The sequence below is a fragment of the Roseburia sp. OM04-10BH genome, from assembly GCF_003462605.1.
In the GTDB taxonomy this organism is placed as follows: Bacteria; Bacillota; Clostridia; order Lachnospirales; family Lachnospiraceae; genus Roseburia_C; species Roseburia_C amylophila.
Genome location: NZ_QTZI01000001.1, coordinates 1 through 461,373 on the forward strand (window position 1 = coordinate 1; position 461,373 = coordinate 461,373).

Here is a 461,373-nt window from a genome sequence, read left to right on the forward strand (position 1 = left end):
TGCAATACTAAGTTCCAGTTTTTGGGTGAATGGACTGGAATTTAATTTTCCAATTCACCAATGAAGGAAGAGCATAAGATATAGGAGCGTTACGAATGAGAATATGTTATAATAAGCTTCAAAAACTTATGATTGATAATCAGATGAAAAGACAAGATTTAATGCGGGCAGCAGAGATTACATCATATGCAATAACTAAAATAAATAAGAACGAACCGGTATCTCTTGAGGTATTGATGAATATATGTCAGGTGTTCCATTGTGATATCGGAGATATATGCGAGGTTGTTTTGGACGAGTGAATGAGGAGGTCTGAAGATGGCAACAATTAGCAAGAAAAATATGTTTAATGAAGCTACCCGTGTTCAAATGCCGGCAATGGTTCATTTAACACGACTTGGTTATACTTATTTTGGAAAAATAACTGAAGATATGGCTGGTACAGTATATGACCCTGATACGAATATCTTAATTAATGTTTTCAAGGAACAGTTTGCACGACTTAATCCAACTCATGTAGGAGAAGTGGAACAGACATTGAAAACTATTAGGCAGGAATTAGATAATGATGATATACGATAAATTATCGTTTACAGTAGAAGGAGAAAATATATGATGAGTATTTCGGATTGGATAAGTATTATTTGTGCGGGAGTTGCTTTAATAGTCACGATTATTATTGCAGTTCTGCAAATAAGACAAAGCAACCGTATGGAGAGGTTTGAAAAAAGGCAGGACAAGCGCGATGAGCAGCGTCATCAAGAAAGCGTAAAAGCACAAGCGGTTTCATTTATTTCTAAATATTATAAGGATAGAGGGCTTATTCCATTATGTGCAATAGCCGCGATGTATAATGATTTGTTTTATTACAACAGAGAGATGTATAGGGAATTTTGCTGTTGTACTAAAGAGGTTCAAAATAGAATTTTGGAATATTGTGATTTGGATTTGCGAGTTAGTGAGTACAATATTTACGAAAAGTGTTTGGCAGCAATAAAAAGTGTGGTAAATAAATACTTCCCTGATGATAAAAATGTTTTTTATGATGGAGGAAAGTATTTTACTTGTAGTTTAGAAGACTATGCTGATAAACCTATTCCACATCAAGAGCTTGAGTATCAAAATCATATTACAGATGTTTTGGTTAATGCATTTAATAGCAATGACAAAAAGGCAACACCAATTCAGCAGTTGTTGATGGAATATAATTTTGAAAGTTGCAAAGGAATAGAAGTGTGTCAGTTGGTTACTGTTATCGCAGAGTTTGTGGCAATCTATGGGAATAAAAATAAAAACATTGATAAATCATACGGTTCTCCGGGAGGATACGATGGAGAAATTATAGAAACAATGGAAGATTTATTTCTTTTAGCATTATTTGAAATATATACAAATTGTGTTTTATAAATTATGAGGTAAAAAATGATTTTTCGGAGGGAATTTTAGAAAGGACGGGCTATGGAAACAAAGCCAAGAATTTTATATTTACAAAAGATTTTACTGGAAAGAACTGATGAAGAAAATCCTCTTTCCACAACACAGTTAATCAATATATTAAATGATGAATATGGAATATCTGCACATAGAACAACAATAACAAAAGATATTGCGGCACTTCAGGAGTTTGGAATGGATATTGTTACTATCCACTCTACTCAGAGCAAATACTTTGTAGCTAGCCGCAAGTTTGAATTGCCAGAACTGAAATTGCTGATTGACGCAGTAGAGTCATCGAAGTTCATTACAAAGAAGAAAAGCGAAGCGTTGATTGAGAAAATACATACGATGACCAGCTCGGGACAGGTGGAAAAGTTGAAGCGTAATAACTATGTGGTTAATCGAATTAAACAAGATAATGAACAGATATATTATATCATCGACGCTATAAATGATGCCATCAATGCAGGCAAGCAGATTTCTTTCCAATATTATGATTATACCGGATTAAAGAAAAAAGTTCTGAAGAATAAGGGTGAGATTTATAAGCTGAGTCCGAACAAACTTCTTTGGAATGGGGATAATTATTATGTTATCGGATATTCTGAGAAGAAAAGCAAGGTTATCAATTTCAGGGTAGATCGTATTGCTTCCAAGCCGGAAATATTGGATAAGAATATTATCCCTATGCCGGCTGATTTTGATATTGAAAATTTTATAAAAGAAGTGTTCTTTATGTTCTCAGGAGAGAAAGTTCTTGTGGATTTACGGTGTGATAACAGTCTGATGAAAACAATGGTTGACCGTTTCGGAGAAGATGTGACAACCTTTGCGTATGATATGACTTCTTTCAGAGTACAGACCGAAGTATCAGCCAGTTCTACCTTTTTCGGGTGGGTATTTGGCTTCAATGGTAAGGTACAGATACTTGCACCGGAAAGCGTGAAAGAACAGTACAGACAAATGATTGCAAAAGCCAGTGAGGATATGCAGGAAAGCGAATAATTAAAAAATGAAATCCAAAGGAGCAATAGCTATGGAGAATAAATTAGAAAAAATTGGTGAAAATAGTTTTATGGATAATTTTGTTAAAACCGATGACATCTTAAAGGATATGTGTGGGATTATTGAGTCTTCACAAAAAGCTGCATATCAGGCTGTCAATACATTGCTCGTACAGAGAAATTGGTTGATTGGTTACAGAATAGCAGAAGAAGAACTAGGTGGAGATGAACGCTCGGAGTATGGATTAGAGGTAATAAAGAAAATTTCTAAAGAACTGACTCAGCGATATGGAAAAGGATATGATAGAAGTAATTTATATCATTGCCTGAAGTTTTATAAAACCTTTCCTGAAATTGTCGACACGGCGTGTAGACAATCCGGTGCTCTGCTTTCGTGGTCGCATTATAGAACCTTATTACAGGTCAAAGACCCTGAAGCTCGTGACTGGTATGAGAAAGAAGCCACAGAACAGACTTGGAGTGTCCGTACTTTGCAGAGGAACATTTCTTCTCAGTATTACTACCGTATGCTTAAAACTCAGAAAAAAGAGCTTGTAGAAAGTGAAATGAAGGAATTGACAGCACCGTATCAAAATGATAAGTTGGAGTTTATCAAAAATCCGGTAGTTGCAGAGTTCTTAGGATTTTCTCAGAACACAGATTTTACAGAGAGTGACCTTGAGAAAAGTATTCTTTCCAATTTGCAGAAATTTTTGATGGAGCTTGGAAAGGGATATGCTTTTGTGGCAAGACAGCAGCATATCCATACGGAGAAGCAGGATTATTATATCGACCTTGTGTTTTACAATTATATACTGAAATGCTTTGTTCTCATCGACCTGAAAACAGAGAAGATAACACATCAAGATGTAGGACAGATGGATATGTATATCCGTATGTATGATGAATTGAAACGCAGTGAGGGCGATAACCCGACAATTGGTATTGTTCTCTGCTCTGATACAGACGATGATATTGCCCGTTATTCTGTTATGCACGGCAATGAACAGTTATTTGCTTCCAAGTACAAATTATACCTGCCGACAAAAGAAGAACTGAAAGCGGAGATTGAAACTCAAAAGGCAATGTTTTATCTTCAGCAGCAGGATAATGAAGAAAAGGAAATAGAATAGGATTTGTGCAGATTGTCTGCACAAATTATCAGATATTCTTGGACATGTGGATGCGAAAGCAACGATGCAAATTTATGCAGAAGATACTAAGGATTTGAAGAAGTCTAGGTTTATAAACTTTGAGATATTGTGATTGATTTGCGACCATTTATGGAGATTAGTGTTGAGGTTTGGCTATGAACAACAGTTTAGCAGAAGTATACCCTGGGCTTATTTCGGAGCACTTTAGCCATTAAGGTTATGGTGCTTTTGGCGTTTTGAAGAGAGGGGATTACAACAAAACACATGAGAAAAGAACTGATTATTATGACAATAAATAACAATCAGTTGGAGGAGTATAGGATTATTTAGAGATTAGCAGAGAGAATATTAAGGAACTTGTTTATGTAATATGTTATAAACAAGTTTTGCTGTATTTTATACAAATAAACTACTTGCTATGCAGGTGTGTTCACAGACGCGTTGGCTTACAGTAAAAATCTCCAATGTTATACGAAGTATAAGTTCGCCCACTGTACTAAAAACAAAAGAGGTAGTTAAATAAATATGTTGATGGATGGGATGATATAATGAAAGTATACAATAAACTAGTACGAGATAAAATACCTGAAATAATTAAGGCAGATGGGTGGTGGATTTAAAGATAAAATATTTTTGGAATATGTGGCGGAGAAAAGGTAGATAGCAGAATGCATTGAATTTATCACAAGGATAAAAAATAATATAATCAAATTTAAGAAAATTTAAGAAAATAGTTGATAGAATATGCTATTAAAGATATTTTGGGTAGGGTATTTTTGGAAAAACATCAAGACTAAGAAAGGCACAACAATGACAACCAATCATCTGATTTTAGATTTTTCGCATGTATATTGCGATGAAAACATACCAAAGAATACCGGCATCCACTGGCTGGACTGCTCTGAAATTGAAGAGTGTGATTTGTATTGTTCCAGACAGGCGGAAGAGAAAATCAGAGAAAAAATCAAGCCATATGGAATTCATGGAATCCATTTTCTGGATTCCGGAAATTATCATTATGTGACAGAAATTATGACAAGCCAGATTCAAAAGGAATTCCAGCTTGTTGTATTTGACCATCATACGGACATGCAAAAGCCGATGATTGAGCACATGACAAGCTGCGGAGACTGGGCAGGAAAGGTGTTAGAGACGAATCCATGGTTACAGCAGCTGATATTAATCGGACCGCAGGCGAAGGATATAGAACAGCTTTATCGGGAAAATGATGGCTTGATGAATCGTAAAGAAATATCAGAAAAACTCCTTACTTTTTCTGCAGAAGAGATTCGTGCCGGAGAAGACAAAAATAAGATTTCCAAAATAAAAAAGAATCTGCCGGTTTATATATCCATAGACAAAGACATCTTGGATAAACAATATACGGAGACAAACTGGAGCCAGGGGAACATGTCACTTCCGATGCTGGAGCGATTGCTCTCACATTTTCTGGAAAACGGAAATATACTTGGCATTGATATTTGCGGAGAATGCCAGCAGGGAATTCCACTGCCGGAATATCTGCAGGCTGAAGAACTGAATGAAGAAACGAATCAGAAATTATTTGAGTTCCTGTCCCATTATATTTCATAACATTCCATAGTAGAAAATAGGATAAAACCCCACAAGAGGTGTCGGTTGCGGCACCTCTTTTTTCGTGCTAAACTTTAATTTAAGAGAGAAATTATTTGAATTATATTGAAAGACAAAAAATTGGGAGAGGATGAAGAATTTGAACAGGCAGCGCAATACTGGAACCGCAAAGGGCAGACGGCAATGCCAAAGGAGGCTTTGCAGCAGGCCCATTTCAATTTGCAATGGTGAATCCGGTGATTACGAAGAAGTCAGGCGGCTACAGTACAGAGGAAAGCTGTCTTTCGCTGGATGGAGCCAAAGCCTGCACAAGATACCAGGAGATAGAGGTGGATTACCTGAATGGTGATTTTAAACCACAACATGGAAAATATTCCGGCTTTACCGCGCAGATTATCCAGCACGAGATCGACCACTGCAATGGAGTGGTAATATAATGAGCAGCGAATGTTAATTATGAGTAAATTTCGTTCATGATATATATTGGAAAAATAAAAGAAACCTGCATAAAAACAGATTCCTTAACCGAGGGAAAATCCCTGTCGAAGAATGGAAGTCCAGTTACTTTTCTGATAGAGAAAACGGACGATGATTACAGTCTGTTTTTCTTCATCAATCGTATAAAAGGCAAGGTAATTATTAATTTTCACAAAACGAATGCCCCAGCTTGCCAGTATTGGATCGTCTGCCGGATGAAACTTCTGTGGCAGGTCGGCTAATGAGTCTATCCACTCGGTCGCAGCATCTAACAGATTATCTGCAGCATCAGGATTTTTGAGGGTAAATTCGATGTAATCCGCAGCACGCATAATATCGTGTTCTGCGGTGGAAGTGATATAAACCTGATAGCTCATCGACTGCGGTGGCTCCTGATATCAGCCATAGCTTCGGAAAATAGTCTGGTATTGCCTGTGGCAATATCGTCCATTCCTTCCTTAATCTGACTGTAAAGTTCAAAGCGACTGGTCAGTTCTTCGTAGGCTTCAATGCTCATAACAACAAGATCGCCTTTTCCATTCTTCGTAATGAAAACTGGTTCAGGATAATTATGACAAAATGTAGAAATTTCATTGTAATTATTCCTTAAATCAGCACTTGATCTAATTGTTGGCATAAAAACACCTCCCTGTTTGATAACAAAATTATACAAAAATTTTGCTATATGGTCAATGGACATCTCCATAATAGTAGCTAAATAAATAGCTAAATAAATATAAAAACTGCCGGTAGCAGGTTACAGATGCTTAATATATTCCTTTGGAGTAAGCGTGCATAGATGAAGCGGAATATGAAAAGCAGAATCATAAATCAAAAGGGAAAGTATCTTTTCTAAAAACAAGGAATGTTATACAATATATCTGTTAAGATAAAAATATGCGGAGGATGTCCAATGTATACAACATACAAAGAGTACTTAAAACAGGAGACGTCACTGCCCTTTGAAGAAGCCATGCAGATCTGGAACCAGATTGCAGAGCAGGGGGAGGCGGATGTAGCCTGCAGGGAACTCATAGACCGTTTTTTGAAATGTGCAGTAGACTATGTGCGAATCAGAAACGGCTGGAACCAGAAATCGCTGGCAGAGAAAGGACAGGCAGATGCGGAGCGCACCCGCTGTCATAATCTTGTGATCAGTGCGAAAAACAAACTGTCCGTTTATATGTATGAGCATAAGCTGGGCAATGACTGGGATGATTGGTTAGGGGAAGAGCGAAAACGAATCGGAGACTTCGCGTGTTATGTGGTACTGCTTCAGGGACTGGAAGCAAGATAGTATAGAAAACAAAAGAAATCGAGGAACTTATCACATGGCAAAAGTGATTATGATACAGGGAACAATGTCGAATGCCGGAAAAAGCCTGATTACAGCAGGCTTATGCCGCATCTTTCATCAGGACGGTTATCGTGTGGCACCTTTTAAGTCGCAGAATATGGCATTGAATTCCTATATTACAACAGAAGGACTTGAAATGGGACGGGCACAGGTTATGCAGGCAGAGGCAGCAGGAATCGAGCCGCAGGTCTGTATGAACCCGATTCTTTTAAAGCCAACCAATGACATTGGCTCCCAGGTGATTGTCAACGGTACGGTCATTGGCAATATGCCGGCGCGGGAATATTTTAACTATAAGAAAAAGCTTGTCCCGGATATATTAAAGGCATTTCACAAACTGGAAGAGCAGGCGGATATTATTGTAATAGAAGGAGCCGGAAGTCCGGCAGAAATTAATCTCAAGGAAAATGACATTGTAAATATGGGCATGGCGGAGATGGTAAATGCACCGGTTCTTCTGGCAGGAGATATTGACCGGGGCGGTGTGTTTGCACAGCTTTTAGGAACACTGATGCTTTTAGAAGAGCAGGAAAAATCCCGTGTAAAAGGTTTAATCATCAACAAATTCCGCGGAGACGTATCCATATTGGAACCGGGCATTCAGATGTTAGAGGAAAAAGGCGGCATTCCGGTCTGCGGAGTGGTGCCTTATATGAAGGTACAGCTTGAGGATGAAGACAGCCTGACAGGAAAATTCAAGCATCGGAAAGAGGCATTGATAGACCTGGCAGTTATCCGTTATCCGAGAATATCTAATTTTACGGATTTTGATGTTTTCGAGCATATGGAGGGAGTATCGGTGCGCTATGTGACTTCGGTGCAGGAAATCCATCATCCGGATGCCATTATTCTGCCGGGCAGTAAGAATACAATGGGTGACCTGAAATGGATGCGCGAAAATGGCATGGAAGCTATGATAAAGAAACTCTCCGCAGACACTCCGGTCATTGGAATCTGCGGCGGTTACCAGATGTTAGGAGAAAGCCTCGAAGACCCTTATTCGGTAGAGGAAGGCGGCAGCTTACGGGGTATGGAACTATTGCCGCTTAAGACGGTGATGAGCCGGGAAAAGGTACGCCGTCAGGTAATGGGAACCATAGACCCTCTTACTGATATGTTAGCGCCCCTTTCCGGTAAAGAATACAAAGGCTACGAGATTCATATGGGACATACCGGGAAAACCCAAGAGCCAGGACAGACCCAGGAGCCAGAGCAGATACCGGCACAGTCTCAAGCTCATGCGCATGCACAGGAGGAATCCTGTATACAGGATGCAGTCGTTGTGCAGAAGGAAAATGTCTACGGAACGTATGTCCATGGTATTTTTGATGAAGGAGATATCGCATCCACTTTTATCCGGTCATTAGCGGAGAAAAAGGGAGTGCATTATGAAGATAATCAGGGCATGAATTATCAGCAGTATAAGGAGAGCCAGTACGATTTGCTGGCGGATACACTGCGGAAATATCTTGATATGGAAGCGGTTTATGGAATGCTGCAGGAGGCAGAATATGACAAAAGCAGAATTGGATAGCATAAAGATTTTGCCTTTGGAGGATAGTTGGTATCGCAGGGTAAAAGAGAAGCTGGATGGAATCGCCAAACCATTGGATGGGCTTGGAAAGTTTGAACATCTGATTGCACAGATTGGAGCCATAGAGAAGACGACCAAAATATCCATTCAGAAAAAAGCAGTTCTTGTTATGTGTGCAGACAATGGCGTGGTGGAAGAGCAGGTCAGCCAGAGTGGAAAAGAAGTAACGCTTGCAGTGGCAAAAGCCATGGGAGTAAATAATTCTTCTGTAGGAAAGATGGCAGCAGTGGCAGGCGTGGATGTAATTCCGGTGGACATTGGAATTGATACAGATGAAGTGATTCCCGGAGTATTGCCACGAAAAGTTGCAAAGGGAACGAAAAACTTTGCCAAGGAACCTGCAATGACCGAAGAAGAAGTTTTAAAGGCAATAGAAACCGGAATACAACTGGTGCAGCAATGCCACAGAGAAGGGTATGAGATACTTGCCACAGGAGAGATGGGAATCGGAAATACAACCACAAGTACAGCCGTTGCAGCAGCACTTTTAGACTTAGAGGTAGAGCAGGTGACCGGCAAGGGCGCCGGATTAACGGATGAAGCATTAAAAAGAAAATGCAGGGTAATTGAAGAAGCGATAGAAAAATATTTCCTTCGTGATGCGGATGCATTTACCATATTAAAGACTGTAGGTGGACTGGACATAGCCGGATTGACAGGCGTATTTATCGGAGCAGCAATCGAGCAGATACCGGTTGTCATCGATGGCGTCATCAGTGCCGTTGCGGCACTTTTGGCAGAGACTCTTTGCAAGGGTGCCGTAAATTATATGATACCATCCCATAAGAGCCGGGAACTGGCAGAGACAGCGATTATGAAAAAGCTGCATTTAGATCCGGTACTGGATGCGGATATGGCACTGGGTGAGGGAACCGGTGCAGTGATGATGATGTCCCTGCTGGATGTGGCACTGGGCGTGTATTTGCAGGGAGCATCCTTTGCAAATTTTGAGATAGAACAGTACAAGAGGTATGAAGAATGATTACATTGGTAATCGGCGGAAGCGGCAGCGGAAAATCCGCATATGCAGAACAAATGGCAGTGAAAGCCGCAGGCAACGGCAGCCTTTATTATGTAGCCACCATGCAGGTGTGTGATGAAGAAGGAAAGAAAAAAGTAGAGCGTCACCAGAAAATGCGGGCAGGAAAAGGCTTTCTTACGATAGAGCAGCCGAGAAGACTTAAAGAGGCAGCAAAGAAAGTGGCAACCGAAAAAGTGTCAGCAGGAAAAGTGGCAGCAGAAAAAGTGCCAGCCGGGAAAATAGTTTTGCTGGAATGTATGTCGAACCTCGTTGCCAACGAAATGTTTTCAGAAGAAAATCTGTCTGCTGTGATGGATGAAGCGAAAATAAAGCAGCTTTCCCATGAAATTATAAGTGGAGTAACAGCATTGCAGGATTCTTGTGATATACTGATTATTGTCACGAATCAGATATTTGAAGACGGAATCCGTTATGACGCATCCACAATGGATTATATCCGGTTGTTAGGAGATATAAACCGGCAGATTGCAGAGCGGGCAGAGCAGGTCGTTGAAGTAGTAGCAGGGATTCCGATTTTCATAAAAAAGGATGGAATTTAAGAAAGAAGAGGAATACATGAAAATTATAAAAGGATTCGTCATTGCATTTTCCATATATTCAAAAATACCGGTGCCACAGTTTGACTGGAAGGAAGAAGATATGCAGTATCACCTCTGCTTCTTCCCATTGATTGGTCTTATCATTGGTGCATTGGAAGCCGGCTGGTTATTTTTGGGAAATACAGCCGGGATAGGCCATCTTTGCAAAACACTGATAGCGGTGGCAATTCCACTGCTTGTTACCGGCGGCTTTCATATGGATGGATTTATGGATACCATGGATGCATTTCATTCCTATCAGAATAAGGAGAAGAAGCTGGCAATTTTAAAGGACCCGCATATTGGAGCATTTTCCGTATTGATGCTGGTTTTATATTATTTTATTTATGGAGCAGCATATGCGGAGCTTACGGAATTGTCTGCAATTCTTGTAGTGGGAATTGGCTTTGCGTTATCACGAAGCTTAAGCGGAATTGGTGTGGTAAGCCTGAAGGCGGCAAAAAAAGACGGTATGCTTGCTTATTTTGCAGATAGCGCCCAGAAAAAAAGAGTGCTGGCAGTCCTCATCATAGAGGCAGTTGTCTACAGTGGATGTATGATTTATGTAAACCTGTGGGCAGGGCTTGCAGCAGTAGTTGTGGCATTGCTCTGTTATGGTTATTATAGCTGGAAAAGCCGGAAGGAATTTGGCGGAATCAATGGTGATACCGCAGGATATTTTGTGTCATTATGCGAAAATGCCATGGCAGTTGCAGTGGTAGTTGTTTTTCACTTTACAGGAAATTGCTTTCCTGTAAAGTAAAAAACGCTCCGCGAGTATGCGCACTGCGGCGTATAAGGTAGATGCCGCAAGCGACCGCCGCAGGTGCGAGAATGTGCCGAGGCACATTCTTTGTTTTATAGCAGGCTAGAAAGGAAAAATCATGGAATTATTTTTGGGCGGATGTTACCAGGGAAAAAAGGAATATGTGTTAAAGCTTCACCCGGAATGTAAAGGTCAGGTGATAGAGGGCGAAAACCTTCCTGCAGACTGGGATGGAATGATAAAAGAACTGCAGGAATTTGAAAATCCGGTCATCAACCATCTACACTTGTGGATTCGGAAATGTCTTGAGCAGCAGACAGATGTGGAACTGTTGGCTGATAAACTGCTGGAAACATATCCGGGACTTATTTTCATCTGTGATGAGATTGGAAACGGAATTGTACCGATGGATGCTCTGGAACGGGATTACAGGGAGCGGACCGGAAGACTACAGATCCGGATTGCCGAGAAGGCAGAAAGGGTAGAACGCATTGTATGTGGAATCAGCCAGAGATTAAAATAAATTTAACGCTTATCCGTCATGGAAAGACCCCGTCAAATCGGGAACACCGGTATTTGGGTGTAACAGAAGAAGCTTTATCCGGGGAAGGCAGAAAGCAGTTGGAGATTCTTGCAGAAAAAGATATTTTAAAAAAACCATGGCTGCTTTTTATCAGTCCGATGCTGCGCTGTCAGGAGAGTGCTGGTATACTTTTTCCGGGAAAGAAAGCTTATCCGATAGAAGAATGGCGGGAGATGAATTTTGGTGCATATGAGGGAAAGAATTACGAAGATTTGAAAAATGATTCCTATTATCAGAAATGGATTGACAGCAATGGCACACTGCCTTTTCCGGAAGGCGAGAGCCAGCAGGAATATATAAAACGTTGCCAAAGGGGACTTCATGCCGCAACAAAAATCATAGAGGGAAAAATCACCGGAGAAATCGCAGATGCTGCAATGCCGTTATCAAAGAGTCGAATAACAGAACTCCGGGAGCCTGAAAAACTGATAGAAGAAAATCAAATGACAGAAAATCCGATAACAGAAAGTCAGCCCCGGAACGTGACAGCGGTTGTACACGGCGGCACAATTATGGCACTGCTTCACATTCTTGCAGGCGGAAATTATTTTGATTATCAGGTGAAAAATGGAGGCGGCTACTGCTGTAAGCTCAGACTTTGCGGGGAAGAATGGAAATTAGATTCCCTTGAGGAGATTATAATATGATTTATCACATGATTGCGTTCGGACTGGGATTTTGCCTGGACCTTCTTTTGGGAGATCCATACTGGCTGCCACATCCCATCCGGGTGATTGGAAATTTTATAGGGATATTGGAAAAAAGAATGAATAAAAAGGAGTGCAGTGAGAAATACCTTGTAAGAGCAGGCATTGGAATGGTTGCGCTTGTTTTGCTGACAGTTCTTATGGTGACCGCACTTCTTCTGATTCTTGCGTACCGGATTCATCCGGTGGCAGGTGTTATCTTGGAAATGATTATGACCTATCAGATTCTTGCTGCAAAATGCCTGAAAGTAGAAAGCATGAAGGTATATAATTGTTTAAAGGAGAATGACCTTATAGCGGCAAGGCATGCTGTTTCCATGATTGTAGGCAGAGATACCGGGCGGCTGGATGAAACCGGAGTGGCAAAGGCTGCCATTGAAACGGTGGCAGAAAATACTTCGGATGGAGTCATTGCACCGATGCTATATACCGCACTTGGCGGACCGGTTCTGGGCTTTTTTTATAAGGCAGTTAATACAATGGATTCCATGGTAGGATATAAGAATGAACGTTATCTTCATTTTGGCAGAGCTGCCGCAAAATTCGATGATATCTGCAATTATATCCCATCCCGTATCAGTGCATACCTGATGATTGCAGGGACGTATTTCCTTGGAAAGGAATATGACGGGAAGCATGCATATTACATTTATAAAAGGGACCGGTATCATCATGCCAGCCCGAACTCTGCCCAGACAGAGGCAGTTTGTGCAGGAGCACTGTCCATACAGCTTGCAGGAGATGCCTGGTATTTTGGCAAACTGGTGAAAAAGCCGTTTATCGGAGATGCATTGCGTCCGGTGGAATACGAGGACATCAGAAGAGCAAACCGGCTTTTGTATGCGACTGCATTTTTATGTGAAGGCATTTGCCTTTTGGTGATGGGATTGTTATTCTTTATATGATTGAAAGGATGAAAATTCAGGAAAGGAACAGGAATATGGTACATGGAGGAGACATCTACCGTAATTGCATATCGTTAGATTATTCTGTAAATATCAATCCGCTGGGGATGCCGGCATCCGTAGAGGAAGCCCTTCGGGAAGCGGTGCCTTTATGCAGCCGGTATCCGGATATCAGGCAGGAGAAGCTGAAGGCAGCCATTGCTGAGATGGATAAGGTATCGGCAGATGAGATATTGTGCGGAAATGGAGCTTCTGAACTTTTTCCTGCAATTCTTCATGCATTAAAACCAAAGAAAATACTGATTCCGGTTCCTTCTTTTTATGGTTACGAGTGGGCTGCCGGAACGGAAGTGTGTGAAGTAAGTTATTTTCCATTGCGGGAACAGGATAATTTTGTGCTGGGAGAGGACTTTATCGCGGCATTAGATAAAGAAACGGAGCTTATATACCTTGCTAATCCCAATAATCCCACCGGACAGTTAATTCCACCGGAGATTTTAAAAGGGATTTTAAAGCGGTGTCAGGAGCTTAATATAATAGTGGTAGTAGATGAATGCTTCCTGCCGTTTTGTGAAGAAGCAGAGCTTTATGAAGAAATGGAAGCTGGCATGAAATGTGGGAATCTGATTCAGGTGAGAGCATTTACCAAGACCTTTGCCATACCGGGAGTCCGGCTGGGTTATCTTATCTGCCGGAACAGGGAAGTCTGTCAGAAGATTGCAAGGCAGCTTCCGGAATGGAACTTATCGGTATTTGCTCAGATGGCAGGATGCGCTGCAGCAAAAGAAACGGAATTTATCGGGGAAAGCAGAAAACTCATCAAAGAGCAGCGGAGTATTCTGACAAAAGAGCTGATATCCTTAGGCTTCCGGGTGTATCCTTCCCGGGCAGATTATATTTTATTTTACACAGAGCTGCCATTATATGAGTTGCTTTTAAAGAAACAGATTTTGATTCGAAATTGTGAAAATTACAGAGGTCTGTCCAAAGGATATTACCGAATTGCAGTAAGAGGGCAGGCAGAGAATGAGCGGCTGATAAGCGCATTAAGAGAGGTGATGGGAAAATGAATCCAATCGAATTTGTATTGCCGGGAGAGATTGAAAAACGCAGCTTTGAGATTATTTCAGGGGAATTAGAAAAGCGTCAGATTGTATTGCCTAAAGAGCAGGAGCCTGTTACCAAGCGTGTGATACATACCAGCGCAGATTTTGATTATGCAGAGACAATGTGTTATTCTGACCATGCAGTAGAAATTGCAAAGGAACTGATTCTTAAGGGGGCGGATATTGTAACGGATACCAACATGGCACTTGCCGGAATCAATAAGAAAATACTGGCATCATTTGGCGGAGAAGCCCATTGCTTTATGGCGGATTTGGATGTAGCACAGCTTGCCAGAGAGCGGCAGGTAACAAGAGCCACCATCAGCATGGAGAAAGCCGCAGCCATTGAAAAACCGGTTATTTTTGCGGTGGGAAATGCACCGACGGCGTTAATCGAGCTTCATAAAATGATAACGGAGGGACGCTACCAGCCGGCATTTATTATCGGAGTTCCGGTAGGCTTCGTAAATGTGGTACCGGCAAAAGAATTGATTATGGAAACAGAAGTACCTTATATCATTAACCGGGGCAGAAAGGGCGGGAGCAATGTTGCCGCAGCTATCTGCAATGCAATTTTGTATCAATTAAGACGATAGTAAAATCAGGGGGAAGAAAGATGCAATATGGGTTTACCTCCGGAAGCTGTGCCGCAGCCGCAGCAAAGGCAGCAGTCTATATGCTGTTGAGTGGAAGAAGAAAAACAGAGATTACCATTGAGACACCAAAGGGAATTCCCTACCATGCAACGGTGGAGCATATCAAAATTCAGGAAACAGAAGTTTCCTGCGCGGTACAGAAGGACGGCGGGGATGACCCGGATGTGACAACGGGGGCATGGATTTATGCAGCGGTGAGCATTTGTGAAGAAAATAACAATCAGATAGAAATAGATGGCGGCATCGGTGTTGGCAGGGTTACGCGGCCGGGATTAGACCAGCCGGTAGGAAATGCCGCAATTAATACGGTACCACGGCAGATGATTGCAAAAGAAGTATCAGAGGTCTGCCATCTGTTTGATTTTCAGGGCGGAATCAAAGTCGTAATTTCAGTGCCGGAAGGAGAACATCTTGCGGCGCAGACTTTTAATCCGAGACTTGGAATAAAGGGCGGAATCTCGATACTTGGAACCAGCGGGATTGTGGAGCCTATGAGTGATAAGGCATTGCTGGATACCATAGCAGTGGAATTGAAACAGAAGCAGGCAGAAGGTCATTCTATTGTTGCCATATCACCGGGCAACTACGGATTGGAATTTATGAAACGGACCTATGGTTATGATTTGGAGCGCAGTGTAAAATGCAGCAACTTTATCGGACAGACCATTGACATGGTAAAAGAACTTGGATTTTCCAAAATGCTCTTAACCGGTCATATCGGAAAGCTGATAAAGGTATCCGGCGGCATTATGAACACCCATTCCAGAGAGGCAGACTGCCGGATGGAGCTTCTGGCGGCGGCAGCAATCCGGGCGGGCGCAGAAGTGACATTGCTTCGGGAAATATTAGACTGCATTGGTACTGAGGATGCGGTAGACCGGATTAAAAAAGCCGGATTTTTAGAACCTGCCATGGAATATGTCATGGAAAAAATGGAAGACCATCTTAAGCATCGTGCCGGGGGTGGACTGGAAATAGAATGTATGGTTTATAGTAATGATATCGGACTTTTAGGTGTAACGCCGGGAGCAGAGGCATTATTAAAAGAACTGTTGGAGGAAAAGGAATGATTCATTTTGTTGGAGCAGGGTGCGGAGCACCGGATTTGATTACCGTAAGAGGAATGCATCTTTTGGAGAAAGCGGATGTGATTATCTATGCCGGTTCACTGGTAAATCCCAAGCTTTTAGACTATGCCAAAGCAGACTGTCAGGTATATAACAGTGCAGTGATGACCTTGGAAGAAGTCCTTGCAGTTATGGTGGAGGCAGAGCAGGAAGGAAAAGATGTGGTGCGGCTGCATACCGGAGAACCAAGCATATATGGAGCGGTGCAGGAGCAGATGCAGGAGCTGGATGCAAGAAAGCTAGCCTATGATTCTACGCCGGGAGTAAGTGCCTGCTTTGGAGCAGCGGCAGCCATGAATCTGGAGTATACCCTGCCGGATATTTCCCAGTCCCTTATCATTACCAGAATGGAGGGACGGACGGCGGTTCCGGAGAAAGAAAGCATTGAGGCATTTGCTGCCCATCAGTGTTCCATGGCAATCTATTTAAGCACCGGAATGTTGGAGAAGTTATCTGAGCGACTGATAAAGGGTGGCTATTCAAAGGATACCACTGCGGCACTGGCTTATAAGGTAAGCTGGCCGGAGGAAGAAATATATATCTGCACGGTAGAAACATTGGCACAGACAGCGGCAGAACATGGAATTACCAAAACGGCACTGGTTCTCGTTGGAGATGTCATTAACAAGAGCGGATACAGCAAATCCAGACTGTATGCAGAAGATTTCTCCACAGAATTCCGGGCAGCAAAAAAATCATAAGAAGGCGGAAAGAAAATGCAGTCATTGAAATGGAGTGTCATCAGCTTTACCGAAAAGGGAGCAGAGCTTGCCGAAAAGATAAAAAGACTTTCCAAAGAGCAGCAGCTTCCCTGTGAAATTCATACTTATCATGGCAGAAAACAGGTGGAAAATCTGAACGCATGGACAAAGGAGCAGTTTTCCCTAAGAAATGCAATCATTTTTATCGGAGCATGCGGAATTGCGGTGCGGACAATTGCCCCATTTCTTAAGGACAAGCTGACAGACAGTCCGGTGCTGGTACTGGATGAGGCAGGCAATTATGTCATTCCTCTTTTATCCGGGCATGTAGGAGGTGCCAATGAGATAGCACTTTTACTGGCAGAGTTATTAGGAGCAGTTCCGGTAATTACCACAGCGACCGACATTAATAATGCCTTTGCCATAGATGTATTTGCAAAAAAGCATGACCTATCCATTGATAAAAAAGAAGGCATTAAGAAGGTTTCTGCAAAGGTGCTGGAAAAAAAGAAGCTTTCCATGACAATCGCTTCGGAATATGCTGCCAAAGTGGATGTGGCAATCGGCACACCAGAGGATGGACAGAAGCCGGAGCCATTATTGACCTTAATCCCCAAAGAATATATTCTTGGAATCGGATGCAGAAGGAATAAAGAAGAACAGGAACTTAAGGCATTTGCAGAAAGCTGTTTAAAGGAAGCCGGAGTAGACTGGAAACAGATACGGGCGATTGCTTCGATTGATAAAAAGAAGGATGAGAAGGCAATTCTAAAACTTGCGGCAGAACATGGCATTCCATTTCTTGTCTTTGACGCAGAGACCTTAAGCCGGGTGCCCGGGACATTTGATACATCGGCATTCGTGGCAAGCCAGGTGGGCGTGGATAATGTCTGCGAGCGGGCAGCCATGGCAGCCTGCCGGGATAATGGAAGGCTGGTGCTTCAGAAAAGAGCGGAAAACGGAATGACACTTGCAATAGCAAAAGAAGATTGGAGACTGACTTTATATGAAGAATAAAATATGGATTGTTGGAATGGGACCGGGAAATGAAGAGATGATGACAGGCAGAGCCATCGAAGTATTAGAACAGGTGGACGTAATCATCGGATATACCGTATACCTTGATTTGTTAGGAGAACGTTTTCAAGACAAGGAATTTCTTTCCACGCCGATGCGGCAGGAAGAAAAACGCTGCAGAATGTGTTTTGAGGAAGCAGAAAAAGGCAAAAGCGTGGCAATGGTATGCAGCGGCGATGCCGGTGTCTATGGAATGGCATCACTGATGTATGAGATTGGAAAAGAATATCCGGCACTCTCACTGGAAGTGATACCGGGAATTACCGCAGCCAACAGCGGTGCGGCGGTTCTTGGAGCACCATTAAATCATGACTACTGTGTTATCAGTCTCAGTGACCTTATGACACCATGGGAGTTAATTGAAAAGAGGCTGATTATGGCAGCACGGGGAGATTTTGCTATTGCACTTTATAATCCGTCCAGCCGGAAGCGGGCAGACTATTTGGAAAGAGCATGTAAGATTCTGCTTCAGGAGATAGAACCGGAGCGCGCATGCGGTTATGTGGAAAATATCGGAAGAGACGGAGAAAGCACAGTTACCTGTACTTTAGAAGAATTACAGAGTAAATCAGTAAATATGTTTACTACCGTTTTTGTCGGAAATTCCAGAACCAGAATTCAGGATGGAAAATTAATCACACCAAGAGGCTATAAGATAGAGCAATGAAAAAGATCATCATTTTTTCAGGAACAACAGAAGGAAGAAAATTATCGGAGCTGATGGCGGCAGCAGGCATAGCCCACACCGTATCGGTGGCAACCGATTATGGAAAGCTGGTTATGAAGGCGCATCCGAAGGTGAAGATTCAGGAAGGACGCCTTTCCAAAGAAGCTATGTCAGAATTTCTAAGGAAAGAATCCTTTGACATTGTAATCGATGCCACTCATCCCTATGCGGTGGAAGTGACCAGAACCATAAAAAGCTGCGTTGCCGGAATGAAAGCGGATGGACTTGAGGTCACTTACTTACGGCTGAAACGGAGCATCCAGGCGTCAGAAGAAACGGGACTTCGTTTCTTTGACAGCAATGAAGCCTGCGCAGAAGCATTAAAGGAAATCAAGGGAAACATTCTTCTTACCACAGGAAGCAAGGAACTTTCTGCATATACCGCATCCGAAGAAGTAAAAAAACGTCTTTACGTCCGGGTACTGCCGGGGATGGAAAGTCTTGAAATCTGCCGGAGAGAAGGAATTCTGCCACAACAGATTCTGGCACTGCAGGGACCTTTTTCCGAAGAATTGAATGATGCACTGATTCATCAGTATGGGATAAAATGTATGGTAACAAAGCAGGGCGGCATTACCGGAGGCTTTTTGGAGAAAAAAGAAGCAGCTTTAAAAAATCGTATCCCGCTTTTGATCATTCGTCGGGAGGCAGCAGAGGAAGACGGACTTTCCTTTGATGCAGTCTGTGAGAAAATCGAAACATTAACAGGAGTAAACCTTTCCTTAAGACCGGCGGAGCTTATGATTACGCTGGCAGGAATCGGACCGGGGGATGCAGATATGATGACCGTCCGGTTAAAGGAAGCATTGGCAGAAGCGGACCTTGTATTAGGTGCGAAACGTCTGATAGAGGCAGTGACACCGAAGCTTGAGAAAGAGGCACTTTATCTGCCGGATAAAATCCTTCCATGGCTTAAGGAAAAGAGCAGACAGTATGCGGTGCATGAAAAACTGAAGGTAGTCATCCTTTTTTCCGGGGATATTGGTTTTTATAGTGGCTGGAGCAAGGTAAGAATCTGTCTGCAGGAAGCACTGCAAAAGGGCATACTTCATGGAACCTTGCAAAGCATTCCGGGCATTTCTTCCATTCAGATGATGGCAGCAGCCTGTGGCGTAAGCTGGGAAAATGCCGGAATTTACAGTATACATGGCAAAACAGATACGGATGGCTGGCAGGCAGAAGTGATACACAGGCTACATGAAAATGGGCGGCTGTTTCTTTTGGTATCCGGAGCAGAAGACATCCGGAAATTAGGAGCACTTTTTTCGGATAAAGAAGCTTGCAGAATTACAGTAGGGTACCAGTTATCTTATCCGCAGCAGAAGCTGATGGTGCTTACACCGGAAGCGTGCAAGAAGACACAACAGGAAGGATTGTATGTTGTCATGATAGAGCAGGAAGAACAGAAAGCGAATGAAGAATATGCGGAGCAGGGAAAGCGCAGGGAACAGGAAACGCAGGAAGAGCCGGCAACTTTGTCACCGGGAATCCCGGATGAAGCCTTTATTCGTGGGAAAGTTCCAATGACCAAAGGGGAAGTGCGTCAGGTCAGCCTTTGCAGCCTGCGGCTTCAGAAAGATTCGGTGCTTTATGATATTGGAAGCGGAACGGGGTCGATTGCTGTGGAAGCAGCCCATTTATCCAAAGGAATCAAAGTCTATGCCATTGAAAAGAAAGAAGAGGCGGTAGCACTTCTGGCACAGAATAAAGAGAAGTTTCAGGTAGCAAATATGGAGATTATCCGGGGAACGGCACCGGAGGCATGCAATGGATTAGAGGAACCGACACATGTTTTTATCGGGGGAAGCGGTGGACACCTGATGGAAATTTTAGAAGTACTGGCAGCAAAAAAGAGAGGAATAAGAGTTGTAATGAATGCTATAAGTCTTGAGACGGTGGCAGAATTCAAACAGGTAAAAGAACGGTTTTCGGTATGCAATTTTGAAATGATTCAGATGCAGGTCAGCCGTTATCATGAGCTTGGTTCTTATTATATGCCAAAGGCAGAAAATCCGGTTATGATATGTTCCTTTGATTTGCAGGGAGGAGAAGCGGATGCAGAAGCGTAAAGGAGTAGTTCTTGCAGCACCGAAAAGCGGCAGTGGAAAGACACTGATTACCTGTGCGTTAATCGAAGCCTTGAAAGAAGCAGGAGTCAATGTCTGCACATTTAAGTGCGGACCGGATTATATAGACCCGATGTTTCACCGGACGATTTTAGGTGTGCCGGGTGGGAATCTGGATACTTATTTTACCGGCGAAGCAAAGACAAAAGAGATATTTATGGAAGAGACACCGGAAGATGCATTTGCAGTGGTAGAGGGTGTCATGGGGCTTTATGACGGACTTGGCGGAATTTTAGAAGAAGGTTCCACCTATCACCTGGCAAAAGCAATTTCTCTGCCGGTGATTCTGGTAATTGATGCACATGGCATGGGAAGAACGATACTTCCACTGATACAGGGACTTTTATCCTATGACAAAGCCGGAATCATAAAGGGCGTGATACTAAACCGGGTCAGTAAAATGTTCTATGCGTCATTAAAAGAGTTAATCGAAACCGAATTATCCATAGAAGTGCTGGGCTGTTTTAGCGAACAGAAGGAGCTTCATCTGGAGAGCCGCCACTTAGGCTTAAAACTTCCGGAAGAAAAGCGTGATTTAAAAGAACAGGTATGCCGCGGGGCAGACAGCTTAAAAGAAACGGTATCGATAGAGCGGATTTTAGCAATTGGGGGAGCCGGAGAAAAGGATGCGGCATCCCCAAAAGTTGATAGTCATGAAAACAAAGTGACATATCAGAGAGCAGATATCAAAGAAAATGACACCCATGAAAGTAAACTCCGCCTTGCCATCGCAAGAGATGAGGCATTTTGTTTTTATTATCAGGAGAACCTGAAACTGCTTTCAAAAAGGGGCTTTGAGCTGATGCCGTTTTCTCCCCTGCATGATAAGAAATTGCCGGAGCATATCAGCGGATTACTGTTAGGCGGGGGATATCCGGAACTTTTTGCAAAGAAATTATCCGAAAATGACAGCATGAAGACAGACATCCGGGAAGCCATCCGGGGCGGACTTCCGTCACTGGCAGAATGTGGCGGGTTTCTTTATCTTCATAAATCACTGAAGGATATGGAAGGCAGACAATATTCCATGGCGGGCGTAATTGATGCAGATGCAGATTACCGGGGAAAACTGGTGCGTTTTGGCTATGTGGAGCTTACCGAGAAAGAGAGCTGTTTCCTGCCGGAAAAAGAAGGAATCCGGGGACACGAATTCCATTATTTTGACAGTACGGAAAATGGAACGGACTGCGTGGCAAAAAAACCGACCGGAAACAGAAGGTGGGAATGTGTCTGGGAAGGAGAAAACCACTGGTGGGGATTTCCTCATCTTTATTATCCGTCCAACCCTTCTTTTGTGGAGCATTTCTATCAGCAGGCAGGATTGTATCAACAATCGAAATTGAAGCAAAAAGATAATTTGAAGTAAGAGGAAGACAGATGCAGAAAGAAAAAGCACAGAGTGGAATTTTATATGGAATTGGAGTAGGACCGGGGGAGCCGGAGCTTTTGACCCATAAAGCAGTTCAGGTGATAGAATGCTGCGATACCATAGTAGTGCCGTCCGAATCGATAGAAGAGTGTAATGCTTTTCAGATTGTAGAAAAACTGGTGCCGGACATACGGAAGCATCAGCTTGTGGCATGGAATTTTCCCATGACCAGAGATGAGAAAAAGTTAGAAGAAGCCCATGATAAGATATGCGAAAATATAGAAGCATATCTTGCAAGGGGAGAAAAGGTTGCCTTTTTAACGCTGGGGGATCCGGCAATTTATTCCACCTATACTTATCTTTCACAGAAAATCGAAGAGCATGGTGGCCATACGGAAATGGTCAGCGGGGTACCGTCTTTTTGTGCAGTGGCAGCAAGACTTGGTATTTCGCTGGGAGAAAAGGAAGAGCAGATTCATATTATTCCCGGTTCCTATGAGATAGAAGAATCGAGACAATTTTCCGGCACCAGAATCTATATGAAGTCCGGAAGGAAGCTGAAGCAGTTAAAAGAAATGCTGCAAAAGGAAAGCACCATCCGTCCGTTAGAAGTGTATAGTGTTTCCGATTGTGGAAAAGAGGAAGAAAAAGTCTTTTCCGGTGTGGATAACATACCGGAAAACAGCGGATATTTTACCATCGTGATTGTAAAGACCAAAGATGAGCCGGTGCATAACAGCAGCCGCTTTTTCGAGAATCGTGCATGCGCTTATTATCCATGCCATAGGGACATTGAGCAGATTAACTGTATGTTCTGCTACTGCCCGATGTATGAAATGGAGCATTGTCCGGGAACACCGGAGTACAAAGAGACAAATGGCAGAAAACTTAAGATTTGTACCAACTGCACGTATCCCCATCAGGCAGAACATTATGATGCCATTATGAAGGTACTGACCCACCGGCTGAAAGGCTAGAGAACTTTTTAAGGGTGAAGTTTGTTGAGGCTGGGTGAACTATGGCTTGTGAAAAAATAAAAAGTGTGTTAGTATAGTAGCGATTTCATAGAAAGATAACCGGTGCCTGCAATGAAATTCATTCATATGCAGGGTAAAAGGGAAACAGGTGTAAATCCTGTACGAACTCGTCACTGTAAGAAGGGAGTAACGTAGTCAGGCTTTTAAAAGCGCCACTGATGCACAGACATTGGGAAGGTGATTACGGAGCGTTAATCTTTGAGTCAGGAAACCTGCCGTTTATCTGGTACGGGAAGAGATTCCGGGTCACGAGTAATTGGCTGTACTGTTTGATAACAAGGGAAATCCGTAAAGCGTATTTCCTGTAGTTAGTATGTCATTTACTTCGTTCATAGCAATATGGAACGGAGTTTTTTCATGTGTAAATGAAACCAGAACATGAGAAAAGGAGAAAAAAATGAAAAAGAAAGCATTGACTGTAGTTCTTACACTTACTATGGCAGCAACCATGTTTGCGGGATGTGGTGATAAGAAAACAACAGGGACAACTGAAACAACAGAAGCTGTTTCGACAGAAGATGAAAAGGATGATCAGGCAAAAGCAGATGAGGTAGCAGCACTGATTGATGCAATTTATGTGCAGGAAAGAACTGATGAGACAGATGCACAGTGTAAGGCAGCAAAAGAAGCATGGGATGCACTGACAGATGCTCAGAAGGAACTGGTATCCGGAGAAAATGCAGACCCGGATTACTTTGGAAGAGATACCGGAGATGCATCAAAGGATGATCCTTTAAATCAGGATGATATTGGAGAGAATGAGCTTTTGGTAGTAAGCTTTGGTACATCCTTTAATGACAGCCGCGCAACAGATATCGGCGGCATTGAAAAAGCATTACAGGAAGCAAATCCTGACTGGTCTGTAAGAAGAGCATTTACAGCACAGATTATTATTAACCATATACAGGCCCGTGATGATGAAAAAATCGATAACATGGATCAGGCATTAGAGCGTGCGGTAGACAATGGCGTTAAGAATCTTGTGGTACAGCCGACCCATTTAATGCATGGTGCAGAATATGATGAACTGGTAGAAGCAATTGAGAAGTATCAGGATAAATTTGAAACAGTCCGTATCGCAGAACCTCTGTTAGGTGAAGTTGGAAGTGATGCAACTGTAATCAACGAAGACAAGGCTGCCGTTGCAGAAGCAATTACAGCAGAAGCAGTTAAACTTGCTGGATATGACAGCATGGATGCTGCAGCAGAAGACGGAACAGCATTTGTATTTATGGGACATGGCACTTCCCATACAGCAAATGTAACTTATGACCAGATGCAGACCCAGTTAGAAAAACTGAATTATAAGAATGCATTCGTTGGAACCGTAGAAGGTGAACCGGAAGATACCGCATGTGAAGCTGTTATTGAAAAGGTAAAAGAAGCAGGATACAAAAAAGTAATTCTTCGTCCGTTAATGGTTGTTGCCGGAGACCATGCAAACAACGATATGGCTGGAGATGATGAAGATTCCTGGAAGAGCCAGTTTGAAGCATCCAAAGCATTTGACAGTGTAGATACACAGATTGAAGGTCTTGGAAGAATCAAAGCAGTCCAGGATATTTATGTAGCACATACAAAGGCTGCTTTAGAGGCAGAACCACTTGCAACAGCAGGTGGTTCCAATTCCTCTGCAGCCTTAGAGGATGGAACTTATACCGTAGACTTCAACACAGACAGCACAATGTTTCACGTAAATGAAGCAAAAGAAGGCAAGGCAGAACTTACGGTAAAGGATGGAAAAATGACAGCACATATCACACTTCCATCTAAGAACATTGTAAATTTATTTGTTGGAACAGCAGCAGATGCACAGAAAGATGGTGCGAAGCTTCTTGATCCTACTACAGATACGGTAGAATACAGTGATGGAACCAGCGAAGAAGTATACGGCTTTGATGTTCCGGTTCCTGCAGTGGATGAAGACTTTGACCTTGCATTAATTGGAACAAAGGGAAAATGGTACGACCACAAAGTATCTGTTTCTAATCCTGAAAAAAAAAATTAGCTGATGGCTCTTATGAGGCAGAAGTAACTTTAGGGGGCGGAACCGGAAGAGCAACGGTGGATTCACCGGCGAAGGTTGTGATAAAAGATGGAAAAATTACTGCAACCGTTGTGTGGAGCAGTCCAAACTATGATTACATGTTAGTAGATGGAACAAAGTATCTGAATGAGAACAAGGGCGGAAATTCCACCTTTACGATTCCGGTATCCGGCTTTGACTGTGACATTGCAGTAGTGGGTGATACTGTTGCAATGAGCACACCTCATGAAATTGAATATACATTGAATTTTAAACTGGTAAAATAAAATGCAGAAAAAACGAATTATGATAGTGAGCGTTATCTGTATACTTCTTCTGACTCTTTGTGCCTGTGGTACAAAGAAGCAGGAGAAAAAAGCAGATACCGTAGATTTTAGTTCTCTCAGCAAGACTGGGAGTATGGAATTAAATTATGCAACACAGTATAGTGTCGATGAATATGACGGGTACAAAATGATTACGATCGTGGATGACGGTCGTTTTTTGCTTATTCCGGAGGGCGTGGTGGTGCCGCAGAATATCCCGGAGGATGTTACGGTTTTACAGCAGCCGCTGGATAAAACATATCTGGTATCCACTTCTGTCATGGATTTGGTAAGACAGATTGATGCCATGTCAGATATCCGGCTCTCCGGAACGAAGGAAGATGGCTGGTATGTAGAAGAAGCCAGGGAAGCCATGGAGGAAGGAGACATTTTATATGCAGGAAAATACAGTGCTCCGGACTATGAAATGATTCTGGATGAAGGCTGTAATCTGGCAATTGAAAATACAATGATTTATCATAACCCGGAAGTAAAAGAAAAGTTGGAAGAACTTGGAATCCCTGTACTTGTGGAGCGTTCCAGCTATGAATCACACCCATTGGGCAGACTGGAATGGATCCGTTTATATGGAGTATTATTTGATAAAGAGGAAGAAGCAGATTCTTTCTATGAAGCAGAATTAGAAAAATTAGAGCCGATTATGAAGAAAGAAAGCTGCAATGTAACAGTAGCATTTTTCAGTGTGACAGCAAACGGAACAATCAGTGTGCGGAAATCAAATGATTATGTAGCGCAGATGATTGCTCTTTCCGGTGGAACCTATGTGCCGGAACAACTGGCGGGCGAAGAAGAAAATGCACTTTCCACAATGAATATACAGATGGAGGATTTCTATGCAGATGCAAAGAATGCCGATATCTTAATATATAACAGTACAATTGAAGGTGAAATCAGTACGCTGGAGGAATTGAAGCAGAAGAATGCACTGTTTGCAGATTTTCAGGCAGTACAGGATGGAAATGTCTATTGTACCACAAATAATTTCTTCCAGAAATCCACGGCAATCGGAGATTTTATGGAAGATCTGAATAAAATAATTCGGAATACAGATACAGAAGAAGCAGGATATTTAAAGAAGCTGAGGTAAAAGAAAATGAAGCGGTATGCAGTCTCTTTTATAACAATTATTATATTGCTGGTGGGATTAATTCTTTGGAATATTGGTTCTGGAAGTATTTCGATTTCCTGGGATGAGCTTTGGAATATTTTACTGAAACAGACAGAAGAAGGCACCGCTTATCATATTATCTGGGATATCAGACTGCCACGGATTCTTGCTGCTGTCATGCTGGGGGGAGCATTGTCCATTTCCGGATTTTTACTGCAGACTTTTTTTGGAAATCCAATTGCAGGTCCGTATGTGCTTGGAATTTCTTCCGGTGCCAAACTTATGGTAGCACTGGCAATGATTTATCTTCTGGGAAGGGGCATTGCAATCAGTTCTTTTGGAATGGTAGCAGCAGCCTTTGCCGGCTCACTTCTGGCAATGGGATTTGTACTTTTAATTTCCATGAAGGTACATAGAATGTCTCTTCTGATTGTATGCGGAATTCTAATCGGATATATCTGCTCGGCAATTACAGACATCTGTGTTACTTTTGCAGATGATTCGAATATCGTAAATTTGCACAACTGGTCCCAGGGCAGCTTCTCCGGAATGAACTGGTCGAATATCCTGATGATATTTATCCTGACCTTGCTGTCCTTTCTTGCGGCAATGTTTCTTGCAAAGCCGATTGGTGCCTATCAGATGGGAGAGACTTATGCCAGAAATATGGGTGTTAATATAACGGTACTCCGGGTAAGCCTGATTCTGTTATCCAGCTTATTGTCGGCTTGTGTAACAGCTTTTGCAGGGCCGATTTCCTTTGTAGGAATTGCAGTGCCACATCTGATAAAATCTGCCACAGGAACAGCAAAACCACTGGTGCTGATACCGGGCTGCTTTCTGGGGGGAGCGGTAGTGACACTGTTTTGTGATGGAATCGCAAGAACACTCTTTGCACCGACAGAAGTAAGTATCAGTACCGTTACAGCGGTCTTTTTGGTTCCGGTGGTAATTGTAATGATGCTGCGCAGACAGGAGGAGCGGGGATGACAAAACAGATGGCAGGAAAAGCAGAGTACACAGAGAAAGAACGCATGGCAGGAAAAATGAAATCTTCTGAAAGAAAACAGGGGCTTGTAACAGACAAATTCACAGTTGGATATGGAAAAAAGGTCATTCTTTCGAATGTCAATCTGATGGCAGAGCCGGGAAGGGTATTGACATTGATTGGTCCCAATGGTTCCGGTAAATCTACGATTCTAAAGAGTATTGTAAAGCAGTTGAAATCCCTTGGTGGTGTAGTATACCTGAACGGGAAAGCAACCTCGGAAATGAAAGAGGCAGAAATTGCAAAGAGCCTTTCCATGGTAATGACAGAGCATATTCATCCGGAACTGATGTCCTGCCGGGATGTGGTTGCAACCGGGCGATATCCCTATACCGGAAGACTTGGAATCTTAGATAAGCAGGACTGGAAACTGGTGGATGAGGCAATTACCATGGTTCATGCGGAAGAGGTGGCAGAGCAGTCATTTACAAGAATCAGTGACGGACAGAGACAGCGTGTTATGTTGGCGAGAGCCATCTGTCAGGATACAGCAATCCTGGTATTGGATGAACCTACCTCTTATCTGGATATCCGCTATAAGCTTGATATTTTAAACAGCATCCGGAAACTGGCAAGGGAACGGAATATAGCAGTAATTATGTCACTGCATGAACTTGACCTGGTACAGAAAGTATCGGATATGGTAGCCTGTGTAGATGGGACCACCGTCAGCCATATTGGACCACCGGAGGAAATCTTTCAGGGTTCGCTGGTACAGAAGCTTTATGGAATTGAGGAAAAGAACTTTGATTCCATGCTTGGAATCATGCAGATGCCGGGAAATAAAGCTGCCCCGAACGTATTCGTAATCGGAGGCGGTGGTGCTGCAATACCAACTTATTACAGACTGCAGAGAGAACATATTCCATTTGCAGCAGGAATCTTATTTGAAAATGACGTAGAATATCCTGTTGCAACGGCACTGGCATCAAAAGTCATTACTGCAAAAGCTTTTTATCCGATGGAAGAAGCACAACTGGAAGAAGCAAAGAAAATACTTACGGGTTGTGAAACCTGTATTTGCACCTGCGAGAATTTCGGACCTTATAATATGTTAAATAAAGAACTGCGAAGCCTGGCAGAAGAACAGGGAAAATTGAAATAAAGAAATTGGAATAAAAGAAAAGCCCATGGAATCAAAGTTGTTTTATGATTTCATGGGCTTTGGTATATTTTACTGTTCAGTGTCTTCTGGTAAGATGAATTTTCCAACAAGTTCATCTAAGGAAGTTGCCTGTGCAGATAACTCCTGGCTGGTAGCAGAGGTCTCTTCTGCGGATGCGGAGTTGGACTGAACTACCTCAGAAATCTGGTTTACACCCTGTTCTGCCTGATCCATGGCATTTGCCTGAGTCTTAGCAACATCACTGATGTGCTTGGAAGATTCAGCAATCTGCTGGATACCATTTACAACGTTTCCGATAGATTCAGCAGCATGGTCTGCAGCAGCATTACCTTCAGCAATCTCCTGAAGGGCACCTTCGATTAAGTCTCTGGTATCTACAGCAGATTTGGTTGTCTGCTCTGCAAGCTGACGAATCTGGTCAGCAACAACGGCGAATCCACGTCCTGCTTCGCCGGCTCTTGCAGCCTCGATAGAAGCATTCAGAGAAAGTAAGTTGGTCTGGGAAGCAATATCTTCGATTTCAGAAATAATATTTCCAATCTTCTTAGAAGTTTCATCAATACGTGCCATAGCATCAACCATGGCTTTCATTTCAGCACTGCTGTCTTCTGCTTCAGCAGCATACTGCTTTGCCTGATCATAAGCAATCTGAGCCTGATCAGCGGACTGTTCAATATTACTTGTAATATCAGTGATTGTTGCCTGAAGCTGTTGTACGGCACCGGCCTGCTCAGTAGCACCTTCTGCCATACTCTGGGAAGATTCTGCAAGGTTCATGGAACCGGCAGAAACCTGGGAAGAAGCTTCTCCAATCATCTGGATAGTATGTACCATTGCATCACGCATGCCACGCATTGCGGTCAGTAACTGTTCGAAGTCACCGACATATTTGTCGGAATGCTCGGACTGGATGGTGTAATCACCATTTGCCATGCCCTCCATCAGAACACCTACATCAGTGATGACTGCGTTCAGTGTTTCAGCCATTTCAGTAGAAGTGGCTGCAATACTTGCAACTTCATCGTTGGATTTCACCTCCGGGAAAGGGTCATGTAAATTACCCTGTGCAAAAGTGCTAAGACGATTCTCCAGTGCGACTAAAGGTTTTGAAATTCCCTTTGCAATGGAAGCTCCCATCTTGGAAGAAACAAGGATGGATACAATAATAATTACAGCAATGATAATGATAAAAATAAGGGTAACAACAGAAAGTGTATCTGCTAAATGATCTCCTTCTGTTACTTTGGTATTCATCAAGTCCCTCATTCCGGAATAGATTTCATCATATAATGGGGCTACTTCATCAATCATTATATTCTGGGCTTTTGCACTCTGACCCGGGTCGGTTGTTTTGCCGGTATCAATTGCTTTCTGCTCAGTAGTCCAGTAATCTTCCAGCTTGGCATCAATGGAATCATAGATTTCCTGCTCTTTGCTGGTGGTAGTAACTTCATCTACAAGTTCCCAATACTGTTCAAAAGTGGCCTTTCTTTCGTCATGGGTATCGGACATCTGACTAATCAGACTGTCATCATCATATCCGACAATAGCACGGGTGGCAGATCTGGTATCGGTAAAGGCAACCATTGCTTTGCCGATGTCACCCTGTGAAAAACCATAATTGTTCAGGGCATTCTTATACAGAGTCATGGTTACAATCAGCATAACCACACCAAGGGCGGCTGCGATGGAGCAGGTTGTCACGATAATACGGAATGCCTTCCCCAGACGGTTTCTAATTTTAAGATTCTCAAACATAACGTTCCTCCTTCGTTATATACAATGGCACTATGGCACCAATTGCGTTATGCAACAGTAAAAGTAAAAGCGAAAATCTAAATATTTATCATAATTTTACTACTTTATGGGAAATATGTCAAAATTATTCAGACAATAAGTGACTTGGAAACTGATTATTCCTCAAATTTGTTTAAACATATGAAAATTGACATTTTTCCGGTGAACCGCTAAAATGACGAAGAACATAAATAAGGCATTAAGGGAGAAAACAGTATGGGATATGTATATTTTGTCCGGCACGGACAGACCATATGGAATGTAGAAAATAGGATATGTGGTGCAACAGATATTGCACTGACTGAGCTTGGACATAAGCAGGCAATTGAGACCGGAAAGAAAATATTAGAAGAAGGCATAAAGGCGGATGAAATATTATATTCCCCATTAATCCGGGCAAAAGATACTGCATTGCATATTTCGGAAATTACCGGAATTCCGGCAAGGGAAGAGCTTCGTTTAAAAGAGCAGAACTTTGGCAGATTTGAATCCACACCGCGGGATGGAGCAGAATTTAAGATTGCAAAGGGACAGTTTATCACCCGCTATGACGGCGGAGAATCCATGCTGCATCTGGCACAGAGAATTTACAATCTTCTGGACGAAGTAACAGCTTCCGATAAGACTTATATTCTGGTGGCACACAATGGCATATCAAGAGTTGTGCAGTCCTATTTTTATGAAATGACCAATGAAGAATATGCTGCATTTGGCGTGAAGAACTGTGCCATATTAAAATATGAATTCTAAGAGACGAAGGGCAGGAATGGAAAATGAAACCGAAGTCGGAAAAGAGTATAGAGCTTTATCATATCATGACAGAGCGGGGGTATCCGGAAGAATTCTGTGATGTCATTACCCGGAATCTGAATACGGATTTTACAGCACAGAGGATGTTATGGTATTTATCACACTATGAATATCTGCCGGAGGGTGAAATTGTAGATGAAATACTTGCCATTTTAAGTGACCGGAATGCGATTATGCAGAAAAAAGAATTAGAAAAAACCAACGCTGCATGGAATGAATTCCTGCAGCATGGTTTTGAAGAAAAAGAATAGTTCATCGGATTAATTTCATATCTTCGATAATAAAAGTCTTATCTTCCATATGATATTCGCTGTGACAGAATGGACAATACCGCTGTCGTACTGCATCAAAGCTGGCACCGCAGCTATTACAGATAACGGAACTGATGGAGAATCCAGGTGGTTCCGGAGTGGAAATATTTCGCAAAAGAGTGACATCAATACAGTCACCGGTTTTGGAAATATTTCCATTTTTTTCGCTGTAATTTATCCACCAGGTTCGTAAGGTCATATGCAGCTGATGGTTTTCCACGGACAGATTTCTCAGTGTCATGCCACTGGTATAAGTCATTTCAATGATATCTTTGAAACGCTCGTCTAATGTACCACCACGATAGGAAGAAAGCGTGGATGGGTCATTGGAAAATACCGCCATGCGTACAAGAGAAATCATCTGGCCTTCAAACTTTTCATAAGAGAAATTCGGATCATAACGAAGCATCGTATCCTTTAACTTCCGTTTCGTACGTAGAAAGCCAAAAGCCGAAATATGTTTCATGCCATCCCGGTTGCCAAGCCCCATAAGAAGCAGCAAATCTCCTAACAGCAAGCCTAAGAATCCGCCACCAATCAGTGCGGCAAGATAAGCAGAGAACAGTGCCAGAGGAAGAATTTCCTGTTTTCCAATGAGAAAGAATGGGAAGAATCCAGCAAAAAATACCAGCATGGTAAGTAAAATGGTATTGTGAAATACCTGCATATTCCGGTTGGAGGATGGATTTATTACAAAGGATAAATTCATGACACGGGGAAATAAATCCGTTATGCGAAATTTTGTACCGCAGTAAGGACAGCCTTCCGTCAGATTGGAAACCAGATTAACGGCACCACAGCTTGGACAGGTTGCGGTAATAAAGGGAAGCTGCTGTTCGTTAGGGCTGTGTACAATTGTTTCATACATAACCTGCTCGGTATCACGGGAATAGAGTTCGCCGGAAGCATTGGAAAAAGAGAACTTATGGCGGATTTCTTCATAAGTTGTATCCGAGGTATACCAGGCACTTTTGTGACTGAGACAGGCAGTGCCGTAGGTATTGCCTTTTCCCGGAATGACACGGTTTTTCATACGAAGGCCCTTTTCCTTAAGACGCTCCTGCTGCAATTTCAAAAAATATGTAATATCACCATCACAGCTTACCGGAGGAGTTCCATCTTCATTCCACTGGTTATATTCTTTGGCAAACCGGTCATACATGCCTCGGCCTTTGTCCCAGGCGGGTTCGTAGTCCCGGAAAGCTTTGGCGTCTTTATGGAATTTCAATAATCGAAAACAGCCGAAGATACCAGGGATAATACCGGCAGCAAGCAGCAGATAACGAGGCATCAGATTAAGCTCTGTAACGGTAATGCAGGAAATAAGAATGGTTCCTAGGGCAATGAAGAAGATGCCCTGTGCCAGATATTTCCGGTCTGGTTCTGCTGCTTCAAAGGTACGTTTTTTACTGGATAGGTTGGATAAGATACTCATGGAGACTCCTTTCTGAAGGGTTTCTTAAAGTTAAAATAAGCATTTGATAAGTCACTATTAAGTTAGTACTGCTCATTATAGCATATTTCAGAAAGAAGACCAATCATCAGCCGATGTGGATGCCGAGAAGTTCTAAGAGGAAGAAGACTAGCGGAATCGTAAAGACGGAGCAAAGTGTCATGACAAAGCAGGTCTTAGAAGCAAATTCCGCATCGGAATGGTAGTTTTCTGCCATCATCGGAATGGCGGACATGGCTGGCATACATGCCATCAGGGTAAGAATGGTTGTTTCGGTCGGAGTAAGGAAATGTGATACCACGGCTGCAACACCAACCGGAATCAGAATCATTTTGACAATTACCAGAAAGAAATAATCATAAATAAAGTCGAGATTCTTTAAGGAAATATAAGAAAGAGTTGCACCCAGGAAAATCAGCGCAAGACTGAAGCTTACATTTCCAACAGAGGTAATTGTAGAAGAAAGCACCTCCGGAAGATGAATATGGAAGGTAGTAAATAGAACAGCTGCAAGCATGCTTAAGTTCATGGGATTTAAAATCTTCTTTAAGGTGTTAAGAGATAAGACTTTTTTATTGGCAGGGTCGGAAGAAGACATGATGACAACACCGAGTGACCAGAGAAGAATCTGATCTACCAGAGTGAAAATGGCAATGTATACACTGGCTTCCCCGTGGGTAAAAATAGAAAGCAGAATCGGGATGTTCATAAACCCCTGATTTCCGAACATGGTCTGGATGATATGGATCTGTCTGGTGGAGTTCGGCAGACGCATCAGCTTCATGGAGAGAAAACCAAGTACTAGGAGAAATGCAGACAACAGCAGTTCAAAGACTACAAATTTCCAGTTAGCAGCAAAATCAAGAAGAGAAGTATCCGCATCATAGATTAAGGCAAATCCCAGACAGGGAAAAGTAATTTTTACCAGAAGCCCCGATAAGGTACTTAATCCATCTTTCTTTAAAATGTGAAGTCTGGCTGCAAGGACACCAAGCAGCATCATAATTACAAAGGTTTCAATCTTGTAGATAATAATTCCAGTCATTGTTCATCCCTCTTTTGCATGTAAAATTAAACGTAAAGTTCATCCGGCTTTAATATAATATAATGCCCATCCCGCTTGGCAATAATGCCGCACTTCGTCAGTTCACTGAAAACATTGGCAACACTGACCCTGCTGGTATGAATCATATTGGCAAGCTCCTGATGGGTAAAGCGGTTACGAATGAGAATTCCCTCGTCGGTAGGTTTGCCATAGACATCTGCAATATAAAGCAGGGCATGGCAGGTTCTGGTATAGGCTTCCGTAAAGGAAAGCTCGATTTCCTGCGCAGAATAAATCCGCATTTTCCGAGCCATCAGCATAATTAATTTCAGCGCAAAATCTGAATCCGTCTGAATCGTAGAAATAAGTTTTGGAATCGGAACCAGATATAATTCACAGTCTACGATTGCAGTTGCCGTATAATAGGTCGGGTAACCCGGCAGAGCAGCAGCTTCGCCAAACATGCAGTTTTCTTCTGCAATCAGAATCCCCTTTTCTTCGCCGGCCTCGCTGTAATAGCTGAGGCGGACTCTGCCGCTTTTTACGATAAAAGCAAAGCGCAGCATATCGCCCTGGTGATAGATAACCGTATTTTTGTCAAACCGGGTAGGATACAGTCCTTCCGTAAGGCTTCCCCATTCGTCCGGAGAAAGCTTCACCCAGGGATTGGTAACCTGCCTGGAAAAATCTTCATTATAGATATCATCATTTGATAAAGCACCCATGTGAAATCCCTCTTTTCGATTAGATTGTATACATTATATACGACAAAGTATGGAAAAGAAAGTAAAGCACTTTACAAAATTTCTTAGAATTTTTATAAATCAGTTTACAGAAATTTTTTGTTTCTCATGTTACATTGGGAGGCAGAAAGGAGATGGGAACATGAAAATTGTATCACATGAGTTATATAAAGGATTATGGCCGGAAGCTGCAGAGGATGAGACATATTTTTATTCCAATGAGGAAATGCTTGCACATCCGCAGGTAATGGCGGAAGCAGAAGTGATTAATATTCATCCATATATGTTAAAGAAGAATTTCTTGGATATGTGCCAATCGGTGAAATGGATTCAGACCCCGGCAGCAGGCGTAGATGGAGCTGATTTGGAGGAAATGAAAAAGCGTGGCATTCTCTTTACCAACGGAACCGGAAACATGAGTGTTTCTATTGCAGAGGATGTGTTCTGCAAGATGATGATGTATTCCAGAAGAATGCAGGAATACGTGGAAGCTAAGAAACGGCATGAGTGGATTACCTTTAACCAGGATCCATGGATGTCTGTGGTTGGAAAGGATTTGTATACAAAGAAATTAGGATTAATCGGAGATGGCGCAATTGCAGTAGAAATCGGAAAACGTGCCAAAGCCTTTGAAATGGAAGTATATACCTATGGTTTATATAATAAGGATTGTCCTTACTGGGATCATTTCTGTGATACAAAGGAAGGGCTTGATACGCTGTTTACGGAATGTGATTACATCGTCGTTGTAGTGCCTTTGAATGATGCAACCAGGCACATGATAAATTATGATGCATTCCGGAAAATGAAAAAGGATGCCATGTTCTTAAATGCCGCAAGAGGACCGATTGTAGTAGAAGAGGATTTAATCCGGGCATTGGAAGAAGGCGAGATTGCCGCGGCTGCACTGGATGTTTTTGAGGTGGAGCCATTGCCAAAGGAGTCAAAGTTATGGGATTTACCGAATGTTTTCCTGACAACCCATAAGGCAGGGGCAGGAGACAGCTGGGTGAAACGGTTAAAACAGTTATACGAAGAAAATATGGCAGCTTACAAAGCAGGAAAACCCCTTCGGAATGTCATTCACTATAAATAAAGGCAAAAAAATTAGTGGCAGAAAAATTAATGATAGAAAAAGGATGATAAATGCCCGGTTAAAAGGGCAGCTTCATAGAGGAGGACATATTATGGAATATAAATTTTCAGAGAAAGTACAGACTTTAAAACCATCGGCTATCCGTGAATTATTTAAACTTATGGTAGGAGATGGAATCGTAGCATTGTCCGGAGGAAATCCTGCCAAGGAAGCATTTCCGGAAAAAGAAATTGCAGAGATTACCCAGAAAATTTTAACGGAAAATCCCATTGCAGCACTGCAGTATTCCATCAGCGAAGGATATACTCCACTGCGGGAACAGATTGCAGAGTATGTAAAGACGAATTTTAACATTGGAACAGAGGAGGATGCAGTGCTGATTACATCCGGTGCACAGCAGGCAAATGATATGGCAGTGAAAATCTTCTGTGATGAGGGAGATGCCATTGCCTGTGATGAGACCATTTTTATCGGTTCCTTAAGTGCGATAAAAGCCAATAATGTAAAGCTGGTTGGTGTAAAAGGCGACGATAGCGGCATGCTGCCGGAGCAGTTAGAGGAAGCCATTGCAAAGAATCCCATTAAGGCTGTTTATCTCATTCCAAACTTTTCTAATCCGACAGGACTTACGATGCCATTGGAGCGGAGGAAAGCAATTTATGAGGTCTGCAAAAAGCATGATATCATCATTATAGAAGATAATCCATATGGTGAGCTGCGTTTCCGGGGCGAACATGTACCGGCATTTAAGTCCTTTGATGATGCAGGAATTGTATGTTATTCCGGCAGCTTTTCCAAGGTTGTGGCACCGGGGCTTCGTGTGGGATTTATGATTGCCAACAAGAAGATTATTGAACGTGGGACACTGTTAAAACAGTTTACCGATGTGCATACAAATATTCTTGCACAGATGATTGTTTATGAGTATTATAAGAATTATGATATTAAGAAACATATTGCAGAGGTATCCGCTTTCTATGCGAAAAAGAGCGAATATATGTGCAAATTAATCAGGGAAAAGCTTCCAAAGGAGATAAAGTGTATTGAGCCGGATGGCGGAATGTTTGTATGGTGTACCGATACCTCTGGTAAGATTGACATTGATGAGTTGGTGCAGAAGTTAGTCAGCGAGAAGAAGGTTGCAATTATTTCGGGAGATGTATTTATTACCAATAACAGCAAATCCCATTCTTTTCGGTTAAATTTTACCGTTCCATCCATGGAGCAGATAGAATACGGCATTACTTCCATTGGAGAAGTGTTAAACGGGCTGTATGCAAAATAAAAGTGTAATATGTTTTACAAAAAAACATAGTTGTTTTGTAAGTTGATTTACAGAAATTAAGAATAAAGCATGATACATTATCATCAGAAACGACGAAGGAGTCTAAAGCCAGATAAAATGGCTTTTGGACTCCTTTTTACGTGGAAACTTGCAAGGTACATTTCTCAAATTATAGTTGAAAGAGTAATGATAAGGAGGATGTTTATTATGACAGAGACAAAAGTAAAACGCCTCGAATTCCGGGGCGGCATGTTTGGATTAGTATTACCGTTTTTAGTGATGTTGGGAGGAATCTTATTTCTATCTTTAAGTGGAAAGGCATTGCCAATGGCATTCTGGGTACCAACCCTTGCCGGCATGTTTTTAGCACTGCTGCTTGCCAAGAAGCCGGCAGAATGTGCGGAAGCATTGATTGAAGGAATTGCCAATAAGACCGTTATTATGATCGTGATTATCCTGTTTTTTGCAGGTATGGTTGCGCAGATTATGAAAACTACCGGGCTGATTGAAGGCCTGACCTGGCTTTGTACATCCATCGGAGTAACCGGAGCATTGTTCCCGGCAATTATTTTTATCTGTGGCAGTGTATTATCTACTGCAACAGGAACTGCACTTGGAACTGTTATGTCACTGGCACCGATTCTTTATCCGGTAGGCGTTTCCCTTGGCGCATACCCACCACTTATTTTAGGAGCAATTGTCAGTGCAGCATACTTTGGAGACAACATCGCACCAGTATCTGATACAACTATTGCATCTGCATATTCACAGGATGTACCGGTTCCAACTGTTGTACGTTCCCGCTTAAAATATGCATTAGCTGGTGCAGCTATCGCATTGGTACTTTTTGTAACCGCAGGTTTTGCAACTTATGATGGAACAACCGTTGCATCTGATGTGGCAGCAAGCCCGAAAGGACTGATTATGTTAGTGGTTCCTGCATTGCTGATATTTATGATGATTAAAGGAACACATATGTTAGTGGCACTTTCTGCTTCCGTAGCAGTAGGGCTGGTAGTTGGTGTTATATCCGGTCTGCTTCCGGTATCCGATATCTTAATCATTGATATGAACAGCTTCAGTGTAGGCGGAACATTGGTAGATGGTATCAATGGAATGATGGACACAGTCGTATTTGCGATGCTTTTGATGTCACTGGTTCATCTTCTGGAAGTCGGCGGCTTATTTGAAGTATTACTGGAAAAAGTAACAAAGGTTGCAGATACACCAAGAAAAGCAGAGCTTGTAGTTGCAGCAGTAGATGTACTGCTATGTATCCTTACCGTATGTAACTCCGTTGTTATCTTAATGGAAGGACCGGTAGCAAAACGCCTGCTGACAGAAAAACATGGCATTACACCGGATCGTAGTGCGAATATCTTAGATGCAGTATCCTGTGTGGCAATGTGCCTGATTCCATATGGCTTTGCACCAATGTTAGCATATACTTTTGCCGCAAGCTCAGGTGTGGCAGTAAACTTCAACATGAACCTGATAGTATTATTCTCCTTCCACGGTATTGGCCTTGGAATCATGATGTTAATCGCAATGATTACCGGCTGGGGCAGAACCTTCGTAGGCAAAGAACAGGCAGGCAGTGTAGCAGAAAAGGCGGCAGCATAATATGAAAATAGAAACAGGTCATCCGTATTACGGACAATATATCGGAGTGCTGGTATTTTCTACCAGTACTCCAAGAATCCCAGGGGATGCCGGACATGCGGCATCCTTTTCCTATCCGGTCCGGTATGAAGTAATCAAAGGCGGATTTGCAGAATTATTAGATTATAACGATGCAATAAAAGAAAATATTTTAAAAGGATGCCGGCATTTGAAAGAGGCGGGAATCAAAGGTATCATAGGAGACTGTGGCATGATGAGCCTTTATCAGGACTGTATCGGGGCAGAAATCGGAATTCCGTTTATCGGTTCCTCACTTACCCAGATTCCTATGGTATGGCAGCTTATCGGAAGAAGCGGAACCATTGGAATACTGACCGGACATTCGGAACTTTTAAGTGAAAAGCATCTTCTGGCATCCGGCTGGAGCAAAGAAATTCCATTATCTATTCAAGGTTTGCAGGATGAACCTCATTTCCATGAAATTGTTATTGAGGGTGGCAAAAATCTTGATATAGAAAAAATGAACCGGGATGTATTGCATGCAGCCCGGTTGTTAAAAGAAAAGACAAAGGATTTGCGGGCGGTAATCGTAGAATGCAGTAATCTGGCAACCTATGCCAGAGGAATTGAAGCCGTGTGCGAAGTACCGGTATTTGATACGATGTCTGCAGCAAATCTTCTGGCATATGCCGTTCATCCACCGATTTATGCAGGTGAGTAGTGAGAAAAACTACCTGCGTAAATAAAAGAAAAGAAGGCGTCAGACTTTCCTGAGCGTCTTCTTTTCTTTTGGAATTGTGACGAGTTATCTCCGAAACAGCTCCGGCTGTTTTCCTTTCATTTCTTTCTTATTAAAAGATTTCCCGTTATAACTGGAAGGCAGGGAGATGTGCTGGGTACCATAGCCTACTAAATTTCCATGGAAAAATTCATTGCCACCATAAGTGTAGACCGGTGTCCGTTGAGGTAAGCGTCTACCTTTACATGAATGGAATTGCCATTGCAAGCAATAACAGAATGGCAAAAATGGAAATACATATATTTTTAAACGAAAACTTATGAATATCTTTGACCTCCTAAAAGTGATAAAAAAGTCACATATTGGCTATGAGAAAAGCTTTAGCTTTCTGAAAAATGAGGTTCTTTCTTGTACTTTTATTCATAATAAGGTATACTTTAGGGAAGTAATTTGTTGAATTAAATATGTTTGTATGGAGGATTAATTATGGACATGAACATTGTATGCCTTGATCTGGAAGGAGTATTGGTACCGGAGATCTGGATTGCATTTGCAGAAGCAAGCGGAATCCCTGAATTAAAGAGAACTACAAGAGACGAACCGGATTACGATAAATTGATGAAATGGAGACTTGGCATCTTAAAAGAACATGGACTTGGATTAAAAGAAATTCAGGAAACCATCGCAAAAATTGACCCGATGCCGGGAGCAAAAGAGTTCTTAGATGAACTTCGTTCCATGACACAGGTTATCATCATCAGTGATACCTTTACCCAGTTTGCAGGACCTCTGATGAAGAAATTAGGCTGGCCTACCATTTTCTGTAATTCTCTGGAGGTGGCAGAGGACGGTGAGATTACCGGATTTAAGATGAGAATTGAAAATTCCAAGCTGACTACAGTAAAAGCATTACAGTCCATTGGTTATGAGACGATTGCCAGCGGAGACAGCCACAATGACCTTGGAATGATTGAGGCAAGTAAAGCAGGATTCTTATTCCGCAGCACCGAGCAGATTAAGAAAGACCATCCGGAACTGCCTGCATTTGAGACTTATGATGAGTTAATGGAAGCAATCAAGAAGGCTCTTTGATTATGGCAGAGGAAAACCAGACAACCCACAAACGCAGGGTGCGTTACAGTGGGAAATATCCGAAGAAATTTGAAGAAAAATATAAAGAACTTCAGCCGGAAAAATATAAAGATACGATTGAGCATGTAATAAAAAAAGGAAACACACCTGCCGGAATGCATATTTCCATAATGGTAAATGAAATTCTGGATTTCTTAAAAATCCAGCCGGGAGAAACAGGCTTTGATGCGACCTTGGGATATGGCGGTCATACGAAAGCCATGCTGCAGTGCTTAAAAGGGCAGGGACACATCTATGCAACGGATGTAGACCCGGAGGAATCAGCCAGGACAAGAAAGCGGTTAGAAGAGGCCGGTTTTGGAGAAGATATTCTGACAATACGATTACAGAATTTCTGTACGATAGATGAAATTGCAAAAGAAGCCGGCGGATTTGATTTTATTCTTGCGGACCTGGGTGTATCTTCCATGCAGATTGATAATCCGAAGCGTGGATTTTCTTTTAAAGTGGATGGTCCACTGGATTTACGGCTGAACCAGGAAGCCGGAATCAGTGCAGCAGAACGCCTGGCTGCCATTACAAAGGATGAACTGGCGGGAATGCTTTATGAAAATTCGGATGAGCCATACTGTGAAGAACTGGCAAAAGCGATTACCGATGAGATTCGAAAAGGCAACCGGATTGATACCACCACAAAGTTAAGGAATATCATTGAAAAGACGCTTGATTTTCTACCGGAAAAAGAGAAGAAGGATACGATAAAAAAGACCTGCCAGCGAACCTTCCAGGCACTTCGTATTGATGTGAACCGTGAATTTGAAGTGCTGTATGAATTCATGGAGAAACTGCCGGATGCATTGAAACCGGGCGGAAGAGCCGCAATTTTAACTTTCCATTCCGGCGAAGACAAGTTAGTAAAGAAAGCATTAAAAGAAGGCTATCGGGCAGGCATTTATGCCGATTATGCCAAAGATGTAATCCGCCCATCTGCACAGGAGTGTGCGCAGAACGGACGGGCACGTTCTACTAAGATGCGCTGGGCAATTAAGGCAGAGTAGGTTATTTTGAAAATACAATGAGATGGAGACGAAAACAGTGAAAATGAAAAGAAAACAGATTGGTATGCTGGTATTTATTGCGATTATTGTGATACTTATGGTCGTAACAAGCCAGACACCAGGAACAATTGCTGATGCTGACAGCTATCAGTGTAAAGTCTATGCAACGATTTTATCTTTGCTTCCGCCGGTTATTGCAATCGGACTGGCATTGATTACCAAAGAGGTTTATACCTCACTTCTGGCAGGAATTATTGTAGGTGGTTTACTGTATTCCAATTTTAACCTTGAATTAATGTTAAATACCATTTTATTCCAGGAAGAAGGTGGTATGATATACAAACTGTCAGATGCAGGAAATGTGGGAATTTTAGTATTCCTTGTCATGCTTGGCATTTTGGTATCCCTTCTTAACCGTGCAGGTGGTTCTGCCGCATTTGGAAAGTGGGCATCCCGGCATATTAAAACCAGAATCGGAGCGCAGATTTCCGTTATGATTCTTGGTGTATTGATTTTCGTGGATGATTATTTTAACTGTCTGACCGTAGGAAGTGTAATGCGTCCGGTTACAGACCGGCACAAGGTGTCCCGTGCAAAATTATCTTATATTATTGATGCAACGGCAGCACCGGTATGTATCATCGCACCAATCAGTTCCTGGGCAGCAGCAGTTACTTCTTCTGTTCCGGCAGATTCCGGAATCAATGGATTTGCGGTATTTATCCAGACAATTCCATATAACTTATATGCATTGCTGACATTGGTAATGTTAATTGGAATTACTCTTTTGCGCGTGGATTTCGGACCGATGAAAACCCATGAAATGAATGCAATCAAAGGTGATTTGTTTACCACACCGGGAAGACCGTATGAAGATAATGAAGAGGAAGTTGTAAAAGAAAACTCTCACGTACTGGATTTGATTCTTCCGGTAGCTGTGTTGATTGTAAGCTGTATCGTAGCCATGATTTATACCGGTGGCTTCTTCAGCGGAACTTCCTTTGTAGAGGCATTCTCTGGCTGTGATGCTTCCGTCGGACTGGTTCTTGGCGGCGCAGTAACACTGGTATTTACTTTTATCTATTACATGTTGCGTGATGTTTTATCCTTTAAGGAATTTACCGAATGTATTCCGGAAGGATTTAAGGCGATGATTGCTCCGATTCTGATTCTGACTATGGCATGGACCTTATCCGGAATGACCAATCTCTTAGGAGCAAAAGTATTCGTGGCTGATCTGGTAGCAAATTCAGCAAATGCAATGCAGGGCTTCCTGCCAATGATTATCTTTCTGGTAGCAGCGTTCTTAGCATTTGCAACCGGAACCTCCTGGGGAACCTTCAGTATTCTGATTCCGATTGTCCTTGGTGTATTCCCAAGCGGACAGATGATGGTAATCTCCATTGCGTCCTGTCTGGCAGGAGCAGTTTGTGGAGACCATTGCTCACCGATTTCAGATACCACAATTATGGCATCTGCCGGTGGTCACTGTGAGCATGTTAACCATGTAGCAACCCAGCTTCCGTATGCATTGACAGTTGCAGCAGTCTGCTTACTGGGCTATTTCCTGATTGGTATCCTGCAGGCAGTCGGACTGGCAGGAATTTCATGGCTGGCACTTCCGGTTTGTATCGTGGTATTAATTGGCGTATTATTCGTAATTCGTTCCAGAACAGGACGGGAAGAAATTTAAAAAATAAAAAAGATAATGCGGGATACGGAATTGGTGTCCCGCATTTTTGTACAATAGAATCTATAATAAAAATAATTTGAAAATTTGAAACAAAAGAAACATAAAATAACAGAAAAGAGGAAAGAAAATGTTTTGTACAAAATGTGGAAATGCATTACCGGTAAATGCAAAATTCTGTACCAAATGCGGAACGAAAGTAGAAGCTTTTCAGCCGGGAGCAATCCAGCCAAATCCGACACCGCAGAGAGCTTCAGTACCACAGCAGGAATCGACACAGCAGCAGACCCCGGTAAGACAGGCAAGCCCGGCACCACAGCCACAACAAAAAAAGAATGAGAAAGTAACAAAAACAAAGAACAGTGAAAAAATATCAAATAAAAATAAGAATGAAACTGAGAAGAAATCCGGCTCCGGTGCCATGGTATATTTATTAATCGGTGCAGCAGTTCTTATTATTATTCTGATTGCAATTATTGTATTGTTATTTATCAAGGGCAATCAGCCGGCAAAGCAGGATGATATTACCGATAAGCCGGTGGTTACAACGGAGCAGACCACAGAGACGGAAATGTCTACAGAGCAGACAGATAGGAAAGATGTAAGCGGACAGCAGGAAGCATCTGAGAAAACTTCCGAAGTAATAAATAAAGAAGATACAACCGGAAATGAGGACATGGGAACAGACGGAGCAGTTGGAGAAGAGGAAGCAGAATATATTCTTCCGGAGAGTGCCAGCCGATTATTAACGGAAGCTGATTTGGAGAATCTGACCCAGGAGGACCTCCGGATTGCCAGAAATGAAATCTATGCAAGACATGGAAGAAAATTCTTAGATGAAGGACTGCAGGAATATTTCAATGGAAAATCCTGGTACAACGGAACCATTGAACCGGACGATTTCAAAGAAGATATGTTATCGGAAATAGAGAGAACCAATGAGGATACCATCGTAAATTATGAGACGAAGATGGGCTATCGTTAGAAATAACATTCAATGAAACAGGAAAAGGGGTAGAACAGATATGCCATGTACAACTATTTTAGTAGGGAAAAAAGCTTCTTATAATGGAGCAACCATAATTGCACGAAATGATGATTCCGGTGCCGGACATTTTACACCTAAGAAATATGTGGTAATTCATCCGGAAGAACAGCCGACAATCTATCAGTCTGTATTATCTCATGTGAAAATAGAATTGCCGGAGCATCCGATGCGTTACACGGCAATGCCGAATGCGGTAGACGGGGAAGGTGTCTGGGCTGCCTGTGGAGTCAATGAGGCGAAGGTTGCCATGACTGCAACAGAGACTATAACTTCCAATCCCCGCGTCTTAGGAGCAGATCCTCTGGTGACCTACCATCCGGCAGAAAATGGCAGGGAAGAGATTATCGGCGGCATTGGAGAAGAGGATATTGTATACATTGTGCTTCCGTACATTCACAGTGCAAGAGAGGGTGTCATTCGCCTGGGCAGTTTGCTGGAGCAGTATGGAACCTATGAGATGAATGGAATTGCATTTCAGGATAAGGATGAAATCTGGTGGCTTGAGACCATTGGCGGACATCACTGGATGGCAGGAAGAGTGCCGGATGATGTCTATGTGGTAATGCCAAACCAGCTGGGACTTGACACCTTTGATTTAGAGGATGCCCTTACTACACAGAAGGACTATATGTGCTCAAAGGATTTGCGGGAATTTATTGAGAAAAATCATCTGAATCTTTCTTTGGATGGCAGCTTAAATCCAAGAGATGCATTTGGTTCCCATGATGATTCCGATCATGTATACAATACACCAAGAGCCTGGTTTATGGAGCGTTATCTCAACCCACATACCTATAAATGGGATGGGGAGCAGGCTGATTATACGCCGGCATCCGATGATATTCCATGGTGCTTGAAACCGGAGAAAAAGGTAACAATCGAAGATGTAAAATATGTATTATCCGCACATTTTCAGGGAACACCGTATGACCCATATGGTTCTTATGGGGAAAAATCCATGAAAGGCGCATTCCGTTCCATTGGAGTTAACCGGAATGATTTTCTTTCTGTGATTGAAATGCGGCCGGAGCAGGCGGACATTACCGAAAATACAGGAAACATCATACAGTGGGTAGCATTTGCATCCAATGTATTTAATGTGCTGGTTCCGTTTTACGGTGAAGTGGAGACAACGCCGGAATATGTATCCAATACCACCGGAGAAGTTTCTACAGATAATTTTTACTGGGCAAGCCGTATGATTGCAGCTATGGCAGATGCCTCTTATCACAGATCCCTTTTTCATATCGAACGCTATCAGATGCATGTGATGGCAAAAGGGCGGGAACTGCTGCATACCTATGATGCACTTCTGGCAGAAGAAAAGGACGCAGCAAACAGACAGAAACTGATGCAGCAGGCAAATAATGCGATAGCAGAAATGCTTAAGAAAGAGACACAGGATACTTTGGATAAAGTGCTGTTTGAATTAAGCAGCCAGATGAAAAATGCATATTCACGTTCGGATGCATGACAGAGAAGGGCACAATAGAGAAAAGGAGCGTAAGTGGAATGCAGACAGATTTTCATTTATTATATCCACCGGATTATGACCGGAACAAAGCCGTTCCCATGAAGGATTATAAATTTATCCACGCATTAAAAATTGATGCTATGGTAATACTGATTAAGGAAAGTTACCGGGGAGTGGCAGACCTTTCACTGGAAAATTTCTTCTCTACAGATGAGCGGGTATTAGAGTATCGTCTGGGCGTAGTAGAAGATCTGGTGGAAAATCCATCACTTTACGAGGTATTTTGCAAGGCGGTATCCATTATTTATAATATCAATGATATGCGAAGAGTATTAAACAGTGATTTTACGACGGATTCAGCCCTGCGTTCGGTGCGATATCTTGAAATGTATCAGGAAATTGTAAATCTGTTTGCGGATGCATTGGAAAAAGCAGAGATTCATTCGGAAGGTATGCAGAATTTCAAAAAAGAAATTCACTCAATCGTAGCAAGCAGCGAGTACCAGAGCCTGAATGAGGAACTTCCGAAAATGGAACTGAACTTCGGGCATATCAAAAGCGTAACCGTAGGTATTAATCTTGATGGCAATTTAAGACCGAAAGAAGCCGGACTGATTTCTGTCAATGAGGAGCAGTTCCATCCAGGAACTATCATGGACCGGCTTTTGAAAAAAGGGAAAAAAGATAAATGGCATCTGATGTCGGCACTCTATCCACTGAGCCGGGTGCTGCACAATGATGAACAGGATGCTATAGACTATTCCATGAATGCAGCTTTGCAGACTATTTTTGCAAAGTCGCTGAAGGAGTTTGAACCGCTGGTGCAGAATTATTATCACATTAATACAAATATGTTTATTGCTTTATTGGATGATATCCGTTTTCTGACTGCCGGAGTAAAATTTATCCGTTCCATGAAAGAAAAGGGATTTGCCATGTGCAGACCGAAGATTGCATCCATGCAGGAGAAACGCTGTGAGTTAAAGCATGTATACAATCCCATGCTGGCAGTGAATTCCGTAGAGGAAACAATTGTGTCTAATTCCTTTGAGCTGGATGAAAAAGGAAGATTCTATCTGATAACCGGCCCAAATCACGGAGGGAAATCTATTTTTGCCTATTCCATCGGAATGGCGCAGGCGTTATTCCAACTGGGGCTGTTTGTTCCGGCAGAAGAGGCGGTAATGAGTCCGGTGTCTGGAATATTTACACATTTTCCATCCTCTGATGAGAATAATTATGGAATGGGCAGACTGGAAAGTGAGTGTGCAAGACTGAGTGAAATCATGAAACTGCTGTCAGATACGGATATGCTGTTGATGGATGAATCTTTTTCCAGTACCAGTGGACTTGAGGCAGGCTACATAGCATCAGAGGTGCTGACCGGAATCGGAATTATCGGCTGCTGTGGCCTTTATGTGACCCATATTCATGATTTGACACAACAGCTGGATACCTATAATGAGCATCCGGAGAATAAAGGCAAAATCGATAATCTGGTGGCAATGATGGAAAGTAAAGAAGAGGGTACCCGGAGTTACCGGGTCATCCGGACGACACCGGATGGCTTAAGTTATGCAAGAGATATTACCAAACGTTATGGTCTGGATTTGGAAGATATTTTAAAAAGATAAAAGAGAAAATCCGTATCTTACTCCTGTTATATACGTATACTATTTGTTGGAAGATTGCAACTAAGATAGCAATTGACTAACAGGGCAGGTGAAAACTACAATAGGAGAAAAGGAGGAATTTCTATGCAGGCATTGTCAAAAGCAACACCAGGTGAAACCTATACCATTCAGTGGATGTTTGGTCAGCCGGAAGTGCTTGATTTCTTGCATAGCCACTCTGTAGATGAGGGGGAACGCATACAGCTCATCCAGAAAATGCGTGACTGTGTAATTATTGGGGCAAAAGACAGCAGATTTGCAATGGGAAATGAAATTGCAGATCGAATACAGGTGTAGGAAAATCGTATAAACGCGGGAAAATATTTTGTGGGTTATCCGCATAAAAAAAGGGAAGCAGTTCCGATGGAACGGCTTCCTTTTTTCTATCAAAGGTCCATAAGAATCTATTATGCTTCTTTCCAGTAATCCGGAGTTACATCCCTGCCTAAATCTTCTAACAATTTCCGGTCACTTCTTATGGTAGCGCAGGCAACGGTAGTCAGCATATTTCCGGTAATGGTTGCAGATGCACCAGCCTGAAAAGCAGTTTCACCATCGTTGGTAAGCAGTGCACGGCCGGCAGCCAGACGGATATTTGCATCCGGATTGATATAACGGAAGAATGCGATGGTACGCAGAATATCATCTTCACTTAACTGCGGCAGATTTTCTAATGGAGTTCCCGGGATTGGCATTAAAGCATTGATTGGAATAGAATCAATTCCCAGTTCAGCTAAACTTACTGCCATATCCAGACGGTCTTCCCAGGTTTCGCCCATTCCGATAATACCACCGGAGCAGGCGCACATGCCTTCCGCTTTTACTTTCTTTAAAGTTTCAATTTTCATATCGTAGGTATGGGTGGTGCAGATATTTGGAAAATTCCGGCGTGATGTTTCTATATTATGATGATAGCTGGTAACGCCTGCCTCATGAAGGCGGTGCAGTTGTTCTTCGTCTAAAAATCCCATGGAAGCACATAAATCGATTTTGCATTCCCGATGCATGGATTCAAAGGCGTGAATGGCTTTTTCAAACTCCGGACCGGTCAGTGCTTTTCCCGCAGTTACGATAGAAAATCGGTCAACTCCTTCGCTTTCGTTCATTTTGCAGGCTTTGATAATATCTTCTTCTGGCAGGAAGTCATATACTTCACAGTTGGTATGGTTATGTGCAGACTGGGCACAATATTTACAGTCTTCCGGACAGCGTCCGCTTCGTCCGTTTATGATAGAACATAAATCTACTTTATCTCCAATTCTTGCAGCACGGATTTTGTCGGCTCCTTCGCATAATTCCTTTAAATCGCAGGTAAGAAAAAAGGATAAATCATCCTCTCGCGTAATGCGTCGTCCGTCAATAATTTCCTGTGCCAGTGTCAGTGCATCCATGGTTTGTCTCCTTTGTATCTGTGTGAATTTTACAGTTCTTTATGATAAACAAAAATTAACTGAATGTCAACCTGAAATAAGATATGAGTTAACAATACGAGAAACAGGAGAAACTACAATGGATGATAGATGCATGAAGAAAATTGCAGGAAGAAAGCTGCCAGGATATGATTGTAGAAATAGTGGAAATTGGTATAATGAAAAGTAATGAGATAAGAAAAGGGGGATTCAATTTGAAAGCAACTGTATTAGTAGATAATATAGGAACGGAAATTGCAACTGGAGAATGGGGGTTGAGCATTTATATCGAACAGGCAGGAAAAAATATACTGCTTGATACGGGTGCATCAAACCGTTTTCTGGTAAATGCAAAAGCATTGGAAAAGGATATCGGGGCAGTGGATTATGGGGTATTGTCCCATGCCCATTATGACCATGCAAATGGGATGCAGGCATTTTTTGAAGAAAATGAGAATGCGAAATTTTATCTTCAAAAGGGAACCGGTGAAAACTGTTATTTTAAGAAGTGGTTTATTCATAAATATATTGGAATTCCAAAACATATCTTAACCAGACAGAAGGATAGAATTGAATATGTGACCGGAAAGTACAAACTTTATGAAAATGTATATCTGATTCCCCATACGACAAAAGGTCTTGAGACAATCGGAGCCGCCAATAAAATGTATATCAGAGACGGCAGACGTTGGCGACCGGACGATTTCGCCCATGAACAAAGTCTTGTAATAGAGGAAGAGGATGGTCTTATTATTTTTAACAGCTGTTCGCATGGTGGCGCAGACAATATTATAAATGAGGTCAGCAAACTGTTTGAAAAGCCGGCAAAAATGATGATTGGTGGCTTCCACATTTTTCAAAAGGGGGAAACTGAAATTCGGCAGTTGGCAGAAAAAATAAAGGCAACCGGTGTAAAAAAGATTTATACCGGTCACTGTACGGGAGGAAGAGCTTTTCGGATTCTACAGCAGGAGTTAGGCGATATGGTGGAGCAGTTAAAAGTTGGTCTCGTAATAGAAGCATAGATATTTCAAAAGAAATAAAGGAAGTAACAGGAAAGGAATCAACAGATGAAAAAATACAAAATCACAGATATTATTGAGGATGAATTCGGCTGTGAAGGACGGCCGGAAGGGGAAGAACCGATGGTTACGATTCTTCTGGTGGATGATACCGGAAAACAGCGCAGCATCCGTATGGCGGATAAGCTGGCTTATGAAAAGAAACTGGATATCGGAGCGGAAATGGAGCTGCCGGAAGAAGAGATAATGACATTAAACGGAAAAGAATATAAAGTGAAAAAACTGCTTGGAAAGGGGAAAGGCGGCTATTCCTATCTTGTGACAGATGGGGAGAAGGAATATGTCCTGAAACAGATTCACCATGAACCATGCAGTTATTATCAGTTTGATAATAAGTTAGAGGCTGAAAAAAGGGATTATAAACGGCTTATGGAAATTGGAATTACCATGCCAAAGCTGCTTGATATCGATGAAACACAGGAACGCATTTTAAAGGAATACATTCCGGGAGACACTGTCTATCAGCAGGTGGAAAAGGACGCACTGCCGGAAATCTGCCTGCAACAGGTAAAAGAAATGTGCACAAAGTTATATGCTGCACATACAAATATTGATTATTTCCCTACAAATTTTATCCTGTGGCAAAATGTCCTCTATTATGTGGATTATGAGTGCAATGCCTATATGGAAGAATGGAATTTTGAAAACTGGGGAATCAAGTACTGGTCTAAGACAAAAGAATTCTTAGAATATGAACAGACTCATTAATAAAACTTAAGAGATTCTTAGAAATCTAAAATATTCATAAAAGGATTGCCGGGGACAAAATCTTTGTGATACAATAATCCAAAGCATAAAATACAATCCAGATAGCATTTTCTATTATTCCATTCTGGCAGTCTTAAGCGTTATGACATTTCTGTATCTATCTATGCTTTTTATACCATTTATTAAATAAAAAGCAGGAGAAGTTACAGGAAAAGGAGTATGTAGCAGCTTCCTGCAAATCAAATGAGGAACTACATATGACAAAGAAAGTACCAGCAGCAAACCGCAATTATAAGGATACGATTTTTCGTATGCTTTTTTCAGACAGGGAGTCACTTCTGTCACTCTATAATGCGGTAAACAAACGGAATTATACCAATCCCGATGACTTGGAAATTGTAACATTGGAAAATGCTATTTATATGGGAATGAAAAATGATCTGGCATTTATTTTAGACATGAATCTCTATCTTTATGAACATCAGTCTACAGTAAATCCCAATATTCCTCTTCGGGACTTGTTTTATATTGCAGCGGAATACCAGAAACTCATCGACCGGAAATCGTTATATTCATCTGCAATTCAAAAGATTCCGACTCCCGGCTTTTTTGTTTTTTATAATGGAATAGAGCCGTTAGAGGACTGTTGCATCAGCCGGTTGTCAGATGCTTTTTTACATACCGGAGCAGAACCGGCATTGGAACTGATTGTGACAACATTAAATATCAATGAAGGACATAATTGCGAATTAATGCAGCATTGCCGAAAATTAAAGGAGTATGCGCAGTATGTAGCGAAAGTCAGAAAGTATGCAGAGCAGCTTCCGTTGGAGGATGCTGTGGAACGAGCGGTTACAGAATGCATCCGGGAGAATATACTTGCTGATTTCCTGAAAAAGAATCGTGCGGAGGTAGTTGCGATGAGTATTTTCGAATATGATAAAGTGGAAGAAGAAAAGAAACTTCGCAAAGCGGAGTTTGAGGCAGGGGTGGAACAAGGTGAAAAGCAGGCATCTGTTAAAGCAGCAACCCGGATGCTCCAGATGGGTAGCTTTTCTTTGGAGCAGATAGCAGAAATTTCAGGATTATCTGTGGATGAAATCAAAGGATTAACAGAATAAATTTTTTTGAAAATTAATAATAATATTTCTCAACAGGATAACCAGAACTTGGTTATCCTTATTTTTATGCTATAATTCTGATTAGATACGACTAACTTGCACAAAAGAAGGAGAAGCACTACAATATGCAGTCAATCATGTGAACTTTACCATTAACGAGGGAGAATTTGTGGTGATTTTAGGACAGTCAGGAGCAGGAAAATCGACGGTAGTTAGGTCAGATGATAGATAAAAGCATCGACCGTGATTATTCAGCCATTGTAGACAGAAAATCCATTCCGGGACTGGCAAGATTAGACAGTGAATTAGAGCAGCACCAGTCATTTTCCTACTTATTTGTCATTATATTTGTTGGAATTGCAATTTTAGTCATTGCGACATCCATGGGAAGAATGGTAGAGCAGCAGCGTACCCAGATAGGAACCATGAATGCCCTTGGTTTGAAACGGCATAAAATCATGCTGCATTATATCAGCTTCAGTCTGGTTGTTTCGGTAGTTGGAGTCATTCTTGGACTGTTGGCAGGAACTTTGTGGGGAAGCCCGGCAGTCATTGACATGTTTGCAAACTGGTACATCGTACCGGGATTACATTCTGTATTCCATCCGATGTATTTAATCATTGCAGCAGGCATTGTGGCAGTATGCGTACTTGCTTCCTATATCAGCTGCCGGAAACTGCTTCATATTAAACCGGCAGAGGCATTGCGGCCGACAGCACCGAAGAAGGGAAAGAAATGCATTTTTGAGAGACTGCCATTCTGGAAAAAACTTTCCTTTACCAGCCAGTACAATCTCAGGGATATTTCCAGAGCCAAGTTAAGAAGCTTTATGTGTGTAATTGGAACGGCAGTCGGTATGTTGCTGATGATATATGCAGTCGGCTGTAATGAACTCCTAGGCAGTATGATTGAGATTAACTTTAACCGCGTAACTGTGGGTGAGTACCAGATTAAATTTTCAGAAGATGCCAAGACGGAAGATGTAGACGATATGGCAGAGGAACTGGATGGCGAAGTGGTAATGGTAAATCAGGTAGAAGTGGCAAAGAAGAAAAATGCACCAGCCGATGAAAAGAAAAAAGAAACCATTACGGTTTTAGAAGGAAAGAATTTATATAATATTCTTGACTTAAATAATCAGATTAAAGAGCTGACACCGGGAACTATCGGCATCAGCCGTAAGCTGGCAGCCGACCTTGATGTAAAGGTAGGAGATACCGTATACTGGCATCTTTATACGAAAAATACCTGGTATGAAGCAAAGGTTGGAACCATTTACCGGAGCCTTGAGTCCCAGGGAATTGCATATCTTAGAGAAGATTATGAGAAAACAGGTGCGGAATATATACCAAGCTTTCTGATGACGGATGATAAAGCAGCAAAAGACAAGACCGACCTTGATTATGTAACCGGAGTAAACAGTAAGAGCGAAATGCAGGCAGCCTATGAAAGCAGTATGGAAATCATGAATATGATGGTAGGTATGATGGCAGTGTTTTCCATACTTATGATAGTTGTCGTATTATATAATTCCGGCGTACTTTCCTTTCGTGAAAGAGTAAAAGAATTTGCAACTTTAAAGGTATTGGGACTGCGTTCCTCTAAGATAAGAAGAATTTTAAGCATGCAGAATCTGTGGCTTAGCATCATCGGAATCCTTATTGGAGCACCGCTTGGAAATGTGTCATTAAATGCAATGATAAATACCAATGGAGAGAATTTCGATTATAATCTGTCACTGGCACCGGTGGATTATATCATAGCCGGTATTCTGGTTATGACAATTTCGATGCTGGTAAGCTTCATGTTCTCGAAACGAATCCGCAAGCTTGATATGGTAGAAATCTTAAAAGGCGTAGAATAACAGCAGATAATAAAACAAAACAGCAAGACCTTTTCTTTTCAGAACCATTGTGGTATTCTGAGAGAAAAGGTCTTTTTATCAGTTTAAGAGGACAAATGAAAAATACAGGAGAGAGAAAAATGGCAGTTTTTGACTTTAGTAATGCACCGGGCGGGAAAAAGACAGAGTCCATATGCACTTATACAACGTTTCAGTCCAACGAGAAGGAGAAGACAGCGGAGGAGCCGATTCTCGTACTGGACAATAAGAGCCGTCATTGGAAACATCATTCCGGAGGAGTGTTTGCAAACCAGAGCCAGCAGACTGCTTTTGAATTTAAAGAGGAAAGCGAGACTTACAGCGCAGATATTTTAAAAGTAGATGCACGTTTTGTCAGCCTGATTAAATGGCTGGGAGAAAATCATATCAGTGTGCGCCTTTCCGGAGAAAACCGGGAAGACGGGTATGCTGTATACAAGATTCGGGAGACAACCTTTGGTGCAGGAACCAAATTGTCGGCAGAGGATGGGTTTTTACAGTTTATGATAGAGAGACTTCTTGCCAGCAGTGCACCGACAGAGGAAATGGACGAGGAAGAAGAGGATGAAAATGGAGATGATATGAAGCTGACCAGCTTACAGAGCATTTCCGATTTTATGACTTGCGCCGGCAGAACCATGCCGGATAATATCCGCCTCTGGGCGAGAAGAAACCTTGCAGTAGCACGCTCCCATGAGGTATCACCGGAGGAACGCCGTCATGCCCAGAGAGCATTGTCTATTATGATGAATATCCAGTGGAAGAGCAATTATTTTGAGGCAATTGATCCGGTAGAAGCAAGAAAGATTCTCGATGAAGAGTTATATGGCATGGAGAAAGTAAAACAGCGTATCATGGAAACCATCATTCAGATTAACAGAACCCATACCCTGCCGGCATATGGACTGCTTCTGGTGGGACCGGCAGGAACCGGAAAATCCCAGATAGCCTATGCGGTAGCAAGAATCTTAAAGCTGCCTTGGACAACACTGGATATGAGTTCCATCAATGACCCGGAGCAGTTGACCGGAAGCTCCCGTATCTATGCCAATGCAAAGCCTGGAATTATCATGGAAGCATTTTCCATGGCAGGAGAATCCAATCTGGTATTTATTATCAATGAGTTAGATAAAGCAGCATCTGGCAAAGGAAACGGAAACCCGGCAGATGTGTTGTTAACCTTGTTAGATAACCTTGGATTTACCGACAACTATATGGAATGTATGGTTCCGACCGTGGGAGTTTATCCGATTGCTACTGCTAACAATAAAGCCGATATCAGTGCACCGATTTTATCCCGTTTTGCAGTAATTGATATCCCGGATTATACATCAGAAGAAAAGAAGATTATCTTCTCCCGGTTTGCACTGCCGAAGGTATTAAAACGAATCGGCCTGCATCAGGGTGAATGTGTTGTAACAGAGGATGGACTGGATGCAATTGTAGAGCAGTTTAAGCATACTTCCGGTATCCGTGATTTAGAACAGGCAGCGGAACATTTAGCAGCCAATGCCCTTTATCAGATTGAAGTAGACCATGTGCCATCCGTAACCTTTGATGCTGAAAATGTGAAGAAGCTGTTTGTGTAAAAGTGATTGGTAAGGAGAATAAGGATGAGCGGATATTTAATCAAAGATACAACAAAAGAAGAACGTGAGGCAATTGTTGCAGAATCCTTGGGAAATATTTCTGCAACCTGCGATGGATGCAGTGCCGGAATCGTGGAAATGTATCAGGCATACATTGATGGAGAGAAGGAACTCCGGGAGATTAATATGGAATTCAATGCCCGGTATGTAAGCGGCATGGAAGGACCGGAACGCCGGGGATGCCCGATGGAATAAAGGCGGTTTACATAATATAAAGGAGAAGGAAAAATGAGCAAAGAAAAAACAGAATACAGATTTAGCGTGCATGCGGCACCGGCAGTGATTAACCAGGTGATTCAGAATTATCTGGCAGCCAACCAGTATGTACAGATGCCAAAGCCAAATGCCAATTATTATTTCTTTAATGACCCGTGGATGAAGGGAAAACGTTCTATAGAATATTACATTCATGGAACAGAAGTGATTGTGCTGGCATATATGGGAACTTTTGAGAAACCAAGAGGGCTGGAAGGCTTTGTAGGTGCCATTCCAAAGAAATCTTTCCGGGATGATTTAGAACCGCTGTTTGTAGAACTGCATCGCATTGATATGATGGGTATGGCACCACAGCAGGGAATGCCAATGCAGCAGGGAATGCCAATGCAGCAGGGAGCACCGATGCAGCAGGGCATGCCACCACAGCAGGGGTATATCCCGCCACAGAACAGTGCCAATCAGTTTGTGGAGAAATCCAGAAAGACAAGGGAGAACTGGACGATTGCAGGTTTTGTAATCAGCTTGGTGGGACTGCTGTTATCCTTCTTTGGTATTACATACGGAGCAATTATAATTGTGTTGGAATTCTGGTGTGGATTCCAGGGCTTACAGACGAAGAAAAAAGGACTTGCAATTGCAACCATTGTGCTGGCGGGAATCAGTGTACTGCTTTTAATCCTGTCAATCGTGTATACTGCAAGCCATCCGGTGAGAAGTTACAGATACTATTAAAAGGAAACGTAAAATAAAAGAAGAGAGGTGACGGAGATGAAAATAGCTGTATTACACGGAGCAATTATTAATGCCGGCGATTTTTTGATAAAGAACCGGGCAATTTCATTACTGAAATATTTTTATCCAGACAGTGAAATCGTGGAATATTATCGAAATCAGAGTCTGGAAGAAAAACTTCCAGAAATAAATGCCTGCGATATTTTAGTGTTTGCCGGTGGACCTGGATATTGTAATGGATTTTATCCAAGGATGGCACCAGTTACAGATGATTTAAATAAAATTAAAATCCCAGTTATGCTCCTTGGCATGGGATGGTGGGAACACAATTCAGATGTGGTCAGCCAGTATAGTTATCAATTTGAAGAACCTATGAGGGCACTGTTTCAGAAAGCAACGGAAAAAGGCCTGAAGATGGGATGCAGGGATATTGCAACCGTGAATGTATTGCGCAACAATGGTTACGATAATATAGCGATGACAGGTTGTCCGGCATGGTATGATTTGGAACATATTGGAATTACAAGATATACCGGAAAAGGGCTGACATCCTGTAGAAAAATCTGTATTTCGGATTGCGGAAACATGGCGAATTGGGGTCTGGCAGTAGAATTGACCCAGTTTGTAAGAAGATTCTTTGGAAACTGTGAAATATACTTTGTCTGCCATAGAGGCTTCCCGGATGCAAGGCTTGGAATAGAACCAATTATGAAGGAACTGAATGTGCATTTTATGGATATATCAGGCAGTGATGAAGGATTTAAAGTATATGATGACTGCGATTTGCATATCGGATTTCGGGTACATGCTCATATCTATAACCTTTCCAGAAGAAACCTCTCCATATTACTGGAAGAAGATGCAAGAGGAAGCAGCCTCAATGAAACATTGGGACTGCCTGAGATTAAGACAAAGTATCTTCAGGTAGAAAAAGGAGCATTACAGTACCATATCAATGATAAGATAATTTACCAAGTGGAGGATGCACTTCTTAATCTTGCAGAGAATCATTATTGCAGCATGGAAAATGCATATCGCATGATGAATCAGTATTTTGAAAATATGAAACGTCACATTTTATCCATTAAGGATATTATATAAGAATGAAAATAAAAGAGATAACCCTGGTGTCGGTGATGCCGGGGCTATTTTACGCAAGAAGCTGCTGCAGGCACTACAGACCGGTAACAGGAGGAAAAAATATTTTCTTAAAATTGCACTAAGTTTTCCAAAGAAACGTCCGATAAATAGATTAGACAACAGAAATGCGAATCATTTCAAGGAAGAAAGGAGATGCCGTTATGCGTATAGAAGCTTATAACCAGATCGCATCCATATATAAAACAAGTAAGACTGGTAAAGTACAGCAGCCATATGGTGTAAGCACAGGCAGGGATGAAGTGCAGATTTCCCAGTTGGGAAGAGATTACCAGATCGCAAAACAGGCAGTCGCAGAAGCTTCGGATATCAGGGAAGATAAAGTAGCAGAACTGAAAACAAGTGTCCAGTCAGGAAAATATGATGTGGATTCCGGAGATTTTGCAAGTATGTTACTGGCAAAATATAACGAAATGAAGAAGTAAGAAGTGAGGATAAGCCGTGGCTAGTTTGATGGAGGATTTGGCAGATGTACTTCTGCAGGAAGATAAACAATATCAGGAGTTGATTGTTCTTTCAAAAGAGAAGACAGATGTACTGGTTGCTGGAAATGTAAAGAGATTGGAAGAAATTACTGCAATGGAGCAGGAAATGACAGATGTGCTTCATGGATATGAAGTGCGCCGCAGAACCATCTTACAGGATATGGCAGATGTACTGGGTAAACCAAAGGATGATTTTACCATTGAGACCATGATACAGATACTGGAATCACAGCCAAAAGAACAAAGCCGCCTTATTTCACTTCGGGATAAACTTCACAGGACGTTAAAGGAAATGGCACAGCTAAACACACAGAATCAGGCACTGATTAAACAGTCCTTAGAGATGGTGGAGTTTGACCTGACCTTGTTTAAGAGCCTGCGGCAGGCACCGGAAACAGCGAATTATAACAAATCTGCATACAATACCGGAGATTTGTTAGGAAGCAGTGCTTTTGACACGAAACAGTAGGCAGGAGGAAAAGTACCATGGCAAATGGAATGGGAAGTTTATATATTGGTTCTTCTGGACTTCGAACAAGCCAGAATGCCTTGAATACGACAGCAAATAACCTTGCGAATGTTGACACAACCGGATATGTGCGCCAGCAGGTCATTCAGGCGGACCGCCATTACAATACATTTGATAAAAATGCAGCAATCAGTAATCAGCAGTCCGGACTTGGTGTAAGTATTGCAGATGTCATTCATTCAAGAGATATATTTTTAGATAAATCATATCGTACAGAGACTGGAAGACAGTCTTTTTATTCCGCATGCTACTCTGCGACAAATGAAATTTATACTTATTTTCAGGAGCTGGAGGGAGAAGCATTCCAGGATAGTATCTCGTCTTTATATACTGCATTTGAAGAGTTCTCCAAAGATCCTTCTGATTCGGTAAACCAGAACCTTGTAATGCAGAAATCGAGTCTGTTTATCAGCCGGGCGAAAGCCGTTTACACAAGTTTACAGAACTATCAGAATAATTTAAATACAAAAATTTCCAAAGATATTGACCGGATTAATGAACTGGGAAAGAAAATCTATGATTTAAACGAAAACATTGTAAAAATCGAGGCTGGTGGAGTCGAGACTGCAATGGAATTAAGGGACCAGCGGGATAACGCACTGGACGAACTGGCAGGTCTGGTTCATATCGACTATGATGAAAAATACGATGGAACTGTATTTGTTTCAATAGAAGGTGTTGATTTCGTAAATCGTGCCCAGGTATATGAGATGGGAAAAAGCGTAGATGATGAGACCGGTTATATTACACCATACTGGCCGCAGATGTCAGATACGAATCGTGGACAGACAGCCGATGTATTTAACTTTAATGTAGATATTTCGTCTGCTTATAACACTGACATCGGAGAATTGAAGGCACTGGTAATGCAGCGTGGAAATTATGTGGCAGATTACCGTGATATAGAAGGAAAATCCCGTCAGGAATATAATGATGGTGCAGGAATGTCTGTAATGCTTTCTACAGAAGCAGAATTAGACCAGCTGGTACATAAACTGGTTACAGCAATCAATGATATCTTCTGTCCGAATGTAGAATATGCCGGCACAGATTTAACCGGAACAACAGCAGATGGAAATGCGTTTACCATTACACAGGGGATGAAAGTTTTAGATACAGATAACTGCGCAGTAGGAAGTGATGGAAAGCTTCCGCCACAGGAGCTATTTTCCAGGGTAGGAACGGATCGCTATACAGAGGTGAATGTAACGGATGCGGCTGGAAATACCAGGACATACTATGTATACAATGAGGAAAGTGCAACAGATATTTCTAAAATGTATACCTTGTCCAGCCTTAAGGTAAATGATGAAATTATCAGCCAGCCATCTTACATCCCGCATCTGACACAGGATAGTAATAATAAACAGGTAGCGCAGCAGCTTGGTACCGCATTTACAGAGATGTGGAAGAAGAGTGAGATTTCTTTGAATCCAAATGCTACCAGTAAATGTACCTTTATGGAATATTATGCACAGATGATTGGTGAAACAGGAACAGCAGGTTCTGTTTACAATACCATGTCAGAGACACTGAATAACACGGTAAATACCGTTGATAATAAGCGTCAGCAGGTAATCGGAGTTTCTTCTGACGAGGAACTGACCAGTATGATTCAGTTCCAGAATGCTTACAATGCAGCCAGCCGTTTTATGAATGTGGTAAGTGACATGATAGAGACATTAATTAACGGATTGTAATATAGAAGAGGTGGGAATATGCCGTCACAATTTTTTGGATTAAATATAGCAGCATCTGCATTAAATGCATTTCAGGCATCTGTAAATACTGCTGCCAATAACGTATCCAATGTACAGACCAAGGGTTACAGTAAACAGGTAACGAATAAAGAAGCCGGTGAAGGAATGCGTGTCAATGCAAAATACGGAACCACCGGAACCGGAGTAAATGCGGTTTCTGTCACACAGCTCCGGGACAGCTATTATGACACGAAATACTGGAATAATAATGGAAACCTTGGATTGTATCAGAAACGTCTTTACTATATGGAACAGATTCAGACATATTTTACAGATGATGATACGGAAAAGGGTTTTTCCACATTGTTAAAAACCATGTTTAACAATCTGGATACCACACAGCATACGAACTTTGATGAGAATGTAAGAAAGCAGTTTATCGGAAGTGCCCAGAGTCTTGCCACCTATTTTAACGGAGTTGCTACGAACCTTCAGGAATTACAGGGAACCTTAAACAATGAGATTAAGTCTACTGTAGATAATGTAAACTCCATTGCGGAGAAAATTGCATTGATTAATAAGCAGATTAATCAGGTGGAAATTAATGGTGGACATGCCAATGAGCTGAGAGATAAGAGAGCACTTTTGGTGGATGAACTTTCCGCAATTGTTCCGGTTGAAATATCAGAAGTGCCGATTACCAACAGTAACTATCCGGATATGGATCTTGGAATTAATAAATACACCGTGAAAATTAATGGACAGACCATGGTGGACGGATACGATTACCGTACCCTCTCTTATGAAGCGAGAGAGCAGAAGATTAACCAGACTGATATTGATGGATTGTACGACCTGACCTGGTCAGATACCGGAGTAAAATTCAATGCAGCCAGTGCATCCATGGGTGGAAGCTTAAGAGCTTTGTTTGAGATGCGGGATGGAAATAATGCAGAGAACTTTACCGGTAAAATAGGAACAGAAGCCGGAAGTATCCAGAATACTGTGGTAGATGGAAGAACTGTAACACAGATTACCGTAAAGAATCCATCTATGACGGATGTAGAGAAATTATCCATTGCAGAACAGGGAATCATAACAGTATTAAACAATGATTATCTTTATTCCGATTTTACCATGAATGCAGATGGAAGTTATACTTTTACATTAAAGCAGGAGTTAAATGCATCCCAGAGAAGCAAGTTCTTAGGAGAAAGTGTCAGCATTGGAAAGAGTGTGGATGCCATGGGAATCCCGTACTATATGTCCCAGATGAACCAGTTCTTAAGGAGCTTTACCAAAGCATTTAATGATATTGAGCGGGGAGATGCAAATGATCCTGCAGTAGATTTAAATGGAAAAGAAATGGGAAGCTTCTTTGTAGGAAAGAGAGCTTTAGGCGGAGAATATGATTTTACAGATACACAGATATCCTCCGGTTCCAATACCTATTATCAGCTGACAGCATTAAACTTTGCTGTAAATTCAGAGTCCATAACAGACCCGGGAAGATTTGCAGCAGTAACCAGGTCAGAGTACACCGATGGTGTGGATAAATATACATTGCTGGATAGCTTGAAGAAATTAGAGAGTGACACCAAGCTTTACCGTGGAACGGGGGCAGATGCTTTCTTACAGTGTCTGCTTTCGGATATTTCTGTAGATACAGAAGAAGCGGAGCTTTTCAGCAAGAATTATTCCAATATAGAGTCGACTATCGATATGCAGAGACAGTCTGTATCCGGTGTAGATGAAGATGAAGAAGCACTGGACTTAGTAAAATTCCAGAATGCATACAATCTGGCATCCAAGATGGTTTCTGTTATGGCAGAGATGTATGACAGATTAATCTTAGAGACCGGAGTATAAGGAGGTTTGTTAGAATGAGAGTAACCAATAACATGATCATGAGCAATACCAAAATAAATATCAATGGAAATAAGACCAATGTGAATACATTGAATAATCAGATGACATCACAGAAGAAAATCAGCAGGCCATCTGATGACCCGGTTATTGCTATCCGTGCACTTCGGCTGCGCAGCAGTTTAAGCCAGATTAATCAGTATTATAAAAAAAATATTCCGGATGCAGAGGCGTGGTTAGATGTTACCGAAACCTCTCTTACTAACATGAAAAAGCTGCTGACTACCATTCACACCCAGTGTGATGCAGGAGCCAATGGAACACTGACGGAAGAAGACCGTAAGACTATTTTAAAGCAGTTACAGTCCTTAAGTGACCAGATTTATTCTGAAGGTGATGCAGATTATGCAGGAAGAACAGTATTTACCGGTTATAAGACGAATTCAACCTTGACATTTCAGGCAGACAGCAAAGAGACATATAATATCAGCGAGTATTTATCCGCAGATAAAATAGAAGAATATAATTATTCCTATGGAAATGTTAAGACCCCGACAGCTGCAGACGTAGCTGCAAAGACAGCACCGGGTACACCGGAGAATACTACACTGCACAGACTGCGCCTTTCCTATGACAATATTACCGATATTACTGGGGGAAAAATCAGTTACAGCTATACAGACACCGCAACCGGACAGATGACCACGAAGGAGCTGAATGTTACCACTGTTACCACTAGTGATCTGGAAGCGTCTTCTTATGCAATAGCAGATAATGACATCGTATTTAATAAAGACACCGGTGAATTTCTGATGGGAAAAACACTTGCATCCAATCTGAAATCATTAGGAGCAACGGTTTCTGTAAATTATGATAAGACCGGATTTTCCAAAGGAGAATTAAGACCGGAGAATTATTTTGACTGTACCAATAATACAGATGCGGCTAATCCAATCCAATATACTAATTTTGAAAATGGAAAGAGAGTCCGGCAGGATATTGAATATACCATTGCATCGAATCAGACCCTGGTGGTAAATACACAGGCAAGCACAGTGTTCAATTCTGATATCGCAAGAGATTTAGATAATCTTACTTCCATTGTGCAGTCAGCAATTGACGCACATAGTGTAGTGGACAACATTAAGGAAATGAAAGGCTTAAGCCAGTATTCCTCAAAGGATGACCAGGAATATTTGGAAAGCTGTCTGGCTGCCGCCCAGAAACAGGCAGATTATGCAGACCATCAGCTGCAGACAGTATTTAACAGGGGACTGACGAAATTCGAAGGCTATATGTCAGATGTAAACCTTGCAATCACGGATGTGGGAAGCAAGGGACAGCAGCTTGATATTACAAAGAACCGCATGTCTAATCAGCAGCAGACGGTAGAGGCACTAAAATCAGACAATGAGGATAAGGATTTGTCTGATATTATCATTGACTATACTTCTTCCTATACTGCATATCAGGCATCTTTACAGGCGGCCGCTAAATTAGAAAGACAGACTTTACTGGATTATCTGTAAGAAAGGAGAAACTGGCATGAAAGCAGCAACAAGATTGTTTGGGGAAATAGAAATTGACGAAAGCAAAATCATAACATTTGAGGACGGAATCATTGGATTTCCGGATATGAAGAAGTTTACCTTAATCTTCGATGAAGAAAAAGAAGGCAGACCATCCATTTCCTGGTTACAGTCCATGGATGAGCCAGAGATAGCATTTCCGGTAATGGATCCGCTGTTCGTTTGTGAAACATATAATCCAAGTGTGGAAGATGAATTGTTAAAGAATCTTGGAACCATAAAAGAGGATAACCTTTATGTACTGGTAACAGTTACCGTGCCACAGAATATCAAAGAACTTGCAGTGAACTTAAAAGCACCGATTGTAATTAATACAGACACAAGAAAAGCGAGTCAGATAATCGTAGAGGATGACCTGCCGGTAAGATACAGAATTTATGAAATTTTAGAAGAAGCAAAGAAGAAGGCAGGTGAATAAGATGCTGGCATTAACAAGAAAAAAAGGAGAATCCCTTGTTGTCAATAACAATATTGAGATAACAGTACTGGAAATCAGAGGAGACCAGATTAAAATCGGCATCTCAGCACCGAAAAATGTGCCGGTATACCGGAAAGAAGTATATTTACAGATTCAGAAGGAAAATGAAGCTTCTCTTAAAGCTGATGGGTTAGAAGCTTTGAAAAATTTACTGTAACCGCTAAATAAATTTACGGGTTCTACCGATATAAGAGTTAGGACAATGGTAAACGGAAATGACAAGAAGCACATGGAGGTGTAAGCAATGTCAATTGAATCAATCAGAAACAGTGGATCGGTGTATCAGGGAAGTTCTCCGGTTCAGGGAACAATAAGAGAAAGTTCCGCAGTAACAACAGAAGGATTACAGACAAGTGCAGATGAAATGCAGCAGGAAAATGCCAGTGTATTAGAAAATGCAGCAGCACAGGGTCAGAATCCGGCAGAAGAAGAAAAAGCAACTGCCTCTTCCTCGGAACAGGTTAAGAAGGCGGTGGAGAGCATCAATCGCAGCCAGGCTCATACAGAAGCAATCTTTGGCATCCATGAAGGAACCAATCGTGTTACCATTAAGATTGTGGATAAAGAGAGCAAGAAAGTGATTAAAGAATATCCGCCGGAGAAGACACTTGACATGATACAGAAGCTCTGGGAGATGGCAGGGCTGATGGTAGACGAGAAGAGATAGGAGGTACTTAAGATGGCAATTCGAGTATCAGGATTAGCGTCAGGAATGGATACCGAGTCGATTGTTACACAGCTCGTATCTGCATATAATGTAAAGAAAAATACATATGTAAAAGCACAGACCAAGCTTTCCTGGAAGCAGGATGCATGGAAGACATTAAATAAAAAGGTAAAGAGTCTTTACAGTAACATGACAAGCTTAAAGTATAGTTCTGCGTATAAGACCAAGATGGCGTCGGTGTCGGATACTACTAAGGCAAGTGTCAGTGCAGAGGGTACTGCTGTAAACGGAAGCTACAGCTTAAAGATTAATCAGGTGGCAAAGTCCGGTTATCTTACCGGCGGCCAGTTAGCAGCTTCTACAACCAGAGCAACCAAGCTTAGCGAGTTATTGGGTGATGACAGCTTTGCCGGTGGAAAGATTGAAGTGACATCTGCCGGAAAGACCAGCACTATTGAAGTGACAGCAGATACAACCGTAAGTAATTTTGTATCTAAATTAAATAAGGCAGGAGTAAAGGCTTCTTATGATGCTACTAACCAGAGAATTTATGTGGCAGCATCCGGCACGGGAGCAGCCAATGATTTCAGTCTGTCAGGAGTAGATGCCAATGGAAGTACAGCATTAAAGGCACTGGGCTTGAGGGTAGCTTCCAAGAGCAATACAGAGAATTATAAGTCATGGGCAGCGTATGATGGACAGGATATAGCGCAGATTCTTGCGGATCTGCAGAATTCCAAGGATGCAATCTCAGCAGCCAATAACAGCATTACACAGTCACGCTCTAAGATTTCCGGTTATACAACAAAGGTAAATTATGCATCTTCCTATGAGACCATGATGAATGCATATAAGGGACTTGATAATGCAGGAGAAATCCGTGATTTGGATGAACTGGCAGCTATGTCCAAAGCTGATTTATCCAAAACATATGAATTGGATGATGATGGAAACTTTAAAAGAGATTCAGAAGGAAAGCTGATTGTAGCAGACGATACAGTCGCAGATGATAAAAAAGCAACCGGTACAGACCGCCTGAATGCCCTTGCAGCCAAAGCAGGTCTTGTTGAGAAGAAGGATGAAAAGGCCGGAGAAGATGTAAAACAGGTTACCATTGCAGAATTTGCGGCGGCAAAGGCAGCAGTAGACAAGTATGATGCCCAGGCAGCTGATGACACCCTGACAGCTGATGAAAAAGCGGATATGAATGATTTCATTACCAGTGTACAGCATGCTTATAAGGGGGCAGCAGATTCAGAATATGCATCCATAGAAGAACTTACCAATGCATACAATGATAAGATTACGAAAGAGCAGGACAGTATTACTGCCCAGAATCAGATTATCAGTGACAATAAGGCTGTTCTTGAAAAATATGCCCTGTTAGATAACGGGGAAGATCAGGCGGCATTGGAGGCACGTATTTCCTATGCGGTAGAACAGCTTGCCAATGCAGCTGACAAGACACAGTACAATACGGATGCAACCCGCGTAGATGGCCAGGATGCAGAGATTTATGTAAATAATGCAAAATATACGTCATCCTCTAACTCCTTCAGTATTAACGGACTGAAGATTGAGGCGCTGGCTTCAACAGAGGGCAGTGAGATTAATGTGACGGTAAAGAATGACGTAGACGGTGTATACAAGAAAATAAAAGATTTCTTAAAAGAATATAATTCCCTGATTAATGAGATGACTTCTCTTTATAACGCAGATTCTGCCAAAGGATATGAGCCGTTGACAACGGAAGAAAAAGATGCCATGACAGATTCTGAAGTAGAGGAATGGGAGAAGAAGGTAAAGAGTGCATTGCTTCGTCGTGATGATACATTAGGAACTCTTTTGAATTCCATGACCAATGCGATGTATAAGGGATATACTGTAAATGGTAAGAGTTACAGCCTTTCCAGCTTTGGTATTTCAACCCTGGGATATCTCAATGCAGATGAGAATGAGGAAAATGCTTATCATATTGACGGTGATGCAGATGATTCTGCAGTTTCCTCTAAGACCAATAAGCTCAAACAGATGATAGAGGAAGACCCAGATACAGTTACGGCATTCATGCAGCAGCTTGTTACTGGTGTATACAATGAAATTGATACCAAGATGCGTTCTAATTCTCTGAGCAGTGCAATGACTGTTTATAATGATAAGCAGATGGCAAAAGAGTATAGCAATTATACTGCCACCATTAAGAAGTGGGAAGATAAGATTACTTCGATGGAAGATTCTTATTATAAGAAATTTGCAGCAATGGAAACTGCACTGGCAAAATTACAGCAGTCTACATCCTCACTGTCAGGTCTCTTAGGTTCATAAGAGCCGATAAATGTCAGTCACAGGCATAGACCTGTGATAATGTGAAAATACATGGAGGTAACACGATGACAATGAACAATGGATATGCAGCATATCAGAACAGTAAGATTATGACTGCTTCTCCGGCAGAATTGACACTGATGCTTTATGAAGGCGCCATCAAATTCTGTAATATTGCAATCATGGGAATTGAGGAGAATAATATCCAGAAAGCCCATACAAATATTGTAAAAGTAGAAAATATCATAGAAGAGTTTCAGGCAACCTTAAATCATAAGTATCCGGTTGCAAAGGACTTTGAAAATGTGTATAGGTACTTACAGGAACGCCTGGTTGAAGCAAACATGAAAAAAGATAAAGAAATCTTAGAGGAAGTACTGGCACACCTTCGCACCATGCGTGATACTTGGAAAGAGGTAATGAAGCTTGCACACAGCAAATAACAGCTATATTGAAATCTTAAAACAGAGCCTTACGAAAAAAATAGAACTGCTGGATACAATTATGGCATTAAATGTATTGCAGAAAGATATGCTGGAAAATCCGGATTTAGATCCGGATGAACTGGAAGAAAATCTGAACCGTAAGGCAGATCTGGTAGAGCAGTTATCAAAGTTAGATGACGGATTCAGTCAGATTTATGACCGGGTCCGAGCTGATTTGACAGAGAACCGTGGGGCATATTCGGAAGACATTGCTCAGATGAAGCGGGATATTACCGCAATCATGGACAAGAGCACTGCAATCCAGAGCCAAGAAAAACGCAATCAGGTATTGATGCAGCAGAAATTTACTTCCGTGAAGAAACAGATTAAGGAAGTAAAGAAATCCAGACAGGCGGTGAATTCCTATTACAGAAATATGATGAAAATGGGAACTCCGGGTTCCACATTTCTGGATGATAAGAAGTAGACTGGAAAAATTTAAAAAAATTTTCCATTTACTATAAAGTATCGAGACGACCGTCCGATATATATAACAAGTAAACAAGATATTGTTACTTAGCAGATGGATTTGAGGAGCGTACGGCCGATAAGATATCTGCAACAAAAAACAAGTAGTCGCAAGGAAGCGACGTTAAATTCAAGGAGGAATTAATTATGGTAGTACAGCATAATTTACAGGCAGCAAACACAAACAGACAGTTAGGTATCACAACAAGCGCACAGGCAAAATCAACTGAGAAATTATCTTCTGGTTACAAAATCAACCGTGCAGCAGATGACGCAGCAGGACTTTCCATTTCTGAGAAAATGAGAAGCCAGATCCGTGGTCTTAACAAAGCTTCTTCAAACGCACAGGATGGTGTATCTTTAGTACAGACCGCTGAGGGTGCATTAAATGAAACACATTCTATCTTACAGCGTATGAACGAACTTGCTACACAGGCAGCTAACGGAACTAACACAACTGTTGATAGAAGTGCTATCAAAGCTGAGTTGGATCAGTTAACATCTGAAATCGACCGTATCCAGTCTACCACACAGTTCAACACAATGAACCTGTTAGATGGTACTTTCTCTGGAGCAACAAACAAGATGAAATTACAGGTAGGTGCCCTTTCCGGACAGTCTATCGACTTCTCAATTGCTAATATGTGCGCATCAAAGATTGGTCTTAAGGCTGCTTTAAGTGTAAGTACATTTACAAAAGCTGGTTCTTACATGAAATCAGTTCAGGATGCAATCGAAGTTGTTTCTAAACAGCGTTCAGCAATGGGTGCTATCCAGAACCGTCTGGAGCATACAATTGCCAACCTGGATACCACATCTGAGAATACTCAGTCAGCAGAATCCCGTATCCGTGATACAGATATGGCTTCTGAAATGGTTACATACAGCAAGAATAACATCCTTGCTCAGGCAGGTCAGTCTATGTTAGCACAGGCTAATCAGTCTACTCAGGGTGTATTATCCTTACTTCAGTAATCATAAGTACTCAACCATAAAAGTAAAGCTGACCCGAAAGGGTCGGCTTTATTTTTTACTTTACAGGAAATTGATTTCCTGTAAAGTAAAAAAGCGCTCCGCGAGGATGCGCACGGTGCGTATAAGCTAGATGTCGCAGGTGCGAGAATGTGCTAAGGCACATTCTTTGTTACACGGGTAGTGATAATTATTTTCTTAGTGACGAAAAGATTAGTATCATGTAGAATAGAAGAAAAGAGATAAGACGAGGTACTATAAAGTGGAAGCAGGAAAGTATAGTCAATTACAAGAGGAAATGAAAGCAGTAATCCGGAAGTTGTATCAGAACCAGCAGGAGGAAACTTATCCATGGATTGGTGCACATATTCAGGAGATAAAGGATAGCCTGTTAGAACAAATTACATATTATACAGAAAAAGGTGAAACCGACGTAGCAATACAGGAACAGGCAGTTACTATATTGGAACATTTGATTCATGCATATCAGAATCATCAGATCATGGAACTGGCAGATTGCCTGAACTATGAATATGGCAGATATATGGGATGGGAGATATAAATATGACGATATACGAAAAGAATATGCAGGCAATCCGGGAACACCATGTAAGACTTCATGAATATCTGGAAACGGCACAGCCGGAGCAATCAGTAGAGATACGCTATGAAGCAGCGGAAGATGAAATGCTTTATCCGATTGTGACAAAGGGCGGATTGGAATACCGGTTAAATAGTAAATATAATCCAAAGGAAGCATCCATGCAGTATGTCAGCCAGTTTGAAAAAGAAGGCTCCTACAGTGTGTTCTTTCTTTTGGGATTTGGAGACGGAAGAAGTATAGAAGCATTGGCGCAGACGCTGGATGAGACCATGACACTTATTGTATATGAACCATCCGTTGCTATTTTCCAAAAAACATTAGAGACCTTTGATTATACTGAACTTTTAAAGAAGAAAAATGTGTATTTGATTGTAGAGTCAGAGAACATGCTGCAGGATTATTTAGAATCCGGTATCAGCTTCAACAATATCCGGATGCTGCGTCTTGGTATTCTTCCGAATTATGATTCCATTTATCCGAAGGAATGTAAACATATGTTAGAGACTATGATATATTTCATGAATAAGACGAAAACATATCGGAATACCATCTATAATTTCCGGGATGAGTTTGCGGCACATGCTCTCAGTAATATGTATGATTATCTCTGGCAGACAGATACCCATTATCTGAAAGAATGTCTTGCGGAGGAGGACTTGAGCGATGTACCGGCAATTATTGTGGCGGCAGGACCATCCTTAAATAAAAATGTGCAGGAACTGAAGCGGGCGAAAGGAAAAGCATTGATTCTTGTGGTGGATGCAGCACTCCGGGCAGTAGTAAATGCCGGAATTACACCAGATTTGGGAATGACGGTAGACGCAAGAGTTGCAGACCGCTTTTTTGAAGGAATTGATATCAGCACATTTCCGTTTGTATTTGAGGCAATATCCAGAGAAGAAATCGTAAAGAGACATACCGGCAAACATTTCTATGATGAATTTCCGTGTAATATGTTTGCAAAGGCTGTAATAGAAAGAAAAGGCTATGTCTTGGATGATATTTTAACCGGAGGTTCTATTTCTACCAGCGCATTTTCGCTGGTAAAGGCACTGGGTTTTAAGAAAATTGTATTTATCGGCCAGGACCTTGCTTTTACCGGAGGACAGAGCTATAACAGCGGTCTGAAAATGGATGAAAAAGAGAATGAGCAGCATCAGAAGAAACGTGTCATTGTGCAGGTAAAGGGCAATGATGGAACCATGCTGGATACAGACTATCAGATGGATATGTACCGGAAATGGATTGAAAATGAAATTTTAAAATTGCCGGAGGATATTACGGTAATCAATGCAACAGAGGGCGGTGCAAAAATAGAAGGCGCAAAAGTGATGACATTAAAAGAAGTCATTGATTCCTGCACGAAAGAAATTGATTTCGAAAAATTATTGCAGGAAGTACCACTGGCATTTTCAGAAGAAGAACGGCAGGATATTATCCATGAGATAAAGGAAGAGCCGAAGCGTCTGGAAGAAGTAAAGGAAAATATTAAGAAAGCAAGGGAAGTTGCAGAGCAGTTAGAACAGGCATCCAAAGATGGAAATATAGAGGAGCAGAAGAAGCTGCTGACAGAATTTGGAAATCTTAATGAAGAAATCCAGAAAGAGCCGGTGCAGGATTTGTTACTATATTATAACAGTGAAATAGAATTTTCCATTGGGGATGATGTATTATCTGCAGATTTAACAATACCAGACTTATGCAATCGTGCAAAAGCCTGGTACAAAGGCTATGAATCTGCGGTAGACCGACTCATAGCAGATTTACATGAAAAATTTATTGACCGTCTATAACAGATAACATGGTTTGAATCCGGTGCTCAAAGGTGTGAGCATCTAAAATCTTACCAAGGGCGTTGGCAGCAATCTGCTGACGCTCTTTTTCGTGGGAAAGATAATAGCTGGCGTAAGTTTCTGCTTTCTCATAGGAAGAATAATAAATAAAGTCTTCTCCCGGAACAAAATAATTCAGGAAATCCTCCTGATAATTTGTCAGCAGGAAGCCACCGCTTCCCATAATATCGAATGCCCGCAGAGGAATACCTTTTTGGATGCTGCGCAATGTAATGTTGAGATTAATTTTTGAATGCTGGAAAACCAGAGGCATAATCTCATAATAGTCAATTGCTCCCATGTTTTCTACTTTGGGAAGCTGCGGAGTAGGATTATTGGTATAAAGCTTTACCTGATGCGCTGCGGAAAGCTTTTTTAGGATTGCAGTGCGGTCTAATTCTGCCAGTTTCCTGGCAAGGAAATAGTTGGCATAAATATAGCACGGTGTTTCGATGCCGTCTTCATTAGGCGCATATGGAACGGATTTTTGCATATCACTTAAGATGGTATCATTTAATAAACCGGGAATTAGGAATTCACCATATACCTGCTGCTGGGCTGCGATAATTGCATCGAGGTATCCCTTCGTAAAGGCAGGAAGCTTCTGATATAGGCGGTCATAAAGCAGGTGGTCTTCGTTATAAAGAGAACCGACAAAAGAAATCTCGGAAGAGATTATATCAAGGATAGAATCTGCTGCCTGCATGGTGGAAAGTCTTTTTGCATTTGCAGCAAGCGGCAGATAGAATACCCGGTCAATGCCCCCCTGCTTTAACTCTTCGTAAATCGGATAATCGAAAAGAAAAATATAATTGGTGGGATAAGTAATCGTAAAGGAATACAAAGCCACCAGTGGACTGTCATAAACATAGGAAATATAACGGAGATTATGCCGATGAGTGCAGGTGGCAAGAATCGGATAATAGTTAAAGGAAAATACAAAGTCGTAGGAAGTATTTTCTACAGCGGCATCAAAAGCCGCATCATAGGCAGCACTTTTGCGGACATTATAATCCTCGTGCATAAATAAATCGGTTTCAATGTTGCAGTTATGAAATGCTTCTAACATATCTTTTTTGGCAAAAGCCGGTGAATCAAGAAATAATATTTTCATAGAGTTCCTTTCATTAAAGAGAGAGCGCAGAGGATAACATTTTCTGAAGCTGCTTCTCATAAGTATAATGATTTAATACTTTCTGATAGCCGTTTTCGGCAATTTCTATCCGTTCTTTTTCATGGGAAAGATAGTATTCGCATTTAGACAAAAGGTCATCAGGACTGGTATAGATGTCTAAATCTTCTCCAATGGTAAAACATTCGCTTAAATCATTCTGATAATTCGTCAGTAAAAAGCCGCCACATCCAAGAACATCAAAGACACGAAGGGGAATACCGTTCCGGATGGATTTGCAGGTCATATTCAGATTAATTTTGCTGTGGGCAAAGACCTGAGGCATTTCTGTTAAAGTCTTAACCCGTCCACGATTGTGGACAGGAAGAGCGTCTGCATCACTTCCGGTGTATAAGTCTACTGAAAAATGGGAGCCAAGAAGGGACAAAAGGTGCTTCCGCTCATTGGCAGTTACCTTCATGCCAAGGTACTGCTGTGCAATGATATCCCGGTCAACCCGTCTGGCTTTTTCCGGCGGAATATAATAATCCGGCATACAGTCAATAAATTCTTTGACAATAGAATCCGGCAGCAATTCATTTAAAAGAAACGCACCGTAAATCTGTTCCTGTGCATCCATAATTCCATTCAGATAACCTTCGAGATAAGCGGAAGGATTCTTGATGGAATCATAAGGACATTTCTCTGTATAAAGCGAGCCTACAAAGGAAATATCACTTTTGTAGGAATCGGGATTGACATCAGTAAGAACGGAATTCCAACGGTTTACATTGGTTGCCAGCGGCAGGAAAAAGGTATGAGCCGGGTTATATGGCGCAAAGTCCTGATATTGCATGGAATCAAAGAGAAAAATACGGTTCCACTCATTCGAATAGGAATCCGAATATAATTCCATGACAGGACTGTCTACCGTCCAGCAGATATAAGGAAGCTTCATGATATTACAGATTTCCGATAAAACAGGATAAAAGTTTATCGAGAAAATGCAGTCGAAGGAAGATGATAACAGTGTATCAGAAACATGCTTGATGACTGTCTGTGTGGGAATATTTTTATCGGTAATTTCAAGATTAATACAGAATACTTCATGCCCTAAATGCTTCATGGCTTCGATAATATCCGGTTCGCAAATGCTTCCATAACGGTAGAATAGTATTTTCATGATAAACTTTCCTCTTCCTTGGATATAGAGTATAATAACTATAACTATTGTAACGAAATCGAAAGAAAGAAACAAGGTTAGAATAAGGAGAAATCGTCGCAGGACGAAAAGAAAATATATGGAACAGTTTTTTATGATTTTACAAAGAGGACTGGGGCAGCTGGATGCAACAGGGGAATATGAAGAAGGAACGCTGCGGGAGTTAAAGGAAAGCTACCAGAAATTTGATGCAGCGATGCAGCAGAATATGCTGCGCATAATAGAACAGTCATTGGCAAAGTTTCCGATAACATTGCAGATTTACATCTGGTCATCCCTGCTGGCGGTTCTTCGGGATGAAAAAATCATTCCTTATATGGGAGAATTAACGGCAGATGACTCTTTGAATTTATGGCAGAAAGTGGAATTAATGAATCAGTTGCAGCGGACAATTTTTGCCAGTGAAATGATAAAGGATGAAGAGGCAGAATATAAGAGAAACAGTGACGCTTATACTGCATTGATGGATGAAATCAGACAGCGGAATAAAAAGGAATTTTCCTATCTGCCGTGGGAAAAACGGAATAAAAAAATTGTTCTGATAACAAAACAGTTTATCGGAAGACAGCATGCACCGACGGAAATAACATTGCAGATGAACTGTTATTTAAAGGAACTGGGTTACGAAGTGGTATTATATGTCGCCTATATGCCAAATCGGAATACAGCACCGTTGTGGTATAAGCAGTGTCTGTGGAATAATTTTATGAATACAGCAGGAGCATTTCAGGGAGAGATAGAAGGAGAGGAACTGAAGGGTTATAATCTGCTTTTTACACAGGAAAATTATCCGGAACAGCTTTATGATGCGGCGGAAATGATATGGCAGGAAGCACCTGAGTGGGTGCTTGAAATCGGTGATAAAACAATATTGGCTGATTTGTGCCGACAGTTCACTACCGTATTAACCAGAAGGTGCGTTAAGACAATTCCTGTGACCAATGCACCGATTATCGTACTGGCTTCGGATTATACCATGGCGGAAGAAAGACGATATCAGAGCTGGCTGAAACCGTACCAGCAGTTTGTGGAAGTAAAACATTCCATTGTGGGAAATACAGTGGTTGTGGAAAAAGAGAAGAAAGAAAATTATGGCATCCCAGAAGACAAGTTCGTAATTTTACTGGTGGGAAACCGGCTGGTGCAGGAAGTAACAGAGGATTTTCTTAAGACGATTTATGCGATGCTAGAGGAAAATCCAAAAGCAGTACTGGCGGTCATTGGAAATTGCGAGGCACTGGAAAAAAGGATAGCAGAAGCATATCGGGAGCGTTTTTATTTCCTTGGATATACCGAAGAATTACAGAAAACCATGACCATAGGAGATTTGTTTTTGAACCCGCCAAGACAGGGCGGCGGTACCGGAGCCATGTATGCAATTTTACAGGAAATTCCGGTAGTGACACTGGACAACTGCGATGTGCAGGTAAATGTGGGCAAGGTATTCACCTGTGATTCTGTTGAGTCGATGGTAAATCTGGTACATCAATATTGTGAAGATAAAGGATTCATGGAGAAGAAGAAGGAAGCATGCCGCAGAAAAGCAGAGGAAATTCTTGCAGTAGATGAAAAAGAAAACTATCGAAGGTTATGTGAATTTGTGGAAACTTATACAATAAGGCAGGAAAAGCAGGTACAGCATCCGGACGGGAGATAACATGGAGCATAGAATAAGAGAAGCGAAAGGGACAATTTTAATCTATAAGGGAGAACCAATCTGCTATAACATTTTAAATACATTTGCAGAGCAACTGGGAGAAGCGTTGCAGAGGCTTGGAGAAGAGGTAGAATATTTTGATGTGAAGCAGAGCGGCGAAGCAGCTCTGGCAGCTTATGCAGGAAAAACATATCAGGCGGTAATTGGCTTTCAGAGTTATCTTTTTGATATTTATCTTCCGAAGGCAGGCATTTATTTACATGATTTGATAAAGGGACCAAAAATAAATTTCCAGTTTGACCATCCAATCTGGATGAAGAATCATTATATCAGAATGCCGGAGCATTGCTATAGTGCAACCCATGACAGAAATTATGCGGCATTTATAGAAAAGTATTATCCGAGAATTGCAGGAAGTTCCATTATCTTTCCGGGAGGTTGTGAGAAGGCAGCAGGAGAGAATGGAAAACAGGAAGCAGAGCGGAATTTGAGGGGAGCGCAGGATAAAAAGGAATATCAGATATCCTTTATTGGCACCTATACGGACTATCGGAGTTATCTGCCACTGATCAGAAATAGCCAGGGAATCATTAAAAAGATAGCAGCCCATTTTCTGTTTCGGATGAAACAGCACCCGGAAGAGACTGCGGAGAAAGCATTGGAAGAATCCTTACGAAAAGATGGAATTGTACTATCGGATGAAGAATTTTTAGAAGTATTAGATGGCGTCAAGCCAATGATTTATTGCATCATGTCCTATTACCGGGAAAAAGCAGTAAAGGTAATTTTGGAAGCAGGCATTACACTGGAAGTATTCGGGGACAGTTGGAAGAAGAGCCCGTTTGGGGATTCACCATATCTTCGTATCCATGAAGCGGTGGATATGAGAGAAAGCCTTGAAGTCATGGAAAAAAGCCTTATATCTTTTAATGTGATGGCCTGGCATAAGGATGGATTTACGGAACGGATTGCAAACAGCATGTTACAGCATAGCGTGGTACTTACCGATGAAAGCACTTATCTGAAAGAGCAGTTTACAGATGGGAAAGATATTCTCATGTACCGGTTGAATGAACTTTATAAGATTCAGGAACTGCTTGCGGATTATCTGGAAGGGGCAGGAAGAGATAACCTGCAGATGATTGCAGAGAATGCTTACAGGAAAGCAAAGGAAAATTATACCTGGGAGCAGAGTGCGAAAAAGCTTCTTGCATTTATTGATGAAATAGATGCCAAGGAAAGAAAATGCAGTGAAAAGTGAAAATACTCTTGTGAAAATGAAGGAATGAACCGATATACATTCTATAGAAAGGCGGCACAGGATGTGCCAGGGTGAAAATATCATGGAAGATAATAGAAGAGAAGAAAAAGAAGCGTTAAAAGTATTGACGGAGTACAGCCCGAAATTATTAAAATCTATGAGAAATGTAATGGAAGAATTACATGGAAATCGTCAGCCGGATACCGATGAATATCTTTTGAGCATTATCAAAGGTATGAACTGGGAAATTCAGGTCTTAAATGGAACAATGGACTATCTCAATGAAATCGAGCAGCTTATTGATAAGCAGGCAGCAAATGCTCTGTTTGTAAATTTCAGCAAAATATATCAGAAAAAAGATGATGAGAAGCTTGCAGAAGTCTTTGAGAAGGACATGATACCATTCTTTGAAAAACTGGAAGAAGTAGCCAAAGTTAAGATGAATTAAAAAACTACTGATATCGAAAGGTATCAGTGTTTTTCGTTGCAAAGCAGGAGAGAACGATGAAAATATTATTCTGGCAATGGCATTCTTTTATGGGAAAAGGAATGGAACGTGCGTTACACAGATTGAATATTGCTTATGATACCTTCTTTTATCAGATGAATGACTGGGAATCGGATGATCGGTTTGCAGAGCAGTTGGAAAAGAGGATTTCGCAGCAGGCGTATGATGCAGTGATCTCTATAAATTTTAATCCGGTTATTTCTGATGTATGCCAGAATCATAAACTGCCTTATCGTGCGTGGGTCTATGATTCTCCGATTCATATCCGCAATGTACAGGCACTGAAGAATTCCTATACAAAAGTGTATTTTTTTGACCGTGGACAGGCAGAAGAATATCAAAGACAGGGAATCAATGCCGGCTATTTGCCACTGGCAGCAGATGTGGAAACATTTTATCCGGTTGCAGTTACAGAAGTCGATAAAAAGGAATATGGAGCAGAGATTTCACTGGTAGGAAAATTATATCAGACTGTCTATCCACAGTATATGGCACCTTTGAAAGAGTATGACAGAGGATATTTGGAAGGTGTGATTGCAGCTCAGAAAAAAGTATATGGCGGCTATTTCCTGCCGGATTTTATAACGGATGATTTGATAGAGAGAATGAATGCGGCTTATCAGAAACAGTGGAATGGAGAGATTACGGTAAATCATCGTGAAATTGAATTTCTGCTGGCCAGTGAGATTACACGAAGAGAGCGGCAGGAAATATTAACGCTTCTTTCCAATCATTTTGATGTAGCGCTCTATTCCGGAGAACAGAATGTAGCCATACCAAAGATAAGAAAGAAGAATTATATCGATTATTATACCCAGATGCCAAAAGTATTTAAATGCTCTAAAGTGAATCTTAATATTTCGCTGAAAACAATCCGGACAGGAATTCCGCTGCGTGTACTTGACATTCTTGCCAGTGGCGGATTTGTGATTTCAAACTTCCAGGAAGAGTTGGCAGAGTACTTCCGGCTGGGTGAAGAAATCATCACTTATGGAGATATAGAAGAGCTTTATTATCTGGTAAATTACTATTTGCAGCATGAAGAAGAACGGAAAGAAATTGCGGATAGAGGATTACAGAGGGTAAAAGAAGATTTTCGATTTGAAGAACGGATGAAAGTAATACTTGAGGACTTATAGCATGAGAAAAATTTCTGTATGTATCATCACGAAAAATGAATCAGAAAAATTGAAAAAGTGCCTGAAACAACTGATGGGGTATGGCTTTGAAATTATTGTAGTAGATACCGGTTCTACGGATGATACGGTTGTCATGGCGAAAAAATATGCAGATAAAGTATGTTATTTCAGCTGGTGCAATGATTTCTCCGCAGCACGGAATTATGCATTGACTCAGGCGTCCAATGACATTGTTATGATGATAGACAGTGATGAATATTTACAGGAAATAGATACAGGCGAGCTGGAAAAACTGTTAAAGCAGCATCCTTCTATGGTAGGGCGAATCAAAAGAATTAACCGCGTTTCCGTAGGAGAGCAGGAAACAGAATACATAGAACGGATTAACCGGATATTCTCCAGACAGCAATATGAATATTCGGGCAGTATCCACGAACAGGTTACAGCGAAAAATAAAGAAGAGTATGAAACTTACCTTGCTCCAGTTGTTATCTTGCATGATGGTTATGAAGGCACCGAAGAGGAGCGGAGGAAAAAAGCAGAACGTAATCTGAAGTTATTGTTAAAAGAGTTGGAGAACCATCCGGATGATACTTATTTCATGTATCAGATTGGAAAAAGCTATTATATGGCAGAGGATTATGAAGAAGCAATCCGGTATTTTGAAAAAGCATTGGGCTATGACTTGAATCCAAAGCTGGAATATGTAATTGACATGGTAGAAAGCTATGGATACGCACTTTTGAATACCGGGCGGGTTGAAACGGCATTGCAGTTTCAGGGGATTTATGAAGAGTTTGGAGACTGTGCGGATTTCAAGTTTCTGATGGGACTCATCTATATGAATAGTGAACGTTACGAAGAAGCAGTAGCTGAGTTCTTAAAGGCAACGGAGTATAAGAGCGCACGGATGACAGGAACAAATTCTTATCTGGCATATTACAATGCAGGCGTAATCCGGGAGTGCCTCGGAGACATCGGACAGGCACTGGAATATTATCGGAAATGCGGAGATTATGCAAAAGCACAGGAGAGAATCAGGGCATATGAGAAATAATATAAAAGAAAATATACTTGAATTAATACAGACTCTCTATGAAGCACACAGCAATGCGGAAGCACTGATAAAAGAAAAAGATAATCAGAGTGTTTGTGCACTTTTAGAGGATTGTCAGAATGCAGCAATACATATCGGAGAAAGCATTGAGCAGTCAGAAGGTGAGAATTTTATCACGGTGAAATATTTAGAAGCGTATTGTGAATTGCTTTATACGACCTCTGTAAATATTTCAAATGGAATATATGAGAAGATAAAAGAAAACTTAAATGCACAGCTTCATGTCATAGAAGATAGTGTAAGGGATGATATAAAAGGCAAATGGGAAATTGTATTTCTGCCATATAAAGTGTCCATGTGGGATTCGTTGGAAAGTATATGGAAACGGGCTTTTGAAGATGATGATTTTGATACATATGTGGTGCCGATTCCTTATTATGACAGAAATCCGGACCGAACCTTTGGCGAATACCATTATGAGGGAAAACTGTTCCCTGCTGATGTACCGATAACACATTATGAGGATTATAATTTTGCGGAACGGATGCCGGATGCAATTTTTATACATAATCCATATGACCTGGGAAATCTGGTTACAAGCGTGGAACCGAAATTTTATTCTAATATATTAAAAAATTACACGAACTTATTGATATACATACCATATTTTTTATTTCCAAAAGAACCGCAGACGCACTTAATCGATACTTTTGCACTGGAAAATGTGGACAGCATCTTTGTACAAAATGAAGAAGTAAAAGAAGCATATGTGAATCAGGCGAAAATAGTCGGTAATGAAAAGGTGTTAGAAAAGGTATTTGCAGTAGGTTCACCAAAGATTGATAAAATCTGTGAAATATGCAAAGACGGAATTCCTGTTCCGGATATCTGGAAAGAAGTGTCTGTAAATAAAAAGAAAGTATTTATGAATACCAATATCAGCCTGATATTGAATAATAAAGATAAATTTATTGATAATTTAAGAAGAATATTTGACATATTTAAGCGTCGGGGAGATGTGTTTGTAATATGGAGAGAGCATCCTTTGACGGAGGCAACCTTAAAATCCATGAAGCCGGAAATCAGAGATGCCTATTATGAAATCAGGTCAGATTTTGTGAAGGATGGCTTGGGAGTAATCGATACGAATTCGGAAGCATATGAGGCAATTTATTTTTCGGACTGCTATTTTGGTTCAGGTGGTTCGCTGGCACCAATCTATGCAGTAACCGGAAAACCGATTTTAATAACGGCATATAAATATCCGGACAATATCAGCAGCCAGCAGGCTACGATAGAGATGCTGCTTAAGCAGACAGAGAGAAGTATGTTTTTCTCGGAACGATATGAAAATTTTCTGGATTTGTTTTTAGATAATATTGATTTGCTGACCAGCTATAAGGAGAAACGGTTTGAATTTCTTTCGAAGATAGTAGACAGCATTGACGGAACAACCGGAAATAAAATTATGTTACAAGTAAAAGATATGCTAAATAAAGAAAGGCGAGGATAGAATATGAGCGATACAAAAAACAAAGTAAAAGAGATTTTCAGAGAATATTTAAAGGAAAACTTCAAACAGAATGCGGAAAATTTAAAAATATATATCTATGGTCATGAACTGCAGATATGTGGTGGTATTTTAAATTTTGAGGATGAACTTGATATAACACTGATTCATCAGGATCTCAGATTTATCGGTTATGAGTACTCAGGACATAAATATGAACTGGCTGAAAGCGTAGTACCATTTCCAGATAATGCAGTAGTACTGGTTTCCTGCATATATCCATACCGGTTCGATAATATTACAAATAATTTAATGGAATTGGGTTTAAAGAGAGAGCAGATTATTCATATAAGACCATTGGCAGAGAAGCTGTTAAATGTTTCAGCAGATTATTTTTCGCAGAATGGAATGGATAAGAAAGTAAAAACTTTGTTTGACAGCATTGGAAGAGATATTTCAAAAATAAGATATTTGGATATTGGTTCTAATACATGGCTTCTTTACAACAATTCATATATGTTTTATCGTGCTGGCTCAAATGGTGTGCTGGTAGAAGCAAATCCTGATTTTGTGGATGAGATTAAGAGGAACCGTCCGAGAGATAATGCGATTATGTGTGGCTGCTCTGATGTAAGAAGTGAGGAAGAATGGACTTATTATAAGACCAAGCATGCCGGATATAATACCTTTGTAAAGGAAGTGGCTGATACATATGAAGGCAGAGGGCTGGAAGTTCAGGAGATAAAGATTCCAATGAAGTACATTGGTGACATTCTGGAAGAGAATTTTAAGGACGGACATATTGATTTTATGTCGGTTGATGTGGAAGGCATGGGTGCGCGTATTGTGAATGCAATTGACTTTAACTGGTATGATATCGATGTAATCCTTTTGGAAATGGACTTCGAGAAGGAAGAGTCAAGAAAACTTTATATGAAATTATATGAACTGGGATATACCTCAAGATATAGAGGAATTGGAGCAGGAAAGGATTTTCTTTTCTTTAAAACAGATGTTTTTGATGCAGGTTTGTTAGAATAATATAAAGAGGAAGCGGAAAATGATAGAGGGAATCAGTAAACAGACAATTGAAAATTTTAACAGAATGTCTGAAAATAGAAAGATTGTGCTGGTAGGACTGGTCAATGAGAATGTGAAAAAAGCAATGTCTCTTTTTGACAACATTGAGTGTATTATTGATGGTGATACAGAACGTTGTGGCTTGCGGTATGAAGGCTTGCCGATTTATTCATATGAACATCTTTATGCACTTAGTCCGGACACACATATAATTCTTGTAACTGCCCGCACCGGTGGTGTGTATTCCGTTACAAATGCAGTCAAAGAAGTTAATACTTTTAATATTTTTTATCTCAATGTTATTGCGGATAAGTTTTTTGGATTTTTTTCCAATGAACTTTATAATAACTATGATAAAATCAGAAAAATGGAAGCAGCACTGTATGATGACCGGTCGAAGAAAATATATCGGGAAGTGGTAAGACGCAGGATAATCGGTGCAACCGGAGAATATAATAAATTAAAAACAAGAATAGACCCGCAATACCTTTATCAGGATATGTATAAGAATGTAAGCGGGAATGAAATCATTGTTGATTGCGGCGGTTATATTGGAGATAGTGTGGAGAAATTTGTCTTGGCTTTTGGCAATAAAGTTAAAAAAATATATTCTTTTGAATGCTTTGAAGATAATATTTTAAAGATAAAGGAAATGGGACAGACTCTGAAAAAAGAAGGCTGGTCGGGAGAACTGGTTGTTGCGCCTTATGCAGTGTCCGATAAAACGGATAAAATTATTTTTAATGATATTGGAAATCCGGACAGCGGTTATTTACCGGACAGCCGTTTGACGGTGCAGTATAATGAAAAATTAGCACCGATTAAAACAATTGAAGTTGAAACAAGAACAATCGATGGTTTTATACCGGAGGATGAAAAAGTTACCCTGATAAAGATGGATATTGAAGGTGCAGAGTATGATGCATTAAAGGGTGCGGAGAAAACCATAAAGAAAGATAAACCAAGATTAGCAATATCCATATATCACAATCCGAGTGATTATTGGAGAATTTATGAATTAATCCATGAGTTTTCGAGTGAGTATAAATTTGCAGTAAGACACCATCAGAATAACCATTTAGATACTGTTTTATATGCATGGGTGGAGGATTAAAAATGTTAATGGTATTTATGTCACAGCCGGATTTCGCATGTAATTGTCATGCGTTATGGAAATATGTTAAACAGCACACAGACTTTGAAACAGCCTGGATTATAAAGAAACCGGCATATTATGAAATATTGAAAGAACGTGGAATAAGATGTGCTGTTTATGATACGGTAGAGGCTAATAAAATAATAGAGAAAGCAAATGTCCTCATTGCCAATTCGTATACATTTCTTAACATAAATAAAAGAGAAGACCAGTTGCTTGTGAATGTGTGGCATGGAAGTGGCGTAAAAGCCCATGATTATTATGACCATAATTTAAATCCACGTCATCTGATAAAACTGAAAAATTATTTTGGAAAAGTTGACCTTATGTGTGTACATAGTTTGGATGACAGATTTAAACTTGCTGCAATGCTAAACTTTGACTTACGAAAAATTTATGTTACAGGGCAGCCCCGCCTGGACTGCGTGAAAAAGTCAGATGGAAAAGGGATATTAAAAAAAGTGTTGGGAGAAAAGATATCGCGATATGAACATCTCATCTTTTTTGCACCATCCTATCGTTCCAACATGAGCTGCCATGCCGGAAAGATTTTTTCTGACAACATTTTTCGACTGGATGATTTTGACAATCAGGCGTTGGATGAATTTTTAACCCGCAATCATGCGGCGCTTGTATATAAGCTTCATCCGATTGAACAGACAGCATTCTTAGGCAGGAGTTTTGAAATGTCAGAGCATTGTTACGAGCTGACGGATGAAATGTTGTTTAAAAAGGATGTCAGATATGATGAAATATTAAATAGCTTTGATGTTATGGTAAGTGATTATTCCTCCATAGTATATGATTATCTTTTGCTGAACCGACCTGTTGTATATCTTCTTCCTGATTTTGAAGAATATAAAAATGCAAAAGGATTTGTATTTCATAACATATCTCTTTATATGCCGGGTGAGAAGGTATATGATTTTAAAAATCTTCTGAGTGCATTGGATGAAGCGTTTGTAAATCCGGATAAATATATTGATTTAAGAAATAATGTTCTTCTGAACAGATTTGATTATACTGATGATGGTTCGGCAGAACGCTGTTTTCAGCAGATTATGAACTTTAAAAAGCTAAATGATGAGTATATCCCATACCAGAGCGATGCAAAGACTGTGCCGCCAACCGTTGCGGAACAGATTGCAAAATATGTTGACAGCAGTAAGTATTATCTTATCGATAGCAGAAAAAAATATGACGATAAAGAAAAGCTTCTGGATGAAATTAACAGCGCAGAAAAAGTATATTATATTACTTCAGAAATACCCCCGGAATTCAGAAGCGTGAGTGCGAAAAATTCATACCGGATTGTTGACATTGAATTATTCGAGGAAATGAAAAATAATCCGAAGGTGAATATTGCACATATTATGGGTGGTGTGGATTACGAAAAGTTCTGTGTGGAAAGTACAACTGCTGAGAATAAAAAGAAGAGAATCGGTTTTGCAGGAACTATTGATAACCGGATATATTTTTCAATGGTTCAGTGTATCTGCGAGGAGTTTTCTGATTGCGAGGTTGTATTTGCAGGAACGATTATAGGAGATTACCCGGCGTGGCTTGGTGGTTTTGACAATCTTACTTATATCGAAGCGGAATATGATAAATTACCTGAGATTATCAGTTCGTTTGATGTGACAATTCTTCCCATCTTTGGAGGCCATAAAAAAACTGTGCCAATAGAATTGTATCAGTATCTTGCCTGTGGAAAAAATGTAGTAGCATCAGAGATAGAAAATCTGCCAGAATGTGAGGCTGTTTTTACAGGAAAATCAACATCTGAAGTGATAGATAATATAAGACTTATACTGTCGGGTGATTTACAGGAGAAGAACGTGGAAGCAGCAAGGACGGTTGCATTGGAGTATGACTGGAAGAAAGTTGCCAAAGATATGACAGAGGATAAATACAATTACAGCTTTACGAAATAAGGATAAATGCAGATAAGTATTGTTTGAATATGTGTATGGAGGGAAAAATGACAGATGTGATTATACTTGCCGGAGGAATCGGCAGCAGATTAAAGTCGGCGATACCAAAACAGTTTATAGAGATAGATGGCTGTCCGATTATTGTACATACGATAAAAAATTTTCAGGACAATGCAAATATTGATCATATTATAATTGTCTGCCTGGAAAAATGGATAGAGTATACGAAAGAAATTGTAAAGAAATATCATCTTGATAAAGTGACGGATGTTGTTCCGGGAGGAGAAACAGGACATATCTCCACCAGAAACGGAGTCTATTTTTTGAAAAACAGATTGTCGGAGGATGACTATGTAATTATCCATGATGCGGCCAGACCAATTGTATATCAGGATATTATCGATGATTTGATTGAAAAAGCAAAAGCCAATGGAAATGCCTGCAGTGCTGTCTCCTGTTACGAAACGGTTGTCCTGACAGAAAACCGGACATCAGGCAAAGAACAGATAGACCGTAACCGGATCGTAAGAGTTCAGACACCGCAATGCTACAACTACGGACTGATAAAATCACTCTACGAAAAAGCAGACAAGGACAATCGGGAAGACTTTGTTTATGCCAATATTCTTGCGATGAACTATGGCGTAGAGATTTATTTTTCCAAAGGAACAAATAACAATATTAAAATTACAACCAAGGATGATATCGCATTGTTCCGTGCACTGCTTTATTATATCAACAATGCCGAAGGTGAGGAGAATTAAATGGTATTAAGTTTACTGGAAGAACAGGAGTATAAAAGATACATAGAGGCATTTGATTTTTCAAAATATGTAAGAGATAAAACATTTCTAATAACTGGAAGTGGCGGAATGACGGGACAGGCAATGATAAAGTGGATTTTATATCTGAATAGTAAATTTCAGACAAATGCAAAAATATTTGCTTCAACCCGTAATCCAAAACACATTCCGGATTACATGGATGGCTCTGAAAATGTAGTGATGTGTGAGTTTGGAAAAGAGGAAGAAGCCATTGGAGAAGAGAAGGTAGATTATATCATTCATGCGGCTTCCCCGACAGAAAGAGATTTTTTTCTAAAATACCCGGTTGAGACCTATAAGGTTATTGTGGATGGAACAGCACATATGCTGGAACTGTGTGAGAAGAAGAAAGCGTCCTTTATACTGCTTTCGTCAGTAGAAGTGTATGGTGCATACAACAGTAAGGAAGCAATTGATGAAAAAAAGGTCGGAGCGGTTGACAGCCTGAATATTCGAAGTGGTTATCCTCTGGGGAAAAAAGGAGCAGAATTTTTAACCTATTCTTATTGCAAAGAATATGGCTGCAATGCGAAAATTGTCAGAATTTCTGCAATTCAGGGACTTTACCAGCCATACAATGAACTGCGCATCTATAATGAAATAACAAGATGCATCATGGAAAATAAAAATCTGATTATGAAGTCTGATGGAAAAAGCAAGAAGAGTATTATTTATACCTTGGATGCGGTTTCCGGAATTTTTAAAACCTTGTTTGAAGGTGAAAAGGGAGAGGTCTATAATCTAACCAACCCGGATACCTTTTTAACAGTAAATGAATTTGCGGAAAAGATATTTGAAAAATTTAATGACAAAGTGCATATAGAATTTGACATAGGCTCAGAGAGTGAAACAGGATATCTGCCGCATTTGGAAATTCTTCAGGATACAGAGAAAATATTAAAACTGGGATGGAAACCGATTACAGACTTGTACAGGATTTATGAAATCGACCTGAAGAGATGGAATTTTTCCTGGGGAGAAAAGTAAAGAAAGGATTTGCCTGTGTATATTGAAAAGATAAATACTCCGGAAGATATAAAAAAATATAACATAAATGAATTAGAAGTATTGGCACAAGAATTAAGAGAAGCAATCATAAATAAGGTGAGTGATTGCGGCGGACATCTTGCTTCCAACCTTGGCATTGTAGAGCTGACCATAGCCCTTCATTATGTTTTTGATGCACCAAAGGATAAGTTTGTGTTTGATGTTTCCCATCAGACCTACTGCCATAAAATGCTTACCGGAAGAAAAGCCGCTTTTATTAAAAAAGAAAATTATAAAGATGTCACAGGATTCAGTAATCCAAAAGAAAGCGAGTATGATTTATTTGCCCTTGGACATACTTCTACTTCCGTTAGTCTTGCGTGTGGACTGGCAAAAGCAAGAGATTTAAAACACGATTCGGAAAATGTGATTGCCGTTATAGGAGATGCTTCATTGGATGGCGGAGAAGCATTTGAAGCACTTAATTGTGCAGCGGAAATCAACAGTAACCTGATTGTGGTAATTAATGATAATGAAATGTCTATTCCGGAAAACCACGGAGCGTTGGGACGGCACTTAAAACAGTTGAAAGAATCCGCTGGAAAGCAGAAAGATAATTTCTTTAAAGCCTTGGGATTTGAATATCATTTGATTGAAAACGGAAATGACCTGGAATCCGTTATAAAAGAATTGGAAAGCGTAAAAGACACCAAAGTTCCTGTGGTTGTCCACGTTTGCACCCAAAAGGGAAAAGGCTATAAGCCGGCGGAAGAAAATAGTGAAAACTGGCATTGGGCAAGACCTTTTGACAAAGAGACCGGAAAAAATAAGAATGCCGGAATAGGCGAAAACTATGGAAATATTGTCGGAGAACATTTACTGAACAGAATCCAAAACGATCCGGAAGTTGCAGTAATAGCAGCATCCACTCCCATATGTATTGGCTTTGATAAAACAAGAAGAGAACTTGCGGGAAAACAATATATCGATGTAGGAATTGCAGAGCAGAATGCGGTTACAATGGCGGTGGGAATGGCAAAAAGAGGCTGTAAACCGGTATTTGCAACGAATGGTACTTTTATCCAAAGAGCATATGACCAGATTGAACAGGAAATGTGTATCAATCAGATACCGGCAACGATGATTGTAACCCATGCGTCTGTTTTCGGACACCACAATGACACACATATTGGAATTTTGGATATTCCATTACTTGCCAATATTCCGAATTTAACTTATTTGGCACCTGTGAATAAGGAAGAATATCTTGCTATGCTGGATTGGAGCATCGACCAGAAGGAGAAGCCGGTAGCCATAAGAGTGCCATGGACCGGAGTTAAGCACAGCGATTATGATGTGGCAGAAGAGTATGATAAAGTGTCCTATATGGTTATGCAAAAAGGGCAGGATGTATGTATCCTTGCACTTGGCGGATTTTATGAGCTGGGTGTTAAGACGGCGGCATTGATAAAAGAAACAAAGAATATACAGCCGACAATTATAAATCCAAGATTTATTACAGGCCTGGATGAGAACAGACTTGACTGGGTACTTGAGAATCACAAGATTGTTGTAACCATAGAAGATGGAATACTAAGCGGTGGTTTCGGTTCAAAAATTGCGCAGTATTATTCGGACAAAGATATTAAGGTTTATAATTTTGGATTTTCCATGGATATACCAAGGACATATGAGCCGGCTGAACTCATGGCTGAAAATTCGTTGACGGAAGAAAAAATCGTTGAAAAAATATTTCACCGGTAGACTCATTGGAAGGCATATCATAAAATGCAGCTCCTGTGTAACGCAGGAGCTGTTTTTTATCACTTCTGATTATTTAATTGATTTACTTCTTCTATCGAAAGATTGCAAAGTTTTGCGATTTCCTTTGCATCAAACTTTCCTGTTTTCAAAAGACGAAGGGCAGTATCGGTAGAAGCTTGCTTTAATCCCTGCTCAACACCGGCGTCAAATTCGGCTTTTCTCAGTTTTTTCTCTTCTTCAACTTTATCGTATTCAAAAATACTCATAGCAATTACCTCCGCCTGATTCTTCCTAAGAAAATCTGCCAGAATATTTTCCTGAATGCATTCGGTGACAGCCTTTTGCACGGCATCATCCAAAGGCATCTGTTCTGCAAAGGAACGAACCTTTGCAACATAAATGGAATATTCGTTTAATATCTGGCAATGGGACATTAACTCGGTGTTGTGTCCTGCGTTTACATTGAATGTAGTAACAATAAGTTCCAACGATGGATTGCCGGTTGCATGATAAAAAGCATCTGACAAACGGCTGGTATAGCAATCATCTATCGGTGTGCTTCCATTATAAAATACAATAAAATGGGGATTTGGAATTTTTTGTAGTGCAGAAGAATACAGGGATTTCTTATCCACAAGCTTCTGGTATTCCGCTGCGATGTAGAATAAATCCCGAAGCGGAATATTTGGATTCATTGTGGACTGATGCTCGTATAGATAGAGATTCATGTCCAGAATAAAAGCCAGATCGTTCTTCATTCCCATGTAAATGGCATTTTCCAGGGTTACAATTTCAAGGGCACCGGAATCCGTGTAATGGCTGTTATTAACCGCATTATAAAGGGATAATAACGCCTCTTTATCCGAAAATAACATCCGGAAAACAGTGTCCTTAAATTTGCGGTTCGCCACCGGTGTGCGTTTCGTTGTTTCATTTGCTTCATGTGCTTTTCCTGTCATAGGCAAGTCCTCCTTGTGTGTGGCAGGAGGATAAGCAGCAATAGAAAATAAATATCATATCCAGTGGCAAAAGATTATCTGCTATCGAATAATGGCAGTTATTTCCATACTGTATCGCTCCTGCTTTTTTAGTTAAATAGTGAATCAAAAGCATAGATAGATACAGAAATGCTGGGTTCTAAACAGAACCGGATTTGAACTATAGAAAGTGCCATATAGATTGTATAATATATGCTTTTTCACATTTTAACATAGCAAAAAGATTTGGACAAGAAGAAAAAATGTTATATACTAATTATAAATAAAAAGGCAATGAAAATAAAAGGAGCCACCCCATGAATATTTTGGTTTACCGCTGGAATTCCTACAACTACATAGACATTATTGCAACATTCCAATCCATGGGACATCAGGTGGATGTAATTGAGCAGGAACTGGAAAGCTATGATGAGGATGAATCGTTTGCAGCACGTTTGCATGGCATCTTGCAGCAGAAAAACTATGACTTTGTCTTTACGGTGAATTATTTTGCAGTGATTTCCGGAGTATGCCAGCAGATGGGGATAAAGTATGTATCCTGGAGCTGTGACAGCCCGTTGCTTAGCATGTATCACAAGAATGTATTCTTGGACTGCAATTATTTCTTTCTCTTTGATAAGACCAATTATCTGGAATTCAAGGGAATGGGCGTAAAACATATCTGGCATCTGCCGCTGGCAGTGGATACGAACCGGCTGGATGAGCTATTTGCACAGGATACTATGGATAAAATGCAGTTGGCAGAAACAGATAGTGGGAATGCTTCAAAACATTCGGTACGGGATTTTGCAGGCGGGATTTCTTTTGTGGGAAATTTATATGAGAAGAACAGCTACGACGAACTGGAAACAAGATTCCCGGAATATTTGCGGGGTTATTTTGATGCTGTCATGGAGGCACAGCTTAATATCAGCGGCGGCAATATAATCGAACCGATGTTGACTGCGGATATCTTAGAGCGTGTATCGGAATATTTTGAACTGAAGAAATCGAAGGATTCTTTTTCTGATCTGGGGCTGGTATTTGCAACAACGGTGCTTGGGTTTAAAACTGCTTCTTTGCAGAGACAGCGTGCATTGCTGGCACTGGCGGCTAAATTCCCGGTAAACCTTTATACAAATACAGGCGGAGATACTTTGCTTCGGGTAAAGAATTGCGGCTCAGTAGATTATTGGTCGGAGATGCCGAAGGTATTCCGCTATTCGAAAATCAATCTTAATTTTACGATTCCGAATATCAAGAGCGGGCTGCCTTTACGGATTTTTGATGTACTTGGTGCAGGTGGATTCCTGCTGACCAATTATCAGGCAGAATTACCGGATTATTTTGAAATTGGAAGAGATTTGGCTTGCTTTGAATCCGAAGCAGAACTGGTAGAAAAATGCAGCTACTATCTTACCCATGAGGAAGAACGGCAGCAGATAGCAAAGAACGGTTATGAGAAGGTGAAGAACTGCTGCAGCTATCGGAAACGTCTGAAGTTTATGTTGGAAAAGATTGGGGAGGAGTAGAAGATAGTGGATTTATAAAAAAATTAGAGATGCTTTACAGTGTTTTTAGAAACTTGTATTGTATATGCTTCGACGGTTATGTTACAATAGCTACGAAGCATATTTTTTCATAATTTTGGCAATATGCAAAAAGAAATCCGTATAATGCCTCATTTCATAGAATCAATGAACACATCTTATATTTCTTGAAAAATTCATGCTTTAAACTCACAGAAAAAGCAGGATTTTTTTAGAAAACTCCTGTGAAAAATTGCATAGGAGGAAGAATGAAATGCCCGCATTATCAATGTTTTATGGAATTATTGTACGTATGCAGAGTGAAAAAGGTGGAAAACATAGTAAACCACATATTCATGCGTTGTATGGAGAAGAGGAAATTATAGTTTCGCTGAATGGAGAAGTATTGGAAGGCAAGTTCCCTAATCGGCAGTTAAAAATGCTATTGGCATGGATGACAATCCATGAAGATGAATTATATGCCAATTGGAAAATGCTAAGTGAGGGAGAAGGCTATTTCCGGATAGCTCCATTAAAATAATGGAACAGAACAAGGAGGATATGAAGATGCTTAGACCAACGGCTACAAGCGTTCGGGCGGAAGAAGGTTATATTCTTGATGTTGAATTTGATAATGGAGAAAGAAAGCGGTTTGATGTTAAACCATATATAAAAGGCTCGTGGTATGGAAAATTGGAGAACCCGGATTACTTTAGAAGGGTAAGAACAGATGGATATACTGTTGTATGGCCGGAAGGTCAGGATATCTGTCCGGATGAATTGTATACACAAAGCACCAGCTTCGCAAAATAAAGAACATAACCTGCCACCGGCAGCAAAAAAATAAGACCTGATTTTTCCCACATGTAAAAGTCAGGTCTTATAAATATTTATCCAGCATCAAACCAGAGTACATAGATGTAATATAAGGTGTGGCAAAATTCTTGCCCGGGTTCTTGTAAGCAACAATTACTTTGTCCACGTACTGCATCGGATTTAAGGAAGCCTGGTTGGCTTTTACGCTTAAAGCATTCTTAAAGCGGTTTAATACATGGAAACTCTCGGTGGCATCATCCGATTCGACAGCGTCCGCCAGTAAATCCCGGTCAACGGAAATAGTAGAATCAGAATTTATAATAAGTCCGATGGCTTCAAAATCATTTTTAAAATGCTGTGCAACACCGCTCATATCAGAAAGCAGCTTCTGGCTGGTCGGCTGCGACTCGCGGTATTCATTAGCGGTATCCACCATGGAATTATAGGAATCCACCAGTTCCTGAATATTATCGGCAACGGCATCCACATTTGCTTTAAAACCAAGGGTAGCAGGTCTGCCTTCCGGGCTGACCGCTTTCAGGTGTACTTCAAAAGTATTGTTGATGGTAAACGTATTGGAATAGGAACTGTGTTCCGTACCGTTTAACAGAAAAACGGAATTGGAAGCTGCATCCGTAACCTTGTTAATACCAAGCTTATCCATTGCCTGTATGGATTCGTTGGAAGTTCCCGGCAGAATCTGGAACAGAAAATCTTCGTCATCCTTAAGACCGGTCTGTCTGGAAGTTAAGACCAGGGCACTGTGGCCGGAGTCATCTTCTTTAACATCTGCATGAATGCCAATGCTGGCAGTATTGAAAAGCTTTGCCAGCTTATCCTGGACACTCCGGTTGGTATCATCCGGATTTACATTGAACTGGAACTCATAGGAAGCACTGCTGGTATTCAGATCAAAGGAATAACTGCCTGGTTTAAAAGCAAGCTGGTCATCCTTTAAGTAATTACCGTAGTTTAACTGCGGAGAAGCAAGCTTCTTGATTTCCATCTGAAAGCTGTTGGTATTCTCGCCGGAATCTCCGTTTCCAATATAATCTGCATCAACAATATCATCCTGATCAGAAACGGCAATTTTTTTCTGAAAAGCCTCTGCAAGACTGTCACCGGTGGATAAAGAAGCAATGACATTTTTTAAATCACGGGCATGCTCTTTGATATCGATAGCAAACTTCTGTGCATCAGCAGAATCTTTTATTTTGTAAAGAGGGGATTCTTTATTGATTTTTACAATATTATTGTAAACAGAGCGCAACTCACTCTTCTTGTGGGAATCATACCGGGAAACGGTAGACTTGCCATAAGTTGTAAGATAATAGTTATACATATTATCAAGAATAGCAGATGCCATAAATAACCCCCTCCTTTCTTCCATGAAATGTGCATCTTCTTAATGCCGGGGTATAGTAAAATCCATTTATACATATCTAATATAGCATAAAAATAAGAAAAAGTCATCTACAAGATATACAAAAAATGTTGCAAAAACGCTAGATTTTGTGGTAATATATGTACTGGATTACAAGTTTACAGAGAATGTGAAAAAAGAGTTGACGCTCCATGTGGTTTGTGCTATCATAGACTAGCTTGGAAGTAAGTCTTTTTTTTATGCCTAAAAATAGGCATAGAAAACACAAAGAAAGTAATGGAGGTGGAAGTTGTGCGCACAAAGATTACATTAGCATGCACAGAATGCAAGCAGCGTAATTACAACATGACAAAAGACAAGAAAGCTCATCCAGACAGAATGGAGACAAAGAAGTATTGTAGATTCTGCAAGACTCATACATTACACAAAGAAACAAAATAATTTGTGAATGCGTGACAATGAGCAAAAAGAAAAGGAAGTGACAAAATGGGAGAAACCGAAAACAAGAACACAGCAGTAAAAGAGAGCTGGTTCGCCGGTCTTAAGGCTGAATTCAAAAAAATCATTTGGCCTACAAAAGAATCACTTGCCCGTCAGACAACAGCAGTTGTTATTGTGTCAGTTGTACTTGGTCTGATAATTACACTTCTGGATACAATCATCCAGTACGGTGTGAATTTTCTAGTGAATTTATAATGGAGGCATAGGTGATTATGGCAGAGGCACACTGGTATGTAGTTCATACCTATTCAGGTTATGAGAATAAGGTCAAAGCGAACATCGATAAGGCAATCGAGAACCGGCATTTAGAAGAGCAGATACTCGAAGTCAGAGTACCGATGCAGGATGTTGTCGAGCTTAAGAACGGTGCGAAAAAGCAGGTTCAGAAGAAAATGTTCCCGGGATATGTGCTTATCAATATGGTCATGAATGATGATACCTGGTATGTGGTAAGAAATACCAGAGGCGTAACCGGATTTGTTGGACCGGGATCTAAGCCGGTACCACTCACTGACGCTGAAATGAGACCACTGGGAATCAAGTCAGACAACATTGTCGTAGATTTCGATGAAGGCGATACCGTCGTTGTAATCGGTGGTGTGTGGAAGGACACCATCGGTGTTATCCAGCGTATGGATCACGGAAAACAGATTTGTACGATTAATGTGGATTTATTTGGCCGGGAGACTCCGGTCGAGATTAGTTTTTCAGATGTAAAGAAGATGAATTAAAGGAGGCAACCTCAAATGGCAAAGAAAGTAGAAGGATATATCAAATTGCAGATTCCTGCCGGCAAAGCAACTCCGGCACCACCTGTTGGACCTGCTTTAGGTCAGCATGGTGTGAATATTGTGGAATTCACAAAACAGTTTAATGCAAAAACAGCAGATATGGGAGATACAATCGTTCCTGTAGTTATCACTGTTTACGCAGACAGAAGCTTCAGCTTCATTACAAAAACTCCTCCAGCAGCAGTACTGCTGAAAAAAGCCTGCAACTTAAAGAGTGCATCTGCAACTCCGAACAAGACAAAAGTTGCAAAGATTTCTAAAGCTAAGCTTCAGGAAATCGCTGAACTGAAAATGCCAGACTTAAATGCTGCATCTGTTGAAGCTGCAATGAGCATGATTGCAGGAACAGCAAGAAGTATGGGAATCGAAGTAGAGGACTAAATGGAAACGTGGGAGGGTACCACTCCCGATAATACCACAGGAGGTTATTTAGAATGAAAAGAGGAAAGAAATATTTAGAAGCTGCAAAATCAATTGATAGAGCAACTTTATATGATCCGGCAGAAGCAATCGGACTTGCAAAGAAAGCAGCCGTTGCAAAATTTGATGAGACTATCGAAGTTCACATTCGTACCGGATGTGACGGACGTCATGCAGATCAGCAGATCCGTGGTGCAGTTGTATTACCACACGGAACTGGTAAAGCTGTAAAAGTATTAGTATTCGCAAAGGGAACCAAATTAGACGAGGCTCAGGCAGCAGGTGCTGATTTCGTTGGTGGAGAGGAATTAATTCCGAAGATCCAGAACGAAGGATGGCTTGACTTCGACGTTGTTGTTGCAACTCCTGATATGATGGGTGTTGTTGGACGTCTTGGTCGTGTACTTGGACCGAAGGGCTTAATGCCAAACCCAAAAGCTGGAACTGTTACTATGGACGTTACCAAGGCAGTAAACGATATCAAAGCCGGAAAAATCGAGTATAGATTAGACAAAGCAAATATTATCCATGTGCCAATTGGAAAAGCATCCTTTAGTGAAGAACAATTAGCGGACAACTTCCAGACTCTTATTGATGCCGTAAACAAAGCAAAACCGGCTACATTAAAAGGTCAGTACATGAAGAGCGTTTCTGTAGCTCCTACCATGGGACCGGGTGTAAAAATCAACCCACTGAAGCTTGTTTAGTTTTTGTTATTGACATCCAAGATATTAATTGCTATAATAGCAAAGCATATTGCCGAAGACAGTAGGTGCCGTAAGGCGTAACCGTAGAGAACCTACCGAGGAAATGCAGATACTTATGTATTTGTAAATGAGATTTCAAATCCTCTCTGTCTTCCACAGAGAGGATTTTTTAAGGTAATGTACCTGTCTTTCGCAAGATGAAAAATAAAGAAGGAGGTGCACGATTCGTGGCAAAAGTAGAACTTAAACAGCCTATCGTACAGGAAATTTCTGAGCAGATTAAAGATGCACAGTCAGTAGTAGTCGTTGACTACCGTGGACTTACCGTTGCAGAAGATACTCAGCTGCGTAAGCAGTTAAGAGAAGCTGGTGTTGCTTATAAAGTATATAAGAATACATTAGTTAATTTTGCAATCAAAGGAACTGATTTCGAAAGCCTTTCCGACGTGTTGGAAGGACCTAATGCATTTGCAATTTCAACAACAGATGCAACAGCACCTGCAAGAGTGATTGCTAAATTTGCAAAGACAGCTCCTGCACTTGAGATTAAAGCCGGCGTAGTAGAGGGAACCTTCTATGATGCAGATGGAATGAAAGCAATCGCTACAATCCCATCCAGAGAAGAATTACTTTCCAAATTCCTTGGAAGTATCCAGTCTCCTATTACAAACTTCGCTCGTGTTATTAATCAGATCGCTGAAAAAGGCGGCGCAGCAGACGTAGAAGTTAAGGCAGAAGAGGCAGCACCTGCAGAAGAAGCTCCAGTAGAAGCTCCTGCAGAGGAAGCTCCAGCAGCAGAATAATCTGCAAACCAATTTTATTGAAAACAAAACCAAAAACGGAGGTAAATTAAAATGGCTAAATTAACAACAGCTGAGATGATTGACGCTATCAAAGAGTTAAGCGTATTAGAGTTAAATGAATTAGTAAAAGCTTGTGAAGAAGAATTCGGTGTATCCGCAGCAGCAGGCGTTGTAGTTGCAGCAGCAGGTGGAGACGCAGCAGCAGCAGAAGAGAAGACTGAGTTTGACGTAGAGTTAACAGAAGTTGGACCAAACAAAGTTAAGGTTATCAAAGTAGTTCGTGAAGCTACTGGCTTAGGCTTAAAAGAAGCAAAAGACTTAGTAGATGGCGCTCCAAAGATCGTAAAAGAGCAGGCTGACAAAGCTACAGCTGATGACATCAAAGCTAAATTAGAAGCTGAAGGTGCTAAAGTAACATTAAAATAATTTTTAATTCACAACTGAATTAGAAATGATAGGAATCGGATTCATAGAAATATGGATCCGATTTTCTTGTAGTTTATAGGACTTTAGACCTATTGACGTAAAAAGAAAATATGTAATAATAGTAGCGTAACTTGAAAACAATATAAGAATAGGAGATTAGTTATGAACACAGGACTTAAGGTATGGCTCTGGATTGTATTTGTAATCAATATCATTTCCGGAGTAATGATGATTCCGTTAATGCTCGTTCAGCCACTGCTGATTGTCAGCCTCATTGCAGAAGTGCTTATTATCGTAGGTGCCGGCCTGATTTTGTTTGCACAGAAGAAGGTTGGATTCTATCTGATGATTGCATGTGCAGCAATCGGTCTGGTAATCAACATCTTTGGCGGGGTTGGAGTGGTAAAAAGTATCATCAGCGCAGTATTGTGCCCACTAATTACATATTTATTTATGCAGAAAGACTGGGACAGCTTCCGGTAGAATGAGACATCAACAAGAAGAACCTTCTGGCAGAAATGCTGGAAGGTTCTTTGCTTTTTTATAGAAAAATATTTTTATAAAAGTGATAGATTTAAGACATCAGATTCGTAATAATAAGTGTAGCTGCAAAAATGCAAACCATGGTGCATGAAGCAAAAGGCAGGATAACAATGAAGATAACAGAGAAGAATTATATTCAGCAATTACAATTGCATAATGAAGAAGCATTGATTTATGTCATAGATATGTATGGTGGATTGCTTAAGGCAGTCATCCGGAAACACTTATTTACCATGCCACAGAAACAGGAAGAATGCATGAACGATGTGCTGCTTTCCATCTGGGAACACGCAGCATCCTTTGATGATAAGAAGAACAGCTTCAAGAACTGGGCGGCAGCCATTGCCCGGTACGAAGCCATCGACTATCTTAGAAAATATAAGCGGGACTTGGAACAGCTTTGTATGGATGATGTGACAGCGGCGGAAAATGACAGGATGTTAGAACAACTGATAGAAGGGGAATTAAGCCATGAAGTAGAACAATTGCTTTTGTGTCTGAAACCTCTTGACCGGAAAATATTTATGAAATTATTTGTAGAGGAAGAATCTGTAGAGCAGATAAGCGAAGATACCGGACTTCCGAGAGATGTCATTTACAACCGGGTATCCAGAGGAAAGCGGAAAATGAGAAACATGTATTTGAAACAGAAGGAGGCATGAAGAGATGAAAGACGATAAAATCTATGAAATGTTAAATGATGCGGAAATTGATTTGAATGAATATGAAGTAGAAGAGTTATCCTCCGAAGAAAAGGAACGGTATAAAACGAGAATCCGGATGGAGGTAAAACGTATGAATAGGGAAACAAGGAATAAGAAAAATAAAAATATAAGAAAAATTGCGGCAGGAATGGCAGCAGCCTGCGCGGTCGCAGTGGGAGTGGCGGGATTTTCTAATTCTGCACTGGCAGACAGCATCTACAGCAACACAATCGGAAAACTGATTGGCGCAACACAGGGAGATAAAGATGAAAAGGAACTTTCGGATATCTATTCTACCATTGGAAAAGAGTCCACGGAATTGGTTTCGGATAATCAGTGTGTGCTGGAAACAGACCAGAGTGGAGTAAAGATAAGCGTTTCGGATGTGTATTGCGATGGTTACCTGCTTTACTACACAACCACCCTTAGCACAGACAATGAAAAACTGAATGAATCAGATTGGATTATGGGACCGCAGAGTGATAAGGTGATGGAAAATGTTTCTATCAATGAAACACTGATTCAGTCGGCAATCGGGCAGCCTTTTGAAAAGGCAGAGGACGGAAGCTATGTGAAGATGGAACAAATTGATTTATCAACATTGACTGATGAAAATGATAATCCGATTGATATTTCGGACTTGAAAGATTTTACCATAACCTGGAGCATAGACACATTAGAAGGCTATCTTTCCGATGCATGGGATGAAAATGGAGAATATCAGACCACCACAAAAGTAAGCGGAGACTGGCAGCTCTCCTTCCCGGTGCATGTGGATACTTCCAAGAATGAGACCATCGCAGTAAATAAAGAAGATAATGGTGTTGCAGTAAATCAGGTGATCAAAACCGGTGCCGTCTTGATCGTTGACATGCAGCTCCCGGATATTACCGGCGCACCGTACAATGACCCATATAATGACCCGGATATATTTATTACCGACGAAGCAGGCAATGCAATGTGGTGGTTAGACGGCCGGTTTACCCCAAATGAGGATGGAAGCCAGAGTGAACGGATTATGCTGCTTTATAATGGAGAGAGTACAATCCATATATCCGTAACCAACAAAAATGGTGCAGGTGAAAGTATTGCAGAACTGGATGTGGACTTAAAATAAAACCGGAAGCAATAAAATAGATAATGAAATATGTAATAGAATAGAAAAATAAAGAAAAAAGGGTGAAGAAAAAAGCAACTATGGGATGCAAAGAAAAAAGCATTTCATGGCTGCTTTTTCTGATGTTAGGCAGTTATAAAAAACGCAGATGGCAGGCTGCATCACTGCGAGGATGAAAATTATTCCCCAATATTGAAAAATATATGCATATTGTGCGAAAATAATGCTTGACTTTAGAAAACTACTTGTGGTATCATATACGTTGCACTATTGTGGTGAGGTGGCTTTACTATATCCTTTTTTAGGAAATGAAGCCCAAAGAATATAATTTGCTGAAATTTAGTGGATTGAGAATAAAAAACGAGAGGTGAAACGTCAATGGAGAAAAACAGAATACGTCCGGTGAAGGCTGGAAAAGGCATACGTATGAGTTACTCAAGACAAAAAGAGGTATTGGAAATGCCAAACCTGATTGAGGTCCAGAAGGATTCTTATCAGTGGTTCTTAGACGAGGGCCTGAAAGAAGTGTTTGCAGATATCTCTCCGATTGAGGATTATAGCGGACATCTTAGCTTGGAATTTGTGGATTTCACATTATGTGAGGATGATGTGAAGTATACAATTCCGGAGTGTAAACAGAGAGACGCAACTTATGCAGCTCCTTTGAAGGTAAAAGTCAGACTGTATAACAAAGAAACAGATGAAATTAATGAACATGAGATTTTTATGGGCGATTTACCTCTCATGACAGAGACCGGAACCTTCGTTATCAATGGAGCAGAGCGTGTTATCGTAAGCCAGTTGGTTCGTTCCCCTGGTATTTACTATGGCATTGCGCATGATAAAGTAGGTAAGGAACTCTATTCCTGTACCGTAATCCCGAACCGTGGAGCATGGTTAGAGTATGAAACAGACTCTAATGATATTTTCTATGTACGTGTTGACCGTACCAGAAAAGTGCCAATCACAGTATTACTGCGTGCATTAGGACTGGGAACCAACCAGGAAATTATAGATTTATTTGGCGAAGAGCCAAAGATTTTAGCATCTTTTGGAAAAGACGTTGCTACAAGCTACGAGGAAGGTCTTCTGGAATTATATAAGAAGATCCGTCCGGGCGAGCCTCTTTCTGTTGACAGTGCAGAGAGCCTGATTACCGCAATGTTCTTCGACCCAAGACGTTATGACCTGGCAAAAGTAGGTCGTTATAAATTTAACAAGAAGCTGGCATTTAAGAACCGTTTACGTGGGAAAGTGCTGGCTGAAGATGTTGTTCTTGAGACTACCGGAGAGGTAATTGAAAAAGGAACAGAGCTGACCAGAGAGCTTGCAGAAGAGATTCAGAACGCAGCTGTTCCGGCAGTATATATTGCTACAGAAGAAAGAAATGAAAAAGTTCTTTCTAATATGATGGTAGACCTCACTACCTATGTTGATGTAGTACCGAAGGAAGTTGGTATTACTGAGCTGGTATATTATCCGGCATTAAAGAAAATCCTGGATGAAAATGAATCCTTGGAAGATATCAAGGAAGCAATTCGTAAAAACGTATCTGAACTGGTTCCAAAGCATATCACCAAGGAAGATATTTTTGCATCCGTTAACTACAATATGCACTTGGAGTGGGGCATTGGAAATGACGATGATATCGACCATTTAGGTAACCGTCGTATCCGTGCCGTAGGTGAGTTATTACAGAACCAGTACAGAATCGGACTTTCCAGAATGGAACGTGTGGTTCGTGAGCGTATGACCACCCAGGATCAGGAAGGAATTTCTCCACAGAGCCTGATTAATATCAAACCGGTAACCGCAGCAGTGAAAGAGTTCTTCGGATCTTCCCAGCTGTCACAGTTCATGGATCAGAACAACCCGCTGGGTGAGCTGACACATAAGAGACGTTTATCTGCATTAGGACCAGGTGGTTTATCCAGAGACCGTGCCGGATTCGAGGTTCGAGACGTACACTACTCCCATTACGGAAGAATGTGCCCGATTGAGACTCCTGAAGGACCGAACATCGGACTTATCAACTCACTGGCATGTTATGCAAGAATTAATGAATATGGTTTCATTGAGGCTCCATATCGTAAGATTGATAAAACAGATCCTAAGAATCCGCGTGTTACAGAAGATGTTGTATACATGACTGCAGACGAAGAGGATAATTACCATGTGGCACAGGCGAATGAAAAGCTGGATGAAGAAGGACATTTCGTAAGAAATTCCGTTTCCGGCCGTTATTTAGACGAGACACAGGAATATGACAAGCAGATGTTTGATTATATGGACGTATCTCCTAAGATGGTATTCTCTGTTGCTACCGCATTGATTCCGTTCTTGCAGAACGATGATGCGAACCGTGCGCTGATGGGATCTAACATGCAGCGTCAGGCAGTACCTCTTCTTACCACAGAAGCTCCTGTAGTAGGAACCGGTATGGAAACCAAGACTGCAGTAGACTCCGGTGTATGTGTAGTTGCAAAGAAATCCGGTACTATTGAGAAATCAGAGTCAAACCAGATTACCATGAAGAATGATGATGGAACAAGAGACGTATACAAACTGACCAAGTTCTCACGAAGCAACCAGTCCAACTGCTACAACCAGAGACCAATCGTGTTCAAAGGTGATCATGTAGAAGCTGGAGAAGTAATTGCTGACGGACCATCTACCTCTAATGGTGAGCTTGCTCTTGGAAAGAACCCGTTAATCGGATTCATGACATGGGAAGGTTACAACTACGAGGACGCTGTTCTTCTGAGTGAAAGATTAGTACAGGATGATGTTTATACATCTGTTCATATTGAAGAGTACGAAGCAGAAGCCCGTGATACTAAATTAGGACCGGAAGAAATTACAAGAGACGTTCCTGGTGTCGGCGATGATGCATTGAAAGACCTTGATGAAAGAGGAATCATCCGTATCGGTGCAGAAGTTCGTGCCGGTGATATTCTGGTAGGTAAGGTTACTCCAAAGGGAGAGACAGAGCTTACCGCAGAAGAGAGACTGTTACGTGCCATCTTCGGTGAGAAAGCAAGAGAAGTAAGAGATACTTCCTTGAAAGTACCACATGGTGAATATGGTATCATTGTAGAGGCGAAAGTATTTACAAGAGAAAATGGTGACGAATTATCCCCTGGTGTAAATCAGGCAGTTCGTATTTACATTGCACAGAAGAGAAAAATCTCCGTTGGAGATAAGATGGCTGGACGTCATGGTAACAAGGGTGTTGTTTCCCGTGTACTTCCGGTAGAAGATATGCCATTCCTGCCGAACGGCCGTCCACTGGATATTGTATTGAACCCATTGGGTGTACCTTCCCGTATGAATATCGGTCAGGTCCTGGAGATTCACTTAAGTCTTGCAGCGAAAGCACTTGGATTTAACATTGAGACTCCTGTATTTGACGGCGCACGAGAGATTGATATTCAGGATACCCTGGAACTGGCAAATGATTATGTCAACTCCACCTGGGAAGAATTTGAAGCAAAATATAAAGATACATTGCGTGAAGATGTAATGCAGTATCTTTCCGATAACAGAGACCACAGAGAATTATGGAAGGGCGTTCCGATTTCCCGTGACGGAAAGGTTCAGCTTCGTGACGGACGTACTGGAGAAGAATTTGACTCACCGGTTACCATTGGCCACATGCATTACCTGAAACTGCATCATCTGGTAGATGATAAGATTCATGCACGTTCTACCGGTCCTTACTCCTTAGTAACGCAGCAGCCTCTGGGTGGTAAAGCTCAGTTTGGTGGACAGCGTTTCGGAGAGATGGAGGTTTGGGCACTGGAAGCTTATGGTGCATCTTACACATTACAGGAGATTCTGACTGTGAAGTCCGACGACGTGGTTGGCCGTGTGAAGACATACGAAGCAATCATTAAGGGTGACAATATCCCTGAACCGGGAATCCCAGAATCCTTCAAGGTACTTCTCAAAGAACTTCAGTCCCTTGGTCTTGATGTCAGAGTATTAGACGAAGACCGTAACGAAGTTGAACTGATGGAGACCAGCGAATATGGTAACACAGATTTGAATTCCATTATCTCAGGCGATAAAGATTTCGCGTTTGAAGACAGCGAGTCCTTCGGAAAGATGGGCTTTACCAAACAGGAATTTGATTCTGAGAGTGGAGAACTCAACAACGTAGAAGAAGAGGAAGAGGATGATGACGCAGGCTTCGATTTTGACGATGCTGCCGATGAAGTTCTTGACGAAGAATAAATAGGAAGGGAGTGTCATTAATGCCAGGAACAGTAAAACAGGAAACTTACCAGCCGATACAGTTTGATGCAATTCAGATTGGTCTGGCATCACCTGAGAAAATCAGAGAGTGGTCCAGAGGAGAAGTTAAGAAACCTGAGACCATTAACTATAGAACTTTGAAACCGGAAAAAGACGGATTATTCTGTGAGAAGATTTTTGGACCGAGCAAAGACTGGGAATGTCATTGTGGTAAGTACAAAAAGATTCGTTATAAAGGTGTTGTCTGCGACCGCTGTGGTGTTGAAATCACCAAAGCCAGCGTTCGTAGAGAGCGTATGGGACATATCGAGCTTGCAGCTCCGGTATCCCATATCTGGTACTTCAAAGGAATTCCATCCCGTATGGGATTAATCTTAGATCTTTCTCCAAGAACATTGGAGAAGGTTCTGTACTTTGCTTCCTATATCGTACTGGATGCAGGTTCTACAGATTTATCTGTAAAGCAGGTATTATCCGAGCAGGAATATCAGGATGCAAGGGAAAAATATGGCAGCTCTTTCCGTGTTGGAATGGGTGCAGAAGCCATTCTTGAGTTATTACAGGCAATTGACCTGGAGAAAGATGCAGCAGAGCTGAAAGCAGAATTAAAAGATGCTACCGGCCAGAAACGTGCAAGAATCATCAAGAGACTGGAAGTGGTAGAATCCTTCCGTGAATCCGGAAATAAACCGGAGTGGATGATTATGACCGTTATCCCGGTTATTCCACCAGACTTACGACCTATGGTACAGCTGGATGGTGGACGTTTTGCAACATCCGATTTAAATGATTTATATCGTAGAATTATCAATAGAAATAACCGCCTGAGAAGATTGTTAGAGTTAGGTGCACCTGATATCATCGTTCGTAACGAGAAGAGAATGCTGCAGGAAGCAGTAGATGCCCTGATTGACAACGGTAGAAGAGGAAGACCGGTAACCGGACCTGGTAACCGTGCTCTGAAATCTCTGTCCGATATGCTGAAAGGTAAATCTGGACGTTTCCGTCAGAACCTTCTTGGAAAACGTGTAGACTACTCTGGACGTTCCGTTATCGTCGTAGGACCGGAACTTAAGATTTATCAGTGTGGTCTGCCAAAAGAAATGGCAATCGAGCTGTTTAAACCGTTTGTTATGAAAGAGCTGGTTGCAAACGGAACTGCACACAATATTAAGAGTGCAAAGAAGATGGTTGAAAGATTACAGTCGGAAGTCTGGGATGTCTTAGAAGATGTCATCAAGGAGCATCCGGTTATGCTGAACCGTGCTCCTACACTGCATAGACTTGGTATTCAGGCATTTGAGCCAATCCTGGTAGAAGGTAAAGCAATTAAGCTTCACCCATTGGTATGTACCGCATACAACGCCGACTTCGACGGAGACCAGATGGCTGCCCATTTACCACTGTCACAGGAAGCACAGGCAGAATGTCGTTTCATGCTGCTTTCACCGAACAACCTGTTAAAACCTTCTGATGGAGGTCCTGTAGCCGTTCCTTCACAGGATATGGTTCTTGGTATCTACTATCTGACACAGGAAAGACCAGGTTCCTTAGGAGAAGGCGGATACTATAAGAGTGTAAACGAAGCAATTCTGGCATATGAGAACCAGGCACTGACCTTACATTCCAGAATCCATGTGCGTGTTCATAAGACCATGCCGGATGGAACTGTTAAGACTGGTGTCGTTGAGTCCACACTGGGAAGATTTATCTTCAATGAAATCATTCCTCAGGATTTAGGTTTCGTAGACAGAAGCAAGCCTGAAAATGAACTGGTACTGGAAATCGATTTCCATGTAGCAAAGAAACAGTTAAAACAGATTCTGGAAAAAGTTATTAATACACACGGAGCAACCAAGACCGCTGAGGTATTAGACGATATTAAGTCCATGGGTTACAAGTACTCTACAAGAGCAGCTATGACCGTATCTATTTCAGATATGACAGTACCGCCTCAGAAACCGGAAATGATTGCAAAGGCTCAGGATACGGTAGACCGCATTTCAAGACAGTACAAACGTGGTCTTATTACAGAGGAAGAGCGTTACAAAGAAGTTGTTGAAACATGGAAAGAGACTGATGATGAGCTGACAGAAGCACTGCTTTCCGGTCTGGATAAATACAACAACATCTTCATGATGGCAGATTCCGGAGCCCGTGGTTCTGATAAACAGATTAAACAGTTAGCAGGTATGCGTGGTTTGATGGCGGATACAACCGGTAGAACAATCGAGCTGCCTATCAAATCAAACTTCCGTGAAGGTCTTGAAGTATTGGAGTACTTTATGTCTGCGCATGGAGCACGAAAAGGTATGTCCGATACTGCGTTACGTACCGCCGATTCCGGTTACTTAACCAGACGTCTGGTAGACGTATCACAGGATCTGATTGTCCGTGAATCTGATTGCTGTGCAGGCACAGGAAGAGAGATTCCTGGTATGTATGTCAAAGCATTCATGGATGGAAAAGAAGAAATCGAAAGTCTCGAAGAGCGTATTACAGGAAGATTCTCCTGTGAGACAATTTGCGATAAAGATGGTAATGTGCTTGTAAAAGCAAACCATATGATTACACCAAAACGTGCTGCAGCAATTATGAGCAAGGGTGTAGATGAGAATGGAGAACCATTAACCAAGGTTAAAATCCGTACCATTCTTACCTGCCGTTCCCACATCGGAGTTTGTGCAAAATGTTATGGAAGCAATATGGCTACCGGTCAGGCGGTACAGGTTGGTGAAGCGGTTGGTATTATCGCAGCTCAGTCTATCGGAGAACCTGGTACACAGCTTACCATGAGAACATTCCACAACGGTGGTGTTGCCGGTGACGATATTACACAGGGTCTTCCTCGTGTCGAGGAGCTGTTTGAGGCAAGAAAGCCTAAGGGACTTGCAATTATCACAGAATTTGGTGGTGTTGCAACCATTAAAGATACCAAGAAGAAACGTGAGATCATTGTAACAAACAATGAAACAGGTGAGACTAAGACTTATCTGATTCCTTACGGTTCCAGAATTAAGATTATGGATGGAGCAGTATTAGAGGCTGGTGATGAGCTGACCGAAGGTTCTGTAAATCCGCACGATATCCTTAAGATTAAGGGCGTACGTGCCGTACAGGATTACCTGATTCAGGAAGTACAGCGTGTATACCGTCTGCAGGGTGTTGAGATTAATGATAAACATATCGAGGTTATCGTTCGTCAGATGTTAAAGAAGATTCGTATTGAAAATAACGGAGATTCTGAGTTCCTGCCAGGAACATTAGTAGATAATCTGGATTACGAAGAGATGAATGAGCAGTTAGAGGAAGAAGGCAAAGAGCCGGCAGAAGGTAAACAGGTATTACTTGGTATTACCAAAGCATCTTTGGCAACCAACTCCTTCTTATCAGCAGCATCCTTCCAGGAGACAACTAAGGTTCTGACAGAAGCAGCTATCAAGGGCAAGATTGACCCATTGATTGGTCTGAAAGAGAACGTAATTATCGGTAAGCTGATTCCGGCTGGTACTGGTATGAAGCGTTATCGTAACATCAAACTGAACACAGATGTAAACGAAGAGGAAGAACTCTCCTTTGATGATTTTGACGGATTCGATGAAGCACCTGTGACAGATGAAATCGAAGAGACAGAAGCAAAAGAAGAAGTAACTGCTTCTACAGAAGAATAATGTAAGGTTCGAAGAACTGATGCAGATACAGGAAGGGAAGCTCTGGCTTGATAGGCCGGAGTTTCCCTTTCGAGTTAGAGATTCTTTTAAGCTTTTATACAGGTGGTAGAATAAACAAACGAGGAAAATCCAATGAAAGTAATCGTAGCAATAGATTCATTAAAAGGCAGCTTAAGTTCCTTAGAGGCAGGAAAAGCAGTGGAAGATGGTATTAAAAAAGCAATACCAACAGCAGAAGTTATGATAAAGCCGGTTGCAGATGGTGGAGAAGGAACAGTAACGGCCCTGACCACTGGATTGCAGGGCAGTCTGGAAAAGGTAGCGGTAACAGGTCCCCTTGGACAGAAGGTCGAGGCAGCGTATGGTATCCTGCCTGATAAAACAGCAGTCATTGAAATGGCAGAAGCCGCCGGACTGCCACTGGTGCCGGTGGATAAACGAAATCCAATGGAAACCACTACTTATGGTGTGGGGGAACTGATAAGCCATGCCATGGATAGAGGCTGCCGTAAGTTTATCATTGGAATTGGCGGCAGTGCCACCAATGATGGCGGTGTCGGAATGCTGCAGGCTTTAGGGTGTCATTTTTATAAAAAAGATGGAATTGAAATAGGATTTGGAGCAAAAGAACTGAAAGACCTGGAAACGATAGATACGGAGGCGTTGGATAAGAGACTGAAAGAATGTACTTTTGAAATAGCCTGTGATGTGACCAATCCATTATGTGGCACAACAGGAGCCAGTGCTGTATTTGCACCACAGAAGGGCGCAGACGAGACCATGGTAGTAAAACTGGATGCGGCATTAGCTCATTTTGCTGATGTAACAGAAAAGGCTTTAGGCGTAGACAACCGGAACATGTCGGGAGCCGGAGCAGCAGGCGGACTGGGCTTCGCATTTGCATCTTATCTGGGCGGGGATTTACGTCCGGGCGTAGAGATAGTATTAGATGCGGTATTGCCGGAGAAAGAATTAAGTGAAGCTGATATCGTAGTGACCGGAGAAGGAAGATTTGACGGACAGACTGCTATGGGAAAAGCGCCGGTTGGAATTGCAAAGCGGGCAAAAGAAAAGGACTGCATGGTACTGGTATTTGCCGGCAGCATTGAACCACAGGGCGTCCGGAAAGTGCAGGATGAAATGCAGCTTGTAGATGGAGCATTTCCAATTTTACCAGGTGTGATGACATTGGAAGAAGCCATGCAGAAGACAGTGGCATATGAGAATATGAGCTATACGGCAGAGCAGGTATTCCGGCTGATTGGGAACTGTTATATAAAATAATTTCTATGCCAGCCCTTCGTACCCTAGTTCATAGAGCAGCTCATTGGCATCGGAAAGAGCACAGTTTCTTTGCAGGCAGAAAATAATTGCACTGTCCCGCTCCATACGGGCATAGAGAATTGGATAGCCGGTAGCTTTTAAAAGCTGCTGCACTTCCGTAAAGGATAGGTCCATGGCAAAGCAGAGGGCGAGCACTTTGTCACGGGAAGGACGTTTGCGCCCATCAAAAATCTGATAACAGTAAGTACGGTCAAGACCGCTTTTTCGGATGAGAGAAGGCAGGTCTTGATTTTTTGCCTGAATCAACCGGTTCAGATAATCCGAAAGTGAGACCTCGATCAGCTCAGCTTCCTCCTGCTCTGCATAGTTGGAGAAAGCAGGTGTGTTTTTCAAAATATCTAAAAGTTCCTGGGTTGATTTTTTCATTTGGCGAATCCTCTCATTTCTGCTATAGTGATATTGATTATCATAGAATTGTGGGAATGAAAATTCAAGTAGAAAAGGAAAAAGTGATAACAAATGAGTGAAAAATTATATCAGGATTTTCGGCGGCAGCGGCAGATACCGCTTACCGTACTGGGGGGCCAGCCGCCCTATCAGACCCGGTTGATACAGGATGCTGCCACAGGAAAGATTCTGGTTCAAAAAGCAATACAAAAAGACAGTATTCCGGTTTACCGGAAACTGCAGCAATTAGAAAGTCCACATCTTGCCAGGATTATAAGCTGTGAAGAGCAGCAGGACATCGGCATGGTAACAGAAGAATATATCAGCGGTGAGACACTGGATGAGAAGCTGCACCGGCAGGGCGTTATGCCACCGGAGCTTGTAAAATATTATATCCGACAGTTACTGGAAGCATTGGAGCAGATTCATGCACAGGGAATCGTACACCGTGATATTTCTCCGAAAAATGTTCTCATTTCTACGGATGGAGTTGTAAAATTACTGGATTTTGATATTGCAAGGAGACGTAAGCGAAATCAGAATGCAGACACGACAATTCTTGGAACCGTAGGATTTGCATCTCCGGAGCAGTATGGCTTCCTTCAGACAGATGCAACCGCAGATATTTATGCACTGGGCGTTCTTATGAATGTGATGCTGGAGGGGACGTTGCCAAATGTGCATCTGACTGCCCGGAAACCATTTTGTAATGTGATAAAAAGATGTATAGAGATTGACCCGCAGAACCGCTATCAGAATGCCGGGGAACTTCGGGAGGCATTAAAATTAGAAAATCCGGGTGCTGTAAAAAAGAAAACGATTCTTCCGGGATTCCGGACCGGAGTTGTCTGGAAAGAGATAGTGGCAGTTTTTGTATATCTGTTTCTGATTGTGGGAAGCATACAGTTTCTGATGCTGTATGGCAAGACTCCATTGACTTTTTGCCTGGAAGCAATTGCGGTATTCATCTATGCGTGGATATCCTGCGGGGTTGGATTTAATTTCCTTTTGTGGGACACCAAAGTGCCGGGAATCCGCTCCCTGCAGAAGCCGGTACGGATTATAATCCGGATTATACTGGCACTTACTATCTTTTATTTTGGCATGAAGCTGGAAAACTATGTAAAAATAACCTTACTTGGTCTGCCTCTGAAATAGAAAATATCGAAAGTTATCGGGCTATGAAAGATGCCTCCGATTTTGAACACGGCTGAAAATGTATGCTGCCGGCATACCACAAAGCCTTCCGACTCGTATATGATGATTTCATACTTAAGAATGATGAAAAACCGGGAGGCAAGAAAATGGAAAAAGTAAAGAAACCGATTTATAAGAAATGGTAGTTCTGGGTAATTATTGTAGTAGTTGTATTTGCAATTGCAGCAGGCGGCAGCGGAAGTGACAAAAAGGATTCGAAAAAGAATTCTGTTGCCGGTACAGAGCAGACGGATAACAAAGACGCAAAGACAAAGGACTCCGATGCAAAAGATGCAGAACCGGAAGAAGATTTATCCGCTGTAGAAACAGAATATACCCTTGGAGCAGGTTATTACACCGCAGGTATTGATTTGCCGGTTGGAAAATGTAACCTTACCGCAGTCAGCGGAAATGGAAATATAAACAGCTCCAATCTTCTGAAGGGTGGAGTCAATGAGATGTTCGGCGTGGATGATGGAAATGATCTTTACGAATCATCCTTTAACGGACTTAAGATGAAAGAAAATGTAGTATTTCATATTTCCGGAGATGTAGTTGTACAGGTCAGTTATACAGAAGTGACTGGTGGCATGACCGGAAGAGAATATGATGAATCCCAGGCGGTAGAATTAGGCAGTGGAAACTATACCGCAGGAACAGATTTTCCGGCAGGAACCTATACGGTGACAGCGGTGGAAGGAACCGGAAATGTCAGTTCATCCAATCTGCTTGACGGTGGAATGAATGAGATATTTGGTGTGGATGACGGAAATGGTCTTTATACTTCTGAAGTGAAAAATGTGGAATTCAGTGATGGTGTGGATTTAAAGGTAAGTGGAGTGAATATCCGTCTGGTGCCGGCAAAGGAATAAAAGTATTTACGGAAATATTATAGAAAAGCACAACAGGATTTGCCTGAGGAGGGCAATGCTGCTGTGCTTTTCTTGTAGCTTATGCGAATAGTGAAAAAATATATTCTTATCCGATGTATTTGGAAAGCATTATAACAACGGGAGAAGTTTGCATTGATTTAAGAAAAAATTATGGTACAATTGCAGTGAATATGAGAAGTTATAAAAAGTTATAAAGACTTATAAAAGTTATAAAAGGTTATAAAAACTTATAAAAGGAGTACTCAAAATGACAATCCGTACCGCACAGATGGAAGATATTGATGCAATTACAGCAGTGGAGACAGAATGTTTCCCGCCGGCAGAGGCAGCAACAAGGGAAGAATTTGCAGAACGTCTAAAATATTATAAAGACCATTTCTGGCTGATGTTTGATGAGGGACATCTGGTGGCATTTGTAGATGGCATGGTGAGTAATCAGAAAGACCTTACAGATGAAATGTATGTAAAAGCAGAACTGCATGAGGAACAGGGTGACTGGCAGATGATTTTCGGCGTGAATACCATTCCTGCATATCGAAGATGCGGTCTGGCAGAGCAGCTATTAAAAAGAGCTATTGCAGATGCAAAAGCCCAGGGAAGAAAAGGGCTGGTGCTGACCTGCAAGGATAAGCTGATACATTACTATGCGAAATTTGGTTTTGAAAATGAAGGCGTATCAGAATCTACCCATGGAAACGTGGTGTGGAACCAGATGCGTCTGACTTTCTAAAAATGGAATATCTTATAAAAACGAAATGAGGCAGAACATTGAAATATAAAAAAGTAGTAAGAGGAAGCTTTGTAGACCGCCCGAATCGCTTTATTGCCCATGTTAAGATTGACGATGAGATTCAGACAGTACATGTAAAGAATACCGGGCGGTGCCGGGAACTGCTGCTTCCGGATGCGGAAGTTTATCTGGAAGTGGCAGACAATCCGGCACGAAAGACAGCCTATGATCTGATTGCGGTCTATAAAGAAAATTTTGGCTTAATAAATATTGACAGTCAGGCACCCAATAAGGTGGCAAAGGAATGGCTTGAAACACAGAATTATGATGTAGTGAAACCGGAGTATAAATATGGAAATTCCAGAATTGATTTCTATATGAAGAAAGGGATGCAGGAATATCTGATGGAAGTAAAGGGCTGTACCTTAGAACGGCAGGGAATCGGTTATTTTCCCGATGCACCAACAGAGCGAGGGGTAAAGCATTTACGGGAATTGATTGGAGCAAAAAAAGCCGGTTATGAATGTGCTGTGGCATTTGTGATTCAGATGGAAGGCGTAACGGAAGTCCGGGCAAATGAAGAGACACACCCGGAGTTTAAAGAAACACTGGAAGAGGCACGGGCAGCAGGCGTAAAGGTATTATTTCTGATGTGTAAGGTGGAAAAAGACAGCCTCAGAGTAGTGGAGCAGCGGGAGTAAGAAACGAGGTATAAAGAAAAAACTGCATGAAAATATGGAGGAGAATCGATGATGAGTAAATGGACAGAAGCTGCAATCAGGATTCAAAGTATTGCCCAGGCAGGACTTGCCTACGGTGAAAATGAATATGACCGTGAGCGGTATGAGGAGCTACGAAAGATTGCTGCGGAAATGATTTCCTGCGAAATGGAGATCCCGGTTGAAAAAGTAACAGCATTTTTCTGCAATGAAACAGGATATCAGACTCCGAAGGTTGATACAAGAGCAGCAGTATTTGAAAATGGAAAAATCCTGCTGGTACATGAGAAAAACGACACCTGGTCATTGCCGGGCGGCTGGTGCGATGTGGACCAGTCGGTAGCATCTAATGTAATAAAAGAAACAAGGGAAGAAGCAGGACTTTCCGTGACGGCAGATAAACTGATAGCAGTTCAGGACTGGCGGAAGCATAATAAATGCAATCTGCCTTATGGTGTGGTGAAAATATTTGTCCTGTGTACGCCTAATGGTGGAAGCTTCCATGAAAATATAGAGACAACAGAAACGTGCTATTTGGGACGAAACGAACTGCCGGCACAGCTTGCCGTGGAGAAAACCACAGCAGAGCAGATACAGATGTGCTTTGATGCATATGAAAACAAAGACTGGCAGACGCAATTTGATTAATTGCGACAGAATGAAACGGAATATGCAATTAGATGGAAGCACTTGCGGAAAAACTGGAAAGGCTTTATCCGTCCACTCATTATGTCAATCGATTGATGACGCATAGCTGGGGACAAAAGGTGGTACGCTTCTATGATTTGGATGGAAATCTGATAGAGGTAGGGGAGCCGGTGAGGTGAGGGTGAAGGAGAACCGCAACTTCGATTCCGCTGCGCTCCATCTCAGTCGTGGCTGTCGCCACATGAACGGAAAGATTCAGGCATAAGAACGAGAACCGCAACTTCGATTCCGCTGCGCTTCATCTCAGTCGTGGCTGTCGCCACATCATCAGAAAGCCCCAGCCAGCGACTAGGATACAAGTATCCAGTCGCTGGCTGAAACTTTCTTTGCGTTTCTCGTAGCTTGCACGAAAAATTTGCTTGACAAGTGGCGAATCGGCTTATATACTGAATTAGTGTGCATACAAATGCACATTTATCAAATAATAGCACAGGAGGTGAAAATAATGCCAACATTTAACCAGTTAGTAAGAAAAGGACGTCAGACATCTGTTAAGAAGTCTACTGCACCTGCACTTCAGAAGGGCTACAATTCTTTAAAGAAGAAAGCAACTGATACTTCTGCTCCTCAGAAGAGAGGTGTTTGTACCGCTGTTAAGACAGCTACACCTAAAAAACCTAACTCAGCTCTTAGAAAGATCGCCAGAGTTCGTCTTTCCAACGGAATCGAAGTAACAAGCTACATTCCAGGAGAGGGGCACAACTTACAGGAACATAGTGTTGTTCTTATCCGTGGTGGTCGTGTTAAGGACTTACCAGGTACAAGATACCATATTATCCGTGGAACTCTTGATACAGCAGGAGTCGCTAACAGAAAACAGGCTCGTTCCAAATACGGCGCTAAGAGACCAAAAGACGCTAAATAAGCTTAGCGCACACCAATAGTATCACAAACAGAGCTAAAGGTAAGTGTTGGAATTATTGTCACATACGATATATTTCCGCACGAACACATTTTAGAGAGACACATGTGAGTACCGTTGAATTAATCGAAACAAATACTACATGACAGGCACAATGACCTGTGATGCAAAACATGATTAAGGAGGGAAGTAACGTGCCACGTAAAGGACATACTCAGAAAAGAGACGTATTAGCAGATCCGATGTACAATAACAAAGTGGTTACCAAGCTTATCAACAACATTATGTTAGATGGTAAGAAAGGTATTGCACAGAAGATTGTATACGGTGCATTTGACAGAGTTGCAGAGAAGACTGAGAGACCAGCTCTTGAAGTATTCGAGGAAGCTATGAACAACGTTATGCCAGTACTTGAGGTAAAGGCTAGACGTATCGGTGGAGCAACTTACCAGGTACCTATCGAAGTTAGACCGGACCGTCGTCAGGCTCTGGCTCTTCGGTGGCTTACACTGTTTTCACGCAAGAGAGGCGAGAAGACAATGGAAGAAAGACTGGCAAATGAGATCATGGATGCAGCAAACAATACTGGTGCATCTGTAAAGAAAAAAGAAGATATGCACAAGATGGCAGAAGCAAACAAAGCTTTCGCACACTATCGTTTCTAATCAGAACGAGAGCATATTTTTTCGGTTAAGAAAATTAGGAGGAAAAAACCTTGGCTGGAAGAGAATATCCGTTAGAGAGAACCAGAAACATTGGTATTATGGCGCACATCGATGCTGGTAAAACAACGTTGACAGAGCGTATCCTTTATTATACCGGTGTTAACTATAAGATTGGTGATACTCATGAAGGTACTGCTACCATGGACTGGATGGAGCAGGAGCAGGAAAGAGGTATTACCATTACTTCAGCCGCTACGACATGTCACTGGACTTTGGAAGAGTTTACAAAGCCAAAGAAAGGTGCTTTAGAGCATCGTATCAATATCATTGATACTCCTGGACACGTAGACTTTACGGTTGAGGTTGAGCGTTCACTTCGTGTACTGGACGGCGCTGTCGGCGTGTTCTGTGCAAAAGGTGGAGTAGAGCCTCAGTCAGAAAATGTATGGCGTCAGGCTGACACATACAACGTACCTAGAATGGCATTCATTAACAAAATGGATATCTTAGGTGCAAACTTCTACGGAGCTGTAGATCAGATTCGTACAAGATTAGGTAAAAATGCAATCGTTCTTCAGTTACCAATCGGTAAAGAAGATGATTTCAAGGGAATTATCGATTTGTTCGAAATGAAAGCTTACATCTACAATGATGATAAGGGAGATGATATCTCCGTAACAGACATTCCGGACGATATGAAAGACGACGCAGAATTATATCATACCGAACTGGTTGAGAAAATCTGTGAGTTAGATGACGACCTTATGATGCAGTATTTAGAGGGAGAAGAGCCATCTGTTGAAGATATGAAGGCTGCCCTCAGAAAAGGTACCTGCGAGTGTACAGCAGTTCCGGTATGTTGTGGTTCTGCTTACCGTAACAAGGGTGTTCAGAAATTATTGGATGCTATCGTAGAATATATGCCAGCTCCAACAGACATCCCAGCTATTAAGGGTGTTGACCTTGAAGGAAATGAAGTAGAGAGACATTCATCTGATGATGAACCATTCTCCGCTCTTGCATTCAAGATTATGACTGACCCATTCGTAGGAAAACTTGCATTCTTCCGTGTTTACTCTGGTGTAATGAACTCCGGATCTTACGTACTGAATGCAACAAAAGATAAAAAAGAACGTGTAGGCCGTATTCTTCAGATGCATGCAAACAAGAGAGCAGAGCTTGAAAAAGTTTACTCTGGAGATATTGCAGCAGCCGTTGGATTTAAGTTTACAACTACTGGTGATACCATCTGTGATGAACAGCATCCGGTTATCTTAGAGTCCATGGAATTCCCAGAGCCAGTTATCGAGCTTGCTATCGAGCCTAAGACAAAAGCTGGACAGGGTAAGATGGGTGAAGCTCTTGCAAAACTTGCAGAAGAAGATCCTACTTTCCGTGCTCATACAAATACAGAAACAGGACAGACCATCATCGCTGGTATGGGTGAGCTCCATCTGGAAATCATTGTTGACCGTCTGCTTCGTGAATTCCACGTAGAAGCAAACGTAGGTGCTCCACAGGTTGCTTACAAAGAGACATTTACAAAGCCAGTTGATCAGGAATACAAATATGCAAAACAGTCTGGTGGACGTGGACAGTACGGACACTGTAAAGTTAAATTCGAGCCGATGGATGCCAACGGAGATGAACTCTTCAAGTTTGATTCTGCAGTTGTTGGTGGTGCTATTCCTAAGGAATACATCCCTGCAGTAGGCGAAGGTATCGAAGAAGCTACCAAAGCTGGTATCCTTGCAGGATTCCCAGTAGTAGGTGTTCATGCTACCGTATATGATGGATCTTACCATGAGGTCGATTCATCTGAGATGGCATTCCACATTGCCGGATCCATGGCTTTCAAAGAGGCTATGGCAAAAGCAGCTCCTGTAATTCTTGAGCCAATCATGAAAGTTGAAGTTACTATGCCGGAAGAGTACATGGGAGATGTTATTGGTGACATTAACTCTCGTCGTGGACGTATCGAAGGTATGGATGACATCGGTGGTGGAAAAATGGTTAAAGCATATGTTCCACTTGCTGAGATGTTTGGATACTCAACAGACTTACGTTCCAGAACTCAGGGACGTGGTAACTACTCAATGTTCTTCGAGAAATATGAGCAGGTTCCGAAGTCTGTACAGGACAAGATTGTTGCATCTAAAGCAAAATAATAAAAATGCTTGAAAAACTCGCAAGTTTTTTATATAATCAGAAATAGCCGAGTGACTTATTAAAATGTAAAAATAAGCGCCCAGAAAGGGCATAAAATTAAGGAGGACGTTTTAAAATGGCAAAAGCTAAGTTTGAAAGAACCAAACCACATTGTAATATCGGAACCATTGGTCACGTAGACCATGGTAAAACAACTTTAACAGCAGCTATTACAGCAGTTTTAGCAGCAAGAGTTGCAGGTAATACAGCTACAGATTTCGCTAACATCGATAAAGCTCCAGAAGAGAGAGAAAGAGGTATCACTATCTCTACAGCTCACGTTGAGTATGAAACAGAGAAGAGACATTACGCACACGTTGACTGTCCTGGACATGCTGACTACGTAAAGAACATGATTACCGGAGCAGCTCAGATGGACGGCGCTATCCTTGTTGTTGCTGCAACTGATGGTGTTATGGCTCAGACAAAGGAGCACATCCTTCTGTCTCGTCAGGTAGGTGTACCTTACATCGTTGTTTTCTTAAACAAATGTGATATGGTAGACGACCCAGAGTTAATCGAGTTAGTAGAAATGGAAGTTACAGAGCAGTTAGAGGAATATGGTTTTGAAGGCTGCCCAATCATCCAGGGTTCTGCTCTTAAAGCTCTTGAAGATCCTAACGGACCATGGGGCGACAAGATCATGGAATTAATGGATACTGTAGATAGCTATATCCCAGATCCACAGCGTGATACAGATAAACCTTTCTTAATGCCAGTTGAGGACGTATTCACAATCACAGGTCGTGGTACTGTTGCAACAGGTAGAGTAGAAAGAGGAACATTACATCTGAATGACGAACTTGAAATCCTTGGTGTTAAGGAAGATGTTCAGAAGACAGTTGTAACTGGTATCGAGATGTTCCGTAAACAGTTAGACGAGGCTCAGGCTGGTGATAACATCGGTGCACTTCTTCGTGGTGTTAACCGTGACCAGATCGTTCGTGGACAGGTTCTTGCTAAACCAGGTACTGTTACTTGCCACAGAAAATTCACAGCTCAGGTTTACGTTTTAACAAAAGATGAGGGTGGACGTCATACACCTTTCTTCAATAACTACAGACCACAGTTCTACTTCAGAACAACTGACGTAACTGGTGTTTGTGAATTACCAGCAGGTACAGAGATGTGTATGCCTGGTGATAACGTAGAAATGACTATCGAACTGATTCATCCAGTAGCTATGGAGCAGGGTCTTACTTTCGCTATCCGTGAAGGTGGACGTACAGTAGGATCTGGACGTGTTGCTACAGTTATCGAGTAATCTTTGCTCTTGCAATGAATTGCTAAAATAAGTAAAATTAACCCGGAGAGTGTTCGCACTTCTCCGGGTTTTTTGCAACTCATACACAACCAACAGAGGGAGACATTATGGTTACTTGTAGAGACGTCAATAATTTGGATCTGGATGGAGTAGAACTGCTGACAGGGGAAGTGGGACTGGACAGAGTGGTGTCCTGGACATATTTTGTGCAGACGAAGCCATATGAAGATCATATGAATCCTGGCAACTTCGCACTGATTGTAGTGGATTATCTGCGGTTTGATATCGAGAAGACCTTTGAAACGATGGTAGAACTGAATGCACTGGGAATTTCCGGACTTGCAATATCAATTGTGGATGACCGGGAGAAAATTCCACAGAAAATGATAGACAAGGCGGTTGAATTGAAATTGCCACTGTTCTATGTCCGCTGGGAAGGCGCAACCTTCGTGGATATTGCACAGAGTATCGGGCAGCTGATACTGGAAACCAATATTACAAATAAGCGTACCGGGGACTATTTATATAATCTGCTGTTTGGATATGAAGTAAATGATAAATATATTGAAAAAATATCCAGCCAGTTTGGACTGGCTTTCGACCGGGCATATCGTGTTGGAATCATTGTAATTGACCGGAAATATGGAATTAACCTGGAGCAGGATGAGCATACTTATCTCTATTATACGGACTGTCTGAACCGGGAAGTAATGCATATGGAAAATCGTCCGATGTATATGCGTTTCTTAAATAAATTTGTGCTGCTGTTTGAGGCAACGGAGGATAAGGAGACAGAACGGCAGATTGAACAATTGCTAAAGAAACTGGACAGCCGCCCGCAGTTCGATGGGCTGATACACAGTACCTGTATTTTAGGCGCAGCTTATACGGATCCGTCTGAATTTGGCAAGAGCTATCAGGAAGCAAAAAATCTGATCCCAAAGAAAGATTATCTGCCGAATCCTACTAATAAAAAAGTGCTTAGTGCCAGTTCCATGGGCATTTATAAATATATGTTTAACAATGGAAATCAGCAGGAGATACTGGACTACTGCAATGACAAATTAAAGAAGCTTGAGATGTACGACCAGTCCAATGGGGCGTTTCTGGTGGAGACACTGCTGGCATATTATATGAGTGGATTTAATGTGGGAAAGACAGCAGAGGCTTTGTATATTCATCGGAATTCCCTGCAGTACCGCCTGAAGAAGATAGAAGAAATACTGGAGGTTGACCTGGAAGATTCCATGGAATATCTCGATATTGTAAACTGTATTCTGGTAAAAAGACTGATGTTTAATTAAAAGACTGTGCAAAACGCACAACCAAATTGTGCATTTTGAAAGTTGAAAAGAAGAAAAAGAAAGTATACTATACTGTCTATCAGCAAAGACGCTTTGAGAGAAAGAAATCTCAAGCGTCTTTTTTGATACTCTAGAGAAACAAAAAGTCGGCTTCACATTTGCATTTAAGGAGGAACATATTATGAATAAAAGAAAATTATTAGCATTGGTACTGACAGGAGTTATGGCAATATCTACATTGGCAGGATGTGGTTCATCAGATACAAAAACATCCGATACAGATGTGAAAACCTCAGAGACAGCAGAAACATCTGATAAGAATGTATTAAGAGTTGGAATGGAATGTGCATATGCTCCATTTAACTGGACACAGGACAGTGATACAACACCGGATGGAAGCAAGGCGGTTCCGATTTATGGATCTGACTATTATGCATATGGATATGATGTGGCAGTAGCCCAGAAACTTGCTGATGAGATGGGAATGGATTTAGAGGTTCATAAAGTAGAATGGTCTTCCATTGGAATCTCATTAGATGCAGGAGATTATGATGTAATCATTGCAGGAATGGGAAAAACAGCAGAAAGAGAAGCTTCTTATTCATTTACAGAACCATATTATTACAGAGATAACTGTATCGTAGTAAAAAAGGGAAGTGCTTATGAAAATGTAAAAGGACTTTCTGATCTGGCAGGAACCGGATGTAAAGTAACAACACAGTTAGGAACCGGCTGGGTACCTCTTTTGGATCAGATTGAAGGTGCAGAGCAGTCAGGAAATTATGAGACAACATCCGAATGTTTCATGGCAATATCCAATGGTGTTGCAGATGTATGTGTCGTAGATTTGCCAACCGCACAGTCAGCAGCACTTACCAATGATGACCTTGTGATTATTCAGTTAGATGCAGATGATTCTTTCACCGGTGATGATGAAATGGTAAATGTATGTATCGCTACCAGAAAAGATGATACCGCATTAAGAGATAAAATCCAGGATGCGATGGATGCCATTGGTTGGAATGATAAAGCCAAAATGGATGAGCTGATGGATACTGTTCTGACACAGCAGCCGGCAGCAAACTAGAAATATTTCCAGCGTGAGCTGAGTAACAGATAAAGTGAGGTAGAGAAACATGTTAGTAGAAAATCCGAGTAATTCGTTAGAGTGGATGATATTTTTAGCCCAGAAATATGCAAGTATGTTTATCAAAGGAACCTGGCTTACGCTGGAAATTGCTGTAATCGGAACGCTGGTTGGTTTTGTGTTAGGCTATATTGTCGGACTTGTAAATGATGCAAAAATCAGCGAGGGTGATAATGTTTTCAAGAAGCTTCTGATGCGGCTTTTGAAAATCATTTTTACCGTATATGTGGAAATCTTCCGTGACACTCCAATGATTGTTCAGGCAATGATTGTATACTATGGAATAAAAATGCTGGGAGTAGAAATGACACCGGTATTTGCAGGTATTGTGGTAACGGTATTAAATACCGGAGCTTACATGGGTGAGACAGTACGTGCCGGAATCAGCTCCATTGATATGGGCCAGCGTGAAGGCGCATGGGCAATGGGGATGTCGCCATTTAAGACAATGTTGTATGTGGTATTGCCACAGGCATTTAAAAATATTATCCCGGAGATGGCAAATACATTCCTGACAAACCTGAAAATGACATCCGTATTAAATGTAATTGCAGTACAGGAACTTTTCATGGCTGCAAAAACAGTCGGAGGAAATTATTACAAATACTTCGAGTCATACCTGGTAATTGCAGTGATTTACTTTGTATTGTGCTTTGTCTTTGATAAGATTTTCAAATTTATTGAAAAGAAAATGCAGGGCAAGACAGATTACGCACTGGCAATTGAGTATATGGATAATCAGTAGGAGGAACGGATATGGGAGAGACAGTAATTTCAATCAAGGATTTGAGCAAATCATTTGGGAATCATGAGGTTTTAAGAAAAATAGATATTGATATAGAAGCAGGAGAAATTATCTGTATAGTGGGTTCTTCCGGTTCCGGAAAGTCAACGCTGCTGCGGTGTATCAATAAACTGGAGCGGCAGACCTCTGGTAAAATCCTTTACCATGATAAGGAAGTCCGGAATGTACAGAAGGACATCAATGAATACCGCTCCAGGGTGGGAATGGTATTTCAGTCCTTTAACCTATTTAACAATATGACTGTATTGCAGAACTGCATGCTCTGCACCAGAAAGGTGCTTCATATTTCCAAAGAAGAGGCATTTAACCGGGCAATCACACATTTAAAGGATGTAGGAATGGCTCCTTATATCAATGCAAAACCATCACAGCTTTCCGGAGGACAGAAACAGAGGGTTGCCATTGCAAGGTCTCTTTGCATGAATCCGGAAGTACTTCTTTTCGATGAGCCGACTTCTGCACTGGACCCGGAAATGGTAGGAGAAGTATTAAATGTTATGAAAGAGCTTGCCAAGACGGGACTTACAATGATTATTGTTACTCATGAGATGGCATTTGCAAGGGATGTGTCCACCAGAACCATTTTCATGGATTCCGGTTATGTGGCAGAGGATGCAGCTCCATCCGAACTGTTTACCAATCCGAAGAATCCGAGAACACGGGAATTCTTAAGTCGTTATTTAGCAGGTTAAAGGAGGACAGAAAATATGGAGAATTTTGTAATAACCTTTGCAAGAGGATTCGGAACAGGCGGAAAGGCGATTGCTTCCCAGCTGGCAAAGGAGTTAGGTATTCACTGTTATGAAAACCGAATCTTAACACTGGCAAGCCAGCTCAGTGGACTGGATGAGAATATTTTTCAGGAAGTAAATGAAAAAATGAGGGAGACCAGTGGATTTTCCAGCTTTTTAAGAGGACTGCCACGGTCAAGACGTTACATTTCCAGAAATGAAAAATTCGTATCGGATGACAAGCTGTTTGAATATCAGAGTGAAATTATCAAAGATCTGGCAGAAAAAGAGTCCTGCGTCATCGTCGGAAAATGTGCCGATTATGTACTGAAGGGCAAGCCAAATGTGGTGAGTATTTATATTGAAGCACCGAGAGCATTCTGTGTGAACCGTACCATGGAAAATATGGGCGTGAGCGAAGAGGTCGCTAATGCAACCATAGAGCGGACGGATAAATTCCGGGCAGATTATTATGAATATTACACCCATGGAAATTACTGGACAAACCCGGTCAATTATGACATGACATTAAACAGTGAGCGGGTTGGCGTGCAGAACTGTGTAAAAACCATTGAGCAGTACCTGATTATCAAAGGGCTGATTACACCGGATATGATACATCCGGCAGGAGAATTAAAATAAGAGTTTGGGATAAGAGTTTGAAGTAAAAAGTTTGAAATAAAAGTTCAAAATAAAAGTTCAAAGTAGGAACAGAGTTGGAAAATTAGAAAAAGACAGAAAAAAGCAGGAACACCGGAACTGGAACGGAGCTCCTGCTTTTTTGCGGCAATAAGAAAATGCTGGTGGCAGCTTCCACAGGGATTGTTTTATTGCGAACAAACTGGATTTTATATATAATGAAGTAAAACAACTCGGGAGAAAAATTGATGGAAGCAGGAATGATTACAACAGTGCTTTTGGTGGCATGTGCAACTATATGTATTGGCGTTGGCATCTTTTACTTTTTTATTAATAATACGAAAAACAAGGGGCGGATTTGCATCCTGCTTCTGGGAATAGGAGGAGGAATCTGGGCACTGGGTTCAGCATTGTATGGAAATTGTACAGATGACAGATTGGCACAGAATTTCTTTTGCATGACAATTGTGGGCTTTAATTTATATGTCATTGCGATTGTAATTTATGTGGCGTGTCTGACTGGTGTAAAAATAAAGGGATATGGTCTGATGGTTGGATTAGGAATACTGACATCTCTGGTGGATGGTGTTTCTTTTGGAAGTATGCGGATCCGCCATTTTTACAGGGTCAATGGAAGAACCTGCTTTACCACAGAATTTCATGGCAGCGTGTTTTACCACTGGCTGTATATTATGCTTTGCTTTTTGTGCTGCATCTATATTGTACTATATTGGTCGAAGAAAATTATGCGTAAGAGTCAGAGAAAATATGTGGCATATATCATTCTGGGAAATACAATTATGCTTCTTTCTGCAATTCCGGATACGGTGTTGCCATTTTATGGAATTAAATCTTATCCCAGTTCGGTTTATGGTGTAACAGTTTCATTTTTAATGACTGTATTTTTTAGTATCCGGTATGATACTTTTGGAATATCAAAATTAACAGTTTCAGATTATCTGTTTAATCAGATTGACTATGGTGTGATGGTATATGATTATCAGAGAACACATATTTTACATAATACAAATGCAGAAGTGTTGTTTGGTGCAGATGTGGAACAGCCTTTTGAAGAACTGGTAACCTGCGAGTGCGATAAGGAAGAATTTGCAGAACAGCTTTATCAGGGAAAATTAGAGCACTGCAAGGTGAAATGCCTGCAGGGCAATCAGATTTTATCGGTAACGTCTTCGATGGTCTGCGATGAATATGGCGAGATGCAGAACACTATCGTAACACTGGTGGATATTACTTACGAAGAAGAACTTTTAGAGCGGCTCCGGGTGTCAGACCGGGCGAAGACCGATTTCCTTACGAATATGTCCCATGAAATCCGTACGCCAATCAACGGTATTATGGGAATGAACAGCCTCCTGCTCCGGCAGATTGATACACTGCCAAGAGAGAAGATTGCAGAGTATGCAGGAAATATGCAGCGGGCCAGCAGAAACTTGCTTGCTATTGTAAATGACATTTTGGACATTTCCAAAATTGAATCAGGAAAGATGGAGCTGCTTTGCGAGGGTTATGAGCTGGCTTCCCTCATTAATGACTGCTATACGATAGTTGCCTCTAACTGCAAGAAAAAGAATCTGAATCTGTATATGGAAATTGATGAGAATCTTCCATCCATTTTATATGGGGATGATGTCCGTATCCGCCAGATAGTAAATAATTTCCTGTCCAATGCGGTAAAATATACCAAGCGTGGTTATGTAATTTTAAAAATTTCTTATAGCAGGATAGACGAGGAAAATATCAACCTGCGTATCGATGTAAAGGACAGCGGAATTGGAATCCGGAAGAAGGATATGGAGAACCTTTTCCAGAATTTCACAAGATTAGAAGAGCATAAGAACCGCAATATCGAGGGAACCGGACTGGGACTGAGCCTGACGAAACGTCTGGTAGATATGATGCACGGAGAAGTGCTGGTAGAAAGCCAGTATGGTGAAGGCTCAACATTTACGGCAATCATACCGCAGAAGGTCATCTGCGAAGATGGCATTGGTGATATGAAGCAGATTTTCGAAAACTATGAGCTTTCTGTCGGTGCTATGATGCCGGTACCTCAGTTTGCCGGCACGCATATCCTTGTGGTAGACGATATGGAAATGAACCGCATTGTGGCAAAAGAGATGCTGCTGCAGACTGGTGCAATTGTGGATGTGGCAGGCAGTGGGGAAGAAGGACTGACTCTGATGAAAGAACAGCATTATGATCTTATTTTCATGGATCAGATGATGCCGGATATGGATGGCATTGCCACCTTTGAAGAAATGAAGCGAATGAATCATCAGAATAAAACTACACCGGTAATTGCCATGACAGCTAATGCGGTAAAAGGAGCAAAGGAAATGTATCTGCAGCATGGATTTGCCGATTATATTTCCAAACCGATTTTTGAAGAGAAGATGTGGAAGATACTGGAACGTTTTCTGGCGGACAAGCAGACAGAGGCAGTGGAAAAGAAAAATCCTGACGGTGGAGCAGAAGAAAATAAGAAATCATTGCAGGAGCGTTTTCCATACCTTGACACCGAGCAGGGAATGTCCGTATGCATGGAAGACAAAGATTTTTATCTTAAGATATTAAAAGTCTATCTGAAAGATGAGATGGTGGATACTCTGCAGCAGGATTATGAGGCAGGGGACTGGGCACAGTATCAGATTCATGTACATGGACTGAAAAATGTGTCTGCGAATATCGGAGCCATGGAGCTGTCTGGGCAGTTTAAGGGATTAGAGTATGCCATCAAGAATCATGACATTCCGGATACGGTTTATATCCGAAGTCATCATGATAAAGTAATGGAGGCATACCAGGAGCTCTTACGGCGGCTGGAGCGGGATATCTGAGAAGGAGGAAGACAAGCATGGTAAAAATCGACTTAATTACCGGCTTTTTAGGTTCCGGTAAAACAACATTTATAAGAAAATACGCCCAGTATCTGATGGAACAGGGCATGAATATTGGAATCTTGGAGAATGACTATGGCGCAGTAAATGTGGACATGATGCTGCTGCAGGATTTGATGGGAGATAACTGTGAGCTGGAAATGGTAGCCGGAGGCTGTGATAAGGACTGCCACAGAAGACGTTTTAAGACAAAGCTAATCGCCATGGGCATGTGCGGATATGACAGGGTGCTGGTGGAGCCATCCGGCATTTTTGATGTGGACGAATTCTTTGATGCATTGCGGGAAGAACCACTGGATCAATGGTACGAGATTGGAAATGTAATTACAATTGTAGATGCCAAGCTGGAAAAAGAGTTGTCTGATGAGGCAGATTTTATTCTGGCATCAGAGGTGGCAGATGCAGGCTGCATTCTATTAAGCCATGCCGATGAAGCTACAGAAGAAGAAATGGATGCAACGGTTGCACACATCAACGAAGCCTTGGATAAGATTCACTGTAAGAGAAGACTGGGAAAAGAGATTCTGCGTAAGAGTACACCACAGCTTACTTCGGAAGATTTGCATCGGATTATGAGCAGTGGCTATGTAATGGAAAATTATGAAAAAATGGATCTGGAGGAACACTCCGGCTTCGAGTCACAGTATTTTATGAATGTACCTATGACGGCAGAAAAAATGCAGAAGGTTGCAAAAGAAATCTTAGAAGACAGTTCTTGCGGAGCAGTATTTCGGATTAAGGGATTTATAAAAGCAGAAGATAATTCCTGGATACAACTTAATGCTACCCATAACGGAGTGCGGATGGAACCGATTCAGGAAGGCCAGGAAGTTATTATTGTAATCGGAGAGCATTTACAGCGGGATAGAATCGAAGCTTATATCGGAGCGGAGAGTGTATAAAGTCAAAACGATACTATAGTGTACGAATGGATAATACAAATGTGCATTATAATACACAAAAACATACAATATATTCTATTAATTCTCGCGAATAGACTGAAAAAAGCAGAAAAAACAGGAAAATACAACTTTTTGTAAAAAAATATTGACAGAGCAAAACAGACGTGATATTGTATAACTGTTCAAAATAATAGACAAGCAAAAGCGAAGGCGCTTACCAATCGGTAAGTGCCTTTTTTACTTTACAGGAAATTGCTTTCCTGTAAAGTAAAAAACGCTCCGCGAGGATGCGCACTGCGGCGTATAAGGTAGATGTCGCAAGCGACCGACGCAGGCGCGAGAATGTGCCGAGGCACATTCATTGTTCCGTCCATTGAACAAAACAAACCGGTTTAAAGAGAAAACAAAAAAGAGTAAAGAATATGTCAAGGAGGATTCAATTATGAAATTAAAAGACACAGGATTAAGCGTACAGGACATTAAAGATAAAGTAAATAAATATATGATTGAAACATATGAGCGTTTTGATTTTCTGGCTGAGACAGCAGAGGGCATGTACCTCTATGATGAGAAAGGAACACCGTATCTTGACTTCTATGCAGGAATCGCTGTAAACAATGCAGGAAACCGTAACCCGAAGGTAGTAGCAGCAGTCAAAGATCAGGTAGATGATATCATGCATACCTTCAACTATCCATATACCATTCCACAGGCACTGTTAGCAGAAAAAGTTTGTAAGACCCTTGGCATGGATAAAATTTTCTATCAGAACTCCGGAACAGAAGCAAACGAAGCAATGATTAAAATGGCCCGTAAATATGGAATTGAAAAATACGGTCCAAATAAATATCATATCGTAACTGCTAAAATGGGATTCCACGGAAGAACATTTGGAGCAATGTCAGCAACCGGTCAGCCGGGAAATGGCTGCCAGGTAGGATTCGGACCAATGACTTACGGATTCTCCTATGCACCATACAATGATCTGGAGGCATTTAAAAATGCATGTACCGAAAATACAATCGCAATTATGATTGAACCGGTACAGGGTGAAGGCGGAGTACATCCGGCAACCATGGAATTCATGAAAGGCTTAAGAGAGTTCTGTGATGAGAAAGGAATGCTCTTATTATTAGATGAGGTACAGACCGGATGGTGCAGAACCGGTGCGGTAATGTCCTATATGAATTATGGCGTAAAACCGGATATCGTATCTATGGCAAAAGGTCTTGGCGGCGGAATGCCAATCGGTGCAATCTGTGCAACAGAAGAGGTTGCCAAAGCATTTACTCCTGGTTCCCATGGAACAACCTTTGGTGGACATCCAATCAGCTGTGCAGCAGCTTTAGCTGAGGTAGGAGAGCTCTTAGACAATGACTTAGCCGGAAATGCAAAGAAAATGGGAGACTATTTCTCAGCAAAATTAGAAAAATTACCACATGTCAAAGAAGTAAGACATCAGGGCTTATTAGTTGGTGTAGAATTTGATGATACCATTTCCGGTGTAGATGTAAAACATGGCTGCTTAGACAGAAAGCTTCTGATTACAGCTATCGGTGCACATGTCATTCGTATGGTGCCACCACTTATCGTATCCGCAGAAGACTGCGACAAGGCATATGCAATCATTGAAGAAACGGTAAAATCACTGGAAAAATAAGAATTTTAGGAATCCGTGTCCTTCAAACCGGGCACCGGAAGAATAACAGAAAGATAAAAATAAGAAATAGAAAAGACGAGGATGTCACAGAAAATAAGTGCGCCCTCGTCTTTTTTATGCAGATAGTTGTCAGGCATCCATACGAAGCTGCCAGTGGCAGGTTCGTATGGATGAGAAAAAACGCATGTATATACATTAAGGAAGGGAAGCAAAATGGAACATCTTGTTATTACAATAGGATGCGAATATGGCGCAAAAGGAAATCAGATTGGGAAAAAGGTTGCACAGGATTTAGGCATCAAGTTTTATGACCGTGAAACGGTAGATGAGATTATCAAAGAAGTAGGAATTCCCAAGGATATAATGGAAAAGGTAGAAGAAGGAGTGACCATTGCCGGTAAAGGAGCAGAAGGTGATGTCAGGGGTTCTTTCTCCAAATATGCTGATTTGACAGAACGTGCAATTCACGTCCAGAAAACAATTATTCGAAAACTCGCAGCAAGAGAGTCCTGTGTGATTATAGGACGTTCTGCTGATTATATTTTAAAAGAACAGAAACCAATATTACGCATTTTCATTTATGCACCGGATGAAATCCGGATAAAGAATGTAATGGAAAGCCACAATCTTTCGGCAGATGATGCAAAATTGCTGATTGTGGAAAAAGATAAACGTTATCACAAAAGACATATGGCACTGACCGGAAGCAATCGTGGAGACAGACATAACAGGGATATGCTGATTAACAGCGATTTGCTGGGTGTGGATGGAACTGCACAGTTGATTGAAGAAGTAGCCGGAAAAGTATTTCAGGAATAGGAGGTAGTAAATATGGAACAGAAGAAAACAGAATTCAATAAAGTATTTAATGCCTGGGATATTCTTGTCATTGCATTTGGTGCCATGATTGGATGGGGCTGGGTCGTATCCTCCGGTGGCTGGATTCAGAAAGGCGGAGTTCTTGGAGCAGCTCTCGGATTTGTTCTTGGTGGAATCATGATATTCTTTGTGGGATTGACTTATGCAGAACTTACGGCAGCCATGCCACAGTGTGGTGGTGAGCATGTGTTCAGTTACCGGGCAATGGGCTCAAATGGTTCCTTTATCTGTACATGGGCAATCGTCCTGGGATATGTCGGAGTTACCTGCTTTGAAGCATGTGCATTTCCAACGATTCTGACCTATCTCTGGCCGGGATTTTTAAAGGGATATCTTTATACGGTAGCTGGATTTGATATCTATGCTTCCTGGCTGATTGTAGCAATTATCGTTGCATTTTTAATTATGATAATAAACATTTTTGGAGCCAAAACAGCAGCTATTTTACAGACCATTCTTACTATTATCATTGGTGGAGCAGGGATTTTGTTGATTGTTGCATCCGTCATCAACGGAAGTGTAGATAATCTTAACGGACAGATGTTTGCCGGCACATCAACCGGAGGTGGAATCAAGGCAGTACTCAGTGTTGCGGTGTTATCTCCATTTTATTTTATCGGATTTGATGTTATCCCGCAGGCGGCAGAGGAAATCAATGTTCCACCGAAGAAAATTGGAAAAATGCTGATATTATCTGTTGTACTGGCAGTGCTGTTTTACTCACTGGTTATCATTGCAGTAGGTCTGGTATTAAAGCCGGATGCCATTGCAGCATCACAGACAGGAACCGGTCTTGTAACCGCAGATGCCATGGCAGTAGCGTTCAAAACATCGGTCATGGCAAAAGTAATTATTGTTGGTGGAATGTGCGGAATCATTACTTCCTGGAACTCCTTTATGATTGGTGGTTCCCGTGCTTTATATTCCATGGCAGAATCCTATATGATTCCAAGAACTTTTGCAAAACTTCATCCAAAGCATAAGACCCCGTTAAATGCATTAATCCTGATGGGAATTCTTACGATGTTAGCACCGTTTGCGGGACGTGTCATGATGGTATGGATTTGTGATGCAGGTAACTTTGGATGCTGTCTTGCCTATTGTATGGTATCCATTTCATTTTTGATTTTAAGAAAGAAAGAACCGGATATGCCTCGTCCATATAAAGTGCCTGGTTATAAATTTGTGGGTGTAATGGCAGTTTTAATGTCAGGATTTATGGTATGCATGTACTGCATTCCGGGAACCGGCGGCAGCCTGATTCTTCCGGAGTGGTTGATGGTTGGAGCCTGGAGCTTGCTTGGAGTTGTATTCTTTGTAATCTGTAAAAAGAAATACAAAGAGTCCTTTGGCAGTCTGGTACAGCTTATTTCAGATGAAGATGCAGCAACATTGATGCCGGAGGCAGATGATGTGGAGCTGGATCAGGTAATCGATGTGGCAATCGACCGTGTATTGGCGCGGCTGGCAGGATAATGGAATGTATAGAGTAAAGAAAGCAGAATATAGAAAAGTCGAGTAGTAAGTTCTGAAAATACCGACAGAAAATGAGAGGAAAAGCTATGAACGAATTTAATTTTTCAGTACCACAGAATATTATCGTAGGAAGAGGCTCTATGGCAAAACTTCCGGAAATTGCAAAAAAAATGGGTGGAAAGCATGCATTTATCATATCAGGACCGCATCTTAAGAAGATGGGACTGGTGGAGAAAGCTGCAGAATCTTTAAGAGCCGAAGGAATTTTGGTGGATGACTTTACGGATATCGAAGGAAATCCTTCCGTTACAACCGTGGAAGCAGCGACAGAAGCATTTCAGGCTTCCGGGGCAGACTTTATCGTAGCTTTTGGCGGCGGTTCTCCGATGGATGTAGCAAAGGCAGTCGGTGTAGTAGCAAAATACGGTGGAAGCATTACCGAATATGAAGGGGCACATAAAGTGCCGGGCAAAATTATTCCATTGGTGGCACTACCGACTACAGCAGGAACCGGTTCTGAGGTAACAGCTTTTTCTGTAATTACCGACCACAGCAGAGACTATAAACTGACGGTATTTTCTTATGAACTGCTGCCGGCATATGCTATTCTGGACGCAGACCTGATTACAACGGCACCAGCCAGTGTGGCGGCAGCCTGCGGAATTGATGCATTTATCCATGCAGAAGAGGCGTATATTTCAACTGCGGCTTCTCCGTTTTCTGACGCCATGGCAGAAAAAGCAATGGAGCTCATCGGAGAAAATATCCGGAGATTTGTGGCAAACCGCACCGATGTGGAGGCGGCAGAGGCAATGATGGTAGGCTCACTGTTTGCTGGAATTGCATTTTCTTTTGCAAGACTTGGAAATGTACATGCCATGAGCCATCCGGTCAGTGCATTTTTTGATGTGCCACACGGAGTTGCCAATGCAGTATTGCTTCCGGTAGTAGCGGAGTATAATGCCTTAGCTGACCATGGAAGGTATTATAAAATTTATAACTACATCAGTGAAATTCCGGCCTATGAAGATGAATTTGAACCGATGATGTTAGTGGATGCCATCCGTTCCTTATGCAAAGCCATCGGAATTCCGGCAAATCTTACGGAAGCCATCAATCGGGCAGGCAAAACAGGAAGCATCAGCCGGGAGACCATCGAAGAGAAAATAGAAGTAATGGCAGCAGATGCCATGAAGAGCGGCAATATTGCGGTGAACCCACGGTCATCCCGTCAGTGTGATATAGAAATGTTATACCGCAAGGCACTATAAAACAGATATCTTTATCAAAAACATCGGTTAATATCATAAAAATTTGATGCGAAAAGTTTGATGTAAAAAATTTGAAGTGGAAGTTTCAAATGGAAAGAGAGGAAAATGTATGGATTACCTGTCACACAATGTATCGGAAAATTTAAAGAGACTGCGTCAGTCCAAGGGAATGAGTCTTGATCAGGTGGCAGAGCAGACCGGTGTAAGTAAGAGTATGCTGGCACAGATTGAAAAGGGAACGGCAAATCCATCATTGGGTGTGCTTGGAAAGATTACAAGCGGACTGCGGATTGAATTTCAGACTTTGATTGAAGCTCCACGTGTGGATTTCTGTCTGGTGAAGCCGGAAGAAATGATTCCAACCAAGGAACTGGAGGGACAGTATAAGGTCTTTACCTGCTTCCCATTTGAGGACTCCCAGTCCGTAGAAATCTACCGGATTGACGTAGAGCCGGGCGGTGTATACACCAGCGGAAGCCACGGCGAGCGGACGAGGGAATATATTACGGTAATCGATGGCACACTGACCATAGAATGCCATGACCACAGCCAGAAGGTGGAAAAGAGCCAGGTCTACAAATTTGAAACAGACCAGCCGCACATTTACCGGAATGAAGGAAGTGAGAGAGCAAGCTGTATGTGCTTTTTCTTAGACTATACAAATATTCGATAAATATAGCAGGCAATTGCGAAAGAGAGATAGATTTTGCACGGAAAATATTACGTTGATTCACAGAGGATTATCTTTATCCGATATGAAATGCCAACAGTTCTTAGAATGCGGGGTTTTCTTGCTTGTAAACTGTCTTTCCGCTTGCTTTGTCAGAATCGCTGCACTGTCCGTCGAGAGCAGATGCCACATAAAGCCTGCAAGGGGCACTAGGAATTTCGATATAATTATAATTTCATCTGGCAACCGGCACAAATTCACATCCATGTTCAATTGCACCTCGCTGGTACATCCCTGTACCAGCGTTGCCTGTTGCCAGACGAAATTCCAAGTGCCCCTAACAGCCCTTATCAGGCATCTGTACTTCGACGAACCGTGCAGTTATTCTGACAAACATTGGAAAGACTGTTTTTATAACAAAAAGAAAACCCCGCATTTTAGAACTGTGGTATTTCGTAGCGAAAGAAAATCCACTGCGAATCAACGTAATATTATTGTGGCAACTCTTCTCGATCCCTCATTCACAATTGCCTGGAATATTTATGGAAGAAATAGAATAAAGAATATATATTTTACAAAGATTATACAAATATCAGACAAAGCAAAACTTGACTTGATTCATTCCGAGGATTAGAATGGAAAAAGAGAATGAATCAGGAGGTGAAATGCATGGACAGTTGCGACAGTACTGGGCGAAGTAGTATCTGCGGTGGCAGACAGAAGATGATTTTGGCGCAATTGACCATGGATTTCTGATAAGAATCCATACAGGACAATTGCTCTTTTTACGCTGGAAATGCGCTGTGTGTTTCCTGTAATTGTGAGGGTATCATCTGTGCTGCTACTGCAGGAAAATGATGTAAGGAGGCAGAAGCAGTGGACGAGAAATTAAAAGAGCAGAATTATGTAGAAGAGTTAATAGAGATTATCCGCAGTACAAAGAGTAATGAGGAATTGCGGGATAAATTATCCGATTATCATGAAAATGATATTGCGGATGCATTTGTGCGTCTGGATGAAGAAGAACGAAAGAGATTGTACCCAATCCTGGGAGCGGAACAGGTTGCGGAAATCTTTACTTATATTAATGACCCGGATTTATATCTGAATGAATTGGATCTGGATAAAGCGGCACGGGTTATTTCCTACATGGACTCCGATGATGCGGTAGATGTCTTAGACGAACTGGATGATTCCAAGCAGGCACAGCTGGTAGAGTTGCTGGATGAAGAATCCAGTCATGACATTAAGATGATTCAGTCCTATGAGGATGATGAAATTGGTAGCAAGATGACCACGAACTTTATCGTGATTAAAAATGACCTTACCATCCGGCAGGCCATGCGGGAGCTGATTCGTCAGGCGGGAGAAAATGATAACATTTTGACAGTTTATGTTACTGATGAAGCAGGCAAATTCTATGGAGCCATCGATTTAAAGGACTTAATCATTGCCCGTGAAAATAATGCACTGGAAGATATCATCAGCACATCCTATCCGTATTTGCGTGATCATGAACAGATTAGTGAATGTATTGAGCGAATGAAGGACTATGCAGAGGACTCCATTCCGGTACTGGATGAAAATGATGAAATCTTAGGTGTTATCACATCTCAGGATATCGTAGAAGTTGTGGATGATGAGATGGGTGATGACTACGCAAAGTTAGCAGGTCTGACCGCCGAAGAAGATTTACAGGAAACGCTGGTAGAGAGTATGAAGAAACGTCTGCCATGGCTGATTATCTTACTGGTACTTGGCATGGGCGTATCTTCCGTAGTGGGGATTTTTGAGACCGTTGTAGCCGTAATTCCAATTGTCATGTGTTTCCAGTCGCTGATACTTGACATGGCAGGAAATGTAGGAACACAGTCGCTGGCTGTAACCATTCGTGTACTGGTAGATGAAAATCTTACATCAAAACAGAAGCGTCATCTGGTAGGAAAAGAAATGCGTGTTGGGTTTATGAACGGGCTTTTTCTGGGGATACTGGCATTTTCCTTTATCGGATTATATGTCTGGTTGTTAAAGAATAATCCGGTGAGTCATGCATTTATTATTTCAGGATGCGTGGGCCTTGCACTGATGATAGCAATGGTAATATCAAGCCTTGTGGGAACCTTGATTCCAATGCTTTTTCATAAGATTAAGATTGATCCGGCAGTGGCATCCGGTCCATTGATTACCACAATTAATGACCTGGTAGCAGTAGTAACCTATTATGGATTAGTCTGGCTGCTGTTGATAGATGTATTGCATTTTGCATAGCATAAAACCTTAGGATGACGAGGAAATAAAGGATGAATAAAATACAGAATATAAAAGTCCTTTTTTGGGATATTGATAATACACTGCTTGATTTTGATGCGGGAGCAGAAGATTCCATGAAACAGGCATTTGCAGATTTGGGGCTGGAGTTTAAACCGGAAATGTTTAATGTTTTTCAGAAAGAAAATCATATTATCTGGGACAAAATCGAAAAGGGTGAATTATCAAGGAAAGACATTCCCTATGTCCGCTGGCAGATTATATTAAAACGGCTGGGATTAAAAGCCGATGGTGTGGCAATGGATCATGTGTTCCGAAGCTATCTTCATAACAGTGCAGTGCCGGTGAGCGGTGCATTGGAAACATTGGAAGCTTTAGCAGGAAAATACATATTCTGTGCAGCAAGCAACGGACCGTATGAGCAGCAGCTAAACCGTCTGGAACGAGGCGGCATGCGTAAATATTTTACACATTGCTTTGTTTCGGAAAAGGTTGGCGTAGAGAAACCGAGCCTTCGTTTTTTTGAAAAATGTATGGAGGAATTGCCTGGAATTGAACCGGAAGAATGCCTGATGATAGGTGATTCCCTGACAGCAGATATTGCAGGAGGACATGCTGCAGGACTTAAAACCTGTTGGTATCATCCGGAAGATGCCATAACCAATGAAAAATTAAGAGAGTTAGAGCAGCAGGCAGATTACAGAGTAGAAAAATTGGTGGATTTGACAAAAAAATTATAGCTTGGATGGGAGAGATTAACAGGAGAAAAATGGAAGACAGGAAAGAAATTATAAAAATCAAAGAACCCATATCAACTGCAAATAAGTTTCACTCTTCGGAGCTTTTTTATATTGAAGAGGCAAAATTACCGTTCTCAGCAGGAATTTATACTTTAGCGGGGTGTGCGATGCACTGGCATCATTCATGGGAAATTTTGTGCCAGTTAGAGGGTGAAGCATATGTAAGATTTGGTGGGGAGAAGATTATTTCAAGACCAGGCGACATCACGGTCATTTCTGGGGAAGAACCACATGAAACGGAAAAAATTACAAAGCGACATAAAATATTGTTGTTACAGTTTCAAATGGAACCTGTTTTACCCTATTTTTCTGTGGCAAAGGAATATCAACACATTCCAAGTATATTATTAGATCCGTTTCGAAAAGTTGGACATTTTAATTTGAGAAGTAAAAAAGTAGAATCCATTATGTGGAAAATAGAGGGAGAATATAAAAAGAAGATTTTGGGATATGAGATTCGGATACCTGCGTATATTATGGAACTAATGGTATACTTTATGCGAAATGATTATATTTGTGCCAGAAGACCTGCGACAGAAGTTATGATAGCCTTGGAAAAAATCAGACCTGCGTTGTCTTACATAGAAGAAAATTATCAAAATCATATAGAGTTACAAAATGTAGCAGAATTGTGTTGCATGAGTATGTATACATTTTGCAGAGTGTTTAAACAGGCAACAGATTATACATTTGTAGAGTATTTAAATCATATCCGATTAAAATCTGCAGAAAAATTATTGCTTTCCACAAAACTCCCCATCAGTGAAGTGGCATATGAATCTGGTTTCTCGGGATTGAGCTATTTTAACCGGAAGTTTAAGGAAGTATATTCTATGGGACCAAGCAGATACCGTAAAATAAGTGGAAATGAAGAAATAAACTGTGAGGGTTATCATCATTCCAGAATTTAAAATATAGTAGTGTATAAAGGAGACGAAATATACAAAATGTGATTAGTATATTTCGTCTTTTTTTAATTAAAAATGTCTCACGCAAAATAGTGCAAAAATAAAGCAAGAATGAAATTGAATCATGAATATAAAATCGTTATATTTAAACTACAAAAAGCAAGGAGAATAAAGTAAAAGGCGCCAGGGGAGAAGAACAAAAAAGTATTAGTGTAAAAGGAGGAAAAAGAATGAAGAGATTAGTTGCAGTACTTTTGTGTATGACAATGGCAGTATCAATTACAGCTTGTGGTAACTCTGAAACAGAAAATAACAAAGTAGCAGGAACAGAAGCCGGAGATAAACCGGAAAGCATTAGCGTTATTTGTACAACCGACGAAGAAGGACTTTATGAGTATGCTGGAAAGAAGTACGAAGAAATGTATGGTGTAAAAGTAAATCTGATTTGTCAGTCCTATGATAGTACACACGAAAAAATTACTACAACATGGACCGGTGGAGGCAATGCGGATGTTTGCTATGTAGATATTCCATGGGTTGCAGAATTTGAAAGTAAGGGAGTAACCATAGACTTGAGTGAATATATGGATGAAGATGTAAAAAACAGTTTGATTGAGAGTTCGTTAAATCAGATGATTTATAATGGAAAAACAGAAGCAATTCCGTTTGCAAATGGTGGAAAATGGATGTTTTATAATAAGCAGATGTTAGCGGATGCTGGATATGAGGAGCCACCAAAAACATGGGATGAATTAAAAGAAATGTCTCAGGATATGATGGATAAAGGCATTTGCAAGTATGGTATTGCGTGGGGAGCATCCCAGGCAGAAGGTTTGATTTGTGATTTGACAACCATGATTTACAGTTTTGGCGGAACATGGCAGAAAGAAGATGGCTCATTTGACATCAACAGTGAAAGTGCAAATAATGCAGTACAGTTTATGTATGATTCGATGCAGGATGGATGGGCAGATCCAGCATCAATTACCTACACGGACAGAGATTGCCTGGATCCATTCATGGCAGGAGATACAGCATTTGTTATGAATTGGGCTTATGTGTATGGATATGCAAATAATCCAGAAAATTCTACTGTTGCAGGAAATGTAGATGTATGTTTAATGCCTGGAACTGATAAAGCAGAAAGTGCTTCAGTAACTGGTGGCGGTGGCTTCGGAGTATTATCTACCTCAAAATATCCGGAGTATGCATATAAATATATTGAGTTATTTACTAGTGAGGATATTCAGAAATATGCATATGAGAATTATAATGTACTGCCGACAATTGATGCATTATATAAAGATGAGAATCTGGTGACTGAACATGAAGAGCTGGCTAAGTTTTATCCGCAGTTTGCAACAGCACATCCAAGACCTCAGCTTGCTGATTATAGTGAGTGGTCTAATACAGTACAACCATTATTTTCGGCAGCACTGTCAGGGTCAACTTCAATAGAGGATGCACTAAATCAGGCAGAAGAAGTATCAGAAAGTTTTGTGAATTAAATAGAGAATGGCAGGTAGGTAAACTGCCTGCCATTTTTAATATGAGGGTAAGAATATGAAGAGGAAGAATAAATCAAGTATATCACAAGCAAGAACTGCTTATGGAATGATTACTCCTGCCATGCTGATTATCATGGGATTAGGATTATTTCCTGTTTTGTTTACATTGTGGTTCAGCTTAAATGATGTAAATCCAGGTAGTCTTGCAACGAAATTTGTTGGATTAAAGAATTATGCAGAAGTTATGAGTACCCATGCATTTTGGAATTCTTTAAAAATTACTTTATATTTTTCTGTTGTATCAGTGATAATTCAGATTATATTGGGAACACTTACAGCATTATTGCTGAATCAAAATTTTAAGGGAAGAGGCTTTGTGCGTGGAATTATTCTGATTCCATGGGCAGTGCCAACGATTGTAAATGCAAATTTGTGGAAATGGATTTTTAATGCGAACGCAGGAATTTTGAATAAAGTATTATTAAAATTACATTTGATAGATGAAAATATAGTCTGGCTTGGAAGTGGTAAGCTTGCAATTAATATGATTATATTATCAGATACATGGAAGATGCTTCCACTTGTTATCATTATGCTGCTTGCAGGACTCCAGACCGTGTCTAATGATGCAAAGGAGGCATCAATTATAGACGGGGCAAATGCATGGCAGAGATTTAAAGTAGTGTATTTTCCTGCATTAAGGCCAATGTATATAGTGGTTCTTGTTTTGCGTACAATTCAGACGATTCGAGTTTTTGATATTGTATATTCGTTGACGTCAGGTGGACCAAATGACAGTACACAGGTAGTAAGCTTTTATGCGTATCATGAAATCTTTGATTACTTACATTATGGTAAAGGTTCGGCAATATGCGTAATTATAGCAGTTGTTATATTGTTATTGAGCCTTCTTTACCTGAAAGCAGGAAAAACGGAGGATTAAGATATGAATCGAACGGTAAAGAGAAGAATAGGAAGGATATTATTATATTTGGCAGTGATATTATTGGTTCTTTGGACGCTATTGCCAATTATCTGGATGTTTATATCCAGTATCATATCAGAAAATGAATTGTTAAGTAGTGACAAAATACTGCCTACATCAATTACCTGGGAACGATACAAAATGTTATTGTGGGATAAAAATCCAACAAAACAAGTTGAAGTATTCCGAATGGCAATAAAAAACAGTTGCATTGTTGCGGGTACAACAACAGTAATTAGTCTTGTATTAGGTGCAGTGGCATCCTATGCGTTTGCAAGATTACGCTTTCGAATGAAAAAACCAATGTTATTTGGAGTAATGTTTTTTCAGCTGCTACCACCAATTGCATTGGTAATACCGTATTATATCATGATTAGCCGGATGGGGCTGCTGGATCATTTGGGAACATTAATATTAATTAATACAAATGCAGTTCTTGCCTATGTAATCTGGGTCTTGAACGGATATTTTAAATCGGTTCCATTTGAACTTGAAGAAGCAGGACGGGTAGATGGTTGTAGTTGGAATCAGGTGTTTTGGAAAATTATTATGCCAACAGCATTACCGGGGTATGTTGCAGTAGGTGTTCTTGCATTCCTTATGGCATGGGATGAATTTCTGTACGCATTAATTTTTACTACATCAAAAACTTCGAAGACATTAACGGTTGCGGTATCAGAGTTTGGAACAAAGTATGGAATTGATTATGGAATGATGATGACTGCAGGATTGCTGGCTACAGTTGTACCAATGGTATTAGCACTAATTTTCCAAAGATATATTGTAGGAGGATTAACGGCAGGAGCGGTTAAGGGTTAAGAAAAAGGAGTAAAGAATGGAACACGGATTTAAGTGGAATTTTATTGACAAAAAAGGGACTTTTGTTTGTGAAAATGCCCGGGAAGTAAATCAATTATATTTTCCTATATGCAATGAGGCTGGAATGAAAGCATCGGTGACACCCTGCTTAAATGGAGATGCCAAAAAGAATCAAAATGAATTTTTGTATCTGCCAGTTTCAGTAGAGGACTTACATAATAATCGTTCTGGAAGAAATTTCTGGGTTTATACAAAAGAGCAGGGAGCATTTTCTGTGGTGGGAAATTCTGCAAGACAGAGAGCGGAGCATTGCTTTAAAGATGAAGAAAAATGGAATAAAATAGAGTGCGGTTTGCTATATCACAGCTTGTATTATGCAATCCCTGAATTGAAATTAAACTGTATTTTTACAACGTTTTGTCCGGCAAATGAGGATGTAGTAGAAATTAACAGGGTTATTCTGGAAAATTACGGGTCAGAAATTCTGGAATTTGTGCCAACAGCGGCATTCCCTATTTTTGGACGATCGGCAGATAATTTAAGAGATCATAGACATGCAACATCACTGATGCAGAGGATAACGTTGGAAGAAAACGGGATTGTTGTAAAGCCAACGATACACCATGATGAAAGAGGTCATGAACCGAATGATACAAGTTATTTTGTATATGGATCAGATGAAAGCGGGCAGGCAGCAGTAGAAATGTTCCCTACAGTAGAGGAGTTTATTGGAAAGGGAGGAACATTGGACTGGCCAGGAACAGTAGTAGAAAATAGTATACCAGAACATGATATGACATATCGGAAAGATGGTATGGAATGCATTGGCGCAATGCGTTTTGCAAAGGTACGGTTAGCACCAGGCGAAAAAAAAGAATATATTATCTGCGCTGGAATTACTGAAAAAGAAAATTTTAACAAGGAGTTTGAAAAGTATAACAGTAAAGAAAAGGTTGAAGCTGCGTGGAAACAAAATGAAGAGCATTGGAATGGAGAAGCTGACAAGATAAAATTTCAGGGCAATTCAGATAAGTTTGATGGCTGGTTAAGGTGGGTAAGTATACAGCCTGTTTTAAGAAAAATATATGGTTGTTCATTTCTTCCATATCATGATTATGGAAGAGGTGGTCGCGGGTGGAGAGATTTGTGGCAGGATTATCTGACATTATTATTACAAAATCCAATGCGGGTTCGAAGTGTTTTTGTTCATAACATGAAAGGTGTCAGACTGGATGGAAGTAATGCAACTATTATTTTGGACGGTGAGGGCAATTTTCAGGCAGACAGAAACAAAATATCCAGAGTTTGGATGGATCATGGTGTCTGGCCATTATTTACACTGTTGTTATATATGAATCAAACTGGAGATATTTCTATTTTAGATGAAGAAGTGTCTTACTGGAAAGATGCACAAATTGAAAGAGCGAAAAGGATTGACACAAATTGGAAAAAAGAAGATGGAAATAGTCAAAAGACAAAGGATGGTGAATGTTATACCGGAACAATATTAGAGCATTTACTTTTAGAAAATTTAATTTGCAGCTTAAATATTGGAGAACACGGGAATATAAAGCTTGAAGATGGAGATTGGAATGATCAGTTGGATATGGCTCCAGATAAAGGGGAAACAATACCATTTACGGCTTTTTATGGAAAAAATATATGTGATATAGCAGATTTACTTGAGATTCAAATAGAGAAAGAAGACCGAAAAACGATTTCTGTATTTGAAGAAATGGAAATACTGCTTGAGGGATTAAAGGAAAAGGAACCCCAAAAAGAAGTGGAAGTATTAAAGAAATATTATGAACACATAAGATTTGGAATAAGCGGAAAAAAGAAAAAAATACCGGTTTTAGAATTAAAAGATATGTTGCGCTGGAAAGGAAAACAATTATTACAGCAGGTCCGAGAAAATGAATGGATTGAATTATCATCAAAAGAAGGCTTTTTTAATGGTTATTATAATAATAATGGAAATGCAGTTGATGGAATTCTTGGAGATGGAAAATTGCGATTTGGATTGACAGCCCAGACCTTTTCTATTATGTCAGGGGCGGCGACGGATGAACAGGTTCAAAAAACAATACATGCTGTAAATAATTATCTTCCGGATAAAAATACCGGAGGAATCAGGCTGACGTTACCATTGGGAGATAATACCTGGAATTTTGGAAGAGGATTTGCACTTATTTATGGAGAAAAAGAAAATGGTGGCATGTTTAGCCATATGACAACTATGTATGCTTATGCGTTATATAGCAGAGGGTATGTAAGGGAAGGTTATCAGATTATAAAATCTATTTATGAACTTTCTACAAATACACAAATAGCACAAATATATCCTGGTGTGCCGGAGTATATCAGTAGCAGAGGAAGGGGAATGTATTCTTATGTTACTGGTGCAGGAAGCTGGACAATTTTTCTAATGCTGACACAGGTATATGGCATACGTGGGCAACTTGGAGACTTATTAATTGAACCAAAACTAGTAAAGGAGCAGTATGATTCCGGTGAAGTTTTAACAGTAGACACATTATTTGCGGAAAAAGAAGTATGTGTTTCTTTTTATAACAGAAAATATTTGGATTATGGAGAATATCAGTTGGGAGAACTTAGCATAAATGGAGAAGTATGGAAGAATCAGATAAATAGTACCTCTGTTGTGCTACATCAGGCTGAACTGGAAGAAAAGCTTATAGCAGGTAGGAAAAATCAAATTTGTATCGAATTAGTGGAAAGGAAGGGATGATGTGATGGAACTTAAATTTCCGGTAGGATTAGAAAAAAATGAAGTTTTAATAGAAAGGGACGGAATAAAAATAGAAGTACCGTGGCCGGTTCAGATTCAGATTTTAAAGGAAAGAAATAAGAAAGCAAAGTATGATGTTATAAGAAGTGAAAAAAACATTCATATTGCAGAAGCAGACGTAGAAGTAAATAAAGAAAACAGATTTCATATTATTGATATGTGGGAACAAAATACAAATAATATAAAACTGAGTAGAAAGGTGGCCTGTATTTCAGCAGAAAAAGAGACTGCTATCCGGATATCTACGGAATTCCATTGTAAATCAAAACATGCAAAAAATTTTGACGATTATCAATTTGTAATACCGGGTGCTTTTTATAATAAGAATGATACAGACCAGAATGGACAGGATGATTATCTTGGAACTTTTGAGCAGGATTATAAGGATGATAGAAATCCAAATTTGTCAGTGACAGGATTTGCAAAAAATGACAAGCAATTTATTTCACTAATTCGGGCAGATATTCCAAAGGTGGATACTACAATAACCAGAAAACAGATAGCAGAAAGGCATTTTGTTCATAATACAGATATTGGATCCCTGGGAATTGCACCATCTGCAAATAGAATGGAAGAATTTTTGTTACGTTGTGATTATCCATTTTATGAGAGAAATTCATTTTGCTTAAATGTAGATGGATCAGAGTGGGCTGCATATCGAAAGATAAAACAGGGAGAAGAATTGGAAGTTTCATATATCCTGCAGTTTGGAGAAGCTGAAAATCTGACAGAAGCATCGTGGAAGACGAGCGTATTTCAGATGGAACGAATTCTTAATGATGATATCAGACATCCATTTAGTCTGGAAGAAACAATACCATACAGAAGAGACTTATTACACAATAGCTTTAGAGATTTTCCAGAAAAGAAAAATCATCCTTGTGGTTATGTGTGCCATTTCTCACCAAGAGAAAAATATGGAAATCAGAATGTACTGGAATATGGATTTTCTGGAAATCAGACTATGGTTTGCTATGAAATGCTTCGGGCTGCAGAAGAAACAGGAAAGGAAGAATATAGGGAACGGGCATTAAAAACAATACAATTTTTTGTGGAACACTGTATTGCAGAAAGTGGTTTGCCGAATGCAATGTACAGTGTAGAAAAAGAAGAATTTGTTTATTGGTGGACTGGCGTATTAATGCCATTTCAGTATTCGGAAAACAGGAAAGAATTAGAAAAATTTCTGGGGAATCAGGTCGTAGGTGCAATGATGGGAATTGCAGAAAAATTAAAAGGAACAAAAGGAAATTATTGCCGGACTATGACGGAGGCTATGTATTATTTAATGCTCTGTTTTCTGGAGGAAAAGGAAAATGGAACATTACATAAAGACTGGCTGGATGTAGTGGTTGCATTTTGTGATAAAATGATTGAAATTCAGAATACAGATGGCTCCTGGTATCGGGCATATACGATGGAAGGTACTCCAATGACATATCCGGAAGAATGGTTTGGAAGTAATGTGATAGAGCAGGGGTCAGGAACAATTTTTCCGGGAGAAGTATTAGCATTAGTACATGAATACACCGGTAATGAGAAATATAGAAGTGCATTGTGTAAAGCTGCTGATTTTATTATGGAACATTATGTAGAAGATGTTTTATATCTGGGAGGATTAAATGATACAACGCATAAAAAGTCTGTAAAGATAGATGCTGTTGGAGTAATGTATAATATGCGGACATTGTTGTTGGCATATGAAACTACCAAAAAAGAACGATATTTGTATGGTGCAAAATCAGCAGCACAGATTCTTGCATCATGGACTTATCTTTGGGATATTCCGTTTGATGAAAATACACTTCTTGGAAAGAATGATTTTGGAACAACTGGCTGGGCAGGGTGTGATGTTATTCCGGGATGTAGCTATGTGGACGATGAATTTGTAGAATTCGTACCAGATTTAATGCGAATTGCAGAGTATAGCGGGAATAAAAAACTGGCTATATTGGGAAAAATTGTAACATTAGGAATGCAGCACGGTTTATCTATGCCACAAAGAATGTATGGATATACAATGCCTGGAATTCAGTGTGAAGGATTTCTGACATCCTTATGGCTTTCTGATACAGATGATTTGGAATTTTCGGGAGCTGTAGCAAAAAATAAAGGAGATGATAATGATACTTGTAATGGACTGATAAATGGTCAGGCACTTTACAATCTCGATTCATTAAAAAGAAGATATCACACATTAGAGTTTGATAAAATAATTGAGCAGATATTTGCCGAGTAAAGTTATAATGCCTCATAGACATTTTATGCGTCTATGAGGCATTTTCTATAGAAGTCGGTATTGTGCCGATTAGTATCAGCAGTGCTCCCGGAATTTCAAAAGGAGTCAGAGTTTCGTGCAAAAGCAGAACAGCAAAGTTAACAACCGATAGTGTTTGACAGAATAAGCAGTGTTCATTACAATGTTTTTAGAAAAAAGAAATGGGGGAACAGAGATGTTAGAATGTGAAATTGAAATCGGAAAAGAAGAGCAGGACGCGCTGTTGGAAATCGCTTTGAATTCGAAGGAGTATCGAAAGAAAAGAAAAGCGGAAGCAATAAAATTTTCAATTCTGATTGTAGCTTGTATTTTGATTATAATATGGAGAGTAACAAATAGCGATACAAGGCTTGTTGTACTTTGCTCACTCCTGGCTGCATATAGTCTTTTTATGATATGCGGAGGAAGCAAGCTGATGCAGAAGACGGTATTAAAGAAATCTGTTACAGTAATGGATAAAGAACTAAAATCCGGTTATCGGAAGTATACTTTCAGTGAAGATGGAATTCTTTTAAAATCAGAAGTTTCAGAAGGAAATACTGCATGGACACTTTATAAGGATTGGGAAATCTATGGAAATTACATCTGCATCAGGAATCTGTCGAATGAAAATGTTCTTGTAAAACAGGATAAATTGTCGGTAGAAGAGAGGACATGGCTGATTGATTTACTGACCCGTCATCTGGGAAAAGCAGTAAATGAGAAATGAATGGAAAGAAAATAAATAAAAAATAGACGAAAAGAAAATGGGGGGAACAGAGATGTTAGAATATGAAATTGAAATCGGAAAAGAAGAGCGGGACGCGCTGTTGGAAATAACTTTGCAATCGGATGGATACCGGAAGAGAAGAAAAGTGGTAACGATTACTTCTGTGATTATGTGCATAATCTGTCTGCCGTCCGGAATGTTAAGCTTTATGCTTGGCAGGGCAGAAATGGGTTCACTTTTTATGATTCTATGGGCAGCTTTTCTATATTTTGCATGCGGCGGCAAAAAGGTACAGCAGAGAGCAAGACTTAAGAGATTTTATGCAAATGCACAGAAGGCACTGGTAAGTGGCCACCGCAAGTATATTTTCAGTGAAGAAAGCATCAGCATAAAATCAGAAATAGCGGAGGGTGTGAATCTGTGGACTGCCTATAAGGACTGGGGATTCTATGAAAATTATATTTATATCAGAAATCTGTCCAATCAGGTGATTCTGGTAAGGCAGAGCGAGCTGTCAGCAGAAGACCATGCATGGCTGGTGGATTTGCTGACCCGTCATCTGGGCGCAGCGCTGGCTTAGAGGAAGCAGAATGAAATGGTGGAACGGAATCTTACTACAGGAAGTGTATTTAAAAATGTAATTATATTTTCGCTGCCATACCTTTTATCTTATTTTTTACAGACATTGTATGGAATGGCAGATTTATTTATCATCGGGCAGTTTGAAGGAGTTGCCAGCACTACGGCGGTATCCATTGGCTCACAGGTCATGCATATGATAACAGTTATGCTGGTGGGACTTGCCATGGGAACAACGGTCAGCATCGGACAGGCGATTGGAAGCAAAGATAAGAAACGGGTGGCAGAAGGAATTGGAAACACGGTAATCCTATTTATGGGAGTTGCCCTTGTGCTGATGACGGTGCTGCTCTTGCTGACAAAACCAATTGTAACAGTAATGTCTACACCACAGGAAGCAGTAATGGGAACGATATCCTATCTTACCATCTGCTTTATCGGGATTCCTTTTATTACAGCATATAATATTATCAGTGCAATTTTCCGTGGTATGGGTGACAGCAAGAGTCCGATGTACTTTATTGCCATTGCATGTGCAGCAAATATTGTCTTGGATTATGTATTTATCGGCGGACTGCATCTTGGACCGGCAGGTGCAGCTCTTGGAACCACTTGTGCCCAGGCAATCAGTGTAGTTATTTCCCTGTGTATGATTATCAGACAGCGGAAAGAATTCTCTTTTAGCAGGAAAGATTTCAGATTAAGCCACAATATCATGGGACAGATTTTAAAAATCGGTATTCCCATTGCATTGCAGGACGGTTTCATTCAGGTGGCATTTATGATTATCACCATCATTGCGAACCAGCGTGGATTAAATGATGCAGCAGCTGTGGGAATCGTGGAAAAGATAATAAGTTTCCTGTTCCTGATTCCGTCCTCCATGTTATCAACAGTATCTGCACTTGGTGCACAGAATATCGGAGCGGGAAAGAGGCAGCGTGCCAATGAAACCCTGCGCTATGCTGTGATGATTACAGTGGGCTTTGGAATTATCGTAGGAATCTTCATGCAGTTCTTCGCCAGTCCGGTGGTGGCGTTATTTACAGATGCATCGGATGCATCGGGAGCGGAAGTGGTACGTCTGGGAGGTCAATACTTAAGGGGATATGTCTGGGATTGCATGTTCGCAGGAATTCATTTCAGCTTCAGCGGATATTTCTGTGCCTGCGGCAAATCCGGCATCTCATTTTTACATAATATCATTGCAATTACACTGGTAAGAATTCCGGGCGTTTATCTGACTTCGACTTTATTCCCGGATACCTTATTCCCAATGGGACTGGCAACGGCAGCAGGCTCCCTGCTTTCCGCAATCATCTGTGTTGTTGCATTTACAATCTTAAACCGGAAGGAAAAATCATGAAGCCGTTAATTTTGTTTGCACTGCCAGTACTGTTTGGTTGCAGCTATTAGCCAAAAATGAAAAAAGATTGATTTTGGCTAATAAAAACACCAGTGATTTAAAAATGTAAATACGAGGAAGGCTTGCATAATTCCTCCTGTTTTCCACATACTACCCATACAGCACAAAAATGGAAAGTATGTAGGAAACAGGAGGAATTTTTAATGAAAGCAACAGGAATTGTACGTAGAATAGATGATTTGGGGAGAGTTGTAGTGCCAAAGGAAATCCGCAGGACACTGCGCATCCGGGAAGGTGACCCGCTGGAAATCTTTACAGACCGGGAAGGTGAGATTATTCTTAAGAAATATTCACCGATTGGAGAACTGAGCCAGTTTGCCGGACAGTATGCGGAGAGCCTTGCGCAGAGCACCGGGCATCTGGTATGTATTACCGACCGGGACCATGTGATTGCGGCTGCAGGAAACGGAAAGAAGGAATTCGAAGGAAAACCAATCAGCAGGCAGTTAGAGGAACTGATCGAAGACCGGAAAAATATTCTTGCACAGCAGGGAGACAGCAAATTTGTACGAATTACCTTAGATGATACCGGAAACTATCATGACCAGGCAATCAGCACGATTATCTGTGAAGGAGATGCCATCGGAGCAGTTGTTTTATATGAGAAAAATGAAACTGCAAAAATGGGAGAAACCGAAAGCAAGCTTGCTATTACAGCGGCGGGATTTTTAGGAAGACAAATGGAACAGTAGCCTTGTAACTTTTTATGGAACAGTGTAAAATAGAGCAATATGGAGGAATCCCATGTCCCATAAAGAGAAGAAAAAAAGGAAAAAGAAATACCGTGGTTTCTGGCTTTTTGTAAAGCTGCAGATAGTTCTGATACTTATGGTAATCGGCGGGCTGGCGTATTACTATTTTGGCGGGTATGCCAGTCAGGTCAGTGCCATGCATGAAGAAGCAGTCCGGTTTGTAAAAGAGTCGACGAAGGACACATTCCGGGCGGAGCAGACCAGCCAGGTTTATGATGTGAATGGAACGAGAATCATGTCACTTCGTGGCACCAAGGATGTAAGCTATCTGACCAGTGATGAGATACCGGAAGAAGTCAAAGAAGCCATGGTCAGTATTGAAGATAAAAAATTTTACAGTCATGGCGGAATTGATTTTAAGGCAATTATCCGTGCAGTCTGGGCGATGGTGCGTAATGGAGAAGTAACCCAGGGCGGAAGTACCATTACGCAGCAGCTTGCAAGAACCATTTTCCTAAATAATGACAGAACGTGGCAGCGAAAAATGGAAGAAATATTCATTGCCACAGAGCTGGAAAAGAAATATACCAAGGATGAAATCTTAGAGTTTTATCTCAACAATATTTATTTTGGAAATGGATATTATGGCATTCAGGCGGCGAGCCGGGGATATTTTGATACAGATGTTTCATTTTTGTCATTGTCCCAGATGGCATATCTTTGTGCGATACCGAATAATCCGACGATGTATAATCCTTATAAGAACCCGGATAATACGTTAGGAAGACGTGACCGCATTTTAAAAAACATGTATGAGGATGGCAAAATCAGCCGCAGGGAATATAAGGATGCCAGACAGGAAACGATTGTACTCAGCACAGCAGAGCCAACAAAGCGTTATGATGCGGTAGAGACCTATGCCTGCTATTGTGCAACACGGGCATTGATGGAGCAGCAGGGCTTTGAATTCCGGACAGATTTTTCTTCGGAGGAAGATCGAAAGACCTATGAAGATGCCTATCAGGAGCAGTATAAAACCTGCGAACAGTCTCTTTATACAGGAGGCTATAGAATCTATACTTCCATTGATTTAAATATGGAAGAGCAGCTTCAGAATGCAGTGGATGAGAAGCTGCAGGATTTTACCGATGTCAATGAAGAGGGCATTTATACATTGCAGAGTGCGGCAGTATGCATTGACAATGAGACCGGTTTTGTAAAGGCAATTGTAGGCGGCAGAAGTCAGGAATATGACGGGCATATGCTAAACCGCGCCTATCAGAGTTACCGGCAGCCGGGTAGTGCCATCAAACCGTTGATTGTATACACACCGGCGCTGGAGCGGGGCTATACCCCGGATACTGTGGTGGAAGATGCACCGATTGAGGATGGACCGGAAAATGCCAGTGGCAGGTATCTTGGCAGCGTAACCTTGCGTTATGCAGTAGAAAATTCCATTAATACAGTGGCGTGGAATCTTTTAGAAGAGATGACTCCCACTACAGGAATTTCCTATCTGAAGGAGATGAATTTTGCAAAGCTGTCCCCGGAGGATGAAAGACCGGCGGCATCCCTGGGTGGATTTACCAATGGAGTCTCTCCGGTAGAAATGGCGGCGGCTTATGCCACCATAGAAAATGATGGAAAATACCGGGAGCCTACCTGCATTGTAGAGATACAGGATGCAGACGGAAATGCAATCTATCAGAAAATTGTCGATGAAAAGCAGGTTTATAAGACCAATGCAGCCCGTTGGATGACCAATATATTAGAGGGTGTTCTGACACAAGGAACAGCAAAGGGACTGGCATTGTCCGAGACTGCCAGTGCAGCGAAAACAGGAACCACCAATTCCAATAAGGATGGCTGGTTTGTAGGCTATACAAAGTATTACACCACCAGCGTCTGGGTTGGATATGATATTCCGGCAGAACTTCCAGGACTGACAGGAGCCAGCTATCCGGGAGAAATCTGGTATGATTATATGGAAAATTTACATAAAGAATTACCGTATGCAGATTTTGTGGCACCTCTTGGCACAGGCAATGATGCTGATGCGGAGAGTGGCACAGATGTGACAGAGAGTAATGCAGCAGAGAATGACACTACAGGAGATAATACAGCTCCGGCAGAGGGAGAAAGGCGATAATATGGAAAAGAAAGCTGATTTAAAGACAATGACCTGGAAACAGCGAATCGGATTTGTCTGGGACTATTACAGACTTGTAATACTGGCAGTAGTTGCAATGATTATTTTGATTGGTATGACGGTACATCATTATATGACCACAAAGGAAGATATTTCCCAGATTGTATTAGTAAATGCAAAGAGTATGCCGGCAGATGAAGACCCGGATTTCTCAGAATTCATGGAGCAATATGGATATGATACAGCAGCCCAGGAGGTCGTGGTAAATGATGCATATTATGTGGATTTAACCAGCACAGATACCAGTAATCTCTATTCCTATCAGTCCCTGCAGACAGTGATTGCAGGCGGTGGAGTAGATGTTTTGGGTGCCGATGAAATGGTTTTTGAAAATCTTGCCCAGTCTGGTGCCATAGCAGATTTGACGCAGTACTTTTCCAAAGACGAGCTGGAACAGTTAAAGGATTATATCTTCTATGTAGAGGATAAGGACACCGGAGATACTTTTGCAGCAGGCATCCGTCTTGGAGCCGGAAGCTGGCCGGTTGAACACGGTTATTATGAAAAGGAATGTATTCTTGGTATTGCCCTTGGCTCCGAACATAAGGTAGCAGCGGAGCAGATGTTCCGTTATTTGCTGGAAAAATCCAATTTAGACTAAAGAAAGCGCAAGATATAGACGATATAAAAATAAGAAAGGGTACATTGTGTATATCTTGCGGAAAAATCTTGCGAAAGATGACAAAATGACCTATAATAAAACTACCTGGACCATGAGAAGATAAGGCAGATGAATCATAAATTATGGATGAAAAGATTTATAAAATAGGTGATTATGAATTCGAAACCTTAAGGGAATACAGGCAGGCGCAGGAAGATTTAAAGAAAATCAAGTATATTACCGATGAACTGGATATTTATGATCCGGAAGTAGCAATCCGGTTGTATACCATGATGCGCACGAAGAAAATCCGTTTTAAAAGTGAAATCGGAAAATCGTTCTTCTGGTGCATTTCAGATATTGTTGCGGATAGTTCGCAGAACATGATAGAAGAAAAAATTGCCAAGGAAGAAGCGGAAGCAGAAGCAAAGCTGCCATTTCATTTTACCTGGCAGAAGGTGGTCGGCATCGTATGCATCATTGTTGCGACAGCCTGTATCGGATATTATGCGATTTCGGAATATGCGGATTATAAAGCTGCTAACAGGCTTAAGGATTTACAGAATAAGAAACAGAATAATGTAGTAGAGCACCTTGTAACAGGAACGGAGCAGATGAATCCGGAAAATACAGAAGATGCAGCCGAAACAGGAGAGTCAACAGAGCAGCCGCTGATTATGTTAGAGGATTATGTTTCCCTGTATGCGGAAAATCCGGAATTAATCGGATGGTTACATATTCCGGATACGGGTATTGATTATCCGGTCATGCAGTCTTCGCAGGAAGAACCGGATTATTATCTGAAACATGATTTTGATAAAAATGACGACTTGAATGGCACCCTTTTTATTGATGCCAGAAATGATTACATAAACAGGGACACCAATATCATCATTTACGGGCATAATATGAAAAGCGGAATGATGTTTGGCGAATTAAAGAAATATCTGGACGAAGATTTCTACAATGCCCATAAGACGATAGAATTTAATACTCTTTATGAAAGAGGAGTCTATGAAGTCATTGAAGTGGGATTATCAGAGGTCCAGTATCAGGATGAAAATGTATTCCGGTATTATAATTTTCTGAATGCAGATTCTGAAGAAGAATACCAGGAATATTTAAATAATGTGGCACAGCTTTCTGTATATGGCGAAGAGATAGACAGTGCTTATGGAGACCAGCTGCTGACTCTTTCTACCTGCAATAATTACACACAGGACGGAAGAATGTTTATACTGGCAAAGCGTGTACAGTAAGTAGATAAGAAGTATAATGTATCAAGTAGATAAAGCTAGGAGAGATGAGAGATGCAGATATTGAAAAAAGGATTTTCTATTTTTGCAGCAGTATGTTTACTGCTGGCAGTGATGCCGGGACAGACCGTCCGGGCAGACGAGACAACAGATGAAAATGGATTTACAGTAGATGACAGTGGAACACTGGTTGCCTACAGCGGAGCCGGTGGAGCAATTACAATTCCAGAGTCGGTATCTACAATTGCAAGTGGTGTATTTGCATCCAATACATCCATTACAAGTGTAACGATTCCATCCTATGTGACTGGAATGGGAACCGCAGTTTTCTATAACTGTACAAGTCTTGGTTCTGTCAGCATAGAAGGAGATATTGGTTCTATTCCGGCAGAGACATTTTATAACTGTACAAGCCTTACCAGTGTATCTATTGGAACTTCAATTTCATCCATTGGTTCCCAGGCATTTGCAGAGTGCAGTTCATTATCCCAGTTTACAATTCCGGAATCCGTAGGAAGCATCGGGGATAAAGCATTTTATGATTGTACTTCTTTAACCGGAATTACAATTCCGGCTGGCGTTTCCAGCATCGGAAGCAACGTATTTACCGGCTGCAGCAGACTGGCATCCATCAGTGTTGCATCAGGAAATGGTACATATGCATCCAGTGACGGATGTCTTTATAACAAAGCAATGACCAGGTTAATCCGTTGCCCGGAGGGAAAATCCGGTGCAAAAATTGCGACCAGTACGGTAACCATCGGAGCAGGTTCTTTTGCAAACTGCAAGTCGGTTACTTCACTGACAGTTCCGGATTCTGTTAATACTATTGAAACAGATGCGTTCAGCGGCAGCAGTATCAGTACAATTTTGATTCCGGCAAGTGTAACGTCAATCGGAAGTCAGAGCAGCTGGAGTCCATCCACAATTTCCGGTTATTCAGGAACACAGGCACAGGTATATGCAACCGGAAATGGAATCAGTTTCCAGAGCCTTGGAGGGGAGAATCCACAGCCGACTCCAGATAATGGAAATAATTCCAATAGCAATGGTTCAACAGATACTTCCAACAGCAACAACGGAAGTGGTTCCGCTACTACAGTAACCGGTGGCGGCACAGCAGTGACCGGCGGAAATGTGATTGGCGCAACTAAGAACAGCAATTCCGGCAAGACAGTAACTTCAGGCAGCCACGAGAAGGACAGCACTCCGAAGACAGGTGACGGTATCAATCCGGTATTCTTCTTATGCATCGGAGTATTATTAGTAGGTGTTTACTTTGTAGTATCAAATCGTAAAAAAGCTGCATAAGTGATAAAAAATAAAAGAAGTAACTAACATAAGACAGTGAAAGAACAGAAAAGTTCCGACACTGTCTTTTTTGCTTTACAGGAAATTGCTTTCCTGTAAAGTAAAAAACGCTCCGCGAGGATGCACACTGCGGCGTATAAGGTAGATGTCGCAAGCGACCGCCGCAGGCGCGGGAATGTGCCAAGGCACATTCTTTATTCCTTGAGTAAAAATATAGTTGACAACAGAAATGCTTATGTATATACTTTGAGTTGCAAATAATTTGATAATCAAAATATTTGCAACTCAAAGTATTATCAAAGAAAAGACCAAAAAGGAGAACGAAATAATGTTAGAGAAATTAGCAGAATTAATCAAAGAGCAGTTAAACTATGATGGAGAGGTAAAAGCAGAATCCAATTTCAAGGATGATTTAGGAGCAGATTCTTTAGACTTGTTTGAACTGGTTATGAGCATGGAAGAGGAATTCGGTGTAGAGATTCCGTCAGAAGATTTAGAGAAAATCGCAACTGTAGGAGATGTTATTGACTACTTAAAAGCAAAGGGCGTTGAGGAATAAAATATGAAAACAAGAATCACAGAACTGTTAGGAATAGAAGAGCCTGTTATCCAGGGCGGAATGGCATGGGTTGCAGAATATCATCTGGCTGCTGCAGTATCTGAAGCAGGTGGACTTGGTATTATCGGTGCAGCCAGTGCTCCACCTGAAGTGGTTCGGGAGCAGATTCGCAAGGTGAAGGAACGCACCAGCAAACCATTTGGTGTAAATGTCATGTTGATGAATCCGAATGCACCGGAAGTGGCAAAGGTGGTAGTTGAGGAGCAGGTTCCGGTTGTCACAACAGGAGCCGGAAATCCAGCCAAATTCATGAGCCTCTGGAAAGAAGCAGGTGTTAAAGTAATTCCGGTAGTAGCAAGTGTAGCGATGGCAAAACTTATGGTCCGCGGTGGCGCAGATGCTGTTGTGGCAGAGGGAATGGAATCCGGTGGTCATATCGGTTCCACTACAACCATGGCATTGGTGCCACAGGTGGCAGATGCCATTGATGCACCGGTGATTGCAGCCGGAGGAATTGCAGATGGAAGAGGAATGGCTGCAGCATTTATGCTGGGTGCAGAAGCAGTTCAGATGGGAACAAGATTTGTGGCAGCCAAAGAATCTATCGTACATGCAAACTACAAAGAGAAGCTGATAAAATCCAAAGACATTGATTCTGAAATAACAGGTTCCAGTACCGGACATCCAATCCGTGTCATCCGTAATAAGATGAGCCGTGAGTATCTGAAGATGGAAAAAGAAGGCGCAACATTAGATGAATTAGAACAGCTTACCCTTGGTTCCCTCCGCAAAGCAGTGATGGACGGCGATGTGGTAAATGGAAGTCTGATGGCAGGTCAGATTGCCGGAATGATACAGGATGAATTGTCCTGTAAGGAAATTATTACTTCTATCGTATCAGAAGCAGAACGTCTGATGAATCGGAAATAAGGAGAAGAAAATGAGTAAGGTTGTATTCATGTTCCCTGGACAGGGAGCGCAGTATATTGGAATGGGCAAAGATTTCTATGATGCCTGTGAAGAGAGTAAAGCCGTATATGAGCTTGCTTCAAAAGTAACCGGACTTGATATTGCAAAGCTTTGTTTTGAAGAAAATGAAGAGATCAATATTACAGAGTATACACAGATTGCCATGCTGACCACAGAGGCAGCAATTTATGCAGCATTAAAGAAAGCTGGAAAAGAACCGGCAGCTTGTGCAGGATTAAGCCTTGGAGAATACGGCGCATTGATTGCATCCGGTGTCATGAGTATGGAAGATGCATTCCGTGTCGTTCGTGCAAGAGGAATCTTTATGCAGGAAGCAGTACCAACCGGCGGAGCAATGGCAGCAGTCTTAGGACTGGATGCGAAAGCGATTGAAGAAGTATGCAGCAATACCGAAGGAATTGTATCTATAGCAAATTATAACTGTCCGGGACAGATTGTAATTACCGGAGAAGAAGCAGCAGTAGAAAAGGCCGGTGCAGCATTGAAGGAAGTTGGAGCAAAGCGTGTGGTTCCATTAAAAGTAAGTGGACCGTTCCATTCCGCCATGTTAACCGGAGCCGGAGAAAAATTGGCAGAAGTATTGGAAAATACAAAGCTGCAGGACTTCACTATTCCATATGTAACCAATGTGACGGCAGATTACGTTACCACAACAGAACCGGTAAAAGAACTGTTAAAGAAGCAGGTATCTTCTTCTGTAAGATGGCAGCAGAGCATCGAGCGTCTGATTGCAGACGGTTATGATGAGTTTGTAGAAATCGGACCGGGACATACTTTATCTGGATTTATGCGTAAAATCAACCGGGATGTCAGAACGGTAAGCATTGAAAAACTGGAGGATTATAAAGCCTATGTTGGAGAATAAAGTAGCACTGGTAACCGGTGCAGCCAAAGGAATCGGCCGTGCCATTGCACTTCGTCTGGCAGAAGACAAAGCAACGGTAATTGTAAATTACAATGGCAGTAAAGAGCGGGCTGAAGAAGTAGTAAAAATGATTACCGATATGGGTGGCAGAGCAGAATCTTATCAGTGCAATGTGGCAGATGACGAGGCATGTCAGACCATGATCAGGGATATCATAAAGAAATACGGACATCTGGATATTCTTGTAAATAATGCAGGAATTACAAGAGATAATCTTGTGATGAAGATGAATGATGAAGAATTTGATGCAGTCTATGAGACAAACTTAAAGGGTGTATTCCATACCATTCATCATACATCCCGTTATTTCTTAAAACAGAAAAGTGGAAGGATAATCAATATATCATCTGTATCCGGAATTACCGGAAATGCCGGTCAGGCAAATTACTGTGCAGCCAAAGCAGGAGTCATTGGATTGACTAAGAGTGTTGCAAGAGAACTTTCCACCCGCGGTATTACTGCAAATGTAGTAGCACCGGGAATGATTGAGACCGATATGACAAAGGATTTGCCGGATACGGTAAAAGAACATATGCTTCATAACATTCCACTGGGAAGAATCGGAAAGCCGGAAGAAATTGCGGCAGCAGTTGCATTCTTAGCATCCAAAGAGGCAGGTTATATCACAGGACAGGTGCTTGCTGTAGATGGCGGAATGACTATGTAGATGCAGAAATAATACTGGCTGATGTAAAAGCTTAGAAAAAACAGCGGATGACGAATAACGTGAGATGGATTGTTTAGATAGAGAGGATAAGAACATGAATCGTAGAGTTGTAGTAACAGGATTGGGTGCGATTACACCAATTGGAAATAATGTGCCGGAATTCTGGTCTGCAGTAAAGCAGCAGAAGGTAGGTATTGGAGAGATTACACATTTTGATGCAACAGACTATAAATGTCATCTTGCAGCAGAAGTAAAGGATTTTGATGCAAAAGAATATATGGATTTTCGCTCTGCAAAGAGAATGGAAGCATTCTGCCAGTTTGCCGTAGCGGCAGCCGGAGAAGCACTGGAGGATTCCGGACTTTCCATGGAAGCAGAGGATGCATACCGTGTGGGTACTTCCATCAGTTCCGGAGTCGGAAGTTTACAGGCAATCGAAAGAGAGCATAGTAAATTATTGGAAAAGGGACCGGGAAGAGTAAATCCGTTATTTGTCCCGATGATGATTTCCAATATGGCAGCAGGAAATGTATCCATTCAGTTTGGATTAAAAGGAAAGAGCTTAAATATCAGTACCGCCTGTGCATCCGGAACGAATGCCATTGGTGAAGCCTTCCGTACCATCCAGTATGGTGATGCAGAAGTGATGGTAGCAGGTGGAACAGAAAGCTGCATTACTCCGCTTGGAATAGCAGGATTTACATCTTTAACCGCACTTACTTCTTCAGATGATCCAAAACATGCATCCATTCCGTTCGATAAAAACAGAAGTGGATTTGTTATGGGAGAAGGTGCCGCAATTGTAATTTTAGAAGAATTAGAACATGCCAAAAAACGTGGAGCGAAGATTTATGCAGAAGTAACCGGATATGGATGTTCTTCGGATGCATACCATATTACATCTCCGGCAGAGGATGGTGCAGGTGCAGCAACCGCAATGATAAATGCAATGAAGGATGCCGGTGTAAATCCGGAGGAAATTACTTATATCAATGCCCATGGAACCAGCACCCATCATAATGACTTATTTGAGACAAGAGCAATCAAGCTGGCGTTTGGTGAGCATGCAAAGGATATCCGGATTAATTCCACCAAATCCATGATTGGACATCTTCTTGGAGCAGCAGGAGCCATCGAGTGCCTGACCTGTGTAAAGGAAATCGAAGAAGGTTACATTCATGCAACCGTAGGTTATGAGATACCGGATGAAGAACTGGATCTGAATTATTGCAAAGAGGCATATGAAGAAGAAGTGCCATATGCCATCAGCAATTCACTGGGCTTTGGCGGACATAATGCAAGTCTGCTTCTGAAAAAATATCAGGCATAAAGGAGAAGGGAACAATGTCAGTACTGACAACGAAAGAAATTATGGAAATCATCCCACATCGTCATCCGTTTCTTCTGATTGACACGATTGAAGAACTGGTGCCGGGACTTCGTGCAGTAGGGAAAAAATGTGTTACCTTTGATGAACCTTATTTTGCAGGACATTTTCCGGGAGAACCGGTAATGCCGGGTGTTTTAATTATAGAAGCACTGGCACAGACCGGCGCGGTTGCAATGCTCTGTCAGGATGAATTCAAAGGAAAAACCGCATATTTTGCAGGAATCAGCAATGCAAAATTTAAGAAAAAGGTGGTTCCGGAGGATGTACTTGTTTTAGAGACAGAAATCATAAAAGTAAAGGGACCGATTGGAATTGGAAAGGCAACTGCAACAGTAGATGGAAAAATAGCTGCAACAGCAGAGTTGACATTTGCGATTGGAAGTGGTGAGTAAAGTGAGCAGATTACTGGATAAAATCAAGGAAAATAGAGCTGTAAAGGATGCCACAGAAGGTATTTTACAGGAAGAAAAAAAGAAAGAGGAAGTACTTTGTAAAGCCTGTGGCAAAATGGTAAACAAAGCAGAGGTAGTAAGAAACCGCTATGTCTGTTATGAGTGTGGAGCATATTTCCGCGTAAAAACCGGAAACCGCCTGAAGATGGTATTAGACCCACAGAGCTTTGAAGAATGGTTTGCCGAAGAGCATGGAACGAATCCGCTGGATTTTCCGGGCTATGTCGATAAGCTGACGGCAGTCCGTGAGAAAACCGGATTAAAAGAAGCAGTTACCGTAGGAAAAGGTAAGATTTACGGAGAAGATGCGGTTATTGGTGTGTGTGATGCCAGATTTATGATGGGAAGCATGGGTCATGCCGTCGGAGAGAAAATTGCGGGAGCAGTAGAACGTGCTACGGAAGAAAAACTTCCGGTTATTCTTTTCTGCTGTTCCGGCGGAGCCAGAATGCAGGAGGGTATTGTATCCCTGATGCAGATGGCAAAGACAGCAGCAGCTTTAAAGAAACATTCCGATGCCGGACTTTTATATATTTCTGTATTAACTGACCCGACAACCGGAGGTGTAACAGCAAGCTTTGCTATGTTAGGTGATATTGTTTTAGCAGAGCCTGGCGCACTGATTGGATTTGCCGGAGCAAGAGTAATTGAGCAGACCATCGGACAGAAACTGCCGGAGGGATTCCAGAGAGCAGAGTTCCAGTTAGAGCATGGTTTTGTGGATGCCATTGTAGAGCGGAAAGATTTAAAGAAACGTCTGTATGAAATCCTTCGTATGCATAAAGTAAGTGGATATGCCAAATTTGACCCGGCAACTGAAGTAGATGGAAGACCGACAGAGCTGATGCGGGAACGCGCTTACAATACAAAAGAAAAGAGTGCATGGGAAAAGGTTAAGATGGCACGTAAGGTAGACCGTCTGTCCGCAGAGGATTATATCAACAGTATCTTTACCAAATTCATAGAATTTCATGGAGACCGTTATTACAGGGATGACCCGGCAATTGTGGGCGGTATCGCATACCTTGACGGACAACCGGTTACGGTAATCGGAATCCAGAAGGGAAAGGACATGAAGGACTGCATGCGTCATAATTACGGAATGCCATCTCCGGAAGGATACCGTAAAGCAATCCGTCTGATGAAGCAGGCAGAAAAATTCCATCGTCCGGTTATCACCTTTGTTAATACAGCCGGAGCATTCTGCGGTATGGAAGCAGAGGAAGGCGGACAGGGAGAAGCTATTGCAAGAAATCTTTATGAAATGTCAGGGTTGAAAGTTCCGGTTATTACCTTTATGATAGGAGAAGGCGGAAGTGGTGGTGCATTGGCACTGGCAGTTGGAAATGAAGTCTGCATGATGGAGAATGCAACTTATTCCGTACTTTCTCCGGAAGGCTTTGCATCTATTCTCTGGAAGGATGGCAAGCGTGCCAAAGAAGCAGCAGAAGTAATGAAGATAACAGCAAAGGATCTTTTAGAACTTGGCATTATCGAGAAAATTATACCGGAGTATGGTGGAGCAGATGATGAGGCATTGAGTTCCATTGCAGTTTATATGCATAAATGTATCCGCGAATTTTTAGAATCATATGAAGGAAAAAGCGGAGAAGAGATTGCAAAAGCACGTTATGAACGTTTCCGTAAATTTTAAAGGAGCAGAGCATGAACATTCGAATATGTGGAACTGGAAGTGCGTTACCGGAAAGAAAAATTACCAATGACGATTTAAGTCAGATTATGGATACTTCCGATGAATGGATTTCCAGCAGAACAGGAATAAAAACAAGACACCTTGCAACGGAAGAGACAACAACATCACTTGCCACAGAAGCTGCAAAAAAAGCACTTGCAGATGCAGACATGAAGCCGGAAGAAGTGGAACTTATCATTGCAGCGACGGTAACACCGGATCATCTTGTGCCGACACTTTCCTGTGAAGTGCAGCGGGAAATCGGAGCAGTGAATGCCGTAGCCTTTGACCTTGGTGCAGCATGTTCCGGATTCTTATTTGCATTGAGTACAGCACAGGCATATATTGCCAGTGGCAGATTTAAAAATGCACTCTTAATCGGAGCAGAAGTACTTTCTAAAATTATGGACTGGAATGACCGCAGTACCTGTGTTCTTTTTGGAGATGGCGCAGGAGCAGCAGTAGTCCGGGCAGACGAAGAAAATATCTGTCATGTGGTGCAGGGCTCAGACGGTGCGAAGGGACTGGTACTGGCATGTGAGAACCGTCCGGTCAATAATCCATATCATAAGATGGAAAGTCCGCTGGGTTATGTAAGCATGAATGGACAGGAGGTTTATAAATTTGCTGTCCGCACAGTTCCGGCAACCATTACAAAGGTGCTGGAAGAGGCGGATTTAGAGGCAGAGGAAATTTCACTTTTCGTATTACATCAGGCAAACTTAAGAATTATTGAAGCGGTAGCAAAACGATTGAAACAGCCGATGGAGAAATTCCCGGTAAATTTGACGGAATGTGGCAATATTTCGGCAGCAAGTGTGCCGATTTTGCTTGATAATATCAACCGGCATGGTATGATACATAGAGGAGATAAAGTTGTACTGGCTGGTTTCGGCGGCGGACTCACATGGGGCGCAGCGGTACTGGTCTGGTAAAAGGAGATAAGAATGAATGCGGATAAAACCTTAAATGACATTCTGGTAAAGCTGTTTAATGATTTGATGGAAATTGAGGAAAAATGCTTAATCTCCGGAGAATTCATGAACATTTCCGGAAATGATATGCATATTATTGAAGCAATTGGTCTGGATGAACCAAAGAGGATGTCGGAAGTGGCGGCGAAGATGAATGTTACAACAGGAACCCTGACAAAAGCAATTGAAGCACTGGAACAGAAAGGTTATGTAAATCGTTGCAGAAATGACAGGGATAAAAGGGTAGTCCGTGTATCACTCACCGATTCCGGAGTCCGGGCATATGAGCATCATGCACGTTTTCACAGCAATATGATACATGATATCAAGGAGAGCCTGAGTGACCAGGAGAGTGAGATTCTGATTGGAACACTGGGAAAACTGGTGAAGTTCTTCCAGAAGAAATATGAACCATATCTGAAAAATAAAAAATAGTATATTTATACAAAAAAAGAAGTGGAAAAGGGAAATAAAAAACTGTTTTCTACTTCTTTTTAATTACAAAAATGAATTTTCCTGGTACAAAACTTGCAAAAAAGAAGAAAAAGTACACAAAAGTATAAAGTTTTTGACACAAATATGAAAAAAACGTTGCGAAAAAATTCATTTCATACTAAAATAGTAGTGTTGATGTATATATAATACTCAAATTAATATGTAAAGGAGATATAATATGAGCTACGTTGATGAAGTATTAGAAAGAGTAAAAGCAAAAAACGCTTCTGAGCCAGAATTCCTTCAGGCAGTAGAAGAAGTACTGGAGTCTTTAAGACCGGTAATCGAAGCAAATGAGGAGAAATATCGTAAAGAAGCATTACTTGAGAGAATAACCGAGCCGGATAGACAGCTTAAATTCCGTGTACCTTGGGTAGATGACAAGGGACAGGTTCAGGTTAATACAGGTTACAGAGTACAGTTCAACAATTCTATTGGACCGTACAAGGGAGGTCTTCGTCTCCATCCTTCCGTAAATATCGGAATCATCAAATTCTTAGGATTTGAGCAGGTATTTAAAAACTCTTTAACAGGACTTCCAATCGGCGGTGGTAAAGGTGGTTCTGACTTTGACCCTAAGGGAAAATCAGACCGTGAAGTAATGGCATTCTGCCAGAGCTTTATGACCGAGCTTTGCAAATATATTGGTGCTGACGTTGACGTTCCGGCAGGAGATATCGGAACAGGCGCAAGAGAAATCGGATACATGTTTGGACAGTATAAGAGAATCCGTGGAATGTACGAAGGTGTTCTGACAGGTAAGGGACTTACCTATGGTGGATCTTTAGCTCGTACAGAAGCTACCGGATATGGTCTTTTATACATTACAGAAGAATTAATGAAATGCCATGGTGAATCTATGGAAGGTAAGACAGTTGTTGTATCTGGTGCTGGTAACGTTGCAATCTACGCTATCCAGAAAGCGCAGCAGATGGGTGCAAAAGTTGTTACCTGTTCTGATTCTACCGGATGGATTTATGATCCGGAAGGAATCGATGTTGCATTATTAAAAGAAGTAAAAGAAGTAAAACGTGCTCGTCTTACTGAGTATGCTGCTGCAAGAAAGAGTGCAGAATATCATGAAGGCCGTGGCGTATGGCAGATTAAATGTGATATCGCTCTTCCATGTGCTACACAGAACGAGCTCCTTATCGATGATGCAAAACAGTTAGTAGCAAATGGATGTAAAGCAGTTTGTGAAGGTGCTAACATGCCTACAACCTTAGATGCAACCAAATACTTACAGGATAACGGAGTATGGTTCATCTGTGGTAAAGCTTCTAACGCAGGTGGAGTTGCAACTTCTGCATTAGAGATGAGCCAGAACTCAGAGCGTTTAAGCTGGACATTCGAAGAAGTAGATGCTAAGTTAAAACAGATTATGGTAAATATCTATCATAATATTGATGATGCTGCAAAACGTTACAACATGGAAGGTAACTATGTAGCAGGAGCTAACATCGCAGGCTTCGAAAAAGTAGCTGAGGCTATGCTCGCTCAGGGTGTCTGCTAGGCATTGAGCACTTAGTGAATTCGAGCGTAAGCGAAGAATGAGGTTAGTGCGAAAGCCCATCCCGAGACTTGATGAAAACGAGTCGTAGACGAAGTTTGAATCTTAGCCGAGTGGATGTCATTGAGCACATAGAGAACGCAGATGTCATTTTGAACACATAGAAAAAACAACCCCACATATTACTGGAAACAGTAATGTGTGGGGTTTCTTTTATAATAACCCCATCCCAACCTCTATTTCCAGTGGAATTTCTTCCCTGCTTGGAGTATAATAGAACGAACAACGGGAAGGAAAGAGACCGGAGGCAATTTAGATGCAGAAAAAGGAAAGAAATGAAGAATTAGAATATATAGATGACTTTGAGAATATCGAAGAACCGGAAGAGTCAGAGGACTACCGGGAAGAATTAGAAGAACCAGAAGAGGAATATTCAGAAGGCGGCAGACGCAGGAAGAAAGGAAGAAAATCCGATACAAAGAATGCAGCTTCTGTGGCAGGGGAATTTCTAAGCTGGGTAATTACGATTGTAGCAGCGGTGCTGATTGCTATGTTTTTAAATCGTTTTGTGTTAATTAATGCAGAGATTCCATCTGGTTCCATGGAAAATACAATCATGACCGGAGATAAGCTGATTGGATTCCGATGGTCATATCTGTTTTCCGGACCGGAGCGGGGAGACATCATTATCTTTAAGTTTCCGGATGATGAGAGCCAGAACTATGTAAAACGTGTCATTGGCTGTCCGGGAGATACGGTAAAGATAGAAGATGGCAAAGTATATGTCAACGGAGAACTCTTAGAGGAGGATTATCTTAAAGAGACATGGACGGTAGCTACAGGACCGTATACCTTTGAAGTGCCTGAGGACAGCTATTTTGTAATGGGAGATAACCGGAATAACTCCTATGATGGAAGATACTGGACCAATACCTATGTGAAGAAAGGTAAAATACTTGGAAAAGCGATTTTCCGATATTGGCCACTGAAGAATTTTAAAATATTGAATTAGTGCGAAACGAATAAGGGAGCAAAAGGAGAAGATTTATGATAACATTATTAGCCCGGATATTTATCCGGGAAGATGACAAGCCGGAGAAGGTACGGCTTGCCTACGGTATTTTATGTGGTATTGTAGGTATTTTGCTAAATGTATTATTATTTACAGGAAAATTTATTGCGGGAACCATCAGTAAATCCATTGCAATTACAGCGGACGCATTTAATAATCTGTCAGATGCCGGCTCATCCATTGTAACATTGCTTGGTTTTAAACTGGGAGCAGCGAAGCCGGATCCGGAGCATCCATTTGGACATGGAAGAATGGAATACGTTTCCGGGCTTGTGGTTGCTGCAGTTATTTTAATTATGGCAGTGGAACTGATACAGGATTCCATCAGAAAGATTCTTCATCCGGAAGCAACGGAGTGCTCTGCATTAATTATCGTGATTCTGCTGATATCGATTGTTGTAAAGCTGTATATGACCTTCTATAACAGGAGAGTTGCAAAGAAGATTAATTCAGCGGCTATGCGGGCAACTGCAATGGACAGCTTAAGCGACAGCATTACCACATCTGTGGTTTTAATTACCACATTGATTGCAGAATTTACATCAGTCAATATTGACGGCTACTGTGGTGTGGCGGTAGGACTGTTTATCTTATATGGTGGAATTAATGCAGCGAAGGAGACTTTAAATCCACTGCTGGGACAGCCACCGGAGGAAGAATTCGTAAAAGAGATAGAACATCTGGTGCTGGAAGAAAAAATGATTATCGGTATTCATGATTTAGTCGTACATGATTATGGACCGGGACGTCTGATGGTATCACTACATGCGGAAGTGCCGGCAGAAATGAATATCCTTGTAATACATGATATGATAGACAATGTAGAAATGAAATTGAAAAGGGAACTGAATTGTGAGGCTGTCATACATATGGATCCGGTGATTACCGGAAGCAAGGAACTGACCGGGATAAAAGAAACGGTTACAGGTATTTTGAAGGATATTGATGAGGTCATTACCATGCATGATTTTCGTATGGTTCAGGGACCGACCCATACCAATCTTATCTTTGATGTAGTGATTCCATTTGGCTACCGTTCCAGTGATGAAGCTGTGTTGAAAGAACTGGAGCATCAGGTAAAGGAAAAGCTGGGCGAACAGTATCATATCGTGGTCAACGTAGACAAAAATTATGTGAAATAAAAGAAATAACAAAGCCCCGATGGGAGAAATCTGATAGAAGAATTCATCCCATTGGGGCTTTCTGTTTATTCTTTTAATTCTGTGTCAGTGGAGTATTGACTGCATGCTCTACAGACTGGTCAGTTGCTGTACCGGCACCACTTAAAGACTGTTCAGAGGACTGCTCTGTGGATTTCTCAGTGGACTGGGTAGAACCTTCTGTATCAGTAGAAGGCTGTTCTGTTTCGGTAGTAGGCTCTTCCGTATGCTCTACATCCGGATCCTCATAGAGGAACTCGTTGGAGCTTCGGAAGATGGTGCTGCTGGAACCTACAATGTTAGCAACAATCGTATCGCCGTCTTCAATGTCGTCAAGATTAATCTTTAACATGGTGCTTCCCAAGAAGGAAGTGGATACCTTCTCTCCGTTGACATAAATTTTCGTCCAAGGAGTAAATCCGGAGCCGTAAATACATAACTTATTGTCATCGGATTTCCATACACTGTTAATCGTTACATCATCAATACCCATAACCAGATCACTTGCTGGATATTTATCTGTTCCGTTGTAAGCATAACGTTTTCCGTAAAGAAGGTCATACTGTAAATTCTCTAAGTTCTCGTCGTAAGAAGCAGAACCCTTCTGGCTCTGGATGTAAGAGAACATGGTTCCTTTGTGGATGTCAAGCTGGTTGGTGATGTTTGCCAATAATTCATAAGCAGCACAGTCAGCATCCTGTTTTGGTAAATCAAAGTTGTTCCAGGTAACATATTTGGTTTTGAAAATGTCACCGGATACCATATCATCATCGGTCAGTCCCATGGTAGGAAGGTGGTCGCCGAAGAATACCACGATGGTCTTTTCATCCCGTTTGGAAAGCTCTTCGGTTAAGTTGCCGATGAATTTATCTACTTCGTGAATCATGTTAATGTAATATTCCCACCGATTGTTAGAAGCCTCATCTGCAGCACCGCTTACTGCAATTTCCGGATTTTCAAGAATCTTTTCAGTAGGATAATCACCATGTCCCTGTACGGTAATGGTATATACCAGATCTGACTGGTCAGGGGTAGAATCCATAGCCTTTAAGGTTTCACTGATTAAGATGTTATCGGTTGGCCAGGAACCAAGTGGTGTGTACTCCTGAATGTTCATACACTCTTTACTGGTGAAGCTGTCAAATCCCATCAGGGAGAAGGCATTGGCACGGCTGTAGAAGTTACCACCGTTGTTATGTACAACATGTGTACCATAGCCGAGACTTCCAAGGTCGGAAGCAATACTTTCGCAACTGTCGATTTCTTTTAAAGTAGTCTTATATGGGTATTCGCCGGTACCAAAATACTGCATGCTCATACCGGTTAATACTTCAAATTCAGTATTGGCTGTTCCGGCACCTACAACAGGAACTTTTAAGTAACCGGAAGAATAGTTGTTTAATAAGTTGTGAAAATTTGGAACCGGATCTTCTGAAGTCTGTAAGAACTTAACATCAGAGGGATCTACAAAGGATTCCAGTAAAACAACAATAATATTTGGCGTATCTTCGGCAGCTTCGGTAGTTTCTTCCGGAACGGAAGCCCCTATTTTGGCAATACGCTCTTCGGAATAACTGTCCGGTTTACTCATACCACGGTCAACAACGCTGGATGAGAAGCCGTAGACAAAACCATAATTTTCATAGCCCTGTGCAATATTGGCAAAATAGGAAGCAACAATATTATTGGACTGGGCTGCCTTGGTAGTTACCGGTAACATCAGGAAGATAACAGCAACCATAAGCGGACTTACAATCCAGTTGATTTTGCCCTGATATTTTGGTCCTTTGATAAAAAGCCAGATACAGAAAAGCAGGAAAAGACCGACTACGATAATAACGGCGAGTGCTTCACCAAAGGTAAAGTATTTGGTGTTCTGCATGGCAAATAAGTCAGACAGACATTTCAAATCTGTAAAACCAAATGGAGTTACACGTTTGGAAAGAATAACACCATTGATGGTTCCAAGGAAAAGCCAGAAGCCGCTGATTAAGAGACGGGCAAGTGTTCTTCTTCGAATCAGATAGACCAGGGATAAACTTGCAAAAATAATAAATGAGTTATAAAGGTAAGCAATGGTGTGCCCTGCAATAAAGGAAAATGCAGAAAGCACATTTCGTCTGGAAATACATTCAATCACCAGAACGAGGAAACAGGACAGTAACAGATGGAATACCAAAGAGTATTTGTTCATAATCACAACTGCACGGTCAAGGTGTGGATGTGGCTTCTTCTCCCGGTTCTTAAAAGTATTTATTTTGTTTTTTAGTTTAAAAAATAAGTTCTTACACTTACTTGAAAAAGAATGTTTTTCTCTCATAATAATGGTTCTCCTCCCAGTAGATTACACACTTTTTACATATAATTTACTTTTGACTGAATAAGGATATATCTATTTAAGAAAAAAAACAACGGTAAATCTCGATAAAAATTTATTAATATTTCATTAAAAAGAATCCAAAATGTATAATAGAAGGGAAAGAAGTTGGCAAAAAAGCCATTTTGTGCTATCCTTTTTTTATAAAAACCAGGTTCGCAGAGAGGCAGATAGGTGAATCTGACAGTAAGGTGAGGAAAGAGAAATGCTGGAATTAAAAGACATTAGTTTTCAGGTAAATGATGAAACAGCAGACAAGGAAATATTAAAAAATATCAATCTGAAGATAGAAGACCGGTTTGTGGCAATTACCGGACCAAACGGTGGAGGTAAATCCACGCTGGCGAAGCTGATTGCCGGAATAGTAACACCAACTTCCGGACAGATTTTATTGGATGGAGAGGATATTACAGGATTATCCATTACCGAACGGGCAAGAAAGGGAATCAGCTTTGCGTTTCAGCAGCCGGTAAGATTTAAGGGATTGACCGTAAAGGATTTGATTACACTGGCATCGGGAAAAGATATTTCCATCAGCCAGGCATGTTCCTATCTTTCAGAAGTAGGACTTTGCGCAAAGGATTATATTGACAGGGAGGTAAATGACAGCCTTTCCGGTGGGGAGTTAAAGCGTATCGAGATTGCAATGATAATTGCAAGAGGAACCAAATTATCCATATTTGATGAGCCGGAGGCAGGAATTGACCTTTGGAGTTTTAACAATCTGATTCAGGTATTTGAGAATATGTATCAGAAAATCAATGGCTCGATTCTGATTATTTCACATCAGGAGAGAATCTTAAACATTGCAGACCGGATTATTGTAATTGCAGATGGAGAAGTAAGCACAGCCGGAAGCCGGGAAGAAGTACTTCCAAAGCTGTTAGGCAGCAGTGAAGCCTGCTCTACTTTGATGGAAAAATTAGTCTAGGAAAAGGTGAGAAAATGGACAGTATAGAAAAGAATCTTTTAGCAGAGATATCAGATTTGCACAGCGTGCCGGAAGGCGCATATAATATCCGCAACAACGGAAAACTGGAGGCAAGAAATACAACTGCAAATATTGATATTGTAACTAAGAAGGACAAGCCGGGAATTGATATCTATGTAAAACCGGGAACAAAGAATGAGAGTATGCATATTCCGGTTATCTTAAGTGAAAGCGGCTTAAAGGACCTGGTGTATAATGATTTTTATATCGGGGAAGGTGCAGATGTGACAATCATTGCGGGATGCGGTATCCACAACTGCGGAGACCAGACATCACAGCATGATGGAATACACACCTTTTATATAGGAAAGAATGCAAAAGTAAAATATGTAGAAAAGCATTATGGTGAAGGGGATGGAAATGGAGCCAGAGTCTTAAATCCAACTACCGTGATCCACATGGAAGAAGGCGGATTCATGGATATGGACAGTGTTCAGATTAAAGGAGTAGACTCCACAATCCGTACAACCGAAGCAGACCTTAAAGAAGATGCGTCCCTTGTGATTCATGAACGTATTATGACTCATGGACAGCAGAAAGCAGAGACAGATTTTACGGTAGATTTAAATGGAGCACATTCCAGTGCAAATGTGGTATCGCGTTCGGTAGCAAAGGGAGATTCCCACCAGAAGTTTGTTTCTTATATTCGTGGTAATAATGCATGCAGCGGACATACAGAATGTGATGCCATCATCATGGACAATGGAAAGGTGGAGGCAATTCCGTCTCTTGCAGCAAATGATATCGATGCAGCATTGATTCATGAGGCAGCAATTGGAAAAATAGCAGGAGAACAGCTGATTAAGCTGATGACACTGGGACTGTCTGAAAAAGAGGCAGAGGAGCAGATTGTAAATGGATTTCTGAAATAGGATATGTATGGGGAATGAAGGGTGCAGGAAAGAACAAACAAGAGAAGAGAAATACCGAAAGAGGCGGAAGAATGGAATAAGATAATATTTGAAATATTATGACGGGTATGGATATTAAGTGAAGTGGCATCTGTATTTGAACGATGCAAAAGTGGGTGGTAAAAATAAAGTCTGCTGCAGTGCAGACTAAGACAGAATTTTCCCGGGACAATAGAAAAGAGGAATAAATATGTGGCTTGCATATGCATGTGGCTCTGCTTTTTTTGCAGGTATTACGGCAATATTGGCAAAAGTTGGAATTAAGAAAATAGACTCGAATCTTGCAACAGCAATCCGGACGGTTGTAGTATTGATTTTTGCATGGATTATGGTACGGCTTACCGGATCTTATACTCCAATCGGAAGTATAGGAACGCGGACGTTAATTTATCTTACATTATCCGGAATAGCGACTGGGGCATCCTGGCTTTGCTATTTTCGGGCATTGCAGCTAGGAGATGTAAATAAAGTAACACCGATTGATAAATCCAGTACAATCCTGACGATGATTCTGGCAGTCATTTTCTTAAATGAAAGACTGAACGAGAAGAAAATCATTGCCATGGTATTGATTGGCGTTGGAACGATGCTCATGATTACCAGAAAGAAAAGCAGTGGCACAAAGAGCCGGGCATGGCTTATCTATGCACTGCTGTCGGCGGTATTTGCCAGCCTGACATCCATCCTTGCCAAGGTGGGAATAGATGGTGTGAATTCCAATCTCGGAACGGCATATCGTACTGGAGTGGTACTTGTTATGGCATGGGTGGTAGTATTTGTAACAAAGAAACAGAAGCAGGTCCGGAGTATGACCTTCCGGGATGGAATGTTTCTGATTTTATCCGGAATAGCAACCGGAGCATCCTGGCTTTGTTATTACCGGGCATTGCAGCTGGGCGAAGCCAGTGTAGTGGTGCCGATTGATAAACTAAGTATTGTAGTTACAATTGTATTTTCATCTGTGTTTTTAAATGAAAGACTACAGCCAAAGGCATTCTTTGGATTAATTATGATAGTGGGAGGTACATTGCTACTAATATAAGCAAAAGTGGAGGAAAAAGTATGCTGGGAAAAAGAAAATCTTATTATGTGGAGAGTGGAATCATTCATTTTGTATTTGAATATGGCATGGGAAGCTTAGAGGTTCTGACAGATAACATTGTAAATGTGTTTGTTCCGTTCGAAAGTGAGGAACATCGTTCAAAAGCCATCGAGGGAGAAAAGTCAAAACATATACATTTTGATGTGCAGGAAGGAATTGACTATCTTGAGGTTCGGACTGCAAGATTAATCATACGCGTATATGATAATTTTATGGTGGATTTTTATGATGTGAATGGACAGCTTCTCTGTGCGGACTATCGTGGTGGAAGGGAATTTGCAACACAGATTAGTGAGAAATTTATCGAATTCTTAAAAGCAGAGGGACATGAGGTGCCGCAGGCGACAGATAAGAATTATCATGTGCAGGCTGTAAAACGCATGGAGGGAGACGAAGCCTTCTATGGCTTTGGTGATAAAGCAGGGGTATTAAATAAGAAGAATTACGATTATGAGATGTGGAATACAGATAATCCGGCGGCGCATACGGAAGCCTTTAAAGCATTGTATAAATCGATCCCGTTCTTTATAACATTGCGTGAAAGCTGCGTATACGGAATCTTTTTTGATAATACCTGTAAGACTTATTTTGATCTGGCAAAAGAAAATGCGGAATACTATTTCTTTGGCTCAGACCGTGGCAATCTGGATTACTATTTTATTGCCGGGTATAATATGCCGGAGGTAGTAGCTGGTTATACTTATCTGACCGGAAGAACACCGCTTCCGCAGCTTTATACATTAGGCTATCATCAGTCGCGCTGGGGATATGAGACTTCCGCAGAGATCCGCGCAATTGCGGATAAATATCGTGCATTAAAGATTCCGATTGATACGATTCATCTGGATATTGACTATATGGATGGCTACCGGGTCTTTACCTGGAATGAAAAGGACTTTGGCAGACCGGGTGAAGTAATTGAGGATTTAAAGAAAAAAGGATTTAAAATTGTTACCATCATTGACCCGGGTGTCAAATTAGATCCAGGTTATGATATGTATGATGAAGGCATGAAACAGGGATATTTTGCCAAGACACCGGAAGGAGATACCTATGTAAATGCAGTATGGCCTGGAGATGCGGTATACCCTGACTTTGGAAATCCGAAGGTAAGACAGTGGTGGGGAGAGAAGCAGAAATATCTTGTGGACTTAGGAGTCCGCGGTGTATGGAATGATATGAATGAGCCGGCAAGTTTCCGTGGAGAACTGCCGGAAGATGTCGTGTTTACGGACGAAGACAGACCATGTGATCATGGCCAGATGCATAATGTCTATGGGCATCTGATGGCAAAGGCTACCTATGAAGGCTTGAAGAAGCAGGATGGCAGAAGACCATTTGTAATCACACGTGCCTGTTACAGTGGTTCCCAAAAGTATACCACAGCATGGACAGGAGATAATCAGAGCCTGTGGGAGCACCTGCGGATGGCAATTCCGCAGATGTGCAATCTGGGATTATCCGGTATGGTATTTATCGGAACAGATGTAGGTGGATTCGGTGCAGATGTGACACCGGAACTGCTGTCAAGATGGATACAGGTCGGCTGCTTTTCACCGTTGTTCCGGAATCATTCTTCCAAGGGTTCTACCAGACAGGAGCCGTGGCTTTTCGGAGAAGAGACATTAAATATTAACCGGAAATATATTGAACTTCGTTATAAATTACTGCCATACCTTTATGATTTATTCCATGAGACGGAGCAGAATGGTATGCCGGTAATCCGTCCACTGGTATTGCATTATGAGAAAGATAAAGAAACATGGAATCTCAATGGAGAATTCCTGTTTGGAGAGCGTATGCTGGTAGCTCCTGTAGTAGAGCAGGGAATGACGAAGAAGCTTTTGTATCTGCCGGAGGGAACCTGGTATGACTATGATACAAGGGAAAAATATACCGGAAAGCAGTATATTGTAAAAGACGCACCTCTTGATGTATGCCCGGTTTTTGTAAAAGCAGGAAGCATTATCCCATGTTTTGAACCGATGCAGTATGTGGGAGAGATTGAACTGGATACCCTGATTCTTGATGTATATCCGGGAGAAGACCGTTATGTGCATTATCAGGATAACGGAGAAGATTTTGCATATCAGGATGGTGTATATAATGAATATGAGATGACCATCACAAAGGATGAGACATTAACAGTCCGGATGCTGCATAAAGGTTATGAAAAAGTATATAAGAAATTTGTGATATGTTACAAAGGACGTAAAAATGAGTTCGCATTCAATGGAGAGAAACTGACAGTCTGGCTTTCTTAAAAGAAAGGCAGAAGCCGGGAGATAACCGGAGGAGGACTTATATGAAACGTGGAATTGCATTAAGTGGAGGCGGTACGAAAGGCTCTTATGAACTGGGAGTCTGGAAAGCATTAAATGAACTTGGTATCGATTATCAGATTGTAACCGGAACATCCATAGGTTCCATTAACGGAGCCTTAATGGCAACGGGAGATTATGACAGGGCTTATGAACTATGGAGCACCATAACCATGGAAGATATGATGGAGGATGGAATCAATCTGACGGATACCATAGAGGGCATGTATGACCAGAGAGAGGCAATTGGTCCATTCCTGAAAAAATATGTCAAGAATAAAGGCGCAGATATTTCACCTTTTACTGCTTTTATTGAAACACTGATAGAAGAGGATAAGATTCGGAAATCAAAGACAGACTTTGGATTGGTTACGGTGGAATTTCCGTCTTTAAAACCCTGCGAACTGACAAAGCGTGACATTCCGGAAGGACTTATGAAAGATTATATTCTGGCATCTTCTGCAATTTTTCCATTATTTCCGATGCATAAAATCGGAGAGACAACGTATCTGGATGGATGTTATTATGATAATCTTCCAATTGACCTTGCTATCCGAATGGGAGCACAGCAGATTATTGCTGTTGATTTACATACATCACCGGCACACGATGCCTATGCAAAGCGGCCGTATGTAACTTATATCAAGCCAAGCCGCTCCCTTGGAACCATGATGAATTTTGACCATGCTCTTTTAATGGCAAATGCCAGAATGGGATACCAGGATACCATGAAGGTTTATGGAAAATATTATGGCTATGTATATACCTTTGAAAAGGAATCCATGGAGAAATACCGCAGGGCAATGGAGTGCTTTTTGTATCGGATGACAGAACTGGATTTACTGGTCAGGGATGAAATTCCGGTAAAACGTTTTGCTAAGAAAAGTGAATTTAATAAAGTACATACACTTCTGGCAGAACGAAGCGAAAAGGAGAAAATGTCACCGAGGGAATATTTCCTTGCAGCGGCAGAAATCTGTGGAGAGGTATTTGATGCAGATGCAGCAATTGAATATTCCATGGAACATTTTGTGGAAACACTTCATAAGAAGTTGGCAGATGCAGAGTTAAGACAGGCGACAGAATGTATCATTGCACATAAATTAAGAGAGCCAGCAGGACTGATTGCAGAAGTTAAAAACTTTGGAAAAGAAATGCTGGTGGCTGCGGCTGCATATTATGCGGCACAACAGGACACACTGACGTCAAAAGAAATTCTGAAACTGCATGCCATGTTCCCAAAGGAACTGACAGCGGTATTATTTCTGATGTCGTTGGAAACAAACAGATAACAGCATTTTTGCCGTCAACAAACAGTCTCTGCTGCATATATTATACTGATGAGAATCAGGAGAGAAGGAAACATTGGATTATAATCAGGATATTTTCTTTAAGATGCAACAGCAGCAGATGCCAGGCAAACAGCCCTTTTACATGACAAATCCAATCCAGAATCTTTACATGACGGAGTTAGAATATCAGAGGGATTTAGACCGCATGAAAGAGATGTATCCGCTAGAGATAAGAAAAGTACAGGAGCTGGTGGAAGAAGAATGCGATAAGATGGAATATGAGGGAAGTCTCATGTTTGACGAGTATCCGGACCGGCTGATGCTGCGACAGATTTGTAAGAGAATCCGTGATAAGGCGGGACTTGGGGAAAGCCGGGAAGACATGGATGCTCCGGAAATTCTTCTGTTTCATGAGATGTTTCACCGCAGATGCCGTTACAGACGCTGCCGCAGATGCTGGTAGCAGATAATAAAATAGAGGTTGAGCTTTTACAAAAAAGGAATTACAATATAGCTGTCGTTTTTTGATGGCTATATTGTTTGTTTACGTGAGTAGCGAGAAAAATCGCATGCCTGCATGCAGATTTGACGAGCGCCGCGATAACTCGAGAACTCGCAAAGTGTGTTTTTCGTAGTTTAGGAAGATGAGGAATACAGATGAATAAAGGAATGATTCGGGCACTGGTGTTAGCAGGTGTATTTCTGGTATCAACCGTAGTGTTTAGCTTTTTGACAAATAAAACAAATCCCGATATGACAACAGAACTGGAGGAGGCAACGCTGCCGACTGTCCAGCTTTATTATAAAGAGCAGAAAATCAATGAACTCTACGGGTATGTAGATGAAATGAATGCAGTTTACATGAGGGACAGCATTACGCCGATTGATACGGACAGGCTGCTTCCAATCCGCGTTCAGAATGGAAGCTATGCAGTGGATGAACTTTCCTATGAGATCCGGAGTATGGATACTAAGCGTCTTATTGCAGATGCGAAGGTAGATAGTTATTCCCAGAAGAATGGAGTGATTACAGCAGACCTTCCGATTCAGAATCTTCTGGATTCCAATGCAGAATATCTGTTGATTATACATTTACTGCATGGGGATGATACTTTAAATTATTATACAAGGATTATTGAACCGCAGGATTGTTATGTGAAGGAAAGCATTGATTTTGCAAAAGATTTCCATGAAAAAACATTTCAGGAGGATGGAAGCGGCTCTCTGGCAACTTATATGGAACCGGATTCTTCTGCGGATAATACCACACTTGCCAATGTCAGTATTCATTCCACACTGCGACAGGTAACATGGGATAAATTCAATGGGACCGTTCTGACGGATCCATCGGTGAGTATCAAAGAAATCAACGATTCCTATAATGTAATTCTATTGGATTATGTAGTGACGGCAACCGGAGATAATGGGGAACTGGAATATTATAATGTAGAAGAATATTACCGTGTCCGTTATACCAATGACCGGATGTATCTATTGAATTTTGAGAGAACCATGGATGAAATTTTCCGGGCAGAGAATGATGATTTTTATGAGAATTATTTACAGCTTGGAATATGTTCGTCCGATGTGGAATATAAGAGTAATGAGACAGGAAGTATTCTTTGTTTTGTAAAAGAAGGAGAACTCTGGTGTTACAATGCGACAGAAAAAAAGCTTTCCCAGGTGTTCAGCTTCCGTGGTTATGAGGGGATTGATTCCAGGGAAAATCATAAGGAACATGATATCCGGATTATTAAGGTGGATGAAACAGGAAGTGCTGATTTTGTTGTATATGGTTATATGAACAGGGGAAACCACGAAGGTCAGGTGGGTGTAGGTGTTTATCATTATGACAGCGTGGCAAATACAGTAGACGAGGAACTGTTTATACCATCCACCCACTCTTACGAAGTGCTGAAATCAGAACTGGGACAGCTGATGTATGAAAATGAAAGTGGAATGTTCTACATTATGATGGGTGGGACACTGTATGAGATTAATCTTGCTACTACCAAAGAAAAGGAAGTAGTCAGCGGATTTGAAACAGGAAATTATGCGGTATCAGAGAATAACCAGTTTGTTGCGTATATTGCAGATGGCAACAGTGACAGCGGTTCGAAAATTACTGTTCTGAATCTGGAGAATTCGAAAAGCTTTGAAGTGGCAGCGGCAGCAGGAACGTATATCCGGCCACTGGCATTTATGGAAGATGATTTTATCTATGGAGAGGCAGATGACAGTGATGTGTATACAGATTCTGCCGGAAATGTACAGTTCCCGATGAATCATATTTATATTGTAGATACGGATGATGAAGAACACGGAGTGTTAAAAGATTACCATAAGGATGGATATTATGTAGCGTCTGTAGAAGTTGTGGATTATACTATTTATCTGAACCGGGAACAATATAACGGTATGGCTTATGTTCCGGCAGAACAGGATACGATTATGAATCGTGAGGGAGATTCTGCAGAAGTAGTCAGCATTCACAGTACGGTAACGGAACGAAAACAGACGCAGCTGCAGCTGCAATTATTACAGGAAGAAGAGATAAGCTCGGATCGTCTTCTGACTCCGAAACGGATTGTATTGGAGTCACCGAGAAATGTGAATCTGAAAGAGCCGGAAGAGACAGATTATTATTATGCTTATTCTGCCGGAAGAGTAGTGCTGGCAACGGATAATGCGGCAAAAGCCATTGCAGTGGCAAATGATAATGTGGGCGTTGTGGTAGGAAGCAGACAGCAGTATATCTGGAAGAGGGCAAGAAAATCTTCCCAGTCACCACTGACGATTACAATAGGTGATGCAGACGCATCCGGAACAACGATAGCAAAAGCAATCAATGGTATGCTTTCGATGCAGGGATTAAATGTTGGTGTAGGAGAATTGATGACATCCGGAAATACACCAAAACAAATTTTAAAGGATACCCTGCAGGACTCTGTAGTCATTGATTTGACCGGAAGCGATCTGGATGCAGTGTTATATTATGTCAATCTGGGAACACCGGTATTTGCCATGAGCAGTGGAAGCGAAGCTGTATTGATTACAGGCTATGATAACGCAGGAGTCTATATTTATAATCCGGCAACCGGTGCAACAGAGAAGATGTCAATGACGGATGCACAGAATTTATTTGATACAGCAGGTAATGTATATTTTGCTTATATGAAAATGGAAGAATAGGGATGCAGGCAGAGACAGGCGTGAATAAGGCGTAAAAAACATATAAAATTGCCTAAAAAAAGCCGAAGTTTCTTGGCAGTTTCGGTATTAGTGCTGTATTTTCACAAAGTCTATTGCAAAATCTGTTCGTGTAGGCTATATTAACTTTTGTACGAATTGTACTACTTAGAAGCGAGGAAGATAACATGAGTAGAAAAGAAGTTACAGTTTCAAACGTTTCAAAAAAACACGATAATCCAATTGCAGAGTTGGTTCAGGTTGCCTGCCAGTTTGACAGCAATATTACTCTGGAAAGTGATAACCGTAAAATTAATGCCAAGAGCATCATGGGAATTATGGCATTTAATCCGTCCAAAGGAATGACGGTTAACATTGTTGCAGAGGGGAATGATGAAGAAGAAGCTCTTTTAGCAATGGAGAAGTTTTTAGTGTGTGATTAATTTTCAGGGAGGGAATTATAATGCAGAAGAGACCAGTTGAAAAAGCAGCCGAAGTAAAGGCAGCAGTAAAAGCTACAGAGACAAAGGCAGTAGTTAGGGCAGAAGAGGTTAAGGCAGAAGCAAAAGAAGTTGTAGCGAAGAAAGCAGAAACCGTAGTAAAGAAAGCGGAAGAGACAGTTAAGAAGGCAGAGGAGACAGCAAAGAAAGCAGAGACAACTGTAAAAGCAGCAGCAAAGACTACCGCAAAGAAAGCAACCAAGAAAGCAGCGGCTAAGAAAACTGCCAAGGCAGAGAAGAAAGAACTTGTACCGGAAGTATTTGTTCAGTTTGATGGTAATGAAGATGTTGTTGCAAACGTGATTGAGAGAGCAAAAGAAGCTTTCACAGCAGACGGACACAGAGCATCCAGCATCAAGTCTTTAAAGGTTTATTTAAAACCGGAAGAATATGCAGCATACTATGTTATAAACGATACATATGCAGGCAAGGTTAACTTATTCTAGTTTTATTTTGCCCATGATATTAAAATGGCTTCGGAATTCCGAAGCCATTTTTGCTGTTGTTATTTATTTCTTTTTCTGATTAGCTTTATATTTCTTTATAAGCTTCTGGATACGCTCGTTTGGATCTAAGAGCTCGCTGATAGAAGCATCATGATTCAATGTATCGATAATATAAGCAATATATTTGCTCATGTCACAGTTGATATAATATGGACGGCTTAAAAGCTCCGGAGTCTGATAAGTCAGGTTGGTGGTAACTACACGGTAGATAGTTCCATCTTCTACAGCTTTATCGAATTTTTCCAGACCATTGGTGAAAAGTCCGAAGGTTGCAACGACAAAGATTCTGTTTGCTTTTCTCTTCTTTAGTTCGGTTGCAACGTCAATCATGCTTTCTCCGGAAGAAATCATATCATCGATAATCAGAACATCTTTTCCTTCTACGGAAGAACCTAAAAATTCATGTGCGACAATAGGGTTACGTCCGTCAACAATTCTGCTGTAATCACGACGTTTGTAGAACATACCCATATCCAGACCAAGTACACTGGAAAGATAAATTGCACGTCCGGTACCACCCTCATCCGGGCTGATAATCATCATGTGGTCAGAATCAATCTGTAAGTCAGGAACGTTTTTGCAGATACCTTTGATAAACTGGTATGCAGGCTGAACAGTTTCAAAACCACCCTTTAAAGGAATTGCATTCTGGACACGAGGGTCATGTGCATCAAATGTAATAATGTTGTCAACGCCCATGGCAACCAGTTCCTGTAAAGCCAGTGCACAGTCTAAAGATTCCCTGGTGCTTCTTCTATGCTGGCGACTTTCATAAAGGAATGGGATGATAACAGTAATTCTTCTTGCCTTGCCGCCAATTGCAGCAATAATTCTCTTTAAATCCTGATAATGATCGTCTGGGGACATATGGTTTGTCTGACCGCACAGAGAATAAGTAAGGCTGTAGTTGGTGACATCAACCATAAGATAAAGGTCATAACCACGAACAGTTTCTTTGATCATTCCCTTTGCCTCGCCTGAACCAAAACGAGGGGTAACTGCTTCAATGATATAAGAATCACGTTTGTAGCCCATAAAAGCTGCATCATTCTGGTGCTGATGCTGTCTTTCGTCTCTCCATTTGACAAGGTATTTGTCAACTTTTTCTCCTAATTCCTGGCAGCTCTGTAATGGAATAATTCCAAGAGAACCAGTAGGAAGGGTTTCTAAGTTTCTTTCACTGTTTGACATGAATAGGTTCCTCCATAGAAATAATTTATCTTATATAGTTCAATAGATATAGCATCTAATTGAATGCGTAATTAATGCAGCTTTTTCTTAAGACGGATATCGTCCCCAAAAAGCTTGATCATCGTATAGCTGCTGAAGATGCGGGAGCAGATACGCTCGGAATATACATCAGCAAGCTGGTCGATACTTAAATTCGTAGAAATCAATGTTGATTTCTGACGCAGCATACGTTCGTTCAGACACAGGAAAAGCCGGGATGCCGTAAAGGAGTTGGCAAGCTCGGTTCCAAGGTCATCAATGATTAAAAGATCACAGTCGAAGATATTCTGCCCGGCAGCAGAAGCTGCAGCGTCCTTCTGGAAAGTGTCCTTTTCAAATATATCAAATAATTGGAAGGCTGTAAAATAAATAACGGAATGTCCTTTATCTAAAAGCTCTTTGGCAACGCAGTTTGAAAGAAAAGTCTTACCGACACCGGTTGCTCCATAGAAAAAGAGATTTTCAAAAGAGGTATCGAAATGCTCAATAAAGGACTTACAGTCTGCAACAGCTTTTTTTGCAGTATCATAAGCAGATAATCCGGTTGTGGGATTTATCTGCTCTTTGGAATAGTATGCATAAGAGAAATTCGAAAAATTCTCTTTGGCTAAAATATCTTTTACATTAGACTGCGTATAGACTAAATCAATGGCAGCCTGTACAAAACAATGACAGCGTTCATTCCCAATATAACCGGTATCCTTACAGTCCTTACAGGTGTAAACCGGTTCCAGATAATCAGCCGGATAACCCAGAGAAGCAATCAGATTCTGTTTCTCCCTGCGAAGAGCAGCAAGCTGTTCTTTTAATGAAGAGAGAACAGAGGAATCTTCTGCTCCATCATCAGATAAAAGCTGTTTTGCACTTGCTACTGAGATGGAAGAAATCTCGTTGTCTATTTCTGTAAGGCGCGGACATTTTCCGTAGACTTCCTGAATGCGTTCATCCAGAAGATGCTGATTGTGAAACTGTCTGGCATTATATTGCCGGATTAAAGTATCGTATTGTGAATTATTAAGAGACATGAAATGCTCCTTTAGTATTCCTGAAAAAAGTGTCTTAATTATTTAAGAGCTGTTTTTCAAGCTGTTCAAAATTATAGGTACGCTGTGAAAAATTGTTAAACCGGTTGGCGGCAGTCTTGTTTACGGTGACATTGCGGGAAGAAGATGCCTTGCTTTTTTTGTAAGCAGTGTCTAATATAGCAATATCCTCTAAATGGTGGATATTGCATTTATGCCAGTTCTCTAAGATGGTATCGGCATACTGGAAGCTTGGCTGATTTGTCGCCTGCAGTGTCCGTTTGCATGCCTCGGAAATGATATCCAGTGTAAATCCAAACTGGCTGGTCCATTTATCTACCAGTTCAAGTTCGTATTCAGCCAGTTTTCTGCCGCTGATTCCAAATGCCTTCATGACACCATAATGTGTCTGCTTATAGGCACTGGAAGAACGTCTGGCATCCTCCGCAGTACGGATAGAAGAAGCAGACCAGGAAAGGGCAATCTTGTCCATATAGCGGATGCTCTTATGGCCGTTGTCCACACAGGATTCTACCAGATATTCAATCAGGTCTGTGGAGAATTTCAATTCATCTGACCAGTAAAGAATGGTTTCATAATCCTTGATGGACAAAGGATGTCCGATATAGCGTTCAATAATGAATAATAAATCGCTGGAAGCCTCATCATTCTGGAAAGACAGAATCTGGTCTTTTGTATAGGATGGACGGATATCTACAGAAGATGCTTCCGTAGGCTTTTCTGCATGTTCAGAATCCTGCGTAACCGCAGAAACAGGCTCACACAGGCAGATGCCGGTAAGCTGTTCGCCGGAATTATATTCTAACTGGAGTAAGTGTTTTTTCTCCCAGTATTTTAAGGCACGTTTAATATCCTTTTCTGTATGGTCGAATTTATCAGCCATCTTAGAAATGGAAAAATTCTCAGCTGCGTTGATGCAGCGGAGTAAATATAAATAAATTTTTACAAATTCTCCATTGGCATCTGCCATATACTCATCAATAAAGGTATTGGATACGCAGGTAACCGTGGATTTGCTTTTCGTATGTAATGTTATGTCTGTCATAAGAACTCCCTCTTTCACCGACCACATTATAGCATATGAATCTAAAATTGAGAAGTCTTATTTTAACCAAAAATCCAGTAAAATCAAGGGTTTCCACATTTGCACAGAATTGTGAATAATGTGGATAACTTTCTTTTGAAAGTGCATTATGGTAACTGAAATGGGAGCAGTTTGGCGGTTAATGCAGATAGAATGGCGATTTTCAAAAATACATTATGTAAACAAAAAAATCCACATCCATAATTCACAAAAATGTGAATTACGATGTGGATAATGTGGATAACTACTGCTGAAGCAGGTGTTCTCCTATAAGATACACGTCTCCGGCCCCCATAGTTATCAACAAATCATTGTTTATGCATTTTTCCGATAAAAATTTTTCAATCTCATCAAAAGACGGGAAGTAATAACTTTCCTGACCGTTTTTCTGAAGCTCTGCCAAAAGGTCTTTGGAAGAAATTCCGATCGTATTTTTCTCTCTGGCTGCATAGATGTCTGCAAGGACTACAATATCTGCCATGGAAAGTACCCGGGCAAAATCACTTAAGAATGCCTTGGTTCTGGAATAAGTGTGTGGCTGGAAAACGCAGATAATCCGTCCGTGTGGATAATTCCGGGCTGCGGTTAATGTAGCAGCTACTTCAGTCGGATGATGGGCATAATCATCGATAACGGTGATACCGTTTTTTGTTCCTTTGTATTCAAAACGACGTTTGGTGCCGCCAAACTGAAACAGTCCCTTTTTGATAACATCCAAAGGAAGACCGAGATTTAAGCAAAGTGCAATGGCAGCCAGCGAATTGGAGACATTATGCTTGCCTGGAACGCTTAAGGAAACGGTTCCTAAGTCTTCGGTTTTGTGCATCAGAGTATATGTGCCGCAGGCATGGTCATTATAAGTAATATTTTTAGCATAAAAGTCATCGTTTTCGCATAAACCATAAGTAGTGACGCTACAGGACAAATTGTTGGTAATCTGATCTAAAGCTGCAATCTGACCGTTGATGATTAATACACCATCATGTGCAGTATTTCCGGCAAATTCATGGAAAGAACGGCGGATATCATCGATATCTTTGAAGAAGTCGAGATGCTCAGCTTCCACACTGGTGATGATACTGTATTTCGGATGAAAATGCAGGAAACTGTTGGTATATTCGCAGGCCTCGGTAATGAATACTTCTGAACCACCTACGCGGATATTTCCACCGATTGCTTCTAAGATACCACCAACACTGATTGTAGGGTCAGCCTTTGCAACAAGAAGAATCTGTGAAATCATGGATGTGGTAGTGGTTTTTCCATGGGTACCGGCAACTGCAATGGATTTCTCATAGTTATCCATAATCTGTCCAAGCAGTTCTGCACGGGAAAGCATTGGAATACCGGCATCTACGGCTGCTTTAAATTCCTCATTGTCCTCGCGGATGGCAGCAGTATAGACAACCAGTGCAGGACGGATGGATAAGTTAGATGCTTTCTGGCCAATGTAAATGGTTGCGCCTTTTTTTGCAAGGCTGTCGGTAAGCGCAGACTGCTTTGCATCAGAACCGGAAATGGTAAAACCTTCTTCCAGCAAGATTTCTGCAAGACCACTCATACTGATACCGCCAATACCGATAAAATGTACATGAATAGGTTCTTCAAAATTTAATGAATACATAATTCTTTACCTGCCTGACTTATAATTTCGTTTCTTGAGAAAAGATTTCTTCCTAATATTATAACCATATGCAGGGAATTTGCAAATCTATTTTGTCTGTCAGGAAAAAAGAATGCAAAATAATGGAGGTGATTTTGTAAAAATGACAAGAAATGTTCAAAAATTGTCTAAAATGACTAAAATATGCGAAAAAAGATAAAATAATTATACAGAATGCTGTACAACATATGGGCAGTGTGTTATACTTTTGTTATACCAAAATGACCTGATTTTATGACGAGAGGTGAATGACGTGATTAAGAAAGAAATGATAGCCATGCTTTTGGCGGGCGGACAAGGAAGCCGTCTTGGAGTATTAACTTCCGGTGTAGCAAAGCCTGCAGTCGCATTTGGAGGAAAGTATCGTATTATCGACTTCCCATTGAGCAACTGCATCAACTCAGGTATTGATACCGTTGGAGTGCTGACACAGTATCAGCCATTGAGATTAAACAGACATATTGGAATTGGAATTCCGTGGGACTTAGACCGTAATAACGGAGGAGTAACGGTTCTTCCACCATATGAGAGAAGTGATAACAGTGAATGGTATACTGGTACAGCAAATGCGATTTACCAGAACCTGAAATATATGGAGACTTATAATCCGGATTATGTGCTGATTTTATCAGGTGACCATATTTATAAGATGGATTATGAAGTAATGCTTGATTTCCATAAGGAAAATAATGCAGACGTAACAATTGCAGCAATGCCTGTTCCAATAGAAGAAGCAAGCCGTTTTGGTGTGGTTATAACAGACGAAAATAAAAAAATTAAAGAGTTCGAGGAAAAACCGGAACATCCGAGAAGTAACCTCGCATCCATGGGAATATACATATTCAACTGGAAAGTATTGCGTGACAGTTTAATTGCTATGAAGGATCAGAGCAATTGTGACTTCGGAAAGCATATTATTCCATACTGCCATGAGAATGGAAAGCGTTTATTTGCTTATGAATTCAATGGTTACTGGAAGGATGTTGGAACACTTTCCTCCTATTGGGAAGCAAATATGGAATTGATTGATCTGATTCCGGAATTTAACCTTTATGAAGAATACTGGAAGATTTATACCAAGAGCGATAATGTAGCTCCGCAGTATCTTGCAGCAGAGTCCAAGGTTGATACCAGCATTATCGGAGAAGGTGCTGAAATTTATGGAGAAGTGCAGAATTCTGTAATTGGTGCAGGAGTCCGGATTGAAAAGGGTGCGGTGGTACACAATTCCATTATCATGAAAGAATGTGTGATTGGAGAGAATACTGTGGTGGAGAAATCCATTATTGCAGATAAGACCATTGTTGGAGCAAACTGCCACTTAGGCGTAGGCGAGTATGCACCAAGCACATTGAATGAGAAAGTATATGCATCTGATCTGGTTACTATCGGAGAAGATTCTGTAATACCAGACGGAGTTTCAATTGGAAAAAATACAGCGATTTCCGGAGTAACGGAACCGTCAGATTATCCAGATGGAATGTTAGCAGGCGGTGGAGCTATTATTAAGGAAGGTGACAGAATATGAAGGCATTAGGATTAATTTTAGCAGGTGGAAACAATCATCGTATGCAGGAACTTTCCAGCAAGCGTGCAATTGCAGCAATGCCAATCGGCGGAAGCTACCGATGCATTGATTTTGCATTGAGTAATATGAGCAACTCACATGTTCAGACCGTTGCAGTGCTGACTCAGTATAATGCACGTTCTTTAAATGAACATTTAAGTTCATCCAAATGGTGGGATTTTGGAAGAAAACAGGGAGGTCTTTATACCTTCACTCCTACCGTAACCGCTGACAACAGCTGGTGGTACAGAGGAACTGCAGATGCAATGTACCAGAACATTGATTTCTTGAAAAAACGTCATGAGCCATATGTAATTATTACAGGTGGTGATTGTGTATACAAGCTGGATTACAATAAGGTATTGGATTACCATATTGAGAAGAAAGCTGATATAACTGTTGTGTGCAAGGATATGCCGGAAGGCGCAGATATCAGCCGCTTTGGTGTAATCCGCATGAATGAAGAATCCAGAATCACAGAGTTTGAAGAGAAACCTATGGTATCCAGCTCTAATACAATTTCTACCGGTATTTATATCATCCGCAGAAGACAGCTGATTGAAATGTTAGAGCGGAGCGGTCAGGAAGACAGATGGGATTTCGTTACAGATATTCTGATTCGTTATAAGAATATGAAACGAATTTATGGATATAAAATGGAAGATTACTGGAGCAATATTGCAACAGTAGATTCATATTACAATACCAATATGGATTTCCTGAAACCGGAAGTGAGAAATTACTTCTTCCGTGAGACACCGCATATCTATTCGAAAGTAGATGATTATCCACCAGCAAAATACAATGCAGGTTCTGATGTGAAGAACAGCCTGATTTCCAGTGGATGTATCATCAACAGTAAAATAGAAAATTCTGTATTGTTTAAAAATGTGTTTGTAGGAAAGAATTGTGTAATCAAGAATTCCATTATTCTCAATGACGTATATATTGGAGATAATACGCATATTGAAAACTGTATCGTGGAAAGCCGTGGAACGCTGAAAGCCAACACGTATTATTGCGGTGACGACGGAGTAAAGGTTGTACTTGAACGCAATGACAGATATTCACTGTAGGCAGAAGACTTAAGAGAAAGGCGTGAAGGGGGTAACATAATGCAGATTACAGATGTAAGAATACGTAAAGTTGAAAAAGAAGGTAAAATGAAAGCTGTGGTATCTATTACCATAGATGAAGAATTTGTTGTACATGATATCAAGGTGATTGACGGAGAGAAGGGACTCTTCATTGCAATGCCAAGCCGCAAGGCTGCTGATGGGGAATACAGAGACATTGCACATCCAATTAACTCAGATACCAGAAATAAGATACAGCAGATTATTTTAGAAAAGTACGAAAGTGAAATCGCAGCTGAGGAGGCGTAACACGTACATAGAATAAGGAAGACGAGCAGGCTGTCACAGAAATGTGGCAGCCTGTTTTTCACACTTCTTTTTTTGAACAATTGATAGAATGAAGTATAAATATGCCGTGGGGCAAATGAGAAAGCATGAAAAAGACTGTTAGGAGCACTTGGAATTTCGGGCGAAAACAGACAACGCCGGCACAGGGAAGTGCCGGCGAGGCGCAAGCAACATGGATGTTGATTTGCGCCGGTTGTCAGAACTGATAAAAATTTTTTCAAAATTCTTAGTGCTCCTTATAGTCTTTTTCGCTTTTCCATTTGCCCCACGGCATATTTACATTGTCATCTATTTCATATTGTGGAAAAAAGGATGACAAATTTCTGAGAAAGAAGTATACTAAAATGTAACAGTATTTTCGGCAGAAAGCCGGAGAGGAATAAAGAGGATAAAAATATGGAAGCATTAAAAGCGGTAATATTGGCAGCTGGAAAGGGAACCAGAATGCAGTCAGACCTTCCGAAAGTAGTGCATACAATAGATGGAAAGTGTCTGGTAGATTATGTAATTGAAGCGGCAGAAGGAGCAGGAGCGGAGGATATCTGTCTGGTGGTAGGCTATAAGCATGAAGAGGTAGAGAATACCATTTCACATAAAGATGATGTAACATTTGTACTGCAGGAGCAGCAGCTTGGAACTGGTCATGCGGTAAAATGTGCCAAGGATTTTCTGGGAAAAGATGGACATACACTGATTCTTTTTGGAGATGCGCCACTGATTACATCTGCAACCTTAAAGCAGCTTTTGGAGCATCATATCCAGCATAAAAATGCAGTAACCGTATTGTCAGCAACGATAGATGACCCGACCGGATACGGAAGAATTATCCGCAATGAATCAGGAGAATTTATAAAGAGCGTAGAACATAAGGATGCAAACGAGGAAGAGTTGAAATCCCATGAGATTAATTCCGGAATGTATGTGTTTAATACCTGGGAATTATCACAGGCATTGGATAAGATTCAGCCGAATAATGCACAGGGTGAATATTATCTGCCGGATACGCTTACGATATTAAAGGATAAAGGACTTCGTGTAGATGCATTTGCACTGGAAAGCCCGGAAGACATCAATGGAGTAAATGACCAGAAGCAGTTAGAATCAGCTGCAGAAATCATCAGAAGAAGGAAGAAAGAATGTACATTATAGCGGGACTTGGAAATCCTGGAAAGAAATATGAACATACCAGACATAATGTTGGCTTTGATGTCATGGATGTACTGGCAGAAAAATATAATATAAGGATGGACGAAAAAAAGTATAAAGCAATCTGCGGCAAAGGAATGATCGGAAGTGAAAAAGTTGTTCTGGTGAAGCCACAGACTTTTATGAACTTAAGCGGAGAAAGCATCGCTGAAGCAGTAAATTTCTATAAAGTGGATCCGGCCAGTGAACTGTTAGTGATTTTTGATGATATCAGCCTGGCACCGGGAAGAATACGGATTCGTAAAAAAGGCAGTGCCGGCGGACACAATGGAATTAAAAATATTATTGCGCAGGTGGGAACAGAGCAGTTTGCTAGGATCAAGGTAGGTGTCGGTGAGAAACCACAGGGCTGGGATTTGGCAGACCATGTCCTTGGCCATATGGATAAGGCAGACCGGAAACTGGCAGAGGAAGCATTTTTAGATGCGGTATCTGCGGTAGAACTGATTGTCGATGGAAAAATCGAACAGGCAATGAATGACTATAATTAAAGGAAGAACATTATGAATGTATTTTTGCAGCCCCTTTCGGAACTGGAAGAATTGCAAAATGCCTTAAAGCAGCTAAAGAGCAGTCCGGGTATCGTTCAGATATCCGGATGCATGGATGCGCAGAAGGCACATATGGTATTTGCGGCGAACGATGGTTTTAGAAATAAAATCATCGTTACTTTTAACGAACAAAAAGCAAGGGAAATCTTAGAAGATTATCGTTTTTTCGACAGGGAGACTCTCTATTTCCCAGCGAAGGATATTTTATTTTATCAGTCGGATATCAGAAGTAATCAGCTTACCGGAGAGCGGATTGCCCTGTTAAAACGTTTATCCGAAAAGAAGCCGGTTACAGTGGTATTGACTTTTGACGGACTGATGAACCGGATGGCAGGACTTGAAGCCTTTAAAGAAGCGGTGCGTACTTATAAGGTGGAAGACGAATTAGACTTTGAGGCAGAGACAAAGCGGCTTTTGCAGATGGGGTATGTGCGCAATTATCAGGTGGAAATGCCGGGAGAATTTGCGGTGCGTGGAGGAATCCTTGATATATATCCTCTGACGGAAGAAAATCCGCTGCGTATTGAAATGTGGGGAGATACCATTGATTCCCTGCGAAGCTTTGAGGCTGAGAGCCAGCGTTCCATAGAGAATCTGGAAGAAATTATGTTGTATCCTGCAACGGAACTGGTGCTGACGGAAGAACGGAAGCAGGCGGGCTTGAAGAAAATTCGACAGGAAGCGGTAAAAGCAGAAAAGAAGTTCCGCGACCAGATGAAAAATGAAGAAGGCCATCGCATCAAACAGACGGCGGCTGCTTTGGAAGAAGAGATAGAAGAATTAGGTGGTGCAGCTAATTTGGACAGCAGCCTTGCATATTTCTTCCCGGAGGCGGTAAGCCTTTTGGATTATTTTGGCAAAGACGAGACTCTTTTAGTCCTGGATGAACCTGCCCGGCTGATGGAAAAGGGCAGAGTGACAGAGCAGGAATTTGAAGAGAGCATGAAGCAGCGCTTGGAGAAGGGTTATATCCTGCCGGGACAGGCAGAAACGCTCTTTACCGGAAAGGAAATTACTGCGAAGATGCAGAGTTTCCACGGACTTGCACTGGCAGCACTGGATATGAAGGTGCGGGAGTTAGACATTACGAACCGTTACCATATTCAGGTGCAGGGTGTGAATTCCTATAATAACAGCTTTGCAACGCTGGTGAAGGATTTAAAGAATTATAAGAAAAACGGATACCGGGTCGTTGTATTATCCGCATCTAAGACAAGGGCAGAGCATCTGGCGAAGGATTTACAGGAAGAAGAGGTAAGCTGTTATTATGCCAAAGATTTTGAACGGGAATTGCAGCCGGGAGAAATCTTAACTGCCTATGGAAAAGTAAAACGTGGATACGAATACCCGCTGATTAAATTTGCGGTTATCACAGAAAGTGATATATTCGGGCAGGAAAAGAAGAAACGGAAGAAACACCGCCTCTATGAGGGAGAAAAGATACAGAGCTTTCGTGACCTTCATGTAGGTGATTATGTGGTACATGAAAATCACGGCCTTGGCATTTATCGTGGAATCGAGAAAATCGAAGTCGATAAAAAAGTCAAGGATTATATCAAGATTGAATATGCCAAGGGAGGCAATCTTTATATTCTTGCAACCCAGCTGGAACTGATTCAGAAATATGCCGGTTCCGATGCCAAGAAACCAAAACTAAACCGGCTGGGCAGCCCGGACTGGGATAAGACAAAAACCAGAGTGCGTGGTGCGGTAAAAGAAATTGCCCACGAACTGGTGGAACTCTATGCTATCCGACAGAACAAAGAAGGCTATGTCTATGGTCCGGATACTGTATGGCAGAAGGAATTTGAAGAGATGTTTCCATTTGAGGAGACAGAAGATCAGGAACTTGCCATTGAAGCAACCAAGAAGGACATGGAAAGCACCAAGATTATGGATCGTCTGATTTGCGGAGACGTAGGATATGGCAAGACGGAGGTGGCAATCCGTGCTGCCTTTAAGGCGGTGCAGGAGGGAAAACAGGTAGTTTATTTAGTACCGACCACAATCCTGGCGCAGCAGCACTATAATACCTTTGCCCAGCGGATGAAAGATTTCCCGGTAAGAGTAGATTTGCTTTGCCGTTTCCGCAGCCCAAAAGAGCAGAAGAAAACCATAGAAGATTTGAAAAAAGGCATGGTGGATATTATTATCGGAACCCACAGAGTGCTTTCTGAGGATGTGAAATTTAAGGATTTGGGACTTCTCATTATCGATGAGGAGCAGCGTTTTGGTGTGGCTCATAAAGAGAAAATCAAGCAGATGAAAAAGGATGTGGATGTGCTGACTTTAACGGCAACACCAATTCCAAGGACATTGCATATGAGCCTTATCGGAATCCGCGATATGAGTGTTTTAGAGGAGCCGCCGATGGATCGTGTGGCAATCCAGACTTATGTCATGGAATATAATGAAGAAATGGTGCGGGAGGCAATCTGCCGGGAATTAGCAAGAGACGGACAGGTTTATTATGTATTTAACCGGGTAAACCAGATTGCAGAAATGGCAGCGAAAATTTCAGAACTGGTGCCGGATGCCAATGTGGCATTTGCCCACGGACAGATGAAGGAACGGGAACTTGAGGATATTATGTATCAGTTTATCAACGGAGAGATTGATGTGCTGGTATCCACAACGATTATCGAGACGGGGCTTGATATTTCCAATGTAAATACCATGATTATTCATGATGCGGATAATATGGGACTGTCACAGCTCTATCAGCTTCGCGGAAGAGTAGGACGTTCCAACCGGACGGCATATGCGTTCTTAATGTACCGCCGGGATAAAATGTTAAAAGAAATCGCAGAGAAACGTCTGGCTGCAATCAAGGAATATACAGACTTAGGAAGCGGCTTTAAGATTGCCATGCGGGATTTGGAAATCCGTGGAGCCGGAAACCTGCTGGGTGCCCAGCAGAGCGGACACATGGAGGCAGTCGGTTATGACCTTTACTGCAAGATGCTCAATGAGGCTGTCAAACAGGAGAAGGGAATCGGAGAGGAAGAAAGCTTCGATACAACAGTAGATGTGGAAATGGATGCATTTATCCCATCGTCCTATATTCCAAACGAGACACAGAAGCTGGATATTTATAAACGAATTGCAGCCATTGAAAATGATTCAGAAAGTGATGAGATGCTTGATGAGCTGACAGACCGTTTTGGAGACCCGCCAAAATCAGTAACAAACCTTCTTTCCATTGCATTGATAAAAGTGCTGGCGCATCAGGCGTATATGAAGGAAGTGGTAGAGCGTGGCAATACAGTGCGCTTTGTCATGTATGAAAAAGCTGCGGTGAATCCGGCAAAAATACCGGAACTTCTGTCAAAATATGATCATGCGTTGAAATTTATACCGGATCAGAAAGGACCGTATTTTGTGCTGAACCGGGGAACCAACAGCCGGACAGTATCAGGCAGCAGTATCGACTATATCCGCCAGTTTGTGTTGGATGTGCAGACGATTCTGGTAGAAAAAACCATAAAAAAGGATGCTTAACTGCATAAAAATCTTGCGGCATGTACGAAAAAGCACTATAATAGAACGATGATAAATATTTTGGAGGAACGTGATATGAGATTTAAGAAATTCACAGCACTTGCATTGGCGGTTGTTACTGCAGCTTCCGTAGCTATGACAGGATGTGGCAGCAGAATCGATGAAGATGCAGTTGTTGCTACATTAGGAGATAAAGAGATTTCACTTGGACTTGCCAACTTTATGGCACAGTATACAGCAGTATCCTATGACAGCTATATTACCATGGGATATGCTAAGGAAAATATGTGGTCACAGGATTTATCCGGAAACGGTAAGACTATGCAGGATAATGTAAAAGATGGAATCCTGACACAGATTCAGACCAATTATCTCTTAGAAGACCATATGAAAGACTATGGTGTGGAAATAACGGATGAGGAGCTTTCTGATATTGATACTGCAGCACAGCAGTTCATGGATGACAATAGCAAGGAAGCAATCAGGACCATGGGTGCCAAGAAAGAATATGTAGCAGAAATGCTTCGACTGAACCTGATTCAGAAGAAGATGCATAATGCAATCATTGCAACTGTAGATACCGAAGTTTCTGATGAAGAAGCGGCACAGAGAACATTCAGTTATATCAAGGTTTCTACCGAGGCACATTATGATGACAGCAAGAATTATGTGGAATATACCGATGATGAGAAGACAGAATTAGAAAAAACTGCAGAGAAAATCGCAGAAGAAGCGAAAACTGATTTTGATGCAGCAGCAACAGACAACGGATATACTGTAAGCACTTATTCATACGGCAGTGATGAAATCGGTGAAGATGGAACAGCAACCGGAAGTATGGATGCATCCATTATTACAGCAGCAGATGCGTTAAAAGAGGGAGAAGTTTCTTCCATGATTTCCGTAGATGGAAAAGGATATTATGTTATCCGCTTAGACAGTGAATTTGACCGTGATGCAACAGACAAAGAGAAAGAAACAATTGTTTCCCAGCGTCAGTCCGATAAATATACTGAAGTATGCGACAGCTACAAGGAAGAAAAAGAATGGACGGTAAATGATGATGTATGGGCAGCTGTTAACTTTGATAAGCTCTATACCATCAAGAAAACAGATACAGAAACAGAATCTGTAAGTGAGACAGAGACAGCATCAGAGGCAGCAACAGAATAATTGCAGAAATTATAAAGTAACAAGAACATAGAGAAGCAGAAAATTTATTTTTCTGCTTCTTTTCTATCACATAGATACAGGAGTATGGAATGAAAGACAATATCGTATTAATCGGAATGCCGGGCGTAGGAAAAAGTACTGTAGGTGTCGTATTGGCGAAGGCATTAGGCTATAATTTTGTGGATGCAGATTTAGTCATTCAGCAGCAGACTGGAAAGCTTTTGTGTGAGCTGATTGCAGAGCATGGAACAGAAGGATTTCTTGAGATTGAGGATGAGGTAAACAGCAGCATAGAAGGACATAAAGCAGTTATTGCCACAGGAGGCAGTGCAGTATATTGTGCAAATGCCATGGAGCATTATAAAGAAATTGCAACCGTACTTTATCTGAGTGTATCTTATGAGACATTAGAAGAGCGTCTTGGTGATTTGAAAAACCGCGGTGTGGTATTGAATGATGGCCAGACGCTGAAAGATTTGTATGATGAGAGAACTGCATACTATGAAAAATATGCGGATGTAACAGTAAACGAAGAGGGATTGTCAATTCGTGAAACAATCGATGCAGTAAAAGAAAAACTCGGGATGGAATAAAAGATGCAGATACCAGGGAATGCACAGGAACCTGTGAAGATGCAGGAATCAGATAAAATGAAGAAGTCAGATAAGATGCAGGAGCAGAAAAAGAAATCAACAACTTTAAATAGAATTGGAAAAGTCGATAAAAAGATTCGTATCCGCATGTGGGCAGCAGGCATATTTTTCGTCTGTCTGGTACTGGTGGTACTTTTGCAGAAATTTTCACTGGGACAGAATTATTTTGTGGTAACCGTAAATAATAAAGTGGTAGGCTGTGTCAGCAGCAAGACAGATGTGGAAAAGGCAGTACACGAAAGCCGGCGGCAAATGGCAAAAGAGAGTGAAGGATATCTGATGCAGGAGATTTCTTATGAGACAACAGAAAGCCATAAGCCATTTCAGAAACTGTTAAGTGAAACTGCATTAAAAGAAAAGATTACAAAGGAGCTTAAGAAAGACAATTCCGGAGAAATCTTTGCATATACGGTAAGTGCCGGTGAAAACCAGCTTTCTTTTGCAACTTTAGATGAAGTAGAAACGTTTTTAGGACGTTTGAAGGAAGAACAGGATACGGACAATCGGTTTGAGATAGAGTTCAAAAAGGAAACGGATCATCAGGAGGGAATGCTTCTTGCAAACTTAAAAGAAACAGGTGATTCAGAAAAAACAGAAGATTCTGCGGATGCCGGTATTGTGCAGCAGCTTGGGACCTATCTTTCCGATGCACAGGAGAATCCCGGGGAAAATAATTATGAAACCGGAATTCTTTCGATGGAATTTGCACAGGATGTGGAAGTGTTCACCAATCTGGTAGCAGCGGACACTCTGACGGATATAGATGCCGCGGTGGAAGAAGTAACAAAAGAGAAAGAAACGAATAAAATATATGAGATACAGCCGGGAGACTGTCTGTCGGTCATTGCACAGGAGCATGATACATCGGTGGCAGCAATTATCGCACTCAATGGATTGTCCGGGGAAGATGCAGTAATCAGTGCCGGTGAAGAACTGATTCTGTCGGTGCCTCAGCCGGACATCAGCTTACGGATCAGCGAAGGCGTAGTATATGAAGAGGATTATACCGCAGAACCGGAGATTGTACCGAATGATTCCTGGTATACGACCGACGAAGTGGTGCTTGCAGAGGGAACTACCGGACATCGCGAGGTTAATATGGTGGTGACAACAGAGAATGGAATTGAGACGGAGCGGAGTATGATCCACCAGACCATACTGACAGAGTCAACGCCGGCAGTTATTGAGCGTGGAACCAAGATACCGCCAACTTACATTAAACCGCTGATTGGCGGAAGAGTTTCTTCCGGTTTTGGAAGAAGATGGGGCAGAATGCATAAAGGAATTGACTGGGCATGTCCGACCGGAACCAAGGTATTTGCATCCAGCAATGGTGTAGTAGTCAGTGCCGGTTATGTTTCCGGTTATGGCAACTGTGTCTTAATCAGCCATCCGGATGGAAGAATGACACGTTATGCACATAACAGTAAATTACTGGTAAAAGCAGGGCAGAGCGTATCACAGGGTGAAGTGATTGCATTAAGCGGAAGTACGGGACGTTCTACAGGTCCGCATGTGCATTTTGAGATATTAATTAATGGTTCCCAGGTAAATCCGGTGAACTATCTGAATTAATTTCGATTTACAAGTCAGTGAATATATAATATAATAATACTATTGTAGATAATTCTTTTGAGGTACGAGAAATACTTGACAAAAGAGGAAATAAGTTACTATAATATTTTGTTTGCAATTTTGTAGGGAATCTAAGCATAGAGGTGCGAGATGGAACAGTATGTGATTAAAGGTGGAAATCCTTTGGTTGGCGAAGTTGAGATTGGTGGAGCTAAGAATGCTGCACTGGGAATTCTTGCGGCAGCAATTATGACGGATGAGACCGTAATAATAGATAATTTACCAAACGTTCGTGATATTAATGTGTTATTAAGTGCCATGGAGGGAATTGGTGCTAAGATAGAACGTCTTGGAGAACATAAGGTAAAGATTAACGGTTCACTGATTCATGACTTGAGCGTGGACTATGAATATATTAATAAAATCAGAGCTTCTTACTATCTGTTAGGAGCATTACTTGGTAAATATAAGAAAGCAGAAGTGGCTTTTCCGGGTGGCTGTGCAATCGGAACCCGTCCGATTGACCTTCATCTGAAAGGTTTTCGCGCGTTAGGAGCCGATGTTGATATTCAGCATGGGTTAATTTCTGCTACTGCAGAGCATCTGGTGGGAAACCATATTTATTTAGATAAAGTTTCTGTAGGAGCAACCATCAACATTATGATGGCGGCATCCATGGCAGAGGGAAAGACAATTATTGAAAATGCAGCTAAGGAGCCACATGTCGTAGACGTAGCAAACTTCTTAAACAGCATGGGAGCAAATATCCGCGGTGCAGGAACAGATGTTATCCGTATTGTGGGTGTAGAGAAGCTTCATAAAACAGAATATTCTATTATTCCGGATCAGATTGAAGCAGGAACTTTTATGTTTGCAGCGGCTGCAACCAAAGGTGATGTAACTGTTAAAAATGTTATTCCCAAGCATTTAGAGGCAACCACAGCAAAATTAATTGAAATTGGTTGTGAAGTGGAAGAATTTGATGATGCAGTACGTGTGGTATCCAGCAAGCCATTGCATCATACCCAGGTAACTACTTTGCCGTATCCTGGCTTTCCAACAGATATGCAGCCACAGATGTCGGTGCTTTTAGCATTAGCAGAAGGAACAAGTACCGTAACAGAAAGTATTTTTGAAAACCGTTTCAAATATGTAGATGAACTGACCCGTATGGGTGCACAGGTGAAAGTAGAGAGCAATATTGCAATTATTACCGGTGTTGAAAAATACACAGGTGCAAGAGTCAGTGCTCCGGATTTAAGAGCAGGTGCAGCCCTTGTAATTGCAGGTCTTGCAGCAGAAGGCATCACCATTGTAGATGATATTTATTATATTGAACGTGGATATGAACATTTTGAAGAGAAATTAGCTTCCCTTGGTGCAATGATTGAAAAAGTAAGCTCCGAGAAAGAAATCCAGAAATTCACATTGAAAGTATCATAAGATAAGAGCATCACAATATAGAAAGTTCTGAATATAAATACTAATATGAATATTGCAATGAGACAGAAGTGTTAAAAAGCGTTATCATAACCAAAAAAAGATATCTGGTAAATATGCTGCAAATGAGGCATAGTTATCAGATATCTTTTATACTTTACAGGAAATTGCTTTCCTGTAAAGTATAAAACGCTCCGCGAGGATGCGCACTGCGGCGTATAAGGCAGATGTCGCAAGCGACCGCCGCAGGCGCTAGAATGTGCCAAGGCACATTCTTTTTATATGATTGCTTTGATATATAAAGGACTTTTCTCAAGGTCGATACAGGCTCCATCATCTAACTGAACCAGTGGCTTGGAAAGATGACGATGATTCAATAAAACAATGCGGGCGGAAGTACCATCACTTAACATAACCCGGTTGTTCTGGTATGCATTGGCAATATTCTCTAAGAAGGTCAGAATATACTTTGGCTTATATTTCTGCAGACCATCTTTTTCAAATTCGGCGATTACCTCAAACGGACAAAGGGGAGCACGATAGGAGCGTGCTGCTGTCATGGCATCGTAAACATCGGCAATCGCAATGATGAGTGCATAGTCATCGATTTCTTCCATGGTAAGCCCCATTGGATAACCGGAACCATCGCAACGTTCATGGTGCATGAGAGCTGCCTTTTTAATATGGGAATTTAATGGCTGGGATTTTAAAATATCATAGCCATATTTCGGATGATTACGAATCATCTGGAATTCTTCATCTGTTAATTTTCCGTCTTTATTTAAGACCTCATCCGGAATTTTTGTCTTACCGATGTCATGAAGCAGACCGGCAAGGGTGAGAGTGTCTAATTCTTCATTGGAAAAATGCAGCCATTTTCCGATAATACGAGAGATGATGGCAACATTCAGACTGTGTGCATAGGTGCTGTCGTTGACCTGACGCATATTATGTAACATATCAAAGACATCCAGAGTGGTCTGCTTTGGACTTACTAAAGAAATGGTCTTTGATAAAAGCTCTTCTTTGTTTACGGTTCCTCCATCGGAAAGGTAAGCATCAAAACAGTTCTTTAAATCCTGGGAACGCAGGGTGAAATCCACCTGAAAACGCTGGAATTCCGGAGAACTTTTGAGCTTCTGTGAGTAAGAAGCATCAGAAACCGGACTTGGTGCAGAAACAGGGCTTTTGGCAGGAAAATATGCCGGATCCTTTGGCGTTTCCATTGGAGCAGCGACCTGTTTATTTTCTGTAATCTGCACACTGGCGATGCCATAAAATTCCAGTCTGGAAATCAGGGTACGCGTAAGTTCTACATTCGGATTAATAATAAGCTGTCCACGCTTGGTGCGGACAGGAATTGCTGTAACCATACCTGGTAACAAATCTTTTGTCTGATATTCTTTCATGCATGTGGTCCTCGTTCTGGATGGATTTTATAATTATGATAGAACAAATCACAATTATATTCCTATTTAAGTATATTCTTTTTGCTAAAAATGTCAATCTTAACAGTAAAAACCGGTAAAATTTGTCAAAAGGATACAAAAAGTAATAAGGAATGTTTTCTCTGTTGATGAGAAAATATGGTGCTTGACATTTCGATATAATAGGTGTATTCTCTCCCATAGAGATTTGAAAATTCAATATTGTAATTTCTCTTATTCAGAGTGATGGAGATACATAGGATCAATGAAGTCACGGCAACCCCACAGCATAAGGAAGGTGCCAACCTGAGCGAGCAAGTCGAACAATAAGAGGATTTGATTATCTTTACCGTTATCGGGTCCGCTTATGATGTAAGCGGTTTTTTTATTTTACGCGAGCAGCGAAAAAAGGTCTGGAAGAAAGAGGAGCCAAGCGCACCCACCAGATACTTAATAAGGGAATCAACAAAACGAGAGGAGAAAACGATGGAAAAAAGATTATTCACATCAGAGTCCGTAACAGAAGGACATCCAGACAAAATGTGTGATGCGATTTCAGATGCAATTCTTGACGCATGTATGGCAGAGGATCCAATGAGCCGTGTTGCCTGTGAGACAGCAAGCTGTACCGGATTTGTACTTGTAACAGGAGAGATTACTACAAAGGCAAAATTAGACATTCCTGCAATTGTAAGAAATACTGTAAATGAAATCGGTTATGACCATGCAGAAACCGGATTTGACGGACATACCTGTGCTGTTATGGTAGCATTAGACCAGCAGTCACCGGATATTGCAATGGGTGTTGACAAGGCTTTGGAAGCAAAAGAAAATAAAATGACCGATGAGGAGATTGAAGCAATCGGTGCCGGAGATCAGGGTATGATGTTTGGTTATGCAACCAACGAGACACCGGAATATATGCCATATCCGATTTCTTTAGCTCACAAACTGGCATTACAGTTAACCAAAGTTCGTAAAGATGGTACTTTAAAATACTTAAGACCAGATGGAAAATCACAGGTTTCTGTAGAGTATGATGAGGCTGGAAAACCAAAGAGATTAGAGGCAGTTGTACTTTCTACACAGCATGACGAGGATGTAACTCAGGAACAGATTCATGAGGATATTAAGAAATATGTTTTTGACCCAGTCCTTCCAAAGGAATTAGTTGATGAGAATACTAAATTTTTCATCAACCCAACCGGACGTTTCGTAATCGGTGGACCACACGGTGATGCAGGTCTTACCGGACGTAAAATTATCGTAGATACATACGGTGGATACGCCCGTCACGGCGGCGGAGCATTCTCCGGTAAGGATTGCACCAAGGTTGACCGTTCAGCAGCATATGCAGCACGTTACGTTGCTAAGAACTTAGTAGCAGCAGGTCTTGCAGAGCGTTGTGAGATTCAGTTATCTTATGCAATCGGTGTAGCACAGCCTACTTCTGTTATGGTTGATACTTTTGGTACCGGAAAAGTTTCTGATGAGAAATTAGTAGAAATTATCCGTGAGAACTTTGACCTTCGTCCGGCAGGAATTATCAAGATGCTTGATTTACGCAGACCGATTTATCGCCCGACAGCAGCATATGGTCACTTTGGAAGAACCGATGTTGCACTTCCATGGGAAGCGTTGGACAAAGTTGATGAATTAAAGAAACACTTATAATATTGGAATAGATTCCAGAATAGTATAAAGAAGAAAGACCTCTTTTCGGAAAAGATTTATTTCTTAAGGGAAATGATTGAAATGCCGGAAAGAGGTCTTTTGGCATTTTAATGAGAAAACCAGCAAAGAGTTTTGGGTGGTTGGAAAATAATTTATAAATTCTTTAGAATAATTCTCAGAATTTTCATGGGAAAAGAGACTGCATGTGGTATACTATGATTATGAAAAACTGGAGGCTTGAGAATGAAACTAAGGACAAAGCTGATTATATCATTTTGTATTATCATATTTGTGCCGGTGACATTGGCCGCGTTGGCAATGTGCGGATTCCGTTATTTTCAGTTAAGAGATATTGCCAACACCTATCAGGTGGAAGATGGAAATATTAGTTATCTGACCAATACGGTGCAGATGTGGAACCGGGTGACAAAGGACAGTTGTCAGAAGTTACTGGATACAGCGGAAAGCGACCCGGACAAATTCCTGGACATGAAATATTTAATGCAGGTTAATGAGACTTTGCAGGGGAAAAACTCCTACCTGATTGTCATGAGGGATAATGAAGAAGTCTATGTGGGAACGAATGATTTGAATACGGTTCCGGAAAATCTGCCGGATTACATGGATACAAAGACAGGGGGAGAGACCGGCTATTTCATTGACAGTGATAAACAGGAAATGATTAAGCGGATTGACTTTGATTTTTTGGATGGTTCGGAAGGAACGTTGTTTGTAATTACATCTATTAAATCACTCGTGCCGGAAATGAAGGAACTTCTGATAGATATTATTATTTCTGTGTTATTGATACTTTTGTTGACGGCAGGTATGCTTACCATATGGAATTACCGGAGCATCATTACTCCGATTAAGAAGTTAGAGATGGCAACCCAGAATATCAAAGAGGGAAATCTTGATTTTACTTTGGAAATAGACAGCAATGATGAAATTGGCGAGCTGTGCCGGAACTTCGAAGAGATGCGGCAGAGACTGAAAGATTCTGCAGAAGAGAAGCTGGCATCAGAGAAAGAAAACCGTGTTTTAATCAGTAATATTGCCCACGATTTAAAGACCCCGATTACTGCTGTGAAAGGTTATTCGGAAGGTCTGATGGATGGTGTGGCAGATACGCCGGAAAAAAGGGATAAATATATCAAGACCATTTATAATAAAGCCAATGAGATGGATTTACTATTAAATGAGCTGACACTTTATTCAAAGATTGATACTAATCGAATTCCATATAATTTTAGCAAGATAAATGTAATGGAATATTTCGATGACTGCGTAGAAGAAATCGGATTGGATTTAGAGGCAAAAAATATTGGTTTATCGTATTTCAATTACGCCGGGGATGATGTGCAGATTATTGCAGACCCGGAGCAGTTAAAGCGTGTCATTCATAATATTATTAATAATTCCATCAAATATCTGGATAAGCCGAAGGGCTTTATCAATATTCGTGTAAAGGATGTGGGTGATTTTATCCAGGTAGAGATAGAAGATAATGGAAAAGGAATTGCAAAGAAAGACCTGCCATATATCTTTGACCGGTTCTTCCGGGCAGATACTTCAAGAAATTCTGCAACCGGCGGAAGTGGTATCGGTTTATCCATTGTCCGTAAAATTATTGAAGACCATGGCGGAAAGATATGGGCAACCAGTAAAGAAGAAACAGGTACAATCATGTATTTTGTACTGAGAAAATATCAGGAGGTTCCAAATGAGTAAAGTATTGATTATTGAAGATGAGGTTTCAATTGCAGAACTGGAGAAGGATTATTTAGAGTTAAGCGGTTTCGATGTCGAAATCGAAAGTGATGGAGCAAGGGGCTTAGAGAAAGCACTGGCATCTGATTTTGACATGTATATCTTAGACCTGATGCTTCCGGGCATGGACGGCTTCGAAATCTGCAAACGTATTCGTGAAGTAAAGAATACACCGATTCTTATGGTATCTGCCAAGAAGGACGATATTGACAAGATTCGCGGACTGGGACTAGGTGCAGATGATTATATCACAAAACCATTCTCCCCAAGCGAGCTGGTAGCAAGAGTAAAGGCACACCTTGCCCGTTATGAAAGACTGATTGGCAGCAATGTGCAGGAAAATGATATTATTGAGATTCGTGGAATCAAGATTGATAAGACAGCACGCCGCGTCTGGGTAAATGGCGAGGAAAAAGCATTTACCACAAAGGAATTTGATTTACTGGTATTCTTAGCACAGAATCCGAATCATGTATTTACCAAGGAAGAACTGTTTAAAGAAATCTGGGATATGGAATCCGTTGGTGATATCGCAACCGTAACGGTACATATCAAAAAGATTCGTGAGAAGATTGAAATGGATACCGCAAAGCCTCAGTATATCGAGACAATCTGGGGGGTAGGATACAGATTTAAATTATAAATGGTCTGGTAGCAGCTAATCCGGTGGCATTGTTATTTGCTTTACTTATTGCGGCAGCTATTATTGTTGACTTTGTATGTATTAAAATTTATGTAAAAACAAATTCAGCTTTATTTTTACAATTAGAAAATGCACAGGAGATGCAGGAAAAAGTATATGTATAAGATTGCAGAACATATTTTATATGAGGATGACAAGCTGCTTGTCTGTATAAAACCGGCAGGGATTGCAGTGCAGACGAAGCGTATGGGCGAGCAGGATATGGAGAGCCTGCTTCGGAATTATCTTGCTGCAAAAGGAGAGACTCCCTTTATTGGAATCATCCATCGCTTAGACCAGCCGGTGGAAGGCGTAATGGTCTTTGGAAAGACCAAAGAAGCTACAGCAGAGCTGAACCGGCAGATGCAGAAAAATGGTTTTGGAAAATATTATCTGACAGTGGTATATGGAAAAGCAGAACCGAAAGAAGGACAGCTTATTGACTTTCTTAAGAAGGACGGCAGAAGTAATACTTCTTCTGTCGTAAAACAGGGAACCGCAGATGCAAAGCGGGCGGCGTTAACCTATCGGGTGCTGGAATGTAGTACGCTTGATGATAGCGATGATAGAGATGGCAGAGATGGTAAAGCTGCTTCAGGAGCGGGTACAGCGGATGGAACATCGGAAAAAACTGAAGCTGCGGAAGAAATCAGTCTTCTTGAAGTAAAATTAGAGACCGGGCGGCATCACCAGATCCGTGTGCAGATGTCGCATCATGGCTGGCCATTGGTGGGAGATAGAAAGTATGGAAGGAAGAATGAAAGTCTGCCGGCAATGAGGCAGATGCCACTGGCACTTTGTTCTTATCGGCTGGAATTTCTGCATCCCACTAGCAAAAAGAAGATGCAGTTTCAGATAACACCGGAAGGTCAGGCATTTCATTTGTTCTCAGATTTATAATACATAAAAAACCCGGTATGACACATACTGATGGTATGACTGGAAAAACAAGACAACTTATAAAAAAGATTATATATTTAGCAGGGATTACAGTTGCAGTATATTTGGGAATGCGTTTCGCACTGCCGATTGTAATTCCTTTTTTACTGGCAATCCTTATTGCAAGAATATTATGTAAACCAGTAGCCTTTCTGTCAGAGAAAACAAAGCTTCCCAAAGGAATTGTAAGTACGGCGGCAGTGTTGTTGCTGCTGGCAGTGATTTTTCTGCCGATGGGCTATCTTGTATACAAGGGAATCTGCGAACTTGCATCACTGATAACGAATTATCCGGCATTATTTGGAAAAGCAGATACACTCTGGTGCAGTTGTTGTGAGCGGGTTGCGGAAATCACCGGCATGAAAACAGAGACAATGGTGCAGTGGGGAAAAAACTGCGCGGCATATGTCAGCAGTCAGGCAGAAACGAAGCTGATTCCGGCAATGATGAATGGTTCGCTGGCATCTTTGCGGGGACTGGCAGCATTCTTTGGCATCTGCATTGTAACTGTTGTGGCGGCAGTACTGATACTCTGTGATTATGATAATCTGGTGCAGCGTTGGAGAAAAAGCAGTTTTTATTCCTGGGGCGGACGGATATTTCAAAATATGTGTCATGCCGGTGGAACATATCTTAAGGCACAGCTTATTATATTGGCATTAATCAGTGGCGTATGTATAGCAGGTCTGTTCCTTACCGGAAATTCTTATGCCATTCTGGCGGGAGTGCTGATTGGCATGAGTGATGCACTGCCTTTTATTGGCACAGGACTTGTCTTTATACCATGGCTGATTATCGATTTATTTCGTGGAAAGTATTTTGCGGCAGTTATATATGGTATACTGTTTATATTGAGTACCTTTATCCGGGAATTTATGGAGCCAAGGCTTATGGGAAGAGGGCTGGGCGTGCATCCGCTGGCGGTTATCATCAGTATTTATGCAGGTCTGAAAATATATGGAACAGCCGGTGTTATTTTAGGCCCACTTTCCGGATTTTTAATCTGGGAAATTTATCGCAGTATCTGTGGAAGAGAGGAAAAAGAGATAACATGAAAATTGTGTGCATTTATGGACAGAATCATAAGGGTTCCACCTATCATATTGCAAAAATCCCATGGGATAATCCCATGGGATTTTTAAAAGTTACGTAGTTATTTGTTGCTTCTTCTCCAGATATGCATTTTCTCTGCATCTGCGATTAATTCATCACGGAAGTCCGGATGTGCGACAGAGATAATTGCTTCACATTTCTGCCAGGTAGAAAGTCCCTTTAAGTTGACTTTACCATATTCTGTTACCAGATAGTGGATGTTGGCACGGGTATCGGTTACGATAGATCCTGGATCTAAGGTAGGAAGGATACGGGATTTTAACTGACCATCCCTGGTTGTAAAGGTAGAAGAACAGCAGATGAAGCTCTTACCACCATTAGAAAGGTATGCACCCAGAACGAAGTCTAACTGTCCGCCGGCACCACTGATGTGTTTGATTCCAGCAGACTCTGCATTTACCTGACCGTAGAGGTCTACATTTACTGCATTGTTAATGGAAATAAAGTTATCCAGTGCGGAAATGGAACGGATATCATTGGTATAGCTTACCGGAGCACTCATAAGTTCCGGGTTTTCATCTAAGTAGTCATACATTTTCTGAGTTCCTGCACCGAAACCATAGGTCTGACGGAAACGGTCGATGTTTTTCTTGGAACCGTTGATTTTTCCTGCTCTTGCAATATCAACGAATGCATCAACGTACATTTCGGTATGTACACCTAAATCTTTCAAATCAGATTCTGCAATCATGGAACCAACAGCATTTGGCATTCCACCGATACCAAGCTGGAGACATGCACCATTTGGAATCTCATCTACGATTAATTTTGCAACTGCCTGATCGATTTCAGTAGCAGCTCCGCCGCCGCCTAATTCACCGATAGCCGGGTTCTCGCCTTCTACGATGAAATCAACATCGGAAATATGGATGCTGTTTTCAAATCCGCCTAAGCAGCGAGGCATATTTTTGTTTACTTCAACGATAACTTTCTTGGAAGTCTCGCAAACTGCCATCATATGAGAAGCGTTTGGCCCAAAGTTAAAATATCCATGTTTGTCCATTGGAGCAACCTGGAACATTGCTACATCATCCGGAGTAGCGGAGTCACGATAGTATCTTGGAAGCTCGGAATAACGGATTGGAGCGTAGTAAGAAAAACCACGGTTGATATATTTACGCTCGATTCCGGACATATGCCAGGAGTTCCAGGTAAAGTGTTCGCCGGCATCTTCACGTTCGAAGACAGCTAACGGTTTTAACAGAATACCACCTCTTAAGTTGACATCCTTTAATTCATCCGTACGTTTTGCAAGGGCTTTATCCAGTGCATCCGGAGTTCCGGTACACCATCCATAATCTACCCAGTCACCGGATTTGATGACTTTGACAGCCTCATCTGCGGAGACTAATTTCTGTTTATATTCCTGTGTGTAATCCATGAAAAACCTCCTGTATATTTTGTCTGTTAAATTATTATCATAGTACCACTTCGTACATGATTATTCAAGTCGAAGGGACTAAGAATTATCGTCTGGGAGCTGCCATTGTCTGGCTGCATTTCTATATTCTTCCGCCTGGGCTGCATTCCCGGATTTTTCATAGCAGTCAGCCAGTCCGTTCAGCGGAATATTTCCACTGGTATGGACATCAAGAATGCTGGCAGTTTCAAAGGCTGCATTGTAGTACCACACGGCTGCTTCATCATAATCTTCTGCGTCAAAAAAATAATTTCCCAATTCGCAGCAGATTTCTGCACAAGGTGTAGTAATCATATCCTTCAGTGCCAGCTTGAAAAATTCATTGACATTTCCGGTAATCCGGTAGCAACGGCTTAAGATACAGCCGGCTTCCTTGCGGGCATCCCCAGAGGCGGTTTCATCCTTTAAGGTAGCAAGAAATACTTTTGCAGCGGCAATGAAATCTTCTTTCTCCCCGGTCATGAGGAGCTCTTTGGCATACATCCGGTGCAATTTTTCGGAAAGCCGTCCGTCCCGGTCAAATGCCAGTAAGAAGCCTTTGAAATCACGGCTGCTGTGCAGGGACTGCGGAAGATGCGTAATAGCAATATCACTGTCAAAGACAACCGGGTCTAAGCGCACCGTTTCGTGAATCGGGTCAATCCAGGTAAAGGTACGGAGTCTCCGGTAGAGCTTCGGACGGTATTCTTCTTTAAAGTTAAGCACCGTATTAAATTCATTTTTGGTCACATATTTCATCTGTACAATTTCGACCTCCGGAACCATGGCTTCTTTTAAAAGCCGGAACTGTTCCCGGTTCTCATCATCTAAGACTTCATCTGCATCTGCGGTATAAATGTATTCCATGGAAGCTTTGGAAAAAGCAAAATTTCTGGCATCTGCAAAGTCATCCTTCCAGATATAGTCATAGATTTTATCGGTATAGCGGGCAGCAATTTCCCTGGTGCGGTCGCAAGAGCCGGTATCCACGATAATGATTTCATCCATCAGACCGGCGAGTGAATCCAGACAGCGGGAGAGAACCTGCTCCTCGTTTTTTACAATCATGCAAAGGCTTATTGTTATCATCAAATCATCTCCTTTCGCAAGCACCTATACAAACATATTTATTATCGCATATTTCAGGGAAAAAGTATATCAGTAGGGACAGAATTTATTTGACAGAGCCGGCACTGGTGTCTATGATGAAATGAGACAAGAACGAGAAGAAAAGAGAAAGCTTGAGAAAAGGATGAAAGAAATGGAAACAAAAGAAAAATTCATGCAGAAAACCATAGTAGTCTGGCTGGGAGCGCTGGTGTGCTGCCTGTTGTGGGGCAGTGCATTTCCGTGTATTAAAATCGGCTATCAGATGATGTACATTGCATCGGATGAGGTGGCGTCCCAGATTCTGTATGCCGGCTATCGGTTTACGCTGGCGGGAATTTTAACAATAATATTGGGAAGTATCGGAAGCAGACAGTTTCTGCGTCCGACAAAGGGCTCTCTTGGAAAAGTTTTTAAATTAAGCAGTCTGCAGACTGTGGGACAGTACCTGCTTTTCTATATCGGACTGGCGCACACCTCCGGGGTAAAAGCATCCATCATCGAAGCGTTAAATGTATTCGTGGCAATTCTGGTAGCAAGTCTTTTATTCCATCAGGAAAAATTATCGGCACGAAAAATAGCAGGATGCATCATTGGATTTGCTGGCGTGGCACTGGTAAATATGGGAAGCAGCGGATTTGATTTTCATATGAGCGTGACCGGAGAAGGATTTATTTTCCTGTCAACGGTAGCGTATGCATTTTCTTCCGTGTTGTTAAAGCGGTATTCCAAATCCGAAAATCCTGTCATGCTGAGTGGATACCAGTTCCTGGTGGGTGGAATTATTATGGCATTGTGCGGCTTTGCAGCAGGTGGACGGGTGAGCGGATTTACGGCGTCATCCTTTGGACTGCTGTTTTACATGGCATGCATTTCTGCCGTCGCATACACGCTGTGGGGCATTTTATTAAAATACAATCCGATTTCCCGTGTAGCGGTATTTGGATTTATGAACCCGGTGTTTGGTGTGATTCTTTCTGCATGGCTTTTGGGAGAAAAAGAGCAGGCAGCAGGCATCAAAAGTGTGATTGCCCTGATACTGGTATGCATTGGTATATTTGTGGTAAATTATAAGAAAGAGGTTACGAAGGAGGACTAACATGAGTGCAGTTGTAACATTGAAAAAAGGCGAAGGAAGAATGGTAAAATCCGGTGGCATGTGGATTTTCGATAATGAAATAGAAAGTGTCATGGGAACATTTGAAAACGGAGATCTGGTGCTGGTACACGATTTTGACGGATATCCGATGGGCATTGGATTTATCAACCGCAATTCCAAAATCCGGGTGCGCCTTTTCAGCAGAAAAGAAGATACAGTTATTGATGAAGCATTTTTCCGGACACGATTGCAGCAGGCATGGGAATACCGGAAAAAGACGGTAGACACCTCATCCTGTCGCGTGGTATTTGGAGAGGCAGATTTCCTGCCGGGACTGGTTATCGATAAGTTTTCGGATGTGCTGGTAGTGCAGTCCTTAGCACTTGGCATCGACCGTTACAAAGAGCTTATTGTAAAGTGTTTAAAGGAAATTTTGGCAGAGGACGGCATTACAATCCGCGGCGTATATGAGCGGAGTGATGCAAAAGTCCGCAAGCAGGAAGGCATGGAGCTTAAGAAGGGCTTTATCGGAGAAACATTTGATACCAATGTGGAAATTGTAGAAAATGGTGTGCATTATATCGTAGATGTAAAGGATGGTCAGAAGACCGGATTTTTCTTAGACCAGAAATACAACCGTCTTGCCATTCAGAAATTATGTGAGGATGCAAGAGTGTTAGACTGCTTTACCCATACCGGCTCCTTTGCATTAAATGCTGGAATTGCCGGAGCAAAAGAAGTCACCGGAGTGGATGCTTCGGAACTTGCCGTACATCAGGCAGAAGAAAATGCAGCATTGAATGGTCTTTCCGGCACGGTAAAATTCCTGTGCAGGGATGTCTTTGAACTGCTGCCGGAATTAGAGGAAGCAGGCGAAAAATATGATGTGGTAATCTTAGACCCGCCGGCATTTACCAAGTCCAGAAATTCTGTTAAAAATGCCATCAAGGGCTATCGCGAGATTAATCTTCGTGCCATGAAGCTTGTGAAAAATGGTGGATTTCTTGCGACCTGCTCCTGCTCCCATTTTATGACGTATGAGTTGTTTACCAAGACAATCGGACAGGCAGCTCACAGCGTCCACAAGCGTCTGCGTCAGGTGGAATTCCGCACCCAGGCACCGGATCATCCGATTCTCTGGGCGGCGGACGAATCCTATTATCTGAAGTTCTATGTGTTCCAGGTTGTTGATGAGATGTAAAAATTTTGAAAGTGGCAGGTCCTAAGTGGATTGCCACTTTTTTGTGTGTAAAAACACATTGATTCGTACGGAAAAAAGTAATATAATACATTAAAAGACACGATGATATTTTAAAGAAGGGAGAGAGCACACACATGAAGCGTAAAATAACTGCTAAATTATATGAATGGAAAAATATGAAAAAAGGCAGAATGCCGTTACTTATTTATGGTGCAAGACAAGTTGGAAAAACGTTTGAAATGCGTGAATTTGGAGCATTATATTATAAAAATACAGTCTATGTAAATTTTGAAACGGACGAAAGAATTGGGAAGTATTTTGATACAGATATTCATGCAGATTATATCATCGCCATATTAGAAAAATATTATCAGGTAAAGATTGTACCGGAAAATACGCTCATTATTTTTGACGAGATACAGATGTGTGAAAGAGCATTAACTTCTTTAAAATATTTTTCAGAAGAGACACCGGAATACCATGTAATAGCTGCCGGAAGTCTGCTGGGTGTAGCAGTCAACCGTGAAAAATATTCATTTCCGGTAGGAAAAGTTCAGATGGTTACCATGTACCCGATGGATTTGGAAGAGGTATTGTGGGCTAAGGGAAAGCAGATGCTTTCGGATACCATACGGGAACATTATGAAAATAATCAGCCGTTAGATGAGATATTGCACGAGGAAGCTTTGCAGGAATTTTATCATTATTGCGTCGTGGGAGGAATGCCGGCAGCAGTAAAGGCAGACCTTGCAAAAGACAGTCCATTGGAGCAGACGGAAATTCGTCAGATGCTGTTAAATTCTTATATTGCAGACATGACAAAATATGCAAATCAGACGGACACCGTGCGTATTTTTGAAGCGTATGATTCCCTGCCGGCACAGTTGGCAAAAGATGCAAAAAAATTTCAATACAAGCTGATAAAATCAGGAGCACGGGCATCTCAATATGGAGATGCAATTGATTGGCTGATTCGGGCTGGAATTGTGAATAAATGCATGAAGTGCAGTCAGGGATTTTATCCGGTTGCGGCATATCAGGATGTAAGTGCATTCAAATTATATTACAGTGATATGGGTATTATGTCTGCAAGAATAGGAATGACGTTGGAAGCATTACAAAGCATGGAAACAGAGCATTTTCGTGGCATACTGACAGAAAACTATGTTGCAATTGCTTTGAAAACAAATGGTTATGATCTTCATTATTGGGAGTCTGATAATACGGCGGAAGTGGATTTCCTGATACAAAAAGAAAGTCACGTTATTCCGGTAGAGTGTAAGGCTGGTAACCATGTAAAAGCCAAAAGCATGATGGTTTATATGGAAAAATATAATCCTTCGTATGCAATCCGGATTTCAACAAGAAATTTTGGGATGGCAAAAGGAATAAAATCAGTTCCGCTATATAGTGTATTTTGCATCTAAAGTTTTAGTTGCCTTATCGTACAGCAACAGTAAGTTGCTTTTCCAAAACTGAATTTACCGGTATGATATGGATAAAGGAGGTAGCAACGATGGAGACAAAAAATATTATTCTGGAACTTCGTACACAAAGAGGAATGTCCCAGAATGAGCTGACGGAACATATACCTATAACGATATGGATGAATTAATCGACATATGCGTTAAAAACATGGTAAGCGATGATTTTACAGAGGAGCAGGCGCGCGCATATATGAAAGAAATGCTCCAAAAGTTAGATTATTGGAAAAGATATGATGAACTTAGCGACAATGGAGAGTTTGAGGAGTTTAAGCAACAGCTAATAAAGGAAATAAATGAACTTCACATAGACGGGCTTCCTAAGGTTGAAAAATTAAATGCACTGGTAGGAAAATATGTGAATTTAGAGTATACACTTCCGAATGGAAAAAAGGTAAAATTTCTGGATGACCAGAAGACATATCTTGGAAACCAGCTGGAATCCGAATTTGGCGGTAAAAGATGCTTTGGCATTCTTGCAAATATGGATTTTATCCTGGTATGCACCTATGAGGAAAATGGCGAAAATCCGGAATTACTTCTTTACAAAAAGAGATGATTGCAGTTTGACTGAAAAAATTAAATAGTGTGAAATGCTGAAGGAACGTCGGTACAGCCTGTATCGGCGTTTTTGTGTATTTGTAAGAAGCTGCAAGTAGCAGGCCCAGCAGGTGCCATTATTTCGCATTTTATTTTAATTCATTTATGAAAATATTTCTGCAATAACCATAGAAAAAGGCTGCTAAATGCGTTAAACTAAAAAATAGTATAGTATTTGAAAAAATAAGGAACGGTACAGGAAATGAGAAAGCCAGAAGAGAACAATAAATTTAGAAAAAAGGAAAATGCAAAAAAGCAGCATGGTTCAAAATCGGAACGTCCGGAAAAACACATCTGCCCACCGGGAGAATGTGATCTTGCAAAAAAATGTGGCGGCTGCCAGTATCAGGGAATGGATTATGAAAAGCAGCTCAACAAGAAACATCGGGAAGTAAAAGAGCTTTTAGGCAGCTTTGGAAAAGTGGAGCCGGTTATCGGAATGCAGGAGCCATTTCATTATCGGAACAAGGTCAATGCTACATTTCAGCGGCTGAAAAATGGAACAGTGATTTCAGGAGCATATCAGCAGGGAACACATTCGGTGGTAAAGATTGATGAATGTCAGATTGAGGATAAGATTGCGGATGGCATCATTTATGATATTCGTGGAATGCTTCGCTCCTTTAAAATAAAAGTATATGACGAGGACAGCGGATATGGATTACTACGCCATGTTCTGGTAAGAAGAGGTTTCCGTACCGGCGAAGTTATGGTTGTTCTGGTGCTGGCATCCCCAATTCTGCCGTCAAAAAATAATTTTGTAAAAGCACTTCGTGAAAAGCATCCGGAAGTTACAACGGTGGTGGTAAATGTGAATGACCGGCGCACCAGTGTTGTCTTAGGAGAGCGGAATATTACCATTTATGGAAAGGGATTTATCGAGGACGAGTTGTGTGGACTCCGTTTCCGCATTTCTCCATCCTCATTCTACCAGATAAATCCGGTGCAGACAGAAATCCTTTATGGCAAAGCTATCGAGTTTGCCGGACTGACCGGAAAGGAAAAGGTAATCGACGCATATTGCGGCATTGGTACCATTGGCATGGCAGCAGCAGGCAAAGCCGGCTCTGTCATTGGCGTGGAAGTGAATCGTGATGCGGTACGTGATGCCATTACCAATGCGAAGCGCAATAACATGAAAAATATCACATTTTACAATGAGGATGCCGGAGAATTCATGGTCAAAATGGCAGCACAGGGCGAGACTGCAGATGTGGTATTCATGGATCCACCTCGTGCCGGAAGTGATGAGGCATTCTTATCCTCACTGCTGCAGCTTTCCCCAAAGCGTGTGGTCTATATTTCCTGCAATCCAGTCACTCAGGCGCGGGATTTGAAGTATCTTACAAGCCACGGCTACCGGGTGGAGCGGTGCCAGCCGGTGGATATGTTCCCGTGGACGTATCATGTGGAAAATATCGTGGCGTTGGTGCAAACTAAGAGTAAATAAGAAAGTTAGTTTAATTTTTGAAAAGTATAAATGAGTAATATAAGAGATTAAAGAATACCTTTTAGTGAAGCATTTATTGTTTACTGGGAGGTATTTTTATGAATTAAGATGTAATATGATTTTTAGTTGCATAGGAGATTTTATTATGAAAAAGATTGATATTCAGTATTTGCATGTATATGATATATTTAGTGTTATAGTTTTAAATTAATTTTTACATATGACAAATAGATGTACAGATTATTGGACAGGTAATTTTATATACTGAAAAGAAAGACAAAGGAGAACTTTTTACAATGGCAGATATTAGTAAGATTGAAGAATTTTGGGATGATAATCCTATTGATGTATCAGCAGAAGTTAATTTTATATGGTCTATTGCAAATAAATTAAGAGGGCCATATCAAAGTGATAAATACAAAGATGTAATAATTCCTATGGTAATTATTAGACGTTTTGAATGTGCATTACAGGAAACAAAAGATGCTGTTGTTGCACAATATAAAAAGATGCCGACATATCCTGCAAAGGCTATGTATAAGATTTCTGGCTATCAGTTTTATAATACAAGTGAATTTACTTTAGCAGAGCTTGTAAATGATGCGGATCATCTTGCATCAAATTTTAAAAGCTATATTAATGGCTTTTCTGCCAACATTCAAGACATTATAAAAAATCTTGAGTTTGATAAACAGATAGACAAGATGGACAAGCATAACAGACTTTTGGCAGTAGTAAAAGCATTTAGTGAAATAGATTTAGATCCAAAAGTCATTGATAATATGAAAATGGGATATATCTTTGAAGAACTTATTAGAAAATTCTCTGAAAATGCCGAAGCTGGTGATCATTACACAGGTAGAGATATTATAAAAGCAATGGTTTCAATTCTACTTGCAGAAGGTTGTGATGATATATTTGATGATGGAAAAATTGTAACTATATTAGATCAAGCCGCTGGAACTGGCGGTATGCTCTCAACTGCAAACAATTATATTAAACGTTTTAATCCGACAGCAGATGTAAGATTATTTTCACAAGAAGTAAATCCAGAGTCTTATGCTATGTGTCTTGCAGAAATGCTTATTCGTGGACAAAATGCGGATAATATCAGATTACAAGACACAATGAAAGCAGATTGCTTTACAGATACAAAGATGAGATTTGTTATAGAAAATCCACCATTTGGACAACCATGGGGCGGCAAGGATGCACCAGAAGGTGACGAAGAGGAAGTAAAAGCAGAAGTATTAAAGGGAACATCTGGAAGATTCCCAGCAGGAGCACCAAGTTCTGGAGATATGCAGTTATTGTTTATTCAGTCGGCAATAAATAAGATGGATGAAGAATGTGGTAGAGCCGCTATTATTGAAAATGGTTCACCTTTATTTAGTGGTGGTACATCATCTGGTGAATCACAGATCAGAAGATGGTTACTTGAAAATGACTATATAGAAGCAATTATTCAGTTAAGTACTGATATGTTTTACAATACTGGAATTGCTACATATATTTGGGTACTTTCTAAAAATAAAAGAGCAGAAAGAAAAGGCAAAATACAGCTTATTGATGCATCAAGTTTTGCACACTCTTTAAGAAAAACATTAGGTAATAAACGAAAAGAGATTACACCAGAAGATAGAATTAAAATTACAAAGTTATATGCAGACTTTAAAGAAAATGAGCATTGCCAGATTTACGATAATACAGAATTTATCTATCGTGAATATGCGGTTATGCAACCACTTCAAAGAAGCTATGCAATAACAGAAGATAGAATAAATGCAATGCTTTCAAGTGGTGCGTTATCAACTCTCTATGATGAAGCAAAAGTTGATGAACTTAAAAATATGGATGAATTGACAGGTAAGGAAAAAAATAAATTAGATAATTTTAAGAAAAATAAGCCTATATATGATGCTATTGTTGATGCTCTAAATGGTGCTGTATCTGACAAGGTATATAAGAATCCAGAAACATTTACACCAGTGGTAAAAAATATTCTATCTGGAATTATTTCAGATGCAAAAGATTTAAAAAAGATTGCTGATAAAATCATAAAAGGTTTATCAGTAATGGATAAAACAGCAGATATTCAAAAAGATAAAAAGGGCAATATAATTTATGATACAGAAACAAAAGATACAGAAATAGTACCATGGGAAACAAATATTGATGATTATATGGCAAATGAAGTATTACCACATGTACCAGATGCAAAGGCATTTTTTGAAGAAGATTTAGGCAAGAAAAATCCTGTAATAAAGACTGGTGCAGAAATACCATTCACAAGATATTTTTATAAATATCAAGCTCCTGCATCCAGTGATGAACTTGCAAAAAGATTCAATGAATTAGAGGATTCCGTTGATTCAAGAATAAAAAAATTATTCGGAGGCAATTAATATGGCTGAAATGAAAGATAGTGGAATTGAATGGATAGGTATGATTCCTAAAAATTGGAATGTTGATAAAATTAAATATCATTTGAAAAGAAATGAACCCAAAAATCCAGGAAATGTAGAAGTATTATCTGTATATAGAGAATATGGAGTTATCCCTAAAAATAGTAGAGACGATAATCATAATATTACGTCAGAGGATACATCAAAATATAAATATGTAAAAAAAGGTGATTTAGTAATAAATAAAATGAAAGCATGGCAAGGCTCTATGGGGGTTTCTGAATACGAAGGAATAGTGAGTCCAGCATACTTTGTTTATAATTTTACCGATAATTATTTTGACAAGAAATATTTTCATTTTTTAATCAGAAATTGTTATAAAGATGAGTTTAGACGCATTTCTGGTGGAATAAGGGAAGGACAATGGGATTTATCAGCAGACTTATTTGCTAATGAATTGGTATTAATTCCGCCAATAAAAGAACAAATAAAAATTGTAGAATTTCTTAATACAAAATGTGCTGAAATAGATACACTTTATTCTGATATTGAAAAGCAAATAGAAACACTTGAAGAATACAAAAAATCAATTATCACAGAAGCAGTAACAAAAGGATTAGATCCAGATGTTGAAATGAAAGATAGTGGAATTGAGTTAATTGGTCAAATTCCGAATGAATGGAAAATAAGTAGATTGGGATGGATATCAAAAAAAATAGGGGATGGAATTCATGGAACTGTTACTTTCGAGGATGGTGAAACCAACTTTTATTTTATTAACGGCAACAACATTAAAAAGAGAAATATTGCTATAAAAGATAATACACAAAGAATTACAGAAAGGATTTATAATACCTATAAAACTAATTTAACGACACATACAATATTAATATCATTAAATGGAACTATTGGAAATTTGGCATTTTATAACAATGAAAATGTTTTATTAGGAAAAAGTGTAGGATTTATAGAGCTAAAAGAGGAATACAATAGAGAATATATCTATTATTTACTACAAGCAAATTACATAAAAACAATTTTTGAATTATCATTTGCAGGGACAACAATCAATAATTTATCACTTCAAACATTAAGGAAAACAAATGTGTTATTACCGCCAAAAACGGAGCAAAAGAAGATAGTAAAATATTTGGATAAAAAATGTGCTGAAATAGATGGTGCTATTGAAGAAAAAAAAGAGCAGTTAGATACACTTGAACAGTACAAGAAGTCAGTTATATATGAATATGTGACAGGAAAGAAGGAGGTTCAATAATGGCAACATTTGAAGAACAGTTAAATGGTTTGTTAGATCGAACTAAAAACATAAAATCACCAATTAATACGGCATCTATAGGAACTAATATAAATGAATACAATCGTCCAAGTGAGATATGGGTTAATGATGTTGAAATTTTTTACAATCAATACTTAAAAGATCATCCGTTGGGAAGTAGAATGAAAACGATTTTATTTCATAGATCATTAGATGCATATAGTCAGTTAATTTCGTGTTTAGAAAGTATAAAAAGTGACCAAGCATTTATAGATAAGATGAATGGTATATCAACTGTGGAAGTACCAAAATATAGAGCAAAAATGCTACCAGAATATGATGTGTTTATTTCTCATGCTAATGCAGACAAAGAAGCTCTTATAGAAGAATTGTACAACTCGCTTAATAAATTAGGAATTAAAATATTCTATGATAAAGAAACATTAGAATGGGGTGATAAATTCAAGGATAAAATTCTTGAAGGAACTAAAAAATCAGAATTTGCAATTATTGTTATATCAACAAATTTCTTTGGTAGAGAATGGACAGAAAGAGAACTATCAGAATTTTTGAATAGACAGAATCAGAACGGACAAAAATTGATTCTTCCAATTTTACATAATATAACGATTGAACAGTTAAAAGAAAAATATCCATCAATAGCAGATATACAGGCGATTGATTCATCAAAATATACTTGTGATCAAATTGCGTTGTTATTTGCAAGACAGTTTATTAAAAGATTGAAAGCATATTAGTGGAGGAAGTACAAATGAATGAAATATTGACTGAAAAGCAGTATCAACATTTCATTATGGACTATCTAAAAAATAACAATGGTTATGTTGTAAGAAAAGATAAAGAATATGATCGCTTACATGCAATGGATAGAGAAATGTTATTCAAATTTTTGAATGACACACAACCAGATGAAATGGAAGCATTAAGAAAAGTATATAAGCATGATTTAGAAGATACACTTGTAAATTATATCAATGAAGAAATTACAAAGGCACGTAGTAGCTTACTTTATGTTATAAAGCATGGTATAGAAATTTCAAATATAAAACTTGATTTGATGTATACAAAACCTGCAACAGACTTTAACAAAGAACTTGTTGAAAAATATGAAAAAAATGTATTCTCTGTTATGGAGGAAGTCTGGGCATCTGATAAAGAAAGAATAGATCTTGTAATATTTTTAAATGGACTTGCTATTATGACATTTGAATTAAAATGTAATGTAGCAGGACAAAGCTATGAAGATGCAATTTATCAGTACAGAACAGAAAGAAATCCAAAGACAAGACTATTCTTATTCAAAGCTGGTGCATTAGTAAATTTTGCAATGGATTTAGAACAAGTTTATATGACAACCAAACTTGAAAAAGATGCAACATTCTTTTTACCTTTTAATATGGGTAATGGTGAAGGTGTCAATGCAGGTGCAGGAAATCCAATATATGAAGATAAATATAGTGTTTTTTATATGTGGGAAGATGTACTTACAAAGGATTCTATTCTTGAAATAATAAGCAAATTTATGTTTATTGAAGTGAAAGAAAAGAAAGATGAGACTACTGGTAAAAAGAAGATAAAAGAAAATATTATTTTCCCTCGATTCCATCAAAGAGATGTATTACACAAGATACTTGCAGATGTATATGAAAATGGTTCTACACAGAATTATTTAATACAACATTCTGCTGGATCTGGAAAAACAAATTCTATTGCTTGGCTTGCTTACCGATTATCTTCACTTCATGATGTGGATAACAAAATTATTTTTGATAATATCATTATTGTTACTGATAGGGTTGTCGTAGACAGACAGTTACAATCGGCAATTATGGGGATGGAGCATAAATCTGGACTTATAAAAGTTATGGATGAAAAATGTAACTCATCTGATCTTGCTATTGCTCTTGATGGAAATACAAAGATTATAGCAACAACTATTCAGAAATTCCCATATATTGTAGATGATGTGGCTAATTTGAAAAATAAGAAGTTTGCAGTAATCATAGATGAAGCACATTCATCAACAGCAGGAAAAGATATGGCGGCTGTGACAATGACACTTGGATCTGGTGAAGTAAGTATAGATGAAAGTACAACTGAGGATTTAATTGTAGAAGAAATTGCAAAGCATGGAAAACAAGAAAATGTATCTGTATTTGCATTTACAGCAACACCAAAGCCAACCACAATACAGTTATTTGGTAGGGTAAATAAAAAAGGACAAAGAGAAGCATTTCATATCTATTCTATGAAGCAGGCAATAGAAGAAGGATTTATTCTTGATGTGTTACAAAATTACACAACCTATAAGACCTATTACCAGATTAATAAAGAAGTTGCAGAAGATCCAAAGTGTAAGACAAATAGTGCAAAAAGACAGATTGCAAGATTTGTTGAATTGCATGAAACCAATATAGCACAAAGAATAGAAGTTATTGTTGAACATTTCAGAACAACAGTAATGGATGAGCTTGGTGGAACTGCAAAAGCTATGGTAATAACTAATTCAAGAGAAAGTGCTGTAAAATATCGTCAAGCATTTGAAGAGTACATAAACAAAAAAGGATATAATAATATTCGTGCATTAGTGGCATTTTCTGGAAAAGTGACATTAAAAGATGATGAAAAGGAATATACAGAAGCAGGACTAAACGGATTCAGTGAAGATAAATTACCAACAGAATTTGAAAAGGATGATTATAAAGTATTGCTTGTTGCGAATAAGTATCAGACAGGCTTTGATCAACCTAAATTATGTGCAATGTACATTCTTAAAAAATTAAGAGGTGTTAATGCTGTACAGACATTATCAAGACTTAATAGAATCTGTCCACCATATGACAAGAAAACATTTATACTTGATTTTGTAAATGACTATGAAGATATACAGGTGGCATTTTCAAAATATTACACAACAACACTTTTATCCAACTCTGTTACACCATCTGCGATCTATGATTTAGAAGCAAAAATAGATGGATATACAGTAATAGATCCATTGGATATAGAAGATGCAAATGAAATTTTATATAAAGATGATATTACAGCAAAGGAAAAGAAACGATTAACATTCTTATTCCAGAAAGTAAAGAAGAACATAGATAAACTTGATTATGAAGAACAAAAAGAGCTTGTAATGACAATGAGGCGATTTGTTCGTTTCCATGAATTTTTATTACAGGTATCGTGTTTTGAAGATACTGAACTACACAAGAAATATAGATTTATAGCTTTATTACTTGCATATGTAAATATAAAGCACCCAGGCGGTGGATTTAATTTAGATGGAAAGATAACAGCCATGAATTTTGTTCAGAAGAAGAAAGCCGAACATAAATCAAAATTAAAATCTGATCCTGTTACGAAACTTCCGACAGCAGACCATTTTGTGTTATCAGAAGATAAAGAGGAGAAACTATCACAGATAATAGCAGAAATCAACAGTATAGCAGGAAAAGAATATGATAATGATGTAGCAGTAAAAGCAATGCTTCAGATAAAAGACATTATGATGAAATCTGAGAAGCTAAAAACATCAGCAAAGAACAATACAGAAAAAGATTTTGAATTTGCATATTTTGACAACATAGATGATGCATTAATAGAAGGATTGGAGCAGAATCAAGACTTTTTCAGCTTATTACTAAGCAATGATGAAATGAAGAGAAAAGTACTTGGTATTTTCTCGGATGAAATATATAACAGCTTGAAAGAAGCAGAATAAAGATAGACTATTAGAAGAAAATTAAGGACAAAGTAGGAAAAGAAGTAATTAATGAAGGAGATTGGTTTATGAAGAATAAAAACGCAGAGATTGTGGAATGGATATTAAATCAAGGTGCAGAAATAACAAGAGAAGTTTTAGAGGAAAAATTGCAAGAGGTTTACAATTTAGGACGTTTGGATGCATATTCAGAACAAGTGGGAAAAACGTTAGATGATATTCGTTATAATACGTTAATGCTAATAACAAGTAGAAAAAAGAAACTATATGAGGAAAATTTTTATAATAAGCCATCCAATGAGGATGTTATACAAATGAAGGCATTGGAGTATCTTGAAGAGCATATAAGTGATATTATTATTCAATATAAAGAAGGATGAAATGATATACGTTTTTAAGAGAATATTATGACAGCACTAATATTGTTAATAGCAATACATGCAAAAATACAGAATTGAGAGGAAAAAGTTATGAAAGAATGGGAAAAGAACTATAAGCGGATATTTATTTTAATTTCAATAGTAGATATAGCAGTTGGAATTCTTGTTATGAAAAGAGGCGAATATGTACCAGAAAAGATTTGTAAAAGTTTGGTGGCAGTTGTACTGATAATGCTGCTTATTGCTATGCTAATGGTGGTAGTGTATTTTGTTATTTTTTCCTGTATTGGTATAAAAATGGCTTCACACAATATAAGGGAGTGTAATGATCCGTTATTTAAAATGATTGATAAATATAGGTTGTATTGGAAAGAGGAAAAAGGGTATTATAGAAAGCAACTTCAAATTATCAATTTGTATTATAAAGAAGGAGGGGAAGTTGATAAATTAGTAAAAAATGAGGAGATTGAAAGATTATATGAGCGTTACGATTTTTTTAAAGTAAAAAGTACATTTTTTGAATATGCAGTAACATGTGCTGCCTCATTGATAATATCCGTGATTGCGTCATTTGTTTATAGCCAGGTAAGCGCTGAAAAAAACATTTTAGTAATATTGGGCATAATAGCAATGGCAGTAATGTTGTTCGGGGATGTTCTCTTTTTTCGCTATGCTGAAAGAGGTCAAACGGGTTCTTATAAATATATGCTTTATGAATATGAAAGTAAATTGTTGCAACAAAAAATAGAAAAATTGTCAAATAAATTAGTGTTTTCTCCTGAAAATGAAAAAATTATAAAAATGCAAAATATGGTATTAAAAGAACTTATTAAGATTAAAGATGGGGAAAAAGACAGAAAAAAGAAAAAAGTTGTTGAAAAAGATATTGTCGAAATTAGTAAGTTGGATTTAACTAATTATGATAATTACAATTGCTGGGAGCAACAAGTATATATTAATGGGAATAAGGCATATTTAGTATATAATAAAGAAAAAGAACCGAAAGATAATGATAAGGGAGAGGGAGATTTGATAAATAAGGAATATGTAATGCTTGTAAATATTTTAAATAAATATAAATTATTAGCATACCATGTTTAGTTTATAATAGCATTAAGAGTTTGCATTGACAATCACCCCGCCCTGCCGTATACTAACCCTAGATTTAATTTTGAAGGGAGAGTGTCCAATGAGAAAATAATTGACTTTTGAGAGCATGAAGATTTTAACTGCGGTAATCGTACCGCTATTTCGTGTTGCCAAAAGTGGATTATGTTCTCATGACCACTCTTTTTTTGTTGCACTTAATTAGCATATTATAAGAAACTGCTGGTGACAGAACGTAACCACTATTTGGTGACAGATAGGAGGCTATATGTCACAGATTAGAGTAAATCATTTAACATTTGCATATGAGGGAAGCTTTGATAATATTTTCGAAAATGTTTCTTTCTCTATTGATACGGACTGGAAACTTGGATTTATCGGAAGAAATGGAAAAGGAAAATCCACGTTTTTAAATTTACTGATGGGAAAATATGAATATACCGGTTCTATTACTTCGAATGCCGTTTTTGATTATTTCCCATATGATATTTCAGAGGAAAAATGGGAATTTCCGGCGGCGGAATTTGTAGAAGAATTCAAGGCAAATCTTGAATTGTGGAGAGTTTATGCGGAGCTTTCGAAGCTGCAGGCAGATGCAGAAATCATGTATCGGCCATGGAAAACACTAAGCTTTGGAGAGCAGACCAAAGTTATGTTGGCAGTCTTGTTTTCGCAAGGAAATGATTTCCTGCTGATAGACGAACCCACCAATCATCTGGATGATGGGAGCCGGGAAATGGTAAAACAGTATCTTGCATCGAAAAAGGGCTTTATCCTTGTTTCCCATGACAGGGATTTACTGGATGCCTGCGTAGACCATGTGCTGGTGCTGAATCGCAGTACCATTGAGGTGCAGGCGGGCAACTTTTCCTCCTGGTGGGAAAATAAAGAGAAGAAAGACAATTTTGCAGTAGCGGAAAATGAAAAGCATAAAAAGGAAATAAGTAAGCTCAACGAAGCAGCAAAGAGAGTGCGCAACTGGTCGGAAAGGAGCGAGAACAGCAAAATCGGTTTTGACCCCATAAAGGAAAATGACCGGAGCATCAGCACCCGGGCATATATCGGTTCGAAAACCAAGAAAATGCAGGCAAGAGTAAAGCAGATGGAGCAGCGGATACAGACTGAGATTGCGGAAAAAGAGGGATTGCTGGTGGATTTAGAACAGCCCATTGATTTGAAACTGAATCCCCTGACACATCATAAAGAAGTACTGGTGTCGGCATATCAGTATGGTTTGCGGTATCAAGATGCCGATAAAATGCTGTTTGAAAACCAGACCTTTGAAATCAGAAACGGAGACCGTTTATTTATCAGTGGAAAAAATGGAAGCGGAAAGACCAGCCTGATAAAAGCAATTTTAGGAGAAAAAGAAAATTTTTTGGAACAGGGAGATTTAAGAATTGCGTCCGGAATAGAGATTTCTTATATCAATCAGGACACTTCGCATCTTAGAGGAACCGTGCACTCTTTTTGCATGGAGCACCAGTTAGAGGAAAGTCTGCTTTGCAGTATTTTGCGGCAGCTTGATATCGGACGGGAACAATTTGTCAAAAAGCTGGAAGAATATTCCGAAGGACAGAAGAAAAAGGTAGTGATTGCAGCCAGCCTTTTGAAACCGGCGCATTTGTATATCTGGGATGAACCGCTGAATTATATTGATGTTTTTTCAAGAATGCAGCTTGAAAATCTGATTCTTAAATATCAGCCAACTATGTTGGTGGTAGACCATGATGTGCGGTTTCGGGAGAAGATTGCAACGAAAACAGTCTGGTTGTAAAATGTAACTATAGTTTAGAAAAGAGGACCCACCATATGACCAAAGAAGAATGGTACCGGCAGCTTTTTGAACATTTATCAGCCTCTAAATTCAGAAGCAGCTTTCATTTAAAACAAAAAGATATTGCATATATAAAGGAAAAAGGACTGGATGTAATCCGGGAGCATGCCAGGGATTTTATTGCCAAAAGGGAGGCACCGGCAGTAATTCCAAACGATGGAAAGCAGACGCCCATGCGGGGGCATCCTGTTTTTATTGCCCAGCATGCAACGACAACCTGCTGCCGGGAGTGCATTCGAAAGTGGCATAAGATACAGCCGGGGAAAGAACTGAGTCAGGTGCAGCAGGCTTATCTGGTGGATGTGATTATGACCTGGATAGAAAAAGAGTTGTCACATTACGATAGCCAAATGTGAAATTAAATGTTAAAATACCACAATAGGGTTATTACGAAGAGAGAAAGGTATTTTATAATGGTAGTTTCAATTATTGAAAAAGTGTATTCATTTTTATGGGGAGACTGGATTAAAATTCCGCTTCCGGGGGGAGGCAGTCTGGGCATTTCACTGCTGATTATTTTGTTAATTCCAACAGGAATTTATTTTACGATTCGGACAAAGTTTTTACAGATAAGACTGTTCCCGGATATGGTGCGTGCACTGGTGGCAAAGAAGGAGCATAAAGACAGTCTGTCAACTTTTCAGACGCTGATTGTGTCCACGGCAACCCGTGTGGGAATGGGAAATCTGGTAGGTGTAGTTGCAGCAGTGTCGGCAGGTGGAGCCGGAGCGGTATTCTGGATGTGGATTACAGCGCTGATCGGTTCTGCTACAGCGTTTATTGAAGCAACTCTGGCACAGCTGCATAAGGAAAAAGATCCGCTGTATGGCGGTTACCGCGGTGGTCCGGCATATTATATCCATCATTTTTTTGAAGAAAAGTCAGGAAAGAAGAAAAAACATGTGCTGGTGGCAGTGTTATTTGCCGTATCCGGTCTGATTTGCTGGTGTGGAATCAGCCAGGTAATCAGTAATTCAGTGGCATCTTCTTTTGAAAATGCATTTCATATTCCACCCTTGTATACAACAATTGTGCTGGTGGCAGTTGCGGCAGTGATTGTATTGCGGAAAAATGCAACGGTAAAAGTACTGGATATGATAGTACCGATTATGGCAGTGTGTTATTTCTTTATTACATTATTTATTATTATCGTAAATTTCCGCAGTATTCCGGGCGTATTTGGCAGGATTTTTGAAGAGGCATTTGGTATCCGGCAGGTAGTATCCGGTGGATTTGGAGCAGTGCTTATGAATGGAGTTAAGAGAGGACTGTTTTCTAATGAAGCAGGTTCCGGTTCAGCACCTTGTGCAGCGGCAGCAGCGGAATGCGATAATCCGGTACGTGCGGGACTGACACAGGCATTGGGCGTATTTATCGATACGATTATCATTTGCAGTTGTACCGCTATGATTATGCTTATTGCACCGGAAAAGATAATTGAAGGAAAAGCTGGTATGGATTTGCTGCAGTCCACCATGCAGTATCATCTGGGCAGATTTGGAGTTATCTTTATTGCACTGACCTTATTTCTGTTCAGCTTTTCCACATTTCTTGGAATATTGTTTTATGCCAGAAGCAATGTGGCATATTTATTTGGAGATAAATGGATCTGGCAGACCCTCTATAAAATCGTTGCGCTGATTATGCTTTTTATCGGCGGAATTGCAACTTATACCTTCGTATGGGATTTAGGCGATGTGGGAATCGGACTGATGACGATATTTAATATCGGAATGCTGTATCTTATGGGGGGACAGGCATTGAAGGCACTGTCGGAGTATGAGAAAGAGAAAAAGACCGAAAGAGACAGTAATCAAAATCCAGCAGCGGGAATTATTTTTTTTGAAGAAGAGAAATAGTAAAAAAGAAGTAGTTATCAAAACCGGTGATTCCATGTTATACTAGGGAGAAAACTACAAAAGGAGAAATTTATAGTTATGGGTCGTGAATCATTTAAGTCCCGTATGGGATTTATACTGGTAAGCGCAGGATGCGCAATCGGAATTGGAAATGTGTGGAGATTTCCGTATGTGGCAGGACAGAATGGCGGAGGAATCTTTGTACTGTTCTATCTGATATTCCTGATTGCCATGGGGCTTCCGGTACTGACAATGGAATTAGCAGTCGGAAGAGCCAGCAGAAAAAGTGCAGTTTTAGGATATAAGGCATTGGAGAAGCCAAAGAGTAAATGGCATATTCATGGCTGGGTGGCAATTTTCGGCTGTTATATGCTGATGATGTATTATACAACGGTTTCCGGCTGGATGGTAACTTATTTCTATAAGTTTGTAAAAGGTGAATTTACCCCAAGAATGGATGTCGAGCAGACTGGAGCTGTGTTCAGCAATCTTTTAGCAGATCCCAAACAGATGGCATTCTGGATGATACTGACTGTTGTGGTTGGATTCTTTGTATGCAGCCGCGGCTTGCAGAACGGATTGGAAAAAATCAGTAAAGTTATGATGAGTGCACTGCTGATACTGATTATTGTCCTTGCAGTACATAGCCTGACACTTTCCGGAGCAGGCGAGGGATTGAAGTTCTATCTGGTGCCAAATATGGACAGTGTCCGGGAAGTCGGTTTGAAAAATGTAATAACCTCTGCCATGAATCAGGCATTCTTTACTTTGAGCCTTGGCGTGGCAGCAATGGAGATTTTCGGAAGCTACATGGGAAAAGACCATACGCTGGCAGGGGAAGGAGCACGTATCTGTGCACTGGACACCTTTGTGGCAATTATGGCAGGATTGATTATTTTTCCGGCATGCTTCAGCTATGGCGTGGAAGTAGGTGTAGGACCAAGCCTTATCTTTGTGACACTGCCAAATGTCTTTGTAAATATGGCTGGCGGCAGAATCTGGGGCGCACTGTTCTTCCTGTTCATGACATTTGCAAGCTTTTCTACGGTAATTGCCGTATTTGAAAATATCATGTCCTTCTGCATGGATATGTTTGGCTGGAACCGCAACAAAGCGGCACTGGTAAATGGAATTATTATCCTTCTTGCCAGTCTGCCATGTGTCTTAGGATACAATGTGTGGAGCAATCTCCACCTGATTGGCGGAAGGGATGTGCTGGACAGCGAGGACTTTATCGTAAGTAACCTGCTGCTGCCAATCGGTTCTCTTGTTTACCTGCTGTTCTGTGTGACGAAGTGGGGCTGGGGATTTGATAATTACTTAGAGGAAGCAAATGCCGGAAAAGGCATAAAGATTGCAAGAAGATTAAAGCCATATTTCCAGTTTATCCTTCCGATACTGATTCTGTTTATTTTGATTCAGGGATTATTATAAAAGAGAAAAAAGTGTGTAATTGCAGGAAACATATGCGATTGCACTTGCATGATTAGAAATAAAAGTGTGCATTTTGCCATGAATTTTAACAGAAAAAGTGAAAATCTGTTAAATGCAGTTGGTAGAGTGAACACTTTTCTTTTGCTATAATTATGTTAAAAATAATAGCAAAGGTGGTAGATTTCATGAGAAAACACTACATAGACAACATTCGTATTGGAACGGTTTTACTGGTGGTATTGTACCATGTGATTTATATGTTTAATCATATTATAACCGCAGGCGTAATTGGCCCGGTTACTTCGGTGCATGGACAGGATGTAATACAATATCTGCTATATCCGTGGTTTATGGTAATATTATTTATCATAAGTGGAATGTCGGCAAAATACTATTTGGAGCATCATTCGGATAAGGAATTTATCCGGGCAAGAACCAGAAAACTTCTCGTACCATCCACAATCGGTTTATTCATAATCGGCTGGCTGCAGGGCTATTTTAATATGGCAATCAGTGGAGCATTTTCTAATATTCCGGATTCCGTGCCGGGATTTGTCCTGTATCCGATTATGGTAGTTTCCGGAGTCGGCGTGCTTTGGACATTGCAGGTACTCTGGGTCGTATCACTGGTGTTAGTACTTCTTCGCAAAATCGAAAAAGGCAGACTGGTTAAAATCGGAGCAAAGGCGAATATGGTAGTACTTTTATTGCTGGGCATTGTAGTATGGGGAGCCGCACAGATTTTAAATACACCGGTTATCTGCGTTTATCGTTTCGGTATTTATGGCTGTGCATTTCTGCTGGGCTATTATGTATTTTCAGAAGAGGCAGTGACTGACCGGTTAAAGAAATATTGTATTCCGCTTTCTGCCATTGCAGTTGCATTGGGAATTGCTTATACTTATATATATTATGGAGAGAATTATGCAGAGGCACCGGTGGTAAAATGTCCACTGGCAATTGCTTATGCATGGCTGATGTGCCTTGCAATCATCGGATGCATGAAACGCTGGGGTGATAAGAGTAATGCATTTACTGCATTCTGCAATAAAAAGAGTTTCGGACTCTATGTATTTCACTATCTGGCATTGTCAGCAACGGCTTATGAACTGACACAGCATACCGCACTTCCTGGATGGAGTTTCTATCTCATTGGACTGGCGGCAGCATATGCAGGCGGATTGCTTTGCTATGAAATTATAGTAAGAATTCCGATTGTACGCTGGTGCGTGCTGGGAGTCAAAAAGGAGAAAAAGAATGTTTAAAGATAATCTGATTTCACTTCGCAAAATCAACAATATGTCTCAGGAGGAACTGGCAGACCGTCTGATGGTCAGCCGCCAGACCGTATCGAAATATGAGACGGGAGAGTCCCTTCCGGACATTGAAAAATGCAAAGCTCTGGCAGATATTTTCGGAGTGACATTAGATGATTTGGTAAATTATAAAAATGAGGATGGCATGGGACTTGGGGTGCCTCCGAAAGGAAAACATGTATTTGGGATGGTAAAGGTCGGCGATAAGGGGCAGATAGTGATTCCCGCCAAAGCACGGAAGTTATTTCAGATAGAGACCGGAGATAAGCTTATCGTGCTGGGGGATGAAGAACAGGGGATTGCAATTATAAAAGAGAAATCCTTTCTTGCTATGCTAAGAAGTTTCAGAAAAGGAAAAGTATAGGCAGGAGAGGTATAAGAAAAGTGCACCACAATGCTGAATATAAAAACAGCATTTGTGGTGCACTTTTTTATTTTACCAGTGCTTCTGCATAATCCAGTGCATCCACAATATTGTGATGGAAATTTTCTTTTCCAACTAATCCAATAAAACCATCTTTTTCCATCACGCGCATTGGCTGCTCATTGACATGGGAGAATACCAGCGTGATATTTTTGCGTTTTGCACGGTTGGCAAGCTCATGGAGAGAACGCATTGCGCTGGCATCAATGGCAGGAACGCTACGCATACGGATGACAACAACCTTCGTATGATGGTTACTGTTGATATTAAGAATCTGGTCTGCTGCGGCGAAAAACATCGGACCGCAGATTTCAAAAACACTGATGGAATGCGGGATGTCACGCAGTTTTTCCGCTTCACCCGGTGTAATGTCAGGAGAATCTGTGTATTTCCATGCTTTGATATCAGCTGTTTCTGCCATACGTTTCATAAAGAGCAGAGCTGCTAATACAACACCGATTTCGATGGCAACCACAAGGTCGAAAAATACCGTTAAGAAAAAGGTTGCAACCAGAACGATGATGTCACTCTTAGGTGCCATCTTACAAAGGCGGAAGAAAGAGGACCAGTCTGCCATGTTAGCGGCAACTACTAAAAGTACAGCAGCCAGTGTTGTCATAGGAATCAGTGCAGCCAGCGGCATCAACACCAGAAGAATAATGGTTAAAGTGATACAGTGGGTGATTCCGGCAATCGGAGTACGTCCACCGTTTCGGACATTGGCAGCAGTTCTGGCAATGGCTCCGGTGGCAGGAATTCCGCCGAAGAGACCGGAGAAAATATTTCCAAGCCCCTGTCCCACTAACTCGGCATTGGATTTATGGGTATCGCCAATCATACCATCGGAAACAACAGCAGACAGTAAGGACTCAATTCCAGCTAAGATTGCAATGGTAAATGCCGGGGACAACATTTCCTGTACCAGCTTCATGGAAAGGGATGGAACATGAAAACCTGGAAATGCAGAATTTAATTCCCCGTAAACACTTCTGATGGTATTGACCGGAAGCTTGGCAAAATAAACTACTGCTGTTGTTACGATAATCGCAATCAGAGACCCCGGAATCTTATCGGTAACCTTCGGCCAGAGCAGCATAATTGCAACAGCCGCAATGCCAATCAGGGTTGCAGTCAGGTTGATGGAGCGGATATTTTTGGCATATACAATTACTTTATCTAAGAATTCAGAAGGAACAGAGGCAATATCCATACCGAAGAAATCCTTTAACTGTCCTACAAATAAAGTAACTGCGATTCCACAGGTAAATCCGGTGGTAATGGTATAGGGAATGTATTTAATCAGGGAGCCAAAACGGCAGATTCCCATAATCACTAAGATAATACCGGCAAGAATGGTAGCAACAATCAGACCGTCGGTTCCATACTCTGCAACGATGCCATAGATGATAACAACGAAAGCGGCAGTCGGACCGCCAATCTGTACACGGCTTCCACCAAAGAATGAAATAAAAAATCCTGCGATAATTGCAGTATAAAGCCCTTGTTCTGGACCAACACCGGATGCAATCGCAAGGGCAATCGATAGTGGCAGAGCGATGATGGCAACAATGATACCGGAAATGATATCCTTCATCAGCTGCTCCTTCGTGTAGCCCTTCATCACATCAAAGAGCTTTGGTCGTAGTTCGTTCATAATAAAATCTCCTCATTTGTTCCTTTGTTTATAGTGGAAGATGAAATTTCTGTTTTGTCAGGATATCTGCACAGATATTCCAGAATACAGCGAAAACTTCACCTTCCCCCACTAAACACGCAATTCAAAAGTTTAGCACTCTTATAGTCTTATTTCAATGACAAAATCCAAGTTTCAGCCATTTGGTCAACAAATTTGAAAAAATAAAATTTTTTTGGAAATTTTAAAACCTCATCCATTTTTCATCCGTCTAGCAAGTGAAAGGAGGAAGAGCAATGCATGAGATGGAAACTTTTATAACGATGGCAAAAGAGGATATCAAAAATCAGAAGTTTACATAACGGAGTAGACTATAGTATGGTTTTTGATTATAATTATTATATTAGTAACAATGGTGATATAAAGGCAGCCTTTGGAAATGATTTGAAGAGCTACTATATCCATTATATGACCAATGGAAAAGCAGAAGGAAGAACTGCTAAATAGTGTGCCAGGAACAAAGGAGAATGAAGATGTGGAAAGAGTTTAAGAAGTTTGCAGTAAGAGGAAATATGTTAGACCTTGCAGTCGGTGAGATTATCGGTGGTGCTTTTAATTAACTGGTAAGCTCGCTGGTAGACAATGTAATTATGCCGATTCTTAGTCTTGTAGTTGGAAGACTGGATTTCAGTAACTGGTTTATTCCACTGGAAGCAACACGCTGTCCACATTGTACAAGCATGCTTGAAATCGAAGAGTAAGATAAAAAGCAGAATTTGAAAACAGAATTGAAAAATAAAATAAAAAACAGGATGTACCAATGAAACTATATTTAGCTCCCTTAGAGGGAATTACAGGATATGTATACCGGCAGGCTTACCATGCATGCTATGAAGATGCCGACAAATATTTTACACCATTTTTAGCTCCACATACGAAGCGAAGCTTCAATGCCAGAGAAAGAAATGATTTAATCCCGGAACATAATACCGGAATGTATACCGTGCCACAGGTGCTGTCAAAGAGTGGAGAAGATGTGGCAGCAATTGCAGAAGAGCTGAAAGCATTTGGCTATCAGGAAATTAATATCAACGCCGGATGCCCTTCCGGAACGGTAGTATCGAAGGGAAGAGGTGCCGGACTTTTAGATGATGAAAGAGCCTTGCTTCATTTCCTGGATGAAATGTTTGAAAAGACGGATGCAGAGATTTCCATTAAGACAAGACTTGGCATGGAATATCCGGATGAATTTGAAGGCATTTTAAAAATATACAATCGTTTCCCGATAAAGGAGCTGATTTTACATCCCCGTGTCAGAGAAGATTATTATAAAAATAAGCCGGATTGGACGATGGTAGAGTATGCACTGGAGTACAGCAGGAATCCGCTGGTTTACAATGGAGATATTTTTACAGTGGAAGATTATGAGCGGTTTACAGAACGTTTTCCAACGATAGATGCCATTATGTTAGGGCGTGGTGTTATAAGAGACCCGGCACTCATAGAGAAAATCCGCTCCGGTAGCACAATAGACAGGGCTGCTGAATTAAAGCGGCTTTATACATTTCACAATAAGCTGGTTGCCGGCTATCAGGAAGAAATGTCCGGGGAGAAAAATGTCCTCTTTAAAATGAAAGAATTGTGGTTTTATCTTGGCACACAGTTTACCGGAATTGAAAAACCGTTGAAGAAGATAAAGAAAGCAAACAGCCTGATAGAATACCAGACTGCTGTTTCAGAGATATTTTCAACTGGTGCTGGAAAATAACCGAAAGAGTCAAATGACATAGAATCATGATGTAATATCAATTGATATGCAATAAAAATTATCACACGATATAAATTGCTATTCGGTATAAATGGGTGAAATAGAAACATCGTCCCCATCCAAAGTCAGAATAGCGATAGTACAGGAGGAACCACTGCGGCTTCGACCGGCACTGCCCGGATTGATGAAAGTAGTGGTTCCCCTTTTGCTTACTTCATAATGGTGGGTATGCCCGGTAATAATAAAATCTGCTTCCGGTTGTGGATAAGGCAAATCGCTTTTCTTATGGATGAGATAGAAAATCTTCCCACCAATGGGAGCCGCCAGAGTCTCCGGCAGATATTTCGTCCATTCGCCTTTGTCGCAGTTCCCCTTGATAATATAAAGCGGAACATGCAGTTCTTTTAAAGTTTCATAACATTTGAGACTTCCAATATCTCCTGCGTGCAGAAGATAATCACAGCTTTGCAGCTCGTCTAAAAATGTATCCTTTAATACACCATGTGTATCTGATAAAATTCCAATTTTCATAAAATGTACCTTTTTGTATGTGTCCTATTAAATTGCGAGAGCGGGATTACTGGTTTGGGGTTACTTTTTTATTTTATAACGGTTATAATGAAATAACAAGTGTCCGGTGATTGGGAGAGGGGAAAAGACATCGATAAATCATTGGAATAGAAAGAGAATTTGATTTACTTTAAAATGCCGTAGTTCTAAGACACAAGTTTTTCTTTTGACGATAAGAACAGTCTTTCCAATGTTTGACAAAAAACACTGTATTGTTCGCCGGAACGCGGATACCTTATGATGCTTGCTAGGGGCACTTGGAATTTCGTCTGGTAATAGGCAACGCTGGCACAGGGACGTGCCAGCGAGGTGCATTTGAGCATGGATGCGAATATGCACCGGTTGCCGGACAATATATATAATCATGCCGAAATTCTTAGCGCCCCTTTCAAGCATCATCTGGTATCCGTCTCCGACGGACGATGCAGTGCTTTTGGTCAAAGCAACGGAAAGACAGTTTCCCCATTTCCCAATCACCGAACCACGAGATAATTAGAATTTTTAGAGTCATTATAGGGATTATAATTTTTGGAACCTGTGCCAGCCGGTCTGTTAAAGGAAGATGCATAACAAAAGTCTGTTAGTGGCACTTGGAATTTTGGAGAAAATCTGGCAACGCTGGTACAGGGATGTACCAGCGAGGTGCATCTGAGCATGGATGAGAATATGCACCGGTTGCCGGAAAAGTCAATAAGCAGAACAAAATTCTTAGTGGCACTTGCAGACGTTGTATCGCATCTGGCTTCAATGGACAGGCTGACACGGATGAAATAACAATAGTTTTATAATCCAAAATTGATTGAATGCAGGAAAAGGAAAAAGGAGAAAAATATGTTTCGAATCGGTTGTCATTTATCATCATCAAAAGGCTTCCTTGCCATGGCAAAGCAGGCAGAGGAAATCGGAGCCAATACATTTCAGTTTTTTACCAGAAATCCGAGAGGCGGCAAAGCGAAGGATTTAGATGTGAAAGATATAGCTGCATATCAGCAGTATGCTGCGGAGCATGGCATCGGGCAGATTCTTGCCCATGCACCCTATACAATAAATGCCTGCGGCAAAGATGAGCGGGTACAGGAGTTTGCCAGAGAAACCATGGCGGATGATTTGCGGCGTTTAGAGGAGATACCGGACTGCAAATATAATTTTCATCCTGGCAGTCATGTGCAGCAGGGAGCGGAAGTCGGAATTGAAAAGATTGCAGGAGTCTTAAATGAAATCATGTGGCAGGAGCAGAAAACAACAGTGCTGCTTGAGACCATGGCTGGAAAAGGAACAGAAGTAGGAAGAAACTTTGAAGAACTGCAGGAGATTTTAAGCCGGGTAAAATATCCTGAGAAAATGGGAGTCTGTCTGGATACCTGCCATGTTTTTGATGGTGGCTATGATATCAGCGGACATTTAGAGGAAGTATTAGAAGAATTTGACCGCATTATCGGACTGGATAAGCTGTGTGCCATTCATTTGAACGATTCGAAAAATGTACTGGGCAGCCATAAAGACCGTCATGAATGTCTGGGTGCAGGCAATCTGACCATGGATGCCATTGTGCGGATAATCAACCATCCGGCATTGAAAAAACTGCCATTTTACCTTGAAACACCGAATGATTTAGAAGGATATGCCAGAGAGATTGCCATGTTAAAAGCGGCAAGAAAGGATTAGCTTAAAGGTTAAGTTTTTCGGAAAAAAGAACGATATATCAGGTATAAGATGGATGGAGGCAATTTTGTCTTAAAATTAGGAGGAGAAATATGATTCGTGTAACAGGAAATAACAGCCTTTTGATGAGTTCGCTGAATACGGACACAGACAATGATACAAAAGTGGTGGACTTGTTAAAAAAGAGCAGTGAGACAGAGAAGAGCAGCAAAACAACCGGGAAAAAGAGTGAAGAATATGACAGTGTCAAGAAGTCTGCATCCTCACTCAAAGCAAGTGCAGCAGTATTAAGTGAAACAGGAGAGGATTCCATTTTTGCCAAGGCAGAAGAAAGCGGAGATTATTCCGATTTGATTTCACTGATAGAGCGTTTTACCGGAGATTATAACAGTCTCTTAGAAAGCCTGTCAGACCTTGATACAGACAAATCTGCAAATTACAGCAAGGAATTAAAAAGCATTATTTCCGGTCAGAGTGAAGCGTTACAGAAGGTCGGCATTACCGTAGACAGTAATGGAAAACTTGTAATAGATGAGGAAACTCTGAAAAATGCAGATAAGAAGGAATTAAAAGACCTGTTCCAGGGAGAAAATTCCGTTGCAGGAAAAGTTGCTGATAAAAGCATTTACATCGGAGCAAATGCTGCGGCTGACCAGTATGTGGACAGTTGTGCCAACTATACAGCAGGTGGAACATCCGCAGAATATGTCCAGATGGCAAATCTGATAGGCAGTTACTTAGACTCTCTTTCTTGAGATTAAAGTATCACTAAGTCAGAAAGAAGCGGTTCAAAAATAACACCCTGCAAAGTATCATCCGAAAGCGACTGCGAATAGGAAATACAGGAAGCAATAAAATGAGCTGCCTGTGTGGTACATTCTTGTAAGGAGAAGCCCCGTAAGGTAAGTGCAGATACAATACTGACGAAGATGTCGCCGGTTCCGGGATACCCCGGACCGGCTTTTTTCGTGGAAACAGTATCCACATTTCCACTGCTATCGGAAATATAGTTAAGGAAAGTGTCGCCTTTTGGACAGCCGGTAATAATACATTTTTTCACACCCAGTGCATGAAGCTTTTTGGAAATGGCAGAAAGCTCCGAATCGGTGCAGTCATGCTTCGGATAAGGCGTATCTGTTAAAAGGCAGGCTTCCGTCAGATTTGGTGTGATAATATCACCCCGGGATACAAAGTCTTTCATGTGATTGCAGAATTCCGGTGTAATATGCTGATAGGCTCTGCCGTGGTCACCCATTACCGGGTCTATAATAAAAAGAGGTTTTTCGGTGAGAGAATCATAGTAATGGGAAATGGCATGGAGCTGTTCCTTGGCACCAAGGTAGCCACAGTAGATGCCGTCCCAGTTCATGGAAAGAATATTCAGTGCAGCAAAATAATCCTTAAGCTGTCCGGTTAAATCAATTTTCAAGTGGGTAGGGAAACCGGTATGATTGCTGAAAACAGAAGTAGGCACAGGGATTCCCTGTACCTTACATGCACTTACCACCGGGAGAGACACGCTCATGGAGCAGCGTCCCACACCGGATATATCATTGATAATCAGAAGTTTTGGTGGTAAAGTATTTAATTTCATGCGCATGCGCTTTCCTTTCCAAGACGTGGCAGCATATTAGATTTTGCCAGTACCGGACGCAGTGCCATGTATACAGCAGTTGCTACGATAACGGATAATACTGCATTAATGCTGGTTGCTGCAATGTTAATAGAAAGTGTAACTTCTGCTGCCGGTTTTCCTAAGATAACCAGTTTGTAGAAGTAGCCGAACAGTGGGTCAAAAACAACGTTGAATAACAGTCCGCAGATACTTGCGATAACAACCCATTTGAAAACGTGCTTGCTATCTTTGGAAGTGGAAATTTTACCGATTTTGTGTGCAACCAGACCGGTAATCAGACCGATGCAGAATTTTAAGATAAAAGTCTTTGGTGCGTATACAATGTAAATCGGGTCTAAAAGGTCGCCGATTGTCATACCGATGGCACCGCCAATTCCACCATAAACACCGCCTAATAATAATGCACCTAATACACATACCGCGTTCCCAAGGTGGAGAGATGTGGCATCTCCGCCAGGAAGTGCAATTTTAATCTGTAAGAATGTGAATACCACATAGGAAAGTGCTGCCATAAGAGCAGTCAGTACAAGTTTGTAGATTCTTTCGTTTTTCATCATAAAGTCCTCTTTTCTTTCTCTTTGTTTGCGGTTTATCATAAAACAGAAATGGCATTATAAAAACATCCAATTTTGATAAAAATGACCACGCCAGTTTAAAGATGAAGAGCAAGTTTTTTATGAACGTAATAATAAAAGAGTCCAATGGAAAGGCATATGGTAAGGCGTATAAATAAAAGTCTTTTCAATTTATGTAGAGAAGGGTATAATAAAATTGCTGGTAAAGTTCAAAAATTACAGTTTATATATGTTATATATGGGAGGATGAAAGAATTGACAGAACAAGGAAGAGTAAATAAGACTGCAATGACAGGGCATACAATTATGGGAATCTTATTGGCACTGGTTAATTTTTTGGAAATTTTCAAAACTTCCAAGAATGTAGTTTATGTGGCGGTGCTTATTGTGCTGGCACTTGGACCGGTGGTGGCAGAATGGATTTGCTATAGGAAAGATCAGGAGACAAAAGCAATCAAGCATCTTTTGGGGATTGGATTTGCAGTATATTATACGGTGGCACTGATAGGTGCCGGCGATCAGTTGGTTTTTGTATATGTAATACCGATGTTTATTTTGATTTCTGTATTTTCAGATTCGAAATATGCATTGGAGCTTGGAATTGGTGCAACTATCGTAAATTTTATTTCTATTGCAGTGCATACGATGAAAGGTCAAGGTGAGGGACCTACTTTCTATGGAACAGAGATTATTATACTGATTTTGACAACGGCATTTTCTTATTGCAGTTCTGCAGTTTTGCAGAAATCGTTTTTATCACGGCTGGGTGAAATGAATCAGGCAAAGGGACAGTCTGATACCATGCTTCAGAAAATTTTAGAAGTATCTGATGCCATGACAAAGAAAATTAATGGAATGTCTGATGAAGTAGAATTACTTGGCAGTGGTGTCAGTGATACCAGAAATGCCATGGAAGAGTTGACCGGCGGAACAACAGATACAGCGGAAGCGGTGCAGAATCAGCTAGGCCAGACAGAAGCGATCCAGAAAAAAGTAATGCAGGTAACCCAGGTTTCTGGCAGCATTGCTGAGAGCATGGCAGTTACAGCAGAGGCGTTGAATGCGGGTAAGAAAAATATTGAACAGCTGGTATCACAGGTGAGTGTGACTGAGCAGACGAACAGTCAGGTGGCAGCAGAACTTACTTCTTTAAAAGAGTATATGGATAAAATGTATTCCATCATTGAGATTATCAATAATATTACTTCAGAAACCAGTCTGCTTTCATTAAATGCATCAATTGAAGCAGCCCGTGCCGGTGAAGCAGGAAGAGGTTTTGCTGTAGTAGCGTCTGAGATTTCCGGTCTGGCAACCCAGACACAGGAAGCAACGGTCAGTATTGAAGAACTGATAAGAAATGTATCGGAAGAACTGGAAAAAGTAGTGACCATCATCGAAAGCATGATTTCACAGGTTGAACATCAGAATGTAACAGTCAATGAAACTGCCGGAAGCTTCCGTACGATAGAGGATAATTCGGACCGTGTACAGAGCCAGTCGGATGCATTGTCCGGTATTGTGAAAGAATTAGAAAGTGCCAATGCAGGTATCATGGATAGTATCCAGACAATTTCCGCTATTTCAGAAGAAGTAGCAGCACATACAAATAATACACTGACAACCTGCGAGAAGAACCAGAAGAGCGTAGAACATCTGATGGCAGAGACTGAAAATTTAATTGAACTGACGCATCAGCTTCAGCAGTAAAGATATTTATTATATGAGCAGGGAGCAAAAAATGGGAGCATATCATAATCTTTCAGAAAAATTACAGCAGAGAATCATAGAAGACAGAAAAGAGCATAGGGCAAATCCATATGCTTTTTCCGAAGAACAGGTTTTGCGCCGGGAGATGAATCATGACAGGGCGAATCTCTGGAGGCCTCCCTTTGTCCGGGACATTGAGAAAATCATGCATCTGCCTTATTATAACCGTTATGGAGACAAGACGCAGGTATTTTCCCTTTACAGAAATGATGATATTTCAAGACGGGCGCAGCATGTGCAGCTCGTTTCAAGGATTGCAAGGAATATTGGAAATGTATTAAATCTCAATCAGGATTTAATAGAAGCAATTTCCCTGGGACATGACATCGGACATGCACCATTCGGACATGCCGGTGAGAGAATTTTAAGTGCACTTTTGCGGGGAGAGACCGGACGATATTTTAACCATAATGTGCACAGTGTGCGTGTGCTGGATGTACTGGGACAGAGAAATATCAGTCTGCAGACTCTGGATGGCGTCCTATGTCATAATGGTGAAATGGAACAGCAGGAGTATCAGCCGAAAAAGGCAAAAACCTTTGCAGATCTGGATACAGAAGTAGAAATGTGTTATCAGAAGGAAGATGGAATTAAACATCTTGTGCCGGGAACCCTGGAAGCCTGTGTAATGCGGATTTGTGATATTATAGCATATCTTGGCAAGGACAGACAGGATGCTGTACGCCTGCATCTTCTGCCGGATGACAGAGGTTTTAACGGAGATACTATAGGCAGCAGCAATGCGGAAATCATCAATAATATGGTAGTTAACATCATTGAAAACAGCTATGGAAAACCATATCTTTCCATGGATGAAGCATATTTTCAACAGTTGAAGCTTGCAAAGACTGAAAATTATGAGTATATCTATCACAATGAGAAAATCGAAAAAGTCATCCGGGAAAATCTGAATCCGATGTTTGAAGAGATGTACTATCAGTTATTGAAAGATGCAAGGGATAAGAATGAAAATTCCTGGCTCTACCGCCACCACATTGCATATGTGGCAGAAAACAACCGGTTCAGCAGAACCTTTTCGAAGGAACAATACATGGAGACAGAACCGAACCAGCTTGTGGTGGATTATATCGCAAGCATGACGGATGACTATTTTGTAGATTTGTACCATGAAATGTTCCCGAAAGGAAAGTATGATGTAAAATACATCGGCTACTTTGATGAAGATTAACTATTTTAATGGCGAGGCTGTTGCCCGGGAAACCATCCGGTCAACAGCCTTCAATTCTTCTAAGAAAAGCTGCTGGTTATAGCTGGAAAGAGTATGATAGATACTTAGCAGTTCACCTTCACAGCTGTTGAGATGCGTCAGACTGGCATTGCGGATGTTACTGTGACCGAGCAGATAGTCGGTGGAAGTATGAAAATAGTCGGCTATTCTTACTAAAGTTGCATAGTCAGGTTCTTTCCCCTGATTGATATATCCATTCAGAGCAGAGGGAGAGATATGTAGTGCATCTGCAAGCTGCCGCTGGGTAATGTTAGCTTCTTCAATCAGATATCGTAACTTAGAACCGATATTCATATACAAACCTCATCTTTCGTAAATAATACCTCTATTTTAAAACATGTTAAAAAACCAGTGGCAAAAATAAACGAAAGATAAATTGTATCAACGGAGCACAAACTATTCACATATATAAATTAACACCAGCCACCATCTAAGGTAATAATCTGACCGGTGAGATATGGACTTTGTGATACGATAGCATAAGCAAGTTCAGCTGTTTCCACAGGTGTACCATATCTGCCGCAGGGAATTTCGGATTCTAAGTCAGCACGCTCTTCGGCAGAAAAACAGGCGTTCATGGAAGTATCAATGGTGCCGCAGGCAATGGCATTGACAGAGATTCCACTGGGTGCAACCTCTTTGGCAAGTGCCTTTGTAAAGGAATTAACAGCTCCCTTGCTGGCGGAATAAGCAACCTCACAGGAGGCACCTACATTTCCCCAGACAGAAGAAATGTTAAGAATCCGACCTGATTTTTTGTGCAGCATATCTGGCAGAGCATATTTGCAGCAGGAAAAAACAGAAGAAAGATTGGTGTTTATAACGTGCTGCCATTGTTCATAAGTCATATCCTGCAGCAGACCGATGTGGGAGATTCCGGCATTGTTGATCAGAACATCAACCGAAAGGGACTGCTGGTGAATCATGGCAAACATATTGGCAATAAAATCCGGATCACTGACATCTCCGATAACCGGAAGAACCGTGACATGATATTTGTCCGAAAGTTCATCAGACAAAGCCTTAAGAGCAGTTTCGGAATGACAGCAATTTAAAATGAGCTGATAACCGTGGCGGGCAAATACTTCTGCGATAGCAGCACCGATGCCCCGGGAAGCTCCGGTAATTAAAACAGTATTCATAAGAAACAAATCCTTTCTGGTTTTTATCTGCCTTAGAAAATGATAGCACAGATGAAAGCGTTAAAAAATACAGTTATATTTTAGACTTATTTTAGAATACAGGCAATCCCTTTTAAAAAATCCTGCACATTTCCTGATTTCAGAAAGATATTCGAAAAATTCTCTAAAAATACAGTAAATATTGCACAAAAAACTTGTAAATATTCGTACAAAATAGTATAATAAAACCATGATATCAGTCTGTATCAAATAAATGGCAAAGGGGTTGGACATCATGCGTATTACTATTTCAGGAAGAAACATCGAATTGACAGACGGTCTTAAGGCAGCAGTTGAGGACAAAATTGGAAAACTGGAGAAGTACTTTACTCCGGACACAGACGTATTTGTAACTTTGAGTGTAGAAAAGGAGAGACAGAAAATCGAGGTTACAATTCCTGTACCTGGACACATTATCCGTTCAGAGCAGGTAAGCAATGATATGTATGTATCAATTGATCTTGTAGAAGAGATTATTGAGAGACAGCTTAAAAAGTATAAGAATAAGATTATTACAAAACAGCAGAGCAACAGCAATTTCCGTAAGGAATATATTGAAAAAGAAGTGGAAGCAGATGATGAAATTAAAATCATCCGTACCAAGAAATTCGATATGAAACCAATGTATCCGGAAGATGCATGTGTTCAGATGGAATTATTAGGACATGATTTCTTTGTATTCGTAAATGCAGAGGATGACAATGTAAACGTTGTATATAAGAGAAAAGGTAACACCTACGGTCTGATTGAACCGGAATTCTAGATATATAACGAAAAAGACTATCACCGGCAGTTCCTTATGGATAACTGGTAACAGACAGCGGTATCGCAGTTAACGTTTTGACAACAGACTTGACAAAACGCCAATAGCGGTACCACTATTTTTATGCTACAGTAGTTATAATATATCGATAAGACATTTCTTTGGAACAGTCAATACGATGGGTTATGAGAAAAGGGAGGTTAGGAATTGGCTTGTTACAATCTTGGGGATTATATATGTGAATCCCGCAAACAGCTTGGCATTACACAGGAAGAACTTGCTTTTGGCATCTGTTCAACTGGAACTTTATCAAAAATTGAAAACGGATTTGTGGTACCAAAGCGGAAAAATTATGAAGCTATTATGCAGCGTCTTGGAAAGACAATGAGTATATGCAATATTCATGCAACGGCGGAAGAAATGGAATTATATGCCTATATGCGACAGCTGGTGCATGCAGTAGCAAATAATGATATGGAAGGCAGCAGGGAACTCTGGCAGAGACAACCGGAACATAAACAAGAGGATAAACTGACCAGACAGTTCTTTTCACATATAAAGGCGGTGCTGGACAGTAAGGAAGGAGTCCGTCCGGAACTTGTATATGCAAAGCTGGAAGAAGCGTTACATCTGACACATCCGGCGGGGCTGGCAAATCTGGCGCAGAAGCGGATGTTTACCTTTGAGGAAATCAACATTATCAACAGTATGGCGGTACAGAAACAGCGGCTTGGTGAAAGAAAGCAGGCACTCCGCATCTGGATGCAGTTATCTGATTATCTGGAAGTAAGAAAAGTAGATGATGAAGAAAAAGAAAAGGTATATCCGATGATACTTTACAATGAAGCTAATCTTTTGTATGAGATGGAAATTTATAGAGAGGCGCTGGAATTATGCAATAAGGGTATCGATTATTGCACAAGGAGCAATAAATATATGGTATTGCCATATCTTTTGCTCTGCAAGTCCGGAATTTTAAAATGGATGGAGCAGCCGGAAGAAGCCATGGATGTACAGCAGTGTGCAGAGCATCTTTTTCAGGTGTTTGAAAATCATAATGCAAAGCCCGGAGAACCAATCTTGATTGCTTTGTGAGATTCTCTTGTCATTCTAAGAAAAAAAGGTATAATATACATATTGAAAAAAGAGATGTAATATACATATTTGAATCTGAAAGAAAGAAGGGCATTAGAGAATGAATATCGTAGTTTTGGCAGGCGGCTTGAGCACAGAGCGTGATGTGTCTTTTAAAACAGGAGATATGGTAACAAAGGCATTGCGGAAGAATGGACATCAGGTTATTCTTCTGGATGTGTTTATGGGATATGGAGAAGAAGAACAGGATATTACTGGAATTTTTGAACATTCAGAAGAAGCAAGTGTAAAAGTAACGGATATACCGGAGACGGCTCCGGATCTTGATAAGGTAAGAAAGAGTAGAAAAGACCAGTCTGCCTGCTTCTTTGGACCGAATGTAATCGCAATGTGCCGTATGGCAGATATTGTATTTATGGCATTACATGGAGAAAACGGAGAGAATGGTAAGATTCAGGCAGCCTTTGATTTGTTTGGAATCCGTTATACCGGAAGCGGCTATTTAAGCAGTGCGATTGCCATGAATAAAAATATGGCAAAGCAGTTTTTTGAAGCCAATGGAATCCCTTGTCCGAAGGGCATTTATATGAAGAAAAAGGACAGAAAAGACAGCCTGGCTGAAATCGGAATTACGTTGCCTTGCGTGGTAAAGCCATGTTGCGGTGGTTCCAGTATTGGGGTTTCCATTGTAAAAGAAGAAAGCAATTTTACAAAAGCATTGGATGATGCATTTTTCTGGGAAGATGAAATCTTAATTGAAGAGTATGTAGAGGGAAGAGAATTTTCAGTAGGTGTCATCAAAGGAAGAGCATTGCCGGTTATCGAGATTGCACCAAAAGAAGGATTTTACGATTATAAAAATAAGTATAAGGCTGGAAGCACAGTGGAAACCTGTCCGGCAGATATTAAAGACAGTGTGGCAAAAGAGATGCAGAAGCATGCAGTAAAAGTTGCGGAAGCGTTAGGCCTGGACACCTATTCCAGAATCGACTTCTTAGTCAATGCAAAAGATGAAGTATACTGCTTAGAGGCAAATACATTGCCTGGTATGACAGCAACCAGCTTACTGCCGCAGGAAGCCAAGGTAGAAGGAGTAAACTTCGAAGAGTTATGCCAGCAGCTGGTTGATATTTCCATGGAGAAATACGGAGCATAAGAAAGGGCAGAGAAGGCAGATATGAAGGAACTGACATTAGCACAGATTGCAGAAGCCTGCGGTGGAACATTAATAGGTGGGAATGAAGCAAAAGAATATACCGTAACCGGAGTAGAGATTGACAGCCGGAGAGTAAAGGCGGGAGATTTATTTGTTGCCATTCCGGGAGAAAAGGTCGATGGTCACAAATTTATTCCGGATGTATTAAAAAAAGGAGCATATGCACTGTCCCAGCAGAGTCTTGATGTAGATGGAGCTTATATTCTGGTGGAAGATACCGTAACTGCCATGAAGCGTCTGGCACGTTTCTATCGGAATACCCTTGACATTAAAGTAGTGGGAATTACCGGAAGTGTTGGAAAGACCAGTACCAAAGAAATGATTGCATCTGTACTGGACACAAAATTCCGGGTACATAAGACACAGGGGAATTTTAATAATGGAATTGGTCTGCCACTGACTATTTTTCAGATTGAAAAAGAGCATCAGGTTGCAGTTCTGGAAATGGGAATTTCTGAATTTGGCGAGATGCATGAACTGGCAGATATGGCGCAGCCGGATATTATGGTTATTACCAATATCGGTTTATGTCATCTGGAGAATTTGAAAACCAGAGATGGAATCTTAAAAGCAAAGACAGAAAGCTTTGCCCATTTGAAACCGGATGGTGTTGTGATATTAAATGGAGATGATGACAAACTTTCAACTGTAGAGCAGGTGGCAGGAAGAAAGCCTGTATTTTATGGAATCAAGGGAAGGAATCTCTGCGAGACTTCTTTCTGTGCAGATGCAGTTACAGAGCATGGCTTAGAAGGAATGACAGCAGAATTCCACACTCCACAGGGAGACATGGAAGTATTTATTCCAATTCCGGGAGAACATAATGTATATAATGCACTGGCAGCAACCTGCGTGGCAGAACAGTTAGGCCTTTCCATGGATGAAATTAAATGTGGAATTGCAGCTGCTTCCACCATCAGCGGAAGAACTAATCTGATTCACACAAAGGGCATGACGGTTATTGATGACTGCTACAATGCGAATCCGGTTTCCATGAAGGCATCTTTGGATGTCCTGTCTAAGGCAGGGGGACGAAAGATAGCGGTTCTTGGAGATATGGGTGAATTAGGCGAGGATGAAAAACAGCTTCATTATGAAGTGGGAACCTATGCCGGAACACTGCCAATTGATTTGTTATTCTGTGTTGGAACATTATCCGGGAAATTGGCAGAAGGAGCGAAGAAACAGAATCCGGCTCTGACCGTAAAACACTATGCAACCCGTGAGGAGATGACAGAAGAACTTCTTGCTACCGTAAAAGAAGGAGATACTGTTTTAGTCAAGGCATCCCATTTTATGGAATTCCCGAAAGTGGTGGCAGCATTAACCGAAGCATAAGAAAATGTTTTTTTTAATGGTAAATACAGGAAGTGTTTGATAATAATATAGAAAAATGAAAAAAGAAACTGTAACTTTGAAGTATAGTCATCAAAGCTACAGTTCCTTTTTTATCAATATTTGCGGTTTAAAGATATTTCCGGTTATCTGCCAGCAGCTCATGTACCGTATTCTGTGTATAGGTAGCAAGATATTTGCGGTCATCAGCAGAAAGCTGATCTAAATAAATCGGAGTACCATACTGCAGGATAACATGGGTAGGTTTTACCTTTGGAAAATGATTTTCCAGAATATCAGCAGAATTGGTGATTGCCATAGGAACAATCGGACATCCGGTTTTCTCAGAGAGCTTTAGGCTTCCGGCTTTGAAAGGAAGCATTTCGTCCTCAGTCTTGTTTCTGGTACCTTCCGGGAAGATACACATGGAAATGCCGGCTTTAATCTGGTCGATACCGGTCAGGATGGTTTTTAAGCCCTTCTTCATATCGGTACGGTCTAAGAAGAGGCAGTAGAGCCGCTTCATCCAGATGTTTAAAAGAGGAACTTTTCCCATGGTGTCTTTGGCAATGTAACCGGTGAGTCTCGGACATCTGGAATAAGTGATAATAATGTCAAAATAACTTCTATGATTTCCGATATAAAGAACCGGAACATCTTTTGGAACATTTTCTTCCCCAATTACAGTCAGCTTAACGCCACAGATAAACATAATCACACGGAATGCCCACTGCACCATGCGAAGACTGCTGATATCGGCGGCATGGCGGTTGCATTTACGGATAATCCATTCTACAAAGAGAACTGGAATACCAAGAATCAGGTAAAGAACAGCAAATAAAAGTGCAAGAATTGCTCGTATCATAGAGATAGAATTCCTTTCTGGATATAAATTTCAAAAACAAAATACTGATTTCTTTCCCTATTATAGCGGTAAAGCTTAAGAATTACAACATGATAATCCGGATTTTGGAATAGAATGAAAAGAATAAAAACAGGGAGAAGAAAGTGAAACGGAAAACAATAGAAGCAAGGAAAGCTGTCCGGAGTGTCATCGGTCTGCTTGCGGTAGCATGGATTGGACTGGCAGCAGCAGGCTGCGGTATCGAAGATACCAATGGCAGTAAAATAGAAGACGTGGAATTTACCGTGTTAGAAGAGGAAGCAGTGCCGGAAGAATTGAAGCAGGAAATTGAAGAACGAAAGGAAATGGATTTCAAGCTGACTTATGAAGATAACGGAAAACTCTATATTGCAAGGGGTTATGGAGAGAAGGAAACGGGAGGCTACAGCATTTCCGTAAAAGATGTTTATCTGACTCAGAATGCCCTTTGTTTTGTTACAACGCTGATTGGCCCGTGGGAGAATGAGACGGTGGCAAAGGCACCAAGTTTCCCATATATTGTGGTTGAGGTGACAAAATGTGACAAGAACGTGGTGTTTGAGTGAAAAAATGGTACTTTTTTCCCTTTGACAGCATTTTAACACGGTGATATACTAAAGAGCGTGGATAAAAAAGGAGGAACTGGTATATGCAGAGAGCAGATATTAACAGAGTCCGGGCATCCGTGCATCAGCAGTGCGGTAGCAGTGTAATGATTCAACTGGACAGAGGTCGTAATAAAGTAGATGTACAGCGTGGTGTAATACAGAATGCTTATCCGAGTGTATTCACGATTCTTGTAGATGATGAAAGAGAAGGCAATCCGCCACAGTTATTATCTTTCAGTTATACAGATATCATCACAAGAGATATTCGAATGAAATTATGTTAGAAGAATAAAGTCCCTTTTTCCTGAATAAAATGAAATAACATTCAGGAAGGGGATTTTTTTAGTGGAAATAAAGAAACAGAACATACATATGAATTATGAAAAAGCCAGTGCCATGAGTCAGATTACTCTGGATGATGATTACAATCTACCGGATTACCGGCCGGATATTGTAAAAGTACTGAAAGAAAAAGGTGAAATCCGCTTTGATGAGATACAGGTAAAAGAAGGACGTATTTATGTGAAGGGGAATCTTATCTTTCATGTGCTCTACCGCAGCGATATGGAGGAGCATAAATTAGACTGCCTGCGGGGACAGATTCCATTTGAAGAAACCATCAGTATGGATGGAGTGAATGAATTAGATCCGGCGGACGTCACAGCAGAACTGGAAGACATTAATATCGGGATTATTAATTCCAGAAAATTAAGTGTTCGTGCACTGGTGATGCTGAAGGCAGAAATGCGGATGCGCAAGGAGACGGAACTGATTACGGGAGTAGCCATGGAACATCCGTTGGAAATCCTTCAGAACAGGCATAATATTCTGGAATTAGAAACCTGTAAGAAAGATAATTACCGGTTGAAACAGGAAATAGAGTTGCCCCAGAGCAAGCCAGATGTAGAACAGATTTTATGGAAAAGTGTGCAGCTTCGGGGTGTGGAAACGAGGTTACGAGAAGAAAAAATCCAGCTTACCGGAGAAATAAGACTGTTTTTGCTATATTATGCCCAGAAAGAAGAACGCCGGTTAGAATGGATAGAAGAGACGATACCACTGAATGGAGAACTTGCCTGCGAGGGATGCAGTGAGGAAAAAATCTATCGGATTCAGGTAACACCTGCCAGTGTGGAAGTAGAGGTCAGACCGGATTATGATGGAGAAGACCGGAAAATCAATCTGGATATGACGTTAGAATTAGATATCTGTATCTGGAAGGAAACAGAGACAGATGTGGTAGAGGACGTATATTCGCTGCGGGAAGAGATGACACCAGCTTATGAAGAAGTTACCATGAGCAGGCTGCTGGCAAAGAATTATGCAAAATGCCGGTTGACAGACCACATGAATTTAAAGAAGAATCAGGAGAATATCCTGCAGATTTGTTCCTGCGAAGGAATGGCATTTATTGACCATGTGGAGCCACAGGCAGACGGTCTTAAAGTGGAAGGAAGCCTGAATGTGGAAATCCTTTATGTAACCACGGACGATGCCATGCCGATTGGAACCTGCCGGGAGACATTTCCTTTTGAACAGCTGATTGAAGTCCCGGAAATGACAGACGATATGAACTATGAACTGGAAGCGGGAATCGAGCAGTTGTCAGCGATTCTTTTAGACAATACCCAGATTGAGGTAAAGGCAGTACTGAATCTGAATCTGATTGCATTTTCACAGGAGAACATCCAGAAAATGGATGAAATCAGAATTACAGAACGGGATATGGAAGAATTACAGAGACAGCCAGGAATTACCGGATATATTGTAAGAGAGGGGGACAGTCTCTGGAAAATTGCCAAGGCAAATCATACGACTATTTCCCAGTTAATGGAAACCAACGACTTAAAGAGTGAAGAAATTCAAAAAGGCGATAAATTGTTAATTGTAAAGATGGTATCATGATGTTATACTAAGATGATAGGAAATATACAAAAGTGGAAGGAGCAGAAATATGCACAGAAAAAAACATATGTGGAAAATGCGGTTGGTTGCAGCAGGACTGGTAGCAATTCTTGGAATTTCATGTTTTCAAAGTGCGTCAGCAAGCGCTCTTTCAAAGGCTAAAAACAAGAAGAGTGAAGCACAGACCGCATTGGATAATGCCAATGCGGATATAGAGAATATACAGAGCCAGCAGCAGGAACTGCAGTCCCAGATTGATGCACTGGATGCAGATCTGGTAAATATTATTATGAACTTAGATATTCTGGAAGGGGAACTTTCGGATAAGCAGACTGAACTGGATAATGTGACAGCACAGCTTGCACAGGCACAGGAAGATGAACAGAACCAGTACGATGCTATGAAAAAGCGTATTGTATATATGTATGAGAATGGGGATGACAGTTATATTGAGGCACTGGTGGGCGCAACAGATTTCTCCGATTTACTGAATCGTCTGGAATATGCCCAGCAGATTTATGATTATGACAGAAATCTTCTGACGCAGTATCAGGAGACAGTGCAGCAGGTAGCTGACCTTAAGAGTCAGGTGGAGACAGAGAAGGCAGAGTTAGAGGAAGTGCAGCAGTCTTATCAGGAACAGCAGGCTTCTTATGAAAGCATGATTGCAGAGAAACAGTCTCAGATGTCTGATTTTGATACCCAGCTTGCATCAGCCCAGAGTCTTGCAGCCCAGTATAAAGCTACTGTTGATGAGCAGAATGAAATCATAAGACAGGAGCAGGCAGCTGCAGCAGCTGCCGCTGCTCAGAATAATAATAAAGGCAATAATACAACAACTGCTAACAATAATAATGGCAGCAATACCGGAGGTGACAGCACTACTGGTGGCAGTACAGGGGGAGGTGGATTGAATCCTCCTTTTAGTACATCAGTAAGTGGAAGCGATGTAGTATCTTATGCCTGTCAGTTTATTGGAAACCCGTATGTATGGGGCGGCGAGAGTCTCACCAATGGAGCGGATTGTTCCGGATTCATTAAAAGTGTCTATGCAAACTTTGGAATCAGCCTGCCTCACAGTTCGGTAGCATTACAGCGGGCAGGAAGTGAAGTAAGCTATGAGAATGCCCAGCCAGGTGACATTGTCTGCTATGCCGGTCATGTGGCAATTTATATGGGCGGAGGGCAGATTGTCCATGCAAGTTCACCGTCTACCGGCATTAAGACAGGCTCAGCAACTTATCGAAGCATTATATCTGTCCGGCGTGTATTGTAAAAAGTTATCAATAAAGAAGAGAAATGATAAAAATTCCCCGCAGTAAGTAAACTACTGCGGGTTTTTAAGAACTTGTAAAATCTTTCAAGTTGCGTATAATGAAAAAGTAGAAAATATTTTAGGAGGAATAAGAAATGCAGATAGAACAGTTACAAAAAGAAATGATAGCAGCAATGAAGGCAAAAGATAAACCAAGAAAAGATGCAATTTCTTCGCTGGTTTCTGCAGTGAAGAAAACAGCAATTGATGAAGGCTGTCGTGATGACATAAAAGAAGAATTAGTAAACCGTGTGATTTTAAAAGAAATGAAGACCGTAAAAGAACAGATTGATTCCTGTCCGGCAGAAAGAACAGATTTACTTGCGGAATATCAGCAGCGTTATGACATTATGAGCGAATATGCACCGGCAATGCTTTCTGAGGAAGAAGTACGTAAGATTCTGACAGAAAAATTTGCAGATGTCATTGCAACAAAAAATAAAGGTCAGATTATGAAAACAGTTATGCCGGAGTTAAAAGGCAAGGCAGATGGAAAATTAATCGGACAGGTTGTAGCAGAGCTTTGCAAATAGGATAGTCTATGAGTGAAAATAAATCACAGAAGAAGCGCATATGGTTCATTACAATACTGATTCTACTGGTACTGTTATTAATCAGTCTCTTTGTTTCCGGACGAAGGGGGAAGATTGTATACAGGGAGTATCTTTCCGAAGATATCCTGACAGTAGATGGAGAAAAACTGCAGCTTGGGGATCTGGCAATGTATATCGCTTATGAGGAACTGAAGGTAGAAGATGAGGCAGCAGCCTATGATTATTATGATACGAATAAATATTGGAATCTTCATACCAGTGGAAGGTTTGTAAAAGAAGTAGCAAAGACCCATGTCATCGAAATGGCAGTACATGATGAAATCTTTTACCGGCAGGCAATGGCAGAGAAACTGACGCTGGATGAAAAAGAAGAAGAACAGCTTCGTAGCCGTCAGGAGGATTTCTGGACGGATATGACAGAGGAACAGCAGGAAAGACTGGGCGTTGATAAAGCAGAGATAGATCGTCAGTTAGAGAAAGCTGCATTGGCACAGAAATATCAGAATCAGATAGCAGCAGAGAATAACAGTGATTTTGACGGTTACAGTGCCGGGGCAGAGCCATATGAGCAGATTTTAAAAGAGCATAAGTATAAACTGAATGAGAAGCTCTGGGACAGAGTGGATTTTGGGAATATCATATTGAATCATTAGAATGGAAGGAATTAGAAATGTCTGTAAAAATAGGTAGAAATGATCCCTGCTGGTGTGGCAGTGGAAGAAAGTATAAGACATGCCATCAGTCATTTGATGAAAAGATTGAAAAGTATCGTGAGGCAGGCTGTATTGTGCCAACCCATGATTTGATTAAGACACCGAAGGATATCGAAGGTATCAGGGAAAGTGCCAAAATTAATGTGGCAGTACTGGATTATGTGGCTGAGCATATCAAAGCCGGCATGAGTACAGAAGAAATTGACCGTATGGTATATGAGAAAACAACAGCCATGGGTGGAATCCCGGCACCGCTTAATTATCAAGGATTTCCGAAGAGCGTCTGTACATCAATTAATGAAGAAGTATGCCATGGTATTCCATCGGAGGATATTATTTTAAAGGATGGCGATATCATTAATGTGGATGTTTCCACAATATTAGATGGATATTTTTCTGATTCCTCCAGAATGTTTCTGATTGGAGATGTCAGTGAAGAAAAGAAGCGTCTTGTCCAGGTAACGAAAGAATGTGTGGAAGAAGGCTTAAAAGCGGTAAAACCATGGGGCTTTTTAGGAGATATGGGACAGGCAGTGCATGACCATGCTTATGAAAATGGCTATACTATCGTAAGAGAAATCGGTGGACATGGTGTTGGAAAAGAATTCCACGAAGAGCCATGGGTTGGCTATCACAGCAAGAGAGGAACCGAGATGCTCTTAGTTCCGGGCATGATGTTTACGATTGAGCCAATGGTAAATATGGGAAAAGAAGCTATCTACATAGATGATGAAAATAACTGGACCGTGTATACAGAAGACGGACTTCCAAGTGCCCAGTGGGAGATTCAGGTTCTGGTAACCGAAGAGGGAACCGAAGTTATTTCCTGGTAGGTATCTCTTAAAAAAGCTATTTTTGAAAGAAAAACCGGATGGAAAGTTTCTCATTCTGGTAAGCGCAAAGATGCTTATAGATAACAAGCAGTGCAATTCCAAGGCAGGCAAAGTCAATGGAGAGAACCGGCACAAAGAGAAAGACCAGAAGGCAGAATACGCCAAAGGTAATAATGGACCGGAAAAGATGTGGCCGGATAATTAAGACCACAGAAAAAAGAATATAAGCGGCTGCAAGGAAAAGAACCGGAAGAACAACCGGAAAGATTCCAAGCAGTACACCAAAGGAGACGGCAATGGCTTTGCCGCCTTTTTTGTTACTGTTTTTCGGATGAAACTGCAATGGGAACGCATGTCCGAGAACCGGTGCTATCAGAATCGGAATCATGTATGGAGTGTCAATATCCAATGTCCGTAGGGCGAGTACGACCGGGAAAAAGCCTTTGAAAAGCTCCAAAAGGAGCGCAAGAATACCAGCCCGGAATCCGCCGTACACAAAGGCATTGGCAGTGCCGGGATTTCCATCCGGACTTAATGCACAGATATCTTTCTGGAATAATATCTTTGGAATCCAGTAGGCATAGAGTATGCTGCCGCTGAGATAGCCGGCGATGGAAAAAAAGATGCAGGTGATAATTGACTGGTTCATATAAAGGCTCCTTTTCTTTTCGATAAACAGGTGATTGCGGAAGGAGATAGATTTTGCTGGAAAATATTACGGGATTCGCAGGGGAGTTATCTTTGTGCACTATGAAATGCCAACAGTTCTTAGAATGCGTGTTTTTCTTGCATGTAAACTGTCTTTCCGGTTGCTTTGGCTGAATAGCGGTACTGTCCGTCGAGGGCAGATGCCGCATAATGCCTGCAAGGGGCACTGGGAATTTCGATATAATGCCAAGTTCATCTGGCAACCGGCACAAATTCACATCCTTGTTCAATTGTGCCTCGCTGGTACATCCATGTACCAGCGTTGCCTGTTGCCAGACGAAATTCCCAGTGCCCCTAACAGCCCTTATCAGGCATCTGCACTTCGGCGAACCGTGCCGCTATTCTGACAAACATTGGAAAGACTGTTTTAATCACAAAAAGAAAAACACGCATATTAGAACTGTGGTATTTCGTAGAGAAAGATAACCTCCTGTGAATCAGCGTAATATTATGGGGCAAATCATCTCCTCACGCTTTCACAATCGCTTGTTCGGTCAAAAGTTACGGTCGTTATTTTTCAGACAGTGATTCTAACAGGTCTACAATGCGTTCTGCTGCATCGGATTTCTGCTCCCGGAGCTGTGCGGTATGCATTTCCTCCTGCAAATCATGGCTTCGCATCAGTAGCTTTCCAAGGCGAATCTGTTCTATCATGTATTTAGAGGCATAGGAAATGCCACGGTCTACGAAAAATGCACTGTTTGCGGTTTCGCAGCCTGGAATCGGTGCGGTATGGATAGTTGGAATTCCCTTTACCAAAGTTTCGGTGGAGGTAAGTCCGCCCGGTTTGGTAAAGATGACATCACAGGCATCCATATAAAGGGAAACATGTCTGGTGTAGCCTAAGACATGAACCCGCGGGCAATGTCTGAATTCTTTGGTGAGAACTGACTGTAATTTCTTATTGTTTCCGCAGATAATTACAATGTGTTCGTCATTTTTACACTGCTTATAAAGTGCCATGGCAAAGACTGCCAGTTTTCCAAATCCCATACTTCCGCTCATAATGAGAAAGGTAGGAGAATCAGCATCTAGGTGGCATTTGCGGCGGGCAATGTCTTTTGGTGTATGATTGGCAAAGGCGTGGCGTACCGGAATACCGTAAGGCAGTAATTTTTCCTTTGGAACACCACGTTTTATATATTCGTCTACTAAATCCTCATGGGGAATAACATAGTAGTCGCAGTTGGTTTCCTCCCAGAAAGGGATGCAGGTATAATCGGTTCCGATAGCGACTGCTTTTACCGGCAGCATGTTGTGTTTCTTCATATAAGTAATGGTCTCTGCCGGGTAAAGGTGCGGCATCACCACAATGTCATAAGTTCCTTCTTCGATGAGGGATGCAAGCGGTTTCGCCAGCTTTGCATTTGCCCAGTAAACCGGAGATTTGAAATGGCGGTTACTGATAAGCATTCCCAGTTTATAAATGAAACCGAAAAACCACGGCAGATGCTTTACAATCCCAATATAAAGTCCGCTGATAAGGCGTGAAGTATGTCTTTTGCCAAGCTGCATGGCATCAACGAAATTTACTTCGTGTCCCCTTGCTAAAGCTGCTTCTTCCACGGCATGACCGGCGGCGTTATGTCCTTCTCCTGTGTTGCAGGATAAAATCAGAATTTTCACAAAAAATCCCCTTTCCGAACTTTTCTTTCGTATAGAACATCTTAATATATTTGCAACAAAATAGCAACTTTTCATAAAATTTTATAACCAAAAACGAAACATTTTATAAAAAATTGCTTGTATTTCTGGCAGTATAAATTTATAATAAAAAAGTGTTTTTTAAAACAGAGGGCAGTAAATAGAAAGAAGGGTATTAAGATGAAAAAAATAGAAGAATATGTAAGAAGTATACCGGATTTTCCAGAGCCGGGAATTATTTTCAGAGATATTACTTCCGTATTGCAGGATGCAGACGGACTTCAGCTTGCAATAGATTCCATGATCAAGCTTTTAGATGGTGTGGACTTTGATGTAGTTGCCGGTACAGAATCCAGAGGATTCATTTTCGGAGTACCAATTGCTTACGAAATGCATAAACCGTTTGTACCGGTTCGTAAAAAAGGAAAATTACCATGTGAGACCATTTCACAGTCTTATGATTTAGAGTATGGACAGGCTACCATTGAGATGCACAAGGATTCCATCAAACCGGGGCAGAAGGTTGTTTTAGTAGATGACTTAATCGCAACCGGCGGAACCATTGAAGCTGCTATCAAATTAGTAGAGCAGCTTGGCGGAGAAGTAGTTAAGGTCATTTTCTTAATGGAACTGGCTGGATTAAAGGGAAGAGAGCGTTTGAAGGGTTATGATGTTGCTTCTGTAATTACATATGAAGGAAAATAATTTACAGAAGAGAAGTTTAACATGACTTATTGCCAGAGAGGCTGGCTTTAGGTATAAAAAACAATTTGGAGGAAGAAAAATGTTAGAGAAAATGTTCAAATTCAAAGAGAACAACACTAACGTCAAGACAGAAGTAATTGCAGGTCTTACCACATTTATGACAATGGCTTACATCCTGGCAGTTAACCCGAACCTGTTATCTGCTGCTGGCATGGATCCTACTGCAGTTTTGATTGCAACCTGTCTTGCATCCTTTATCGGAACACTTGCAATGGCTTTGATGGCTAATTATCCATTTGCATTAGCTCCTGGTATGGGATTGAATGCATATTTCGCATTTACAGTATGTGGAAATATGGGTTATGACTGGAGAGTCGCATTAATGGCAGTGTTCATTGAAGGTATCATCTTTATCGTACTTTCACTGACCAACGTACGTGAGGCAATTTTCAATGCCATTCCTGCTACACTGAAAAAAGGTGTAAGTGCCGGTATTGGTTTGTTTATCGCTTTCATCGGTTTACAGGGTGCTCACATTGTTGTTGACAACAGCTCTACTTTATTATCTTATGTTAAATTTACAGAGAACTGGCATACAGAAGGAATCTGTGCTTTGCTTGCACTGATTGGTTTACTTCTTACCATTATCTTATATGTAAAAAATGTAAAAGGTTCCATCCTTATCGGAATCCTTGCTACATGGATTCTTGGTATGATCTGCCAGGCAGCAGGTATCTATCAGATTGATGCAGAAGCTGGATTCTATTCTTTATATCCTACATTTGCAATGACAGACTTCACCAAAATCGGAGAAACCTTTGGACAGTGTTTCAAAGCTGACTTTACCGGTGTAGGTATTGTTAACTTTATCGTAGTATTATTATCCTTCTTATTTGTAGATATGTTTGATACTATCGGAACCTTAATCGGTGTTTCTGATAAAGCAGGTATGTTAGACAAGGAAGGAAAGCTTCCAAGAGTTAAAAATGCGTTATTAGCTGACGCTATCGCAACATCCGCTGGTGCTGTTCTTGGTACTTCTACAACCACAACTTTCGTAGAGAGTTCTGCTGGTGTAGGTGCAGGTGCCAGAACCGGTTTTGCATCTGTTGTAACCGGATTCATGTTCCTGATTGCAATCTTATTTGCACCAATCTTTACAGCAATCCCAGGATTTGCTACCGCTCCTGCATTAATCTTCGTTGGATTCCTTATGGTATCTGCAATCGTTAAGATTGACTTCAACGATGTTACAGAAGCAGCTCCTGCATACCTTTGCTTAATCGCTATGCCTCTTATGTACAGCATTGCAGAAGGTATCGCAATCGGTGTTATCTCTTACGTTATCATCAACTTAATCTGTGGTAAAGCTAAGAAAATCACTCCGCTGATGTATATTCTTGCAGTATTATTCATTTGTAAGTATATCTTCCTGTAAGAGGAGATTCAAAATTAAATAAAATAATTATGAAGAGCCAGATATCTTTGTTTTAAGGTATCTGGCTCTTTTACTAATATTTGAGTGTTAAGACATCAGGATGGGGGCAAAATGAAGTAAGTTATGTTGTAATTGAAAAAATATAAATGGTATTTTGCGTAGTTGAAATTCCCTTCTCGTCAAAATACACAAATTCAGGAAACCAATTTTGGTAATTCAGTTTCTTGTAACGGAAATCCCAAGGTGTTACAATTAAGGAAACCGAAAAACAAAAAGTAGTTTCCACAGAGAACAGGGGTAGTGAAAATGGAATTGAGAGAGAAAATATTGCAGGGCACGATGCAGGCATTTAACCAGAAGGGATTGAAATTTACCATGGATGATATCGCCCGCATTCTTGGTATCAGCAAGAAAACAATTTATCAGGTATTTGCAGATAAAGAGGCGTTATTTCTTGCCATGGTGGATTATCTGTTTGACTGCATCAAGGAAAGTGAACGGGAAGTTATGGCAGACGAAAGCCTTGGCACTTTAGAAAAAATACGGAAAATCCTAGGGGTAATGCCGGAGAGCTATAAGGAAATCGATTTCCGGCAGATGTATTTATTAAAAGATAAATTTCCGGAAATTTATCATCAGGTGGAACTTCGGTTAGAGACCGGCTGGGAGACCACCATTGCGTTATTGGAACAGGGCATGGAGGAAGGCGTAATCCGCCGCATCAACATACCGGTTTTAAAGATGATGCTGGAAGCCTCCTTAGAGCAGTTCTTCCAGAGAGACATCCTGATTCAGAGCAAGCTTTCCTATGGTGAGGCATTAGAGGAAGTAGTGAATATTCTGGTGGATGGAATTATCACGAGGCAATAGATATGCGCAAATAGAGATGTATGAATAGAAATACACCGGTAGAAAGAGCGAGGAAAAGGTATGAGAGAAAAATACTATTTGGACAATGACTGGTATTTTAGTGAGAAATGGGAAGCAGCACAAAGCAACGCAGAATATGACGAAGTAGCGATGCAGAGCGTGCGGATTCCCCATACGGTAAAGGAACTGCCCTTTCACTATTTTGATGAGCATGCGTATCAGATGGTAAGCGGCTACCGCAGACACCTTTTGGCGAAGAAAGAGTGGGAAGGGAAAGTAGTGCGGCTGACCTTTGAAGGAGCTGCCCATGACAGTGAAGTCTATGTAAATGGAAAGAAAGCAGGGGCACACCACTGCGGATATACGGCATTTACCATTGATATTTCAGCACTGCTTCATTATGGGGAAGATAATATCATTGCGGTGCGGGTGGACAGCAATGAGAATCTGAATGTTCCGCCCTTTGGATTTGTCATTGATTATATGACTTACGGTGGAATTTACCGGGATGTGTACCTTGAGATAAATGAGGAAAGCTATCTTGCAGATGTATTTTTAAAACCACAGGTGGAACTGGAAACGAAGAAGGGAACACTGCTATCGGAAATCACGCTGGCAGGAAACGAAGAAAACCTGTTGTTACGGCAGTTCATCAGGAAAAAAGACGAAGAGGAATACCGGCTGATTGGAGAGGAAACGCTTGCTGAAATTCCTGCACAGGAGGGAAAGAAAACACTTGTATTTCCGGCAGGAATTGTATCCCTATGGGAGGTAGAGAATCCGGCGTTATATGAAGTAAAGACCCAGCTTGTAACTGGGAATCCGGCAAATAAGGACGCAGCAGGAGCAACGGACAAAGAAGCAGCAGGCGGAGGCATGGAAACCGGGCGGATCATAATCGATGAGACCGTAACAACGGTGGGCTTCCGCCGGGCAGTATTCCAAAAAGATGGCTTTTACTTAAATGGGCAGAAGCTTAAAATCCGTGGACTGAACCGTCACCAGAGTTATCCTTATGTGGGTTATGCCATGCCGGCTTCCATACAGCGGATGGATGCGGAAGTATTAAAGAAAGAGTTAGGGCTGAATGCAGTGCGGACATCCCATTATCCGCAGTCCCAGGAATTTATAAACCGGTGCGATGAGCTGGGGCTTATGGTATTTACCGAGATTCCGGGCTGGCAGCATATCGGCGATGAAGCATGGAAAGTGCAGGCTGTGGAAAATGTAAAAGACATGGTGATACAGTACCGCAACCATCCATCCATTATTCTCTGGGGAGTGCGGATTAATGAATCGCAGGATGACGATGAATTTTACCGCCGCACCAATGCAATAGCACATAAGTTAGATGATACCAGACAGACTGGTGGCGTGCGGGCACATAAAAAGAGCAGTCTTTTGGAGGATGTATATACCTATAATGATTTTGTACACAATGGTCTGAACAAAGGCTGTGAGCATAAGAAGAATGTGACATCCGATATAGAAAAACCGTATCTTATCACGGAATATAACGGACATATGTATTCCACCAAATCCTTCGACTGGGAAGAACATCGTATGTGGCATGCACTCCGCCACGCCAGTGTACTGGATGCAGTAGCAGGAGAAGAGGACATTGCCGGAAGCTTCGGATGGTGTATGGCAGATTATAATACACATAAAGATTTCGGTAGTGGAGACAGAATTTGCTATCACGGAGTCTTAGACATGTTCCGTAATCCGAAAATGGCGGCAGATGTGTATGCCTGCCAGCAGGAAGAAAGACCGGTATTAGCCTTAAGTTCAACGATGGATATTGGAGAACATCCAGCCTGCAACCGGGGCGAGACTTATATTTTTACCAATGCAGACAGTGTTAAAATGTACAAAAATGACCGGTTTATCAAGGAATATAAGAAAACGGATTCTCCATATAAGAATCTGAAACATGGTCCGGTTCCAATTGATGATTACATTGGAAATGCCATCGAAGAGGGAGAGAATTTCGCACCGAAACAGGCTGCAATGGTAAAAGAAGTTTTGAATCTGGCGGCACGCTATGGCATGAATCATCTGCCGAAAAGAGCATATTATCTGGCGGCAAAACTGATGCTTTTTTATCATATGAAGATGGAGGATGCGGTTGCACTTTATAACAGGTATGTCGGGGACTGGGGCGGACAATCTATGGTATATAAGTTAGAAGCCATAAAGGATGGTAAGGTGGTCAAAACTTTAGTAAGAGAACCGGTACAGAAGGTGCAGTATCAGATTACGGTCAGCAGTCAGAAATTAAAAGAAACGCATACCTATGATGTGGCTGCGGTAAGAATACAGGCAGTGGATGAAAATGGAAATCTGTTGCCGTATTTTCAGGAGCCAGTGCAGCTAAAATGTGAGGGAGCATTAGAACTCATCGGACCGGACATCATCAGCCTGCAGGGCGGTATGGGTGGCACTTATGTAAAGACCATAGGAAAGACCGGAAGCGGAAAACTTATGATAAGCAGCCGCCAGGCAGGAACCAGAGAAATTACATTTGAAATAGAATAAGGGAGTATAACGATAAGGAGGGTATCTATGAAGGAGAAATCAAGAGAAATCTTCGGAAACAAAATGCCGCAGAAGGTATACCGGAAAGCGGTAAAGAGTAAGAAGAAGTTTCAAAAGAAATTCGGGGATGACAGCAAGGTGGATTATCCGGTGGTGTTAAAAGAAAATGCGCATATCGGAGATTCCCTTGGTGTTGTGGATGTGCTGCTGCCGGAGCAGAAAGAGGCTTCGAAACTGGAATTTGACAAAGAAAAAGGAATTATCGTAGGAAATATCCGTATGGGATTTGGACATTACCGGATTTCCATGGCAATTGCATCCGCAGCAAAATCCATGGGCTACACACCATACTGGATGGACTTAAATTCCTATCCTAGGACTACCTGCACGAAGGTCATTGGCGCACAGAATGATTTGTATTCTCTGGGTTCTAGACTTTCTGGTAAGAGTAAGCTCTTTAATAAACTGGTGTGGGAGCCAATGAATTATGAAGGGTTCCGGAAGCTTTCCTATAATGCTTCTGACCAGAAAAATGCAGAGCTTATGGCTCCGGTTTACCGGAATGTACCAAAGGAAATTCCGGTGGTAGCAACCCATGTGTGGCCGGCACAGGCAGCTATACATGCCGGCATGAAATATGTAGTCAATGCGATTCCGGATAACTGGCCGATGGCATTGCATTTATCCGAAGGAAGCCTTCATACAGTTCAGACTCATTATGCGTATCAGGGCTATCGGATTTTAAATGGCATGCAGGGAAAAGATGTCTTAAATCCTATGCCGGAAAAAGATCTTATATACACGGGACATTATATTGACCATGAGCTGGTAAGCAATATTGAAGCAGACTGCGAAGCTAGAATTAAAAGAAAGCAGGAGAAGAAACCGATGCGTTTCTTATTAACCATCGGCGGAGCAGGAGCCCAGAGAGAAATTTTTGCGGCTATTATCAGATATCTGCTGCCGGCAATCCGGGAAGGCAGGGCAGCACTTTATGTCAATGTGGGAGATTACCGGAATGTCTGGGAAGAATTATTACAGGAGATTCCGGGACTTAAAAATGCGGCAACGGAGCATTTTGATGACTGGGAGAATACAAAGCAGTTTGCCGAAGCTGCACTGGATGGGGAAGTAACCGGAGTCCATGGCTTCTACCATAAGAATATTTTTGAAGCAGTGTACTGCACGAATCTTTTGATGCGAAGCTGCGATGTACTGGTGACAAAACCTAGCGAACTGGCATTTTATCCGGTGCCAAAGCTCTTTATCAAAAGAGTGGGTGGACATGAACAGTGGGGTGCCATCCATTCCGCAGAGATTGGGGACGGTACCCTGGAATGCCGTGATATTCCACATACCTTGCAGATGCTGGAATTATTCCAAAGCTCAGACCATCTGCTTACCGATATGTGTGAAGCAATTATGGAAAATAAGAAACAAGGGATTTACGATGGCGCATACAGGGTAGTGGAACTGGCAATGGGCTTACGAAAAGGAGGAGAAGGACAATGAGATTAACAACAAAAGAAAAAGTAGCATATGGCCTTGGTGCAGTTGGCAAAGACATGGTATACATGCTTTCTGCAAGTTACATTTTATATTACTATCAGGATATTTTGAATGTCAGTGCCATTGCGATGGGAATTATCCTGATGGCAGCAAGAGTATTTGACGCATTCAATGACCCGGTTATGGGAATTATCGTAGCCAAGACGAGAACCCGCTGGGGTAAGTTCCGTCCGTGGCTTCTGATTGGAACCATAACCAATGCAGTAATCTTATATCTGATGTTTGCGGCACCACCTGCATTAGATGGCAGCGGACTGGTTGCCTATGCAGCGGTAATCTATGTGTTATGGGGCGTTACCTATACCATGATGGATATTCCATTCTGGTCTATGATTCCGGCATTTACCGAAGGCGGCAAAGAAAGAGAGGGACTTTCTACCCTTGCCCGTTCCTGTGCAGGCGTGGGCTCCGCACTGATTACGATTATCACGGTAAAATGTGTGGTTTTATTAGGTCAGGGCAATGAACGTGCCGGTTTCAAATGGTTTGCATTAATCATTGCAGTGTTATTTGTGATTTTTATCACCATTACCTGTATGAGCATCAAAGAAAAATCCACCGTAAATGTGGACTCTCCGTCAGTGGGACAGATGTTTAAGGCATTGTTACAGAATGACCAGGCAATGACCGTTGTTATTACGATAGTGCTGATTAACTGCTCTCTTTATATTACTTCAAACCTTTTGATTTATTTCTTCAAATATGATTTTGGCGGGGACGCGTGGTATAACAGCTATACTTTATTCAATACTTTTGGTGGTGGAATCCAGATTATTTCCATGATGATATTCTTCCCACTGCTGCGTAAATTCTTAAGTGCCTTGAAGGTATTTTATGTAAGCTTTGTTATGGCAATCGCAGGTTATGGTGTATTATTTATACTGACACTGACAAATATGTCAAACTTATTGTTATTATTTATTCCGGCATTCTTTATCTTTACAGCCTTTGGAATGCTGACGGTACTTACCACCGTATTTCTTGCAAATACCGTGGACTATGGCGAACTGAAAAATAACCGGAGAGATGAGAGCGTTATCTTTTCCATGCAGACCTTTGTGGTAAAACTGGCATCCGGAGTAGCTGCACTGGCAGCTTCCATCTGCTTAAATCTCTGCCACTTAAGTAATGATACTGCAGAAACAGCAGCCGCAGCTGCTGCATCCGGCAGCTCCCTTTTAGGACTCCGCATGACGATGGCAGGAATTCCGATTATCGGCTTAATGATTGCAGTGCTGGTATTCCGTAAGAAATTTATCCTGACAGAAGAAAAAGTGCAGGAAATCACAGAGCAGATTAAAGCGAAAGAAGCATAAACAGACATTAAGCAAAACAGCAGGCAGAAACAGTAAGCAGAAAAAGCAGGATGAAAGAGAAAGGAATTTACTTATGATTCGTAAGGAAAAGGATTATTTTATTCTGGATACCGACCATACCACCTATTGCTTCCGGGTACTTCCTACCGGACAGCTGGAACATCTTTATTATGGCAGAAAGCTTCATATCGAGGACGAAGCAGATATGCAGCCGCTGGTGGAAAAGCATGTTTTTGCACCGGGTAATGTGAATCTGTATAACGAAGAGCAGAAAGCATATTCCTTAGAGGATATGCGCCTTGAAATGTCCTCCTATGGAAAAGGAGATATAAGAGAGCCTTTTGTGGAAGTGGTGAATGGCAATGGAAGCAATACGATAGATTTTGTATACAGGGAAGCAGAGATAACCAAAGGTAAGGAAGCCTTTGCGGAACTGCCGGGTTCCTATGGCAGCGAAGAGGAAGTGGAGCAGCTTTGTATCCGGCTTGCGGACGAAGGAAATGAGCTGGCACTGGAATTGTATTATTATGTCTATCCATCCTGTGACATCATCAGCCGCAGTGCGAAATTCTATAATAACGGAAAGAAAGCTGTGCAGTTGAAACGGCTGATGAGCCTGCAGCTTGACTTTGATGGGCATGATTATGCATTTACTACATTTCATGGAGCCTGGGCAAGAGAAATGAAGCGGAGTGATATGCCGGTAATAGCAGGAAAATTAGTAAATGCTTCCTATACCGGAACCACCTCCAGCCGGGCCAATTCCTTTGTGATGCTAAGCCGGCCGAAGACTACAGAGGATGCCGGGGAATGCTTTGGTTTTCACCTTATCTATTCCGGTAATCACTATGAAGCAACAGAAGTAAACAGCTTTGGCAAAATGCGTCTGGTGACAGGAATCAATCCACAGGCATTTTCCTATGAAGTGGTGCCGGAAGAAAGCTTTCAGGCACCGGAGGCAGTGATGGCATATGCAGAAAACGGATTTAACCAGATGAGCCAGAGGCTGCATCATTTTATCCGGGAGCATATTATCCGTGGAACCTGGCAGAAGAAAGAGCGGCCGATACTGCTTAACAGTTGGGAGGCTTCCTATTTTGACATCAGTGAGAAGAAGTTACTGAAGCTGGCAAAGGAAGCAAAAGAAGTTGGCATAGAATTATTTGTAATGGATGACGGCTGGTTTGGCGAGCGGATGGATGACAGCAGTTCCTTAGGAGACTGGGAAGCAAATACGAAGAAACTGCCGGGCGGTCTTAAGGGCTTATCTGATAAGATTCATGGACTTGGACTGCAGTTTGGAATCTGGGTGGAGCCGGAAATGGTCAATGTGAAAAGCAAACTTTATGTGGCTCATCCGGACTGGACGATTGAGATTCCGGGGCAGCCTCATTCGGAAGGAAGAAACCAGCGGATTTTAGATTTGGGAAGAAGAGAAGTACAGGATTATATTATTGAGAGCATGAGTAAAGTCTTTTCTTCAGCAGACATTTCCTATGTGAAATGGGACATGAACCGGACCTTCAGCGATTATTATTCCACAGCACTTCCACCGGAACGTCAGGGAGAAGTGGCACACCGTTATGTGTTAGGATTATACCGGTGTATGAGGGAACTGACGGAACGGTTTCCGGAGATTTTATTTGAAGGCTGTGCGGCAGGCGGCAACCGTTTTGACCTTGGAATCTTATGTTATTTTCCGCAGATCTGGGGCAGTGATGATACGGATGCATTGTGCCGGGCGGAGATAGAAGAAAATTATAGTTACGGCTATCCGCTGTCAGCAGTCAGTGCTCATGTGTCTGCCTGCCCGAATCACCAGACGCTGCGGAATACGCCATTAGAGACAAGATTTCAGGTGGCATGCTTTGGAAGCTTCGGCTATGAATGCAACCTCTGCGATATGAAAAAAGAAGAAAAGGAAGCCATGAAGGAGCAGATTGCATTATATAAGAAATGGCGGAAGGTATTGCAGCAGGGAACCTTTTACCGGGGCAGAAGCTTTTACGACGGAACACAGAGTGGAATGGGCGGCAGCGTTTTAGCGGATGAAGCCGGTAATCAGATGGAATGGACCTGCGTATCGGAAGATGGCACGAAGGCAGTGGGTATGCTGATGCAGAAATTGGTGGTGCCGAATATGCAGCAGCAGACCTATTATCCGAAGGGATTGCTGCCGGATGTCCGTTACCATTTCTACAATCGGAAATTAAAATATAATATCAAAGAATTCGGTGATCTGGTAAATACGGTTTCGCCGGTTCATATCAGACAGGATTCCCTGACCCATCAGGTGCTTTCGAAATTGGTAAAAATGGATGGCGAGACGGAAGACTTCCATGCATATGGAGATACCTTAATGTATGGCGGCGTTCATGTCAGTCCGGCATTTGGCGGAACCGGATACAATGATAAGGTAAGGCACTACCCGGATTTTGCATCCCGTTTATATTTTATGGATGGAGAAGTAAAAAAGTAGGGAGACAGAAGTCCATGTTTGTGCTAAGATGAACATATCCATAAACACAAACAGGAGCGGATATGAAGAATAAATCAAAGTTAAAGAAAATAAGAGAAAAGAAAGCAGGCACAGCCACCGTTACCAAAGAGTGGCTTTATATGAATCCAAATTCCATCACAGTAGCAGAGATTGAAGCTGCATTAGAGGGAATGGATGGCATCGAAACAGAAATCTGGAAAGAGGCGGGAGTATTAGAGGTGGAGGTTCCGGAGCATCATTCCATGGATATCGAGGAGATTGCAGTTGATTTAAAGGATGAATATGCCAATGCTTATTTAAAAGAGCATGACATTCATGCTCTTTTTGCTGTCACAATTGACACAGAAAACTATGCATTTATGCAAAAAATCATGCAGAAAATCATCGCCGGTGCAGGAGGCTTCTTCTGCGGTGATACAGAGGATTTTACACCGGTAGTAAAAGAGTAAGAAGTGAAATAAAATGCAAAAGATAAGATTATATGATGCAACAAAATTGGACCGGGAACATATGATGTTTTCCAATAAGCAACTTATTACGCTGCTTCTACCGATTATGGTAGAGCAGCTTTTGAATTCCTTTATGGGAATGGCGGATACCATGATGGTAAGCAATGTGGGAAGTGCGGCAATCTCTGCGGTATCACTGGTGGATTCCATCAATGTGCTGGTCATACAGGTATTTACGGCATTGGGAGCAGGAGCAGCAATTATCTGTTCCCAGTATCTTGGAAGGGGAGACCGGGAGTCCAGCAATGAGGCTGCAAGACAGGTAACTTTAAGCGTACTGACGATTTCTACGGTATTGTCTATATTTTGTATTATATTTCGTGGACCACTGCTGCATCTGATTTTTGGCCAGGTAGAAGAGGCTGTTATGGATAATTCCATGATTTACTTCCTGCTGACAGCCATTTCCTTTCCGTTCATTGCACTTTTTGATGCCGGTGGAGCTTTTTACCGGGCAGCAGGAAACAGTCGTTTTCCAATGATGATTTCTGTCCTTTCCAATGGACTCAACATTGCCGGAAATGCAGTGCTTATCTTTGGATTTCAGATGGGCGTGGAGGGAGCAGCTCTTTCTACCTTATTTTCAAGAATTTTCTGTGCAGTAGTAATTTTCTGGAATCTGCGGAAACCGGATCAGGTGATTGTGGTAAATCATTATCTTAAGATCCGTCCCAATTTCCCATTGATTGGAAAAATTCTTTCTATCGGAATTCCATCCGGAATTGAAAACGGAATGTTCCAGTTCGGGAAGCTGGCAATCCAGTCCAGTGTATCAACCCTTGGAACGGCAGCCATTGCCGCGCAGGCAATGACCATTATTCTGGAAAATTTAAATGGAATCGGAGCCATTGGAATCGGAATCGGACTGATGACAGTAGTAGGACAATGTATTGGAGCCGGAAAAGTGGAAGAGGCGCGTTATTATATGGTGAAACTCTGCGGCTATGCAGAAATTGTTATTCTGATTTCCTGTGCAGTGGTATTTTTATTGACAAAGCCGGTTACATTTTTAGCTGGAATGGAAGCAGAAAGTGCCTCCCTCTGCATGGAAATGATAATAGCAATTACGATTGTAAAACCGATTGTATGGGTGCTGGCATTTATCCCGGCTTATGGCATGCGTGCCGCCGGAGATGTGAAATTCTCCATGATTTTATCCAGTCTGACAATGTGGTTCTGCCGTGTTGCACTGTGTGTATATTTGATCCGCAGCTGTGGTTTCGGACCAATGGCGGTGTGGATTGGCATGTTTGCCGATTGGACGCTTCGTGCTATCGCATTCAGCGTCCGGTATCTAAGCGGCAGGTGGAGCCGGATACATGTCATTTAGAACATGCTAGCGGAAGCAGTACCTGGGTAATAAATTTACTTTTATCTTTATGTTGTGGCGGTCCCTCTAAATAGCAGTGACGGAAGATGCCAACCGGTGTAAGTTTTTGCTCTCTGGCATAGGAAAGCAGGGTATCATGAACCGATGGCAATTCTTCATACGCTCCATGATGATAGAGGCAGACTGCTTTCTGGGCGGGGAGATTTAAAATGTGCTCACCCTTGCTTCCTGTCGGGACAACAGCAAAAAAGGACATATCCTTTGCATCCGTAATGGGAGCTTCCGTAAAATAAATCTGCCCGGTATGTGCCGGACCATAGTTCTGCAGTGCTTCCAAGGCAACCTCTCTTAAAAGATTCGTCTTTTCTGCGATGCTGTCACTTTCTATTTTGTGGCAGTACACCGTCTGTGGTGGAATTGTAATGATTTCCATTGATTCAAATCCCTGATTGATTCTTTCGTATAAGGCTTTGATATTGGCATTTAATTCATCCCGCAAAGCTTCCAGCCTTCGAACCATGGATAAAAGGTCGTTGGAGTTGTCGAAGTAGCCATGGATTTCATCCAGTGACAGGCCAAGATTCTGCAGCGAGCGGATGGTTCGAATCTTCGTCAGTGTATCAATGGTATAGTAACGATTGCCGGATGGGTCTTCTTTTACATCCGGAAAAACCAGTCCATGAGCTTCATAATTTAAAATAATTCTTCTTGTGATGCCCACAAAGTCTGCGGCATCTCCAATTGAAAACAGTTCTTTCAAAATGTTTCCCCCTTTTTATTTATTCGGTGATTGTGAAAAGAATGGATTTAGAAATTTTTGGAGAAATAAAGACGGTTTGCTTATTGCCTTAAAATGCCAACAGTTCTTAAGTGCATGTTTTGCTTGGTCATAAGCTGTCTTTCCGTTGCTTTGACCGGCTGCACCGGTTGTCCGTCTGCGACAGATACTTCCACAAACCCGTAAGGAGGTCTAGACATTCTGGCAAATAAGTTTATGATTCCGGCAACCGGCGCAAATTCATATCCATATTCAACTGCGCCTTGCAGGCACATTTATGTGCCTGCATTGCCGGTTGCATAACAGAATGCCAAGACCTCCTAACAGGCTTGTTTATGTATCTGTATGCAGGCGGACAGCTGGTGCAGACTGTCAAACATTGGAAAGACGGGCTTTCATAAAGAAAAGCAAAACATGTATTTTAGAACTGTGGTATTTTAAGACAAAGCAACACTCTTTAACTCTTCAAAAATTTCCATATCATATTTCTTTTCTCAAATATCGGCAAAATTTGTAAAATGATTGCATCGTACATTGATGTGCGGTGTAAAATAACAGTGTAATTGTAACACAGCATTGAGAGTGTGAAAAGTGAAAAAAGGTAATTTAAGAAGGGAAGGATGTACATGAAACAAAAGAAGAAAAGTTTATTTTCCTTGTTCCTTGCGTTGATGATGGTAGCAGGTCTTATGCAGGGGATGACAGTTGAGACAAATGCAGCTACAAATTCGGTTCAGGCAGGACCATTTACGTTGTCAAGGGATTCGGGGACGATTGTAGAAGGAGTCGATTATACCTATGGAAAATATGGATCTGGAAATAGAAATTCGCTTACCATTCTGACGGATGACATTACGATTGCAATGGATGAAAATGCAGAACCTACATCAGATATTATTGAGCTGGGAGAATATAATGAACCACCACTTGACAGTTTTTCAAAGGTGACATTTTCTAATTTAAAATTAAAATCTTATTCTTATAATGTATTAAGCTATGTAGATAACATTCATATTACACTGGTTGGAAACAATGAGCTGGTCAGCATAAAAGAAGAATCTAGAACCTATGGTGATTTTGCAATTTTTGGATGTGGAAGTGTAAGTATTGAGAATAGTCCAAATGGTTCCCTTTATGCGACTGCAGATGGACTTGGCTGGGGTGCCATTTTTACATCAGATGGATATGGAAAAAGTGATGCATGCATTACAGTTGGAGATGCCATGTCAATGAAAGGTTCTACAGCTATGATGGCAGATATTTCAGAATTGACAGATACGCCACAAGTTTGGAGAGGTCATATTGGAGTAGGTCAAAAATCTGCCAAAACACTCCTGATTGGTGAGTGGAAGCACAGTCACACATGGAGTTATGCAGTGGATGAAGGCAAAGATGGAAGCCGTATTCTTGCAGCCTGCAGTGGCCTGGAAGACTGCAATGAGAAAGATGCATCTTTATGGTTATCCTTATCAGCTGAGAATACAGACTATGATGGAACAGCAAAAGCTGCCAATATAACAACATCCGAAGACTGGAAGAGACTTAATCTTCCGGTTCCGGAAATCGTATATTATCTGAGTGGAACAGACACAAAGACCAACAGTGACAACAGCGGAGCAGAAGCCGTTGGAGGTGCACCAAAGTTACCGGGCAGTTATAAGGCACAGGTTACGGTTGGAACAGATACGAAAGCAACAAAAGAATTTACAATTACATGCAAGCATGGTGAATGGGTGGAAACAGTATCAGATTCCTATCTGAAAACAGCAGCAACCTGTACGGCACCGGCAGTTTACTACAAATCCTGTAAGCTGTGTGGGGCAAAGGGAACAGAGACATTTACCAGCGGAAATCCATTAGGACATGATTTTAGCAACAATGCAGAAGCCTGCAGACGGGAAGGTTGTAATGAGAAGAACCCGGATTATAAACCGGCAACACCGGTCATTATTGAAGGTGCCGGTGGAGAATGGACAAAGGAAAGTGGTGCAACGCTTCGTTTCCGCAGTGACGCCGGTATCAGCAGCTTCCTTCGTGTAGAAGTGGATGGTGTCGTAGTAGATGCGAAAAATTATACGGTAACAGAAGGCTCTACCATTGTTACTTTCACAGCAGAATACTTAGAAAGCCTTGCTACCGGAAAGCATACGGTTGCGATTGTGTCCTCTATCAGTGGGGAAGAAAAGAAAGCAACCGCCGAATTTACCGTTGCGAAGAAAGCTGATACAACAAATGGAAGTAATAATGCAACTGCAGACCAGACCACAGCACAGAAAACAAAAGTATTGAAAACAGGTGATGAATCACCGGTTGGATATCTGCTTGCACTCTTGGCATTATGCGGAGCGGCAGTAGTATTCACAGGGAAAAAGGGTTATTTGAAATAGAATATAGATGAGATAAAAAAGCCATACATAAAAGCAAATCCTCTGCATACAATGTAAAAACAAGTATTGCAGGGGATTTTCTTTGAAAAGCTATATAGAAGAAAGAGCCGTAGAAATAGCCAAATACATTATAGATAACAATGCGACAGTGCGTCAGACCGCAAAGCAGTTTGGAATCAGTAAGAGCACGGTACATAAGGACGTAACAGAACGTTTATCCCAGGTGAATCCGACCCTGGCGCGGGAAGCAAGGAAAGTACTGGATGTCAATAAGTCAGAGCGTCATATCCGAGGGGGACTGGCAACGAGAGAAAAATATCTTCATCAACATGTGACGGGTTGATATGTCATGTTGACATAATGATATAAAAGTGCTATCGTTATAGTAACAACCAAGGAGAAGGGGGACAATTTTGAGTACATTAAAGGATGTGGCAGAACGGGCAGGAGTAACTGTTACGACTGTTTCGAGAGTAATTAATAACCGTGGATATATCAGTGAGAAGACCAGGCAGAAGGTATATGATGTCATGAAGGAGATAGGCTATCAGCCCAATGAGGTAGCTCGTTCTCTTTCAAAACAGCATACCAGCACGATTGGCGTAATCGTACCGCATATCGTTCATCCGTATTTTGCAAAGCTTTTAAGCAATATTGAATCAGCGGCGGCAGCAGAGAATTATAAAATGATTGTCTGCAATTCCAAGGAGGAGCGCAACAACGAACGGAAATATGTAGAGATGTTTAAGAGTAATCAGGTGGCGGGAATTATATTGTGCAGTGGAACGGTAAGTGCCAATGAATTCCTGAACCTGAATATCCCAATTGTTACCATAGAGTGTGATGATGCATTGGGGGACTGCAATATTCAGTGTGACAACTATATGGGCGGAGTGCTTGCCACAGAACATCTTGCTAAATGCGGATGTAAAGAAATTGTACATTTCAGTGGAGTAGAGCGTCAGGTGATGCCGGCAGACAGACGTTGTGTAGGTTTTCGGGAAGTCTGTGAGAAATATGGAATCCGGCATCATGAAATAGAGACAAGCGAGGCATCCTACAGTGTGATGGAATATCTGGAAAATATCAAGCAGACATTGCAGAAATATCCGGAAATGGATGGGATTTTTGCCAGCAGTGATGTTATTGCAGCCCAGTCCATTCAGGCATGCAGTGCTCTTGGAAAGCGGGTTCCGGAGGATGTGCAGATTGTAGGTTTTGATGATGTCAATATTGCAACATTGGTAAATCCGATGCTGACAACCATCCGACAGCCGATTAAGGAAATGGCACAGTTAGCAGTGGATGCTATCTTAAAAAAACGCGGTGGCGGCGTAATGCCGGCAAAGGTGGTACTTCCGGTCAGCCTGATGAAGCGCGGTACAACAAAAGAAAAGTAATAGATTGACAGAAATAATAAGTAAATAAAAGAATAAATGATAGTTCCTGATTCGTGTTCCTCGGTTGACATGAATTAAGAACTATTTTTTGTGATAAAAACGGATAAATTGGTTGATATTAGTGCATTATGAACAAAAAACAGGACGCTATCTTGTGAAAATCTGATATTTTGTATGTTAACCGCTTGACATTTTGCAAAAGCGGTATTATATTAGAAATGTAATCAAGTGAAACGCGTTCACGATAAGAAAATATAAGGAACGGGGAAGAGATACTTTTTACAATAACAGGAGGAAGACAAATGAAGAAAAAGATTTTGGCTGCAATTCTTACTGCAGCAATGACAATTGGAATGGTTGGATGTGGTTCCACCAGCAGCTCTGATAATGGAAACAATTCCGCTTCAAATACCGAAGCATCTTCAAACGAACTGACCGTTTGGTGCTGGGATGCAACCTTTAATATTCCGGCAATGGAAGAGGCAGAAAAGATTTATCAGAAAGACCATCCGGATGTAAACGTAAATGTAGTAGAAACATCCTGGGAGGATATTCAGACCAAGCTTACAACAGCAGCAACCTCTGGACAGACCGATACACTGCCAGACATCATTCTTATGAATGACACTGCTTTATTAAACAATGTAAAGAACTATCCGGACTTATTTGCAGATTTATCTGATTCCGGAATCGATTTCTCCAAATTTGCAAGTTATAAAACAGCAATTGGAACAGTAGATGGAAAGAATTACAATGTACCATTCGACAGTGGTGTAACCGCATTATATATTCGTACCGATGTAATCGGTGAAGCTGGTTATTCTATCGATGACTTTACCGATATTACATGGTCCAAATTCATTGAACTTGGTGAAGATGTATTAGCAAAGACCGGAAAACCATTATTAAGCGCACAGGCTGGTGGACCTGACTTACTGATTGCAATGTTAAGAAGTGCAGGAGACAGCATGTTTGATGAAGACGGCAATCCGAATTTTGCAGGAAATGATGTAGTGGCAGAAGCTGTAGAAGATTATGAGACCATGGTTGACAAGGGAATTTTAGTAGAAGTAAATGACTGGGATCAGTATATTGGAACCATTAACAACGGAACAGTAGCAAGCGTAATCAATGGATGCTGGATTACAAGTACCATTCAGGCGCAGGAAGATCAGTCCGGTGACTGGGGCGTTACTACAATGCCAAGACTGGACAATGCTCCAAATGCAACCAACTACAGTAACAATGGTGGTGCAGGATGGATGGTTATGAATGACTCACCAAACAAAGACCTTGCTATCGATTTCTTAAAGAACACATTTGCAAGCAGCACGGAGCTTTATGATACTATTCTTCCTACTACCGGTGCAGTAGCAACCTACCTTCCGGCAGCAGAAAGTGATGCATACTCACAGGAAAATGAATTCTTCGGTGGCGATAAGATTTATGAGAAATTTGCCAACTACGGTGCTGAAGTACCGGCTATCACATTAGGCCAGTACTGGGAGGAAGCAAAATCCGCACTTGGAACAGCACTTACCCAGATTCAGCAGGGACAGGATATTCAGGAAGCGTTAAAAGAAGCAGATGATACTGTATCATTTGCAATGAGCGAATAAATTAGCATTAGCACTTTACAAACTGCCTGCATAGCAGCTGCTGTGCAGGCAGAATTTTCAAGAAGAAGGGAAAGCTGTAAAGTCGATACGAATTGGAGGTACAACAGTGAAAACGAAGAAAAGAAAGATTATGGGATGGACATTCGTAATACCGGCATCGATAATGATTGTCATATTCAATTTCGTGCCGATGATACAGTCCTTTATTTTATCCTTAAAACGCGGAAGCGGAACGAACATGACTTTTACCGGACTTTCTAATTATAAAAGAATGTTTCAGGATAAAATTTTTAAAATGACATTAAGCAATACTTTTATTTATCTGATCTTAGAAGTAGCAATCATGCTGGTGATGGCAATGTTTTTGGCATCACTTTTGAATGATAAGAGATTAAAAGGAAAATGGTTTTTCCGCCTTGCAATTTTCTTACCATGTACTACTTCACTGGTATCGTATTCCATTATTTTCCGTTCCCTTTTCTCTGTGGACGGATTCATCAATACGATTCTTACGAATCTGCATCTGATTGCATCTCCAATCAACTGGCTGGGAAATACCTGGACCGCACGAATTGTAATCGTACTGGCATTATTGTGGAGATGGACCGGTTATAATATGATATTTTTCCTGGCAGCATTGCAGAATATTGACAGTTCTATTTATGAAGCAGCAGTTGTAGATGGAGCCAATGCATTCCAGAAGTTTACTAAGATTACAATCCCGATGCTTCGTCCGACAATTTTACTGACAGCAATTATGTCAACCAATGGAACCTTACAGCTCTTCGATGAGTCTATGAATATTACCAATGGTGGACCGGCAAATACGTCCATGACAATATCCCACTACATATACAATTTGTCTTTTGCAGGAAATCCAAACTTTGGATATGCATCTGCAATTTCTTATGTAGTATTTATCCTGGTGGCAATCCTTGCCTTTATTCAGATGAAAGTAGGTGATGAGAAATGAGTAAAAGAAAATTCGTATATTTCTGGAAATATGTATTCCTGATTCTGGTCGCAATCATTTCCATCTTCCCAATGTACTGGATGATTGTCAGTGGAACCAATAAAAGTGTGGATGTCATTGCAGGAAAAATTCTTCCGGGCAATTACCTGATGGAAAACTTAAAATCTCTTCTGGATACAACGGTTCTTTCACAGGCAATGTGGAATTCCATCCGGAACGCAGTGGTTTCCATGGTTTTAAATGTATTTGTCTGCTCACTGGCAGGTTATGGATTCGAAAAATTTCATGATAAATACAAAAATAAAATTATGTCCATCCTATTACTTTCCATGATGGTACCGACTGCTGCAACTGTAATTCCGCTGTTCCGTATGTTTGGAAAGATGGGACTTTTAAATACAACCGTTGGATGTATTTTACCGACCGTTTCTACTGCATTTATGATATTCATGTTCCGCCAGGCAGCAAAATCATTTCCGGATGAAATCATTGAAGCAGCCCGGATTGATGGAGTAGGTGAATGGGGCATTTACTTTAAAATGTTCTTACCGATTATGAAATCTACCTACGCAGCAGCAGCAATCGTAAGCTTTATGAATGCATGGAACAGTTATATGTGGCCGTTGATTGTATTACAGAATGAAAATTCCAAGACTATGCCGATTCTGGTATCTGGACTGACCGCACGATATACCATTGATTATGGAAGCATGATGCTTGCAGTCACGATTTCTACAATTCCGATGTTGATTATATTCTTCGTATTACAGAAGAACTTCGTAGAAGGAATTACTGGTTCTGTAAAATCATAAAGGAGAAGAGCTATGGAATTTAACGAAAATGTAATTTATGAGCCAGACTGTTTTGCAATCCGGCGGATGCCGGCACATTCAGACCATGGATATTATGCAACCGGAAAAGAGGCAGACGGTGGGAAAAGCAGTTTTCTCACCAGCCTCAATGGCAGATGGAAATTTGCATATGCCAATAACTTAGCGGAAGTCATAGAGGGCTTTTATGGTAAGGATTATGACAGCAGCAACTGGGATGAGATTATGGTGCCTTCTTCCATCCAGCTTTTTGGTTATGGCAAATTGCAGTATGTGAATTCCCAGTATCCATGGGATGGAAAAGAAGCTGTCCGTGGCAAAGAAATCCCAAAGAAATATAATCCGGTAGCAATGTATGTGCATTCTTTTGCAGTGACCGGAGAAATGTTAAAGGACCGGTTATCCCTCCGGTTTGATGGTGTGGAAAGTGCTATGGCACTCTGGGTGAATGGCAGATTTGCAGGCTATAGCGAAGACTCTTTTACCCCGGCAGAATTTGATATCACAGAATTGGTCTGCAAGGGAGAAAATAAGCTGGCGGCAGAAGTCTTTCACTTCTGCACCGGAAGTATTTTAGAGAGTCAGGATTTCTTCCGGATGTCTGGAATCTTCCGTGATGTGACACTGCGTCGTATGCCGGCACATCATATCTATGATTTGAAGGTAAGCCAGCAGTTTCAGGATAATCTGACAGAAGCAGTTTTGAAATTGCAGTGGAAGGGTGTACCGGAACAGGAAGACCAGCCGGCACAGGAAAACTGGCAGGAGAAAGAGCCGGTAGGAGCCGGTGCAGATACCTGCTGCAAGCTGCATATTTCCTTATACAATGATAAAAAGGAATGTGTTGTAAAGACAGAGACAGTTTATACAGAAGCTAGAACAGAGTTAAAAATAACAGCACCAAAGCTTTGGAGTGCGGAGGAGCCGAATCTTTATACCTTATATATAGAAGTAACAGACTCCGATGATACCGTAACAGAAGTAATAAAACAGCGCATTGGATTCCGGCATTTTGCTATGGAAAATGGCATTATGTGCCTGAATGGAAAACGTATTGTATTTCGTGGTGTAAACCGCCACGAATTAAGCTGCGACCATGGAAGAAGCATTACAAAAAAAGAAATTCTCCATGACCTTCTTATCATGAAGCAGAATAATATCAATGCAGTGCGGACTTCACATTATCCAAATCAGAGTTATTTCTATGAACTTTGCGATGAATTGGGGTTATATGTGATAGACGAGGCGAACCTTGAGTCCCATGCGGATTGTTTCCTTGCAACAGTAGGAAAGGCACCGATGAGTGAGACGATACCGGGCAGCAAAGCAGAGTGGAGAGAAAATGTCTTAGACCGCGCTAACTCCATGTATCAGCGGGACAAGAACCATGCCTGCATTTTGCTTTGGTCCTGCGGAAATGAGTCCTGTGGCGGAAGCAATTTATATGAAATGTCAGAGTTCTTCCGGAAAAATGATTCCGAACGCCTGGTGCATTATGAGGGCATTACCTTTGATGATACTTATCCGGATACTTCTGATGTGAAGAGCTTTATGTATGCTCCGGCGGAAAAACTGCGGAAATATTTACGAGAGAGTGAAGTCTCTGTCAATGAAAAGACAAAACCGGTAATCAGTTGCGAATATATGCATTCCATGGGCAATTCCACCGGTGGAATGGACGAATATATCCGACTTACAGAAGAAGAACCACGATATCAGGGTGGATTTATCTGGGATTTTATTGACCAGAGCTTTTATCTTGTCAATAAAAAGGGCGAGAGATATTTAGCCTACGGTGGAGATTTCGGAGACCGTCCGAATGATGGAACCTTCTGTGGAAATGGACTTCTCTATGCTGACCGTAAGGTGTCTCCAAAGATGCAGGAAGTAAAATTCCAGTATCAGAGTGTAAAGCTTTTGCCGGAGGAAACAAAGGTTATTGTAAAAAACGAAAATTTATTTATTTCTTTAAAAAACTATATATTAAAAGTTGTTATTGCAACAAAAGACGGCGTATGTGCAGAGAATGCTTATGAACTTCAGGCAGCACCACAGGAAGAAGAGACGATAGATATCAGCAGCCTTTCCAAGGGGCTTAAGATAGCCGGAGAATTTACGGTGACCGCCTCCTTACTTACCAAAGAAGATACTGCATGGGCGAAAGCCGGATATGAGCTTGCCTTTGGCCAGTATGCAGGAAAAAAGGAAGCTCCGGAAGAAGTAATCAGAGAAGCAGAAGATTTTGAACTGGTTGAAGGACTTATGAATATCGGCGTGAGAGCAGGCAATATAAAAATGCTTTTTGCAAAAGAAGGTGGCGGACTGACCTCTTATCAGGTAGAAGAGAAAGAATTTATCGTATCCGTTCCAAGACCGAATTTCTGGCGGGCACCGACAGACAATGACAAAGGAAGTGGAATGCCGCTGCGTTGCGGATGCTGGAAGACAGCCAGCATGTATGCAAAAGCAATGCCGGCAGAGCTGAAAGAAACAAAGGATGGTGCAGAAATTTCTTATGTATACCGTCTCTTTGATGTGGCAGAGAACATCCCGGGAAATGAGTGCAGGGTGACTTATGGTATCAGAAAAGACGGAGCACTCACCATCCATATGGAATATGAAGCCGATGAGAAGATCAAGACCCATGAAATGCCGGAATTTGGTATGCTGCTTCGAATCCCGGAGCAATATGATAAAGTAACTTACTATGGATACGGTCCGGAAGAAAATTACTGGGACCGCCGTCAGGGCAGCAGACTTGGAAAATTTCATTTTTCCGTAAAGGAAAATCTGTCAGAATATCTGGCTCCGCAGGAAAGTGGCGGACGCAGTGGTGTCAGAGAAGCAGTAATCGAAGATGAGAATGGTTATGGACTCCGGATTAGTGCAGAAGAAATGGATTTATCGGCGTTGCCTTATACACCGCATGAGCTGGAAAATGCCAGACATCTTTACGAGCTGCCGGATAGTGAATATACGATTCTCCGTCCGTCTCTCCATCAGATGGGAGTTGGCGGCGACGATAGCTGGCTTTCCAAACCACATCCGCAGTACCGGATGGAACAGCCGGGAAAATATGAATTTACATTTACGTTAAAAGGAGGGAAGAAGCTTGAAACTGACAAATAAAATTATGCTGATCACTTATGCAGACAGCCTTGGAAAAAATCTTTCTGAATTAAAAGAAATGTTAGAAACTTATTTTCATAAGGCGGTAGGTGGCGTACACATTCTTCCGTTCTTTCCGTCCTCGGCAGACAGGGGATTTGCACCGATGCGTTATGACATGGTAGACGAGCAGTTTGGAACCTATGAAGATGTACGCAAAATCGGAGAAGAATACTATCTGATGTTTGATTTTATGGTCAACCACATTTCCAGACAGTCTCCGTATTTTAAAGATTTCTTAGAGAAAAAGGATGCATCGGAATATAAGGATTTCTTCATCCGATACAAGGATTTCTGGGAAAACGGAGAACCGACAGAAGAACAGGTAGATTTGATTTATAAAAGGAAACCAAGAGCACCTTATATTGATGCAGATTTTGCTGATGGAAGCAGCGAGAAGGTCTGGTGCACCTTTGGAGAAGAACAGATTGACTTAAATGTGGAATCCGAAGCTGTTCAGAAATTTATCGAAGATACACTGGAACTGATGTGCAGTAAAAATGCTTCCATTATCCGGCTGGATGCATTTGCTTATGCCGTTAAGAAAGCGAATACAAGCTGTTTCTTTGTAGAACCGGAAATCTGGAATCTCCTGCATCGAATTGAAGCAATCGTAAAGAAACATGATGTGATAATTCTGCCGGAAATTCATGAACATTACAGTATTCAGATGAAAATTGCCAATCAGAATTTCTGGATTTACGATTTTGCACTTCCGGTGCTGGTATTGAATGCCCTTTACTTTGGAAAGGGAACTTATCTTAAGAAATGGCTGGAAATGAGTCCGAAGCATCAGTTTACCACATTAGATACCCATGATGGAATCGGAATTGTGGATGTGAAAGATCTGATGCCGGATGAAGAAATTGACCGAACAAAGGAAATGATGTTTTCCGAAGGAGCGAATGTCAAGAAAATCTACAATACGGCAGCCTACAATAACCTTGATATTTATCAGGTGAATACGACTTACTATTCTGCACTTGGAAATCAGGATGATGCTTATCTTCTTGCCCGTGCAATCCAGTTCTTTGCACCGGGAATTCCGCAGGTCTATTATGTAGGCATGCTGGCAGGATGCAATGACCTGGAGCTTCTGGAAGCAACGAAAGAAGGCAGAAATATTAACCGCCACTATTATTCGAAGGAAGAGATTGCAAAAGAAGTAGAGCGTCCGGTGGTAAAGAAACTTTTGGAATTAATGGAATTCCGCAACAGCCATCCGGCATTTGATGTGGAAGGTGATATTGCGGTAGAACTTCCGGAAGAGGGACTGCTTGAGATTCGAAGAAGCAGCGGAGCAGACTATGCAGTATTAAAGGCAGACCTTGTGAAGAAAACATTTACCATTGAACATAGTTAGAAAATGGTGAAAAGAGGAAGGCAGATCAGATGGAGAAAAAACTGTATGCAATCGGAGAAGCACTGATTGATTTTATTCCGCAGGAAAGCGGCAGACCTATGAAAGATGTCCTGGGATTCTGCCCGAAAGTAGGTGGTGCACCGGCGAATGTGTGCGGTGCATTTACCAGACTTGGTGGTAAATCTGAGATGATAACGCAGCTTGGAGATGATCCTTTTGGCGATAAAATTGAAGAAGCATTGGAAGAAAACGGAATCGGAACCAGTCATGTACTTCGTACAAAAGAGGCAAATACTTCACTTGCTTTTGTGGCTTTAAAGGAAGATGGTAACCGTGAATTTTCTTTTTACCGGAAGCCGGGAGCCGATATGCTTTTTTCAAAAGAAAAAGTAGAAACGGATTGGTTTAAGGATGCTTATGCGTTGCATTTCTGCTCCGTTTCGCTGGGAGATTTTCCAATGAAGGAAGCACATAAAAAGGCGATTGAAGCCGCAACAGAGGCTGGTGCAATTATAAGCTTTGACCCGAATCTCAGGTTTGCACTCTGGGAAAATCCGGAAGATTTAAAGAAAGCAGTGCTGGAATTCCTCCCATTGGCACATGTATTAAAGCTTTCGGATGAGGAACTTTATTTCCTGACTGGAGAGGATTCGATTGAAGCAGCAAAAGAAAAACTTTTTGTAGGAAATGTTTGTCTCCTTATTTATACCAGGGGAGCAGATGGAGCAGAGTGTTATACGAAGAAAGCAAAGGCACAAAGCAAGGGAGAGAAAGTAAAGGCGGTGGATACCACCGGAGCCGGGGATGCATTTATCGGCTCCTTCCTGTATCAGCTTTATAAAGATGGTGTGACGGAAGCAGATTTGCCGGAACTGACTTCGGATAAGATGGCAGTATACCTTGATTTTTCTAACCGCTATTGTGCAAAGAGTGTACAGAAAGCCGGAGCCATTGCCTCTTATCCAACCATGGCTGAAATGGAAGAATAAAATTAAGAAAACGTAATATTGTGCCCGGCGTTGGGAAAAATCAGTGCGGCGGCACAATCAAGAAGAAATGCCAGTATCAGCAGCGTAAGAAAAATGCGTTGCAGTGGTACTGGCATTTTTCTCCATAAATGAGATGCAATCCGTGCAAACACACAGACCCAGAGCACACCGGCAATGCCAAATCCCAATGCAGAATAAAGACAGATATAACCGCCAAGCTGCAGTGGATAATCGTGATAATCCCAGTAACGCAGGTGGAAAACTTGAGCGAGGAACCATCCGATAAAAAGTTCTACGAAAGAGCCGAGAAGCGCTGCAAGAAAAAAGACTTTGACCGGATGCTTCTGAAAGCGTCTTAAAATAAGTAGCATCAGGACAGCCCCCACACCATAGACCGGAAGCCATGGACCATAGAGAAAGCCACGGTTACAGAAAACCCCATCCTGCACATAAAAAAGCAGCACTTCCCACAGGTATCCAAGAAATGCTCCCAGAAAGAAAAAGAAAATATATTGTGTGATGGATTTAATCAGATAATCTTTACGCATACAGGGAGTATTTCCATATAATAAGGAAATATGCGTTGCCGAAAATGTTAGTAAAAATATTCGTTCAAAGGTCATCAGAAAACAAAATAGGTCTTGTCTTTCCAGGGTGGCTCAACTATAATAAAATTTAGACGCTGGGCGAGTCTCAGCAAAAATTAGGAGGAAAAACGTCCATGGATAAGGAAAAAGTTATTGTCATTGATTTTGGCGGACAGTACAACCAGCTGGTTGCAAGACGTGTCCGTGAATGCAATGTATATTGTGAAATATATTCTTACCGCACGGATATCGAGACAATCAAAGCGATGAACCCGAAGGGAATTATCCTGACCGGAGGCCCAAATAGTTGTTATGAGGCAGATTCACCAACTTACAGCAAAGAGCTTTTTGAACTTGGTATTCCGGTTTTAGGACTTTGCTATGGCGCACAGCTCATGATGCATGTGCTGGGTGGCAAGGTAGAAAAAGCACCGGTTCGCGAATATGGTAAGACAGAAGTAATGGTAGATAAGAATTCACCATTATTCCAGAATGTAGAAGAAAAGACCATTTGCTGGATGAGCCATTTTGATTATATTTCAAAGACAGCATCTGGTTTTGAAATCGTAGCACATACTGCAGACTGCCCGGTGGCAGCCGCAGAAAACCGTGAAAAAAATCTCTATGCCATCCAGTTTCACCCGGAGGTACTCCATACCAAAGAGGGAACCAAGATGCTCCACAACTTCGTGCGTGGTGTCTGTGGCTGTGCCGGAACATGGAGAATGGATTCCTTTGTGGAAAATACCATCAAGGAAATCCGTGAAAAAGTCGGCAACGGAAGAGTGCTTCTGGCATTGTCCGGTGGAGTGGATTCTTCTGTGGCAGCAGGTCTTTTATCCAGAGCAATCGGAAAGCAGCTTACCTGCGTATTTGTTGATCATGGCCTTCTTCGTAAAGACGAGGGAGATGAAGTGGAAAATGTATTTGGACCGAACGGTCAGTTTGACTTAAACTTCATCCGTGTAAATGCCCAGGAGCGTTACTATAACAAGCTTGCCGGAGTAACAGAGCCGGAAGCAAAACGTAAAATTATCGGTGAAGAATTTATCCGTGTCTTTGAAGAAGAAGCAAAGAAAATCGGAGCCGTTGATTTCCTGGCACAGGGAACCATTTATCCAGATGTGGTAGAAAGTGGTCTTGGCGGAGAATCCGCTGTCATCAAATCCCACCATAACGTAGGTGGTCTTCCGGAATATGTTGATTTCAAGGAAATCATCGAACCATTGCGTAACCTCTTCAAAGATGAGGTTCGTAAAGCCGGTCTTGAGCTTGGAATTCCGGAGCATCTGGTATTCCGTCAGCCATTCCCGGGCCCGGGTCTTGGTATCCGAATCATCGGTGAAGTCAATGCTGAGAAAGTCCGCATCGTACAGGATGCCGATGCCATCTACCGGGAAGAAGTGGACAAGGCAGTAGCTGCTTACAAGAAAGAAAATGGCAAAACTCCATCCTGGATGCCGAACCAGTATTTCGCAGCCCTGACCAATATGCGTTCCGTTGGAGTAATGGGCGACGAGAGAACCTACGACTACGCAGTTGCACTGCGTGCTGTGAATACCGTCGATTTCATGACCGCCGAAAGCGCAGAGATTCCATTTGCAGTACTGCAAACAGTAATGAGCCGAATCATCAACGAGGTACGCGGGGTAAACCGTGTATTCTATGATCTGACGAGTAAGCCACCTGGAACGATTGAGTTTGAATAACGGATATATCCTCGGAAAGCCTGTATTTATGGGTTTTCTGAGGATTTTTTTTGCTTTCTACGGGACAAATATGGGACACGTTCTTTTAATATTCGTTCATGGGACACTAGAAGCGTTATCACAGTAAGATTTCCTGCCCAATTATTTAAGAACGGTCTTATAAAAGAACATGTGAAAAGGATAAACTCATAAAGTTCGGTCTTGATTATACTTATTTCTAAAGCCCAAAAACCCAATAAAAAGTAGATAAGATTGTTCATGGGGTATCTTATTATATTCAAAACCCAAAAACCTATAAAAATTGATATATGTATTGAGTCATTTTTGATATAATTAATTTCAGAAAAGGAAATTGTAAGTTAAACCCAAAAACCCAAAGAAAAGAGGATATGTATATGTATCAATTTACAGATGCGATTGACAAGGTAAAATCCGATGAAAAATTTTCAGATGTGGCAGACAATATTAAAAATGATTGTAAGCAGTTAGAAAATATGAGCTTTTCTGATGCTGTCATTAAAATAAATAATTGGAAAGACAAGTTTTTTAGTCCATGTAAATGTTCCATAATAGATTATCCAGAGTGGTTCAAGATTGTAGTATGGAGAATTATATACAATGAGATTAAAACTAATCCACAGGCTAGGCAGACAGAACTTATAGAGAATAATATTAATTTGCCCAAGGATGTATTTGGAAAAAAATACTGGAATATGTATTCACCTGACATGAAACTTCAACAAGAAAAGTATGATAATTTATTCTTGCCATTTAATTATGCACAGGTCGAGTGCAATCATATATACAGGGCGATGATTCATCATATTATATGTAGTGCAGTTGTTCCTACGGATACTATTGTAGATGTGTTTGGAAAACTTGGACTTGTGCCTGCATTATGTGCAAATGGTTATAAGCATAAGAAAGTTTGGGTTAATGAAAGAACGAAGGAGACTTTAACTAAAATACAGCTTGCATTTAAAAGAAAACTGCGTATATACAAATATATAGAGAGGGTACAAAAGTTTTTAAAGAGCAGTTATCCAAATGAACAGAAAGAGAAGGTGTCAGAAATTATAGGGTTAGCAGGTGTATTGTTTAGCTCATATATAGACAAAAATGAATTTGATAAATATGATATCTATTTTTTATCGGCATATTTTATAATGTATAAATGCCTGTTACCAGAATATTGGATTGATTCTAATTTGGAAGTGTGGAAAACAGAAAGGCTAAAAAAAGATGATGCGGAAAGCAAAAAAGAGAATTCAAGCAAACAAGAGTATGAATTAACTAATAATAAAAAGTTTATGTACGATACATGGATATCTCATTGGATAGATGAGGGAAGAGGATATAAGGATAGAGTCGAAAGATTTATAAGATTATCTAAAAGTGAGTTGTTCACATTTATGGATAGATTTTCAAAACTAGAATTTTGTTGTGAAAAAGATATGAACAAAGCAAATAAGGATAAGGGTGATAACAAAAAAAATATTAAAGAATTTTTATATATTGATATGCCCAAATATATTACAGAATATGAACGTTTTAATTTTGACACAAAAAATATGGGAGATGTATTTAAAGTACTTAGCGAATATGAGGGCGAGTGGATTCTAACATGGAAAACTTATGTTGAAAAAGACATAAGGTTAAATGAAGAAAAACGTAATAAAAAAGATACAGAAATAAGTTCTGTCAGAGATAGAATGTACACGAAAAAAAGGAAGCTGACAGACAGGGCATATTGTACAGATATTTTATCAGCAGTAGAAGATGATATAAATATTAAAGATATATATGATACGATGAAGATTATTGATGAGCGACATAATCTGTTTGTGTTTGATTATAGAGATAAGGATAAGAATAAACCGCAGAGCATCGTGTTTATCACGAACATTGATTTTGAAAAAGTAGATGATATACAATTTCAAACAAAATACAATTTAGATTTTGAGTACAATGGTCGCTTGAGAAAACGTACATTTAAAGAGTTTTACGAAGAAATGACCAAATGGATTCCATCGTAAAAATTGTATATGATAATTTTAGTAAGAGCCGAGAGGCTCTTATTTTTATGCGATTGATATAAAAATATTTTTGCAAGACAGCATAGTTTCAATAGAAAAAGGTAAAAGATAGGCTGATAGAAAACTGAAATTTTTTATATTACACTTACGCTGAAAGCAACACTGAAGGTGCACAGGGTTGTGAGTAAATGATTTGAAAATCAAAAATGAGTTGGTTATGCGATAGCTGAAAAAATATATTAGTAAGACAGTATAAATCCAGCAACAAAATCATTAAATTAAGCTGACTTACAAAAAATGCTCTTTATAGTATATTCAAATCATCGAAGGGAACAAGTGCACATGTTCAGTTAGATAACAATTATCATTTAAGAAAAGGAGACATTCATTATGAACAACAGAGAAACGATTCAAGAATTGGCAGACTTATTTATAGGAGGAGGTTTTGAGTGTGAGACCCCAGAAGAGGAGCAGATGCTCCTTTGGATTAATGAACAGATGAACATTTTGGATGAGAAAGTGGCAGGCTAAACTATTTACTAAAAAACAAATTAAGAGATCGGAGGAAAAGATTATGTACACAAAATTTAGCGTTAAGGATGGCAAGGTATCATGGAATAAGGAAAAGGGAAAAAGAGAAATCTCTACCTTTATTGGGGATGATTTTAATATTGTGGGATATAAGATAAATACTGATACTTCTCAGATTACTACCAAATTACAAGTATTCTCTATTATGGCAGGAAAGATGGTTGATATTGAAGTCGACAGAGCAACTGTGAATGCAAAACAACTGGCAGAGAAATTGAAAGCAAATTTCTGTACAGTTCTAGATGCAAATGCTATGTATAATTTTTTCTTGGAAAAAGAGGCATGTCTGTTGAATTGCCAAGAATTGCTGGAAAGAGACAACTCATATCTTACAATTTTTGATGTATTCAAGAAACGATATGGCGACAAGAGAGATGATAAATATAATGTCACTGAAAGTTGTGCTGATAGAGAGTATGTTCATACACATATGGGATGGAAAAAACTAGACGGTAAATTGGCATTTCATGGGGCTAAAAGTTATTGTGAGGATAATTTATCTACATATGTTGGGGATAAAAAAATTGAACCTGTAGGTGATTTTAACAAGATAAAAAAACTGTTTGAAGATATTGTATCGAAAAATCCTAAATTGCAATTAGCCTCAGCTATGGGGGCATCTGCTACTGTTTTGGGATTTATTAATAGCAGATGGGGAATGGCAATTGCTAATCCAATTTATAGTTTAGCAGGTGATACATCCATGGGAAAATCAACAGCACTTGAATTGGCAGTTTCTCAAGGTGGTTGTCCAGATGGAAGAAAAATTTGCTCAATGTTTCATGATTTTCAGGGAACAGAGAATGCTGTTATAAAAGATATGGGTAACAATACAGGATTTCCTATAGCAGTAGATGATACAAAATTGGCAGATGAATCAGTAAGAAAGGCTATGCAGAAATTATTATACGCATTGGCAAATGGTACTGATAAAAAAAGAGTAGGGGCATATGGGTGTGGGCTTCAAGAAAGGGATGTATTTGAAACTGCAATATTGATTAGTGGAGAAAAAAGCATATTCACTTATACGAAGGAAATTGGTGGATTAGCAGTAAGAGTTCTTGAATTTCCAGACATTTTTTGGACTAAAGATGATAAAGAGTCAGACAGGGTCAAAGCTACAGTAAGAGAAAATTATGGTCATATCACTCATAGAGTAGCGGAATTGTTGCTTGATAGTATAGATACTCAGGAAGAGACTACTCTAAAGAATTCATTTGAAAAGTGGGATAAGAAATTTATATCATATGCGAAGAAGAACCATTACTATACTCCTATTACCGACAGAGTATCACGAGTGCTGGCTTTATTGATGATTAGTCTTGAAGTGTTAGAGAAGGTTGTTGATGTGAAACTTAATGCAAAATCTGTTTATGAAATTTTATGCAAGACTATTTTAGAGCACTTATTTTTTGAGAGCGAACAGGATAATCTTGCTGATAAGGGATATGCATTGCTTAGAGAATTTTATATAAATAATAAGAAAAATTTGGATTGTGATGAAGCTCGTGGTATGTTTGGTGGACAGGCATTTGATTACAAAGGAAGTATTATTAATAAATCCAAGGAAGTAACATTTTCTATATCAGATGAGGAGATTACTACATCACGTTGTCTTGGCATTACAAAGTTACAGGCTGAAAGAATTCTGGTAAAAGAAGGACATCTATCAAGTGTTAAAGCAGTTATGACAGCATTACGTAAGAAAGGTGCTTTATGTACCAAGTCAAGTGGTAATAATGTTAGGAATGATGCAAATCCATTTGTTATTGGAGATGAGAAGGTTAGCAACGGCTATCAGATTTACATGCCGGAAGAAGTGTATCAGGATGTAACAGATATTGATAATGAAACAGATGAAGGTAAAATTAAAAAGTTATATGCATAAGTAACTGTAGTGGATAGCAGGATAGAGGATTTTCTATCCTGCTATTTCATATATAACAGATAAAAACGCAGGGGTCTCATAATTTAAGACAGCTTCTGGCATCATAAGATTTTTTTATGTTTAATATCCTACTCAAGTTGGAACATAGTAAATGTCAGTAGAAGGCTGACAATATAAGCTGAAAACTAAGATAGGATTATCCTAGATAAAGATTCCATTTTGGTGTAACAGATGATTCGCATATAGCCAGTCATCTTCAGCAATAACAAGTAAATTTTATTAGGAGGACAACAATATGTTGGTAGAAGCAAACTTAAAGACAACATTAATAGCATTAGGTGTAAAGACAACTAATGTGGTAAAGCAGTTAACTGAGGGTGATGCAGTAGCTGTTTATGAAGGAACAAGAAAAGCAGAAAATGACGCTCAGGTTATGGAGCGTTACGAAAAGGCAGTCGAGGCATGTAGAGTATGGCTTCGAGCTGTCGTAGGAACACAGGTCATTGCTAATCGGAGAGATGATATCTGTGTAGAGGCAGAACTGCTGATGCCAGATAGACTGGTAGAAGTAGCAGTCTATTCTGCACAGTATCCATTTGGCGGTGGATGTAATGGAGATGTAGTTGAAAAACTGCATACACCTATCGGTAATTTTGGATATCAGGTGTACCGAGCAATACTGGATACACCAATCAATCCAGTAAAAGAGATGTATAGATATTTTCAGGATTTGATTCATCAAATCCACAATATAATAGTTATGCCAATTCATTGTGATGGCATGGACGATATCCTCAATAAATATATTGTTGAGGATGAGGGTATTGTGGATGTCCTTGGGGTATCTAGATACGATGCCCTTTGGAGCAATGTCATGAATTTTATGGCAGATGCTTATTCAGAGGGGGTGATGTAAGTGGAGGAACTGAAGAGAGTACACCTCAGACCTCTTGTAAGTGGTGATTTTATCATTGATGGCATCACATATAAGGGGCAGCACATTGAGAAAAAGCTCGATGTACAGTCAGTAAATCTCTGTCTGATGATGCAGTTTTATATTGACATCAAATTAACAACAGGCAGGGAGTATAGAATTTGGTATCACGATATGGATATGAGTCGTGTATCTGTTCCAATGTACATCAACAAGTATAAGGTGAGAGCAACATATTTGCATGCCTTATATGCGATAGTCGCTGAAGTAAGCTATTATCTTAGCGGATTCAGCAAAGAGATTAATCGTGACTATCTGATTAATACAAAGGAAATTTCAAAGTTCTATATAAATCGAGATGTAGATATCATCATAAAGGAATTGCTCAAGGCAGCAGGGATAGATGAAGAAGGGCTTCTTGATAAAATTTAATATAGATGTGAAAGGGACTTGTTTCTGTGTGGCAAGTCCTTTTCTTATGCCCATACGCAGCATATAAAACTTCAAGGTTATTATCTGCTAATGAATATTTCTTGTAGGTATGTAGCATAGATAGCATTTTTAAAACCTCAACTGTTGATTGCCTGTGGTTTTTGTATGTAGTTGTAGTAATCAGGTACTTTTCAGATGAAATAAAATATGCGATTGTCTTTGTATTTTCCAATAGTATTTCCATTAAGTTCTTATTCTCAATCAGCTAGGGGGGTAGGAGCATATCGCCAGTTGTTTTTAATTGGCAAGGTTGTTATACTAAATACAAATTAGGATTTTATAAAGAGGATAATTTATGACTAAAGAGAAATACCAAAAAGAAATAGAGCTTATAAAAGCACAGAACAATACAGAAATTGAACTTTATTTGTTAGCAACAGAGATAATTCAGCCTATGACAGGAGAACTATCCAAAAGATATGTTTTTAATAGAAAAAAGTCAAAGAAAGGAAATATCTACTACGGACTAAGTAGTTTTCCTGATATTGCCATACTTGATAAAGATTTTAAGGATATAGCCAGAGATGAAATTAAAGAAGAAGATTGGAACGGACTTATCGGTAGTCTTGAGATTAAAGCATTAGGTAATAAGTTATTTAATATAAATGTAATTCAAGAATGTCTATCAAAAAAAGAAGTGACTCGAGATGAAGGTCAACTTATTGGTGAAATTTTATGGTATAAAAAGGTTCTTTACACAAATGGAAAAGAGTGGAACTATATTTATATTGATAAGTATTCTCAAGAGTTAAAAGAAACAGTTTTAAAAATAGTCAATGCTAGAATTACTTCTGAAAAAAGTAAAGCGGATAAAACATATCAAAAAAGCGAATATGATTGGTGGAGAGAATTTAAGAAATTTGAAGCTAATCACAAAATTATATGTAAGGATATAGAAGATTACAAAGAGAATGAAACTGAGGAAGATTGTATAGTCTATGATTGTATAACAAAAAATTGTATGGACGATTGGGATGGTTTTATTCGTAAAATCAATGAAATAAAATGGTAGAAAAAATCCTGTTTGTGGTTCTAAGTCATGAGCGGTTGATTATTTTAATTGAAGCAACATTTAATAAAGCTATAAGTTCATAATAAAAAACACAGAGTCAGTCGAAAGACTGGCTCTAATTTTTTGCCCTTTTTCGTAGTCAGTCAAATAACTGTATAGTTCAGGCAACTTCTCAAGAATAATTTCAAGACAATCTTTACAGAAATTAAGGCAAGAGCTAACATACCACACAACCCTGAATTGTCGGGACTTTTTCTGAAAGGAGGACTTGAAAAATGTTATTAAGCACTATTGCTGAAAAGCACCCTAATTCTTTCGTGCTGTTGCTCCCTAAAACTAGAGATGAGCAAAATCATGTGAGGGACTGGCAGGTCTTAAACACATCAAGGCATTATGATGAAATCCTAAAAGTAGCAAAATATTATCGTGCCGAAGGTATGAATGATGCAGTCATATGCAGCACATGTGATGAGCTTGTTGTTCCACCAAATGAAAGTGCAAAGTTTGTTAGAGTGTATTATTCAATGCTTACGATTGCCAAGGTGGTTCTTCATATTCCACTGGGAGGTGGTGAGTAGTGGCACTAATCGACAGAGCAAGGAATGTCTATTTTGATAGGGCGAGAGAGCGTTGGAAACAGAAAGGTTTTGATGCTGACATAACAGATATTCTTGAAGATTATCGTGCAGAAACCAATAAAAAGATTAAAAGAGAAAAGATCAATGTTCTATCTACATTTTTAATCAGTCTGTATGATTATGACCATGATTCCCTGCAGTTGGATATTACAAAGCTTATAGTTCTTAGTCCTAGTAGCGAGTTCCCAGCTAATGATAAAAGGAAATTATTACAAATCCTTTGGTCTACTATTCAAATGCTATATGCCGATGATTGGTCTGAAGTATTGAATGAAGTCAATCGACTGGGTGAGTGGGCGAGGGCAAATCCAGAGGAATTCCCTGTAAAATAGCCAATCTTGGGGTATCCCATAAATTTTTCTATTGAAAAATTTTAAAAATAACTTGCAATTCACTTCAAACAGAGTGATAGATAACACACGAAAAAAATTAAACTCACGAAATGGAGGATTTATTATGGTTAAGGTTTTAGTTAATGGAGGCTTATTTGAAATAAGCAAGGTTGAAGAGATTGTTGAAAAGAGAGTGCCTTTCAATGGAACAAATATAAGATTGGTGCAGATTGCCAAGGACAGTAAGCAAGCTGTAAGTGGATTACACTTTCAGGTAAAGAATACTGAGTGCAACGTCTTTGCCATCGGTGAGTTCACGATTGGTAATCTGCCAACAGCTAAGGTCAAGGAAATCATGAAGCAGTTATTATCTGATGGTTATTATGATTTCTCTGATTGTGATTTCCAGCCGATGATGTTTGTGGAAAAGTACAAGTTTGATGAAGGTAAGAGCAAGCCATATTTTTGTCAAGGCTCACTCATCCAGTTTTATGCACCAAACGATGTTTTCAACTGTCCTTTAAATATTAATAGAGCAGAAGTTCAGGCTGAGTTTGGAGATGAAAAAGATGATTTATCTGATATGTCAGATGAGGAACTTCGACAGGCTATCTATGAACTGGAGGATACTACTATGCTTCGCTTAGGTCAGATGAGCCGAGAGGAGCTGGAAAAAGAATACGATGGAATTGAGGTGGATATGGATGAATAGATCAAGTCTGCCAGTATCTGTAAACACGATGAAGAAATGGTTTGAGTCTGATGACAAGGTGCTTCAATGCACCTTGCCATTTCAGAGACATAGTGGTATGTGGAGTTCTATCCTTAAGTCAAATCTTGTATGGAGTATGCTTGCAGATTCCTATATTCCACCGATTGTCTTGTTAAAAGATAAGCGAGGCGAGGATTCTAAGGGCAAGGATATCTTTGGCTATCAAGTTCTCGAAGGACAACAGAGACTTATTACAACTTTGTTCCCATTCTTAAATGATGAATGGACATTGCATGGTTCAGTTGAGCCAGTAGAAGTTGAGGGTTTTACATATGATATCGCCGGTAAGAAATATTCAGAGCTTGAAGAGGAGCTTCAGGATATTATCAAAAACTACAGATTTACAGTACAGGCTATTGAGAATTATACGATGGAAGAAGCTGAAAAGTTGTACTTTAATATCAATAGTGGTGTAGCTCTCTCAGCAATGCAGAAAGGTAAAGCTAAGCTTGGCAATGAGCTGATGGAGTTTGTAAACACTCTGCTTTCAGGCAATTTCTTTACACAGGCTATTAATATCACAGAGAAACAGGCTCTCAAAGAAGATGATTTGCTGATGCTGATGCAGGGCATGGCATTGCTCGACCAGCGACACGAGCAGAGAGAGTTTAAAAATATCTCCGCAGCATCTATGCTTTCATATGCCGAGAGTATCAGAAACAGTTATAACGAGGAAAAACAGCAGATGCTTATGGAAATCGTAGATTACCTTGATTCTTCATTTGAAAACAAGAATAAATTCCTGCGTAAAAACAATGTTCCTATTGTAATCGTGATGTCAAAGATAGCCATTGAGAACAATGTAAAGCCTGAGCTTTTCAAGGCATTTATCAATGATTTTTCCAACGCTTTATATCCTGCATATGAGGAGGCAAGTGGCTCTGGCAATATTAAGATTGCAAATGTTAATCAGAGACTCAAGGTTATGTTTGTTGCCATGTGTAACTACTTTGGCTGGAATATTGATGAAATAGGTAAACCCTTTGAAAGTGAAGATACATGGACTTGGGATGCAATAACTTCTGAAAACTCTGAGGTTGATGATGTTACAGCAAGTACTGATGAGGACTCGCCAGCTATGGGTAGTTTTATAAATGAGCCTACGGAAGAAGTAGTGAATATTGAAGATATGGACACAGAAGGCGATGATGCTGAGGAGGTTGTAGATGAAGCAGGAGAAAATACAGGCATATCTGCTGAGAGTGAATAAGCTGTCGGGTGTAGTTTATAAAGGCTATCTTGCCGAGGTTGATAACACCTTGGAGGCTGAGCAGAGATATGTAAATTATGATGAGCCACATGGATTGATTACAGTCTTGAGTATTACTGATGAGATTGATGTCATTGCTAATGATGAGGGCAAACTAAAAAACTATCCTATTAATCGTTTTGTTGTTGATGATATGGGTGGAGTATATGATATGCTTGTTGGTAATCTAATGTGTGTAAGGCATAATAGTGAAGGCGAATTCACATCGATAAGAGAGGAAGATATTCCTGTTATTGAAAGTCATTTGATACCTCTGATGCCAGATAAAATGATAGATTATGAGGAGGCAGAGTAATATGTCATACCCTATCAATAAGAAAGAGGTTTACTCTGCAAGATATCCTAAAGGAACTATTGTGGAGCTTATAGAGCCTATTGATGACGAGTACAGTCCAAAACCTGTAGGTAGCAGATTTAAAGTGGAATATGTAGACGATGCTCTACAATTACAAGGTCACTGGTTGCCACCAGCATCAGGCAGTATTGCTATCATTATAGAGCAGGATAAATTCAAAGTAATAATCTAAGGTACAAAGTAAGCGACTGTTTTTGATTCAGTCGCTTTACTTATACAATCTATTCATGGTGAGAAGTATCGGGCTTTTTGTATTCTATAAGAGCTGATATATCTACATCAAGATAATCGCATAACTTACAGATTAGGTTTGTGTCCATTCTCTGGAATTCATCTCGGCAGTATCTGTTGAAGTTACTGCGAGGAATGTCCAAATCTTTACAGATTTTGTTTTTGGAGATACCTTTTTCTGCAAGGATTTCATTTATGCGTAAGTGTAAAGAACCATAGTTGCACATGAAAATTCTCCTTTACTTTTTACCATAAATTGTATATAATAAGTGCTGATACAATAACTCACTATATAGATACTCACTATACAGTGAGTATGAGCGTAAAATATGTAGAATTATGAGGTTTTACAAATTATTCAAAAGAAGGAGAGATTTATTTTATGAGAAAGAAAAAGTTTGCAGCCACAGCAGTTGCTTTGGCTATGGCAGCAGTAACTGTATTTTCAGTTGGAAATACACCGAGTGTAAAAGCTGCTGATGTAACGGACAAATCAGCAATAAATATTGCTGTAGATGGTGATTATGAAGAAAAGTCGCTTTCAAAAGCTGATATGGAAGCAATTGCTAATCAGATGGGATATGAATATTTTGGAGGCGATTTTGTCGTATGCGGTAGTAATACAACAGCATATGTTGACTGGGAAAACAGCAGTATCCCATATTGGAAAGCATATGATTCATTTGTATTAGTTCCAGTTTTATCAAGAGATGATAATGGCAATCTTTTAATAGAGAAAAATGAAGATGGTTCATTAAAGACAAAGATTAATGGTGCATTAGGCTGGAAGGGTAGTAAAAGTGGACCTGCAATTATATATGACAGCACTTCGGAATTTGGAAAGGTTACTGGAAAAAGATTCAATATTCTTCCAAAGGAATATTGGTCAGAAGATTCAAATTTAGGCTGTATAAACCAGAATATGGGTTCTAGAGAAATTGGTTATAATGGTGTTATGGCTGACGATGCATATATCATTAGAGTATATTATACAACAGATGATTTAGGAAATCTTAATGTGGCTAGTGGACTTGAAACCTGGGGAGACGACAATACAGATACATATGGTGCAAGTATATCAGATGCTGATTGGGATAAATATTACACATTGGAAAACAGAGTCAGTTCTTATGTAGATTATTGGTTCCTCCCAGAAGGTGTATCAACAGTATTAAACTTTGAAGATGAGACTCCAGCTCCATCTCCAAGCGAGGATAATTACACAGTTGATTTAGGTGATTCGCAGATAGTTTCTGCTGATACATTTGCTTCAATTTTGGCTGAGAATGCTACTAAAGATGTTATTATCAAGTCAAATAACAATGTAACATTCACATTTGCAAAAGGAACTATGTCAAGTGTAGATGGAAAGACAGAATATGATTTTTCTACATCAATCAACAGTGCTTATGCAGATACAATGCCATCCTATATTACAAAGGATAATTTTGTATCACAGATTAACTTCAACTACTCAGGCAAGTTACCAGCAACAGCAAACATCCGCTTCTATGCAGGAACAGAGTATGCAGGTCAGACCCTTTATTATTCACTTATGAATGCTGACAATACCTTTGCAGAGGTTCAGGCTGTCGTAGTAGATGCTGATGGTTATATGACTGTAAAGCAAGACCATTGTTCAAGCTATGTTGTAACAAAGACAGAGCCAAAGTTACCAAGCAACAATGATACAAAGACTGATGATGGAAATACCTCTAACAATGGCGGTTCATCTGATAATGGAAATACTTCTAACAATAGTGGTTCATCTAATAATGGAAATGCTTCTGCATCAGATAATAATACATCATCTGGAAATACTACTGTATCAACAGATAAGAACGCTTCATCTGCAAATACAACAGCTACATCACCAAAGACTGGCGATATGACACCAATCGCAATATATGTTGTGATGGCAGTTGCAGCTATGGGAGTAATCGTATTTGTAAAGAGACACAAAACAGCTTAATTGAATATTATGAGCATAGTCAGACCAGTGATTCTTCGGAGTTGCTGGTCTTTTTGCATTTCATGAAGTATGTATGATTGCTCGGAACTGTTGTTTGTGGCTTGGCTTTGGCATCTGCCCACACAGGCTTTCTACGGGCATTGTGGTCACGTCCTCGACTATTATGGTACGCTCGCCACAAATGGCACACGCAGGCTCACAGGGGCAAGTGTTTATGATTGGTTCTGAATGCTTGGATGGTCTCGCAAAATAAGGGGGGTAGATACCTAGCAGTGCTGTTTTTTTTATGCGTTTTAATATGAAATAAATTTGTTTTAATTCCTGCTTATGGGTGTTTGGAGTTAATAATCTCTGAACAGAGCCATTCTTATCATAAGTAAATATATTCTTATATGAAATCATTTGTGTTATGCTGTTCATAGCTATTCTGAAAATGTCTTAATCAGAATTGCCATGATTTTATATGCACTGATTATGTACTAAGTGATTCTATCGTGAAATAATACATTCTGATTTTATAATGAGTTGGTCTTTGTTGTATTCTGTTGGACTGGTGACTGCTCTTAATAATAGTCTTTGTTCCAATCTATTCTTCTATAGTAATATGAATTATTATTGCAATCGCAAATCAATAAATCCTTTTAGTGATTTCCCAAATTCCCAAGAAAATTGAGTGATGTATAAATGTATGGCTCTGAAAATATAGCAATCATGCAAAAACAAGATTTGTCTATTCTAATATAAAAATAACTTTATTTGTGTATAAATCAATATTATCTACAAGCCAGTTCTGTATTCCTTATCTACTCTATCTAATTGCAAATCCTAAAGTATCCATAAGATTTTGAAATATTGACACAAGAGTGATTGGTGTCCTTGCTTGTGAAAATGAAACTGATTGAAAAAAGTGATGGAAATTGTAACATTTTCGGTAAATTTGAAACATCAAGCCTACCGAAACCTTGAATTATGGGCATTCCTATTATTGGCTGAAAACTTAAATTGTTACCAAAAGTGATTGTTGGCTTTCTTCTCTACTTTGAAGAAAGGCTCATCATTTGGAAATCATACATAACCACCAAATGCCCTGAGTACTTTTTGGCAGAAATAGACACTTCAATAGCTTTGCGCAAAGAGTTATAGTACCAGCAACCGTTCGGAAAGGTCTTAAAAAGTTCATTTGCTTGTATTTGCCTTATTTAGCCGATTTTATGGTTCAATGCCAAATACTCCGATGAGGCTTTTAAAAGTGGCACACAGCTCAAATTATGCGGTGGTATTTTGGACAGGCGGTTATATCGGTCTGAACTGGTGTAGGTACTGCGTTCATAAAACCATGCTTTTACGCACTATCAAATATCAGGGTAAAAAATGGTTCAGAAATGTGGTATTTGCTATTTGCGGAGGTTCGCTCAGTTACAGGGACTTTTACGAACGGAAATCAATATTTAATGGAAGGAGTCTTGCTATTATGGAATTTGGTTATGCACGAGTCAGCACTTCACATCAGAATACTGACAGGCAGATTGAAGCTTTGCTTGAGTATGGCATTCCAGAGAGAAATATCATTGTAGACAAGCAGTCTGGTAAGGATTTTGAAAGGATGGGATATCTTGCTTTGAAGAATACAATGCTTCGAGCAGGAGATACCTTAGTTATCAAGGAACTGGACAGGCTTGGCAGAAACAAGCAGATGATAAAAGAAGAACTGGAGTGGCTCAAAGCTCACGAGATCCGAGTGAAAATCCTCAATGTTCCAACATCTCTGATGGAGTGTGATGGTCAGGATTGGATACTGGAAATGGTATCCAATATTCTTATTGAGGTTATGGCATCTATTGCAGAGGATGAGAGACTGAAAAATCATCAACGTCAGTCTGAAGGAATACAGGCAGCTAAAAATAGGGGTGTTGTGTTTGGCAGACCTACTGTGAGAAAGCCAGAAAATTATGAGACTGTTATGGAGAAGGTTGCAAGTGGGGATATGAAAGCTGTTGAAGCAATGCGAGAGATGGGGATTAAGAAAACCACTTTTTATAAGCTGAAAAAATTATATCCGATGGAGGTGACTGTATGAGTATCGAGGATGGTATCAGAAATTTTGTGGAAAAAAATCCTAAGTATAATATTTACGAAAACTACTCAGGTCGTGGAATGTTTGGCAGAACTTGTTTAGGTGTAGTAGTTAGCCAGCAGGATTCATTCATGGACTTTATTATTAAGCTCACAAAGTATCTGGATGACAATGGTATTGAAGATGTTGATTTCTCATTGGAGGGGGTATCCTACGATGCCTTGGGCTTAGACACGATTGTGTATTTCCCAAATATAGGGGGGATTGTGTATGACTAAGTTAGCAAAATGGCATGTTGAAGAAATTTTGGAAAATTTTGTGTTGGGAGGCTTTCCTGTAAAGGATGATGATAGGTTCTTAGCTTGTTCATCTATTCTTACATCTATGATTGATACGGTTGAGGTTGATGAGCCTAACAAGGCTTTTATTTTCCATACAATGTCTGGCAGTGAATACCTTTGTCCATTCGAGGACATTAGATGGACTGATAGGTTTGCCGAATTTTCCAAAGACAATTTGGAGCGTTTAAAGGTTGTTCCACATTTTGTAGACGAAGCAATAAAATTAGCTCATGAAAAAGAAAGTTCTTTTGTTGCTTGGTTAGAGAAGGAAATCTTTAATGGAGATTTATTCATTGAAATAGGAGCTGGTGGCATTTTAAATGTTCATTTCAAATATGAGGATAAAGTTCATCGCTTAAGTAATCAGATACATATGGGAATGTTTAAGGATTCTTATCTATACCAGCTTTCAGGGATAGTTGATTTTCGTCATTATGAATTTATTGGCGGTTCAGTAAACACTTACCATATGAGCGATTCAATTAAGAGATTGGTTGTAAACAATATAGGCAGCAGACCTGTAACTATAGGCAATGTAGTTTATAGGCATGGAGTAACTGTTACTCTTGTAACTGAAGAAAACCATCCAGAAGGACTGATTAGTCCTGATGCATTCAATGGCAAGAGTTTACTTAGTGATTTTATGGAAGGAGTTGATTTGCTTGATTAAAGTTATTCTTTACCACCCAGGACAATATGGTGTATTTAGTGATGATACATACCATGTATGTGAAGATGTGTATGCTAGATTTGAAATGCTTGTAGGGAATGAAGAATTTCCTTTTCGAGATGAGGCATCTATAGCTTTTCTAAAGAAGAGAAATTGCAGTTTCATAGAAGGTGATAGATATGCTATTCGTAATGGAGCTGATATTGATAGAGTTTTTCCTATCACATATATCAATAGGTGTGAGCAGGAAGGTCTTATTTTAATTAGCAATTCACAAAAGGGTATCTATACGCATACAAAGCATCTTGACCGCTTAGTTATCAATGCTTTAAAGAAATTAGATATTGATATCTTGCTTGCAGTATGTGTGGATGAGGATTATGTCTATGGTATTTTATCTGCAGTAAAAGATTTTGAAGCAGTTAATTTTGACTATGGTGAAAACTTATTTACTTTCTGTCGTAAGTTTGATTATGACTGGAAACGAGATCTACCAGATATAGCTCAATTAATAGACATGAAATATCCAGAGGGTTGTGAAGTTATCTTAACTTACAAAGAATGGTTTGAGGCTGGTGTAATTTGTGATAAGAAAATATTTGCAAAAACACTTTTAAAAGAAAAGCTGAGAAGTAGAAGACTTGCTATTATGTTGATTGATTTTATGAAAGACAAGTCAGTCAGGTTGTCAAAAATCAATTCAACAAAGAACCCAGATACTAGACTTCTTTTTGATGATCTGCCATCTGTTGCAGATGATGTAAAGAGGACATTTTATCTAATTATTGATATTGATGAAACTATCCGCAGTGAAAGAGATATAGTTGATTATTGTATCTATGGTGGTTGGATAAATAAAGAGTTTGTCGAGGTATTGGGTAAGGAAGAAGCCTTACCTATATTTGAGGACTTGATTCCATTTATTCTTAGAGAGGAGATGATTTTATGTGGCTGAGTTACCATGTTCCTTGTTTCTATATTAATCGGGGTGGTATATGTGCCTGTTTCAACAAAGATTTCAAAGCAGAGCTTTTAAAAGGTTTAGAAAAAGAGGGAGTTACCTATATTAAGCTGGAAACAGTCAAAGTAAAAATGGGTGATGATTTTGTGGATGAGGAGATTTTAAGTTTTTATACAGATGATAAAAATACACATGAAAAACTACAGACTTTCCTCGATATTTTTGATGATGCAGTTAATAAGTATGAGTCAGATTTAAAACAGAACTGTTATTTCTTTGAGTTTGATTGGTGTATGTTGTATGTGAATTGCTCAGGGGAAACTACAAGAAAACGTGGTCGTATATCACCAGTAATTAGAAAACTTGAAGAAGTATGGAGAGAGCATCCAGATCTGCGTTTGGGACAGCTTTTGGTTAACTGTGCAGGTGACAAGGATTTATTTAACTTGGAGGATGACGAGCTGATGGAGGTGCTGGAAAGGTTTGGTGGTGAGCTATGAAAATTGTTAACAATGTTATTATGCCGAGTTGGATAAAGACATTATAGAAATAATGAGTGTTTGTGTGTTAAATAGTGGAATTGCAGAATTATAGGGTAGACATTTATGCGATGTTAGCAATTTTTTGTTAGGAGTAGCAGAAATAATAAGGCAAAATAAGTTTATCTTAGGCAAATCGAAATATGCTCCAGTAAGGAATATCATAACATCATCGAAAGAAATCAGTGCACAGTTTTCTCGATAATATTAAATATCAGGAGATTACTAATATGAACAAAATATATTTTACTGCAGATGATGTATCACAGATGCTTGGAGTATCAAGAGGTCAGGCTTACAAGATTATTAAGAGACTTAATGAGGAGCTTGAAAAGAAAAAATATATTGTGGTTGCTGGTAAAGTGCCAAAGAAATATTTTTCAGAGAGATATTATGGCGGAGTTATGGAGGAGATGTAAGATGGCTTATTTTAAAAGAAATCCTAATGGAAAATGGTTTGTGCAGTTTCGCTTTAGAGACTGCACTGGGGCAACCTGTAGAAAGCAAAAAGGTGGTTTTAATAGGAAAAGAGACGCTGAGGCTTGGATGGAAAAATACATATTTGAGATGCAAACTGGAAAGAAAATCACAGTAGAGATGGAAAAATTTAATTTGAACATCGCTATCTGCAATATTGGAAAGTGCAATGTAGATGTACAGATAATAGAAAAGTCTCAAAGTAAAAATAGAGGAGGTATCGCCTAATGGCATCAATTAAAGAAGAAAAAAACAATACTTACTCAATTCAATTCAGATATAAGAATTATGCAGGTGTGAATTGTAGAAAACATAAATTCAATTTTAAATCAGAAAAAGAAGCTAAGGAATGGATGGAAGAATTTATACGAAAAGAGCAATCAGATGTTAGTATGACATTTCAATCATTTTATCAGGAGTACCTTGAAAATCAGAGTGCTGACTTAAGAGCCAGCACTCTGGCAACAAAAGAGCATATTGTCGCTTTGCATATTATGCCATACTTCAAAGATAGGAAACTGGAGAGTATTACTGCTGTAGATATTATAAAGTGGCAAAATAAGATTAAGAAGAAAGGATTCTCTGACTCTTATCTTAATACAATACATAGCCAGTTAAGTGCTATTTTCAACCATGCATGCAGGATTTATAATTTGTCGACTAATCCTTGCAAAGCAGCAGGAGGAATGGGAAACAAAGATTCTGGAAACATAGGAGTTTGGACTAATGAAGAAATGGAACGATTTCTAAATGCAGTTTCAGATAAACCAGTAGTTAAATATGCTTTTTTCTTATTATACTGGACAGGCATTAGATTAGGAGAGCTTTTAGCTTTGAATATTGCAGATATTGATTTTGAAAAAAAGACTTTAAGTGTAACAAAGTCTTTAAATCGTATAGATGGAAAGGATGTAATTTCTTTGCCTAAAACTAAGTCTAGTATCAGAACCATTTATTTGCCACAATTTGTGATGGATGAAATGAAAGATTACTGTGGAATGTTATATGGTAGAGGTGCTAAGGATAGATTGTTTGTTGTTACCAAAAGCCATCTTGAAAAGGAAATTAGGAGAGGAGCAGAGCTTGCAGGACTTACTCCAATAAGGGTACATGATTTACGACATAGTCACGCATCTTTATTGATTTCTCAAGGTGTAAATGTGGCTGTTATTTCAAGACGATTAGGACATAAGAGTATAAAAACAACATTAAACATTTATGCTCATATGTTTGATAAAGATGCTAAGGAAGCAGCAGATATGTTGGATAAACTTTACAATGGTGAGGAGGACTAATAATGCCAGGGGTACATAAGAATAAGACTATTGCTTTTAGACCAGAAGAATGGGAGCGTATTATTATAGAAGAAAAAGCAGCACTTAGCGGAATGAGTAAGAAGGATTTTATTGCTAAGAGCTGTATATATTCTAATATTTGTGTTGTCGGTAGTAAGGTAAATATTAAAAAAATCTTGGATACAATACAAGAAATGAAATATAGTTTAACTGAAATCTCCAGTAGTATATCTGCTGGGGATTTCCCTTTGTCAGAGGAAACATTTACTGAAATGTCGTTGCGATATGTTTCAGTGTGTAGTATGATTATAGACATCTTAGATGGTGCATCATACCTTTTTGATAAGAAACCACCATTTAGAGGTTCGGTCTTAGAAAGAGAGGAACATTTGAAGCAATTATTAGAGTCCATAGGAAATCCGGATAAGGACGGGACACCAATTCAAGACGGGTCAATTATGGGACAGAAAAAATGCGATGGTGGAGACGAGACGCAATAAATGCGATAAAAAGGTCGTATTTTATATCAAAAAAGTCGGTTTATAACCAGAAATAAAGAACTCGAAGCGGAGTTTGAATAACGGATTAAAATGCCGAAAGCCTGTATTTATGCGGGCTTCCGGCATTTGTTTTATCAAATGGCTCTAGTTTGGCTCTATTTGTGGGGAGAGTAATTGATGCAAATATAATTATTCAGAAGAATGAAAAGGAAAAAATGATATGAAGAAATGCAAACTTCTTTTATTTGATTTAGACGGAACTTTATTACAGAGTGACAAAACAATATCAACCAGAACATTATCAGCTCTAAAAAAATGCAGGGGAAATGATATATTGATAGGTGTTTCCACCTCCAGAAGTGAGCAAAACTCTTTGGTATTTTTAAATGAATTGATGCCCGATATTTTAATATCGAGTGGAGGTGCATTAGTAAAATACAAAACAGAATATATTTATAGGGCAGAATTTTCCGAAGAAGAAACGAATGTGATGATTGACATGGCAAGAAATATTTGTGGAAATGATTGCGAAATTACGATAGACACAATAGATGCACATTATTGGAATTATAAAATAGATCCTAAGAAGTTAGATAAGAGTTGGGGAGATAGTATTTATACAGATTTTTCAGATTTTAACGAATGTTCATTAAAAATGTGTGTTGAGATATTTAATCAAGATAAGGCAGATAAGCTGACTCGAAGTCTCTCTGATTGTGATTGTATTCGTTTCTCTGATGGATTTTGGTACAAGTTTACAAAAAAGAATGTGACGAAAGAAAACGCAATTATGAAGATTACGGAAGTATGTGGATTTAGTACAGATTCAATTATTGCATTTGGAGATGATTATGCAGATATCGGAATGCTTGAATTATGTGGAACAGGTGTTGCAATGGGGAATGCGATTGATGAGGTAAAAGAGAGAGCTGATATTGTAATTGGTTCAAATGATGAAGATGGTATTGCGGGTTTTATTGAAAATGAAATATTATAGATATGTACATGGAGAGGAAATATGGTGGAAGTAAAATTTTATGATACGGTTAATGATGAACTATTGAAATTTGCAGTGATTATCTCACAGAGTAACGGCAAGTGGGTATTTTGCAAGCATAAAGAAAGAGATACATATGAAGTGCCGGGAGGGCATAGAGAAGATGGTGAGGATATTCTTGAAACAGCCAAACGAGAACTATATGAAGAAACAGGAGCAATAACTTTTGATATTACTCCAATTTGTATATATTCTGTGACTGCACCAGATAATTTCGATGGAATGGAGACTTTTGGAAAATTATTCTTCTCAGATATACATACATTTGAAAAAGAGCTTCACAGTGAAATTGAAAAAATAGCAATTATGGATGAACTACCGATTAATTGGACTTACCCAGAAATTCAACCCAAACTGCTGGAAGAAGCAAGAAAAAGAGGATTTTGCCCCAAAAAGGACGAAATAAAATGGCTATTTTTTGATGTTGGGTCGACATTGGTTGATGAAAGCAAAGTTTATGAAGACAGGATGAAAAGGATAGCGGATTTATCAGGTTTAACTTACGAGCAAATTTATAAATATGCCATGTCGTTTTATAAAGAAAACAAAAAAGGAGACTTAGAGGTAGCAAGGCAATTGGGCGTGAAACTACCTAAATGGGAATCGCAATACGAAAGGCTGTATACAGATACCAAAGATTGTCTGAAAAAGTTAAGTAGAATTTATAAAATTGGTGTAATTGCAAACCAATCACTAGGAACTTCTGAGAGATTAGAAAATCTTGGAGTACGAAAATATATTGATTTGATTATCGCATCAGCAGAAGAAGGTGTTTCAAAACCAGATAGGCGAATATTTGAAATTGCATTGGAAAGAAGCCGTTGCAGACCAGAGAATGCAGTTATGATTGGTGACCGTATTGATAATGATATTGTACCTGCAAAACAGTTGGGTATGAAAACTATATGGGTAAAACAGGGATTTGGAAGTTTGTGGAATATAACAGATGAGAGTGAAAAAGCTGATATTGAAATTAATAACTTATCTGATATATTAAAATATTTATAGGGAATGAGTCTATGAAATAAGATTCAAATTACAATTGTTCTTGCAGAACATATGATATATATGCTAGGGTACTCTTTAAGGAAAGTACCCATGACAGGGCGTTAAGCATCTGGGGGCACTTGCTTAGTACCGATGACGGCTTATGAGATCATTTCGATTTTCATTGGGATATTAGCATTGCTGATGTCCTTTGGTAGCTTGATTGTAGCGTTGCTTGCCTTTCTCGATAAAGAGAAAAGATCTTCGAGGAAGAGCAGGCGAAAATAAAAATGCCTATCCTGTCTGCCAACAGGATAGGCGGTGTCTGTAAGGACATTTCTTTAGCCTAAACTCGGAGCATCCACCTTTGGAGAGGGTCTCTTTCATATTTTGAAAACTACTTGATACTCCATTTTCTACACTCTTACTCATTGTGTAAGTAATTGTTGTTGTAGAGAAATCTTTGCTATAAGAAACTTTAATTTTTAAAATTCCAATCCATTCTTGCATATTTATCTGGAACAGGGATATTGTGTGCCTTGCAATCATCTTTCATCTTTTGAAAGAAGCGGTAGAAAGCACAAGCAAAGGCATCTGCCATGTGGTTGTTGTAGAGGAGCTTTTCATCCTTAGGCAAGAAAAAGATAATCCAATGTGGGATGACCGCAGCTAGAGAGTTCCTTAAGAAAATAAATCATGAGGGACTGCCATTGTTTAATCCTTTGCATGGAGAGGGAGGAACAGGGAAGAAAGGCAGTAAGACCTCTGGAGGTAATGAATCCAAAGAAGTGAAGTGGAATCCAATTGCAAAACAGCTATATAATGCAATCATGTGGGTGATTGTAATTATAGATGCTAAGCCAAACACCGCAATATATGAGGTCAAGGAAAAGGTGTGGAAATTTAAAAGCTATGAGCCATTTCCAAGTCAAGTGAAAGCTGTAAATACTATAATAGGAAAGAATATAGTCGGAAAAACGTTAACCGAAGCCATTGATGAATTTAGGGTAAATAATAATGTAAGGGATAATATGTGCCGATTTGATGATTTGGTGGATATTATAAATAATTACACTGATAGGAATGGAAATAGGGTAGAGTTGGAAGCGAATTTTTAAGGAATAGGTTTGGCAAAAAAGGAGAAATCCACCCTAGATGATTTTGTTGTTATACAGGGTGGATTACTGATATAATAGAAAGAAATAATTAAACTATAGATTAGAAAAAAATATAACAAGGTTTTAGATGGACACAAGAGGATGAGATTAGGATATGATGTAAAGGAGCGGATTTTGGATGAATATACTTGTAATAGGAAATGGATTTGATTTAGCACATGGACTGCCGACAAAATATAGAGATTTTTTGAAATTTGTTGAGGTGATTAGGCAGGTATTAAATGCAAAAGGTAAGGAGATTGATTGGAAAGATATACATTTAGAAATTAAAGAACTTATAAAAATTAATATGAAGAATGTAAGGAATAATATTTTTTCGCAGGAACAGATATGGCGAGAACTGTTAGAAGAAAATTTTTGGATTGAGTATTTTTTACAATGCCCTATGTACCAAAAAGAAAATTGGATAGACTTTGAAAGTGAAATATCAAATGTAATTCAAAGTACTGATTTTGATATGAAGAATAACAATTTGAAATTAGATGATGACGCTTCTATAGTAAGTAACTTTTATCTGGAAAAGTTTTTTCATAAAAGATTGCCGGCAGCTGTGTTAGATTTTGGAGAAGACACACAAGTGATTACATTTAGAGAAATGCGAGATGTTTTATATCAAGATTTAAACAAATTAACAAGAGCCTTTGAGATATATTTGTGTGAATATGTAGGAAAGATACAAAGTGTGAAAATTTCAAAAGAAATAAAAAGTCTTAGAATTGACCATGTTCTTAGCTTTAATTATTCCCATACATACCAAAAGCTCTATGATAAATTAAAAAAGATAAAATATGATTATATACATGGAGAAAGCCGGTTTAATAGCACCTTAGAATCTAATAATATGGTGCTTGGCATAGATGAATATTTAAATAAGAAAAGTAAGGATAAGGAAATAGATTTCATTGCTTTTAAAAAATATTATCAGAGAATTTATAAAAAAACTGGAAGTGAATATAAAAATTGGGTTGATGAAATTGCTAACAGTAGATATGAAAATGAAGTGGCATTGCGTGAACGATTTCCAAAACAGATACCATATAAAAAATTCAACTCTAAACATAAGCTATATATTTTCGGACATTCATTGGATATTACGGATAAGGATGTTTTAAGGGATTTGATTTTAAATGATAATGTGTATACGACAATATATTATTTGAACAAAGGAGTAATGGGGCAGCAGATAGCAAATCTTGTTAAGGTCATTGGACAAGATGAATTAATAAGAAGAACTGGTGGAAGTACGAAGACTATTGAATTTAAGTTACAGGCTAAGCTTGTGGAAAGAAAGGGATAATTTGATATATGAACGAAGAATTAGAATTGGCAAAGGTATCGTTAAAAAATGCAAATGATTATGCGGACATAAAAAGTAATCCAGTAGTGGAATCTGTTTTAATGCCGATAGTGAAAGCGATTCCTGTTATTGGGGATATGATAGATTCTTCTATGAATAAAGTAATTGAAGAGTTTCAGGAAAAGAAAGAGAATGAGTTGATAGAGGTTATTTTGAAGGATAAAAATAGTATCACATCCGATATGGTTAATGATGTGGAATTTATTGTAAACTTTGCAAGAACACGAGAAGCAGTTCGCAGGTTAGCAACTAATGATAAGGTAAAATATTTTGGAAATCTCATAAGAAATGGTTATCTATCGGGTGAACATATTGAAAATAGCAAATTTGAAGAGTATTTGGATATATTAAATACTATGTCATATAGAGAGATTCAGTATTTGATTGATTATAAGAAATATTGTGAAGAAAAAAGTAAAGGAAAAAAGGTGAAATATAATAGATGGGCTTATTTTAGGAAAGAATATGCAGAAATACAACAAGTTACAGAAGTTGAACTTTGGAGCGTATTTATGAGAATTAAAAGAACCGGCTTCATAGAAGAGGAATATGAAACAGAAAGTGGAGATGTTGATGCAGATGATAATACATTTAATTCATTAACTGTTGATAGTAATGGTTTTTATATAGATAACAGTTTTCATGGATTCTATGATATGGTTTTAGAAGTGGAAGGATAGTAGAGAGAAGAGAGGGTTTATGAAATTTCAGCCATTAGAACCATGGATTATGGGGAACGGAAGTATTACTCCTGAAAATTTCTATGGAAAGTTGAAACCAGATTTTAAAATGGGAGCATATATATTCTTAGATAAAGCAGTGGATTTATATTTGGCAAATACAGTTGATACAGGAAATTTGCGGGATTCTTGGAGATTAAATAAAGGATATATTGAAAAAGTTTGTGAAATAATAGAAGTAGATGAAGAAAATGGGTTTGATTTAGACAATGAGCAAAAACGATGGATTTTAGATGAATTAGGAGAACCACCGGAATGTTGCTATAATCTATACTTTATAACCATCTATAATGAAATAGAAGAAAAATTGGTATATGTTGGCAAAACAGATTCTAAGAAAAGTAGATTTGTGAATGGACATCTCGCAGCATTAAAATTACATAATCCAATGTATAATGGTTATAACAAAAGAATTTATTTTGGAACAATTATGTTTTTATCAGAAATGAAAGAGTATGTTCCTTTGGAATTTATCACACCGTATAACTTGGCAGAAAAATATTTAGGCGAAATGGAAGCATTTTTGATAGATAGATTAAATTCTGAATTAAATGTAAAGAGTGAGAGAATAGGAGAAATGGAAGAGTTAGGTGTGGTACATATACAAAATTTTAGTGATGTGACTATGTTTATGCATGATAATTTTGTGTATTAGAAAGAAATTGATAACTGCAATTTAATTAAATTAATAAGAGTTCTAGCACCAAGTGACATTGAATGCTGAAAGTGGTTGAGGTATATGAATACATATGATAATTATACTAAATTAAAAAGAATAAGAAGAGAAAATGAATGTTTATTTGAGGGTGTAGCATTTCAATGTGCAAGACAAGGAAAATGTAAGACAGAAAAAAATCATTTGATTCAAAAATCATCGTATTTAGAACGAATATCACATAGGGGAAAGGTTTTAGTGTTTGATTTTGAAAATAGGGATTATATTAAAAATAGTAGAAAATTAGCAGAAAGGGCAATAAAAAAAGCAAATACTTTTCATGTGTTATGTGGAGAGCATGATAAATATTTGTTTGATGAAATCGAAAATGATAAGGCATTTGATGAAAATAACAAAAAACAATTATTTCAATTTGCGCTTCGTGCTTTTATATTTTCCTTGTCCGAAGAATTGATGAAAGATAATTTTGAAAATATTATGAATGATGATATTTCAAATAAAGTGGCTAAAGTACATTTGAAAATTAATAATGAAAGGTTGGAAACTTATAAAAAATTATTACAGAATCAAGAATGGGATGGTGTAGAAACAAAAGTAATAAAATTAAATAGGGAAAGTAATTTTATTTCGTGTGTATACAAAACTCCGAATTATGGGTTGGTATTTCCAATTCAATTAACTAATTGTGGTATTTCTTTCAATGCATTCCCCAATAACGGAAAGACTATAGTTATGTTGTCATATTTAAAAGGAGATGTGACGGCTAAAGGGGCAGAAAGATATTGTAATAAATTAGTGAAGTTAGCAGAAAAGAATGAAGAAAAATTTGTAAGATATATGAATAAATTTATAGCTGCATTTGACCATAATATTGCTATTTCTCCTGTGTTTTGGGATGATTTGAATGAAAGTGAGAAACAAAATTTTTATGAAATAGCACAGATTTTCCCTAAATGTAAAACGTTATTTGGTGGATGTATAGGATTTATCAAGTTAAAGTTAAAGAAAAAGGCACCCAAGCTAATTCTATAGTTGTTTATAGGATAGGGGAAGAAATATGCTGACAAAGTAGAATATTTACGCTATAATACCCTTACAAGGTCAAATATCTCCTTATAAAAAGGCAACGCCCTTTATCCTCAAGGGGCAAAAATCTTTAGCCTAGGGAATGAATAAAATAACGAGAAAATAAAGACCTTGTAGAGCGGAAAACCGTTCTATGAGGTCTTTTTCTTTTACTTAAAACCATGGAGAAAACCTTGAAAATAGAGGAATATCGAGAGATAAGAGAGAAGAAATAGAGAGCAAGCCAAGACCTTGAAGGAAGTCCAAAGAAGCCTTGAAAGAGAAAATAGGTGAGGATAAAGGATTTTGCCTTTTGAGGATAAAGAGGGTTGCCCGAATATAGGATTTTGCCTCGCAAAGCTTGTATTTAAGGGCTTTGTGGGGCTTTTTCTTTAGTTAATGGTGTGGTAATGGTGGCATTTTCAGCTATTCTTCTTGGAAAAACTTTATTTGGTATTCTAAATAAATATGCGGAGGTACTGCATGGATAAAGCATTACTTACCACAAAGGATGCAAACAGTCTTATTGGCTGTTCGCAGTCAACCTTGAGGAACTATGAGGCTGTAGGTCTTTTAGTCCCAACAGTAAAGGTTGGCAATCGGAGATATTACTCTGGCAATCAGGTTACTTATTTTATTCTTGACTGCTGTAGCGGTAGTATTGATGATAGAATTGAACAGTGGTACTTTTTATCAAACTCTGAGGTTGGAAAAAGGTTTGCTATAAGCTATGAAGACTTAGAGGAACTTGACCAAAAAGGTGTATTAGTTCCTTGTAGGAGGTTGTCACTCAGCCATGGGATATTAGGATAATTGATGGAGAATCATATCTGTTTTGTCCGCTGTAATATGTTTACGAGGAATAAAATGATAAAGAGTAGCATTAAACAATAATTTGTTAAGATATTGAGGAAAAAGAATGGGTAAATATGATGAAGTAAATATAGAAAAAATAATGAATACTCCAAGAGCAAATACAGAATTATCACGATTTGCAAAAATATATGACGCAATGACAATGAAAAAATTTCAGATATTTCAGGGAATTCTGCGTTGACAGAAATACAGAAAATGTTTAGTAGGTATGATGAAATACTTAAACCGTTACATATGGAATTGCTTGGTATGATTGGAGAATTAATAGAAGAACAAACAGCAGGGATAAAAAAATATGATTTATCAGGATTCAAAAGTTTTATAGAGGATGGGGGGAACAAATTAGAAGAGGATCATTCCGTTCAGACAGATATCAGTTTACTGTAGTAATGCCGAACCTGAACTATGATGTTTCTCAAGAATTTGAAGAAAATAAGACAATGTCCGAATCAATGTCCAAATTAATGTCCGAATTGGAAAGAACAAGAATGCAGATTATTTTGCACTATCTCGATACAAATAAAGAAATAAATAGCTCTATTGCAGCAAAATTATTGAAAGTGGAAATAAAGACGGCAAGCCGACTGTTATCGAAGGCAGAAAAATTGTACATTCTTAATAGTTATGGAAAAACAAAGAATAAAGTATATTTTAGAGAATAGAGCAATGAAATAGAGAGAAAGACATCAGCAGATCCAATTAATCATACAAATGCTTTTATGTTGAAGTCAATAACTCTTATAATGAAGATGGGGAATGTCACAGAAAATGTCATAGAAATTTTGAGAAAAATCAAGTAGCTAAAATCAGAATATTTTAAGAAGAAGCATTCTAAAGCGTATGAGACTCTATGATATAGCAAAATGCGATAAAATCGGGATTTGCAGATAAATTATAAAGTTGTAGTCTCAAGACAGTCTCATTTTTGAAATCGTTTGTTGAGACTAACATGAGACTGAGGAGGTTCAAAATCATGGACATAAGTAAAAAAGATTGGAAGCTATTTCGAGAAAAATTATCAGGTTGGCAGGAAAATTATATGGAAGGTCTTGTTAAAGAGTATGCAAATTTTATGAATGATGATAAAAAGCCTGCATCAGAGAAATTCTGGGAACTTGCAAAACGGATAAAAGAAGATAAGCGTCATCCGGGTGTTATCATGGAGATGAGTAAATCAGAGGCAATATGGGATATTGTTCGTCTCATTAGACTGAAAGTAATTACATATGATGATTTATCAGACTTTAGTGATGAATTACAGATGGAAGTAAAAAGAATACTTGAGATGAGCAGGTGATACATATGGAGATTGGTGCAACAAAAGCAGTTCAAGATCGACTAAAAACAACAAAGATTGAAGAAAGCAAAGGTGCTTCACTTGTGTTCTGCTGGGACACACATTTGACGAAAATAAAAGGAAGAAATGTTTTGTTTATTGTGAATGCCAGTAATCGTTATACAATAGCAATGACAGATATTGAACCAAGAAACTGGAATTACTATACAATGTATATCCGCAGTGTGATTCATGGCGTGATGCAGGAAATGGGATATTCCGAGGAACAGATAGGGCAGTATTTTAAAATGTCAGGCGATACAACTGTAACAAAAACTCATGGTAGGAAATCGGTTGGTGGCATTAACAGAATGGTAATGGATGCACAGTATTTTGGTAAGAAGCTGGAGAAAGAAGCAAAGTATCAATGGGAACTTAATGAGTATCTGAACAGAGATATCTGCCAGCCAGAGGGATTTGATGCGTATGGATATCCGAGCGAACTTTTTAAATTAGACATAGAACGATTAGGGATTGCTGCTAAGAGAAAGCCTGCAAAGGTAATTGATTTTACCAGGTACATAGATACTAATCGCAGTTCTAACCATTAGCGCAAAAGAATTGTTAAAACAATTGTTTGGGCATAAGAAGTTAGTTTGCAATGACGAAAAGCAAGATGTATAAAATAATTCGTCGCTAAAAAAGTGACGAAAAAAGCGACGGAAAAGGAGAACATTTATGAGCATAACATTTGAAATAGTCAAATTTAAAAAGCCAACAAAAGATGATTTGTCTAATTTACATATGTTTAATCCTTATGGTTCTATTCCAATATTAGATGATGATGGCGATAGCACGGGATGGAATATTTATATGTTCAGGGATGATGATAAGGATATACAGAATATTATAAATAGCAGTTATGCAGTCAAAATGGAACTCCCAGAATGCATTACAGATTATGATAGTTTTTTTGAAGATTTGGGATTCCCTAAAGAGGTAGTAAGGAATGGAGATGTTCGCATTATAAAATCCAATTCCAGATATATTACTATTTCTTATGGTGATAAATCAAAGGAGATAGAAAAAAGCAGGCTTGAAAAATATAAGGTGATGGTTCAAACAAAATGTGTTGTTTTGAAGATTAAGGCTTTATGGAACGGCAGTGAAAATAATCTATATGGTATAGATAAAAAGAAAGCTATAAAGTGTATACCAGATATTGAAAATTATGAATATGTTCCAGTTAATAATAGTATGCTGGCAAAAGCAGAAATTCCCTTCTTGATATTTGAAAGAAACGGGGGAAAATGTTTTATAGAGATGTATTGATAGAATCTAGAGAAAGGAATGCGTTTATGAGCAAAGAATTACAGATAAGAAATAGCACTGTGGATTTTCTAGTTTTTACACGAGATGCAGGAGAAGAAGGAATAGAAGTCAGGGTTCAGAATGGCAATGTTTGGTTGACGCAGAAGGCAATTTCACAGCTTTTTGATGTAGATAGAAGTGTGGTTACAAAACATCTGAGTAACATTTTTAAAGAGGGCGAATTAGATGAAAATTCAGTTTGTGCAAAATTTGCACAAACTGCGGATGATGGAAAAACATACAATTATAAGTTCTATTCGTTAGCAGCTATTATTGCTGTGGGGTATCGAATTAATTCAGAACGGGCAACACAGTTCAGGACATGGGCAACCAAAGTGTTAGATACATTTACAAAGCAGGGTTATGTTCTTGATAAAAGCAGATTGATTAATGGACAGATTTTCGACGAAGACTATTTTGAGCATCTTATTGCTGAGATTCAGGAAATCAGAGCAAGTGAGAGAAGATTTTGCCAGAAAATTACAGATATATATGCAACAGCAGTTGATTATGATAAGAATTCACAGGTGACAAGAGAGTTTTATGCAACAGTTCAGAACAAGATGCATTATGCAGTTCATGGTAATACAGCGGCAGAAGTGATTGTTGCAAGAGCTGATCATAATAAAGAACATATGGGACTTAAATCATGGAAAAATGCGCCTGATGGTAAAATAGTAAAAACAGATGTGTCAATTGCAAAAAACTATTTAGAAAAAGAAGAACTTGCAGAATTGAATGAGATTGTGACAATGTATCTTGATTATGCAACAAGACAGGCACGAAGACATATTCCTATGACTATGGAAGATTGGAAAACAAAGCTTGACGCATTTCTTAGATTTAATGATGCAGAAGTACTTCAGGATAAAGGAAAAGTTACTGCAGCTATTGCAAAGGAATTTGCAGAAAGTGAGTTTGAAAAATACAGAGTTATACAGGATTCACTATATGAAAGTGACTTTGATAAATTGATGAATGATATGGAGAATTATGGTACTACCCATTAGTACCACAAAATTTTTCCTTGCAGAAATATCGCTTGGAGATTATAATTTCCATAGGTGGACTTGCAAACCGACAGAAATTTATTCTGTGAATAGTAAACAAACCTGCAAGCCACCGGAACTACACACAATAATGACAATATAGCAATGGTACTGGATTGGTACTAAAAATATGTGAAACGAAGAATAACGTGTGGAAAAAAGTATGAGTTATCAATATAAAACGGTATAGATAACTGTACTGAAATAATCAAAATCAAACCAGACTTTGCGAGTTTGAGTAGTAAACTGTAAATTAGCAAACTCTATTATCCTGAAATTAGTAAACTTCATTGTCCCGTCATAGGTAGAGTCCTAAACATATTTTTTGGTATGTTTGGGGCTCTTTTTTTAATGGAGAAAGAGGGTACATATCAATCCGTATGGCAGGAACATCAGAGGATTTTGTCAAAGTTCACAAAAATATTATAAATATTTTATTAAATATTCCAGATAGACAACATATATTTTTTCTGATACGATTACATACAGTTATTAAATAGTTACGAATCAGAAGGATTGTTACTGAAATATTTATTTATCGTCAGGCAAGACCTTATAGTAGTATAGGAATAGGTTTTCTATATACTGTAATGGTCTTTTTTTTGTCTGGCAACGGGGGAACAGGAATATGGTTATCCATAAGATTTTGAATAATAATCTGATACTGTCCAGGGATGGACAGGGACATGAAGTTATTGTAAAGGGCTGCGGAATTGCCTTTCAGAAAAAGAAAGGACAGCAAGTGGAGGAGTCCAGGATCGAGAAGATCTTTACTGCGGAAAATGCCCAGATCAGCAAGGAGATACAGGGTTATCTGACTGCTATTCCGGAAAAATATCTGGATTTTGTGGGAGCTTTTGTAAATGAAGTGAAGGAAAAAGAGGGGATGAAATTAAATGACAGTATTTATTTTTCCCTTAGCGACCATATCATGGGTGCGATCTCCAGACTTGAAAACGGGATCCGTCTTCAGAATATGCTGCTTCTGGATATCAAGCAGCTTTATCATAAGGAATATGAGATCGGCTTGGAATTACTGAAAAAGGTAAATGAGATGTTCGAGGTAGATCTTTCTGCAGATGAAGCAGGATTTTTTGCATTACATTTTGTGAATGCGGAAGATGGCGGCAAGACGGACAGCTATCAGATTTCCATTATCGTACATCAGATCCTGGACATCGTGGAGAAGTATTATGACAATATGGAATTTCAGGAGGATAATCTGTATTATCAGCGGTTTCTCACGCATCTGAAATATTTTGCCCAGAGATTCCTTCATAAAGAGCTTCACTATGATGAGAATCAGGAGCTTTTCAAGATTATCAAGGAGCAGTACAGAGAAGCTTACGGCTGTGTAAAAATGATCTATCTTATGATGGAAGAGGAATATAAATACGCTATGACTGAGGACGAAATGCTGTATCTGACGATTCATATCCAGAAGATCACAGAAGACCATAAACGTCTGAAAAATCTGTGAAAAGAGATTGTTTTATAAATTAGGTGTTAATGGATTGTTACTGAAATACGTGCCATGTGCGTATCTTTTCAGGCAAGACCTTTAATATAAATTTCAATATTTATTATTAAAGGAGGTCCCCAAATGAAAAAGGACTATGCAAAAACTGCAGACACACTGATTGCAGCGCTGGGCGGAAAAGATAATATCACCCGTCTGTTCCACTGCATGACAAGGCTTCGTTTCTATGTGAAAGACAGATCGAAGATCAATGAGAAAGAGATTTTAAAGCTTTCTGAGATCTCCGGCGTTAACTGGCATGAAGATCAGTTCCAGGTTATCGCAGGAAACGAAGTAAACGCTGTTTACAAGGCATTGGAAGACAAAGGCGTTCCTACCGATGATGCACCGGCAGCGAACTCTGACAGCTCAAAGAGTGTTGTTTCAAAAGTTATCGATGCCATCACCGGATGTATGACCCCGATGATCCCTGCCCTGACTGCAGCCGGTATGATCAAAGTTGTACTTACCCTGCTGACAACTTTTCATCTGGTATCAGAAACAAGCAGTACCTACCAGGTGATCAGTTTTATCGGAGATGTTACTTTCTACTTCATGCCGTTCCTGATCGCAGCAAATGCTGCCAAGGTTTTCCGCGTGAACCAGTCACTGGCGCTGTTTATTGCCGGTGTTTACTTAAGCCCTACCTTTGTAACTATGGTAGCTGGTGATGCGGCCATCACACTGTTTGGTCTGCCGATTACAAAAGCAACTTATTCTTATTCCGTTATTCCGGTTATCCTGATGGTATGGATCACACATTATATTGAGATTCTGGTTGATAAGATCACACCAAAAATGGTAAAACTGATCCTGAACCCGACACTGGTAATTCTGGTCAGTGCACCGATCGCCCTGATCGTAGTTGGACCGATCGGAACAATTATTGGTAACGGACTTGCGGTAGCCATCAACTTCCTGTCCGTAAAACTTGGTTTCATTATTGTAGGTATCCTTGCAGCAACCTTCCCGTTCATCGTTATGACCGGTATGCACCATGCGCTGACACCGATCGGACTGAATGCCATTGCAACCGGTGGTAGCGATACACTGATCTTTGTATCTCAGGTATGCTCTAACCTTGCACAGTCCGGAGCTTCTCTTGCAGTAGCTGTAAGATCCAAGGACAGCAACATGAAACAGCTGGCAAGTGCAGCCGGTGTTTCCGCTCTTATGGGTATCACAGAGCCTGCTCTGTATGGTGTTACACTGAAACTGAAAAGACCGGTTGTAGCAGCTTCCATCGCAGCCGGAATCGGTGGTATCGTAGGAGGACTTCTTCAGGTTTCTCTTTACATTGCACAGAATTGTATCATGGCGATCCCGGCGTTTATCGGCGAGAAGGGATTAAGCAATCTGATTTATGGAATCATTATGATCGTGGTATCTTTTGTAGCTGCTTTTGTTCTTACACTTATCTTCGGATTTGAGGATGTAAAGGCTGAGACAGAGGATGAAGTACAGAACACAGATACAGAAAAACAGCCAGTACAACAGAACGCTCCGCTTGTAGATAAGATCGAGCTTTGTGCACCGGTAGCAGGAACTGTAAAAGCACTTTCCGATGTTCCGGATAAAACTTTTGCTGATAAGGTTTTAGGTGACGGAGCAGCGATCGTTCCATCAGAAGGAAAGGTTTATGCACCGGCAGATGGTACGGTGGCAAATATCATGGAGAGCAAACATGGAATCATGTTTGTGACAGAAAGTGGAGTAGAAATTCTGATTCACATCGGACTTGATACTGTAAATTTAAATGGTAAATATTTTAAATCCCATGTTTCTGAGGGAGATAAGGTAAAAAAAGGAAAGCTTCTTGTGGAATTCGATATGGATGCCATTAAGAAAGAAGGATATGATCTGATCACACCGGTTGTTGTGACCAATATTTCTGATTATATCAAAGCAGTATGCATGGAAAAAGAAGATGCAGCTGTAAATGCAGGAGATAAATTTCTGACTATTGTATAAGAATAACAACGAAACATCAGGCGGAGATAACAGATCCGCCTGATGTTTGTAAAAAGGAGAAAATTAAAAAATGAAAAATTATAACCGTATGCCGGAAAAATTTCTCTGGGGCGGAGCAACTGCTGCAAACCAGTATGAAGGCGGTTGGGATGAGGATGGCAGAGGCCCGTCCATTGCAGATGTCCTGACAGGAGGAAGTGTGGATAAGGAACGTCGTCTTACACCGCCGGCACCGTTACCGGAAGAATTTTATCCCAATCACCAGGCAACTGATTTTTATCATCACTGGAAAGAGGATATTGCTCTTTTTGCAGAGATGGGATTTAAGGTATATCGTTTTTCTATTTCCTGGTCCAGAGTGTTCCCAAATGGGGATGAGGAAACTCCAAATGAGAAAGGCCTTAAGTTCTACGACAATGTGATCGATGAGTTGAGAAAATATAACATTGAGCCGCTGATAACGATCTCTCATTATGAGAATCCCCTTCATCTTTCTCTGGAGTATGGCGGATGGAAAAGCCGTAAGATGATCGATTTCTATCTTCGATTTGCAAAGGTTTTATTTGAGAGATATAAAGGTAAGGTAAAATATTGGCTGACTTTTAATGAAATCAATATGCTGACGCAGGACTTTGGTGCGGTATTCTGTGCAGGAATGCTGGACCCGAAGGATGTATGTGAGCAGAGCCGTTATCAGGCAATGCATCACCAGCTGGTAGCAAGTGCACTTGCAGTTTCCATGGCTCATGAGATCAATCCGGAGTTTATGCTTGGCTGTATGCTTGCTTATCACAATGGTTATCCATATACCTGCCATCCGGATGATATCTTATATGCACAGCAGTTTGGGCAGATCCACAATTCCATTGCCGGTGATGTTCATGTAAGAGGATATTATCCGGGATTTGCAGCGAGATACTTTGAGGAGCACGGAATCCAGCTGGAGGTTCTTCAGGAGGATAAAGAGATCCTCAAGAAGGGTACGGTGGACTTTTTCACCATCAGCTATTATTCCAGTAGCTGTGTCAGCGTGACAAAGGACGGAGAGAAAACGGCCGGAAATGGAAGTGACAATCTGAAAAATCCATATCTGAAAGCTTCCGACTGGGGCTGGCAGATCGATGCAACTGGTCTTCGCTATGTTCTGAACCAGATCTATGACCGCTATCAGATTCCAATCATGATCGTGGAAAATGGTCTTGGGGCGGTGGATCAGCTGACAGAGGATGGAAAGATTCACGATGATTACCGTATTGAATATATGCGCCGCCATATAGAGCAGATGAAGGAAGCAATCCATGACGGAGTAGATCTGATCGGCTACACCTGCTGGGGCTGTACAGATCTTGTCAGTGCCTCCACCGGAGAATTCAAGAAGCGTTATGGTCTTATCTATGTAAATAAAAATGATGACGGGACCGGAGACTTTTCCAGAATCCGCAAAGATTCTTTTTACTGGTACAAAAAAGTGATTGAATCCTGCGGTGAAGAGCTTTAACTGAATCAACTGCGAAGCAGTTATCTGGTGTAGAATTATGTGGCGAATGCGGTTGCTTTTATCCGGTTGATGACAAAATCCTGGAGTATGACAATGTACTCCGGGATTTTTTGGAAAGGTTGACTTTTACACGGTAAAGTGTAATACTTATTGTAAGTGACGAATGTGATGAGTGTTTTTTATGTCGGATGAAAAAGTACTGCAGGTAGCGATACTTATATGGGGATGTGTATTTTGTGCCATAGCTGCATTATGTATATTTCTGAGCAGTAATTATGACAGGGAAAAGCGTCGGTATCTTATCCTGATGGAGAGTTTTGCTTCCCTGTTATTGCTGATGGATGCCATGGCACATATTTTCAGCAGATATCCCGGAGTTCCGGGCAGTGTGATGGTCTGTATTTCGAGTTTTCTCGTATTCCTTTTAAGTGACGTATTCCTGCTGTGTTTTCACATTTATGTGTGTGTTTATCTGTTTTCGAAGAAAGAGCGGAGAACATTAAAAAGAGTAAAAGCCGGATATGTTATTGCTGCCGCAGGGGCTGCTTTTGTGGTGATCTCGCAGTTTACTCACTGGTATTATTACATAGATGGGGATGAATCAGGAAATGTATCAGCTGATAAGCAGAGAGGGCAAGATAAAGGAAAGACTTGAGATCGCAACGATACTGAATAAATGCATTGCTGAGCTGATATCAGGAGAAGATGAAGATGCGGCGATTTTGTTTCATGGTGTTCTCCTTCCCAAAGATACTTAGCACTATCAAGCAGATCAATGATAGCTGTAAGCATATTGTTATAGTCGGTCTGTAGTTCCTTAATTTCATCATTGGTAGGAAGATTGCTTAAATTTTGTTGATTACAGCAATTAGTAAATGCTTTCTGTATTTCAAGTAATTGCAGATATAATGCATTAACAGTCTGCACAAGAGGATATATAGTTTCTTTCTTGCCGACAACGCAGATGCGGTTATAGATGCAGGAACGGACAAAGTAATCTTTCTTCATCATGCCACTGGCAAGAATGCGGGCTTCGATTTATTTGCGTTCAGCATCGCTGATTCTAAAACTTATAGTTGGATGTTTGTGTTGATTGCTCATGGTAAAGCTCCTTTCATAGTGGGGTGACAGCAGGTACAGTTAAGCACCCGCAAGCCATATTTGATTATTCTGAAACGCTTGAAAGGATATATGGGGTATGCAAACATAATATCTGTCATATACATGGGATAAGAGAGATAAATTATGAAGAACAAAAACGTAAGGATATGGTTTCAATTGGCAAGGATTATAGTAAACTGATTATTGGATATGAGGAAAAATTATTAAATTTAAAAGAGCATAATTTACTTTATAATGATGAAAACATAAGAAATGCTATTCATATTGCTAAAACGGGATTAATAAAAGATACGAATCAAAATATATTTCATGAAAAAGAATTTTTTGAAGATATCGAAAAAGCAGATATTCAGTAGGTTTATCATATTCAGATGTAGATATGCCATATGTTAAGGAAATATGTGATAGACTTAGAAAATCGAAAAAAATGAGAGCGAGTAGGTGGTATCTTGAAGAATATGATTCAGTTGAACGCAGAAATGAATTTAAAAGAAAAATTACAAAAGTAGGATATAGTGGTAATTTCGCAGAATTTAAAATGTAGATGTATTAGAGTATATGTTAAGACTTTAAACCAGTCTCTTATGTAAAAGTGAGACTGGTTTATTCGTATAAGATATAATTGAATCATCAGCTGTGCAGGTGTGCCAACAAACGTTTTAACTTATAATAAAAAATCGCTAATGTTATACTAAGTATAGGTTTGCCAACTATATTAAAAACAAAGGAGACTATCATAAATGAATGTTAATAGTTTGGCACATACAAAGTGGAATTGTAAGTAGTATATTGTATTTGTGCCCCAAATACAAGAAGTCATATCTATACAGCAGAGTAGTATGCATGGAAGAAAAACAGAGTATGGTGAAATAATATTTAAAAATATATTATTGACAATGATGGTATATTTACCAACAAAAAAGGAGAACATACAAATGAATCAGAACTTATATTCAAGACGTTATATGTACATGTATTACGGACGTACACAGCTATAAATATGCAAGATTAGTGCATTAGTTTATGGCTTGTAGGTCTTTTAGTCTAGTGCATTAAGCCAGAATATAAGAGATGATTTAACATATTTTAGATTGGAAATATCGCACTGGACTTTGAGGGTTTAGTGCGATTTTTTATGTTGTCAGGCATCCGGAAGGAGCTGCCGGTGGCAGGTTTTGTAGGTGAAAGAGCATTTGTAAAGAACTGTTGGAAATAGGTTTACAAGAAGGAGAGATAAAAAATGAATGATGTAATAGAATTGGAACTCATAACAAGTGGAGAAGCAGAAGGTTTGCATAAATTGCAGGTAGAAGCATTTATAGCGTTATATGAAAAATATCGGGATGATATTACAAGCCCGGCAAAAGAAAGTCTTGAAAAAATAACACAGAAGATAATTGAAGACAATTCGGATTTCTATTTTATTTTGTTTAATGGTAAGAGAGTAGGTGGTGTAAGAGTTAAATGGCATAATGGGAGAAATGTAAAATGGATTTTCCCTTTTTTTGTTATTCCGCAATTTCAAAATAAAGGAATAGAAAGTGCTGTAATAGAACGATTATTTGAAGTGTATTCTTCTGACACAATAGAATGGCGGTTAGATACTATTAAGCAGGAAGAAAAAAATTGCTATTTATATGAAAAATGTGGATTTGTCAGAGTCGGCAATGAAACAGTTATAAACGAAAAAATGACTTTAGTTGAGTATACAAAAACTTGTAAAAAATCATGAGGCAGAGTGACCTAAGGAGGCAGAAAAATAATAACAGAGGCATTTGATAATTCAGAGGCAATAATTAGACAGGAGGATTTTTATGGGGAGAAAAAGCAGTTGTGTGATAAGTGTATTATTGTTTTTTCAGAGCAGATATTTGACTATATACTGAAAACATATGCACATGAGCAGGCTGGTACAATAAAGTGTTGCAATGGAATTACAAAGGTATATGTTTTTGAAATAGATAAAATGAAAATTGCCGCATACTTAAGCCATATAGGTTCTGCAATGGCAGGGAGTGATGTGATAGATGCAAATTGGCTGACGGGTGCAAGCAGGTTTATTATGTTTGGTTCAGCAGGTTCGCTGGATAGAGATAAGACAACTGGAAAGTTTGTTATTCCAATAGAAAGTTACCGGGAAGAAGGAATGAGTTATCACTATGCAGAACCATCAAATTATATAAAAATTAGAAATCATCAGATTGTGAAATCCATATTTGACAATTTAGGACTTCCTAATGTGGCAGGAAAAGTCTGGACAACGGATGCAATATATCGGGAAACGAAAGCGAAGCTTGACGCAAGGAAAAAGGAAGGATGTATTGCCGTGGAGATGGAACTGGCTGGAGTTCAGGCAGTCTGTGATTTTTATGGTTGGGATTTATATAATTTTCTGGTTACAGGCGATGTGCTGGACCGGGCAATTTATGATGCAACTGGACTGGCGGCAGCAAACCATGACGTGGACAAATTATATATCGCAATTGAACTTGCCAAGAGAATTTGACACGTTGATATTTATTGATGAATCCAGTAGTAAAATATTATTTATAGATAGAAAAATCAGACAATTTGTCAATAAAAGGGTTGCAATTTGTAAAAAATAGTCGCATAATATCTATATCATATTTGGGAGAGTGAGTTATGAGAAATGAGCGCAGATATTATAATAAGAAAAAAATTAGAAGTTCACAAAAGAGACAATGCTTAGGGTGTTGGCTTTTTTGTGGGCTTTTTTGTATTTAAAATTTGAAAAAAACAATTAGAGAAAAATTTCAAAAAGTCATAATTGGTTTTAGATACTACTAGAATTGCATTGGAGGTACAATGGATAAAATAGAATATTGGGTACAAATAATAAGGGAATATATTTTGAACAATAATTTAAATGTTGATAAAGCAACTTTTTTGACCATAGTAATTGGACAAATTACAATATATGGAATATTACTAACATTTTACCAATTTGTGGCGTCATATCAGGGAAGTGAAATAGGAATAAATAGGTATTTAGGGATTAATATAAAAGAATTTTTTGTAAAGAAAAAGATAAAAGTTTTTAATAATTTTATATCAAAAAAAGGTTTTGGCATTATAGTTATATTGGAAATTTTGTATAAGCCTTTTATAACGATTTATAGGGCAGTTCTTCCTATAAAAACCATTAGTATAATGAATTTTATTTGGTTTGGATTTGCAATTACATATTTTGTTTTATTTGTAATTATTTTTTATCAATGCACGAAAAGTGTACTAGTAATAAAAATGTTATCTGATGCAAAAACGCAAGAGTTTGTGATGGAGGATATTAATAGAATTTTTTTGAAAAAAACAGTAAAAGATAGAATTAAATATACAAATATAGAATTATTACGTAAAGACTTTAGATGTTTATATTATGCCATTAAAGATGATGATAATTATGGATTACAAGAGAAATATGACAAATTGATTTCGTTTATTTTTGAAGATTATAGGAAACAAAAAGAACATGAATTCTCTTTGGGAAAAAAATATAATATAGAATTCAAAAATCAAAAAAATTGGATATATAATACAAAAAAGGAAGTATCTCTATTACAAGAGATTATAGATGAAAAATATTTTCGGGTAGATAAGGAAAATATAGAAAAAATTATGAATTTTTATCTGGATGTATGTAAACAAAATATTTCGAGAGCTGAATTAGAAGGATATGATCAAATTAATTATAATAAGTATATTAGTTTGTCGTTGAACGAGAATAATAGTATATTTGATGCCAGTGGGTGGAAGGAAGTATTATTAGAAATATATATAAAAATGGATGATGAAAGAAGACAATCATTGATACATCGCTTATATATAGAAATATGTAATAGACAAGAATTATATGCATCATATTGTGACGAGTGCCTTAAAAGTTTTATTACAATGGAAGTAAACGATATATTTAAGGAGAAAAGAAAACAAAAAGATGTTATTGATTTATTTGGAACAATCATAAATGAAGAAAATTTTAATGACTATTTGACAGAAATAATAAGAGATAGAATTGATTATTATAATAAAATTGATATAGAAGAAATATTAAAACAGTTAAGCAAACAAAATTGTACATATTTATTTACATATATTGTTATGTATTATTCTTTGTATAGATTCCGATTGGAGTGGGAATTTTTTAATATAAAGATGTTAAGAGTATTATGGAATTATCATGGTGATATGAAAAGTGATGAAGAAGCAGTGATACAGAAGATAAAAAATACAAACATAGGGCATCGGTTTGAAAAGAAAATGTATACAAAGTTGATGGAGTATATTGACGCCAGTCCAAATGGAAATTTATTTAATACTGTTTGTAAAGACGGGATATTAGATGCGTTTTATATTTGGACAATAAAAAGCAGTGTTACTAATTCAGATGAGGTGATGTATTGTATATATCAAGATGATTATGATATGGCGTCACAAATAGCAATTATAAATGAAGTGTCAAAGCATGATGAATTATTAGAATGCCAGACTATTGCCGAGTGGCTCCAATATATGAAATACAAAACATTTGCAGGACAAACTAGTTTTCCTGAAAAATTAGAGATTTCACTTAGATGTCTTTTGTTAACAGGCATGCATGTATTGGTTGTTATAGCATTTATGAGGGAAAAGAGTTATTTACGTGCGGATATTTTTGGAATATATATTTTAATTAAGATAAATGAGTTGTCGCATAAGGTGCAAAATCAGGATGATATAAAAGGAATTGTAAGAAACGCATTTATAGCAAGAAATATGAATGTAGATGAATATATAGATATGATAGAAAGGGAGTGCAGCATATGCAGGAGTGAAATTAATTATGTTCAAAAGGAGAAGATGAAAGAATATTTGTTGAAAACTTTTTGACAGAAATGAAATAAAACTTCTGAAAGAATAGTTTATGAACAAATTCTTGATGCTAAAGAACTGATTTATTTTCCATATAAAGTTCCCGCCGCCTCTATTCCAAAACGCTTCCCAAGACCCTGCTATGAACTACCCACCAAGATTTCAGCCATACTTGAAGCAAAGCAACCTATCGACCCGAAACATTACAAAACAAACAATTATAAACCATGAACACAATTTGCAGAGATATCTTCCGGGCCATTCATGAGAGAAAATGGCTCAGTATAGAGTACAGAAACGGAAAAGATGAAGTAACAAAATATTGGATTGGAATTATGGAGATAGACCCTATCCGGAAATCCATGCATGTAATGGGACTGCATTTGGGGCAGTATACCACAATGAGCCTTTACATTTATATTGATTCCATACTGTCATCGGCAGTAATAGAAGGCTCTTATTTTGAAACAAAGCGGGAGCTGATAGATGATATTACATATAATCAGGGAAAATACCGGAGAATCTTTGATAATGTTGCAAATCTGAAGGTGCTCAATTATCTTGTTGACTGCAATAAAATGGATTCTGTACCTTACAAAACAGATTATGCACTCATTGAGCATCTGGATGGTGAATGGCAGGGGACTTATAAGCTCACACCGGAGCAGTTTAGGCAGATTGTATCAAAGTTTCAATATGGAGCAAAGGATGCCGCTTCCAAGAAGAAAATGAAGCAGCTGGCAATAAATGTATTAAGTATACATACGCCCAAAGGCGTATATGTGCTGGCATACCGAAAGCTGCGGCTGGATGTGCAGAAGAAGACCTTAAGGCAGGATGAAGAAATAACCGTCTGCATGGAGTTTGCGTTGGAGAAGAATAAGCCGGAAGCAAAATTTGGAATCCGGAAATTTTTAGATGCAGATGACTATGAACTTTTAAATGATTTTGAAAAGAATCAGGAACTGATAAAAGATAAAATAACGAAGTCCAATCCCCAGATAAATGGTGTGGATGATATGCCATATGTAATTGCAGTCGGCAGGGATTTGCTGGTGGATCTTCATCAGGAGTATGAAGCAATTCATAAAATGTATGAAAAAGATGAAGTGACCATTCCGATAAAAGCATTTTTCGGAGAACTGTTAAAACAGGTAGACCGAAGGAAAAATTATCCGATAACACTTTTAGACCGGAAAATCAATCTGGACCAGTTACTGGCAATTCATAATGCCATGAAATATCCGCTGGCATATATCCAGGGACCGCCGGGAACCGGCAAAACAAATACCATCGTAAATACTATGGTGACTGCTTTCTTTAACGAGAAAACGGTCTTATTTGCGTCTTATAACAATCATCCCATTGATGGAGTGTGCGATAAATTAAAGTCCATTCCTTATCGGAATAAGGGGATGATACCATTTCCGATTATCCGCCTTGGAAATGATAAATGCGTGCTGCAGGCACTGGATGATATTCGGGATTTGTATAAGCGGACAAAGGATATTTCCATATTTGACAGTACCCTTGAGAAGAACAAGGACGATAAGACGAGAAGGACGGAGAAGCTGACCAAGCTTTTACAGAGGCATGAAGAGAGAATCGAATTAAAGGAGCGGGAAGAAGCGATTCTTAAAATGATAGAGACTAATCAGCATCTGACCTTTCAGACAGAATTGCAGGGTGTTCAGCTTCAGGAGGTACGGAAAAAATTAGCAGAAATTGGTGAGATTACAGATGAAGAAGCATTGAAACTTGTAGTGGAAGATGAGGAGCTGTTTAAGAAATATCTCTACTATACGTCTGCAAAATATATTCAGCGTCTGAAGGAACCGAAAAATCAGGATTTGATGGAGATTGTAAACTGTCCGGATGAGGAAAAGAAAGTCAAGCAGTTTAATACCTATATCCGTCAGGAAGAAAATTTGAAGAAGTTCCAGAGAATTTTCCCGTTTATTGCAACTACATCCATATCGGCACATAAGATTGGTGAGCCGGGAACTTATTTTGATATGGTCATCATGGATGAGGCAAGCCAGGGAAATATTGCCATGTCATTAGTGCCGATTATCCGGGGCAGAAGTCTTATGTTAGTAGGTGACCCGCAGCAGTTGAGCCCGGTAATTCTGCTGAATCCCATAGATAATGAGAAGCTTAAGCGGATTTATGGAGTGACAGATGAGTATGATTATATAAAGAATTCCATTTATAAGACCTATCTGGCATGTGATGCAGTCAGCGAGGAAATTCTGCTCAGCCACCATTACCGCTGCAATAAAAAAATTATTTCATTTAATAATAAAAAATATTATAACAACAAGCTGATTATCAACAGTCCGGATAAAGAAGCTAATCCGCTGATTTTTAAGAATATTCCAGCAAATACCACCAACTATAAGAATACAGCGCCGCAGGAAGTGGAAGAGATTATTTCGTTTATCAAAGAACATCCGGATAAGAGTATTGGTATCATTACTCCGTTTACCAATCAGAAAGAGCTGATTAACAAGGCGTTGAAAGACAATGGGATGGAAAATATTCCCTGCGGAACGGTTCATGCATTTCAGGGAGATGAAAAAGATGTTGTGCTTTTTTCGCTGGCAATCACCCAGCAGACTTATCAGGGAACTTATGACTGGCTGAAAAATAATAAAGAACTGATTAATGTGGCAACCTCCCGGGCAAAAGACCAGTTGGTAATATTGTCGGATATCAAGGAACTGAAGCGTCTGCATTCCGCTGGGGATGATGATATTTATGAACTGGTAGATTATGTCCAGACCAACGGTGAGGCGCAGGTGACAGCAAGAGAGACCTCTTCCAGGGCATTGGGAATCAAGCCGTACAGCACGCAGACAGAGGCTGCATTTTTAACCACATTAAATCATGCACTAGATAATGTGCTGAATACAAATAACCGCTGCGTTGTGCAGAGAGAAGTCAGCATTGCACACGTATTTCAGGAAAATGAATCCTATGACGACCTTTTTTATACCGGAAGATTTGACTTTGTGGTATATGAAAAAGGATACCGGGGACAGGACATGCCGATACTCGCCATTGAGTTAGACGGAAAAGAACATAAAGAAAATGCCATTGTACGGGCGAGAGACGAGAAGAAAAATGCAATTTGCCGGTCACATGGATTTGAGTTAATCCGGGTGGAAAATTCTTATGCTAGAAGGTATAATTACATTAAGAATATACTGATACAGTATTTTAAGAGTGTAAGGTAACGAAAAACCCCTTGACATCTCACCCAAAACTTATTATATTTATAACAGTGTTATATAACACTGTTATAAATGAAACGGAGGCATCAGTGACTAAACCAATCGAAGGCGTATCGGAAAGAATACTTTCCTGCGCAACGGAAGAATTTTTAGAAAAGGGTTATTCCGATGCATCGCTTCGCACCATTGCGGCGAAAGCGGGAACAACCACAGGTTCTATTTATTCCAGATTTAAAGACAAAGAAGGGCTGTTTGTAGCAATTGTAGGACCGGTGGCAGAGTATATGATGAATCTTTTTGTGAAGACGCAGGAAGAATTTCATGCAGTAGAGCCGGAGCGGCAGCCGAAAGAAATGGATGACTATGTAATATCCGGAATGGATGAAATGCTGGATTACATCTATGATAATTTTACCGCATTTCAGCTGTTATTAGAGGCGTCCTATGGAACGAAGTTCCAGAATTTTGTAGAACAGTTGGCAGAAGTAGAGACAGAATATACCTACAAGTTCATGGAGGTTATTCATTTTCAGAATGAAGATGGAAATGAAGTGACGGAAGAGTTCATCCATATCATGACCAGAGCATTATTTGACAGCATGTTTGAAGTTGTCCGCCACAAGATGGAGAAGGAGACAGCTCGGAAATACATACATATGTTGGAAAAATTCAACTATGCAGGCTGGAATACCATTTTAAAATTCGAAGTGTAAAAGATAGTAAGACTGCTTATCTTGTAACAGCAGGAAGCAGTCTTTTCTTAAAAACACAGGTTAGTCAAAACTAATTTACATTAGATACACTGTACGATGGAAATATCAAAAAGGTGCATTCCAGAATCCCAAAAGTCAGTTCTTCTGCCTGAATACCAACAGTGAGGTGGCACTTGGCTGTGAAAATATGTGGCAGCAGCACACCGGGAGCAGTTTTTAAAACAGTTTTCGTTTCAATAAGAAGAAAGAATCAATTATTTTTAAAGGAGGAGAAGAAAAAGTGAAAAAGGAAAGTTCCTTATCAAAGCTTTTTGCCTATGCCGGTAAATTCCGCTATCTGACCATAGCATCCTGGATTTTATCGGTAATCAGCGCATGGCTGGCTTTGGTACCATTTTATTACATCTGGAGAATTATGAAAGAAGTACTTTCTGTGGCACCGGATTTTGGCAAAGCAGCTCATTTAAAAGAATATGGCTGGGCAGCTGTTGGATTTGCCATTTTATCCATGATGGTTTATGTGTGCGCGCTGATGTGTTCCCATCTGGCAGCATTCCGCGTCCAGGCAAATATCCGCACCAGCCTGATGCGGCATATCCTGACACTGCCAATGGGATTTTTAGATAAAGACGGAACCGGCAAAATCCGTAAAATCGTCAATGAATCCAGCACAGCAACAGAGACCTATCTGGCGCACCAGTTACCGGATCAGGCAGGAGCCATCGCAACACCGGCAGGTCTTTTGGTATTGCTTATGGTATTTGATTTCCGGCTTGGTCTTTTGAGTCTGATTCCTGTGGTGGCAGCATTTTTGATTATGGGAACCATGACCGGACAGCGTATGAAAGATAAGATGGAAGAATATCAGAATGCATTGGACGAAATGTCCAGCGAAGCAGTGGAATATGTCCGTGGAATCCCGGTAGTAAAGACTTTCGGACAGTCGGTATTTTCATTCAAACGCTTTCAGACCTCTATCAGGAAATATGAAAAATGGACGATTGCGTACACGAAGGAAATGCGGGCACCGATGACGGGCTATACAACAGCAATCAATGCGGTATTTGCAGTGCTGATTGCAGCAACATATTTTTTTGCCGGAAAAGGAGGAGATAATACCTTTTTATTGAATCTTTTGTTCTATATTATCATTACGCCGATTATCACTGTGACCATGAATAAAATTATGTATTCCAGTGAAAATCAGCTGATTGTAGCAGATGCAATTTCCCGTATCGAAAGTATTTTAGAAAAGAAACCGTTACCGGAAACCGCCCATGCACAGGAGCCGGAGAACAACTCCATTACCTTTGAAAATGTATCCTTCCGTTATGAAGATGCCGGAAGAGATGCACTGCATCAGATTAATCTTGTCATCAAAGAAGGCGAGCATGTGGCATTTGTAGGACCGTCCGGCGGCGGAAAGACGACGCTGGCAAGCCTTGTGGCACGATTCTTTGATACTACGGAAGGGCGCATCCTGATTGGAAATAAGGATGTGAAGGAAATTTCTTCCAGGCAGTTAATGGATATGGTGTCTTTTGTATTTCAGGACAGCAAATTATTAAAAACTTCCATTTTGGAAAATGTCCGCATGGGAAAGAAGGAGGCAACCAGAGAAGAAGTCATGCAGGCGTTAAAGGAAGCCCAGTGTGAAGATATTATTGCGAAGCTTCCGGATGGAATTGATACAGTAATCGGAAGTAGCGGAACCTATGTATCCGGTGGAGAAGCCCAGCGGCTTTCCATTGCAAGAGCCATGTTAAAGAATGCACCGATTCTGATTTTGGATGAAGCAACAGCCTTTGCAGACCCGGATAATGAAGCAAAGGTGCAGGAAGCGTTTTCCAGACTGTCTAAGGGCAAGACCGTAATTATGATTGCCCATCGTCTGTCCTCTATTGTAGACGCAGACCGGATTTGCGTTTTAAAGGATGGCAGTATTGCAGAAGAGGGGACCCATGAGACGTTACTTCAGAAAAATGGTGTATATGCCCATATGTGGGAAGAATACAACAAATCGGTACAGTGGAAGGTAGGTGCGTAGCATGAGCTGGAAAGAAAAATTACAACATAAATATGCACTATCAGAGCAGGGCACAAATGACATGATAAAGGCATTTCTGACAGCAACCGTTTCCAATATTGTGTTGATGTTTCCGGTGGGACTGCTGTATTTTCTGGTGGAGGATTATCTGAATGATAACTTAAGCGGCAGAGGCGTGTTCTACCTTGTGGGAAGTATTCTCTGTCTGGTTCTGATTGCAGTGACAACGTATATCCAGTATAACTGTACCTTCCTTGCCACCTATGTGGAAAGTGGTGTGCGAAGAATTACGCTGGCAGAAAAATTAAGAAAGATTCCATTATCTTTCTTTGGCAAAAAGGATTTATCCGATTTGACCAGCACCATTATGGCGGACTGTGCCACGATAGAAATGGCATCCTCCCACTATATTCCGGAGCTTTTTGGAGCTTGTGTTTCCACCGCAATGATTGCTGTCAGCTTCTTCTTTTTTGACTGGCGGATGGCACTGGCTGCACTGTGGGTACTTCCGGTATCATTCCTCATTGTGCTGAGTGCCGGAAAATTTTTAAGATATCTTAGCAGAAAACAGATGAAACTGAAAATGGCCTGCGCAGATGGTATTCAGGAATGCTTGGAGACGGTCCGGGATTTACGGGCAAATGATGCGCAGGAAAATTATATGGCTGGACTTGAGAAGAAGATTAAAGCGGTAGAAAAACATGCAGTGGCGGCAGAACTTGGAAATGCTGTCTTTGTATCCGGTGCCCAGATGATTTTAAAGCTTGGAATTGCAACGGTGGCACTGGTTGGCGGAATCTTACTTTCGAAAGGAAGTATTGATTTACTGACTTTCTTTATGTTCTTATTACTGGTATCAAGACTTTATGACCCGATGCAGATTTCCCTGCAGAACCTTGCCGCCATAATCAGTGTGGATGTGCAGTGCGAGCGGCTGGACGAAATCTTATCCCATCCGGTACAGAGTGGAAGCAACGAGATGAAATATGATGGATATGATATTGCATTTTCCCATGTGGGATTTTCCTATGACAGTAAGGAGAGTGTGCTGAAAGATGTTACTTTTACTGCAAAACAGGGCGAAGTCACAGCATTAATCGGACCATCCGGCGGCGGTAAGACCACGGTCTCAAGACTTGCCTCAAGATTCTGGGATATCGATAAGGGAACGATTACGGTAGGCGGCATGGACATTTCAAAGATTGACCCGGAAACACTGATGTCTCTTTATTCCATTGTCTTTCAGGATGTTACACTTTTTAACAATACGATTATGGAAAATATCCGTATTGGACGTTCCGATGCAACAGACAAGGAAGTCATTGCGGCAGCAAAATTGGCACACTGTGATGAATTTGCAGATAAACTGCCAGAGGGCTGGCATACCATGATTGGGGAAAACGGTTCTGAATTATCCGGCGGAGAACGTCAGAGAATTTCCATTGCAAGAGCATTTTTAAAGAATGCACCAATTATTTTCTTAGATGAAGCAACTGCATCCTTGGACGTAGATAATGAAACACTGATTCAGGAGGCACTGTCCCGGCTGATTCAGGATAAGACGGTTATGATTATTGCACATCGTATGCGTACAGTGGCAGATGCAGATAAGATTGTGGTATTAAAAGATGGAGTGGTAGCCGAAGAGGATGTGCCGGAAGAACTTACAGCAAAGGATGGCGTTTACCGGCATATGGCAAAGACACAGCTTCAGGCAGCAGGCTGGAAATTGTAAAAAGCAGTTGACCTCCCCTTTATTCCGTCATAAGATAAAAAAGATAGCGAGTATGCTATTGCGGAAATAGATAACGGAGGAAAAAAGAAAATGAGTTTTTCAGAAAGAAAAAACACAAAAGATGGTATGGCAGCAGGTCAGAAAGCCAGCGTAGATAATATTTATGCGCTGGATGGCAAAGTGCCGGTTTTAAATGCAATTCCATTTGGCTTGCAGCATATTTTAGCTATGTTTGTAGCCAATATTGCACCGATTCTGATTGTGGCAGGGGCCTGCGGAATGGATGCAAAGAATACGGCAATGATTATTCAGAGTGCAATGATGATTGCTGGAATCGGAACATTGATTCAGTTATTCCCAATCTGGAGAATCGGTTCGAGACTTCCGATTGTCATGGGAATTTCCTTTACCTTTGTATCCATTGCCTGTGTCATTGGCGGACAGTATGGCTATGGAGCAATCATGGGAGCGGTTCTTGTTGGAGGTATCGTAGAAGGTGTCCTTGGACTTTTATCCAAATACTGGATGAAACTGGTAACACCGATTGTAGCAGCTACCGTTGTAACAGCAATTGGATTTTCCCTGCTTGAAGTAGGCGCAGATTCCTTTGGTGGTGGCAGCAGCAGTGCAGATTTCGGATCTGCAACCAACTGGATACTTGGAACTGTGACACTGGTATGCTGTATCGCATTTAATATTGTAGCAAAATCCTATTTCAAACAGTTATCCGTACTGTTTGGACTGATTGTAGGTTATATTGTGGCACTGTGTATGGGGGTAGTTGATTTTTCTGCACTTTCCGATACAAGTCTTCTGGCGCTGCCACATCTGATGCCATTTAAAATGGAATTTCATGCAGATGCCATTATCGCATTTGTTCTGATATTTTTAGTATCGGCAACCGAGACAATCGGAGATACTTCGGCACTGGCATCATCCGGCTTAAACCGTGACGTTACTACAAAAGAAACTGCGGGCTCGCTTGCCTGTGACGGATTTGTCAGTGCATTATCTTCGGTATTTGGCTGTATGCCGATTACATCCTTCAGCCAGAACGTAGGTCTGGTTGCCATGACCAAGGTTGTAAACCGTTTTGTCATTGCAACAGGAGCTATAATTATGATTCTGGCAGGAATTTTTCCGGTAGTGGGCGCAGTACTTGCCACACTGCCAAGTGCAGTTCTGGGCGGATGTACAATTATGATGTTCGGAACTATTGTAATCAGTGGACTGCAGATGATTGGAAAATGTGGATTTTCCCAGAGAAATATTACCATATCGGCACTGTCCTTAAGTATCGGATTAGGCTTTACTCAGCTGCCGGATTTATTTGCAATCTTCCCAGGCATTATCCGTTCTATCTTTGCAGAAAACTGTGTAGCAGTTGTATTCCTTACTGCCATTATTTTAAATCTTGTATTGCCTAAAAATATGGAAGTAGAACGTCAGGAAAAGTAGCAGAGGAGAGCATATGAATATAGCAGTATATTGCGGTTCATCCGCAGGAAGTAAGGAAGCATATACCATCGGTGCAGTAACCCTTGGCATGTGGATTGCAGAGAACGGACACACACTGGTATACGGTGGAGCCCGGGGCGGATTGATGGGAACCATAGCCAATTCCGTATTATCCAATGGTGGAAAAGTTATCGGTGTACTGCCACAGGTGGAATCCATCCAAAACCGCAGACACCAGTTTTTGACAGAGTACATAGATACGAAAGATATGGCGGAGCGGAAAGCGAAAATGATAGAGTTAGCAGATGCTTACATCGCACTGCCGGGTGGTCCGGGAACCTTAGACGAGTTATCGGATATCATATCCCTGCAGCGTCTTCACATCAATGAGAATCCATGCATTCTTTATGATATTGATGGCTTCTATCAGCCACTGAAAGCATTTTTCGAAGAAATGCAGAGCTCAGGCTTTGCAGCAAAAGAAGATTTTAACCGTCTGCTGATTTCCAAAGATTTATCGGAAATTGAAGCATTTATCCTGCAGCATTAAATGAAGCAGGAAAATAAAGCCGGGGATTACAAATACAAAATACAGACCAAAAAGAAAACTCATAGTAAATTCCAAACGGAATCTGCTATGAGTTTTCTTCTTTCGCAAGCAGCGATATCTTAAAAAATTACTTGAAATAGTTTTATCCTAGCAACTGTTCTACATAATCTTTAATTGCCATATTGTCTTCCGGCATCTGGCAGCCGACGATATACATGCCTTCGTCGTCGGAACTTCGGATAATATGACCTTCCAAAGCAGCCTGATCCGGTAAATCAAAGGAAAGGATATTTAAGAGAATATCAGTCCCTTTGCTATCTGCAAAGAACGGTGCATCGCAAAGGAAAGCAAATCCGTTGGCACTGATATTTTCCATACGTCCATGGAAGGTTTCTCCGGTGTTCTTAACTGTAATATTACAGAAATTGGAAAGGTCGGCACGAGGATATTTCCGTCTGTTTAAAATATTTGGACTGCCGGTGATTTCTACGACGAAATCAGAGGTTATTTTATCTACATGGATGGAAGCATTATCCCAGCAGTATAGTACATTTCCAACAGTAATCTGGATGGAACAGGATTTGTTGTTACGAAGAGAAAGCTTTTCTTCCAGGGAAAGTATAATCTGGTTGGAATACTGTTTCAGAACTTCACCATGGAAATCATGGTCAGGGTTTTCCGTCAGGCGGATGGTTGCTTTCATACCAGGATTGATATCTTCAATACCCATGAAGCCGCCGATTCCAAGCTTGCACATCAACGCCTGGATTTCATTTTCTATGCTGTTAATATTGTTAGCACTTTCATCATATTTACTTACCATACGCTGACTGATATCATCGGAATCATGAATGCAGAGTGTCATGGTATCGACAATTTCAGAAATATACTTCATGTTTTCTACTAACTGTCGGTTTGATGTTTCCACTTCTTTGATTGCATTGTCAATGACCTGTATATGCTCACCCATCTGAGATGAGTCAGCGGTAATTTTATTTACGTTTTTGCCGGTCAGTGTGACTTTCTCAAGAGTAAGCTGAATAAGTTTTAAGGTCTCTTCAATGGATTTTGTCATCTTGCCGGAGATTTCATCCAAACGCATCAGCGCATCCTGGATCTGTTTGGATGAAGCCTTGGTTTCAGTGCTCAAGGTACGGATTTCTTCAGCAACAACAGCAAATCCTTTTCCTGCTTCTCCGGCTCTTGCAGCTTCGATGGAAGCATTTAAGGCAAGGAGGTTTGTCTGACCGGAAATATTATCAATGGTTCCGGTTTCTGATTTTACTTTTTCAAATTCAGAAGTAAATTCCGTAAGAACCTGTTCTACTTCGCTGGAAAGCTTTGACATAGTGCCGGCAGTTGTAACCAGACCCTCTAAGTCAGCAGAACTAATCTGTGCATGGTGAATGGATTCATCCGTCAAAGATACCATTTCGTGAATCATGGATACAACATGCTCAACCTGGGAATTGATATCGGTAGTCATATCAAGGGAAGAAGTCGTACGGTTCTGTAATTCCTGATTGTTGTTGGTCAGATTGTTCATTCCTTTTAAGACAACGTCAGAACCGTGTTTATTTTCATTAGCCAGTTCCCGGACAACGGTGATACCGTCCATAACGTTATTGCTGGCAGTTTTCACCTTTTCTACGGTATTTACCACACGATGTAAATCATCCTTGATACTGTCTGTCAGTGCACCGTCAGCCTCATTTAAATGGCGGATGGACATGATATAACAGATATAGCATAGAATCAGGCAGGATATCTGCAGCTGATAATTCTTTACATCAGTAGCAGTGGTGCAGCTTAATACCATATAGCGGTAAATAATACTGATCACTACGCTGATAGTATTTGCAATACCGCACTGCAGCATGAATTTCCGGTCTTTAAAAATAATTAAAAGACTGGTTACCGGCAGAATGTAGGTAAATGCAATTGGGGATGCTGTGGTACATAAAAGATAAGTATAAAAGATACCATAACCAAGCACCAGTATATAGCGATAGATGTCAGTAGTTTTGCCTTTGATTTTTAGAAATAATTCTCCAATAAAAAATGGAATCCAGCAGAGCAGAACAAAATAGAGATACTGCTTCGATGGATAGAGACCGTTGGACATATCGGCACCATAGTTAGCGGTCAGCAGCAGGGAAAATACAAGCCAGATTCTGCGGGCTTTGATATTGGCCTTGGCTTTAAAAACATTTTCATCATAATTCATAGATATTCTTAATCCTTCTCTTTCGTACAATGATATAATAAGCTAAACTAATTCTAAGCCATTTTTTTGTGGTTTTCAAGGTATTTTATGGAAAACATAGCTTGCTTTTTTATGGGGAATGTGTATAATGAAAATCGTTGAAAAACGGGGTGCTCGCATAGGCGGGCTGAGAGTAAGCAGAAGCTTTAACCCAGAACCTGATTTGGATAATGCCAACGTAGGGAGATAACGAAACGCAGGTGTGATTACTTAGTGTGCAGGAATCTTTTTTACAGAGGTCCTGCACTTTTGTTTTTGCAGGTAGTGAGGAGAAATCACATATGAATATTACAAGAGAACAGCTTCTTCTTTATGCCATTACCGACCGTAGCTGGCTTAAGGGAGAGACCTTATATGAGCAGGTGGAAAAAGCATTGAAGGGCGGAGTTACTTTAGTGCAGCTTCGGGAAAAAGAATTATCTGAGCCGGAATTTGAAGCAGAAGGCAGAAGCCTTTTGGAACTCTGCCACCGTTATAGGGTACCATTGATCATCAATGATAATGTGGAACTGGCAGAAAGGATAGGAGCCGATGGCGTGCATGTGGGACAGTCCGATATGGAGCTGACCCGTGCAAGAGAAATTCTTGGAACAGATAAAATCATCGGAGTGACTGCGAAAACAATAGAACAGGCACAGGCAGCAGAAAAAGCCGGTGCAGATTACTTAGGAAGCGGAGCCGTATTTGGCAGCAGCACCAAGACTGATGCAAAGCCGATGGAACTAACCCTGCTGCAGGAAATCTGTCAGAGCGTCACCATCCCCGTAGTCGCAATTGGCGGCATCAACCACGATAACATCCTGAAATTAAAAGGATGCGAAATTGCAGGAGCAGCAGTTGTAAGTGGAATCTTCGCATGTGAAGACATCGAAGAGGGAACGAAAGAACTGTTGCAAAAAGTAAATATGGTAGTAAAAAATCATGAATAAGATAGGACATAAAAAAGTCTTACTTATATAAAGTGCAGATGATGATAAGATGAGTCTTATTTTGAATGAGGAAACACGCTGTCCTTGGAATACCATTTCTTTGTCTTTCCTGGGACACTTGGATTTCCCCTATTCAACAGGCAACGCCGGCATCATGGATGTGCCGGCGAGGCGGAATGGAGCATGGATGCAACTTTTCGCCGTTTGCCGGAAAAAAGATATACTTATGGGAAATTCTAGTGACCCTGAAAGACAAAGAAGGTATGCAAGGGCAGCGGGATTGCTCATTGGAAATATAGTAAGATATATCATCGCCTGCAATGTAATAACAAACCACAGCGGCAGATTGGGGGCACCACCTTAGGTCGCTATACAAAATTAATGCAAAGGAGACAAATGTATGAACACAGCATTAACAATCGCTGGAAGTGATTCCAGTGGAGGCGCCGGCATCCAGGCAGATATTAAGACGATGACCGCCAATGGCGTATACGCCATGAGTGCGATCACGGCACTTACTGCCCAGAATACAACCGGCGTAACAGACATTATGGAGGTAACTCCAGAATTTTTGGCAGAGGAGCTGGATCGTATTTTTACGGATATATATCCGGATGCAGTGAAGACCGGAATGGTCTCTTCCAGTGCTCTGATAGAGACAATTGCGGACAAACTGACAGCGTACCACGCAAAAAATATAGTCGTGGATCCTGTTATGGTAGCGACCAGCGGAGCAAAGCTCATCAGCGATGACGCTATCGGTACATTGAAAACTAAATTATTGCCTCTGGCAACTGTTATAACCCCAAATATCCCGGAAGCGGAAGTGCTTTCCGGTATGGAGATAAAGACAGAAGCAGATATGGAAAAAGCAGCAGAAATCATTTGTAAAACCTTCGGTTGTGCCGTGCTGTTAAAAGGAGGACATCAGTTAAATGATGCCAATGATTTGCTCTGGCAGAAGGAAAAAGAGCCTGTATGGTTCCACGGAAAGAGAATTGATAATCCAAACACCCATGGAACCGGTTGTACCTTATCATCTGCCATAGCATCTAATCTTGCCAAGGGACGCGGTCTGGAAACATCCGTGCAGTATGCAAAGAATTACATATCCGGCGCACTGGCAGCCATGTTAGACCTTGGAAAGGGAAGCGGCCCGATGAATCACGCATTTGCAATAGAAGGAGAATATACCAATGAATGAGAAGAAGACATCTGTATTCAGTAACGGATTAATCTGGTTTGGAGCCGGTGTATCCATAGCTGAAATTTTAACCGGAACTTATTTTGCACCACTTGGATTTGGCAAAGCCATGGCAGCTATCTTATTGGGACACTTAATCGGTGGACTGATGATGTTTGCAGCAGGGATGATTGGTGCAAGAGAACGAAGAAGTGCCATGGAAACCGTAAAAATGAGCTTTGGAGAGAAGGGAAGCCTTCTTTTTGCAGCGTTGAATGTATTGCAGCTGGTAGGATGGACAGCCATAATGATTTATGATGGCGCACTGGCAGCCAATGGTGTCATTTCAGTAGCAAACTGGTTCTGGGCAGCTATTATCGGAGTCCTCATTATCCTTTGGATCCTGATTGGACTTACCAATCTTGGAAAGCTCAATACCGTTGCAATGACTGCATTATTTATCCTGTCACTGGTATTGTTTAAAGTGATTTTTATTGGAAATGGAGCCATTCCGGCAATTGTGGATGATGGAAGCCTTACCTTTGGCGCAGCCGTAGAGCTTGCGGTAGCAATGCCACTTTCCTGGCTGCCATTAATCAGTGATTATACAAGAGAAGCAGAAAAACCATTTGCAGCAACCGCAGTCAGCGTTGTTGTATACAGTCTGGTCAGTATTTTCATGTATGTCATTGGTATGGGTGCAGCACTTATTACCGGTGAATATGATATTGCACAGATTATGTTAAAGACCGGATTTGGTATCGTAGGACTTGTGATTATCATTTTCTCAACAGTAACAACGACTTTCTTGGATGCTTATTCTGCAGGTGTTTCCAGTGTATCCATTTCTGAGAAAATCAATGAGAAATGGGCAGCAATTATTGTAACGGTAATCGGAACTGTTGCAGCAATTGTATATCCAATGGATAACATTACAAATTTCTTATATCTTATCGGTTCTGTCTTTGCTCCGATGATTGCCGTACAGATTGCAGATTACTTTATTTTAAAGAAAGCCAATGCAAAAGACATGGCATTTCAGTGGCGTAATCTTGGTGTCTGGCTTATCGGATTTGTGCTTTACCGTGTGCTGATGCACATTGATACTCCGGTTGGAAATACACTTCCGGATATGGTGGTTACCGTCATTCTCTGCGTGATTGTGGAAAAAGTTGCAGAAGCAGTAAAGAAAAACTAAGAGGTTCCCGTCCTCTCGGATGGGAACAGAAGAGAGGACAAAATGAATCACAAATCAAACTTAAAGAAATTAACCGTAACAGCAATTTTTGCAGCAATCGCAGTCGTAGGAAGCCTGTTTTCATTTCCGGTATTCGGCTCAAAATGTGCCCCGGTACAGCATCTTGTAAACGTACTGTGTGCTGTTCTGGTAGGACCTTGGTGGGGACTTGCCCAGGCATTTATTGCATCCTTAATCCGTAACCTTTTAGCACTGGGAAGCCCACTGGCATTCCCGGGAAGTATGTGTGGAGCACTTCTTGGCGGACTCCTTTATAAATATGGAAAGAAACTCCCATTTGCATATATCGGTGAGGTAGTAGGAACCGGAATTATCGGTGGAATGCTTTCTTATCCGGTTGCTTATCTGGTAATGGGAAATACAGCAGCTGCATTATTTACTTTTGTAGTACCATTTTTAATCAGTACCTGTGGCGGAACCATTATTGCAATGATTATTACCATTCCTTTAAAGAAATCAGGAATGTTAGCAAAAATGAAAGACAGTCTGGAGAACTAGAATATGGAATTAGAAGCCGGAAAAATTGCAGAACTGCATCATGAGATAAAAAAGAAACGTCCGGTCATTCACTGTATAACCAATGCGGTGACCGTCAATGACTGTGCCAATATTCTGCTGGCAGCAGGCGCATCTCCGACCATGGCACATCATCCGCTGGAAGTGGAAGAGATAACAGAAGGGGCAGCAGCCTTAGTCTGCAATCTTGGAGCTATTGCGGATTTTGAAGCTATGGAAAAAGCCGGAAAGAAAGCGGATGAAATGGGACATGCCATTGTATTAGACCCGGTAGGAATTTCCGGTTCTACTTACCGGCGGATGAAATGCCAGACTTTGATAAAAGAAATTCACCCGACCTGCATTCGGGGAAATTATTCTGAGATTCGTGCACTGTTAAAGGACTGCAATACCGTAACCGGTGTGGATGCATCGGATAAGTCTGTTGATGTGGAAAGCATGAAACAATATGCGAAGGTACAGAAGACCATACTGATTGCATCCGGTGCAGTGGATGTGATTACGGATGGCGTAGAAGTCTTTGAATGCAGAAGAGGCCATGAAATGATGGCGCATATTACCGGAAGCGGTTGTATGTCATCGGTTATGCTGGGTGCATTTCTTGGAACAGAAGCAACCATAGAAGCGGCAGCAGCCTGCTGCAGTTTTATTGGATTGTGCGGCGAGGCAGCCGCAGAAAAAACAAAGGAATGTCAGGGCGGTACCATGACATTCCGAAATGTTTTCATTGATGAAGTTTCGTTGATGACACCGGAGAAAATTTATGACCGGTATCAGGAAAAGTAGTTTTGTATACCAGATGATGCATTAATCATTTGGAGTATTGTGAAACCGGCCTTCCAATTCCTCCGTCTTTACAATATTGATAAATGCGTGTGGGTCGATGGAACGTATCATAGGAATTAACTGGCGCTTAGCCTCCGTATTAATGACGGAGTAGATAAGCGTCTTTTCTTTTTCTTCATAACAGCCAATGCCCTGAAAGAGGGTGGCATCGTGGTTGGTGGTTTCCCGGATCGCATGATAAATTTCATTGGATTTATCAGAAATAATAAACAGAGTCTCTTTCTTGTAACGCTTATAAAGCATCTGAATTACCTGTGTGCTGCAGAACTGGTAAATAATGGAATAAAGTGCAATAGACCAGCCAAAGAGAGCACCTGCAATGGCAAGGATAATGACATTGCCAAGGAGAATATAATTCCATGCATCAATTCCCTTCTGGGAAGAAAGATAAATACTGATAAAATCGGTTCCACCGGTAGTAGTTCCAACGTTTAAGCACAGGCAGATGGCAAATCCGTTTAAAAGACCACCGAACACACTGATTAAAAGAACATCCTGTGTAAATACATAAGCCGGCAGCAGGTCTACGAAAATACTGGATAAGAAAATCGTAAGAATCGAGTACCAGGTAAATTTTTTCCCAAGGAACCGGAAACCGATATAGATTGGGAAAATATTTAAAGCCACGTTGAAAAAGGTATATGGAATATCAATATGGAAAAAGGTCAGTCCGATTTCCTGCAAGAGCAGGGATACTCCGGCAAAGCCGCCCGGAAATAATCCGGCAGTTTTCGCAAAACAACGCAGGTTCCATGCATACAGAATCGATGCAAAAAATACGATGAAAATCCGGAAGACCTGATAAAATTTTGGATGTTTGGACTCAATGGAAAGAAACATAATGATTACCTCCTGTTATCAGATTTTTTTATAGGGACTGTGTCCATAACACTTCTCACAGACCCGGAACGGATAACCTACCGGCAGCGTTACGCCGCAGTATTTACAGGTGCGGATATAATCCTTCTTATCTTTGGTAAGAAGCTTCATAATTGTATCTTCTGTCTTTTCCCGTTCCCGGTTTAATCGTTCGCTATCAGAAATTTTTCCCATTCTGGTGGAAAACTGATGGTACAAGTCCAGCATTTTATAAAAAGTTTCGTAACGCATCAGTCCCTTGTCATTACACATAATCAGTGATGGAAAATGAAGGGAGACATCAGCAGTATAGGTTTTACAGTAATAGAGCCACAAATCAACGATATCCCGGTTTTTGATATCAATGGAGCAGGTCAGCATCCGGTAGAGGGTATGTTTATCCTCAAACCCATCGATTTCTTTACGGGCTTTATATGCCTTATCATATAGAAAGAGAATTTCGTCAATGCTGATTTTCTCAAAAGGAGCAGAGGGCTCTACGGATTTCCATATTTTTAAAATGGCATTTAATGGCTCGTCCATATCTAAAAGGACATGTGGGAAACCAAGGCTTACCTTCTTAATAACCGGTTCCGGCTGGTCAAAACGTTTGGCAATATAATTTCTGGCATCCTCGCCCATGGCATTGACATAACCGGTGTCATACATGCCAAACCGTCCGGCACGTCCGGCAATCTGCCGTATCTCCGGAATATTAAGCGGGCGGGTGGAAATGCCGTCATACTTTTCTGTCTGGATAAAAACAATTCTTCGTACCGGAAGATTCAGTCCCATACCGATGGCATCGGTGGAAACCACTACTTTTGTTTCGTGGCTTAAGAAAAGACGAATCTGTCTTCTGCGGATTTCCGGTGGAAGACTGCCGTAGATGACACTGGCACGAATTCCCTCACGTTCTAATCGTCCGGCAATGTCTAAGACAGCACGCTTGGTAAAAGTGATTAGTGCATCACCTTCTGTGACATCATCCGGAAAAACAAATGCCTCTTGCTCACAGACCAGTGCAGTTTTCCGTTCATAGTGGCGAACCTCAAAGGTGTCATCGCAAAGGGCTATGAGGTGGGTAACAACTTCCTCGGCAGCAGGACTCATGCAGATATGGATTTCATCTGCTTTTACCCCCAGAATAGCGCGGGTCCAGGAGTGCCCACGGTCACGGTCTGCAATCATCTGTGCTTCATCAATAACGGCAATATCATAGTGTTGTTCCATGTCTAACATTTCAATGGTAGAAGAAGTAATCCGGCTGTTTTCCTCCGGAATGCATTCTTCTCCGGTAAGCATTGTACAGGCAATGCCGGCATCTTTCATTTTCTCATAGATTTCCAGCGCCAGAAGACGCAAAGGACCAAGATAGACTCCGCACGAAGCCTCTTTTAAACGCTCTAATGCGTGATAAGTTTTGCCACAGTTGGTAGGACCAACATGCAGGATAAAATGCCGCTGCATGCCTCTGGTCTGTGGAAATTCTGTTTCCGGTTTCAACGGAACCATCCCGACAATCTGATGACGCATTCCAAATTGTCCATACTGATGGCACAAATCCTTTAAGGTGCGCCGGCAGATTGCAAGGGGCATTTCCTGATATAAAAAGTTTAAGAAACGCTCTGTAATTAATTCCGGTTCCTCGTCCCGCAGGGAACTGATATCAAGACGGACCAGCTCAGCAACAAGATAAGTCTCAAACTGCATAATATAAATGGGATTGGCATCCCGATAAACAAAATAGGAAAGATTACGGAGCTGACGGTGATAATTCTCCAGCTGCGGTTGTTTTATCTTCGGAGAATGGATAGCCAGCAGTTCCTTGGAAAGCCGCTGCATCCGCTTCGGATAAGGACCTGTTTCCGGTATCGTTTTTTTATGCTTCTTTTTCGCAAAGGTTTTATACTGGGCACAATAGAATTGTACCAATTTATCTGTCTGTATCATACGACCTCCATATCTATGCTAAGTATACCATTCTTTGGGTATGGTTGCAAAAGACATATTTTTCACTTTACAGGAAATTGCTTTCCTGTAAAGTAAGAAACGCTCCGCGAGGATGCGCACTGCGGCGTATAAGGTAGATGTCGCAAGCGACCGCCGCAGGCGCGAGAATGTGCCAAGGCACATTCTATGTTCTATGAAATCTCTTCCACCGCTGGTTTGACTTCGGAGAAAATGGGTGTTACAATCGTTCGGTATGAAATGCTTTATGCAGGCGATGGGGAAAGCTTATAAGATACAATAAATATCATTGGTATTTAGAGATTGACTGGCTTTGACCTAAAATGCCTACAGTTCTTACACATATGTTTTTCTTGATTGTAAACTGTCTTTTGCCTGCTTTGACTGGAATACTGTACTGTCCGCTGGATACGGATGCCACATAAGTCCTGCAAGGGGCACTAGGAATTTCGATTTACAGCCTGCTTTGTCTGGCAACCGGCACAAATTCACATCCATGTTCATCTGTGCCTCGCTGGTACATCCCTGTACCAGCGTTGCCTGTTGCCAGACGAAATTCCAAGTGCCCCTAACAGTCCTTGAAATGCATCCGCATTTCAGCGAACGGTGCAGTATTACTGTCAAACATGAAAAAGACGGTTTTCATAGCAGAAAGAAAAACATATGTAATAGAACTGTGGTATTTTATGGTCAGGTCAGACAAGCTATGAATACCAAGGATATTTCTTTTAACTTATTGTCTTTCCCCCTCGCCGGAGAAAGAAAGGAGACCGTGATGGAACACACAGTAGAAACTACGAAGAATCCGCTGGCGGAAGAAAAAATAGGGAAACTGATTGCCCGCTTTGCAATACCGGCAATCATCAGCATGCTGGTAAGTTCCCTTTATAATATAGTAGATCAGATATTTATCGGACAGGGCGTTGGCATGCTTGGAAATGCCGCAACAAATATTGCATTTCCGGTATCCATTATCTGCACGGCAACGGCATTGTTACTTGGAATCGGAAGTGCATCCAATTATAATCTGGAGACCGGAAAAGGAAATGTAGAAGAAGCAAATAAGATTGCAGGAACAGGACTGGGTCTTCTGTTTATCTGTGGAGTGATAATTGCAGCAATCGTATTGCTGTTTTTAAATCCGCTGCTGTATTTATTTGGTGTAACACCAGATGTGCTGCCATATGCACAGGATTATACATTTATTACAGCCTTAGGAATCCCGTTTCTGGTATCCACAACCGGCGGAACGCATCTGATCCGTGCGGACAGAAGTCCGACCTATTCTATGACCTGCATGCTTGTGGGTGCAATTATCAACACGATTTTAGACCCGTTATTTATTTTTACATTTAACTGGGGAATCAAAGGAGCCGCATGGGCGACTGTAATCGGACAGTTTGTATCAGGTCTGCTTGTTATTATATATTTTGTAAAATTCCGTAAAATGGAACTTCGGCTTTCCATGCTTCGCCCAAAGGTAAAATATATGAAAGCGATTGCAGCATTGGGAATGGCTTCCTGCATCAACCAGATAGCCATGGCAATCGTGCAGATTACCATGAATAATACGTTGCGTCATTACGGAGAAATGTCTGTATATGGAACAGATATCCCCCTTGCCTGCGTTGGAATTATCTCAAAAGTAAATATGGTATTTATGGCAATCTGTATTGGAATTTCCCAGGGCTGTCAGCCAATCTGGGGCTTTAATTATGGAGCGGGAAGTTTCGAGAGAGTAAGAAAAACATTCTGGCGTGCCTTTGAGATATCTATGCTGGTAGGTGTTGCATTTTTTATTGTATTTCAGATATTCCCACATCAGCTGGTGGCGGTATTTGGTGATGGAAGCGCAGAATATTTCCAGTTTGCAGAGCGGTATTTCAGAATTTTTATGTTTATGACATTTATCAATGGAATTCAGCCAATGTCTTCTGGTTTCTTTACATCCATTGGAAAAGCCAGACTTGGTATTGTAGTATCGCTGACCAGGCAGGTGCTGTTTTTGCTGCCGCTGATTCTTATTTTCCCTTTGTTTATGGGAATCGACGGAGTAATGTATGCAGGACCAATCGCAGATGCAGCTGCAGCTGTCGTTGCCATTTTCTATGCACTGCGTGAATTAAATATCATGAAAAATTTAGAAAAGAAAGCAGTATAAAAAATATTAATATAAAAAACGTCAAAAAGAATCCCATGGAAAACAGAAATATTCTCCATGGGATTTTTGCTATTTCCGGACATATGCAGGAATTTGCCGGTGGCAGGTTCTACAGGTTATGAAATAGCGGTATGAAACGGCAAAAGGCAGGTCTTGGGATTAGAAGCTGTGACCGCCGCCACCGCCGCCACCGCCACTGCTGCTGCCACCGCCGCCACCGCTGCTGCCACCGCTGCTGCCACCGCTGCCGCTGCTGGAAGGCGGACTGTAGACACGGGATTGCCGGATAAAACGGACATTTGGATTGACAATATTGCACTGTGTAAATACCTTTCCTAAAAGATCTGTTTTCGATGGTCTCTTCGCACGGGAGAAGGAACGTACCAGAAAATAATTTAACAACAAAGCAATGATAACTGCTAAAAAGGCATTACTGATATATTTCATCGGCTGCGCAATTTTTCGCCCTTCGAGCAATGTATTAATCTGACCAAAAGCGGTAAATGCACAGGTGTAATAATCACCATCAGAGGCATATTTGTATACATTATCGGTGATAGTGTTGGCATAACTTTTCGTAATGGTTTCATAAATGGTTCCGTTGCTGTGAATCCAGATGTTCCGATTGTCCATATCAATGAGAAATACGGTTGCACTGGTGGAACCGAAGGTGTCGCGGTAATAGCTTCGGATATAATCCTCAGTAGAATAGTAAGGATTGTAATCGATGGATTTAAAAGCAACACTTCCGTAAGTGGTAATCGGAGCCATCTCTTTTCCAAGGGTGGTTTCTTCCTCGTCTGTTAAAAGGTTGGCATCGTCCTCAACGATAACCTGATAACCGGTGCTTTTATTGGTATAGGTCTTGGTTTCGGCTTTGCAGGTAATACTTCCGTTAAGTAAGAGGAAGAAACATGCAAGCAGGCAGCCAAGAATTATTTTTGCAGAAAAAGAGCTGTATTTCTTCTTATATGTATCAGGCACGGTCATCACCTCCCTGTCGGTTAAACTGCGGCAGTTTCCGCATGGTAAGCATATTGTATTCCTTTAAAATGCTAAGAAGCGTAAAAATAATACCGGCAAAAGATACAATTGCACCACCATAGTAATAAAGGTCGGAAACCGGATGCAGGAAAGTAATCATTCCAGCAGCAGCAATGGAAATTAAAGCTCCTAGGAATCCCGGAATTTTTCCACGGGTGGTTGTTTCGCTGAACTGGGAAAATCCAAACAGCGAAGTCAGAACCCCACCGCCGATAACAATAAGCATGACAATTTTAGAAAATGAAAAACCGCCGGAACTAAAGATTCCCATTAGAACCTGAATTGCAAATACACCTAAAAACAGATAAGGAATTATTTTTTCGAATTTAGATTTCATGCTTTTATGGGGCTTTAAGTTTACTTTTACGTTGGCTTCTTTCTTGACATTTCCCTGTTTGGACTGATATCCCCTGTCATTCTCATAGGTTTCCTGACTATGGATTTCGCTCAGCTCCACAAAATAAATAATGGAGGCAAAAAGTGCCAGTGCCGCAGAAAGTATCAGGGTTGAAGCAGGCCGTATGGTAAAGAAAAGATTTAAAAGCAGAAAAACCGGGATAGCCAGTAGAAAGGAACCGAGTAAAAATTTACGTCTATCTACCGGGATATCAGCAGCAACCTTTCCGGTCTGTCCATTGACCGTAGCGTAGGCAACGCGGTCTTTGTTACGGTAGGATAAGAACCATACCGGAAGCATGGCGCTGGCAGCTTCCTTGCATTCCGTATTTAATGCATAACTCATATAATGGTTTGTTTCCGGATAAATAAAATTAAATTCCTGGAAGGCAGGTATTTTTTTGACTTTGGAATAAGTCTGTTCATTGGCAATGGCTTTTGCGTCCTCCAGATAAATATCGCTGTCCACATCGGCAGTATCAGCATAGAAACCACACAGAATGGACGGAGTAAAACTTTTCATGCCGCGCACATCAAAGGGAGCAATATTCTCGCTGATAACATCCGAAAAAGAAGAAGACGCATCATAAGAGAGACCTTTATAATAGGCATCCGTCTGGCAGAGCAGATTATAGTGGTCGGTTACAATATAGTTACCTTCCCGGTGGCTTTTTTCAGCCGGCAGCTGTACTGTACCTTCGTGGGTAATGTTATATACCCAGTAAGGCATATAAATCCCACGGAAATTGTCTACATTGCGTGGGTCTTTCAGTTCCTTAGGGGCAAAAATGGCATGGCGCATCATTTTGCCATAAGCCTTCTTGCAGTCCTCCTTGGTAATCTGGAAAGGAACAATGTAGTCCGGACGTTTTTCCCTGGCAATCCGGCTGTCAAGAATCGTAGAAGCACCACAGAAACTACAGAATCCGGTTGCAGCATTCTCGGTACTTAAGATTTCACCGCCGCATTGCGGACAGGTGAAAATGTTGACATCATAAGTAGATGTCTCCACAGCATCGTGATCCTTCTGATAGCTGTAAGGATTCAGCTGTGTGTGACAGTAGTCACAGAAAAGTGATTGTGTTGGAATATCAAACCTCAGATTTCCTCCACAATTGGGACATTCATACATAACATTCTCCTCTTTTGATTTAATATACTCAGGTATTGACCGCACAAGGATACGTTGTCCCCGGAAAACTTCTGGTATCGAAGACCTTTGTTTTAGATATAAAAATACCGAATTTCTAATGTGTGTGTTTCACTTTTGGTTATAAAAACTATCTTTCCAATGTTTGACAAAATCACTGTACGGTTCGTCGAAATGCAGATGCCTTATAACGACTGCTAGGGGCACTTGGAATTTCGCCTGAAAACCGGCAACACTGGCACAGGGATGTGCCAGAGAGGTGCATATGAGCACGGATGTGAATTTGCACCGGTTGCCGGATAAAGTGATATATTGTCCGAAATTTCCGGTGCCCCTTGCAGCCGTTAGGTGGCATCTACAATCGACGGACAGTGCAGCGATTCCGTCAAAGCAACGGAAAGACAGTTTACCATCAAGCGAAACACACACATAAGAAATGCAGGTATTTCATATTATAAAAACAAAAGGTTCTTCGATACCAAAGTTTTCCGGTATCAACTTATCTCGTTGACAATGACCTAATGTAATATACTAATATGGTAATAGAAATATAACAGAAAGTAAATACATTTTACTTTATATTTTCAGAAAATTGAGTTATAATATATATATCTAGAAGTAATACGAGAGAGTTGTCATACGACCGTAGAGGAGGGGTGCTTATGAGACAGGAATTTACTTATAACCAGATTGCACACCTGAATGCAGCGTTACATGAACAACGCCTGCCATACCGTATTAGCTTTCATGATGCGGAGACAGCCGTTGTAGAACCGTTAGGATTTTGTGCATGTGATGGTAAAGAGGGTATGCTCAAAGCGGCAATTGAAGCATTTTTTGAAAAAGAGGGAATGACCGTAACATTCTCTGACCATTGCGAAATTATTTCACCGGGATGCCGGACCGTTTCTGTGGCAGCCTGCCAGTAGAAACAGGTGAGACCGGAAAGATGGGCAGATTAGAAGGAAGAAGCCGGAATTCAAAAATCTTTGAGATGGGAACAGATTTTTGAAAATACCTTCTCTTTTAAGTCCTCATCAGAACAGAACATTTGAATCGCTATATCCACTGCTTTCGGAGAGAGAGCAGTGGATTTTTTGAGCCATGAAATATCAGCGGCAGACTCTGTCCCTGTAAGAAAATGATTTACAATTTCATTTAACCGGTGGCAGAATTCCATCAGGGAATGATAATCATGAATCATATCTAAAAGGTTGTGCCCATAAAGTTCCTGTTCAAAGGAACAGGTAGAAATCACCTGCATGCAAAGGTGCAGTTCACCGGTAATATCAGAAGCTTCCATCAGAATGTCCGGGCGTTTCGCATAGCTTTCCATGAAAATGGACTGGGCTTTCTGGTAGTCACCATCTGCGAAACATTTTGCCAGAGATTCCCGGAGCACTCTTGTTTCATGTTTTTCGCCGGACATCCCCACCATACATTCATAAGTGGAGAGATTCTGCTTCGCAATGTAAACTGTTAACAGAAATTCCGACAGGAATCCAAACAACCGCTTGCAGTAATTATCATAGCTGCTGATATCGACCCGGCACTCCACTTCAAAGAGAATGTCAAACAGCCATTCACAGTAGGCATCAAATCGTTCTTTTGAAGTAATGAAAATATTCCCAAAATAAGTATGTACATCATGAACCATATGGTGAAAAACAGGCACATAGTCCGGGTATTTTTCAGAAATAACCTGCTCAGTAATCAGCAGATCCTTCTGGTGATGGTTCTGGCTGAAACCATTAAAATACGAAGTATTTAAAGTCAGAAGCTTTGGTGTGATCATGTCATGATTCTGAAGCAGCCGCATCAGCTCTCTTTCCGTGAAAATAAGCCCCTGCCTATTTATGAGATAGCGGCGGTAATGACAGATGCCGATATAATCGCAGGCATGGTAATTTTTCCAGAGCCAGTAGATGCCGGTCAGCTCGCAGAAACTTTTGTTTTTCCGGGAAATATTATCTCCGGTATCATCCGCAAGATAGCCCAATTCCGGAGAAATTGCATGTCCGACCTGCAGGGGAACATACATGGAATCAGTGGGAGCTTCAAATTGTTTGTGGGTCATAACGAATATTTTAATGGACATAATACACCTCGCAAAAACATGCTTTTCCTTTACTGTATACGCAATCGCATTCCCTGGCAAGAGCAAATCGGGGAACCAATCAACATTTTTGACATAAACTAATACGAAAGTAAGAAAGAATGGAAAGAGGTCAGCGTGAACTGCAGCAATTCAATCGAACATACCGTGGAAGCCGGGGATACATTATACAAACTTTCCCGGCAGTATAAGACAACGGTATCCTCTATTATTTTAAGCAATCCAAGGATAAATCCTTACAATTTACAGATTGGAATGAAGATAGAAATATGTCCGGGCAGAGAATACACAAGACCGGAAATGCTGGGAAATACAGGAAATTCCGGGATTTCCAATAACAACGGAAAAGGAAATTTAAAAGAACTGATGCGGATGGCATGGCTGAATCATACTTACCTGCTCCGGATGCTTTTGGTCAGCATGGCGGCGGATTTGCCGGATCAGCAGGAGCTGGTTACTGCATTAATTGATAATGCAGAGGAAATAGCAGACCTTTTCGGCAGATATTATCCGGAAAATACGGTGCACAGCCTCAGAGATTTACTGGTGCGCCATGTAGAACTTACCGGTGGACTGATTACCCAGAAAAAAGAAGGGAGAACGAAGGATACGGTGGAGCAGGTACGCCGGTTAAACGAAAATGCAGACCGCATCGCAGAACTTTTAGCATCTGCAACACCGGAATATGAAGAAAGTGCATTAAAAGAAATGTTCCGTATGCATGTAGAACTGATTGGACAGGAAATCAGTGAGCGGCTTGCCGGTAATTATGAAAAAGATTTACAGACATTCTGGAATATCCAGCGGCAGATTATTGCCATGGCAGATTATCTTGCCAGCGGACTGGAAACAGAGGCAAAGGAATCCGGGCTTCGTTAAAGAAAAGGCATTAAAAAGTATTATTTCTTATGGTTTCACAGCAGAAGCGGCTGTGTTATAATAGAAAAACAGGACAAAAATAACTGGGGCTGTCCGAATGCAACTGCGGACAGCCACAACATAAAAGTACAGAACAAAAACAATAGTAAATAGAAGGAGACAGCAAAAATGACACCAGAATTTTTAAACAGCACATTAGAGCATTTATATGAGAGAACCAAAGAAGGAAAGCAGCACTGGAATGTTGAGATGAAGACCAGCGAATATAAAGAGGAATCCGAAAAGCCGGTTGTAGAAGCCGACGGAAAGCAGTGGGTAGTAGATGAGTGTTATACAGCCTATTCCTGCGAAGAGCATGGAAATGAATTTGCAATGATTACTTATGAAAATATTGAGACTTGTGGAGAAGAAGTGCGGAGCACCAACATGGTATTCCTGCCGGATCCGAATGTCCGCTATTTTGATTTGGACCGGCTGGCCCAGTATGCAATTCTTCCAAGCCAGAAATTGATGGAGACCATTCATCAGTTATTTACTCTTCTGCTTTCTCTTCAGAAGGAAGAAAGTGCCCAGGTAGAGTGGAAAGTCAGCGAATAGGAAATGGCATCGCAGACAGATTACAGTTACATATGTTTCCTGTAGTTGTTTTAACAATTTAAATAAAACTGAAAATTCAGATAATTTACACAATATATGCAATATAATAAAGTAAATACGAAAAATAATTAAGAAAATTCTAAAAATAGTGTTGACAAATGAACTATAGTTAGATATAATCAAATCATCAAAAGAAACAAATGAACGGAAACAAAGTAAGGAGGAGATTCCACCAGAAAGAGAAGGAACAAACTCATAATAATGTAAGAGGAGGTCGATACCACCAGGATATTAAATCAGAATCGGACAAGCGTTTAGACGAAGAGAAACGCAATAGTAAGAAAGGAAGGTACGGTCCAATGCAGAGCTGATAGATATTATGAAACCTGACATAATAAATAATAAAATCAGATTCAGTTCATGGATTCAGAATCGGAAGGAAAACCTGAGGTAAATACAAAAGAAAAGTGGATGGAGAATCAGAACGGCAACGTAAAGATATGGTTCCAGTCCAACAGGACTCAGAAGCGAACGGATTCAGGAGGAAGGGTTCAGGGATTGAAGACGAAATATACGAAATGAGGTAAAAGTCCAATGGACGAAATAGTATGAAAGGGCATCATCTTAAGAGAATTTAGATGATGCCCTTTTTCACTTTACAGGGAATTGCTTTCCTGTAAAGTAAAAAACGCTCCGCGAGGATGCGCACTGCAGCGTATAAGGTAGATGTCGCAAGCGACCGCCGCAGGCGCGGGAATGTGCCAAGGCACATCTTTGTTCTGTTATGCTTCTTTTTTCTGCGCTTCAAGGGCTGCTAAGCATGCCTGGGCAAGTTGGTCGCCACAGGAAGTGGATTTGAATCCACAGGTGATGCCCTTTAATTTTTCTTCTACTTCTTCTACCGTTAATCCTTCTACCAAAGAAGAGATAGCCTTTAAGTTGCCGTTACATCCGTTGGTAAAGGTAACATGTTTTAAAACATTTCCCTCTAAATCCAAATCAATCTGGGTGGAACAGGTTCCTTTGGTTTTGTATGTGTAATGCATAAGAAACTCCTTTCTATACCTGGACTTGTTGTCAGGCGATTGCAAAATGAAAAATAGTGTATGACATATTTTTTATGAGGTGAAAGGCTCCTCTTCTTTTCCAATATGAAATATTGTAACTCTAAGCGCTTTATTTTCCTTTTTGTTATATCGACTGTCTTTTCAATGTTTGACAATGATTCCAGAATTGTCCGCCGGAGTGCGGATACCTTGGCAAAGCTGCTAGGGGCACTTGGAATTTCACTGGCAACCGGCAACACTGGCACAGGGATGTGCCAGTGAGGTGTATTTGAACACGGATGTGAATATACACCGGTTGCCGGACATAATCATGATTTCATCGAAATTCCTAGTGCCCCTTGCGGGTTTGGCGTTGTATCCGCAACCAGCGGACAGTTCTGGAATCCTATGTCAAAGCAACCGGAAAGACAGTCTTCAATCAAGAAAAATAAAGTGCTAAGAGTTACGAGATATTTCATATCCATTAAAAAGAAGTGAAGTCTTTCACCTATAAAAATATCTTATTCTGTTTTTCCATTTTGCAATCGCCTGTTCAATCTTTGCCTATTATAGCATCTGTTTGTAAAAAGTCTACTGATTTAACAAAAAGTTTATAAAACGTTCATTGGATTAGATATTGTGGAGAAAGGCAGATAGTGGTACAATATTTCATAGTTGCGTAAGCAAAATTATGGATAGGAGCATTATATGAAAGCAATAGAAAAAATCTTTGGAACACATAGCGAAAGAGAATTAAAAAGAATTTATCCGCTTATAGATAAGATAGAGTCTTATCGGCCTGCCATGCAGGAACTGACTGATGAGCAGTTAAAGGATAAGACAAAAGAATTCAAAAAGAGACTTGCTGATGGTGAGACATTGGACGATCTGCTTCCGGAAGCATATGCAACCGTTCGTGAGGCAGCAAAGAGAGTGCTTGGAATGGAACATTACCGTGTTCAGCTGATTGGTGGTATTATCCTGCATCAGGGACGTATCGCTGAGATGAAGACTGGTGAAGGAAAAACACTGGTATCTACCCTGCCAGCATACTTAAATGCATTGGAAGGAAAGGGCGTACATGTTGTAACTGTCAACGAATATCTGGCAAAACGTGATGCTGAGTGGATGGGACAGGTTCATGAATTCTTAGGACTGACTGTTGGCGTTGTGTTTAACGGCATGGACACTAAGGAACGTCAGGATGCATATAACTGCGACATTACCTATATTACCAATAATGAATTGGGATTCGATTACCTGCGTGATAACATGGTAATTTACAAGGAACAGTTAGTACAGCGTGGACTTCATTTTGCGATTATCGATGAGGTCGACTCTGTGTTGATTGACGAGGCAAGAACACCGCTTATCATTTCCGGACAGAGTGGCAAATCCACCAGCATTTATGAGGCATGCGATATTCTGGCAAGACAGATGAAACGTGGTGAAGATCAGAAGGAATACACCAAGATGGATGCTATCATGGGAGTGGAAATCGAAGAAGATGGAGACTTCGTGGTAAATGAGAAGGATAAAGTAGTCAATCTGACATTAGAAGGTGTAAAGAAGGTAGAACAGTTTTTCCACATTGATAACCTTGCAGATCCGGATAATCTTGAGATTCAGCATAATATCATTTTAGCACTGCGTGCACACAATCTGATGTTCCGTGATCAGGATTATGTGGTAAAAGATGATCAGGTATTAATCGTAGATGAATTTACCGGACGTATTATGCCGGGCCGGCGTTATTCTGATGGATTACATCAGGCAATTGAAGCAAAAGAGCATGTAAAAGTAAAACGTGAGAGCAAGACCCTTGCCAATATTACATTCCAGAACTTCTTCAATAAGTATGATAAGAAAGCAGGTATGACCGGTACCGCTTTGACAGAGGAAAAAGAGTTCCGTGACATCTATGGAATGGACGTTATCGAGATTCCTACCAACAGACCGGTTATCCGTGTGGATAAAGAGGATGCTGTTTATAAGACCAAGAAAGAAAAATTCCATGCTGTTGTGGATGAAGTAGAAGAAGCATACAAGAAAGGACAGCCGGTTCTGGTTGGTACCATCAATATCGATACTTCTGAGCTGGTAAGCTCCATGTTGAATAAGCGTGGTATACCACACAAAGTTTTGAATGCAAAATTCCATGAGTTAGAGGCTGAAATTGTAGCACAGGCCGGTGTACATGGTGCGGTTACCATCGCAACCAACATGGCTGGTCGTGGTACTGATATTAAGCTGGATGATGAAGCAAAGGAAGCCGGCGGTCTGAAAATCATCGGTACTGAGCGTCATGAATCCAGACGTATTGATAATCAGCTGCGAGGACGTTCCGGCCGTCAGGGAGACCCGGGAGAATCCCAGTTCTTCATTTCGCTGGAAGATGATTTGATGCGTCTGTTTGGTTCTGAGAAGCTGCTTAGCATGTTTAATACTTTGGGTGTGCCGGAAGGCGAGCAGATTCAGCATAAGATGCTGACCAGTGCAATTGAAAAGGCACAGAAGAAGATTGAGGGAAATAACTTTGGAATTCGTAAGAATCTGTTGGAGTATGATCAGGTTATGAATGACCAGAGAGAGATTATTTATGCAGAACGTCTCCGTGTATTGAATGGCGAGAGCATGCGTGATGTTATCTATAAGATGATTACCGACAGAGTGGAAAATACAGTAGATACCTGTATTTCACCGGATTTACCACCGGAAGAATGGGATATTAATGAACTGAACCAGTTATTGATTCCAATTATTCCACTTCAGCAGGTGACACCGGAACAGGCAAAAGAATATAAGGATCAGAAGAAGTTAAAACATGCTTTAAAAGAACAGGCTGTAAAACTCTACGAGGAGAAGGAAGCAGAGTTCCCGGAGCCGGAAGCTGTCCGTGAATTAGAGCGCGTTATTTTACTGAAAGTTATTGACCGTAAGTGGATGGATCATATTGATGATATGGATCAGCTGCGTCAGGGAATCGGTTTACAGGCTTATGGACAGAGAGACCCGCTGGTAGAGTATAAGATGAGCGGTTATGATATGTTCGAAGAGATGATTAACAGTATTCAGGAAGATACCGTCCGTCTGTTATTCCATGTCAGAGTAGAGCAGAAGGTAGAAAGAGAGCAGGTTGCAAAAGTAACCGGAACCAATAAGGATGAGACTGCACAGGGCGTACCGAAGAAACGTGCGGCAGCAAAGGTTTATCCGAATGATCCGTGCCCATGCGGAAGTGGCAAGAAATACAAACAGTGCTGCGGAAGAAAAGCTTAAGAATAAAAATACAAAAATTAAATCGACTTATAATAATTAAATTACATTATAACAGTAAATATGACAAAAGGAGGAAAATAGATGCATTGCACAAGAAAAGTAACAGAAGATATAATCTGGATTGGTGGAAGTGACAGGAGACTTGCTTTATTTGAAAACGTATTCCCGATTCCAAGAGGCGTATCCTATAATTCCTATCTTTTAAAAGATGAAAAAACAGTATTATTAGATACCGTAGACCGTTCCATTGCAGGACAGTTTTTAGAAAATCTGGCATTTGCACTGGATGGAAGAAATCTGGATTACATGATTGTAAACCATATGGAACCGGATCACTGTGCATTAATTGAAGAAATCGTAAGAAGATATCCGGAAGTAAAGGTTGTGGGAAATGCCAAGACCTTTGGCATGATACAGCAGTTTTATGCCTTTGATATTACAGACCGTTCCGTTACCGTGAAAGAAGGCGAGACATTAAATACCGGAAAACATACCCTTCACTTTGTAATGGCACCGATGGTACACTGGCCGGAAGTAATGGTAACATATGATGAAACGGACAAAGTATTATTTTCAGCAGATGCATTCGGAACCTTCGGTGCATTGAACGGAAATATTTTTAATGATGAAATTGATTTCGACCGCGACTGGCTGGATGACGCAAGACGTTATTATACCAATATTGTTGGAAAATACGGCGGACCAGTTCAGACAACCTTGAAGAAGGCAGCAGGACTGGATATTTCTATTATCTGTCCGCTGCATGGACCAATCTGGCGTTCCAATCTTGGTTACATTCTGGATAAATACAATACCTGGAGCAGCTATGAGCCGGAAGAGAAAGCAGTTATGATTGCTTATGCGTCCATGTATGGAAATACAGAAAATCTTGCAAATGTACTCGCAGCAAAGCTGGCAGAAGCAGATATCCATAATATTGTAGTATATGATGTATCCAATACACATGTTTCCACTTTGATTTCAGAAGCATTCCGTTGCAGCCATATTGTACTGGCAGCTCCGACTTATAATGGAAACGTTTATCCGGTTATGGAGAACTTCTTGAATGACATGAAAGCACTTGCCGTACAGAAACGTACCGTTGCAATTCTGGATAATGGTACCTGGGCAGCAACAGCTGGAAAACAGATGGCAGATAAGATTGCGGAAATGAAAGACATGAAGATTATTGAACCAAAGGTAAGTATTAAATCTTCATTAAAGAACGAACAACTGGAACAGCTGGATGAGCTGGTGGCAGAGATTAAGAAAGATTTCTAAAGCACTGGCATTCATTAGAAGAGCAAATGAAATAGAAATAAAAAAGGTCAGAGTAAAATGAGTACAGAACAAACATTCGATTTTGTTCTGTACTTTTTTGTTGAGGGATGCTATAATGAGCGGAGAAACGTGGTAATACTAAAGGAAGAGTAAATGAACAGAGGAGAAATTGAGTGGATCATTTTAAATTAGTTTCCAAATATCAACCCACTGGAGACCAGCCGCAGGCAATTGAGAAGCTGGTGAAGGGATTTAAAGAGGGCAATCAGTTTGAAACACTACTGGGTGTAACCGGTTCCGGTAAGACATTTACCATGGCAAATGTCATTGCCCAGATGAATAAACCGACATTGATTATTTCGCATAATAAGACGCTGGCGGCGCAGCTCTATGGAGAATTCAAGGAATTTTTCCCCGAAAATGCAGTAGAGTACTTTGTCTCCTATTACGATTACTACCAGCCGGAGGCATATGTGCCATCCACGGATACTTATATCGCAAAGGATTCTTCTGTGAATGATGAGATTGATAAACTGCGTCTGTCTGCTACAGCAGCATTGACGGAACGGCGGGATGTTATTGTCGTTTCCAGTGTATCCTGTATCTATGGACTGGGTGAACCGGAGAACTTCCAGAAGATGATGGTATCTCTGCGGCCGGGCATGGAACGGGATCGTGATGATGTGATCCGGCAGTTGATTGATATACAATATACAAGAAATGATATGGATTTCCAGCGAGGCACCTTCCGGGTACGGGGAGACGTTTTGGAAATCTTTCCGGCAGACCGTGGAGAGACTGCTATCCGGGTAGAATTCTTTGGCGATGAAATAGACCGGATTACAGAAATCGATGTATTGACCGGCGAGATTAAGAATAGTCTGAATCATATCAGTATTTTTCCGGCATCACATTATGTAGTGCCAAGAGAGAAAATCCTGCGTGCATGCGATACCATTGAAGCAGAGCTGGAAGAGCGTGTGAAATACTTTAAGGGGGAAGATAAGCTCTTAGAGGCACAGCGGATTGCCGAGCGGACGAATTTTGATATTGAAATGTTAAAAGAGACAGGCTTCTGTAGTGGAATTGAAAACTATTCCAGACATTTATCCGGACAGCCGGCAGGTTCGAGACCGTTAACACTGATTGATTATTTCCCGGATGACTTTCTGATTATGGTAGATGAGTCCCATATTACAATTCCGCAGATTCGTGGAATGTATGCGGGAGACCAGTCCAGAAAGACAACGCTTGTGGATTATGGCTTCCGTCTGCCTTCGGCAAAAGACAACCGTCCAATGAATTTTGAAGAGTTTGAAAGCCAGATAGACCAGATGCTGTTTGTATCTGCAACGCCAAATGATTATGAAGAAGAACATGAACTTTTGCGGGTAGAGCAGATCATCAGACCGACAGGACTTTTAGACCCTGACGTGGAAGTGCGTCCGGTAGAAGGCCAGATTGACGATTTGATTGGAGAGGTCAATAAAGAGACTGCGGCAGGACATAAGGTGCTGGTAACGACACTGACCAAGAAAATGGCAGAGGATTTGACAGAATATATGCGTGAAGTGGGTATTCGTGTGAAATACCTGCATTCGGATATTGATACTTTGGAAAGGGCAGAGATTATCCGGGATTTACGGCTGGATGTATTTGATGTGCTGGTGGGAATTAACCTTTTGCGGGAAGGACTTGATATACCGGAAATTACATTAGTGGCAATTATTGATGCGGACAAGGAAGGTTTCTTGCGTTCCGAGACTTCGCTGATTCAGACTATCGGACGAGCGGCAAGAAACAGTGAAGGTCATGTTATCATGTATGCAGATAAGATTACAGACTCCATGCGGGTTGCGATTGATGAGACAAAGCGCCGCCGTGAGATTCAGCAGAAATACAATGAAGAGCATGGTATTACGCCGACTACCATTCAGAAATCTGTCCGTGAGTTAATCAGTATTTCCAAGAAGGTAGCCAAGAATGAAATGGAATTCAAGAAAGATCCGGAATCCATGGATAAGAAGGAATTGGAGAAGCTGATTGCAGATATTCAGAAGAAGATGAACCATGCTGCTGCAGAGTTGAACTTTGAGGCTGCGGCAGAATATCGTGATAAGTTAATTGAGTTAAAGAAGATGCTTCGCGATTTGTAAGGTAGAGAAAGAGGAAGAAAAAGTGGCAAAGAAAGAGAGAAAATATATCAGGATTCGTGGCGCAAGCGAACATAATTTGAAGCATATTGATGTGGATATACCAAGAGATGAATTTGTGGTACTGACAGGACTCAGCGGCTCCGGTAAATCCTCACTGGCATTTGATACGATTTATGCAGAGGGACAGCGGCGTTATATGGAGAGCCTGTCATCTTATGCAAGGCAGTTCTTGGGACAGATGGAGAAACCGAATGTAGAGAAAATAGAAGGTTTGTCTCCGGCAATTTCCATTGACCAGAAATCCACAAACCGTAACCCGAGATCTACTGTAGGAACGGTAACGGAGATTTATGATTATTTCCGTCTGCTCTATGCGCGGATTGGAATTCCGCACTGTCCGAACTGCGGCAAGGAGATTAAGAAACAGACCGTAGACCAGATGGTAGACCAGATTATGAAGCTGCCGGAGCGTACCAGGATACAGCTTTTAGCACCGGTAGTCCGTGGAAGAAAGGGTGAACACCAGAAGCTCTTTGAACAGGCAAAGCGAAGCGGCTATGTGAGAGTACAGGTGGACGGAAATACCTATGAACTGACGGAAGAGATAAAGCTGGATAAGAACAAGAAACATAATATCGAAATCGTAGTGGATCGTCTGGTGGTAAAGGAAGGTATTGAAAAGCGTCTGACGGATTCTATTGAAAATGTGTTAGAACTTTCAAACGGACTTCTGATGGTGGATATCATTGATGGAGAGACCATGCAGTTTTCCCAGAGCTTTTCCTGTCCGGATTGTGGAATCAGTATTGATGAAATCGAACCGAGAAGCTTTTCCTTTAACAATCCATTCGGAGCCTGCCCGGAATGCTTTGGCCTGGGCTATAAGATGGAATTTGATGAAGAACTGATGATACCGGATAAAAGACTGAGTCTTGCAGAGGGCGCAATTCAGGTAATGGGCTGGCAGTCTTCTACCGATAAGAAGAGCTTTACTTATGCAATCCTTAAGGCACTTTCTGAAGAATATGGCTTCAGTCTTGATACACCATATAAGGAATTGCCGGCAGAAGTCCGGAATATGCTGATTCATGGAACCAATGGAAGGTCTGTAAAGGTATATTATAAAGGTCAGCGTGGAGAAGGCGTATATGACATTGCCTTTGAGGGACTGATTAAGAATGTGGAGCGTCGTTACCGTGAGACCGGCTCTGATACCATGAAACAGCAGTATGAAGAGTTTATGCGGATTACGCCATGTAAATGCTGTGGCGGGCAGAGGTTGAAGAAGGAGTCACTGGCAGTAACGGTTTCCGGTAAAAATATATATGAAATAACAGCGATGTCCATCCGTAATCTGGATGCCTATTTAAAAGAAATGGAACTGACGGAACAGCAGCATCTGATTGGTGACCAGGTTTTAAAAGAAATCAGAGCGCGGGTAGGCTTTCTGATGGATGTGGGACTGGATTATCTGTCCCTTTCCCGCGCGACCGGAAGCTTATCCGGTGGAGAAGCACAGCGAATCAGACTTGCAACCCAGATTGGTTCCGGACTTGTAGGCGTGGCTTATATTCTGGACGAGCCTAGTATCGGTCTGCATCAGCGGGATAATGATAAACTTTTGAATTCTTTAAAGGGGTTAAAAGACCTTGGAAATACACTGATTGTAGTAGAACATGATGAAGATACTATGCGTGCAGCAGATTATATTGTGGATATCGGACCGGGAGCCGGTGAACATGGCGGAGAAGTCATTGCTACCGGAACAGCAGAGGAGATTATGAAAAATAAGAACTCTATCACCGGTGCTTATTTAAGCGGAAGAATCAAGATTCCGGTACCGAAAGAAAGACGGAAACCAACCGGATTCATTACTGTAAAGGGTGCAAGAGAGAATAACCTGAAGAATATTGATGTGAAGATTCCACTGGGTATTATGACCTGCATTACCGGAGTGTCCGGCTCCGGAAAGAGTTCACTGACCAATGAAATCCTCTATAAACGTCTGGCAAGGGATTTAAACCGGGCAAGGTGTATTCCGGGTGCCCATGATGATATTGAAGGTCTGGAACAGTTAGATAAGGTAATTGATATTGACCAGTCTCCAATCGGAAGAACACCCCGTTCCAATCCGGCTACTTATACCGGTGTGTTTGATATGATAAGAGATTTGTTTGCATCCACTCCGGATGCCAAGGCAAGAGGATACCAGAAGGGAAGATTCAGCTTTAATGTGAAGGGTGGCCGGTGTGAAGCCTGCTCCGGCGATGGTATTCTTAAGATAGAAATGCATTTCCTGCCGGATGTATATGTTCCGTGTGAAGTGTGTCAGGGCAAACGATATAACCGTGAAACACTGGAAGTAAAATATAAGGGCAAGAGTATCTATGATGTGCTGAATATGACAGTGGAAGAGGCACTGGAATTCTTTCAGAATGTGCCTTCTATTGCAAGAAAGATACAGACCCTTTATGATGTGGGCTTATCCTATATCCGTCTGGGCCAGCCATCTACTGAACTGTCTGGTGGAGAAGCACAGAGAATTAAGCTTGCAACAGAATTAAGCAAACGCAGTACAGGAAAGACTATTTATATTCTGGATGAGCCGACAACAGGACTTCATTTTGCAGATGTCCATAAATTAATTGAAATTCTGAGGAGATTGTCTGATGGTGGCAATACCGTAGTTGTAATTGAACATAATCTGGATGTAATCAAGACGGCAGATTATATTATTGATATGGGACCGGAAGGCGGAGACGGTGGTGGAACTGTGGTTGCCCAGGGAACGCCGGAAGAGATTGCCAAAGTACCGGAATCCTATACCGGACAATATGTAAAGAAATATCTGGAACAGTAATACCGGATAAGCATAAGACAATGAAGAATGGCATCTGCTAGAAACTGCCAGTGGCGGGTTCGGCAGGTGCTATTTTCTATAGGCACATTCTTTGTTCCTGTTATGAGCACAAAAAAACTGCTGAAACATTCAGCAGTTACTATCTTGGGGAGTACCCTCCGGACATCCCGAAGGACATCCGAAGGGCTGAGTTATGAAAAATTATATTAGCTTAATAGCTAGTACATATGTGATAATATAGAAGACCTGTGACTATTATGTGAACAAAAAGTTAAGACAATTAGAAAGCAAAAGAAAGTTAAGAAGATGTTGCGATTTCATTAAAAATAAGTAAAAACAGAAAAAAACCTTTGAAAAATGCCATTTATTGTATATAATGTGATTATATATGTAAGAATATGATTGAATGCGTAGTCTGTCTTTTTTTGAGATAGATTACTCCACATATAATGAAACAGATGAAAGGGGAAACATTGACATGGTTTCAACAGATATTGGAATTGATTTAGGAACAGCCAGCATATTGGTTTATATTAAAGGAAAAGGCGTAGTTTTAAAAGAGCCGTCCGTAGTAGCGTTTGACAGAGATACAAACAAGATTAAGGCGATTGGTGAAGAAGCAAGACTGATGCTTGGTAGAACACCGGGCAACATTGTAGCAGTAAGACCACTCCGTCAGGGCGTTATTTCTGATTATACTGTAACAGAGAAGATGATTAAGTACTTTATTCAGAAAGCACTGGGAAAGAAAACCTTCCGTAAGCCAAGAATCAGTGTCTGTGTACCAAGTGGTGTAACAGAGGTTGAGAAGAAGGCAGTAGAGGATGCAACTTATCAGGCAGGAGCAAGAGAAGTTGCAATTATTGAAGAACCAATTGCAGCAGCAATTGGAGCAGGCATCGATATTGCAAGACCTTGTGGAAATATGATTGTAGATATCGGAGGAGGAACCGCAGATATTGCAGTAATTTCACTGGGCGGTTCGGTAGTAAGTACATCAATTAAAATTGCCGGAGATGATTTTGATGAGGCAATTGTCCGTTATATGAGAAAGAAACATAATCTTCTGATTGGAGAAAGAACTGCAGAAGATATTAAGATTAAGATTGGAACCTGTTTCCCGCTGGCACAGCCGGAAACGATGGATGTCCGTGGACGTAATCTGGTAACAGGACTTCCTAAGACAGTAACTGTTTCTTCTGAAGAGACTGAGGAAGCATTAAGAGAACCGACTTTACAGATTGTAGAAGCAGTACACAGTGTTCTGGAAAAAACACCACCAGAGCTGGCAGCAGATGTTGCAGACAGAGGAATTGTGCTGACAGGTGGCGGTTCATTACTTAGAGGACTGGAAGAGCTGATTGAAGATAAGACAGGAATTAATACAATGACAGCAGAAGAACCAATGACCTGTGTAGCAATTGGTACAGGTAAATTCGTAGAATTCTTAGCTGGTAAGAGAGACGACGATTAAGATTTCGGGAGGACTGTAGATGGTAAAAGGATTATATACCGCATGGACCGGAATGTTAGACGAACAGAACCGTCTGGATATTCTGACAAATAATCTGGCAAATGCCGACACAACCGGATATAAGAAGGAAGGTACCACAAATCATACATTTGCTGATACACTGGCAATTAAGATTAAGGATACTTCTGATTATGGGCAGCCGCGGGTACTGGGAAATATCAGTATGGGTGTGCATATTGGCGAAGTATATACCGATTTCAGCCAGGGAAGCTTTAAAGTGACAGACAGAAGTACCGATATGGCATTGGATGGAAATGGTTTTTTTACGGTATCATTTACCAATAAGAATGGTGAAACATCTATGAAGCTTACCCGGGATGGAGCATTTACACTGACCAGAGAAGGCTATCTGGTGACCAAAGACGGTGATTATGTGCTGAACCAGAATGGAGCTTCCACTGGCAATCCTGGTGCAGAGAATTATATCCGGATTAATCCGAATCTGGATTTTGAAGTGCTTTCCGATGGAAGCATTATGCAGAATAATCAGGTGGTTGCAAGACTTGGTGTGGTAGATGTAGATAATTATGACTATATCAGCAAATATGGTGAGAATCTCTATGATGTAGTAAATGGCGGACAGCTTGTGGCATCGAATGCGAGAGTAGAGCAGGGTGCATTGGAAGCTTCCAACATTAATGTAGTATCCGAAATGGTAGATATGATTACAATCACCAGAGCTTACGAGGCTGGACAGAAGATTATCCAGACGATGGATTCAACACTGGACAAAGCCGTAAATAATGTAGGTAAAGTATAAAAAGAACTAAAGAAAAGAGCAAAAGAAGCCGATATAAATAACTAGGAAACAGGTACGTTTCATAAAAGGCTGGCCACGGATGGCGCAAGAGAGATAAGGAGCGCAGGGCTTATGATGAGAGCATTGTGGACTGCTGCATCAGGAATGATTGCACAGCAGACAAATATTGATTCGATTTCTAATAATTTATCGAATGTAAATACAACAGGTTACAAATCCGAACAGGCAGAGTTTAAATCGCTGCTGTATCAGACACTGCAGTCTAAGACAACTTCTGCAAATGGTGATGAAAAGCCGGTTCCGGTTCAGGTAGGACTGGGAACCAGAGTAGCCTCTATTACATCTGATTTTACCAATGGAGCATTAATTGCCAATTCCAGCAATACAGCATTTGCGTTGGAAGGAAAAGGATTTTTCTCGGTACGTGGAGAAGATGGACAGACATACTATACCAGAAATGGTAAATTTGGCTGGGCAATCGGAACTAATGGAACGACACTTTGCAATGAAGCCGGACTTCCGGTATTAGATAGTAATGGAAATGAAATTGTTCTGCCGGATGGCGTGACTGCATCATCTATCGAAGTATCAAATGATGGAAAGTTCTATTATAAAGATGCGGCAGGCAATACCATAGATATGAACAGACAGATTGGCGTATATCAGTTTACCAATCCGGCTGGACTGGAAAAGGATTCTGGAAGCCTTTTGGTTGCAACAGCAGCATCCGGTAATCCGATGAATGAGCTGACTACTCCGGGACTGACCAGAAGCAAGGTATGCCAGAATTATCTGGAAGCATCCAATGTCCAGGTGGCAGACGAGATGGTTAATATGATTATTGCACAGCGTGCATATGAATTAAACTCTAAGGCGATTCAGGCAGCAGATGAGATGCTTGGACAGGCAAATTCATTAAGAAGATAGTTCTAAAGGCAGGGTAAAGTATGAGTATATCGATGGATAATATTTCGACATTGCTGAATACAACTTCATCACAGGCAAGTAACAGTTCCAATGGACTGGAGAAGACATTGAATTCAGATTTATCAGGTGCAACGGATGACGAACTGATGGATGTCTGCAAGGAATTTGAGGCATATTTCTTAGAACAGGTTTATAAGGAAATGAAGAAAACCATTCCGGAGAACGAAGACCAGGATGCCAGTATGAGTCAGATGACGGATTATTTTGAAGACGAGATGATACAGAAGCTGGCAAGCCAGTCAGTAGAACAGAGTGGCGGAAGTAACAGTCTGGCACAGCAGCTGTATGAGCAGATGAAGCGTAATTATAATATGGAATAGAATTTAAAAAAGACGATAAAAGGGGCTGTCATATGATGACAGCCTTCTCTTACTTTACAGGAAATTGCTTTCCTGTAAAGTAAAAAATGCTCCGCAAGGATGCACACTGCGGCGTATAAGGCAGATGTCGCAAGCGACCGCCGCAGGCGCAAGACTGTGCCAAGGCACATTCTTTATTCTGTTGGAAAGGAAAGACGATGGAGACGATAACCGGTTATGTAGATCATATCATATATCGAAATGCTGACAATGGCTATACGGTACTGGTGCTGGTTTGCGAAGAAGAAGAGATTACCTGCGTGGGAATCTTTTCGGGAATCAGTGAGGGAGAGAATATCGAAGTGACCGGTGAATATACGGCACATCCGACCTATGGAAAGCAGTTTAAAGCTGAAAGTTATGTGGAGAAAGAACCAACCGATGAACTGTCCATTGAGCGTTATCTTGGCTCCGGAGCAATTAAAGGGATTGGTGCGGCACTTGCAGCAAGAATTGTAAGAAGATTTAAAGGCGATACCTTCCGGATTATCGAAGAAGAACCGGAGCGGTTAGCGGAAGTAAAAGGAATCAGTGAACGGAAAGCAATGGAAATATCAGACCAGGTCTCTGAAAAACGAGATCTGCGTCAGGCAATGATATTTTTGCAGCAGTATGGCATTACACTGAATCTTGCGGTGAAAATCTATAAAGAATACGGACAGGAAGTATACGGCATCATTCAGGAGAATCCATATCGTCTGGCGGATGATATCAGTGGTGTGGGATTTCGGATTGCAGATGAAATTGCTAAGAAAGTCGGTATTCATACAGATTCTGATTTTCGAATCCGAAGCGGTATATTGTATACACTTTTACAGGCATCCGGGGAGGGTCATACCTTTCTGCCGGAGGAAGAACTGACAAAGCGGGCAGGAGAACTTCTGGGTGTAACAGAAGAAGCAATCGAAAAGCAGTATATGGATTTGTCGATAGAGCGGAAAATCATTATGAAACAGGAGGGTGAACAGGTTCAGATTTATGGCGCACCACTCTATTATACGGAAGTAAATACAGCCATGATGCTTAAGAATCTGGATATTGCCTATGATGTGTCAGATGCAGAGATTGCCCAGCGAATCCATAAGATTGAGAAGCAGACCGGCATGGAACTGGATGAACACCAGAAAGAGGCTGTTTCGGAGGCAGTAAGAAACGGACTTTTGGTAATCACCGGTGGACCCGGAACTGGTAAGACGACGACAATTAACAGTATTATCAAATATTTTGAACTGGAAGGCCTGGACATTTTCCTGGCAGCACCTACCGGAAGAGCTGCAAAGCGAATGAGCGAAATGACCGGATATGAAGCTAAAACCATACACCGGATGCTGGAATTAAACGGTGGAATGGAAGGAGCGGTAGGATTCGAACGAAATGAAAGTAATCCACTGGAAACGGATGTTGTAATTATCGATGAGATGTCCATGGTGGATATCAGCCTGATGCAGTCCCTGTTGAAGGCAATGGTAGCCGGAACAAGACTGATTCTGGTAGGAGACGTAAACCAGCTTCCGAGCGTAGGACCGGGAAGCGTATTAAAGGATATTATCGACAGCGGACAGTTCCATGTGGTACAGCTTACCAAGATTTTCCGACAGGCATCCCAGAGTGATATCATTGTCAATGCCCATAAAATCAACCGGGGAGAAGAAGTAGTGTTAGATAACAAGAGCATGGATTTCTTTTTCCTGAAACGATATGATGCAGATGTGATTATCAATGTGGTACTGCAGCTGATTATGCAGAAACTGCCTAAATTTGTAAATGCACAGCCTTATGATATACAGGTGCTGACTCCGATGAAAAAAGGAAATCTGGGCGTAGAACGACTGAACAGTATCTTGCAGCAATATTTAAATCCTCCTGCTCCGGATAAGAAAGAAAAAGAGTATGGCGATAAAGTGTTCCGCGAAGGGGACAAGGTCATGCAGATAAAAAATAATTATCAGCTGGAGTGGGAGGTCTTGAGTAAATATGGATTTGCCATTGACCGTGGAACCGGTGTGTTTAATGGGGATACGGGAATTATCCGTGAAATCAATGATTATAAAGAGACAATGACCGTGGTCTATGATGAAGACAAGGTGGTAGAGTACTCCTTTAAAATATTAGAGGAACTGGAACTGGCATATGCCATTACAATACATAAATCCCAGGGTAGTGAATATCCGGCAGTTGTAATTCCACTTCTTGGGGGACCGAGAATGCTGATGAACAGGAACCTTTTGTATACAGCGGTAACCCGTGCAAGAAAGTGTGTAACACTTGTGGGAAATGAAATGTGCTTCTATGAGATGGAACAGAATATTACAGAACAGACCAGATACAGCGGTCTGCGGGCAAGACTGGAAGAAAATGTGTAGAGGTGGTTGACTGTACAGACATGTAGAACCTTCCTCCGACCGCTTCTTGCGGGTGCCTGGAAAGAAAAACCAGCCGAAATGCTGTATTTTGCAGAATTCCGGCTGGTTTTTGCGTGTCTGACAACTTGCAAAGCAAATCATTTGTCAATTTTCGTTTAAAAACCGGCAGATACCAATTACTTGGATAATAAAGCTTTGTCATTGGCAAATTCTTCGCCACTGATTTCTTCAAATTTCTCTAATAAATCTTCTACGGTAAGATTCTTTTTCTCTTCTCCGGAAATATCTAAGATAACCTGACCTTCATTCATCATAATCAGACGGTTGCCATGAACAATTGCATCACGCATGTTGTGTGTTACCATCAGAGTGGTAAGGTTCTGCTCTGCAACTATTTTATCCGAAAGAGTAAGAACCTTTGCAGCAGTCTTTGGATCCAAAGCAGCGGTGTGCTCATCTAAGAGAAGCAGTTTTGGACGGTTTAAAGTAGCCATAAGAAGAGTCAGTGCCTGACGCTGACCACCGGAAAGCAGTCCGACTTTAGAGGTAAGACGGTTCTCAAGTCCTAAATCCAGCTCTTTTAACAATTCTTTGTAATGTGCTCTTTCTGCCTTGGTAATACCGCTTCCAAGACCTCTGCTTTTGCCACGACGGGCAGCGAGGGCAAGATTCTCATCGATTCCCATGGTAGCAGCAGTTCCCATCATAGGATCCTGGAATACGCGTCCTAAGAAACTGGCACGTCTGTGCTCGGACATTCTTGTAACATCTACGTCATCAATAGAAATGGAACCTTCATCTACAAGAAAGACTCCTGCAATGGCATTTAATAAAGTGGATTTTCCGGCACCATTTCCACCGATGACAGTAACGAAATCACCTTCGTTTAAAGTAAGGGTAGTGCCGTTAAGAGCGGTTTTTTCGTTAATGGTTCCCGGATTAAATGTTTTGTAAATATGATCAACTTTAAGCATTGGTTTTGGCTCCTTTCTTTACTGGTTTTGTAAAATATTTCTTCTTCCAGTAAGGAACTGCAAGGAAGAAAGCAACCACAAGCGCAGATAACAGCTTTAAGTAGTTAGTATCAAGACCAAGCCAGATAACAATCTGAAGTACAGCGTAGTAAATAACAGCACCGATAGCGACAGATAAAAGCTTCAACGCAAAGTTGTGGAAAATCTTTTCGAACAATACAGTACCGATAATAACGGCAGCAAGACCGATTACGATAGCACCACGTCCTGCATTGACATCAGCAAATCCCTGATACTGTGAGTAAAGAGCACTGGCAAGACCAACAAGACCGTTGGAAATCATTAAACCGATTACGGTATTGAAATTTGTGTTGATACCCTGGGCACGGCTCATATTCGGGTTGCATCCGGTAGCACGGATAGAACAGCCTCTTGCAGTTCCGAAGAACCAGTACAGGATAGCTATAATGGCGATGACAAAGATAGCAACGATAAATATGGTGTTTTTATAAAAAGCCACATTTTTTACATATCGTAAAGATACAATTAAATCGTATTTGTCAGCGCTGATTGCCTGGTTGGATTTGCCGCCAAGAATCTTTAAGTTAATGGAGTATAATCCAAGCTGGGTTAAAATACCTGCAAGGATTACCGGGATTCCCATTTTTGTATGGAAGATTCCGGTAATTAATCCTGCCAGCATACCGGATATGGTAGCGGCAAGGATTGCTACCCAGATATTCTGTCCAGAAGCAATCAGAGTAACACAGACAGCACCGCCAAGACTCATGGTTCCATCCACGGTTAAGTCTGCCACATCCTGTATTTTAAAAGTGATGTATACACCGATTGCCATAATACCCCAGATTAATCCCTGGGCTACAGCACCGGGCATAGCGTTTAATAAATCAGCAATTTGCAATTCCACAATAAGTTCCTCCGGTTTCTAAATAAATAATTCAAAAGTAAAAATTACTCAGACATGTCTAAAGCTTTGTAATCGTCTGGGACAGTGATGCCAAGCTTCTCACAGATGTCAGGGTTGTACTGTTTGGTAACTGCTGGAGCAAATTCAACTTCCATAGTGGATGGGTCTGCACCATTTACTAAGATTTCGTATGCCATTTTACCTGTCTGATATCCAAGGTCATAGTAGCTGATGGATAAGGTAGCAACACCACATCCTTTGCAGATACCGGCTTCACCTGCAATAATTGGAACACCGGCTTCCCCTGCAATGTTATTGATAACTTCTGTATTGGAAGCTGCAGTGTTGTCGGTAGGAACGTAAAGAACATCGTTATCATTTACAGCACTCTGGACAACACTTGCAATATCGTTGGAATCAACGAAAGAATATGCAGTACAGGTGTAATTTAATTTTTCTAATTCTTCTTTGATAACATCAATCTGATACTGTGAGTTTGCTTCTGCGGAGCAGTAAAGCAGTCCGACATTTTTAGCATCCGGGAATAATTCATTTAACATAGCTGCCTGCTCGGACAGAGGAGCTAAGTCAGAAGTTCCAGAAATGTTACGTCCTGTTGTGCCTGACCAGTCAGAAATGTCAAGAGCGGTTGCGTAATCTGTTACGGAAGTTCCAAGAATAGGAATATCTGTAGTTGCAGCAGCTGCAGACTGAAGAGGAGCAGTTGCATTTGCAAGAATCAGGTCTTCGTTTTTGGAAACGAAGGAGTTGACGATAGTTGCACATGTGGCAGAATCACCCTGGGCGTTCTGCTCGTCAAAAACAACGTCATCACCTAATTTCTCGGTAAGATAGTCTTTGAATCCTTTTGTTGCAGCATCTAATGCCTCATGCTGTACGAGCTGACAGATGCCAACGGTGTACTTTGCGTTGGATGAACTTTTCTCTGTAGCGTTGGATGAACTTTTCTCTGTAGCGTCAGCGTTTTGGGTATCTCCTGCTTTGGAGCCACAGGCGGTCATGCTGAGTGCAAGAACTGCTGCAACTGAAAGAGAGAGAAATTTCTTCATTTTTTTCATAATAATTTCCTCCTGAAATATGTAATATTTTTTTGATTTAACGCGTTCGTGCGTCTGTGCGTTTATGCATTAAAGCGTTAATTCGAATAGACTAATTATAATAAGTAGAGAAAAATAAGTCAATAAATTAAATCCTATTTTTATCAGGAAAAATTAAGAGAATGTTAATGTTTTTGTAAAAGGGACTGTGCTAATATGTGCAAAGAGAGTTTTGGAAAGGAAATAATGAATATACTGGATATTATATTCCCAAGAAGATGCCCGCTGTGTGATGAGGTGATACCGCCGGATGGGGAAATCTGCCCGGAGTGCATCGGAAAGGCAGAACTGGTGCAGGAACCGGTCTGTAAACGGTGCGGAAAACCCATTGGGAATGCCAGGAAGGAATATTGTGGTGACTGTGACCGGAAAAAACATTTTTTTGATTCGGGAAAGGCAGTATTTGTCTATCAGGGGGCAGTGCAACACTCGCTGTATCGTTTTAAATATGCCAACCGGCGTGAATATGCAGCTTTTTATGGAAAAATGGCATGTATACAGTATGCCCGGTGGATTTCAAGACTGGGTGTAGATGCAATCATACCGGTTCCGTTGCATCGGAAACGCAGGAGGGAGAGAGGGTATAATCAGGCAGAACTCTTTGCAAAGGAAATAGGAAAACGTACCGGAATTCCGGTAGAAACGAAATTGCTATATCGGTGTATAAATACCAGACCCCAGAAGGAACTTAATGACCAGGAACGCAAGAAAAATCTGAAAAAGGCTTTTACAATCGCACAAAATATAGTACAATTAAGAAAAGTTCTGCTTGTAGATGACATTTACACAACTGGAAGTACCGTGGATGCAGCAGCAGAATGTTTGAAGGTATCAGGAATACAAGAGGTTTATGTGCTTTGCATTAGCATTGGCAGGGGGCATTAGGAGGAGAAAGAATGGACGTAAGAAACTGCAAAGGATGCGGAAGATTATTTAATTATTATGGGGGCGTACCGTTATGTAAAGCCTGCAAAGATAAACTGGAAGAGAAGTTCCAGGAGGTAAAAGAATATTTGCGGCAGAACCCGAATACTCCGATACAGGTTGTATCGGAAGATAATGATGTTTCTGTAAAACAGATTAAACAGTGGGTGCGTGAAGAAAGACTTGTCTTTTCAGAAGATTCACCACTTGGTCTGGAATGTGAAGGCTGTGGAGCAATTATCAAAACAGGACGTTTCTGTGAAAAATGCAAACGTAAAATGGAAACGGACTTCCAGAGTGTAATAAAGAAAAAACCGGTGGAGCCTCAGTTGGATAAGAGACCGAAGGAAAGAGATAAGATGAGATATCTGTAACTGTAGATTAAGAACTGCCGCAGTGACTGGTGGCAGTTTTTTCTTTTCAGAAGATAATATCTATGTTATACTAAAGAGAGTTTGTTTAGGAGCAGAGTATGATTAGTAAAGAACGCGTCAGACATATGACAAAGCTGTCAGAATTCGAAAATGAAGAAAGTAAAACCTGCCAGAAAGCAACACAGTATTTTAGAAGAGATTATGTTGCCATGGAGTTGATAAAAAGCTTTTTTGCCGGAACCATTGCGTTCGGACTTCTTTTTGTGCTGTGGCTTTTTTACGACATGGAGAATCTGGTAAAGAAAATTAATGATATGGATATGATTGGATTTGGCATCCGGATTGTAATGGTGTATCTGGTATTTCTGGCTGCTTATCTGCTTATTACTTATATTATCTATAATCGTAGATATACAAAGGGGAGAAAACAGGTGAAGGAGTATTATAACAGACTGAAGAGGGTGAGCAGTCTGTATCGTGAGGAAGAAAATATATCTAATACGGATGACTGGGAGGTTTAGGATGACGGGTTTACTCGAACTGAAGGAGCGGTTAATCCGCTTTTTTGGAAAAAATGAAATATATGTGGTGCCGGTACTTAAGTTTATTCTGGCAACAGTGGTATTTCTGCTGATCAATCAAAATATTGGCTATATGACCAGACTGGCCGGACTTCCGGTAACACTGGTACTGGCACTGTTATGTGCGGTGCTTCCGGTCAATGCTATCCTGTTGTTTGCATTCATTCTGATTGCTGCACATTTATTTGCACTGTCTATGGATGTATGCGTGGTAGGACTGATTCTTATGCTGGTTATCGCACTGCTGTATTTACGGTTTTCACCAAAAGATGGTTATTATGCAGTGCTGACACCGATAACATTTACATTACATATCCCGTATATCATGCCGATTTCAGCAGGACTGTTACGGACACCGGCATCTGCTGCATCTATTGTGAGCGGAACTGTGATGTTTTATTTCCTGAAGGGAATAAAGGAAAATGAGACAGTATTAAGTGCGGTGGAAGAGGACAGCAATGCGGCTTCAAAAATGGTGGTAGCAATCAACCAGCTGCTGGGTAATAAGGAAATGTATCTGGTACTGGCAACTTTTATTGTGATTTTACTGGTGGTTTATGTAGTGCGCCGCCTGTCCATAGATCATGCATGGACAGTAGCATCACTGGCTGGTATTCTGATTGGACTTACTGTGCTGATCAGCGGTTTTGTAATGCTGGGCATCAAGGGACGAATCGTCTGGATTATTGTAGGAAGCGTAATTTCTACGGTGATTGCATTGATACAGCAGTTCCTGTTCTTTAACCTGGATTATAGCAGGACAGAACGGGTGCAGTTTGAAGATGATGAATATTACTATTATGTAAAAGCGGTACCGAAGATTTATGTTACAACCAAGGAGAAAAAGGTAAAACGTATCGCAGCCAAGGATGAGGAAAAAGAACGTATTTCCCGCAAAGCATTGGCAGAGGAAATGGATATAGACGAAGATTTGCTGAAATAAGACAGAGAGGAAGTGGAACAGGTGCAGTCATTTTTGACAGTGTTGGAAAATTTTAAAGAAAATTATCTGGCGTGGGTAAGCGTTTTGAACATTACGGTATCAAAGACTGATATTGTAGAAATGCTTATTATTGCGTTCCTGTTTTATCACGTCCTGAAATGGATTAAGGATACACGGGCATGGATGCTGTTAAAAGGAATTCTTGTGATTTTAGCGTTTGTACTTGTGGCAGCAATCTTCCAGATGAATACAATTCTCTGGATAGCAGAGAAGACGATTAATGTAGCGATTATTGCAATCGTTGTTATCTTCCAGCCGGAGCTCCGGAAAGCACTGGAAGAATTGGGACGAAAAAAATTTATTTCATCCCTCTTTTCTTTTGATTTTGGGAAAGACGGAGTGGAACGTTTCAATGACCATACGATTGGAGAACTGGTAAAGGCAAGCTATGAGATGGGTAAGGTGAAGACCGGAGCCCTGATTGTAGTGGAAAATGAAATTATGCTGACAGAATACGAAAGAACTGGTATTGCGCTGGATTCCCTGGTATCAAGCCAGCTTCTGATTAATATATTTGAAAAGAACACTCCGTTACATGACGGAGCTATTATTGTACGTGGGGACAGGGTTGTCTCTGCAACCTGTTATCTGCCACTGTCTGACAGCCTGGAACTGAGCAAGGATCTGGGAACCAGACATCGTGCAGCAGTTGGAATTAGTGAAGTGAGTGATTCTCTTACAATTGTGGTATCAGAGGAAACCGGAAAGGTTTCTATTGCGATGGGTGGACAGTTGTACCGTAATGTGGATGCAGAGTTTCTGCGCAGCAAACTGAAATTTCTCCAGAGCAGCAATATCGAACCAAAGCGCTTCCAATTACTGAAGAGGAGGTTACGCAATGTTAAAAAAGCTGACAAAACTGGTGACGAATAATTTTGGACTGAAGGTTGCAGCATTATTCTTCTCTGTTGTGCTGTGGCTTGTTGTTGTCAACATTGATGATCCGACACAGGCGAAGAATTTTACCACGTCTATTACGATAACCAATTCGGATTATATGACACAGCAGGGCAAATACTTTGAAGCAAAGGACAGTAATCTGCAGGTAACCTTTAAGGTTTCTACTGTGCGTTCTGTTATGAAGAACTTGAGCAATACTGACTTTCGGGCAGTAGCAGATATGGAAAATGTTGAGCAGGTAGACGGTGTATACCGGGTACCGATTGAGATAACTGCAACACGATATGCGTCTGCGGTGAACTTCCAGGGCAAAACACAGTATATGGAAGTAAATGTAGAAGATCTGATGCTGTCACAGTTTTCTATTAAGGCAAAAACGGTAGGAGATGCAGCTGAGAATTATGCGGTGGGAGATGTGCGGGTATCTCCGAACATCTTAAAAGTAACCGGACCGGAATCGGTGGTGAATCAGATTGATCATGTAGAAGCAACCATTGATGTAACAGGTGCATCCGCAGACTTGACGGATAGTGTAGTCCCGGTTGTATATAATGCAAACGGTGAGGCGGTAGACACCTCAAAGCTGAATTTTAATATTGATAAGGTGACAATTTCGGCTACGATACTTAATATCCGTAACCTTTCAGTAGAAATTGAACCGAGTGGAACGGTTGCAGATGGATTTGTATGCACCGGAGTGACGATTAATCCGAATAAGATAGCGATAAAGGGAACGCCGGAAGCACTGAACGCAGCCGGAAGTATTGTGATTCCGTCAGACCAGCTGGATATCAGCGATGCAACTGGCAATGTAGTGAAGACAATTAACATTTCTTCTTATCTGCCGGATGATGTAGAGGTGGTCGATGCTGACAATCTGAATGTTGAAGTAACCGCAGTGGTGGAGCAGATTGTATCAGAATCTTATAGCATACCGGTTGAAAACATTGCAATTCAGAATCTGAAAGAGGGTTATGAAGCAGTCTTTGCAGAGAGTACAGTTACAATAACCTTAAAGGGACTGCGGAATGATCTGGATAAACTTATGGCAGACAGCATTAAGGGAAATGTAAATGCGGCAGGACTGGCAGAAGGTAATCATACCGTAACAGTTACCCTGGAGCTGGATGACAGCTTATATTCCGTAAATGGAACACAGTCTGCAGTGATAACCATAACAAAGAAATCAGAAGATACATCAGATACCACGAATACCGGAAATGACAATGGAACCCATACGGGTTCGAATGGTGGTACAGAAACGGGAACGGGCAGTACCAATGGAAATAATACGAATAATGGAAATTCGGAGGAAGATTAGAAAATGAGCAGAATGTTTGGAACAGATGGTGTAAGAGGTGTTGCAGGAGCGGAGCTGACCATTGAACTGGCAACAAAGCTTGGGCAGGCAGGTGCCTATGTGCTGACAAAAGAACAGGAACATCAGCCGACATTAATTGTAGGATGTGATACGAGAATCTCAGGCGGAATGCTTGCCAATGCACTGATGGCAGGAATCTGTTCTGTAGGAGCCAATGCAATCTATGTAGGTGTGATGCCGACACCGGCGATTGCCTATCTGACCAGAAAACATAAAGTAGATGCAGGCGTTGTGATTTCCGCATCCCATAATCCGATGGAATTTAACGGAATCAAATTCTTTAATGGAGACGGATATAAGCTTTCTGATGCGTTGGAGGATGAAATCGAAGAGCTGATCCGCAATAATATGAAAGATGTTGTACTGCCGATTGGATCCGGTGTGGGAAGAATTGACTATCGTTTTGATTTGCGTGATGAATATGTGAAATTCATGAAGAAATGTGTGCCGGTTGATTTGACCGGTATGAAGATTGTGATAGACTGTGCAGAGGGTGCATCCTACTATACATCGGTTAAGACATTAAAAGACCTGGGTGCAGATCTGGTTGCTATCCATACGAAGCCGGATGGAACCAATATCAATGCCAACTGCGGTTCCACCCATATGGAAGAACTTCAGGCAAGGGTTGTTTATGAAAAAGCAGACGTTGGCCTTGCATTTGATGGCGATGCTGACCGTATGCTTGCGGTAGATGAAAAAGGTAACCTGGTGGATGGCGACCAGCTTATGGCAATCTGTGGATGCCATATGAAGAAAAAAGGAACTTTAAAGAAAAATACCATTGTAGTAACCGTTATGACCAATCTTGGCTTCAGTCTGATGGGAGAGCGGGAAGGCATCCACGTAGAGAAAACCAAGGTCGGAGACAGATATGTCCTTGAAAATATGCTGGAGAATGGCTATAATATCGGGGGTGAGCAGTCCGGACATATTATATTTTTAGATGATAATACAACTGGTGACGGACTTCTTTCCGGACTTCATTTATTACAGGTAATGAAGGAAACCGGCAGGAAATTATCTGAGCTGGCAGAGGTGATGGAAGTATTGCCGCAGGCACTTGTGAATGCCAAAGTGCCGAATCACAAGAAAGAAAAATTCATGGAATATACTGAGATTGCAGAGGCAATCAAGGCATTGGAAGAGAAATTCAATGGGGAAGGAAGGGTACTGATTCGTCCATCCGGAACCGAGCCGCTGGTAAGAGTTATGATTGAGGGAAAGAACCAGAGCGAGATTGAAGAAGAAGCACAGAAGCTGGCTGAATTAATTACCAACACAATGCTGTAATCAGGAGGGGAATAGAAATGGTAAGTCAGAAAGTTAAAATAAAGAATCCAACAGGATTACATTTGCGTCCGGCAGGAATACTCTGCAAGGAAGCAATGCAGTATAAATCATTAGTAACATTTCATTATCGCGGAAATACCGCTAATGCCAAAAGTGTTTTAAGTGTACTGGGTGCGTGCATCAAATTTGGAGATGAAATCGAATTTGTCTGCGAAGGTGATGATGAGGACGAAGCATTAAAGGCAATGGTAGAAGCCGTAGAAAGTGGATTAGGAGAATAAAAGATGAAGAAGATATTGGTAACTGGATGCAATGGACAGTTAGGAAGAGCTATTCGTAAGGAATATGCAGAACAGAATATTGAATTCATAAATACAGATGTTGTTGCAGGCGATGGAATTGTATCACTGGATATCACCAATATTGATGTTGTAATGAACATGGTGAAAGATGCAAAACCGGATGTAATTATTAACTGTGCTGCACATACAAATGTAGATAAATGTGAAGAGCAGGAAGACCTGGCATATAAAATTAATGCGATTGGACCGAGAAACTTAAGCATTGCAGCAACAGAAGTGGATGCAAAAATGATCCATATATCAACTGATTATGTCTTTGAAGGAAATGGAACGAGACCGTATATAGAATTTGACAAGCCAAATCCGATCAGCGCATATGGAAGAACAAAATTAGAAGGCGAAAATTTTGTAAAACAGTTTGCTAGTCGTTTCTTTATGCTTCGGACAGCATGGCTTTATGGTGATGGCAGAAATTTTGTGAAGACGATGCTTTCTTTGTCAGAAAAGCATGATGAGTTAAATGTTGTCTGCGACCAGCTTGGATCACCGACAAGTGCAGTAGAACTTGCAAAGATGATTCATTTCCTGGAAGGAACAGATAATTATGGCATTTTTCATGCTACCTGCGAAGGTGACACAAACTGGGCAGAATTTGCAGATGAGATTATGAAACAGGCAGGAAAGAAGACCAGAATAAATCATGTGACCAGCAAACAGTATAAAGAGATGAATCCGGCATCTGCAAACAGACCTGCATATTCGATTCTGGAAAATTATATGATAAAGCTGACCAGCGATTACAGAATGGCAGACTGGCAGGATGCATTGACTGTATATATGAAAGAACTGCTGGGATAATAGGTGGAAAGATGGAACCATTAGTAAGTGTATGTATTCCGGCTTATAATAATGCCGGGTATATCAAAGAGACAATCGATTCGATTTTAAATCAGACCTATCAGAATATTGAACTTGTGATTGTAGATGACAATTCGAAAGATGAAACCTTAAAAGTTATACAAAGCATTAAGGATCCGCGGATAAAAGTCTATCACAATGAAGAAAACCTGGGCATGGTGGGAAACTGGAATAAGTGCCTGAGCCTTGCAAATGGTGAATATATTAAGCTTATATGCGCAGACGATATGATAGACAACAATGCGATAGAGATAGAAGCAAAAGCGATGCAGCAGAATCCGACGGCTAATCTGGTAGAGAGCGATACACGTCTGGTTGATATAAATGGAAAAAAGACTGGTGTATTTCACAGATATCGTAAATCGGGATTGGTAGATGGTAAAAAAGTTGCAAAAAAATCGTTATTAATACAGAACTTTTTTGGTGCTCCGGTTAATAACATGATTCGTAAATCAGCACTGGAAACAGTAGGATACTTTGATGAATCTTTTACATATATATTAGATTTTGATATGTGGATCCGGCTGGCCTGCAGTGGAGATGTATATATTATTCACCAGCAGCTTAACAGCTTCAGAATACGGAATGATTCAAACACAGGAAATTTAATTGGAGAGAATCGCGACGTATATGTGGACGAGCATAGACGACTGGTTGAAAAACATGCTTTGAATAAGGAATTACATATATCTGGATTTGATGTGAAATTCAGTATATGGTTCCGTAAAGTGAGAAATGTATTGATTGGAATATACTTGAAATTATTCTCGAAGTAGGAGTAATCAGATGAAGAAACTAGTAATCATTCCGGCGTACAATGAGGAAGGCGGAATTGTAAAGACGGTTACAGATGTAGTAGAAAATGCAAAAGACTTTGACTATGTGGTAATTAATGACTGTTCTAAAGATAATACGTTGAAAATATGCAGAGAACATAATTTTAATGTGGTAAATCTGCCGGTTAATATGGGAATAGGGGGAGGCGTCCAGACGGGATATATGTATGCGTACCGGAATGGTTATGATATTGCAGTGCAGTTTGACGGTGATGGGCAACACAATGCCAGCTATCTGACGGAAATGTCAGAAAAACTTGTCAAAGAACAATTGGATATGGTAATTGGTTCAAGATATATCGAAAAAGAAGGATTTCAATCCTCTGGAATGCGTCGGCTTGGTATCCGGTATTTTACTGGACTGATAAAGCTGTTGACAGGAAAGAAAATTACAGATCCTACTTCTGGCATGAGAATGATAAACCGGAAAATAATGAAACAGTTTTCAGAAGAATATCCAAAAGATTATCCGGAGCCGGAAAGCGTTGTGACAATTTTGAAAGAAGGCGCTAAGGTAGAAGAAATACCGGTAAAGATGAATGCAAGGGAAGAAGGCGTTTCATCAATATCTCCGTCTAAATCTATATATTATATGGTAAAAGTAAGCATAGCAGTTTTGATTGCTGCGATACGAAAGTAGAGGTGGACAATGGATATAAAAATACAAATAATAATACTGGTAATAATTATTATTGCATTATTAAGTCTTGGAAATATGATTCGCAAAAAAAAGGTAGATTTAAGATATGCATTGTCCTGGATTATAGTGGGCTGCATTATGCTTGTGTTTGATATATTTCCACAACTGTTAGGAAAGCTTGCAACTATTTTAGGATTTGAACTTCCTATAAATATGTTGTTTTTCCTGGGTGTGTGTTTGGCGTTGGCAATTTTGTTTATGCAGACAGTTGCAATTTCTAATTTATCAGAAAAAGTAAAGAAACTGACACAGGAAGAAGCATTGATGAATAAAACAGTTGACGATGAAATGAAGAAAAGAGAGGAAAAGTAAATGAGCAAAACAAAAGTATTGGTTACAGGTGCAAATGGTTATATTGGCAGACATGTTGTAGAACAGTTACTTGATATGGGGGCAGATGTTTTAGCGGCAGACTTTAACTTTGATGGTGTGGATGAAAGAGCACAGAAAGTAGAAGCACCAATTTTCAGCGGAGATGAAAATATTTATGAGCAGATGGGAAAACCGGATGTATGCATTCATCTTGCATGGAGAAACGGATTTGTTCATAATGCAGATTCTCATATTGAAGATCTTCCGAACCATTATACTTTCTTAAAGAATATGATAGAAGGCGGATTGAAACATGTTGTTGTAATGGGAACAATGCACGAAGTAGGATATTGGGAGGGGGCAATTGACGAAAATACTCCAACCAACCCATTATCGCTTTATGGAATTGCTAAAAATGCATTAAGACAAATGGTGGAGCTTCTTGCCAAGAAAAGCGAAGTTTGCTTTCAGTGGACTAGAGGTTACTATATTATAGGAGATGACATTAAGAGTAATTCAATCTTCTCCAAAATTGTACAGGCTGAGCAGGCAGGTAATAAAAAATTCCCATTTACTACAGGAAAAAATTTGTATGATTTTATCTCTTTGGAAGAACTTGCAAAGGAAATTGCATGTGTAAGCTTACAGACAGAAGTGAATGGTATTATTAACTGTTGTACAGGAAAACCGGTATCACTTGCAGAACAGGTAGAATCATTTATTAAAGAACATAATTTTAAAATCCGTCTGGAATATGGAGCATATCCGGATCGTGCATATGATTCACCGGGAGTATGGGGAGATGCAAAGAAAATTCAGCAGATAATGAGCAAAGTTGAAAAGTAAAAGAATAGATGATATAATAACACAACAATGTAAATTAGGAGGATACTCAAAATGAGAACTTATTTGGTAACAGGTGGAGCAGGATTCATAGGATCCAATTATATTCATTACATGTTTCGGAAATATGATAATGAAATCAGAATTATTAATGTAGATGCTCTGACATATGCAGGTAACCTGGAGAATTTGAAAGATATCGAAAATAGAGATAACTATACTTTTGTGAAAGCTGATATTACAGATAGTGAAGCAATCAGCAAAATCTTTGCTGAGAATGATATTGACCGTGTGGTTCATTTCGCAGCAGAGAGTCACGTTGACAGAAGTATTAAACATCCAGAAGTATTTGTTAAGACAAATGTACTTGGAACTGCTGTTATGCTGAACTGTGCAAAGGCTGCATGGGAATTGCCAGATGGTACGTTTAAAGAAGGAAAGAAATTCTTACATGTATCTACAGATGAAGTATATGGATCATTGGAAGATGATGGAACAAGCTATTTCTATGAGACAACACCATATTCTCCTCATAGTCCATATTCAGCAAGTAAGGCTTCTTCAGACTTTTTGGTAAAAGCTTATATTGATACTTATCATTTCCCGGCTAATATCACTAACTGTTCTAATAATTATGGACCTTATCAGTTCCCAGAGAAACTGATTCCATTGATTATTAACAATGCATTACATGGTAAAAAATTACCGGTATATGGAGACGGAATGAATATCCGTGACTGGTTATATGTAGATGATCATGCAAAAGGAATTGACATGGTTCAGGAAAAAGGTCGTCTTGGAGAGACATATAATATCGGTGGACATAATGAAAAACGTAATATTGAAATTATTAATATTATTATTGAAACATTACAGGAGATTCTTCCAGATGGTGACCCAAGAAAAGCAAATGTAAGCAAAGATCTGATTACTTATGTAGAAGATCGTAAGGGACATGACAGACGTTATGCAATTGCACCGGACAAAATTAAGGCTGAAATTGGCTGGGAGCCAGAGACCATGTTTAAAGAGGGAATTAGGAAGACAATTGCGTGGTACCTTGAACATGAAGACTGGATGAAGAATGTGACAAGTGGAGATTATCAGAAATATTACGAAGATATGTATAGTAATAAATAAAAATAAGAAATAAATAAGAAATGGAAGGGCTGCCCGATTTTAAATCGGACAGCCCTTTTTGCAACAAAATCAAGTCATTGCAAAGAATGTATATTGTGAAATACAAAAGACCCGTAATTTGCTTTTTCTTTACAAAAGTGTTAAAATAAATCGATTATATTATGACGAAAATGTTGGAGGTATGTTTGATGAAAGGAATTATACTTGCTGGAGGTTCCGGCACAAGGCTTTATCCATTAACAAAGGCTATTTCAAAACAGATTATGCCAGTATATGATAAGCCAATGATTTATTATCCGTTATCAACACTTATGCTTGCTGGAATTCGAGAAGTACTTATTATTTCTACTCCGAGAGACCTTCCGGTATTTGAGGAATTGTTAGAGGATGGAAGTCAATTGGGTATGCACATCGAATATGCAATTCAGGAAAGTCCAAGAGGACTTGCAGATGCATTTATTATTGGAGAAAAATTTATTGGTAAAGATGCTGTTGCATTGGTATTAGGAGATAATATCTTCTATGGACAGAGTTTTTCCAAGGTATTAAGAAGTGCTGCAGAGCGTACAGAAAATGAAGGCGGAGCTACAATCTTTGGTTATTATGTAAGAGATCCAAGAGAATACGGCGTAGTAGAATTTGATGAAAATGGAAAAGCTTTATCTATTGAAGAAAAACCAGCAGAACCAAAGTCTAATTATGCGGTTCCGGGTTTGTATTTCTATGACAATAATGTAGTTGAAATTGCCAAAACTGTGAAACCGTCAGCCAGAGGAGAAATTGAAATTACAAGTGTTAATAATGAATATTTGAACAGGGAAACTTTAAGTGTAGAGACTTTAGGACGAGGCTTTGCATGGCTTGATACAGGAAATCATGATATGCTCCTGGCAGCAGCTGATTTTGTATCAGCATTCCAGAAACGTCAGGGATTGTATATTTCATGTATTGAAGAAATTGCTTATAAGAGAGGCTTTATAGATAAGGAACAGCTTGTAAAACTGGCGCAGCCTTTGTTAAAAACAGATTATGGTAAGTATTTGATGGAAATTGCAGAAGGATTATAAATAGAAAAGAGGAAAACAAAATGGGAAAAATTAAAGTAACAGATGATTGCAATGGTATCAAAGGATTAAAAGTAATTGAGCCTGCAGTATATGGAGATGCCAGAGGTTATTTTATGGAGACATATAATTATAACGATTTCAAAGAGGTTGGAATTGATTGTGAATTTGTGCAGGATAATCAGTCAGCATCTAAGAAGGGTGTTTTAAGAGGACTTCATTTTCAGATAAATTATCCACAGGACAAGCTGGTTCGAGTTGTAAATGGTACTGTATTTGACGTGGCCGTAGATTTAAGAGAAGGCTCTGAGACATTTGGAAAATGGTTTGGTGTAGAACTTTCTGCAGAAAATAAGAAACAGTTCTTCATTCCGAAAAATTTTGCTCACGGATTTATTGTTTTGAGTGATTATGCAGAATTCTGCTATAAAGTAACGGATTTCTATCATCCAAATGATGAGGGCGGATTATTATGGAAAGATCCGGAAATCGGAGTTGAATGGCCAATGCCGGAAGGCATGACTGAGGCAGATCTTATTTTATCGGATAAAGATAAGGTTTGGGGCGGTATTAGCACATTTAAGAAATAGAGGTTAATATGCGACAGTATATAGATACATTCATGAGATATCGGTCTTTGCTGACAGAACTGGTCAGCAGAGACCTTAAAACTAAATACAGAAGATCTGCATTGGGATTTATGTGGTCGGTGCTGAACCCCTTGGGAATGATGGTTGTATTGACTATTGTATTTTCTACAGTGTTTCAGCAGGCAATTCCAAATTTCCCGGTTTATTTAATGTGTGGACAATTAACATTTAACTTTTTTAATGAGGCGAGCAATATGGCAATGACCTCTGTGCTGGATAATGCACCTTTGATTAAAAAAGTATATGTGCCAAAATATTTATTTCCATTATCAAGGGTGTGTTCATCTTTGGTAAATATGTTGACATCATTTGTTGCGTTAATGATTGTTATATTAATTACAAGAACACCAATTACATGGACTATTTTTTTGTCAGTATTTCCAATTTGTTTTGCAACATTGTTTTCCCTTGGAATAGGACTTATATTGTCTGTGGTTGTGGTGACATTTCGGGACATGAAACACTTATATAGTGTTATTACAACGGCATGGCTATACTTGACACCAGTATTCTACCCAATTAGTATGCTACCTGATTCAGTTGCAGTAATAGTTAGAAATAATCCGTTGACATTAATTGTTGAAATTTTAAGATATAATGTATTGTACCATCAGGTAGCTCCGTTCGTATTGGTATTAAAAACATTGATTTATTGTGCTGTAGCTATGATATTGGGCTTGTGGATGTTTAAAAAACAGCAAGATACCTTCATATTGAAATTATAGGAGGAATTGGTTTGAAACACGAAGAAAATGTGATTGAAGTTGAAAATGTTTCACTTCAATTCCGTTTATATAAAGAAAAAGTTGATAGTATAAAAGAGTATGTGCTAAAAAGAGCAAAAAGAGAATTGGAATATGAAAATTTCTGGGCACTGAAAGATATCAGCTTTGATGTAAAAAAAGGTGAGGCAGTAGGTCTTGTCGGAAAAAATGGCTCTGGAAAGAGTACAATGTTGAAAGTAATTGCGGGAGTCATAAAACCTACATTTGGTGAGGTGAGAAAACAAGGCTCAGTTGCACCAATGATTGAACTTGGCGCAGGCTTTGATTTTGATTTGACTGCAAGAGAAAATATTTATTTGAACGGAGCTATTTTGGGGTATCCTAAGGAGATGCTTCGTGAAATGGAGCATGAAATTATAGAGTTTGCGGAATTGGAAAAGTTTGCAGATGTTCCGGTGAAGAATTTTTCCTCTGGTATGGTAACACGTCTGGGTTTCTCTATTGCAACAATATATAAACCGGATATTTTAATCGTAGACGAAATTTTGTCTGTAGGCGATTTTAGGTTTCAGGCAAAATGTGAGGAAAGAATTGGCTCTATGTTAGAGAGTGGAACCACATTGCTATTAGTATCACATAGTACAGAGCAGGTACGACGAATCTGCGATAAAGCTGTGCTTATAAATCACGGAAATATGCTCTTACATGGTGACGTGGATGAAGTGTGTGATATGTATACAAGACTATAGGAGTTAAATTATGATAATTGATGAAAAGAAAGTAAAGCGTTTAATAGCTTATTTTATTTATGATAAACAGGGAATTGTAGATGATTATATCATTTACATGCTGTGTGCATTAAAAGAGCATTCCAGTGAAATAGCCGTTGTTGTAAATGGAAAATTAACATCGGAAAGCAGGGAAAAGTTAAATCAGGTGACACCTGTAGTGATGGTGAGAGAGAATAAAGGACTTGATGTATGGGCATACAAAACAGTTCTCGATTATTATGGATGGGATAAACTAGTTACATATGATGAAGTTATCATGATGAATTTTACGATAATGGGGCCGGTGTATCCATTGAGTGAAATGTTTGAATCCATGAGCGCCAGAGATTTAGATTTCTGGGGAATTACAATGTATCATAAATATGAGAAGGGTGATCCATTTGGAACTATTGAATGTGGCTACATTCCAGACCATATTCAGTCTCATTTTATTGCAGTACGAACACCTATGTTAAAAAGCATTGAATTCCAAAGTTATTGGAATAATATGCAGGAAATTAAGGATTATCGTGATGCAGTAGGATGTCACGAGGCGATGTTTACAAAACGCTTCTCGGAAAAGGGGTTTAAATGGGATGTTTATGCAGATATGGGAGATGGTTATAATAATCATCCGATTTTGTGTGCAACAAGAGAAATGCTGGAAGAAAAACGCTGCCCTATTTTTAAAAGAAGATCATTTATGCAGGACTACTCCAACATTATTCATGATACAGTAGGACAGGAAGCTATCGAAGCATATGATTTCATAGATAAACATACAGATTATGATGTGAATCTGATTTGGGATAATATTTTACGTCTGGAGAATCAGGCAGATATTAAGAAAAATATGCAGCTTAATTACATACTGGACAGTAAACATGGTACAGATATATCAGAAGTGTTAAAGAAAAAAAGAGTAGCACTTGTGCTACATTTCTATTTTGAGGATTTGGCAGAATACTGTCTTCATTATGTACAGTCAATGCCAAAAGAAGCAGATATTTACGTGACGGTTGGTTCAGAAAAAAAGAAAAAAATTATTGAAGAGACTTTCTCGGTATTAGAAAACAATGTGAAAGTGATTTTGATTGAAAACCGGGGAAGAGATGTTAGCGCTCTTTTAGTTGGAACAAAGGATTTTATCATGGATTATGATTATGTTTGCTTTGTTCATGATAAAAAGGTAACTCAATTATCGCCACAAACAGTTGGGGCTGGTTTTTCATACAAATGTTTTGAAAATTTATTGCCGACAAAGGAATTTGTTCAGAATGTAATTCGGACATTTGAAGAGAATCCAAGAGCTGGATTGTTGACACCGCCACCGCCAAATCATGGTGATTATTATATTACTTTGGGACTTGAATGGGGCATGAATTATGATGTTACAGTAGAACTTGCAGAAAGATTAGGCATAACAGTTCCGATTGATAAAAAGAAAGAGCCGATTGCTCCACTGGGAACAATGTTCTGGTTCAGACCGAAGGCCTTGAAATTATTGTTTGACCAGGATTGGGAGTATAAGGATTTTCCGGCAGAACCAAATAAAATTGATGGAACGCTGTTGCATGCTGTGGAACGGATTTATAGCTATGTAGTACAGCAGGAAGGCTACTATCCGGCATGGATTTTTTCGGAAAAAGGTGCTCAGATTGAAGTGACTAACTTAAACTATATGGTGCGTGGATTAAATAATGCAGTATTTCATATGGGACCGGGTGCGGGAAATTATGAGGATGTTCTGATTACAACAAAACGTGCATTTGGGGAATGGAGAATGTGCCGCTCGGCTTTAGGCTATTTGGAAGGAAATATTGTGCGGGCCAGAATGTATTTTAAAAATGAAAGTGGATTTTCGGAAGAAAATTCATTCCTGGCAGAGAACTCAGTGGATGAAGTCAGCCATCTGGATAACCATGAATTTTTGTATACAGATTTGGACAAACTTGGTGTGATTGAAGAATTACGTTGGGATCCGGGTGAAGTTGGCGGAATTGTAGTAAGAGATATTCATATTAAAGTATTGTTTCAAAACAACCACATTGAGGAATATACACTAAGTGATGCGGTGAGCAACGGAGTAATGGTTGATGATGCTCTAGTGTTCATTGCTCCGGATCCACAATTGTATTTCAGATTAAGGACTACAGGAATTATTAAAAAAATAGTAGTACAGTGCGATTTCATGAATAGTGTTTCTACACAATGTGCACAGAAAATTTACGATAAAATTGGTGGTAAAAAGCCATTCAAATTCTTGAAAAAAATGTATAGAAAAATAAAAAAAGTTGGAAAGTGAAAACAATGAAAAGAGAAAGAATATTTTATCTGGATTTTATTCGGGCATTGGCGGTAATACTTATTTTGCTTACACATTACAATGCATTATTTCTATATATGGATCCACAACCTTTGGATAAGGTAGTAATCACATATAAAATATGCAATTTGTATATCGGTGATTTTGGCGTGTCATTGTTCTTTATTATATCAGGCGCCGCATTGATGTACGTATATGAAAACAGCTGCAATCTGGCAAAATTCTACAAGAAAAGATTTGTTGCAATTTATCCAATGTTCTGGATTACTTATATAATTGCGTTTGTAATACAGAAGCTGGTATATCATGCGGATTATTCTGGAATACCAAAACAAAATATTTTGTATACGATATTTGGATTTGACAGTTATTATGCTGCTGTAAAGCCGACTTTCTTCATAATTGGTGAATGGTTTTTAGGATGTATTATTTTAGTTTATATACTATTTCCGTTACTGCGTTGGGGGGCAAATAAGCATCCGGGAACATTTAGTGCAGCAATTATTTTAGTATATCTGTTGTCAATTATGTGTTATCAGACAGGATTGAGCAAAGCAGAACTGGTGACGGTGAGACTTCCGGAAGTATTTTTTGGAATGCTTTATATGAAATATTTTAAAAAGACAAACTGGAAAGTTGCTTTGGGAGCCTTGGCGGTGTTGATTGCGAATACCATTCTGTCACCTGCTTTCAATAGTAACATTCAGACGACTTATGTTGGTATAGCAGCATTTCTGGTATTAACATTTATTGCAAAATATATGGAATGTGGTGTTGTGAAAGCTATCTGTAGTTTCCTTTCAAAGTATGCATATGCAATCTTTTTGATTCATCATTTTATTATTTATAAAGTGACAGATATGGTTGATTTTTATAAAATATCAACAGCAGAAAGCTATGGTGTATTTGGAATTTGTGTAGGAATTATTTTAGTTACATCTTTAGTATTATATTTCTTGAATAATAAATTTATGTGGTTATTTGGGAAAATTGTAAACAAAGAGAAATAGAGGAGAGAATTTGAATCATGGAATATATATATATGCTTACTGAAATAGATGATAGTGGAATACCAATTTATAGGGATGAGTTTTTGGAAAAAAGCAAACAGAATTGTACAATATTAACTACAAGTGAATATGCAACATTTCTTGAATATGAAAATAAGAATGTTGTGGTTGTTCCGGATGAAATAATGCAGGATTATGATAAAAATTTAGATGCAAAAGGAAAGCGTTTTGTTATGATGGAAGTTTATAGAAATGAGAAATTTGAAAATTGGCTTTCTTTTGTGTTTAAAGAGAATAATGAACGTGTAGAGGGGATTGTAATCAAGTATGCATATGCAAGCGTTATACATGTGGCAACAGAAAATAGAAAGTCTGTTTTGGTTGAACAAAATAGAAAAGAAACGTCAATGAATTCTGAGGAGGAGTATCAAAAACTTGTTAGTGAATTAAAACGTCAGATAGAAATATTACAGACCGAATTGAAACAAAAAGAGGTAACGACATTAAGTTTGAGCGAAAATTTAAATTCATCTAGTCATTATATAGAAAATCTGCAGAAACATGCAACGAATCTTGATAATGAATTGAAAAAATACAAAAGTTTTTATAATGAACATAATGAAACGATTCAATTTGCTGAAGAGAGAGTGAATCATGCGGAAGCAGAGATACAACGTTATATGGAATTATATAAAAATGTGTTGTCAGAACTTGATGAAAGAAAAATAGAACTTCTTGAATTGAAGAGTAAAATAAAAAAACATTAGTATTAAGAAATAATCAGATACAAAAGTGGAGATGAAGAATGAAGAGACTGGGTATATACTTTTTCTTTGACAAAGATGGCATAGTGGATAAGTATGTTGACTATGTATTGGAGGATTTGACAAAACATGTTGATAAATTAATTGTAGTATGCAATGGACAGTTAAATGAGCGAGGGCGAAAAACATTTGAAAAGTTTACAGGTAATATTATTGTCCGTGAAAATAAGGGATTTGATGTATGGGCATATAAGACAGCTATAGACAGTGAAGGCTGGAATAAGCTTATAGAGTATGATGAAATTATTTTAATGAATTATACTATTATGGGACCGGTGTATCCATTAAAGGAGATGTTTGACATAATGGATAAGCGCTTGGAACTGGATTTTTGGGGGATTACAAAGTGTTTTCAAGAAAATTCTCCAGTGGCACAACAAATCTGGCAGTGCCCTTATGGATATATTCCAGAACATATTCAGTCTAGCTTTATGGCTTTTAGAAGAAGTATTGTTTCATCCACTATTTTTCAGAAATATTGGGATGAAATGCCTATGATAAAAAGTTATTATGAATCGGGAGGGAGTCATGAACAGTATATAACAAAATACTTTAGCGATAATGGTTATAGATGGGATTGTTATACTAATTATGATGATATGGATGAAGAGATATATACATGTTGTCCTTTGATTGTAGCACCATTGGAGGTTATAAAAAATAGAAAGTCACCTTTCTTTAAAAGAAGAACATTTTTTTCTATGAAGACTGATTATAGTCAAACCCTACCAGTTGCAAAAGAGTTTCTAGATTTTTTGGAAAAAGAAACTTCATATGATACAGCTTTAATATATTCTAATTTAATTAGAACATGTCATCAAAAAGATTTAGTGGAGAGTTTCCAATTGTTTCATGTGATATAGAAAGGGGACAATCATGGCAATACTTGGGAAAAAGGTTGCATTATTTATTAATATAGAAAATTTAATATATAAAGAAATAATATGGAAAATATGCAACGAGTTTGAAGATGATTTGGAAGTATTTCAATGCAATGAAAAGTCAAATTCCTTGTTGCATTTAGGAATGAATGTGAAGGCAAATTACGATGACTTTGATTATATTGTTATAATAAATCCATTGAAAAAAAGTACTACAGAATTAAAAAGCGTATTGTTACAGCGCCAGTTGTATTATTTACAGAATATTCTTGGTAGTAGGGAACAACTTGAAAAGTCATTAAAATTGTTGGAAAACTCCAGAATAGAGGGGATGCTTGTTCCATATGTGGATTATATAAAAGCTCATAATATGGGGCATTATGATAATTGGCAGGACTATTATTCCGATATAAAGGAAATAGCGGATAAAAATGACATTCGAATAGTTTTATCCAGGGACAAATCGCCTGTAATATCAGAAGATGGCTTTGCAATTATAAAAACAGAGGCAATTCGTGGAATAGAAACAGTAAGGTGTGGGGACCTCGATGCACAGGGAATATTTTATCTGATGTCTATATATATGCAAAATAAAGGTTTTTTGCCAGCATATATAATGAAAGAGGATTTGCTAATTAATAATCAGTATGGATATGAAGCATTTAATGAAAACAAATTACAGTGTTTTCCACCAATTATGCAGCTTGAGAGTGAAATCTATTATGACTTCGGAGATGGCTTTGAAGTATCGAAGGTTAAAAAGATAAAATATATTTTAAAAATTGGAAAGAAAGAGGAGCTTTCTTTTAAAATTAAAGTTCCTCAAAATATAAAATATATTCGCTTTGATCCATGTGAGAAATTTATGTGTGTGTGTTCTGGAATATCTGTTAATGACACACATATTGAAGTTAATAATTTGAATGGAATTCATTTTGGAAATGAAGATTTATTCTTAACAAAAGATCCACAGTATATATTAAGCGGTGACTTTTCTGATATAAAAGAATTAGAAATAAGGGTAGAAAATCTATCTATTTTTTGGTCTGAAAATGGACTGAAAGAAGATATGGATCGTATATTTGAAGAGAAAGAAGAACTGGTTAAAGCCGTGCAGCATTTAACAAATGCATATGGAAAACTAGAGATGAGTGCTCAAAAACGGGAAAAAGATTTAATATATGAAAGGAAACAACTGGAAGAAGAAAAGATAGAATTAGAGCTTAGAATAGCAAATGAACTTGAAAAAAATGAAAAACTAGAATTAGAACTTACACAGATAAAAAATAGTCGTAGTTGGAGAATAATAACTAAATTAAGAAAAATGAAAAATAGAATAATAAGGAAGAAAGCATGAAGAAACATACGGAGACATGGTATTACTTGGTTTGATGCGTAATGTGTTTCATAAAATGGGGATTCTTCAAGATGTATATCAGCCGTATGACATATGTACAGGGATGGATGCTCTAGTAAATTATTTGAAGTTAAACGCAGAATCATTTGCAGGTGCATTATGGTTTATGTTCCCATTCTTTTGGACAACCTTGTTATATGGTGTAATATATTTGGCAATATAGAAGCTAAGGTTAAGTGAGCCAGGCGAATGTATTTTTAGCTTTGTATGTTGTACGTTATGTTCTGTCGTAGGTTTCTTTTATGTAGGGAAAGAGTTTTTCTTAAACAGCTTTTTTGACATCGCATTAGTAGGTGTATCAGGACCTATTTTGGTTAGAATGATATTGAAATATATGAGCAAATGAGAAGATATTTTATAAAATAGCAGGAGGCAAATGAGAATGCAAGGTATATCGGTAGTAGTACCAGTATTTAATGAAGAAGGAAACGTAAGAGAGTTACACAAGGAAATACTTGAAGCATGTAAAAAAGAAAATTATAACTTTGAAATCATCTTTGTAGATGATGGCTCAAAGGATAAGACACCGGAGATTTGTAAAGAATTAAAGCCTTTAAAATATATTCGTATGCGTAAAAACTTTGGGCAGACAGCGGCAATGGATGCAGGAATCAAAGCAGCTCAGTATGACTATATTGTGACAATGGATGGTGATAGACAGAATGACCCAGCCGACATTCCAAAGCTTGTAAACTATTTGGAAGAGAATGACCTTGATATTGTATCCGGATGGAGAAAGAACCGAAAAGATACAGTAATGAAAAAATTTACATCCAGAGTTGCAAATTTCTTAAGAGGAATTATTGTCAAAGATAATATTCATGATAGTGGATGTTCATTAAAAATCTATAAGAAGGAATGCTTTGATCATATAAATTTATATGGGGAAATGCATCGTTTTATTCCAGCGCTTTTAAGAATTAAAGGCTTTGAAGTTGGAGAAGTTGTGGTAAATCACAGACCTCGGACAGCCGGTGTGACAAAATATAATTGGAAGAGAACTATCAAGGGGTTTGTAGATATGATTTCATTATGGTTCTGGAGTAAGTATGCTGTAAGGCCATTACATATATTGGGAGCAGGCGGTATGGTATCTATATTCCTTGGAGTAGTATGCGCAATATGGTCAATCGTATTATTTGCACTTGGTTATAAGATGTCTAATAATATTATGCCACCATTATTAACAGTATTCTTTATTATAGTTGGATTACTAATGTTTATTTTTGGATTGATGAGCGACATGATGAGTAAGACATACTATGGTTCTGGAATTGATAAATCATATAGTATAAAAGAAACAATAGAAAATAAGGAAACGGAAGAATAAAAATGAAAATACTTGCTATATCCCATGAGTTTCCACCTATTGGAGGCGGAGGCGCCAACGCGTGCTATTTTTTGACCAAGGGATTTGTGGAAAAAGGTCATGAGGTAACACTTGTAACTGCAAATTATCAGGGAATGACTGAGAGTGAAATTGTAAATGGTGTGCGTGTTATTCGAGTGAATTCGAAGAGGGCACATAAGGAACATTGCAGCTTCAAAGAAATGTTGAGTTATCTGCTGAAGGCATACCCTGTTGCGAATAAATTGCAAAAAAGAGAAAATTTTGATGTGTGCCTGGTATTCTTTGGGATACCAAGTGGACCAATAGGGTATATGCTAAAAAAGAAGTATAAACTTCCATACGTGATACGATTTGGTGGAGGGGATGTTCCGGGATTTCAGGAACGTTTCACGAAAGTGTATAAGATAATTGCCCCAGCAATAAAACTTATCTGGAAAAATGCAGACGCATTAATTGCAAATAGCCAGGGACTAAAGGATATGGCACTTGATTTTTATAATAAGAAACCATTTGATGTTATACCGAATGGTGTTGATACAGAAGTTTTTTATCCGAGCGTAAAAGAGGAAAGTGATGAATTTAAAATTCTTTTTGTTTCAAGGTTGATTGAACGAAAAGGGTTACAATTTATTATTCCACAGTTAAAAAAAATACAGGATAGTACGAAGAAAAGTGTAAAACTAATTGTAGTTGGAGATGGTCCATATCGAGAAACATTGGAACGAATTGCGGAGGAAAACCATGTTTCAGATATGGTAGAATTCGTAGGACAAAAGGGAAAAGAAGAGATTGTGCCTTTTTATCAAAATGCAGATTTATTTATATTGCCATCATCAAAAGAAGGAATGCCAAATGTTGTGCTGGAGGCTATGGCATGTGGATTGCCAATTATTATGACTCCGTGTGAGGGGAGCGCTGAACTGATTTGTGAAAATGGATATAAGGCAGAAAGAAAAGAATTTGCTGATTATATCATCAAATTAATTGGAGATAATGAGATGAGAAAAGAAATGTCCATAAACAGTAATAAAAGGGTTAAAAATTTTTTTAGTTGGAAACATATTGTAAACGAGTATTTGGAAACTTTAGATGGGTTATTAAAATGAAGAATATTGTGTATAAAATGTTAGTTTATATAGAACAGTCGTATATCGTTCGTTGTATTCCTGATAGAATATTTATTTGGCTGAGCTATTTTTTACGGACAAGAAAAATATTACATTGGAACAATCCTACTTTATATAATGAAAAAATACAGTGGTTGAAAATTTATGATAGAAATCCAGATTATTCTAAGCTGGTAGACAAACAGGCTGCTAAAGAGTGGGTAAGCGAAAAATTAGGAGAAGAGTATGTGTTTCCTACACTTGGTATATGGGATAAGTTTGATGATGTAAATTTTGATGAGTTGCCAGAACAATTTGTTTTAAAATGCACTCATGATTCTGGTGGAGTGCTCGTCTGCAAAGATAAAGCAATGCTAAATTATGAAAAAGAAAAAAAATTCTTCGAATGGCATATGAAGCGCAATTACTACTGGCACGGAAGACAGTGGCATTATAATGGGGTAAAACCCAGAATTATTGCTGAAAAATATATGGTAGACGAGTCTCAGAAAGAATTAAAAGATTATAAGGTCTTTTGTTTTCATGGAGAACCCAAAGTAATACAGGTAGACTTTGGAAGATATGAGAAGCATGAGAGAAATTTATACACACCAGAATGGGAGTATATTCCAGCTCAGATAAAATATCCAACAAATCCATCACACCAAATAGAAAAGCCTGTTATTTTAGATGAACTGTTAAGGTGCGCTAGAATATTGTCAGATGGAATGAGACATGTCAGGGTGGATTTTTATATTATTGGAAATAAACTTTATTTTGGAGAAATGACATTTTATCACGGAGATGGATGTGAAAAGTTTACACCACAAGAATTTGAAAAGATAATGGGAGATTGGATTAATGTTAAATAGTAATTATGTTGGAATTGCATATAGTACTGAAAAAAAATATACAGATAGAAAGAAAAAAAATTGGTTTCGTCCAGATACACAATATCCTGAAATGATGTTTGATGCTTGCTCAGAACACAATCAAGTGTATGAAGCAGTTAGGGAGGCTCTACATATATATCAGATGGATAATGACAATTATGGAACCGATAGATGGAATCCGTTAGGCGAATTAATTAAACCAGGAGATAATGTTATTATTAAGCCTAATTTAGTTATGGATTATAATCAGTCAAATGAAGGAACAGAGTGTCTTTTTACACAGCCAGAAGTTGTTGCACCAATTATTGATTATATTTTAATTGCTTTAAAGGGAAAAGGCGGAATCATAATTGGGGATGCACCTATGCAGGAATGCAACTTAGAAAAACTGCTTGAAGAAAGCGGATATAATGAAATGATGGAGTGGTATAGAAACGTTGGCGTAGAAATAAAGATTGTAGATTTTCGTGGCTTGACAACACAGATTGATAGTAAAAAAAGAATAGGCGTTCGCAAACAGACAATTAGCGACAATCAGGATGGAACAGTTATTGATTTAGCAGACATGAGCCAGTTTGCCAAATATGATAAAGAACATTTAGAAAAGATGCGAATCACAAACTATTCTCCAGACCGTTTGAAAGAACATCATTGTCCTGGCAGACATGAATATTTTGTGTCCAATTATATTTTGAATGCGGATGTTGTGATTAATATGCCAAAGCCGAAGACTCATAGAAAAGCTGGCTATACGGCGGCGATGAAGAATATGGTAGGGATGAATGTTAGAAAAGAGTATTTACCACATCATACGATTGGAAGTGTGGCAGAAGGAGGAGATGAATATAAAAAGAAGAGTCTATTACGAAATATAGATGATAAGTTATATGACATAAAGAATACATTAGAAGGAAAAGAACGTTATAAAGCAGCTAAAGTTGTCTGGTATATTGCGGGTGGTTTAAAGGTTCTCGGAAACAAGGTACATCATGACGAGGCAGAGGGAAATTGGTATGGAAACAAAACTATAAGCAAAACAATAGTTGATTTGAATAAAATACTCTTTTATGCAGACAAAAATGGACATATACATGATGAGATTCAAAGAAAAACATTGAATATTGGAGATATGATTATTAGTGGCGAGAAGGAAGGCCCTGTAGCACCTAGTCCAAAGCAGATTGGAGCAATTATAATTGCATTGAATGCCTATATTTTTGATATGGGTGTGGGCATTATGATGGGGGCAGATGCAACAAATTTTCCATTTGCAGAGGATTGCAAAAATGCAAATGAAAGTCTTCCATTGTGTAATTATCAAGATGATGAGTTGATATATGTTTCAAATGATGAAAAACTGAACAACAAGGATATAAAAAGTGTATCAAATGAGTTGAAATGGAAATTTGTTCCGACTAAAGGCTGGACGGAAATGTTTATTTGAGATAAAAATAGGGCATATGGCAGAGAATTTTATGCTGTCTTGTGGTTGGAAAGATAATTTTTAAAACATAATACTTATCAAGGAAAGCGAGATTAATTAAATGTTGCATAAGGTATTAAGTTGGTTTGTTTTACATTTTACAGGAAATAGAGGAGCGAAAGGACTTAGATATTCGGGTCAATTAAAAACATATAATTACTTAAAAAAAATGCAATGGAATGTAATGGAGGAGAATATCAATATACAGAAAAGAAAATTATATGATATTGTGATATTTTCCATAGAACATGTTCCGTATTATAGAGAACTAGGATTCAAAAAAGAAGATTTTTCGAAGGCGACAATATTTGACGATATAAAGAAATTTCCTATACTGACAAAAGATATAATTCGACGCGAAGGAAAAAAAATGTATCCTGATATACCAATAAGGGATTGGACATTCGAAAATGTTTCAGGAGGAACAACAGGAGAGCCGGTTAAATTTAGGCATAGTGGGAAATTTTTTGAAACCGATCAAGGAGCAAAATTGTTGTTTGATGAATGGTCTGGACGAAAAATAGGTGATTATCAAATTCGCTTATGGGGAAGTGAAAGAGATATTGTATCAGGGAAAAAAGACTGGATGAACAAAATTTACCGTTGGATGAGAAATGAAGTCTTTTTAAATACTTTTGTAATGTCTGAAGATGTAATAAAAAAATACATAAATGTGATAAATGAGACAAAGCCCAAAATGATTTTAGCGTATGTACAGTCCATTATGGAAATTGTGAAATATGCAAACTTAAACCATATTGAAATGTATTCACCTCGAGGAATTATGACATCTGCTGGAACATTGGACGAACAGATGCTAGAGGAAATTCAAAAAGTATTTAAGTGTCCTGTCTTCAATCGTTATGGCTCAAGGGAAATGGGAGACATGGCATGTAGTTGTAATAAGAATGAAGGTCTGCATATAAATACGTTTGTTTCTTATATAGAGGTACTGGATGGTAATTATGAATCATGTAATTTAGATGAGGAAGGACAACTGATAGTATCATTGTTGAGTGATTATTCAATGCCTATAATTCGTTATGCAATAGGAGACAGAGGAGCATTAAGCTCAAAGACTTGTACGTGTGGTAGGGGATTGCCTATGCTGAAATGTGTTACTGGAAGAATAATTGACTTTTTTAAAACTATGGATGGGCGTATAGTATATGGAGATTATTTTACACACCTTTTTTATCCCTGCACTAATGTAAAACAATTTCAAGTTATTCAGGATGCAATAGATCACATTTTGGTAAAATTGGTTTTTTTCGATAAAGATGTTGATAATAAAGGTTTTTATTTTGAAAAAGAAAATGAAATAAAAAAAGCCATGGGAGAAGGAACAAAAGTAGACTTCAAGATTGTTGATGACATTCCAGTATCGAAATCGGGAAAACGAATTTATACCATTTGTCAAATATGATGGATAAAGGGCTGTAAATAGAAAGCTAGGGCTAACTTGAAAGAATTAAACTGATGATTTATGTCCTTAAACTGATTACGTAATTTTCAAATATATTATACAGTTTAAACAACAAACCATAAATATATTGTAGTAGTGGAGGAATATATGAAAAAACAAATCAATATATTGAATGACACCATATTGAGTTTAGGATCAAAAGCGGTAGGAATGATTCTCTTTATGGCAACGGATATAATGATTGCGAGGTTTCTTTCGACTGAATCTTATGATGAATGGAGTTTCTTTTATGCGATTATTACTATGTGTTATTGGTTAGTCTGGTTTGGAATAAATGAGTCAGTCAGAGTTTTTGTCGCCAAAGAAAGAAAAAATATCAAAAGACAGAATAGCAATATTCGTATAGGAATGAAATTACGTTTACTAATCAGTGGATTATTTTTATTATTATTTACTATTGCAAGCATAGTATTTATCTTTGTAGGGTCTAGTAAAAATTTAAGATATCCGCATTTAAAAGAACTGTTTGTATGCGGAAGCCTTTTGTGCTTTGCTAATTCTTTGTTAGAGTATTTTAAGGCTGTTTTTATAGGTCTTGTTAAATTCAAGAATATTTTCATATTGACATTGGCGGAATTTGGTGGTTATTTTATCTTCGGTGTAGGATGTCTGGTTATATCAAAAAATATCATTGGATTAGGAATCGGATATATAATTGCTATTTGGAATGCTGCTTTAATAGGAAGCATTTTGTTAAAAAAATATTTAAGAGAATCGAAATGCCAATACGCGGATAGTGAATATGAGAAAACTATAAGGTGGAGTATTTTTAAATATGCTATGCCAATTTTTGTTGTTAGTATTGGCTCACTTCTTTTGACAGAAATGGACTCATTGATGTTGGGAGTGATGAGTGAAACCGGAGAAATAGGGGCATATTCTATTGCAAAAAGCTTAATGGGAAAACTCACACATGTTAATCTGGCAATATGTACAAGTACAATGACTGTCTTTGCTGTTTTAACCAAAGAAAATGTAAATAGGATGAGGAAAACATTTCATAAAATTATGCTTGGAAATGTTGCGGTTATGTTGCTAATTTGCGTAGCAGTACTCTTATTTGGCCCTTATGTGATTAGAATATTATATGGGGTAGAATATAGCAAATCTGGAATTGTGATAATTTATCTGATACCTTACTATTGTGGTTATGCTATTACAATATTTATGTCTGCTTTATTGGATTACCAAGAAAAAGCAAAGCAAAGAGTACCAATTTATTTTGCTATGATATTGTTGAATTTTATATTAAACATGTTATTTATTCCTCGTTATGGGGCTATTGGAGCTGCAATCGCAACCGATTTTAGTCTGTTGCCATATTTGGTGGGGCTGATTTTTTTAAGCCAGAAGGTATTTAAGGAAAAAGAATAGATATTTAGATAAAATTACTTGGAACAGATAATTAGATACATAGGAGATAAGTGCTTAATGGGTCAAAAAATGACATCAGTGTTTTCATTTATATCAACCAATCATATACTGGAATTGATAGGATTTATTACATTAATTTTATTAATTTTTGATTTATATTGGAAAAGAAGTAAAACAGAAAATGTATTTGAAAAGAATGAACAATCGGCTGGTTTGCTGTTTTTGTTGCAAGGCTTTCTATTATTGTGTTCATATATGATTCTTTTCTTAAGATTTAGAAATTTGGTCTACAGAAATGTTTTGAGCATTATTATTTCTGTAGGAGTAACAATTATAGTATTGGCATTAACTGTAATTGCTGTTCATGCATCAAAACAAGGTGACACTGTACGACTTAATACATCAAATTATATTCATTTAGTGAATGTGGCAATACTTATAGTTTCTGCCTGGTTGATTTATTCATATAAAATAGCTGTAAACCCAGAATTTTACAATGATGAACATTATATGATAAAAACGGCATATGGTTTAATTAATGAGCATCAGTTTGCTTTGTGGGATTTTGTACATAACACAACAATGGAAAAATATCATGGGGCTATGTTATATAATTTATGCTTAGCAATTGTGTATAAAATAACAGGATTATCAGTGGTTAGTGGTAGAATGTTATCAGTGATTTTTGCAATACTCGTTATTATATCATTGTATTACATAGGGCTGAATTTATTGAAATCTACGGAAACGGCATTTTTGGCTTCTGTAATCATGCTGTTATTTCCAGGATTTGTTGAACAGGCGAGATTGATAAGGATGCATACGTTGTCACCATTAGCCGGAATTTGGTTGTTTTATTTTGGATTAAAGGTTATTGATTGCAAAAATAATTTTAAGAAGGAAAATAGATTTACACTTTTTATAAAAAAGTACTTTGACTATAATTTGAAATATGTAGCTTTGTTTTTTGGGCTATTGGTAATTAATACATATTATTTAGTATTTCAAAATCCTTGGTTTTTTTGTATTGGACTTTTTTTATATTTGATTTTTTTGATGATAATTAAGGGAGAAAAGAAGCATTTTATATTATTTAGTGTAGGGGGAATATTAATATTCCTTGTTGTAATTGGCTGGAATTTTGAAAACATAACATGGGGGTACTATAAAGAAGTTATTGAAGCATTGAAATTACATTTGACTTTTCATTTTAATTATCCAGAAATGAGTTACATAACAAGTTTTATCAGTCATCCATTTGGAATAATTATGGGAAGCGTTTTGATGGTATCATTTATATATATATTATGTAGAAAATGGCATGAAAACAAACAATTAATTGCAATTGTATTTTGCTATTTATCATGTACATTTATATTTGTATTCTGTACAAGCCATATGTTCAGAATAAGATATCTCCTTTTTGTAGAACCATTATTAGCTTGTATTTTAGCTGTTTCGTTTAAGCAATTATTTGAAATAATGGAACGATTTGGCAAAAAAGTCTTAAGAGCCTTCTTGGTGATGGGGTTGGCTTTAAGTTTATTGACGATTGCAGTGTCAGAATATAATCCGGATTTAAGTAGAACAAAATTACAAGAAGCATATTCAAAAATAGATAGTACTATTGATACAAGTAAACCATTTGCTTTTTGCTCTTTTCACTATCATAGCGAATACCTGACTGATTATTCAGAGAGTAATTATATAAAAATGCTGGATTCAGATTACTTACAGGATAGTGGCATGAAAGACTTTATTAGGATGGGAAAGGAGTATAATGATGGAGTTATAGTATTTGAAGCTGATAAAGCGCATATGGTAACACCAGTTTATGCGGACTTTCGAGATACATGGCTGGAACAGATTAGCGGTCAGAATATTGATGATACTAATGTTAATATTTATCGATATCGTTTTGAAGAAGAGGATAAATCTGCAGAAGTAAATCTAAATGACACAGAGAACTATAAGGCGGAAGTAATAGATGCCAATACTGTTTTTCTTGGAATAAGAATTAGAGAAGACTTTAATGCTGATTTACTATTAATACAGTTCTTGAATTCAAATGGTGAAAAGAAAATGTGGCAATTAGATATTCCGGATGATGTAAGACCTGGTGAGGTAGTTTGTTATAAGTTAAAACTTGCTGAACCGTATTTTGATGGGGCTGTTTTACAACCTAATATGGGGATATATAATACGAATGAAGACACATTAACAGAGATATATTACTGATAATAGTGAGGGTTAAAAATTAGGAAGGAAAAATTAGATGAGGAAAATAGCATTTATAGTTTCATCACTAGATACTGGAGGAGCACAAAGGGCGGTTTCTAATATAGTGACAAATTGGCCGGATAATTGGGAAATAGATATTATTTTAAATAATGCAACAATAATTAAATATCCATATAAGGGGAATATTATTGATTTAAAAATAAAAGAACCAAAGAATCGAAAAAGTGTATTATATCAATTAAAGGTTTTTTTTAAAAGATTTCGTAGAATAAAAAGTCTGAAACGGAAAAGAAAATATGATGCATGTATAAGTTTTTTAGATAGTGCAAATATTGTAAATATTTTAACTAAAACGGCGAAAACCAAAACAATAGTGTCTGTAAGGTGTGAGCTGTCACAGGATAACTCATTTTCATATAGATATATATTAACTCCAATGGTAAAACATTTATACAATAAAGCGGATAAGGTGGTTTCGTTATCAAAGGGAGTGGAAAAAGATTTAGTTAGCAATTTTGGCTTGGAACCACAGAAAAATTGTACTATATATAACTGTTACAACTTGCAAAAAATGAAAATGTTGGCAAATAGTGAAGATAATGTGTTAAATGATTTGGGAGAGAATGAGGTATGTTTTATATCAATGGGGAGATTCACATACCAAAAAGGAGGCTGGCACCTAATAAGAGCATTTGCCAAATTAGTCCACGATGGTTATAAATGTAAGCTAGTTCTTCTGGGAACGGGGGAGTTAAAGGAATATTATGAGAAATTGGTTGAAGAATATAATATAGAAAAATCCGTTGATATAGTTGGATTTGCGGATAATCCATTTATATATCTGAAAAAGGCAACATGTTTCGTATTTCCATCTTTATTTGAAGGTTTTGGGAATGCATTGATTGAAGCATTAGCATGTGATTTGCCGGTTATTTCTTCTGATTTTAAGTCGGGCGCAAGGGAAATTCTTGCACCAGGAACAAATATAGATTCTCATGTTATGGATGAAATTGAATATGCGAAATATGGAATTTTGGTTCCAGTATGCGAGGGAAAATATTTTGGAGCAGAAGAAAAGTTAACAAAAAATGAAATGATAATGTACAGGGCTATGACGGAAATCATTAATAATAAGGAAATGAGGGATATGTACAAAAAAAATGCGCATCTATGTGTAGAACAATATGAACCACAGAATATAATTAAACAGTGGATTGACTTAATTGAAGAATAGATTATAGAAAACAGATCAAATGATAGGCTAGATTGCGATAGTGTATTTTTGTGATTAGTTTTATATAAAGTGGCAGAAATGATTTATTTGAGGTGGGATATGAAGGGTAGCATTTTAAAAGAAAAATACAGTTGGATTTGGTTGGTTGTCTTGATGACAATTCTTAATCTGCTTTTTTATTGGAAATTTATTATTGGAAAAGAGTTTTTTTTAGTATCAAAAGATATGGCTATCCAACAATATTCAAGCCTGGTGAACTGGCTAAATCATATAGGAGACGGCATAAAGGGGTGGTCTTTTTCAGAGGGTATGGGAAATAGTTATGATTTTAGTGGACAGACTTTTTCTTTAAATATATTTCTCCTCCTTTTTGGAAAAGAAAATCTTAAATACACATTTATCTGGTATCATCTGATTAAAATGTATTTGGCTGCAGTGTTGTTCTATTGTGCGTTGACAAAGCTTGGAATAAAGCAAAAAGTGGCAGTATATGGTGCATTATGTTATGTTTATTCTGCTACATTTATTGTAAGAAGTTTTTGGGCAAGCTATGCATTGGAATTTGTCCTTTTTGCATTGTTGCTTTATGCATTGGAATGTTATTTTCAGGATAACAACTGGCTCCTGTTGGTGGTTGCAATTGTTTTATTGGGGACACAATTGCAATTATATCATTTAGTGGTGTATTCAGTTGCAATGTTATGCTATACGTTAATTCGTAATTATCTTGTGACAAATTATCGTGGGAAAAAGTTTTGGAAGTATATTGGAAACTGTGCATTGATTATGATCGTTTCTGTTATTATATTGGCATATCGTCTTATTCCGGAAATTATGTCAACATTTTCGTCTGGTCGTGTAGCAAATGTTAGTACACAGGTTGGAAGTTCTGCAAAGTGGATAAATTTGTTGGCATTTGCTGAACCGGATCGTCTTATAGCATCATTCAATAGCTGTTTTGCAATTTCATTGGAAGGGGCAATTGGAAATACTGCCTTTTGCCCGAATGCGTTGGATGGACCATTGTTTTATGTGGGACTATTGGTATTATTGTTGCTGCCACAATGTGTAAAATTCCTGAATAAAAAGGGAAAAAAGGTATGGCTCGGATTATTTGCATTTATTGTAGCATATTGTGTGATTCCGGCAGTTTCTTATTTATGTAATCTAGGTGCAGATGAGGACTATTTTAAGTTAAGCACAATGTGGATGCTTGCCTTCCTGATTTTTTCGACAGTCTATGTATTGGATAAGGTAGTACGCGGGGTACAATGTATAGACGGAAAATTACTTTGTATAACATATGCGGTGATTATGGTGGCTTTTATGGGGGTGAATCTGGGAATTGATGATTTTAAAAGCCGGCTCAATATGATTATGTTTGGAAAAGTAATTATTTATTTAAGTCTTTGGCTGCTGTTTCTATTGATGTTTAACAAAATAAAAAATAAAGTCATAGTGAATTACATATTTATGATAATTGTATGCACTGAAATATATTTCTTTATTCATCCGACAATGACAGCTGCAGAAGATTTGGCAGATGGATTAAAATATGTTGTAGATACCGGAGAAAATCAGAGGATGATTGATGGAATAAAGGAAAATGAACAGGAAGATTTTTACAGAATATATTTTCGGGACCAGCGTATGGCAGATTATAATACAGAATCTGTTTTGTATAATTTTAATAGCATGGGATATGGAGAACAAAGTGTAAAAAGCGGGTATGTTGATTTTCTGGAGGCTATAGAGGCAGAACCAACTTACAGACCTGTCTGGAAAAGAAGTAATGGCTTTTTGTCCAGATATATGATAGATTCCTTGGCGAGTGTGAAGTATGCAGTATTAGATAAGACAGAAACTCCACCAAGAGGATTTGAAAAGATTGGTGAGAATGAAAACTATAATATTTATCGTAATAATTATAGTATGCCGTTGGGTGTGGTAATAGACCAGACGATATCCATTGAAGATTTTGAAAAGTTATCTATCCGTCAAAAAGACGTTGCACTACTGAATTGTATTGTTTCAGATGACATACAGGAGAGTAATTTGACTCAGTATCAGAATGAGCTGAATGTCGAGTCAGAGGAAATTACCCTGGAGGAGATGTATTTAGAAGGTATAACGTTAGCCGTGAAAAATGATATGTATGAAATACAATGTGAATCAGAGGATTTTAATCGTATTTGCCTTCAGACAAAGGATATGCAGTGGACGGAGGATAATGAATATATTGTATCTTTCAAGATTTATTCTCCTACAGAAAATTCAATTTTTATACAGTGGAACGAGGGAGATGTCTGGAAACAGAAAATTATTTCAGTTACAGAAGGAATGAATAATGTTAACTTTACCATAGATTATAAAAATACAGATACTTTATGCATGTATTTTCAGAAAGGAACTTATCAGATTGGAAATCTGCATTATGAAAGCAGTAGTGAAGATGCAATTGATGAGGTATATCAATCGGGCATAAGTGAAAAATCGTTTTTGCAGATGGACACATATGAAAATAATTTGATTACAGGAACAATAGAAACAGAAAAAGATTCATTCTTATTGTTTATGATACCTTTTGATAAGAACTGGGAATTGTATGTAGATGGAAAAGAGGCACAATTACAACAGGTAGATTATGGATTTATGGGAAGCAGAATTGCAGCAGGAAACCATGTTATAAAACTTGACTATGTACCGGATAGTAATGCAATTCCGGTATACATTTCCATCGTGGGTATTATTCTTTTGGCAGGACATATACTATTGCTTAAGAAAAAAAGCCGGGGATGAATTTTGAGCCGGCTGTTATGAGAAAATTAGAACGATGGAGTAAAGAGGAAAATGAAGAAGAAACGGAAGATGGAATAAGAGTTTCTTTTTTTGGTGATAGCATAACAACATATAAAGATTATAGAGGTACACAGGGTTATTATTATGATGAGTCCATGTTGCCCGTTGAAAGTACCTGGTGGATGCGTCTCCTGGGTGAAGAACAGTGGATATTGGGTGTCAATGAATCCATTGGAGGCACAAGGGTAACGTGGGATGGAGTAACAGAAGATGAAAAGCAGTTTATTGGAAATGAATGGTATCTTGGCTTAGAGGAGAGAATTGTTAATTTGGGAAGCAATGGAATCCCAGACAAAATTTTTGTATTTGCCGGAATGAATGATATTTTATCCCAGGGTGAAGTTGTATGTATGATTCCATATCATACAATCTACTCGGCTGCATTGCCGGTACTTTTGGAAGATACGGAAAAGGAGGCGGCTATTATTTCTATGATGAGAATGGCAGAATGGTGCGTAACAGCCGGATAGAATATGAAGGAAGTATGTACTATTTCAAAAGTGATGGCACACCGATGAAGGACAGGCTTACTTATCATCCAGATGGAGAACATATTATTTATCTGGATGCAAATGGAGCCATGGAGTAACAGGGCCTTTTCCGCTTCGCCAATGGAAGGGATTTAGGGTATGCAAATGCTGATGGAACCCTGATGCATTCCGGGTTTTCATACGACCCATATGGAAGAATAGTTTTTTTTCATTGGAATGGAATGATAGCAAGGGGATTGATTTCGGATGGTAATATTTATTATAATATGGATGGAGCGGATGGACATTATTTAGGACAATTCGGATAAGGAGATAATTATGAGAAGAGCAGGGATACGAAGAACAGGACAAAAGTTGGTAGCTTTTTTACTGGTTGTATTGCTGGTATTTCCTATGATGGTACCGGCACAGGCGAAAGCAGCAACAACCTTGATGGGAAAAAGAGCATCAGCGTCTGACGTGGTGGAAGCAACGGCGGAAAATAAAAAAGGTATTCAGGGTGTAGAATTTTGGACAGACAGCTCTGATACAGAAATGAAGAATTCTGTCCACCATGTTTATGTGAATCTGGAATTAAATAATATTATTAACACGGATGGAACGGGAACACCATATGTTTATAATGGAAAAACCTATTATTTTAATTATGAAAATTATATAAAGGTTTTTGAATGGAGAATCAGGGAACTCCGGGCGGCTGGTAAGATTATTACAGCAGAAATATTATTAGGTTGGTCGGATAATCCGGAAATACAGAAACTGATTTATCCGGCAGGAAGAGAAAATGGACATTTCTATTATGCATTGAATGTACAGGATGCGGATGCTGTAGCAACACTGGATGCAACTTTCCATTATTTGGCAGATGTATTTGGACAGTCAGATTGTTTCATACAGAACTGGATTCTTGGAAATGAGATAACAGCACCTCAGCATTATAATTACTGTGGTTCGTATGATATCAATACAAATGTTGATATTGCTGTAAAGTCTTTTGATTTATTTTATGATGCAGTGAAAGATAACAGTCCATATGCAAGAGTGTATGTATGCCCGACACATAACTGGTATGATAATCTGGCTGGAACAGGAATTCCAACCAAAACGTTTATTGACCGTTTCGCAGCAAAAGAGCAGAGCCGTAATTGGAACATAGCATATCATGCTTATCCACGCAAAATGGATAAGACGATGTGGAGCAAAGATGCAGCGGCAGATTTATCCCATGATATTACTTCTAATTTTGTATGTGCGGCAAATTTGGAAGTGCTGACGGATTATATTAAGAATACATATGGTTCCAAGCATCGGATTATTTTGTCAGAGCAGGGGTTTGATGCTAAGACCCTGGGGGAAGAAGCACAGGCGGCAAGTCTTGCTTACCTTTATTATGCAGCAGCTAGAAATGATATGGTAGATGCCATGATTTATGTACAATTTAAAGATAATCTTGGTGCTACAGGAGCAGGTCTTTATCAGGGACTTGTGAATGCTGATGGGACAGGCCGTCAGGCATATAATGTATTTAAGTATATGGATGGCCCATATGCTTCAACTGTTGTAGAACAGTATTTGAAATATATAAAACCAAATGATACAGGAACACCAATCAGCAGTTGGACAGATGATATTATATGGAAAGCGGCACCAACATTAGCAACTATTACTTCAGCTCAGCTTTATATTCCAGATAATCAGTCTGGCCCATGTGTGCAGATGGCAATGAGTGCAACGACATCTGCATCTGCGGATTTGGAGTATCGCTGGCTGGTATACGATCAGAGTACTGCAGTCTGGAGAGTGGTCAGTGGCTGGCAGCTGAATCAGAATATATTGAACTGGTATCCGGAAAATGCTGGAAATTATCTGGTACAGGGGGAAGTGCGGGTTGCAGGAAATACGAATTCCGTAAAAACTGCAACTACTGGTTACCAGTATGGAAATGCCATTAATCCACCTGAATCTGCACCGGCTGTTTCAGGACTGTCCTCTGTTGGAATCTATCTCTGGCAGTATGAAAATGGGCTGATTGAAGGTGGGGCGGTAGTAAATGATGGCACAGATAAATCACAGCTTTCTTACCGCTGGCTGGTATATGATGTGAAAAATAATCAGTGGATTCAGGCAGGTGATTGGTCTGCAGACTATGGAATCCATTATAGTCCGTCATCAAGTGGAGATTATCTTGTCTATTGTGAGGTAAAAGATGCACAGGGAACTGTGGTAAATACCACAGTAGGAGTTAATTACCGCCATGCAATAGAAGCAATCTGCCAGATGCCTGACCCGGCAGGAAATGGATATTTAATTGGTATCCAGAGCTTTAATAACCTAGGTTATTATTATGAAATGCAGATATTAGACTGCAATCTGTATGTGCAGGGAAAGGACGCCTGGATTTATACTACCGGTAAGTGTGGAACCCAGGGAAATACCTTGTGGACGACCTGGCAGCCGGTACCGGGATACTATTGGACACTGTTTAATTTATATGATGCATCAGGTAATCTGGTTGACCAACAGTGTTATGGGTTTACAAATGCACAGTAGAAGAGTACTATAAATTTATAATTATGAAACATATGAAGAAAGAAAAGTGAAAATAGCAGTAGCTGGAACAGGATATGTGGGATTAGTGGCAGGCAGATTGCAGAAATGATTAAATATGCCAGCAATGATTTTATGGCATTAAAAATTTCTTATATGAATGATATTGCAAATCTTTGTGAACTGGTAGGTGCAGACATACAGGATGTTGCAAAAGGAATGTCTTATGATTCAAGATCAAAAAAGCAAAAAAGAGACTGATTACATTTAAAGGGCTTAAAGTTGCGGTATTAGGACTTACTTTTAAAGCGGGAACCGACGATTTAAGAGAAGCCCCATCATTGGAAAATATCCCACTCCTAATTGAACATGGCGCAGATATTTATGCATATGATCCCGTGGGAGAAGATAATTTTAAGAAACGTTTTCCTGATAATATTACATATACAGCTACGCCACAAGAAGCACTCGAGGGAGCTAATGTATGCTTTGTATTCACCGAATGGGGAGAGATTAAATCAGTAACACCAGCAGAATACAGGAAATTAATGATGACACCACTTGTATATGATGGAAGAAATCTATATGATACAGATGAAATGAAAAGGTGCGGCGTAGAGTATTATTCAATTGGAAGATAATGGAGCAGGCGGTAACTTTTGTTACTGCCTGTTTTTGCATCTGCTCTTGTTAGATGGAAAATTTTGCGTTAAAATGAAAAAGATTGGAAATACAAGCATAAATTAATGGAGGAAGTGTAATGAGCAGAGGAACAGAAGAATTAAAAGGAAAAATAATTCTTGTTACTGGTGGAGCTGGCTTTATCGGTTATCATCTGAGTAAACAATTATTAGAATATGATTGTACAGTTATTGGATATGATAATCTGAATGATTATTATGAAGTCCAGTTAAAGTATGACAGATTAAAGGATTTGGAAGGAAGAGAAGGATATACATTTATTAAGGGTGATCTTGCAGATAAAGAAACATTGGGAAAATTATTTCAGGAGTATTCTTTTGATATCGTAGTAAATCTCGGAGCACAGGCTGGTGTAAGATATAGCATCGATAATCCGGATGCATATATGTCATCCAATATGGTTGGCTTTTATAATATATTAGAGTGTTGCAGACATTATCCGGTAGAACATTTAGTATATGCATCTTCCAGTTCGGTTTATGGAGCAAACAAAAAAGTGCCGTTTTCCGTGGAAGATAAAGTGGATTATCCGGTAAGCCTTTATGCAGCAACCAAGAAGTCAAATGAATTGATGGCACATTGTTACAGCAAGTTATATGGAATACCGGCAACCGGGCTTCGTTTCTTTACGGTATATGGACCGTTTGGAAGACCAGATATGGCATATTTTAAATTTGCAAAGAAGATTATGGCAGGTGAAACCATCCAGATTTACAATAATGGCGATATGATGCGTGATTTCACATACATAGATGATATAGTAAAAGGAATTACCAATATTCTGCCAAATCCACCAGCAGAGATAGAGACCGGAGCCAGATATAAAGTTTATAATATTGGTAACAATAAGCCGGAAAAATTAATGGATTATATTGAAACACTGGAGAAACATTTAGGCAGGGAAGCGAAGAAAGAATTCCTGCCGATGCAGCCGGGAGATGTTTACCAGACCTATGCAGATGTAAGTGATCTGATGCATGATTTTGATTTTAAACCAAGTACTTCGATTGATGAAGGACTGGGAAAATTTGTAACATGGTTTAAGGAATATTATAGATACGAGTAAGGAAGAGATGTACAAAATGAAGAGAATTTTAAAAAGAGCAATAGCATGTTTACTGGCAGTCCTGATGCTGGCCGGGGAAGCACCGATGCAGAAAGTCCTGGCAGCAGAAGTAGAAAGCCAGACAGAACAGCAGGAAAATGTAACGAAAGAAACAGAACAACAGACTGCGGTACAACAGGCTGAGACGGAGCAGGAACAGCAGGATAAAACCGATGTTCAGTTAGATACTGAGCAGCCGGAAGATGCAAATGATGTTCAGTTAGATACTGAGCAGCCGGAAGATGCAAATGATGTTCAGGTGGGCACTGGACAGCCAGAAGAAACAACTGGTATTCAGGTAGAAGTACCACTGCTTAATTATGTATATGTAGATAAAAACAGGGTAGAAATAGGCGACACGCAGAATATTGTACTGAGTGTGGGTGACGATACAACAGTAATAGAGTCTGCTAAGTTGTATGTTCAGAATAAGGATGGTGAACAGTATACTTTAGAAGCATCTGAAATAGATGGAAATGCAATACTGTTTGCAGAAAATTATCAGGATGAAAACCAGACAGGTGTGTATACACTTTATAGCTATGAAATTACAGTAGATGGTATCGTTTATACACAGGTGCTTTCAGAAACAGGAGTGGATGTATCTTATGGAGTAAACTGTGATGTGGAATCCACGCCGGATGCACAACTGGTAGATGAGGACACAGTAGAATCTGACATGGATGTAGTATCTTTTGACGAGGATGGTAATCAGACATCCGAAGATTCTATTGCATCAGCAATTGAAAATCAGCAGCAGGAGCAGTCTGAGGATGGAATTACCCGCTCTACTTATGGCAGCAATGGAAATATCGTTGTAGTACTGGATCCGGGACATGGTGGTTCGGATCCGGGGGCATCAGGGAATGGACTAAGGGAAAAAGACCTTACACTTAAAATTGCTCAATATGCGAAACAGGAATTGGAAAAATATGCAGGAGTAACAGTATATCTGACGCGTACATCAGATAGTTACGTGGGATTAAAAGATAGAGCAACTTATGCTAAGAGTGTAAATGCAGATATATTTGTCAGTTTACATATTAATTCGAATACAAGTGCGAGTCCGAATGGGGCTGAAATATATTATCCTAATAGAAATTATAACGCATCTATTGGTGAAACGGGGAAACAACTTGCTTCTCAGGTTATAAAACAATTAACAGCATTAGGAATAAAAAATAGAGGAATAAAAGAGGAAGATCAATGTAAAGATCCAGATGAAGAATATATGTATCCAGATGGTTCCCATGGAGATTATCATTCGGTTATTCGTAATTGTAAAAAAGAAGGAATTCCTGCAATACTTGTTGAACATGCTTTTATATCAAATGCATCAGATGCAAGCAATTATTTATCATCAGATGAAAAACTGAAAAAATTAGGTGTAGTAGATGCACAAGGCATTGCAGAATATTACAATTTAAAACAGGGCTTTCAGATTAACAAAATCAATTTTCAAGATAAAAACAACTCTGTAGAAATATCAGCACAGTGCTCAGATACAAAAGGAGTACAGTATCGGTATTTATATTATGATTTTGCAACACAGTGCTGGGGTGTTATTTCTGAGTGGACAACAGAATCTAAAGTGGAATGGCAGCCAAAAGCTGGTAATTACTGGGTACAGGTAGCAGCAATTGACAGCAATGGAAATGGTACGACGAAGACAGTTTCCTATGCAGCAACACATAATTATACCGGCTATTATCTTGATCTGAATGGAATGTGTTATATCATGAGAGATAATGGTATTGATGTAGGTGTGGCGTATGACAGCAATGCATCAGATGTGAAATTCAGATGGCAGGCATATAACCTGGATAAACAGCAATGGAGCATGGTGGCAGACTGGACGGGAAGCAACTGGGTAACATGGAAACCGGAACAGGGCAACTTCTGGCTCTATGTAGAGGCAATGACACCGGATGGTGCGACACAGAATACGATTATGTGTTTTGCATCACAGAAAGATTATTCCCATCATTCATTAAACCTCAATGGAATGTGCTACAATATTTATGATGACCGGATTGATGTCGGAATTGCTTATGATAGTGATGATTCCAATGTGACATTTAAATGGGAAGCATATAACCTGGATAAGCAGGAGTGGAATCTGGTAGCAGACTGGACGGGAAGCAACTGGGTATCCTGGTATCCGGACAAAGGCAATTACTGGATGCATGTGACAGCACGGACATCAGATGGTGTGACGAAAGAATATACAATCTGTTTTAATGCAGCAAGAAATTATAATCATAAATACATATCCATTAATGGAATTTGTAGCGTGAATGATAAAGCAGCTATTAATCTTGGAGTATCCTATAATACAAATGACACATCTCCGGCTTTTCGTTGGCAGATATATGATTTGAGTACAAGCACATGGTCTACACTGACAGACTGGACTGGAAGTAACTGGGTATCCTGGTATCCGGGTTCTGGTAATTACTGGGTATATGTGGAAGCAAGAACCAGTGACGGAACAGTAGAAAACTATTGCATTGCTTATCAGGTGACGGCAAGATATGAGATCATGGGAACGACCAGTACCAATATTTCCCAGATGGTTGCATATTATAATGCCAATAATGCTTATCCGGAATTCTATGCATCTTCCGATGCACCGACAATAGAAGCATTTTGCCAGATATATCTGGAAGAATGCCAGGCAGAAGGACTGAAAGCAGAAGTGGCATTCTGCCAGGCGATGCTGGAAACCGGATTTTTACGATATGGCGGGGATGTACAGATTAACCAGTATAACTTTGCCGGATTAGGAGCAACTGGTAATGGAGCACCGGGAAATTCCTTTGGCAGTGTAAGGGAAGGAATCCGGGCACAGGTACAGCACTTGAAGGCCTATGCATCAACTGCTGGTCTGAACCAGCCATGTGTGGATTCACGGTTCCAATATGTAAAGAGAGGAACTGCACCATATGTAGAGTGGCTTGGAATCCAGGAGAACCCATATGGAAAAGGATGGGCGACTGCTAAAAATTATGGCTATAATATTGTTAATCTTTATATGGCAAAACTGTTTAAATATTAAATGAAGGAAAAAGAGTGAAATGAAAAAAGCGTTACAGAAGATGATCACTTTTTGTGCAGTGGTACTGGGGATATGCTGCATGAACAAAATGGATGCAAAGGCATTTACAACAGGAAATTTGGAATATATGAATGGAAACTATTATTTATATTCCGGCAATCAGAAAATAATCAATGACTTTGTATTTGATGGCTCGTATACCTATTATGCCCAGGCAGATGGAACACCAATGATGAATCGTCTGACCTATCATCCAGATGGGGAACACGTTATTTATTTTGATGAAGATGGGCATGAAGTATTTAATAATTTTCAGTATTGCCCAAGTGTCGGATATACCTGCTATTTTGATTCCCAGGGCTATCTGTATAAAGACCAGATAACATACCTGGACGGACAGCCATATTATTTAAATGCAAATGGGGCGTTAGAGCAGAATGGCTGGTTCCGGTATGCGAATGGAAGAGATTATGGATATGCGGAATCTGACGGATGTTTAATAAATAATAAATTTGCAAAAGATAATCAGGGACGTGTTGTCTTTTACCACTGGAATGGAATGGTTGCAAGAGGTCTGATATCCGATGGATTATGGTATTATAGCATGGATAGCGGGGATGGACATTACCTGGGACGTTTTAAAGCGGCAGGCGTTGCACCGTCAGATACCTATCAGCTTCAGGTACTCGACCTTGTCAATGAAGAACGGTTAAGCAGAAACATTGCACCATTAAAGTTAAACGAACAGGTGCAGCAGGCAGCACAGGTACGTGCAGGTGAGATCAGCACAGTGTTCGATCATATACGTCCGGATGGAAGATCCTGCTTTACGGCACTGGATGAGTATGTAACAGATGGATATGGTACTGCCGGAGAGAATATTGCAGCAGGACAGAGCAGCCCACAGGAAGTGGTGAATGACTGGATGAATTCACCAGGACACAGAGCCAATATTCTGAAAGAAAGTTATACGGCACTGGGAGTAGGATATTATTATGGTTCCGGTCCATACTACTGTTATTGGGTACAGATGTTTATTGGAGACAGATACTGGTAAAATTTATGGGGTAAAAGGAGAAGAAAATTTATGAAAAAGCAATTTATGGAGAAACATTTTTGGAAGACTGCGGCGTGTCTGGGACTCATGGCAGTAACGTTGGCAGGCAGTAATAAGATAACGGCGGAGGCACATACCGCACACATAACGGGAGAACTTAAGACGGAGAACGGAGTGCAGTATCTGTATTCAGAAGGACAAAAAGTAATCAATGATTTTGTCTTTGATGGAACTTATACTTATTATGCGCAGGCAGATGGAACACCGATGAAAGACCGTCTGTCTTATCATCCGGATGGAGAACATATTATTTACTTTGACGAGAATGGTCATGAAGTTTTTAACAAATTCCAGTATTGTGAAGCTGTAGGATATACCTGTTACTTTGATTCCCAGGGCTATATCTATAAAGATCAGATTACATTTGTAGATAGTGTGCCATATTATCTGAATGCGAACGGTAAGATGGAAGATTCCGGCTGGTTCTACTTCGCGAACGGTAAGGACTGCGGATTTGCAGATACAGATGGAACCTTGCGGAATAATGGATTTTCTTATGATCCATGGGGAAGAGTTGTCTTCTACAACTGGAATGGAATCGTAGCCCGTGGCATAATTTCCGATGGAGTATATCTTTATAACATGGATTACTATGATGGACATTTCCTGGATGGATTCTCAATAGAAGATGTGCTGCCAAATTAGTCCTGGAAAGAAATGGTTGAAAAGGGAAAAAAGAACTGGTATAGTTGATTTGTAACCAAAACAATAGAGCAACAAGAAATGGAGAAAGAAGTTTATGAAGAAACAACTGATGAAGGTTGTGGTATGTCTGGGGATTATTCTTGCAGCATTTTCTGTAAATAAGACATCTGCCAAAGCATACACAACAGGAACATTGAGCAGTGATGGACATCTGTACAGCAATGGCAGAATGGTAATCAATGATTTCGTCTTTGATGGAACCTATACCTATTATGCACAGGCAGATGGAACACCGATGAAAGATCGTCTGACCTATCATCCGGATGGAGTACATATCATTTATTTTGATTCCCAGGGGCATGAAGTATTCAGCAATTTCCAGTATTGCCCGAGCGTCGGTTATACCTGCTATTTTGATTCTCAGGGGTATATCTACAAGGATCAGATTACTTTTGTGGATAGTGATGTCTATTATCTGAATGCAAATGGTAAAATGGAGGATAGTGGTTGGTTCCAATTCGCAAATGGTGTGGATTATGGATATGCTTATAGTGATGGTACTTTGAATTGCTATGGATTTGGTTATGATCCATGGGGAAGAGTTGTATATTATCACTGGAACGGAATGGTAGCCCGTGGACTGATCGCAGATGGTAACAATTACTATAGTATGTCAACGGAAGATGGACATTATCTTGGAAGCTTTTCCAATGGAAATACCAATCCGCTGTATGGACCAGGTTACTATATTGTTGGTATAAATATGCCGGCAGGAGAATATTTCCTTGCAAATCAGGGCGATGGTGTTTCATTTAATATTTATAATAGTAACGGATCTGTCCGGGATGACTGGAGTGATCAGAACCTGATTTTTACTGCTGTGCCAGGTGAAGAAGTATACATTTATGAGGGAATTGCAACGCCAAATCTTGCTTCCCAGTCAATCAGCCTTTCCTATGTCGGTGTGAATGCAAAGATTGGTATTCATCTTGGTGAAGGCGTATATCGTATTACTGCAACAGACCGTTCGAGTTATAGAAGCTACTACAATGTGTGGAATGATTCTACATTTTTACATGGTGTTGCAAACAGCCATGAATTTTCATATACAGGAGAGTCTGTTGATGTAAGAGTCTATAATGGACAGGTGCTGGATGTATGGGGTGCGACGGTTACTTATGTAGGTCCATAATCAGAATAGAAAAGAATAAAAAGCGTAAGAAAATGCTTTCTGATGTTTTGCGTCAGAAAGCATTTTTTATATTGAAAGGATAGTAATAAAGCTGATATAATAAAGACAGCTATTAGAATGAAGGAGGAAAACGAATGAAAAAATGGAAGAAAGGGATGGCGTTGCTGGCAATTGCTGCAATGATAGTGCAATTATTACCGGTGAATGTAAAAGCAGAAAATTTAAACACAGATTTAAGTGAAAAAACAGGATATCTTCCTGCAGGACTGATGGAAGTCACCCTGACAGAGGAAGATGTAGCTGATGCGATTTCATTAGAGGACCAGGAATATAGGGCAAAGACATATAGTGCTTCTGGTACTGATTACAGTTCCAGCTATTACTATAATCAGTTATCTTATGAAAAGAGAACATTATATAATAGTATGCAGTATGAATGTGAACAGTATCTGGATACACAGGAGGATGCGGTAGTAGATGGTTCTTCTTATGCAAGGACAGACTACATAGAATGCACAGGCATGTCAACAGATGATTTGTGGGAAGTTGTTTGGATATTTACGCTTTCAAACCCGCAGTATTATTTTGTCCGTGGTACATCCGCTTTTAAAGGATATCAGGGCTCAAAACAATATGTGGCACTGGCAATTTATCCGGATTATCAGAAAGGATATGTACGTGCAAAATATACTGCCCAGTTTAATGCAAAAGTGAATAACTGGATAAATGAGATTAATGCAGAATCCTCAGATTACTTTAAAATTAAAAAAGCACATGATATTGTATGTGCGAACATCGTATATGATAATGATTCCAGCAATCAGGAAAAGCATCAGAGCAGCGGAACAGCAGTACTGACGGGAAACTCAGTATGCGCAGGCTATGCACAGCTCTTTTCCCTGTTATGCAATGCAGCAGGCATATCTGCAATCTGTGTAACCAGTCCATATCATGAATGGAACGAAGTGAAGCTGGATAATAACTGGTATGTTGTAGATTGTACCTGGGATGATTCTGATTCAGACAATAGCTGGTATTATAATTATTTTTGCAAATCAGATGCTACAATAAATGAGGGATATCATGAAGTGGAAAGTTGTCTGAGTGCATACAGACCGGCATGTAATTCAGATTATATCGGAAAAGTGTCCTCTTATAATGGAATCAGTTTTTATCGTGAAGTAGATGGAAATATCCGCAGCTATGATGAAAAAGGAAAACTGATTACCAATAAATTTGTATTTGACGGAAGTTATACCTATTATATGCAGGCAGATGGAACACCGATGAAAGACCGTCTGACTTATCATCCGGATGGAGAACATATTATTTATCTGGATACAGAAGGACATGAGGTGTTTAATAATTTCCAGTACTGTCCAAGTGTGGGATATACCTGCTATTTTGATTCCCAGGGATATATTTATAAAGATCAGATTACCTTTGTTGGCGATAAAGTATTTTATCTGAATGCAAATGGAAAGATGGAGAACAGTGGCTGGTTCCGGTTCGCAAATGGCAGGGATTTTGGATATGCGAATACGGATGGAACTTTGAAATGTGATGGATTTTCTTATGATCCATGGGGAAGAATTGTATTCTATCACTGGAATGGAATGGTAGCCCGTGGATTAATTACAGATGGTGTATATTATTATAATATGGATGCAACAGACGGACATTATCTTGGAAGTTTCCAGTAAATAAGAGGAGATTTTGGATGAAAAGAAAACTGGTTACATTTTTAACAATGACAGCAATGGTGACATTATTTACGACAGGAATAAATGAGACTGCATATGCGCAGACAATGGATGAAGAGACGGTGGTGTCCCAGAACTATGCAAGCGGAACTGTTTATATTTATACGGCAGCAGACCTGGTGAATCATGCAGATACATCAATGGGAGACAATTATGTTCTCATGAATGATATTGATATCAGCGCATATATGGGGAACATTGCAGGTATGCAGCTGCAAGGAACATTTAATGGAAATGGACATATCATATATGGAATCAATGGAGACAAGTCCCTGTTTTCCTATAACTTGGGACGGATCAGTAATCTTACTGTAGTGGGCAATCTGCAGGTAAACAGTGCGTCATTTATTGATATTGGTGGAATTGCAGCAACTAATACAGGAACCATTGAGGACTGTGTCAGCCAGGTGAATATTACCTCTGGTGGAAGCTCTAATATCCGTGTTGGCGGAGTTGCAGCAACTAATGTAGGTGACATTTACCGCTGTAAGAATGAAGGATATATTTCCGGAAATATTTCGGAAGTGGGCGGTATTATAGGGCTGAATGGTGGAACAAATGTGGTGGATTGTGAAAATACCGGAGCAATCAGCTTTACAACCAGTAATTGTCATGTTTATGCAGGCGGAATCATCGGTGATGAAACAAGATTTAGCGGAAATACCCAGTTTAGTATAGAAAACTGTAAAAATTCAGGTGATATTTCCGGAGATGCTGGAAATGGAGCCGCAACAATTGGCGGTGTCATTGGTGAAGCCACAAGAAAAGGTGACAATAGTACATCATCGATTAAGAATTGTACAAATGCAGGAAATATTTCCGGTACAGGTAGCCTGGGAGGAGTAATTGGAAATATTAACCGTGGAAATTCCTATATGCAGAATGGTGTGGAAATTCCTTCGGGTGGAGATAATATTGTTGTAGAAGGCTGCGGAAACAGTGGAAATATTACTGCAAAGAAATCAGGAAGTTCCTCTGTTGGAGGCGTATTTGGCGGTGCTGTAATTTCCAAAACTGGAACGATATATGTAAAAGGATGTGGTAACTCAGGAAGTATTTATAGTGAAAACGGCAGGAGTGATGTCAATATAGATGTTTTAGGCGGAATTGGCGGTGCCATGAATAATTTTGGAACTGAGGATGGGACTGGTAGCTATGTATATGTAGAAAACTGCTATAACAGAGGCTATGTAGATGATAATGTAAATTATTCTTCAGACCAGATTGCAAATACATCAGGCAGTAATATGGCAGTAACGAATTGCCAGTATACCGGCAACCGTTTTAAGACAGATGCAGATGGAACAATACATGCATATTATCCGGATGGAACACCTATTTACAATCAGTTTATATTTGACGGATATTTTACTTATTATATCCAGGCAGATGGAACAGCAATGAAAGACAATCTGACTTATCATCCGGATGGAACACATATTATCTGTTTCGATGAAAAGGGACACGAAGTATTTATGGATTTCTATTATTGCTCCAAAGTAGGATATACCTGTTACTTTGATTCACTGGGATATATTTATAAGGACCAGATTACTTTTGTTGGCAATAAGACATATTATCTGAATGCAAATGGTAAAATGGAGAATAGTGGATGGTTCCAGTTCGCAAATGGCATGGATTATGGATATGCAAATGCAGATGGAACATTAAAAACGAATCAATTCTCCTATGATCCATGGGGAAGAATTGTATTCTACCACTGGAATGGAATGGTAGCCCGCGGATTGATCACAGATGGTGTCTACTATTATAATATGGATACAACAGACGGACATTATCTTGGAAGTTTCCAATAATTGAAAAATCAGAAAATACTGGAAAAAAGACTGGAATCCGGATGGTCATTATTTGACCATCCGGATTCTTTTTGATACAATATAGATAACTATGTTTTCTAAGGAGGAATACTTAAGAATATGATAAACTATGATTTCGTGACAGAGAGCATGAGAATGCATCTGACGAAACAGAATCGAATGGTTTTTCGTGGTTTCTTTCCAGAAGATAATCCGGAAGGAAGAACGATTAAAGTATATGTAAATAAAAAGGAAATTCCAGTAGAGATAACAATAGAGAAAAGTGTGGATGTCAGAAGAAGATATCTGCATTACCAGATGAATGTAGGAGAAGAAGTTACAGGAGAATTTGGAATACCGGAAGAACCGGTTACAGAAATCCGGGTATACAGCTGCAAGGGCAGTGAGGAAGCGTTGTCTTTCCGGGCAGATGGAAAATTATATCAGAGCATATGCAGCCAGCTGGAAAGCAATCTGGAGATGGAACGTTTAGAAGAGGATAAAATTGTTCTGACCGGATGGAGTGCAGCAGGGGATACAACCAAATGTGAAGTTTTTATCGATAAAAAAAGTGTACCATTTGAAGTACAGTGGAAATATCGTAAAGATGTAGTAGATGTTTTTGGAGAACTTTCAGACAGTATAAATTGTGGTTATGAAATCTTTGTACCGGATCAGGGAGGAAAGAGACTGGTACTTATACTGAAAGCAGCAGATAAGCAGAAACGGTTTGAAATATTATTGGAAAAAGTCCGCCAGGGAGAAGAAAAACAGACTGGTTCCGGCTATGTGAGAAAAGCGATTGCGTATTGGAAACATTATGGCTTCCGGAAAATGGTGCGTAAGGTGTTCTATAAGTTAAAGGGCGAAAAGGACACGATGAATTACGAGGAATTTCTGAAGAAATATGGAGTAGACGAAAATGAACTGGAGCGGCAGAGACAGGATGTAATAAAAGATGGACCATTGTTTTCGGTTGTTGTTCCATTATACTGCACCAAAGAAAAATTTCTGCGTGAAATGATAGAGTCGGTACAGGCGCAGACATATACCAACTGGGAACTGTGTCTTGCAGATGGAAGCGGAAAAGAAAAATCCCTGAAAGAAACTGTAGATATATATGCAAAAGAGGATAAGCGTATAAAATATATTTTATTGGAAAGCAATGAAGGAATTGCCGGTAATACCAATGAAGCACTGAAAATGGCGAATGGAGATTTTATTGTATTGACAGACCATGATGATCTACTTTCACCGGAAGCATTATATCAGTGTGCGAAAGCAATACAGAAAGAGCCGCAGACAGACGTTATTTATTCGGATGAAGATAAGGTGGACATGAATGGCAGACACTATTTTGAACCACATTTTAAATCTGATTTTAATATTGATTTATTATGTACCATGAATTATATCTGCCATTTATTCGTATTCCATAAGACGATTCTGGAGAAAGCAGGTTTCTTTCAGAGTGAATATGATGGCGCACAGGATCATGATTTTATACTGCGTTGTACCGAGGCAGCAGAACATATTGCCCATATTCCAAGAGTGCTGTATCATTGGAGATGTCATTCCCAGTCAACTTCAGAGAATCCGGAAAGCAAGCTGTATGCATTTACTAATGGATGCAAGGCGGTAAAAGCACATTATGACAGAATTGGAATTCCAGCAGAAGTAGAAAGAGGACCTTTTTATGGAATGTATCATACCCGTTATCAATGGAAAGAAGAACCATTGCTTTCGATTATCATTCCGAATAAAGACCATGTGGCAGACTTGAGAAAATGTATGGATTCCATCGAAGAGAAATCCACCTACCGGAATTTTGAATTTATCATTGTAGAGAATAACAGTACAGAAGAAGAGACCTTTGCTTATTATAAAGAGATAGAGACAAGAGATAATGTAACTGTCTTATATTACAAAGGAGACTTTAATTATTCGAAGATCAATAACTTCGGTGTGGCGCAGGCAAAGGGAGAATATATCCTTCTTCTGAACAATGATACGGAGATGATCGAACCAGACAGCATCAAGGAAATGCTGGATGTATGTATGCGCCCGGATGTAGGAATCACCGGAGCAAAATTATTATATGAAGATAATACCATACAGCATGCAGGTGTTATCGTTGGATTTGGCGGTATTGCAGGTCATGCATTTATCGGACAGGACAAAGAAGACAATGGATATTTTTCCAGGAGCATAAGTGTGCAGGATTTATCAGCAGTAACAGCTGCCTGTCTTATGGTACGAAAAAGTGTATATGAAGAAGTCGGGGGACTGGATGAAGAATACAAAGTAGCTTTCAATGATATTGACTTCTGCCTGAAAGTAAGAAAAGCAGGTTATCTTGTAGTATACAATCCATATGCACAGTTCTACCATTATGAATCAAAATCAAGAGGTCTGGAAGATTCTGCGGATAAAGTGGCAAGATTCCAGCGGGAGATCGCTTTATTTGGAGAACGCTGGGGAGATATTCTGGAAAAAGGGGATCCGTATTATAATCCGAATCTGACACTGGATAAAGCAGATTTTTCGCTGAAAGAGTGAGAACCATAAATGGTCTGGTATTGTAAAAAGTGGTGCAATATCATGAATATATAACGGAGGCATAGAAATGATTAATTTCAATGAACCACCTTATATGGAAAAAAGCATGGATTATATCCGTAAGGCGGTAGAGAACAAGAAGATTTGTGGAGATGGAGAATTTACAAAGAAATGTAATGCTTGGCTGGAAGAACATACCGGGACAAAAAAGGCATTACTGACAACATCCTGTACCCACGCAACAGAACTGGCAGCTATTTTATCCGGGATTCAGCCGGGAGACGAAGTGATTATGCCGGCATATACCTTTGTATCTACAGCAGATGCCTTTGTCTTAAGAGGTGCTAAGGCGGTGTTTGTGGATATCCGTCCGGATACCATGAATATAGACGAAAAACTGATTGAACATGCGATTACCGATAAGACGAAAGCGATTGTTCCGGTACATTATGCCGGAGTATCCTGTGAAATGGATACGATTCTTGCAATTGCAGAGAAATATCATCTTCTGGTAATTGAAGATGCCGCCCAGGGTGTCATGGCTTCTTATAAAGGCAGGGCACTTGGTACAATGGGAGATTTTGGCTGTTATAGTTTCCATGAGACAAAGAATTACAGCATGGGAGAAGGAGGAGCACTCCTGATCCGTGATGAAAAGAATGTAGAAAATGCCGAGATCGTCCGGGAGAAGGGAACTAACCGCAGCAAATTCTTCCGCGGACAGATTGATAAATATACCTGGGTGGAAGCAGGTTCTTCCTATCTTCCAAGTGAACTGAATGCAGCATATCTCTATGCACAGCTGGAACAGGCAGAAGAAATCAATAAAAAACGTCTGTCTGTCTGGAACCGCTATTGGGATGGATTGGAAAAATTATCTGATGAGGGTAAAATTGTCCGCCCAACGATACCGGAGGGCTGCGCACATAATGCACATATGTTTTATCTGAAAGCAAGGGATTTAGAGGAAAGAACAGCTTTAATCAGTTATTTAAAGGAACAGGGGGTACAGGCTGTATTTCATTATATTCCATTACATACAGCACCGGCAGGCCGGCGCTATGGTATGTTTGCAGGAGAAGACCGTTATACAACGAGGGAAAGCGAGAGGCTGGTCCGCCTGCCGTTATATTATAATCTGTCATTGGAACATGCAGACTATGTGATAGATAAGGTTAATGCATTTTACAAAGAGAGATAAATGAAAATACAGGAAAGAGGACAGAGTAAATGGTTATTGTTATTGGGGCAACAGGATTTATTGGAATGTATACCGTAGACCGCTTCTTGGAAGAAGGTTATGAGGTGCTGGCAACTGGAAGAAATGCAATCATGAAGCAGGAACTGGAAGCAAAAGGCGTTACCTGTGTGTCATTGGATATTTCGAAAAAAGAAGATTTTGACAAATTACCGACAGAAGGTGTAGAGGGTGTCATTTTACTGGCAGGTCTGCTTCCGGCAAATGCACCGGTGGACATTGCACAGGATGAGAATGCTGCAGATTATATTCGCATCAATGTGGAAGGAACGATAAATGTGCTGGAGTACTGCCGCAAGAATGGCATTCAGAAAGTGATCGCTACCAGCAGTTATGCAGATGTAAGAAATGCATGGAAGAAAGGCGTTGCTTTAAAAGAGACAGAGCCGAGAGATTTTATGTATACCGGAGACCATGCGGTATATGTGATTTCCAAAAATGCAGCCAATGATGTGATGGAATATTATAATGAGCAGCATGGCATGCAGTGTGCATCTTTCCGCCTGCCACCGGTATACGGAGTAGGACCTCATTCTGAGATTTATGTGAATGGTAAATATTATAAGACCGGAATCCAGACCTTTATTGAGAATGCAGAAGCCGGAAAAGACATTGAAATCTGGGGTGACCCACAGATTTCCAGAGACATTATTTATGTAAAGGATGTTGCAAGAGCATTTGTGCTGGCGTTACGCAGTGATAAGACCTATGGTCTTTATAATATGACATCCGGTACAGAACTTACTTTAGAGAAGCAGGTGCAGACTGTTATTGATGTATTCGGACCGGATAAGGGCTCTAAGATTGTATACCGTCCGGACAAGCCGAATAATACACCATCCTTTTTGTTTGATATGACAAAGGCGAAGGAAGATTTCGGATTTGTGCCGGAATACCTTTCTTATCGTGCGATTATGGAAGATTATAAAAAAGAATTAGAAAGCGGAAGATGGGATAAGTTTATCGCAAGCCGCCGCAAAGAAAGTTAAATGCCGGGAGGACAGGCAATATGAAGAAAATTGTAATTATAGGAGCGAATTCTTTTCAGAATCCGCTCATTTTAAAGGCAAAAGAGATGGGATATGAGACACATGTATTTGCATGGAAAGATGGCTCTATCGGAGAACGGACAGCAGATTATTTTTATCCCATCAGCATTGTGGAAAAGGAAGCAATCTTAGAAGAATGCCGGAGGATTCAGCCAGATGCAGTTGCAACAATAGCATCTGATCTTGCCAATATTACCGTGCAGTATCTGGCAGAGCAGCTTGGATTATCACATAATTCTGACAACTGTATCTATATATCTACCAATAAATTTGCCATGCGGGAAGCTTTTTCGAAGCATGGTGTGCCTACACCGGGCTTTGTCAGTGTATGTGAAGGGGATGATTACGCGGCAGCTGTAGCAGATATGCAGTTTCCAATGATAGTAAAACCGACCGACCGTTCCGGAAGCCGCGGTATTATGAGGGTGGAACGTCTTGAAGAGATTGCTCCGGCAGTGGAAGAGGCAGTGCGTAATTCCTTTGAAAAGAAGGCAATTATTGAAGAATATATCGAAGGCAATGAATATAGCTGTGAATGTATTTCTTATCAGGGCAGACATCATGTGCTGGCGGTGACAAAGAAATATACCACAGGATATCCTCATTTTATTGAGACCGGACATATGGAGCCACCAGAGCTTTCTGAAATCGAAATGAACCGGGTGAAGGAATTTATTCCGAAGGCACTTACTGCTCTTGAGATTGAAAATGGTGCTTCTCATTCAGAATTTAAACTGGATGCCGAAGGCAATGTAAGAATCATTGAAATCGGTTCCCGTATGGGTGGCGACTGTATTGGCTCCCATCTGGTATATTTATCTTCCGGATATGACTTTGTGCGCATGGTAATTGAGACTGCTTTGGGACAGGAACCGGAACTGACACCGGCACATGAGCCGATGTGTGCGGGAATCCGCTTTGTGTTTACAAAGAAGGATCTGGATGTTTTGGAAGAGATTAAGAGCAAAAGTCCGGAACTGCTTCAGATGGTAAGTGAAATGGAACCGGTAGGGGAACATCAGGTAGTAGACAGTGGAAGCCGTTTTGGTTATTACATTCTGGCTGGAAAAAATCAGGCAGAGATTAAGGATTGGTTGGAACGATGAGTAAAGTAGAAGGAAAGAAAAAGTGGATACTGCTGATTTTACTGCAGCTGGTAATTATGATATACACATTATCCGGTGTGGCAGCGAAGTTTGCAGCAGGATATGAGTTTTTATCCATGGGATTTATTCTGTGTTACGGAGTGGAAATCTGCATCCTTGGATTGTATGCCATTTTCTGGCAGCAGATTATCAAAAGGGTTGATTTGTCGGTAGCATATGCAAACCGGAGCATTGCGATTTTGTGGTCTATGATCTGGGCAGCACTGATTTTTGGAGAACATATTTCGGTACAGAATATTATTGGTGTCCTTCTGGTAATTGCCGGCACCATGATTGTGAATAAGGAGGGTTAAAAGATGATATACTGGCTTTTTCTGGTGGCATCCGTAGTAGTAGCTTCCTTTTCGCAGATTTTGTTAAAGAAAAGTGCTGCAAAAAAATATGATAATGTAATAAAGGAATACTTAAATCCATATGTCATCATTGGATATGCCATGATGGTAGGAACTACCGTATTGACGATTCTGGCATATCATGGAATTGAATATAAGAATGGCCCGGTCATTGAATCCCTGGGCTATATCTTAATTATGATTTTAAGCTTTTTCTTTTTTAAAGAGCCGATTACAAAGCGTAAAGTATTTGGAAATGCACTGATACTGCTTGGTATTATCGTGTTTTACCTATAGGAGGGTATGAAAATGGATATATCAGTTGTAGTTCCGGTCTATGGATGCCGGGCAGCACTGCATGAATTGCATAGACGTCTGGTGGAATCGGTAAGTACCATCACTGATGATTTTGAAATTATTCTGGTAAATGATGCCTGCCCGCAGAATTCGTGGGAAGTAATCGAAGAAATCTGTAAGGAGGACAGCCGTGTAAAGGGGATTGAATTATCCCGGAATTTCGGACAGATTATGGCAATAACTGCAGGACTGGATGCCTCAAAAGGAGACTGGGTAGTGGTGATGGACTGTGATTTACAGGACAGACCGGAAGAAATCCCGAATCTTTATCGCAAGGCTCAGGAAGGTTATGATGTGGTCTTTGCCAGAAGAGTACATAGAAAAGATTCTTTCTTAAAGGTATTAGTATCTAAAATATTCTATAAGATTTATTCCTTTGCATCGGATGGACACTATGACCCGGCAATCTGTAATTTCAGCATCAGCAAACGGGTGGTAATCGATAATTACTGCAAGATGCGGGAAATGCACCGTGCCTTTGTAATTTATGTGAAATGGCTTGGCTTTAAGCAGGCAGCAATTGATGTGGAACACGATTCCCGTTTTGAGGGAAAATCCTCTTATAACATGAAGAAGCGTTTTAAGATGGCGGGAGAGATTTTAACCTCCCAGTCGGATAAACTTTTGAAATTCACCATGGGCTTTGGATTTCTGATGTCCATCATTTCAGCACTGGTGATTATCGGACTGATTATCTATTATTTTACCGGTCATGTGGCAGCAGGCTGGACCAGTATCGTAGCAACCAACTGTCTCATCGGAGGAATTATTATTATGGTAGTCGGTCTGGTAGGCATTTATGTAGGAAATATTTTTATGCAGTCAAAACAAAGACCCCTTTATGTGGTGCGCCAGATGCTGAATGAGGAGAAGGAAGATGCAGATTCAAATCGATAGGAAGAAATGGTTAAAAAATGCAGCAGTATTGCTTGCAGAACTGGTTCTGATTCTTGCAGGGCTGGTTCTGGTGGGAACGGTTGGAGAACGGGGATTTGACAACTGGAAAATATATTTTACTTTCCAGCAGGAAAAACAAAATCTTGAAGAAATAAAAAGCTCTGCTAATGATTTAATCCAGGATGAGGATGGATATATTACGGGAGAAGACAGTTTCTTTATTATTCCGGTAAATGCAGATAAACTCTTGGATGTTGAAATGAATCAACTGAATCAGGAAATTACAGGTTTTATCTGGCAGTCAGAAACAAAAGAATTTAATAGTGATCCAGCAACATATACTTATCAGCTGGGGCATAATCCAATTCAGGTGGAAAAAGGAACAAAGTATATTAAACTATTGATTTCAGATGTACAGGGACTGCATTATAATATTAACCAAATCTCTTATCGAAATCCATTTGAAGTGTATGTACGAATTCATAAGAAGGCTATTTTTAAAATAGCAATTGTATTATTGCTGGTTGGAGTACTGGTAAAAGGTGTGGAATATATTTCGGAAGATAGAACAAAACTAAAAAAAACTGCTTCCATTACAGTATTTCTTTTTGTGGTTGGTATCACCGTATTATATATTTTTCATGATTATATATTTGGTGACAGACTTTTTATCTTTGCGGATATTGGCTCAGATACCATCCAGCAGTATTATCCATATTACATGAACTGTGTAAGAAGAATACAGGAAGGAACATTTGGTATCTGGAACTGGGATTATGGTTTGGGAACAAGTCTGATGAACAATATTTCACAGACGTTGGATCCATTTGGATTGTTTGTAATATTAGGTGGAGTAATCGGTGGAATCTCAAAGGTAAGAAGACTGCTTGTAGTAGCGCAGATATTGAAGATTGTTTTATCGGCACTTTTATGCCGTTATTTTTTGAAAATGTTTCATGTTTCAGAAAAAGCAGCATGTGTTGGCGGATATCTTTATGCATTTAATGGTTATCTGATGTTATGGGGACAACATTATTTGCTGGGAACAATTTGTGTATACCAGATAATAATTTTGATTTTCCTGGAGAAACTGTTACGGGAAGTCAAAGTAAAATATATTGCGGGATTGGGAGTCGCAGTCGCAGCATCGACATTATACAGTTATTATAATACATATATGGCACTTGCATTTGCTGCAATATACTGTGTACTCAGGCTGATTAATCCGGAGCTGGACTGGCAATGGAAAGACAGATTAAAACGTGCGGCAACAGTCTTTGGAACAATTATATGTGGCGTATTTATGGATGCGGTGACATTATTGCCGGCAGCATCTTACCTGACTTCCAGTTCGACAAGGCTGGATTCCAGTGAGTCTGCAATTACAAAGTTTTTAAGTGGTCTGTTTTCTACTTATACAATGGATGCCAATATAGAAACAACGGGTCGTCTTATATCAAATAATACTTTTTGCATTAACCAGTTAGAGCATGCAACGGGTTGGGGAAATTATTATGAGATGCCAAATGTCTGCCTTACTGTATTTATATTTATATTTCTGGGACAATTTCTTGTACGTAAAATAAGAGAGTGCAAAAATACAAAACAGCTGGTATATGGAATCTTTGTGACAATGGTAGGCGTATTTATTTTGTATAATCCGGGATTTGCCATTGCGTTTAATGGATTTGCATATGTGCAGGCAAGATATACTTTTGTAATCATGCCGGTAGCAGCATTGCTGGTAGCAACAGAATGGGAAAGTCTGATTGTAAGAAAAAAAATCAGTATTTTTGGATTGGCATTGGGGCTGGCGGCAAGTGTTGGAGTGCTGTTACAGACCGGTCGGAGAGCGTCTGGTGAAGTGATAAAATATGATGGACAGCTTATTGTTTTGTGCCTGATCTTTGCAGGATTGCTTGGAATTGGATATTTTTGCAGAACAAAAAAGATATGGGGGATAGTAGAAGTTTTCCTTGGAATATGTCTGATTATTTCTGTGGGAAGGGAAAATTATATTACCAATAATGAGCGGGTAACGGCTTATGCTTCGGGAGAAAAAATAATTTATTCTGATAAAGGGATGGGAAATGATACGATAGATGCATTGAAATATTTAAAGGAGAAAGATGATTCTTTTTACCGCGTGGAGAAGACATACTCATTTTCTTCAACGTATGGAGATTCGTTGATAGCTGGATATTCTGCTATAACTGATTATAATAGTACCATAAATCGCAATTTGTCATCTTTTTATACAAATCTGTACAGTAGCCAGAAGGTGACAGATGCTCAAAGGGCATTTATTGTGACAGATGAAACAGAGATTTATCCGATGCGGTTGATTAATTTAAAATATATTTTAAGTACATCTGAAATTGATTATTCCTGGTGCCAATATGTACATAAAATAGGGGAGGTATATATATATCAAAATATATATGCAGATTCAGTTGCTTCTTTTTATGAAAAAACTATTTCACAGGAAGAATGTGAAAAAATGGATGAAGGAAGTCGTAGAAAACTTTTAGGGGATACCTTGATTGTCAGGGACAGACAGGATATGTTATCAAAGGAAGAACCTGGACAGACGGACATTGGAGATTTTAAAGTAGACGGTTCTTCACTTGAAGGTACTGTTTCGAATGAGAAGGAAGGATTTCTGCTTTTGACTATTCCAGATCAGGAAGGCTGGGAAATCTATGTAGATGAGGAAAAAGAAACAATCATAAATGGTGATTATGGATTTACTGCAGTAAGACTGAAACCTGGAGTTCATAATGTGCAGGCGGTATATCATATTCCAAGGTTAAAGGAAGGTATTATAGGAAGTGTACTTGGAATCATTGTTTTAGCTGGAGTATGTCTGATATTGCATTTAAAAGATAGAAAACGAGGTGTGGGTAAGCAGAAATGAAAGAGAAAATAAAAAAAATTCCGGTTAAATATTGGATCGCAATTGGTGTATTTTTAATAATTTCAGTTTTGATGGTGAAACATAGAAACGTATTTTATGAATCAAGACAGGATAATTATAATGATAGAAGTGGAGAGAATGATGTAATTCCAGCTGAAGAGACGATTGTTACACAGTATTTTGAAATAAAAGAGAGTGTGCAGTCGATTGCACTTTTAATGACAAATGATTCAGGTCAGAATGTTGTTATAGATGCAGGGCTTTATAATGCAGATACAAATGAATTGCTAGCTAGCGCACAGACCGATTTACCGGATTCCAGGGGGGAAGAGTCGGTAATAAGTTTTTCATTTTCATCTGGTGAGGTGAGTGGAAGACAGAAAGTATATCTTACGCTACAGGAAGAAACTCCTGTTGATGAGGTGAATTACTGTGTACTGAAAGGGGATTATGAATCCGATATGGCAGTAAATAATCAGGAGTCAGGAACAAGACTTCGGATGTCTGTTATTTACGGCGGAGGATTAAATCTAGCATTTTTTGTTTTATTCGGATTAGGAGCAGCTGTAGTTGTTGGTATTTGTGTGTTGCCGAAACGGTTAGAACGTCCGGAGTATATATTTGTTATTTTAGCAACAGTAATGGGAATTGCAATGGCGTTAATTAATCCGCCGTTTCAGGAATGTGATGGTCCATCGCATTTTTATAAGGCAATGGATGTTTCTTATGGAAATATACTGGGCTCTTTTGGTAATTTTTCCCATGGGGATGGTGTGATAAATGTTCCTGAGAATGTGAGTGATATTTCATATCGGCAGATAACACCGGATGGAAGTGAAGGAAGTGAATATGTAAATTATTTAAAAACTCATAAATTTTCAAATGTTAAGGTTGAAATGACATATTATGAAAGTGTGACGTCGATTGTATATTGGCCACAGGGACTTGGAATTTTCATTGGAAGAGCATTGAATTTAAGTATCTATGGTGTCATTTTGATGGGAAGACTGTTTAACCTGTTAACTTATGTTATGCTTGGATTTTTTGCAATTCGTTTTATTCCCTGCTATAAGAATTTACTTGCAATGCTGGCAGTAATGCCTTTAAGTATATATCAGGCAGCTTCGCTTTCACAGGATGCGGTACTGAATGGATTTGGGTTCTTATTTATTGCGTTATGTTTATATTATGCTTTTGATGAAAATGTCAAGTTGTCATGGAAACATACGTTACTGCTGGGCTTTTTGTTACTTGGAATGTTCTTGTGTAAATATGTTTATGCATGTATGGGATTGTTGGTATTTTTGATTCCAAAGAATAAATTTGAAAGTAACCGAAAGTATTGGAAAGCATTTGCAATAACCTTGATACCATTTGCTATTTTATGCATTTATATCATGTCTCGGGTTTCAACGGGAATTAGTGGGCTTCAGGCAGTTGGTGGAGCATCCAGTGATATGACACAGTTACAGTATCTGATGGCTAATCCGCTGGTGGGTGTAAAGGTAATATTCTCTACTGTTTTGGTACAAACAAATGAATATTTGCATCAGCTTAATATACTGGGAAGCCTGAATTATCCGCTTAGTATGCTTATGATTATTGCACCGTGTTTTCTGACTACAGTTGGAATGCTGGATGGTCAGAGTATGGATGGAAAAATAAAAGTAAGACAGAGGGTATTACTAATCGTTACTTTTATAATTACAGCAGTGGCAGTGATGCTCGGACTGTATATTGCTGATGGTTATGCAAACCCGGTAGGGGCTGCTGTTGTGGGAGGAGTACAGGGAAGATATTTTATTATTCTTATAATTCTTCCATTTATCGCATTAGTCAGTGATAAAATAAAACATAACATAAATCATTTTACAATAAAGGTATCTGCAATCATGGGAATAATGCTTCTTTATGCATTGTTTATTCTGATTAAGACCTGTTATTAAGGAGAAAGGGCGAATAGAGGAATGGGATGGAACCTTGGTAGTACAGCTTTTTTTGTGGCAGCAGTGATAATAGTTTGGAGCAGTATTTTTGGCTTGTATAAAAGTGAAGAAAAGCAGACCGGAGTGACATGGATAGTAATGTTGCTTATTTTATTAAACTGTTATCACACATTTTGGGCGGCGGTTTTAGATTTAGTACATATCCCGATAAATATTATATCAATTGGAATCATTGATATGATAACAGGAGGTATAGTATGGTTTTTTAATTGGAAAAAGAAGAAATATCAGAAATATGAGTTTGCGGTAAGTGATTTGATGTTTGTCGTAACAGCCGTAGTTGTTTTAATTATTTTTGCAAAAACGAGATATGGTGGAACAGCTCTTAATCTTAATTTCCTTACAATTGATCCAGCGAATCATTTCCGGGCAGCAATGGACCTTGTGAATGACGGAACAGTTACAAGTATGTTTTATGAAACTGTTTGGAATGGATTATTTATAGAGATGCTGGCACCACTGGCAACAGTGGACTATTACTACCGTTTTTATGTTTTGAGTGAACTGATTCAGGTGTGCCTTTCTGCATTTATTTTCTATGGAATAGCAAGAAAGTATAGTAAAGACCGTTTCGGCAGGGTTGCAGCGTACATTCTTTCCTTTGTATATATGATTGGATATCCTATGTGTTCCATGATTTATGGTTTTACATATCTTGGAATGGGTGTTACCGTTGTAGGTATGTTGATTATTTTAACTGATATGTATTTAAAAGAGAACATGGGAAAATGGATGAACATCATTTTCCTGATGCTGGGGTGCCTTGCTATTTTTGAATGCTATGTGATGTTTATGCCGGTGACCTTTTTTGCACTAATTACCTGCATTTTTGTAAAACAATGGAAAATGCATAAGTTAGTATCACGAGACACCGTGGTAACCTGTCTGGCAGTGTTCCTGATTCCGTGTATTCTTGGATTTGTATATACATATGCCGGTGTATTTAAAGATGGGGTAACGGTATCCAGTGCAATTGTGAATGAAGGGGCATGCTACAGGGATCTTTTTTCTAATTTTGTTATATATATACCGCTGATTTTATTTGGATTCTATGCAATGTGTAAGAAAGGGGATAATAATCTTGTATTGTTTTTGGCACCTTACACATTTGTATTTACATTGTTACTGCTTTGGAAAACGGTTACAGGTAAGGCATCTACATATTACTTCTATAAAATATATTTTTTGTTGTGGTTAATAGCTTTTGTATTAGTATTTTATGGAGTCGTTTATGCACAAAAGCAGACCAGAGTCCTGATAACAGGATGCTTTATTACCTGGGTATTTTTGGTTGGAATGTATCTGGGAAAAGTAGAGGAACGTATCCAGATACATAATAGTCTTATGGTTTCGTCATATAAGGCAGAAGCATATAATGATTTATTGCATTATAATTACATAACGTTTTGGATGCCAGGATATTCGAAAGAGAAAGAGGAATTATATCATTGGGTTTACAATGAACTTTTAGAACAAGGAGAGGAACTTGTTCCGATGGCAGGATACTGGGAGGATGATTTGTGGTATCAGGCAATTACGAATCAAAGATATTATGGCTGGGGACAGAGTGATCCGAATCACACAGATTATTTTAATCATTTGAATGATTCTGGAGCAGAGTATATACTGGTATTAAAAGACAGCCAGATTTATCAGGATGAACAGGCATATTTTGATTCACTGGAAAGGATATATGATACGGAAATCGGCTTTGTAGGTAAGCTAAATGAAAAGTAAGGAATGATTCATATGGATAAGAAAGTAAATGTATTATTATCGGCTTATAATGGAGAGAAGTATATTCGTGAACAGATAGAAAGTATATTGGAACAGTCTTATAAAAATATTGAAATATATGTAAGAGATGATGGTTCAAAAGATGGAACACTGACTATTTTAAAAGAGTATGAAGAACGAGGCCTAGTTCATCTTGAAGCAGGAAAAAATGTCGGCTTTGTGAAAAGTTTTGAGTGGCTGATTGCAAATGGCGGTGAAGCAGATTATTATGCCTTTAGTGATCAGGATGATTTTTGGTTTCCGGATAAGATAAAAATGGCATTGGAATTGCTGGATAAAAGCCCATCGGATGTTCCTGTTTTGTATTTCTCAAATTATGATTATTATGATGGCGGGTTAAATTTTGTGGCACATAGGGACTGTAAACATCCTAATATATCTTTTGCGAATTCAATGGTAGACTGTGTTTCATTGGGCTTTAACAGTGTATTTAACCGTAAAGCTAAGGACATGGTAACAGAACAGATGCCAAAATATTCTACCGGACACGACTGGTGGATGTATATGGTGTGTGTTGGCATGGGAAAGGTTATATATGATGAACGTGCAACCGTAAAATACCGTAGAACAGGGAGCAATGTTAGTAACAGCGGGGATAGCTTTTGGAAAGCACAAGTTTGGAGGTTTAAAAAGTTTTTCCTGAATCACTATTTTAAGTATATCAGACGTCAGATTCGTGAATATGCGGAATTATATAAAGATAAGCTGAGTGAAGAAGATAGAAAGACTCTTTATCTGTTTACACAAGAGGGATTTCATCCAATAGTAGCATTGAAAAAAGTATTTTATCCGCATAAATTGCGTCAGGGAATGATTGATGAAATCTTTGTCAGAGTACTGTTCCTCATCGGAAGGCTATAAGTTGCAAATTTTAAGAAAACATAGTAAACTGTATAAGTTAACAAGAAGGAGCAACGATGAAATTTACTGTTTTAATCGTAACCTATCATCCGGACTGGAAGAAATTATTAGTTACACTGGATTCTGTCATGGCACAGACCTTTAAGGATTATGAAATCGTAGTCTCAGATGATGGTTCAGAAGAAAACTGTTTTGATAAGATAGAAGCATATTTTGCGGCACACCAGTTTGCAAATTATACCCTTATTCATCATGAGAAGAATCAGGGAACAGTAAAGAACCTCATAGATGGTCTGGCAAAAGCAAAGGGTAAATATGTCCGGGATTTTGGACCGGGGGATGCATTCTATAATGAACATACCCTGCAGCAGGTGTATGACTTTATGGAAGAGAATCAGTATGAGTCCTGTTTTGGGCTGATGAGGGGCTATTGCCGCAGGGAAGATGGCGGTGTAGATTATGTGGAATTTCCGCATCCCTTTGATTTATCTCCATATAAGAACTGGAATGAGGATAAGATTGTAAAGAATCTGGTGCTGTATCGGGACAATGCTTCTGGTGCATGTACCTGTTATACCGTAGATTATTATATGACTTATCTTAAGAAGATAGAGGGAACGGTCATTTATGCAGAAGATATTTTTCAGATGATGGCAGGCTTAGATGGCAGACCGATGCATTTCTTCCCGGATTATCTGGTATGGTATGAAGCCGATACCGGAGTATCCACTAAGAAGAAAAGCAGCTTCTCGGAGCTTCTTGCACAGGATGTAGACCGTTTCTATGCCATGATTCAGGAGCAGTACAGCGATAATCCATATGTGAAGAAGCAGAAAAAGGTATTGGGATTATATAAAATCAGAAACCTTTATCTTCGTACTTTGTTACGGCTGTTCCGCAATCCGGATGCCATTCGTTATCTTATAAGCCATATGCTGCAGGTGCGAAAAGGCGCATACCAGCCGGCGCATAAGCAGAAGGGATTTTTGGATAATCCGGAATTCGGCAAAGAAAAAGCAGAGTAAGAGTAAGAAAAGAATTACAATAGAAAGTGAAGCACAGCAATGTGGAAGAAGGAGAATGTCCATGGAAGTGATTAAGTACAGATTTCAGCAGCATGGGGATGAACGCGGTCAGCTGGTAGCATTGGAAGAGATGCGTGATATTCCATTTGAAATTAAGCGTGTTTACTATATGTATGATACCGTAGATGGTGTACGAAGAGGCTATCATGCACACCGGTGTTTAGAACAGATTCTGATTCCGATTCATGGAACCTGTAAGATTCATCTGGATAACGGCAGTGAGACGGCAGAGGTCTTATTGGACAAGCCATATGAAGGCTTATATATTGCAAATAATATGTGGCGGGAAATGTATGATTTCTCCGAGGATGCAGTGCTGATGGTACTGGCATCAGAATATTATGATGAAAATGATTATATCAGGGATTACGATAAATTCCTTGCATTTGTAAAAGAGGAAAATAAGAATAAGTAAAGGAGAATTGCCATGAAAATACCATTTGTGTCATTTGAGAAAATGCATGATGAAATCAAGGACGAACTTACCGGAAAATTTCAGCAGGTTTTAGCGAAAAACTGGTTTATTCAGGGAGAAGAATTAGCAAAGTTTGAAGAAGAGTATGCCGCATATTGTGGCGTGAAATACTGTGTCGGTGTAGGCAACGGACTGGATGCACTGTTCCTTCCACTGAAAGCATATGGAATCGGGACAGGCGATGAAGTCATTGTTCCATCCAATACCTTTATTGCAACTGCACTGGCAGTTTCTTATACAGGTGCAACTCCGGTATTTGTAGAGCCGACTTTAGAGTCCTTTGACATTGACCCGGCAAGAATCGAAGAGAAGATTAGTGATAAGACCAAAGCAATTATGGCAGTACATCTTTATGGACAGCCGGCACCAATGGATGAAATCATGGAGATTGCAAAACGTCACAATCTGAAAGTAATCGAAGATTCTGCACAGGCACATGGCGCACTCTATAAGGGAAAACATGTGGGAAGTCTTGGAGACGGAGCCGGATTCAGCTTTTATCCGGGCAAGAACTTAGGTGCATTAGGAGATGCCGGAGCTTTTGTAACCAATGATAAAGAGCTGGCAGATAAAGTACGTGCCCTTGGCAACTATGGTTCTGATTATAAATATCATCATATCTATCAGGGAAATAACTCCAGACTGGATGAGATGCAGGCAGCTTTCTTAAGAATTAAATTAAAGAATTTAGACCGCTGGAATGCAAACCGTATTGAGACAGCAGAGAAATATCTTGCCGGAATTAAGAATCCGGAAATCGCTCTGCCAACTGTAATGCCGGATACGAAGCATGTATTCCACATCTTTGCAATCCGCTGTGCACGCAGGGATGAATTAGAGAAGTTCTTAAATGAAAAGGGAATTGGAACCAATAAACATTATCCGATTCCAATGCATCTGCAGGGCGCATATGAAAGCCTTGGCATCAAAAAGGGAGAGCTTCCACTGGCAGAAGAGATTTCTGCAACAGAGCTTAGCATTCCGATGTATTATGGAATGACAGAGGAAGAAACCGGATATGTCATTGATGCAATCAATGCATTCAAATAGAAGAGGAGAGACTATGTTTCGATTTGAAAAATATGAGGACAGTTTAGAGGAACAGTGGGATAAATTTATCACAGAAAAATCCATAAACGGAACCTTTTTACAGAGCCGCCGGTTCTTCAATTATCATCCGGCAGGCAGATTTAAAGATGTATCTTTGGTAGTATATAATGAGAAAAATAATATCGCAGCTCTGATTCCGGCATGTGAATTGGAGCAGGATGGGAAAAAGGTATTTTTCTCCCACAAAGGAACCACCTTTGGCGGTATCATTATCGACAAGAAGCATCACAATGCCAAACATGTAGTGGTATTAGTAGAAGAATTAAAGGATTATCTTAAGGAGCAGGGCTATAACGAGGCTTATCTTAAAATGACTTCCGATATTTTCTCAGAAGTAGAAAGTGATTTATTCCAGTATGCATTTCAGCATGCAGGCTATACGGAGCATAAGGAACTGAGCACTTATGTAAACTATGCTACCTATAAAGAGGCAATTCTATCTAACTTTGCACAGGGAAAACGTACCAATGTCCACAACTGTGAGAAGGAAGGTCTGGAATGCAGACCGCTGACGACAGATGATGAGATTAAAGAATTCTATGATATTCTCTGTGAGAACCTTTCCAAGTATGATACCAAACCGGTACATTCTTTAGCAGAGCTTTTAGATTTCAAGAATGACCGTTTCCCGAAGGAATGTGGATTCTTTGGCATCTTCAAAGAGGATGAAATGTTAGCTGGCTCCATGATGTTTTATTTCGATAAAGTAGGCTGTGCCCATACACAGTATCTTGCTGCAAGACAGGCGTTTAATAAATTAAGCCCGATGACCTTTATGTATTATTCCATGATTGTGGAAATGAAGAATCGTGGCTATAAACGGATTTCCTGGGGAACAGCAACCGAAGATTTAGGTAATTATCTGAATATGGGACTGATTACCAGCAAAGAAGACTTCGGAAGCTCCTATTGTAATAACCTGACCTACTCCATTACATTGTAGGCACTGGAGGATAGTATGAAAGTAAGCGTCCTTGTGACTTTTTATAATCAGGAAGATTATGTGGATGAGGCATTGCAGAGTGTTTTTGACCAGAAATGTGATTTTGATTTTGAGGTGCTGATTGGTGACGATGGTTCTACCGATGGCACCATGGCAAAATTACAGAAATGGAAGCAGAAATATCCGGATAGAATGGAAATCTATGTGATGGACCGGGAACCTGGTGTGAAATACAACAGCAGCCAGCGGGCATCAAGAAACCGTCTGAATCTTTTGCAGTATGTAAAGGGAGAGTATTTTGCTTATCTCGATGGGGATGATTTCTATATCGATGACCATAAACTGCAGAAGCAGGTAGAGATTATGGATCAGCCGGAAAATGCAAAATATGCAGTCTGTGCCCACAATGTCTATGCCTATGATGAGAAGACGAAAGAAAATACACCATTTTTAAACTGCAATCATACGATGAAATTAAAGGGAACAACCTACTGGGGACGTTTCTATTTCCATCCGGATTCTATTCTGATGCGAAGTGCCTATATCAAGGATATTCCGATGGATGTGGTAGCAGATTATTTTAATGATAATACCATTACGTTCTGTTTTATCAAGCATGGGGATGTATATTATATGCCGGATATTATGGCGAGCTATCGTCAGACAGGAGACGGCATCTGGACGGGAAATTCCCGGTTTATCAACTATCTTAGAAATTTGATGGACTATGACTTGGAGCAGAAGATTGCACCGGAATTTATCCGTTACAGTCTCGTACGTCACCGGGCAGATATGAGTTTCATGCATAAATGTAAGGAACAGCCAGCCGGAGAAAAGGTGGCTTTCTATGAGAAAAAGATAAAAAAAGACGGACTTACAGTATCCGAGGCGTGGTTAGAATATTGCAAGACCGGAAAGATGTCTGATAAAAAGGCATTAAAATTATACCGGAAGGCAATGCTTTGGTATTTTGTATGCCATGTAAAATGGCTGTTCATTGACAGTTTATTATTACACAATTAGGATATCTGGAATGGATGGAATCAAAGATGAGTGAGAAGAAAAAATTTGGCTTTGTGGTATTGCATTATTGCACTCTTGATATGACAAAGAAGTGTATTGCAGCAATTCAGGAGAAAATGGCACAGGCTGATTATGAAATTGTGGTAGTAGATAATGCGTCCGGCAACGGAACCGGTAAAGATTTAGCAGAGTGCTATAAAGACACAGAGCATGTAAGTGTTCTTTTGAGTAAGGAAAATCTCGGCTTTGCCAAAGGCAACAATCTAGGCTATGTATATGCAAGAGAAGAACTACACTGCGATTTTATCTGTGTAATGAACAATGATGTGATTTTATTGCAGGATAACTTTGCGCAGCTGGTGGAGGCAGCCTATGAAGCACATCAGTTTGCAGTAATGGGACCGCATATTGAATTAAAGGATGGCAGGGAAAATGCCATGTATTATGAAATTGCATCCATTGAGGGTTTGAAAAAAGAACGCCATGTATATGAGACGAGATTAAAACACATTACCTCTTCCATTTATCCGCTTTGGAATCTTTGGGACAGAGCAAAGCTGCTGCTTCGCATCTTCCTTGGAAAGATTCATGTCATGCCGGAATTAAAGAAACATGAAGACTGCACAGAAGGCTCCTTGGAATATCAGGATGAGCTGGTACTGCATGGCTGCTGTCTGATTTTCTCACCGATTTATCTTACAAAATATAAAGATGCATTCGTACCGGATACCTTTATGTTCCGGGAAGAGGAACTTTTATATTTAAGATGTAAAGAAGCGGGAATACCGATGGTATACTGTCCGGAGGTAAGAATTCTTCATCTTGAGGATATCTCTACGGATTATATTTATAAGACCGAGCGCAAAAAAGAAATCTTTAATCTGGAGAATCAGATTAAATCGCTTGGAATTCTCTTGGAACATTTAGAGGCAATGCAGAAGTAACAGCGAGGACATATTGTGAAAGAAGTAAAATCAATCAAATTTAACTTTATAATGAATCTGATTCGGGTTTTGATGACGATAGTATTCCCGCTGATTACCTATCCATATGCAACGCGGGTACTGAATTCTGCCGGAGTGGGACGGGCTGCCTATGTAGCATCCATTGTCAGCTATTTTCAGCTGGTAGCATCCTTTGGTGTTAATAATTATGCCATTACAGAGGGTGCAAAAATCCGTGACGATAAGGCAAAATTAAATAAATTTGCTTCGGAGATGTTTTTCATCAATCTGGTATTTACGGTGCTTGCTTATATCGGATTTGCAGGTGCGTTGTTCCTGCCGAAGTTTGATGGCTATGAAATGCTGCTGTTAATCAGCAGTTCTACGGTTCTATTTACCACCCTTGGTATGGAATGGCTCTATGAACTGTTGGAAGAGTATGAGTATATTACGATTCGTTCTGTCATTTTCCAGGTAGTAGCACTTGTAATGCTATTTGTGCTGGTACGGAATGAAGGTGATGTGGCATGGTATGTGGCATTGACTGCGGTATCTACTGTTGGCTCCGGTGTGCTGAATTTTATTCACAGCAGACATTACATCCATTTATTTGAAACAAGAGTCCATTGGGCTGATATCAAGGTTCATATGAAACCGATGGTATATATGTTTGGCGTTTCGATTGCATCTGTTATTTATCTCAATTCCGATATTACAATGTTGGGATGGATGAAGGGAGATAAGGATGCGGGAATCTATACAACGGCATCGAAGATGAATCAGGTTTTGTGTACGCTGATTAAATCTCTGAGTACGGTTATCATGCCCCGGATGGCATATTATCTTGAAAATGACCAGAAGGATAACTTTGACCGGCTGTTAAAACAGGCATTCCGTTTTATGATGATGTTAATTGTACCATGTATGGTGGGTATGCTTTTGATTTCGCCGGAAGTCATTCATCTGATATCCGGTAAGAATTACAGCGAGTTTTTCCCGAGTGTTACAACATCGAGAATTCTTGCCATCAATTTGTTCTTCTCGCCGATTAACGGCTTTATTGCATATCAGATATTTATGCCAAAGAAGAAAGAGAAGATTATTTTCTGGGCAACCTTGGGAGGCGCAATCAGTAACCTTATCATTAACTACCTGCTGATTCCGGTATTAAGCTACGATGGAGCAGCAATTGCTACCGTACTGGCAGAGGCAATGGTAATGTTAATCTGCATTATCTTAGGACATAAGATGATACCGTTTAAGGGAATGATGCAGGGTGTCTGGAAATATGTCATCGCATCCGTTCCGATGGTCATTGCATATGTGCTGTTTCAGAAGGTAACTTTCAACAGTTATTTGATTTATATGTTACTGATGATTATAATTGGAGTAGTAACCTATGGCATTATGCTTTTAATCTTAGGGGATGAACTGGTGCGTGAAGAAGTACGCATGATATTTGGAAAATTAAAACACAATGAAAAATAAGGAGGATACACATGAAAATTGCAGTAGCAGGAACCGGTTATGTGGGATTGTCAAATTCCATTTTATTAGCACAGAATAATGAGGTATGGGCAGTCGACATTGTTGAAGAGAAGGTCGATCTGATTAATCATAAGAAATCTCCAATCGTCGATAAGGAGATTGAAGAATATTTAGCAGAGAAACCATTGAATCTGCGGGCTACCACAGATGCAAAGGCAGCATATGAAGGAGCAGATTTTATTATCATTTCCACTCCGACCAACTATGATGAGAAGAAGAATTACTTTGATACATCATCCGTAGAAGCCGTAATCAAGCTGGTTATGGAATATGCACCGGATGCAATTATGGTTATCAAATCTACAGTTCCGGTTGGCTATACCGAAAAAGTAAGAGCGCAGTTTGGCAGCAAAAATATCATCTTCTCTCCGGAATTCTTAAGAGAAGGAAGAGCATTATATGATAACCTCTATCCATCCCGTATCGTAGTGGGATATCCGAAAGAGGATGAAAGCTTAAGGGCAAAGGCAGAAGAGTTCGCCGGCTTATTAAAACAGGGTGCTATCAAAGAGGATATTCCGGTATTATTAGCACACCTCACCGAGGCAGAAGCAATCAAATTATTTGCAAATACTTATCTTGCACTGCGTGTTTCCTATTTTAATGAGCTGGATACCTATGCAGAGGTAAGAGGATTAAATACCAGACAGATTATCGAAGGCGTAGGCTTAGACCCGCGAATCGGTAACTATTATAACAATCCGTCCTTCGGATATGGCGGATACTGCCTGCCAAAGGATACCAAGCAGTTACTGGCAAATTATGCGGATGTTCCAAATGATATTATCGGAGCAATCGTTGCAGCTAATACGACAAGAAAAGATTTCATTGCACAGCAGATTTTAGATAGAAATCCTTCTGTAGTAGGTATTTATCGTCTGACCATGAAGACCAATTCCGATAACTTCCGCCAGTCTTCTATTCAGGGCGTTATGAAACGTCTGAAAGCAAAGGGCATTGAAGTAGTGATTTATGAGCCAACCTTAAAGGACGACAGCTTCTATAATTCCAAAGTAATCCATGACTTAGACGAGTTCAAGAAGATGTCCGATGTTATTGTATCCAACCGTAACAGTGCAGACTTAGAGGATGTGCAGGACAAGGTATATACCAGAGATATTTATGACAGAGATTAATTTTAGAAAATAAAGCTGCCTGATTAGAACGACGAGATTAGCGCAGTGAGATTAGAGCAGTGAAAAAAGGAGACAAGATGAAACTGAGCCTTTATAACCTCAGAAAAGGTTTCCGATATTTAAAAAATTATGGTTTAAAGGAATTCTTTATCCGCCTGAAAGAAAAAGGAGAACCGGAGCAGATTTCCTATGCGGAATATGCAGCAGGCCATAAGGTGACAGAAGCACAACTTAAGATACAGACAAAAGAATCTGATAAGTGGTCCTATCGACCGCTTATCAGTTGTGTTTATATGGGAGAAAATAGAGAAGATGCGTTGGCTATGTTAGAACAGCAGAGTTATACCAACTGGAATCTAACCTGTATCAATAAGCTTTGTACCGGAAAAGAAATAGAACTTTCCGGGGAATATGCAGCGCTTATTGAGGCGGGTGACACCATAGAACCGGATGCTTTCTACGAGCTTGCCCATGCCATTGCTTTTCCAAAAGAGACAAAGCAGTCAGGAATTCACTGGGAAGAAATCGGAAAGCCGGATTTGATTTATACGGATGAAGATGTCAGATGTCCGGATGAATCAAAGACAACGGAGACAGCAGAGCCTCTTTTAAAGCCGGACTTCAGCCCGGATTATCTGGAAAACTACTGTTATATCAGACATTTATGCTGCATCAGAAAAACGGTATTCCTGCAGGCGTTGAAAGAAAATGACGGAAATCCTGCAACAGAAGAACTGATCTGCCGGGCGGCAAAGCAGTCCGATAGTATCATCCATATTCCCAAAGTGCTTTATCATACAAAGGCAGAGCATGCACCGAGAGTAGAGCATGCATCTATGGCAGCAGGCAGTCACGAAAAGAAGCAGCCACTGGTATCCATTCTGATACCGAATAAAGACGAAAAAGCTTCTTTGGAAAAATGCATCACATCCATTCGGCAGGGCAGCTACCGGAATTATGAGATTATCATTATAGAAAATAACAGTAAAAGCGAAGAAATCTTTGATTATTATAAAGAGCTGCAGATGCAGTATCCGGATATCCGTGTGGTAGAATGGAAACCTGAAATACCGGGTACTTTTAATTATTCAGCCATTAATAACTATGGAGCATCCTATGCAAAGGGTGAATATCTTTTGTTCTTAAACAATGATATTGAGATTATAACAAAGGATTACATGGAACGGATGCTTACCCTGTGCGGAAAAGAAAATACCGGAGCAGTGGGAGCAAAGCTTTATTACCCGGATGATACGATACAGCATGCCGGAATTGTCATAGGCATCGGTGGACATGCCAGAGGAATTGCAGCCAATATGTGTGTAGGACAGGTACGCAGCGATAGTGGGTATATGTATAGGGCCAGCCTGCGGCAGAATTTAAGTGCAGCAACAGCAGCATTTCTTATGGTGCCGGCGAAGGTGTTTCGTGAGGTGGACGGATTCTGCGAAGCTTTATCAGTAGCATTTAATGATGTGGATTTGTGTCTTAAAATCCGGAAGAAGGGTTATCTTATTATATATGAACCATCCGTAGAAGCGTACCATTATGAATCAAAGTCCAGAGGACAGGAGGATACAGAGGAGAAAGTACGCCGTTTTCAGGAAGAGATTGAATATATGAGAACCCGCTGGATTGATATTTTAAAGCAGGGAGATCCCTATTATCATCCCGGACTGACCCGTTACCGGACAGATTATTCCCTGGGACAAAAGCACTAAGGCATTGCAGAATTTGTAAGAAAGTGGTAACTTTGTAACTGAGTATAGAGAAAAACAAGTAACAGGGAGGTAGAGTTACACATGATGAAAGTTTATATTTGTCCGAAATGTGGCTGGATACGGACGGTTTCAAGAAGAAATGAAGTGGAATGTTTTAAATGTGGAAATGAAAAGATGGTTCTGGCAAAGATTCCTTATGAGAAATATGGGAAGATGAGTGAGAAAGAACGGAAAGACTATTCGGAAAGCTGGCTGTATATTCACAGAAACAGCATTTGACAGAAGAAGAACATACTTTTTTCACAGAAAATTAAGAAAGAATTCGGTTGTACCTGACAGGGTAGGACTGGTATAATATTCCTAAAAAGATGGCTTGTATTGCATAAGAGGGAATAGATTATGTATAAAAAAGAACGAAAAAGCTGGATGAAGCATCTTGACTTTACGATTCTGGATATTATCTGTCTGGAACTTGCATATGCCTTATCCTATTTTATGCGTTTTGGAAGAAAAAATGAGTTTTTAAATGAGGAATATCAGCGATTAGCGGTAGTCCTTATTTTGATTGATATCTGCGTGGTATTTTTCGGCGAATCCTATAAGAGCATTCTGCGGAGAAAGAATACGCAGGAATTTAAGCATGTTGTTGTTCATGCAACAATCATTGTTGCCGGAATGATGGTATATGGATACTGGACCAGACAGTCTGACTTTTCCAGACAGATTTTCCTGATGTTCTGGGGACTGTCTATGATTTTTGAATTTGTCGGCCGTTCCGGGCTTAAGAATTTTATTAAGAAAAAGATGATGAATGACAGAAATCTGTCTGCCATGATAGTGGTAACGACAGATGAACTGGTGGAAAGCTGTCTTAAGGAATTTGAAAATCTGCCATATCGGGAATTTGCCGTGCACGGAGTTGTTGTAGTGGATGCAATGCGTAAGGGAGAAATTATCCGGGGCATTCCGGTGGTAGCAAATGCAGATGATTTCTTTGAATATGTAAAAAATAATGTGGTAGATGAAGTATTTATCAATGGCAATACTATAGCCAGCAGCCAGGCACTGGCAGATGATCTACTGGAAATGGGCGTTACGGTACATTTTAATCTGGTACATGCTTCCAAGCTGATGCCGAATAAAGTAATCGAGCAGTGTGGAAATTATATGGTTTTAACTTCCAGTATGTGTATTGCAACACCACGTCAGTTGTTTTTTAAACGTCTGATGGACATTGTAGGTGGTTTTGTGGGATTGGTGATTGCCGGTATTGCTACCATTATTTTTGCACCGATTATTAAGAAGCAGTCACCGGGACCGATTTTCTTTTCCCAGATTCGTGTGGGAAAAAATGGCAGGAAATTCCGCTTTTATAAATTCCGTTCCATGAATGTAAATGCAGAAGAACAGAAAAAAGAGCTGATGGGGCAGAATGAGATGTCAGGGCTGATGTTTAAGATGGAAGATGATCCGAGAGTATTTCCGGTTGGCAGGTTCATGCGGAAGTTTTCCATTGATGAACTGCCACAGTTCTGGAATATTTTAAAAGGGGATATGAGTCTGGTAGGCACAAGACCGCCGACGGAGGAAGAATTTGCCGGATATGAGGCAAGGCACCGGGCAAGACTCGGAATTAAGCCGGGACTTACCGGAATGTGGCAGGTCAGTGGAAGAAGCAACATTACGGATTTTGAAGAAGTGGTACAGCTGGATACCTACTATATTACAAACTGGTCACTGGCATTGGATATTAAAATCTTGTTTAAGACCATTCAGGTTGTTATAACAGGAAAAGGATCGAAGTAAGCAATGGGATTAACGAAAAAGGCTGCATATGCAGTTGGAATGATACGCAAGCATGGACTCCGGGGACTGGCGATTAAAGTAATGGAAACAAAATATGAGCCCATAGACCATGAATATACGAAAAACTGGCAGAATTATATGGTGACAAAAGAAGAATGGAAGGTGCAGTGGAATACGTTGTTTGAACATATGCCGCTGGTTTCTGTTGTAGTACCATTATATGAGACACCGGAATGCTTCTTACGGGAACTGATAGAGGGCATGCTGGGACAGTCCTATGAAAACTGGGAACTGTGTCTTGCAGATGGAAGCCCTACCGATAAAATCGAACGTTTTCTTGCAGAAAATTATAAAGAGGATGCAAGAATACGTTACCGCAGACTGTTGGAAAATGGTGGGATTTCAGAGAATACCAATGAGGCAGTTGCGATGGCAATGGGTGAATATATCGGATTATTGGACCATGATGATGTGCTGGCTGCCAATGCCCTTTATGAAGTGGTGCGGATGTTAAATGCCCATCCGGATGCACAGGTGATTTATTCCGATGAAGATAAAATTGATGCAGAATCCGGGATACACAGCCGGCCACATTTTAAGACGGATTATAATCCGGAATTGCTGATGCATTATAATTATATCTGCCATTTCCTGGTGGTAAAGAAGACCATGTTAGAGAAAGTGGGGGATTTCAATCCCTGCTATGATGGTGCCCAGGACTATGAACTGGTGCTCCGCCTGACGGAGCAGACGGATGCCATTTATCATATTCGAAAGATTCTTTATCATTGGAGAATACACAGTGGTTCCACGGCAGGCAGTTCCCTGTCCAAGGATTATGCCTATGATGCGGGAAAGCGGGCATTGGAAGCTTACGTGCAGAGGCGGAAAATTCCGGCAGAGATTAAAGAAGCCCAGGGGCATAATTCTTATGAAGTGATTTATGAACAGGAAGTTCCGGAGCCGGAGCTTATTAATCTTGCGGAAATAAAGGAAAAAGATGCTTTAAATGAACTGGTAGAAAACAGCACAAGGGAATATCTTTTCATTTATGACAGCCGTCGCACCAGATTGCTTGGGGAGAGAGAACGAAAAGAACTGGCACAATATGCCTGCTTAAATAAAGTGGGACTGACAGGTGTCCGATTTAAAAAGCACCGGAAGTTAGTTTCGGCAGGCATTGGCGTATTACCGGATGGAAAGATGGGATATCTTTTTGAAAAACTTCCGGTCTGCTTCAAGGGATATTTCAACCGGGCAGTGCTTCCGCAGAATGTCAGCGCCGTTCCGCTGGAACAGTGTATCATAAAGAAAGAAGCATATCTTAAGGCTGGCGGAATTGATCTGGATAAAGAACCGTTAGAGAGAGCAATAGATTTTGCCGGACGTCTGCAAAAAGCGGGATATCAGATTATGCTGGATGCAAAACTTACAGCAGTTTATAAGGGATAGAAAATGAAACATGTATTTATTATAGGCAGTAAAGGAATTCCGGCGGCTTACGGCGGGTTCGAGACATTTGTAGAGAATCTGACCGGACAGGCAGTCAGTGAAGACATTCAGTACCATGTGGCGTGCATGTCTGATCATAATGAAGAATTTACTTATCATAATGCGAAATGCTTCCGGGTGAAGGTGCCGGATATCGGACCCGCGAGAGCCGTGTATTATGATTTGGCAGCATTTCGTTACTGCATTCAGAAAATTAAAAAAGAAAAGATAGAGGATGCCGTTGTCTATGTGCTGGCATGCAGAATCGGACCATTTGTGGGGCACTTTAAAAGGCAGCTGCACCGGTTGTCTGGTACACTTTATGTAAACCCGGATGGACATGAATTTATGCGGGCAAAATGGAATAAATGGATTCGTAAATACTGGAAATATTCGGAAAAGGGAATGGTAAAGCACGCAGATTTATTAGTCTGTGATTCAAAGAATATTGAACAGTATATCAGGGATGAATATCATAAATATCAGCCGAAGACCACATTTATCGCATATGGAACACTATCTTATAAAGCAGGTGAACCAACAGAGGATTTGCTGGCATGGTATCAGAAGTTTGATATCAGAAAAGAAAATTATTATCTTATTGTCGGAAGATTTGTCCCGGAAAATAATTACGAGACAATGATTCGGGAATTTATGGCATCTGATTCCACAAAAGATCTTGTAATCATCACAAATGTGGAAGAAAATGCTTTTTATGAAAGTTTAAAAGAGAAAACCGGCTTTTTAAATGATAAGCGGATTAAATTTGCAGGAACCGTGTATGATGCTGCATTGCTGGCAGAAATCCGCTACTTTGCTTATGGATATTTCCATGGACATGAGGTGGGAGGAACCAATCCATCCCTTCTTGAGGCACTCAGTACCACAAAACTGAACCTGCTTTTAGATGTGGGCTTTAATAAAGAAGTGGGGGAAGATGCCGCACTGTACTGGAATAAGAAAAACGGAAATCTTGCCACACTGATTCAGAAGGCGGATACTATGGATGAAGCAGAGAGGGAAGAGCTTGGCCGGAAAGCGAAGGACAGAATGAAGAAATGGTATAGCTGGGAAGCAATTGTACAGCAGTATGAAACACTGTTTCTTACAGGAGAGGAAGAGAGAGAATGATATCGGTCTTAGTAGTAACCTATAACGGAGAAACCTATATCAGAGAACAGATAGACAGCATACTTAAAAATATCGGACTGGGTGATGAACTGGTGGTATCGGATGATGGTTCACTGGATACTACGAGGGAAATCCTTAAGTCCTATCAGGAACAGGATGCAAGAATCCGTGTTATGGAAGGACCGGGTGAAGGCGTTATTGCCAATGTGGAAGCAGGACTTAGGGCGTGCCGGGGCGATTATATTTTTCTTGCAGACCAGGATGATGTCTGGATGCCGGATAAAGTAGAGAAAGTCATGGAAGTATTCCGGAGGAAGAAAGCCATGGTTGTGGTTCATGATGCCAGAGTGACAGATGCTGCATGCAAAGAGACACTGATGCCGTCCTTTTTTGTTTACCGCCACAGTGGAAGAGGTGCGATTAAAAATATTATTAAGAATACCTATATGGGCTGTTGCATGGCATTTCGGAAAGAGGTATTGGATGCAGTACTTCCGATTCCGAAGGATGTTACCATGCATGATCAGTGGATTGGTGTGAAATGTGATTTGAAATATCACCGCACGGTATTTTTAAAGGAACCATTGATTCTTTACCGGAGGCATGAAAAGAATGTATCCGATTTTTCCCATAACAGCGTGGGTGTAATGATTAAGAATCGCTTAATTTTTCTAAAACGGATATTAAGCTATCATGGATAATATTGACACAAAAAGTGTTTTGTTATATATTAGTTTCAATTGTTTTGAAAAAATGAATAGAAACTGTTTAACATCAGGAAAATAAGATAATGGAGATGACTTATGAGTACAAGTAGTAATAATAGAAACCGTAAAAGAAAGAAAATGACCAGACGTCAGAGAAGAAAGAGAAAATTGATTCTTTTTATAGTGGAAGTACTGGTTATCTTAATTCTTCTGGCAGCATTATTTGTAATTATTAAATTAAATAAACTCAATAATACCGGTGATTTGGATGAAGATAAGCTGAATATTAATATTGATGCCAAAACCCAGGAATTGTTAGATGGTTATACGAACATTGCATTATTTGGTATTGATAACCGCAGTACCGGCAAATATGAGTCCGGAAACAGTGACTGTATCATGATTGCAAGTATTAATAATGATACGAAGGAAGTAAGACTGATATCGGTTTACCGTGATTCTTTCCTGGCAGTAGATGATGATGACAATTTAAGAAAACTCAATGCAGCATATGCAAAAGGCGGTCCGACCGGTGCAGTTGCAGCATTGAATAAGAATCTTGATCTGGATATTAAAGAGTATGTAGCTGTGGACTTTAATGCAGTTATGGAAGTGGTAGATGCACTGGGTGGAATTGAACTTGATATTAGTTCCAAAGAAGCAGAAACCATGAAAATATATATCAATGAGATGAATGAGGTAATGGGAACCAATGGAACAGCAGTTTCCGGACCTGGACTTCAGACAGTGAACGGAATCCAGGCATTGGCTTATTGCCGTGACCGTTACAGCGGTGGTGATGACTACGGCCGTACCGAGCGTCAGAGAACCGTTATCAGTAAAATAGTCGAGAAGGCAAAAGCAGCCAGTCTTCCTACATTAAATAAGGTGATTGATAAATTATTCCCGGATATTTCCACAAGTCTTAGCAGTTCTGAAATATTGGGACTGGCAGCAGGCATCAAAGACTACGAACTGGCAGATACACAGGGCTGGCCATTCCAGCTTACCACAGAGCGTATGGGAGGAAAGCTTGGCGATGTAGTAGTTCCTACAGATCTGGAAACCAATGTGAATTTACTGCATCAGTATTTATTTGATGTAGAAGATTATGAGACAACACAGACCGTAAAGAATATCAGTAAATCCGTAATCAATGAGTCTGGAAAGACTGCTTCGGATACAGTAAGAGATACAAATCCGTTTACGGCAGAGGACACAGAGGCGGATACCCAGACACAGTAAAGAAAGATAAATAAAAATATTCATAGGAAAAGCTGTCTGGAATAGGACAGCTTTTCTTTCGCAGGAAATAAGGAAGAGACGAAAAAGAGACGGAAAACGAATTCAGAAAAGTTGTTTCTTATATCATGACAGGAGGTTCTCCATGGCGGGAAGAACATCGGAAAAAGGGAATACAACAGGAAAAACAATATTCTGCTTTATCGGAAAGGTAATAGGAGCTGGAATTACAGCATTTGCAATTCTGGCGCTTTTTTGCGTATTTTATTACAACCCTCCGGTACATGAACCATGTGGAAATGGAGTGACCAGCTATGTAAGACAGGCAGATACGTTCTGGGCTAGAGGAACGGAAGGTTTTGCCATGGGAACTACCGATGACAGTGGTTATAACAACAGTTATCCGGCGGATGGAAGAAAGACTGCTATTTTAATGATGGGTTCTTCCCAGACGGAAGGACTGTATGTCAACGAGGATGATTGTGTATCTTATTTGCTAAATGAGAAATACGCCGAAGATGGAAGCAACCGGTATGTATACAACGTGGGAATGTCAGCCCATACCATTTACCGTAATATCAGTAATTTGGAAAATGCCCTTAAGGTTTATCGGCCTGCTGAATATGTTGCGTTAGAGACCGGAACACTGGCAATGAATCCGGTAGAAGCTGCGCAGGCATTGAACCATGAAATGCCTGAGCTGACAGCGGGAAGCGGAATACCGGCACTGGAAGTATTAGAAAAGAATCCTTATATCAAACTGCTGTATCAGCAGTATAAAAATCTGCAGAGCCAGAACAATGGCGAAGCAGATGTAACGATTACGGAAAATGCCGGATATGATGTATTTGGTGATGACACCTATGCGGCCACGGAGGAACTGCTTGCCTATATCAGCAGGACAGCGGAAGAAGCAGATGTTCAGGCGGTGATTTATTATATTCCGGATATGACATTGACAGAGGATGGTAGTTATGAATGCTCTGCAAGTGTGGACACCAGAGATACTTTTGCAGAATTATGTGAAAAATATAATATTATTTTTGCGGACATGACAGATTCCGTAGAGGAAGCCTATGCGAAAGAGCATATCGTAGCCAGTGGATTTGATAATACAACAGTTGGCTATGGGCATCTTAATGCATATGGACATGAGCTTCTGGCACAGTGCATTTATGATGCAATCGGAGAGGAGGAGCAGAGATGAGTTTTGCAAGTGTAAGCTTTTTACTGTTTTTTCTTGTAGTGCTTCTTCTTTTACTTCTTGTACAGAGGGTGCTGCCTTTTGCGGAAATAAAGCGCCGCATCATATGCCAGGGAATCCTTCTGATAGCCAGTTATGTTTTTTATGGCTGGTGGAATATGCGGCTTTGCCTGCTTTTAATGGGAATTACATGGATTTCCTTTTTTACCGCGGTAAAAAAAGATGAAAAGCATCTGCGGCAGAGCCGGATTTCTCTTCTGATTGGAGTAGGCACGCCTTTGGCGGTCCTTGGAATTTTTAAATATTATGATTTCTTTGTGACTTCCTTTTGTGATGTGTTTCATCTGATACCGGGAGTACTGAATCTGATTCTTCCGGTAGGAATTTCCTTTTATACCTTTCAGGCATTGAGCTATACCATTGATGTCTATACCGGGAAGATAGAAAAAGAAAAAAGCTTTTTGCAGTTTGCGTTGTACTTAAGTTTTTTTCCACAGCTTGTAGCGGGACCGATTGTAAAAGCATCGGAGTTTCTGCCACAGCTTAAGGAGAACCGGAAGGTTACACTTGCGGGACTGGAAAGTGGAATACAGATATTTGTATTTGGTATGTTTAAAAAAGTGGTACTGGCGGACAATATTTCTGTATTTGTGGATGAAGTATATCGCAGTCCGCAGATATTTGGTTCCGGAACGGTTGCACTGGCAGTAGCAGCCTATGCCATTCAGATTTATATGGATTTTTCCGGTTATTCGGATATGGCAATCGGCTGTGCAAAATGTATGGGCTATGAATTACCGGTGAACTTTAACCTTCCATATATATCCCATAATGTCAGTGAGTTCTGGAAACGGTGGCATATCAGCCTTTCAAGCTGGCTGATGCAGTATCTTTATATTCCGCTGGGTGGTAACCGCAAGGGACGTATTCGTACTTATGTAAATCTGATGATAACGATGCTTTTAGGGGGACTCTGGCACGGTGCAGAATGGAGCTTTGTATTGTGGGGTGGTCTCCATGGACTGGCTCTTTGTATCCATAAGGGCTTCCGGAAACTGGCTGGGTATCAGAAAGGGCAGGAGAGAAAGAAAAATGTTCTGGTGGATACCTTATCCATCCTCGGAACGGACATTTTTGTCTGCATCTGCTGGATATTCTTCCGGGCAGAAAATGTGCCGAAGGCATGGCTGGTATTAAAACAGTTATTTGGCTTCCAGGCGGGCATTACACATCCGTACAGCTTTGCCATTGCAGCAATTATTATTCTTTGCATTGCAACAGTGGCTGCATATCTTAGGGCAGCAAAGAAAAAAGAAAAGACCGTCAATGGTTTTTATCCGGTTATGGATTTAAATCATTTCTGGTCTCTTGTGATTTTCTTTGTTGAGATAGGCCTTATCCTTGGTCTGGCTTATGTGAAGGGCAGTCCGTTTATTTATTTTCAGTTTTAGGTAAGGCAGTTTGTGTGTCTGCCATGGAGGTCTTTGGTGTCATCGGTTCATCAATAATGAATGGTGGACGGTTTCTGGTGGCATCATAAATACGCCAGATGTAGGAACCAATAATACCGATGGAAAGCATAATAATTCCCATACCCATTAAAAGTACGATTAATAATGAGGTATAGCCTTCTGCAGTTATAATTCCGGTCATTTTCCGGTAAATTGTAATAAAGAACAGAATGAGTGCAAAGAGAAATACTCCGGCACCGGCTGCAGTGACCATGGTAATCGGAAAGCTGGAGAATCCTATCAGGGAATCCGTGGCAAGTTTTATTTTTTTGTGAAGAGTCCATCGGGAATGTCCGATGGTTCTTTTTTTCCGGATATAAGGAACAGTTGCAGTCTGAAAGCCACTCCACAGGACCTGTCCCATAAGAGAGGTATTTTTTTCCTTCATTGCGACCAGCAGGTCAATGATTTGGCGGTCAATCAGAAAACTGTCAAATCCACCTTTGGGCATGGTGGGAAGTGCAACCTCCTTCATAATATAGGCATAAAGGGAAGAAACAGCTTTCTGTGTAAGAGGTTCCTCACGGTCAGCACGGGTAGCAAGTACTACCTTATTACCATCCCTGTATTTTTCTAACATACTTAAGATTAATTCGGATGGTTCCTGTAAGTCTGCAGCTTTGCGGACAGCACAATCGCCACTGCAGCGGGAGAGTCCTGCAAGAATGGCAGCATGTTCACCAAAATTACGGGATAATTTTAATGGGATAATATGTGTATCCAGGCGGGCAAGCTCGCAGATGACATCATAGGATTTATCTTTGGAACCATCATCAACCATGAGAATTTCATAGTCACAATCTAGTTTACATAAAACCTTTTCCCGCAGATCATTGTAAAGTGGAAGAAGGTTATCATGGTTAAAATACACTGGTATTACAATGGATAGTTTCATAACATTGGCTCCTTTCATAAACTATTACTTCTTGATTCTTTATTATGATAACGTATGTTTTTGTAAAATCAATAGGGTAAAGAAAGTCTTAAGAAAATAGTAAGAGAACTCTTAGTTGTCTGGATAAGTTTTCAGGAGTATAATACCAACGATTCATCATGAAGAAGAAATTAATAATGAAAAGGAAATGAGAATGGAAAAGACAAATCAGACTCTGAAAAGAGGGTATTTAATATGTTTATTTCTGGCATTGACAATTTGGAGTATGGCAACTACTTCCGGAAGCGGGCCGGATGAAGCAATGAAATATGATATCTGTAATTATATAGCGTCCCATGGAAAGCTTCCTGATGGAACGGACCCGGCGCTAAGAAATCCAATCTGGGGAATATCATATGGATTTACTCCGATTCTGTCATATATGATAAGCGGAGTTTTTTTGAAAATAGCTTTTTTATTTACCACAAATGCGTATTGGCTGTATGTGGCAGTCAGATTCACCAGTGTACTTTCCATAACCGGAATGGCATATTTGATGTTTCAGATAGGAGAGTACTTATTTCAAACCAATAGAAGCAGATTTTTGTTCGTAATGTCTGGAACCCTGCTGCCCCAGGTAATGTATCTTGGAAGTTATCTGAATAATGATTCCTTTGCATTATTTACAATTGCATGGATTATTTATGCCTGGCTTAGGGGCAGGGACAGACACTGGGACTGGAAAAGCTGTATCCTATTAGGAACTGGAATAGGGTTATGTGCATTATCTTATTATAATGCCTACGGTTATCTTTTGATGAGTATACCGTTTTTCTTTATTTCCTACTGGAAGGAAAGGCAAATAGAAGGTGAAGGAAAAAGAACTGACATGCATCGGATGTTCAGGATGGCAGCAGTAATTGCTATTGTAGCAATACTTTTAGCTGGCTGGTGGTTTATCCGGAGTGCAATATTATATGATGGTGATTTCCTTGGACTTCGAACAACGGATAAATATGGGGAAATGTATGCACAGCCGGGATTCCGTCCGTCAGAACGGCCGACGCCATATCATCAGGGTTGGTCATGGTACCAGATGTTATTTACTTCCGGCTGGCTGAGAACATCACTGATCAGCTTTATTGGAATATTAAGGACCTGCGACTGGAGTCTGATGGGCAGGGGCTATCTGGGGATTGGAATACTTTTTCTTGCTGGAATCATTGGCTATCTGGCAGGCGGGTGGAAAAGAAAAATATTTTCGTCAGACAGACTGCTGCATATCACATTTCTGATATGCATGGTAATTCCATGCGGATTGAGTATTTATTATTCTTTTTATAGTGACTATCAGCCACAGGGGCGGTATCTGATGCCGATGCTGATTCCGTTTCTTTATTTTGTCACGACAGGACTGACTTTGGTACTTGAAAAGATACCACAAAAAGTAAATCGTATGTTATACGGTGGAATTTATATGTTTTTCATATTGATATCTGCAGCAAGTTTTTATTATGTTCATGCGCTGATATAGATTTCAAAAAAGGACTGGATAATCCTTGGTTTATCTTATATAATGTCAAAAGGACTATAAAGACAGTTCTATAAAAGACAGGATGAAACAACAGCAATTGGAATAGAATGTAAAAGAAAAGCAGGAGGAAGAATTATGTGCGGAATTGTTGGATATATAGGGAAGAAACAGGCTGCACCAATTTTGTTGGATGGACTTTCAAAACTGGAGTATCGTGGTTATGATTCGGCAGGTATGGCAATCTTTGATGGGAAGAAGATTAACATGGCTAAGGCGACCGGAAGATTAAAGGTATTATCTGAGCTGACCCATGAGGGTGCTACCTTGCCGGGAACGGTTGGAATCGGTCACACACGCTGGGCAACCCATGGTGCACCGAGTGATATCAATGCGCATCCACATTTCAATGAAGCCGGTACGATTGCTGTGGTACACAATGGTATCATTGAAAACTATATGAAATTAAAGAAAAAGTTATCAGAAAAAGGCTATAAGTTTCGGTCAGACACGGACACTGAGGTTGTGGCCCAGCTGCTGGATTATTACTATACCGGGAATCCATTGGAAACCATTACCAAGGTCATGCATCGTGTGGAAGGTTCTTATGCACTGGGAATTATCTTTGCAGAGAATCCTGATGTTATCTATGCAGTCCGTAAGGACAGTCCTCTGATTGTAGGAAGAGGTGAGGGGGAGAATCTGATTGCATCCGATGTCCCGGCAATTTTAAAATATACCAGAGATGTATATTTTATTGAAAATGAAGAAATTGCCCGCCTCTCCGAGGAAAAAATAGAATTCTTTAATGTAGACGGGGAATCTATCGAAAAAGAATGCAAACATATCGAGTGGGATATTCATGCAGCAGAAAAAGGCGGCTATGAGCATTTCATGTTAAAAGAAATGAATGAACAGCCAAAGACCATAAGAGATACCATCAGTCCACGTATCAAGGATGGCAGAATTGTCATCGATGAGCTTGGAATGAGTGACGAAGAAATCAGAAATATCAGCAGAATTCACATTGTTGCCTGCGGTTCTGCTTATCATACCGGATTTACCAGTAAGTATATTTTCGAAGGAATGGCAAGAATTCCGGTAGATGTAGATGTGGCATCCGAGTTCCGCTACCGGAATCCGATTTTAGAGGATGGAGCCCTTGTCATTATTATCAGCCAGTCCGGAGAGACAGCAGATTCCCTGGCGGCACTCCGTATGGCAAAAGAGCGTGGTGTTAAGACCCTTGGTATTGTAAACGTAGTTGGAAGCTCCATTGCAAGAGAGGCAGATAAAGTAATGTATACCTGGGCTGGACCGGAAATTGCAGTTGCAACTACAAAGGCATACAGTGCACAGCTTGTGGCACAATATCTTCTGGCAATTAAATTTGCACAGGTTCGTGGTAAAGTTACGGAAGCAGAAGTAGGAGAAATGCTTCGTGACCTTAAGAAGCTGCCGGATCAGGTAGAAATGTTACTGAGCCATAAAGAGAAGATCCAGAAATTTGCCAACCGTTTCATTGCAGCTAAGGATATTTTCTTTATCGGAAGAGGAATTGATTATGCGATTTCCATGGAAGGCTCTTTAAAATTAAAAGAGATTTCCTATATTCATTCTGAGGCATATGCAGCAGGTGAGTTAAAGCATGGAACCATTTCCCTGATTGAAGATGGTACACCGGTCGTTGCAGTGGCAACACAGGATGCACTGCTGAAAAAGACCATCAGCAATATTGTAGAAGTGAAGACCAGAGGCGCATTTGTCATGGCAGTCACCAATGAAGGCAATACAGAGATTGAAAAGACAGCAGATTATGTCATTTATATTCCACAGACCAATGCATATTTTGCCAATTCACTGGCAATTATTCCATTACAGCTGTTCAGCTACTATGTAGCAGTTGGAAAGGGCTGTGATGTGGATAAACCAAGAAATCTTGCTAAATCTGTTACGGTTGAGTAATTTATAGAGCAATTGGAAAAGAAGATGCGGTTTTACTTAGAATTCTATTTCTATGAAAGGACATTTTATTTTGTGCACACTAAAATGCCAGCCGTTCTAAAATTTCGTTTTGCTTGCTTGTAAACTGTCTTTCCGTTGCTTTGACTTAAGATAGCTCCACCGTCCGTTGAATACGGATGCCACATAATGCCTGCAAGGGGCACTAAGGATTTCGGATAAAGTTTAATTCATCTGGCAACCGGCGCATATTCACATCCATGTTCAGATGCGCCTCGCTGGCACGTCCTGTGCCAGCGTTGCCGGGTGCCAGACGAAATCCTAAGTGCCCCTAACAGTCCTTATCAGGCATCCGTACTTCGACGAACGGTGG

404 protein-coding genes, 4 pseudogenes, 2 riboswitches and 1 other annotated feature are annotated in these 461,373 nt (G+C 40.0%); of the genes and pseudogenes, 363 read left to right on the plus strand and 45 right to left on the minus strand.

Annotation, left to right across the window (positions count from 1 at the left end):
- Positions 1-95 precede the first annotated feature (95 nt).
- The 7 genes and pseudogenes from DXB43_RS00005 to DXB43_RS00035 all read left to right on the plus strand — a co-directional run.
- Complete coding sequence (locus DXB43_RS00005; RefSeq protein WP_117841911.1) at positions 96-302, plus strand: helix-turn-helix domain-containing protein; 207 nt, start codon at positions 96-98, stop codon at positions 300-302.
- A 16-nt stretch (positions 303-318) separates the two neighbouring features.
- Entirely contained in the window at positions 319-582 is a 264-nt protein-coding gene (locus tag DXB43_RS00010; protein WP_117945923.1) for a type I restriction endonuclease, read from the plus strand.
- A 30-nt stretch (positions 583-612) separates the two neighbouring features.
- The gene (locus DXB43_RS00015) at positions 613-1,407 is read left to right on the plus strand and encodes a hypothetical protein (RefSeq protein WP_117945925.1); all 795 of its coding nucleotides are present in this window, start codon (positions 613-615) and stop codon (positions 1,405-1,407) included.
- A gap of 51 nt (positions 1,408-1,458) precedes the next feature.
- On the plus strand, positions 1,459-2,442 hold the full coding sequence (locus DXB43_RS00020) for a helix-turn-helix transcriptional regulator (protein WP_117945927.1): 984 nt from the start codon (positions 1,459-1,461) through the stop codon (positions 2,440-2,442).
- 31 nt (positions 2,443-2,473) lie between these two features.
- Positions 2,474-3,574: a PDDEXK nuclease domain-containing protein gene (locus DXB43_RS00025; protein WP_243006611.1), complete on the plus strand. Its 1,101-nt coding sequence runs from the start codon at positions 2,474-2,476 to the stop codon at positions 3,572-3,574.
- An 831-nt stretch (positions 3,575-4,405) separates the two neighbouring features.
- Positions 4,406-5,188 carry an arginase family protein gene (locus DXB43_RS00030; RefSeq protein ID WP_117945933.1) on the plus strand — a complete coding sequence of 261 codons (783 nt, stop codon included), beginning with the start codon at positions 4,406-4,408 and terminating at the stop codon, positions 5,186-5,188.
- Between the two features lie 200 nt (positions 5,189-5,388).
- Positions 5,389-5,625 (plus strand): annotated as a pseudogene (locus DXB43_RS00035) (peptide deformylase); the annotation flags it as partial.
- Positions 5,626-5,709: 84 nt separating this feature from the next.
- Here the strand turns inward: DXB43_RS00035 and DXB43_RS00040 are convergent.
- Both DXB43_RS00040 and DXB43_RS00045 read right to left on the minus strand, forming a co-directional pair.
- A complete protein-coding gene (locus tag DXB43_RS00040; protein WP_117945938.1) occupies positions 5,710-6,042 on the minus strand; it encodes a type II toxin-antitoxin system RelE/ParE family toxin in 333 nt (110 codons plus the stop codon).
- Entirely contained in the window at positions 6,039-6,302 is a 264-nt protein-coding gene (locus DXB43_RS00045; protein ID WP_117945940.1) for a type II toxin-antitoxin system Phd/YefM family antitoxin, read from the minus strand. The genes DXB43_RS00040 and DXB43_RS00045 overlap by 4 nt, the downstream gene beginning before the upstream one ends.
- Before the next feature lie 276 nt (positions 6,303-6,578).
- Here DXB43_RS00045 and DXB43_RS00050 point away from each other — a divergent pair, with 276 nt between their 5' ends.
- From DXB43_RS00050 to DXB43_RS00155, 22 genes and pseudogenes are all read left to right on the plus strand, one after another.
- Positions 6,579-6,962, plus strand: coding sequence for a hypothetical protein (locus tag DXB43_RS00050; RefSeq protein ID WP_117945943.1), 384 nt, complete (start codon positions 6,579-6,581; stop codon positions 6,960-6,962).
- A 34-nt stretch (positions 6,963-6,996) separates the two neighbouring features.
- Entirely contained in the window at positions 6,997-8,556 is a 1,560-nt protein-coding gene (locus DXB43_RS00055) for a cobyric acid synthase (RefSeq protein WP_117945945.1), read from the plus strand.
- The gene (gene cobT, locus DXB43_RS00060) at positions 8,534-9,598 is read left to right on the plus strand and encodes a nicotinate-nucleotide--dimethylbenzimidazole phosphoribosyltransferase (protein ID WP_243006612.1); all 1,065 of its coding nucleotides are present in this window, start codon (positions 8,534-8,536) and stop codon (positions 9,596-9,598) included. The genes DXB43_RS00055 and cobT overlap by 23 nt, the downstream gene beginning before the upstream one ends.
- Positions 9,595-10,197 (plus strand): bifunctional adenosylcobinamide kinase/adenosylcobinamide-phosphate guanylyltransferase, encoded by a 603-nt coding sequence (locus tag DXB43_RS00065; protein WP_117945951.1) that lies wholly within the window; start codon positions 9,595-9,597, stop codon positions 10,195-10,197. The genes cobT and DXB43_RS00065 overlap by 4 nt, the downstream gene beginning before the upstream one ends.
- 16 nt (positions 10,198-10,213) lie before the next feature.
- Complete coding sequence (locus tag DXB43_RS00070; RefSeq protein ID WP_117946523.1) at positions 10,214-10,999, plus strand: adenosylcobinamide-GDP ribazoletransferase; 786 nt, start codon at positions 10,214-10,216, stop codon at positions 10,997-10,999.
- A 121-nt stretch (positions 11,000-11,120) separates the two neighbouring features.
- On the plus strand, positions 11,121-11,525 hold the full coding sequence (locus DXB43_RS00075; RefSeq protein WP_022244153.1) for a bifunctional adenosylcobinamide kinase/adenosylcobinamide-phosphate guanylyltransferase: 405 nt from the start codon (positions 11,121-11,123) through the stop codon (positions 11,523-11,525).
- On the plus strand, positions 11,498-12,232 hold the full coding sequence (locus DXB43_RS00080) for a histidine phosphatase family protein (RefSeq protein WP_117945954.1): 735 nt from the start codon (positions 11,498-11,500) through the stop codon (positions 12,230-12,232). The genes DXB43_RS00075 and DXB43_RS00080 overlap by 28 nt, the downstream gene beginning before the upstream one ends.
- Entirely contained in the window at positions 12,229-13,197 is a 969-nt protein-coding gene (gene cbiB / locus DXB43_RS00085; protein ID WP_117841929.1) for an adenosylcobinamide-phosphate synthase CbiB, read from the plus strand. The genes DXB43_RS00080 and cbiB overlap by 4 nt, the downstream gene beginning before the upstream one ends.
- A gap of 35 nt (positions 13,198-13,232) precedes the next feature.
- Positions 13,233-14,267 carry a pyridoxal phosphate-dependent aminotransferase gene (locus DXB43_RS00090; protein ID WP_117946525.1) on the plus strand — a complete coding sequence of 345 codons (1,035 nt, stop codon included), beginning with the start codon at positions 13,233-13,235 and terminating at the stop codon, positions 14,265-14,267.
- Entirely contained in the window at positions 14,264-14,899 is a 636-nt protein-coding gene (locus DXB43_RS00095) for a precorrin-8X methylmutase (RefSeq protein ID WP_117945956.1), read from the plus strand. Before DXB43_RS00090 ends, DXB43_RS00095 begins: the two co-directional genes overlap by 4 nt.
- A 20-nt stretch (positions 14,900-14,919) precedes the next feature.
- Positions 14,920-16,029 (plus strand): cobalt-precorrin-5B (C(1))-methyltransferase CbiD, encoded by a 1,110-nt coding sequence (cbiD, locus tag DXB43_RS00100; protein WP_117945958.1) that lies wholly within the window; start codon positions 14,920-14,922, stop codon positions 16,027-16,029.
- Positions 16,026-16,787: a precorrin-4 C(11)-methyltransferase gene (gene cobM, locus DXB43_RS00105; protein ID WP_117945960.1), complete on the plus strand. Its 762-nt coding sequence runs from the start codon at positions 16,026-16,028 to the stop codon at positions 16,785-16,787. The genes cbiD and cobM overlap by 4 nt, the downstream gene beginning before the upstream one ends.
- 15 nt (positions 16,788-16,802) lie before the next feature.
- Positions 16,803-17,804, plus strand: coding sequence for a cobalt-precorrin 5A hydrolase (locus DXB43_RS00110; protein WP_243006613.1), 1,002 nt, complete (start codon positions 16,803-16,805; stop codon positions 17,802-17,804).
- A complete protein-coding gene (cobJ, locus tag DXB43_RS00115) occupies positions 17,794-18,531 on the plus strand; it encodes a precorrin-3B C(17)-methyltransferase (RefSeq protein ID WP_117945962.1) in 738 nt (245 codons plus the stop codon). Before DXB43_RS00110 ends, cobJ begins: the two co-directional genes overlap by 11 nt.
- The gene (gene cobK, locus DXB43_RS00120; protein WP_117945965.1) at positions 18,528-20,660 is read left to right on the plus strand and encodes a precorrin-6A reductase; all 2,133 of its coding nucleotides are present in this window, start codon (positions 18,528-18,530) and stop codon (positions 20,658-20,660) included. Before cobJ ends, cobK begins: the two co-directional genes overlap by 4 nt.
- Positions 20,647-22,083, plus strand: a complete 1,437-nt coding sequence (locus tag DXB43_RS00125) for a cobyrinate a,c-diamide synthase (protein WP_117945967.1) — start codon at positions 20,647-20,649, stop codon at positions 22,081-22,083. Before cobK ends, DXB43_RS00125 begins: the two co-directional genes overlap by 14 nt.
- Before the next feature lie 11 nt (positions 22,084-22,094).
- Positions 22,095-23,063, plus strand: a complete 969-nt coding sequence (gene cobI, locus DXB43_RS00130) for a precorrin-2 C(20)-methyltransferase (RefSeq protein ID WP_118705007.1) — start codon at positions 22,095-22,097, stop codon at positions 23,061-23,063.
- A gap of 83 nt (positions 23,064-23,146) precedes the next feature.
- Positions 23,147-23,357: riboswitch (cobalamin riboswitch) on the plus strand.
- A gap of 163 nt (positions 23,358-23,520) precedes the next feature.
- Positions 23,521-24,723 (plus strand): annotated as a pseudogene (locus DXB43_RS00135) (sirohydrochlorin cobaltochelatase); the annotation flags it as partial.
- A 464-nt stretch (positions 24,724-25,187) separates the two neighbouring features.
- A complete protein-coding gene (locus DXB43_RS00140) occupies positions 25,188-25,436 on the plus strand; it encodes a hypothetical protein (protein ID WP_022244140.1) in 249 nt (82 codons plus the stop codon).
- Between the two features lies 1 nt (position 25,437).
- Positions 25,438-26,583 carry an ABC transporter substrate-binding protein gene (locus DXB43_RS00145; protein WP_022244139.1) on the plus strand — a complete coding sequence of 382 codons (1,146 nt, stop codon included), beginning with the start codon at positions 25,438-25,440 and terminating at the stop codon, positions 26,581-26,583.
- A gap of 6 nt (positions 26,584-26,589) precedes the next feature.
- On the plus strand, positions 26,590-27,594 hold the full coding sequence (locus tag DXB43_RS00150; RefSeq protein ID WP_117841939.1) for a FecCD family ABC transporter permease: 1,005 nt from the start codon (positions 26,590-26,592) through the stop codon (positions 27,592-27,594).
- 56 nt (positions 27,595-27,650) lie between these two features.
- Positions 27,651-28,757 (plus strand): ABC transporter ATP-binding protein, encoded by a 1,107-nt coding sequence (locus tag DXB43_RS00155; protein WP_117946529.1) that lies wholly within the window; start codon positions 27,651-27,653, stop codon positions 28,755-28,757.
- Positions 28,758-28,826: 69 nt separating this feature from the next.
- On the opposite strand, the gene DXB43_RS00160 is transcribed toward DXB43_RS00155, so the two are convergent.
- Positions 28,827-30,536 (minus strand): methyl-accepting chemotaxis protein, encoded by a 1,710-nt coding sequence (locus DXB43_RS00160; protein ID WP_117945973.1) that lies wholly within the window; start codon positions 30,534-30,536, stop codon positions 28,827-28,829.
- 255 nt (positions 30,537-30,791) lie between these two features.
- Between DXB43_RS00160 and DXB43_RS00165 the strand changes: the two genes are divergently transcribed.
- Together DXB43_RS00165 and DXB43_RS00170 are read left to right on the plus strand one after the other, a co-directional pair.
- Complete coding sequence (locus DXB43_RS00165) at positions 30,792-31,325, plus strand: histidine phosphatase family protein (RefSeq protein WP_117945976.1); 534 nt, start codon at positions 30,792-30,794, stop codon at positions 31,323-31,325.
- 23 nt (positions 31,326-31,348) lie between these two features.
- Positions 31,349-31,636, plus strand: a complete 288-nt coding sequence (locus DXB43_RS00170) for a hypothetical protein (protein ID WP_199535070.1) — start codon at positions 31,349-31,351, stop codon at positions 31,634-31,636.
- Between the two features lies 1 nt (position 31,637).
- On the opposite strand, the gene DXB43_RS00175 is transcribed toward DXB43_RS00170, so the two are convergent.
- From DXB43_RS00175 to DXB43_RS00185, 3 genes are all read right to left on the minus strand, one after another.
- A complete protein-coding gene (locus tag DXB43_RS00175) occupies positions 31,638-33,131 on the minus strand; it encodes a hypothetical protein (protein WP_117945978.1) in 1,494 nt (497 codons plus the stop codon).
- 106 nt (positions 33,132-33,237) lie between these two features.
- On the minus strand, positions 33,238-34,194 hold the full coding sequence (locus DXB43_RS00180) for an AEC family transporter (protein ID WP_117945980.1): 957 nt from the start codon (positions 34,192-34,194) through the stop codon (positions 33,238-33,240).
- A gap of 26 nt (positions 34,195-34,220) precedes the next feature.
- Positions 34,221-34,919 (minus strand): Crp/Fnr family transcriptional regulator, encoded by a 699-nt coding sequence (locus tag DXB43_RS00185; RefSeq protein ID WP_117945983.1) that lies wholly within the window; start codon positions 34,917-34,919, stop codon positions 34,221-34,223.
- A gap of 160 nt (positions 34,920-35,079) precedes the next feature.
- Here DXB43_RS00185 and DXB43_RS00190 point away from each other — a divergent pair, with 160 nt between their 5' ends.
- The 11 genes from DXB43_RS00190 (at position 35,080) to DXB43_RS00240 (ending at position 48,012) form a co-directional block, all read left to right on the plus strand.
- The gene (locus DXB43_RS00190; protein WP_158567164.1) at positions 35,080-36,033 is read left to right on the plus strand and encodes a D-2-hydroxyacid dehydrogenase; all 954 of its coding nucleotides are present in this window, start codon (positions 35,080-35,082) and stop codon (positions 36,031-36,033) included.
- 91 nt (positions 36,034-36,124) lie between these two features.
- The gene (locus DXB43_RS00195) at positions 36,125-37,318 is read left to right on the plus strand and encodes an aminotransferase-like domain-containing protein (protein ID WP_158567165.1); all 1,194 of its coding nucleotides are present in this window, start codon (positions 36,125-36,127) and stop codon (positions 37,316-37,318) included.
- Between the two features lie 207 nt (positions 37,319-37,525).
- Positions 37,526-38,941, plus strand: a complete 1,416-nt coding sequence (locus tag DXB43_RS00200) for a Na+/H+ antiporter NhaC family protein (RefSeq protein WP_158567166.1) — start codon at positions 37,526-37,528, stop codon at positions 38,939-38,941.
- Position 38,942: 1 nt separating this feature from the next.
- A complete protein-coding gene (locus tag DXB43_RS00205; RefSeq protein WP_117945994.1) occupies positions 38,943-39,662 on the plus strand; it encodes a hypothetical protein in 720 nt (239 codons plus the stop codon).
- Between the two features lie 510 nt (positions 39,663-40,172).
- Entirely contained in the window at positions 40,173-40,772 is a 600-nt protein-coding gene (thrH, locus tag DXB43_RS00210; RefSeq protein ID WP_117697433.1) for a bifunctional phosphoserine phosphatase/homoserine phosphotransferase ThrH, read from the plus strand.
- 2 nt (positions 40,773-40,774) lie between these two features.
- The gene (rsmH, locus tag DXB43_RS00215) at positions 40,775-41,830 is read left to right on the plus strand and encodes a 16S rRNA (cytosine(1402)-N(4))-methyltransferase RsmH (protein WP_022244131.1); all 1,056 of its coding nucleotides are present in this window, start codon (positions 40,775-40,777) and stop codon (positions 41,828-41,830) included.
- Between the two features lie 43 nt (positions 41,831-41,873).
- Complete coding sequence (locus tag DXB43_RS00220; protein ID WP_117946533.1) at positions 41,874-43,523, plus strand: Na+/H+ antiporter NhaC family protein; 1,650 nt, start codon at positions 41,874-41,876, stop codon at positions 43,521-43,523.
- 127 nt (positions 43,524-43,650) lie between these two features.
- Positions 43,651-44,505: a YARHG domain-containing protein gene (locus DXB43_RS00225; protein WP_117946535.1), complete on the plus strand. Its 855-nt coding sequence runs from the start codon at positions 43,651-43,653 to the stop codon at positions 44,503-44,505.
- Between the two features lie 40 nt (positions 44,506-44,545).
- Positions 44,546-46,042, plus strand: coding sequence for a C69 family dipeptidase (locus DXB43_RS00230; protein ID WP_117945996.1), 1,497 nt, complete (start codon positions 44,546-44,548; stop codon positions 46,040-46,042).
- A 38-nt stretch (positions 46,043-46,080) separates the two neighbouring features.
- Positions 46,081-47,676 (plus strand): MutS-related protein, encoded by a 1,596-nt coding sequence (locus DXB43_RS00235; protein ID WP_158567167.1) that lies wholly within the window; start codon positions 46,081-46,083, stop codon positions 47,674-47,676.
- Positions 47,677-47,799: 123 nt separating this feature from the next.
- Positions 47,800-48,012 (plus strand): FeoA family protein, encoded by a 213-nt coding sequence (locus DXB43_RS00240; protein ID WP_022244126.1) that lies wholly within the window; start codon positions 47,800-47,802, stop codon positions 48,010-48,012.
- 110 nt (positions 48,013-48,122) lie between these two features.
- Here DXB43_RS00240 and bioB read toward each other — a convergent pair whose 3' ends face one another.
- Positions 48,123-49,106 carry a biotin synthase BioB gene (gene bioB / locus DXB43_RS00245; RefSeq protein WP_022244125.1) on the minus strand — a complete coding sequence of 328 codons (984 nt, stop codon included), beginning with the start codon at positions 49,104-49,106 and terminating at the stop codon, positions 48,123-48,125.
- 233 nt (positions 49,107-49,339) lie between these two features.
- Between bioB and DXB43_RS00250 the strand changes: the two genes are divergently transcribed.
- The 23 genes from DXB43_RS00250 (at position 49,340) to DXB43_RS00365 (ending at position 71,634) form a co-directional block, all read left to right on the plus strand.
- Entirely contained in the window at positions 49,340-50,149 is an 810-nt protein-coding gene (locus tag DXB43_RS00250; RefSeq protein ID WP_022244123.1) for an MBL fold metallo-hydrolase, read from the plus strand.
- Between the two features lie 45 nt (positions 50,150-50,194).
- Entirely contained in the window at positions 50,195-50,914 is a 720-nt protein-coding gene (locus DXB43_RS00260; protein WP_330417842.1) for a hypothetical protein, read from the plus strand.
- Positions 50,915-51,171: 257 nt separating this feature from the next.
- A complete protein-coding gene (locus DXB43_RS00265) occupies positions 51,172-52,035 on the plus strand; it encodes a hypothetical protein (RefSeq protein ID WP_117841948.1) in 864 nt (287 codons plus the stop codon).
- Between the two features lie 139 nt (positions 52,036-52,174).
- On the plus strand, positions 52,175-52,267 hold the full coding sequence (locus DXB43_RS15740; protein WP_197420783.1) for an ATP-binding cassette domain-containing protein: 93 nt from the start codon (positions 52,175-52,177) through the stop codon (positions 52,265-52,267).
- Positions 52,257-53,900 carry an ABC transporter permease gene (locus DXB43_RS00275; RefSeq protein ID WP_117946001.1) on the plus strand — a complete coding sequence of 548 codons (1,644 nt, stop codon included), beginning with the start codon at positions 52,257-52,259 and terminating at the stop codon, positions 53,898-53,900. The genes DXB43_RS15740 and DXB43_RS00275 overlap by 11 nt, the downstream gene beginning before the upstream one ends.
- A 119-nt stretch (positions 53,901-54,019) precedes the next feature.
- Entirely contained in the window at positions 54,020-55,507 is a 1,488-nt protein-coding gene (locus tag DXB43_RS00280) for an AAA family ATPase (protein ID WP_117946538.1), read from the plus strand.
- 24 nt (positions 55,508-55,531) lie between these two features.
- Positions 55,532-55,762 carry a hypothetical protein gene (locus DXB43_RS00285; protein ID WP_022244117.1) on the plus strand — a complete coding sequence of 77 codons (231 nt, stop codon included), beginning with the start codon at positions 55,532-55,534 and terminating at the stop codon, positions 55,760-55,762.
- Between the two features lie 33 nt (positions 55,763-55,795).
- Positions 55,796-56,515, plus strand: coding sequence for a DUF4190 domain-containing protein (locus DXB43_RS00290; RefSeq protein WP_117841951.1), 720 nt, complete (start codon positions 55,796-55,798; stop codon positions 56,513-56,515).
- A 36-nt stretch (positions 56,516-56,551) separates the two neighbouring features.
- A complete protein-coding gene (locus DXB43_RS00295) occupies positions 56,552-57,616 on the plus strand; it encodes a polysaccharide pyruvyl transferase family protein (protein ID WP_022244115.1) in 1,065 nt (354 codons plus the stop codon).
- A gap of 200 nt (positions 57,617-57,816) precedes the next feature.
- The gene (flgM, locus tag DXB43_RS00300) at positions 57,817-58,098 is read left to right on the plus strand and encodes a flagellar biosynthesis anti-sigma factor FlgM (protein WP_117841495.1); all 282 of its coding nucleotides are present in this window, start codon (positions 57,817-57,819) and stop codon (positions 58,096-58,098) included.
- Between the two features lie 16 nt (positions 58,099-58,114).
- Positions 58,115-58,627 (plus strand): flagellar protein FlgN, encoded by a 513-nt coding sequence (locus tag DXB43_RS00305; RefSeq protein ID WP_243006614.1) that lies wholly within the window; start codon positions 58,115-58,117, stop codon positions 58,625-58,627.
- 17 nt (positions 58,628-58,644) lie between these two features.
- The gene (gene flgK, locus DXB43_RS00310; protein ID WP_117841494.1) at positions 58,645-60,387 is read left to right on the plus strand and encodes a flagellar hook-associated protein FlgK; all 1,743 of its coding nucleotides are present in this window, start codon (positions 58,645-58,647) and stop codon (positions 60,385-60,387) included.
- 18 nt (positions 60,388-60,405) lie between these two features.
- Positions 60,406-62,256 carry a flagellar hook-associated protein FlgK gene (flgK, locus tag DXB43_RS00315; RefSeq protein WP_117946007.1) on the plus strand — a complete coding sequence of 617 codons (1,851 nt, stop codon included), beginning with the start codon at positions 60,406-60,408 and terminating at the stop codon, positions 62,254-62,256.
- Between the two features lie 14 nt (positions 62,257-62,270).
- Positions 62,271-63,782 carry a flagellin N-terminal helical domain-containing protein gene (locus DXB43_RS00320; RefSeq protein WP_117946009.1) on the plus strand — a complete coding sequence of 504 codons (1,512 nt, stop codon included), beginning with the start codon at positions 62,271-62,273 and terminating at the stop codon, positions 63,780-63,782.
- A gap of 16 nt (positions 63,783-63,798) precedes the next feature.
- Positions 63,799-64,260 (plus strand): flagellar assembly protein FliW, encoded by a 462-nt coding sequence (gene fliW, locus DXB43_RS00325; RefSeq protein WP_117841491.1) that lies wholly within the window; start codon positions 63,799-63,801, stop codon positions 64,258-64,260.
- A 1-nt stretch (position 64,261) separates the two neighbouring features.
- Positions 64,262-64,477 carry a carbon storage regulator CsrA gene (csrA, locus tag DXB43_RS00330; protein WP_022242364.1) on the plus strand — a complete coding sequence of 72 codons (216 nt, stop codon included), beginning with the start codon at positions 64,262-64,264 and terminating at the stop codon, positions 64,475-64,477.
- A gap of 87 nt (positions 64,478-64,564) precedes the next feature.
- Positions 64,565-64,987, plus strand: a complete 423-nt coding sequence (locus DXB43_RS00335; RefSeq protein WP_022242365.1) for a flagellar protein FlaG — start codon at positions 64,565-64,567, stop codon at positions 64,985-64,987.
- A gap of 12 nt (positions 64,988-64,999) precedes the next feature.
- The gene (gene fliD, locus DXB43_RS00340; RefSeq protein ID WP_117946011.1) at positions 65,000-67,312 is read left to right on the plus strand and encodes a flagellar filament capping protein FliD; all 2,313 of its coding nucleotides are present in this window, start codon (positions 65,000-65,002) and stop codon (positions 67,310-67,312) included.
- Between the two features lie 65 nt (positions 67,313-67,377).
- Positions 67,378-67,755, plus strand: a complete 378-nt coding sequence (fliS, locus tag DXB43_RS00345; protein ID WP_117697324.1) for a flagellar export chaperone FliS — start codon at positions 67,378-67,380, stop codon at positions 67,753-67,755.
- Entirely contained in the window at positions 67,739-68,224 is a 486-nt protein-coding gene (gene flgN / locus DXB43_RS00350; RefSeq protein WP_022242368.1) for a flagellar export chaperone FlgN, read from the plus strand. Before fliS ends, flgN begins: the two co-directional genes overlap by 17 nt.
- Before the next feature lie 188 nt (positions 68,225-68,412).
- On the plus strand, positions 68,413-69,240 hold the full coding sequence (locus tag DXB43_RS00355) for a flagellin N-terminal helical domain-containing protein (protein WP_117946013.1): 828 nt from the start codon (positions 68,413-68,415) through the stop codon (positions 69,238-69,240).
- A gap of 259 nt (positions 69,241-69,499) precedes the next feature.
- Entirely contained in the window at positions 69,500-69,799 is a 300-nt protein-coding gene (locus DXB43_RS00360) for a hypothetical protein (RefSeq protein ID WP_022242370.1), read from the plus strand.
- 2 nt (positions 69,800-69,801) lie between these two features.
- Complete coding sequence (locus DXB43_RS00365) at positions 69,802-71,634, plus strand: motility associated factor glycosyltransferase family protein (RefSeq protein ID WP_158551970.1); 1,833 nt, start codon at positions 69,802-69,804, stop codon at positions 71,632-71,634.
- Here DXB43_RS00365 and DXB43_RS00370 read toward each other — a convergent pair.
- Both DXB43_RS00370 and DXB43_RS00375 read right to left on the minus strand, forming a co-directional pair.
- Positions 71,618-72,787, minus strand: a complete 1,170-nt coding sequence (locus DXB43_RS00370; RefSeq protein WP_117946018.1) for a CgeB family protein — start codon at positions 72,785-72,787, stop codon at positions 71,618-71,620. The two genes, DXB43_RS00365 and DXB43_RS00370, sit on opposite strands and share 17 nt — an antisense overlap.
- A 13-nt stretch (positions 72,788-72,800) precedes the next feature.
- The gene (locus DXB43_RS00375) at positions 72,801-73,967 is read right to left on the minus strand and encodes a CgeB family protein (RefSeq protein WP_117946021.1); all 1,167 of its coding nucleotides are present in this window, start codon (positions 73,965-73,967) and stop codon (positions 72,801-72,803) included.
- Positions 73,968-74,100: 133 nt separating this feature from the next.
- Between DXB43_RS00375 and DXB43_RS00380 the strand changes: the two genes are divergently transcribed.
- The 12 genes from DXB43_RS00380 (at position 74,101) to DXB43_RS00435 (ending at position 88,883) form a co-directional block, all read left to right on the plus strand.
- A complete protein-coding gene (locus DXB43_RS00380) occupies positions 74,101-75,663 on the plus strand; it encodes a glycosyltransferase (RefSeq protein ID WP_158567168.1) in 1,563 nt (520 codons plus the stop codon).
- Between the two features lies 1 nt (position 75,664).
- On the plus strand, positions 75,665-76,924 hold the full coding sequence (locus DXB43_RS00385) for a glycosyltransferase family protein (RefSeq protein WP_022242907.1): 1,260 nt from the start codon (positions 75,665-75,667) through the stop codon (positions 76,922-76,924).
- An 82-nt stretch (positions 76,925-77,006) separates the two neighbouring features.
- A complete protein-coding gene (locus tag DXB43_RS00390; protein WP_117946540.1) occupies positions 77,007-77,372 on the plus strand; it encodes a molecular chaperone in 366 nt (121 codons plus the stop codon).
- Positions 77,373-77,428: 56 nt separating this feature from the next.
- The gene (locus DXB43_RS00395; protein WP_117946027.1) at positions 77,429-78,571 is read left to right on the plus strand and encodes a CgeB family protein; all 1,143 of its coding nucleotides are present in this window, start codon (positions 77,429-77,431) and stop codon (positions 78,569-78,571) included.
- A gap of 1 nt (position 78,572) precedes the next feature.
- On the plus strand, positions 78,573-79,628 hold the full coding sequence (locus tag DXB43_RS00400) for a glycosyltransferase (RefSeq protein WP_117946030.1): 1,056 nt from the start codon (positions 78,573-78,575) through the stop codon (positions 79,626-79,628).
- Complete coding sequence (locus DXB43_RS00405) at positions 79,618-81,141, plus strand: hypothetical protein (protein WP_117697307.1); 1,524 nt, start codon at positions 79,618-79,620, stop codon at positions 81,139-81,141. Before DXB43_RS00400 ends, DXB43_RS00405 begins: the two co-directional genes overlap by 11 nt.
- Positions 81,142-81,144: 3 nt before the next feature.
- A complete protein-coding gene (locus DXB43_RS00410) occupies positions 81,145-82,179 on the plus strand; it encodes an FkbM family methyltransferase (protein ID WP_117697305.1) in 1,035 nt (344 codons plus the stop codon).
- Between the two features lie 19 nt (positions 82,180-82,198).
- The gene (locus DXB43_RS00415) at positions 82,199-83,332 is read left to right on the plus strand and encodes an FkbM family methyltransferase (RefSeq protein WP_117946033.1); all 1,134 of its coding nucleotides are present in this window, start codon (positions 82,199-82,201) and stop codon (positions 83,330-83,332) included.
- A 2-nt stretch (positions 83,333-83,334) separates the two neighbouring features.
- On the plus strand, positions 83,335-85,308 hold the full coding sequence (locus DXB43_RS00420; protein ID WP_117946035.1) for a CDP-glycerol glycerophosphotransferase family protein: 1,974 nt from the start codon (positions 83,335-83,337) through the stop codon (positions 85,306-85,308).
- 47 nt (positions 85,309-85,355) lie between these two features.
- A complete protein-coding gene (locus DXB43_RS00425) occupies positions 85,356-86,072 on the plus strand; it encodes an IspD/TarI family cytidylyltransferase (protein WP_117697299.1) in 717 nt (238 codons plus the stop codon).
- Positions 86,073-87,119 (plus strand): NAD-dependent epimerase/dehydratase family protein, encoded by a 1,047-nt coding sequence (locus tag DXB43_RS00430; protein ID WP_117946038.1) that lies wholly within the window; start codon positions 86,073-86,075, stop codon positions 87,117-87,119.
- A gap of 15 nt (positions 87,120-87,134) precedes the next feature.
- Positions 87,135-88,883, plus strand: a complete 1,749-nt coding sequence (locus tag DXB43_RS00435) for a 1-deoxy-D-xylulose-5-phosphate synthase (RefSeq protein ID WP_022242917.1) — start codon at positions 87,135-87,137, stop codon at positions 88,881-88,883.
- 59 nt (positions 88,884-88,942) lie between these two features.
- On the opposite strand, the gene DXB43_RS00440 is transcribed toward DXB43_RS00435, so the two are convergent.
- Entirely contained in the window at positions 88,943-89,842 is a 900-nt protein-coding gene (locus DXB43_RS00440) for a hypothetical protein (RefSeq protein WP_117946041.1), read from the minus strand.
- 335 nt (positions 89,843-90,177) lie between these two features.
- Between DXB43_RS00440 and DXB43_RS00445 the strand changes: the two genes are divergently transcribed.
- From DXB43_RS00445 to DXB43_RS00455, 3 genes are all read left to right on the plus strand, one after another.
- Positions 90,178-91,392, plus strand: a complete 1,215-nt coding sequence (locus DXB43_RS00445; RefSeq protein ID WP_117946043.1) for a CgeB family protein — start codon at positions 90,178-90,180, stop codon at positions 91,390-91,392.
- Positions 91,393-91,663: 271 nt separating this feature from the next.
- Positions 91,664-91,930 carry a DUF4160 domain-containing protein gene (locus DXB43_RS00450; RefSeq protein ID WP_117841465.1) on the plus strand — a complete coding sequence of 89 codons (267 nt, stop codon included), beginning with the start codon at positions 91,664-91,666 and terminating at the stop codon, positions 91,928-91,930.
- A 26-nt stretch (positions 91,931-91,956) separates the two neighbouring features.
- Positions 91,957-92,202 (plus strand): DUF2442 domain-containing protein, encoded by a 246-nt coding sequence (locus DXB43_RS00455; RefSeq protein WP_022242921.1) that lies wholly within the window; start codon positions 91,957-91,959, stop codon positions 92,200-92,202.
- A 67-nt stretch (positions 92,203-92,269) separates the two neighbouring features.
- Here the strand turns inward: DXB43_RS00455 and fliD (DXB43_RS00460) are convergent, their stop codons facing one another.
- Positions 92,270-93,571, minus strand: coding sequence for a flagellar filament capping protein FliD (fliD, locus tag DXB43_RS00460; protein WP_117697289.1), 1,302 nt, complete (start codon positions 93,569-93,571; stop codon positions 92,270-92,272).
- Between the two features lie 309 nt (positions 93,572-93,880).
- Between fliD (DXB43_RS00460) and rpmG the strand changes: the two genes are divergently transcribed.
- The 13 genes from rpmG to DXB43_RS00525 all read left to right on the plus strand — a co-directional run bounded on the left by rpmG (position 93,881) and on the right by DXB43_RS00525 (position 108,813).
- Positions 93,881-94,030 carry a 50S ribosomal protein L33 gene (rpmG, locus tag DXB43_RS00465; RefSeq protein ID WP_117697288.1) on the plus strand — a complete coding sequence of 50 codons (150 nt, stop codon included), beginning with the start codon at positions 93,881-93,883 and terminating at the stop codon, positions 94,028-94,030.
- A 45-nt stretch (positions 94,031-94,075) separates the two neighbouring features.
- Positions 94,076-94,285 (plus strand): preprotein translocase subunit SecE, encoded by a 210-nt coding sequence (secE, locus tag DXB43_RS00470; protein WP_022242923.1) that lies wholly within the window; start codon positions 94,076-94,078, stop codon positions 94,283-94,285.
- Positions 94,286-94,302: 17 nt separating this feature from the next.
- Positions 94,303-94,821 carry a transcription termination/antitermination protein NusG gene (gene nusG, locus DXB43_RS00475; protein ID WP_022242924.1) on the plus strand — a complete coding sequence of 173 codons (519 nt, stop codon included), beginning with the start codon at positions 94,303-94,305 and terminating at the stop codon, positions 94,819-94,821.
- Positions 94,822-94,836: 15 nt separating this feature from the next.
- Positions 94,837-95,262, plus strand: a complete 426-nt coding sequence (gene rplK, locus DXB43_RS00480; protein WP_022242925.1) for a 50S ribosomal protein L11 — start codon at positions 94,837-94,839, stop codon at positions 95,260-95,262.
- Between the two features lie 53 nt (positions 95,263-95,315).
- Positions 95,316-96,008: a 50S ribosomal protein L1 gene (rplA, locus tag DXB43_RS00485; protein ID WP_022242926.1), complete on the plus strand. Its 693-nt coding sequence runs from the start codon at positions 95,316-95,318 to the stop codon at positions 96,006-96,008.
- A gap of 34 nt (positions 96,009-96,042) precedes the next feature.
- Positions 96,043-96,188, plus strand: a sequence feature (ribosomal protein L10 leader region).
- A gap of 47 nt (positions 96,189-96,235) precedes the next feature.
- The gene (gene rplJ / locus DXB43_RS00490) at positions 96,236-96,811 is read left to right on the plus strand and encodes a 50S ribosomal protein L10 (protein WP_022242927.1); all 576 of its coding nucleotides are present in this window, start codon (positions 96,236-96,238) and stop codon (positions 96,809-96,811) included.
- Positions 96,812-96,862: 51 nt separating this feature from the next.
- Positions 96,863-97,237 (plus strand): 50S ribosomal protein L7/L12, encoded by a 375-nt coding sequence (rplL, locus tag DXB43_RS00495; RefSeq protein ID WP_117697286.1) that lies wholly within the window; start codon positions 96,863-96,865, stop codon positions 97,235-97,237.
- Between the two features lie 162 nt (positions 97,238-97,399).
- Positions 97,400-97,720: a hypothetical protein gene (locus DXB43_RS00500; protein WP_117946045.1), complete on the plus strand. Its 321-nt coding sequence runs from the start codon at positions 97,400-97,402 to the stop codon at positions 97,718-97,720.
- Between the two features lie 170 nt (positions 97,721-97,890).
- Positions 97,891-98,442 carry a sigma-70 family RNA polymerase sigma factor gene (locus DXB43_RS00505; protein WP_117697282.1) on the plus strand — a complete coding sequence of 184 codons (552 nt, stop codon included), beginning with the start codon at positions 97,891-97,893 and terminating at the stop codon, positions 98,440-98,442.
- A gap of 4 nt (positions 98,443-98,446) precedes the next feature.
- Complete coding sequence (locus tag DXB43_RS00510; RefSeq protein ID WP_117946048.1) at positions 98,447-99,601, plus strand: DUF4179 domain-containing protein; 1,155 nt, start codon at positions 98,447-98,449, stop codon at positions 99,599-99,601.
- A gap of 378 nt (positions 99,602-99,979) precedes the next feature.
- Positions 99,980-103,837, plus strand: coding sequence for a DNA-directed RNA polymerase subunit beta (rpoB, locus tag DXB43_RS00515; protein WP_117946051.1), 3,858 nt, complete (start codon positions 99,980-99,982; stop codon positions 103,835-103,837).
- A gap of 20 nt (positions 103,838-103,857) precedes the next feature.
- Positions 103,858-107,529, plus strand: a complete 3,672-nt coding sequence (gene rpoC, locus DXB43_RS00520; protein ID WP_117946054.1) for a DNA-directed RNA polymerase subunit beta' — start codon at positions 103,858-103,860, stop codon at positions 107,527-107,529.
- A gap of 132 nt (positions 107,530-107,661) precedes the next feature.
- Positions 107,662-108,813 (plus strand): glycerate kinase family protein, encoded by a 1,152-nt coding sequence (locus DXB43_RS00525; RefSeq protein WP_117946057.1) that lies wholly within the window; start codon positions 107,662-107,664, stop codon positions 108,811-108,813.
- 3 nt (positions 108,814-108,816) lie between these two features.
- On the opposite strand, the gene DXB43_RS00530 is transcribed toward DXB43_RS00525, so the two are convergent.
- A complete protein-coding gene (locus DXB43_RS00530; RefSeq protein ID WP_022242935.1) occupies positions 108,817-109,239 on the minus strand; it encodes a hypothetical protein in 423 nt (140 codons plus the stop codon).
- A gap of 93 nt (positions 109,240-109,332) precedes the next feature.
- Between DXB43_RS00530 and DXB43_RS00535 the strand changes: the two genes are divergently transcribed.
- The 50 genes and pseudogenes from DXB43_RS00535 (at position 109,333) to DXB43_RS00785 (ending at position 165,938) form a co-directional block, all read left to right on the plus strand.
- Positions 109,333-110,418 carry a serine/threonine protein kinase gene (locus tag DXB43_RS00535; RefSeq protein WP_117946059.1) on the plus strand — a complete coding sequence of 362 codons (1,086 nt, stop codon included), beginning with the start codon at positions 109,333-109,335 and terminating at the stop codon, positions 110,416-110,418.
- A 410-nt stretch (positions 110,419-110,828) separates the two neighbouring features.
- Positions 110,829-111,329, plus strand: a complete 501-nt coding sequence (locus tag DXB43_RS00540) for a hypothetical protein (protein WP_117946062.1) — start codon at positions 110,829-110,831, stop codon at positions 111,327-111,329.
- Positions 111,330-111,597: 268 nt separating this feature from the next.
- Positions 111,598-112,080, plus strand: coding sequence for a GNAT family N-acetyltransferase (locus DXB43_RS00545; RefSeq protein WP_117946064.1), 483 nt, complete (start codon positions 111,598-111,600; stop codon positions 112,078-112,080).
- A 38-nt stretch (positions 112,081-112,118) separates the two neighbouring features.
- On the plus strand, positions 112,119-112,781 hold the full coding sequence (sfsA, locus tag DXB43_RS00550) for a DNA/RNA nuclease SfsA (RefSeq protein WP_117946067.1): 663 nt from the start codon (positions 112,119-112,121) through the stop codon (positions 112,779-112,781).
- Between the two features lie 51 nt (positions 112,782-112,832).
- Entirely contained in the window at positions 112,833-113,447 is a 615-nt protein-coding gene (locus tag DXB43_RS00555; RefSeq protein ID WP_330417844.1) for an NUDIX hydrolase, read from the plus strand.
- Between the two features lie 32 nt (positions 113,448-113,479).
- Positions 113,480-113,626 (plus strand): annotated as a pseudogene (locus tag DXB43_RS00560) (VOC family protein); the annotation flags it as partial.
- A 326-nt stretch (positions 113,627-113,952) separates the two neighbouring features.
- Positions 113,953-114,372 carry a 30S ribosomal protein S12 gene (rpsL, locus tag DXB43_RS00565; RefSeq protein WP_022242941.1) on the plus strand — a complete coding sequence of 140 codons (420 nt, stop codon included), beginning with the start codon at positions 113,953-113,955 and terminating at the stop codon, positions 114,370-114,372.
- Positions 114,373-114,563: 191 nt separating this feature from the next.
- On the plus strand, positions 114,564-115,034 hold the full coding sequence (gene rpsG, locus DXB43_RS00570) for a 30S ribosomal protein S7 (RefSeq protein WP_207659146.1): 471 nt from the start codon (positions 114,564-114,566) through the stop codon (positions 115,032-115,034).
- A gap of 50 nt (positions 115,035-115,084) precedes the next feature.
- Entirely contained in the window at positions 115,085-117,202 is a 2,118-nt protein-coding gene (gene fusA, locus DXB43_RS00575; RefSeq protein ID WP_117697237.1) for an elongation factor G, read from the plus strand.
- Positions 117,203-117,318: 116 nt separating this feature from the next.
- Positions 117,319-118,506 (plus strand): elongation factor Tu, encoded by a 1,188-nt coding sequence (gene tuf / locus DXB43_RS00580; RefSeq protein WP_117697235.1) that lies wholly within the window; start codon positions 117,319-117,321, stop codon positions 118,504-118,506.
- A gap of 107 nt (positions 118,507-118,613) precedes the next feature.
- Positions 118,614-119,810, plus strand: coding sequence for a PucR family transcriptional regulator (locus DXB43_RS00585; RefSeq protein ID WP_243006615.1), 1,197 nt, complete (start codon positions 118,614-118,616; stop codon positions 119,808-119,810).
- A 181-nt stretch (positions 119,811-119,991) separates the two neighbouring features.
- Positions 119,992-120,897: a transporter substrate-binding domain-containing protein gene (locus DXB43_RS00590; protein ID WP_022243681.1), complete on the plus strand. Its 906-nt coding sequence runs from the start codon at positions 119,992-119,994 to the stop codon at positions 120,895-120,897.
- A gap of 49 nt (positions 120,898-120,946) precedes the next feature.
- Complete coding sequence (locus tag DXB43_RS00595) at positions 120,947-121,702, plus strand: amino acid ABC transporter permease (RefSeq protein ID WP_117946072.1); 756 nt, start codon at positions 120,947-120,949, stop codon at positions 121,700-121,702.
- An 11-nt stretch (positions 121,703-121,713) separates the two neighbouring features.
- A complete protein-coding gene (locus DXB43_RS00600; RefSeq protein ID WP_022243679.1) occupies positions 121,714-122,454 on the plus strand; it encodes an amino acid ABC transporter ATP-binding protein in 741 nt (246 codons plus the stop codon).
- Positions 122,455-122,469: 15 nt separating this feature from the next.
- Positions 122,470-123,135 (plus strand): cytidylate kinase-like family protein, encoded by a 666-nt coding sequence (locus DXB43_RS00605; RefSeq protein WP_117697233.1) that lies wholly within the window; start codon positions 122,470-122,472, stop codon positions 123,133-123,135.
- A gap of 245 nt (positions 123,136-123,380) precedes the next feature.
- Positions 123,381-125,990, plus strand: coding sequence for an ATP-binding protein (locus tag DXB43_RS00610; RefSeq protein ID WP_117946075.1), 2,610 nt, complete (start codon positions 123,381-123,383; stop codon positions 125,988-125,990).
- Between the two features lie 17 nt (positions 125,991-126,007).
- Positions 126,008-126,952 carry a GTP-binding protein gene (locus DXB43_RS00615; protein ID WP_117946078.1) on the plus strand — a complete coding sequence of 315 codons (945 nt, stop codon included), beginning with the start codon at positions 126,008-126,010 and terminating at the stop codon, positions 126,950-126,952.
- Between the two features lie 442 nt (positions 126,953-127,394).
- The gene (locus DXB43_RS00620; protein ID WP_117946081.1) at positions 127,395-128,612 is read left to right on the plus strand and encodes an aspartate aminotransferase family protein; all 1,218 of its coding nucleotides are present in this window, start codon (positions 127,395-127,397) and stop codon (positions 128,610-128,612) included.
- 213 nt (positions 128,613-128,825) lie between these two features.
- Positions 128,826-129,431 carry a cytidylate kinase-like family protein gene (locus DXB43_RS00625; protein ID WP_022243674.1) on the plus strand — a complete coding sequence of 202 codons (606 nt, stop codon included), beginning with the start codon at positions 128,826-128,828 and terminating at the stop codon, positions 129,429-129,431.
- Positions 129,432-129,443: 12 nt separating this feature from the next.
- Positions 129,444-130,967, plus strand: a complete 1,524-nt coding sequence (locus tag DXB43_RS00630) for an APC family permease (RefSeq protein ID WP_117946084.1) — start codon at positions 129,444-129,446, stop codon at positions 130,965-130,967.
- 86 nt (positions 130,968-131,053) lie between these two features.
- Positions 131,054-132,238 carry an iron-containing alcohol dehydrogenase gene (locus DXB43_RS00635; RefSeq protein ID WP_117946087.1) on the plus strand — a complete coding sequence of 395 codons (1,185 nt, stop codon included), beginning with the start codon at positions 131,054-131,056 and terminating at the stop codon, positions 132,236-132,238.
- A gap of 109 nt (positions 132,239-132,347) precedes the next feature.
- Positions 132,348-132,911, plus strand: a complete 564-nt coding sequence (locus tag DXB43_RS00640) for a helix-turn-helix domain-containing protein (protein ID WP_117841435.1) — start codon at positions 132,348-132,350, stop codon at positions 132,909-132,911.
- An 873-nt stretch (positions 132,912-133,784) separates the two neighbouring features.
- Positions 133,785-135,176, plus strand: a complete 1,392-nt coding sequence (gene mgtE / locus DXB43_RS00650; protein WP_117946093.1) for a magnesium transporter — start codon at positions 133,785-133,787, stop codon at positions 135,174-135,176.
- Positions 135,177-135,208: 32 nt separating this feature from the next.
- Positions 135,209-135,916, plus strand: a complete 708-nt coding sequence (locus tag DXB43_RS00655; RefSeq protein ID WP_117946095.1) for a YjjG family noncanonical pyrimidine nucleotidase — start codon at positions 135,209-135,211, stop codon at positions 135,914-135,916.
- Between the two features lie 29 nt (positions 135,917-135,945).
- A complete protein-coding gene (locus tag DXB43_RS00660) occupies positions 135,946-136,887 on the plus strand; it encodes a helix-turn-helix domain-containing protein (protein ID WP_158564712.1) in 942 nt (313 codons plus the stop codon).
- A 227-nt stretch (positions 136,888-137,114) separates the two neighbouring features.
- A complete protein-coding gene (locus DXB43_RS00665) occupies positions 137,115-138,392 on the plus strand; it encodes an ABC transporter substrate-binding protein (RefSeq protein ID WP_117841431.1) in 1,278 nt (425 codons plus the stop codon).
- Between the two features lie 55 nt (positions 138,393-138,447).
- Positions 138,448-139,335, plus strand: a complete 888-nt coding sequence (locus DXB43_RS00670) for a carbohydrate ABC transporter permease (RefSeq protein ID WP_117841430.1) — start codon at positions 138,448-138,450, stop codon at positions 139,333-139,335.
- A gap of 3 nt (positions 139,336-139,338) precedes the next feature.
- Positions 139,339-140,196, plus strand: coding sequence for a carbohydrate ABC transporter permease (locus DXB43_RS00675; protein WP_022243665.1), 858 nt, complete (start codon positions 139,339-139,341; stop codon positions 140,194-140,196).
- A gap of 124 nt (positions 140,197-140,320) precedes the next feature.
- Positions 140,321-142,948, plus strand: a complete 2,628-nt coding sequence (locus DXB43_RS00680; RefSeq protein ID WP_158567169.1) for a GH36-type glycosyl hydrolase domain-containing protein — start codon at positions 140,321-140,323, stop codon at positions 142,946-142,948.
- 4 nt (positions 142,949-142,952) lie between these two features.
- Positions 142,953-145,247: a hypothetical protein gene (locus tag DXB43_RS00685; protein WP_147337958.1), complete on the plus strand. Its 2,295-nt coding sequence runs from the start codon at positions 142,953-142,955 to the stop codon at positions 145,245-145,247.
- A 214-nt stretch (positions 145,248-145,461) separates the two neighbouring features.
- Complete coding sequence (locus DXB43_RS00690; RefSeq protein ID WP_147422394.1) at positions 145,462-145,995, plus strand: hypothetical protein; 534 nt, start codon at positions 145,462-145,464, stop codon at positions 145,993-145,995.
- A gap of 52 nt (positions 145,996-146,047) precedes the next feature.
- A complete protein-coding gene (locus DXB43_RS00695) occupies positions 146,048-146,575 on the plus strand; it encodes a hypothetical protein (protein WP_117946103.1) in 528 nt (175 codons plus the stop codon).
- A gap of 15 nt (positions 146,576-146,590) precedes the next feature.
- On the plus strand, positions 146,591-147,940 hold the full coding sequence (locus tag DXB43_RS00700) for an MATE family efflux transporter (RefSeq protein ID WP_330417846.1): 1,350 nt from the start codon (positions 146,591-146,593) through the stop codon (positions 147,938-147,940).
- 203 nt (positions 147,941-148,143) lie between these two features.
- Entirely contained in the window at positions 148,144-148,692 is a 549-nt protein-coding gene (gene spoVT, locus DXB43_RS00705; RefSeq protein ID WP_022243657.1) for a stage V sporulation protein T, read from the plus strand.
- A gap of 52 nt (positions 148,693-148,744) precedes the next feature.
- Positions 148,745-150,841, plus strand: coding sequence for a transglycosylase domain-containing protein (locus tag DXB43_RS00710; RefSeq protein WP_117946105.1), 2,097 nt, complete (start codon positions 148,745-148,747; stop codon positions 150,839-150,841).
- A 1-nt stretch (position 150,842) separates the two neighbouring features.
- The gene (locus DXB43_RS00715; protein WP_117946107.1) at positions 150,843-151,502 is read left to right on the plus strand and encodes a hypothetical protein; all 660 of its coding nucleotides are present in this window, start codon (positions 150,843-150,845) and stop codon (positions 151,500-151,502) included.
- A gap of 143 nt (positions 151,503-151,645) precedes the next feature.
- Positions 151,646-152,761 (plus strand): class B sortase, encoded by a 1,116-nt coding sequence (gene srtB, locus DXB43_RS00720; RefSeq protein WP_117946109.1) that lies wholly within the window; start codon positions 151,646-151,648, stop codon positions 152,759-152,761.
- A gap of 51 nt (positions 152,762-152,812) precedes the next feature.
- Positions 152,813-154,069: a leucine-rich repeat domain-containing protein gene (locus DXB43_RS00725; protein ID WP_117946111.1), complete on the plus strand. Its 1,257-nt coding sequence runs from the start codon at positions 152,813-152,815 to the stop codon at positions 154,067-154,069.
- A gap of 328 nt (positions 154,070-154,397) precedes the next feature.
- Entirely contained in the window at positions 154,398-154,628 is a 231-nt protein-coding gene (gene acpP, locus DXB43_RS00730; protein ID WP_022243652.1) for an acyl carrier protein, read from the plus strand.
- Positions 154,629-154,631: 3 nt separating this feature from the next.
- Positions 154,632-155,558, plus strand: coding sequence for an enoyl-[acyl-carrier-protein] reductase FabK (gene fabK / locus DXB43_RS00735; RefSeq protein ID WP_022243651.1), 927 nt, complete (start codon positions 154,632-154,634; stop codon positions 155,556-155,558).
- Between the two features lie 10 nt (positions 155,559-155,568).
- Entirely contained in the window at positions 155,569-156,483 is a 915-nt protein-coding gene (fabD, locus tag DXB43_RS00740) for an ACP S-malonyltransferase (protein WP_117946113.1), read from the plus strand.
- On the plus strand, positions 156,470-157,210 hold the full coding sequence (fabG, locus tag DXB43_RS00745; RefSeq protein WP_117946115.1) for a 3-oxoacyl-[acyl-carrier-protein] reductase: 741 nt from the start codon (positions 156,470-156,472) through the stop codon (positions 157,208-157,210). Before fabD ends, fabG begins: the two co-directional genes overlap by 14 nt.
- 94 nt (positions 157,211-157,304) lie before the next feature.
- Positions 157,305-158,540 carry a beta-ketoacyl-ACP synthase II gene (gene fabF / locus DXB43_RS00750; RefSeq protein ID WP_117946117.1) on the plus strand — a complete coding sequence of 412 codons (1,236 nt, stop codon included), beginning with the start codon at positions 157,305-157,307 and terminating at the stop codon, positions 158,538-158,540.
- A gap of 14 nt (positions 158,541-158,554) precedes the next feature.
- Entirely contained in the window at positions 158,555-158,992 is a 438-nt protein-coding gene (fabZ, locus tag DXB43_RS00755; RefSeq protein WP_117946119.1) for a 3-hydroxyacyl-ACP dehydratase FabZ, read from the plus strand.
- A gap of 1 nt (position 158,993) precedes the next feature.
- Positions 158,994-160,706 (plus strand): acetyl-CoA carboxylase carboxyltransferase subunit alpha, encoded by a 1,713-nt coding sequence (locus DXB43_RS00760; protein WP_256385591.1) that lies wholly within the window; start codon positions 158,994-158,996, stop codon positions 160,704-160,706.
- 11 nt (positions 160,707-160,717) lie between these two features.
- Complete coding sequence (locus DXB43_RS00765) at positions 160,718-161,680, plus strand: beta-ketoacyl-ACP synthase III (protein WP_022243645.1); 963 nt, start codon at positions 160,718-160,720, stop codon at positions 161,678-161,680.
- A 12-nt stretch (positions 161,681-161,692) separates the two neighbouring features.
- A complete protein-coding gene (locus tag DXB43_RS00770) occupies positions 161,693-162,154 on the plus strand; it encodes a MarR family winged helix-turn-helix transcriptional regulator (protein WP_117946123.1) in 462 nt (153 codons plus the stop codon).
- Between the two features lie 238 nt (positions 162,155-162,392).
- Positions 162,393-163,727 (plus strand): NADP-specific glutamate dehydrogenase, encoded by a 1,335-nt coding sequence (gene gdhA, locus DXB43_RS00775; RefSeq protein ID WP_022243643.1) that lies wholly within the window; start codon positions 162,393-162,395, stop codon positions 163,725-163,727.
- A 313-nt stretch (positions 163,728-164,040) separates the two neighbouring features.
- The gene (gene lepB / locus DXB43_RS00780) at positions 164,041-164,736 is read left to right on the plus strand and encodes a signal peptidase I (RefSeq protein WP_117946125.1); all 696 of its coding nucleotides are present in this window, start codon (positions 164,041-164,043) and stop codon (positions 164,734-164,736) included.
- A gap of 35 nt (positions 164,737-164,771) precedes the next feature.
- Entirely contained in the window at positions 164,772-165,938 is a 1,167-nt protein-coding gene (locus DXB43_RS00785; RefSeq protein ID WP_117946127.1) for a cation diffusion facilitator family transporter, read from the plus strand.
- 73 nt (positions 165,939-166,011) lie between these two features.
- On the opposite strand, the gene DXB43_RS00790 is transcribed toward DXB43_RS00785, so the two are convergent.
- A complete protein-coding gene (locus DXB43_RS00790) occupies positions 166,012-168,276 on the minus strand; it encodes an LTA synthase family protein (RefSeq protein WP_199535071.1) in 2,265 nt (754 codons plus the stop codon).
- Positions 168,277-168,538: 262 nt separating this feature from the next.
- On the opposite strand from DXB43_RS00790, the gene DXB43_RS00795 reads away from it, so the two are divergent.
- The 9 genes from DXB43_RS00795 (at position 168,539) to DXB43_RS00835 (ending at position 179,085) form a co-directional block, all read left to right on the plus strand.
- The gene (locus DXB43_RS00795) at positions 168,539-169,264 is read left to right on the plus strand and encodes an ABC transporter ATP-binding protein (protein WP_022243639.1); all 726 of its coding nucleotides are present in this window, start codon (positions 168,539-168,541) and stop codon (positions 169,262-169,264) included.
- Positions 169,265-169,278: 14 nt separating this feature from the next.
- Complete coding sequence (locus DXB43_RS00800) at positions 169,279-170,196, plus strand: SufB/SufD family protein (protein ID WP_117698645.1); 918 nt, start codon at positions 169,279-169,281, stop codon at positions 170,194-170,196.
- A 229-nt stretch (positions 170,197-170,425) separates the two neighbouring features.
- Entirely contained in the window at positions 170,426-171,277 is an 852-nt protein-coding gene (locus DXB43_RS00805; RefSeq protein WP_117946129.1) for an EamA family transporter, read from the plus strand.
- Positions 171,278-171,297: 20 nt separating this feature from the next.
- Positions 171,298-173,601, plus strand: a complete 2,304-nt coding sequence (locus DXB43_RS00810) for a glycoside hydrolase family 31 protein (RefSeq protein WP_117946131.1) — start codon at positions 171,298-171,300, stop codon at positions 173,599-173,601.
- Between the two features lie 41 nt (positions 173,602-173,642).
- Positions 173,643-174,950, plus strand: coding sequence for a patatin-like phospholipase family protein (locus DXB43_RS00815; RefSeq protein ID WP_117946133.1), 1,308 nt, complete (start codon positions 173,643-173,645; stop codon positions 174,948-174,950).
- Between the two features lie 73 nt (positions 174,951-175,023).
- Positions 175,024-175,413, plus strand: a complete 390-nt coding sequence (locus DXB43_RS00820) for a hypothetical protein (protein ID WP_117946135.1) — start codon at positions 175,024-175,026, stop codon at positions 175,411-175,413.
- A gap of 194 nt (positions 175,414-175,607) precedes the next feature.
- Positions 175,608-178,142, plus strand: coding sequence for a hypothetical protein (locus tag DXB43_RS00825; protein WP_117946137.1), 2,535 nt, complete (start codon positions 175,608-175,610; stop codon positions 178,140-178,142).
- A 185-nt stretch (positions 178,143-178,327) separates the two neighbouring features.
- Positions 178,328-178,582, plus strand: coding sequence for an HPr family phosphocarrier protein (locus tag DXB43_RS00830; protein WP_117698651.1), 255 nt, complete (start codon positions 178,328-178,330; stop codon positions 178,580-178,582).
- A 20-nt stretch (positions 178,583-178,602) separates the two neighbouring features.
- On the plus strand, positions 178,603-179,085 hold the full coding sequence (locus DXB43_RS00835) for a DUF6465 family protein (RefSeq protein ID WP_117946139.1): 483 nt from the start codon (positions 178,603-178,605) through the stop codon (positions 179,083-179,085).
- A gap of 63 nt (positions 179,086-179,148) precedes the next feature.
- On the opposite strand, the gene DXB43_RS00840 is transcribed toward DXB43_RS00835, so the two are convergent.
- The 4 genes from DXB43_RS00840 to murC form a co-directional block, all read right to left on the minus strand.
- A complete protein-coding gene (locus tag DXB43_RS00840; protein ID WP_022243630.1) occupies positions 179,149-180,336 on the minus strand; it encodes a ribose-phosphate pyrophosphokinase in 1,188 nt (395 codons plus the stop codon).
- A 71-nt stretch (positions 180,337-180,407) separates the two neighbouring features.
- Positions 180,408-181,400 carry an ATP-binding protein gene (locus tag DXB43_RS00845; protein WP_117841363.1) on the minus strand — a complete coding sequence of 331 codons (993 nt, stop codon included), beginning with the start codon at positions 181,398-181,400 and terminating at the stop codon, positions 180,408-180,410.
- 34 nt (positions 181,401-181,434) lie between these two features.
- A complete protein-coding gene (locus DXB43_RS00850; protein WP_022243628.1) occupies positions 181,435-182,463 on the minus strand; it encodes a DnaD domain protein in 1,029 nt (342 codons plus the stop codon).
- Positions 182,464-182,746: 283 nt separating this feature from the next.
- Positions 182,747-184,126 carry a UDP-N-acetylmuramate--L-alanine ligase gene (gene murC / locus DXB43_RS00855; RefSeq protein ID WP_117946141.1) on the minus strand — a complete coding sequence of 460 codons (1,380 nt, stop codon included), beginning with the start codon at positions 184,124-184,126 and terminating at the stop codon, positions 182,747-182,749.
- Between the two features lie 292 nt (positions 184,127-184,418).
- Here murC and DXB43_RS00860 point away from each other — a divergent pair, with 292 nt between their 5' ends.
- The 10 genes from DXB43_RS00860 to DXB43_RS00905 all read left to right on the plus strand — a co-directional run bounded on the left by DXB43_RS00860 (position 184,419) and on the right by DXB43_RS00905 (position 197,258).
- On the plus strand, positions 184,419-185,693 hold the full coding sequence (locus tag DXB43_RS00860; protein WP_022243626.1) for a glucose-1-phosphate adenylyltransferase: 1,275 nt from the start codon (positions 184,419-184,421) through the stop codon (positions 185,691-185,693).
- Positions 185,690-186,808, plus strand: coding sequence for a glucose-1-phosphate adenylyltransferase subunit GlgD (gene glgD / locus DXB43_RS00865; protein ID WP_117946142.1), 1,119 nt, complete (start codon positions 185,690-185,692; stop codon positions 186,806-186,808). Before DXB43_RS00860 ends, glgD begins: the two co-directional genes overlap by 4 nt.
- 39 nt (positions 186,809-186,847) lie before the next feature.
- Positions 186,848-187,117, plus strand: coding sequence for a septation regulator SpoVG (spoVG, locus tag DXB43_RS00870; RefSeq protein WP_117698655.1), 270 nt, complete (start codon positions 186,848-186,850; stop codon positions 187,115-187,117).
- Between the two features lie 435 nt (positions 187,118-187,552).
- Positions 187,553-188,305, plus strand: coding sequence for a sugar phosphate nucleotidyltransferase (locus DXB43_RS00875; protein WP_022243623.1), 753 nt, complete (start codon positions 187,553-187,555; stop codon positions 188,303-188,305).
- Positions 188,293-188,853, plus strand: coding sequence for an aminoacyl-tRNA hydrolase (gene pth / locus DXB43_RS00880; RefSeq protein WP_117698657.1), 561 nt, complete (start codon positions 188,293-188,295; stop codon positions 188,851-188,853). Before DXB43_RS00875 ends, pth begins: the two co-directional genes overlap by 13 nt.
- A gap of 12 nt (positions 188,854-188,865) precedes the next feature.
- Entirely contained in the window at positions 188,866-192,414 is a 3,549-nt protein-coding gene (gene mfd, locus DXB43_RS00885; protein WP_117946144.1) for a transcription-repair coupling factor, read from the plus strand.
- Positions 192,415-192,489: 75 nt separating this feature from the next.
- Positions 192,490-193,587 (plus strand): peptidyl-prolyl cis-trans isomerase, encoded by a 1,098-nt coding sequence (locus DXB43_RS00890; protein ID WP_158567170.1) that lies wholly within the window; start codon positions 192,490-192,492, stop codon positions 193,585-193,587.
- Between the two features lie 89 nt (positions 193,588-193,676).
- Positions 193,677-194,180, plus strand: coding sequence for a shikimate kinase (locus DXB43_RS00895; RefSeq protein ID WP_117946148.1), 504 nt, complete (start codon positions 193,677-193,679; stop codon positions 194,178-194,180).
- Between the two features lie 3 nt (positions 194,181-194,183).
- Positions 194,184-195,815 carry a M23 family metallopeptidase gene (locus DXB43_RS00900; protein WP_242994298.1) on the plus strand — a complete coding sequence of 544 codons (1,632 nt, stop codon included), beginning with the start codon at positions 194,184-194,186 and terminating at the stop codon, positions 195,813-195,815.
- A 150-nt stretch (positions 195,816-195,965) separates the two neighbouring features.
- Complete coding sequence (locus DXB43_RS00905; protein WP_117841358.1) at positions 195,966-197,258, plus strand: UDP-N-acetylglucosamine 1-carboxyvinyltransferase; 1,293 nt, start codon at positions 195,966-195,968, stop codon at positions 197,256-197,258.
- Between the two features lie 275 nt (positions 197,259-197,533).
- Here the strand turns inward: DXB43_RS00905 and DXB43_RS00910 are convergent, their stop codons facing one another.
- A complete protein-coding gene (locus DXB43_RS00910; RefSeq protein ID WP_117946150.1) occupies positions 197,534-198,664 on the minus strand; it encodes an HD-GYP domain-containing protein in 1,131 nt (376 codons plus the stop codon).
- 249 nt (positions 198,665-198,913) lie between these two features.
- Positions 198,914-199,015, plus strand: a riboswitch (SAM riboswitch).
- A gap of 153 nt (positions 199,016-199,168) precedes the next feature.
- Between DXB43_RS00910 and metK the strand changes: the two genes are divergently transcribed.
- The 6 genes from metK (at position 199,169) to DXB43_RS00935 (ending at position 204,802) form a co-directional block, all read left to right on the plus strand.
- On the plus strand, positions 199,169-200,356 hold the full coding sequence (gene metK / locus DXB43_RS00915) for a methionine adenosyltransferase (RefSeq protein WP_022243616.1): 1,188 nt from the start codon (positions 199,169-199,171) through the stop codon (positions 200,354-200,356).
- A 243-nt stretch (positions 200,357-200,599) separates the two neighbouring features.
- Positions 200,600-202,087 (plus strand): sensor histidine kinase, encoded by a 1,488-nt coding sequence (locus DXB43_RS00920; protein WP_117946152.1) that lies wholly within the window; start codon positions 200,600-200,602, stop codon positions 202,085-202,087.
- A complete protein-coding gene (locus DXB43_RS00925) occupies positions 202,080-202,769 on the plus strand; it encodes a response regulator transcription factor (protein WP_022243614.1) in 690 nt (229 codons plus the stop codon). Before DXB43_RS00920 ends, DXB43_RS00925 begins: the two co-directional genes overlap by 8 nt.
- A gap of 23 nt (positions 202,770-202,792) precedes the next feature.
- Positions 202,793-202,933, plus strand: coding sequence for a hypothetical protein (locus tag DXB43_RS15065; protein WP_158564710.1), 141 nt, complete (start codon positions 202,793-202,795; stop codon positions 202,931-202,933).
- Positions 202,926-203,708 (plus strand): RluA family pseudouridine synthase, encoded by a 783-nt coding sequence (locus tag DXB43_RS00930; protein ID WP_117946154.1) that lies wholly within the window; start codon positions 202,926-202,928, stop codon positions 203,706-203,708. The genes DXB43_RS15065 and DXB43_RS00930 overlap by 8 nt, the downstream gene beginning before the upstream one ends.
- A gap of 17 nt (positions 203,709-203,725) precedes the next feature.
- On the plus strand, positions 203,726-204,802 hold the full coding sequence (locus DXB43_RS00935; RefSeq protein WP_117946156.1) for an AI-2E family transporter: 1,077 nt from the start codon (positions 203,726-203,728) through the stop codon (positions 204,800-204,802).
- A gap of 98 nt (positions 204,803-204,900) precedes the next feature.
- Here DXB43_RS00935 and DXB43_RS00940 read toward each other — a convergent pair whose 3' ends face one another.
- Positions 204,901-206,241, minus strand: coding sequence for a butyryl-CoA:acetate CoA-transferase (locus DXB43_RS00940; protein WP_022243611.1), 1,341 nt, complete (start codon positions 206,239-206,241; stop codon positions 204,901-204,903).
- Between the two features lie 78 nt (positions 206,242-206,319).
- The gene (locus DXB43_RS00945; protein ID WP_117946158.1) at positions 206,320-207,348 is read right to left on the minus strand and encodes a glycosyltransferase; all 1,029 of its coding nucleotides are present in this window, start codon (positions 207,346-207,348) and stop codon (positions 206,320-206,322) included.
- A gap of 163 nt (positions 207,349-207,511) precedes the next feature.
- Between DXB43_RS00945 and DXB43_RS00950 the strand changes: the two genes are divergently transcribed.
- The 17 genes from DXB43_RS00950 to DXB43_RS01030 all read left to right on the plus strand — a co-directional run bounded on the left by DXB43_RS00950 (position 207,512) and on the right by DXB43_RS01030 (position 228,923).
- Positions 207,512-208,465 (plus strand): DMT family transporter, encoded by a 954-nt coding sequence (locus tag DXB43_RS00950; RefSeq protein ID WP_117946550.1) that lies wholly within the window; start codon positions 207,512-207,514, stop codon positions 208,463-208,465.
- Between the two features lies 1 nt (position 208,466).
- Complete coding sequence (locus DXB43_RS00955; RefSeq protein ID WP_117946160.1) at positions 208,467-209,666, plus strand: class I SAM-dependent rRNA methyltransferase; 1,200 nt, start codon at positions 208,467-208,469, stop codon at positions 209,664-209,666.
- Between the two features lie 134 nt (positions 209,667-209,800).
- The gene (locus DXB43_RS00960) at positions 209,801-211,093 is read left to right on the plus strand and encodes an ATP-binding protein (protein ID WP_117698668.1); all 1,293 of its coding nucleotides are present in this window, start codon (positions 209,801-209,803) and stop codon (positions 211,091-211,093) included.
- 250 nt (positions 211,094-211,343) lie between these two features.
- Positions 211,344-211,709, plus strand: a complete 366-nt coding sequence (locus tag DXB43_RS00965; RefSeq protein WP_278308550.1) for a hypothetical protein — start codon at positions 211,344-211,346, stop codon at positions 211,707-211,709.
- 243 nt (positions 211,710-211,952) lie between these two features.
- Positions 211,953-213,200 carry a 23S rRNA (uracil(1939)-C(5))-methyltransferase RlmD gene (gene rlmD / locus DXB43_RS00970; protein WP_117946162.1) on the plus strand — a complete coding sequence of 416 codons (1,248 nt, stop codon included), beginning with the start codon at positions 211,953-211,955 and terminating at the stop codon, positions 213,198-213,200.
- A gap of 296 nt (positions 213,201-213,496) precedes the next feature.
- On the plus strand, positions 213,497-215,605 hold the full coding sequence (locus DXB43_RS00975; protein WP_117946164.1) for a type I restriction-modification system subunit M: 2,109 nt from the start codon (positions 213,497-213,499) through the stop codon (positions 215,603-215,605).
- A gap of 1 nt (position 215,606) precedes the next feature.
- Positions 215,607-216,881: a restriction endonuclease subunit S gene (locus DXB43_RS00980; RefSeq protein WP_117946166.1), complete on the plus strand. Its 1,275-nt coding sequence runs from the start codon at positions 215,607-215,609 to the stop codon at positions 216,879-216,881.
- The gene (locus tag DXB43_RS00985; RefSeq protein WP_117946168.1) at positions 216,881-217,639 is read left to right on the plus strand and encodes a toll/interleukin-1 receptor domain-containing protein; all 759 of its coding nucleotides are present in this window, start codon (positions 216,881-216,883) and stop codon (positions 217,637-217,639) included. The genes DXB43_RS00980 and DXB43_RS00985 overlap by 1 nt, the downstream gene beginning before the upstream one ends.
- A 14-nt stretch (positions 217,640-217,653) precedes the next feature.
- Positions 217,654-220,626 carry a type I restriction endonuclease subunit R gene (locus DXB43_RS00990; RefSeq protein ID WP_117946170.1) on the plus strand — a complete coding sequence of 991 codons (2,973 nt, stop codon included), beginning with the start codon at positions 217,654-217,656 and terminating at the stop codon, positions 220,624-220,626.
- 68 nt (positions 220,627-220,694) lie between these two features.
- On the plus strand, positions 220,695-221,006 hold the full coding sequence (locus tag DXB43_RS00995; RefSeq protein WP_117946173.1) for a hypothetical protein: 312 nt from the start codon (positions 220,695-220,697) through the stop codon (positions 221,004-221,006).
- A gap of 90 nt (positions 221,007-221,096) precedes the next feature.
- The gene (locus tag DXB43_RS01000; RefSeq protein WP_117946175.1) at positions 221,097-222,107 is read left to right on the plus strand and encodes a hypothetical protein; all 1,011 of its coding nucleotides are present in this window, start codon (positions 221,097-221,099) and stop codon (positions 222,105-222,107) included.
- 274 nt (positions 222,108-222,381) lie between these two features.
- Positions 222,382-223,890 carry a ribosomal protection-like ABC-F family protein gene (gene abc-f, locus DXB43_RS01005; protein ID WP_117841348.1) on the plus strand — a complete coding sequence of 503 codons (1,509 nt, stop codon included), beginning with the start codon at positions 222,382-222,384 and terminating at the stop codon, positions 223,888-223,890.
- A 35-nt stretch (positions 223,891-223,925) separates the two neighbouring features.
- Entirely contained in the window at positions 223,926-224,306 is a 381-nt protein-coding gene (locus DXB43_RS01010; RefSeq protein ID WP_117946177.1) for a DUF4186 domain-containing protein, read from the plus strand.
- Positions 224,307-224,363: 57 nt separating this feature from the next.
- Positions 224,364-225,809: an alanine/glycine:cation symporter family protein gene (locus tag DXB43_RS01015; protein ID WP_117946179.1), complete on the plus strand. Its 1,446-nt coding sequence runs from the start codon at positions 224,364-224,366 to the stop codon at positions 225,807-225,809.
- A 78-nt stretch (positions 225,810-225,887) separates the two neighbouring features.
- Positions 225,888-227,243, plus strand: a complete 1,356-nt coding sequence (locus DXB43_RS01020) for a sodium-dependent transporter (protein WP_117946181.1) — start codon at positions 225,888-225,890, stop codon at positions 227,241-227,243.
- Positions 227,244-227,428: 185 nt separating this feature from the next.
- A complete protein-coding gene (locus tag DXB43_RS01025) occupies positions 227,429-228,508 on the plus strand; it encodes an acyltransferase family protein (protein ID WP_117946183.1) in 1,080 nt (359 codons plus the stop codon).
- Entirely contained in the window at positions 228,501-228,923 is a 423-nt protein-coding gene (locus DXB43_RS01030; protein ID WP_117946185.1) for a helix-turn-helix domain-containing protein, read from the plus strand. The genes DXB43_RS01025 and DXB43_RS01030 overlap by 8 nt, the downstream gene beginning before the upstream one ends.
- 67 nt (positions 228,924-228,990) lie before the next feature.
- On the opposite strand, the gene DXB43_RS01035 is transcribed toward DXB43_RS01030, so the two are convergent.
- Positions 228,991-230,637: a SulP family inorganic anion transporter gene (locus DXB43_RS01035; protein WP_117946187.1), complete on the minus strand. Its 1,647-nt coding sequence runs from the start codon at positions 230,635-230,637 to the stop codon at positions 228,991-228,993.
- Positions 230,638-230,994: 357 nt separating this feature from the next.
- Between DXB43_RS01035 and DXB43_RS15605 the strand changes: the two genes are divergently transcribed.
- The 3 genes from DXB43_RS15605 to DXB43_RS01045 all read left to right on the plus strand — a co-directional run bounded on the left by DXB43_RS15605 (position 230,995) and on the right by DXB43_RS01045 (position 232,384).
- Positions 230,995-231,123 carry a hypothetical protein gene (locus DXB43_RS15605; RefSeq protein ID WP_256385793.1) on the plus strand — a complete coding sequence of 43 codons (129 nt, stop codon included), beginning with the start codon at positions 230,995-230,997 and terminating at the stop codon, positions 231,121-231,123.
- A gap of 20 nt (positions 231,124-231,143) precedes the next feature.
- On the plus strand, positions 231,144-231,236 hold the full coding sequence (locus DXB43_RS15675) for an MscL family protein (protein WP_330408422.1): 93 nt from the start codon (positions 231,144-231,146) through the stop codon (positions 231,234-231,236).
- Between the two features lie 200 nt (positions 231,237-231,436).
- Positions 231,437-232,384, plus strand: a complete 948-nt coding sequence (locus tag DXB43_RS01045) for a tRNA dihydrouridine synthase (RefSeq protein ID WP_117946189.1) — start codon at positions 231,437-231,439, stop codon at positions 232,382-232,384.
- Positions 232,385-232,462: 78 nt separating this feature from the next.
- Here DXB43_RS01045 and DXB43_RS01050 read toward each other — a convergent pair whose 3' ends face one another.
- The gene (locus tag DXB43_RS01050) at positions 232,463-232,915 is read right to left on the minus strand and encodes a metallophosphoesterase family protein (protein ID WP_117699060.1); all 453 of its coding nucleotides are present in this window, start codon (positions 232,913-232,915) and stop codon (positions 232,463-232,465) included.
- A gap of 870 nt (positions 232,916-233,785) precedes the next feature.
- On the opposite strand from DXB43_RS01050, the gene DXB43_RS01060 reads away from it, so the two are divergent.
- Both DXB43_RS01060 and DXB43_RS01065 read left to right on the plus strand, forming a co-directional pair.
- Positions 233,786-234,619: a deoxyribonuclease IV gene (locus DXB43_RS01060; protein WP_117946193.1), complete on the plus strand. Its 834-nt coding sequence runs from the start codon at positions 233,786-233,788 to the stop codon at positions 234,617-234,619.
- An 89-nt stretch (positions 234,620-234,708) separates the two neighbouring features.
- Positions 234,709-235,371: a hypothetical protein gene (locus DXB43_RS01065; RefSeq protein ID WP_117946195.1), complete on the plus strand. Its 663-nt coding sequence runs from the start codon at positions 234,709-234,711 to the stop codon at positions 235,369-235,371.
- A gap of 2 nt (positions 235,372-235,373) precedes the next feature.
- Here DXB43_RS01065 and DXB43_RS01070 read toward each other — a convergent pair whose 3' ends face one another.
- Both DXB43_RS01070 and DXB43_RS01075 read right to left on the minus strand, forming a co-directional pair.
- On the minus strand, positions 235,374-236,210 hold the full coding sequence (locus DXB43_RS01070; RefSeq protein WP_158567171.1) for a pyridoxamine kinase: 837 nt from the start codon (positions 236,208-236,210) through the stop codon (positions 235,374-235,376).
- Positions 236,207-236,806: an ECF transporter S component gene (locus DXB43_RS01075; RefSeq protein WP_117946552.1), complete on the minus strand. Its 600-nt coding sequence runs from the start codon at positions 236,804-236,806 to the stop codon at positions 236,207-236,209. Before DXB43_RS01075 ends, DXB43_RS01070 begins: the two co-directional genes overlap by 4 nt.
- A 276-nt stretch (positions 236,807-237,082) precedes the next feature.
- On the opposite strand from DXB43_RS01075, the gene DXB43_RS01080 reads away from it, so the two are divergent.
- Positions 237,083-238,534 (plus strand): methyl-accepting chemotaxis protein, encoded by a 1,452-nt coding sequence (locus DXB43_RS01080; RefSeq protein WP_022244207.1) that lies wholly within the window; start codon positions 237,083-237,085, stop codon positions 238,532-238,534.
- A gap of 31 nt (positions 238,535-238,565) precedes the next feature.
- Complete coding sequence (locus DXB43_RS01085; RefSeq protein WP_022244206.1) at positions 238,566-239,783, plus strand: deoxyguanosinetriphosphate triphosphohydrolase family protein; 1,218 nt, start codon at positions 238,566-238,568, stop codon at positions 239,781-239,783.
- Here the strand turns inward: DXB43_RS01085 and DXB43_RS01090 are convergent, their stop codons facing one another.
- Positions 239,784-240,137 carry a helix-turn-helix domain-containing protein gene (locus DXB43_RS01090; RefSeq protein WP_022244205.1) on the minus strand — a complete coding sequence of 118 codons (354 nt, stop codon included), beginning with the start codon at positions 240,135-240,137 and terminating at the stop codon, positions 239,784-239,786. It lies immediately after the preceding gene.
- 119 nt (positions 240,138-240,256) lie between these two features.
- Entirely contained in the window at positions 240,257-240,985 is a 729-nt protein-coding gene (gene ymfI, locus DXB43_RS01095; protein WP_117946201.1) for an elongation factor P 5-aminopentanone reductase, read from the minus strand.
- Between the two features lie 274 nt (positions 240,986-241,259).
- Here ymfI and hpf point away from each other — a divergent pair, with 274 nt between their 5' ends.
- The 4 genes from hpf to DXB43_RS01115 all read left to right on the plus strand — a co-directional run bounded on the left by hpf (position 241,260) and on the right by DXB43_RS01115 (position 245,436).
- On the plus strand, positions 241,260-241,787 hold the full coding sequence (gene hpf, locus DXB43_RS01100; RefSeq protein WP_117698857.1) for a ribosome hibernation-promoting factor, HPF/YfiA family: 528 nt from the start codon (positions 241,260-241,262) through the stop codon (positions 241,785-241,787).
- A 207-nt stretch (positions 241,788-241,994) separates the two neighbouring features.
- The gene (locus DXB43_RS01105) at positions 241,995-242,882 is read left to right on the plus strand and encodes a helix-turn-helix domain-containing protein (protein WP_117946203.1); all 888 of its coding nucleotides are present in this window, start codon (positions 241,995-241,997) and stop codon (positions 242,880-242,882) included.
- Between the two features lie 100 nt (positions 242,883-242,982).
- On the plus strand, positions 242,983-244,038 hold the full coding sequence (locus DXB43_RS01110; RefSeq protein ID WP_117946205.1) for a D-alanine--D-alanine ligase family protein: 1,056 nt from the start codon (positions 242,983-242,985) through the stop codon (positions 244,036-244,038).
- A gap of 21 nt (positions 244,039-244,059) precedes the next feature.
- Positions 244,060-245,436 (plus strand): UDP-N-acetylmuramoyl-tripeptide--D-alanyl-D-alanine ligase, encoded by a 1,377-nt coding sequence (locus DXB43_RS01115; RefSeq protein WP_117946207.1) that lies wholly within the window; start codon positions 244,060-244,062, stop codon positions 245,434-245,436.
- A gap of 127 nt (positions 245,437-245,563) precedes the next feature.
- On the opposite strand, the gene DXB43_RS01120 is transcribed toward DXB43_RS01115, so the two are convergent.
- On the minus strand, positions 245,564-246,298 hold the full coding sequence (locus tag DXB43_RS01120) for a lysophospholipid acyltransferase family protein (protein WP_117946209.1): 735 nt from the start codon (positions 246,296-246,298) through the stop codon (positions 245,564-245,566).
- A 143-nt stretch (positions 246,299-246,441) separates the two neighbouring features.
- Between DXB43_RS01120 and DXB43_RS01125 the strand changes: the two genes are divergently transcribed.
- From DXB43_RS01125 to DXB43_RS01155, 7 genes are all read left to right on the plus strand, one after another.
- Positions 246,442-246,882 carry a protease complex subunit PrcB family protein gene (locus DXB43_RS01125; RefSeq protein WP_243006616.1) on the plus strand — a complete coding sequence of 147 codons (441 nt, stop codon included), beginning with the start codon at positions 246,442-246,444 and terminating at the stop codon, positions 246,880-246,882.
- An 83-nt stretch (positions 246,883-246,965) separates the two neighbouring features.
- Entirely contained in the window at positions 246,966-247,208 is a 243-nt protein-coding gene (locus DXB43_RS01130; protein ID WP_022244197.1) for a Veg family protein, read from the plus strand.
- Positions 247,209-247,269: 61 nt separating this feature from the next.
- Positions 247,270-248,829 carry a DUF3794 and LysM peptidoglycan-binding domain-containing protein gene (locus DXB43_RS01135; RefSeq protein ID WP_117946211.1) on the plus strand — a complete coding sequence of 520 codons (1,560 nt, stop codon included), beginning with the start codon at positions 247,270-247,272 and terminating at the stop codon, positions 248,827-248,829.
- 49 nt (positions 248,830-248,878) lie between these two features.
- Positions 248,879-250,105, plus strand: a complete 1,227-nt coding sequence (locus tag DXB43_RS01140; RefSeq protein WP_022244195.1) for a C40 family peptidase — start codon at positions 248,879-248,881, stop codon at positions 250,103-250,105.
- Between the two features lie 134 nt (positions 250,106-250,239).
- The gene (locus DXB43_RS01145) at positions 250,240-250,677 is read left to right on the plus strand and encodes a GatB/YqeY domain-containing protein (RefSeq protein WP_022244194.1); all 438 of its coding nucleotides are present in this window, start codon (positions 250,240-250,242) and stop codon (positions 250,675-250,677) included.
- Between the two features lie 8 nt (positions 250,678-250,685).
- Complete coding sequence (locus DXB43_RS01150; protein ID WP_022244193.1) at positions 250,686-251,351, plus strand: hypothetical protein; 666 nt, start codon at positions 250,686-250,688, stop codon at positions 251,349-251,351.
- A gap of 17 nt (positions 251,352-251,368) precedes the next feature.
- Entirely contained in the window at positions 251,369-252,244 is an 876-nt protein-coding gene (locus DXB43_RS01155) for a methionyl aminopeptidase (protein ID WP_022244192.1), read from the plus strand.
- A gap of 16 nt (positions 252,245-252,260) precedes the next feature.
- Here DXB43_RS01155 and DXB43_RS01160 read toward each other — a convergent pair whose 3' ends face one another.
- Positions 252,261-252,893, minus strand: coding sequence for a glycerol-3-phosphate acyltransferase (locus DXB43_RS01160; protein WP_117841326.1), 633 nt, complete (start codon positions 252,891-252,893; stop codon positions 252,261-252,263).
- Positions 252,894-253,462: 569 nt separating this feature from the next.
- Complete coding sequence (locus DXB43_RS01165) at positions 253,463-254,578, minus strand: MGDG synthase family glycosyltransferase (RefSeq protein WP_117946213.1); 1,116 nt, start codon at positions 254,576-254,578, stop codon at positions 253,463-253,465.
- 198 nt (positions 254,579-254,776) lie between these two features.
- On the opposite strand from DXB43_RS01165, the gene DXB43_RS01170 reads away from it, so the two are divergent.
- The 9 genes from DXB43_RS01170 to DXB43_RS01210 all read left to right on the plus strand — a co-directional run bounded on the left by DXB43_RS01170 (position 254,777) and on the right by DXB43_RS01210 (position 267,371).
- On the plus strand, positions 254,777-255,301 hold the full coding sequence (locus DXB43_RS01170) for an adenine phosphoribosyltransferase (protein WP_022244188.1): 525 nt from the start codon (positions 254,777-254,779) through the stop codon (positions 255,299-255,301).
- 79 nt (positions 255,302-255,380) lie between these two features.
- Positions 255,381-256,739: an NCS2 family permease gene (locus tag DXB43_RS01175; protein WP_022244187.1), complete on the plus strand. Its 1,359-nt coding sequence runs from the start codon at positions 255,381-255,383 to the stop codon at positions 256,737-256,739.
- A 306-nt stretch (positions 256,740-257,045) separates the two neighbouring features.
- Complete coding sequence (locus DXB43_RS01180) at positions 257,046-257,609, plus strand: TetR/AcrR family transcriptional regulator (RefSeq protein WP_117841322.1); 564 nt, start codon at positions 257,046-257,048, stop codon at positions 257,607-257,609.
- Between the two features lie 60 nt (positions 257,610-257,669).
- On the plus strand, positions 257,670-260,147 hold the full coding sequence (locus DXB43_RS01185; RefSeq protein ID WP_117946215.1) for a glycoside hydrolase family 2 protein: 2,478 nt from the start codon (positions 257,670-257,672) through the stop codon (positions 260,145-260,147).
- Between the two features lie 27 nt (positions 260,148-260,174).
- Positions 260,175-261,659 carry a DUF6937 domain-containing protein gene (locus DXB43_RS01190; RefSeq protein ID WP_117946217.1) on the plus strand — a complete coding sequence of 495 codons (1,485 nt, stop codon included), beginning with the start codon at positions 260,175-260,177 and terminating at the stop codon, positions 261,657-261,659.
- Positions 261,656-263,032 carry a glycoside-pentoside-hexuronide (GPH):cation symporter gene (locus DXB43_RS01195; protein ID WP_117946219.1) on the plus strand — a complete coding sequence of 459 codons (1,377 nt, stop codon included), beginning with the start codon at positions 261,656-261,658 and terminating at the stop codon, positions 263,030-263,032. Before DXB43_RS01190 ends, DXB43_RS01195 begins: the two co-directional genes overlap by 4 nt.
- A gap of 73 nt (positions 263,033-263,105) precedes the next feature.
- The gene (locus DXB43_RS01200; RefSeq protein ID WP_117946221.1) at positions 263,106-265,511 is read left to right on the plus strand and encodes an alpha-galactosidase; all 2,406 of its coding nucleotides are present in this window, start codon (positions 263,106-263,108) and stop codon (positions 265,509-265,511) included.
- 62 nt (positions 265,512-265,573) lie between these two features.
- On the plus strand, positions 265,574-265,981 hold the full coding sequence (locus DXB43_RS01205) for a hypothetical protein (protein ID WP_117841317.1): 408 nt from the start codon (positions 265,574-265,576) through the stop codon (positions 265,979-265,981).
- A gap of 13 nt (positions 265,982-265,994) precedes the next feature.
- Positions 265,995-267,371 carry an MATE family efflux transporter gene (locus tag DXB43_RS01210; RefSeq protein WP_242997825.1) on the plus strand — a complete coding sequence of 459 codons (1,377 nt, stop codon included), beginning with the start codon at positions 265,995-265,997 and terminating at the stop codon, positions 267,369-267,371.
- On the opposite strand, the gene DXB43_RS01215 is transcribed toward DXB43_RS01210, so the two are convergent.
- On the minus strand, positions 267,364-268,131 hold the full coding sequence (locus tag DXB43_RS01215) for a MerR family transcriptional regulator (RefSeq protein WP_117946223.1): 768 nt from the start codon (positions 268,129-268,131) through the stop codon (positions 267,364-267,366). The two genes, DXB43_RS01210 and DXB43_RS01215, sit on opposite strands and share 8 nt — an antisense overlap.
- A gap of 80 nt (positions 268,132-268,211) precedes the next feature.
- Positions 268,212-268,424 (minus strand): hypothetical protein, encoded by a 213-nt coding sequence (locus DXB43_RS01220; RefSeq protein ID WP_117946225.1) that lies wholly within the window; start codon positions 268,422-268,424, stop codon positions 268,212-268,214.
- Positions 268,425-268,775: 351 nt separating this feature from the next.
- Here DXB43_RS01220 and DXB43_RS01225 point away from each other — a divergent pair, with 351 nt between their 5' ends.
- The 9 genes from DXB43_RS01225 (at position 268,776) to DXB43_RS01265 (ending at position 280,878) form a co-directional block, all read left to right on the plus strand.
- A complete protein-coding gene (locus DXB43_RS01225) occupies positions 268,776-270,536 on the plus strand; it encodes a hypothetical protein (RefSeq protein ID WP_147343651.1) in 1,761 nt (586 codons plus the stop codon).
- A gap of 82 nt (positions 270,537-270,618) precedes the next feature.
- Positions 270,619-270,879: a sporulation transcriptional regulator SpoIIID gene (gene spoIIID / locus DXB43_RS01230; protein ID WP_022242357.1), complete on the plus strand. Its 261-nt coding sequence runs from the start codon at positions 270,619-270,621 to the stop codon at positions 270,877-270,879.
- A 70-nt stretch (positions 270,880-270,949) separates the two neighbouring features.
- Positions 270,950-271,936 (plus strand): LacI family DNA-binding transcriptional regulator, encoded by a 987-nt coding sequence (locus DXB43_RS01235; RefSeq protein ID WP_117946229.1) that lies wholly within the window; start codon positions 270,950-270,952, stop codon positions 271,934-271,936.
- A gap of 302 nt (positions 271,937-272,238) precedes the next feature.
- Complete coding sequence (locus DXB43_RS01240; protein ID WP_117698895.1) at positions 272,239-273,555, plus strand: ABC transporter substrate-binding protein; 1,317 nt, start codon at positions 272,239-272,241, stop codon at positions 273,553-273,555.
- 130 nt (positions 273,556-273,685) lie between these two features.
- On the plus strand, positions 273,686-274,528 hold the full coding sequence (locus tag DXB43_RS01245; RefSeq protein ID WP_117698917.1) for a carbohydrate ABC transporter permease: 843 nt from the start codon (positions 273,686-273,688) through the stop codon (positions 274,526-274,528).
- Positions 274,525-275,340, plus strand: coding sequence for a carbohydrate ABC transporter permease (locus DXB43_RS01250; RefSeq protein ID WP_117698896.1), 816 nt, complete (start codon positions 274,525-274,527; stop codon positions 275,338-275,340). The genes DXB43_RS01245 and DXB43_RS01250 overlap by 4 nt, the downstream gene beginning before the upstream one ends.
- Before the next feature lie 12 nt (positions 275,341-275,352).
- Positions 275,353-278,487: a glycoside hydrolase family 2 TIM barrel-domain containing protein gene (locus DXB43_RS01255; RefSeq protein ID WP_117946231.1), complete on the plus strand. Its 3,135-nt coding sequence runs from the start codon at positions 275,353-275,355 to the stop codon at positions 278,485-278,487.
- Positions 278,471-279,889, plus strand: coding sequence for a sucrose phosphorylase (gtfA, locus tag DXB43_RS01260; protein WP_117946233.1), 1,419 nt, complete (start codon positions 278,471-278,473; stop codon positions 279,887-279,889). Before DXB43_RS01255 ends, gtfA begins: the two co-directional genes overlap by 17 nt.
- Before the next feature lie 29 nt (positions 279,890-279,918).
- Positions 279,919-280,878, plus strand: coding sequence for a carbohydrate kinase family protein (locus DXB43_RS01265; protein ID WP_117946235.1), 960 nt, complete (start codon positions 279,919-279,921; stop codon positions 280,876-280,878).
- A gap of 2 nt (positions 280,879-280,880) precedes the next feature.
- Here the strand turns inward: DXB43_RS01265 and DXB43_RS01270 are convergent, their stop codons facing one another.
- On the minus strand, positions 280,881-281,426 hold the full coding sequence (locus DXB43_RS01270) for a putative ABC transporter permease (RefSeq protein WP_117946237.1): 546 nt from the start codon (positions 281,424-281,426) through the stop codon (positions 280,881-280,883).
- A 173-nt stretch (positions 281,427-281,599) separates the two neighbouring features.
- Here DXB43_RS01270 and guaA point away from each other — a divergent pair, with 173 nt between their 5' ends.
- The 13 genes from guaA to DXB43_RS01330 all read left to right on the plus strand — a co-directional run bounded on the left by guaA (position 281,600) and on the right by DXB43_RS01330 (position 293,666).
- A complete protein-coding gene (gene guaA, locus DXB43_RS01275) occupies positions 281,600-283,174 on the plus strand; it encodes a glutamine-hydrolyzing GMP synthase (RefSeq protein ID WP_117946239.1) in 1,575 nt (524 codons plus the stop codon).
- A gap of 395 nt (positions 283,175-283,569) precedes the next feature.
- The gene (locus DXB43_RS01280) at positions 283,570-285,210 is read left to right on the plus strand and encodes a hypothetical protein (protein ID WP_117946241.1); all 1,641 of its coding nucleotides are present in this window, start codon (positions 283,570-283,572) and stop codon (positions 285,208-285,210) included.
- A gap of 390 nt (positions 285,211-285,600) precedes the next feature.
- Positions 285,601-285,741 (plus strand): hypothetical protein, encoded by a 141-nt coding sequence (locus DXB43_RS15070; protein WP_158567172.1) that lies wholly within the window; start codon positions 285,601-285,603, stop codon positions 285,739-285,741.
- Between the two features lie 43 nt (positions 285,742-285,784).
- Positions 285,785-287,689, plus strand: coding sequence for a DUF927 domain-containing protein (locus DXB43_RS01285; RefSeq protein ID WP_158567173.1), 1,905 nt, complete (start codon positions 285,785-285,787; stop codon positions 287,687-287,689).
- A gap of 295 nt (positions 287,690-287,984) precedes the next feature.
- Entirely contained in the window at positions 287,985-288,605 is a 621-nt protein-coding gene (locus DXB43_RS01290) for a hypothetical protein (RefSeq protein WP_117946245.1), read from the plus strand.
- A complete protein-coding gene (locus tag DXB43_RS01295) occupies positions 288,606-289,055 on the plus strand; it encodes a hypothetical protein (RefSeq protein WP_055238628.1) in 450 nt (149 codons plus the stop codon).
- 355 nt (positions 289,056-289,410) lie between these two features.
- Positions 289,411-290,127 carry a hypothetical protein gene (locus DXB43_RS15235; protein ID WP_055238629.1) on the plus strand — a complete coding sequence of 239 codons (717 nt, stop codon included), beginning with the start codon at positions 289,411-289,413 and terminating at the stop codon, positions 290,125-290,127.
- 275 nt (positions 290,128-290,402) lie between these two features.
- Positions 290,403-290,705, plus strand: coding sequence for a hypothetical protein (locus tag DXB43_RS01305; protein ID WP_117946247.1), 303 nt, complete (start codon positions 290,403-290,405; stop codon positions 290,703-290,705).
- Positions 290,705-291,097: a hypothetical protein gene (locus tag DXB43_RS01310; protein WP_117946249.1), complete on the plus strand. Its 393-nt coding sequence runs from the start codon at positions 290,705-290,707 to the stop codon at positions 291,095-291,097. The genes DXB43_RS01305 and DXB43_RS01310 overlap by 1 nt, the downstream gene beginning before the upstream one ends.
- Before the next feature lie 124 nt (positions 291,098-291,221).
- Positions 291,222-291,809, plus strand: a complete 588-nt coding sequence (locus DXB43_RS01315; protein ID WP_055238631.1) for a hypothetical protein — start codon at positions 291,222-291,224, stop codon at positions 291,807-291,809.
- Positions 291,802-293,079, plus strand: coding sequence for a GmrSD restriction endonuclease domain-containing protein (locus DXB43_RS01320; protein ID WP_117946251.1), 1,278 nt, complete (start codon positions 291,802-291,804; stop codon positions 293,077-293,079). Before DXB43_RS01315 ends, DXB43_RS01320 begins: the two co-directional genes overlap by 8 nt.
- A complete protein-coding gene (locus tag DXB43_RS01325) occupies positions 293,036-293,434 on the plus strand; it encodes a DUF3846 domain-containing protein (protein ID WP_117946253.1) in 399 nt (132 codons plus the stop codon). Before DXB43_RS01320 ends, DXB43_RS01325 begins: the two co-directional genes overlap by 44 nt.
- Before the next feature lies 1 nt (position 293,435).
- Positions 293,436-293,666 (plus strand): DUF4314 domain-containing protein, encoded by a 231-nt coding sequence (locus DXB43_RS01330; protein ID WP_158567174.1) that lies wholly within the window; start codon positions 293,436-293,438, stop codon positions 293,664-293,666.
- 49 nt (positions 293,667-293,715) lie between these two features.
- Here DXB43_RS01330 and DXB43_RS01335 read toward each other — a convergent pair whose 3' ends face one another.
- Entirely contained in the window at positions 293,716-293,952 is a 237-nt protein-coding gene (locus DXB43_RS01335; protein WP_055174231.1) for a helix-turn-helix domain-containing protein, read from the minus strand.
- A gap of 155 nt (positions 293,953-294,107) precedes the next feature.
- On the opposite strand from DXB43_RS01335, the gene DXB43_RS01340 reads away from it, so the two are divergent.
- From DXB43_RS01340 to DXB43_RS01475, 28 genes are all read left to right on the plus strand, one after another.
- Positions 294,108-295,697, plus strand: coding sequence for a hypothetical protein (locus DXB43_RS01340; protein ID WP_117946257.1), 1,590 nt, complete (start codon positions 294,108-294,110; stop codon positions 295,695-295,697).
- Between the two features lie 1,471 nt (positions 295,698-297,168).
- Positions 297,169-297,774, plus strand: coding sequence for a recombinase family protein (locus DXB43_RS01345; protein WP_117946259.1), 606 nt, complete (start codon positions 297,169-297,171; stop codon positions 297,772-297,774).
- Positions 297,771-298,049 (plus strand): hypothetical protein, encoded by a 279-nt coding sequence (locus DXB43_RS01350; RefSeq protein ID WP_117946261.1) that lies wholly within the window; start codon positions 297,771-297,773, stop codon positions 298,047-298,049. Before DXB43_RS01345 ends, DXB43_RS01350 begins: the two co-directional genes overlap by 4 nt.
- Positions 298,042-298,782, plus strand: coding sequence for a hypothetical protein (locus DXB43_RS01355; protein WP_117946263.1), 741 nt, complete (start codon positions 298,042-298,044; stop codon positions 298,780-298,782). Before DXB43_RS01350 ends, DXB43_RS01355 begins: the two co-directional genes overlap by 8 nt.
- Positions 298,775-299,737 carry a hypothetical protein gene (locus tag DXB43_RS01360; protein ID WP_117946265.1) on the plus strand — a complete coding sequence of 321 codons (963 nt, stop codon included), beginning with the start codon at positions 298,775-298,777 and terminating at the stop codon, positions 299,735-299,737. Before DXB43_RS01355 ends, DXB43_RS01360 begins: the two co-directional genes overlap by 8 nt.
- On the plus strand, positions 299,728-300,243 hold the full coding sequence (locus DXB43_RS01365) for a hypothetical protein (RefSeq protein WP_117946267.1): 516 nt from the start codon (positions 299,728-299,730) through the stop codon (positions 300,241-300,243). Before DXB43_RS01360 ends, DXB43_RS01365 begins: the two co-directional genes overlap by 10 nt.
- Positions 300,244-300,512: 269 nt before the next feature.
- Complete coding sequence (locus tag DXB43_RS01370; protein WP_330381179.1) at positions 300,513-300,701, plus strand: hypothetical protein; 189 nt, start codon at positions 300,513-300,515, stop codon at positions 300,699-300,701.
- Position 300,702: 1 nt separating this feature from the next.
- Entirely contained in the window at positions 300,703-300,987 is a 285-nt protein-coding gene (locus DXB43_RS01375) for an Arm DNA-binding domain-containing protein (RefSeq protein WP_158567175.1), read from the plus strand.
- The gene (locus DXB43_RS01380; protein WP_117946271.1) at positions 300,987-302,054 is read left to right on the plus strand and encodes a site-specific integrase; all 1,068 of its coding nucleotides are present in this window, start codon (positions 300,987-300,989) and stop codon (positions 302,052-302,054) included. Before DXB43_RS01375 ends, DXB43_RS01380 begins: the two co-directional genes overlap by 1 nt.
- A 2-nt stretch (positions 302,055-302,056) precedes the next feature.
- A complete protein-coding gene (locus DXB43_RS01385; protein ID WP_117946273.1) occupies positions 302,057-302,554 on the plus strand; it encodes a plasmid mobilization protein in 498 nt (165 codons plus the stop codon).
- Positions 302,555-302,774: 220 nt separating this feature from the next.
- Positions 302,775-303,551, plus strand: coding sequence for a Cof-type HAD-IIB family hydrolase (locus DXB43_RS01390; RefSeq protein WP_117946275.1), 777 nt, complete (start codon positions 302,775-302,777; stop codon positions 303,549-303,551).
- Between the two features lie 21 nt (positions 303,552-303,572).
- Complete coding sequence (locus tag DXB43_RS01395) at positions 303,573-304,619, plus strand: HAD-IA family hydrolase (protein WP_117946277.1); 1,047 nt, start codon at positions 303,573-303,575, stop codon at positions 304,617-304,619.
- A gap of 638 nt (positions 304,620-305,257) precedes the next feature.
- Complete coding sequence (locus DXB43_RS01400) at positions 305,258-305,716, plus strand: hypothetical protein (RefSeq protein WP_117946279.1); 459 nt, start codon at positions 305,258-305,260, stop codon at positions 305,714-305,716.
- A gap of 178 nt (positions 305,717-305,894) precedes the next feature.
- Positions 305,895-307,073 (plus strand): bacteriophage abortive infection AbiH family protein, encoded by a 1,179-nt coding sequence (locus tag DXB43_RS01405; RefSeq protein ID WP_117946281.1) that lies wholly within the window; start codon positions 305,895-305,897, stop codon positions 307,071-307,073.
- A gap of 8 nt (positions 307,074-307,081) precedes the next feature.
- On the plus strand, positions 307,082-307,813 hold the full coding sequence (locus DXB43_RS01410) for a hypothetical protein (protein WP_117946283.1): 732 nt from the start codon (positions 307,082-307,084) through the stop codon (positions 307,811-307,813).
- 19 nt (positions 307,814-307,832) lie between these two features.
- Positions 307,833-308,528, plus strand: a complete 696-nt coding sequence (locus tag DXB43_RS01415) for a hypothetical protein (protein WP_117946285.1) — start codon at positions 307,833-307,835, stop codon at positions 308,526-308,528.
- Positions 308,529-308,612: 84 nt separating this feature from the next.
- Positions 308,613-309,581 carry a hypothetical protein gene (locus tag DXB43_RS01420; protein ID WP_117946287.1) on the plus strand — a complete coding sequence of 323 codons (969 nt, stop codon included), beginning with the start codon at positions 308,613-308,615 and terminating at the stop codon, positions 309,579-309,581.
- Positions 309,582-310,097: 516 nt separating this feature from the next.
- On the plus strand, positions 310,098-310,427 hold the full coding sequence (locus DXB43_RS01425; protein ID WP_158567176.1) for a helix-turn-helix domain-containing protein: 330 nt from the start codon (positions 310,098-310,100) through the stop codon (positions 310,425-310,427).
- 106 nt (positions 310,428-310,533) lie between these two features.
- Entirely contained in the window at positions 310,534-310,671 is a 138-nt protein-coding gene (locus DXB43_RS15075) for a hypothetical protein (RefSeq protein WP_158567177.1), read from the plus strand.
- Positions 310,668-310,877: a hypothetical protein gene (locus DXB43_RS01430; protein ID WP_117946291.1), complete on the plus strand. Its 210-nt coding sequence runs from the start codon at positions 310,668-310,670 to the stop codon at positions 310,875-310,877. The genes DXB43_RS15075 and DXB43_RS01430 overlap by 4 nt, the downstream gene beginning before the upstream one ends.
- A gap of 586 nt (positions 310,878-311,463) precedes the next feature.
- Complete coding sequence (locus tag DXB43_RS01440; protein ID WP_117946293.1) at positions 311,464-311,787, plus strand: hypothetical protein; 324 nt, start codon at positions 311,464-311,466, stop codon at positions 311,785-311,787.
- A 5-nt stretch (positions 311,788-311,792) separates the two neighbouring features.
- Entirely contained in the window at positions 311,793-312,377 is a 585-nt protein-coding gene (locus tag DXB43_RS01445) for a DUF6933 domain-containing protein (RefSeq protein WP_117946295.1), read from the plus strand.
- 127 nt (positions 312,378-312,504) lie between these two features.
- On the plus strand, positions 312,505-313,098 hold the full coding sequence (locus tag DXB43_RS01450; protein WP_117946297.1) for a hypothetical protein: 594 nt from the start codon (positions 312,505-312,507) through the stop codon (positions 313,096-313,098).
- A 26-nt stretch (positions 313,099-313,124) separates the two neighbouring features.
- A complete protein-coding gene (locus DXB43_RS01455; RefSeq protein ID WP_117946299.1) occupies positions 313,125-314,147 on the plus strand; it encodes a virulence RhuM family protein in 1,023 nt (340 codons plus the stop codon).
- Positions 314,148-314,814: 667 nt separating this feature from the next.
- A complete protein-coding gene (licT, locus tag DXB43_RS01460) occupies positions 314,815-315,666 on the plus strand; it encodes a BglG family transcription antiterminator LicT (RefSeq protein ID WP_117946301.1) in 852 nt (283 codons plus the stop codon).
- Between the two features lie 123 nt (positions 315,667-315,789).
- Positions 315,790-317,676 carry a beta-glucoside-specific PTS transporter subunit IIABC gene (locus DXB43_RS01465; protein ID WP_117946303.1) on the plus strand — a complete coding sequence of 629 codons (1,887 nt, stop codon included), beginning with the start codon at positions 315,790-315,792 and terminating at the stop codon, positions 317,674-317,676.
- Between the two features lie 70 nt (positions 317,677-317,746).
- The gene (locus DXB43_RS01470; protein ID WP_117946305.1) at positions 317,747-319,174 is read left to right on the plus strand and encodes a glycoside hydrolase family 1 protein; all 1,428 of its coding nucleotides are present in this window, start codon (positions 317,747-317,749) and stop codon (positions 319,172-319,174) included.
- A gap of 181 nt (positions 319,175-319,355) precedes the next feature.
- Positions 319,356-319,829 (plus strand): hypothetical protein, encoded by a 474-nt coding sequence (locus DXB43_RS01475; protein WP_117946307.1) that lies wholly within the window; start codon positions 319,356-319,358, stop codon positions 319,827-319,829.
- Between the two features lie 62 nt (positions 319,830-319,891).
- Here the strand turns inward: DXB43_RS01475 and DXB43_RS15745 are convergent.
- Positions 319,892-320,275, minus strand: a pseudogene (locus DXB43_RS15745) (plasmid mobilization protein); the annotation flags it as partial.
- Between the two features lie 23 nt (positions 320,276-320,298).
- Here DXB43_RS15745 and DXB43_RS01485 point away from each other — a divergent pair.
- The 10 genes from DXB43_RS01485 to DXB43_RS01530 all read left to right on the plus strand — a co-directional run bounded on the left by DXB43_RS01485 (position 320,299) and on the right by DXB43_RS01530 (position 334,904).
- Positions 320,299-320,652: an AbiH family protein gene (locus DXB43_RS01485; RefSeq protein ID WP_117946309.1), complete on the plus strand. Its 354-nt coding sequence runs from the start codon at positions 320,299-320,301 to the stop codon at positions 320,650-320,652.
- A gap of 884 nt (positions 320,653-321,536) precedes the next feature.
- Positions 321,537-322,028 carry a GNAT family N-acetyltransferase gene (locus DXB43_RS01490; protein WP_117946311.1) on the plus strand — a complete coding sequence of 164 codons (492 nt, stop codon included), beginning with the start codon at positions 321,537-321,539 and terminating at the stop codon, positions 322,026-322,028.
- A gap of 99 nt (positions 322,029-322,127) precedes the next feature.
- Positions 322,128-322,802: a nucleoside phosphorylase gene (locus DXB43_RS01495; RefSeq protein ID WP_243006617.1), complete on the plus strand. Its 675-nt coding sequence runs from the start codon at positions 322,128-322,130 to the stop codon at positions 322,800-322,802.
- A gap of 320 nt (positions 322,803-323,122) precedes the next feature.
- On the plus strand, positions 323,123-325,183 hold the full coding sequence (locus tag DXB43_RS01500; RefSeq protein ID WP_117946315.1) for a hypothetical protein: 2,061 nt from the start codon (positions 323,123-323,125) through the stop codon (positions 325,181-325,183).
- A gap of 209 nt (positions 325,184-325,392) precedes the next feature.
- Positions 325,393-328,404, plus strand: a complete 3,012-nt coding sequence (locus tag DXB43_RS01505; RefSeq protein ID WP_117946317.1) for an AAA domain-containing protein — start codon at positions 325,393-325,395, stop codon at positions 328,402-328,404.
- A gap of 86 nt (positions 328,405-328,490) precedes the next feature.
- Positions 328,491-329,114: a TetR/AcrR family transcriptional regulator gene (locus tag DXB43_RS01510; RefSeq protein WP_117946319.1), complete on the plus strand. Its 624-nt coding sequence runs from the start codon at positions 328,491-328,493 to the stop codon at positions 329,112-329,114.
- Between the two features lie 280 nt (positions 329,115-329,394).
- Positions 329,395-331,161, plus strand: coding sequence for an ABC transporter ATP-binding protein (locus tag DXB43_RS01515; RefSeq protein ID WP_117946321.1), 1,767 nt, complete (start codon positions 329,395-329,397; stop codon positions 331,159-331,161).
- A gap of 1 nt (position 331,162) precedes the next feature.
- Positions 331,163-332,896, plus strand: a complete 1,734-nt coding sequence (locus DXB43_RS01520) for an ABC transporter ATP-binding protein (protein WP_117946323.1) — start codon at positions 331,163-331,165, stop codon at positions 332,894-332,896.
- 126 nt (positions 332,897-333,022) lie between these two features.
- A complete protein-coding gene (locus tag DXB43_RS01525; RefSeq protein ID WP_117946558.1) occupies positions 333,023-334,354 on the plus strand; it encodes a uracil-xanthine permease family protein in 1,332 nt (443 codons plus the stop codon).
- A gap of 13 nt (positions 334,355-334,367) precedes the next feature.
- Positions 334,368-334,904, plus strand: coding sequence for a TIGR00730 family Rossman fold protein (locus DXB43_RS01530; protein ID WP_117946325.1), 537 nt, complete (start codon positions 334,368-334,370; stop codon positions 334,902-334,904).
- Between the two features lie 142 nt (positions 334,905-335,046).
- On the opposite strand, the gene DXB43_RS01535 is transcribed toward DXB43_RS01530, so the two are convergent.
- Positions 335,047-337,131 (minus strand): methyl-accepting chemotaxis protein, encoded by a 2,085-nt coding sequence (locus DXB43_RS01535; protein WP_117946327.1) that lies wholly within the window; start codon positions 337,129-337,131, stop codon positions 335,047-335,049.
- A gap of 320 nt (positions 337,132-337,451) precedes the next feature.
- Between DXB43_RS01535 and thiE the strand changes: the two genes are divergently transcribed.
- From thiE to thiM, 5 genes are all read left to right on the plus strand, one after another.
- On the plus strand, positions 337,452-338,099 hold the full coding sequence (gene thiE / locus DXB43_RS01540) for a thiamine phosphate synthase (protein WP_022243900.1): 648 nt from the start codon (positions 337,452-337,454) through the stop codon (positions 338,097-338,099).
- Between the two features lie 400 nt (positions 338,100-338,499).
- Entirely contained in the window at positions 338,500-339,303 is an 804-nt protein-coding gene (thiD, locus tag DXB43_RS01550) for a bifunctional hydroxymethylpyrimidine kinase/phosphomethylpyrimidine kinase (RefSeq protein ID WP_117946329.1), read from the plus strand.
- On the plus strand, positions 339,296-340,480 hold the full coding sequence (gene cytX / locus DXB43_RS01555) for a putative hydroxymethylpyrimidine transporter CytX (RefSeq protein ID WP_117946331.1): 1,185 nt from the start codon (positions 339,296-339,298) through the stop codon (positions 340,478-340,480). Before thiD ends, cytX begins: the two co-directional genes overlap by 8 nt.
- A 42-nt stretch (positions 340,481-340,522) precedes the next feature.
- A complete protein-coding gene (gene thiW, locus DXB43_RS01560) occupies positions 340,523-341,038 on the plus strand; it encodes an energy coupling factor transporter S component ThiW (RefSeq protein WP_022243897.1) in 516 nt (171 codons plus the stop codon).
- A 3-nt stretch (positions 341,039-341,041) separates the two neighbouring features.
- Entirely contained in the window at positions 341,042-341,842 is an 801-nt protein-coding gene (thiM, locus tag DXB43_RS01565; RefSeq protein WP_117946333.1) for a hydroxyethylthiazole kinase, read from the plus strand.
- Between the two features lie 21 nt (positions 341,843-341,863).
- Here the strand turns inward: thiM and DXB43_RS01570 are convergent, their stop codons facing one another.
- Both DXB43_RS01570 and DXB43_RS01575 read right to left on the minus strand, forming a co-directional pair.
- Positions 341,864-342,742: a YitT family protein gene (locus DXB43_RS01570; RefSeq protein ID WP_117946335.1), complete on the minus strand. Its 879-nt coding sequence runs from the start codon at positions 342,740-342,742 to the stop codon at positions 341,864-341,866.
- An 18-nt stretch (positions 342,743-342,760) separates the two neighbouring features.
- Positions 342,761-344,713, minus strand: coding sequence for a helicase-related protein (locus DXB43_RS01575; protein ID WP_117946337.1), 1,953 nt, complete (start codon positions 344,711-344,713; stop codon positions 342,761-342,763).
- A 793-nt stretch (positions 344,714-345,506) separates the two neighbouring features.
- Between DXB43_RS01575 and DXB43_RS01580 the strand changes: the two genes are divergently transcribed.
- A complete protein-coding gene (locus tag DXB43_RS01580; protein ID WP_117946339.1) occupies positions 345,507-346,892 on the plus strand; it encodes an MATE family efflux transporter in 1,386 nt (461 codons plus the stop codon).
- 159 nt (positions 346,893-347,051) lie between these two features.
- Here DXB43_RS01580 and DXB43_RS01585 read toward each other — a convergent pair whose 3' ends face one another.
- Both DXB43_RS01585 and DXB43_RS01590 read right to left on the minus strand, forming a co-directional pair.
- Positions 347,052-347,876 (minus strand): TPM domain-containing protein, encoded by an 825-nt coding sequence (locus tag DXB43_RS01585; protein ID WP_158561564.1) that lies wholly within the window; start codon positions 347,874-347,876, stop codon positions 347,052-347,054.
- On the minus strand, positions 347,869-349,464 hold the full coding sequence (locus DXB43_RS01590; RefSeq protein WP_117946343.1) for a zinc ribbon domain-containing protein: 1,596 nt from the start codon (positions 349,462-349,464) through the stop codon (positions 347,869-347,871). Before DXB43_RS01590 ends, DXB43_RS01585 begins: the two co-directional genes overlap by 8 nt.
- Positions 349,465-350,144: 680 nt before the next feature.
- Between DXB43_RS01590 and DXB43_RS01595 the strand changes: the two genes are divergently transcribed.
- Positions 350,145-350,411, plus strand: a complete 267-nt coding sequence (locus DXB43_RS01595) for an RDAC family protein (protein WP_117698453.1) — start codon at positions 350,145-350,147, stop codon at positions 350,409-350,411.
- A 50-nt stretch (positions 350,412-350,461) separates the two neighbouring features.
- On the opposite strand, the gene DXB43_RS01600 is transcribed toward DXB43_RS01595, so the two are convergent.
- On the minus strand, positions 350,462-351,580 hold the full coding sequence (locus DXB43_RS01600; protein WP_117946345.1) for a DUF4422 domain-containing protein: 1,119 nt from the start codon (positions 351,578-351,580) through the stop codon (positions 350,462-350,464).
- 135 nt (positions 351,581-351,715) lie between these two features.
- Here DXB43_RS01600 and DXB43_RS01605 point away from each other — a divergent pair, with 135 nt between their 5' ends.
- Both DXB43_RS01605 and DXB43_RS01610 read left to right on the plus strand, forming a co-directional pair.
- The gene (locus DXB43_RS01605) at positions 351,716-352,477 is read left to right on the plus strand and encodes a LysM peptidoglycan-binding domain-containing protein (RefSeq protein WP_117842141.1); all 762 of its coding nucleotides are present in this window, start codon (positions 351,716-351,718) and stop codon (positions 352,475-352,477) included.
- A 168-nt stretch (positions 352,478-352,645) separates the two neighbouring features.
- A complete protein-coding gene (locus DXB43_RS01610; RefSeq protein WP_117842142.1) occupies positions 352,646-353,074 on the plus strand; it encodes a hypothetical protein in 429 nt (142 codons plus the stop codon).
- Between the two features lie 782 nt (positions 353,075-353,856).
- Here DXB43_RS01610 and DXB43_RS01615 read toward each other — a convergent pair.
- Positions 353,857-354,120 carry a TIGR03905 family TSCPD domain-containing protein gene (locus DXB43_RS01615; RefSeq protein WP_022244527.1) on the minus strand — a complete coding sequence of 88 codons (264 nt, stop codon included), beginning with the start codon at positions 354,118-354,120 and terminating at the stop codon, positions 353,857-353,859.
- A 708-nt stretch (positions 354,121-354,828) separates the two neighbouring features.
- On the opposite strand from DXB43_RS01615, the gene secA reads away from it, so the two are divergent.
- From secA to recD2, 9 genes are all read left to right on the plus strand, one after another.
- On the plus strand, positions 354,829-357,399 hold the full coding sequence (secA, locus tag DXB43_RS01620) for a preprotein translocase subunit SecA (RefSeq protein WP_117946347.1): 2,571 nt from the start codon (positions 354,829-354,831) through the stop codon (positions 357,397-357,399).
- 81 nt (positions 357,400-357,480) lie between these two features.
- Positions 357,481-358,680 carry an FprA family A-type flavoprotein gene (locus DXB43_RS01625; RefSeq protein ID WP_117946349.1) on the plus strand — a complete coding sequence of 400 codons (1,200 nt, stop codon included), beginning with the start codon at positions 357,481-357,483 and terminating at the stop codon, positions 358,678-358,680.
- A gap of 173 nt (positions 358,681-358,853) precedes the next feature.
- Positions 358,854-360,836 carry an excinuclease ABC subunit UvrB gene (gene uvrB / locus DXB43_RS01630; protein WP_022244524.1) on the plus strand — a complete coding sequence of 661 codons (1,983 nt, stop codon included), beginning with the start codon at positions 358,854-358,856 and terminating at the stop codon, positions 360,834-360,836.
- Between the two features lie 22 nt (positions 360,837-360,858).
- Positions 360,859-363,696 (plus strand): excinuclease ABC subunit UvrA, encoded by a 2,838-nt coding sequence (gene uvrA, locus DXB43_RS01635; protein ID WP_117946352.1) that lies wholly within the window; start codon positions 360,859-360,861, stop codon positions 363,694-363,696.
- A 478-nt stretch (positions 363,697-364,174) separates the two neighbouring features.
- Positions 364,175-365,170 carry a rod shape-determining protein gene (locus tag DXB43_RS01640; RefSeq protein WP_022244522.1) on the plus strand — a complete coding sequence of 332 codons (996 nt, stop codon included), beginning with the start codon at positions 364,175-364,177 and terminating at the stop codon, positions 365,168-365,170.
- 19 nt (positions 365,171-365,189) lie between these two features.
- Entirely contained in the window at positions 365,190-365,990 is an 801-nt protein-coding gene (locus DXB43_RS01645; RefSeq protein WP_117698444.1) for a flagellar hook-basal body protein, read from the plus strand.
- Positions 365,991-366,101: 111 nt separating this feature from the next.
- Positions 366,102-366,917 carry a flagellar hook-basal body protein gene (locus tag DXB43_RS01650; protein ID WP_117698443.1) on the plus strand — a complete coding sequence of 272 codons (816 nt, stop codon included), beginning with the start codon at positions 366,102-366,104 and terminating at the stop codon, positions 366,915-366,917.
- A gap of 20 nt (positions 366,918-366,937) precedes the next feature.
- Positions 366,938-367,297 (plus strand): rod-binding protein, encoded by a 360-nt coding sequence (locus DXB43_RS01655; RefSeq protein WP_117698442.1) that lies wholly within the window; start codon positions 366,938-366,940, stop codon positions 367,295-367,297.
- Between the two features lie 197 nt (positions 367,298-367,494).
- A complete protein-coding gene (gene recD2 / locus DXB43_RS01660) occupies positions 367,495-369,699 on the plus strand; it encodes an SF1B family DNA helicase RecD2 (protein WP_117946354.1) in 2,205 nt (734 codons plus the stop codon).
- A gap of 176 nt (positions 369,700-369,875) precedes the next feature.
- On the opposite strand, the gene DXB43_RS01665 is transcribed toward recD2, so the two are convergent.
- The 3 genes from DXB43_RS01665 to DXB43_RS01675 are packed head-to-tail and all read right to left on the minus strand — an operon-like array spanning position 369,876 to position 372,680.
- Positions 369,876-370,673, minus strand: a complete 798-nt coding sequence (locus DXB43_RS01665; RefSeq protein WP_022244517.1) for an ABC transporter ATP-binding protein — start codon at positions 370,671-370,673, stop codon at positions 369,876-369,878.
- On the minus strand, positions 370,666-371,595 hold the full coding sequence (locus DXB43_RS01670) for an ABC transporter permease (RefSeq protein WP_117698468.1): 930 nt from the start codon (positions 371,593-371,595) through the stop codon (positions 370,666-370,668). The genes DXB43_RS01665 and DXB43_RS01670 overlap by 8 nt, the downstream gene beginning before the upstream one ends.
- A gap of 50 nt (positions 371,596-371,645) precedes the next feature.
- Entirely contained in the window at positions 371,646-372,680 is a 1,035-nt protein-coding gene (locus DXB43_RS01675) for an ABC transporter substrate-binding protein (protein WP_022244515.1), read from the minus strand.
- A gap of 225 nt (positions 372,681-372,905) precedes the next feature.
- Here DXB43_RS01675 and DXB43_RS01680 point away from each other — a divergent pair, with 225 nt between their 5' ends.
- The 71 genes from DXB43_RS01680 (at position 372,906) to DXB43_RS02035 (ending at position 456,573) form a co-directional block, all read left to right on the plus strand.
- A complete protein-coding gene (locus tag DXB43_RS01680) occupies positions 372,906-373,604 on the plus strand; it encodes a ComF family protein (RefSeq protein ID WP_243006619.1) in 699 nt (232 codons plus the stop codon).
- Between the two features lie 11 nt (positions 373,605-373,615).
- Positions 373,616-374,017, plus strand: a complete 402-nt coding sequence (locus DXB43_RS01685; RefSeq protein ID WP_117946358.1) for a flagellar protein — start codon at positions 373,616-373,618, stop codon at positions 374,015-374,017.
- Between the two features lie 98 nt (positions 374,018-374,115).
- On the plus strand, positions 374,116-374,538 hold the full coding sequence (locus tag DXB43_RS01690; RefSeq protein ID WP_117946360.1) for a hypothetical protein: 423 nt from the start codon (positions 374,116-374,118) through the stop codon (positions 374,536-374,538).
- Between the two features lies 1 nt (position 374,539).
- Positions 374,540-375,541: a hypothetical protein gene (locus DXB43_RS01695; protein WP_117946362.1), complete on the plus strand. Its 1,002-nt coding sequence runs from the start codon at positions 374,540-374,542 to the stop codon at positions 375,539-375,541.
- 21 nt (positions 375,542-375,562) lie between these two features.
- Entirely contained in the window at positions 375,563-376,474 is a 912-nt protein-coding gene (gene cdaA, locus DXB43_RS01700) for a diadenylate cyclase CdaA (protein ID WP_022244510.1), read from the plus strand.
- Positions 376,440-377,822 carry a CdaR family protein gene (locus DXB43_RS01705; protein WP_022244509.1) on the plus strand — a complete coding sequence of 461 codons (1,383 nt, stop codon included), beginning with the start codon at positions 376,440-376,442 and terminating at the stop codon, positions 377,820-377,822. The genes cdaA and DXB43_RS01705 overlap by 35 nt, the downstream gene beginning before the upstream one ends.
- 3 nt (positions 377,823-377,825) lie before the next feature.
- The gene (gene glmM, locus DXB43_RS01710; RefSeq protein ID WP_022244508.1) at positions 377,826-379,175 is read left to right on the plus strand and encodes a phosphoglucosamine mutase; all 1,350 of its coding nucleotides are present in this window, start codon (positions 377,826-377,828) and stop codon (positions 379,173-379,175) included.
- A 17-nt stretch (positions 379,176-379,192) separates the two neighbouring features.
- Entirely contained in the window at positions 379,193-379,456 is a 264-nt protein-coding gene (locus DXB43_RS01715) for an HPr family phosphocarrier protein (RefSeq protein ID WP_022244507.1), read from the plus strand.
- A 3-nt stretch (positions 379,457-379,459) separates the two neighbouring features.
- Positions 379,460-380,335, plus strand: a complete 876-nt coding sequence (rfbD, locus tag DXB43_RS01720) for a dTDP-4-dehydrorhamnose reductase (protein WP_117698434.1) — start codon at positions 379,460-379,462, stop codon at positions 380,333-380,335.
- 11 nt (positions 380,336-380,346) lie between these two features.
- Positions 380,347-381,171 (plus strand): glycosyltransferase family 2 protein, encoded by an 825-nt coding sequence (locus DXB43_RS01725; RefSeq protein WP_117946364.1) that lies wholly within the window; start codon positions 380,347-380,349, stop codon positions 381,169-381,171.
- A 10-nt stretch (positions 381,172-381,181) separates the two neighbouring features.
- Complete coding sequence (locus DXB43_RS01730; protein ID WP_117698432.1) at positions 381,182-381,871, plus strand: glycosyltransferase family 2 protein; 690 nt, start codon at positions 381,182-381,184, stop codon at positions 381,869-381,871.
- Positions 381,872-381,880: 9 nt separating this feature from the next.
- The gene (locus DXB43_RS01735; protein WP_117946366.1) at positions 381,881-382,243 is read left to right on the plus strand and encodes a DUF2304 domain-containing protein; all 363 of its coding nucleotides are present in this window, start codon (positions 381,881-381,883) and stop codon (positions 382,241-382,243) included.
- Positions 382,244-383,089, plus strand: coding sequence for an NAD-dependent epimerase/dehydratase family protein (locus DXB43_RS01740; protein WP_117946368.1), 846 nt, complete (start codon positions 382,244-382,246; stop codon positions 383,087-383,089).
- A gap of 51 nt (positions 383,090-383,140) precedes the next feature.
- Positions 383,141-384,226 carry a dTDP-glucose 4,6-dehydratase gene (rfbB, locus tag DXB43_RS01745; protein ID WP_117946370.1) on the plus strand — a complete coding sequence of 362 codons (1,086 nt, stop codon included), beginning with the start codon at positions 383,141-383,143 and terminating at the stop codon, positions 384,224-384,226.
- Between the two features lie 188 nt (positions 384,227-384,414).
- Positions 384,415-385,293, plus strand: a complete 879-nt coding sequence (gene rfbA, locus DXB43_RS01750; RefSeq protein ID WP_117698428.1) for a glucose-1-phosphate thymidylyltransferase RfbA — start codon at positions 384,415-384,417, stop codon at positions 385,291-385,293.
- A gap of 20 nt (positions 385,294-385,313) precedes the next feature.
- Positions 385,314-385,880: a dTDP-4-dehydrorhamnose 3,5-epimerase gene (gene rfbC / locus DXB43_RS01755; RefSeq protein ID WP_117698427.1), complete on the plus strand. Its 567-nt coding sequence runs from the start codon at positions 385,314-385,316 to the stop codon at positions 385,878-385,880.
- Between the two features lie 47 nt (positions 385,881-385,927).
- The gene (locus tag DXB43_RS01760) at positions 385,928-386,665 is read left to right on the plus strand and encodes an ABC transporter permease (protein WP_330408336.1); all 738 of its coding nucleotides are present in this window, start codon (positions 385,928-385,930) and stop codon (positions 386,663-386,665) included.
- 11 nt (positions 386,666-386,676) lie between these two features.
- The gene (locus DXB43_RS01765; RefSeq protein ID WP_117698425.1) at positions 386,677-387,414 is read left to right on the plus strand and encodes an ABC transporter ATP-binding protein; all 738 of its coding nucleotides are present in this window, start codon (positions 386,677-386,679) and stop codon (positions 387,412-387,414) included.
- A 10-nt stretch (positions 387,415-387,424) separates the two neighbouring features.
- Complete coding sequence (locus tag DXB43_RS01770) at positions 387,425-389,740, plus strand: rhamnan synthesis F family protein (protein ID WP_117946372.1); 2,316 nt, start codon at positions 387,425-387,427, stop codon at positions 389,738-389,740.
- A 5-nt stretch (positions 389,741-389,745) separates the two neighbouring features.
- Positions 389,746-390,771, plus strand: a complete 1,026-nt coding sequence (locus DXB43_RS01775) for an acyltransferase family protein (RefSeq protein ID WP_117946374.1) — start codon at positions 389,746-389,748, stop codon at positions 390,769-390,771.
- 17 nt (positions 390,772-390,788) lie between these two features.
- The gene (locus DXB43_RS01780) at positions 390,789-391,538 is read left to right on the plus strand and encodes a hypothetical protein (protein ID WP_117946376.1); all 750 of its coding nucleotides are present in this window, start codon (positions 390,789-390,791) and stop codon (positions 391,536-391,538) included.
- 38 nt (positions 391,539-391,576) lie between these two features.
- Complete coding sequence (locus tag DXB43_RS15610) at positions 391,577-392,458, plus strand: rhamnan synthesis F family protein (protein WP_117946378.1); 882 nt, start codon at positions 391,577-391,579, stop codon at positions 392,456-392,458.
- 13 nt (positions 392,459-392,471) lie between these two features.
- Entirely contained in the window at positions 392,472-393,833 is a 1,362-nt protein-coding gene (locus tag DXB43_RS15615; protein WP_117946380.1) for a rhamnan synthesis F family protein, read from the plus strand.
- 442 nt (positions 393,834-394,275) lie between these two features.
- Positions 394,276-395,223: a glycosyltransferase family 2 protein gene (locus DXB43_RS01800; protein ID WP_117946384.1), complete on the plus strand. Its 948-nt coding sequence runs from the start codon at positions 394,276-394,278 to the stop codon at positions 395,221-395,223.
- A 2-nt stretch (positions 395,224-395,225) separates the two neighbouring features.
- Positions 395,226-396,350 carry a glycosyltransferase family 4 protein gene (locus tag DXB43_RS01805; RefSeq protein WP_117946386.1) on the plus strand — a complete coding sequence of 375 codons (1,125 nt, stop codon included), beginning with the start codon at positions 395,226-395,228 and terminating at the stop codon, positions 396,348-396,350.
- Positions 396,347-397,222, plus strand: coding sequence for an ATP-grasp fold amidoligase family protein (locus DXB43_RS01810; RefSeq protein WP_199535034.1), 876 nt, complete (start codon positions 396,347-396,349; stop codon positions 397,220-397,222). Before DXB43_RS01805 ends, DXB43_RS01810 begins: the two co-directional genes overlap by 4 nt.
- Positions 397,212-398,687, plus strand: coding sequence for a DUF362 domain-containing protein (locus DXB43_RS01815; RefSeq protein WP_117699301.1), 1,476 nt, complete (start codon positions 397,212-397,214; stop codon positions 398,685-398,687). The genes DXB43_RS01810 and DXB43_RS01815 overlap by 11 nt, the downstream gene beginning before the upstream one ends.
- A 100-nt stretch (positions 398,688-398,787) precedes the next feature.
- Positions 398,788-400,152, plus strand: coding sequence for a phenylacetate--CoA ligase family protein (locus DXB43_RS01820; protein ID WP_117699302.1), 1,365 nt, complete (start codon positions 398,788-398,790; stop codon positions 400,150-400,152).
- 147 nt (positions 400,153-400,299) lie between these two features.
- On the plus strand, positions 400,300-401,586 hold the full coding sequence (locus tag DXB43_RS01825; RefSeq protein WP_117946388.1) for an oligosaccharide flippase family protein: 1,287 nt from the start codon (positions 400,300-400,302) through the stop codon (positions 401,584-401,586).
- Between the two features lie 57 nt (positions 401,587-401,643).
- Positions 401,644-403,824, plus strand: coding sequence for an ArnT family glycosyltransferase (locus tag DXB43_RS01830; RefSeq protein ID WP_117946390.1), 2,181 nt, complete (start codon positions 401,644-401,646; stop codon positions 403,822-403,824).
- Positions 403,825-403,861: 37 nt separating this feature from the next.
- A complete protein-coding gene (locus DXB43_RS01835) occupies positions 403,862-405,061 on the plus strand; it encodes a glycosyltransferase (RefSeq protein WP_117946392.1) in 1,200 nt (399 codons plus the stop codon).
- Between the two features lie 153 nt (positions 405,062-405,214).
- The gene (locus DXB43_RS01840; protein ID WP_243006624.1) at positions 405,215-407,860 is read left to right on the plus strand and encodes a YfhO family protein; all 2,646 of its coding nucleotides are present in this window, start codon (positions 405,215-405,217) and stop codon (positions 407,858-407,860) included.
- 17 nt (positions 407,861-407,877) lie between these two features.
- Positions 407,878-408,390: an SGNH/GDSL hydrolase family protein gene (locus DXB43_RS01845; RefSeq protein WP_158567179.1), complete on the plus strand. Its 513-nt coding sequence runs from the start codon at positions 407,878-407,880 to the stop codon at positions 408,388-408,390.
- Positions 408,391-408,729: 339 nt separating this feature from the next.
- Positions 408,730-410,961, plus strand: coding sequence for a DUF5722 domain-containing protein (locus DXB43_RS01855; RefSeq protein WP_117698674.1), 2,232 nt, complete (start codon positions 408,730-408,732; stop codon positions 410,959-410,961).
- 105 nt (positions 410,962-411,066) lie between these two features.
- Complete coding sequence (locus DXB43_RS15680) at positions 411,067-411,219, plus strand: hypothetical protein (RefSeq protein WP_330417848.1); 153 nt, start codon at positions 411,067-411,069, stop codon at positions 411,217-411,219.
- 80 nt (positions 411,220-411,299) lie between these two features.
- Positions 411,300-411,599, plus strand: a complete 300-nt coding sequence (locus tag DXB43_RS01860; protein ID WP_334294235.1) for a UDP-glucose/GDP-mannose dehydrogenase family protein — start codon at positions 411,300-411,302, stop codon at positions 411,597-411,599.
- Positions 411,600-411,718: 119 nt separating this feature from the next.
- Entirely contained in the window at positions 411,719-412,726 is a 1,008-nt protein-coding gene (locus DXB43_RS01865) for an NAD-dependent epimerase (protein WP_117946400.1), read from the plus strand.
- 16 nt (positions 412,727-412,742) lie between these two features.
- On the plus strand, positions 412,743-415,823 hold the full coding sequence (locus DXB43_RS01870; RefSeq protein WP_158567180.1) for an N-acetylmuramoyl-L-alanine amidase: 3,081 nt from the start codon (positions 412,743-412,745) through the stop codon (positions 415,821-415,823).
- A 19-nt stretch (positions 415,824-415,842) separates the two neighbouring features.
- Positions 415,843-416,880 carry a CAP domain-containing protein gene (locus tag DXB43_RS01875; RefSeq protein WP_117946404.1) on the plus strand — a complete coding sequence of 346 codons (1,038 nt, stop codon included), beginning with the start codon at positions 415,843-415,845 and terminating at the stop codon, positions 416,878-416,880.
- A gap of 30 nt (positions 416,881-416,910) precedes the next feature.
- Positions 416,911-417,585 (plus strand): hypothetical protein, encoded by a 675-nt coding sequence (locus tag DXB43_RS01880; RefSeq protein ID WP_117946406.1) that lies wholly within the window; start codon positions 416,911-416,913, stop codon positions 417,583-417,585.
- 94 nt (positions 417,586-417,679) lie between these two features.
- On the plus strand, positions 417,680-418,777 hold the full coding sequence (locus tag DXB43_RS01885) for a hypothetical protein (RefSeq protein ID WP_117946408.1): 1,098 nt from the start codon (positions 417,680-417,682) through the stop codon (positions 418,775-418,777).
- 134 nt (positions 418,778-418,911) lie between these two features.
- Positions 418,912-420,480 (plus strand): transglutaminase domain-containing protein, encoded by a 1,569-nt coding sequence (locus tag DXB43_RS01890; protein ID WP_117946410.1) that lies wholly within the window; start codon positions 418,912-418,914, stop codon positions 420,478-420,480.
- Between the two features lie 17 nt (positions 420,481-420,497).
- Positions 420,498-422,357: a hypothetical protein gene (locus DXB43_RS01895; RefSeq protein ID WP_117946412.1), complete on the plus strand. Its 1,860-nt coding sequence runs from the start codon at positions 420,498-420,500 to the stop codon at positions 422,355-422,357.
- A gap of 120 nt (positions 422,358-422,477) precedes the next feature.
- Positions 422,478-424,916 (plus strand): glycosyltransferase family 2 protein, encoded by a 2,439-nt coding sequence (locus tag DXB43_RS01900; RefSeq protein WP_243006620.1) that lies wholly within the window; start codon positions 422,478-422,480, stop codon positions 424,914-424,916.
- A gap of 67 nt (positions 424,917-424,983) precedes the next feature.
- The gene (gene rffA, locus DXB43_RS01905; protein ID WP_117946414.1) at positions 424,984-426,117 is read left to right on the plus strand and encodes a dTDP-4-amino-4,6-dideoxygalactose transaminase; all 1,134 of its coding nucleotides are present in this window, start codon (positions 424,984-424,986) and stop codon (positions 426,115-426,117) included.
- A gap of 29 nt (positions 426,118-426,146) precedes the next feature.
- Positions 426,147-427,163 (plus strand): NAD-dependent epimerase/dehydratase family protein, encoded by a 1,017-nt coding sequence (locus tag DXB43_RS01910; RefSeq protein ID WP_117946416.1) that lies wholly within the window; start codon positions 426,147-426,149, stop codon positions 427,161-427,163.
- A gap of 20 nt (positions 427,164-427,183) precedes the next feature.
- On the plus strand, positions 427,184-428,329 hold the full coding sequence (locus tag DXB43_RS01915; RefSeq protein WP_117946418.1) for an ATP-grasp domain-containing protein: 1,146 nt from the start codon (positions 427,184-427,186) through the stop codon (positions 428,327-428,329).
- On the plus strand, positions 428,326-428,682 hold the full coding sequence (locus tag DXB43_RS01920; RefSeq protein ID WP_117698685.1) for a transporter: 357 nt from the start codon (positions 428,326-428,328) through the stop codon (positions 428,680-428,682). The genes DXB43_RS01915 and DXB43_RS01920 overlap by 4 nt, the downstream gene beginning before the upstream one ends.
- 3 nt (positions 428,683-428,685) lie before the next feature.
- Entirely contained in the window at positions 428,686-429,018 is a 333-nt protein-coding gene (locus tag DXB43_RS01925) for an EamA family transporter (RefSeq protein ID WP_117698686.1), read from the plus strand.
- 12 nt (positions 429,019-429,030) lie between these two features.
- The gene (locus tag DXB43_RS01930; RefSeq protein ID WP_117946420.1) at positions 429,031-429,975 is read left to right on the plus strand and encodes a glycosyltransferase family 2 protein; all 945 of its coding nucleotides are present in this window, start codon (positions 429,031-429,033) and stop codon (positions 429,973-429,975) included.
- Entirely contained in the window at positions 429,956-432,892 is a 2,937-nt protein-coding gene (locus DXB43_RS01935; protein WP_158567181.1) for a YfhO family protein, read from the plus strand. Before DXB43_RS01930 ends, DXB43_RS01935 begins: the two co-directional genes overlap by 20 nt.
- Positions 432,889-434,838, plus strand: coding sequence for a DUF2142 domain-containing protein (locus DXB43_RS01940; protein WP_117946424.1), 1,950 nt, complete (start codon positions 432,889-432,891; stop codon positions 434,836-434,838). Before DXB43_RS01935 ends, DXB43_RS01940 begins: the two co-directional genes overlap by 4 nt.
- A 21-nt stretch (positions 434,839-434,859) precedes the next feature.
- Positions 434,860-436,635, plus strand: a complete 1,776-nt coding sequence (locus DXB43_RS01945) for a hypothetical protein (protein ID WP_117946426.1) — start codon at positions 434,860-434,862, stop codon at positions 436,633-436,635.
- A gap of 12 nt (positions 436,636-436,647) precedes the next feature.
- Complete coding sequence (locus DXB43_RS01950) at positions 436,648-437,556, plus strand: glycosyltransferase family 2 protein (RefSeq protein WP_158552104.1); 909 nt, start codon at positions 436,648-436,650, stop codon at positions 437,554-437,556.
- A gap of 56 nt (positions 437,557-437,612) precedes the next feature.
- Positions 437,613-438,581, plus strand: coding sequence for a glycosyltransferase family 2 protein (locus DXB43_RS01955; RefSeq protein WP_117946428.1), 969 nt, complete (start codon positions 437,613-437,615; stop codon positions 438,579-438,581).
- A gap of 61 nt (positions 438,582-438,642) precedes the next feature.
- Complete coding sequence (locus DXB43_RS01960; RefSeq protein WP_117946430.1) at positions 438,643-439,056, plus strand: sugar 3,4-ketoisomerase; 414 nt, start codon at positions 438,643-438,645, stop codon at positions 439,054-439,056.
- Positions 439,057-439,068: 12 nt separating this feature from the next.
- Complete coding sequence (locus DXB43_RS01965; RefSeq protein WP_117946432.1) at positions 439,069-440,166, plus strand: DegT/DnrJ/EryC1/StrS family aminotransferase; 1,098 nt, start codon at positions 439,069-439,071, stop codon at positions 440,164-440,166.
- Between the two features lie 13 nt (positions 440,167-440,179).
- Positions 440,180-441,169, plus strand: a complete 990-nt coding sequence (locus tag DXB43_RS01970) for a GNAT family N-acetyltransferase (protein ID WP_117946434.1) — start codon at positions 440,180-440,182, stop codon at positions 441,167-441,169.
- 15 nt (positions 441,170-441,184) lie between these two features.
- Positions 441,185-442,192 (plus strand): glycosyltransferase family 2 protein, encoded by a 1,008-nt coding sequence (locus DXB43_RS01975; protein ID WP_022244450.1) that lies wholly within the window; start codon positions 441,185-441,187, stop codon positions 442,190-442,192.
- A 26-nt stretch (positions 442,193-442,218) separates the two neighbouring features.
- The gene (locus tag DXB43_RS01980) at positions 442,219-443,136 is read left to right on the plus strand and encodes a glycosyltransferase family 2 protein (RefSeq protein ID WP_158561794.1); all 918 of its coding nucleotides are present in this window, start codon (positions 442,219-442,221) and stop codon (positions 443,134-443,136) included.
- Positions 443,137-443,151: 15 nt separating this feature from the next.
- On the plus strand, positions 443,152-444,624 hold the full coding sequence (locus DXB43_RS01985; RefSeq protein ID WP_147343657.1) for a flippase: 1,473 nt from the start codon (positions 443,152-443,154) through the stop codon (positions 444,622-444,624).
- An 11-nt stretch (positions 444,625-444,635) separates the two neighbouring features.
- On the plus strand, positions 444,636-445,820 hold the full coding sequence (locus tag DXB43_RS01990; protein ID WP_117946440.1) for a nucleotide sugar dehydrogenase: 1,185 nt from the start codon (positions 444,636-444,638) through the stop codon (positions 445,818-445,820).
- A 77-nt stretch (positions 445,821-445,897) separates the two neighbouring features.
- The gene (locus tag DXB43_RS01995; protein WP_117946441.1) at positions 445,898-447,541 is read left to right on the plus strand and encodes a glycosyltransferase family 2 protein; all 1,644 of its coding nucleotides are present in this window, start codon (positions 445,898-445,900) and stop codon (positions 447,539-447,541) included.
- Between the two features lie 81 nt (positions 447,542-447,622).
- Complete coding sequence (locus tag DXB43_RS02000) at positions 447,623-447,820, plus strand: hypothetical protein (RefSeq protein ID WP_022244445.1); 198 nt, start codon at positions 447,623-447,625, stop codon at positions 447,818-447,820.
- A 120-nt stretch (positions 447,821-447,940) separates the two neighbouring features.
- A complete protein-coding gene (locus tag DXB43_RS02005) occupies positions 447,941-449,347 on the plus strand; it encodes a sugar transferase (protein WP_117946443.1) in 1,407 nt (468 codons plus the stop codon).
- Positions 449,348-449,350: 3 nt separating this feature from the next.
- On the plus strand, positions 449,351-450,799 hold the full coding sequence (locus DXB43_RS02010) for a glycosyltransferase family 2 protein (RefSeq protein ID WP_117946445.1): 1,449 nt from the start codon (positions 449,351-449,353) through the stop codon (positions 450,797-450,799).
- 3 nt (positions 450,800-450,802) lie between these two features.
- Positions 450,803-451,969: a beta 1-4 rhamnosyltransferase Cps2T gene (gene cps2T / locus DXB43_RS02015; protein ID WP_022244442.1), complete on the plus strand. Its 1,167-nt coding sequence runs from the start codon at positions 450,803-450,805 to the stop codon at positions 451,967-451,969.
- Positions 451,966-452,670, plus strand: a complete 705-nt coding sequence (locus DXB43_RS02020; RefSeq protein ID WP_022244441.1) for a glycosyltransferase family 2 protein — start codon at positions 451,966-451,968, stop codon at positions 452,668-452,670. The genes cps2T and DXB43_RS02020 overlap by 4 nt, the downstream gene beginning before the upstream one ends.
- A gap of 102 nt (positions 452,671-452,772) precedes the next feature.
- Positions 452,773-453,921 carry an LCP family protein gene (locus tag DXB43_RS02025; protein WP_117946448.1) on the plus strand — a complete coding sequence of 383 codons (1,149 nt, stop codon included), beginning with the start codon at positions 452,773-452,775 and terminating at the stop codon, positions 453,919-453,921.
- A gap of 142 nt (positions 453,922-454,063) precedes the next feature.
- Positions 454,064-455,125, plus strand: coding sequence for an SGNH/GDSL hydrolase family protein (locus DXB43_RS02030; protein WP_022244439.1), 1,062 nt, complete (start codon positions 454,064-454,066; stop codon positions 455,123-455,125).
- The gene (locus DXB43_RS02035; protein WP_117946450.1) at positions 455,122-456,573 is read left to right on the plus strand and encodes an MBOAT family O-acyltransferase; all 1,452 of its coding nucleotides are present in this window, start codon (positions 455,122-455,124) and stop codon (positions 456,571-456,573) included. The genes DXB43_RS02030 and DXB43_RS02035 overlap by 4 nt, the downstream gene beginning before the upstream one ends.
- On the opposite strand, the gene DXB43_RS02040 is transcribed toward DXB43_RS02035, so the two are convergent.
- The gene (locus DXB43_RS02040; protein ID WP_117697452.1) at positions 456,554-457,528 is read right to left on the minus strand and encodes a glycosyltransferase family 2 protein; all 975 of its coding nucleotides are present in this window, start codon (positions 457,526-457,528) and stop codon (positions 456,554-456,556) included. The genes DXB43_RS02035 and DXB43_RS02040 overlap by 20 nt on opposite strands.
- Before the next feature lie 193 nt (positions 457,529-457,721).
- On the opposite strand from DXB43_RS02040, the gene DXB43_RS02045 reads away from it, so the two are divergent.
- On the plus strand, positions 457,722-459,041 hold the full coding sequence (locus DXB43_RS02045; protein ID WP_117946452.1) for an ArnT family glycosyltransferase: 1,320 nt from the start codon (positions 457,722-457,724) through the stop codon (positions 459,039-459,041).
- Positions 459,042-459,176: 135 nt separating this feature from the next.
- Positions 459,177-461,003, plus strand: a complete 1,827-nt coding sequence (glmS, locus tag DXB43_RS02050) for a glutamine--fructose-6-phosphate transaminase (isomerizing) (RefSeq protein ID WP_117697456.1) — start codon at positions 459,177-459,179, stop codon at positions 461,001-461,003.
- Positions 461,004-461,373: the final 370 nt, after the last annotated feature.

Coding starts and splice junctions, on each gene's coding strand:
- DXB43_RS00005 (WP_117841911.1), top strand. CDS start 96: ATGAGAATATGTTATAATAAGCTTCAAAAACTTATGATTGATAATCAG.
- DXB43_RS00010 (WP_117945923.1), top strand. CDS start 319: ATGGCAACAATTAGCAAGAAAAATATGTTTAATGAAGCTACCCGTGTT.
- DXB43_RS00015 (WP_117945925.1), top strand. CDS start 613: ATGATGAGTATTTCGGATTGGATAAGTATTATTTGTGCGGGAGTTGCT.
- DXB43_RS00020 (WP_117945927.1), top strand. CDS start 1,459: ATGGAAACAAAGCCAAGAATTTTATATTTACAAAAGATTTTACTGGAA.
- DXB43_RS00025 (WP_243006611.1), top strand. CDS start 2,474: ATGGAGAATAAATTAGAAAAAATTGGTGAAAATAGTTTTATGGATAAT.
- DXB43_RS00030 (WP_117945933.1), top strand. CDS start 4,406: ATGACAACCAATCATCTGATTTTAGATTTTTCGCATGTATATTGCGAT.
- DXB43_RS00040 (WP_117945938.1), bottom strand. CDS start 6,042: ATGAGCTATCAGGTTTATATCACTTCCACCGCAGAACACGATATTATG.
- DXB43_RS00045 (WP_117945940.1), bottom strand. CDS start 6,302: ATGCCAACAATTAGATCAAGTGCTGATTTAAGGAATAATTACAATGAA.
- DXB43_RS00050 (WP_117945943.1), top strand. CDS start 6,579: ATGTATACAACATACAAAGAGTACTTAAAACAGGAGACGTCACTGCCC.
- DXB43_RS00055 (WP_117945945.1), top strand. CDS start 6,997: ATGGCAAAAGTGATTATGATACAGGGAACAATGTCGAATGCCGGAAAA.
- cobT (WP_243006612.1), top strand. CDS start 8,534: ATGACAAAAGCAGAATTGGATAGCATAAAGATTTTGCCTTTGGAGGAT.
- DXB43_RS00065 (WP_117945951.1), top strand. CDS start 9,595: ATGATTACATTGGTAATCGGCGGAAGCGGCAGCGGAAAATCCGCATAT.
- DXB43_RS00070 (WP_117946523.1), top strand. CDS start 10,214: ATGAAAATTATAAAAGGATTCGTCATTGCATTTTCCATATATTCAAAA.
- DXB43_RS00075 (WP_022244153.1), top strand. CDS start 11,121: ATGGAATTATTTTTGGGCGGATGTTACCAGGGAAAAAAGGAATATGTG.
- DXB43_RS00080 (WP_117945954.1), top strand. CDS start 11,498: ATGTGGAATCAGCCAGAGATTAAAATAAATTTAACGCTTATCCGTCAT.
- cbiB (WP_117841929.1), top strand. CDS start 12,229: ATGATTTATCACATGATTGCGTTCGGACTGGGATTTTGCCTGGACCTT.
- DXB43_RS00090 (WP_117946525.1), top strand. CDS start 13,233: ATGGTACATGGAGGAGACATCTACCGTAATTGCATATCGTTAGATTAT.
- DXB43_RS00095 (WP_117945956.1), top strand. CDS start 14,264: ATGAATCCAATCGAATTTGTATTGCCGGGAGAGATTGAAAAACGCAGC.
- cbiD (WP_117945958.1), top strand. CDS start 14,920: ATGCAATATGGGTTTACCTCCGGAAGCTGTGCCGCAGCCGCAGCAAAG.
- cobM (WP_117945960.1), top strand. CDS start 16,026: ATGATTCATTTTGTTGGAGCAGGGTGCGGAGCACCGGATTTGATTACC.
- DXB43_RS00110 (WP_243006613.1), top strand. CDS start 16,803: ATGCAGTCATTGAAATGGAGTGTCATCAGCTTTACCGAAAAGGGAGCA.
- cobJ (WP_117945962.1), top strand. CDS start 17,794: ATGAAGAATAAAATATGGATTGTTGGAATGGGACCGGGAAATGAAGAG.
- cobK (WP_117945965.1), top strand. CDS start 18,528: ATGAAAAAGATCATCATTTTTTCAGGAACAACAGAAGGAAGAAAATTA.
- DXB43_RS00125 (WP_117945967.1), top strand. CDS start 20,647: ATGCAGAAGCGTAAAGGAGTAGTTCTTGCAGCACCGAAAAGCGGCAGT.
- cobI (WP_118705007.1), top strand. CDS start 22,095: ATGCAGAAAGAAAAAGCACAGAGTGGAATTTTATATGGAATTGGAGTA.
- DXB43_RS00145 (WP_022244139.1), top strand. CDS start 25,438: ATGCAGAAAAAACGAATTATGATAGTGAGCGTTATCTGTATACTTCTT.
- DXB43_RS00150 (WP_117841939.1), top strand. CDS start 26,590: ATGAAGCGGTATGCAGTCTCTTTTATAACAATTATTATATTGCTGGTG.
- DXB43_RS00155 (WP_117946529.1), top strand. CDS start 27,651: ATGAAATCTTCTGAAAGAAAACAGGGGCTTGTAACAGACAAATTCACA.
- DXB43_RS00160 (WP_117945973.1), bottom strand. CDS start 30,536: ATGTTTGAGAATCTTAAAATTAGAAACCGTCTGGGGAAGGCATTCCGT.
- DXB43_RS00165 (WP_117945976.1), top strand. CDS start 30,792: ATGGGATATGTATATTTTGTCCGGCACGGACAGACCATATGGAATGTA.
- DXB43_RS00170 (WP_199535070.1), top strand. CDS start 31,349: ATGAAACCGAAGTCGGAAAAGAGTATAGAGCTTTATCATATCATGACA.
- DXB43_RS00175 (WP_117945978.1), bottom strand. CDS start 33,131: ATGAGTATCTTATCCAACCTATCCAGTAAAAAACGTACCTTTGAAGCA.
- DXB43_RS00180 (WP_117945980.1), bottom strand. CDS start 34,194: ATGACTGGAATTATTATCTACAAGATTGAAACCTTTGTAATTATGATG.
- DXB43_RS00185 (WP_117945983.1), bottom strand. CDS start 34,919: ATGGGTGCTTTATCAAATGATGATATCTATAATGAAGATTTTTCCAGG.
- DXB43_RS00190 (WP_158567164.1), top strand. CDS start 35,080: ATGAAAATTGTATCACATGAGTTATATAAAGGATTATGGCCGGAAGCT.
- DXB43_RS00195 (WP_158567165.1), top strand. CDS start 36,125: ATGGAATATAAATTTTCAGAGAAAGTACAGACTTTAAAACCATCGGCT.
- DXB43_RS00200 (WP_158567166.1), top strand. CDS start 37,526: ATGACAGAGACAAAAGTAAAACGCCTCGAATTCCGGGGCGGCATGTTT.
- DXB43_RS00205 (WP_117945994.1), top strand. CDS start 38,943: ATGAAAATAGAAACAGGTCATCCGTATTACGGACAATATATCGGAGTG.
- thrH (WP_117697433.1), top strand. CDS start 40,173: ATGAACATTGTATGCCTTGATCTGGAAGGAGTATTGGTACCGGAGATC.
- rsmH (WP_022244131.1), top strand. CDS start 40,775: ATGGCAGAGGAAAACCAGACAACCCACAAACGCAGGGTGCGTTACAGT.
- DXB43_RS00220 (WP_117946533.1), top strand. CDS start 41,874: ATGAAAAGAAAACAGATTGGTATGCTGGTATTTATTGCGATTATTGTG.
- DXB43_RS00225 (WP_117946535.1), top strand. CDS start 43,651: ATGTTTTGTACAAAATGTGGAAATGCATTACCGGTAAATGCAAAATTC.
- DXB43_RS00230 (WP_117945996.1), top strand. CDS start 44,546: ATGCCATGTACAACTATTTTAGTAGGGAAAAAAGCTTCTTATAATGGA.
- DXB43_RS00235 (WP_158567167.1), top strand. CDS start 46,081: ATGCAGACAGATTTTCATTTATTATATCCACCGGATTATGACCGGAAC.
- DXB43_RS00240 (WP_022244126.1), top strand. CDS start 47,800: ATGCAGGCATTGTCAAAAGCAACACCAGGTGAAACCTATACCATTCAG.
- bioB (WP_022244125.1), bottom strand. CDS start 49,106: ATGGATGCACTGACACTGGCACAGGAAATTATTGACGGACGACGCATT.
- DXB43_RS00260 (WP_330417842.1), top strand. CDS start 50,195: ATGAAAAAATACAAAATCACAGATATTATTGAGGATGAATTCGGCTGT.
- DXB43_RS00265 (WP_117841948.1), top strand. CDS start 51,172: ATGACAAAGAAAGTACCAGCAGCAAACCGCAATTATAAGGATACGATT.
- DXB43_RS00275 (WP_117946001.1), top strand. CDS start 52,257: ATGATAGATAAAAGCATCGACCGTGATTATTCAGCCATTGTAGACAGA.
- DXB43_RS00280 (WP_117946538.1), top strand. CDS start 54,020: ATGGCAGTTTTTGACTTTAGTAATGCACCGGGCGGGAAAAAGACAGAG.
- DXB43_RS00285 (WP_022244117.1), top strand. CDS start 55,532: ATGAGCGGATATTTAATCAAAGATACAACAAAAGAAGAACGTGAGGCA.
- DXB43_RS00290 (WP_117841951.1), top strand. CDS start 55,796: ATGAGCAAAGAAAAAACAGAATACAGATTTAGCGTGCATGCGGCACCG.
- DXB43_RS00295 (WP_022244115.1), top strand. CDS start 56,552: ATGAAAATAGCTGTATTACACGGAGCAATTATTAATGCCGGCGATTTT.
- flgM (WP_117841495.1), top strand. CDS start 57,817: ATGCGTATAGAAGCTTATAACCAGATCGCATCCATATATAAAACAAGT.
- flgK (WP_117841494.1), top strand. CDS start 58,645: ATGGCAAATGGAATGGGAAGTTTATATATTGGTTCTTCTGGACTTCGA.
- flgK (WP_117946007.1), top strand. CDS start 60,406: ATGCCGTCACAATTTTTTGGATTAAATATAGCAGCATCTGCATTAAAT.
- DXB43_RS00320 (WP_117946009.1), top strand. CDS start 62,271: ATGAGAGTAACCAATAACATGATCATGAGCAATACCAAAATAAATATC.
- fliW (WP_117841491.1), top strand. CDS start 63,799: ATGAAAGCAGCAACAAGATTGTTTGGGGAAATAGAAATTGACGAAAGC.
- csrA (WP_022242364.1), top strand. CDS start 64,262: ATGCTGGCATTAACAAGAAAAAAAGGAGAATCCCTTGTTGTCAATAAC.
- DXB43_RS00335 (WP_022242365.1), top strand. CDS start 64,565: ATGTCAATTGAATCAATCAGAAACAGTGGATCGGTGTATCAGGGAAGT.
- fliD (WP_117946011.1), top strand. CDS start 65,000: ATGGCAATTCGAGTATCAGGATTAGCGTCAGGAATGGATACCGAGTCG.
- fliS (WP_117697324.1), top strand. CDS start 67,378: ATGACAATGAACAATGGATATGCAGCATATCAGAACAGTAAGATTATG.
- DXB43_RS00355 (WP_117946013.1), top strand. CDS start 68,413: ATGGTAGTACAGCATAATTTACAGGCAGCAAACACAAACAGACAGTTA.
- DXB43_RS00365 (WP_158551970.1), top strand. CDS start 69,802: ATGACGATATACGAAAAGAATATGCAGGCAATCCGGGAACACCATGTA.
- DXB43_RS00370 (WP_117946018.1), bottom strand. CDS start 72,787: ATGAAAATATTATTTCTTGATTCACCGGCTTTTGCCAAAAAAGATATG.
- DXB43_RS00375 (WP_117946021.1), bottom strand. CDS start 73,967: ATGAAAATACTATTCTACCGTTATGGAAGCATTTGCGAACCGGATATT.
- DXB43_RS00380 (WP_158567168.1), top strand. CDS start 74,101: ATGATTTTACAAAGAGGACTGGGGCAGCTGGATGCAACAGGGGAATAT.
- DXB43_RS00385 (WP_022242907.1), top strand. CDS start 75,665: ATGGAGCATAGAATAAGAGAAGCGAAAGGGACAATTTTAATCTATAAG.
- DXB43_RS00390 (WP_117946540.1), top strand. CDS start 77,007: ATGGAAGATAATAGAAGAGAAGAAAAAGAAGCGTTAAAAGTATTGACG.
- DXB43_RS00395 (WP_117946027.1), top strand. CDS start 77,429: ATGAAAATATTATTCTGGCAATGGCATTCTTTTATGGGAAAAGGAATG.
- DXB43_RS00400 (WP_117946030.1), top strand. CDS start 78,573: ATGAGAAAAATTTCTGTATGTATCATCACGAAAAATGAATCAGAAAAA.
- DXB43_RS00405 (WP_117697307.1), top strand. CDS start 79,618: ATGAGAAATAATATAAAAGAAAATATACTTGAATTAATACAGACTCTC.
- DXB43_RS00410 (WP_117697305.1), top strand. CDS start 81,145: ATGAGCGATACAAAAAACAAAGTAAAAGAGATTTTCAGAGAATATTTA.
- DXB43_RS00415 (WP_117946033.1), top strand. CDS start 82,199: ATGATAGAGGGAATCAGTAAACAGACAATTGAAAATTTTAACAGAATG.
- DXB43_RS00420 (WP_117946035.1), top strand. CDS start 83,335: ATGTTAATGGTATTTATGTCACAGCCGGATTTCGCATGTAATTGTCAT.
- DXB43_RS00425 (WP_117697299.1), top strand. CDS start 85,356: ATGACAGATGTGATTATACTTGCCGGAGGAATCGGCAGCAGATTAAAG.
- DXB43_RS00430 (WP_117946038.1), top strand. CDS start 86,073: ATGGTATTAAGTTTACTGGAAGAACAGGAGTATAAAAGATACATAGAG.
- DXB43_RS00440 (WP_117946041.1), bottom strand. CDS start 89,842: ATGACAGGAAAAGCACATGAAGCAAATGAAACAACGAAACGCACACCG.
- DXB43_RS00445 (WP_117946043.1), top strand. CDS start 90,178: ATGAATATTTTGGTTTACCGCTGGAATTCCTACAACTACATAGACATT.
- DXB43_RS00450 (WP_117841465.1), top strand. CDS start 91,664: ATGCCCGCATTATCAATGTTTTATGGAATTATTGTACGTATGCAGAGT.
- DXB43_RS00455 (WP_022242921.1), top strand. CDS start 91,957: ATGCTTAGACCAACGGCTACAAGCGTTCGGGCGGAAGAAGGTTATATT.
- fliD (WP_117697289.1), bottom strand. CDS start 93,571: ATGGCATCTGCTATTCTTGATAATATGTATAACTATTATCTTACAACT.
- secE (WP_022242923.1), top strand. CDS start 94,076: ATGGGAGAAACCGAAAACAAGAACACAGCAGTAAAAGAGAGCTGGTTC.
- nusG (WP_022242924.1), top strand. CDS start 94,303: ATGGCAGAGGCACACTGGTATGTAGTTCATACCTATTCAGGTTATGAG.
- rplK (WP_022242925.1), top strand. CDS start 94,837: ATGGCAAAGAAAGTAGAAGGATATATCAAATTGCAGATTCCTGCCGGC.
- rplA (WP_022242926.1), top strand. CDS start 95,316: ATGAAAAGAGGAAAGAAATATTTAGAAGCTGCAAAATCAATTGATAGA.
- rplL (WP_117697286.1), top strand. CDS start 96,863: ATGGCTAAATTAACAACAGCTGAGATGATTGACGCTATCAAAGAGTTA.
- DXB43_RS00500 (WP_117946045.1), top strand. CDS start 97,400: ATGAACACAGGACTTAAGGTATGGCTCTGGATTGTATTTGTAATCAAT.
- DXB43_RS00505 (WP_117697282.1), top strand. CDS start 97,891: ATGAAGATAACAGAGAAGAATTATATTCAGCAATTACAATTGCATAAT.
- DXB43_RS00510 (WP_117946048.1), top strand. CDS start 98,447: ATGAAAGACGATAAAATCTATGAAATGTTAAATGATGCGGAAATTGAT.
- rpoB (WP_117946051.1), top strand. CDS start 99,980: ATGGAGAAAAACAGAATACGTCCGGTGAAGGCTGGAAAAGGCATACGT.
- rpoC (WP_117946054.1), top strand. CDS start 103,858: ATGCCAGGAACAGTAAAACAGGAAACTTACCAGCCGATACAGTTTGAT.
- DXB43_RS00525 (WP_117946057.1), top strand. CDS start 107,662: ATGAAAGTAATCGTAGCAATAGATTCATTAAAAGGCAGCTTAAGTTCC.
- DXB43_RS00530 (WP_022242935.1), bottom strand. CDS start 109,239: ATGAAAAAATCAACCCAGGAACTTTTAGATATTTTGAAAAACACACCT.
- DXB43_RS00535 (WP_117946059.1), top strand. CDS start 109,333: ATGAGTGAAAAATTATATCAGGATTTTCGGCGGCAGCGGCAGATACCG.
- DXB43_RS00545 (WP_117946064.1), top strand. CDS start 111,598: ATGACAATCCGTACCGCACAGATGGAAGATATTGATGCAATTACAGCA.
- DXB43_RS00555 (WP_330417844.1), top strand. CDS start 112,833: ATGAGTAAATGGACAGAAGCTGCAATCAGGATTCAAAGTATTGCCCAG.
- rpsL (WP_022242941.1), top strand. CDS start 113,953: ATGCCAACATTTAACCAGTTAGTAAGAAAAGGACGTCAGACATCTGTT.
- tuf (WP_117697235.1), top strand. CDS start 117,319: ATGGCAAAAGCTAAGTTTGAAAGAACCAAACCACATTGTAATATCGGA.
- DXB43_RS00585 (WP_243006615.1), top strand. CDS start 118,614: ATGGTTACTTGTAGAGACGTCAATAATTTGGATCTGGATGGAGTAGAA.
- DXB43_RS00590 (WP_022243681.1), top strand. CDS start 119,992: ATGAATAAAAGAAAATTATTAGCATTGGTACTGACAGGAGTTATGGCA.
- DXB43_RS00595 (WP_117946072.1), top strand. CDS start 120,947: ATGTTAGTAGAAAATCCGAGTAATTCGTTAGAGTGGATGATATTTTTA.
- DXB43_RS00600 (WP_022243679.1), top strand. CDS start 121,714: ATGGGAGAGACAGTAATTTCAATCAAGGATTTGAGCAAATCATTTGGG.
- DXB43_RS00605 (WP_117697233.1), top strand. CDS start 122,470: ATGGAGAATTTTGTAATAACCTTTGCAAGAGGATTCGGAACAGGCGGA.
- DXB43_RS00610 (WP_117946075.1), top strand. CDS start 123,381: ATGGAAGCAGGAATGATTACAACAGTGCTTTTGGTGGCATGTGCAACT.
- DXB43_RS00615 (WP_117946078.1), top strand. CDS start 126,008: ATGGTAAAAATCGACTTAATTACCGGCTTTTTAGGTTCCGGTAAAACA.
- DXB43_RS00620 (WP_117946081.1), top strand. CDS start 127,395: ATGAAATTAAAAGACACAGGATTAAGCGTACAGGACATTAAAGATAAA.
- DXB43_RS00625 (WP_022243674.1), top strand. CDS start 128,826: ATGGAACATCTTGTTATTACAATAGGATGCGAATATGGCGCAAAAGGA.
- DXB43_RS00630 (WP_117946084.1), top strand. CDS start 129,444: ATGGAACAGAAGAAAACAGAATTCAATAAAGTATTTAATGCCTGGGAT.
- DXB43_RS00635 (WP_117946087.1), top strand. CDS start 131,054: ATGAACGAATTTAATTTTTCAGTACCACAGAATATTATCGTAGGAAGA.
- DXB43_RS00640 (WP_117841435.1), top strand. CDS start 132,348: ATGGATTACCTGTCACACAATGTATCGGAAAATTTAAAGAGACTGCGT.
- DXB43_RS00655 (WP_117946095.1), top strand. CDS start 135,209: ATGAATAAAATACAGAATATAAAAGTCCTTTTTTGGGATATTGATAAT.
- DXB43_RS00660 (WP_158564712.1), top strand. CDS start 135,946: ATGGAAGACAGGAAAGAAATTATAAAAATCAAAGAACCCATATCAACT.
- DXB43_RS00665 (WP_117841431.1), top strand. CDS start 137,115: ATGAAGAGATTAGTTGCAGTACTTTTGTGTATGACAATGGCAGTATCA.
- DXB43_RS00670 (WP_117841430.1), top strand. CDS start 138,448: ATGAAGAGGAAGAATAAATCAAGTATATCACAAGCAAGAACTGCTTAT.
- DXB43_RS00675 (WP_022243665.1), top strand. CDS start 139,339: ATGAATCGAACGGTAAAGAGAAGAATAGGAAGGATATTATTATATTTG.
- DXB43_RS00680 (WP_158567169.1), top strand. CDS start 140,321: ATGAAAGCATCGGTGACACCCTGCTTAAATGGAGATGCCAAAAAGAAT.
- DXB43_RS00685 (WP_147337958.1), top strand. CDS start 142,953: ATGGAACTTAAATTTCCGGTAGGATTAGAAAAAAATGAAGTTTTAATA.
- DXB43_RS00690 (WP_147422394.1), top strand. CDS start 145,462: ATGTTAGAATGTGAAATTGAAATCGGAAAAGAAGAGCAGGACGCGCTG.
- DXB43_RS00695 (WP_117946103.1), top strand. CDS start 146,048: ATGTTAGAATATGAAATTGAAATCGGAAAAGAAGAGCGGGACGCGCTG.
- DXB43_RS00700 (WP_330417846.1), top strand. CDS start 146,591: ATGGTGGAACGGAATCTTACTACAGGAAGTGTATTTAAAAATGTAATT.
- spoVT (WP_022243657.1), top strand. CDS start 148,144: ATGAAAGCAACAGGAATTGTACGTAGAATAGATGATTTGGGGAGAGTT.
- DXB43_RS00710 (WP_117946105.1), top strand. CDS start 148,745: ATGTCCCATAAAGAGAAGAAAAAAAGGAAAAAGAAATACCGTGGTTTC.
- DXB43_RS00715 (WP_117946107.1), top strand. CDS start 150,843: ATGGAAAAGAAAGCTGATTTAAAGACAATGACCTGGAAACAGCGAATC.
- srtB (WP_117946109.1), top strand. CDS start 151,646: ATGGATGAAAAGATTTATAAAATAGGTGATTATGAATTCGAAACCTTA.
- DXB43_RS00725 (WP_117946111.1), top strand. CDS start 152,813: ATGCAGATATTGAAAAAAGGATTTTCTATTTTTGCAGCAGTATGTTTA.
- acpP (WP_022243652.1), top strand. CDS start 154,398: ATGTTAGAGAAATTAGCAGAATTAATCAAAGAGCAGTTAAACTATGAT.
- fabK (WP_022243651.1), top strand. CDS start 154,632: ATGAAAACAAGAATCACAGAACTGTTAGGAATAGAAGAGCCTGTTATC.
- fabD (WP_117946113.1), top strand. CDS start 155,569: ATGAGTAAGGTTGTATTCATGTTCCCTGGACAGGGAGCGCAGTATATT.
- fabG (WP_117946115.1), top strand. CDS start 156,470: ATGTTGGAGAATAAAGTAGCACTGGTAACCGGTGCAGCCAAAGGAATC.
- fabF (WP_117946117.1), top strand. CDS start 157,305: ATGAATCGTAGAGTTGTAGTAACAGGATTGGGTGCGATTACACCAATT.
- fabZ (WP_117946119.1), top strand. CDS start 158,555: ATGTCAGTACTGACAACGAAAGAAATTATGGAAATCATCCCACATCGT.
- DXB43_RS00765 (WP_022243645.1), top strand. CDS start 160,718: ATGAACATTCGAATATGTGGAACTGGAAGTGCGTTACCGGAAAGAAAA.
- DXB43_RS00770 (WP_117946123.1), top strand. CDS start 161,693: ATGAATGCGGATAAAACCTTAAATGACATTCTGGTAAAGCTGTTTAAT.
- gdhA (WP_022243643.1), top strand. CDS start 162,393: ATGAGCTACGTTGATGAAGTATTAGAAAGAGTAAAAGCAAAAAACGCT.
- lepB (WP_117946125.1), top strand. CDS start 164,041: ATGCAGAAAAAGGAAAGAAATGAAGAATTAGAATATATAGATGACTTT.
- DXB43_RS00785 (WP_117946127.1), top strand. CDS start 164,772: ATGATAACATTATTAGCCCGGATATTTATCCGGGAAGATGACAAGCCG.
- DXB43_RS00790 (WP_199535071.1), bottom strand. CDS start 168,276: ATGAGAGAAAAACATTCTTTTTCAAGTAAGTGTAAGAACTTATTTTTT.
- DXB43_RS00795 (WP_022243639.1), top strand. CDS start 168,539: ATGCTGGAATTAAAAGACATTAGTTTTCAGGTAAATGATGAAACAGCA.
- DXB43_RS00800 (WP_117698645.1), top strand. CDS start 169,279: ATGGACAGTATAGAAAAGAATCTTTTAGCAGAGATATCAGATTTGCAC.
- DXB43_RS00805 (WP_117946129.1), top strand. CDS start 170,426: ATGTGGCTTGCATATGCATGTGGCTCTGCTTTTTTTGCAGGTATTACG.
- DXB43_RS00810 (WP_117946131.1), top strand. CDS start 171,298: ATGCTGGGAAAAAGAAAATCTTATTATGTGGAGAGTGGAATCATTCAT.
- DXB43_RS00815 (WP_117946133.1), top strand. CDS start 173,643: ATGAAACGTGGAATTGCATTAAGTGGAGGCGGTACGAAAGGCTCTTAT.
- DXB43_RS00825 (WP_117946137.1), top strand. CDS start 175,608: ATGAATAAAGGAATGATTCGGGCACTGGTGTTAGCAGGTGTATTTCTG.
- DXB43_RS00830 (WP_117698651.1), top strand. CDS start 178,328: ATGAGTAGAAAAGAAGTTACAGTTTCAAACGTTTCAAAAAAACACGAT.
- DXB43_RS00835 (WP_117946139.1), top strand. CDS start 178,603: ATGCAGAAGAGACCAGTTGAAAAAGCAGCCGAAGTAAAGGCAGCAGTA.
- DXB43_RS00840 (WP_022243630.1), bottom strand. CDS start 180,336: ATGTCAAACAGTGAAAGAAACTTAGAAACCCTTCCTACTGGTTCTCTT.
- DXB43_RS00845 (WP_117841363.1), bottom strand. CDS start 181,400: ATGTCTCTTAATAATTCACAATACGATACTTTAATCCGGCAATATAAT.
- DXB43_RS00850 (WP_022243628.1), bottom strand. CDS start 182,463: ATGACAGACATAACATTACATACGAAAAGCAAATCCACGGTTACCTGC.
- murC (WP_117946141.1), bottom strand. CDS start 184,126: ATGTATTCATTAAATTTTGAAGAACCTATTCATGTACATTTTATCGGT.
- glgD (WP_117946142.1), top strand. CDS start 185,690: ATGAAGGCATTAGGATTAATTTTAGCAGGTGGAAACAATCATCGTATG.
- spoVG (WP_117698655.1), top strand. CDS start 186,848: ATGCAGATTACAGATGTAAGAATACGTAAAGTTGAAAAAGAAGGTAAA.
- DXB43_RS00875 (WP_022243623.1), top strand. CDS start 187,553: ATGGAAGCATTAAAAGCGGTAATATTGGCAGCTGGAAAGGGAACCAGA.
- pth (WP_117698657.1), top strand. CDS start 188,293: ATGTACATTATAGCGGGACTTGGAAATCCTGGAAAGAAATATGAACAT.
- mfd (WP_117946144.1), top strand. CDS start 188,866: ATGAATGTATTTTTGCAGCCCCTTTCGGAACTGGAAGAATTGCAAAAT.
- DXB43_RS00890 (WP_158567170.1), top strand. CDS start 192,490: ATGAGATTTAAGAAATTCACAGCACTTGCATTGGCGGTTGTTACTGCA.
- DXB43_RS00895 (WP_117946148.1), top strand. CDS start 193,677: ATGAAAGACAATATCGTATTAATCGGAATGCCGGGCGTAGGAAAAAGT.
- DXB43_RS00900 (WP_242994298.1), top strand. CDS start 194,184: ATGCAGATACCAGGGAATGCACAGGAACCTGTGAAGATGCAGGAATCA.
- DXB43_RS00905 (WP_117841358.1), top strand. CDS start 195,966: ATGGAACAGTATGTGATTAAAGGTGGAAATCCTTTGGTTGGCGAAGTT.
- DXB43_RS00910 (WP_117946150.1), bottom strand. CDS start 198,664: ATGAAAGAATATCAGACAAAAGATTTGTTACCAGGTATGGTTACAGCA.
- metK (WP_022243616.1), top strand. CDS start 199,169: ATGGAAAAAAGATTATTCACATCAGAGTCCGTAACAGAAGGACATCCA.
- DXB43_RS00920 (WP_117946152.1), top strand. CDS start 200,600: ATGAAACTAAGGACAAAGCTGATTATATCATTTTGTATTATCATATTT.
- DXB43_RS00925 (WP_022243614.1), top strand. CDS start 202,080: ATGAGTAAAGTATTGATTATTGAAGATGAGGTTTCAATTGCAGAACTG.
- DXB43_RS00930 (WP_117946154.1), top strand. CDS start 202,926: ATGTATAAGATTGCAGAACATATTTTATATGAGGATGACAAGCTGCTT.
- DXB43_RS00935 (WP_117946156.1), top strand. CDS start 203,726: ATGACACATACTGATGGTATGACTGGAAAAACAAGACAACTTATAAAA.
- DXB43_RS00940 (WP_022243611.1), bottom strand. CDS start 206,241: ATGGATTACACACAGGAATATAAACAGAAATTAGTCTCCGCAGATGAG.
- DXB43_RS00945 (WP_117946158.1), bottom strand. CDS start 207,348: ATGATAACAATAAGCCTTTGCATGATTGTAAAAAACGAGGAGCAGGTT.
- DXB43_RS00950 (WP_117946550.1), top strand. CDS start 207,512: ATGAAAGAAATGGAAACAAAAGAAAAATTCATGCAGAAAACCATAGTA.
- DXB43_RS00955 (WP_117946160.1), top strand. CDS start 208,467: ATGAGTGCAGTTGTAACATTGAAAAAAGGCGAAGGAAGAATGGTAAAA.
- DXB43_RS00960 (WP_117698668.1), top strand. CDS start 209,801: ATGAAGCGTAAAATAACTGCTAAATTATATGAATGGAAAAATATGAAA.
- DXB43_RS00965 (WP_278308550.1), top strand. CDS start 211,344: ATGAAAGAAATGCTCCAAAAGTTAGATTATTGGAAAAGATATGATGAA.
- rlmD (WP_117946162.1), top strand. CDS start 211,953: ATGAGAAAGCCAGAAGAGAACAATAAATTTAGAAAAAAGGAAAATGCA.
- DXB43_RS00975 (WP_117946164.1), top strand. CDS start 213,497: ATGGCAGATATTAGTAAGATTGAAGAATTTTGGGATGATAATCCTATT.
- DXB43_RS00980 (WP_117946166.1), top strand. CDS start 215,607: ATGGCTGAAATGAAAGATAGTGGAATTGAATGGATAGGTATGATTCCT.
- DXB43_RS00985 (WP_117946168.1), top strand. CDS start 216,881: ATGGCAACATTTGAAGAACAGTTAAATGGTTTGTTAGATCGAACTAAA.
- DXB43_RS00990 (WP_117946170.1), top strand. CDS start 217,654: ATGAATGAAATATTGACTGAAAAGCAGTATCAACATTTCATTATGGAC.
- DXB43_RS00995 (WP_117946173.1), top strand. CDS start 220,695: ATGAAGAATAAAAACGCAGAGATTGTGGAATGGATATTAAATCAAGGT.
- DXB43_RS01000 (WP_117946175.1), top strand. CDS start 221,097: ATGAAAGAATGGGAAAAGAACTATAAGCGGATATTTATTTTAATTTCA.
- abc-f (WP_117841348.1), top strand. CDS start 222,382: ATGTCACAGATTAGAGTAAATCATTTAACATTTGCATATGAGGGAAGC.
- DXB43_RS01010 (WP_117946177.1), top strand. CDS start 223,926: ATGACCAAAGAAGAATGGTACCGGCAGCTTTTTGAACATTTATCAGCC.
- DXB43_RS01015 (WP_117946179.1), top strand. CDS start 224,364: ATGGTAGTTTCAATTATTGAAAAAGTGTATTCATTTTTATGGGGAGAC.
- DXB43_RS01020 (WP_117946181.1), top strand. CDS start 225,888: ATGGGTCGTGAATCATTTAAGTCCCGTATGGGATTTATACTGGTAAGC.
- DXB43_RS01025 (WP_117946183.1), top strand. CDS start 227,429: ATGAGAAAACACTACATAGACAACATTCGTATTGGAACGGTTTTACTG.
- DXB43_RS01030 (WP_117946185.1), top strand. CDS start 228,501: ATGTTTAAAGATAATCTGATTTCACTTCGCAAAATCAACAATATGTCT.
- DXB43_RS01035 (WP_117946187.1), bottom strand. CDS start 230,637: ATGAACGAACTACGACCAAAGCTCTTTGATGTGATGAAGGGCTACACG.
- DXB43_RS15605 (WP_256385793.1), top strand. CDS start 230,995: ATGGTTTTTGATTATAATTATTATATTAGTAACAATGGTGATATAAAG.
- DXB43_RS15675 (WP_330408422.1), top strand. CDS start 231,144: ATGAAGATGTGGAAAGAGTTTAAGAAGTTTGCAGTAAGAGGAAATATG.
- DXB43_RS01045 (WP_117946189.1), top strand. CDS start 231,437: ATGAAACTATATTTAGCTCCCTTAGAGGGAATTACAGGATATGTATAC.
- DXB43_RS01050 (WP_117699060.1), bottom strand. CDS start 232,915: ATGAAAATTGGAATTTTATCAGATACACATGGTGTATTAAAGGATACA.
- DXB43_RS01060 (WP_117946193.1), top strand. CDS start 233,786: ATGTTTCGAATCGGTTGTCATTTATCATCATCAAAAGGCTTCCTTGCC.
- DXB43_RS01065 (WP_117946195.1), top strand. CDS start 234,709: ATGATTCGTGTAACAGGAAATAACAGCCTTTTGATGAGTTCGCTGAAT.
- DXB43_RS01070 (WP_158567171.1), bottom strand. CDS start 236,210: ATGAAATTAAATACTTTACCACCAAAACTTCTGATTATCAATGATATA.
- DXB43_RS01075 (WP_117946552.1), bottom strand. CDS start 236,806: ATGAAAAACGAAAGAATCTACAAACTTGTACTGACTGCTCTTATGGCA.
- DXB43_RS01085 (WP_022244206.1), top strand. CDS start 238,566: ATGGGAGCATATCATAATCTTTCAGAAAAATTACAGCAGAGAATCATA.
- DXB43_RS01090 (WP_022244205.1), bottom strand. CDS start 240,137: ATGAATATCGGTTCTAAGTTACGATATCTGATTGAAGAAGCTAACATT.
- ymfI (WP_117946201.1), bottom strand. CDS start 240,985: ATGAATACTGTTTTAATTACCGGAGCTTCCCGGGGCATCGGTGCTGCT.
- hpf (WP_117698857.1), top strand. CDS start 241,260: ATGCGTATTACTATTTCAGGAAGAAACATCGAATTGACAGACGGTCTT.
- DXB43_RS01110 (WP_117946205.1), top strand. CDS start 242,983: ATGAATATCGTAGTTTTGGCAGGCGGCTTGAGCACAGAGCGTGATGTG.
- DXB43_RS01115 (WP_117946207.1), top strand. CDS start 244,060: ATGAAGGAACTGACATTAGCACAGATTGCAGAAGCCTGCGGTGGAACA.
- DXB43_RS01120 (WP_117946209.1), bottom strand. CDS start 246,298: ATGATACGAGCAATTCTTGCACTTTTATTTGCTGTTCTTTACCTGATT.
- DXB43_RS01130 (WP_022244197.1), top strand. CDS start 246,966: ATGCAGAGAGCAGATATTAACAGAGTCCGGGCATCCGTGCATCAGCAG.
- DXB43_RS01140 (WP_022244195.1), top strand. CDS start 248,879: ATGCACAGAAAAAAACATATGTGGAAAATGCGGTTGGTTGCAGCAGGA.
- DXB43_RS01145 (WP_022244194.1), top strand. CDS start 250,240: ATGCAGATAGAACAGTTACAAAAAGAAATGATAGCAGCAATGAAGGCA.
- DXB43_RS01150 (WP_022244193.1), top strand. CDS start 250,686: ATGAGTGAAAATAAATCACAGAAGAAGCGCATATGGTTCATTACAATA.
- DXB43_RS01155 (WP_022244192.1), top strand. CDS start 251,369: ATGTCTGTAAAAATAGGTAGAAATGATCCCTGCTGGTGTGGCAGTGGA.
- DXB43_RS01160 (WP_117841326.1), bottom strand. CDS start 252,893: ATGAACCAGTCAATTATCACCTGCATCTTTTTTTCCATCGCCGGCTAT.
- DXB43_RS01170 (WP_022244188.1), top strand. CDS start 254,777: ATGAAAAAAATAGAAGAATATGTAAGAAGTATACCGGATTTTCCAGAG.
- DXB43_RS01175 (WP_022244187.1), top strand. CDS start 255,381: ATGTTAGAGAAAATGTTCAAATTCAAAGAGAACAACACTAACGTCAAG.
- DXB43_RS01180 (WP_117841322.1), top strand. CDS start 257,046: ATGGAATTGAGAGAGAAAATATTGCAGGGCACGATGCAGGCATTTAAC.
- DXB43_RS01185 (WP_117946215.1), top strand. CDS start 257,670: ATGAGAGAAAAATACTATTTGGACAATGACTGGTATTTTAGTGAGAAA.
- DXB43_RS01190 (WP_117946217.1), top strand. CDS start 260,175: ATGAAGGAGAAATCAAGAGAAATCTTCGGAAACAAAATGCCGCAGAAG.
- DXB43_RS01195 (WP_117946219.1), top strand. CDS start 261,656: ATGAGATTAACAACAAAAGAAAAAGTAGCATATGGCCTTGGTGCAGTT.
- DXB43_RS01200 (WP_117946221.1), top strand. CDS start 263,106: ATGATTCGTAAGGAAAAGGATTATTTTATTCTGGATACCGACCATACC.
- DXB43_RS01205 (WP_117841317.1), top strand. CDS start 265,574: ATGAAGAATAAATCAAAGTTAAAGAAAATAAGAGAAAAGAAAGCAGGC.
- DXB43_RS01210 (WP_242997825.1), top strand. CDS start 265,995: ATGCAAAAGATAAGATTATATGATGCAACAAAATTGGACCGGGAACAT.
- DXB43_RS01220 (WP_117946225.1), bottom strand. CDS start 268,424: ATGTGCCTGCAAGGCGCAGTTGAATATGGATATGAATTTGCGCCGGTT.
- DXB43_RS01225 (WP_147343651.1), top strand. CDS start 268,776: ATGAAACAAAAGAAGAAAAGTTTATTTTCCTTGTTCCTTGCGTTGATG.
- DXB43_RS01240 (WP_117698895.1), top strand. CDS start 272,239: ATGAAGAAAAAGATTTTGGCTGCAATTCTTACTGCAGCAATGACAATT.
- DXB43_RS01245 (WP_117698917.1), top strand. CDS start 273,686: ATGGGATGGACATTCGTAATACCGGCATCGATAATGATTGTCATATTC.
- DXB43_RS01250 (WP_117698896.1), top strand. CDS start 274,525: ATGAGTAAAAGAAAATTCGTATATTTCTGGAAATATGTATTCCTGATT.
- DXB43_RS01255 (WP_117946231.1), top strand. CDS start 275,353: ATGGAATTTAACGAAAATGTAATTTATGAGCCAGACTGTTTTGCAATC.
- DXB43_RS01265 (WP_117946235.1), top strand. CDS start 279,919: ATGGAGAAAAAACTGTATGCAATCGGAGAAGCACTGATTGATTTTATT.
- DXB43_RS01270 (WP_117946237.1), bottom strand. CDS start 281,426: ATGCGTAAAGATTATCTGATTAAATCCATCACACAATATATTTTCTTT.
- guaA (WP_117946239.1), top strand. CDS start 281,600: ATGGATAAGGAAAAAGTTATTGTCATTGATTTTGGCGGACAGTACAAC.
- DXB43_RS01280 (WP_117946241.1), top strand. CDS start 283,570: ATGTATCAATTTACAGATGCGATTGACAAGGTAAAATCCGATGAAAAA.
- DXB43_RS15070 (WP_158567172.1), top strand. CDS start 285,601: ATGAACAACAGAGAAACGATTCAAGAATTGGCAGACTTATTTATAGGA.
- DXB43_RS01285 (WP_158567173.1), top strand. CDS start 285,785: ATGTACACAAAATTTAGCGTTAAGGATGGCAAGGTATCATGGAATAAG.
- DXB43_RS01290 (WP_117946245.1), top strand. CDS start 287,985: ATGTTGGTAGAAGCAAACTTAAAGACAACATTAATAGCATTAGGTGTA.
- DXB43_RS15235 (WP_055238629.1), top strand. CDS start 289,411: ATGACTAAAGAGAAATACCAAAAAGAAATAGAGCTTATAAAAGCACAG.
- DXB43_RS01305 (WP_117946247.1), top strand. CDS start 290,403: ATGTTATTAAGCACTATTGCTGAAAAGCACCCTAATTCTTTCGTGCTG.
- DXB43_RS01315 (WP_055238631.1), top strand. CDS start 291,222: ATGGTTAAGGTTTTAGTTAATGGAGGCTTATTTGAAATAAGCAAGGTT.
- DXB43_RS01320 (WP_117946251.1), top strand. CDS start 291,802: ATGAATAGATCAAGTCTGCCAGTATCTGTAAACACGATGAAGAAATGG.
- DXB43_RS01325 (WP_117946253.1), top strand. CDS start 293,036: ATGAAGCAGGAGAAAATACAGGCATATCTGCTGAGAGTGAATAAGCTG.
- DXB43_RS01330 (WP_158567174.1), top strand. CDS start 293,436: ATGTCATACCCTATCAATAAGAAAGAGGTTTACTCTGCAAGATATCCT.
- DXB43_RS01335 (WP_055174231.1), bottom strand. CDS start 293,952: ATGTGCAACTATGGTTCTTTACACTTACGCATAAATGAAATCCTTGCA.
- DXB43_RS01340 (WP_117946257.1), top strand. CDS start 294,108: ATGAGAAAGAAAAAGTTTGCAGCCACAGCAGTTGCTTTGGCTATGGCA.
- DXB43_RS01345 (WP_117946259.1), top strand. CDS start 297,169: ATGGAATTTGGTTATGCACGAGTCAGCACTTCACATCAGAATACTGAC.
- DXB43_RS01350 (WP_117946261.1), top strand. CDS start 297,771: ATGAGTATCGAGGATGGTATCAGAAATTTTGTGGAAAAAAATCCTAAG.
- DXB43_RS01355 (WP_117946263.1), top strand. CDS start 298,042: ATGACTAAGTTAGCAAAATGGCATGTTGAAGAAATTTTGGAAAATTTT.
- DXB43_RS01365 (WP_117946267.1), top strand. CDS start 299,728: ATGTGGCTGAGTTACCATGTTCCTTGTTTCTATATTAATCGGGGTGGT.
- DXB43_RS01370 (WP_330381179.1), top strand. CDS start 300,513: ATGAACAAAATATATTTTACTGCAGATGATGTATCACAGATGCTTGGA.
- DXB43_RS01375 (WP_158567175.1), top strand. CDS start 300,703: ATGGCTTATTTTAAAAGAAATCCTAATGGAAAATGGTTTGTGCAGTTT.
- DXB43_RS01380 (WP_117946271.1), top strand. CDS start 300,987: ATGGCATCAATTAAAGAAGAAAAAAACAATACTTACTCAATTCAATTC.
- DXB43_RS01385 (WP_117946273.1), top strand. CDS start 302,057: ATGCCAGGGGTACATAAGAATAAGACTATTGCTTTTAGACCAGAAGAA.
- DXB43_RS01390 (WP_117946275.1), top strand. CDS start 302,775: ATGAAGAAATGCAAACTTCTTTTATTTGATTTAGACGGAACTTTATTA.
- DXB43_RS01395 (WP_117946277.1), top strand. CDS start 303,573: ATGGTGGAAGTAAAATTTTATGATACGGTTAATGATGAACTATTGAAA.
- DXB43_RS01400 (WP_117946279.1), top strand. CDS start 305,258: ATGACCGCAGCTAGAGAGTTCCTTAAGAAAATAAATCATGAGGGACTG.
- DXB43_RS01405 (WP_117946281.1), top strand. CDS start 305,895: ATGAATATACTTGTAATAGGAAATGGATTTGATTTAGCACATGGACTG.
- DXB43_RS01410 (WP_117946283.1), top strand. CDS start 307,082: ATGAACGAAGAATTAGAATTGGCAAAGGTATCGTTAAAAAATGCAAAT.
- DXB43_RS01415 (WP_117946285.1), top strand. CDS start 307,833: ATGAAATTTCAGCCATTAGAACCATGGATTATGGGGAACGGAAGTATT.
- DXB43_RS01420 (WP_117946287.1), top strand. CDS start 308,613: ATGAATACATATGATAATTATACTAAATTAAAAAGAATAAGAAGAGAA.
- DXB43_RS01425 (WP_158567176.1), top strand. CDS start 310,098: ATGGATAAAGCATTACTTACCACAAAGGATGCAAACAGTCTTATTGGC.
- DXB43_RS15075 (WP_158567177.1), top strand. CDS start 310,534: ATGGGTAAATATGATGAAGTAAATATAGAAAAAATAATGAATACTCCA.
- DXB43_RS01440 (WP_117946293.1), top strand. CDS start 311,464: ATGGACATAAGTAAAAAAGATTGGAAGCTATTTCGAGAAAAATTATCA.
- DXB43_RS01445 (WP_117946295.1), top strand. CDS start 311,793: ATGGAGATTGGTGCAACAAAAGCAGTTCAAGATCGACTAAAAACAACA.
- DXB43_RS01450 (WP_117946297.1), top strand. CDS start 312,505: ATGAGCATAACATTTGAAATAGTCAAATTTAAAAAGCCAACAAAAGAT.
- DXB43_RS01455 (WP_117946299.1), top strand. CDS start 313,125: ATGAGCAAAGAATTACAGATAAGAAATAGCACTGTGGATTTTCTAGTT.
- licT (WP_117946301.1), top strand. CDS start 314,815: ATGGTTATCCATAAGATTTTGAATAATAATCTGATACTGTCCAGGGAT.
- DXB43_RS01465 (WP_117946303.1), top strand. CDS start 315,790: ATGAAAAAGGACTATGCAAAAACTGCAGACACACTGATTGCAGCGCTG.
- DXB43_RS01470 (WP_117946305.1), top strand. CDS start 317,747: ATGAAAAATTATAACCGTATGCCGGAAAAATTTCTCTGGGGCGGAGCA.
- DXB43_RS01475 (WP_117946307.1), top strand. CDS start 319,356: ATGTCGGATGAAAAAGTACTGCAGGTAGCGATACTTATATGGGGATGT.
- DXB43_RS01490 (WP_117946311.1), top strand. CDS start 321,537: ATGAATGATGTAATAGAATTGGAACTCATAACAAGTGGAGAAGCAGAA.
- DXB43_RS01500 (WP_117946315.1), top strand. CDS start 323,123: ATGGATAAAATAGAATATTGGGTACAAATAATAAGGGAATATATTTTG.
- DXB43_RS01505 (WP_117946317.1), top strand. CDS start 325,393: ATGAACACAATTTGCAGAGATATCTTCCGGGCCATTCATGAGAGAAAA.
- DXB43_RS01520 (WP_117946323.1), top strand. CDS start 331,163: ATGAGCTGGAAAGAAAAATTACAACATAAATATGCACTATCAGAGCAG.
- DXB43_RS01525 (WP_117946558.1), top strand. CDS start 333,023: ATGGCAGCAGGTCAGAAAGCCAGCGTAGATAATATTTATGCGCTGGAT.
- DXB43_RS01530 (WP_117946325.1), top strand. CDS start 334,368: ATGAATATAGCAGTATATTGCGGTTCATCCGCAGGAAGTAAGGAAGCA.
- DXB43_RS01535 (WP_117946327.1), bottom strand. CDS start 337,131: ATGAATTATGATGAAAATGTTTTTAAAGCCAAGGCCAATATCAAAGCC.
- thiE (WP_022243900.1), top strand. CDS start 337,452: ATGAATATTACAAGAGAACAGCTTCTTCTTTATGCCATTACCGACCGT.
- thiD (WP_117946329.1), top strand. CDS start 338,500: ATGAACACAGCATTAACAATCGCTGGAAGTGATTCCAGTGGAGGCGCC.
- cytX (WP_117946331.1), top strand. CDS start 339,296: ATGAATGAGAAGAAGACATCTGTATTCAGTAACGGATTAATCTGGTTT.
- thiW (WP_022243897.1), top strand. CDS start 340,523: ATGAATCACAAATCAAACTTAAAGAAATTAACCGTAACAGCAATTTTT.
- thiM (WP_117946333.1), top strand. CDS start 341,042: ATGGAATTAGAAGCCGGAAAAATTGCAGAACTGCATCATGAGATAAAA.
- DXB43_RS01570 (WP_117946335.1), bottom strand. CDS start 342,742: ATGTTTCTTTCCATTGAGTCCAAACATCCAAAATTTTATCAGGTCTTC.
- DXB43_RS01575 (WP_117946337.1), bottom strand. CDS start 344,713: ATGATACAGACAGATAAATTGGTACAATTCTATTGTGCCCAGTATAAA.
- DXB43_RS01580 (WP_117946339.1), top strand. CDS start 345,507: ATGGAACACACAGTAGAAACTACGAAGAATCCGCTGGCGGAAGAAAAA.
- DXB43_RS01590 (WP_117946343.1), bottom strand. CDS start 349,464: ATGTATGAATGTCCCAATTGTGGAGGAAATCTGAGGTTTGATATTCCA.
- DXB43_RS01595 (WP_117698453.1), top strand. CDS start 350,145: ATGAGACAGGAATTTACTTATAACCAGATTGCACACCTGAATGCAGCG.
- DXB43_RS01600 (WP_117946345.1), bottom strand. CDS start 351,580: ATGTCCATTAAAATATTCGTTATGACCCACAAACAATTTGAAGCTCCC.
- DXB43_RS01610 (WP_117842142.1), top strand. CDS start 352,646: ATGACACCAGAATTTTTAAACAGCACATTAGAGCATTTATATGAGAGA.
- DXB43_RS01615 (WP_022244527.1), bottom strand. CDS start 354,120: ATGCATTACACATACAAAACCAAAGGAACCTGTTCCACCCAGATTGAT.
- secA (WP_117946347.1), top strand. CDS start 354,829: ATGAAAGCAATAGAAAAAATCTTTGGAACACATAGCGAAAGAGAATTA.
- DXB43_RS01625 (WP_117946349.1), top strand. CDS start 357,481: ATGCATTGCACAAGAAAAGTAACAGAAGATATAATCTGGATTGGTGGA.
- DXB43_RS01640 (WP_022244522.1), top strand. CDS start 364,175: ATGGTTTCAACAGATATTGGAATTGATTTAGGAACAGCCAGCATATTG.
- DXB43_RS01645 (WP_117698444.1), top strand. CDS start 365,190: ATGGTAAAAGGATTATATACCGCATGGACCGGAATGTTAGACGAACAG.
- DXB43_RS01650 (WP_117698443.1), top strand. CDS start 366,102: ATGATGAGAGCATTGTGGACTGCTGCATCAGGAATGATTGCACAGCAG.
- DXB43_RS01655 (WP_117698442.1), top strand. CDS start 366,938: ATGAGTATATCGATGGATAATATTTCGACATTGCTGAATACAACTTCA.
- recD2 (WP_117946354.1), top strand. CDS start 367,495: ATGGAGACGATAACCGGTTATGTAGATCATATCATATATCGAAATGCT.
- DXB43_RS01665 (WP_022244517.1), bottom strand. CDS start 370,673: ATGCTTAAAGTTGATCATATTTACAAAACATTTAATCCGGGAACCATT.
- DXB43_RS01675 (WP_022244515.1), bottom strand. CDS start 372,680: ATGAAAAAAATGAAGAAATTTCTCTCTCTTTCAGTTGCAGCAGTTCTT.
- DXB43_RS01680 (WP_243006619.1), top strand. CDS start 372,906: ATGAATATACTGGATATTATATTCCCAAGAAGATGCCCGCTGTGTGAT.
- DXB43_RS01685 (WP_117946358.1), top strand. CDS start 373,616: ATGGACGTAAGAAACTGCAAAGGATGCGGAAGATTATTTAATTATTAT.
- DXB43_RS01690 (WP_117946360.1), top strand. CDS start 374,116: ATGATTAGTAAAGAACGCGTCAGACATATGACAAAGCTGTCAGAATTC.
- DXB43_RS01695 (WP_117946362.1), top strand. CDS start 374,540: ATGACGGGTTTACTCGAACTGAAGGAGCGGTTAATCCGCTTTTTTGGA.
- DXB43_RS01705 (WP_022244509.1), top strand. CDS start 376,440: ATGTTAAAAAAGCTGACAAAACTGGTGACGAATAATTTTGGACTGAAG.
- glmM (WP_022244508.1), top strand. CDS start 377,826: ATGAGCAGAATGTTTGGAACAGATGGTGTAAGAGGTGTTGCAGGAGCG.
- DXB43_RS01715 (WP_022244507.1), top strand. CDS start 379,193: ATGGTAAGTCAGAAAGTTAAAATAAAGAATCCAACAGGATTACATTTG.
- rfbD (WP_117698434.1), top strand. CDS start 379,460: ATGAAGAAGATATTGGTAACTGGATGCAATGGACAGTTAGGAAGAGCT.
- DXB43_RS01725 (WP_117946364.1), top strand. CDS start 380,347: ATGGAACCATTAGTAAGTGTATGTATTCCGGCTTATAATAATGCCGGG.
- DXB43_RS01730 (WP_117698432.1), top strand. CDS start 381,182: ATGAAGAAACTAGTAATCATTCCGGCGTACAATGAGGAAGGCGGAATT.
- DXB43_RS01735 (WP_117946366.1), top strand. CDS start 381,881: ATGGATATAAAAATACAAATAATAATACTGGTAATAATTATTATTGCA.
- DXB43_RS01740 (WP_117946368.1), top strand. CDS start 382,244: ATGAGCAAAACAAAAGTATTGGTTACAGGTGCAAATGGTTATATTGGC.
- rfbB (WP_117946370.1), top strand. CDS start 383,141: ATGAGAACTTATTTGGTAACAGGTGGAGCAGGATTCATAGGATCCAAT.
- rfbA (WP_117698428.1), top strand. CDS start 384,415: ATGAAAGGAATTATACTTGCTGGAGGTTCCGGCACAAGGCTTTATCCA.
- rfbC (WP_117698427.1), top strand. CDS start 385,314: ATGGGAAAAATTAAAGTAACAGATGATTGCAATGGTATCAAAGGATTA.
- DXB43_RS01770 (WP_117946372.1), top strand. CDS start 387,425: ATGATAATTGATGAAAAGAAAGTAAAGCGTTTAATAGCTTATTTTATT.
- DXB43_RS01775 (WP_117946374.1), top strand. CDS start 389,746: ATGAAAAGAGAAAGAATATTTTATCTGGATTTTATTCGGGCATTGGCG.
- DXB43_RS01780 (WP_117946376.1), top strand. CDS start 390,789: ATGGAATATATATATATGCTTACTGAAATAGATGATAGTGGAATACCA.
- DXB43_RS15610 (WP_117946378.1), top strand. CDS start 391,577: ATGAAGAGACTGGGTATATACTTTTTCTTTGACAAAGATGGCATAGTG.
- DXB43_RS15615 (WP_117946380.1), top strand. CDS start 392,472: ATGGCAATACTTGGGAAAAAGGTTGCATTATTTATTAATATAGAAAAT.
- DXB43_RS01800 (WP_117946384.1), top strand. CDS start 394,276: ATGCAAGGTATATCGGTAGTAGTACCAGTATTTAATGAAGAAGGAAAC.
- DXB43_RS01805 (WP_117946386.1), top strand. CDS start 395,226: ATGAAAATACTTGCTATATCCCATGAGTTTCCACCTATTGGAGGCGGA.
- DXB43_RS01810 (WP_199535034.1), top strand. CDS start 396,347: ATGAAGAATATTGTGTATAAAATGTTAGTTTATATAGAACAGTCGTAT.
- DXB43_RS01815 (WP_117699301.1), top strand. CDS start 397,212: ATGTTAAATAGTAATTATGTTGGAATTGCATATAGTACTGAAAAAAAA.
- DXB43_RS01820 (WP_117699302.1), top strand. CDS start 398,788: ATGTTGCATAAGGTATTAAGTTGGTTTGTTTTACATTTTACAGGAAAT.
- DXB43_RS01825 (WP_117946388.1), top strand. CDS start 400,300: ATGAAAAAACAAATCAATATATTGAATGACACCATATTGAGTTTAGGA.
- DXB43_RS01830 (WP_117946390.1), top strand. CDS start 401,644: ATGGGTCAAAAAATGACATCAGTGTTTTCATTTATATCAACCAATCAT.
- DXB43_RS01835 (WP_117946392.1), top strand. CDS start 403,862: ATGAGGAAAATAGCATTTATAGTTTCATCACTAGATACTGGAGGAGCA.
- DXB43_RS01840 (WP_243006624.1), top strand. CDS start 405,215: ATGACAATTCTTAATCTGCTTTTTTATTGGAAATTTATTATTGGAAAA.
- DXB43_RS01845 (WP_158567179.1), top strand. CDS start 407,878: ATGAGAAAATTAGAACGATGGAGTAAAGAGGAAAATGAAGAAGAAACG.
- DXB43_RS01855 (WP_117698674.1), top strand. CDS start 408,730: ATGAGAAGAGCAGGGATACGAAGAACAGGACAAAAGTTGGTAGCTTTT.
- DXB43_RS15680 (WP_330417848.1), top strand. CDS start 411,067: ATGATTAAATATGCCAGCAATGATTTTATGGCATTAAAAATTTCTTAT.
- DXB43_RS01865 (WP_117946400.1), top strand. CDS start 411,719: ATGAGCAGAGGAACAGAAGAATTAAAAGGAAAAATAATTCTTGTTACT.
- DXB43_RS01870 (WP_158567180.1), top strand. CDS start 412,743: ATGAAGAGAATTTTAAAAAGAGCAATAGCATGTTTACTGGCAGTCCTG.
- DXB43_RS01875 (WP_117946404.1), top strand. CDS start 415,843: ATGAAAAAAGCGTTACAGAAGATGATCACTTTTTGTGCAGTGGTACTG.
- DXB43_RS01880 (WP_117946406.1), top strand. CDS start 416,911: ATGAAAAAGCAATTTATGGAGAAACATTTTTGGAAGACTGCGGCGTGT.
- DXB43_RS01885 (WP_117946408.1), top strand. CDS start 417,680: ATGAAGAAACAACTGATGAAGGTTGTGGTATGTCTGGGGATTATTCTT.
- DXB43_RS01890 (WP_117946410.1), top strand. CDS start 418,912: ATGAAAAAATGGAAGAAAGGGATGGCGTTGCTGGCAATTGCTGCAATG.
- DXB43_RS01895 (WP_117946412.1), top strand. CDS start 420,498: ATGAAAAGAAAACTGGTTACATTTTTAACAATGACAGCAATGGTGACA.
- DXB43_RS01900 (WP_243006620.1), top strand. CDS start 422,478: ATGATAAACTATGATTTCGTGACAGAGAGCATGAGAATGCATCTGACG.
- rffA (WP_117946414.1), top strand. CDS start 424,984: ATGATTAATTTCAATGAACCACCTTATATGGAAAAAAGCATGGATTAT.
- DXB43_RS01910 (WP_117946416.1), top strand. CDS start 426,147: ATGGTTATTGTTATTGGGGCAACAGGATTTATTGGAATGTATACCGTA.
- DXB43_RS01915 (WP_117946418.1), top strand. CDS start 427,184: ATGAAGAAAATTGTAATTATAGGAGCGAATTCTTTTCAGAATCCGCTC.
- DXB43_RS01920 (WP_117698685.1), top strand. CDS start 428,326: ATGAGTAAAGTAGAAGGAAAGAAAAAGTGGATACTGCTGATTTTACTG.
- DXB43_RS01925 (WP_117698686.1), top strand. CDS start 428,686: ATGATATACTGGCTTTTTCTGGTGGCATCCGTAGTAGTAGCTTCCTTT.
- DXB43_RS01930 (WP_117946420.1), top strand. CDS start 429,031: ATGGATATATCAGTTGTAGTTCCGGTCTATGGATGCCGGGCAGCACTG.
- DXB43_RS01935 (WP_158567181.1), top strand. CDS start 429,956: ATGCAGATTCAAATCGATAGGAAGAAATGGTTAAAAAATGCAGCAGTA.
- DXB43_RS01940 (WP_117946424.1), top strand. CDS start 432,889: ATGAAAGAGAAAATAAAAAAAATTCCGGTTAAATATTGGATCGCAATT.
- DXB43_RS01945 (WP_117946426.1), top strand. CDS start 434,860: ATGGGATGGAACCTTGGTAGTACAGCTTTTTTTGTGGCAGCAGTGATA.
- DXB43_RS01950 (WP_158552104.1), top strand. CDS start 436,648: ATGGATAAGAAAGTAAATGTATTATTATCGGCTTATAATGGAGAGAAG.
- DXB43_RS01955 (WP_117946428.1), top strand. CDS start 437,613: ATGAAATTTACTGTTTTAATCGTAACCTATCATCCGGACTGGAAGAAA.
- DXB43_RS01960 (WP_117946430.1), top strand. CDS start 438,643: ATGGAAGTGATTAAGTACAGATTTCAGCAGCATGGGGATGAACGCGGT.
- DXB43_RS01965 (WP_117946432.1), top strand. CDS start 439,069: ATGAAAATACCATTTGTGTCATTTGAGAAAATGCATGATGAAATCAAG.
- DXB43_RS01970 (WP_117946434.1), top strand. CDS start 440,180: ATGTTTCGATTTGAAAAATATGAGGACAGTTTAGAGGAACAGTGGGAT.
- DXB43_RS01975 (WP_022244450.1), top strand. CDS start 441,185: ATGAAAGTAAGCGTCCTTGTGACTTTTTATAATCAGGAAGATTATGTG.
- DXB43_RS01980 (WP_158561794.1), top strand. CDS start 442,219: ATGAGTGAGAAGAAAAAATTTGGCTTTGTGGTATTGCATTATTGCACT.
- DXB43_RS01990 (WP_117946440.1), top strand. CDS start 444,636: ATGAAAATTGCAGTAGCAGGAACCGGTTATGTGGGATTGTCAAATTCC.
- DXB43_RS01995 (WP_117946441.1), top strand. CDS start 445,898: ATGAAACTGAGCCTTTATAACCTCAGAAAAGGTTTCCGATATTTAAAA.
- DXB43_RS02000 (WP_022244445.1), top strand. CDS start 447,623: ATGATGAAAGTTTATATTTGTCCGAAATGTGGCTGGATACGGACGGTT.
- DXB43_RS02005 (WP_117946443.1), top strand. CDS start 447,941: ATGTATAAAAAAGAACGAAAAAGCTGGATGAAGCATCTTGACTTTACG.
- DXB43_RS02010 (WP_117946445.1), top strand. CDS start 449,351: ATGGGATTAACGAAAAAGGCTGCATATGCAGTTGGAATGATACGCAAG.
- cps2T (WP_022244442.1), top strand. CDS start 450,803: ATGAAACATGTATTTATTATAGGCAGTAAAGGAATTCCGGCGGCTTAC.
- DXB43_RS02020 (WP_022244441.1), top strand. CDS start 451,966: ATGATATCGGTCTTAGTAGTAACCTATAACGGAGAAACCTATATCAGA.
- DXB43_RS02025 (WP_117946448.1), top strand. CDS start 452,773: ATGAGTACAAGTAGTAATAATAGAAACCGTAAAAGAAAGAAAATGACC.
- DXB43_RS02030 (WP_022244439.1), top strand. CDS start 454,064: ATGGCGGGAAGAACATCGGAAAAAGGGAATACAACAGGAAAAACAATA.
- DXB43_RS02035 (WP_117946450.1), top strand. CDS start 455,122: ATGAGTTTTGCAAGTGTAAGCTTTTTACTGTTTTTTCTTGTAGTGCTT.
- DXB43_RS02040 (WP_117697452.1), bottom strand. CDS start 457,528: ATGAAACTATCCATTGTAATACCAGTGTATTTTAACCATGATAACCTT.
- DXB43_RS02045 (WP_117946452.1), top strand. CDS start 457,722: ATGGAAAAGACAAATCAGACTCTGAAAAGAGGGTATTTAATATGTTTA.
- glmS (WP_117697456.1), top strand. CDS start 459,177: ATGTGCGGAATTGTTGGATATATAGGGAAGAAACAGGCTGCACCAATT.